A 461,373-nucleotide genomic window follows, 5' to 3' on the forward strand; every position below is an offset into this window, starting at 1 on the left:
CTTTCGTTGATGCCCTCTGAACATTTCGTCCCGAGGTGAGCCGCCCATTCTATATCGTTTTTCGTTTCCGTCAACACCCTCGTGAAACTTTTTTTCGAGGTCGCCGACGAGGCGATACAGCTGCCGTAGCGTTCGTCTTTCGACGTGGGCCGCTGCGGGGAGGCGAATAATACGGATTCCTAAGAATGCCGCAACCCCTTTCGTGAAGTTTTTTTGAAACCTGCGTTAAATCAGCCGGATACGCGTGAAGTTTCGTTTGCCGACCTGGAGCACGCCCTCGAATCCGGCCGTGAAGACCCGCGAAGTGTCCTCCACGACCTCGCCATCGATGCGCACCGCGCGCTCTTTCAGCTTCCGGTTCGCTTCCGAATTGCTCGGCGTGACGCCCGCGGCGGTCAAAAGGGCGGCCAGACGGAAGCCTTCGGCAGGCGCCGCGATGTCGGTGAGCGGCAGGAGCGAGGTATCGCCCTCCCCGCGCACCACCGCATGCCAGCCGGCGATGGCCTGTTCGGCGGCGCCCGCGTCGTGGAAACGCGTGGCCAACTCGCGCGCGAGCCTCAGCTTGGCGTCGCGCGGGTTCAGCGCGCCGGAGGCGATATCCGCCTTCATGGTCGCCAGCTCGTCGAGCGACACCTCGAAGCTGAGCAGCTCGAACCAGCGCCACATGAGGTCGTCGCCGATCTTCATCGTCTTGGTGACGATGTCGATCGCCGGCTCGTTGATGCCGATGTAGTTGCCCAGCGACTTGGACATCTTGGCCACGCCGTCCAGTCCCTCGAGCAGGGGCATGGTCAGCACGATCTGCGGCGCCTGGCCGTGATGCTCCTGAAGGGCGCGCCCCATCAGCAGGTTGAACTTCTGGTCCGTGCCGCCGAGTTCGACATCCGCCTCGAGGGCGACGGAGTCGTAACCCTGCACCAGCGGATAAAGGAATTCATGGATGGCGATGGGCTGCTCGGCCTTGTAGCGCTTGGCGAAGTCGTCGCGCTCGAGCATGCGCGCCACCGTGTGCTGCGCGGCCAGGCGAATCATGTCGGCGGCGCCCATCTTGCCGAACCACTCGGAATTGAAGCGCAGCTCGGTCTTTTCGCGGTCGAGCACCTTGTAGACCTGCTCGGCGTAGGTCTCCGCGTTCGCCAGCACGTCCTCGCGGGTCAGCGGCTTGCGCGTCACGTTCTTGCCGGTGGGGTCGCCGATCATTCCCGTGAAGTCGCCGATCAGGAAGATCACCTGGTGCCCGAGATCCTGGAACTGGCGCATCTTGTTGAGCAGCACGGTATGGCCGATGTGCAGGTCCGGCGCCGTCGGATCGAACCCCGCCTTGATGCGCAGGGGGCGCCCGGTCTTCAGGCGGGCCTCGAGGTCTTCCTTCTTGATGATCTCGTCGGCGCCGCGGGCGATCAGTGCCAGGGCCTGGTCCAGCTCGTTCATGCTTGCTCTCTATATAGGGGGATCGACGGCCTTCACATTCGTGTGTGAAAACGCCGTGGGGGTTAATTGTGCGTTAACCGCAAGATGTGATGCAAAGCCTTGATGGAAAAGGCGTTGACGGCCTTTGCACAGGGCCGTTATGGTACGCGACAACTCGGGGCGAGCGGATACAAGAAAGACAATGGGTGATGTGAACCGCGGAGCGCACAGCGCTCGCAAGCAGGCCATCCGGCGCAAGGCGCAGCGCCGTCATTCGCACTTCTACGACAGCCGCGCCCACTGGTCCTTCAGTCGCAACGCGTCGGCCGAGCCGCTGAGCTGGTCGCGCGAGCGCTGGATCCTCGCCGGCACCGCTTTCTTTCTGGTCATCCTTTCGGCGCTCGTGATTCCGGCATGGGCCGGCGCGATGCGCAAGGAAACCGTCGCCACCGCGCTGCCACGCGTCAACACGGACATTCCGCGCCCCGACGTGCAGTCGAACGTCGCCCTCGCCGTCGTGCCGCTCGCCGTGCCGCGCCTCGATCCCGCCAGCGTGAAGCCCCTCCCGCCGGTGGAGACCTGGAACACCGTGCAGGTGCAACCCGGCCAGACGCTCGCGGACATCTTCGTCGCGCAGGGCTTGTCGATGACCGATCTGCAACGCGTCATCGACGCCGCCGGCGGCACGAAGGTCTTCCACCAGATCAAGCCCGGCCAGGAATTCCAGTTCCTCGTCAACGCCGACCACACGCTCGAGGGCGTGCGGTTCGACCAGGACGAAACGAGCGTCGCCACGCTGCGTTTCACGAGCGGCAAGGCCGAACTCACCACGCAGAAGCGCGACGTGCAGCGTCGCGAGCACATCGCGCACGGCCTCATCGACAGCTCCCTGTTCGGCGCGGCGTCGAAGGCCGGCATGAGCAACGCGATGGTCCTGAAGCTCGCCGAGGTCTTCAAGTTCGACATCGACTTCGTGCAGGACCTCCGCGTAGGCGACAACTTCACCGTCGTCTACGACGACGTCTACAGCGACGGCGCGTTCATGCGCGAAGGCGACATCGTCGCCGCCGAGTTCATCAACCAGGGCAAGCGCTACACCGCGTACCGTTACAAGAACGGCGACAAGGTGGGCTACTACAGCGAGGAAGGCCGTCCGCTGCAGGGTTCGTTCCTGCGCATCCCGGTCGACTTCACGCGCATCTCGTCGCAGTTCAGCGCGGGCCGCATGCACCCGATCCTCGGCAAGATGCGCGCGCACAAGGGCGTCGATTACGCCGCTCCCTCGGGCACGCCGATCCACGCGGCCGGCGACGGCGTCGTCAAGTTCCGTGGCTGGATGAACGGCTATGGCAACTTCGTCGTGATCCAGCACAACGCGTCGATCAGCACCGCCTACGGCCACATGTCGCGCTTCGCGAACCTGCGCGTCGGCCAGCGCGTCAGCCAGGGCAGCACCATCGGCTACGTCGGCATGACCGGCCTCGCCACCGGCCCGCACCTGCACTACGAATTCCGCGTCAACAACGCGCAGCGCGATCCGCAGACGGTCACGCTGCCGAAGCCGGAGCCGCTCCCCGCCGCGCAGCTGGCGAAGTTCAAGAAAGAGATCGTCGGGCCGCAGCTCGTCCGCCTGAACCAGGTGGACAACAACACGAAGCTCGCCCGCAGCGAGACCGCGAAGAACGACGGCGGCTGATCCGTGGCGACCACGGACGGCCTCTACCTCGGCCTCATCTCCGGGACCAGCGCCGACGGCATCGACGCGGCCCTGGTCCGTTTCACCGACGGACGCCCCGCACTCGTCGCGGGCCTGACGCATCCCTGGGAGGACGCGCTCCGCGCGAGGATCCTCGCGGTCGCGCAGGACGAACTCCGTCTCGACCTCGACGCCTACGGGCGCCTCGACGTCGCCGTGGGGATGGCGTTCGCCGATGCCGCCCGCGCCGTGATCGCGAAGGCCGGCGTGCCGGCATCGTCCGTTACCGCCATCGGCTCGCACGGTCAGACCATCCGCCATCGCCCGTCGGGCACTCACCCGTTCACGCTGCAGATCGGCGATGCCTCGGTGATCGCGGAACGCAGCGGCATCGACACCGTGGCCGACTTCCGCCGCGCGGATGTCGCCGCCGGTGGTCAGGGCGCGCCCCTCGTACCCGCCTTCCACGCCACGGTGCTGCGTCCGTCGAACGGCTCGCGCGTCGTGCTCAACCTCGGCGGGATCGCCAACGTCACGCGATTGACGCCGGAGGGCGACGTCACCGGTTTCGACACGGGTCCGGCCAACGGACTGATGGACGCCTGGTGCCTTCGCCACCGCGGCGAAGCCTTCGATCGCGACGGCATTTTCGCGGCCTCGGGTACGGTCGACGCCGCCTTGCTGGCCGAGTTGCTCGACGACGCCTATTTCGTGCTCGACCCGCCCAAGAGCACCGGCAGGGAACACTTCCATCTGGCGTGGCTCGACGAACATCCGCGCGTGGCCGATCTGAGTCCGGAGGACGTGCAGGCGACGCTGCTGGCGTTGAGCGCGGCCTCGATCGGCGACGCCATCGCGCGTTACGCGCCGGACGCCGTCGACGTCGTCGCATGCGGCGGCGGGGTGCACAACACGGCGCTGATGCGTGCGCTCACGGCGCGCCTCGAAGGTCGCGCGTTGCGTTCGAGCGCCGATTTCGGCATCGATCCCGACCAGATGGAGGCGATGGCCTTCGCATGGCTGGCCTATCGCCGCGTGCGTGGCGAGCCGGGGAATCTTCCGGCGGTGACCGGTGCGCGGGGCCTTCGCTTGCTGGGTGCGGTTTACGCCGCCTCGCAGGAATCGCGCTAGAACGTCTCCGGAGCCTTCACCGGCCGCGCACCGGCATCGGCCAGCGTCGACGGCGACGCCTGCGCCAGCGCGGACAGTGCTTCCTGGAACGCGGCCTGTTCCTCGGCGTCCCACGCACCCGTCAGGTGCGCGATGTCGCCCGGTTCGAGCAAAAGCTCGTTGAACACGTCGCCCGGGCTCAGACCCAGCCCGTAACGCAACGCGTGCAGGATGACCTCGTTGATCGACCAGCGTCGTTCACGGGCGAGCGTCTTGATCCGCTCGGCCATCTGCTCGTCGATATGTCTCACCACTATATCTGGCACGTGCGTGACCCTCCTCGCGCATGCCCCCTGTGGGGCCGATGGTACACATTTCTGGCATGACGCGAAGGTCGGCCATTCGGCTTACGTCGCGTCGCCGCCCTCCGGCCGCGGCATCCGTTTCCACAGCCATGCCAGCACGATGAGCGTCGGCACGATCGAGACGGTACTGACCACGAAGAGCGACGCGTAGCCCGAATCCTTGACGAGGAATCCCGAGAATCCACCGATGATCTTGCCCGGAAGGTTCGCCAGCGCGCTGAGCAGCGCGTACTGCGTGGCCGTGAAGCTGCGGTTGACCAGGCCGGACATGAAGGCCACCAGCACCGGCCCGGCGAAGCCTTGCGCGAAGTTGTCGCCGGAGAGCGTGGCGACGAAGGCCCACGTCTGGCCGGGATTCGCGGCCATGAGCAGATAGAGCATGTTCGACAGCGCCACGCCGATGGCGGCGACCACGAGCAGCCGGCGCATCTCGAAACGCACGACGGCCCAGCCGCCCAGCAGCGCGCCGAGGATGCCGATGATCACGCCGTAAACCTTCGAGACCTCGGCGATCTGCGTCTTGCTGAATCCCGCGTCGAGGTAGAACGGATACGCCATCACGCCGAGCATCTGGTCCGGCAGCCGGAACAGCGCCACGAAGAGGAGCAGGCCAAGGGCCAGGGGCGCACCGAACCGCGCGAGGAAGTCGCGGAACGGCCCGACGAAGCCTTCCTGTACCGCGACGCGCAGGGGCACGCGCTCGCGCACCCTATGTTCGGGTTCGCGTGCCACGAGCACCGTGACGAAGGGCACCACGAGCAGCGCGCAGATGGCCACGTAGCCGCCCTGCCAGCCGAAGGCGTCCGCCACGATCAGGATGCCCGCGCCGCCGGCGATCAGCCCGAGCCGATAGCCGAGCGTGTACGTGGCGGCCAGGGCGCCCTGCGCTTCCTGCGGCGCGATCTCCACGCGGTACGCGTCCACGACGATGTCGATCGTCGCTCCCGCGATGGCCGCGATCAACGTCATGCCCATGAATCGCGGCAGCGACACCGTGGGCGGCATCGCCGCCATGCCCAGCAGCCCGGCACCGAGCAGCAGGATCGCGAACATCAGCCAGCCACGGCGCAGGCCGAGGCGGCCGAAGAGCGGCAGGCGGAACCTGTCGACCACGGGCGCCCAGAGGAACTTGAAGTTGTAGGCGAACGTGACGTAGCTGGCGATGCCGATGGCGCCGTAATCGACGCCGGATTCCTTCAGCCACGCCGACAGCGTGTTGCCCACCAGCAGGAACGGCAGCCCCGAGGCGAGGCCGAAGAACAGCATGATGACCGCGCCCGGCTGAGCGAACGCCGCGAACAGACCATGCCAGCCCTTGTAGCGCGCGGGCTCCCCGCCGCTGCTCACTCCGCGTAGTCCACGGTGAACGGCGCATGGTCCGAGAAGCGCTCGTCGCGGTAGATCGAGCAGTCGCGCAGGCGGTCGCGCAGGCCGGGGGTGACGATCTGGTAATCGATCCGCCACCCCACATTGTTCGCGCGTGCCTGGCCCCGGTTCGACCACCAGGTGTACTCGACGGCGTCGGGCTTGAGGGCGCGGAAGCTGTCCACCCAGCCGATCTCGTTGAACAGCAGGTCGAGCCAGGCGCGTTCCTCGGGCAGGCAGCCCGAGTTCTTCTGGTTCGAGGTCCAGTTCTTGATGTCGTTCTTCGTGTGGACGATGTTCCAGTCGCCGCACAGCACATAGTCGCGGCCGCTGGCCGCCCACTCGCGCAGGATCGGCGTCAGCCACTCCATCACCCGGAACTTGTACTGCTGCCGTTCGTCGCCGGACGATCCCGACGGGATGTAGAACGAGACGACGCTCAGGTTGCCGTAGCGCGCCTCGATGTAGCGGCCCTCGCAGTCGAAGTCCTCGCGGCCGAGCGACACGCGCACTTCGTCCGGCTCGCGTTTCGAATAGATGGCCACGCCGCTGTAGCCCTTCTTGCTGCGGGCGTCGTGGTAGAAGCAATGGTGACCGTCGGGCCGGAACATCGGGTCGGTGAGCTGGGATTCCTGCGATTTGGTTTCCTGCAGGCAGACGACGTCGGCGTCCTGCTTGCGAAGCCACTCGAACACGCCCTTGGTGGCGGCGGAGCGGATACCGTTGGCGTTCAGCGAAATGATGCGCATGGGGCCCTGTCGATGCGTTCGGCGATCCGCCCATGATAACCCGCGGGTGGGCCGCCCCTCGGACCCGGCTGTACCATGGCGGTCTCCCATCGCTCCCGCCCGAGATCGCCCGTGCACGACTACCAACGCGAATTCATCGAACTCACCCTCGCCCGCGACGTCCTCCGCTTCGGCGAGTTCACCCTGAAGTCGGGACGTAGCAGCCCGTACTTCTTCAACATGGGCCGGATCGACTCGGGGGCCGCGCTGGCCCGCCTGGGGCGCTCGTACGCCGAGGCGGCGGTTCGCTCCGGCGTCCCCTTCGACATGCTGTTCGGTCCGGCGTACAAGGGCATCGCCCTGGCCGCCGCCACGGCGATCGCGCTGGCCGACACCCAGGACCGCGACGTGCCCTGGGCCTACAACCGCAAGGAGGCCAAGGATCACGGCGAAGGCGGCACGCTGGTCGGCGCGCCGCTGAAAGGCCGCGTGCTGATCGTCGACGACGTGATGACCGCCGGCACCGCCGTGCGCGAATCCCTGGAACTGATCCGGGCGCAGGGTGCCGAGCCCGCGGGCGTGCTCATCGCGCTCGATCGCCAGGAGCGCGGCCAGGGCGACCGCTCCGCCGCCCAGGAAGTCGCGGCCCAGTTCGGCATCCCCGTGATCGCCATCGCCAGCCTGGCCGACGTGCTGGCCTACGCCGGCGAGCGGCCCGAACTCGCCGCCGAGCATGGCCGGCTGGTGGCCTACCGCGACCGCTACGGCGTGAGCGGCTGAGGGAAAACGGCGATTGCGTCACGCGGCCGGCGCGGCTTGCCGGCCGCGCGCAATCCGCCTGCCCGCGCTGGCTATACTCCATCGACAGGAGGGGAAAGCATGCGAGCAGCGCGATACATCCTGGCGGGGGCGGCACTGTGCATCGGCACGGCCGCGTTCGCCCAGAACACCACGAACAACAACGCCTACCGGTATCGCTGGAAGGATGCCACCGGGCATTCGTACTTCAGCGACAGTCTCTCGCCGGAGGCGATGAAGGCCGGCTACGACATCGTCAACGCCCAGGGCATGGTCGTCCGCCATGTGGATCGCCAGCTGACGGCCGACGAACGCGCCGCGGCGCGGAAAGTGGCCGACGCCCAGGCGGCGGCGCTGCAGGCTCAGCAGCAGCGCCAGCGCGAAGACGCCCAGATGCTCAACGCATACCCGAACGAGGCCGCCTTCGCGGCGGCGAAGGGCGCCGAGCTCGACAACTTCGAGCAGGCGGCGCGCACCACGCGCCTCAATCTGCAGGGACAGGAAAAGGCCCTCGCCGATCTGCTCGCCCGCGCCGGCGACCTCGAACGCGCGAAGCAGCCGGTGCCCAAGTACCTCAACGACCGCATCGCCGAGCAGCGCAACACGGTGGCGTCGCTGCGTGCCACGCTACAGCGCCAGCTCGCGGCGAAGGAATCGGCCAAGGCCAACCTGGACGCCCAGCTCCGCCACTACAGGGAACTGAAGGCCGCCAGCGCCGCCAGCGGCCCGCGGTAGCCGCCGCTAGAAAGGCAACGCGAGGGACTTGTCGACCGCCAGCACGCGCTGGCGGAACGATTGCTTGATGCGCTCCAGGCTCCTGGCGCTATCGGCATCGAAGCGGAAGATGAGCGCGGGCGACGTATTGGACGCCCGGACCAGTCCGAAACCGTCCGCCCAATCCACGCGAACGCCGTCGATCGTCGTGACCCGCGCATCGTCGAACGTCGCCGACGCGCGGAACGCGTCCATGAAACGGAAGTGCGCGCCCTCTTCCATGGGCAGACGCAGTTCGGGTGTGGAAACGCTCTTGGGCAGCGTGTCGAACAGCTCCGCCACGCTGCGCTCCTCCACGTCGCCAGCGACGATCTCGAGCAGGCGCGCCGCCGCGTAGATACCGTCGTCGAAACCGTACCAGCGGTTGTTGTCGGCGAAGAAGAAGTGGCCGCTCATCTCGCCGGCAAGCGCCGCGCCCGTCTCGCGCAGCTTGGCCTTCATCAGCGAGTGCCCCGTGCGCCACATCAGCGGCACGCCGGCCGACTGCTGGATCACGCCACGCAGGTGGCCGGTGCACTTCACGTCGTAGATGATCGTGGCGCCGGGATTGCGCGCGAGCACGTCCTGCGCGAAGAGCATCAGCAGACGATCGGGCCACACGATCTCGCCCGCCTGCGTCACGACGCCCAGCCGGTCGCCGTCGCCGTCGAACGCGATGCCGAGGTCGGCGCCGATCGTGTGCACGGCGGCGATGAGATCGGCGAGGTTGCGCGGATCGGACGGATCGGGATGGTGGTTCGGGAACTGACCGTCGACATCGCAGTACAACGGGATCACTTCACAACCGATGTCCTCGAGCACGCGCGGGGCCACGGCCCCCGCCACGCCGTTGCCGGCGTCGACGACGACCTTGAGGCGCCGCTCGGCGGCGACGTCGCCGGCGATGCGGGCCACGTATGCCTCCGTTGCCGACTGCTCGCGCCAGGTGCCCACGCCGTCGGCGGGCAGGTTGCCCGCCACGATGCGCCGATGCAGGTCGGCGATCGCGTCTTCGGAGAGCGTCTCGCCGCCGATCACGATCTTGAAGCCGTTGTGGTCCGCGGGATTGTGGCTTCCCGTGACCGAGACGGCGCAACCCGTGCCGAAGTGGTAGGCGGCGAAGTAGACGACCGGTGTCGGCACCATGCCGAGGTCGATCACGTCGATGCCGGCGGCCCGCAGGCCGTCCGACAGGGCGTGGGCCAGCTCGGCACCGGAGAGCCGCCCGTCGCGCCCGACGACGATCTCGCGGAGGTCGGCGTCGAGCATGCGCGCGCCGATGGCCTGGCCGATGCGATGGGCGATGTCGGCGGTGAGCGTCTTACCGACCACGCCGCGGATGTCGTACGCGCGGAAGATCGCCGGATCGAGCGACGGCTCGCCGGCCGCCGGAGCGGCGACGGGCGTGGGCGCTGCGACGGCGGCCGGCGCGGGCGTCGGGGGCAGCCTCGGCTTGCGCACGACGTCCGCCACCATCACGTCCGGCTCGGGCATCGCCTCGGGTTCGACGGCCGGGCGGCGGCGCAGGCCCCAGAGCAGCAAGGCACCGCCGCCGAGTCCCACCAGGGACAGCAACGCGCCGAGCGCCTCCGAGTGCGGAATGACGATGAAGGCCTTGGGCATCGCGGCGAACACGAACAGCGACGTGCCCTCCACGCGCTGCCCTTCGGCTTCGAGTTCGGCGGACCGGGAGCCGACGTCCAGCAGGCGCAGGCTGTCGCGTCCCTCGCCTTGGCGCAGCTCGAGGCGGCCGCCGCCCGGCGATGCGGCATCGAACCGGGCGACGATGTCGTCGAAGGGGTATTCGAGCCAGATCCAGGCGCGAACCGTGCCCTCGCCCGCCACAGGCTCGACCATGGATAGCCGTCGCTCGCCGTCCTTCAGCGACGTGGACGCCCGCGGCGGTCCGCTGCCGCCCAGGGCGGCCATGAGCTGCGCGGCCTTCGCGTAGCCGAACTCACGGTAGTTGGCACGCACCACCTCATCCAGGCCGCCGCTGTAGACCTCGACGACGCGGACGGAAGGGAGCGCCGCGCGCAGCCTTTCCGCCGCCGTGGCGTGATCGTCGATGGACGTCGCGATGCCGCCTGCCATGAGCGCGCGCTGCAGGGCTTCGCGCTTGCCCGCGATCAGCGCGCCGAGTTCTCGCGTGGTATCCCGCTGGGCCGCATGCGTGCGCTCGGCGGCGCTTCCCTCATCGGCGATCAGCCAGGTCTGCCACGCGCAGAAAACGCCGGCGACGAGCAGCAACGTCGCGCCCGCCAGGGGCAGCAAACGTCGCAGATCCACACGGGACATGCGTCCCGCCCCTCCCTCTTTCGATGCCATGTCGCCCCTTCGCTACCCCGGCAGAATCAGCCAACACCCGTCGAGCCGAATCCTCCCTCGCCCCGCTGCGAGGGGGTGAACCCTTCTACCACCCGGAGGCGCGCTCGGCCGACCGGCACGAGCAATAATTGCGCAATCCGGTCGCCGGGCGCGATGGTCACCGGCGCGCTTCCGCGGTTCCAGCACGAGATCATCAACGGACCCTGATAGTCCGCGTCGATGACGCCGACGAGGTTGCCCATCACGAGTCCCTGCTTATGGCCCAGGCCGGAGCGCGGCACGATCAGCGCGCACCATGCCGGATCGCCGATGTGGATCGCCAGTCCCGAGGGCACCAGCGCGCTCTCTCCCGGTACCAGCGTCAGCGGCGCATCCACCGCCGCGCGCAGGTCCATGCCCGCGCTACCCGCGGTGGCCGGTTCCGGCAGCGGGATCGAGTCGCCCAGGCGCGGATCGAGGATCTTCAGTTCGATGTCTATCAAGGCGTGGTTCCGGTGAGGAATCGTTTGGCGATGAGCGCGATGAGCCGTCGGGCCAGTTCGGTCTTCGGCATCTCGGGCAACGCTTCGTCGCCGCCATGCCAGTAGACGTGCAGCGCGTTGTCCGCCACCTCGAAGCCTTTCCCGCTCGTGACATCGTTCGCCGCGATCATGTCGATGCCCTTGCGGGCCAGCTTGTCCTGCGCATACCCCTCGATGTCGCGGGTCTCCGCGGCGAAGCCCACGAGGTACGGGCGCACGGGCTGCACCGCGAGCGCCGCGATGATATCCGGGTTCTCGGTGAGCTCGAGGCGCAGCGGCACGCCGCCCGCCTTCTTCAGCTTGTAGTCCGCCGCTTCGACGGGGCGATAGTCGCCCACCGCCGCCGCGCCGATGTAGATGTCGGCGCCCGCGCACGCCGCCACGACGGCGTCGTGCATCTGGCGCGCGCTGCGGACGTCGACGCGCTCGACGCCCGGCGGCGTGGGAAGCGACACAGGACCGGCCACCAGCGTCACCGACGCCCCCGCGTCGCGCGCCGCCGCGGCGACCGCGAAACCCATGCGACCGGAGCTTCGATTGCCGATAAAGCGCACGGGATCGATGTCTTCATACGTCGGGCCGGCGCTGACGACGACGCGCCGACCGCGCAGCGGTTGCTCGCCGAACGACGCCACGAGGATGTCGCGCAGTTCGTGCGGTTCCAGCATGCGGCCTGAGCCGATGTCCCCGCAGGCCTGGTCGCCGTCGGCTGGGCCCAGGACACCGACGCCGCGGACGCGAAGCGTGCCGACGTTGGCCTGCACGGCGAGGTTCGCCCACATCTGCTGGTTCATCGCAGGCGCCACGTACACCGGCGCCGCGGTGGCCAGCACGACCGTCGTCAGAAGGTCGTCGGCATGGCCGTGCGCCAGGCGCGCGATGGTGTCGGCGCTCGCGGGCGCGATCAGGACGCGCTCGGCCCAGCGGGCGAGCTCGATATGCCCCATCGCGGCCTCGCCCTGCTCGTCCCACAGGCTCACGCGCACCGGCTGGCCAGAAAGGGCCTGGAACGTCGTGGGCGTGACGAAATGCGTGGCGCCTTCCGTCATCACGACGCGCACCTCGGCCTCGAGGTCGCGGAGGCGCCGCACGAGTTCGCAGATCTTGTACGCGGCGATACCACCGGTAACGCCAATCAGGATGCGACGCTGGCGAAGGCTCATGGCGGGATGGCGGTTCGGAAGGCACGTTAGCTTAACGGATTTCCACCATCGCACTTCCGGAGCGATTTTTCAGAATCGTTCTATCGCCACATCGCGATCGCAACCCTACCTTGTACATCGTGCCGCAACCCCCGTGCGGCCCTCATCGAAGGGAAGCCATGAAGTCGCCCACGAACCCGCCCTCCACGGTCCGCGATGCCACCGTGCCACCCGTCGCGTATCGCCAGCCGCCGATCCGGCAATGGGCCGCCAACGACCGGCCGCGGGAACGGCTGTACGCGCACGGTGCGGCGGCGCTGTCCGACGCCGAGCTGCTGGCCGTTCTGATCGGCAACGGCACGGCGGGCTGCGACGCCGTCGCGACGGGCCGCGCCCTGCTTTCCCGCGCGGGTAGCCTCGGCCGCCTCCTCGCCGAGCCGGACCACCTGCCGCCCGTGCCGGGCATCGGACCGGTGAAGCGGGCGCGGCTGGTCGCCGCCCTGGAGCTGGCGCGTCGCGCCCTGGGCGAAGGACTGACCGACCTGCCCCGCATCGAGAGCCCGCGCGACAGTGCGCAGTACCTGCAGGCGCGACTGAGTCACCTGTCGCACGAGGTGTTCGCCTGCCTCTTCCTGGACACCAGGCATCGGGTCCTCGCGTACGAGGAACTGTTCCGCGGCACCATCGACGGTGCCAGCGTCTATCCCCGCGAGGTGGTACGCGCATGCCTGCGCCATCACGCCAGCGCGGTCATCCTCGCCCACAACCACCCCTCGGGCGTCCCGGAGCCCAGCCGGGCCGACCGCGACATCACGCAGGTCCTGGTCGACGCACTCGCCCTGATGGACATTCGCGTGCTCGATCACATCGTGGTGGGACGGGGCGAACCCGTTTCCATGGCGGAGCGGGGCCTGCTGCTGGCCAGGAGCCGCTGAGCGACCAAAAAAAGACGGCGCGAGTGCCGCTCGCGCCGTCTGGGGGGGTCACCTTTCGAGGGAGGGGTGGGCGACCGTCGTGCCGTTGGGCCGGGGAGACACCGGGCACGAGGAACATTGTGACGATGAGGGATGACAGCGCCGTGACGTGCCGCTTTCGCGCCTGCTTCGCCACTGCGCCGCCGAAGTTATGCACATGGGCGCTTTTTCCCACTTGGCCGTCACAGTTGTTGTCCCGGCGCAAGTCAGGATTGCAATGCATTGATTTAAATGATTTTCATGTGTTGCAGGGTCGTGTCACGATGCGTACCTGCCTGTCGCCGCCCCGGCGGCTCCGTCTTGCCCACAGAGTTATCCACAGGCTGTGGATGGACGGGCTCCCCCGGCCGGCCGACGGCCGCGCGCCATCTGATAGGATTGCCGGTTCCATATCCGCGTCGCCCATCCCGTGAAACAAGAGCTGAAACAACTCGTCCTGCAGGCCATCGGCGCATTGCGGGAGTCCGGCAAACTGCCGTCCGACTTCGTGGCCCCGGATTTCGTGATCGAACGGACCCGCAACCGCGAGCACGGCGATTTCGCGACCAACGCGGCGATGATGATGGCCAAGTCCGCCGGCCGGAAGCCGCGCGACATCGCGACCGATCTCGTCGAGGCCATGCCGGCCTCGGTCCGGGTGGGCAAGGTGGAGATCGCCGGACCGGGCTTCATCAATTTCTCGCTGGCGCCGGCCGCGTTCCACGCGGAGATCGAGCGCGCCCTCGCGGAAGCCGACCGGTACGGCCGCAATCGCGATGGCGCCGGCCGCACCGCGGGCGTGGAGTTCGTGTCGGCCAACCCGACGGGCCCGCTGCACGTCGGCCACGGCCGCGCGGCGGCCATCGGTGACAGCATCGCGCGTCTTCTCGATGCGGCGGGCTGGAAAGTGTTCCGCGAGTTCTACTACAACGACGCCGGTGTCCAGATCGCCAACCTGGCGCTTTCCACGCAGGCCCGCGCCCGGGGCATCGCCCCGGACGAAGCGGGCTGGCCGGAATCCGGCTACCGTGGCGACTACATCGCCGACGTGGCGCGTGCCTTCCTGGCCGGCGAATCGGTCGAGGCCGACGGCGAAACCGTCGTCGCCACCGGCGATGCCGACAACCTGGACGACGTACGCCGCTTCGCCGTCGCTTACCTGCGCCACGAGCAGGACCTCGACCTCAAGGCCTTCGGCGTCGGCTTCGACGTCTACTACCTCGAGTCGTCGCTGTATGGCGAAGGCAAGGTCGACGAGACCGTTCGCGAACTCGTCGCCCACGGTCACACCTACGAGGAAGGCGGCGCGCTATGGCTGCGCTCGACGGACTTCGGTGACGACAAGGACCGCGTCATGCGCAAGTCCGACGGCACGTTCACCTACTTCCTTCCCGACGTGGCCTACCACCGCACCAAGTGGCAGCGCGGCTACGAGCGCGCCATCACCGAGCTGGGCTCCGACCACCACGGTTCGCTCGCCCGCGTGAAGGCCGGCCTTCAGGCGCTGGACACCGGGATTCCGAAGAACTGGCCCGAGTACGTGCTGCACCAGATGGTCACGGTGATGCGCGGCGGCGAGGAGGTGAAGATCTCCAAGCGCGCCGGCTCCTACGTCACGCTGCGCGACCTCATCGACGAGGCCGGCCGCGACGCCACGCGTTATTTCCTGATCGCGCGCAAGGCCGATTCGCAGCTGGTGTTCGACATCGACCTCGCCCGCTCGCAGAGCAACGACAACCCCGTCTACTACATCCAGTACGCCCACGCCCGCGCCAGCCGCGTGTTCCGCGAACTCGCGGAGCGCGGCCTCGCGACCGATCGCGGCAACGGGATCGCGAAGCTTGGCCGTCTCGACACGGAGCACGAGTCAATCCTGATGGTCGAGCTCTCGCGCTACCCCGAGATCGTGGAGTCCGCCGCGGCGAACCTGGAACCGCACCTGATCGCGCAGTACCTGCGCGAACTCGCGGGCGCGCTGCACAGCTACTATCACGAGCACAAATGGATCGTCGACGACGCCGATCTGCGTGACGCACGCCTCGCGCTGGTGGCCGCCACGCAGCAGGTGCTCAGGAACGGTCTGGATCTGCTGGGCATTTCCGCCCCGGAGAGCATGTAAATGGCAACACGCAAGAAGGGCAAGGGCCGCCAGGCCGTCCGCAACGGCTCGAGCGGCATGCCAGGCTGGAGCTGGGCGCTGATCGGCATCCTCGCCGGCGCCCTGCTCATGGCCTTCGCGATGCGCGGCACGTGGATGCCGATGATGCGCCAGCACCAGGGCCCGGAACCGAACCCGCAGGCCACCGCGCAGAAGGGCAGCGATCCGGGCGTCGTCGACCAGGCCGAGGCGGAGAAGCCGAAGAAGCCCTCGTACGATTTCTATTCGGTGCTCTCCGAGAAAGAGGTCCGCATTCCCGACGCCGAGATCCGGGCGCAGGCGAGTGCCGAAGCGCAGCAGAAGCAGCAGCAACAGGCCGCGCAGGCGCAGGCACAGGCCGCGGCGGCGCAACAGGCACAGGCGCAGGCGCAGCAGCAGGCGCAGACGACCGCCGCCGCGACGAACCTGCCGAAGGCGACGACGCAGACGGTGACCGCGACGCCGGCGCAGCCGGCACCGGCCACGGCGTCGGGCAGCTCCGGGTACCTGCTCCAGGTGGGCGCGTTCCCGAGCGCGGCGGATGCCGAGGCTCTCAAGGCAAAGCTCGCGCTGCAGGGTTTCGTGGCCAACGTTCAGTCGGTCAAGGTCGGTGCGCAGACCTACAACCGTGTCCGCCTCGGCCCCTTCAAGTCGGCCACCGATCTGGAGAGCACGAAACAGCGTCTGCAGTCCGCCGGCATCAGCGCCATCGCCCTGAAAGAAGGCAGCTGATCCGGCGCGGCCCGCCCGACGAAAAGACCGCCCTCGTGGCGGTCTTTTTTTTGCAAGGAACGGCGCGCGGTTGCCGCTTTCGTGCCCGTTGACGCCAGTGGGATCCCGGCGTAGACCTGCACGAACCGATGGGTATCCAGGGAGGACACCCGCGGTTGCCAAGCTCAAGGAGGAGTCATGCGCAACGCCAGAACGAAAGGGGCCGGCCGCCTCATCGATACGCTCGCCACGCGGCTCGAAACGCGCCATCGGAGCGAATGGGGATTTTCATGTACCGTCAACGACGTGTTCGTGATGAGTGCCGTCGCGCGTGCTGAAGAGGATCTGCACCCGTTGACGGGCGATCGCTTCTTCATGGTGGACGACGCATGGACCGAACGTTCCGCGCTGATCCAGTTGCTGGCGTTCCCCGCCGCCGGCCATGCTCACGCGGCGAGCGGCCGATACGACATTGGCCTGTCGGAAGAGCCCGGGAGCGGCTTAGCCGTTTACTTCGAAGAATCGCCGTCGGGGTTCAACCGGTTTCTCCCGACCGGCGGCTGGATCGAGTTGGCGTTCGCCGCCGACCGCACGAGCGTCGAGGGCACGTTCGAGTTCGACGCCACGAACGACACCGAGGGCAATCGATTTATCCGCCGCGGCAAGTTCTTCCTCCCCTACGCCGATCTCCCGGACCCCAACGCGCCCTAGCGCGAACCTGTGCGTCGCTTCACGACGTGTAAGTCGACGGATTTTTCAGACAAGTCTGATTCTTTCCGGGGTGTGGGCCGGGCAGCATGCGAGGCGCGTCCTGACACACACCACGGAGTTTTCATGCACCCATCGTTCCGCTCGTGCCTGTCGCGGGCCGTCCTTCTTTCCGCTCTTTCCAGCACCGCGTTCGCCATGCCGGCGATGGCCGACGACGCCACGATGTCCATCAAGGACTTCGCCACCCGGACCCTCGAGGCGTCGGCTCTCGGCGCCCGGTCCGACGGGATCATGACGGCGTCGGTCAATGGCGGCCTTCTCATGGAGCGGCAGGCATATATGAGGGAGCTGACCTGGCAGGGCACGCCGTTTTCGACGCTTTACGGAACAGACAACGGGAAGGGAGGCTCGATAACCATTGGCGTCATCCCACGACGCGGCGAGCTGCACGCCGTCAGCGGCCGGTATGAGCTCGGCGTTCCGGAAGGCCCTGGCACCGCTTTCGCCACCTACAGAGAGTGGATTCCCGCGCCGCCCGGATTCACCGGTTTCACGTCCTTCGACATCAAGGAAGGCTGGGTCGACGTACATTTCAGTCCCGACCGGACGCGCGTGGACGTGACCTTCGAATTCGTCGCGCGGGGCGGCGAGCTCGGTACCCGCGTGGTGAAGAGCGGCCGTTTCTCCGGCCCGAACTACGACCTTCCGCCGCAAGACGTGCGGACGCCTTAATCGAATTTCAGCGAGGATCGCCCGACCATAAGACCGCCCTCGTGGCGGTCTTCTCTTTGGCCTGCACGCGCCACGCAAATCGTCGGATTTTTCAGAATGGTCTGATTCTTTTGTAGGTATGTCCCCGGCAGGATGCACAGCGCGTCCCGACACACACACCACGGAGGCTTCATGTACGGATCGTTCCGCTCGCGCCTGTCGCGCGCTGCTCTCTCTCTTGCCCTTTCCACCAGCACTTTCGCCATGCCGGCGATGGCCGACGACGCCACGTATTCCGTGAAGGACTACGCCACCCGAACCCTCGAGGCATCGGCTCTCAGCGTACAGGGCGACGGGGTCCTGAAGGCGTTGGTCAATGACAGCCTTCTTGTAGGACGCCAGGCGTATGCGATGGAGCTATGGTTTATGGGCCAAAGTTTCACGGCGTCTCGCGCAACTTACGACGGCAAGGGCGGTTATGTTCTCCTGGGCGTGGTTCCGCCACTCGGGGAGCCGCACGCCGTCAGCGGCCGATATCAGCTCGGCGTACCGGAAGGCCCTGGCACCGCTTTCGCCAGCTTCCTCGAGGACATTACCTCTCCGCCGGGATTCACTGGTGGTATGAGGAGCTTCGACATCAAGGAGGGCTGGGTCGACGTGCAGTTCAGCCCGGACCGGACACACGTGGACATGACGTTCGAGTTCGTCGCGTTCGATGACGAACTCGGTACCCGCGTGGTGAAGAGCGGCAGTTTCTCCGGCCCGAACTACGACCTTCCGCCGCAAGACGTGCGGACGCCTTAACCGAATTTCTGCGAGGGTCGCCCGACCAGAAGACCGCCCTCGTGGCGGTCTTCTCTTTGGGCTGCACGCGGCACGCGAATCGTCGGATTTTTCAGAATGGTCTGATTTTTTCGTAGGTATGTACCCGGCAGGATACACAGCGCGTCCCGACACACACACCACGGAGGCTTCATGTACGGATCGTTCCGCTCGCGCCTGTCGCGCGCTGCTCTCTCTCTTGCCCTTTCCACTGGCGCTTTCGCTATGCCGGCGATGGCCGACAACCCCACGTACTCCATCCAAGAGTTCGCCAACCGGACCTTCGAGACGACGACTCTCAGCTCCCGGTCCGACGGGGTCCTGAAGGCATTGGTCAATGGCAACCTTCTTGTAGGACGACAGGGATATTTCGTTGAGCAGTACTGGTTGGGCCAGCCGTTTTCGGGGCTCTTCGCAACGTACGACGGGAAGGGCGGTTATGTAACCCTGGGCGTCGTTCCACCCGTCGGGGAGCCACACGCCGTCAGCGGGCGGTATCAGCTAGGCGGGCCGGAAGGCCCTGGCACCGCTTTCGCTACCTTTTCCGAGAACATCCCCGCTCCGCCCGGGTACATTGGTGTCAGGGCCTTCGACACGCAAGAAGGCTGGGTCGACGTGCAGTTCAGCCCGGACCGGACACACGTGGACGTGACGTTCGAGTTCGTCGCGTTCGATGACGAACTCGGTACCCGCGTGGTGAAGAGCGGCAGTTTCTCCGGACCGAACTACGACGTCCCGCCGCGGGAGGCGTCGACGCCGTAACCGCAGTCCCCTCGCGTGCGCCGGCGACAGCCCGGCGCACGCGTCATGTCAGGATGCGCGCTTCAGGCGGATGAGCGCCGAGATGTCGTCGTCGCCATAGCCCTGCGACATCAGCTCGGCGAAATCGGCCAGCGACTGCTCGATGATCGTGCGATCCGTGCCCGCGTCGGTGGCGATGCCACGGACGATGCCGAGATCCTTGTGCAACAGCGCCAGTTTGAAGCCCACCGAGAACTCGTTGCGCAGCATCGTGGCGCCGCGCTTGTCGAGGAACCAGTTGCCCGCGGCACCCGCGGCGAGCGTCGGGATCAGACGGTCGGCATCGAGACCCAGCGCCTCACCCAGCGCCAGACCCTCCGTGACCGCATGGGCGATACCCGCGACCAGCACCTGATTCACGGCTTTCGTCGCCTGGCCGCTGCCGACCTTGCCCATGTGCGTGATGCGCGCACCGTAGGCCTCGAGCACCGGTCGTGCGCGGTCGAGCACATCGGCGTCGCCGCCGACCATCACCGACAGCTTTCCGTTCTTCGCGCCTTCGACACCACCGGAAACCGGTGCGTCGAGAAACGAGCCGCCCGCCTCGGCGATCAGGCGTGCCGCTTTCGTCGCGGTGGCTGGCGCGACGGTCGAATGGTCGATCACGATGGCGCCGGCCTTCAGCGAAGAAGCCAATGCTTCGACGACGCCGATGACGTCGGCATCCGCGCTGACACACAGCGCGATCACGTCGCAGGACGCCGCGATCTCCGCCAGCGAAGGCGCGGCGACGCCGAGCTCGCCCGCCAGGGCATCGGCCCGGGCCTGTGTGCGATTGCCCACGGCGGCCAGCAGGCCCTTCGCGTGGAGGTGACCGGCCATGGGCGCGCCCATCGCGCCGAGTCCGATGAAAGCTGCCTTGAGGGTCATGGTGGTGCCTGGAAGAAAGAGGAAACGCGGTGCGGCGCGCGGCGGCGCCGCACCGTCCGGTCAGCGGCCCGCGGTTTCCGCGAGGTAGGTGTATCCGGTGAGGCCCTTGTCGAGCGCGGCGGCCAGGGTCTCGGCCTCCGTGCCCGCGATGCCGGCGGCCGCGAGGCGATCCGCATACGACTGGCGCAGCGCCTTGAGGTCGTAGCCGACGTAGTCGAGCATCAGGTCCGTCGTGTCGCCGCGGCGAATATGCGCGAACGCGTACCCGTCGTCCGTCGCGCGCACGTTCACCGCATCGGTATCGCCGAACAGGTTGTGGATGTCGCCCAGCGTCTCCTGATACGCGCCGACCATGAAGATGCCTAGCCGGTACGACTCGTCGTCCTTCAGATCATGCAGCGGCAGGCTGACGTCGACGCCCTCGGCGTCGACGTAGTGATCGATGCGGCCATCGGAATCGCAGGTGAGGTCAGCGATGACGCCGCGGCGCGTCGGCTCTTCGTCGAGGCGCGAGATCGGCACGATCGGGAAGATCTGGTCGATGGCCCAGATGTCCGGCACCGACTCGAACACGGAGAAGTTCACGAAGTACTTGTCGACCAGCTTTTCGTCGAGATCGTCCAGCGCCTGCCGATGCGCCCGCTCGGCGGGCAGCAGGCGCGGGCGCACGGCGTTGGCGATGGCGTAGAACAGCTCGTCGAGGCGGGCGCGGTCGCGCAGGTCGAGCTGCCCCAGCGCGTACAGCGCCTGGCCTTCGGCGAAGTGGTGCTGGGCCTCGTGGAACAGCTCCAGCGCCGGACGATGGTCGAGCTCCGCGTGCGTCTCGCGCAGGTGGCGCAACACCGCCGGCTCGCCCGCGCGCTCGGCCGGAATCGCGCCCTGCGGCACCGGCTCGACTTCGCTGACGTTGACGACCATCACGGCGTGGTGCGCGGTCATCGCGCGGCCGGATTCGGTGAAGATGACCGGCGCCTTCATGCCGTGCTCGGCCACCGCCTCGGCGAGCGGCTGCACGATGCTGGCGGCGTACTGGCCGAGGCTGTAGTTGATGGAGTTGTAGCTGCGCGACCGCGTGCCTTCGTAGTCGACGCCGAGGCCACCGCCCACGTCGACGACCTCGATGGGCACGCCCAGGCGGTGCAGCTCGATGAAGTAGCGCACGGCCTCGCGCATGCCCGCGGCGATGTCGCGCACGTTGGAGATCTGCGAGCCCATGTGGAAATGCTGCAGCTTCAGCGTGTGCTTCAGACCGGCCGCTTCGAGGCGCTCGATCAGCTCCAGCACCTGGCCCGGGCTCAGTCCGAACTTGCCCTTGTCGCCGCCGGTGTTCTGCCATTTGCCGGCGCCGATCGACGCCAGACGCACGCGCACGCCGAGCAGCGGCTCGACGTCCAGCGCCTTCGCTTCGGCGAACACGTGGTCGAGCTCGGAAAGCTTCTCGATGACGATGTGCACGCGCAGGCCGAGCTTGAGGCCGATCAGCGCGAGGCGGACGTATTCGCGATCCTTGTAGCCGTTGCACACGACCATGCTGCCCGGGCGCGCGTGCGCCAGCACGGCCATCAGTTCCGGCTTCGAACCGGCCTCGAGGCCGAAGCCCTGCTCCCCGGCGGCGACCAGCTCGCTGACGACGCCGCGCTGCTGATTCACCTTGATGGGATAGATGGCCGTGTACGTGCCGGCGTAGTCGGCATCGTCGATCGCCTTGGCGAAGGCCTGCTGGAGGCGCGCGAGGCGGTCGGCGAGGATGTCCGGGAAACGCACGAGCAGCGGCAGGCGCAGGCCCTCGCGGGTGGCCGCGTCGACGATCGCCGGCAGGTCGAGGGCAGGCCCCCCGTTACCGCGCGGGCGGATCGTCAGGTGGCCATCGCCGGCGACGTCGACGTAGCCGTCGCTCCAATGGGGGATCGCGTAGGTCAGCTTCGCGCGATCGGTGGTCCAGTTCGTCATGGCTGTGACGATCTCCAAGTGATTGTGTCGTGTCCCCATGGGGGGCGCGGAACAGTCGCAGCGGCGAACCTTGACCTGAAGCGGGCCTGGCGGCCGGGAGCCTCGCACGCCGCGGGGCCGACCAGACTTGGTGCTGCGCGCCCCGGACGGGGCGGCAGGCCGCCTATTGTAGCGGCCGCTCGTGACAGGGGGGTAACCCGCCCGGCGCCGGGTCGGAATGAGCCTACAGGCCAGCCCGGGCGAGGACGTGGCCGCACGGCGCCCCGGAGCCGGTACAATGCCCGGTTAGCCCCCTACCCGTTTTCAGGAAAGCGTCATGTCGCAGCAGCTCAGCTGGTTCACCGAAGCCCACCAGGCCTCGGGCTCTTCCATCGGTTTCCGCGTCGAGCGCCTGTTGCACGCCGAGAAGACCCCGTTCCAGACCATCGAGATCTACCAGACCACGGACTGGGGCAATCTCATGGTGATCGACGGATGCGTCATGCTGACGAGCCGCGACAACTTCCTGTACCACGAGATGATGACCCACCCGGCGCTGTTCACCCATGCGCGCGCCAAGCGCGTGGTGATCATCGGCGGCGGCGACTGCGGCACGCTGCGCGAAGTGCTCAAGCACGAGGAAGTCGAAAAGGCCACGCAGGTCGAGATCGACGAGCGCGTCACGCGCCTCGCCGAGCAGTACTTCCCGGAGCTGTGCGATGCGAACGGCGACCCGCGCGCCGAGCTGCTCTTCATCGACGGCATCAAGTACATGGCCGAGGCCGAGCCGGAGTCCATCGACCTCATCATCGTCGACTCCACCGACCCGGTGGGCCCGGCGGAAGGCCTGTTCAACGCCGCGTTCTACGCGAGCTGCTACAAGGCCCTGCGCCACGGCGGCATCCTCGTGCAGCAGTCCGAATCGCCGCTGGCGCACATCGAGCTGATCAAGGCCATGCGTTCGGCCATGCGCACCTCGGGCTTCAAGGCGGTGCGCACCCTGCCGTTCCCGCAGCCGTGCTACCCCACCGGCTGGTGGAGCTGCACCATGGCGCGCAAGGACGGCGATCTGTCGGGCTTCCGCGAGCGCGGCGCGATCAGCAAGAACTTCGCCACGAAGTACTACAACGCCGACGTCCACAAGGGCGCGCTGGCGCAGCCGGAGTTCATGCGCGAGCAACTGGGCGACTGAAACCCGGGCTCTCCTGCGAAAAAAAGGCGCCCCATGGGCGCCTTTTTTTTATTTCTCCAGCTTCGCCGGCTCCCATCCGGCGGGTGCTTCCGGCGGAAGGCCGTAGGCGCGGAGCGAGGCGAGGATGACGCTCATCTCCGTGCCGCCGGTGCGCGCCAGAGACAGCAGCTTCTGCGCCGTGGCCTTGTCGCCCTGCGCCTGCACGTTCAGGCGCGCGAACTGCTGCATCTGCCAGACGAGATTGAGACGGGCGTTCTTCGCGCTCTGCTGGTCGGCCGCGTCGGGCGACAGCGTCTCGCGCAGGTGCAGACCGAGCGACCGGCCCAGCGGGCTGCTCCCCCACTCCAGCACCTTCGCGAGCTTCAGGCAGTCGGCGACCACGGAAGCATCGGACTTGTTGTCGTCGCAGTACTTCGCGGCGACCTGGAAGCCCGGCATCGGCTGCGCACTGGCGAGGCCGAAGACGAGCACCATCTGCACGCCCGCGGCGCCCGAACCCTGCAGGGCGTTGAACGTATCGGGCGGCGGCGGGAGCTGGCTCACGTGGTTGGCCAGGGCCTTGAGGCTCGCGCCGAGGTAATCGTCGTAGAGCTTCGCGCTGGCGGCCTTCGCGAGGTCCGTGCGAACGGCGTCGCTCGCTCCGTTGTGTTCGTCGATGCCGAGCTTCAGCAGCCAGAACGCCGCGTTGTCCGATGCCTTCGATTGCAGCGCCGTCACGGCCTCGGGGTTGGGGCAGTTACCCGCCCTGGCGTCGCAGTCGGCCAGCTGGGCCCATGCGACCTGAGGACCTGCGTCGGCGTTGCGCGAGGCGCGCTCGAGCAGCGAGTGATAGGTGAGCGTTTCCGGGACGCCCGACAGCGGCCGCGCGAGGAGCGCGGCGGCAAGCAGCGGCTCGGACTCGGTCCGCAGCGCCAGCACGCTGGCGAGGTCCTTCTGGAACTGCAGGAGGGACTTGCTCTGGTCCTTCGCGACCGGCCCCTTCGCGGGGTCCTTCGCGGCGCCCGGCCATGGCGTGGCTGCCAGGGTGGGCAGGGAAAGCAGGCCGGCCAGGGCCAGTGTCGCTACGCGGCGTCCCCGCATGGGCCATCTCCGTGACATAAAAGACGAGAGGATACGGTTCGACCATGAACGGAAGCTGCGCCGAACCGGCCCCATCTTGCACGAGATTGTTACTATCGAGGCCTGCACGGGGGGATTCCGGGCCGACACACGACCGACCGCAACACTCAATCCTGCGACAGAACAGGAGCTTATCGTGGATCAATTCGCCTTCCTCACCAGCGGGGGCGCTGGTTTCTTCGTCGGCTGGGGCACGCTCGCGCTGATCAATGCCGGCCTCGCCCAGGGAAAGAACCGCAGCGGCCTGCTGTGGTGGTTCCTCTCGCTCATCCTCGGTCCGATCGCCACCCTCATCCTCGTCGTGATGCCCAAGGTCCGCACGAAGATCTTCTGAGCTTGGACCCATGCCTGGGGGTGTGTAGATTAGGAACACTCCCCATGGCAGGTGCGCGCGGATGCTTACGACGCTCGTGGCAAGCAGCAAGGGCGGTTGCGGCAAGACGACGGTGGTGACCCAGCTGGCGACCCACTGGGCGCACGCGGGCAAGCACACGGCCATCGTCGATGCGGACCGGCAGCATTCCAGCCTGCGCTGGGCCCAGCGCCGTCCGGAGAACGCACCGGCGATCGCCGCCATCGAGGGCAGCCGCCGCGCCTTCGACCGCCTGCCGGGCGGCGTCGAGCGGGTCATCGTCGATACGCCCGCCGGCGTCGACGAGAAAGACCTCGAACCCTATATCGATCACGCGGACGTGATCCTCGTGCCCGTGCTGCCCTCGCACTTCGACCTCGACGCCACGCTCGATTTCCTCAAGGTGCTCAAGGGCATCGGCCGCGTGAAACGCGGCAAGCTCCCGGTCGGGCTCGTCGGCAATCGCCTGAAACCCTGGACCAACGCCAGCCAGTCCGCACTCGCGGAACTCGGCGAGCGTGCGCCGTTTCCCGTGGTCGCGGAACTTCGGGACTCCCAGGCGTACGTATTGCTCACGGCGCTCGGTAAGGGCATCTTCGACTATCACTCGGAAAACGTGCGCGGGCACCAGGACGACTGGGCGAAACTGCTTCGCTGGATCAAACGAAGCACCTGAAGTCGCAAGGGCAACGCGTCGGCAGTCACGCCACCACCGGTGGCATCGAGGAGGGCGACACCCATGCAAGAGCTCATCCTGTTACGCCACGCCGAAGCCGCGCCGCAAGGCAAGGACGGCAAGGACGACCGCGAGCGAAAACTCACGGAACACGGCCGCAACGAGGCCCGCGCCGCCGGCGAGTGGCTCGCCTCCCATCATGTCCGCTACGACCGCGTCCTGTGTTCACCCTCCGAACGCACGAAGGAGACCGCCGCCCTCGCCCTCGGCCAGGTTGAACCCGAATACGTGGACGGCATCTACGACGCCACCGTGGGCGACCTGTTCGAGCTGCTCGACCAGCAGCAGGGCGCCGAGCACGTGGTGCTCGTCGGTCACAATCCCGGCATCGAGCAACTGGTAGCCTTCCTCGTCGAGGGGCGCTCCGAAGATTACCGGGGCATGCCGCCAGGTGCGCTGGCGCGCCTCACGTTCCCCCATGGCCCGCTCGAACCCGGCAGAGCCAAGCTCGAGACCTTCTGGTCGCCACCGAACTGAGTTTTCTCCATGCGCCACCTGCTGTCGGCGTTCGTCGCGCTCCTGGCGACGACGCCCCTGTCCGCCGCCGACCTGCGCATCGACCCCGTGCGCTCACGCGCCGAATTCAGCGTGCGCCTCCTCTGGGTCAGCACGGTCACCGGAAGTTTCGACGGCATCCGTGGTGAGGTGACCATCGACCCGCCGACGCAGACGGCCGTCGTCAACGCGGACATCGACACCGAGAGCATCCGGATGGAGTCCGCCCGCCTGCGTCGCTGGGTCCTGGCCCCCGAGTTCTTCGACGCGGGTCACCACCCGCGCATCCACTTCGAATCCTCGCCCACCGCCCTGGAGGTCCTGAGCCAGGGCGGCAACGTGCAGGGCAGGCTGACCATCCGTGGCGTCACGCAGCCCGTGTCGTTCCGGCTGCAACCCACGCGGTGTCCCACCCACGGCATGGCGGGTTGCGTCCTCCAGCTGCAGGGGATGATCGATCGGACCGACTACGAGATGCGCGGGCGGCGCGGCGCGCTGTCCGACCGGGTCAGTCTGGGCATGGCGATCGTCCTGACGAATCCCTGAGACCGGGAACGCCGCGGAACTCACGTGGCGTTGTTGAGCGTCGCCTATCATCGCCGGCATGCGCCGCTTCCTTACGATCCTGCTCCTCGCCGCCACGCTCGCCAGTGGTGGCTGTTCCCTGTCCCGCGAGCGGATCCGCAAGGCCGACGCCGTGGTGACGCTGACCGTCGATCGCCAGGATGCCTGCCCGCCCTCCGACGCCACCCGTTGCGCCGTTCCCTCGCCGCTGATCGACGCGGCCATCGAGGCGAACGGCGCGTCCACGGCCGAGCGCCCCGTCCACGTGGCGACCCTGCTGGAGGACGGCGAGAGCGCGATGGCCGCGCGCATCAGCCTGATCCGCGCGGCGACGAAGACGATCGACGTGCAGACCTACATCTGGGAGCAGGACGACGCGGGCAAGCTGGTGCTCGACGAGCTGGTGCATGCCGCCCGGCGCGGCGTCGAAGTGCGGATCCTGGCGGACCAGCTGTTCTCGTTCCGCGACCCGGGCCTGCTCGCGCGGCTGGCGCGCGCCAGCGACCACATGCAGATCCGCCTCTACAACCCCACGTTCCAGAGCGCGCGCACGCCGCCCCTCGAGTTCGCGGCGGGCATCCTGTGTTGCTTCTACAAGTTCAACCAGCGCATGCACAACAAGCTGATCGTGGTGGACGACCTGATCGGCATCACGGGCGGGCGGAACTACGAAGACCGCTACTTCGACTGGGACGGCGCCTTCGACTACGTGGACCGAGACGTCATGGTCGGCGGACCGGCGGCCCGCGCGATGGGCGCCAGCTTCGACCAGTTCTGGAACCACAAGCGCTCCGTTCCGCTCACGCACCTCCGCGACGTGAACCGCGAGCTGATGGCCGACACCGACGATCCCCGGCATTGGGATCCGCCCACGTACGAACACCCCGAGCGCGTGAACCAGATGATCGCCGACGCGACGGACGCCGGCTGGATCGCCACCCGTCTGCAACGTGCCACGCTGCGTCTCAACCGCGTCGAATACCTCTCCGACCTGCCCGGCAAGACCGACGAGCCCAAGCGTCGCGAGGTCCGCGCCCTGACGCGGCACATCATCGGCCTGCTGCGCAACGCGAAGAGCGAAATCGTACTGCAGACGCCGTACCTGGTGATGAGCAAGCCGGCACAGAAGGTCTTCAGCGGCCTGCGCAAGCGCCCCGACCCTCCGCGCGTGGTCGTCTCCACGAACTCGCTCGCCTCGACGGACGCGTTCGCGGTCTACGCCCTGTCGTACAAGCATCGCAAGCGCTACCTCACCGACTACGGCTTCGAGATCTACGAAATGAAGCCGCACCCGGCGAACGGCGATCCCGATGCCCTCGAAGGACGATCCGTCAGCATCGACACGCCGCCCGTCGCCGTCGCGCACCAGGGCAGCGGCGGCGGGCGCGCGCGCCGTTCGGACCGTGCGGCCCAGGCCGCCGCCGGCACGCCGTCCGAGTCGTCGGGCTTCCTCGGGATGGGCAGCCGCGCCGGCCGCGGTCCGCGCAACCGCCCCGCTCCGCTGCTCACCGCCGGCGTACGTTTCGGCCTGCACGCGAAGTCGATCGTCGTGGACGACACCTTCGCCATGGTGGGCACGCACAACTTCGATCCGCGCTCCGACCACTACAACACCGAGTCGGGCGTGATCGTCTACGACAAGCGGTTCGCCGATCGCCTGCGCGATTCGATCCTCCAGGACACGCAGCCAGATAACGCGTGGGTGATTGCCCCTCGGCAGAAGACCATCCCCGTCCTGTCGTCGGTCAACGAGTTCATCGGCGACGTCTCGGAACGTCTGCCGTTCTTCGACCTGTGGCCGTTCCGCTACGCGACCAGCTACGAGATCAAGCCCGGCTGCATCCCCATGCGCTGGACCGACCCGAAGTTCTTCGAATGCTACGAGCCCGTCGGCGACTTCCCGGAAGTGGACGTGTCGCTGAAGCTGATCTACACGCGCATGATCACGGCCTTCGGCTCATCGGCCGCCGGCATCCTCTGATTTCCGAGGCCTGGTGCGGCCCCGATCAGTACCGCTGCGTCAGCTCGAAATTCACCGGCAGTTCCGCCGTGAAACGCTGCGGGCGGTCGTCGGAGGCCGCGAAACGCCAGCCGCGCACGGCCTCGCGCGCGGCCCGGTCGAGATCGTCGTCGCCCGACGAGCGGCCGATGGTGACGCTGGTGACGTCGCCGTCGGGAGTGACGGTGACGCTGAGGATCACCTTCCCCTCGCGCCGTGCGCGAAGCGCGGACATGGGGTAGCGCGGCGACGGCATGTAGACGGGCTCGAGCGGCGCCGACGCCGGCGGAGCTGCCGTGACGGGCCGTTCCGCACGGGGTGCGACACGCGACGCGACGCGTGCCGCCGGCGTCGCCTCCGCGGCTTTCGGGGGAGCGAACCGCGACACCGTCTTCGACACGAGCGCGGGAGCGGCCGTGGGCAGCGTCACCTCGGCGAGGCGGCGCGTCATCGGTGCGCGCTCATAGGTGAGCGCCGTCAGCCAGCTCGTGCCGGCGATGCCGATCACGAGGGCGAGTGCGCTCAGGGAGGTACTGGTACGTAGTGCGAGCATGAGCCTTGCAGGGGCGGCACCGGGGCACCGCCTTTTTTCGTCGAATCAGGGACGTTCGAGGATCGCCGTGACGCCCATGCCGCCGGCCGTGCAGATCGAGATCAGGCCGCGGCCCGACCCCTTCTGCTCGAGCATCTTCGCCAGCGTGGCGACGATGCGCGCGCCGGTCGCCGCGAACGGATGGCCGGACGCGAGACTGGAGCCGTTGACGTTGAGCTTCGCCGGATCGATCGATCCCAGCGGGGCATCGAGGCCCAGCCGGTTGCGGCAATAGTCTTCGCTCTCCCATGCACGTAGCGTGCACAGCACCTGCGCAGCGAAGGCCTCGTGGATCTCGTAGAAGTCGAAATCCTGCAGCGTGAGGCCCGCCTGCTTGAGCATGCGCGGCACGGCCACCGTCGGAGCCATGAGCAGGCCCTCGCCGTGGACGAAGTCCACCGCGGCGACCTGCGCGTGGGTGAGGTACGCCTGGATCGACAGGCCGCGCGAAGCCGCCCAGTCGTCGCTGGCGAGCAGCACCGCCGCCGCACCGTCGGAGAGGCCCGTGGAATTGCCGGCCGTGAGCGTGCCCTGCCCCGAGGTCTTGTCGAACGCCGGCTTCAGCGAGCCCAGCTTTTCGAGCGTGGAATCGGCGCGGAGGAACCCGTCGCGCTTCAGGCCGCGGAACGGCACCACCAGGTCGTCGAAGAAGCCGGCCTCGTAGGCCGCGCCGAGCTTGCGATGGCTGGCCAGCGCGAGTTCGTCCTGCTCCAGCCGGCCCACCTTCCACTCCTTGGCCATGAGCTCGCAGTGGTCGCCCATCGACTTGCCGGTGCGTGGTTCGGCCACGCCCGGGAACGAGGGCTTGAGCTCCTTCAGCGCGAAGCCACGCGTGGCGACCTGGAATTTCTCTTTCAGCGTCTTCGCGCGGTTCAGCGCCAGCAGGCGCTTACGAAGTTTCTGACCGTAGACGATGGGAACATCGCTCGTGGTATCCGAGCCGCCCGCGATGCCGGCGTCGATCTGACCCGTGGCGATCTTGTTGGCGATGAGGATCGCGTTGTCCAGCGAGGTGCCGCAGGCGCGCGCCGTCGTGATGCCCGGGGTGGTCGGGGCCAGCCCCGACGACAGGAGCGCCTCGCGAGCGAGGTTCCAGTCGGACGAGTGGCGGATGACCGCGCCCATGGCGACCTCGCCCAGTTCCACGCCGTGCAGGCCGAACTTCTCCACCAGCGACCCGAGAACCTTGACCGACATGCCGAAATTGCCGACATCGGCGTAGGCGGTGTTGTTGCGGCAGAAGGGAATGCGGACGCCGCCGACCACACCCACGCGCTTTTGCGTCTTATCCATGCTTGAAGAACGATCCAGACCGAGGGGTTTGCCCGCTGGCGGGCCCAAATGCGATGACGAAGGGATCGCGGACGCCGACGATCGCCGACGAACGCGTATCGGCAAGGCTAACCCGCATCCCCTCCGGGCGAAAGCCCGTCGTGGCCGGATGGTAGAATCGCATTCCTTTGCCGTTCGGAAAAACCCGCGTGAACGAGTCCCTGATCGCCCGTCCCGCCGTCCTGGCGCTGGAACTGGCCGCCGGCGAGACGCCGGAGCGCCTGGAACTGACCCGCGACGAGGCACAGACGCTCGCCGGACTGATCGCCGACGACCTGCGCGCCCTCCTGCCCGGCGTCGAGGCCTCGCGACTGGCCGTGGCCGGGGCGCTGTTCGACGGCGTGGAGCTGCTGCGTCCGGGCTTTCCCGTCTTCGCCACCCTCGAAGAGCTGGGGCGGCGCATCCCGCGCGTGACGACGGCCGGCGGCGTGGTGGCCTTCGGCACGAGCGACGGCCACATGCCCGCCCAGCCGCTGGTCCCCGACCCGGCCTATGCCGGCGGCCCGATGCGGCTGATCCCCTGGATGCTGCTCGCCCCCGCGGATATCGCGGACGAACTGGCCGAGCGCATGGAAGTGGAACTGGTCGGTCGTGGCGAAGCCGGCACCGCCACGGCGGATTTCCTCATGCGCACGCTGGGCATGCGGCTGGAGCACGCCCGTTTCCTCAGCCGCGACGACCTGATGGCCCTGACCTGCGTCCAGTACGAGCACGTGAACCTCGCGCCGCTGTGGACGATGCTCGAAGCCGCGCTGCTCACGCCGTACAAGGAAGAGACCGCGCTCGGCTCGCGCGGCCTGCCGCTGCATTACGCCGAGGGCCGCGTCGGCGTGCCCCGCATCGCCGACTGGTTCGCGCGCGCGGGGAACAAGGGCGCCAACCCCGTGCACGAATTCGCCGGCACGCTGTTCGAACTGCGCCAGTACGCGGCCCTGCTGGCCGCGCATCACGTGCCCCTGCACCTGGAAGGCGAAGCGGCTCGCACCGCCGGCTACCTCGTCGAACCGGTCGCCGACGCCGATCCGGCCCAGCCAGCACCCCTGCTCTACGCGCATGAGGCCGCCGGCCTCGGCATGGCCGCGATCACCGTGGCCCAGCCGGTCCCGGGCAAGGCACGCGTGCTCGCGCACGGCTACCCGCTGGCACCGGATGCCCTCGCGCCGCTCCTCGACGCCCTGGCGGAACGGTATGGCGCCGCGAGCGAGGTCCACGCGCTGGGGCGGATGATGCTGGACGCCGATGGCGCGCTCACGGCGCCCGCACCTACGCTGCATTAGCCGGAAATCCCCGAATAGTTCGATATACGGGGGACGGACGACGAATTAGAGTGGGTGGCGAGTCAATTCATCGGCGACCCACGTGCCATCCACTCCGTCTTCCTCTCCCCTCGAGACCCAGCTGAAGGAAAGCGAGCGCCGGTTCGCGCAGGCCTTCCGGTACGCCGCGATCGGCATGGCGCTCGTCCTGCCCGAAGGCCGCTGGCTGCAGGTCAACGATTCGCTGTGCGCGATGCTGGGCTACACCGAGCGGGAGATGATGTCGCTCACCTTCCAGGACATCACCCACCCCGACGACCTCGCCGCGGACCTCGCCCTCGTCGGCAAGCTGATGTCCGGCGAGTGCGCCTCGTACCACATGGAGAAGCGCTACATCCATCGTGACGGCCACGTGGTGCACGCGCAGCTGAGCGCGTCGCTGGTGCGCGACGACGAAGGCGAACCGTTGTATTTCATCTCGCAGATGCAGGACATCAGCGAGCGCAAGGCTTTCGAAGACGCCCTCTTCCGCGAGCGCGAGCTCGCCGAAGTCACGCTGAAGTCGATCGGCGACGCCGTGATCACCACGGATCCCCGGTTGATCGTCACCTCGCTCAACCCCATCGCCGAGGCGATGACCGGATGGCCCAGCCACGAAGCCGTGGGCCGGCACATGGACGAGATCTTCCAGTTGCGCGATCCGCTCACCCGCCAGCCGATCGCCAACCCGCTGCTCGTCGCGATCGACAAGAACAGCATCGTCGGCCTCACCACCGACGCCATCCTCATCCATCGCAATGGCTTCGACAGCCCGATCGAGGACTCCGCGGCACCGATCCACGACCACGCCGGCAACGTGGTCGGCGGCGTCGTGGTGTTCCACGACGTGAGCGAGACGCGCGCCCTCGCGCTGAAGATGGCTCACCAGGCGCACCACGACACCCTCACCGGCCTGCCCAACCGGGCGCTGCTCACCTCGCGCCTGGAGTTCGCCGTATCCGTCGCCGCGCGACGGCACCAGCGGGCGGCGCTGCTCTTCGTCGACATCGACCATTTCAAGCAGATCAACGATTCACTCGGTCATGCCGCCGGCGACGCGCTGCTGCAGAACGTCGCGCGACGCATCCGCGCCGCGGCGCGCGCGGACGCCACCGTCAGCCGGCTCGGCGGAGACGAGTTCGTGGTGCTGCTCCCGCACGTGGAGACGCCCGCGGATGCCAGCGAGGTCGCGGAGAACGTGCTGGCCGCGTGCAGCCAGGCCGTGAACCTCGATGCGGCGGCACTGAGCATCAGCTTCAGCATCGGCATCAGCATCTACCCGGACGATGCCGAGGACGCCGGATCGCTGCTGCGGAACGCCGACACCGCGATGTACGAGGCGAAGATGCAGGGCCGCAACGGCTACCGCTTCTTCAACGCGAGCATGAACGAGCGCAGCACCGCGCGCGTGCGCATCGAGGTCGATCTGCGCAAGGCGCTCGCGCGCAACGAGCTCACCCTGCAGTTCCAGCCGAAGGTCGATACCGAGCTGGGGACCATCGTCGGCGCCGAAGCGTTGCTGCGCTGGCAGGTCGATGGCGAGGACGTCTACACGCCCGAGCACTTCATCCCGGTGGCCGAGGATTGCGGCCTCATCGTGCCCATCGGCGAGTGGGTGCTGCGCTCGGCCTGCCTCCACGCCGAGCGATGGGCGCGCATGTACCGCCCGCTATCCGTGTCGGTCAACGTCTCCGCCCTGCAGTTCCAGCACACGCGGTTCTTCGAATCGCTGCAGTCGATCCTCGACGAGACCGGCCTGCATCCGACCCTGCTCGAACTCGAACTCACCGAGCGCACGGTGATGGAAGGCGGCGACCACATCGTCGAGCTGCTGCGCAAGGTCAAGTCGCTGGGCGTGTCGCTGAGCCTCGACGATTTCGGCACCGGATATTGCAGCCTCTCCTACCTGAAGCATTTCCCTGTCGACACCCTCAAGATCGATCGGGCGTTCATTCGCGACGTCGCCTGGGACAACGACAGCGCCGCCATCGTCGGCGCCATCGTGACCATGGGCAAGGGCATGAACAAGCACGTGCTCGCCGAGGGCGTGGAGAGCGTGGAGCAGGCGAGCTTCCTGTCCTCCGTGGGCTGCTCGCAGATGCAGGGCTTCCTCTTCGGCAAGGCGATGTCCCCACGCGAGTTCGAAGAGCGCATCGCGGTCGTCGACACCGGCGACCCCACCGTCGACCCGTAGAAGCGCGCCCTGCGCGCGACATGTTCTGAGGCCTTGAGCAACAGGCCCCACGGCTCTTCGTCGCACGTACCCAGAGAACACGAACGCGAAAGCCGCGCTCCTACAACGGGGCCTCGTACATGAAGTAATGGCAGCGCTCCATGCCCAGCCCCGCATACGTCGCCTGCGCTCGCTCGTTCTCGAGCTCGACGTAGAGGCGCAGACCCACGGCGCCCGCGCCCTCGGCCATCGCTTTCACGTGCGCGTACATCCCGCGGAACACGCCGGCGCGCCGCGCCTCGGGCGCCACGTACACGCTCTGCACCCACCAGAAATCGCCATTGCGCCAGTCGCTCCACTCGTAGGTCACCAGCAGGCATCCCACCGCGCGGCCATCGAGTTCGGCGACGAGGTAGAACCCCCGGCGGGGCTCGTCGAACACGGCGCGCACGCCGCGCCCGATGATGTCGGGGTCGAGGCGCTTCTCTTCGGTCTCCCACGCCATGGCGATGTTCCAGCGGGCAATCGCATCGGCGTCGTCCGGGGCGGCGCGGCGGATTTCGAGCGGCATGACGTTATCCATGGGGCGGCCGCCGTTTGCGCGACGCACCGAGTTTGCGAGTGAGGGTGTTGCGGCCGACGCCGAGCGCCGCGGCGGCATGCTGGCGGTGGCCATCGTTCGCGATGAGCGCCACCTGCAGCAAGGTCTTGTCCAGCGCGTCGCGCGCGCGCGCGTGCACGTCGGCCTGGCCGTGAGCGAGGGCGTCCTGCGCCCAAACGCGAAGGGCTTCCGTCCATTCCTCGCCGCGCGCCGGCGTACCCGGCAGGCTGCCGAGGTCGCCGGCCTGGATCTCCAGGCCTGGTGCGACCACCGCGAGCCGGCGGCAGAGGTTTTCCAGTTCGCGCACGTTGCCCGGGTATTCGCGCTGCTCGATGGCTTTCATCGCACCACGCGAGAAACGCTTCGGCGGCAGATTGAGGTCCGCGGCCGCCTGCGCGAGGAAGTGCCGCGCCAGCAGCGGAATATCGCCCCGGCGCTCGCGCAGCGCCGGCAGCGCGATGCGCACGACGTCGAGCCGGTGCTTCAGATCGGCGCGGAACTGACCGGCGGCGACACGCGCGTCGAGGTCCTGATGCGTGGCGGCCACGATCCGCACGTTGCCGTGCATCAGTTCACGCCCACCCACGCGATAGAACTCACCTCCCGCGAGCACGCGCAACAGGCGCGTCTGCAGGCCGAGCGGCATGTCGCCGATTTCATCGAGGAACAGCGTGCCGCCGTCGGCCTGTTCGAAGCGTCCCGCGTGACGACGCGTCGCGCCGGTGAACGCGCCCGCCTCGTGACCGAACAGCTCGCTTTCCAGCAGCTCCGACGGAATCGCCGCCGTGTTCAGCGCGACGTACGGCTTGCCGCTGCGCGCGCTTTCATCGTGCAGGGCACGCGCGACCAACTCCTTGCCGGTGCCTGTCTCGCCGGTGATCAGCACGTTGAGGTCGCTGGCCGCGACGCGGCCGATCAGGCGGAACACTTCGCGCATGGCCGCGCTCTCGCCGAGCAGCGCGTTCGTGTCCGAGCGCGTAGCGGGCACGACGACCTCTTCGTTCGCGGCGGCGAGCGCGCGTTCCACCGCCTCCACCGCGCCGTCGAGATCGAAGGGCTTCGCCAGGTAATCCGCCGCGCCCGCACGATACGCCGCGGCCGTCGTCGCCACGTCGGTGAACGCGCTCATGACGATCACCGGCCCGATGTTGCGCCGGGTGAGGTCCTCGAGGAGATGCAGGCCGTCTTCGCCAGGCATGCGCACATCCGTGACGAGCAAAGCGGGGCGGCTTTCGTCGAGGGCCGCGCGCACCGCGTCGCCCGCGCTGAACTCGCGCACCGCGTGGCCGGCGTCGCGCAGCGCCTCCGCCAGCACGAACCGTACCCCGCGATCGTCGTCGGCGATCCATACTTCACTCATGCGTGCGCTCCATCGGCAGGTACAGCGAAAAGACGGTTTCGCCCGGACGGCTCGTGTAACGCAGGTCGCCGCCGTGTTCGAGGGCGATCTCACGCGAGAGGGCCAGGCCCAGGCCAGTCCCGTCGGGCCGGCCCGACACGAGCGGCTGGAACAGCGAATCGCGCAGATCGTCGGGCACGCCGGCCCCGTCGTCCATCACGTCGATGCGCAGCGCCGCGCGCACCGTGCGATCGCCCAGACGCGCGCCATGCTCCACGCGCGTGCGCAGGGTGATCGTGGAAGCGCCTGCCTGTCCGGCGTTGCGCGTCAGGTTCAGCAGCACCTGCATCAGGCGATCCGTGTCGCCGACGCTGTCGGGCAGGCTGGGATCGAAGTCGTGTCGCACGCGTGGCGCATCGGGCTCGGCGACCACCAGGCCTTCGAGCCGATCGAGCAGTTCGTGGACACTGACCGGGCCGATGCGCGCCGCGCCGCGATGCCGCAGCAGGCCATCGGCCAACGCCGCCAGACGGTCCGCCTCCGCGATCACCATGCCCGCGAGCTGACGCAGATCATCGTCGCCCACTCGGCGTTGCAGCAGCTGCGCCGCGCCGCGCAGACCCGCCAGCGGGTTCTTCACCTCGTGGGCGAAGCCGCGCAACGTGGCGGACAGGGGCGTGGCGCCCGACGCGACGTCGTGCGCCAGCGGATGGACCTCCACCAGCACCCGCTCGTCGTCGATCGGTTGCAGCGACACATCCGCGCTGACCTCCCGCCCCCGCAGCCCGAGAGCAAGGCCGCGCAGGTGGAACCCCCGCCGCTCCGCCAGCACCCGCGCCAGCTGTGCCGAGAGCGAAGGCGCCCGCATCAGCACCGCCAGTTCCTGCCCCTGCGCCGTGCGCGGCCCCACATCGAGCACCTCGCCCAGCGCGGGATTCAGCCAGGCGACGCGCCCGTCGAGGCCCACGACGGCGAGGCCGGTTCCCAGCAGGGTCAGAAGGTCTGTCTGATCGGGTGCATGCATTGCACCAATTTAGGGAGTGAAAGGGTGAAAGCGCAAGCCGCTTAAAGGCCAGGCGAGTGGACGGAATGGCAAAGTGTGTGCACTTTGCACACACTTTGCTAAATGAGCCTCTTGCTGTCCTGCGCGAGCCGCGCCGGGCCGAGGGTACGCCTGCTACGTCATACATTTTCCTAGTCGGGTTACAGATTCCCGCCTCACCCATTTAGCAAAGTATGTACACAGGTCCGGGCCTCCACGGGCGCCCGACCGTTCGGACGAATTCCCATAGCTGGTTCTCACACCTTGCCTATGGGAGCCGGTCCTAGGTCCCCGTGCGCCTCATACTCGCAAAGTCGATGCGATAGGGGATCAGAGCGGGTGTTGGACAGGCTTGTCCAATTGGCAGTCTGCCCCATTCCCCCTATGGACAGGCCATCCTACGAGTGGACACCGAGCTCGATGTCAAATGGCTGGACTGGCCTTTCGTAACAGCATTGCTGACCACCCTGATCGCATTGCTAGAGCAGCAGAGATGTGTCGCGCGCTGTAACAGGGTAGGACACCGCAACTGGAATGGACACCGACGCGGTATTCGCCTCTCCGTCGCAGCACTCCGATGCGAGAGCCTCGCGCTCAAGCTTCCAAAGTCACCCCCTCGTCCCCTTTCCTTGGCATGGGAAGTGGCTGCTTTGCGGAAATCTACCGGGTGCGCCCCTCGTCAGCGGGTCATGCCCTGTCGAAAGACGCCAAGGCGCCGAACCACTCTGGTCGCCCGCTCGGCACGGCCACATTGCACGCCCCAACTGCGGAGCCATGGGGACGGGGGTCACGATGCTCTCGATCTGGCAGATGGAGACACGCTCGCAACGCTGCGGCGAAGCCAGGCCACATAAACCACCGCCAAGGTTAACTGCTAGGCTTGGACCACCCGGCCAGATTGGTCCCGCACGACGCTTCCTAAAAAACTTTTGACCGCAGCATGTTGATACGGCTTATGTTTGCGACGGGCCTGTCCGTTTCACTGAGCGGCTGTGCCGACCTGTTTGCGCCGCCTCGCCCGGATGCGAGCGGACGTGTGCGCATATCTTGCTCCGCCTACGCACGTAATGGTCAGTTCGAAGCCTGTGACCGACGTGCGAGTGAGGCGTGTGACGGCCCGGCACTAATACTTGACTCGAGCTACAGATCAAATCCGGCGAACGCCACGACCAAAGACCCAGGCTGGGTCAATGTGATCGCTGACTATCAGTGCACGTCCCATTGAGCTCAGAAAGAGTGTCGTGCGATACGTCGCTATGGCGATGTCATTACCGAGCGTCACACGGATGTCGGTATTATTACCTGCCTCAAGCGCGACGCTGACCACCCGCCAGTCGCAAAACCTTGTTGCGGGATAACGCCAAAGATGGGCGAGGCGGAAAACTCGTAAAAGATCCTTCCTACCCGATCTTATGATGCCCCAATTTGTCCGCACACCGAATCCGCAAAATTGACAGTTTTGACGTATGCGGCCAGTACCGTTTTCTACGCGAGGCGCGGCGCCTGGGGGCATACTAGACTCGACATTCATGTTCGGTGAGGAGTCATGCGCTTCATTGCCAACGGACCTGCCATTCCCAGTGAGCTACTCACCGCCAGGGATGCTGGGCAGGTTCTTTTCTTCTGCGGCGCGGGCGTCTCGCGCGCCGCGGCCGGGCTGCCCGATTTCATCGATTTAGCGGGTCAGGTCCTCGACAAGCTAGGCTCAGCCCGCTGCAGTGCCGCCCGGCAGCTGCACCTGTCCGCGAAGGCCGCGCGCGACGCCGGTTCCGGTGCGAGCGGCCCGGGGATTGATCGGGTCTTCTCCATGCTCGAGCGCGAGTTCGACTTGGCCGATATTCGCCGAGTTGTCACGCAGACGCTCACACCTGCGGCGCCTCCTGACCTGAGCTTCCACCAAGCGCTTATGGATCTGTCGCGCACGCGCTCGGGTGCCGTGCGACTGGTCACGACAAACTTCGACTCATTGTTCGAAGCGTGCGACCCCACCTTGGGCGTGTGGGTTGCACCCAATCTGCCTGACCCGAAGTTGCCCGTTGATTTCCGGGGCATCGTGCATCTTCACGGAAGAGTCGGTCCCGCAATGCCGGACGGTGAGGCTGATGGGGGCGATCCTCACGGCGATCAGGGGGCACTCGTCCTATCTACCGCCGAGTTTGGTTATTCCTACCTTGCCGATGGCTGGGCCACTCGGTTCATCCAGGCGCTCATGCGCCGCTTTACCATCGTATTCGTTGGTTACTCGGCCGACGATCCGCCCGTGCAGTATCTGCTGGAAGCCGTCCGACGCTTTGATGGCCAGCAAAATCCGATCTACGCGTTCCATGCGGGCGATGCTGAGGGTGGCGATGCGCAATGGGCCCAAAAGGGCGTGACGCCGATCCCGTATGATGACGATAACCGGCACGTGGCACTGTGGGACAGCTTGCGCGCTTGGGCCGATCGCGCGAGGGATCCCCAAGCCTGGGCCGAACGGGTGATGGCCCGCGCGATGCAGGGCCCTGCGGGGGTGCTGCCCCATGAGCGAGGAATGGTGCGCGACTTGGCGTCATCGGCCGACGGTGCGCACGCGCTAGCGTATGCCGCCGAACCGATCCCGGCATCGTGGCTAATGGTATTTGACGCGGTCGAACGCCGGGACAAGCCGCTTCATCCGGCTGATACCACCCCGCCCGCCGCAGCTTGGAAGACGTATGGTCTGGACGATGACCCGTCGCCGACAGCCACGCCCGACGACAGCGCCCCGCTTCCGCGCCTATGGGACGCCTTCCATCTGACAGCTCAGGATCTTCGAGATGGAACCGCTAACCGCCGCGCGCTAGTGAGCCAAGTTGATGACCATTCTGCGGAACGTGTACCGCCACGCATCGAGTACCTGAGAAACTGGGTGGCGAGGGTTTCTGGAGATCCCGTCGCCTTGTGGTGGGCGGCAGGCCAGCGACGCGTGGATTCATCGCTCGCCGACCAGATCATGGGTCGCGTCACAAACGCTCCCGAGCAATATTCGGTGTCGTTACGATGGCAGTGGCGCATGGCTACTCAGGCGTGGCTGCAGCCGCCCCCGTTGTCGGATACCCGTGGTTTCACCATTCAGCGCCTTGCTGAGAATGGCTGGACGCGCGAACTGGTCCACGACACCGTGGACCTGTTCCGCCCGCGTTTCACCGTACAGCGGGCAAATCGATCTGTACCTGAGCACCTCGATAGCGGTGCCGCCCCACGGATCATCTCCCTGCGCATGGACTACCCCGAGCCGCACGCGATCCCGTCGATTCCGGACGAATGGCTTGGTGAGGCCATTCCCCGATTCCGGAGGCTTATTGAAGACGGCCTGATCCTCACGCGCGATATTGGTCTGGACGTAGAGGGGCGGGTGGATGACCTAATCAATCCGGATCCTCATACGCATCATTTGGGATTGTCGAAGACCCTACTGGTTTTCTGTGACTGGATGCGGCGCTGGGCAGCGTCTGATCGCGCCGCCGCTCGTGTAGAGCAAATACGCTGGCAATCCAGTGACGAGCGCGTTTTCGCGCGCCTTTGCGTATGGGCGTTGTCGATTCCCGACCTCACCGACATCGACCAGGTTGCGCACGCGCTGGCCGTTATGGATGAAAAGCAGTTCTGGGACCACGCGCAGGAAAACGATCTGCTTAGCGCCCTGGTCACCCGGTGGCCTGACATGGCGCTGGCCGACCGCGCCGCCGCCGAAGAGCGTCTCCTCCACGGTGATCCGCCCTTCGCGAGAGAGCACCCTGAAGCTGCAAGGCTGATCGCCTGGACAAAACTGCATCGCTGGCACTGGCTGGAGCATCACGGTGTCGTATTCACCCGCGATGCGGCCGATCAGCTGGCCGAGCTGCAGCGCATGGCGCCCGAATTTACGCCTGCGGAAGTGGCCGATGGTGTCCTTCGTCGGAGCGGATTCTTTACCCAGGACATTGATTCGTCGCATCTGGAATCGCAGTCCGTCCAAGACATCGTCTCGGAGCTATCTGATGATGACGATCTAGATTTCCGGCGTCTCATCCAGCGAAGGCCGTTCCTGGGGCTCGTAAAGCATCGGCCGGTGACGGCGATCCGTGCGTTGAGCGCCGCGATGACGAGGGGTGTGTTCAACGCACGAGCGTGGCGTACGCTGCTGTCTCCGGAAGGTAACGTCACGTGGCCCCGCCGCCGCGCGTCCCTTGTTGCGCGCCGCCTTACCCAGCTGCGAACGACCGATCTTGCCGAGATCACACCCGACGTCGCGAACTGGATGGAGGAGCGCGCGGGGGACTTGTATCAACTGGACCCGGGCGCACTCGATGGCCTCTGGACCGCGCTTTTCGTCGCCGTCCCGCACGCAAGACACACGGGGTGGGATACCCGCCCGATGCGAGACTGGACAATGGAGGCTATCAATAGTCCTATCCGGGGGCTTCTGGGCGTCATCCTGAACAAGGACTGCGGGTTTCCCACGCGAGTCGGTGACCCAGTACCCAACCGCACCCTGCAACGCTTCGACGCCCTCTTATCATTGCACGGCGACCTACGCCGTTATGCAGTTTGCCTGATGGCTAGACAATACAGCTGGCTGTCCGCGATCGCGCCGAAACAGACACGCAGGGCGCTATTGCCACATGCATTTCGAAAGGATGATCGGGATAGCTTTTTCCAAGGGCTCCTCTCGGGGCACCTTCGAATCACCCCTGAGCTCTTTAACGAGCTGAAGCCGCAGCTGATGGACCTTATTCATGAAGACAACTTGCCGCATGACGAGCAAGGCGTCCTAGTGGACCTCCTCATGAAAGGGTGGCTGGGCGTTGACGTGGACGGCGAAGACCGTCAGTTGTTGAGCGATAGTGAACTGCGCGAGGCGCTGATCGTTGGTGGCGACCGTGTGCGCAACACTGCCCTGTGGCGTCTTGGAAATTGGGCTAACGATGAGGACAGCCGCTGGCGGCCGGCGCTGGCGAGATTCTTCGGCACCGTGTGGCCGTTGCAGCGAGTCGTGCGAACCGCGCAGACCACGGCGGCATTGGTCAAGTTTGCGCTCAAGATGAAGGGCCTGTTCGACGAGGTCGTACCGTTGATAGTTTCGCATCTGGTCAGGCTTCAGGATATTGGTGCCTACTGGTATCTGGACTTCACCGTCGACGATCTACCTAAACGGCACCCCGTGGCGCTGCTGGATATTCTGTGGGCGGTGCTGCCGACGTATACCCGAGACTGGCCTTATGGCACCGAGCCGTTGATCCGGACGCTTTCAGAGCAGCCCGCTGCTGCGAGTGACCGGCGCCTCGTCGATCTGATGCGCCGATTACATCAGCGCTAGCGCATAGCCATAGCCTCGACGGCATCGCTCTCGCGAGAGGTCGATCGCTTTCACTTAGCTAGTGCGAACCGCCGATGTGCCGATGACCACCATCATCAACATGGGGTACTGGCCTCGCCTCGTTACTCTCGCCACGCTGGATATGTCCTTTGCTTCTTATGAGGGTTTCACATCGACCACATCGTTCATCATCACCATCAATACCCCATGAATCAGAGAATGAATTCGCGCGTACGCCGGATCCGCGTGATCAGTTCGTCGGCAAACGCAAGGCTAGCCTCTATATCAGAAGGTTCAAGGGGGGCAGCTTTGAAGTTCTTCAGCACCCAAATTGACGCAGCTGTGTCGCTGTCCAGTAATACCGAGGCCTGCGTATACAGCCAACATAGACGAAGCAGAAGGGTCGCCTCGAGCCCGTGGAAGACGCCCGGCGGATCGACCGCCAGGTATCCAACCGGAACCAAGCCCGCTACAAGGCTCGTACAAACCTCTCGGTCGACCCCGTGGTTGGCAATGAGCTCCAACTCCTCCTGGCTCGACGCAGCGAGCCAAAAGAGCCTCTTGAGCGTCGCCTGGACCCTTGATTGATACGCTTCTCGGCTTTCGGATTCCGCAGTCACGATCTTCTCCTGAACTGATGCATGGCCGGTCCGGCTGTCATCGTCATTCCGCCATCTCGTCTTAAATGACTCGAGTATCCAGGCAGCGTGCAGGCAACGTTGCGCTTTCGCGCGTACTACATGCGCCTCCCGAGCTAAGCTGTGGGCATGCTCAGCAACCCACACCTCAGTAACGCTTCCGCCTTTGAGCCCGGAAATCGTGTGGAGAGCGAGCTTGAAGGCGCGGTTGTAATCGACTCTTACCGAAATGCTTCCTTGCGCTTCGTGGAGACGTCGGTACCGCCGATACTCGTCCCCCAGGTGCTCGATAGTGATGTTTCGGGCAAGCCCGCATGCCTTGAGGATGAAACTCGCGGGTGGCATATATGCCACCTCCCGGTTAGTCGCCATCCGGGTGGCGACCTCAAGGAACCGACTAAGGCGATCTTCGGTCGTCACTTCGGGCGTATCGAATCCATCAGCCGTTGATGGCTGTCGCGCTCGACGATTCGAGCGCCCCCACTGACACGGTCCGAACAAGCCCACCGCCGCATCAGCGGGAGAGTCGATCACCTCGCGCGGCATGACCGCCCGTAGGGCACAGAGCTCGATCAGCCTCCGCGCACTAATCTTTGTGGAATTCGCTGTTAGCAAGAATCTGTATTGCTCAGCGAGATCGAGTTCGTGAGCGGTTGGCACATTGCGCTCCACAGTCATTGAGAAACCATCCCTAAGCGCGCTCTTATAAGCATCGAGGGACGTGGAGTGCGCAATCCCGCTTGCAGGGTCCCCGCACACACCTACGATATCCTGACAGCAGGCTTCCGCGAACTGATCATAGGCTGCGACCTGCGTGAAGCATCCGATCGAGCCTAGAGAGGCCTTGCACAGGTAACACCTGTGTCGATCTACATATCTCACACGCCTCGACTGATTCCTGCCGCACGAGCGACACCTATCCTCGAGCATGCAGCCATGCTTGATACACCTAGACTGCGGACCAAATCGCCATATCATCGGCTCCCAGCAGGTATTTTCTTCCCATTCGGCGTAGCACATGACACACCATCGCCGCGTCAGAGGGCTCCGGCCTGCGAACTGAAGGTTCAAAATGTTGGAAAGCGCGACCATCGTCCCACATCGGAGATGATCAGCTCCCGTCATCTCCTCCAGCCTGTACAGTCGATCAAGTGTGCCTTCCGTACTATGGAACAGATCGGGGAAGTAGCGTGATCCAAGCGGACAACCCGGATCGATGAGTGATCGGAGACTCGATGTACTCATCCCGGTGCAACGCAAGATGCGGCAGACATAATGATCGATGTCCTCGACCCAAGGCGTCCCGATGCCTTGCAACGTGAGCGGCGGTAGAGGCGTCCACATCCTCACCACTGACCCCGTGCGTGGACTATTGGCAGTCACCGCGGCTCGCCCTTTGGCCCTGAGGCCAAGTTCTTCCCGACCGTTGACCAAGCGCTTTTGATTGAGATAGCTCTTTCTTCAACGTCGGCTGTACTCATCACTTTCTCGAACTCGTTGACGTCGAACCAGAGCGCTTCGAGATCGCTCTCGCTATGGTATGAAGAGCGTATATCCTGAGTAGTAATTGCCTCCCTACCGTCGTCAACGGCCCTTCCATTGGCGCGCTCCAACAACTGAATTGCCTCTCCGACTACACCCCCGGTGGCTGCCATGACCTCATCGCGCATATTGAAGACGATGTCACGTCGCGTCAGCGCATATCTTGCGGAGAGATTTTTAATCAATCTCGACCAATGCAGCTGATCCTCCTCGCGCGACGTACCATAGGGCGGCATCCAGACCTTGTGAATACGACGGCGGAGTTCCGGATGGACTTCCCAAAGGTGGTGGACATGGTGAATCCCCGTCATCACGAGCTTCAGATCCCACTCCTCCGCTAGCGACACCAGGTGTTCAATGTGCTGCGCTGGCTGGAGGTTTGCGCGGTTCCTTAGCAGCGCTGTTGCGTGGTCGATGCAAATGACCTTACATCCCCGGGCGTGGGCTTGGCGACGAACGATGCTCCAGCAATCAGATTCGGAGAATCGCCTACGGGCGACACCCGCCAATATATCTCTAGCCCGATCCACCTCCGCGAGTATCGCTAGGGTATCTGCGTTCGGCTTCTCGACTCCATGCGTTAACCAGCGAAGGTTAGGACCACTAAGTTGGTCTACAAGCGTTTCGGACATACCCATCGAGCTGTAGAACGCGTTCGATGGCAGAAGTGCGTGGGTGTCGATGACCGGAATACGACCAGCACCCCAGTACATCGGGCGACCGAAGAGCTCGCGAAGGGCAGCATACCGTGCGGATGTCTTCCCTACGCCAGATAGTCCAATCAAGAACACTATGTGGCCTGACGGGCAGCTATCGATCTCGCGAATAAGCTGCCGAATGGCTCTCGCGTAGACAAAGTGCTCAATGGCTTGCATTAGGCTAACCTCGGCAGTGCGCTTAGCACCTTAGATAGGCGCCACGGTCTCGAGGCCATGAATCTAGCTGGGACAGCGGGTATTAGCTGCTCGCCCTGCTTCATGCCTGGGTATCCTCTGGAAACGGCTCCAGATCGTCAAATCGCCATTCCCGTGGGCCGCTATCTTCCGTTGCCTTCACCTCGGTGGTTGCGTCGTGGCTCGGTAAAGTCGGGGCCGCTTGCGCTTGCTCATCAGCATCCCGCGTTACGCTCGATTCCTCCGAGCCGCTCCGCATTTTTGCGTACTCCATCCTCGTATACCGTTTCCTCCCCCCTTCGGCGCGCTGTTGCCTGCTTAGCCTGCGTGCGATGGGCAAGAATTGGAGCTCGATCTGCTGATCAAGTGCGTCCATGCGGGCCATCGAAAGCACCTTGTTGTGAAATGCCTTCACGATCCTTCCGCCAACTTTGACATACATAATGTCCGGTCTCTCACAATCCGTTCGCACCTCTTCGATCACGTTCGTTCGGACGGCGTTTTTCAGTTCGTCGCTCGTAAACCAACCGTCTTCCGTCCTGATGCCGCGGCGGCGGTTGAATTTTTTGCGTAGGTCGATCGGCAACGACGTTGCGTAGAGAAGGGCATCGTCATAGGCACAGGGCGTGCCAAAGTTGCCGAACGTTTTCAAGAGCTCGGCGGCTCGCTCAATTGGCGACATCCCATCGACACCGAGGTTTGTGGCGCAGTCGGAGTAGAGGAACGCGCACAGCTGCTCGTGCATGTGGCTCATTGTGAGCTTTGCAGTCTTATAGCTCTTGAAGCGTCCGTCAGCTTTCCGCCCGGCCTGATCTGGGAGCGTACTGCCAGGGTGGCGGTGTGCGACCTGGACGTTAATCTGCTTTATGGTCGATTCCGCCAGGCCGTTCCATGGGCTCCCCGCCGTTGGTGAGCGACGGATCGTAATGCGCCCGGAGCAGAAGCCTCTCAGCCATTTGCTCTTGTTCTCGGAGCCTCGATCAAGATGAATCACGGATGGCAATGTGCCGTGGTGCGTCACGTAGTTACGAATCAGAAGGGCCAGTCCATCGGTCCTTGCTGCCCCGAACATGAGGGCGTGAGCCATGACCCGACCGGACGCGCCATCGACTGCGACGTATATGATTGCAGTCAACAGGACCGTGTCGCCATTGTCGTTGACCACCAAGCGCACATCGAATTTGGAAGAGTCGATATGAACCACGAGGCCATAGCCCAGTGGCGGCAGCGAGCGAAAACGAGGATCTGTAGCCGGGCGCACCGTCTGGTACGCCCGCATACCACCGGTGCTGAGTGCGTGGTTACCGGGGTCGAGCTGACGGCGGTGAGTGTCGAGTAACCAACGGCTACAGGGTTCGATCCCTCGTGCCTCGCACTCGATCGCGAATGAGAAATAGAGGTCAAGCGGTCGGCTCGTCCTCCCGGAATTCCAGGTCCTATGAAGGACTTCGCTGCATGCAGTGTAGTGGTCTTCGAGTAAGCGATGCGTCCTGTTCCCCGAACGCTGATAGGCTGTGAGGCAGACTTCCAGCGGCGACTCTCCGTTTGCCTCACCTTCGCGGACTTTATTGTCGAGCTCTCTAAAGCGGCGAGTCCAGGGTTCCTCCCCACGCATCATGCGGCCGAGCCTCTCGAGCCGTTCTCGACCTCGTGCGAGGTCTACGGCGGAAGCAAGGGCGAGCCTGTCTGTAATTCTCGGCTGGGCGATCGCCTGCTGTAATTGAATCATCGCTGAGCGGTCGGCGGACCCTGCTCGCTCCCGGTCAGCGTAGAGAGGGAAGTCGGCATTGTCGGCCACGCCAATGCTCTTCCACGGACCGTAGGCAACGCCCGACGCCAGCATCCAGAGGGCCGTGCGGGCGGAAAAGCCCGGGATACCAGTCACTAGCTGTTCGATTGTGGACGGCCGTCCACGGATACGCTTCACCGCTGCTTCGACGACTCGGCGGGCGGGCGGTGCGTCGTCGAGCACTGTGTAGCATGCTTGAAGGTTTTGCAGGTAGATTCCCGCTGGCGACGGCGGTTGCCATGCAACGAACTCGATCCCTCGCGCTGACGCATAGAGTTCGATAGCTGAGTTCCGCCATCGGTCATCCTCAACCTTCCAGTCCGTCCGCAGCTTCCTAACTTCGGCTTCGAGCCATTCGAGCGTTTTACATTCAACCAGCTGGATCCGCTTGTCTCTGAAGACCAGGAAGTCGAGTGTCGCGGAAGAGACGTGGCGGCGACCCGCTCTGTGTCTCTCCACGTGGGGACACCGCACCTGGGCGTAGTACCCCCTGACTTCAGGATCCAACTCGCATTCGTAGGCGAAGATGAGTTCGCAAGTGTGGCTTTCGACAACTCGGACTGCACCGTTCTTTTTCGATTGCAGCTCAACGACGACGTTCCGAAGCGCACCGCGGCCCACGTCCCTCTCCCCGGCAGATGCGACCATGGCCTCAACCTGCCGCGCACTTGCGTCTGACAATCCAGCCTTCTGGTAAATGGCGCGTCGGTCCTCGATCGCCAGGCCTTCGTGGATTGTTGTACTCATGATTTCGACACCTCGGTACCCCGGCACAGGGCGAGCTTCCTGCTTCAACGAAGTCAAGCTCGCCCGTGCCACGCCCTTCGCGGGCTTGACATAGGGGGAAGGGTGAGGAGAATGCGAGAGGCGACGGTTGGTATGTCGTTCTACTAAGCCTCTCGAGTTCGCACCTCGGGGGGCTTTGCTTTGTCTAACCCGCTGAATTTTCTAGCTTTAGCAGTTGTTTTATCCGATAGGCCTCCGAAATCACTGTGGGTTGAAAAGTGTCTGTCAGATAGGTCAGACCGCCCTCATGGCCTTGGGCAGCGGCCGTATCCACTGCTTTCAAACGTCTCACCACGCCTAGCCATTGTCAATCTAAGTCATTGATCTGTCCGTATAATATGCACGTTACGGACCGGGCTTGCGCCGCTGTGTTGAGCCGCGTTGCGTATCAACGCAATTGGTTTTGACGCAGCCGCAAGCCGCATTCGGGCGCGCATACCTGTCCGTAGGCGGCACGAACTGGACAAGCAAAAAGATTGCAGGCTCAGGCGTGGCGCACCGATCGTGCAACCGGCCCAAAAAGTGAGGCGGTCGGCGTGCATGGGCTCCGGTAAGCCGGCTGTTCCGATCGCCGATCCGCCGACGATGCCCGTATTACGTTGTAGGAGTTCGCCGCCGCGATGTGTAGGGGAAGTCTTACATCGATGTGCTGCCTGCCCCTTCATGCGTTGTAGCGCAGCGCATGAAGCCATGTTAATCGTGGTTTCACGCCTCTTTGACAAGGCCGAATTCCCTTGTTCCAGCCGCCGACGCGTCCGTACATTGCAGCGCAGATGAACGGCCACAGGCTGAGGAAGCGCGATGACACGGACCAATCAGGGGGCGACGCGATTGACGCGTCGGATGTGCAGTGCGGCTCGCGTTGCGACGATCGTGCTTTGGACAAGCTTGCCAATCGTCGCGCAGGCGCAAAACACAGCAACCCCCGAGCAAGAGTATAAAAAGCTAATCAAGGTCAACGAGGACATCCAGCCGCTGGGTGATACCCCGTTTGGCGAACGCATCAGCCTGTATGACGGGTCGTTGTCCTTCGGCCAAACGGATGTGACCGTAACCGGCACCGGTCCAACGATCACGGTGGGTCGCGACTTCACGTTCCACGGCGTGGAAGATCGGCCGGACCTTCAGCACCGGGCGTTTGGCGATTGGGATCTGCAGTTGCCACAGATTTTCACCGTAACGGCCAACCAGAACAACGTTCTGGGCTGGCAGGTAGCCGCAGAAAATCCTAACGCCATCTGTACCAGCTTCGGCGAACCTCCGAGTGTCGCCGCACCCTCCGGTGATTCGGAACGTGCAGACTGGGAACCGCAGACCTGGTGGCAGGGGTATCAGCTGCGTATCCCGGGTCAAGCCAGCCAGGATCTGTTGTCGCGGACAACAGCCAACACCGCAACGCCAGCGGTGAACGGTCTGACCTATCCGATCGTCACCAAAGCGAACTGGGCGGTAGGCTGCCTTCCTCAAGCAGCGAACGACGCCACGCTCGAGGGGTTTCTGGCGGTCGGCCCCGACGGGACCAAGTACTGGCTGGACCACATCGCCTACCGCTACATGCCGACGCTGACTCGGCCCTTGAATTCAGGCCCGAATACTTTGGTCTCCGGTGTCCATGTCTTCGCTGCTGCCGAAGATCTGCTCCAGCGTCGCGAGGGACGCATGCTGGTCACTCGCGTGGAGGATCGCTTCGGAAACTGGGTCACCTATGGCTACAGCGGGGATGATGTCATCGACATTGCTGCGTCCGATGGGCGACACGTCACCATCACCTATGAGAACGATGCCAATACCGGCACTAGCTCGCATCGCGTCAGTACCGTGACGGTGCAGGGCGGGGCAGCCGGCACGCGCACATGGACCTACGCATATGTGAAATCCGCTACTAACCTCGTCTACACGCTGACGTCGGTGACCCAGCCCGATGGAAGCGCTTGGGGTTACAACCTTGACCCGTTCAACGGCGCGTGGCCCGACACACGCGAGAGTGGCGGAACGTGCGGTGCCATTGGCGACGCACACAACGCGGGTACCCCCTACACCGCCACGATGACGCACCCGTCGGGGCTAGCCGCGACTTACACGGTGGCTGCGTTCAAGCGAGGCCGAGCGAATGTGCCGCAGGAGTGCATGTCCGGGCCGAATATCCCGGCGACCCCGAATTACCCAGGAACGTGGGCGGCCATTCCGAACGCTTCCTACACCATGGCGATTACCCACCGCGGGTTGTCCGGCGCAGGTCTCCCGGCAGAAGGCTTGAATTGGGACTACGCTTATTCGCCGTCGAACGAGAGCTGGGCACCCAGCGGGGCCGCGGTACAGTGCACGTCTCGGGTCTACACCGAGGTGACCTACCCCGTCGATAACAACCATCCGGCACGGCATGTCGAACGGAGCACCTTCTCCAACTGCTTTGACTGGACCGAGAGCCAGTTGAGGCAGGAGGAGGTCTACGAAGCCGGCACCGATTCGGCGTTGCGCCGGTCTACGACCTACGGGTATGTCAATCCAGCGCCCCAGACGGATCCGAATGCCGATGCTCGCTCGATCGCCTATGCCCATCCGTGGGGCTATGCGCCGCAACAGCGCATCAATCGGACGCAGCTGGACGAGCAGGCGCCCATGGGGTCTCGCCAAATCATCATAGACCCGGCGGCCAGCGCCACTCCGGACACCTACACGTGGCAGGTCAATGCATTCGACGCCTTCGTTCGGGCGCAGGACGTCACGCGCGGCAATAACTTCGGCTTCAGCACCAGCGAGCGCACCCTTTTCACCGATAACGCCGCGCTTTGGGTGCTCGGCTTGCCTGCTCAATCGATCAACCTGGGACAAAACGAGACCGTCAGTCAGATGGACTACGACGCGACCTCGCTCACGCCCACGGCGCGATATCGTTTCGGCAGCAAGGTGATGGATTACACCTTCAATGCTCAGGGACAACTGGCCAGTTTCACCGACGCCAACGAGCACACCACGTCGCTCTCCGGCTATGTCATGGGCATCCCCGGGGCCATCGCGTATCCCGACGGGACCTCACAGACCGTCTCCGTCGATGGGTTCGGTCAAATTTCCTCCATTACGGATCAGGCCGGTGCCACGACCAGCTATGGCTACGATGCGATCGGGCGCCTGGCCCGAATCGATTACCCTTCCGGAGATAGCACGGCCTGGGCGCCGAAGGTATACACCTACGGTTTTTCCCCGGACGCGCGCGGCGTCGGTGGCAACCATTGGGTTCGAACCATCACCCAAGGCAACCTGAGCCAGCGAACAGACTTTGACGCCTTGCTGCGACCCATCCTCGTTAGCAAGGCTGATGCGACTTCCGGCGCTTTAGCCATCTCCACCGCCACTCGATACGACTGGGGCGGCCGCAAGACCTTCGAGTCCTACCCGGTCGACGGTACGCCCGATTGGGGCGCCATCGCTGCCGGCACGACAACGCGCTATGACGCGCTCGGGCGGGTTGTGGCGACAATCGCATCGTCGGAGCAGGGCGACCTGACCACGACCACCGCCTACCCGACTGGCGGAACCACGCAGGTCACGGACGCCCGGACGCCGACCAACCCGGGCGACAACGTCACCACTACGCACTACCAGGCCTTCGACCAGCCAGCCTTCGAGGCGGCCGTTCGGGTTGATGCCCCCGAAGGCGTCAGTCAGGTCATTGATCGCGACGTCTACGGCAATGTTCGCTCCATCACCCAAGGCGGTTTTGCGCGCACGATGACCTACGATGCCCAAAAGCGGGTGTGTCGGTCGTGGGAACCCGAGACTGGCAGCACGATGACCGCTTATGACGGCGCCGACAACATCGTCTGGAGCGCGACTGGCCAGAGCTTCGCTGGCGACGGATGCGGCTACGACCAAGTTGCCGATGCCGCCAAGACCCAGAGCGCGTACGACGCGATGAACCGTGTCACCTCAGTCACCTACCCCAACGGTACGTTGGCCACGAGCTTCACGTACGATCCGCTGGGCAAGCCGGCCACGGCCGTGGCGGCCACATCGACAGCCAGCAGCCAGAACACCGGCACGGTCGGCTGGGCTTATGGGCGCAACAAGCTCGGCCTGCTCACCGCCGAAGTGCTGTCGGTCGATGGGTGGTCATGGGCATTGGGCTATGGCTACGACGGGAACGGCAACCTCGCGAGCGTCCAGTACCCGGACAACAGCGTCGTGGCCTTCGCGCCGAACGCGCTGGGCCAGCCCACGACCGCGGGCGCATACGCCCAGGGAGCCACCTACTACGCCAACGGCGATCTCGAAGCCCTGACGCTGGGCAATGGCACGCTCTACTCTGCAAGCCAGAACGACCGCAAATTGCTGAACAACTTCAGCTTCGAAACGGGCGGCGCTCGCGTTGTCAGTGAAGATCTGGCCTATGACGCCGTTGGCAATATCGTGTCGATCACCGATGAGTCAGGGTCTGAGCAGCGCACGCGCACCATGAGCTACGACTGGCTCAACCGGTTGACGTCGGCAAGCGCTGGCAACTTGTGGGGGAGTGAGAGCTACACCTACGACACACTCAACAACCTCCGCAGCATGACCGATAGTGCTGGCGTAAAGAGTTACACCTACAACGGCAGCAATCTGCTGGCGTCCATCAGCAAGGGCGGCTCGACCACTCAGTTCACCCATGATGCCCGAGGCAACACCATCACCAAGGGTAACCAGTCGCTCACGTTTGACCTGGCCAACCGGTTGCTTGCCGTGGACGGCAAGGGCGCCTACATGTATGACGCGTCTGGGCACCGCGTGAAGTCGGTGACGCCGGGAGCCACCACTTATTCGGCCTATGCCGGCAACGGCCAGCTGATGTGGGAATACGACCAGGGCTCGGCCACTGCCACGAATTACGTCTACCTTGGCAAGAAGCTCATAGCGAGCCGCAAGGCGTCGACCTCCACCGTAATGGGGACCATCGAGGGAGTCTCGACGGGTGCCAATGCCACCGTCACCGGGTGGGCATGTGCCAGCGGTCTAGCCGCTTCCATTGACGTGCATCTATACGTGGGCGGTCCGGCGGGGACCGGGACCGCCATCGGTGCGTATACCGCCAACCAGGCAAGCGAACAGGCCATTCAAGATGCCTGCCATTCGACTGGCACCTTGCACCGCTTCAGCATTTCGTTGAGTGAGGCCATGCGGGGCGACCATGCCGGGGAACCTATCTACATCCATGGCATCTCGCCCACCGGCGGCGACAACACCTTGCTGTCGGGATCGGGTTCCTTTGTGGTGCCACCCTCGACCCTGGCCCCGACGGCGCCGACGAGTGCGGCTGCGAGCGCCGCGGGGAATTTGGCCAGCATTTCGGTGACGTGGTCGGCCGTCGCTCACGCCACCAGTTACACGGTGGAGCAATCCTTCAACGGAGGGGCATGGACCCCTCTCTACAGCGGTGCCGCTACGAGCACCACGGTCAACGGGCCGGCCGACGGCAGCTACCAGTTTCGAGCGTCCGCATGCAATGCCAACGGGTGCAGCACGCCGACCAGTTCCGCAGCCGTCACGATCGCGCACATTCCGCCGGCGCCGGCAAGCATCAGCGCGCCCGGCAGCTCGACCGGGGCTGTGGCGCTCAGTTGGCCCGCAGCGACCTATGCGACCTCGTACCAGGTCGAACACAGCCAGGATGGCAACTGGGCCCAGGTGTATGCCGGAGGCGCGACCAACGCCACCATCCAAGAACCCGCCACTGGCAATTGGTATTACCGAGTACGGGCGTGCAATGCCAACGGGTGCAGCGGTTATGCCACCAGCGGTGTGGTGATTGTCACGGTCCCGCCATCGGCGGCGCCGTCTATTGCCGGCAGCGGGACCAGCAACAACGGCGCTTACACCATCTCGTGGACCGGTGTGGGCGGAGCCACCTCGTACAACCTCATCGAGTCCGTGAACGGGGGCGGGTGGACCGGTGTGCAGAACAGCGGCGCGACCAACTGGTCGACGAGCGGCCGAGGTGATGGCACCTACGTCTACCAGGTGCAGGCGTGCAACGCCGGCGGATGCGGCCCCTATAGCGGACAAGCAGTGGTGACCGTATCGCTTGCACCCCCTGTCCCCCCGGGGGTGCAAACGATTAAGACCACGGCAGGGTCGATTTATCGGTTCTTAGGAGTGTGGGGTGCCGTGGCCGGCGCGACCCGCTACGAAGTGCAGAGCAGCGCGGGAATCGTTTACAGCGGGACGACAAATTCCTACACGCTCCAGTCGGGGACCGTCAGCTATCTGATGGGCAGTTACTGGGTGCGGTCGTGCAATGCATCAGCCTGCTCGGCCTGGGTGCCATTCCCATCGGCGTGACGGATAGAACGCTCGTCCGGGAGTGCTGAGCCACTCCCTTCGACTGGACTTGGAGAGAATGAAGATGTTGCCCAGCCAAAAGAAGAGAACCCGCATGCAGCGCTGGATCGGCATCGCCATGGTGATGGCCGCTTTCTTGATGCTCGGGTCGGCACGCGCTGCGGACGTGGTTACCTACTACTACACGAGCCCCCAAGGCACGGTGCTCGCTAAGGCTGACAGCGCCGGCAACCTCATCAGTACGGTGGACTATCGGCCCTACGGCAGCCAAGCGCTCGGTACACCGGAGCAGGGGCCCGGGTACACCGGGCATGTCAATGATGTCGACTCCGGCTTGGTCTACATGCGGGCTCGGTATTACGACCCCGAGATCGGGCGCTTTCTCAGTACGGATCCGGCGTCGACGACACCCGGGAGCGTCGTCGCATTCAACCGCTATGTCTACGCCAGCAATAACCCGGTGTTGAACATTGACCCGGACGGGCGGCAAAGCGTCCCTGGGTCGATCGACTGGCAGGCGCCGGGAATGATGGAAGCTTGGCAGACGACCGGACGGGAATTCACCATTCCGGTTTTGATCGACTTGGTACCGGGTGGGGGCTTCGTCAACTGCGCGATGCAAGGGTGCGGCGGCGGCGGGTGGGCGATGGCAGCGCTGCCCATCGTGGGCGGCGAGATTCGCGGTGCAAGTCGCGTCTTTAGCATCGGCGAGAAGATGGCCGCTGTTGCTGCGAAGGGGCGGCGCGGGGAGGAGGCGGTCAGGAAAGTAGCTGACATCGGTGAGAAGATCGCAATCGATATCAACGGCACAAGACGCGTTCCGGATGGCATCGTCGAATCGGTTAGTATCAATGAGGTAAAGAATGTCGCGCGGCAGGGTCTTACTGCGCAGATTCGAGACTACCTCCAGTTCGCCAAAGACAATAAGCTGCAGTTCAATCTTTACACAAACGAAGAATCTAAGCTTGCTAAGCCATTACAAGACTTGATTGATGCCGGTGAAATCAATCACTACCGAGTGCCGATGAATGAGTAACGAACAATGTTGACTGAGGAAGGGAAAAAGCGGCGCGACGCTCTCGACGCGGAGATCGCGGAGCGCATCGCTGCCTTCAAGGTAGAACAGCGGGAAATGCTGGAGCAGTTGGCTGAGGTAGGCGTTAACGTTGACATGGTCAACCAGCTCCCCAACGTTCCCACCTCGGACTATGTGCAGGCATTGCCGATCCTTATGGAGCACCTGCGTCGTGAATACTCGGAGGGCACGCTTGCATCGTTGGCCCGGTCGCTTGCTACAAAAGAGGCAAGCGGATACTGGGATGAGCTAGTTGCCATGTATATGGCATCCCCGGATCGACCTTCCAAAGGACCCGGCAACCTGGCAATGGCTCTCGCCGCCGCGGTTGCTGCCGCTTGCCCAAAGGACCGCCTAGGCGATCTGGAAGCACTCGTTAAGAACCAACGATTACCACACCGAGTCCTTCTATTGACACCATTCAAGAAGCGCCGAGGTAGAGACCCGGCTGTAGCGAGCCTTATCGAAGAGCTACGACATGACCCAGCGCTAGCGAAGGAAATTGCACGTTGGAAAATCCTCGCCTCGCAGGCGAACCCTAGGAGCCATTAGCATCAGTGTTTGGGGCGTAGGCTGCGAGCCCCGAGTTTTGGTTAAAGGCAATAATGGCCGCTATCCGCCACGCGCACTTGGAGGCCAGGTCCAATCGATGCCGTAGGTCCTAACGGCTACGGTCGAGGTCGTAGGTCCGCACGTGCATCCGAACGACCCAACCGCAGCGAATGGGTCCGCGGTCAGCGAACCAAGATGGAGAAGCGTTGGCAGACCGGTGTCGAGGTTCCTCGACAACATGGTGCGCAGGCCGAATGCGTCAGGCGCGTAATCGCTCGAGGTCAAGGGTATAGCCCGCCACACTGTCTACACTGATGCTTCTCCACGGCCCGTGAGACCTCCTTATCGCCAGCACCTTATCAGTCACGAGACGGGGGTATGATTTCTATAGGAGTTTGACCGTAGATGTATACGCGGCCGACGGCACTAAACTTATGCGCTCCCCACCGCTGCGGCGAGCCCGAAGTTCTAAGCGGGAAAGGTTCGGATTGCGATAAGCGGCCCGCCACCTAAAGAGTCTACGCAACATGCCGACACCTAACCTAGAGCCATGTCAGCCAACCGCCGACATGTACCCTGGACATAGGACTAGCATGAAAAGCGCGGACGACATCAAGGACATTCTAGAGTTAGCGCGTAACGTGGCCTTCGGCTGCGGCATCATCGCCCTGTTGGGGATGGTGTTCTACGAACCCGAGGCAATCGGAGTCACGAAACACGCCAGGATCGTGGGTTGGACGGTGACGGCCGCAGCTGTTGGCTACATCGCGTTGTCGATCGCACAGTTCGAGCTGCGACATCCGTTACTCCGGGCGCCACTAGCTCGCCAACGGGCACTCGGTGTATTTCGACTATCGTTAATCGTCTTGATCTGCGAAGGCGCAGCCATCAGCGCCGGCGCACACATCGACTGGCAGCAAAGAAATAAGACTATAGTCTCGCTACCGCATGACCGCAGCTGTGCCTCGGTGACGGAAAGCCGAATTCGCTGAAGCTACCGTAGAGCATGCTGCCGAAAGGCACGGCGCGCACCGCCTCAACGGACATTACTGTCGCCAGGAATTCGTCAGGCGACACAGTAGCGTTTCTCCGTGGATAATCAACAAAAAGTACCCCGATAGAGCGCAGCGGGGAACCTCCAAGGGACCTAGGGTTGAAGAAGGAAATTTTGCTGTGAGGAACAGGGTCAAGCCGAAGACACTACGTGAAGCACGTGGCGAATTTCTGCGCGGCGGCGCCGCCAGACTCAACGCGGTGCATCGATATAAGAACGCCAATTCACCGCAGCATGTTTTCTCCAGATTTGAGAGCCTCTTCCCCAGTACGAAAACCTTAGAGCAGGTTTACGGAAAACCCTTCCCTGCAACGCTAGGAGAAATGTTATCGACGACGCTGCTTCCCGGACCGTCTAGCAACCTAACAGAAGTTGTGTGGGCGATACGCAGATGCGCGCTTTACGCAGATGAACTCAACAAGTTTGTTGGGCTGCGACGAACCGTCGATGAGTGCTTTCTCACGGGGGACAAAGAAGGGGTAGCCTCAGCGCTGGAGAATGTCGAGAATAATCTAGGCACGTCATTCTGGCTGGTCCAAAACAAGCTTCTTCAGAAAAATCAGTTTGGCGACCCTGACGACGCGAGGCGGCTCGGAAATCTACTAGCTGAGCAGCTGCCGAGCTCGTCGCTCCAGGCGCATATGGTGACGTGGTTCGTAAAGAGAATTGAAACACGTGGCCAGCACGTTGACCTTAACGAAGAGATAGCTTCTGCCTTCGGGAAAAACGAAGGGATGGCCGGGCTTGCCTATGCGCAGACAAAGGTCACTGGGCACGGAAAGACGGACCAACTTAAGATAGCCCCGTCTCTCTATGTTGAATCTCATACATCGATTGTTGACCTCTATGACTTGCTCGTAACGCACCTCACGACAATATGCACGCTCCGAAGCATGCCAAGGGATGTCGTTGACCTGCTGAGGAGGGCAGTCACTTTCTTGGCGTCGCGAATCCGCGACTGCAGGCTCAATAACATCGGTGCTGTCATAGGGGCATCGATCGATTTTGATGACCTAGTCGATGCTGAGAATGACGCCCTAGAGAGCTACGCCGCCGGCGACTATCGACGTGCAAGCGCGTTGAGCAAAGACCTTCTCACTCGCAGGCCAGCAGATATGCTTGCCATGTGTATCTTGGTGCGATCGGCGATACGGATTGGCGCTTCAGCGGACGATTTCGCAGATTTGAGCTGCGCGAATCATCGTCATGTCGCAAAGCATCTACACAGCGTATTCTCTTTGAGTGCCGAAGCATACGCGTCGGCGAATGCTGTTTTCGTCACTGCTAACCTTTACTACACGCAAGACTGGGCAATTTTCCTGCGAGTCGTCGTAGTCGACGTCCTCGATGAGGAAGGCGAATCTCTGCTATCCGCAGGCCAATTTCGGATGCACATCGTCGGTCAGCACATCAATCCGTTGATGCGAATCATCGCAACCGGCGCAGCTCGGGAATCACTGCACAACACGGATAAACTAAGAAACGCGTTTCCCGTGCTTTCCGAAATTGTTGACCTTCTCTTGACGGGCGCTTCAATCTCTAACTCACTAAGCGGTGACCGCGCGGCTCGTTTCACCTCTAGGTATAAGTTATCTCAGAGATTGTACAGCGAGGCGGCCGAGCTCCTCGCCACTGTGAAGTCCACGCACATCCGAGACCGAGCGAGAATCGAGAGCTTAATGAGCCTTGCTCACCTAGGCAATGGAGATTACACCGAGGCTGTCCGTCACTGCGTTAATGCCTTCCTCCTTTCGGAGGACGCGCCTTCAATTCTGCCGGCAACGCCGCTACGGAAGGCCCTTGATGAGGCGAGCCGTTGGCCAAGCACGATAGACGTGCCAATTGTGTTTGGAATTTGCAGCATGACGGGCACCGCCCCTGTCGAAGCTCACTTGAGATTCGCATTCGAAACGTTCCAGAAACGAAATTCAATCCTCCACCCGTCGGACATCCTTAGCCTTCGCGGCACAGTTGGTGATGAGAGAATCATCGCCTACCTACGATACGTGTGGGTACCCGACGGGATGCGTCAGACGCGCTTATACAAGAGCGAGGCATCGATCGAAGATGCTCGAATCGAGGTCTGTAGACTGTTAGCCACGCTCGATGAAGTTCGGGCCCCCGAGTACACGGCAGAGATTCGCGAAGGTGTTAAAAGACAGGAGATCTCCAAGGGTTTAAAACTCGTCGAGGAAAGCAAGGTTTACGTTGACGTTCCGGCCATTAAGAAAAGGCTTCGCAAGTCCCTTGGCGCGCAATACGCGAACTATCGTTCATTAAACGCTTTAGACCAGTCAGGTCCGAACACCGTCCTAGATATTCTGGGACCGGCCTTGACCGACATGAGTGTTGCAACCAAGCGCAGTATTGGGGATTTGCTGTCTGAGATTCACGTGCTAGGCGACGTAGATTCGAGCGAGGCGTACACGCAGTTCGATGCACTCTACAGCGAAGTCACGAAGGAGTTCCTGCGTGGCGACAGCGGCTTGAACGCCTACTTAAGTACGCGCGTCAGGCACGGCAGACTCAAGAACGAACTCAGGAAGGCGGTGGCTGAAGATCACTTAGTCACAAACGAGATTCACGGCAAAGGCGGGTACGCGCCAAACACCTATTGGACCGAGCGAACCAGCGATCTGTCGCCAGAACAGCGCACAGAGCTGGAACGAGCTCTTCTAAAGTTCACGTCCGATTTCGATGCGACAACCGCCTACGCGCGAGATGAGATCATTCAAGTTAACGTCGTATCAGGAGCACTAACGCCTGACCGCAATGGTAAAGAGAAGGCTCTCCTCACCTATAGGACGTCGAGCCTCGAACGGAAACATCTGCATGACCAGATGAGACAGATCGACGACATCGGCGATTTCATCGAGGTCTGCATAGACACATTGTGGTCTAAGACGGACCAAAATCTAATAAGAGTCCGGGCGGCTATCGAAGGCGAGATCACTAGGCGGTTCCGCAAGACATTTGACGGCTTGTACGAGGCGATCGAAGAGATGCCGCAAGTAGCCTCCATATCTGACCTGAGAAACAAGATCGTCAGATGCGACACGGCTACGCAAAACAAGCTGTCTGAGATTTCAGACTGGTTCACGCGATCTACCGTCTACGATAGGGAGGACTACGCTCCCCGACTCGCAGTCGACATCGCGTCAACGATGGTTCGAAAGACGCTGCCCGACTTTGCGGGTGCACCCACGATCATTACTAACACCAATGAGTCGTCCGGAAAGATGCCTGGCCACAGTCTGGACGCGATGGTTGATGCGTTCTACGGACTTATTACGAATGCTGTCGAGCACTCAGCCGTTGCGTCTGACGATCTTCTTATTAACATTGACCTTGTGCTTGATGAGGCGAACTTCGTTGCAACGGTTACAAATACTATTGGCGACGAGAAGCCGACACCATTTGACCTCGATAGGGTTGCGAAGATTGAAGCTTCGCTAGGGCGGTCTGATTCGCCGACCCGTGCCCAGGTCGAGGGGGGAAGTGGAACTCATAAGCTATGGCGAGCCGTAAATTCACCGTTCTACTCGTACCCTGTACTTTCATTCGGCTTCACTGGCGAACGAACATTTTCACTCACATTTGGTTTCAGGATAGCTGAGGATGCCGATGAAAGTACTATTGGTTGAAGACGATCCCGACAAGGCGCGGCGCCTTGAGGACTGGGTCGTTAGCACGTATTCGTCGTGCGAGGTCTCAACCGCGAGATCTTTCACGCCCGCCCTCGACTTCCTAATCGATTCGACGCCACCGTTTGATCTTATGCTCTTAGATATGAGCATGCCCAACTACGAGGGCGCGTCCTACAAGTACGATGGAACTGCACCTGAGACGTACGCTGGAAGGGACCTACTGGCGCAGATGCGCCTTCGAGGAATTCGTGTACCAACGATAGTCGTCACGATGTTTGACACGTTTGGCGAAGGCGCGGGCAGAGTCTCGCTTGAGGGCCTTGCAAAAGAGTTGAAGCAAGACTATCCGGAATCATTCCGGGAGCTTGTGTACTACAGCCCAGCGCAGGACTCGTGGAAAATATCACTTCGGAAGATAGTGGATAGGATCGTCAAATGAGCAGCTTCAGAATCCTATTGGTAGATGACGAGCAGGCCAAGGCGCAGCTTGTTGGTCGTGTATTAGCGGAGGTCGGCGGGGACGTCACGTTGCAGCATCTCTCAAGCGCGGCCGGGGCTAGGGAATACTTAAGTGCCAATGAGGTCGACCTTGTTTTGGTTGATGTAAATCTTCCGTCCTCGGTCGACGGAGCGCCGTCACGGAACGGTGGATTTCAGTTTCTAGATATGCTCCACCTTGAAGGTGGACGAATGATATCGCCGGAGTTCTTGGTCGTTACGTCGAAGGACGAGTTGCTCGAGGAGGCCCGTGTCGAAGCCGAGCGACGTGGGTTCGGTCTCTGCGCGATTAGCGCGTCGAGTGACGACTGGAGAGTCTTCCTGAAGGGGTTTTGCGAGCGCCTAGCGAAGAAGGCGCGCTCACGCAGGGTTACGACCGTTGATGTTGCAATCATCACCGCGATGCGCGGCAGAGAGCTCGAGGCCGTTCTAAAGCTTCCATTGGGGTGGGCGCCGATGCGGCACGATGGCGACCCTACGAGGTACCACCTTGGCGAGTTTAGTTACGGCTCACGTACTGTGCGACTAGTCGCTGCCTCGTGCATGCAAAAGGGCCTCTCTGCCGCCGCCGCTCTCACTGCGAAGATGGCAACACGAATGGCGCCGCAGATCGTGGTCATGCTGGGGATATGCGCCGGCGTTAAAGGGAAGGTTAACTTAGGTGACGTCGTCATTGGCAACCCAACTTGGGACTGGGGCGCCGGTAAGCACGCGGAGGCCGACGATAACTCGGTCGTGTTTCGCACGGGAGCACTGCAGTCTGCCTTGGCGGCGGATCTGTCCGAGATCGCTTCGGACGTTGCGGAGGAGGCCTGCACAAAAAAGGCGATTCGGTCAGGCTGGGATGGAGGCGTTCCGACCGGAGACTTTAAGGTGCACATTGGGCCAATGGCGTCGGGGGCCAGCGTCCTCGCGCACGGCGAGGTAGTGGCGAGGATTCAAGAGCAGAACCGCGATCTCCTTGCCGTAGAGATGGAGGCGTATGGGGTAATGGCCGCATCCACAGCGTGTGGCATCCCAGGTCTCGCCATCAAAGCAGTCTGCGATTTTGCAGACGCCGAGAAGCACGACGGATGGCAGGACTACGCTGCGTACACAAGCGCGGCATACTTCATGCAGCTTCTACCCAGATTAACTGAGTGGCTTGAGTGACCACGTCTCAGATGGGATCGAAACCCAAGTGGTCGAGCGCGCATGCCAGCGCGAACATAGCTTCGCCGTACCCGCCGAACGGATCGGCGCCGAGGGGACCAAGTCGGCAGACGACTCGCTCCGCCGTCTTCGCAACATCCATGAGCGAAGCCGCTGCCGCCTTGCCTACGACGAGCTGCGCCAGGAATCGAGCCTCGTCGAAGTCGCCAGCGAGCGCCGCTTCATTCATTGCCGCTGAATCGCGGACGATCTCAGCAATAGTGAGTATGTGAGCTTCTCGTAAATTCATAGCAGGAGCTTAGCGCGGTCCAGGAGCTGGCGTCTAAACCTCCAATGCCGATAACGCTCCGTCGACATTCTCGTGTTGGGCTCCCGTATTGACGATCCTACTCACAGCAACGCGGGCATCGAATGGCGGCCAATAACGTGGGATGCGCGCTGATTGCCCGTGTCACCGGCTTGAGCGGTGGCTCCGTCACGAATACCACGTATGCGGACGGACGATAGCGTGCTTTTGCACCGCAACGGCGCCTTGTGAGCTGCAATGCCAACCGCAACTCATGCAGTACAAACTATGCCGATCCTCACCTCGGGATTAGCGGCGCGCCCATGCCTTGCCAGGATAGGTACAAACTATTGCGTCTGCCAATGTACAAACTATGCCTTTCTGTCCACGAGCTTCGCATGCACGTTGGCGAACGAGCAGGCGACCTGGGTCGGGGCATCGAGCGTGACCGATCACCAAAGTGCGGAAGTCCGCCGCCGCTAGGATGAACTCGACGCCTATGCACCGTCCGCGTCACGACGGGCGCGAATGAACCAATACGTCAGCCCCAAGGCTAAGGTCGCGCCCGCCAGTGCAAGCACCTGGGCCGCGCTTACCGCTTTGAGATCGAGCAGGATGAACTTCCGCGCAAGGGCAAGAATGGCGATGAGCAACAGTACCGATGTCTGCACGATGCTTTGCTGTCGCGCGACCATGTACTGCAACGTGTGATTGAATTCGAGGGCGATCAACAGCGTCATGATTTCGCCGAACACCGTCTGGAAGACCGCGTGGTCCAGGGGATCCATTGCGCTGAACACCAGGCCGTCCACGACGCCCATCGCAAGGCGAATCAGGGCAACGACGATGATCACGCTGATCAGGAAGGTGAGAGCCAGCGCGACGAGCGCTTCGAAACGCTGGTAATAACCGAGAAGCGACCAGCTGACGGTGAGCTGTTTCAATCGACTCGATCGCATGGAGTGATCCTCGACCGGGCGCCGGCCTTGGCAGCGAATGCGAAGGTTCGGAGGGGCTCGCATCACTCGATGCGGCCCCTTCGATCCGAACTGACCGGCCCCTCAGCCGGGCAGCTTGTCGGCCAGCACATCGGCCTTGCGGATCACCGGTGCGCTGGCGAGCAGCTCGCTCGCGTTGTCCATCAGCGCCGCGGCGACCTTGCCGTTCAGATGGGCGTCGCGGCCCGTGTCGTCGCCGAAGGCATCGAAAATCGCGAACGTGCTCGAATCGAAACGAACGGCGAACCAGGTGGTGGTGCCGGGTTCGGCATCGACGAGTCCCTTCGCGCTCTCGAGGAAGGCGGCAACGTCTTCTTCGCGGCCGGGCTTCGCGTGCAGTTCAACGTAGAGGCTCTTGGTCGTCATGTCGATCTCCGGTGGGTGGTAGATCCGAACGACTCGATACTGCGCCGATTGGCGACAGGATGCACGTGCCGCGTCACGATGAAGAGCGAATCCGCTTAAACGTCGCTGCCTGATGTCGGGCACTGACTCGGCGTACACACTGCGACAGCATCTTCGGCGACCCGACGGGAACGGTATGCGGATGCTCCTGTCATCAGTGCATCATTCATCCAGATCGTAAGGGTGTTGCTACGGACAGCTTGCAGAGGGATCTCCTCCTCTGGCCCGATGTCCTTGATCTTCTCCACCCCTGACCCGCGTAGTAAACGCAGCGTTTTGACGTACGTGACCTTATAGGCGCCGCCCTCACGGATGTCGTAATCTGAAGCCAGATCGACGTTTTTGCTAAGCGTCTGATGCGGCCCTATGAGCAGAAACGTGGAAGCCTCGGGCGGCCCGAAGCGCACCTGGCGACCCTTGTACGGGAGCTCGCGTCCACTGGCATCGCTCACTTCGAACTCCGGGTTTGCCAATCGATCGTCGGCGATGGCGAACGGGGTCTCAAGCGAGACGACTGCCATGTTCTCGTCGGTTGGATTCGTGATCGAGAATGTGACGATACCCCGTTCCGCCAAAGCCGCCTCCGACGGCAACGACAGGACGACGAGGGGCGACTCCTCAGCGCAGCCTGCGCCCGCGAGTCCTAGAGCAGCCGCAACGAAAACCACGGCACGTTTGGAACGAATACCCATTTTCATACGTGTCTCCTTTTTGTGGCGTGGTGTGCCAGACGCTTTGCGGCTATGGCTTCGCCCGTCACGGGTGAACGAGAGCGGCATTGCTTCGCTCCTGCGCGTCGCTCAGAACCAACGAGAAGAACATCACCTCGGCGCCGTTGTACAGCTTGAACAGCACCCGATGGCGGCCCGCGGAGAGACGAAGGCGTATCTTGCCCTCGCTCAGGTTGTAATCGGCGATCTCGCGTTTCATCGATCGGGCATCCCGCAGAAACCAGGGCTTTACCGGCGCGCCGCCTTTCCAGACGAGTCGATCGTCCACCCAAACTTTCGCCGCGTCGTCGGCGCCGATCCACGCCCATATCTCGCGGTCGCGGTCGAGCCTCAACTCGGTGTAGCCGTAATAGACGGCGCTCTCCGAAGGGTCGGGGAGGAACAACGGGTATTCGCTTGCCTGGACATGGCGCCACGTGAGCGTCCTGCCCGACTTTCCTGCGTAGGTTCCGTCGAGATCGACGGCCAGCTCCGGCAACTCCTGATGCTCCAGTGGCTGGTCGCCGATCGCATCGAATGGCCCCACGACATACCACGTGTCGACGTACAGGCGGTTGGCATACGTGCCGCCGGGACCGACGCTGCGGCCCCCTGCCGCCCGAACCGGCGCATCGAGGGGCGGGATGGACGAGAACCTTCCCCGCGGCACGACGTCCGCGCCGCGCCCACGATCCGTGGCGACATCGAACGGGGTCAGCTCGGCATCCCCCGCAGAACCGGCCAATCGGGCGCCTCCCGGCCCACCCTTGGCGTCCCCGGCCGCTGATGCGGCGCCGGGCGATCCCGACTGTGCGTCGCGCGTCGACGTCGCGGCGAGCTGGGTTTCGAGCTGGGCCAGTTGCGCGAGTGCCTCGGCCTCCGTGCGCGGCATCTTCGGCAGCGTTGGCAGGTCGACGTGCTTTTTCTTCAGGGCGTCGTAGCGCGCTCGCGCTTGCTCGAGAGCGTCTCGCGCCGAACGAATGGGGCGGAACGGAGGTGGGGCGGTGTCCTGCGAACGCTGCGCAAGTGCAGCCTCGGCGGATGACAGGTCGTTCAGACGCTGGGTCGCCGCCGCCTGGAAAGCGGCGTTGCGGGTCGCCTGCACCCGCCCGGACACGTCGCTCGAGGCCGGGCGGAGCTGAGTCAGGTAGTACGCCAGGCCCAGCACGAGGGCGTGCGCCAGGATGGACCAGAGCACATCGCGTGCCGGGCTTTCGTTTCGGATCGGGCGATACGGATCCCACGACGATCGCCTGGCCATGCTAATTCCGGACGTGGACCGCGAGGTTGGTGAGCCCTTCGAAGGCACACAGATCCATGATGCTTACGACGTCTTCGAACGGGGCACGGCGATCTCCGTCGATGCGAATCACCGCATGCGCATCGCGCGCCGCGAGGTCGCGCAGACGATCGTGCAGCCGGTTCTGCGTCGTCGCGACGCCATCGACGTAGATCGCTCCGTCGCGCGCCACGGCGATGACCATGCCCGTCGTCGATGCTTCGTCCGCGCGAGAGGTCGCCGCGGCTTTCGGAAGATCGACGGGAATGGACCGATCGCGCTTGTTGTCCTGGTTCGCCTTGAAGGTGGTCGCCACCATGAAGAACATCAGCAGGAAGAAGATGCAGTCGATCAGAGCCACCAGCCCGATTTCCGGCTCATGATCGTCCCCCAGATCGATCTTCACGATGTCGCGCCGCTCGTCGTGCCCATGAAGTGGGTTCGCAGGAGCGCGCCCGCCTGCCGTTCCAGCTCGAGGCCAAAGGCGGTAATGCGGTATTTGAAACCGTGGTAGAAGGCCAGCGCCGGCAGAGCCACGCAAAGGCCGGCCGCCGTGTTGACCAGCGCTTTCGAAATCCCGCTCGCGAGCGATGCCGGATCGACGGGACCGGAGAAGGCGAGCGCATGGAATGCTTCGATCATGCCGGCCACCGTGCCGAGGAGACCCACGATTGGCGCAACGGTCGCGATGATCGCCAGGGGATAGATACGGCGCAGATGGTCGCGAAGCTCGATGGAGGCGATGTCTTCCACGCCCTTCGTGATCGACGCCAGATCGTGCGCACGATAGTCCAGCATGTAGCGCAGCATGCGCGAGAGCGTACTCGGATCGCTCGAGATCAACGTCTGGACCTGATCGATCCTGCCCTCTTGCCACAAGACATCCGCCCGGCGTGCGAGGCCTTCGGGGACGACCAGTCGCTTGCGAACGCTCCGAAACCTCTCGATAGCCACCCAGAGCGCGATCACCGACATCGCCAGCAAGACCAGGATGGCCAGTCCCCCTTCTCTCAGCTCACCCATCACGGAAACCCCGGCCGGACATAAGCCGATGACAGCTGGTGAGACGCAGGGAAATGGGGAACGATCGAGCCGGCAGACCAGGCAAACAGGCGACGATTCATAGGCGTCCGTTCATCAGCGAGTGCGCCGAGTATAGGTCGATTTCCCGCTTCTCGCGGACCAGGGTTAGGGTCGCGAACGCACTGCCGCCCACCGGGCAGCAGCGGTCCAAGCCAAGTCGACGGATTCGGCATCAGGATGACGGCTCGAGTTCGACCTTGATCCACCCGGGCTGCCGCTGGTCGAACTGCTCGTAGGCCGCGAGTGCGTCGCTCAGTGGCTCGCGTTCGGTCAGGATCGACGTCGGAACGACCTGCCCGCTGCGCACGAGCTCGACGAGCATGGGCACGTACTTGCGATGGTTGCAGTTGCCCATGCGCACGGTGAGGTTCTTGTTCATCGCAGCGCCGATGGGAAACAGGTTATCTGAGGGCGGGTAGACACCGATGATGGCCACGGTGCCCGCCTTGGCCACGGCGTCGACCGCCCAGGCCAGCGACTGCATCGGTCCGTCGCCCGCCTGGAAGTGCTCGGCGTGCTCGCGCGCGGCGGGCGATGCCTGCTTCGCCGTCTCGGGTGTATTCGACTTCTTCGCCGGTCCTTCGTGCGCGTGTTCGGCATCCACGCCCACCGCGTCGATGACCGAGTCGACACCGATGCCGCCCGTCAGCTGCTTGATCGTTTCGACCGGGTCTTCCTTCGAGAAGTCGATGACTTCCGCGCCCTGGTTCCTCGCCATCTCCAGCCGATCCGGATGCTGGTCGATCGCGAACACGCGACCTGCGCCCATCAGCTTCGCGGATGCGATCGCAAACTGCCCTACGGGTCCGCAGCCGAACACCGCGACGAGGTGACCCGGCTTGATGCCGGCAAGGTCGGCACCGAAATAGCCCGTGGGAAAGATGTCGGAGATGAGGATCGCCTCGTCGTCGCTGACCTCGTCCGGCAGGCCGACCAGGTTGATGCCGGCGAACGGCACACGGACCTTCTCCGCCTGCATGCCGTTCAGGCCGCCGGCTTCCTTCGGGCCACCGTAGAACGCGGTCCCCGGACCGTTCGGATTGGCGTTGTCGCACTGCGCCGAATAACCCGCGCGGCAATACGAGCAGTACCCGCACGCGACCGTCGACGGGATGACTACACGGTCGCCGACCTTCAGGTTGCGCACGGCCGAGCCGATTTTCTCCACCACGCCGACGCCTTCGTGCCCAAGGATCGTTCCCGGCTCGACGCCTGCCATCGTGCCGCGGATGAAGTGCAGATCGGTGCCGCATATCGCCGAGCTGGTCAGCCGGACGATGGCGTCGGTGTCGGCTTCGATGGTCGGCTCGGGCACGTCGTCGAGGCGGATGTCACCTGTCCCGTGGAAGACGATGGCTTTCATAAGATACTCCGGCATGTGGAAGCCACGACGCTAGCGGTCGGGCCGTGAACGGCCGGCCCGCAAACTGTCGCCGTCCGATGATCGTCCGCACCCTCGCGGTCAGATCGCCTTCTTCACGGGCGACGCAGGTGCCTCCACCCGCACCAGCTTCATCGGCGGCGAGCCTTCGATCATCGTGAAGCTCGAAAAGTCGGGGGTGAATTCGACCGTGATTCCCAGGGATTCGGAGCGAAAGCGTCGTGCGGAGAGCGTGACGAGTCGCTCCGCGACGGGCGCACCAGCGTTCGCGTAGAGACCGCCGGGCCGGGCTTCGAGGACGACATCGAGTCCGCCGCCGACGAAGTGCCCTGCCGCTTTGGCGTACTCGGCAAGGCTGAGCGTTTTCTCTTCGCTCGCCGGTGCGGCGATGTCGGGCCAGCCGTAGTCGGTGGCCACCGCGCGGACAACGTCGGCCACGATTCGCCGGTCACCGCCGTTGGTCAGCACGACGACGCCTTCGCCCTTGTCCGCATAGGCGATCATGAACACGTAATACCCGACGTTGACACCGTCGTGCATGAAGCGCGACGGACCGCTCGGATAGACGGCCACGCCCATGCCCCAGTTGTCCTTGACCGCGGTGAGCATCTGCCGCGTCATCGCCGGTGACAGGCGATGACCCGTCTTGCCCTGCGAGGAGGCCTGGATGTCCATGAGCAGTCGGCCGAGATCCGTGGCGGTCGTCCACAAGCCCGCGGGCGCGAGCTCCGGCTCGAGTCGGTAGTTACCGGGAACGACGCTGCCGTTTTCGTGCCCGAACGCCATGTTGGTGGCCAGGTCGGGCGACGGCGGCATGGCGAATGCGCTGCGTGTCATGCCGAGCGGGCCTAGCACTTCGCGTCGCTCAAGCTCGGCGAACGGTGCACCGCCTGCGTCGGCGAGGGCGACCTGCGTCACGACGTAGCCACCACCGGAATACTCGAACGCCTGCCCGGCGGGAAGCACGCTGCGCACGGCGGGCGTGTTGGCGGGCGGCACGCCGTCCAGGATCTGTTCGGGCGTGGGCAGCGGCACGCCGGGCATGTAGCCGATGAAGCCATGGACGCCGAGCCCCGACGTATGACTGAGCAACTGGCGTAGCGTGACGCCGTGCGGCGCCAGCGTCGGGTCCGCCGGAAGTTTCCAGGAACGAAGCGCGTCGTCGATGTTCGCATCCAGCCCGAGCTTTCCCTGCTCGACCATGCGCAACGCCAGTACGGCGGTGGCGACCTTGCTGATCGAGGCTGACTGGAACACCGTGTCGGGCGTCACGGCCTTGCAGCTCACGACATCGCGCACGCCCCACCCGCGCGCCCAGGCGAGCTTGCCGTCGTGGATCACCGCGACGCTGATGCCGGGCACGCCGTACTGGCGCATCCGCTCGGCCAGCGTAACGGGCTTGTCGCCCTTCCGGATGACGGGCGGCAACAGATGCGATTCCACGTAGCGCGTGTGCGCGTTGTCCGGCCCACCCGCGGAAGCGGCAGGCTCGGGACACAGGGCGAACGCCGGTGCCGCGGCGAACCCGGCCACGACCATCGCTCCACGCATGACGAGTCGTTCGATGCCTCGCATCGTTCGTGTCCTTCTGCAGGATTTATTGGGGTGGCGGACGTCCTACTGACGACGGACCACGCTGCTGACGATCAGGCCGTCGCGGTCGAGCAGGAAGAACACCTGCTCGGCCCCATGTTCGTGCTGCACGTCGTAGCTGTCCCAGCCATAGTCCGTGACGCCGTTGAATCGATACGACTGCACGGGACCGAGCGCGTCGAAGTACTTCGACAGCGACTCGCGCTGCGCCGCGCTCTTCGGCGGCGTACCGGAGCGCGTGCCCACGTCGGTGGGAGGATTGGTCAGAACGAGTCGCAGCGCTTTTTCGCTCTCGGGGTACGGTGTCTGTTCGCGGATCCTCGCGGCGAGCGCTGCCCGGATCGCTTCGGCACGCGCCTCGTCGACGCGGTTCGCCGTCGCGGCCATCGCGCCGTGGATGTAGACCGCCATGGCCTCGACGCGATCCCCCGCGCCGCGGGTGAATTCGAGCCGCGCGTCGAGCACCGGAATCGCGAACGACGTCTCGCTGATGGCCGGTGCGTCGATGGTGCCCTGCGCCATGAACTGGCCGATCGGCGTCACCGTCAGGTCGTCGCCCTTGCGCGCCACGGTGACCAGCGAGTAGTCGCCAAGTTCGTACTCGCCGGCGTAGGCATCGAGGATATCCGGACTGATCCGGATGGCCCCGTTCGTGGCCGGCACGGCGGTGGCGGGAGGCGTCACCTGTGTCGCGAACACCGCCATGCCAAGCGCGACGCTGATCAGGGCGAACGCGGTGGCGCGTGCCCAGCGTCCTGGTTGGGAAAGCATGATCCTGATCCGGTGTTCGAGGAACGATCGCGATTCCGACATGGCGGTGACCGAACCGATGAATTCGGACTGGTTCTGCCCTACCTGGATCAGCGTCTCGCAGTACTCCTGCACCTGGCCACCCGAGCGCAGCACGCGCGCATCGCAATCGACCTCGATCGCGCAGCGAAGGCGATGGAACTGCCACCACAGCAGCGGATTCCATGGCATGGCTGAGAGCAGCACGAGGGCGCCGGCGACGAGCAGCGGATCGCGTGCACGCAGATGCGACTGCTCATGGGCCATGACGTAGCGCTGCTGCCCGACCGACTCGCGCATCACCCACGCCGGCACCACGATGCGCGAGCGGACGAGGCCGACCACGGCTGGGCCGGCGCTGTCTGAAACCAGCACGGGAACGCCGCACAGCTGGTCCGTGGTCCATCGGCGCTTGCGTCGCTGAAGGATCAACGCACTGGCGGACAGGAAGGCGACCAGGGTGAACGAGCTCGCGGCCCATATGTCGATCGCCGCCCTGTTCACCGACGGGGACGCCGTGTAAGCACTCGCTCCGCTCCAGTCGATCGCGACCGACGCCAGGGGAATCGAGGTGGTGTCCCGCAAGGCGATGGCGGACGCCGCGCGCGTCGGCGTTGCGGGCGTGGGCACCGAAACCGTCGCCATGCCGATCGGCAGCGCCACCGAGGCGGCGATCGCGGCCATCCACGGCCAGCGCTTCGGCATTCGCCGCGATGCCATCGCCTTCTCGGCCATCAGGGCCGCCGCGCCGAGGGCCATCGTGACGAGGACGGCATACACCATCCAGGCCAGCATCACTTCGTGTCCTTGTCGGCGTGCTCGGCGAGCAGCTTGCGCATGCGGCCGATCTGCTCGGTCGTGAGCTTCTGCTCGGAGACCAGGTGCGAGAAAAGGAGTTCCGTCGAGCCCTTGAACAGTTTGTCCGTCAGGTGCTGCAACGCGTTCTTCCGAGCGGCCTGCTGCTTCACGCTCGCGAAGTAGCGGTGGCCCCGTCCCTCTTCTTCGTAGCCGACGTATCCCTTCGCCTGGAGCGTGCGCAACACCGTCAGTACGGTCGTGTAGGCCAGCCTGTCGCTCAGCTTCTCGCGAACGTCCGCCACCATGGAAGGCCCGTGCTCCCACAGCACCTGCATGACGTCGGCCTCGCGGTCGGTGAGGGAGATCTTCATGCACGGCCCCTGCGGCGATATCTACTAAAGATGTAGTAGTGATACGCCCGAAGGCCTCCCGCGTCAACTAATTATTTAGTAGATGACGCGGGAGCGCGCTTTGCTTCGTAGGTCCCGACTTCACCGTCATCCGACAGTTCCGAGATCCTGGGCTCTCCACTGTAGGTGCTCAGCATGAGCGCCTTGCGCGCATCGCCCGTGACGATGAACAGGCTTGCGCCGGACCCGGCATTCGATACGACCTTGAAGTGCTCCACCTTTCCGTTGGCGGAATCGAGCGTCAGCACGGCTTCACCGCCCTGGTCGACGGTGCCGTACCCCCCGCGCTCGGTGCCGTCCGGGCCGTTGATGACGATACCCGAGAGGTCACCCGCCCGGGTGCCCGTCTTCCCGTCGATCGTCGGTCCCGGTACGGGCGCCCCGATGACCACGCGGGGGATACCGGCGGCATCGTCGATAACGATGCCCCTCGCGTGCAGGGTTCGATCGGCTCGCTGCGTGGCGATGAAAGCGGCCGCCGAAAAGCAGACCGCGATCGACGACAATCCGAGGCTTACCCATGACACCAACGCTGGCCGCACCGTTAACTCCTTCATCGAACGCGTGACTCCCGCAACCTAACTCACGGTCATGGGGCGCGCCAGCGGAACGTACCGCATGCCGTGGCCTCGTCGTCAGAACGCCATCAGCATCCGGGCCGAGACTCCTTGTGCCTGGTCGCGCTGGCCCTTCTGATAGTCGTAGCCGAAGGTGAGCGACGTGCGTTCGGATAGCGCCGCGTCGATGCCGACGTTCAGAATGCCGCGATAGCGCGACAGGCCCACGCCGGTAAGGGGCTGCCATTGATGCAGTCCGACGAAGCTGGCGTCGAAGATGTCACCCTGCGAAGCGAGTGTGCGCTGGAACTGCGCGCTCGCACGCACCGCCACCGAGCGCCCGCCTGCGAAGTTCCATTGTCGCGAAGCGCGCAGCCCGAGGCCCGCCTGCCAGCGATCGATCACCTGCGCATTGGCGCGCAGGCCGAATCCGCCGGCGCCGTCCTCCGCGAAGCCGTCGCGGTCGATCCTGGCGTACTCCGTGCTGAAGAACGGGGTGATGAGTGTCCCCGCCCAGCCCATGCGCAGCCCGGTCTCACCATACGCCACGCTGTAGCTGCCGCTGTAATTGGTCGAAACGCCCTGTACGGAGGTGCCGAGCAGAAGCCGGCGATCGACGTCCTGGTGAAAGCGCCCGAAGCCGAGGCGGCCATGCGCATACCAGTTGCCGTCGAGCCAGCCGGCGTAGAACATGCCGTCCGTGTTCCGGCTGCGATTCCGGTCGGCGCTTCGATCGAGCTGCTGACGCCCGGTGCTCTGGCCGAAGGCGAAGCCCGCCACGCCGGAAGTGCCGATCGGGCTGTCGCTGCCGACCAGCCAGCCATTGAGCTGGAAGCCGATGCCGTCGTAACCGGTGCGCCCCATGTCGCCGCCGACGTTGAGGCTCTGCGTCCACATGCCGTAACCGTCGCTCTTGCCCGCCAGAGCGTCGAGGCGATCCGACAAGGCGCGGTTCGAGGCGTCGATGCTTTCGAAGGTCATCGCCGCGCTGGCGGCATGGAGCTCGCCGGAAAGGCTCCGCAGGGAAGCCTGTGCCGCCTGCAGCGACGGCGCCTGCTGGAACTCGCCAGCCGCCTGCACGAAAGCGGTCGTGACGGCGGGGGAACCGTTCGATGCCGATGGCGATCCGCTTGCCGCGATCTCGCCGTCGATCTGGTCGAATGCCGCCTGCACGCGCTGCGCGCTGCGGAACGACGCCGCCGTGTAGCTCACGCCGTCGCCCGCCGCGGCGGTCGTCACGTCCAGGCCGGTGGTATCGAGCCACACGCTGTTCGGCGTGTAGTTGATGGTGGTCGCCGTGAAGACGACGCCCGTGTCCTTGACCAGCCGATCGAAGGCGCCGGTAACGCCACCGTTCGCGGTGAGGACGTCGGTATGCGTGTTGGCGACGTAGCCGGAGTCGGCGCCGGTGATCCTCAGCGTGCCCCCGCCGAGCGTCGCCATGCCGTCGACGGCGACCTTGCTGCCCAGATCCAGCGCGATGGTGGCCGTGGGTGACTGAACGTAGTCGCCACCGACCTTCGTATCGCCACCACGCACGGAAACCACGCCCGCGTTGAACAGGCTACCGGTCACGCCGGGGAAGCCGGGCACGTAGTACCCGCGTCCTATGCCCGTCACGGTGCCGGATGCGTTCACCGCCGCGTCGCCCGGCAGCGCGTAAGACGATTGCAATCTGCCTTTGTTCACCGTGGTCCCGCCGGTGTACGTGTTCGGGAGATCCATGATCAGCGACGCGGAACCGTTCTGCGTCACGGAGCCCGTGCCCGAGGTGGCGCCCGCGAAGATGTTCCACTGGCTGTCGTAGATCAGCGCGCCGTCGTTTTCGACATTGGCCATGGAGAAGCTGCCGTTATCGCTTCCCGGAAGCGAGCCGGTGTCGTCGATCTGCAACGTACCCCGTTCGATCCTGACGCGCAGGGAGCTGATGTCCGCCGGTTGGGTCAATGTCAGCTTGCCCGTGCCCGCCTGCACGAGGTAGCCCACCTGGCCCTGCGTGTGGCTTCCGACAAGCAGTCCGTCGAAGGCGATGTCGTCGCTTCGGTTGAACACGAGACTCGCGTTGTACAGGTCGACCCTGAAGGGTGCACCGAGGGACCCAGTCGTCCCGCCGTTGCCGACCTGCACGGTGCCACTCGTGATCGTCATGCTACCGGGCCTGAGATCGTCGTTGTCGAAGATCCAGCTGCCGTTTCCGGTCTTCCACAGGTACCCGTTGTCGAATGTCGTGCGACCGGTGACCGCCTGCGAATACAACTGCACCGTCCCCGCATCGCCTTCCAAGGTCATCCGGGACGACGCGGTCGTACCCAGCTGAAGATCGCCGTGGATCGAGCTGCCCGCGCTCAGCGTCACGCTATTGCTCGCCGTGCGGAACATCTGCACGTCGCCGATGATGCTGCCCGCATTGACGAGCGTGAGGCCACCGCCCGTGTGGTGTCCGAGGCCGTCGTCGTCCGTGGCGACATAAATGGCGCATTCCGCATTGCTGCAGTCGCCCCGCCGCGTACCGGTGGTCTCGATGACCGACCCCGCGCCATTGGTGACCGATCCGCCGCGCTGCAGCCAGATCGCGGTGCCGGCGCTGGAGATCAGGGCACCCCCGGTGTTGCTCACCGACGCGGTCGCGCCTGTCGCTTCGATACCGCGACCCGACGATGCGACGATCGAACTACCGATGCCGTCGTTGCCCACGCTGCCACCGGCCTGCATCTGGATGGCGCCGAATCGGCCCGACAGCGTGGCGCCAGCCGTGTTCCGGATCGACGAGAACTGCCACGCCGTTCGCGCCGCGAGGCCCGTGTCGGACGCGATGCGGGTACCTGAGCCGTCGTTGTAGATCGCGCCCCCGGCGTGCAGGTCGACGGCCGCATCGCCACCCTCGATCAGGCCACCGCTACCATTCCTGACCGTACCCATGGCGGATCCGAAGCCGACACCGGACTGGATGCCCCGGATGATGCCGCCGTCGTGGTTCCAGACCGTCCCGCCGTCGAAGAACTCGTCGCTCATGCCGCGCATGCCGAAGGTATTACCACTCAGCACGCCCGCGTTATCGATCGTCCCGTGGCCCATCAACCAGACCGCGTTAGGAAGGGTCACGCCGTGGTCGACCCTTAGCGTGGCGGCCGGATCGTAAGGATGGTCGTTCACATCCACGACGATGTCGCCCGACCCGAGCGTCGCACCCGGCGCCACCTCGAGGATGCCGTAGCGCACCGTCGTCCCGCCCGTATGCGTATTGACACCGGTGAGGGTCAGCCGCCCGGTGCCGCTCTGGACGAGCGTGCCGCTGCCGCTCACCACGCCGCCGTACGTCACATCGTCACTGCGGTTGAACGCGAAGACGCTGTTGTTCGTGACGTCGCCGACGATCCAACCCGTCGTGCCGCCGGTCCCCACCTGTAGCACGCCATCGTCGACGGTCGTTCCGCCGCGGTACGTGTTGTTTGCCCCGAGGGCGAGCGTGCCGTGATCCGTCTTTACAAGCATGGCATCGCCATCGAGCACGCTGTCGACGGTCGCGACCATATGAGCGCTGAGAATCGAACCGTCGCCCACGCGGATGGTGGAGCGTGCCGGATTGGCCGCGTCGCCCACGAGATGGATCGGGCCTCCGCGCACGGCGTACCCTCCGACAGCGAACTGCATGCCGGACACGTTGACCGGGCCGCTGCCGCCATCGACGCTCACAGTGCCGGGACGTCCCTGGAAGACGGCGAACGATCCATCGCTGAATCCGGCGTTCGCCGCGCCGCTGGCGTCGGTCCACGTATCGTTCCCTGGATCCGCGCTCCACGTACCGTCGCCACCGTCGATGGCGTTGTTCCCCTTCGCTCCGGCGCCGTCCCAGAAGCCGAATCGCATGCCACGCGTGTCGATCAGGTTCACTTCATGCGCGACGCCGGTCTGCACGTACCAGCCCGTGGACGGCATGTTCCCCAGCGACAGGCCGTTGTCGGTCAAGACGCCGCCGTAGTTGAACAGGCGATGCACGCCGGGGCCCAGGTCGCCGCCCGGTGCCACGTCGACGTGGAGGATGCCGTCGAGGGTGAGATCGCCCCGCACGTTGATCAGGTCACCCGACTGGACACCGCCGGCGGCCTGCAGGAAACCGTAGTCGAGTATCGAGGCCGACGAAAGGCGGAGGCTGCCGTTGAGGGTGAGCACGCCGGTCTTGCCCCGGTCGCCCGGGGACAGCGTCGCGCCGTCGGCGACGGTCACATCGCCGCCGAGGATGCCGCTACCGCCAAGTGTCGCGCCGGCGGCGACCGTGGTCGCTCCCTTCGCCGCCGTCTGGTCGCCGTTGACGTATAGGGCACCGGCGTTGACCTGCGTGCGTCCGCCGTAGGTGTTGTAGCCCGTCAGGGTGAGCGTGCCGGCGCCGGTCTTCACGACATCGATCGCACCGGCGAGGGTCTCGGGCACGACCGTCGATACGTTCGCGGCCACGTCGAAGTTACCGTTGGGGGCCGGGGCGGTACCGCCGCCGCCCGTTGCGGGTGGCGGCGTCGGCCGGACGTTCCCGCCGCCGCCTCCTCCGCCTCCGCCACAGGCCGATAGGCCGAGCGCCAATGCCACGGCCAGTGCGATCGCGCACGGCTTTCCCCAGACGCCCACGGCCACGCGGCCGGGTGCGGCGACACCTCGCAGTTCTTCCATGTTTTCCCCCTGTGGAGCCGGCATCTTGCCGCAAGATCTCACGGTCTTCCAGTGAGCCGACCCGCGCCCATCCCTACGGATGATTGCGAGGAACGGCGCCGTGTGGTCCTTTTTGGGATACCTGCTATCCGGGAACGAAACACGCTTCGATGGCCTCCGCGACCACCAATCGCTCGATGCGCTACCTGCGCGTCGACGACACCGAACTGCGATACGCGGCGATGAACCGCAGCGGGCTCACCGTGAGCCGGCTGACGTGCGCGCGCGAAGGGCATGGTCCCAGCGATCCGCATGCGCTCGAAGGCGCTTTTCTCGTCGCGCTCCAGCTCGCCGACTATCGCGGCGAGCTCTGGCGGAACGGACGTCGAGTGCCGACGCGTACGTTCGGCGCGGGCGAGTTCACGGTCTACGATTACCGCGAACGCTGGCGGGCGAACCTGCTCAGCCGGTTCGACTGCATGAACTTCCATGTTCCGTTGTCGTCGTTCGACGCGACGGCGCTCGAGCTCAGACGTCCCGTCGACCGGCTCGACGTCGCGCCGGGCGTGAGCGTCCGGGACACGGTGGTGGAGAACCTCGCGAGCGCCCTGCTTTCTGCCACCCTCGCCCCGCAGGAGGCCAGCCGCGTCTTCACCGACCACGTGGAGATGGCCTTGCTTGTCCATCTCGCGACACGCTACGGCGCCAGCGCGCCGGTGCCGACGCGACATGCCGGCGGCCTCGCGCCGGCGCAGCTCCGGATGGCGACGGAGATGCTCGCCGACGATCTCATGGGGCGGCTCTCCATCACGGACATCGCCGCCGCCTGCGGCCTTTCCAGCGGCTATTTCATCAAGGCGTTCAAGGTCTCCACCGGCCTTCCGCCGCACCGGTGGCTGCAGCGGCGACGTGTCCAGGTCGCCATGCAACGGCTCGCCGGCTCGACGGACGCACTGAGCGATGTAGCGTCCGCGTGTGGCTTCGCGGACCAGAGCCATTTCACGCGCGTGTTCCTCCGGATCGCCGGCGTCACGCCAGGCGCGTATCGCAGCGTGCGAGGCCCGGCTGGCTGAGACCGCCGCGATCCCTCGCGGCGGTCGTGCCGGTCACTTGCCCGCGTTGGCGCGTGCGCGGCGCTCGATACTGGCGGCGAAGAGCGGCGTCTCGCGGCTGTTGTGATCGCTCGATGCCGACTGCCGCGCGGCAGCCGCCTGCTCGATCGTCATGCCGTTCTCGGCGAGCCACGCCACGTACTCCGGCGGCGCCGACGAGACGACCGAGTTCGTGTACTTGCAGCTCGTCTCGTCGATGGCCTCGACGGACAAATCCCAGATCACCTGCACGCGGCTACGGCCCTGCGGCGCGAACACGTCGGACAGCGACACCATCCGGCAGTGATTCGGTTCGGCGACTTCGGCGACGTATTGCTGGATCACGAGCCCCTTGCCGATCATCTCGACGTTGATAGACATCCGGCGGCCGTCGTCGGTCCAGGTGGAGCCGGCGGCGATGTGGTCGGGTGGGCAGCAACGCTTGTATTCATCGCTCGGCAAGCTGAACAACCACTCGGCGATGTCGACCTTGTCGACGGGCAGATTGATGACGGCGCTGTACGCGGAACGGGAAAGGACGTTATCGGACATGACGGGGTTCTCGTGGAGAAGGTGTGACGAGATTCTCCCTGCGAGAACGCGGACGTTCTTGGCGTAACCGCATTGAAGTTAATCGTGGAACGAAACCGCCGGCGTGGAACGTTTCGGCTGTGCGAACGAAAAGAAAGGCCGTTGAAAATTACGAGGCGTATGCTGTCGTCCTAGTCCTCATCGAGCGGCACCGTCATGGCCAGGCTGGTTTTGTTTCTCCTCTTGTTGGGCGCGTCGCTGGCACATGCCGCGGATTCTCCCAAGGACGTCCAGGCGCTGATCGCCCGCGGCGACTATGCCGGCGCGGAAGCGATGCTGCGCGAGGCGGTGGCGGAGCACCCGCAGAGCGCGAAGGCGCATTACGTGCTCGCGGAGGTGCTGGCGCACCGGGGCAACATCGCCGACGCGAAGGCCGAGGCGACGAAGGCCGCCACCCTCGATCCCTCCACGCGATTCACCGACCCTGCGAAGTTCCAGGCGTTCCAGCGCGAGCTGGACGCGGCGCTAGGGTCCACGACGCAGGCACCACGCGGCGATACCGCCGCTCGTTTCGGGGATGACGCGCGATCCGCGACCGGCTCGGGCGGCTCGTCGCACTTCACGACGATCCTCGTCATCGGTGGTGTCGTGATCCTCGCCCTCATCCTGCTGATGCGGAAGAAGCGCGATGCCACGCCTGTCCCGGGCCCGTATGCCGGCACGCCTCCCACCGATGGCGTGCCGCCGTACTCCGGCTACACGTCGAACAGTCCTCATCCGCCCATGCCTCCGCAGCCGCAGGCACCTCACTCGGGTGTGGGCACGGCGGTCGCCGCCGGGCTGGGCGGCGTCGCGGCGGGCATGCTGCTCGACGAGGCGCTCCGCTCGCATGGCGAAAGCACCGAGCCGCGCGACGTGACACCGGTGAGCCGCGACGACCGCGACCCCTCGGGTCAGGCCTACGACGACCTGCGCGACCGTCCCATCGACATGGGCAACGACGATAGCTCCTGGGGCGACGGTTCGTCCGGCGACGACGATTCCTCCGACGACAACAACTGGTGATCGTCAGCGCGGCGCCAGAATGGCGTCGAAGGCCGGGGCGAGGATGGCCGCGAGGGCCTCGGGAGACGCTTCGGCGAGCGCCTGCATGCCCAGCATCTGCCGCATGAACTGGAACCCCGCGATCAGCGCGAGCGCCACGCCGGCGCGGAGTTCGGCCGACTCGCCCCCGAGAGACGAGGCGAGGGTGCGCTGGTGGTGCTCCTCCACCTGCTCGCGACAGATGGCCGCCGCGCGCTCGTTCGACGCCGACTTGAGCAGGATGAGGAAGCCGTCGAGTCGGGACACGTCGCCGGCTGTCCGCTCGATCAACGCACTCGCGAGATCGCGGCCTCGTTCCCTGGAAGCCAGCACGTCGTCGCGCAGGATCTGCGGCTCGGCGAGTGTCGTCGCCACCACCTCTGCGAACAGTTGCTCCTTCGAACCGAAATAGCGGTTGACCAGCATCGCGGTGACGCCGACCTGCTGCGCGATGTCGCGAACGCCCGCGCCGTCGTAGCCGAAGGTCGCGAACGCGTGGCGCGCCGAGGCCAGGATCGAAGCCCGCGTCGCCGCGGCGTCGCGCTTTCTCGGAACATCGGAGGACGTCATGGCGGGATCCTAAGTAAACAGGTGTAGACAAGGGCTGCCGCCTAAGTATACTGGTGTAGACATCATGATGGGGTGGCTACAGTGGATCTTCGTCTCAGCGGAAAAACCGCACTCGTTACGGGCAGCACCTCCGGCATCGGCGCGGCGATCGCCCGGATGCTCGCCGCGGAAGGCGTGTCGGTGGTCGTCCACGGTCGCGACGCCGGCCGCGCAGCGGCCGTCGTGGAATCGATCGAGGCGGCGGGGGGCCGCGCATCCATGGCCCTCGGCGATCTGGCAATCGCCGCGCAGGCGGAAAGCGTGGCCGATGTGGCGCGTGCCGCTTTCGGACAGATCGACATCCTCGTCAACAACGTCGGCGGCTCGTCCGACACGTCGCATGCCGACTGGTTCGGCGCCTCGGTGGATGAGTGGGCCGAGAACTACAACGCGAACACCCTCGCCGCCGTGCGCCTCACGCGCGCCCTCGTTCCCGCCATGTGCGAGCGCGGATGGGGACGCGTCATCCAGATCTCGTCGCGCAACGCGATTTCCCCGCATGCGCAGTTCCCCGCCTACGGCGCCGCCAAGGCGGCGCTCAACAACCTCACGCTCAGCCTTTCGAAATCGCTCGCCGGAACCGGCGTGACGGCGAACGCGATCATGCCGGGACTCATCTATACCCCGCAGCTCGATCACTGGTTCGCCACGACCGCGAAGCAGTTGGGCAGCGACGATCCCGAGGTCGGCAAGCAGCACGTACTACGCAACGTGGTGCGACAGACCGTGGATCGCCTGGGCATGCCGGAAGACATCGCGATCGCGGCCTGCCTGCTGGCCAGTCCGCTCAACGACTTCATGACAGGCACGATCTTCCGCATCGACGGCGGTGCCACGCCGACCGTCTGACGCCGATGCCGCGGCGCAGTCGCACGCAACGACGAGACGAATTCCGCTTGCACGATTCATCCTGCCGCAAGGAATCGGAAGGCAGACTCCGGTGACGTTGATTCCGGCCTCGTGCCTCGTACGGAGATAGATCCATGCGTACTCCCACCCTGCTCATGGCCGCTTCGCTCGGTCTCGTCCTCGCCTCGGGCGCCTTCGCTTCCGACCGCCCCGATCCGGGCAAGCTGACGAACAAGTGCCTCGACGCCGCGGGCAAGAAGTTCGACGTCAAGAACGACTACATCAAGCTGCAGCCGCTCGAAGCCGCGGACTCGGGCTACTCGATCGCCGGTGTCGCCAACGCGGGCATCGACGGCGAGAAGAAATTCACCTGCGAGTTCGACAAGAAGGGCAAGCTCGCGAACCTCGTGCCCGAGGGTAAGTGAACCTTCATCGCGCCACGGCCGCGACGACCCGGTAACTATCGCGCCGGGTCGTCGTCGCCGGCGCGAGACGCCGGATAGGCCCACCGCAAGGCCGCCCGCTCGGACGCGCGATAGATGGTGTCGTGCCGCTGTTCCGGGCGCGGAACGTACATCCACACCAGCCCTGGCGGTTTAGCGGCGCGCAGCGCGCGATCGAAGGCCGCGACGTTCGGTGCGATGTTTTCCTCGTCGGCCGATGTGAGGAAGAGGTGCCGCGAAGTAGCCGGCAATCTCCGCAGCAGCGCCGGGGCATCGCGGACGATGCTCGCATCGTTCCACCAGAGACTCGGGCTGATGGCGATGACCGTATCGAAGAGGGCCGGCTCGTGAAGCAGGCTCTCGATGGCGAACAGGCCGGCGAGCGACTCACCGATGACGCCACGGTGTGCGTCGGCCCGGTAACGCGTCTGGATTTCGGGCACGAGCTGCTTCGCGATGAAGGCACGAAACGTCGCCGAACCTCCCACCCGGGGCGCGATCTTCCTGTCATCGGCGACGGCCGTCGGACCGGTCATGTCGCGCCGGCGCTCCGTGTTTTCGATACCCACCAGAATCAATGGCTGGATCTCGCCGGCCCGGATGCCTTCGTCCAGCGCCCGCGCGAGATGCGGAAAGTCCTCCTGCAGGCCGCCGTCCAGCATGTACAGAACGGGAAACCGGCGGGCCGATGTCGCGTAACCCGGCGGTGTGTAGACGTTGATGCGCCGCGTCTCGGCCGGCGATGCCGACGCCAGCGAGAAACTTTCGTGAGTCGGCGGAACGTCGTCGGCATGGGCCACGAACGCGGCGGCAAGCACGACGAGGGCGATAACGGTGGTCCGTGGCATGAAAGCGTCCCCTGAGCACGACCTTCGACTCTAGCGGCCATCGTTCCGCAGGTCATCACCGCGGTGCTGACACATCCACATATCGATATTTATGGAAATATAGTAGCCTTGTCGTGCATGACGGTTTGCGGAGCACGACCATGACCATGCGCGCGTTGAACGTGCTGTTCCTGTGTACGCACAATTCGGCGCGTTCGGTGCTTGCGGAAAGCATCCTGCGCAAGGAGGGTGCCGGACGTTTTCGGGCGTTCTCCGCGGGCAGCTCACCCCGGACGTCGGTCAACCCGATGGCGATCGAGGTGCTGGACGAGTTCGGTTACCCCACGACGGGGCTCGAGTCCAAGAGTTGGGACGTCTTCGAGGCGGAAGGCGCGCCGACGATGGACATCGTGATCACCGTCTGCGACAACGCGGCGGGCGAAACATGCCCGATCTGGCCGGGTCAGCCTGTGACCGCGCACTGGGGCATCGAGGACCCGTCCGCCGTGGAAGGCTCGCCGGCCGATCGCAAGCGTGCGTTCGTCACGGCGCTACGTTTCCTGCGACAACGCGTCGGCGCGCTCGTCGCATTGCCGACGGAACGGCTCGATGCGCTTGCCATGCGGCAGGAGCTGGTCCGTATCGGACAGGGCGAAGGCGCTTCGCCGCTGGCGCGCGGAAACGGCTGACGAATCAGCGCGTGGCAGCCTGCCGCTTCTTCGGCGTTTCACCGGCGGCTTTCGCGCCGCGCTTTGCCGGCAGGCAGTCGCCGCCAGTCGCCGCGCAGCAGTTCTCAGTGAGGAACGCGACAAGCCCGTCCACCGCGGCGATCACCGGCGCGTAATAGATGAACCGGCCGGACTGCCGGCTCGTCACGAGCCCGGCGTGAAGCAGTTCTTTCAGGTGAAACGAAAGCGTGGCGTTCGCGAGGCCCAGACGCTCGCCGATCGCGCCCACGGGAAGGCCGTCCGGCCCCTGCTCGATCAGCAGGCGGAAGATGGCCAGGCGCGATTCCTGAGCCAGTGCGGAGAGGACCTTGATGGCTTCGGGCGTCTTCATCGAATGGGCCGGCAACGAATGGTCAGTGTAACAAATGCGCGCGCGGCGGCCGCGCCATGGACATCCACGTCCAGTCCAGCGAGCGCGACATCCCGCGCATCGCCTTCGCGTACGCGCTCGCCGGTGGCTTCGCCACGCATGACGTCCCTGCTGACGGCATGCTGTCAGCAGACCACGCCCGTCCGGCGGTTTCCTCCGCCCGCGCCGCTGTAAAATCGCGCGATGGTTTCCCCCGCTCGACGTGGCTACATCCTCACGCGCCACTGGCGCGACACGCGCGATGGCGTGGAACTCGAGTTCTGGCTGGCGACGGGCGACGGCCCGCGACACGTCGTGGTGACCGGACAGACGGCGGTCGCATTCGTGCGGGAATCGCAACGCGGCGACGTCGAGGCGGCGGTCCGCAACGACCCGGTGTTCGAACTCAGGCCCCTGGCGATGAAGACCCTGGACCAGGAGCCTGTGGTCGGGCTGTACGCCCGGAACTACCGCGCCATGCTGCGGCTCGACAAGCGGCTCGTAGAGCGCGGCATCGCCCTGATCGAAGCCGATGTCCGGCCGACGGATCGCTACCTCATGGAGCGCTTCATCACCGCCTCGGTGACGGTCGAAGCGGCTGAAGACGACGCGCACGCCGTCCTCGTGAATCCGCGGATTCGCCCCGGCGAGCCCCATCGCCCGACGCTGCGCATCGTGTCGCTCGATATCGAAACCAGTGCGATGGGCGAGCTGTACTCCGTGGCGCTCGAGGGTTGCGGGCGGCGCGACGTCTACATGCTCGGTGAGGCACCCGCCGACGGACCGGGCCCGCAGGACTTCGTCCTGACGTACTGCGCGGACCGCCGCGCGATGATCTACGCCATCAACGCGTGGTTCCGCGAGCACGATCCCGATGCGATCGTCGGCTGGAACCTCGTGCAGTTCGACCTTCGCCTCCTGCAGGCCTGCGCGGACCAGCATGGTCTCGTGCTGTCGCTGGGCCGCGGTGGCCGACCGGTCGAATGGCGCGAACACGGACGCCGCGAGAACTACGTGTTCGCGTCGATCCCCGGGCGCCTCGCCATCGACGGCATCGAGGCGCTGCGTTCGGCGATGTGGTCGTTCCCTTCGTTCAGCCTCGAATCCGTCGCGCAGGCCTTGCTCGGCGAAGGCAAGGACGTCGACGATCCGTACCATCGCATGGACGAGATCGAGCGTCGTTTCCGCGAGGACAAACCGGCGCTCGCACGCTACAACCTGGTGGACTGCGAACTGGTGACGCGCATCTTCGCGAAGACGCGGCTGCTCGACTTCGTCCTCGAGCGCGCGAACGCGACGGGCCTGCCCGCCGACCAGTCCGGCGGCTCCATCGCCGCCTTCAGCCACCACTACCTGCCGCGCATGCATCGCGAAGGCTACGTCGCACCGAGCGCCGGTGCCGCGCAAGGCGAGTCCTATCCCGGCGGCTTCGTGATGGATTCGCGGCCGGGCATCTACGACTCGGTCCTCGTGCTCGATTACAAGAGCCTGTATCCCTCGATCATCCGCACCTTCCTGGTCGACCCCATCGGGCTGGCCGAAGGCATGCTGGACCGGTCGAACGCCGTGCCCGGACCGAACGACACCTATTTCTCGCGTACCCGGCATTGCCTGCCCGGCATCATCGACCACCTGTGGAAGCGGCGCGATCAGGCCAAGGCCGAAAGCAACCAGGCCCTGTCGCAGGCGTTCAAGCTCCTCATGAACGCGTTCGTCGGCGTGCTCGGCGCGCCCGGTGGCCGCTTCTTCGATCCCCGGCTCGCGGCCGCGGTCACGCTGCGCGGCCACGAAGTCATGCGCAGCACGCGCAGGCTCGTGGAGGACGAAGGGTACGAGGCGATCTACGGGGATACCGATTCGATCTTCATCTGGCTCGGCCGCGCGCACGACGAAGCGGCGGCGATGGCCGTCGCTGACCGGCTCCGGCAACGGATCAACGACTGGTGGAAGACGTCGCTCGCGTCCGCCCACGGCATCGAGAACCACCTCGAGATCGAATTCGACACGCACTATGCCCGCTTCTTCATGCCGACCGTCCGCGGCGGAGAGGCGGGGAGCAAGAAGCGTTACGCCGGCCTTTTCGTCAACGACGACGGCGAGGAGGAGCTCGCCTTCCGCGGCCTCGAAACGGTCCGCAGCGACTGGACACCGATGGCGCAGCGCTTCCAGCGCGAACTTTACGGGCGCATTTTCCGTCGCGAGCCGTATGCCGACTACGTCGTCGATTACGTGAACCGCCTGCAGTCCGGCGAGCTCGACGACCAGCTCGTCTACCGCAAGCGTCTGCGCGGAAAGCTCGACTCGTACGACCGCACCACGCCACCGCAGGTGCGCGCGGCGCGCATGGCCGACGAGTACAACGCGCGCCACGGCCGGCCGCTGCGCTACCAGAACGGCGGATGGATCAGCTATGTGATGACGCTGGCCGGTCCCGAGCCCGTCGAGGCGCGCGCCTCGGCCATCGATCACGAGCATTACCTGTCGAACCAGCTCGAGCCCATCGCCGACGCGATCCTGGCGCCTCTGGGCGAAAGCCTCGCGGCGCTGACGAACCGCCAGCCGGGTTTGTTCTGATCCCGGCTGAGCACGGGCGTCGCGCTTTCACCCGGCCGTCGATGCGCGGGCGAACATGCCGTTCACCGCCTGACTGAAGGCCCCGAGTTCGAACGGCTTGAGGATCATGCTCATGCCGGGGTCGAGGAACGCCGAGCGTGTCGCGGCGCCTTGCGCATACCCCGTCATGAAAAGCACCGGTAGCGACGGCTGCGACTGGCGAACGATGCTGGCGAGCTCGCGGCCGCTGCGCCCCGGGAGGCCGACGTCCGTGATCAGCAGATCGATCGCGGGATCGTCCGCGAGCGTCGCGAGCGCGGCATCGGACGCGTCGGCCGTCCGTACCCGGTAGCCAAGTTCGGTGAGCAGGTCGGCCACGAGCACGCGCACCTGGGGATCGTCCTCGACGAGAAGGATGCGCTGGCCACGACCGTCGGACACGGCGGCGTCCTGGCGCGTGCTTCGCTCCGCGGCTTCCTTGTCATGGCATGGCGGCAGGTAGAGCGCGACGGTGGTGCCGGCGCCGGGTCGCGAATGGACGCGGATGTGTCCCTGCGATTGCTGGATGAATCCGTAGATCATGGACATGCCGAGGCCGGTGCCCTGGCCGATCGGTTTCGTGGTGAAGAACGGCTCGAACACGCGGGACAGCGTGTCCTCGTCCATCCCGACGCCCGTGTCCGTGACGGAAATCACCACGTGCTCGCCCTCGGGGATGTCCCACCGCGTCGCCACGTCCTCGACCTCCGTACAACCGACCACGCCCGACCGGGCGCCCACCGCGACGCAGAGATCACCGCCCTCGGGCATGGCGTCGCGGGCGTTGATCGCGAGATTGAGCAACGCGCTCTCGAGCTGGTTGCGGTCCACCATGGCCTTCGGAACATCGTCGTCGAGGGTGACGGTCAGGCGCACCCGCTCGCCAAGCGTGCGCGCGAGCAGGTCCTCGAGCGAACGCACGAGCCCGGCCGCGTCGACCGGCCTCGGGTCCAGCGACTGACGGCGGGAAAACGCGAGCAACCGCTGCGTCAGCGCGGCCGCCCGCTCCGCCGAACCGCTGGCCACGTCGATGAAGCGGCCGAGATCGTCGGTGCGACCCTGGGCGATACGCATCCGCATGACGTCCATGGCCGCGAGGATGCCCGTGAGCATGTTGTTGAAATCGTGCGCGATGCCGCCGGTCAGCTGGCCGACGGCTTCCATCTTCTGCGCCTGGCGCAGCGCGGCCTCGCTGCGTTCGCGCGCCGCCATCTCCGCCTCGAGCTCGGCCGTGCGCTCGGCCACGCGAGCCTCCAGCCGCGCCGCCTCGTGTTCGATGGCCTGCAGGGCGACCTTCCTCGCCGTCACGTCGGTGGCGAACACGTGGAAGCCGTCGACGCTGCCGTCGGAAGCGTGCCGGGGCAAGTACCGTATCTCCGCGTCGCGCCGCTGGCCGCTTCGGTGCGGCCAGCTCACCTCGATCCGCACCGGGCGCCCGAGCAAAGCCTGCGCGATGGCGTCCTTTCGCGTGGCCCAGGGCTCGGGTCCGATGACGTCCTCGACCTTTTGCCCGACGATCTCGCTCAGCGGCTTCCCGAGCCAGGATTCGTACGCCGCGTTGGCGAAACGGTAGACGAGACCGCGATCGATGAAGGCGATCAGCACCGGGAGCGAGTCCGCGATCAGCCGGAGCTCGGCTTCGCTCGCGGCAAGCGCCGCCTGGCTCGCCGCCAGGCTGAGCATCTGATCCCGGATGACGAACTGCCTCTGCCGGGCCTTCAGCGCCGCGGCCACCGCGCTGACCAACGAGGCCTCGCCCAAGGGCCGTTCCAGTTCGACGAGGTTGATGACCTCGGGCGGCAACGCGGCGCGGTGCGCCAGCGTGTGTGCACGCGCGGGACGCAGCAGGATGAAGGGAATGTCCGACCATGCCTCCTGACTTCGGAGCACCGCCACGAGGACCGACAGGTCGCCGGATATGGCTTCTTCGGTCAGCACGACGGCGCCGACGCGTTCGTCCAGCGCCGGCGCCATCGCCTCCAGCGACGGATGGACGGTCGCAACGTAGCCGGCCCGGCGGAGCACGTCCGCGATCGTGTCCGCATCGCGGCGATAAGGCGCCGCGATATAGACGGGCTTGCTAGCCGGCACCGCGCTGCTCCAAGAGCGCATCGGCGGCACCGACGAACTGCGGCGTGCCCGTCAGCACGCCGCGGAACTGATCCAGAGGCGCGCTGAGGCGCAGCCCGTGATCGTCCACGCGCAGCTCCCGAATCGTGTCCTCGTGCGCGCCGCTACGGTTCTTGATGACCGAGATGGCCTTGCGGATACGGCCCTGTGCCTCGAAGAAGCGAAACAGGATCACGGTGTCCGCCATGTAGCTGACATTGATGTCACCCACCGACATCGATCCCACCAGTCCGTGCTGCGGGTGGATGAGGATCGTACTGACGCCGTTCTGGTTGAGGAACGAGAGCAGCTCGTGGACCTGCAACATCAGCTGCTTTTCCTGCGGCATCGACGTGAAGTACCCGTTGAGGCTGTCGATCACCAGCATCCGGCATCCATCCTCCACCGCACGGCGGATCGTCCAGGCGAACTCGCCGGGCGAGATCGCCGCGGGATCCATCTGGCGCAGCGTGAGCAATCCGCTCTCGATGTGCGGCCGAAGATCCAGGCCGAGCGATTCCGCTCTCGTCAGCAGCGTCCCCGTGCGTTCGTCGAACTGGAAGATGGCGCATGCTTCTCCGCGACGGCAGGCCTCCGCGACGTACTGCAACGCGAGATTCGTCTTGCCTGAGCCCGCAGGCCCGGTGAGGAGGGTGCTGGTACCGCGCAAGGGGCCACCGCCGAGGAGCTCGTCGAGTTCGGCGATCCCACTGAGCACCGGTTCGCCGACGAAAGGCGCGTGGTAAGCCGAAGCGATGAGGCGGGGATACACTTCGAGCCCGCCCGTGCGGATGGCGAGATCGTGGTAGCCGGCCATGAAGTCGACGCCGCGGAGCTTCTGGACCTGAAGCCGGCGCCGGGCCGCGCCGAAATCGAGCGTCAGGCGTTCGAGCGAAATGACGCCGTGGCAGAGGCTGTGCAGGTGGGCGTCGCGTCCGCCGCCCTCACCCGTCAGGTCGTCCACCAGCATCACCGTGATGTTGCGCGGTGCGAAAAACTGCTTCAGGGCCAGGACCTGGCGCCGGTAGCGAAGCGGATCCTGCGCAAGCAGCCGCAATTCCGAAAGCGAATCGAAGACGATGCGGCTCGGATTGGTACGTTCCACTTCGGCCTGGATCAACCGAACGGTGCCGTCGAGTTCCATCTCCCAGGGATGCAGCACCGACTGCTGGCGACCGTCGCCCAGAACGGCTTCGGCCGACGCGAGCTCGAACAGGTGCAGGCCGTCCAGTGACCAGCCATGCGCCTCGGCCACTTCGGCGAGCTCGTCGGCCGTTTCGGAAAGGGTGACGTAGAGGCAGCTCTCGCCCTTGGCCAGGCCGTCGAGCAGGTAACTCAATGAAAGCGTCGTCTTGCCCGAGCCGGGCTGTCCTTCGAGCAGATAGAGCCGGTTGGCGGGGAGCCCACCGCCGAGAATGGTATCGAGACCGCTGGTACCGGTCGAAACGCGCTTTGGGGGCATGGACGGCTACCGGGCTGTTAGGCGACAGAGCGAGCCGGTACATGACCGGCGCGGAGCGCTGCGTATCGTGGCCCGGCGTGAGTTAGCGCGACGTGAGCGCCCGCCACCAGGGTCGGGCGCCCGCATCGCGTCGTCAGGCTGCCGCCTTCAGCTCGGCGAGCAGCTCTGCCTTGCGAGCCTCCATGCGGGCGCCCAGGTCCTGCAGCTCCTCCTTGCTCAGGAGCTTTTTCGCGTCCTTGAACATGTCGCCCTCTTCTTCCTCGACATGGTGTTCGATCAGTTCCTTCAGGACCTTGGCGCGACCGGAGAACTGCTCGGTCGACGGGTCGGTGTTCAGGAGGTCGGGCAGAACGAGGTCTTCCGCGGCGCGGTGCTCCTCGAGGGCCTCGTAGTACATCTTTTCCTCGTCCTTCTTGCCGGCGGCCTTGAACGCCGGATAGAAGATCTCCTCCTCGATGGTCGTATGCGCCTTGAGGTTCACGTGGATCTTCTGCAGCAGCTCCTGACGCTTCTTCACGGCACGGGTCGTGGACTCGGCGAGTTCTTCGAGCAGCTGCTTGACCACCTGGTGGTCCTGCTTCAGCAATGCGATGGCATCCATGGGTTCTCCTGGCGATGGCTGGGAAGGTCTAGCCTCACAGCGACACGGTGACGGTCGCGTAGCGCCCAACCGTTATGCCGACGACGAAAAGTTGACCCGGAAGGGCGATCCCGGTGGCGTGGTCTGGCGTGTCGCGGTCGATCGCTAGTCAATTTCGGCCAGAAGGCCGCCCGCGTGCCGTTTCGTCGACACGTCGCTTTCTTCAATGACGCCATGAAGACACCACAGACAACGGCACAGGCGGTAGCGCACGACGAGACCGATGTCTCGCGGCGCGCGTTTCTCCTCCGGAGTGCCACCGTCGCTGGCGGCCTCGGCCTTGCGGGCGCCGGATGGTCCTGGCTGCTCGCGACGCCCGCGGTCGCCGCCGATGCGCCGGCCGTGGAAACGATCGTCCGCGCGCGCCGGGAGCTCATCATGTTCCACGGCCAGTCCAACGCCGTGGGCACCGGCGGCCGACCGGCGCTGACGCTGCAGCAGATCTATGCCAACGTGACCTTCAATGGCGGCGTGCGCCCGGGCACCGATACCACGGCGATGACGAGCCTCGCGCCATTGGTCGAATACGACGGGGGTCACGGCACCGGCGGCGAGGTCGGCACGAACGCGTGCGCGGACGGCCTCGTCGAATACACGGCCGCGCTCGATGGCGTTCCCTACGAAGCGCAGTACAGCCGCTACAGCGCGTTCACCAGCGCGGAGGGCGGTCGGCCGATTGGTTACTTCGCGACGTTCCTGGACGATACGAACCCCGGTGGTTACCAGGGCTGGCTGAACAGCCGCACGCGCCTGAAGGCGATGCTCGCGTTGATGCGCGAGGAAGGCCGGCGCGACGGCACGAGCATCGGCTGGCTCGCGACCACATGGCAGCAGGGGGAAACCGACTCGACCGGGCTGACCGAAACGCGTGCCAGCTACCGGACGAAGCTCGTGGCGCTGGAGCGCGCGCACTGGCTGAAGCTCTGTCAGGTCGACCTGCCCGAGCAGGCATGGCGCCCGCTTTGGCTCGTCGCACAGGTATGCAGCCACAACAGCTACGGCACGACGAGCATGGCGTTCTGCAATCCTTTCATCGCGCTCGCGCAGCGCGACGCATGCGCGTCCAGCCCGTACCTCCGCATGGTGAACCCGCAGTACGTCTTCGATTACGTCGACGAATCGTCCCTCGACCAGCCGATGCTCCACCTGACCAACGAGAGCCACCGCTGGCAGGGCCGCTACTTCGCACGCGCCATCCATCAGCTGATCCAGGACCGCACCGCCGGCGCCCCGCTACGCCATCCGGCGCTGGACATGGTCGCGGCCGTCCGGGTCGACGCGCGGACGATCGACATCGTCTTCAACGTCCCCGCGGGCGGCGTGACGATCGATACGGGCTGGGTCGCCGCGACGCGCAACGCCGGCTTCGACGTGCGCGACGCCAACGACGCGCTCGTGATGGCGAACGACACCGACGACAACCTGATCGACACGGTGGAGGTCGTCGCCGTCGACACGATTCGTCTTGGCCTGAAGACCGACTTGCCTGACCATGCGCGCAAGGTCACGCTGGGTTGGGGCGACGTCGCGGAGCCCGCCGGCATCGCGGGCCGTGTCGGCGGACCGCGCACCAACATCCGTGACGGTGCGGGCGACTTCGACGTCTACGTCGCCAGCGACGGCAGCACGCGGCCGATGCACAACTACGCGCTGGTCGGCGACATCGACCTGGCCTGGATGGCGCGGGCTCAGCCGAACGGCGAATGGCATTTCGATGGCGATGCGCGCAGCGACCTCATCGACCGATCGGGAAGCGGCGCCGCCGCGCTCGTTCCGATCGGCCGGCCGGCATTCACGAGTCGTGGCGCGCTCTCGCCCAACAACACCCACGGCTTCCGGACGGACATCGACGAGACGGCGAGCATCACCTACGCCGCCGTGTTCAGCACGCCGGTCGGCGTCGGTCCGGCCAGCAACGCCGGTCGCGCGCTCGGGACGTTCCAGGGTTTCGCGCCGCGGCTCGCGGGTTCGACGCTGCAACACTCCTACGACGCCGCGGTCGACGAGTCCGGGCGCACCGGCTTCCGCCTGGCGCTCACGAACGACATGAAGGCCCTGACGACGGCGACGCCGCAACCGGTAGCGACCCGCGCGGCGCCGCGTTTCGCGATCGTTTCCATCGACACGGCGAGCGGGACTGTGCGTTTCTACTGCCCGGCCTTCGAAGGTGCGCTACGGGAAGAGGCTCACGACGGGCTCGCGGCACGGCCGCTCAACGGCAAGGTGCTCGTCAACGCGTGGAAGGACGGCGGCGACGCGGGCGGCATGGGGGCGATCCTCACGCGCTACGTCGCGGTGTGGCAACGGGCATTGAGCGCTGACGAGATGCGCCGGGAATACGAGCACGCGCGTCGCCTGTTCGGCCAGGTCTGACCGGATCGCGTGCCGGCTAGTGCAGGTGTGGATGGGCGCGCAGGTATTCGACCAGCCGGTCGATGAACTGGCGAACCTTGATCGAACCGAACTTGCTCTCCCGATGGAGCACGTGGATCGGCCAGGGGGCTTCCTCGTACTCCGCCAGCACGACGACCAGCCGCCCCTCCTCCAGCTCCGCGGCAACCTGGTACGACAACAGGCGGGCGATGCCGAGGCCGGCGACCGCGGCGGCGATGGCCGCGTCGTTGCTGGTGACGGTGAGTCGCGGATGCATGTGCACCATCGTCGGGTCGTCGGCGGTGCCGAACTTCCAGTCCACACGGGGCGAGACGCCGCTCGCGGCGACGATGGTGTGGCGAAGCAGGTCGGCGGGATGGTCGGGCGTGCCGTGGCGCGCCAGGTACTCCGGCGACGCGCATAGCACGCGACGTGTGCGTCCCACCTGGGTGGCGCGCAGGCCGGAGTCGGGCAGCGGGCCGATGCGGATCGCCACGTCCATGCCCTCGTCCACGATGTTGACGACGCGATCCAGGAAGTAAGCGGCGATGTCGACCTCGGGGAAGTCCTTCAGGTAACGAACGATGCACGGCATGACGTACGCCTTGCCGAACAGCACCGGTGCCGTGATGGCGAGATTCCCCCTGGGCGTGGCGTTGACGCCGGCGACGGCCTCGTTGGCTTCGGCGATGCTGGCCAGGATGTTGCGGCTGTCGTCGAGGTAGCGCCGGCCCGCGTCGGTGAGGCGCACGCTTCGCGTGGTGCGTGCCAGCAGCTTGACGCCGAGGTGCTCTTCCAGCGACGCGATGGCGCGCGTCACGGCGGCGGGCGACAGGTCGAGGCGTCGCGATGCCGCGGCGAAGCTCTCTTCCTCGCCGACGCCCACGAAGACTTTCATGAGGTGGAGCTGATCCATCGTGCGGTTCCGGACGGGCGACGGTCCGATTATTTCGCAAGGCGACGGCAAGAGGTAGCCGGCGGCATCGTTCCGCAGGGCGAAAGAGTCAATTACGCCTCGCCACGTTCCGCCCGCTCGGGCCGCTGGCCAGAATGAATCCATTCCAGGCGAAACGACGGCCATGAACGATTCCTTCTCCTTCCACCCCGGTGAACGCTCGGCGCAGGAACGGGCCGGTGAGTCCGCCACCGCGATGCGCAACCGGGCCATCGTGGCCAATTCCGTGGTAGCCGGTGCAAGACCCTTCATCGCGCAGCAGTTCATGGTGGTCGTCGGGAACGTCGATGCATCCGGAAAGGTCTGGGCCTCGGTGCTGTACGGCCAGCCGGGCTTCGCGCGAACCCTCGACGGTCGATCCATCCACCTGACTCTGGCCGCTCAGGCGCGTGACCCGATGGATCCGATCTGGAGCGGTGTCGCTCCGGGCAACGACCTGGCCATGTTGTTCATCGAACTCGGCACGCGTCGCCGGTATCGCGTCAACGGCACCGTGCTTCGCGTCGACGACGAAGGGATCGAGATGGCCGTGCACGAAGCGTTTCCCAACTGCCCGAAATACATCCAGCGACGCGAACTGCGTGGGTTCGCCGATGTCGCGGCGGCCCCGCAGGCGGCTTCGGGCCGTGTGCTCCGTGGCAGCGTCCGCGATGTCGTCGATGCCGCCGACACCCTTTTCATCGCGAGCCAGCATGCCGAACACGGCGCGGACGTGTCGCATCGCGGTGGCGACGCCGGCTTCGTGCGCGTCGTGGATGAGGCGACGCTGCGCATACCCGATTTCGTGGGCAACAGCCTCTTCAACACGCTCGGCAACCTCGGCGTCGACCCGCGCGCCGGCCTCGCGATCCCCGACTTCGCCGGCGGCCGGTTGTTGCAACTGACTGGACGGGCGTCCGTGCGGTGGGACGGTCCGGACGCCGCGAACGAAACCGGCGGCACCGGACGGTTCCTCGAGTTCCACGTCGATCGGTGGGTCCTTCGCGACGCGATGCCACGCGCGCAGTGGGAGTACCTCGACGCGTCGCCTTACAACCCGCACAGCTCAGCACCCTGATCGCTCTTCTACGAACCTCGCGCACACGCTCAAAGCACCCGGAGAAACCACCATGAACACCACGAACCTGAAGAAACTTCCCGTCACGTTCCATCGCCACGTCGACATCGACGGCGTCAAGGTCGCCTGGCGCGAAGCCGGCCCCGCCGACGGTCCCGTGATGCTTCTGCTGCATGGCTTCCCGACGTCGTCGCACATGTTCCGCAACCTGATCCCGGCACTCGCGGACCGTTATCACGTGATCGCGCCGGACTACCCGGGCTACGGTGAAAGCGGCACGCCTGATCGATCGACGTTCGATTACACGTTCGAGAACTTCGGCAACCTCGTCCGCAAGCTGCTCGCACACCTCGAGGTCGAGCGTTATGCGATGTACGTGATGGACTATGGCGCGCCGGTGGGCTGGCAGTTGTTCCTGAAGAATCCGGAGAAGCTGACCGCGCTGGTGATCCAGAACGGCAACGCCTACGAGGAGGGCCTGAAGGGTTTCTGGGATCCGATCAAGAAATACTGGGTCGACGGCTCGAAGGAGAGTCGCGACGCGATCCGCAACCTCGTGTCGCTCGAGACCACGATCTTCCAGTACACCGACGGCGTCGACGACAAGGAGCGCATCTCGCCCGACAACTGGATCCACGACCAGGCGCTGCTCGACCGGCCGGGAAACGAGGACATCCAGATGGACGTGATGTACGACTACCGGAAGAACGTGCCGCTCTATCCCGAGGTGCAGCGTCTGCTGCGCGAGCATCAGCCGCCGTCGCTGCTGGTGTGGGGGGAGCGCGATGTCATCTTTCCCGCCGATGGTGCGCACCCGTACAAGCGCGACCTGAAGGATCTGGAGTTCCACCTCATCCCGACCGGCCACTTCGTCCTCGAGGACCGCGGTGACGAGGTGATTCCGATGATCAGGGATTTCCTGGATCGCAAGCTCGCTTAGGATGCCGTCCGCAAGGACGTCGAGCCCGGGTGGAATGCCGCCCGGGCCGCGACGAAGACGAGGCTTTCGGCAAGCGTCGGCGCATCGTCGAGCGTGCCGAAACGGCGCATGCCGACCTTCTCGAGCACGCGGATCGATGCGGCGTGATCCGGCCTGACGAGCGCATAGACGTCGTCGAGCCGGAGCGCGCCGAAGGCGTTTTCCAGGGCCGCACGCGCGACTTCCGTCGCGTATCCCCTCCCCCACGCCTCGACAGCGAAGCGGTAGCCAAGGTTGATGCGGTTGACGCCGCCGTAGTCGTAATGCGACAGGCCGCCGAACCCGATGACGTGCGCAGGCTCGTCGTTGGTCGAGACCGCCCAGGGGCCGAAACCATGATTCCGCCAGCAGGCCAGCCAGGTTTCCAGGACATGATCGGCCGTCGCCTGGTCGGGCAACGGGCCCGCGGGGTTGAACGTGTTGGTTGCCGGATCGCCGTAGATGGCGAACACGCATGCCGCGTCGCCGGAGGCCACGGGCCGCAGTTGGAGACGCGCGGTTCTGGTCATGCGGAAACGTTACTTCGCGACGAAGTAGATCGCCAGCACCAGCACGGCGACGACGACCAGCACCGCGAGACCGACCGCCGCGAGCCGCCCGAGCACGGACGCGCCCACGTCGCTCGGTGTCTCGTCGGGCTCCGCCTGGTGCGTCACGCGTGGGTCGTGCTTGGCCATGTCACGTCTCGGTGAGTGCGTTAAGGCGACCAGCAAACCATCAAACGAATGCGCGCGGAGTGAACGGCCCGATCCGCGATGTCACCGCTGCGCGGCGCAGCGCCCCGGGGGCGGCCAGTTCGTCACGCGCGTGGTCGCCGGCAGGTCGGCGTCGTGGAGGATCAGCGCGAAAGCACGGCGCGGGGTGTTGCCGATCGCCATCAGCAACATGGGTTCTTCGCCGGGCATGACGATGGTGTTTCCGGGACCATGTCCGGTGTGGACACCGCTCTTCATCTCGAGGCAGGTGTCGCCGTCGATGGCGTAGAAGGCTTCCGGCCCCGAATGCTTGTGCACCGGCGCGCTCATGCCCGGCGAGAAATAGGAGTGCACGTACTCGGCGTCGAACGACGCCGCCTTCGTCACGGGCAGCGGCCCCACAGTCGCTACGTGGGTTCCTCGCGGAGCGCGCCACGATTCGCCGGCGATCGTGAAGAGCCACACCTTGCCGAAGTCGCTGACCACGGCGCCATGCCGATCCATCGCCGCGCGGGCGGCCGCCTCGTCAGGGTAATTGTCGATGTGCCAGTAGATCGGCTCGTCGGGAAGCGCGCCGAGTGCCTTGCGCGCCAGCAGGCAGGCGGGACCCGGCGGTTCCGTCGCCACGCCCGCGGGGCAAGGACGCGATGTCACGACCGCACCATCGTCCGCCGCCAGCGATGTCGACGACCAGACGCCCGCAGCGACGGCCAGTAACAAGACAGTCAGATACGATCGCATGTCGAATCCCCCCCGAGGCGTTTGCCGCAATCTACGCCGGCCGTCCCTCGGAATCGAGCGGAAGACGGCGCCTCAGATCCGTATCGCTGGAGGTTCCGGCAGAAGCCGCGAGAGAACCTCGTCCGCGGCGCGTATTCCCGTCTCGAGCGCGCCATGGGCGGTGGAGAACGATGCGGGGTGCGTCGCTTCTCCTGCGAAGAACAGCGTGTCCTCGAATGGCGCGGCCAGAACGGCGCGCTCGCCGGCATGAGTCGGCAGCGCGTGGCTGTAGGAGCCACGTACGTAGGTCTCGCTGCTCCACGACGAGGCGACCAGGGGGCGCAGGTGACGGCGCGCGTCGCTGCCGAGCAGGCCCTCCAGCATCCCGAGAAGCGCGTCGAATGTCGCGGCTTCGCCCTCGGCCGATACGCGCCATGCGCTCCGGCCGCCGAGGAAGGTTTCGATCACCGGACGGTCGAGCGGGCGCAGGTAGAACACCGGACTGTCCGGGTCGTGGGGATCGGCGATCAGGGCGGTTTCCGTCGGCAGCTCGATGTCGCCATCGATGCGCAGGAACAACTTCTCGTCGCAGCCGAGGGGAAGGCGCGAGGCCGCGTGTCGCCATGGGTCCAGCGCGTCGGGAAGCCGCAGGGTGTCGCCGGTGAGGACGTTGGTCGACATCGTCAGGATCGCGGCGCGGCAGCGCACGGTGCCGGACGGCGTCGACAGCGTGACGCCCGGGGCGCCGAGCGAGATACGCTCGACCGGCGTCGCCGGGCGACACACAACGTCCGGAGGCAGGCTCGCCGCGACCAGGGTGCCGTAGCCACGTGGAACCCGCCAGTTGTTCTCGGTCGCCGCGCGCTCGTAGGCATTGTAGTCGGCCGCGGAGATGCGTTCGAGCGGTGCCCCGCTGATGTATCCGCTCATCGCCTGCAGGTAACCGTTCCAGCGTCCGCCGTCGTCGAGCGCGTCGGACGCCTTGTCCGACACCGGCGGCGACGCCATGAGCCGATCGTGCCAGGCACGGAACGCCGCATGGGCCTCGGCCTGTTCGCTGGCGGAGAACCGTGGATGCGGCTGGGGTTTGTCCCACGCCGCGGGGCGGTGGTCGATCTCCCAGCCGAGGTCCTCGGCGATGGGCCGCCATGCGTTGCGGTCGGCCGTATGCAGCCATCCGCAGCCCATGTCGAGAGCCATGCCATCGACATGGCGTGTCCACGCGCGGCCGCCGAGGCGCTGCGACGCTTCGAGCAGCCACACCGTCAGACCCTGCCCGGAAAGGCGACGTGCCGCGCCGATGCCGGCGGCACCGCCGCCGACGATCGCCACGTCGACATCGAACGTCTTGCCTGTCACCCGATGATCTCCCGGACGCCACGAGCCTATCGTGGCGCGGGGGTCATCGACGCCGCGTGATCAGCCGCCGGCCTCGCACACGTCGTTCTCGCACGCGAAGTCGATCTGGCTGTTGGCACCGACACGGATCGGGATGTTCTTGCGCGTGTCCACCGTCGTACCGTCCTTGTCGAGCGTGACGGTATAGGTCCCCATCGGCAGGTTTCCCAGCCGATAACGGCCCTTCTTGTCGATCGTGGTATCCCGGTGCAAGCCCGCGCTGCTCACCGCCACGACCTTCGCCCCCGCCGGACCGTGACCGCCGATGGTGCCAGCGGTCGACTGGGCCTGCACCGGCGCGCAGATCGCCGCTCCCACGGCGACGGCGGCGACGAGCGCCAGGCGGCGCATGCCGTTCGTCGAAAGCATGTGCTTCATGTGTTCCCCCTATGCATCGTTTGCTGCCCGCACGGCAATCTAAGCGATGAGGACGCCGCGGGAAAGTGGGATCGGCGTCGTCTGGAGCTTTGTTACAAAACGACACGAATGCGGCGGCGGGATGGCCGCGAATGGTGCGTCCAGGGAAGCGATCCTCGGTTCGAAGCGACCGGGTGGCGTCCCCCAGACCGTGTTTCACACAATGAACCAATACTCGGGAGTCCGAAGGGGTAGGATCGGTGGACGCGCGAGGTAGGAATCATGAAGAACATACTGCTGCAGACGACCATCGAACACGACGACAACGACTGGGCGATTGAACGGTTCAGCCTGCTGAAGGCCCATCTCGAGGGTCTCCAGGACGAAACGGGCGAGGTCGCTTTTCGCGTCACGGCCCGGAATCGCGATCCGCTGCCGCAAGACGACAGCGTGCTGTCGCGCCTGCACGAGTCGGATGTCGACCAGCTCTGGCTTTTCGCGGTCGATACCGGGCACGGCCTCACGGCCAACGATTGCGAGGGCATCAGCCGGTTCCGCCGCAGAGGCGGGGCGCTGATGGTCACGCGCGATCACATGGACCTCGGCAGCTCCGTCTGCACGCTCGGTGGGGTCGGCGCGGCGCACCACTTCCACTCGCAAAACCCGGAGCCGGATCCGAGCCGGCATTGCATCGACGATCGCGAAACCACCTATATCTCGTGGCCCAATTACCACTCGGGCGCCAACGGCGACTATCAGGACGTGTTCGTCGAAGGCCCGGCGCACGCGGTACTGGCCGATCCGGAATCCGAGACGGGCGTGATCCGTTTCCTCCCCGCGCATCCTCACGAAGGCGCCGTGAGCGCGCCGCCGGACGACCCGTCCGCTCGCGTGATCTTGCGCGGAAAGAGCCAGACCACCGGCCGCGACTTCAACGTCGCCGTCGCCTTCGAGGCATCGAACGAGGGCGGCCGTGCCATCGCGCAGTCCACCTTCCACCACTTCGCCGACTACAACTGGGACGTGCAGGCGGGTTGCCCGTCGTTCGTCTCGGAGGCACCCGGCAGCAAGATGCTCGCGTTCCCCGAGGCGCTCCGCTCGACGCACCGCTACGTCCGCAATCTCGCGTTCTGGCTGAGCGAACATCCGCGGACGACTGGTGCCTCCAGGGAAACATCCCCTTGACCCGGCCGTGCCTACCGCGCCTTCCGCGGGCGGCATAGCATCGAATGCCGGCGGCCGTTCCGCGTCGCCGGTTATCGTTGCGAGGTAGGCATGAACATCGTCGTCCTGGGTGGCAAGGGTGTGGTGGGACACCATGTGGTGGACCGTCTGCGTCGCGAAGGTCACGACGTGACGGTCGCGTCGCGATCGACGGGTGTGGACATCGGCACCGGCGAAGGCCTGGTCGATGCGCTGGCAGGTGCGGACGTGGTCATCGACGCGACCAACGCATCGTCGTACACCACGCAAGAAACGTTCGACTTCTTCCGGAAGGGCATCGACAACATCCTGGAGGCCGAGCGGATCAACGGCGTCGGTCATCACATCGCCATTTCGGTCGTCGGCACCGAACGCATCGACGACAGCATCTACTTTCGCGGAAAGCGCTATCAGGACGAGCGGATCCGCAAGTCGGGCGTTCCTTTCTCGATCGTGCATGCGACGCAGTTCTACGAGTTTCTCGTGGCGATCGTCGTGTCGGCCGAGCGCGAGCAGATCGTCGAACTCGCGCCCGCGTGGATCGAGCCTGTGGCGGCCGCCGATGTGGCGGCCGTGATCGCGGAACTCGCGTCGGGCGATCCCCTCCTTGGTTCGTTGGAGATCGGCGGACCGGAGCGGGAACGCCTGTCCGACCTGATTCGTCGTTTCGTCACGATCATGGAAGCGCCGTGCGACGTACGCACCATCGAAGACGCCCCGTACTTCGGCGCGCGGGTGAAGGAACGCGTGTTGTTGCCCTGCGACGGCGCGAGGCGAGGCGAACTCGGGTTCCAGGCCTGGCTGTCGCAGTCCGAGTTCGCCCGCGTGGACTGGTAGGTCACCGCGTCGTTCATCGCGATCCCAACGCTCCACCGTCCGCGGTGGCCACCTGGCGGACAGGCGGTTCGTCGGCCGGGTAGTCGACACGGTGATCCCGCAACACCGCGAGCAGCGCAGCGTCGCGGTATCCCCCGGCGCGCAGTCGCTCGATCAGCGGCGCCGCGTCGTCCTTGCGCTCCAGCGCCAGCAGCGCTTCGGCGCGCAACGCGAGCAGGCGCGGGTCATCCTTACCGCTCTTCGCGTTGGCGGTGTCGCGGAAGGCGTCGACGCGCAGCGCATGCGCGGTGCCCGGATCGGTCGAGGCGTAGGCCTGCACCAGTCGCGCGGAAGCCATGGCAAGCACCGTCGCCCGGTCGTCGGGCTGCTTCGTGCGAAGGGGAGTCAGCAGGCGCAGCGCCGCCTGGGCCTGCTGTCGCGCCGCGGCGGCATCGCCAAGCGCGCGCGACTGCGCGGCACGCTCGACCAGCGTCTCCGCGTACTCGCGCTGCCAGGCGGCGTTGGATGGATCCTGTCGCGTCAGGCGGAGGAAGATCGATTCGGCTTTCGTGGTCAGACGGATCGCCGCGAGCAGGTCGCCGGAAAGACGGCGGAGCCGCGCCAGCTGGGTTCCATACAAGGCGATCTGCTCCTGCAGGTCGGCGTTGCTGGGGTCGAGCTCGGCCAGTTCCGTGGCTTCGTCCACGGCGTGCTGCAGGCGCTCCATGCCGGATGCGACGTCGCCCGCGAGCGCCTGCGTGCGACCGAGGATCGCCTGGACACTGATCAGATTGCCGCGGCGGTCGATGTTCTTCGGGTCGGCAAGCGATAGCCGGGTCTGCAGGCGCTCGTCGAGCGAGTACTTGGCGACGGCGTCCCCGAGGTCGCCACGCATTAACGCGAGCTTGCCGAGGTTGTTGTACGCGATGCCGAGCGATTCGGCCCACTCGCCGTTCGCCGGTTGCAGGTCGACGAGGCGCCGCATCAGCACGAGCATGCGCCGGTACTGCGTATCGGCATCGTCGAGCTGGCCACGCATCTCCATGACGTGGCCGATGTTGTTGTCCACCAGGGCCAGCTGGAACGTGAGCGCGGGATCGTCGGGCGTCTGCTCGAGCGCGCGTTGCAGGATCGCCTGCGCGGCGGCGTAACTTGTCTGCGCGTCGTCGAGACGGCCCTGCCGCCAGTGGACGATGCCGATGAACCCATGCACTTCCGCGAACGCGGCCTGGCTGGCCGCATCCTGCGGCCTGTTGCCCGCGAGTCGCGCCGCCAGGGGCAGCGCGGCCTGGTACGAGGCGAGCGCGTCGCCAGGCTGGCCCTGGTCGAGCCGCACGCTGCCGATCTTTTCCAGCGCGCTCACGCGCTGGGCGAGCGAGCGCGCGCTCAGCTCGTCGGCAGGCTGCGCCTGGAAATAGCGGATCGCCCGATCGTCGACGGCGGCCATGACGTCGAGGCGCGCGACCTGTGCGAGCTTGTCGTTGAGGTCGCCCAGCATGAACGCGACGAGATCCTCGGCCTCTTTCTGCCGACGCTCGGCGGCGTGCCGCGCGAGCCAAGCCTGCACCGCGAGCGCGCTCGTGATCGCCATGACGCCGGCGGCGACGACGGCGAGTGCGACGGCACGACGCGTCCGGCGCTGTACGTCCCGGCGCCCCAGCTCGTCGCTCACCCGAAAGGTAGGCCAAAGCTTTCGCGGTACCGGTCCGAACGCAGTGGGACGGCCGATCATCCTCCTCGGCACCGCGTAACTCTCCAGCGCGCGGTGCGGCCGACGCGCCCAGCCGTCGTCCTGATGGCTGTAGCTGACGAAGACGCGGTACCGGAATGCCGGAACCGGGGCGGCCTGGATCGTCACGCGCGTCGTTCCCATGGGCTGGCGCTCCCTGCACCGATGTCGGCATCCACACGGGGTGGAAGCCGGACGTGGGCGACCGGCCCTGACGGTCGCGGGCAACCACCCTAGCACCAATAAAAGGGGACGCGCGTCATACCTTTACGCGAATTGCACGTTTCCGGCGCTCTCTTGCGCAAGTCTCGGCGCACCGCTTTACCTTTGCCCGAAAAGCCTCGTATAAGCGATTCATCCTTACGCAGGCGGCAACGATGAACATCACGCTCGACGAGATCCAGAACTTCATCGCCGTGGTCGACACAGGATCGATCACCGCCGCCGCGCAGCAACTCGACCAGACCGTCTCCGCCGCGAGCCGCACCCTCGGTCGGCTCGAACAGAAACTGTCCACCACGCTGCTCCGACGCACGACGCGCCGTCTCGAGCTGACCGAGGAGGGCGAGGCGTTCCTGGAGCGTGCGCGAGAAATCGTCGCGGCCGTGGAAGGCGCCGAGGAACAGATGGCGTCGCGTCGCAGTCGTCCCGCCGGGCGACTGCGTGTGGATGCCGCGTCGCCCTTCATGCTCCACGTCGTCGTGCCGCTGGTCGCGGGCTATCGCGTGAGATACCCGGATGTCGAGCTGGAGCTCCACAGCAGCGAGGGCTACATCGACCTCCTCGAACGTCGCACCGACGTCGCGCTGAGGATCGGGCGCCTGAAGGATTCCACGCTGCACGCGCGACCCATCGCCACGAGCCGCGTGCGCTGCCTGGCCAGCCCGGCGTATCTCGCGAAGGCGGGCACGCCCCGCAAGGTCGCCGACCTCGCGAAGCATTCGCTGCTCGGCTTCACCGAGCCGGACTCGCTGAACCACTGGCCCGTGCTCGACCAGAAGGGGCAGAACGTGCACATCCGGCCGACGCTGAGTTCGTCCAGCGGCGAGACGCTCCGGCATCTCGCCCTGGAAGGGAACGGCATCGTCTGCCTGTCCGATTTCATGACACGCGCCGATCGCGCATCGGGCGCACTGGTACCCGTGCTGGAGAAACACTGGTCCGAGCAGCGTCAGCCGATCAACGCGGTTTATTACCGCAACACCGCCATCTCGGCGCGCATCGCGTCATTCGTCTCGTATCTCGTCGAGGCCATCGGCGACGACGGTTTCGAGTTCTGACGGTCGGCTTCCTTGCCGAAGGCGCGGCCAGGCGAATGCTCGCTCAGACGCCCGGCGGGTTCGAGTCGAGGACCTTGACCTTCGGGCCCGTCGATTCGGGCTGCATGCTCTCGTCGGTCGCAAGGAGGACGGAACCCGGGGTAAGGAGGGGCAGCACCTTCTCCATGAATTCGCGCGGCACGGCCACGCGATCGACCAGCGCCTCGCTGACGACCTTGCCGGCTTCGTCACCGTGGCCGGGAATGCCGATGGTGATCCAGTTCGGCATGCGCAGGCCGTTGCGTTCCGGCATGAAGCCCGCGGCGACGATGAAGGCGTGCGTGCCCACCAGCGGGTCGGTGACCTGCACGCGGCTGCGTCCGATCTCGATGCCGTTGCGCATCACGATCACGGTGCCGTCCGCGACACTCAGGACCATGGAGATCGGACCGCTCGGCGACGCATCGGGCGTCCATCGATAGGGCTGCCCATCCGCCAGCGGCGCCAGCGCGAGATCGGCGCCGTTGCGCGGGTCGATGGGAATGACGGCGCTGGGATGCACCACGGACACAGGCGCCGTACCTTCCTCGGCCACGACGACCGTCATGCCCATGTTCGTGGTGTCGAACAGGAGGCGCGCGAACTCCGTCGGCATGTGCACGCAGCCATGCGACTCCGGATACCCCGGCAATCCACCGGCGTGCAACGCCACACCATCCCAGGTGAGGCGCTCCTGATACGGCATGGGCGCGTTGTCGTACTTCTTCGAGTGGTGGTCCTTGTCCTTCTGCAGGATGGAGAACACGCCGGTCGGTGTTTCGTGCCCCTTCTTGCCGGTGCTCACCGTGCTGACGCCGATCAGGATGCCGTTGCGATACACGTACGCGCGCTGCTCGGTGAGGCTGACGATCACCGCCATCGGACCAGGCGACTTGTCGCGGGCGCCCCAGATCCATTGCCCGGGCTTGAGCGCGGATGGCGGCGTATCCGCCGGACTCGACTGGAGGGAGCCCCAGATGGGTACGGCGGCCTGAGCGGCCGAGGCGAGCGCGACGGACAGCGCGATGCCGATGAGCAAGCGTTTCATGACGACTCCAGATCCCCGATGCGCCGCAGGTTAGCCGCATCGGCGGACGCGTGCGAGTACGTTCGTGCCGTCGATTGTCCACGCGCTTCGTCCCGCTCCCACCGGCACCGGCGCCGGTGGGAGCCGTCTTGCGCGACGACGCCTAGGGAAGCGCCATCGCGTGTCAGGCGGCCGCGTGGACCTGACGATGCACGTGGACCATCGGGAGGTGTTCGTCGAGCATGAACGACGCGGAGGCGCCACGCCGCAGTCGATCGAAGAAGGCGGCCACGCCGGCGTTGCCGGTGGCGAGGTCGCAACTCAGGCGGAGCAGTTCGGTGCCAGGCACCGCGAGGCCCTGGGCACGGCGGATGAGGAACGGCTCGATGCCCCCTGCCACCTGGCGGGCCGCGGCGACATAGGCCTCCTCGCCATCCGGGAACAGCATGGCGAGATCGAGCAGGACCTCGCCGATGCCAGCGAGGCCTTCGGCCATGCCGGGCGAGATCGCGTGCCGTCGCATGAGGTCACGCTGCATTTCCTTCGTCATATCGAGGTAGCGCTGCTCGCCGGTCACCGCGTGGAATCGCGCGGCGACGGCCGCCACGCCCGCCGTGCCATGCCGGAGGTACGGGTACAGCGTCACCCCATCGACCTGCTTCGGCCAGCTGGGATCGCCATCGGGATTCGCGCGGCGTTGCGCGATGTCGAATGCCAGAGCTTCCCGCGCCGCGCGGAGGAAGCGCGCGTTCGCGCCCGCCGCGACATGCAGGTGAAGAAGGAAGAGCGCGACCCCCGAGGCGCCATGCCCCAGTCCGACCGGCTGTGGCCGGGACGACTCCCAGTGCAGCGTGCCATCTCCACCCCGGTCGTAGCCGGCGTCGTGCAACAGCGTTTCGCCCACGTCGATGGCCGCATCGAGGAAATCGTGATCGCCCGTCTCGTACCAGGCCTTCAGCCGCGCCAGACCCCACCCCGCCATGCCGTCGTAGAGCCCGGCTCGCGCCCGGATAGCCTCGTCGAGCGGAGCCCTGAGCAACGTCAACGCCGCTTCCCGCTCGCCGGCGTCCAACAGCACCCAGGCGATGCCGGCGTCGCCATACATCAGGCTCGACCCGCGGTCCCGCTTGCTGCGCGCACCGGCGAGGACATAAGAAAGCAAACCCTCTGGCGCACGGCGGCCGCCGCGCATGTAGGCATGGAGAACGCCGGCGGCACCGTGCGCGACGCCCCACGGGTGGCTCTCGAATACTTCGGGACCGGCGGGAACGAAGCGGTCCGGACGTGCCACGGACGCCATCGCGTCGATGAACGCGAAGAGCTCGCCGGCGGGGTCCATGGCGCCGGGATGTGTCGCGGGGCGCGCAGGTAACGGCCCGTCATCGTGGTGAAGCGCCTCGACCGCCTCGCGCAACGTGTCCATCGCCGCCGTCGGCGACGGACGCCGCGCGGGGTCGCTCGACAACAGCGCGTCGATGGTCTCGACGAACACCATCGGATAGCCCATGTCACGGCACATCGTGCGCGTGAAACGCAGCGCCGCGTCGCGGTCGAGCGGCAGCATCGCGTTCATGGGCATCATCGCCGCGAGCAGGTTCGAGCCGAACGCGTATGCGTCCTCGGCGCGGGTGTCCACCGGTTCTTCACGCCGGGGGCGCGGTGATGCGAAGCCAGGCGTGCGCACGTCCAGGGGCATATCGAGCCCATCTTCGACCGCCGCCTCCATGTCGATGAGGCGGATGTCGCCATCCCGCATGACGATGCAGTTGTGGAACGACAGGTCGCCCAGCGACACACCCGCCGCATGCACGCGCTCCACCGCCTGCGCCATGCGCGTGAAAACCCGCACGACGTCGTCGAGGTAGGCAAGTACGTCCTTGCGCCCGGCGCGCGTCTTCAGCCACGGGTACCGGCGCGCGAGCCAGCTGCGTAACGTATCGCCCTCGATGTACTCCTGGACGAGATAACTGTGCTCCCAGTCCTGGAAGTGCGCGACGGGGAGCGGCGCCACGTGCAACGGCGCGAGGCGACGAAGCAGACGGAACTCCTTGCGCAACGTCGCGGTGGCGGTTTCGCCACCGCCGACATACGGCCGCGCCTCCTTGATGACGACGGGCCGGCCTTCGTCGAGATCGTCGCCCAGGTAGACGCCGCCTGCGGAAGAGAAGGTCAGAGCGCGGCGTATCCGATAGCGGCCGCCCGCGAGGTGCGCGCCGCGGATGCCCTTCGCATCGTCGTCGCGAGGAAAGGGGTCGCGCAGCCACTCGGGCAGGTGGAAGTGCGGCTTGCGCTCGTCGGGCTCCATCGCGCCGTCGGGCCGGCGCAAGAGCCACTCACGCCGTCCGTCCGCGAGGGTGCGATGCTCGCCCGCGATCCCGCCATAGCGGTAGTAGAGCACCCGCGAGTCGCGGTAGCGCCGGTCGCTGAGCACATAGGGTCCCGCATAGCCGGACAAGGCTTCGTGCAGGTCTTCGATCACGCGCCGGAAGTCTTCCACGCCGCGCGGGTACACCGTGATGAACTTGCCCGAGCCGCCGCGCGGCCAGCGCTTGCCGTTGATGGCCGCGTGCATGCGTGAGTCCGCGGCGAACTTGAATGCCGTTCCCGAGGCGACCAGCGTGGCCGCCGCGATGGCGAGCACGATGCGGGCCGTCGAAGCGACGCTGGAGATGTGGATTTTCCATCCCTGGGTGGGCAGACAGGCGCCCGGTGGTGTGCACTGCATCCAGATGCCCGACCTGTGGAAGGTCCATGTGCCGGGAACGATGCGTCTTACAGGTTCAATGAAGTCGGCGGTATCGACATCGCGTCGTGCGAAGGGTTCGAAGAATTCCCGATCTACCGCCGTGTACTGCAAAAGCTCGGTGCGTCGCCCCATGGCTGCCGAATCGTCCCCTGGTGTTGTGACCGGAACCCGGCGGCGGACGAGGACTCCGCCCCATCCACCGCCTTCGCCTCCCGTCTTCCGTCGATGCCGCCGCCGCTACCCACAGCGGACGACATCACGCTTCCCGCGCGTCGTGGCGCGTCCCCTACTCTTCGAATCCGTCCGCGTTGGCGGCCGAGCAGCCTCGGTTGCTGCAGCTGCTGTAGTTCGTCGCAGTTTCGTCCGCCTGTCCCATGTCCGCTTCCAGGCGTTGTAAATCGAGTATCCGCTCCATCGTGCCTCCGTTGCTGGTTTGGAAACGTACGCCTGCGGAAGGTGCGGGCGCGGGCAGAATCTAGGACCGCCAGGGACGGGCAGACAACACCCTGACTGCGGCTTGCGCGTCGATCGATGCCTGGCGCGTGATGTTTTTGTGCCGACCGTATCGAATCCGGTCAGACGGTCGTCCGGAAGCGGACGCGTCCGTCCACTTCCGGACAGCCGCCGATGTCATCGCAAGGGTTCGAGTGGAAGACGGACGCTCGCTATGGCGCCACGGCCGTCCCGGCGCGGAACGAGATCCACGCTGCCCGCATGCGACTCGACGATGAGCCGTACCAGGCTGAGTCCGATACCTGAGCCTTCCGCCTTCGTGGTGAAGAACGGCACGAACAGGGCATCGCTATCCGGGAGCCCGGGTCCGTCGTCTTCGATCACGACGCAGACGAAGCGTTCATCCGCCGACCAGTCGAGGCGGACGCCGCCGCCCAGGGGGAGCGCCGCTTCCACCGCGTTGCGCAGCAGGTTGATGAACGCCTGGGCGAGCTGGTCCTCGTCGCCATGGATCGTGACGGGCGCCGTCCCCTCGACCACGATGCGTAGACGGCGCTCCAGGACCGCGAGGCGCAGCAGCGACAGGTCCAGCCGGAAGATGGATGGGCGCAGGGGCGGAAGTCTTGCCAGCTTCCCATAGCCCGAAAGGAAGCGACCGAGGGAATCGGCCCGGCGTCCGATCGCCTCGAGGCCCAGACGCATCTCCTCGGCCGCGTCGAGCTCCGGTCCGAGCAGGGAGGCAAGACTTCCTGCGAGTGAGCCGATGGGACCGAGCGAGTTGTTGAGTTCGTGGCTCAGCACGCGAATCAGTCGTTGCCATGCGCGGCGCTCTTCCTCACCCAGCGTGACGCTGAGGTCGCGCAACATGATCAGCCGGTGATCGCGCCCGTTACTGCGCCATGATGCGCGACGGATCGCCCAGCGCCCGTGCCCCCCGGGAAAGCGACCGGAGATCACGGCGTTGTCGGGCGCTTCGAGCGCTTCGCCGAGCGCGAGGCTCGACAGATCGCGGCCGACCACCGAGGTGCGTTCCGCGCCGATCAGGCGACGACCCGCCGGATTGATGAGGCGCAGCCTGTTCTGGTCGTCGACCACGAAGATCGGATCCTGCAAGGCGATCAGCGTCTTACCGAGGAACCGCGATGCCTCCGTGCGCTTGCGGCGTCCGTCCCGCAGCTCGTCGCCGAGACGGTTCACGTCGCGAACCAGTTGCTGCAGCGGGTCGTGGCCGGGCCGTACGCGACCGCGGATGCCCAGGTCTCCCTCGCTCATCGCGGCGAGCAGGTCGGACACCGTGGTGAGTGTGCCGAGCATGCGGTTCGTCGCGATCCAGCCAAGCAGGAGCGTCGCCCCCATGCCGAGGCAGAAGATGAGTAGCCGATCCGTCCAGCCGAGGTTGTCGACGAGTACCAGCATCGCGCCGGCGATCGTCGTCGGCGCCAGGCTCGCACCGATCCATGCGGCCGCGCCGAGCCGGACGAGGCGTCCATCCGCGAGTGCGATGCCGCTGGCGTCCTGCGTCATGGAGATCTCAATCGACGGACTCGAAGGTGCCACGCGATCGCTGCTTCTCGAGACGGCGGTACAGCGCTTGCCGCGAGATGCCGAGGTCGTCGGCGGCCCTCTGCAGATTCCGGCCATGACGGGCCAGCGCCTGCCGGATCAGCAGGTCCTCCGCTTCCGGCAGGGTCAGCGTGTCGAGCAGCAGCGGGGTGCCGGACGGACGGTGCAGGCCGAGCGAATCGGCGTCGATCTCGTCTCCCGCCGCGAGGAGCACCGCGCGCTCGACCGCGTGCTCGAGCTCGCGGACGTTGCCGGGCCAGTCGTACCCGCGCAGCGCACGCTCCGCCGATGGCGCGAACGACATGGCGGAGCGCGACCGCCGCCGGCACTCGTAAAGCAGAAAGTGGCGCGCGAGCGGCACGATGTCGTCCGAGCGCTCGCGAAGCGGCGGCAACCTCACCTGCATCGCATTCAGGCGGTAGAGGAGGTCCCTCCGGAATCGCTCGCTGCGTATGGCCGCCTCGAGGTCCATGTTCGTGGTGGAGATCACGCGTACGTCGACACGCCGTGTGCGCATGGTGCCGCCACGCTCGAGCTCGCCCTCCTCCAGGACGCGCAGCAGCTTCGCCTGTTGCGAAGGCTGGATGCTGCCGATTTCTTCCATGATCAGCGTGCCGCCGTTCGCCAGTTCGAAGCGCCCGGGCCGCGACACGGGACCCTCCTCGCCGAACATCTCGTCCGCGAAGCGCGACTCCGGCAGGCTGCTCATGTCCACGCGGATGACCGGCTCCTCCGCACGCGGCGAGCGCGCGTGGATCTCGCGCGCGAACAACGATTTCCCGGTACCGTTCTCCCCGCTGATGAGCACATGGGCGTCACCACGCGCGATGCGGTCGATGAGCTCCACCACACGGCGCATGGCCGACGATTCGCAAGCCCGAAGTATGTCTCCCGACTGTCGTGCGAGTGCCGCTTCTTCACGCAGGCGCCGGTTTTCGTCCCGCATCGTCCGCAGCGCGATCTGGCTACGGACCGAGTGGACCAGCCTTGCGTTGTTCCACGGCTTTTCGACGAAGTCGGCGGCGCCGAGCTTCATGGCGCGAACCGCGAGGTCGACGCTCCCCCAGCCGGTCATCGCGATCAACGGTACATCCGGCGCTTCGTGGCGCATGCGCGTGACGAGTTCCAGGCCCTCGTGCCCCGAGGTCGTGTCCGCGGCATAGTTCAGGTCGACGAGCGCGCACTCGAAGTCTTCACGAGCGATCGCGTTCATCGCCCCCGCCGGCGAGTCGACTTCGACCGAGCGAATCCCCTCGGCGCGGAGCAGGATGCGCATGGCCAGCCGAACATCGGGGTGGTCGTCGACGACGAGCACGGCGGCGCCCGCAGCGTGGGCATCGAACTTCATGGCACACCTCATCTGGACGTTGTGACGCCACGGCGCGTCACTCGCGGCGAAACGCGCGCCACGGGTCGATCGATGCCGCGCGAAGCGCCGGCCCGAGGACGGCGAGCGTCGTGAAGAGAATCATGATCGCCGCACCCGTGGCGGCATCGGAACCATCGACGGCCTGCGCGCCGGCGTGCGTCGGCGACAGCCAGTGACGGAGTGCGAGAACGCCCAGCAGGCCCAGCGCGACGCCGGGCACCGCATTGCCGAGCGCGTGGCGTACGATCAGTGTCACGAGAGCCGCGGGCGTTGCGCCGAGCGCGCTACGAATCGCGAGAGTGCGCGTTCCCGCGGCTACCTCGAAAGCCTGTACCGAATAGTGGCCGACGCAGGCGAGCGACACCGCGAACGCGGCGAGCGTGGCGAACAGGACCGCGTCGCGTCGCGCAGCCGCGTTCGCAAGTCTGGCTATCCGGTCGAGGGGGCGTACGTTGCCGAGCGCAAGCCCGGGGGCGATGCCACGTACCAGATCGGTGAACGCTTCGTGCGCCGCGATGCGCGCGCCGGGCCCGCGCAGCACCGCGTAGATCGGCAGGAGATTTCGCACCGCGCCGTATGACGCCGTCACCTGGGCGATAGGCATCACCACCAGGGGCTCGCCGTCCATGGCGTCGCCGCTCTCCGATCGCCGGGTATCGGCGAGGACGCCAACGATCCGGGCCGTTCCGGTCGCCGACCCGGCCTGACGCAGGTGCGCGCCGAGTCCTCGCCCGTCGATCTTCTCGAGATAGGCGCGGTTGACGATCGCCACCGCCGGCGCGCCGGCGACGTCACCCTCGTCGAACCAGCGCCCGGCGACCTTCTGGAACCCGAGCGCCTTGGCGGCACCGGGCGTCACCATCGCGAACCTCAGGTAGTCGGTACCGCCGTCGCCACGACGGAACGGCATGACGAAGCGCGTGCCGAGCGGTAGTTCGCTGGACCACCCGAACATCGCGACGCCCGGCAGCCCCGTCGCCTTCCGCCTGATCTCATCCAGCAGGCTCATGACGTTCCTCGTCTCGGGATAGCGGTTCCGGTCCGGATGCACTTCGACCACGGCGGTGTTCGCCTGATCGAAGCCGAGCGGCAGGCCCTCGAGTTGCATGTATCGGGTGACGGTGGCGACGCCGAGGATCAGAAGTACCGTCGCCAGCGCCGACTGCGAGAGGGTCACCATCGCTCGTGCGCGACGCATGCCAGGGCTGCCGATACCGGCGCCGTTTGCGGCGAGTTGCTGCCGCAGGATCGCGTCCGACGTCCGCCGCGCGGCGACGCAGAGCGCGGCGACCAGCGCGATCGCGGCCGTGACGAGGAAGGTGGCGCATACCGTGCGAACTTCGGGAAAGGGCGGCGCCGCGGAGGCGATCCACAGGTCCGGCAGGAACGGGCGGTACACGACGACGACCAGCGTGCCGAGCGGGAGGCCCAGGAGGGTGGCCACGATCGCGACCATGGCGCCCTCGGTCAAGGCGGGAATGAAGGGGCGCCACCCGCTCGCCCCGAGCGCGACCTGGAGGGCTATCTCCGGCGAACGCCGGAGCGAGCGGACGAGCATCAGGTTCGCTACGTTCAGTGCGGCGAGGATGAGTACCAGCCAGGCACAGAACACGAACGGCCAGACCGGTGCGCGTCCGGTGCGCGCGACGAGATCGTCGATCGGCGTCGCCCCGTACCACGGCATGTCGTCCGGACCGAGGTGCAACGCCGCGGCATCGCGGTTCACGGCCAGGGCGACTGTGCGCGACAGGGCGTCCGCACCCACCCCAGGGCCAAGCAGCCCGACTGCGGTCATGTTTTCCGCGATGGCGCTGCCCACGGGCGGTGCGGCCGGCAGGATGAGCAGGTCGACATCGCTGAAGAAGCGGTAGTCACGCGGCAGCACGCCGACGACATGCATCGCGCTTCCGTCGACGACGATCGTGCTCCCGACCGCACCCCCGCTTCCGCCGAAGTCACGTTTCCACAAGGCATGCGAGAGCATGACTTCGCTGTTGCCGGTCCCGCCGCGAAAAACACGACCGGCATCGGCACGCACCCCCAGGGTATCGAGGAATCCCGCGTCGACGCGCTGGGCGCGTAGCAGTTCGTCACGGCCGTTCCATGTCGCGTTGACCGGCTCGGGCATGTAGGCAAGACCATGCGACTTCAACAGGGGCGAAGGCGCGATGGCCGCGTAAAGTCGTGGCGAGATCGCGCGCATCGGGTCGCCCGCGGTTCGCCCGCCGAAGACGACGACGCGCTCGTGGTTGGGCCACGGGAGCGGGCGGACGAACAGCGCGTCGAGCAAGGTGAATGCACCGAGCAACGCGGCGACGCCCAGGGAGAGAGTGACCGAAGCGAGCGCAAGGAAGACGGGCTGGCGCAAGAGCGCACCACCCGCTCTTGCGACCTCGGTCGCCCATGTCACCACAGCGTATCGCCGGCGCGCAGGGCTTCCAGTCCCGACTCGGACTCGCTGCGCAGCTGCTGGAACGTCGATTCGTCGACGACGCGGCCGTCGAGGAGGCGGATCGTACGTTCGGCCGTCGCGGCGAAACGGTCGTCGTGCGTCACCATGCAGACGGTCCGGCCGGCGGCGTGCTGGCGGGCAAGCAGGCCCATGACGATCTCGCCATTGCGCAGATCCAGGTTTCCCGTCGGTTCGTCGGCCAGCAGGATGGCTGGATCGCCCACGAGCGCCCGCGCGACCGCGACCCGCTGCTGCTGCCCACCCGACAGCTGCGTGGGGAAGTGTCGCATGCGATGGGCCATGTCCACGCTGGCCAGCGCGCTCGCGACCATCCTCGTGCGCTCGCGCCAGCCGATGTCCTTGCGGTAGGCCAAGGGCAACGCGACGTTGTCGGCCACGGTGAGATCGTCGATCAAGTTGAACGACTGGAACACGAATCCGATGTGCTGGTTGCGCAGCCGCGAACGCTCCGCTCGACCGAGCCCGCGCATGGATTCGCCCGCGAAACGGAAGTCGCCGTAGGAAGGCACGTCGAGGAGCCCCATGAGCGACAGCAGCGTGGTCTTGCCGCATCCGGACGGGCCGCCGATCGCCACGAATTCTCCAGCGCGCACGGCGAGATGGATGTCGGTAAGCACGTGCGTCTCGACCGACCCGGTCTGGAAGACCTTGCCGACCCCTCTCATCTCGACGATCACGGGCCGATCCGGGGCTTGCATGGGCGCACTCACTTCGGGAGCGATTCGCATGAAGCCTAGCGCCGCCGCTCACGCGTGTCGCGGTGCGCACCACGTTTCAGGCGAATTGAAGGTCAAAGCTGCCGAAAAGACGCAGCGATTGGAAAACCCTGCGGTCGCGGGCGCATGGTTTAACTAGATTCTAACCATGACGAAAGCTGATCCTAGGTCTGGTATCGCTAGAAAGTGCGACGCGCCTTACAATTCGCTGATGGGGAGGAACGCGCCTCGATCGGCGCGGTGTTTCGACGTGTCGGAACCGGACCGCGAGCGGGGGCGCCGCGGCGAGGTACCGACGCACGGAGATCTCTCATGGTTCAACGTTTGTCCCTTGGCGGCAGCGCCGCCTGGCTGAAGCGCTACGACCCCGACGGCTGGCTTCGCCCCGCACTGGTCCGGCTCTGGAATGGCCTCGCCCGTCGCCTCGGGCTCGACGCGCTGCGATCGCCGCCGCGCCACGTGGGCGAACGTGCGAAGGAAGTCGAGGCGCGCCGCCTCGAAGCGCTGCGTGCGTGTGGCGCTCCCGTGCCCCGGATCCTCGGAGAGGGCCCGCGCAGCCTCATCCTCAGCGACATGGGTCCGACACTGGCGCATCGCCTGAAGCGCCTCGAGAGCGCCAACGACGCCGACATGCTTGTCCGGCAGACGGCGCACGCGATCGGCAGGCTGCACCGCCGGGGCGGCTATCTCGGCCAGGCGTTCGCGCGCAACATCACCGTGGGCGACCAGGGTGTCGGCTTCATCGATTTCGAGGAAGATCCCAGCGAAATCATGAGCCTCGCGCAGGCGCAGGCCCGTGACTGGGTGATGTTCACCACCGGCGTCGGCATCTACTACACCGGTCGGATGGACGTGCTCACCGGCCTCATCCGCGACGAAGCCCACGAGGTCGAGCCACAGGTGGCGCGCGAGGTGCAACGGATCGCCGGACGGCTAGGGTTTCTCGAACGCACCGGCCGCCTGTTGGGCCGCCGGATGGGCGTGCTCGGGGCTGCCGTCGGCGCGATGCGCAAAGGATTCGCCAGCCTGGCCATCGCCGCCCTGCTGCTGGATGTCCTGAGCGACGGGGACTGCGACGTCCTGATCGCGGTTGTCGACGCCGTGCGCCAGGCCGCCATCTGACCGTTCCGGAGCCTCACGATTTCACGTGCGTGAAGTCATTGCGGCCCAAGGCCGTAATCGTTTACGTGTAACGCCATTTACGTGCCCACTTCACGTGCGGATGCCGGTATCCTTGCCCGCCTGACGCGCCGCCGCCGCGTCATCCCGTCCCCAAGGCCTTACCCATGAAACGTAACCCCCGCATCGAAGACCTGATCGCCCGCATGACCGTCGAGGAAAAGATCGGACAGCTGGGGGTATTCGCCGATGCGGTGCGTCCCTTCGCGCCCGACATCAATCCGGAGGTCAACGCGAAGGGCGCCGCCGAGGTGCTCGACCAGGTGCGGGCCGGGCGCGTGGGTGCGCTGTTCAACGGCGTGGGCGCCGCCGAAGGTCGCGAAGCACAGCGCGTGGCGGTGGAGGAGAGCCGTCTTGGCATTCCGCTGCTGTTTGGCGCCGACGTGATCCATGGCATGCGTACCGTGTTCCCCATTCCCCTGGGAGAGGCGGCGTCGTTCGAGCCGGACCTCGCGGAGCGCACCGCGCGCGCGACGGCGATCGAAGCCACCGCGGCGGGCGTCCACTGGACGTTCGCGCCCGCCGTCGACATCGCGCGCGATCAGCGCTGGGGCCGCGTCGCGGAAGCCGCGGGTGAAGACGTGGTACTGGGATCGGCGTTCGCGGCCGCGCGCGTGCGCGGTTTCCAGGGCCCGGATCTCAAGGCGTCCGACGCGCTGCTCGCCACGCCGAAGCATTTCGCGGCCTACGGCGCCGTGGCTGGCGGCATGGAATACAACGCGGTCGACATCGCGCCGCAGACCCTGCGCGACGTGCACCTTCCGCCCTTCAAGGCGGCGCTCGATGCCGGTGCGCTCACCTTCATGAGCGCCTTCAACGACATCAACGGCGTGCCCGCATCGGCGAATCGTGAGCTGATGACCGACATCCTCCGCGGCGAGTGGGGATTCAAGGGCCTCGTGGTGTCCGATTACACGGCCGACATGGAGCTGATCGCGCACGGCTTCGCCGCCGACGAGCGCGACGCCACGCGCCTCGCCTTCCTCGCCGGCGTCGACATGAGCATGCAGAGCGGCTTCTACGCCGACCACCTGGGCGACCTCGTCGCCTCGGGCGAGGTTCCGATGGACGTGCTCGACGAAGGTGTTCGCCGCGTCCTTTCGGTAAAGGATGCGATCGGGCTGTTCGACAATCCCTACCGCTCGCTCGACCCCGCCGTCGAGGCCGACACGTCGACGAACGAGGCGCATGCGGCACTGGCGCGCGACGGCGCGCGCCGTTCGATCGTGATGCTGAAGAACGACGGCGTGCTGCCGCTGAACAAATCGGGGACGAAGATCGCACTGATCGGGCCGTTCGGTGCCGACATCGACAACCTCGAAGGATGCTGGACGCTCTTCGGCGATGCGCGTCGTCACGTGAACATCGAGACGGGCATCCGCGACGCGCTCGGCGACGACGCCTCGGTCGAGGTGGTCGCCGGCTCCGGTATCGAGGCGGCGATCGAAGGCGGCATCGAAGCCGCCGTCGCCGCGGCGCGCCGCGCGGACGTCGTGCTGCTCGCCATCGGCGAGCCGCAGAATTATTCCGGCGAAGCGCAGTCGCGCACGCAGATCATCGTGCCGCCTGCGCAGCAGGCGCTCGCGGACGCCGTGATCGCGGCCGGTACGCCGGTCGTCGTGCTGCTGAAGAACGGCCGCGCGCTGGCGCTTACGGGCAAGGTGCGCGACGCCAGCGCGATCCTCGTCACGTGGTTCCTCGGTAGCCAGACCGGTCCGGCCATCGCCGATGTGGTTTTCGGCGACTACAACCCGGCGGCGCGACTGCCCGTCAGCTTCCCGCAGGATGCCGGCCAGCAGCCCTATTTCTACAACCACCCGCGTACCGGTCGTCCCGAACTGGCCGACCAACCGCCGGCGTTCAAGTCGCGGTACCGCGAGATCACCTTCGACGCCCTGTACCCGTTCGGGCACGGCCTGAGCTACACGACGTTCGCGTACACGGCACCGGAGGTACAGGCCAGCATCGGCTGGAACGAGACCATCGCGGTGTCCACGACCGTGACGAACACCGGCAAGGTCGCCGGCGAAGAGGTGGTGCAGCTCTACATCCACGACCGCGTCGCCAGTCGCGTCCGGCCGGTGCGTGAACTGAAGGCGTTCCGGAAGATCATGCTCGCACCGGGAGAGTCGGAAGACGTGTCGTTCGAACTCACGCGACGGGACCTCGCGTTCACCCACCGCGACGGCACCACCTTCGACGCCGAGCCGGGCGAGTTCGACGTCTGGATCGCGGGCTCATCGGCCTCCGGCGAAAGCGCGCGCTTCGTGCTCCGCGATTCCTGACGGCTTCGCCCGCGGACGCGGCGAGGGACTCTCGCACGGCCGCCATCCGACGCCACCGCTAAAGCCGGCTCGGTAGCCTCCCTACGGTAGGCGCTCCCCACCCAAGGAGCGTCACCCATGACACCACGCGTTCGTCCTCTTTCCCTTGCCATCGCCGCCGCGGCACTGGCGCTGACCGTGTGCCGCACCGCCGCGGCGGAGACCACCCCCTACGCTCCGGTCATAGCGTGGGGACCCTGTTCGCCGGAGCAGGTCGACGAGGGCTCCATCGACGAACTGGGCGGCCGTCTCGAGTGCGGCAGCATGAAGGCGCCGCTGGACGACGACGCGCCATTGCCCCAGCTCGTCGATGTCGGCGTCATACGCGTCAAGGCGGGTAACGCCGCCGCCCGACAGGGCTCCCTCTTCCTCAACTTCGGCGGCCCCGGCGGGAATCCCCTTAACGACCTGCCTGTCTTGGCGCAGGTCTGGTCGCAAGCGGAAGACGACGGCTCGCCTCGCGCTTACCGGCGCCGGCTCGCCGACCGCTACGATCTGGTCGCCGTCGTTCCTCGCGGACTTCGCGGCGGCGTACGATTCACCTGCAGCGAGCCCGAACCGAGCGTCGGGGACCCCTCGTTATTCGAGAGCGACGAGGATTGGATCACGGCCATCTACGGCGGTATACGTTTCGCCGACAGCTGCGCCGCCGGAATGCATGCGAGCGTCGGTACGCTCGGTCACGTGCGCGACATGGAACGCGCCCGGGCCGCCCTCGGTGAGCCGACGTTGAACTTCCTAGGGTACTCGTACGGCACGTGGGTCGGCGCGTTCTATGCCGCTACGTATCCCGAGCATGCGGGCCGCATCGTCCTCGACTCTTCCGTCAACTTCCGAAGCACGTTCGAACACCACTTCGAAGCGGTCACGAACGAGCGCAGCGCGTCCTTCCGTCGTGAGGCGCTCCTGCCGGCCCTTGCCGAACCCGCCTACGGCGTCGGCAACGACTCGGCCGACGTCATCAACCGCCTGCGCGACATGCCTCTTTGGGCGCGCGCAGCTTGGGCCCGCGACATCGAAACACCCGCTCAGCTTGCCGCCGTGCTCACCCTTGCCGAGTGGATCGCCAAGGACCCCGACATCGAACCCGCGGCCCTCGTCGATCGGGTGACACGCCATCGTTTCAGTCACCTACCAGCCGTGGATGAAGCGATTCGAGAGGCGGCGAACCGGTATGCGTCCATGCTTCGGTTGGTCGGGTCGGCGAGGTCGTCGGAGCAAGAAGACGCAGACCGGCCCCTGCTCGATCAGCACGTCTACCTCGGCGTCGTGTGTGGTGATTCCGCGTGGAATCCCGACATCAAGACAGTGCGGAGACGTGCGCAGGAGATCGGGGAGACGCAGCCGGAGTCCCATGCCGGGTTTCTCGCCATGAACCTCGTCTGTCGGCAGTGGCCTATCCCTACCCAGTGGCGGCCACCCCTGAGCGCCCTGTCGTCGGCGCCGCCCATGCTCATGGCGCAGGCCGAATTCGACCCCGCCACGCCTCTGGTCACCGCGCGGGAGGCATTCACTGGGACGCCGGGCACCTACATGGTGATGGCACGCGGAATGCGCGCGCATGGCGTGTTCAGCGCGTCGAGCACGCCTTGCGTCGAGGAGACGGTGGGCGACTATCTGCTGGATGGCGTGCTCCCGAAGGAGCACGACATCCAATGCGATTACGAGCCGGACCCGGCCGACGCCGTGAACGAGCGTACGGGCGCGGGCGATTCGTTGCAGGCATTGCGCGAGCGCCTGCGGCGAATACTGGAGAAGAGCTGAGCCCAGGCAACGCGGGAGCCGAGACCGGGACGAGCGCTCGGTCCCGGCCTTTCGAATGCTCGGCGCCCGCACGTCGCCGGTGTGCTTCGCCTGTCACGTCGCATGACGGCGACGCCCGCGGACACGACGAGGCTCATTCGTACCAATGCGCTGCACGTTCGCCGCTGATGCCGGCTCGACGCCGTCCTTAAGGTGAGCGCTCCCCCCCAAGGAGCGTCACCCATGACACCACGCGTTCGTCCTCTTCCCCTCGCCGTCGCCGCCGCCGCACTGGCGCTCACGGTTTGTCGCACCGCCGATGCGGCATCGACCGCGGCGGATCCCGCCATCGCCTGGACCTCCTGCGCGGCCGAATTCGTCGATGCCACGTTCATCGACGCCCTCGGCGACCGGCTCGAGTGCGGCGTCATGAAGGCACCGCTCAGCGAGGCCGAGGCGCTGCCGCGTCTAATCGACGTCGGCGTCGTGCGGATCCGGGCGGGCAAACCCGAGGCGAGGCAGGGCTCCCTGTTCTTCAACTTCGGCGGGCCCGGCGGCAACCCGCTCAGCTTCCTTCCCCTCTACGGCTACGTCTGGTCGGAAACCCCGGACGATGACTCGCCCGCCGCCTACCGACGTCGCATCGCCGACCGCTACGATCTCGTCGCCGTCATCCCGCGTGGGCTGCACGGCGGAGAGCGCTTCACGTGCAAGGATCCCTACCCCTACTTCATGCACGATCCCGCCGTCCGCCGCAGCGACGACGACTTCCTGCAGTTCATCGAATCGGGCACCGCGTTCGCCCATGGCTGCGGCGGCGAAAATGGCATGCCCGCCAGCGCGGGAACACTGGGCCATGTGAAAGATATGGAGCGGGCGCGAGTCGCCCTGGGCGAATCCAGGATGAATTTCCTGGGGATCTCCTACGGAACGTGGGTGGGCGCGTTCTACGCCGCGACCTATCCGCAGCACACCGGCCGCATGGTGCTCGATTCGTCGATGAACTACGCGGGCACCATCGAACAGCAGTTCGACGACCAGCCGGCGGAACGCAGCGACCTCTTCCGCCGCCTGGCACTGCTGCCTGCGACGTCAACGCCCGCCTATGGTCTCGGATGCGATCCGGATGCCGTGATGCGACGACTGGGCGACATGCCGCCACTCGCGCGCGAGGCCTGGGCCTCGTCGATCACCACGCCTGCGCAACTGGCGGCGGCGCTCACGATGGCCGACTGGATCGGCGACGAGGCCAGCGTGACGGCGGCCGACCTCATCGAACGCGCCGGGGTGCACCACTTCAGCGAGGAGGCCGACGTCGACGACGAGATCCGCAAGGCGGCGATCGAGCTGGCACCGACGATCCGCCCGAAGCCCACGTCGTTCATCGACTGGAATGTGTATTACAGCGTGATCTGCGGCGATACGCCGTGGCAGCGCGACCTTCGTGGACTGCGGACGCTGGCGAACGAGATCGGCACGACGAGGCCCGAGGCTTCGGGTGCGGGCATCAGCGCCGCGCTCGCCTGCAGGGCCTGGCCCAACCCCACCCAGTGGCGACCGCTCCTCACTTCGCTGTCGGAGGCGCAGCCATTGCTTCTCGTGCAGGCGGAGTTCGATCCTGCCACGCCGCTGAAGCTCGCACGCAAGGCATTCGAAGCATCGCACGATGCATACATGGTCACGGCGCGCGGCATGCTTGGCCACGGCGTCTTCGGCATGTCGGACACGCCCTGCATCGAGGCCTCGGTCGGCGATTATCTGCTCGACGGCAAGCTTCCCACGTCGCACGACACGCAATGCGACTTCGTTCCGACCGTCCGCGCGACGGAAGAGGGGCGTTCGGACGAGCGTGACGCCGTGCGAATGGCTCAGGACGAGCTGCGACGGATGCTCCGCCATAGCTAAGCGAGTCGGGCAAGGCCGACACGATTTCTCGGCCTTGCCCTCTGTCTGACCCGGCGATGGGAACCTACGGTAGCGCTCCGCTTCCGTGGACCCTTCGAATGACGTTCCTCAGAACATGTTTGCTTTCCGCGAGCCTGGCACTCGCGACCCTGTCGCCCGCCGCGAGCGTGGCAACCACCGATGAACTGGCACCGGGATCGATCGCCTGGGCGGCTTGCACCGATGACCTGGTCGACGCCGAGTGGAGGGATGCCTGGGGACCCAGGCTCCAGTGCGGAACCCTCTCCGTGCCCCGTGCCTACGGCGCGCCCGAATCCGGCTCGGTCGACATCGGTCTCGTCCGCGTGCGCGCGGGTGAGATGTCCCAACGACAGGGCACAATGTTCTTCCATTTCGGCGGCCCCGGTGCGAACCCGCTCGACTTCCTTCCGCAGGTGGCTGCGACGTGGGCGCTCGCCTCGCCGGATAGCGCCATCGACGGGGACAAGCGTCGTCTTGCCGACCGTTACGACCTGTTGGCGATCGTTCCGCGCGGACTGCGCGGCGGTCCGCGCGTCACCTGCGGGACACCGCCCGGCTTCAGCGGTGGCCCCGATCCCACCATCGACCTGGCGGACTGGAACTGGTCCGCATTCGTGCGCGAAGCGCGCGATTTCGCGACGGCATGCTCCGCCGACGCGGTGCAGAGCACGGTGAACACACATACGCACGTCCTGGACATGGAGAAGGTGCGCCGCTCACTCGGCGAGCCGACGGTCCATTTCCTGGGGGTGTCCTACGGCAGCTGGGTCGGCGCGTTCTATGCCGCCCTTTTTCCAGGCCATGTCGGACGGATGGTGCTCGACTCGTCGATGGACTACACCGGCACGTTCGAGCAACAGATCGACAGCCTTGCCCCCGAAACACACGACCTCCTCCTGCGCCGCGCGGTACGGCCCGCGTTGCGCGACCCTGCCTACGGTTGGCGCGAGCGAACCGAAGCCAGCGTGCTGGATGCCATTCGCGCCGTACCCGGTGAAGCGCTCCGCGCATGGCTGGGCGGCATTGAAACGCCCGACGAACTGGTGGCCATGCTCTCGCTCGCGGAATGGATCCGCGAAGTGCGCGCGACATGGACGGATGCCGAACGGTGGGCGGACGTTCCCGCGCAATTGACGCGACGCGCGCAAGACCACGCGTTCAGTACCGACGCGGCGACCGACGCGCGAGTCCGCGATGCCGCCGCCGAGCTCATCGACCGGCTCGATTCGCCGCAGGCGCCGTCGTCCATGACCGATATGGCCGTCTACTTCGGCACCACGTGCGGCGACGGCCGCTGGACGAAGGACCTCAAGCAGCTTCGCCACCTTGCCGGCGTGCTCGGGCAGCACTATCCCCTGCACGGTGGCGGGCCCGTACTCACCGGCCTCATCTGCCGGTTCTGGCCCTATGCTCCGCGCCTGACCATCCCGACACGGCGCCTCGCGGAATCGGTTCCGCCAATTCTCATGGTGCATGCCGAGTTCGATGTCATCACGCCCATCGACGGTGCGTGGCGCGCTTTCGAGGGAACACGCGACGCTCGCATGGTGGTCGCGCAGGGCATGGTGGGTCACGGTGTATTCGGTATGTCCGACACCCCTTGCGTGGAGCACACGGTCGGCCGTTTCCTGCTGACGGGCACGCTCCCGGACGAGCGCATCACGGCGTGCCCGTTCGTGCCGCGGGCCGCGGGCCGCGAGGAACGTGCGGCGGATGGCTGGCCGTCTCTCGACAGTATCCGCGCGACCCTGCGCGAGCGACTGCGGCGAAGCTGACGCCGTCGCCGGTCCCGCCACGTACCTTCGTACGATGCCACCCGGGGTGCACGACGCGCATAATCGTCCACGACATTCCTCAGGAACCCATCGATGAAAGAGCTCGAAGGCAAGGTCGCCCTCGTCACGGGCGCGGCCAGCGGCATCGGTCGCGCCATCGCGACGGCTTACGCGAACGCGGGCGCGCGGGTCATCGTCGCCGACCTGGCCATCGATGCCGCGCGCGAAGCGGCGGCGTCGATGGCCAACGGCGCCCTCGGCATCGCGATGGACGTCGCCGACGAGGCGCAGGTCGACGAGGGCTTCGCGCGGACGGCGCGCGACATCGGTCCCGTCGACATCCTCGTCAGCAATGCCGGCGTGCAGATCATTTCGCCGCTGGTGGAATTCGCGTTCGCCGACTGGAAGCGCATGCTCGCCATCCACATGGACGGCGCGTTCCTCACCAGCCGCGCCGCGATGCGGCAGATGATCGCCTCCGGGCGAGGCGGCTCCATCATCCTGATGGGCTCGGCGCATTCGCACGTCGCGTCGAAATTCAAGGCGCCGTACGTCGCGGCCAAGCACGGTCTGCTGGGGCTCGCGCGGGTGATCGCGAAGGAAGGCGCGCCCGACAACATCCGTTCGAACGTGATCTGCCCCGGCTTCGTGCGCACGCCGCTCGTGGAGAAGCAGATCCCGGAACAGGCGCGCGAACTGGGAATCAGCGAAGACGAGGTGGTGCGGAACGTCATGCTGCGCGATACCGTCGACGGCGAGTTCACGACGCTGGAGGACATCGCCGAGGCCGCGCTGTTCCTCGCCGGCTTCCGTTCGAACGCGTTGACCGGGCAGTCGCTCGTGGTCACGCACGGCTGGCACATGCAGTAGGCGCGCGACATCTTCGATGCGGGCGCAGGCGGACGCGGTGCTGGCGTCCGTCCTGTCGCCGCGAGGGCGTGGACGACGCGTGCGGAAGAAGTCGGCGTCTGCGTGTTCGCCGCGGCGGTCGCTACGCTACCGGCGCCCACACGGGCACCTCCGGCCGGCAAGCCCGCCGGGGTCCACCCTGGACATGGATCGCCATGAAGACCATCGTTTCCCTCACGCTCCTCGCCGGAGCACTCGCGGCCGCGCTCCCCGCCGCCGCGGAATCCGTCGCCCCGCTTTCCTGGACGGCCTGCGGGGCGGCCGCCCCTGACGTCGCGTCGCGAACCGAATGCGCCCGCCTTATCGTGCCGCGCGACTACGCCGATCCGACCTCCGGCACGCTGGAGCTCGACGTGGTGCGGGTCGTCGCGGACAGCGCCCGCGGCGACCGCCACGACGGCACGCTTCTGCTCGAGCCCGACGAATTCGCCGATCCCGTCCGTGTCGCGGTGCCCGCCATGGCCGCCTCGTGGCGGGCGGGGGATGACGCGTGGCGCGAACTATCGCGCCGGATGGACCTCGTCGGTCTCGCGCCCCGACGCATGGACGATGCGCAAGGACACGATTGCCTCAGCGCGACCGCGGCCTTGCCGCGGCATCGCACGCTCGGCATCGACATGACCGATGCCAACTTCGCCGCGGCCGATCAGCTGGCCGTCGCGATCGCCGCCGCATGCCGCAACGATCCCATGCATGACCGCATCGGAACCGAGCCGCGTATCGCGGACATCGAGCGCCTGCGCGAGGCGCTCGGGCAGGAACGACTGCACATCCTCGCCACCGGTCGCGGCGGTTGGGTGGCGGCCCGATACGCCGAGCGACATCCTCGGCACGTCGATCGCCTCGTGCTCGACGGAAGCTGGGATATCGACGGTTCGGTCGCCGAGGCCATGGAGGCCCGCATCGCCGAGCGCGGCCGCACACTGCGTCGCGCGATCTCGGATCTCGTCGAGGCACCGGCGCGTTACGGCTGGGGAAGCGACGCCGCCGACGTACGCGCACGCATCGCTCGTATCCCGCCGGCATGGCGCGCGGCGTGGGGGCCGGGCATGGTCGACGCGGTCCACGTCGCCGCGGCCCTCGCCATGGGACGCCAGCTCGATGCGGACGCGGGCCTCACGGCGGCGGCGCTCGGCGACGCGCTGGCAACGGCGCCGCTTGCGCCGGATGCGGTCATCGCCCGCGACGTGCGGGCCGCCGCGGCTTCGCTGCTGGCGGCCGGCGATCGCCAGGGCGATGCCGACGCCTACGGATTCGGCCCGCGCGCCGTTGACGCGGCGCCGGCACGGATCGCGAGCGTCTTCGCGGCGCGTTGCAACGATGGCTACTGGGGCGCCGACAGCCGCTACTGGCACGAACGCATGCGCGAACTCGACGCGTCGTGGCCGGGCAGCGTCGGCAACGAGCTCTTTCAGGGCATGGTGTGCAGCTACTGGCCGGGCGCATTCGGGCCGTCGTCGGTCCCGGTGCTGATGCGGTCGTTCCTGATGGTGCACGCGGAGTTCGACGCCGAAGCGCCGCTGCGCGGCGCCGCCATGTCGATGCAGACGCACGCCAACGCGAAGCTCGTTGTCGCGCGTGGATTACGCGGGCACTCCGTCGCCACGCGTCACGACCGTCCCTGTGTGAGCGGCGCCGTGGCGCGCTATCTCGGCGAAGGCGTCTTGCCGTCGATGCCGCTGACGAACTGCCGCCCACCGGAGAATCCGCCGGCGAAGTGATCTCGCCGGGCGGCGTCCGACTCGTGCGACAACGTCAGAACATGATCTGGGCGCGCACCTCGAGGATGCGCGGATCGGCGCGTACGTCGCGCCGATCGCTCACGGCGCGCACATAGTTGGCCTGCAGCTTCAGGTATTTCGTGACGTACCAGTTGGCGCCGATCGTCCAGTCGTGCTCGGTGCCGCCGAGCACCGGGCCGTCGTCCAGGTCGAGCGTGCTGTAGCGAAGCAGCACCTCGACTGCTCCCCAGGGTCTTTTCGGAACGACGTCCGCGTTGTTGCCACCGCTGTAGCCACGCGCTTCACCGGTCAACACCCAGCTTCCGAACGCGTACCAGCCGTGGGCCCTGTACGCCGGTTTGTCGACGAGCTTCACGCGGGCGTCGAGGTATTCGCCCTGCACGGACCACGGGCCACCGATCCACAGAAGTTCGGTACCCCGCCGGTCGACGTGGTCGGCGACGGCGAGCACACCGGTGTCCACGAGACGCGTCGTGGCGAGCCCCGCCTCGGGCACGGCCCGCAGACGAATACCGGGCGGCGTGTAGCGACCGCGGCCGTCGGTACTGCCGTAGGGAACTTCGCGCGACGCCGAGATCCCGAGATGCAGGACGTCGCCGGGATCGTTGCGCGGCGTCCACGCCGCGCGGCCCGCCACCATGCGGCCGTCGAGTTTCCCCTGCAGATTGCCGCCGTTGTAGTAACCCAGCTGCAGCAGGTACCGCTTCCGTGTCAGGGCCCAGTCCACGCCGACGCGCCGGTTGGCGTAAATGGCCTGCATGGGAATCGACGCTTCGAGGAACGACGTGCTGCCGGTGTTCGTGTTGCCTTCGAAACCCACGGGTGTCTTCGTGAAGCCGACGCGCACGGCGCCGAGATCGTTGCCGGCCACGGCTTTGGTCTGCAGCCGGAAGAACACGTCGAGCCACACCTTCGCCTGGAAATCGAACAGACCCATGGCGTCGTAGACGCCCTTCTTCTTCACGAAGAATCCCAGCTCCTTCCGCCGGAAGCTTTGCGCATTTTCGTAAAGATTGCCGTCGTGCGAGAAGCGATCGACGTCGTACTGGTACTTCAGCATGAGGCCGAGATCGGTGCCGTCGGCGAAGACATGATGGGTCGGCCAGTGCTCGCGCCAGCTGAAATCGGCGGTTCTGGCGGCGAAAGGCGCCAGCAACGCCAGCGCGCCGATGATGAACGTCTTCAAGGATCCTTGCCCCTTCCAGGGCGCGCTACGGAGGTTGGCGCGCGAGTCAGCCCCCGACCTTACCCTGCGCGGAAGACGCCGATCAATCCGGCGCGCGACTCAGCGTTTCGGAACCAACCGGATCTCGAACACCTTCGGCCAATGCTTGCCGGTGACGAACAGGCGGTCGTGCGCGTCGTCGTAAGCGATGCCGTTGAGCACGTCGTCCATCGGATTGTCGAGCTTCGAGACATCGAGCAGTCCGGCGAGATCGATCCAGCCGACGACATGGCCCGTCTTTGGATCGATGCGCGCGATGCGTTCGGTCTGCCAGATGTTCGCGTAGATCTCGCCCTTGACCCACTCCAGCTCGTTGACCTGCCGCACAGGCTTCCCGTTCGCGGTGACGTCGATCGACCCAGTGCGCTGGAAGCTGGCCGGATCCAGCACGCGGATGGTCGGCGTGCCGTCGCTCATGTAGATGTGCGTCGCGTCGCGCGTCAGCGCCCAGCCTTCGCCGGGATAACGAAAGCCGCCCGCGAGTTTCATCGTGGCCTTGTCGTAGACGAAGGCCACGCCGTCCTGCCAGGTAAGCTGCACGAGTTTCGTGCCCGAGGCGATGATGCCCTCGCCGAAATAGCCCTTCGGCGTATCGACCTGCTGCACCACCTCGCCGGTGTCGAGGCGGACCTTGCGCACCGTCGACGCGCCGAGTTCACCGGTGCTCTCGTAGAGGAACCCGTCTTCATAGAAGAGACCTTCGGTGAAGGCGCCCGGATCATGCGGAAATTCGCGCACGATCTTGTACCCGTAGACCGGGATCGTCGCCGCGGCAAGCGAGGGGACGCACGCGAGAGATAGAACGACCGCGGCGAGGCGGAGATACGGGAACCTGGGCACGAGAGACTCCATGGCGGACGGCGCATGATAAGAAAAAGGGGCGCCGGAGCGCCCCTTTTCGTCGCACGCACCCGATCCGGAAGGATCAGATGGCGTAGTACATCTGGAACTCGAGCGGATGCGTGCTCGCGCGGTAGCGCGTGACTTCCTGCATCTTCAGCGCGATGTAGCCGTCGATGAAGTCGTCGGTGAACACGCCGCCCGCCTTGAGGAACTCACGATCCTTGTCGAGCGCGACCAGCGCCTCGTCGAGGCTCGCGCACACCTGCGGGATGTTCTTCTCTTCTTCCGGCGGCAGGTCGTAGAGATCCTTGTCGGCCGGCGCACCCGGGTCGATCTTGTTCAGGATGCCGTCGAGACCGGCCATCATCAGCACGGTGAACGTCAGGTAGCCCGACTGCATCGGGTCCGGGAAGCGGATCTCGATGCGGCGACCCTTCGGGCTCGACACGTACGGGATGCGGCACGAGGCCGAGCGGTTGCGCGCCGAGTAGGCGAGCATGACCGGTGCCTCGTAACCCGGGACGAGGCGCTTGTAGCTGTTCGTCGTCGAGTTGGCGAACGCGTTGATGGCCTTGGCGTGCTTGAAGATGCCGCCGATGTACCACAGCGCGGTCTGCGAGAGGCCACCGTAGAGGTCGCCCGCGAAGAGGTTCTCGCCGTTCTTCGACAGCGACTGGTGCACGTGCATGCCCGAGCCGTTGTCGCCGACGATCGGCTTCGGCATGAACGTCACGGTCTTGCCGGCCTGGTGCGCGACGTTCTTGATGACGTACTTCATCGTCATCAGTTCGTCGGCCTTCTTCACCAGCGTGTTGAAGCGCGTGCCGATCTCGCACTGGCCGGCGTTCGCGACTTCATGGTGGTGCACTTCCACCACCTGGCCGAGCGACTCCAGCACCTTGCACATGTCGGCGCGCAGGTCGCCGAGGCTGTCGACCGGGCTGACCGGGAAATAGCCGCCCTTCACGCCCGGACGGTGGCCGGTGTTCGTGCCGTCGTACTTGTAACGCGAGGCCCACGCGGCTTCTTCCGAGTTGATCTCGTAGAACACGCGGCCCATGTCGTTCTGCCAGCGGATCGAGTCGAAGATGAAGAACTCGGGCTCCGGACCGAAGAACGCCGTGTCGGCGATGCCGGTGGACTTCAGGTACGCCTCGGCGCGCTTCGCGATGGAACGCGGATCGCGGCCATAGGCCTGCATGGTGCTCGGCTCGAGCACGTCGCAATGCATGATCAGCTGCTTGTGGGCGCTGAACGGATCGAGGTGCGCCGTTTCCGGGTCCGGCATGAGGACCATGTCCGACTCGTTGATGCCCTTCCAGCCCGCGATCGACGAGCCGTCGAACATCTTGCCGTCTTCGAAGGTGCCTTCGTCGATGGCATGCGAGGGGAACGTCACGTGATGGTGCTTGCCGAGGATGTCGGCGAAGCGCAGGTCGACGAACTCGATTTCCTCGTCCTTGATCAGGTTCAGCACTTTGGAGACGGCGGACATACAAACCTCGAATGGGTGTTGGGCTTCGGGGACGGAGCAAACGGTGTGCCAGCGCCTCCGCGTCTCGCGGACCGGCCTGGGCCAAGCCCCGGCATCATAGACCGGGCGGGGCGGCCATGTGCAAATGCACCGACATGGTGCAACGGGACGATTCTTGCACCTCCACCGGTCCGATGTCGGCGGCTCGCGACGTAACGGGATTTACGCTGGCACCATGCGGCGGTTCCCGCCCCCCGGCCGCCGCCATGCGCTTCGCCCTCCTCGCATCCTTCATCGCTGTCGCCACGTCCGGCGCTACGGCGGAAACCGCGCCCCGCACCTGGGCCAACCCGGTCGACATCGACTACCGCTACAACTTCGAGCAGATGAACGAGGGGATCTCGTATCGCACGGGCGCGGATCCGGCGATCGTCCGGTACGACGATGCGTACTACCTGTTCCAGACGCTGGCCGACGGGTACTGGATGTCGAAGGATCTGGTGGACTGGCGCTTCGTGAAGCCGGATCACTGGCCCTTCGACAGCGAGGTCGCGCCGGCGACGCTCGTGGCCGACGGCAAGCTGTTTCTCATGCAGTCCGCGTTCGCGCCGCGGCCGCTGATGGTCTCGACCGATCCCGCGCATGGGCGCTGGTCGTTCTGGACGCGGCAGTTGCCACCGGTGCCAGGCGCGACGCAATACGACGAAACCGGCACGCGAGTTGCCAACGGACCGCTGCCGCCAGGGCCGTGGGATCCGGGCCTGTTCCGGGACGACGACGGCCAGGTCTACCTCTATTGGGGTTCGTCGGACAGGCACCCGCTCTACGGTGCGCGGGTGGATCTCCGCCTCCACTCCGACGAGGGCGAGGGCGAGGGCAAGCGGCTCGCATTCCTGACGACGCCGGCGGCGTTCATCCATCTGGATCCCGCGAATCACGGCTGGGAGCGCTTCGGCCCCGATCACACCTTGGGCGACCGGCCCGCGTACATGGAGGGCGCATGGATGAACCGGCACGGCGACCGCTATTACCTGCAGTACGCGGCGCCCGGCACCGAGTACAACGTCTACGGCACCGGCGTTTACGTCGGCAGGGCGCCGCTCGGACCGTTCGAATATGCCCCGTACAACCCCGTGGGCTACAAGCCGGGCGGCTTCGTCACGGGCGCGGGCCATGGCTCGACGTTCGAAGACGCGATCGGCAACGCCTGGAACGCGGGAACCGCGTGGCTCGGCGTGAACTGGACGTTCGAACGTCGCATCGACCTGTTCCCTGCCGGCTGGCATGACGACGGCCAGATGTGGATCGATACGCGATTCGGCGACTTTCCCCAGCGCATGCCGGATCACAAGCTGCGCGACGGGGAAAGCACGTTCACCGGATGGATGCTGCTGTCGTACCGCAAGCCCGCTATCGCGTCCTCTTCGCTGCCGGACCACGCCGCGTCCACCGTGACCGACGAAAACCCGCGCTCGTTCTGGGTGGCCCGCGACAACACGGCTGGTCAAACGCTCACGGTCGACCTGCGTGGCACGCCCACCGTGCGCGCCGTACAGGTGAATTACGCCGACTACCGATCGGATCGCTACGGCGACGCTCCCGATCTCGTGACGCAATTCGTACTTCAGGGTTCACTCGATGGCCGCCGGTGGAACGTGCTCGCCGATCTCTCGAACGAGTCACGCGATCGACCCAATGCGTACATCGAACTGACACACCCGACGAAGCTCCGTTATGTGCGCTATGTGCATAAACATGCCGGCGCGAAGCATCTTGCGATCTCGGATCTGCGGGTCTTCGGAAACGCGGAAGGTCCCGCGCCCGCCGCGCCCATCCGTGTCACGGCGACGCGCGGCGCCGATTCCCGGGAGGCCACGATCTCGTGGGCGCCCGTCGGGGGCGCGGTGGGCTACAACGTTCGCTGGGGACTCGCCGCCGATCGCCTTCATGCCACGTACCAGCGTTTCGCGGACCAGCCCACATCGTTTACGCTTCGTGCTCTGAACAAGGGCGTTCGCTATGTCGTGGCCGTGGAGGCGTTCGACGAGCGTGGCGTTTCGGCCTTGTCGCAGACCGTTGTCATCGCTCCGTAGCTTTCGCGCGCGAGCGCGCTCCCGCCCGACGGCGGAAATCGTTCCACTTCCCTGGGTTTTCGCATGACCAACCGACACGACGACGATACGCCCGACGAAGGACGTCGACGCCTGCTTGGCGGCATGGCAACGACCGGCGCGCTGCTCGCGCTCGGTGGCCTCGATGCCGCGGCCGCCGACGGCAAGCTCGCCCCGACGCCGGCACCGGGCGGCAAGGCACTCGACGCCCTGCTCGCGAAGCACATCCACAACGTCGTGGTGATCTACGCCGAGAATCGCAGTTTCAATAACCTCTTCGGTGACTTCCCCGGTCTTCAGCAGCCGCTGAGCGCCGTGCCCGCCGAGCGGCTGGTGCAGCGCGATCGCGACGGAACGCCGCTGAAGACGCTGCCGCCGATCTGGGGCGGAATGGTGCCGCACGAACAGGTCGTCGACCACAAGACGTACAAGATCGGCGAGAAGGACATCACCGGCCTGCCGAACGCGCCGTGGGCGCTGCATACCGGCGACGGCACGCCGCTGCCGCACGGCCTGGTCACGCGCGACCTCGTGCATGCGTTCTACAACAACCAGCTGCAGATCAACGGCGGAAAGAACGACGGCTTCGTCGCCTGGGGCGACAACGGCGCGCTGACCATGGGCCACTACGCCAGCGCACCGGTCCATCTGCGTCTCTGGCGGCTCGCCGAGCAGTTCACGCTGTGCGACAACTTCTTCATGGGCGCTTTCGGTGGCTCGTTCCTCAACCACCAGTACCTCGTCGCCGCGCGCCCGCCGTTCTATCCGAATGCCGACAAGAGTCCGGCGCAGTTCAACATCGCGGTCACGGAAAGCGGCGACCCCACCGATTTCCGCCTGAAGATGGCCGAGGATTCGCCGAAGAGCGCGATGGACGGCAAGCCGAAGTTCGCGCACCACAACACGCTGACCCCGGACTTCTACGCGGTGAACACGATCGGCCCGCCGTACTCGCCGGGCTTCAACGTCGACCGCACGAACCCGCTGCTCGCGGATGCGACGAGCGCCAACACGCTGGTCGCGCAGACGCACAAGCACATCGGCGACATGCTCTCGGCGAAGGACGTCGACTGGGCCTGGTATGGCGGCGCGTTCCAGGCCGCGCTCGATGGCAAGGGCGATGGCGACGACGCCACCTTCCCGCAGACGCCGAACTTCCAGCCTCACCATCAGCCGCTGAATTACTTCGTGTCGCTCGCACCGGGAACCGACGCGCGCAAGCGGCACCTGCGCGACGGCGGACTTGGCGAGACGGCGTCGACGAACCATTTCCTCGCCGATGTCGCCGCCGGCAAGCTGCCGCCCGTGACGTTCTACAAGCCACAGGGCGACCTCAACATGCATGCCGGCTACTCGGACGTCGAGGCCGGCGACCGCCACATCGCGAACGTCGTGCATGCGCTGCAGAAGAGCCCGCAGTGGAAGAACATGCTCGTGGTGGTGACGTTCGACGAGAATGGGGGCTGGTGGGACCACGTCGCACCGCCGAAGGGCGATCGCTGGGGACCGGGCACGCGCATTCCCGCGCTCGTGATCTCGCCGTTCGCGAAGAAGGGCCACGTCGAGCACACCATCTACGACACGGGCTCCATCGCACGCTTCATCACGCGACGCTTCGGACTCGAGAAGCTACCCGGCCTCAAGATGCGCGAGGATGCGATGGTGGCCGCCGGCGGTCCGGCGCCGGGTGATCTGACCGAGACGCTGGCTTTTCCGGCCAAGGCCTGACGGAGCGCCTACGCCGGCACCCTGCCCGCTGCCGCGGGATCGCCGATACGATCGGCTCCCACCAGAGCGGCCCGGCTCTCATTCACCGGCTGGGAGCCGCTACCGAAGGGTGGGAGCCGATCGCATCGGCGATGGGTGCTCGCACCGGTCCCTGTTCAGGGGCCGCCCGTGCCGGCCGGCGCGAAGGTGGCTTCGCGAACCACATCGCGATCATCGCGATGCCGAAATCAGGCACGACGCTCGGCCGTGTGACCCGGCTCGTCCTCTTGCGCGCCGCTTTCACGCGCTGACGCCATCCGCGGCGTCAATCAACCTGTCCGACGCCCGTCGCGGGCAGCCGGTGAAACCACGAGCCCTATGGTCCGCGGCACGTCGCCGGGGGCGCAGTGCACGGCGCAGGCGCATGCGCGAATGACGTGGAAGAGGTCGCAGGCAATTGAGACACTTTTCCGAAAACTTCCATATATCGCACCCGAAGGTTGGCGTACCGTGCCGCTACTTTTCGTGGCGCCGCGCAGCAAGGCGCTGGCTTTCCAAGGAGGGACTATGTACGTGGACGAGTTTCGCGGTCGCTGGCATCAGCCAGTCGGCCGTGTTGGCGGTGTGAGGCTGTGGGCGTCGGGCCTGGCGGCCCTCGTCGTGGCACCGGGTTGCGCAGTCGCGGGTGATGCCGCTGCGGCGCCCTCGCCTACCGAGGCCCTTCTTTTCGCCGAGAAGGGACGCACCGTCTTGGCGTTCAACGAGGCGCCCACCGACCAAGGGTTCGACATGAAGGTGGCGCAGTCCGTAGCCGAACGGGATATGCGGCTCGCGTACATGGTAGCCGTTTCCCGGACTGGCTTACACGACAACGCGGAATCATCCCAAGTGGAGAACGTCGATTGCTTTGGTCTGCCAAACATAAAACCGGAGGCATCCGAACGAGCCGCCGGCATCCGCACCTCGTACGCTCGATGCATGGATCGGGCGGAAGCCAACTTCTTCGCGATCATCGATTGCTCGAATGCGGAGTACCTTTTCCAGGACGGAAGGTTGAATGCCAGCTACAAGAAGAGGATGGCGAGCCTCGGCGAGAAAGGAAAAAAAGAACTCCGTGCCGAGGAGCGGCTATGGATGAAAGCTAGGGACTCGTACTGCAACTCCAACGAATTCGGCGGCGTGACGTTGCGAGCCGTCATCGCTTCCTGCCACATGTTTCAAACCGCGTATCGAGCGATGCCACTCGAACGCTCCGCTAGCTTGCAGGCGAACGCTGCTCGATCTGGGGTGGCTCGGTGATTGCCACGCTTAAGGGCATCGTCGCGATCGCCGTGGTCGCTGTTTACGCCACGCAAGTGAGCGTAAGGGCTGAGACGGCGACACCGCGAAACAGAACGGTTCCCGATGAGGCAGTTCCGTTTGTCCCGCAGGGAGGTGTCGTGAATGACTATGTTGATGTCGAGGATAAAACGCATACGTGGCACCCCCGCGCCCCTGTCTGGCCCGTTTCAACGGTCGCCGAACGGAAAATCCCGGGTGCCCTCAGTACTTCTCCTGGGAGCATCTTGATCGAGGAGGACCATGGCAAATGGGCGATATGGATACTGTCAACACGGCAGCTTGGGAAAAACAGCGCGGTGAACTTCTTCACCGGAGAAGTTCTGAGTCCTGTGTACGTATCGACGGACAGGGGAACGCGGACCTTCACCGACCCCGCGGGCGTCGAGCATGCCCAAGTGCAGGAGCTCGGGCTATCGGAGGCCCCGGATCAGCCTGACGCCCGCGTCGGCCACATTCAGATCAATACAGACTTCGCCATCTTCGACTGCACCGGCTGCGCGGGAGACATCGACTATTCCGAGCGCATTGAGGGCGGCATTCCGGGTGCGTCCGTGTGGAAAAAGGCGCCTGTCTACCCGAATGGGGCGGGCTGGTCGTCGCGGATTAGCGCAGCAGTTGACCTCGGCGACGAGACGCTCCTCTTCATCGGAGGTGGCTTCGCCTTCAGGGTTCACCAGCGCGATTTTACGCCGGTAGGCTCGGCCCCGAGCCTACATGTCGTAGACGAACGATGGCTGGAGGAAGTCATCGAGACCGCGAAGTCAGCCAACGTTGATGTCACTGATGCCTATCTGACTGATCAATTAAGCCGAATGAGACACGGCAAGTAAGCAAGGAGAAAGAATGAATAAGGGACGCGCGGAATTAGGAAAGAATGAGCTGAGGGCAATCGCGTACTTTGCGGTGGGCGTCAGCTCGGAGGGAAGTTTTGCTGGTAGGGACAAGGCATACAAGCTCTCCTTCGCGGGGTATTTCGACGAGAATGGACGCATGTTTCCGGTCGAAAACAGCGGGCTATCGTACGGCACGTTACAAAAGGATCTCGGCCAAGCAGGACGAAGTCACGTGGCTCATTTGCTTGACGCACATCAGGCGTGGGCACGAGCGTATTCGCCCGCGGATGTGCTGGCGGATGATGAGAGAGCTCAAGCGGAGATCGATTTCGCTAGAACGGGTAGGCAGGTCCGGGAAGAGAATGGACGACCTATAAATGTAGCGACAAGAGACAAGATTGATCGGTTCCTTCGTTCAGACGCGGGTCGAGATCTGGTGCATCAGAGCGATAGAGCCGAGGTTGACGGTTTGGTTGACGGGCCGCTTCGACGGCTTGAAGCTACTCCCGCTTTTGAACAGGCTTCTCTGAACGACAAGGTTAGACTGGCTGTAGTCGTCGCAAAGGGATACAACCAAAATCGGGTCAAGACGAACCAGCTGCTCGATCGTATGGCCGATGGTGGCGATCACCCGCGAACGCTCCACGACTTCGAGGACGTGTTCTCATACACCGAGCATTTCTCGGAAGCAATGCGATCGGGTCGAGATGCCGCTCTCAGGGCGGGCGACCTGTTCATAGGCCTCCGTGAATCCAGCCCGTCTAATCCGCTCAGTGCTGCTTGGTCATCGGTGCTCGACGATCCTCTTATGGCGCCTTCAGACGTTGCGAGACATGAAGACGCGGACGTTCCCATTCACCACGCTGCCATCAGGAACCTCTTCCTCGAGCCCAAGCGTGCGAAGGCCTTTCTAGATTCCATCGATCAGGGAATTCCCTATAAGCATGGCTTTCCCCAGCCAGAGGCTGGCCGAAAGGCGACATCTGGTTTCTACACCTCGGGCGCTGAAATTGTTCAGTGGAACGCCGACGGACGTGGCGTCGCCTTTCTCAATGGTTCATGGTCGGAAATCCACAGAAACGAGATAACCCGAGAGCTCAGTCCAGATAGCTCTGTCGACCTGCACTTAACTCGCGACGGCGAGGTTCATCGCATGCTGCAAGTTCGATCCGGAGAAGTCCCCAGGCAACGGGCGGTAACGCGATCGCTAAGGCAAGGCATGACGGGTACCGATGTTCGCGACCTACAGGATGGTCTGGCGCGGCTGCACTACACCGATTCGCGCGGCCGCCCATTGAACCCAGATGGTGATTTCGGCCCGACGACCAGAGCAGCTCTGCAGGCGTTCCAGCGTGACCATCGGCTTGCGGCGGACGGGGTCGCGGGCCCGGCCACGTTCGCGGCGATTCGTGAACTCGTGCGCGAGGAGACGCGTTCGATCGGGGAGCCTCATACCGTCTATCCGGGAATTAACCAACGGTCCGATGCCCTGTCTCCTTACCAAACCCTGCAGCAAGATTCGGTTCCGTCGCTACGAGACTCCGGGGCGACCTGGAACCTGGGCTTTTCGGCAGGTCAGGTCGACGCAAGCCAAGCGCCTACAGTAACCCCGCCCTGCGTGGATCAGCCGATGCTTCAGAGAGGTGATCTGAACAACCTTGGCATGACGGATTCCCGCGCCAGGCATTATGCGGCGCACATTCCTGACGGCTCGAACCCCGGTAGGCGGCTCGGTCACGCCCACCGTCCGGAGGAACCTGCCTTCAGCGTGAAGGATACGCAGAATGCACGGCATTCGATTGGCGACAGCAAATCATGGGCCGAAGCCCATGGTAAATACGAGAGTTTTCGTGCAGAGGAGCAATCGAAGCCGGATGCCCCTCAGGCTATTGGCGAAGAAACTCGATCGATCGAGTGGCGGGCGCCGGTGCGTCAACCACATATGGAACATCAGGCTTCCTATGACGCACGCTCGCTTGCCTCCTTCGGAGAGCGCGAAGCGCGAGCCGAGCCCGGCCGGGATCTCAACGATCCCCGTAATCCAGAGAGTGCCTACCATGGCTTGTACAGCGAGCTGGGTCGCCGAGTTCCCTACGCTTCGGAGGACCGACTCGTGCAGTTCACCGCCGCCTGCCACACCAGCCGGATCACGGCCGACAACCTGAGCATCTGTCACCTGGACGAGCGGAACCTGACGATGGGCTTCCTCGGCAATGGCCCTCTCTCATTGCCCGTTACCGTCGACCTGAAAAAGGCGCCGCCGGAGCCCGAGCAGGCCGTCGCGCAGATCGCGCGGTACGATCAGCAGCAGGCGTTGGTGCGGTCCGAGTACCTGTCCCAGCAGATGCAGCGGAGCAGGAGCGGACCGTCCCTGTGACGTAGCGCACCCGATCTACCCTACCGTTACATCGCGCGCTTCATCACGCGACAGATCGGGCTCGAGACGCTGGCGTTTCCGGGCAAGGAATGGCTGAGCGGCTACACCGACACCCTGCCCGCTGCCGCGGGATCGCCGATGCGATCGGCTCCCACCACAGCGGCCCCGCTTGGGAGGGAGCCGATCGTATCGGCGATGGGTGCTTGCACCGGTCCCTGTTCAGTGGCCGCCCGTGCCGCCCGGCGCGAAGGGTGGTTTGGCGAACCACACCGCGATCATCGCGATGCCGAACATCAGCCCGAAGACCCAGAATACGTCGTTCACCGCGAGGGTCGCCGCCTGCATGTCGACGATGCGGTTCAGCGCGGCGTTGGCGGTCGGCCCCTGCGCACCGAAGGTCTGCAGCCGGTCGAGGTATTCGGTCGTGGCGCGCCCGCCTTCCGTCACGTTCTCGGACAGCACGGCGTGGTGATACGTCGTGCGATGCGAGTACATGGTGGTACTCACGGCGGTGGCGATGCTGCCCGCGAGCGTACGGAAGAAGTTGGACAGGCCCGACGCGCTCGCGACCTGATCGTCGCGCAGGCCCGCGAGGATGATCTGGTTCACGGGCACGAAGAACAGCGCGACACCCGCGCCCATGCACATGCGCGGTATGGCCAGCTCGCTGTATGGCGCGTTCGTGCTCAGGTTCGCCATGTAGAACGACGCCCCCGCGAAGATCGCGAAGCCCACGGTGTTGAGCACGCGCAGGTCGAACCGATTCTGGAAGGCGCCGACGAGTGGCGACATGATGATCGCGAGCACGCCGATCGGCGCCACGACGAAACCGGCCCATGTGGCGGTGTATCCCAGGACCTCCTGCACCCACATCGGCATCACCACCGTGCCACCGAAGAACGCGAACATGCCGAGCGAGAGGCACAGGACACCGACGAGGAAGTTGCGCTTGGTGAGTAGGCGCAGTTCGACCACCGGGTGCTTGTGCATCAGCTCCCAGGCGATGAGGAAGGTCAGGCAGACGACGGCCACGATCGCGAGGATGACGATGTTGGTCGAGGAGAACCAGTCGTCGTCGTTGCCGTTGTCGAGCATGAACTGCAGGCAGCCCACGCCAACCGCCAGCAGGAACAGACCCACCGCGTCGATGGGCATCTTCGCCGTCTTCGACTCGCGATCGCGCAGCAGCGCGTACGTGATCACGAGCGCGAAGATGCCGACCGGTATGTTGATGAAGAAGATCCACGACCAGTGGTAGTTGTCCGTGATCCACCCGCCCAGGATCGGGCCGAACACGGGCGCGACGACCACCGTCATCGCCCAAAGCGCCAGCGCGATGGGTCGCTTGGCCACCGGGTAGTTGTTGAGCAGCAGGGTCTGCGACAGCGGCACCATCGGACCCGACACCGCCCCCTGGCAGAGACGGAACACGATCAGCATCGGCATGCTCTGCGCGAGCCCGCACATGGCCGAGAACACGACGAAGAGCAGCACGGAAATCGTGAACGTGCGCACTTCGCCGAAGCGCTTCGCGATCCAGCCGGTCAGGGGCTGCATCACGGCGCTCGCCATCGAATAGGCGCTGATCGCCATGGTGCCTTCGTTGCTGCTCACGCCGAGGTTGCCGGCGATGGTGCGCACCGAGACGTTGACGATGGAGATGTCGAGCACCTCCATGAACGTCGCGAGCGCGACGCCTGCCGTGAGCAACGCGAGCGCGCCGCCCTTCAGCGGCGGCTTCGCCGGTGCCTGCTTCGCCTCCGCCATCGGTCAGGCGCCGCGTCGGGCCGGTAACGGCTTCGGTGTGGCGTCGACGGTGTTGGCCTTGATGATTTCCTCCGCGCGCTGGTCGGCCTCGCCCATCTCGCGCTCGTAGACGTTGGTCACCGCCAGCGGCTTTGTGCGCGGCGTCTCGGCCAGCACCTTGCCATCGCGATCGTGGGTATCGACGTTGACGTCGGTCGACAGGCCGACGCGAAGCGGATGGCGGCGCAGGTCTTCGGCGTCGAGCGCGATGCGCACCGGCAGGCGCTGCACGACCTTGATCCAGTTGCCCGTCGCGTTCTCGGCCGGCAGCAGCGAGAACGCGCTGCCCGTGCCCGCGTTGAGGCCGACGACCTTGCCGTGGTACTCCACGTCGGAGTACATGTCGGTGCTGATCTTCACCGGCTGGCCGATGCGGATGTGCTCGAGCTGCGTTTCCTTGAAGTTCGCGTCCACCCACAAATCCTGCAGCGGCACGACCGTGAGCAGGTCCTGCCCGGGCTGGATGCGCTGGCCCACCTGCACCTGGCGCCGCGCCGCGTAGCCTTCGATCGGCGAGACGATCGCGTTGCGCCCGTTGTTCACCCACGCGTTGCGGAACTGCGCGCGTGCCTGGATCACGGCCGGGTAATCCTCCACGGTGGTGCCGTCGACCTGCGCATGCGCGGCCGCCGCCTCGCGCTCCGCGGCCTGCAATGCCGCGAGCGCCTGCTGCATCTGGCGCCGTCCCGTGTCGACTTCCTCGGCCGAGACGGCGCGGCGCTCGAGCAGCGGATGACGCCGGTTGTACTCGTCGCGTGCCTGTTCGTACTGGGCGCGGCGCTGGGGAATCGCGGCGTCGGCCTGGTTGGCCTGCTGCATCCGCGCCTGCGCCTCGCGCACGGCCTGCGCTAGCTGGCCTTCGGCGTTCATCAGGCTCACGCGTGCGTCGACCGGATCCAGCCGGATCAACACCTGCCCGGCGTGAACGCGGTCGGTTTCCTCCACCGCCACTTCGACGACGGTTCCCGCGACACGCGAGGAGATCGTCACCATGTCGCCCTTCACGTAGGCGTCGTCGGTGGTTTCGCGTTGCGAGAAGACGAAGATGTACAGCAGGAGCCACGTGAGGCCGGCAAGGATGAAGACGGCCGCGATCACCGACAGGACGATGACCTTCTTCCGCTTCGCCTTCGGGTCTTCCTTCTTGTCGTCGTCCTTCTTGCCATCTTCCTTCTTGTCTTCCTTGCCCTGCTCGCCATCCTTCCCGGCATTCTCGTCCTCGCCCTTCCCGTCGTTCTTCTCGTCATCCGTGTCGTCGTCGCGCTCGCCACGCGGCGAGGCGTCCCCGTACTTGTGCAGGTACTTGTAGCGGTACTTGTACGGCTGCGGCGGCAGGGTGTCGTCGTTGGCGTCGCGCGGGCCTTCGTTTTCGGGAGTCATCGGGTGGAGTCCTTGCCGGCGTCCGCGGCCGGAAGATCGGGCAGGTCGTCGGCGCGGTAACCGCCGCCGAGCGCATGGATGAGGGACAGATTGGCCGAGAGCGTCTGGCTGGCGAGCTGCAGGCGCGCGTCGCGTTGCTGGTCGAGCTGCATGTCCGCGTCGAGCCAGGTACGGTCGTCGATGAGGCCTTTCGAACGGCGGTCCGCCGCCTTGGCCTTCTGCGCGGCGCTGGCATCGTACTGACGGTCCACCTGCGTGCGCTGCGCCGCCAGCGTGGTCAGCGTGGCGACGCCCTGCGCGACCTCGCCGGCCGCCTGCACGACGGCGGCGTCGTACTGGGCCACGGCGGTGTCGAGCTGCGCCTGCGCGCCTTCGTACTGCGCACGAAGACGCCCGCCGCTGAAGATCGGCAGCTGCACGGACGCGCCGATGTTGCCAAGCGTGAGATCCGTCCGCGTGCCGGAGCCGAGGTCGGGATACGTGCGCAGGAATGCGCCCAGCCCGGTAAGGCTGACGTTGGGGTAGTACGCCTTGCGCGCCTGGTCGATGTTCTTCGCGGAGGCCTCGATCTGCCAGCGCGCGGCGGCGATGTCGGGTCGACGCGCCAGCAGGCCGAGACGCGCGTCGGCGGGCAGGCTCGTGTCCGCGACCGGAAGGGGCGACGGCACGAGCGTGCCCAGTTCCTTCGGCGAGACGCCCGCGAGCGCGGCGAGCTGGACGAGATCGAGCTCGGCCGCGCCTTCGAGCCGCGCCACCGAAAGACGTAGCTGCGCTTCGCGGCCATCGGCCTGATCGAGCGCCGTCGGGTCGTCGAGGCCACCACGCACGCGCAGCGCGACCAGCTCGCGATACTGCGTGGCGCTTTCGGCGGCGTGCCTGGCGACGGCGAGACGCGCCTCCTGCGCCTGCCAGTCGAAATAGGTGTTCACCACGTTGTACTGCAGGGACGCGGCGGCGGAGGCGCGTTCGGCTTCCGCGGCGCGCGCCTGGCCCACCGCCGCGGCGACGGCGTCCTTCTGCCGGCCCCACAGGTCGAGGTCCCACGTCGCCAGCGCGCCGGCGACGCCGCTGTTGCTCCAGCTGTTGCCCGGATTGAGCTGGAAGCCCTGCGCGTTGCCCGCCGCGCCCGGCGCTTCACCGCGCACGTCGACGTCGCTGTAGCCGTGGCTGCCGGTCAGAAGACCGCGTACCTGCGGATTCAGCTCCGCGCGCGCCGTGTCCACCGCGCGCAAGGCCGCGCGATAGCGCGCCTCGGCCTGCTCCATGTTCGGCGAGCCGCGCATAGCGACATCGACGATCCGGTCGAGCTGTGCGTCGGAGTAGCTCCGCCACCATTCGGCGGGCGGCCACCCCGCCTTGCCGCCGGGGAGGCCCGCGATGGGCACCTCGTCGCGCGGAACGAAAGCCGGGGGCCGCACCGGCGGTGCGCACGCACCGAGCAAGAGCGCCGCGACGACGACGGCGACGCGCAGGTCACGGCGTCGGCGGCCCGGCGAATGGAGGAGAAACGCCATGGCAGGTCCGTATGGAAAGTTCTTGCGAACCGGACGGGCGAGATGCGCCCTCCGTCACGTATCGGGACGATATCAGCGCCCCGCGTGGGCGCCGCGTGACGGTGCGGGGCGCGCAGCGGCTAAGCTATGCCGTCGTCCCCCACTGGAATCCCCGCCACGTGAACGATCTGCTCAGCGCCATCCTCCTCGGCATCGTCGAGGGGATCACCGAGTTCCTCCCCATCTCCAGCACGGGCCACCTGCTCATCGCCGAACGCTGGCTCGGTGCGCGCTCCGACCTCTTCAACATTGCGATCCAGGCCGGCGCGATCCTCGCCGTGACCTTCATCTACTGGCGCACGCTGTGGAGCTTCGTCGTCAACTGGCGGCGTCCCGAGACGCGCGATTATCTGATGAAGCTCTCGGTGGCGTTCGTGATCACCGCCGTGCTCGGTCTGGTCGTCGCGAAGCTGGGCTTCAAGCTTCCCGAGACCGTGACGCCCATCGCGTGGGCCCTCATCGCCGGCGGCATCTGGATGATGCTGGCGGAGAAGCTTGCGGAAAACCGCCCCGAGCGCGCCGCCATCACGTGGAAGGTGGCGATCCTGGTCGGCCTCGCGCAGATCGTGGCCGGCGTCTTTCCCGGCACGTCGCGCTCCGCCGCGACGATCTTCATCGCAATGCTCGCGGGTACCAACAATCGCGCCGCCGCCACGGAATTCGCCTTCCTCGTCGGCATCCCCACCATGTACGCCGCCACCGGCTACGAGCTGCTGAAGACGTTCACGCACGGCGGCGCGGCGGGCGAGGACTGGACCGGTCTCGGCGTGGCTTTCGTCGTCTCGACCATCGTCGCGTTCGTGGCGGTGAAGTGGCTGCTCGGCTATATCCGCTCGCATCGTTTCACCGCGTTCGCGGTCTACCGCATCGCACTTGGCATCGCGCTGCTGCTGCTCCTTCCCGCCGGAGGCTGACCCGCTTCCGTGGAAAGCACCCGTTACCGGCTGCTGGACCTGACGATCGACCTCGCGCGCCAGCGGGTCGAGCGCGATGGCCGGTGGCTCGACGTGACGGGGCTCAGCTTCCGGCTGCTCGCCTGCCTGCTGGAGCATGCGGACCGCGTCGTCGGCTTCGACGAACTGATGGCCGAGGTCTGGGCGCCGGCCGTGGTGAACGAGGAGACCGTCACGCAGCGCGTGCGCTTGCTGCGCCAGGCGCTGGGTGACGACGCCAGACAGCCGCGTTACGTGCGCACGGTGCGCGGGCGCGGTTACCAGCTGGGCGCCCCGCCCGTGCCGCTGACGAATGGTGGAGCGCATCGCCGCTTCCTCTGGCCCGCCGTCGCCGCCGTCGGCGTGCTCGCGGTCGGAGGCGTCGCCCTGGCGTTCCTCTCGCACGACCGCAAGCCCCCCGCGAGCGCGCAGCGCGACGTGCTCGATCGTGCGCGCTGGTACGCGGCGATGGGCCAGCGGGAGAACAACGAACGCGCGCTCGCCCTGTACGAGCGCGCGTTACGCGACGCGCCGGACGATGTCGACGCGCTCGCAGGCGCCAGTCGCGCCCGTTCCGCCCGTACATGCCTTTACAACGCGAGTGCCGACGAGGCCCGCGAGGGGCTGAAGCTGGCGTCGCGCGCCGTCTCGGTCCGGGCCGACAGCGGCAACGCGTGGTCGGCCCTGGGCTACGCGCGCGATTGCCTCGGCGACATCGCCGGCGCGATCGGCGGCTACGAGCGTGCCGTCCGGCTCGATCCGGAGGACGACGCGAGCCGCGCGTCGGCGGCCTATCTGTACCAGGAGCAGGGCCGCCTCGCGGACGCGCTGCGCGCGAACCTCGACATGCGCGGCGATCCGGCGCGCGTGCGCTTCCGCGAGGTGCAGGTGGCTCGCGAATACGAGCTACTCGGGTTCACCGCGCAGGCGGAAACCCATTACCGCCACGTGTTCGACCTTTCGCCGGACAACGTCTTCGGCAACATCGCCTGGCCCGCGTTCCTGTTCGCGCAGGGACGCCTCGACGACGCGCGCACGGCGGTCGCCGAGTCCCGCGCCCGTGGCACGGCGCGCGCCGAACTCGCCCAGCTCGACGGCGAACTCGCGCTGTCGCGTGGCGACCGCGCCGGGGCCGCGCACGCGTTCGCCGAAGCGAAAGCGTTGCGGCCCGACGCGTCCCTCCCTGCCACGCTCGCGGCATTGCATGGCGAGGCCCCGGTCGATCCGACGTGGCTGCGCGAACGCATCGCCGGGTTGCGCACGGCCCTGCACGACGATCCCTGGCCCGCGAGCCGGCTGGAGCTAGCGCTGTTGCTCGAAGCGGCGGACGACACCGGGGGCGCGCTCGCGGCGCTGTCCGACGCGGTCGAGAGAGGCTGGCGCGACGCCGCTTACCTGCGCGTGTCGCCCCTGTTCGCCTCGTTGCGCCGGGCACCCGCGTTCAACGACGTCGTGGATGCCATCGCACGCCGCGTCGCCGCCGAGCGGCAGCGGGTGCGGGAGGCGCCCTGGTGCCCGCCGGAGCTGGGGTCGCACTAAGCTAGGCCCTACCGCGGCAACGCGGCGAGCACGATGTCCCGGAATATCCCCTGCGACTGCGGATGCGCGAAACCCTGGTTGTAGGCCTGGCTCGTGACGACGGCGACCAGTCCGCGCTCGGGCAGGACGAAGACGTAGTTGCCCCCGTTGCCGCTCATGGCCCAGACCTTCGTTTCCACGCCGTGCACCGGAAAGCGGAACTGCCACCACTGGTAGCCGTAATCCGCATCGTCCCGCGCCTGCGCGCGGACGGTGAGCATCGCGTCGATCCACGCGGCGGGCAGCACCGGCCTGCCCTGCCAGCGTCCTCCGTCGACGGCGAGCTGGCCCAGCTTCGCCAGGTCGCGCGACCGGTAACGCGTGCCGCCACCGCCCATGCCGATGCCTTCGCTCGACGTGTTCCAGCGCACCGCCGTGATGCCGAGCGGGGCCTCCAGCACGTCGTGGGCGAACGCGGCCAGCGGCTGCTTCGTGGCGCGCTCCACCACGGCGCCCGCGACGAAGCTGCCGGCCGTGCAATAGGAGAACGTGCGGCCGTGCGGCGAGTCCTTCGGACGCGTCACCCATGGCGCATAGCCGCGGATCGGGAGGTCGAGCGCGAAGTCGAGCCACCGCTCGGTGACGTACATCCGCTCCTCGTTACCGGACGAGAACGGATTCTCGTCGTCGCATTCCCAGATCGAGCTCATCGTGAGCAGGTCTTCGAGGGTGATGGTGGCCTTCCGCGGATCGGGATGCGCGAGCCGCACCTCCGGGAAGAAGGCGTAGACCGGCGCCTTCACGTCGCGGATGGCGCCGCGCTGGATCGCCGCGCCGACGAGCATCGCCGTGACGCTCTTGGTGGCCGAGCGCACGTCGTTGAGCAGTTCGGGCGAACCGCCGTTGAAGTAGCGCTCGAACACCAGTCGACCGTGGTCGGCGACGACCAGGCTGGTGATCTTCTTATAGGTGCCGTCGGCGACCTTGTCGTCGAGGGTGGCGAGCGTGGCGGTGTTCCAGCCGAGCGTGCCGGCGTCCGCCACGGCCCAGCCGTCGGACGCCGCCCGAGGTGGCTCGTAACGGCCCGCCGCGGCGGTGGACGACACAAGAATCAGGGTGAGAAAGCAGAGGTGACGCGTGATGCGATGCATGGTCCGGGGCTCCGTTGGTGGAGCCCCGAGTCAACCGTGACGGCGTCTGAAGTGCCTGAAACCGCGATGAAGTTTCATGAAGGCGCCATATCGGGGATCAGGCGACGGCCGCGATCTCCATCGTCGGCGGGTTCGCGCGCAGCCGGGCCAGCTCGGCCTGCTGCTGCTCGACCAGCTTGCACTTGGGCTCGCTGGTACGGGTGAACAGTTCGCTGGTCCACTCGATGAAGGCCTGCACCCGGGCCGAGAGGTGGCGCTTCTGCGGGTAGACGATCCACAGGTTGGAACCGGTGGAAATCGTGTCCGTCATGATGATTTCGAGCAGGCCCTTCTCCAGCGCCGTGGCGGCGAGGCAATGCGGGGCCTGGATGACGCCGAGGCCCGCGATCGCGGCCTGGATCACCGATTCGCCGTCGTTGATCAGCATGTTCGCGTCGACGTCCACCGAGACGCGGCCACCGGGCGAGTCGAACTGCCACTGGTACGGCTTGCCGGTGCTGGGATGGACGAAGTTGACCGTCTTGTGCCGCTTCAGGTCGTCGATCGACACCGGCCGGCCGTGCCGCGCCAGATACGAGGGCGCGGCGCAGAGCACGTTGCTGAAGTGCCCGATCTTGCGGGCGATGAGGCTGGAATCCGCCAGTTCGCCCATGCGGATCGCGCAATCGAAGCCTTCCTCGTTCAGATCGAACGGGAAATCGCACATGGTCAGTTCGAGGCGGATATCGGGATAACGGCTCTCGAATTCGGCGAGGTTCGGGATGATCGCGGCGCGTCCGACGGCCGAGGAGGCCGCCACGCGCAGCTTGCCCGCCGGCTTCGTCTTCGCGTAGCCGAGCGCCTCCGTGGCCTCCGTCAGGTCGGCAAGGATCTCCTTGCAACGTGCGTAGAACGCGGAGCCATCGTCGGTCAAACGCAGCGAACGCGTCGATCGGAAGAACAGCCTCGCGCCGAGACTTTCCTCGAGGCGGGAAATGGCGCGACTCACCCCGGAAGGCGTCATCTGCAGGTGCTGGGCGGCCGCCGAGAAGCTCTTGGCCTCGACCACGCGGACGAAAACGCTGATAGCGGAAAAGTCTTCCATCGCCGACTCCATCGATTGATTCATGACTGAGCGTCAAAGGCGAGGTGATTGTAGACCCATTTTTCGCTTGACGGTCAAGACCTAGATTTCGCCACCTGCGACGGACCGTCTTGACCTCGAGCGCGCTTGAGGTCGTAGGCTCCGCCCCCGCTGTCCGTCACACCCCTTTCTTTCGAAGCTCCAGGACCTCCCCATGAAGAAGAAAATCCTGTTCGGTTCGTCCGCCCTGGCGGTCGCCGTGGTCTCGGCGATCTGGCTCAGCGCCGGTAGCACCGCCAGCCGCGCCGCGGAGCCCGCTGCGGCACCGCCGGCGCCGGAAGTGACGGTGGCGCAGGTCCTGCTCCGCCCGGTTTCCGACGCCAACGCGTTCACCGGGCGCATCCAGGCGGTGGACACGATCCAGATCCGTCCGCGCGTCAACGGTTACATCGACTCCGTGCACTTCCGCGAGGGCGCGGCGGTGAAGAAGGGCGACCTGCTGTTCACGATCGACCCGCGCCCCTACCGCGCGGAAGTCGATCGCCTCGCCGCCAATCTCGCCCAGGCGAAGGCCGAAGCGAAGAACGCCGATGCGAATGCCGCCCGTGGGGCCAAGCTGATCGAGCAGCACGCCGTCTCGCGCGAGGAGGCCGACCGCCTCGACACCGCCGCCGCCAGCGCGAAGGCGCAGGTCGCCTCGGTGCAGGCCGCGCTCGACAACGCCCGCCTCAATCTCTCGTTCACCGAAGTCCGCGCGCCGGTCGACGGCAAGGTCAGCAATGCGCAGATCACCGCCGGCAACCTCGTGACGCCCAGCGACACGCTGACCAGCGTGGTCACCGTCGACCCGATGTACGTGTACTTCGACGTCGACGAGCAGACCTTCCTCAAGCTGGACCGCCTCCGCCGCCAGAACGGCCGCGCGCCGGACGTGGAGATGGGCCTGGCCGACGAGGAAGGCTATCCGCACATCGGCAAGATCGACTTCATCGACAACCAGGTGCGTGCGGGCGCCGGCACGATCCGCCTTCGCGCGGTGTTCCCGAACGCCGACGGCGCCTACACCCCGGGCCTCTTCGCGCGCGTCGAACTGCGTAGCGGCAACAGCCAGCCGCGCGCGCTGATCGACGACAAGGCGGTCGGCACCGACCTCGGCAACAAGTTCGTCTACGTGCTCGGCAAGGACAAGAAGGTCGAGTACCGCCGCGTCTCCACCGGCGCGCTGGTGGACGGTCTCCGCGTCGTGGACTCCGGCCTGACCGCCGACGACGTCGTGGTCGTCAACGGCCTGCAGCGCGTCCGCCCGGGCGTGGAAGTGAACGCGAAGCGTGTCGCGATGGCATCGCTGGTGCCGGACAACGCGCGCAACGTCGCGTCGCGTCCTGCCGGTGTCGACGCCGTGGCGCAGAACCAGGACTGATCCACCCATGAAAATCGCCCAATTCTTCGTCGAACGCCCGATCCTCGCGGGCGTGCTGTCGGTGCTGTTCCTGATCGCGGGCGGTATCGCCGTGTTCAAGCTGCCGATCAGCGAATACCCGGAGGTCGTCCCGCCGACCGTCGTGGTGAAGGCCAGCTACCCGGGTGCGAACCCGAAGGTGATCGCGGAGACGGTCGCCACCCCGCTCGAAGAGCAGATCAACGGCGTGGAAGGCATGCTGTACACCTCGTCGCAGTCGACCAGCGACGGCACGATGACGCTCACCGTCACGTTCGCGCTCGGCACCGACCTCGACAACGCGCAGGTGCAGACGCAGAACCGTGTGTCGCAGGCGCTGCCGCGTCTGCCCGAGGAAGTGCAGCGCCTCGGCGTCACGACGACCAAGAGCTCGCCCGACCTGACCATGGTCGTGCATCTCACGTCGCCGGACAGCCGCTACGACATGCTCTACCTGTCGAACTACGCCCGCACGCGCATCAAGGACCAGCTCGCCCGTCTCGACGGCGTGGGCGACGTCCAGCTGTTCGGTGCCGGCGAGTACAGCATGCGCATCTGGATGAACCCGGAAAAGCTCGCCATCCGCAACCTCACCACCGGTGACGTGGTGAAGGCGATCCGCGAGCAGAACATCGAGGTCGCCGCGGGCTCGCTGAACGCGCCTCCCGGTCCGAGCAGCAACGCGTTCCAGGTCAACATCAACACGCGCGGCCGCCTGGTGACCGAGGACGACTTCCTCAACATCATCGTGCGCAGCGACGCCTCCGGTTCGGTCACGCACCTGCGCGACGTGGCCCGGGTGGAGCTCGGCTCCAACAACTACGCGCTGCGCAGCCTGCTCAACAACAAGGAAGCGGTGGCCATTCCCATCTTCCAGCGCCCCGGTTCGAACGCGATCGCGATCTCGGACGAGGTGCGCAAGGAGATGGCGGAGCTGAAGAAGGACTTCCCGCAGGGCGTCGACTACTCCATCGTCTACGATCCGACCGTGTTCGTGCGCGGCTCGATCGAAGCCGTGGTGCACACGCTGTTCGAGGCGATCGTGCTGGTCGTGCTCGTGGTGATCCTGTTCCTGCAGACCTGGCGCGCCTCGATCATTCCGCTCGTCGCGGTGCCCGTCTCGCTGATCGGCACGTTCGCCGTGATGTACCTCGCGGGCTTCTCGCTCAACGCGCTGTCGCTGTTCGGCCTGGTGCTGGCGATCGGCATCGTCGTCGACGACGCGATCGTGGTCGTCGAGAACGTGGAACGACACATCGAGCACGGGCTCGATCCCAAGATGGCCACGCGCCAGGCGATGACCGAGGTGACCGGCCCGATCGTCGCCACCGCCCTCGTGCTGTGCGCGGTGTTCGTCCCGGCGGCCTTCATCAGCGGCCTGACCGGCCAGTTCTATCGCCAGTTCGCGCTGACCATCGCCATCTCGACGGTGATCTCCGCGTTCAATTCGCTGACGCTGAGCCCGGCGCTCGCGGCGATCCTGCTCAAGGGTCGCGACGAGCCGAAGGACAAGCTCACCGTGTGGATGGACCGCGGCCTCGGCTGGCTGTTCCGGCCCTTCAACCGCACGTTCGAACGCGCGGCGAACGGCTACGTCGGTGGCGTGAAGAAGATCCTCCGCTTCTCGGCGGTGGTGCTGATGCTCTACGCGGGTCTCGTCGCGCTGGGCGTGTTCGGCTTCATGAAGACGCCGACCGGCTTCGTGCCCCCGCAGGACAAGCAGTACCTCGTGGCCTTCGCGCAGCTGCCGGACGCCGCGTCGCTCGACCGTACCGAGGCGGTGATCCGCAAGATGGGCGAGATCGCGATGAAGGACCCCGGCGCCGAAAGCGCCGTGCAGTTCCCCGGCCTGTCGATCAACGGCTTCACGAACAGCACGAACTCGGGCATCGCGTTCGTGACGCTCAAGCCGTTCGAGGAACGCCGTTCGGCCGACCTCTCGGCCGACGCCATCGCGGCACGCCTCAATGCGCAGTTCGCCGGGATCCAGGATGCGTACATCGCGATCTTCCCGCCCCCGCCGGTCAACGGCCTCGGCACGATCGGCGGTTTCCGCATGCAGATCGAGGACCGCGGCGACCTCGGCTTCGAGGAGCTGTTCAAGCAGACGCAGGGCATCATCGCGGCGAGCCAGAAGACGCCGGAACTCGCGCACCTGTTCACCAGCTACCAGGTGAGCGTGCCGCAGTTCGACGCCGACGTGGATCGCGAGAAGGCGAAGTCCGAAGGTATCGACCTGGGCGACGTGTTCCAGACGATGCAGGCCTATCTCGGCTCGCTCTACGTGAACGACTTCAACCGCTTCGGCCGCACCTACCAGGTGAACGTGTCCGCGGAGCCGTCGTTCCGCCACGAGCCGTCGGACATCGTCGGCCTGAAGACGCGCAACGCCGCGGGTGACCTCGTGCCGCTCGGTTCGTTCCTCACCGTGCGCCAGACCAACGGCCCGGATCGCGTGCAGCACTACAACAGCTTCCCGACCGCGGAAATCAACGGCGGCGCGGCACCGGGCTACAGCACCGGCCAGGCGCAGGCGGCGATGGAGAAGCTGGTCAAGGAAAACCTGCCCAACGGCATGACGTACGAGTGGACCGAGCTGACCTACCAGCAGATCCTCGCCGGCAACACCGCGGTGCTCGTCTTCCCGCTCTCGGTGCTGCTCGTGTTCCTCGTGCTCGCGTCGCTTTACGAGAGCCTGAGCCTGCCGCTGGCGGTGATCCTGATCGTGCCGATGGTGCTGCTGTCCGCGATCGCCGGTGTGATCGTCACGGGTGGCGACAACAACATCTTCACCCAGATCGGCCTGATCGTGCTCGTGGGTCTCGCCTGCAAGAACGCGATCCTGATCGTGGAGTTCGCGCGTGAGGCGGAAATCGAAGGCATGAACCGCGTGGACGCGGTGCTGGAAGCCGCTCGCCTGCGACTGCGCCCGATCCTGATGACGTCCTTCGCGTTCATCATGGGCGTCGTGCCGCTGGTGACCTCGCACGGTGCGGGTGCGGAGATGCGTCACGCGATGGGCGTGGCGGTGTTCGCCGGCATGCTCGGCGTGACGTTCTTCGGCCTCATCTTCACCCCGCTCTTCTACGTGCTGATCCGCGCGTGGAACGAGCGTTCGCAGGCACGCCGCGCGGCGCGCCGCGAGCGCCGTCTCCTCGAACACGCGGCCCGGGAGTCCTGATCCATGAAAACGATGTTCCGCAGTACCGCCCTGTTCGCCGCCCTCGTGCTCGCCGGTTGCGCGAGCGTGGGGCCGGACTACCACGCACCGGAGCAGAAGCCGGTGACCCTGCAGGGTGTGGATCCCGCCGCGCAGTCGACGGGCGACTTCCAGGCACAGTGGTGGAAGCAGTTCGGCGACCCGACGCTCGACACGCTCATCGTGCGCGCGGCGAAGAACGCGCCGGACCTGAAGATCGCCCTCGCCCGCCTCGACCAGGCGCGCGCGGCGCTCGGCACGGCGAAGTCGCAGCAGATCCCGGATATCGAGACCGGCGTCTCGTACCAGCGCAGCCGGCAGCAGCAGCCGGGCTTCAGCGACCAGCGCCAGACGATCACGGCTTACCAGGCCGGGTTCGACGCATCGTGGGAGCTCGACCTCTTCGGCGGCATCCGCCGCTCGGTCGAGGCCGCGCGCGCCGATGCCGGCGCGGGCGAGGCGTCGCTGCAGGATGCGCAGGTCACGCTGTTCGCCGAAGTGGCGCGCAACTACTTCGACCTGCGCGGCACGCAGCTGCGCATCGACGTCGCGAAGCGCGACATCGAGAACCAGCGCGATTCGCTGAAGGTGATCACCGCCCGCGTCGAACTCGGCACGGGCGCCGAGCAGGATCTCGCCAGCGCGAAGGCACGCCTCGCCGCCGTGGAAGCCCAGCTCCCCGTGCTCGAGACGCAGGCCAGCGCCGATCAGTTCCGCATCGCGGTGCTGCTCGGCGAGCGCCCGGGCGAGCTCGACGTCGACCTTTCGGCGGCGACGTTCAAACCGATCGACACCACGCTCGCCATCGGCGGCGCGGACGAGGTGCTGCAGCGCCGTCCGGACATCCGCATCGCCGAACGCGAACTCGCCGCCGCGAACGCGCGCATCGGCGTGGCGAAGGCCGATTACTTCCCGCACATCTCACTGGGCGGTTTCATCGGTTTCCTCGCCGGCCGCAGCAACGACTTCGGTGGCGCGGACTCGCGCGCGTGGTCGATCGCCCCGAGCATTTCGTGGTCCGGCCTCAACGTGCAGCGCGTTCGTTCCGGTGTGAAGGGCGCCGAGGCCCGCGCGGATGAAGCGCGCGCCGCGTACGACCGCACGGTGCTCACTGCGCTCGAGGACGTCGACAACTCGCTGGTGGGTTTCAATCGTCAGCGCGAACGGGTCGAGAAGCTGATCGTGCAGGCGAAGGAAAGCCGTCGCGCCGCGGAGCTGGCGAAGCTGCGCTACGACGCGGGCCGCACCGACTACCTCGAGCTGCTCGACGCCGAGCGCACGCAGCTCTCGGCCGAAGACCAGCTGGCCGAAGCCGAGGCGGGCATCAACATCCGTGCCGTGCAGCTGTACAAGGCGCTCGGCGGCGGCTGGCAGGCCTGTGGCGACAACGCCTGTAACGAGGTCGCGAAGGTGCCATGAGTTCCGCGAAGGTCCACCGCCTGCCCGTGCAGGCGAAGCGCCAGACCACCCTCGCGGTGGAACCGCCGCTCGGCCAGCGCGTCGCGCTGGTCAGCGGCGCCAACCGCGGCATCGGCCTCGAAGTATCGCGGCAACTCGCGGCACTCGGCGTCACGGTGTTCATGGGTATGCGCGAGCCGGCCAAGGGCGAAGCGCTCGCGCGGGCCATCCGCGACACGGGTGGCGACGCGCACGCGATCCGCCTGGACGTCACCAAACAGCGGCAGATCGATGACGCGATCGCGCACATCGAAGGACGCTTCGGCCGGCTCGACATCCTCGTCAACAACGCGGGTGGTTTCTACGATCCGACCGGCAAGCCGTCGAAGGCCGACGTCGACGCGATCCGCGGCGCCATGGACGTGAACCTCATTGGCGCGTGGAGCCTCTCGTCCGCGGCGTTGCCGCTGATGAAGCGGCACAACTACGGACGCATCGTCAACGTGTCGAGCGAATGCGCGGCGCGCGCGATGTGTGGCGAGAACAGTCCCGCGTACCGCGTGTCCAAGGCGGCGCTCAACGCGTATACGCAGGTGCTCGCGCGCGAACTCATGGGCAGCGGCATCGTGGTCAACGCGGTCTGCCCGGGCTGGACGGCGACCCGCCTCGGTGGGGGCGGTGGCCGCCCGGTCACCGAAAGCGCCGAAGGCGTCGTCTGGGCGGCACTGCTGCCCGACCGCGAATCGACCACGGGCGAGTTCTTCCGCGACCGCGTCAGGTTGCCCTGGTAACAAAGCCGCCGCAGTAGGAGCGGACCTGGCCGCGACAGCTTTTCGCGGCGGTTTGCAGCCTCGCGCGCAAGACATGAAGACAGCCGCGAAAGGCTGTCGCGGCCGGGTCCGCTCCCACAGTGGTCGGATCAGCGGGAAATGATGTGCGCGAACCACTGCCAGCCGCGGAGTTTCGCGGTGATCAGCTTCACGCAGGTCAGCATCGGCACGGCGAGCAGGGCGCCGGGGATGCCCCATAGCCAGCCCCAGATCAAGAGCCACAGGAGGATCGCGACGGGACTCAGGCGCGATCGCCGCCCCTGCAGCATCGGGGTGATGAGGTTGCCTTCGATCGCCGTGATACCGGCGAACGTCGCCGCCGGCAGCAAGGCGGGGCCGAGTTCCTGGAAGTGCAGCGCGCCGACCACGGCAAGCACCGTGGTGGTGGTGATCGCGCCGACGTAGGGGATGAAGTTCGCCACCGTCGCGACGGTGCCCCAGAGCAGGGGATCCGGCACGTCGTAGAGATACAGCATGCCGGCGGTGACCAGGCCCAATGTCACGTTGATCGCCGCGGTGAGCAGCAGGTAGCTCGACACCTCCGTCTGGATGTTGCGGACGATGCTGACGGTGTGCCGCTTGTACGAGAACGTCGGCGATATCTCGACCGCGCGCCGGAGGATCTCGTCGCCGTAGACCAGGAAGAAGAAGACCAGCAGCGCCACGGTCAGCACGCTGGCGAGGACCTTCGGCGCGCCAGCGACGATGTCCCATGCCGTGAACGCGAAGCCGTTCGCCGTCTGCGGCGCGTTGCGCGCGACGGTGCCACCGACGAGGTTCTGTGTCGCGCGGCTGGCGGCCTCGATCTGTTGCGTCATCGGCTTGATCTTCGGCGCGAACGCGCGCATCGCGGTCGGCGCCTGGTGGAACCAGTTGAGCGCGGGCTCGGAGAGCGTGGCGACGCCCGAGACGAGGCCGGTCCCCAGCATCAGCATCACGACCACCGCGGCGAGCCAGCGTGGCACGTGGACGCGCGCCGCGGAGGCCACGATGGGGTTGAGCGCGAGGCCGATGAAAGCGGCGAGCACGAGGGGAACGAGGATGCCCTTGCCGATGGCGACCGTGTAGAGCAGCGCCAGCAGGATCATGCCCGTGAGCGAGATCCGGATGGCTTTCAGGTGGCGCGAGATGCGTCGCGTGCTTCGGCTGCTCCGCGCGACGCGGCGGGAACGCGTACCCAGTGTGGAAACGGCGACGCCAGGCGCCGCCGTCGAAGGCAGGGGTGTGGGTAGCGGACTAGGGAACTCGCTCACGGCACGGGCTCGGCCACGTCGGTCGCCGAACCGGCCAGGTCGCCGAGGAAGCTGCCCGCCGCGATCGACAGCCCACGCGCGATGAGATCGGCCGCGCCACCCGCGACGATCCCGCTGACGCCGGGAACGGCGAGCGGGTTGAGCTTGACGTTGCTAAGCAGGAAGCCGGCACCGGCGGCGACACCGACCACGGTCAGCGGATGTTCGTAACCGCGGGCGATAAGCGCCGCGGCGGGGCGCACCGTTTCCTCGCGCGCCGCGACGACGCGGGCCCGGGCTTCGGTGACGTTGGCGATGCTCCTGAAGATACCCACGTTAGTCCCCTGTCCGTTCGCTTTCCGCCTTGCCCTGCTTCGCGGCTTCCCTCGCCAGGATGGCGAACTCGGCGCGCGTGGCAGGGAGCGTAAGCCAGTGCATGGCCCGGCGGAAGACGAGGATCGCCACGATCAGAAGGACCAGTTGCAGTCCGGCGAGTGCGGTCAACGCCCAGGCCCACGATCCGAACCACTGGGCGAGCCCCCATCCGGCGAGCGCGAGCAGCGTGAAGCCGAGTGCCACGGCGAACACGATGGCGGCCAGCCCCATGAACAGCATCATGACGATGCCGCTCTTCGCCAGCCCGAGTTCCGCCGACGCGAGCTTCAGCTGCGCGCCGAACAGATGCTTCAACCCGGCGCCCAGCGACTTGAGGTCGTCCAGCCACGACGGTGCCGCCGGCGGCGGCAACGCCTTTGGCGCGTCACCCGGCATGGGCCCACCGCCGCCGTGCTGCCCCGAGGGACCGTCGTCAAGCATGCTCTAGCCCCTTGGGAAGGATGGATCAGTTGCGCAGGATACGGCCTGCGAGCCAGCCGGCGGCAAGCGCGAGCGCGATCGACTGCACCGGCTTCTCGCGAACGTACTCGCGCGCGGTGTCGAGCCAATCGTTGGCGGTGTCCACCGCCTCGCCGTAGGCCTCCTTGCCGCGAAGCTTGGCTTCCTCGGCACGCTCGGCGGCGCGGGTCGCGCCATGAGCCGCCTTGTCCGTGGCGGTGTGCAACGTGCTCTCGACCTTGTCCGCGGCGCGGTCGACCGCGTCCTTGGTACGGTCGACGGCCTCGGACGTGGCCTGCTTCACTCGCTCGGCGCGTGCGTCGATGCGCTCGGCGGCCGAAACGGTGTTCGCGGCGGCGGTCGCGGCGTTGGCGACATGGTCGGCGGGCTTGTTCATAAGCTTTATCTCCGAGGTGCTGGGGTCGGACACGTTAGGCGATGGGAAGTGACGCCGGGGTCATGGCCCGGCGACGCCGGGAGGAACTCCCGGAGCCGCCCGGTGGTGCGTTTACGGCAAGACCGAAGCTATACGCTCCTGCCGCGGAAGAACGAGATGATCGCCAGGATCAGGAAGATCACGAACAGGATCTTCGCGATGCCGGCCGCCGTACCCGCGATACCGCCGAAGCCGAAGACGGCGGCGATGATCGCGATGACGAGGAACACGAGGGCGTAGTGCAGCATGGTCGGGGTCTCCTTGGATGGCGCGGAACCATTTAGTCCCGCGCCCCGCGCATGCCGCGTGAAGCCGCGACGCGGCGCTCAATGGGCGTTCAGTCTCGCAGCGCGCCGGTCAGGCCTTGACCTTCGGGTTCAGCGAGTAGGTGCCGGTGATCACCGCCTCGTCGACCACGTGCCCCTTGATCACGTCGCGGAACTCCTCGAGCGAGAAGCCGTTCTCGAGCTCGACGCTCGGGACGTCGAGCGCGTAGACGTGGAAGTGGTAGTGGTGCGGGATGGTGTCGTTCCAGGGCGGGCACGGGCCGTCGTACCCGTGGTAATGGCCTTCCATGTCCGGATCGCCCTTGAACCAGGCCGTGTAGCTGTTGATGCCCTGCACCGAGCCGGGCGGGCCGACCAGGTCGTCCTTGATCTTCCCGTTACCCTTGCCGCGCGGCACGATGCCTTCGCCGCAGGCGCCCTCGCCCAGCTCCCGGCACTCGAGCGGAATGTTGGCCATCAGCCAGTGGACGAACTCCACGCGCGGCAGGTCGCGGCGCACTTCCCGGCCCTCCACGTTCACGTCGTCCGGCTTCGAGGGAACGTCGGTATCGATCACGGCGATGGCGAACGATTTCGCGGTGGCGGGGACTTCGGTCCACGCCAGGTGCGGCGTAACGTTGCCGGCCGGTTTCACCGGCTCGCCGAGCTCCATGAAGGCGTGCTTCGCGGGGATGGGCTTGCCGTGCTCGATGCTGTCGCTCTTGAGTCGCATGGGAATCTCCTTGCTGGTTCAGACCCTACTGCAACATGGACCATGTGTAGCCGTTGCAGTGTTACCGCACGGCCGCTCGTCAGCGCGCGATGGCGTCGAACCGCGCCGCGATGTAGTCGTCGGTGAAGCTGGTCATGCCGTAGTCGCGGATGAAGCCGCAGTGCCCGCCATACGGGGCGATGTCGAGCTCGACGTTCGGCGGCAGGCGAAGCTGGTCGAACGCGGCCACCGGGATGACGGGATCGTCGCGCGAGGTGAGGATCGTGGCGGGCAGGTGCAGGTCCATCAGGCGGTCTCCCGCCACGGAATACCCTTCGAGGTACGCCTCAAGCGACCCGAAGTCGGTATGCCGCAGCACGAGCGAACGCGTGAGGTCGCGCATGTTCTGGCGGAGCTCGTCGAGTTCGAAATACGTCTGCTGCGGAAACGCCTGCTGCTTCATGCGCAGGGAGCGCCGCCACTTCTGCATGAAGTACGCCTGGTAGAACCACGGCGCTTCGCTTTCGAGCGAGAACAGGCCTTCGCTGGGATCGATGATCGGGCAGACGGCGAGCACGTAGTCGATCGGGACGCCCTTGGCCGGCGCGAGCATCCCCGCGCGCAGCGCGAAGTTGCCGCCGAGCGAGAAACCGGCGACGCCGATGACGCGCGCCGGGAACATGCTGGCGATCTCGCCCAGCGCCACCACCACCTCGTCGATGCGGCACGAGTGGAACAGCGCTTCGTTGAGGCCGTGGCTGTCGCCATGGTCGCGGAAATTGAGCCGGAAGATGTCCCAGCCTTCTTCGAGCAGGCGGCTGCCGGTCTGCAACACGTAGGTGGAATCGACGCTGCCTTCCCACCCATGGAAGAGGATCGCGAGGCCGCGCGACTCGCGGCCCGTTCGCTGCGCCGTGTAGCGTCCGCTCAACCGGTCGCCGTGGCCGACGTCCACAAGCACTTCCTGCGCGTCTTCCTGCACGCGATGCGCGCGCCGGGGCAGCAGTTTGCGACGGATGCCGCTGGAGGAAAGCATGGTCTGGATGTGGCCGCTGCGCAGCGGCCACGGCGGGTTGAAGTCGGAACCCTTCGGCAGGCTCATGCCGGCGTGTCGGTATCCAGGGCCTGCGCGATGCGTTCGCGCGAGGCCTCCGCCATGCGGCGGCGACCGTCCGGCGATACCGGCACCGGCTCGAGGAAGTGCACTTCCACGTCCAGCGGCGGCTCGCCGAGCAGGCGAACGAAGTTCGCCATGAAACTCTCGCCATCGCGGAACCCGGCGTCGATCACGCGCCGCCCCTGCCGGGCGAAGCGCAGCGCGACGGGCTGGACGGGCACCTCGGCGTCGAGCGCCGCCTGGAAGATGCGGGCATGGAAAACGCGCAGCACGCCGTTGTGACCGGTGCCGCCTTCGGGGAACACGGCCACCGAACGGCCTTCGCGCAGGCGTTCGACCATGGCGGCCATCACGGAGGCGAGCGAATGGTTGTTGCCGCGACGATGGAAGATCGTGCCGCCACGCGCCGCCATCCAGCCGACCAGCGGCCAGCGGGCGATCTCGGCCTTGGCGACGAAGCACGCCGCGCGCTGCGAATGAAGCAGCTCGATGTCCAGCCACGAGGTGTGGTTGGCGACGAAGAGGACCGGGTCGGGAAGCGGTTTGCCGAACCGCAGGCTGCGGAAGCCGAACACCCGCAACAGCATCGTGGACCACATGCGGATCGTGCGATGGGCCAGGGGCTCGCGACCGTTCTTCATGACGCCGCCGGCCCAGCTGAGGATGAACGCGCAGACCAGGATGCCGAAGACGATATGGAGCAGCAGCAAGGGTACCCGCCACACATAGCGCAAGGGGCGCAGGCGGTCGCGAGGCGTCGGGTTGGCGGTAGCGGCTTCCATCGAGCGCACAAGATTAGCGACGGGCGCGCCCTGCCGCTAGGGGAATGTTTCTTTATCGTTAGAAGACACAGGCTTGCAAGAAATCACGATCGGGCGCCACCCAGCGGCAAGGCCGTGGAGGCCTTGACCGTCCTCAGGACGAAGCTCGTGTTGACGTCCGCGACGCCGGCAGCGTTGAGCAGGCGATCGAGCAGGAAGCGCGAGAATCCGTCGAGGTCGGCGACGTAGACCTGAAGCAGGTAGTCCATGTCGCCCGTGAGGGCGTAGCAGGAGACGACCTCGTCCCATTCCGCGACGCGCTCGGTGAAGGAGTCGATGGCCTCGGACTCGTGCCGGGAGAGCTGCACCCGGACGAACGCTTGCAGCCCAAGGCCGAGGGCACGCGGTTCCAGCCGGGCGCCGTACCCCGCGATCACGCCGTCGGACTCCAGCCGCTGCACCCGGCGAAGGCAGGCCGAGGGCGACAGGTTCACCTCCGCCGCCAGTTCGGCGTTGGTGATACGGCCCTGTGCCTGGAGGGTGGCGAGGATGCGTAGATCGGTGCGGTCGAGCGTGGCCTGCATGATTGTTGCGCCTCGTTAGCATGTTTCGGTTGAAAGTTGTTTGACTAGACGTCTCTCGCGCAAGATAGCAAGCCTCTTGCGTCCCTGCATCGCTATCCTGTTGCTTCACCGATCACACAGTCGTCAGGAGCCCGCCATGGACACCCCACGCCGCGTCGAACATCAGCAGACCGACCGCGGATACGTGCCCGTCTATGCGACCGGCACCGTGGAGCAGCCCTGGGCCAGCTACTCGAAGACCGATCACGAGGTCTGGGACACCCTCTACCGCCGCCAGCGCGAGCTGCTGCCCCGCTACGCCTGCCGGGAATTCCTCGAAGGCGTCCAGCGCTTCGGGCTCGGCGATGGCGGCATCCCGCGCTTCGACGACCTGAACCGGGTCCTCGGCGAGGCCACGGGCTGGCAGCTCGTCGCCGTGGAAGGCCTGCTGCCCGACGAGGTTTTCTTCGACCACCTGGCCAACCGTCGTTTCCCGGTGAGCTGGTGGATCCGCAAGCCCGACCAGCTCGATTACCTTTCCGAGCCCGACCTCTTCCACGATCTGTTTGGCCACGTCCCGCTACTGCTCAATCCCGTGTTCGCGGATTACATGCAGGCGTACGGCAAGGGCGGCATGAAGGCGCACGCGATCGGGCCCGAGGCCCTGATGAACCTGACGCGCCTGTACTGGTACACGGTGGAGTTCGGCCTGATCCGCACGAGCGAAGGCCTGCGCATCTACGGCGCCGGCATCGTCAGCTCGAAGGGCGAGTCCATCTATTCCATCGACTCGGCGGCGCCGAACCGCATCGGCTTCGACCTCGAGCGGGTGATGAATACCCGTTACCGGATCGACACTTACCAGCAGACCTACTTCGTCATCGACGACTTCGCGCAGCTGTTCGAAGCGACCGGCCCCGACTTCACGCCGATCTACGCGAGGCTCGCCAACGGCACGCCGGTCGCGGCCAGCGAGGTGCTCGAGAGCGACATGGTCTACCAGCGCGGCACGAAGGAAGGCTTCGCTTCCGGTTCGGACAACTGAAACTCAACGGCGGCCTAACGAACGGATCCCTACGATGGACCCACTCCAGCAATAAACAGGGTGGATCCATCGTGGTTGTCTTCGATATTCCTTTCGAGTCCGTCGGCCCGGGGCTTTGGGCCCTGCAGAAGAACGAGTTCGAGATCGGCGAGTTCTGCTCGCGCGACGACGCGCTCGAATGCGCGCTGGCCGAGGCCCGCCGCATCGAGGCCGCCAACGCGGCGTCGGACATCGTGCTGAACATCGAGGGCAACGACGGCGTATGGCGCGCGTTCGACACGTCGATCCGGCCGTACGCGCCGCGTACGCATCACGTCTGATCCAAGGCTTTCGCTCACCTGGCGGGCGGTCCGGCGACGAGTCGGGCCGCCCGTTTTCGTTGGCGAGATCGCCCGCTGCCGCGGGATCGCCGATGCGGTCGGCTCCCACCAAGCGGGCCTGCTCTCGTTCACCGGGTGGGGCTGCTACCGAAGGGTGGGAGCCGATCGGCAGGCATGAATCGCGGACAAAATAAAACCCCGGCAGCCAGGGGAGGAGCTGCCGGGGTCGCGTCGGGTCCAGGCTATCAGGGGAAATAGCGGGACCCGGGACAATCGCTCGATCCGAAGATCGTCGGTTGCCAACAGGTCGCCTCTCGGCGATCGAATACTTAGATAGGGCCGGAGCCGTGAAGTTCCCGCATTACGGGGTGGTCGCGTTTGGTTGCCGTTTAACTTCGGCCGCCGTCGCGTGATCCGCCAGCCACGGTCGCACCTGGGCCACCCAGAGCGCGTAGCCCGCCGGGGTCATGTGCAGGCCGTCGTCGCGGAAGAGTTCGGGCTTCGGCTGCCCCTTGGCGTCGACCATCGCTGGTGCGATGTCGAGGAACGCGACGTTCTTCTGCGTCATGGCCCACTGGCGGATCAGGGTGTTGGCGCGCTCGATGTTCGGCAGCAACGACAGGCGGGCGATGCTGGGCTTGATCGAGATGAAGGCGATGGGCACGCCGGGCTGTTCCTGCCGCGCCTTGGCCACGAAGGCGGCGAAGTCGTCGCGCACCTGCTCCGGCGTGTCGCCGTTCTGGATGTCGTTGTCGCCGGCGTACATCACGATGGCGACCGGGTGGTACGGCGCGAGGATCCGGTCGGCGAAGGCCGTGCTGTCGTCGATGTCGGAGCCGCCGAAGCCGCGGTTGATGACGCGATAGCCGGAGAAGTCGTCCGCCAGCGTCGACCACATGCGGATCGACGAGCTGCCGATGAAGAGCACGGCGTTGGCGGGCGCCGGATTGGCCTTGTCCGAGGCTTCGAAGGCCTGGATGTCGTTTTCCCACTGGCTGTGGTCGGGACCCTTCGCGTGGCCGGCGAAGGAAAGGACGAGCAGGGTGAGGAGGATCGTCAGCTTCTTCATCCGACCGACCGTACCCCCTCAGGGCCCGTGGGGTAAACCCTGCCGCTCGACGGGAGTCACCTTCAGTACCGCTTCGATCCGCGTGCCGTTCCAGCGGTAGATGAAGTGTTCGGCCTGGATGCACGGCGCGACGAGGTCGGGATAGAACGCCGCCACGCACTCGCCACCAGGATGCCGCGCGCTGTCGTAGACGATGCCGTTGGAGCCCTCGTCGCGCAGGCGGCGGGCGAGCGTCACGCTGGCGGCGTAGGAGTCGGGATCGTGCTCGGCACCCCAGCCGCCGCGGATGTCGTGGAAGCGGCCGGCGATCGCGGTCTTGTAGCAGCGCACCTGCACGTCCATCGGCGGCTCGTGGGTGGCGGCGAGGAACGCCTCGCGGTGGAAGACGGTCTCCTCGATCGCCGTGGGGATGCTGTGCGCGGCGTAGAACACGCCCCAGTGCCCGTCGCTGAAACGGCTGCCGTCGGGCGGGATGTGCGTGAAGGCCGCCATGATCGGCGAGGTGCCGGGTCCGGACACGCGCCGGTCCGGCGGAGTCAGGCGCAGCGCGCCCATTTCCTCGCGCAGGCGCGGGTTGGTCAGCGATTCGACCGCCATCACGGCGTCGATATCCTTCGGATCGGCGATCCGGTCGAACAGGCCGACCGGCGGAAACCGGCTCGGCACGATCCGATAGGCCTGGCTCCAGCGGATGCGGCGGAGCGGCGGCGTGGCGCTCATCCGTTCCAGCCGCGCTGGGCGTCCAGGTACTGGCGGACGACGTAGAGGTCGGCGACGTTGCCCGAAAGCATGCGGTCCAGCGCGGATCGGCCGGCGAAGAGCGGGGCGTCGTTCGGCCGGCGTACCCAGGCGTCGGCCTGTGCCGGGTCGGGGAAGAGGATCTGGAGGTCCTTCCAGATACCCAGCAGGTAGCTGATGCGCTCGATCACGTCGCGCGAAGGCGTGCCGTCCTGCTGTTTCTTCCACTTGAAGTACGTGGATTCCGGCGGCTCGCCCAGCAGCGTCCGCTGCTCGGCCGTGCGCAGTTTCCAGCGCTCGGCCAGCGCGAAGAACGCGCGGAGGGCCGCACCGCCGAGGTCGGCGGAGGATGTCGGTTCGGCATGGATGGCGGGTTGCATCGTGGCTTCACCTATGGAGTTGTGATGCATTGTACTCCATCGGTGTAGTTTTTGGTGTAGGCGCCCGCCCTATCTCCCCTCGATCCAGGCGTCGACGTGCTGCTCCAGCACCGGCAGGGGCACGGAGCCCAGCGCCAGCACCGTGTCATGGAACGCCCGCAGGTCGAACTTCTCGCCCAGCCGCTTCTCGGCGCGCGCGCGCAGCTCGCGAATCTTCAGGTAGCCCAGCTCGTACGACAGGGCCTGGCCGGGCCAGCTGATGTAGCGATCGACTTCGTTGGCGATCTCGCGATCGCTCAGCGCCGTGTTCCGCGTCAGGTAGTCGATGGCCTGCTGGCGCGTCCAGCCGAGGTGGTGGATGCCGGTATCGACCACGAGGCGGCACGCGCGCCACATCTGGTAGGTGAGATAACCGAAGTGTTCGTAGGGCGTGTGGTAGATCCCCATCTCTTCGCCGAGGTATTCCGCGTAGAGCGCCCAGCCCTCGCCGTACGCCGAGATGTAGCCGTCGCGGCGGAACGGCGGCAGTCCCTGCTGCTCCGCCGAAAGCGCCAGCTGCAGCGAGTGGCCCGGCATCGACTCGTGCAGCGTGAGTGCCGGCATGTTGAACAGCGGACGCGACGGAAGATCGTAGGTGTTGACCAGATAGACGTCGGCACCGCCGCGTCCCGACGTGTAATACGGCGCGATGTCCGCCGGTACGGGCTCGATGGCGAAGCGCTGGCGCGGCAGCAGGCCGAAGTACTTGTCGAGCTTGCCGTCGACCTGCTTGGCGACCCAGGCGGTACGCATCAGCAGTTCGTCGGGCGTCTTCGCGTAGAACCGCGGGTCTGTGCGCAGGAAGGCGAGGAACGCGGGAAAATCGCCCTTGAAGCCGGTTTCCTTCATCGTTTCGACCATCGCCGCGTGGATGCGATCCACCTCGCGCAGGCCGATCGCATGGATGTCGTCGGGGGACAGGTCGAGCGTCGTGTATTCACGGATCTGCTGGCGGTAGTACGCCTTGCCATCCGGCAGCGATTCCGCCGCGAGCGTCTTGCGCGCCTTCGGCACGTATTCGCCGCGGAAGAACGTCAGCAGCTTGCCGTAGGCGGGAATCACGCCATCGGCGATCGCCGCGCGGGCGTCCTTGCGCAGCGCGTCGGCGTCGGCTGCCGGCAGCGTCTTCGGCATCGCCTTGAACGGCGCGTACAGCGCGCTGGCTTCGGGATCCTTCAGCTCCGCGACGGCGGCGATGGAGACGTCGCGACCGTCGAGCACCTCGCGCGGCACGGTGAATCCGCGCGCGAGGCCGAGGCGCATGTTCGCGATCTCCTGGTCCATGTAACGCGGGATCTGGCGAAGCCGCGCCACGTAGTGCTCGTAGTCCGCGCGCGTGCGCAGGTTGTCGCCATGCAGCACATACCCGATGTCGGACCAGAAGGCCGAGTCGCTGTTGAACGGCATCTGCCACTGGCCAAAGCGCTGTGCCGCCGCGAGGTTGCCGATCTGTTCGCGATAGACCGCGTAGTCCACGCGCACGCTGCCGCTGAGCGTCTTCGTGTCGATGCGGTCGAGCTGCGCGAGCACGTCGTTCCAGTAAGCGAGCCGCTCCGCCTGGCTCTTCGCGTCCACGGTGTCGAGCCGGCCGTCGCCCGGCTGCGCTTCGCCGGAGGTGAGGATGCCCGCCTGTCCGTTACGCCACGTCCATTCCTTCGTGTAGATGGCCTTGAAGGCGTCGTCGGCCGTGGTGGCGGCGTGCGCGGTGCCGACGAAGAGGCCGGCGAAGGCGATGGCGCGGATCCAGGGGGACATACGGGCTCCGTGTGTCGGGGAGAATCCCCGATCATCGCATGCCGTTGCCCCTAGAGGCCCGCGTAATGCCCGCGCATGGTCTGCAGGTAGGCCTCGAGGTCGCGGCCGGGCTCGTCCTCGAACGTCTCGCCCGATTCGCGGCATTCCGCGATGCGGTCGGGCCGGAAGTTGCGGAACGCCTGGCGATGACGGCACCACGCGCCGAGCGTCCAGGCGCCGCCCCAGAACGACAGGCACAGCGGTTCGACCTCGCGCGTGCTCGTGCGGCCCTCCGCGTCGCGGTACTCGAGGCACAGCACGCGATGGGCGATCACTGCCTCGTGCAGGCAGTCGAGCATCGCGGCGATCTGGTTCTGGAACGTGTCGCGCCAGATGGGCGCGAAGATCTTCGCCTGCGCCGAACGCTCGCGCAGGTCGGGCGGAAGCACGGCCTCGATCTTGATCAGCGCGGCCTGCGCTTCGCGCGCCAGCCGCTCGCCGGCGAACGCGCGGACGAACCGCGTGCCGGCGACGAGCGCTTCGAGTTCGTCGGCGGAAAACATCAGCGGCGGAATGTCCGAGCCCTTGCGCAGAAGGTATCCCACGCCGGCCTCGCCTTCGATGGGTACGCCGGAGAGCTGGAGGTCCGCCACGTCGCGATAGACGGTGCGCAACGAGACCTCGAGCGTGCTGGCGAGCTGGCGCGCGGGCAGCGCCGTGCGCCGCCCGCGCAGGGCGTTGATGATGAGGAACAGGCGGTCGGCGCGGCGCATCCCCGGATCATCGCCTCCCGCGGGCTGCGCGGGAAGCGACGATGGTCACGACCGCGCATCGCCGGGCGCTCAGGCGGCGGCCAGCATCTGGGCGCGGGCGAGCGCCGCGTCCTGCGCCGCGGCGCGGACGATGGCCGGCCGCACCATCAGTCGCGCCACGTAAGCCTCGAACGCGTCGCGCCGCGGCACGATGCCGAACTTCATCGTCCAGTCGAGCGAGCTCGCCCAGAGGATGTCCGCCGCCGTGAAGCGCTCTCCGAAGAGCCACGGTCCCTGCGCCAGCTGCGCCTCGATCTGGTCGAGCACCATGTCGAAGCTGCCGTAGGGGCAGGTCGAGACCGGCGCGGGCGCGTTCTTCATGAAGCGGTCCATCACCGCCGGCTCGAAGCATGAACCGTAGAACGACAGCCAGCGGAGGTAGGGACCGCGCAGCGGATCGCCGATCCCCGGCGCCAGCCCGGCCTCCGGATGCAGGTCGGCGAGGTAGGTGAAGATCGCCGGACGCTCGGTGACCAGGCCGCCGAGGTGCTCGATCGCCGGCACCTTCCCCATCGGGTTGATCTTCAGGAATTTCGGCTCGCGCTGCTCGCCGCGGGTCAGGTCCATCACGTGCATGTCGTACTGGGCGCCCAGTTCCTCCAGGAGCATCAGCGTGCTGCCCGATCGGCTGTTGGGGGCGTGGTGGAAGACGATCCGGCTGGGAGTCATGCGAGCGGTTCCTTTGTCGGTGGTGACGTGGGTGGTGGCGATATGGATCGGCCCGTCCATCAGCAGTCCGCGCAGGCGGAGCGGTGAATACAGGTCGACGAACCGTTCGAACAGGCTGGTCATGTCGGTGGCCCCTTCCGTATCGGTAGGGAGAGTCTGCGCGGGGGCTGCTGACAACGTGCTGTCAGCAGTCCCTCTGGCGCGGTTCACGTGCCGCGCGGACAATGCGTGTTCCCGACCCAGAGCCCCTTGCGATGTCGAAACCGATTTCCCTGATCCAGTTCCTGATCGAAGAGAAGCGCGCGGGGCACATCAACGCCCAGCTCAGCCTGCTGATCGAGGTCGTGGCCCGTGCCTGCAAGCGCATCTCGGTGGCCACCGGCAAGGGCGCCCTGGGCGGCGTGCTCGGCAACGCCGGGTCGGACAACGTGCAGGGCGAGGCGCAGAAGAAGCTCGACGTCATCTCCAACGAGATCCTGCTCGAGGCCAACGCCTGGGGCGGCCACCTCGCCGCGTGCGCGTCGGAGGAAATGGAAGACCCGCAGCCGATCCCCGACGCCTACCCGAAGGGCAACCACCTGCTCCTGTTCGATCCGCTCGACGGCTCGTCGAACATCGACGTCAACGTGTCGGTCGGCACGATCTTCTCCGTGCTGCGCTGCCCGGACGGCGTCACCGAGCCGAAGGTCGCCGACTTCCTCCAGCCGGGTACCGAACAGGTCGCCGCCGGTTACGTCGTGTACGGCCCGAGCACCCTGCTGGTCCTCACCTTCGGCCACGGCGTGCACGAATTCACGCTCGACCGCGAGCACGGCAGCTTCGTGCTGACCCGTCGCGACATCGCCATCCCGGCGGAGACGGCCGAGTTCGCGATCAACATGTCGAACCAGCGCCACTGGGAGGCCCCGATGCAGCGCTACATCGGCGAGCTGCTCGCCGGCACGGAGGGCCCGCGCGGGCGCGACTTCAACATGCGCTGGGTCGCCTCCATGGTCGCCGACGTGCATCGCATCATCACGCGCGGCGGCGTGTTCATCTATCCGCTGGATGCGAAGATCACGGCCAAGGGCGGCACCGGAAAACTGCGCCTGATGTACGAGGCCAATCCGATGGCCTTCATCGTCGAGCAGGCCGGTGGCGCGGCCACGACGGGGCGCGAACGCATCATGGACCTGCAGCCCACCGCGCTGCACCAGCGCGTGCCCGTGTTCCTCGGTTCGAAGAACGAGATCGAGGTGGTCACCCGCTACCACCTCGAAGCCGACGACACCCGCGCCTGATCGTCCCATCGGAACCGGGCGGCATGCCGCCCGGTTTTCGCCCTTCCCCGGACACGCGCCCGCCGCGAGCGTGCCCGATGATCCGCCAGCCCCGACACGGTAGTCCCGACATGTTTCCACGCCCTTCCCGTTCCTGGCTGCCGCTGGTGTTCGCGACCCTGCTCGCCGGTTGCTTCGGCGGCACGAAGCCCGACGCACGGCCCGACAACGCATTGCCGGTGCTCGCGGCCAAACCGCGCATCGGCTTGGCGCTCGGCGGCGGCGCCGCGAAGGGCTTCGCGCACATCGGCGTGATCAAGATGCTCGAGGCCAGCGGCATCCATCCCGACGTCGTCGCCGGCACCAGCGCGGGGAGCGTGGTGGGCGCGCTGTATGCCAGCGGCATGGACGCGTTCCGTCTGCAGGAGCAGGCGTTCTCGCTCGACGAAGCCAGCATCCGCGACGTGCGCCTCTTCTCCGGCGGGCTCGTGCAGGGCCAGAAGCTCCAGGATTACGTGAACCAGCTCGTCGGCAACCGGCCGATCGAAAAGCTGCGCATCCCGTTCGCCGCGGTGGCGACGCAACTCGAGAACGGCGAGCGCGCGATCTTCGTTCGCGGCAACACCGGCCAGGCCGTGCGCGCGTCGAGCAGCATCCCTGGCGTGTTCGAGCCCGTCGACATCGCCGGCAGGCACTTCGTCGACGGCGGCGTGGTGAGTCCCGTTCCCGTGGATGCCGCACGCCAGCTCGGCGCCGACATCGTCATCGCGGTCGACATCTCGGCGCGCCCCGACGGCAAGAACCCCGACAGCATGATGGGCATCGTGGGCCAGTCGATCACGATCATGGGACGCAAGCTGGCCGAGCAGGAGATCGCGCGCGCGGACGTGGTGATCCGTCCGAAGGTGGGCCAGATCGGTCCCACCGATTTCGATCAGAAGAACGTCGCGATCCTCGAGGGCGAGCGCGCGGCGCTCGCCGCGATTCCCGCGATCCGGGCGAAGATCGCCGAGAAGACGGCCGCCATGGGCAAGCCGCCCGTCCCGGCGCGCTGATCAGCCCGCCTGCACCAGCTCCAGCGCGGACTGGCGGCCGAGCGAGAGGATTTCGTCCGAGAGCCGGTCTTCCGCCACGGCGCGCGCCAGCGACAGCGAGCCGACCATCGATGCGAACACGGCCATCGCGAGCGTGCGGCGACGCTTGCCTCGCACGCCGTCCGGCAGCGTCGAGGCGATCAGTTCCACCATCTCCGCGTAGCCATCCGTGAAGGCCTCGCGCGTTTCCACCGGCCGGCGCGCCATCTCGGCTGAGAGCGCCGCGGCCACGCAGCCGCTTTCCGGATTGTCCCGGTGCTCGGCCGACAGATAAGCGTTGATCAACGCGCGGTAGCGCTCGCCGCGCGACGCGGCCACCCTGGCGGCCATGCGCTCCATCGCACCGGTCGCCGCGACGGCGACGCTCTCGCGGACCAGTTCTTCCTTCGATTCGAAGTGGTTGTAGAAACCACCCTGGGTCAGACCGACCTCGCCCATCAGGCTGACGACACCGACGGCATCGATGCCGTCCGCGCGAAACCGCTGCGCGGCCGCCTCGACGATCTTCTGCCGCGTTTGTTCTTTGTGACCTTTCCCGTAACGCATGCTGCTTTCGCTCCCTTGGGGAGTACCCCCTGCCCGGGATCGATTGTAGCGAATCCTTGCGTATTGAAATGTCGGCGAACCCGGTACTTCCGGCACACGCGGAGCGGCGCGGGAGCGCGCACGGCGCGCTCCCGCCAGAGAGACATCTACGAGTTTTCGTGGATCATTCCGCGCGGCGCTTCGCCACGTCGGCCGGTGTCACTTCACCCTGCTTGCCGCCGAAATGACGGATCACGTAGTTCGCGAGCGCCGCCACCTCGGTGTCGCTATAGGCATGGCCGAAGGCAGGCATGTAGACGTCGTTGTCGCCGATGCGCATCTTCACGCCTTCCAGGATGGCCTCGGTGACGTTCGCCCCCTTCGGATCGTTGACACCGCGGGTGCCCGCGAGCGCCGCGTATGCCGTCTGCTGTCCGGCACCGTTCCACTGGTGACAGCTCGCGCACGCGCCTTCGAACAGACGCAGACCTTCCGCGTCGGCCTTGCCGTCGTCGCCGCCCGGTGCCACGGCGCTGGACGCGACCATCGCCTTCGGTGCCGCGTCGACGACGATGGGATCGTCGCCTTCGCGCGCCGGCACCGTGCGCAGCCACGTCACCAGTGCCGCCGTGTCTTCCGGCTTCCAGTGCTGCAGGCTGTACGCGATGGCCTCGCCCATCGGTCCATTCGCGGAAGCATGGCCCTCGGCGTGACCGGTACGCAGGTACTGGGTCAGCGCCTCGTCGCTCCACTTGCCGATGCCGTGCGTCGGATCGGAGGTGATGTTGTACGCGCGCCAGCCCTGCACGACCTCGCCCGCCAGCGCTTCGCCGTGCTTCAGCGCGAAGCCGAAGTTGCGTGGCGTGTGGCACTCGGCGCAATGCCCGAGCGGACCGCCGAGGTACGCACCCGCGTTCCATTCGGGCGACCGCGACGCGTCCGCCTGGAAACGCTGGCTGCGGAAGAACGCCGCGTTCCAGAAGCCCATCGCCCAGCGCTGGTTGAACGGGAAGCCGAGTTCGTTCGGCTTCTCCGGCTGGTGCACCGGCGGCAGGCTGAAGAGGTACGCCTTGATCGCCAGTACGTCGGCGCGACTCAGCTGCGTGTACGCCGTGTACGGGAACGCGGGATACAGGTGCTTGCCGTCCTTGCGGATGCCTTCCCGCACGGCGCGCACGAACTCGTCGTCCGTCCACGTGCCGATGCCGGTTTCCTTGTCGGGCGTGATGTTCGACGAGTAGATGGTGCCGAACGGCAGCTTGAACGCCAGACCGCCCGCGAACGGTTTGCCGCCGTCGTGCGACGTGTGGCAGGCCACGCAGTCGGCCGCGGTGGTGAGGTATTCGCCGCGCGCGACCGGGTCGGCGTTCGTGGGCGCGCCGGCCAGCACCGGCGCGGTGCCATCGTCGGGATCGGTACGGTTGAGGAAGAAGTACGCGCCGACGCCGACCGCCAGCAGGACGACGACGATGATCAGGAAGCGCCTCATGCCACGTCCTCCTTCTCGCCGCCGACCGCCGCGACGCGCTTGAGCGCGTCGGGCGACGCGGCCAGCTGGGCCAGGGCCACCGGGAGCCGCCTCAGGCGGATGCCGGTGGCGGCGAAAATCGCATTCGTCAGGGCGGGTGCGGCGATCGCCGTGCCCACTTCGCCGATACCTCCGGGTACCTCGTCGCTTTCGACGGAATACACCTCGAGTTCCGGCACCTCGTTGATGCGCAGGCTGCGGTAGTCGTGGAAGTTACTCTGCTCGATCGCGCCGTTCTTCAGCGTGATGCCGTTGTACAACGCGGCGCCCAGGCCGAAGAGCAGGCCGCCCTGCATCTGCGCCTGCACGGAGCTCGGGTTGATCGTGATGCCGTTGTCGATCGCGACGACGGCCTTGCGCAGGCGCACCTGGCCCTGCTCCGTCACTTCGGCTTCGACGATCGCGCAGACGTGGCTTCCGAACGGCGAGCCGACGGCGATGCCGCGTCCGACACGGGCGGGGAGCGGCTGTCCGCCCCAGCCGATCTTCTCGGCGGCGAGGTTCATCACGCCGAGCGCGCGCGAGCCGGGCTTCATCAGCGACCGACGGTATTCGAGCGGGTCCTTGCCGGCGGCATGGGCGAGTTCGTCGACGAAGCTCTCCACCACGAACAGATTGTGCGTGGGGCCGACACCGCGCCACCAGCCGACGACGAGACCGGGCGGCATCTCGTGGCGCACCCACTCCACGAGGACGTTGTCCATGTCGTACGGCAGGTCGGCGGCGGATTCGATCGCGTCGCTGTCCATGCCGTCCTTGCCCATCGCGCCCGGCGCCCAGCGCCCGAGCACCGTGCCGCTGGTGATGCGATGCTTCCACGACGTCGGCTTGCCATCGGCACCGAGCGTGGCCGAGATGCGGTCGAAGTAGAGCGGACGCACGCGATCGTGGCGGATGTCCTCCTCGCGGCTCCAGATCACCTTCAGCGGATAGCCCACCTGTCTGGCGAACGCGACCGCCTGTTCGACCTGGTCGGTTTCCAGGCGACGTCCGAAGCCGCCACCCAGGTAGGCCGCGTTGAGAACGACCCCCTCGGCCGGGATGCCGCAGATGCGCGCGGCTTCCGCGACGCAACGGGTCGGCACCTGCGTGCCCGTCCAGATCTCGCACTTGCCCGGCGTCACGTGCACCGTGGCGTTCAGCGGCTCCATCGGCGCGTGGGCGAGCATCGGCGAGATGTAGGAGGCTTCGATCAGCTTGCCATCGGCGGCGGCCTCGCCCTTGGGCTTGCGGCCGATCAGCGCCGGACCGTTGCGTGAGCTTTCCTGCAACGCGGCGATGAGCGTCTCCGTATCGAGGTTGGCGTTGACGCCGTGTTTCCATTCGATATCGAGCGCGTCGAGCCCGCGCTGCGCGAGCCAGAAATTTTCCGCGACGACGGCCACCGCGTTGTCGAGGCGCAGCACGTCGACGACGCCGGGGATGGCACGGGCCTTCGCGTCGTCCACCTTACCCAGCGTGCCGGCGAGCTCGGGACTCGTGATCACCGACGCCACCTTCATGCCCGGGATCTTCGCGTCGATGCCGAACTGCGTGCCGCCGTTGACCTTGTCCGGCGAATCGACGCGGCGCATCGGCTTGCCGATGAGCGTGAAATCCTTGCGCTGCTTGAGCGTGACCGTCGCCGGCTGCGGCAGCTTGCCCGCGGCCTCGGCCACCGCGCCGAAGCCCAGCGTGCGGCCCGACGGCACGTGCGTGATCACGCCGCGCGCGACCGAACAGCTGGTGGGATCGACGTGCCACTGGGCGGCGGCCGCGGCGACCAGCGTCTCGCGCGCCACGGCGCCCGCCTCGCGCAGCGCCTGCCACTGGCCGCGCGTGCTCGTCGAGCCGCCCGTGATCTGGCCGCCGCCGAGCAGCGGCTGTCCGTAGAGCGCGTCGCTGGGAGGCGAATGCTCGACACGGATCTGGTCGAGCCCGACGCCGAGTTCCTCGGCCAGCATCATGGAGATACCGGTGTAGATCGCCTGGCCCATTTCCACCGCGGGCATCACGAGGCGAACGGCGCCATCGGCGTCGACGCGGACGAAGGCGTTGGGCGCGAAGGCAGGATTGCCGTCCGCCGCGGCGGCCGCGGCATCGGCCGCCTGGCGGCGCGGGCTCATCTGCGCGACGGCCGGTCCCATGCCGGCGGTCCACAGGAAGGCCACGGCGAGGCCGCTTCCCGCCGCTCGCAGCGCGTTGCGCCGGCCCGCGTCGAACGCGTCGCCCTGATCCCGCCGCGCGTTCATGCCGCGCTCCCGTCGACGACGACCTGCAGGCCGTGCTGCTGCCCGGTGGCCGCCTGCTTGATCGCTTCGCGGATGCGCACATAGGTGGCGCACCGGCAGATGTTGCCGGACATCGCCGTATCGATGTCGCGGTCGGTCGGGTTCGGCACGCGCGCGAGCAGCGCCGCGGCCGCCATGATCTGGCCGGACTGGCAGTAGCCGCACTGCACGACATCGACCGCGAGCCACGCCTGCTGCACCTTCGCGCCTTCCGGCGTCTGCCCGATGGCCTCGATCGTGGTGATCGCGCGGTCGCCGATCGCGGAGACGGGTAGCTGGCAGGACCGCACCGGCTGGTTGTCCAGGTGCACCGTGCAGGCACCGCACTGGGCGATGCCGCAGCCGAACTTCGTGCCCGTGAGCCCGATCACGTCCCGCAACACCCATAGCAGGGGCATGTCCGGCGGCACATCGACCTGGCGGTCCTCACCATTGACGCGCAACGTGACCATAACGACTCCCCTGGGCTGGGCGGAACCGGGCGGCTCCGCTGGCGGATGAAACGAAAGGAAGCTTACGACGATCGCGTGACGTCCGGTTTTGCCTAACCTCGCGAATTTGGAAAAAACGACTGCCGTGTCCTTTTTAGTCGAAAACTCGACCGGATTCTCCGGAACCGCGTCGACGACAGGGACCGCTAAGGCATACCGACGAGCCGGTCGACTTCCGTCACGAACGCACGCAGGCGCGGCAGGTGGCGGAGATCGCGGTGGTAGCCCATCCACACGTCCCTTCCCGGCGGCTCGTCGCCGAGATCGATCCGGCGCAGCCCCGGCGTGACGTCGCCCAGCGCGACGGGCAGGACCGCGACGCCCAGACCGAGCGCGCAGACGCGTGCCTGCGCTTCGCGACTGTTGCTGCGAAAGGCGAGCGGCGCATCGGGCAGGCGCTCGCGCAGCCAGGCCACGTCCGGCATGCCGCCGAAGGCCGTATCCATGGTGATCACCGCATCGGGCACGGCTGGCCCATCGACGGCGGCGTACGCCGCGTAGGCCACCCGCAGTAGCTTGCGTTGCGCGATGTCCGGCTCGTCGAACGGCGCGATGCGGAACACGAGGTCGGCTTCGCGACGTGCGAGGCTCAGGAGTCGCGCGTCGGTCACGAGCTCGACGACCACACCGGGATGTTTCTCGCGCAGGCGCGCGATGGCCTGGGTAAGGACATGCGCGCCGAACCAGTCGGACGACGACACCCTGAGCAGGCCCTCCACCGCATCCCCCTGCCCGTTCGCTCGCCGAACGATGCCCAGGGCTTCCGACTCGATGCGCAGCGCATGCTCGAACACGTCGTGCCCCTCGTCCGTCAGCACGAAGCCTTCGCTGGTGCGCTGGAACAGCGTCTGCCCCAGCGCTTCTTCCAGGACCCGGATGCGACGGCCCATCGTCGGCTGGGTCTGGCCCAGCTCGCGCGCGGCCGCGCCGAGCGTGCCGCCGCGCGCGACGGCCAGGAAGATGCGGAGGTCGTTCCAGTCCATGCGCCGACTATGCATTTCTGCATGACGGGCGTGCAACTTCGGGCATTCTCATGCGTATTCGCATGACCTACCTTGGATGCATCTCCTACCGGACAACGTCCATGAATGCCTCGCCCCGAATGACCGCCCTTCGCCTCGAACGCGCCGGCACGGCGCTGGTGTTCGCCGATCTTCCGGTGCCGCGGCCCGAAGCGGGCGAGGTCCGGGTCCGCGTCGTCGCCGCGGGCCTCAATCCGCTGGACGCGAAGATTCGCGCCGGCCAGGCCGCGCACGCGAAACATCCGGCGCCCGCGGTCCTCGGTCTCGACATGGCCGGCATCGTCGATACCGTGGGGACGGACGTCATCGGGTTCGCGCCGGGCGATGCCGTCTACGGACTGACGGGCGGCGTCGGCGGCATCCAGGGATCGCTCGCGCCATTCGCCGTGGTGGATGCCGCGCTGCTCGCGCACGCTCCCACCCACCTCCCGCTTGCCGATGCCGCCGCCCTGCCCCTCGGCTTCATCACCGCGTGGGAAGGATTGGTTGACCGCGCTCATCTGGGAGCCGGCCAGACGCTCCTCGTCCACGGCGGCGCGGGCGGCGTGGGCAGCATGGCGGTGCAACTCGGCGTGGCGCTGGGCGCGCGCGTCGTGGCGACGGGCAGGGCCGGCCAGGCCGACGTCATCACGGCGATGGGCGCCACCTTCTTCGATTACCGGGCCTCGTCGATCGAGTCGATCGTCGAGACCTGCACCGGTGGCGAGGGCTTCGACGTCGTGTACGACACGCTCGGCGGGGCGACGCTCGACGCGTCGTTCGTCGCCGCCCGACGCTACGGTGGCCATGTCGTCAGCAGCCTGGGCTGGGGCACGCATTCGCTCGCGCCGCTCTCGTTTCGCGCCGCCACTTATTCGGGCGTGTTCACCCTCATGCCGTTGCTGACCGCCAAGGGACGCGAAGCACACGGCCGCATCATGGCCGAGGCGACGCGACTGGCGGACGCGGGCAAGCTGCGACCCGTGCTGTCGGCACGGCGGTTCGCGCTGGCCGACGGCAATGCCGCCCTCGACCTGGTCGAGAGCGGCGACGCCGGCGGCAAGGTGATCGTGGAGATCGGCTGATCAGCGCAACGGGTGCGCTTCGACGCCCTCGTTCGTCAGCTTGACCGGAAGAATCCGGCCCTGCGCGTCGAAGGACATGCGTTCGATCGACACCTGGCGATGGTTGCCGTTGGTGTCGCCGAGCGGGTGGCGGTGATAGACGATGAACCAGCTGTCGTCCTTCGGATCGTGGAATACCGAGTTGTGGCCGGCGCCCGTGGCGATCTTCGGGTCCTGTTCGAGGATCTTGCCGATGCGCTTGAACGGACCCATCGGCGAATCGCCGATGGCGTACGCCACCGAGTAGTCGGGGCCGGTCCAGCCGCCTTCCGACCACATGTAGTAGTACTTGCCGTTGCGCTTGAACATCAGCGAGCCTTCGACATACGCCTTGTCCGGCGTGATCTCCTTGTAGACCGTGCCGTCGGGCAGCGGCTCCAGCCCGGTGAAATCGGGTTTCAGCTTCACGATGTTCGCGTGCTTCCAGCCGCCGTAGATCATGTAGTACGTGCCATCGTCGTCGCGGAACACGAACTGGTCGATGGGCTGCGCGCCGTTATGGAACGCGTCGATGAGCGGCTTGCCGATGAGGTCGCGGAACGGGCCGGCCGGTTTGTCGGCCACGGCGACGCCGATGCCGCCGATTTCCTTGTCGCTCTGGATGTCGTTGGCCGCGAAGAAGAAGTAGTACTTGCCGTCCTTCTCGACCACCGCGGGCGCCCACAGGGCTTTCTTCGCCCAGGGGATGTCCTTCATCGCGAGCACGTTCGCGTGCTTCGTCCAGTGCACGAGGTCGGGCGACGAGAACGCGTCGAAATGCACCTGCTCGGCGTATTTCAGCGACGTCGTCGGATAGATCCAGTACGTATGGTCGAAGATCGCCGCTTCGGGATCGGCGTACCAGCCCGGGAAGACGGGATTGCCGGCGTGGCCCGGCGGCGGTGCCGCCGCGATCGCGGCGGTGGACAACGTCGCGGCGATCACCGCGCTCCCGAGCAGCTTGCGAATCCCCATCCGGTCGACCCCATCCGTTCGTGTGAACGTTCGATCCTAACGGGTCTGGACGTCCAAAAGCGAATCCTTGCGCGCGAATGGGTTTTGCGGCGGGCACCCATTCGCGCGCAAGCGCGCTCCTACCTTGCGTCGCGGGTCGCGGCCGGTCAGAAGCGGTAACGCGCCTGCCCGACGATGCTGCGACGCGGGCCATAGAAGCAGTCGCCGCGCGCGAGGCAGGTGGCGCTGTAGACCTGGTCGGTGACGTTGGCCGCGTTCACCGAGAAGCGCCACGGACCCTGCGTGTAGGCCACCATGGCGTCGAACAGCGTCTTCTTCGGTACCTCGAGCGTGCCCGTCTCGTCGTAGTTCTTGCCGATGTACCTCGCGCCGATACCGAAGCTGAAGCCGTCGCTGTCCGCGTCGTTCACGTGGTAGACGCCCCACACGGACCCCTGGTTCTTCGGCAGGCCGGCGACGATGCTGCCGTCGTCCGGTCGTGCCTTGGTCCAGGTGTAGGTACCGATCATGTCGACGTGGTCGGCGATGCGCGTGGACGCCTCGAGTTCGACGCCGCGTGTCTTCGCCCTGCCGGCCTGGATCTGGTTGAGCGGATTCTGAGGATCGGGCGCGAGGCGGTTTTCCTCGCGCAGGTCGAAGTACGTCGCCGTGACGAGCGTCGGCGAGCCGACGGGCTGGTACTTCAGGCCGGCCTCGTACTGCTTGCCGCGCAGCGGCTCGTACGGACGGTTGTAGAAATCGAGGCTGTCCAGCGGCTGGAACGATTCCGTGTAGCTGAGGTACGGCACCAGCCCGCTGTCGAAGCGGTACATGAGGCCGAAGCGCGAGGTCGTCGCGTTGTCGACCGAGCGGTCGTCGCCGGTCGTCAGCGTCGCGCGGTCGTGGCGCACGCCCACCGTGCCGATCCAGTGCTCGCCCCAGTTGATCTGATCCTGCACGTACAGGCCCGTCTGGCGCGTGCGGCTGGACGCGACCGGAGCCACGTCCGGCGGTGTGAAACCGTTGCGGTAGACGGGATCGTAGAGGTTGAACGGCACGTCGTCGAAGCCGTAGCCCTGGCGGCTGTCGGTATGCGAGTAGCCGATGTCGAGACCGACGAGCACGCGATGGTGCATCGAGGCCAGGTCGAAATCCGCCTGCGCGTGCGTGTCCGTGACGAAGCGCTTGTGCCGGTCGATCGAGATGTAGCTGTAGCGGTTGACGGTGCTCGCCGTGTCGTCGAGGAACGGGTAAGCCGGGTTCGAGTAGACGTCCGGATAGAGCGAGCGGTACTTCACGTTGTCATGCGAGTAGCGCATGTTCTGCTCGAACTTCCACGTATCGTTGAATCGGTGCTCGAACAGCGAGGTGAGCGACCGCTGGTCGGTGTCGTAGCGGTCGAAGCCTGGTTCGCTGACGAATCGCTGCGTCGGGATGCGGCCGTTCGGGTTGGGCAGCAGCGTGCCCGAGTGCGGCAGGAAGTTCAGCGACGTACCGTTGTGGTCGAACTGGAGGTTCGCGAGCAGCGTCCATCGCGTGTCCTGGTCGGGCATCCAGGTGATCGACGGCGCGATGGCCTTCCGGTCGTCGGGCACGTAGTCGATCTGGGAGTCGGAATCGCGATAGACGCCGATGAGGCGGTAGGCCCAGTGACCCGCGGTGTCGAGCGGGCCGGTGAAGTCGAACGCGAGCTGCTTGCGGGCGTTGTTGCCCAACTGCGCATCGATCTCGTGGGACGCCGCGAACTGCGGACGCTTCGAAGCGAGCGCGATCAGACCGCCCGTGGTGCCCTGCCCGTACAACACCGACGATGGACCGCGGACGATCTCGATGCGGTCGATGAAGTACGGCTCGGTGCGGGCATACGAATAGCCGAACGCCTGGCGCAGGCCGTCGAGGTACTGCACGAACGACGTGCCGCGCAGGAACGCGTCGTCGCCGCGGCTGTCCACGCCGTACGCGTCGGCGCGCACACCGGCCGAGTAGCGCAGCGCGTCCTGGATGGTCAGCACGCCCTGGTCGAGCATCTGCGCGTTCGAGATGACCGAGATGGCCTGCGGCGTCTCGATGATCGGGGTATCGGTCTTGGTCGCGCTGCTCGCGTCGGTACGCGTGTAGCCGGCATCGACGCTGACCCCACGGACGTCCACCGGGGCGAGCTGCACGGCCTTGTCGCCCCCCTGCTGCTGGGCGGAGGCCGTCTCCTGGGCGGAGGCGACGAACGGGAGCGACGCGCTGGCAAGCAGCAGCGGCAGAGTCTTCCTGCGGAGAAGCATGGCGTTTTCCTGGGGCTGGGGCAGCGGCGTGGCGCCCTTACGCCGCGCCGCGATTGCGAATGAATCTCATTTCATGATGCCCCAGAAGCATCGCCCCGCGCAATATTGCGAATAACTTGCATTTGCGTCCTTGGTCTACCCAGCGTCGAAGCTACGCGATCAGCAGGTCCTCGTAGAACGCACCGATCGCGCGGTCCGGATGCGCGATCTGGATCTCCAGGATCCAGAGGCCCGGCACCGGTGTCGCGTCGAAGTCGCCGAGGTTGCCCGCCTTGTGCACGGCGTGCGGGTAATCGCCCACGCGGTGACCCTTCGTCGCGTGGTTGAGGCGCCAGCCCATCGCGCGCGCCTGGTCGTCGGCGAAGGCGTAGAGATCGGCGCCCGTCACGCCTTCGCGCCAGCGCCTTGCGGTGATGTCGAACAGGTCGCGCGCCGCCTGCGCGCAGGCCTTCATCTGTGCGTCGTGACCCATCACGAAGGTGTCGCCGACGTCGCCCTCGTGGCCGTCGAACACCGGGCCGAGGTCGATGAAGAAGATATCGTCCTCGCCGAGTCGCGTGTCCGGCGCCGAACGCTGGCGGAACGTCTTCAGCGTGTTCGGTCCGAACCGGATGATGCTCGGGTGCCAGATGCGCTGCATGCCGGCGGCGGCGAGCCGGTCCTTCGCGATCTCGCCCGCTTCGGGCTCGGTCATGCCGGGAAGAATGCGTGAGGCGATGTCGGTCAAGGCGGCCCATGAGCGTTCGCGCGCGGCGAGCATGCGCTCGTGGGAGAAGGAGGCACCGACGTTCTGGGCGGTCGAGGAAGGCATGATTCAATCCTGTGGATGCCCCATGGTAACGGCGGTTACGGCGGGCTGCCCACCATCGCCAGCGCCGCGCGCCGGCCGCTTTCGAGGATCCGCCCCGATAGTCGCGCGTCGCTCGTCGCGCGCGCCAGCTGCATCGTGCCGGCCATCAGGCCGTAGAGCGACATCGCGCGTGACATCGCTTCGTCGGCCGGAAGGGCGGGCCACTGCGTGGCCGCGAGTTCCACGAACGCGAGCATGCCTTCGGTGTACGCGGTTCGCACATCGTCCGAATGCCGCGCGATTTCGGCGGCGAGCACCGTGGTGGGGCAGCCTCGGCCAGGGTTGTCCCGATGGCGGATGGAGAAATAGCTTTCGATCATCCCCTGCAACCCCTCGCCCGAGGCGATCCAGCGTCGCAGGTAGGCCACGCGTTCGTCCATCGCCGCGGTCACCGCTTCCCGCGCGAGATCTTCCTTGGAGGCGAAGTGGTTGTAGAACGCGCCGTTGGTGAGGCCCGACGCGGACATGAGCGACTTCACGCCCTCCGCTTCGATACCGTGCTCCCGGAAGCGCCGCGACGCCGTCTCGACGATGCGTTGACGCGTCTGCTCCTTGTGCTCTTTGTCGTAACGCATGCCGGGTCCTCTGTGGCGAAGGTCAGTGGGCATCCGCCGAAGGCGCCTTGGGCGGCTGCACCTTGCGCATGAGCGGCACCATCACGGTGGCCACGACGAAGCAGAGCATGATCGCGTAGAACGCGTCGCTGTAGGTCATCGTCTGCGCCTCGCGGAACGTGAGTTGCCACAGCGACTTCAGCGCCGCCGTATAGGCGTCGGAGTCCGGCGCCAGACCGTCCAGCAACCGGTTCATCGGCTCGCTCGCGGGGGTGAGGTGTTCGGCCAGCCGGAAGAAGTGAAGGTTGGTGCGGTCGTTGAGGATCGTCGCGCACGCCGCGATGCCCATGGCGCCGCCGAGATTGCGCATCAGGTTGAACAGGCCCGATGCCTGTTTCAATCGGGCCGGCGGCAGGCTGCCGAGCGTCAACGTCACGGTGGGCGCCACCGCGAACTGCTGGCCCATGCCGCGCAGCGCCTGTGGCAGCAGCAGCTGCGGTGCGCCCCAGTCGTGCGTGATCGGCGTGAACTCGAACATCGAGATCGTGAAAAGCAGCAACCCGAACATGAGCAACCAGCGCAGGTCGACGCGGTTCGCCAGCATCGAATACACCGGAATCGTGAGGATCTGGAAGATGCCGGTGGACAGCACCGCCTTGCCGATCTGCAGCGCGCTGTAGCCCTCGACGCGCCCGAGGAAGAGCGGCGTCAGGTAGATCGTGCCGAACAGGCCGATGCCGGTGACGAACGAGAAGAAGCAACCCAGGGCGAAATTGCGTTCGCGCAGGGCGCGCAGGTCCACCACCGGGTGCGCCGCGGTGAGTCCGCGCCAGACGAACAGCAGCCCCGCGAGCAGGCTCGTCCAGGTGGTGGCGCGGATGGTGTCGTCCTCGAGCCAGTTCCAGCGCGGCCCTTCTTCGAGGGTGTATTCGAGGCAGCCCAGGAAGATGGCGATGAGCGCGATGCCGGCCCAGTCGCCCGTCTTCAGCAACGAGAGGTCCGGATCGTCGATCTTCACCAGCATCGGCACGGCCACGGTGACGAACGCGCCCGGCACGAGGTTGATGAAGAACAGCCAGTGCCATGAATAGTTGTCGGTGATCCAGCCACCGAGCGTCGGGCCGAGCGTGGGCGCCAGCGAGGCGATCGCACCGATGGTCGCCGCGGCGATCACGCGCTGCTTCCCTTCGAAGAACACGAAGGCCGTGGTGAACACCATCGGGATCATCGAGCCGCCGAGGAAGCCCTGCGCGGCACGGAACCAGATCATGCTCTGGATATCCCACGCCATGCCGCAGAGCAGGCTGGTCAGCGTGAACCCGGCCGCCGACGCCGCGAAGAGCCAGCGGGTCGAGAACACCCGGCTCAACCAGCCGGAGAGGGGAATGACCACGATCTCCGCGATGAGGTAGCTCGTCTGCACCCAGGCGGTGTCGTCGGCACCCGCCGAAAGGCCGCCACCGATGTCGCGCAGCGAAGCCGAAACGATCTGGATGTCGAGCAGCGCGATGAACATGCCCAGGCACATCGACGCGAAGGCGAAGATCTTCTGCCCCGGCGACAGGTGCGCGACGGGACTCATGGCGCCCTGGTGTCGATGCGCGCCGTCACGGAAAGGCCCGGGCGGAGAAGGCCGAGGTCGCCATCGCTGCCGTCGAGCGTCACCCGGACGGGGACGCGCTGGACGATCTTGGTGAAGTTGCCGGTCGCGTTCTCCGGCGGCAGCACGCTGAACTGCGAGCCGGTCGCGGGCGCGAGGCTGGTCACGTGGCCCTTGAGCACCTTGCCGGGCATGACGTCGGCGCGCACGTCGACACCCTGGCCGACGCGCATGCGTGCGAGCTGGTCTTCCTTGAAGTTCGCGTCCACCCATAGCCCGTGCGAGGGCACGACGACGAGCATCTGGCTCCCGGCCGTCACGTAGCTGCCGACGCGCGCACGCCGGTTTCCCACCACGCCGTCGACCGGCGCGCGCATTTCGGTATACGAGAGATTGAGTCGGGCGACGTCGGCCTCGGCGCGCGCCTGCGCCAGGGCCGCGAGCACCTGGCGCTTCTGGGTGTCGATCACGTCGAGCTGCTGCTGCGACGCATGCACCGCCGCGAGCGCGCGCTGCGTATCGGCACGCGCGGTCTGGAACGTGGCGGTCGCGCGCTGCGCGCTTTCCACGGACACGGCGGAACGCACGACGAGATCGCGATAGCGTTTGTCGTCCAGCTCGGAGCGTGTCGCCTCGGCCTGCGCCGCGTCGAGGCCCGCCCGCGCCTGGGCGATCTGACTGTGCTGCAGGGTCACCGTCGCGTCGAGGTTGCGTAGCGCGGCCTCCTGAGCCGCCACCGCGGCGTCGGCCTTTTCCACAGCCGCGCGATAGTCGCGGTCGTCGAGCTTGACCAGCAGATCGCCCTTCTTCACATGCTGGTTGTCGGCGACGGCGATCGTCTGCACGTAGCCGGACACCTTCGACCCGATGACCGTGATGTCGCCTCCGACGTACGCGTCATCGGTGTCCTCGATGTAGCGCCCGGTGGTCCACCAGTGGCCGGCGTAAGACGCCACGGCCACGACGACCGCCGCCATGGCGATGATTTTCAACGGCTTTCTGCGCCCGGTGGCGGGGGCTGCGACTTCGGCGACGGTGGACACGGGGCACCCGGGACAAGATGAATTACGATCATACTTTTATGGATGATGCGCGTCATTTCAAGTGCCCTGGCCAAGGACGCCTGTGGAAAGCGGGTACGCGCTCAGCGCAGGTCGAGGAGCTGGCCGATGTCGCGCAGGGCCTTGAAGCGGCGGATCAGGTTCAGCGGCTTGCGTTTCAGCGTGCCGAATTCGCCGCGCTGGAAAGCCGCCACGGCGTCGAGCACGCGCTCGCTGGAACGACCGTCGCGGTAGGGATGGATGTCGTCGCCGTGCGCACGAATCGCCGCCATCAGTTCCGGTGGGTGCGACAGGGCGCGATCGATGGCGGCATCGACCTCGGCGGGTGTCGGGACGTCCAGCATGAAAGGCTGCGGTACGCGGTTGGCGATCGTGACGACCGGCTTGCCCATCACGGCGAACTCGTGGATCACGGACGAGGTATCGCATACCAGCACGTCGGCGGCCCGCTCCATCTCGACGAGCCGCTCGGACGTGAAGAAGCGCGCATTCGGCGCTTCGAGTCCGCGGTACGCGTCGAACAGCTCATCGGAGCACTTCGGATGGAGTGTGAGCAGCCACTGCCGGTCGCCCCGCGCGATCATCGCGCGCAGCGGTTCGATCATCGCCGGCGCGCTGCTGAGCCGGTGGCTGAAGGTGGACGCGTACATCACGACGGGACGGCCATCGCGTGCGGGCATGTCGCTGGCGGCGGGCGCCGGGCCGAACAGCGGATCGAGCTTCGGCCATCCGGTTTCGCGCACGGCGAAGTAGCCGTGTTCGCACGCCAGCTCGGCGAAGGGTGCCGTCGTCGACGGTCCCTGGGTGGCGTAGAGATCGAAGAAGCCGCGGATCGCGAAGTGCCCGCGGTCCGGTTCGCGCTTCTGCGCGTTGAACCCGTGGAACACCTGGACCTTGATGCCGGGCAGCGCGGGCGACACCCAGTTGGCGGCGCAATAGACGGCCTCGGGTTTCATCGCGCGCGCGTCGCGCAGGCTGCGGATGCGACGTTCGTCGGGCGTGAGGCTCGCCGCCATGGCGGCCGGCACCACCCAGCCCACGTCGATGCCTCGCGCACGCGCGGCCGCCGCGAGCGGACGCAGGATGGGCAGGGCGTAGGTTTCGGTGGCGAACATCAGGCACGCGGCCAAGGGCGGCACTCCGCGGTGGGTGACGTGGCATTATGACGGCTCGCTACCCCTTCTTCCGCATCCCGATGACCCGACGGCCCATTTCCCTCTGCGTGATCACCCAGAACGAGGCCGACCGCATCCGGGATTGCCTGCTTTCCGCCGCCCCGTTCTGCGACGACATGGTGGTGGTGGATGGTGGCTCGACCGACGACACCGTCGCCATCGCGGAGGCGGCGGGCGCGCGCGTCATCCATCGTCCCTTCGACGGCTTCCGCAGCCAGAAGGCGTTCGCCGTCGCGCAGGCGAAGAACGACTGGGTGCTCTGCCTCGATGCCGACGAGCGTGTCGGCGCGGATCTTCGTGCCGCGATCGAGCGGGTCGCCGACGCCGGTTTCGGAGCGGCGGGCTACCGTTTCCACCGGCGCAACGACTTCTTCGGTCGATTCATGCGCCACGGCAACGCCGGCGCGGACAAGGTGCTGCGTCTGTTCGATCGCCGCCAGGGCGGCTGGCGCGGGCCGCGCGAGATCCACGAATCGGTGAGTCTCGATGGCGACGTACGCATGCTGCCGGGCTTCCTGGATCACTACCCGTACCGTTCGCTGTCCGAGCTGATGGCCAAGCAGGAACGCTACGCGCACATGATGGCCACCGAGGAGTTCGCCGCCGGCAAGCGCGCGACGCTCGGCCAGATCGTCGTCAGCCCGATGTGGCGCTTCTTTCGCGGCTACGTGCTCCGCGCGGGCTTCCTCGACGGCTGGCGCGGCATCGTCTATGCGTTGCTGCGCGTCGAGTACGTGCGCCGGAAGTACGTGAAGCTGTGGCTGTTGCAGCACGGCCAGAGGGCCTGACACCTCGCCGCGTCAGAGCCTGAGGATGCGCGCCGCCTCGTCGACGATGCCCCGCGCGATCTCCTCGGCCGGCAGCTCGCGCGCCATCGAGGCCGCCTGACCGGCCCAGAGTGGCTGGAAGTCACCGCGCCCCTGCGCTTCGGCGATCTTGCGCAGCGGCGCCAGCGGCCCGCCCGCGAGGGGGAACGGCAGGGCGTCGGGGGACATCGGCCCGACCTCCCGCATGATCCGGTTGACCACGCCGCGCGCCGGGCGCCCCGTGAGCACGTTGGTGATCGCGGTGTTGTCGTCGCGCGCGGTGCGCAGCGCCTGCCGGTGCACGTCGACGCTGGTGGATTCGTGCGAAAGCAGGAACGCGCTGCCGATCTGCACCGCCGACGCGCCGAGGCACAGCGCGGCCGCCATGCCGCGCCCGTCGCCGATGCCGCCCGCCGCGATCACCGGTACATGGAGCGCGTCGACCAACTGCGGCACCAGGGCGAGCGTGCCCGGCTGCTCGGACATCTCGTCCGTGAGGAAATTGCCGCGGTGGCCGCCTGCTTCGTAGCCCTGCGCGATGATGGCATCGCAGCCGCGCTCCTCGAGCCAGCGGCCTTCGGCCACGGTGGTCGCCGACGAAAGCACGATGGCGCCGGTCGCCTTCACCCGGGCGAGCAGCGGCTCGTCCGGTAGCCCGAAGTGGAAACTGACGACCTCGGGCCGAACCGCCTCGACCATTGCGCACATCGCCTCATCGAAAGGCGCCCGCCCGCCCGCCGGCGGGAGATCCGATGCCTCGATACCGAACTCGGCGTAGTACGGGGCCAGGCGTTCCCGCCACCGCGTGGCCTCCTCGGCGGTGGGCACCCGCGGCCGATGCGCGAAGAAATTGAGGTTGATCCGGGCACGCACCTTCGCCCGGAACACGGCGACCTCGGCGGTCGCCGTCTCGGTGCTTATCGACGAACAAGGAATCGCACCGAGACCACCGGCACGTGCCACGCCGATGGCCATGTCCGATAGGCCCGAGCCCGCCATGGGCGCGAGGAGCAGCGGATGCTCGATCGCGAGCAGGTCGATGAGGCGGCGGTCGGTCCAGGCGTGCACGGCGATCTCACGATTGAAAGGAAGCGGGGACGGAGCAAGGATAATCCCCGGACGGTTACCGCGCCGACAGCCTACCCCGGCACGGCCTCGCTTCGTCCCCGAACGATGTCGGTTCGCCCCCGCGCGCGCGACGGAAGACACGTCGCGGCGGAGGATGGACCCGAACCGACCGCCGAGGCACCCATGGACCGCCGCACCCTCCTCAAAGCCGCACTCGCCCTGCCCCTCCTCCCCTGGACGCTGAAAGCCGACGCGTTCACCGCCCCGCCTTTCGCCCGTGTGCGGCCCGGTCGCCCCGGGTGGCCGTCGGCCGACCAGTGGGACGCCCTGAACCGCGAGGTCGGTGGCCGACTTTCGGTTCCGGCGTCGCCGTTTCTCGGCGACGCGGCGAGCCGCGCCGAAGCCGTCGCCCAACGCGGCAACGCGTTCTACATCGGTGACCAGCCGGCGCTCACGCAGACCAGCGGCTGGTTCGGCGCATGGGACTCGCGGCCGAGCGCCTGGGCCCTGGCCGCGGAAAGCGCCGACGACATCGCGGCCGCCGTGCGCTTCGCCCGCCGGCATCGCGTGCGGCTGGTGGTGAAGGGCGGCGGCCATAGCTACCAGGGCACCTCGTGCGCCCCGGCTTCCCTATTGGTCTGGACGCGGCGGATGAACCGGGTCGAGTTGCACGACGCGTTCGTCCCCGAGGGCGCCCGACCGGGCACGGCGCCGCAACCCGCCGTGAGCCTCGGCGCGGGCGCCATGTGGATCGACGCGTACGATGCCGTGACCACCCGCGGCGGCCGTTACGTCCAGGGGGGCGGCTGCACGACCGTCGGGGTGGCCGGTCTCGTCACCGGTGGCGGCTTCGGCAGCTTCTCCAAGCGCTTCGGCAGTGCCGCGTCGAACCTGCTCGAAGCGGAGCTCGTCACCGCCGACGGACGGATCCGGGTCGTCAACGCGCACACCGATCCCGATCTGTTCTGGTCGCTCAAGGGGGGCGGAGGCGGGAACGTCGGTGTCGTGACCCGCCTGACGCTGCGCACGCACGACCTGCCCGACCGCTTCGGCGGCCTCTCGGGCGAGATCGCTGCCGACTCGGACGCGTCCTTCCTCGCGCTCACGCACGAGGTGCTGCGCTTCTACCGGGAGACGCTGTGCAACCCGACCTGGGGCGAGCAACTCCGCTTCACCCACGACCGACGGCTCGTCGTGTCCATGGTCTTCCAGGGCATCGACAAGGCCGCCGCCGAGGCGGCGTGGGCACCGTTCGTCGCCTGGGTGAACGCGCGTCCGGCGTACGCCGTGCGTCGTCCGCTTCGCGCGCTCGACGTGGGGGCCCGTCACTTCTGGGACGCCGCGTTCTTCCGCGAGCACGCGCCACAACTGATCGTGCCGGATGGGCGTCCGGGGGCACCGTCGTCGCACTTCGTCTGGAAGGGCGACCAAGACCAGATCGGCTGGTACATCCACGGCTACGCGTCCGCCTGGCTGCCTTCGGCGCTGCTGCGCGACGACGCCCTGCGCAGCCTCGCGACCGCCATCACCGAGGCCGCCGGACACTCCAGCGTCGAACTGCACGTCAACAAGGGCCTCTACGGCGCACCGCCCGACGCCATCGCCGCCTCCCGCGACACCGCCACGAACCCCGCCGTGCTCGACGCGTTCGCCCTCGCCATCGTGGGCCACAGCGGTGCGCCGAACTATGAAGGGTTGCCGGGCGCGCACGTCGACACCGCCGTGGCGCGTCGCGGGGCCGATGATGTGAATGCCGCTTATCGACGCCTGCGCCGTGCCGCGCCACGCGCGGGGTCCTATGTATCGGAGAGCGACTATTTCCAACCGGACTGGCAGGACGCCTTCTGGGGAACGAACTATGCCCGGCTGCTCGCGATCAAACGAAAGCACGACCCCGAGCGCGTGTTCGTCGTGCACCACGGGGTCGGAAGCGAAGGCTGAGTCTCCTCAATCGTAGGAGCGCGCCCTGCGCGTTTATGCCCTTTGGGTACGACAGCTTTTCGCGGAAAGCTACAGGCCCTGTGACTCTTCGCGAAAACATGTCGCGCGCAGGGCGCGCTCCTACCCGTCTCGGTGGATCGTCAGGCCAGCGGTGGCAGTTTGTCGATGATCTTGTCGAGCGTGACGGGGTAGTCGCGCACCCGCACTCCCGTCGCGTTGTAGACGGCATTCGCCACCGCCGCGCCGACGCCGCAGATACCCAGCTCGCCGACACCCTTGGCCTTCATCGGCGAGGACGCCGGATCCGTCTCGTCGAGGAACACGACGTCCTGATGCGGGATGTCCGCGTGCACCGGCACCTCGTAGCCCGCGAGGTCGTGATTGACGAAAAAGCCCAGCCGCTTGTCGACGACGAGTTCTTCCATCAACGCCGCGCCCGCGCCCATCGTCATGGCGCCGATCACCTGGCTCCGCGCGGTCTTGGGATTGAGGATGCGCCCCGCCGCGCACACGGCGAGCATGCGTTCGATCCGGATCTCGCCTGTCGCGGCGTCCACGCGTACCTCGACGAAGTGCGCGCCGAAGGTCGACTGCTGGAAACGCTTGGCGAGATCGCCGTATTCCATCGCGTCCTCGCCGACGAGTTCGCCGTCCGCCGCCGCCTTGGCAAGCGAAGTCCGCTTGCCGTCGGCCACCACCTCGCCGTTCTCGAACGACGCCTTCGACGGGTCGACGCCCACCTTCCGTGCGATCGCCTCGCGCAGCTTCATGCTCGCGGCATACACGCCCGCCGTCGAGCTGTTGCCGCCCCACTGCCCGCCCGAACCGGCCGACACCGGGAAGCTGGAATCACCGAGGCGCACGTCGACGCGGTCGACCGGCACGCCGAGCATCTCGGCAGCCGTCTGCGCGATGATCGTGTAGCTCCCGGTGCCGATGTCCGTCATGTCGGTCTCGACCGTGATCCGGCCGTTTCGCTCGAGCCTCACGCGTGCCGCCGATTTCTGGACGAGGTTGTTGCGGAAGGCGGCCGCCACCCCCATGCCCTTCAGCCAACGGCCGTCGCGTGCGCTGCCCGGCCGCGCGACGCGCTTGTCCCAGCCGAACCGCTGCGCGCCCGTGCGCAGACATTCGACGAACCGGCGCTGCGAGAACGGCCGTTCGGGGTGCTCGGGATCGACCTGCGTGTCGTTGAGGATGCGGAACTCGACCGGGTCGATGCCGAGCTTCTCCGCCATCTCGTCCATGGCGATTTCCAGCGCCAGCAACCCGGCCGCTTCACCCGGCGCGCGCATCGCGTTGCCTTCCGGAAGATCGAGCACGGCGAGGCGCGTCGCCGTCATGCGGTTCGCGCCGGCGTAGAGCAGGCGCGTCTGCTGCACGGCGGTCTCCGGGCCGCCACCGGGCAGGTCGCCCGACCAGCTCTCGTGCGCGATCGCGTCGATCTTCCCGTCCTTCGAGGCGCCGATGCGGATGCGCTGGATCGTCGCCGGACGATGCGTCGTGTTGTTCATGATCAAGGGACGCTGCAGGGCAACCGCGACGGGACGGCCCGCCGCGCGCGCGCCGAGCGCGGCCAGAACGGCGTCCGCACGGACGAACAGCTTGCCGCCGAATCCGCCACCGATGTACGGCGAAACGAGACGTACGTTGTCCTTCGGAATGCCCATCGTCTTGGCCACGTCGCCGCGGCTCCAGTCGACCATCTGGTTGGCCGTCCACAGGGTCAGCTTGTCGCCTTCCCATGCCGCGATGGTCGCGTGCGGCTCCATCATCGCGTGCGACTGGTTGGGCGTGGTGTACGTGGCGTCCAGCTTCACCGCCGAGGCGGCGAACGCCGAAGCGAAGTCGCCCTTGGCGCTGTCCGGATCGCCGTCCTTCGGTTTGATGGCCTTGTCCTTCTCCGACGCGAGATCGAACGCGCCGCCCGTCCGCGCATAGTCGACCTTGATCAGTTGTGCCGCCGCGCGTGCCTGCTCGAACGTCTCGGCGACGACGATCGCGACGGCCTGGTGATAGTGCTGGATGTCGGGACCACCGAGCAGCTTCGCCGTGTTGTAGTCGCCTTTCCCGAGCTTGCCGGCGTTCTGCGCCGTGACCACGGCGAGCACACCGGGCGCGCGCTGCGCCTTGCTCGTGTCGATGGAAACGATCTTTCCCTTCGCGATGGCGGAACCCACCACGTAACCATACGCGTGGTTCGGGGCGACGTCGTGGCGCTCGTAGGCGTAGCGCGCCGTGCCCGTGGTTTTCAGCGCACCCTCGACGCGGTCGATGGGACGGCCGACGACCTTGAGCTGATCGATGGGATTGGTGGTGGCGGGGGTATCGAACTTCATGCCTTCCGCTCCTTCGCTTCGGCAAGCGTCGCCGCGAGGGCGCGCTCCGTCAGGGTGACCTTGTAGGCGTTGTCATGCGTCGTCTGCGCGCCGGCGAGGAGCCTGGCCGAGGCGGCCTTCGCGCCCTTGGGCAGTTCGGCATCCGCCGCGTCGACCCGCCATGGCTTGTGCGCGATGCCACCGACGGCGACACGGCCCGTGCCGTCCGGCTGCGCGATCAGCGCGATCGACACCAGCGCGAACGCGTAGGACGAACGGTCGCGAACCTTGTGATACAGCTGCGTGCCGCCGACCGGCTTCGGCAGGGTGACCGCGGTGATGAGCTCACCGCGTTCGAGCACCGTCTCGATGTGCGGCGTGTTGCCGGGCAACGTATGGAAGTCCGCGATGGGAATACGACGCTTGCTCCCGTCGGGCTTCACCGTTTCGACCGCCGCGTCCAGGGCGCGCATCGCCACCGCCATGTCGCTGGGATGTGTCGCGATGCAGGCCTTGCTCACGCCGACGATCGCGTGCTGGCGGCTGGCGCCACCGATCGCGGCGCAGCCGCTGCCGGGAAGGCGTTTGTTGCACGGCTGGTTGGTGTCGTAGAAGTACGGACACCGGGTGCGCTGGAGCAGGTTGCCCGCCGTCGTCGCCTTGTTGCGCAACTGGCCCGACGCACCGGCGAGCAATGCGCGGGAAAGCAGCGGATAGTCGCGACGGATGCGCGCGTCGGCGGCGAGGTCGGTGTTGCGCACGAGCGCGCCGATGCGCACGCCGTCGCCGTCGGTCTCGATGGCGTCGAGCTTGAGGCCGTTGACGTCGATCAGGTACGTCGGCTCCTCGATGCCGAGCTTCATCAGGTCGAGCAGGTTGGTGCCACCGGCGATGAACTTCGCGCCGGGATGGCTGACCGCGCTCGCGGCGGCGGCCGCGGGTGTTTCCGCGCGCTCGTATCCGAAGGGCTTCATGCGGCACCTCCCGCGACATCGGCGATGGCGTCGTGGATGTTGGAGTACGCGCCGCACCGGCAGATGTTGCCGCTCATGCGCTCGCGCACCTCCATGCGGCTCAGTGCGGCCTTCTTGCCGAGGTCGGCGGTCACGTGGCTGGGGATATCGCGCTCGATTTCGTCGAGGACGGCCACGGCCGAGCAGATCTGGCCAGGCGTGCAGTAGCCGCACTGGTAGCCGTCATGCTTCACGAACGCCGCCTGCATCGGGTGCATCTTCTCCGGCGTGCCCAGGCCTTCGATCGTCGTGATCTTCGAATCCTGGTGCATCACCGCGAGGGTGAGGCAGCTATTGATGCGTCGCCCGTCGACGATGACGGTACAGGCGCCGCACTGGCCGTGGTCGCAGCCCTTCTTCGTGCCGGTGAGGTGCATGTGCTCGCGCAACGCGTCGAGCAACGTGGTGCGCGTGTCGAGGTCGAGCGCCTGCGGCTTCCCGTTGACCTCCATCGCCACCTTCGCCATCACGGGGGGCCGCGCGGCCTCGGTCGCCGGCGCGGCGACGATGCGCGGGATCGCGAGGGCGCTCATCGAGACGGCGCCCAGCTTGAGCACGTCGCGACGCGTGAATTTCCAGTCGTTCGATAAGTCCATCGTGGAGACCTCGGCACTGTTGGGTTCGGCCTGGACAGGCGGGGCTGGTCTTGCCCGACGAGAGTAGGCCATGCCATGTGTGCAGAGGTCGCCACGATGCCGAAGAAATCATGTCGATTTCTTCATCTGCCGGCGTTATTTACGCCACGTGATAGCGGCAGCGATGGGCGCCTCAGCGGCCGAACTGATCGATGATCGCCTCCGCGATCTCCGCCGCGTGGGTCTCCAGCGCGAAGTGCCCCGTATCGAGCAACCGCACGACGGCGTCGGGCATGTCGCGCTTGTAGGCTTCGGCGCCCGCCGGGAGGAAGAACGGGTCGTGCTCGCCCCAGATCGCCAGGAACGGGGGTTTGTGCTCGCGGAAATACGCCTGGAACGTCGGATAGAGGGCGACGTTGGTGCGGTAGTCGCCGAAGAGGTCGAGCTGGATTTCGTCGGCTCCCGGGCGCGCAAGGTAATGGTTGTCCAGGGCGATCCCGTCCGGGGACACGAGCGATTCGTCCGCGACGCCGTGCACGTACTGCCAGCGCGTCGTCTCCGGCTTGAGCATGTCGCGGAGCACGCTCCGGTTCTCGGGCGTCGGATCCTGCCAGTAGGCCTGGATCGGGTTCCACGCGTCGCTGAGTCCTTCGAGGTACGCGTTGCCATTCTGCGACACGATGCCGGTGATCCGTTCGGGATGGCGACTGGCGATGCGGAATCCCGTGGGCGCGCCGTAGTCGAACACGTAGAGCGCGAAGCGATCGAACCCCACGGTGGTGGTGAAGCGGTCGATGACATCGGCGAGGTTGTCGAACGTATAGGCGAACGTGTCGCGCGATGGCATGTCCGACTGGCCGAAGCCGGGAAGATCGGGCGCGACGATGTGAAAGCGCTCGGCCAGGAGGGGGATGAGGTCGCGGAACATGTGACCCGAGCTCGGGTAACCATGCAGCAGGAGGAGCTTCGGGGCGCCGGGGCGACCGGCCTCGCGATAGAAGATGTTGAATCCGTCGACGTCGGCGGTGCAGTAATGGATGGCGGCCATGGGAGATTCCTCGGGATGGGGGTCACGGAGCGACCGCCACCCGTAACCGGACAGCGGTTGTTTTTCAGGTTATGAGTGCCTACGTAACTTGTCAACATGCGTTTTGAAGGTTACTGTTCGCCCGTACTCCCGGATGCCTTGCCCATGTCCCGCTCCGCTCCCGCCCTGTTCGTCGCCGACGCGCCAGGGCTCGATTTCCTCAATTCCGTCGCCACGCCCGTAGACGCTCCCGTCGACTGGATCGCGGACGGCGACGGGCTCGTCGACTGGCTTGCCCAGGCGGGATGGGTGCCGGCCGGGGTGCTCGCGGACTTGCGGGAGCGGGCGATGCCAGGCGAGCTCGATCGGCTCGCCGACCAGGCGCGCAGCCTTCGCGACTGGTTCGCCGCGTTCGTGCGGGCCCACATGGGGCGCCCGCTGGCGCCGGAGGTCCTGAGCGATCTCGAGCCACTGAACCGGTTACTGTCGCGCGACGATGGGTTCATCCAGGTCACCGCCGGCGAGGGCGGGCTCGCATTCGTCCGCCGCCGCCGCTGGTCGTCGCCCGCGTCGTTGCTCCTGCCGATCGGCGAGGCGATGGCGCGTCTGGTAACGGGCGAGGACTTCTCGCACGTGAAGGCCTGCGAAGGGCCGTCGTGCACGCTGCTGTTCGCCGATCACACCCGCGGCCGCGCGCGGCGCTGGTGCAGCATGGCGTCCTGCGGCAACCGGGCGAAACAGGCCGCGCATCGCGAGCGGGTCAAGGCAAGGGGCTGAGGCCACAGCGGTCTTGTCCAAGGCGCCGGGCGAACCGATATCGCAACATGGAACCCACCGCCGAGGCCGCCATGTCCCCCGCTCCCATCGTCTTCGCCTGTCCCCATTGCGCCTCGATGAACCGCGTCGCCGCCGAACGGCTGGGCGAAGGTCCAAAGTGCGGCCGCTGCCACCAGCCGTTGTTCACCGGTCACCCGGTCGCGCTGAAGACCGATGTCTTCGATGCCTATGCGACGCGCGGCGAGCTGCCGCTGGTGGTGGACTTCTGGGCGACCTGGTGCGGCCCCTGCGTGGCCATGGCCCCGCAGTTCGAGGCCGCGGCAAGGCAGCTCGAGCCGCGCGTACGCCTGGCCAAGGTCGATTCGGACGCGGAGCCCGCGTTGTCGGCGCGCTTCGGGATCCGCAGCATCCCCACGATGATCCTCTTCGCGGGCGGGCGCGAAGTCGCGCGCCAGTCGGGCGCCGTCTCCACCTCGCAGATCGTCGGATGGGTCAGGGCCAACCTCCCCTAGGCCGGCGTGCCGCGCGTGTGCGCCGGAACCTCCATCACGAAGCGGCAGCCCCAGCCTTCCTGGCGTTCCGCGAGGCGGAGCATGCCGCCATGCGCCTGCACGATCGTCTGCGAAATGGGCAGGCCCATGCCCATGCCGTCCGGCTTGGTGGTGTGAAAGCGCTGGAAGAGCAGCGCCTCGTCGCACGTGGGGACGCCCGGTCCCGTGTCCTCCATCCACAGTTCGACCCAGCCGCCCGCCGTGAGTCGCGTGGTGACGCGCAGGCGCCGCACGGCGCTCAGCGCGCTCGTCATCGCCTGGATGGCGTTGAGCGCGAGGTTGATGAACACCTGCTGCAACTGGACGGCGTCCCCCAGCACCATCGGGGACGTTGGGTCGAGCCGGGTTTCGACCTGCACGTCGCGACGAAGGAACTCGTGGTGAAGGAAGCGACAGCCGTCCTGCACCAGCGCGTTGAGCGCGATGGGGCGCATCAGGGGCTCGGCCCGGCGCGCCATGCGGCGGATCCGCCCGACGACGTCGGCGGCCCGCGCCGTCTGTTCCGCCGTCGACCGCGCGAGCGCACGAAGTTCGTCGAGATCGGGCTCGTCCAGCTCGAGCCATCGAAGCATCGCTTCGCTGGTGAGCGCGATCGTGGACAGCGGCTGGCTCACTTCGTGCGCGATCGACGTGGTGAGCTGGCCTAGCACGGTCACGCGCGCGGCATGGGCGAGTTCGGCCTGGACGCGCGCCAGCTCGCGCTCGGCGACGAGACGCGCGCCGACGTCGACGAGGACGGAGATGGTCGAGTACGGACGGGATGCCACCGCGCCATAGGCCGACGAGACGAGGCAGTCGATGGTCGTTCCGTCGACACGCAGCATCCGTGTCTCGGCTTCGTGCGTCGGCTTGCCATCGAACCGCGCCTCGATGAACTGGCGGTACACGTGCGGCGACGGCGACCAGTAACCGATGAGCGGGATGCAGGCATCGGCAACCGTGGGAGCCCGCATCAGCGTCAGGAAGTGCTCGTTCGTCGCCACGACGCGGGTTCGCTCCAGCGCCGCCAGGACGAACGCCGGGTGCGCGTCGATGTAGGACCGGATGTCGACGACCCCGTCCTTCCTGAGTTCGTCCAGCATCGCGTGGAGCTCCGTGCAATCGAGCTCCACGATCGCCGCGGGTGTGGCATCGAACAGCTCGCGGAAGCGTTGCGCCTCCAGCGCATCCGCGCAACCGTCGCCCGACGGGCGCGCATTCGTCGTCATCGTTCTCCATCCCGTGCATCGGTTCGTGCGGGCGGCGTGCCGTCGAGCGACGGCACCGGTCGGACGGCGCCTTCCACGCGCCCGCGATCTGGATCGTGCCGTGTCCCGGTCCGGCGGTTCTTGCACACTGGCGTCGGATTGGCGATTTCAAGCACGTCGTGCGGCGCCAATGTGACGAAGGTCCGCTCTGCGCTTTACGGGACCATTCGGCGGTAAGCTGGTCAGGCTATACGACCTCTTCACGGACCGACGGTCATAGAGGCCGCGAATCCGGACATTTCCCGCCGCCGCAAGCTGGAATGGCCGCCATCACGGCCGCACCTCTCCCGCTCCCACCACGATCAGAGCCTGTTCCATGCGTCGCGTCGGACTCCTCGTCTACCCCGATTTCCAGATCATGTGCTTCGCCGCGCTGTCGGTGTTCGAGGTGGCGAACAAGGAAGCGGGCGCCCGCCTGTACGACATCGAGTTGCTCTCCGAGTCGCCCGGCACCGTGCGCTCGTCGATGGGACAGGCGATCTCGTGCGCGCCGCTGCGCGCGGACGCGCTGGATACCCTGATGATCGGCGTGGGCATGGAGATTCCGGAGACGTCGCCCACGGTCAGCGCGTTCCTCGTCGACGCCGCCCGCACCACGCGCCGCCTGGCCTCGATCTGTCTCGGCAGCTTCGTGCTGGGGGACGCCGGGCTGCTCGACGGCCGCAAGGCGACGACGCACTGGAATTTCGGCGACGAGATGCGCCGCCGGTATCCGGCGTGCCAGGTGGAGCTCGACCGCATCTACGTCAAGGACGGCCCGATCTGGTCGTCCGCCGGCATGTCGGCTGGCACGGATCTCGCCCTCGGGCTGGTCGAGGAGGATCACGGCCGCGATCTCGCGCGCCACATCGCGCGCGGGATGGTGATGCATCACCGCCGCGGCGGTGGCCAGTCGCAGCATTCGACGCTGCTCGATCTCGACGCCCGCAGCGACCGGGTGCAGACGGTGCTGGCCTACGCGCGGCGCAACCTGCGCCGGCCGCTGTCGCTGCCGGAGCTCGCCGGCGTCGCGAATCTGAGTCCCCGCCAGTTCACCCGTCTGTTCCGCGGCGAAACGGGACACACGCCCGCCCGCGCGATCGCGATGCTGCGCCTGGAACAGGCCCGCGCGATGCTCGAACAGGGAAGCCTCGCGGTCGAGACCGTCGCCCGCGACAGCGGCTTCGGCGATACCGAGCGCATGCGCCGCGCGTTCATCCGCCTGGTCGGCGAGACGCCCTTGCGCCTGCGCCGGCGCGCGAAGGAGCAGGACGACGCGCCCGCCACGAAGGAGCGTGAATCCCGGCGGTGACGAGCGACGGCATCGTCAGCTCGCGCGCGTCGCCGCCACCGGTGGCACGTTCGAGGCACGGCGCGCCGGCGCGAGCACCGCGGCCTGGCCCAGGACGAGCACCGCGACGATGCCCACCGCGATCCACGCCAGCGGCAGGCGCGCCATGTCGAACTCGCGCATCAGGCAGAAGTTCACGCCGACCGCCAGCACGGTGCCAAGCGCCGCGCCGCCGCTCGCGATGGCAAGGTTCTCCATCTGGAAGTAGAGGAGGATGTCGACCTTGCGTGCGCCGAGCGCGCGTCGCACGCCGATCTGCCGGTGCCGCTGCCCGACCCAGAAGCTGGTGAGCCCGACGATGCCGGCGGCCGTGACGCCGATGAGGATCAGGCACACGGCCCCCATGAGGATCGCCATGCTGAGGTCGGCCTGGTAGGCCTCGCCGCGAATCGCCGCGAAGCTCTTCAGGCCATTGTCCTCATCCAGGATGCGCATCGGGTTCGTCCGGTAGAGCACGCCCGGCGTCGCCTTCATCGCGGCGTCGAGCCTTCCGGGCTTCGCGCGCACGACGTATCGGGCGAAAAGGTTGTCCAGCCGCGCGGGAATCACGACGGTCGCCCAGGGCATCTTCCTCACCACGGCGGGGGACTGGAGACGGTCGAGCACCCCGACGATCGTCGACGGCTTCGTCGCGCCGTCGATATACAGCGGCTTGCGGAGGGCGCTCTCGCCGGGAAACAGTTTCTGCGCGAGCTGCTTCGAGATCACCGTCACACCGGACGGCGCCGAATCCTTCGGACCGATGTGCGCGACCTCGTCGGCGCGGAAGAAGCGCCCCTCGGCGAGCTTCGCGCCGAGGACGGCGAGCGCCTGTTCGTCCATGTAGTAATAAGAGACCAGCGCCGTGCCGTTACTCGACCCGTCGTACTCGCCGTGGCCGGGATTCACGCTCACCGCGCCCGTCCATGAGCTGTTGTACAGCGGCAGCGAGTTTGCCGGCGTGACGGCCGCGACGTCCGGCATGTTGCGCAGCGCGGCGAGGTCCTCGCGCTGGAGGGCATCCAGCTTCTCGACGCTGGCCGGGTCCTCAACGTTGTCCACGCCCACCCATTGCTGGCTGACGACGAACACGTCGCGTTCGTCCATGCCGCTCGGCCGGCCGATGATCTGCACGCGCTGACCGATGATGAAGGTCGCGTTGCACACGATCGCCAGCGTGAGTGCGATCTGCAGGGCAATCAGCACCACGCCCGCCTTGTGCCGACGGAGCGCCGCGAAGATGGGATGCAGCCTCATGGACGACTCCTCAGTTCGACTTCAGTTGCCACGCCGGCTGCACTTGCGATGCGCGTAGCGTGGGATAGAGGGCGGCGAGGATCGTCGAGGCGACAGCCACCGCGAGGGTCAGCAGGAGCAGCGGCATGTCCAGCCGCGCCAGCGCGGCGATGTGCCGGGGCAGCAGCCATCCCATGGCGAGCACGCCCAGGCCCGTCAGGACGAGGCCGAGCACGCCGCCGGCCAGGCCGACGATCCCCGCTTCGGTGAGGAACTGGGCATAGATCGCCCTTCGCGGCGCGCCGAGCGCGCGACGGATGCCGATCTCCCCGCTGCGGCGGAGGAACTTCGCAAGCAACAGCCCGACGGTGTTCACGAGGCAGACGACCAGCAGCCCGATGGCGACGATCAGGGAGATCTTCGTGTCGCGCGGCGCGACTTCCTCGGACACGAGAAAGGTGGGGATGTCGCTCAGGCGTACGTTCGGCGGCCAGTTGAAGCGGCCGGCTCGCTGCTGTTCGCCGGCGTAGTCGTGGAGGTAACGGCGGAACGATGCGACCGCGGCCGCGTCGTCGAGCTGGAGCATATAGGGCACCCACACGCAGGAAGACTTCTTCAGGCCCTCGAAGCCCGTGTCCTTCGGCACGACATAGCAGCTGTTGCTGCCGTCGCGCGTCACCGCCGCGTCGATGGCACGGTCGAAGGGAATGAAGATGTCGTCCCGGTCCGTCGAGAATCCGTTGCTGTTGTAGATGTCGTAGTAGCGCGGCTGCGGATTCCAGTCGCCCAGAACGCCCACGACGCGATAATCCTTGCCGGCGATCCGTATCGTCCTGCCGACGCTGTCCTCGCCGGCGAAGAGCTTTCGGTTCAGTCGTTCGCTGATGACGGCGACCGCGGCACGGCGGCGGTCGTCGTCGGCTGTCCATCCCGCGCCATGCGCGAACGGCGCCTCGACCATGGGGAAGAACTCGCTCGACACGGCGTGGCCGGTGACGTTGACCGGATGCTCGCCGGCGCGGGTCGGCAGGATCGCCGGCGCGATCATGTACAGCGGCGATTGCAGCTTCGCGCGATGATCGCGCATCAGCGCCATGGCGTCGGTATAAGTCAGCGCCTGTTGCAGGTCGGGGACTTCGCGACCCTTGCGTGGGCCCCACGCGTCGATCTGCGGTACGAACAGCCGTGACGACTTCCACGGAATGGGATCGCCCGATACGGCACGGAAGACGGAATACGTCGTCATCGACGCCGCCACGCCGAAACCGATGGCGAACACCATCAGCACGGTAAGGCCCCGGCTGCGCTTCAGGCTGCGCACGGCCAGTTCCAGGTAATAGCCGAACATGCAACGTTCCCTTCGATCGGTGAATCCGCCTGCCACCCGCACACCCCGCGGGATCCTCCGCGTCGCGCGGCCGAAGCATGGCTCTGCACGCAGCGTGCCAACGCGATCGCGGCCCGGCATGGCGGTCGGCCGGCGCCATGTCGACTGTCCGCGGACAAACCTGTCCGGACAGGGCCCCTTGCACGGACACCCGATGACTTCCGGCCGATACCCCGGATCGCGGCGACGTTCTACTGTCCTGCGAACCCAGGGGAGATCACGCCATGTCGTCGCACCTTCGTCCGCTCGTCCTCGCACTGCCCATGTTCCTTCTCGCTCCCGCCGCGTTGGCCGCCGCGCCGAGCGCGGAGGAAGCGGCCCGCCGTTATTTCCAGGCGGAGAACACGTTCGATCAGAAGGCGCTAGCCGATGTGCTGCATTCTCGCTTCGTGGAAGTCAGCCCCCTGGGCGAGGTCGACGCGCACGATGCCGTGCTGTCGTTCTACGCGCCCGAGAAGAAGGCCCCGGCGCCCGTCGTGAAGGTCGGCGACATCGCCACGCAGAGCGACGGTACGACCGCGGCGATGACGACCCGGGTCAGCTTCGACGCGTCGGGCCGGACGATGCAGCTCACCGTTGGGCTGGTCGCCGTGCAGGGGAAGGACGGTTGGCGGCTGCTTTCCGCCCAGTACACGCCGTACCGGCCGAAGCCGCCCAGCCACTGACGAGCGGCCGCCACCTCAAGAATTTGACGAATCTGCCGAAATCCTCAGAACGACCGCTTCCGCCGGTCGGCAGGTCCTGGCAGGTTCACCATGCTCGCAAGCAGCTACAGCGGCATCCTCGTCGTGTTCTCGTTGATCGTGGCCGTCCTGGCGTCCTACACGGCGCTGAACATGGCCGGCCGCGTCGCCAGCACCCGTGGGCGCGCATCTGCGCTCTGGCTCGTGGGCGGCTCCGTCGCCATGGGCTTCGGCATCTGGTCCATGCACTTCGTCGGGATGCTGGCCTTCCGCCTGCCGATCCAGGTGGGCTACGACCTGGGCCTGACCGTCCTGTCGCTCGTGATCGCCATCGTCTCCTCGGCCTTCGCGTTGTGGCTGGTGTGCCTGGAGGCGCTGCCGCGCCGCCGCCTCGCGGGGGGTGCCCTGCTGCTGGGCGCCGGCATCGCCGCCATGCACTACACGGGCATGGCGGCGATGAAGATGGAGCCCGGGGTGATCTACGACCCCTGGCTCTTCGCCGCGTCGATCGTGATCGCCGTGATCGCCTCCGGTGCCGCGTTGTGGATCGCGTTCCGCCTTCGCCGCGACGGCGAGCGTGTCGCGTTCGCCCGCCTCGGCGCGTCGCTCGTGATGGGCTGCGCCATCGTCGGCATGCACTACACCGGCATGGCGGCCTCGCAGTTCCCGCTGGGCAGCTGGTGCGGCGCGGCCAACACCGGCATCGATCCCAAGTGGTTGGCCGTGGTGGTGATCCTCGTCAGCCTGGCGGTCTTCGCGATCGCGCTCGTGGTATCGCTTCTCGACGTCCGTGCCGACGCGCTTGCCACGTCGCTCGATCGCGCCAACAGCGAGCTCGTGCAACTTGCCCTCCACGACAACCTGACCCGCCTGCCGAATCGTGTCCTGCTGGGCGACCGCATGGACCAGGCCATCCAGAAGGCTTCGAGGGAACGGACCCCGCTCGCCGTGCTGTTCATAGACCTCGACGGATTCAAGGCGGTGAACGACGTCTACGGCCACCACATCGGCGACCTGCTGCTGAAACAGGTATCCGCGCGCATCCTCGCCACCCAGACCGACGAGGGCACGGTCGCACGCCTGGGCGGCGACGAGTTCGTCATGGTGCTGGACGTCGCGCGTCCCGAGGACGCCGCGCTTCACGCGCAGCGCCTGGTGGACTCGCTCATGGCGTCATACGACATCGACGGCAACACGGTGCACGTCTCCGCCAGCGTCGGCATCGCGATCTATCCGGAGAACGGCCGCACGACGCACGAACTGATGGTCAACGCGGACGCGGCGATGTACCACGCGAAGGAGCAAGGCCGGAACGGCTACTGCTTCTTCGAAAGCGCGATGAACGCCAACGTGCACCAGCAGCTCCAGCTGCAGCAGGACCTGCGCCGGGCCGTCGATCGCGGCGAGTTCCTGCTGCATTACCAGCCGAAGCTCGTCTCGCCTAAGGGTCCGATGGTCGGCGTCGAGGCCTTGCTGCGCTGGCAGAAGCCCGGTGTCGGCCTGATGCCGCCCGACGCCTTCCTCTCGGTGGCCGAGCGCACGGGGCTGATCGTCCCCATCGGCAACTGGGTGATCGACGAAGCCTGCCGCCAGATGCGCGAATGGCAGGCCGAAGGCCACGCGGACTGGACGGTATCGGTGAACCTTTCCACGGTGCAGCTCACCCACGCGGGTCTCGTCGACGTGCTGAAGGAGACCCTCGACCGACATGACCTGGATCCACGCCACCTCGTGCTCGAGGTCACCGAATCCACGGCCATGCGCGACGCGGAGGCGAGCCTCGCCATCCTCAACCAGGTCGCCGCCCTCGGCGTTGGCATTTCCATCGACGACTTCGGCACGGGCTATTCGAGCCTGCTCTACCTCAAGCAGCTTCCCGCCGACGAACTGAAGATCGACCGTGGCTTCATCACCGAACTCACGCACGGCAACGACGACGAAGCGATCGTCGCCGCGATCATCGGACTGGGAAAGACGCTCGGCCTGAAGATCGTCGCCGAAGGCGTCGAAACGATCGAGCAGCAGGAGCTGCTCACGCGCCTGGGCTGCAACGCCCTGCAAGGCTACCTCCTCGGCAGCCCCGTCCCCGCGCACCAGCTCGTGCGGAGCGCCGCGGCAATGGCCTGATCCCACGCCCGCTCCACTGTGCTGTGCTGTGGGAGCGGACCCGGCCGCGACAGCCTCTCGACCCGGTCCCCAACCTGGCGCGCCAGCTTCACCACGGACGCGAAGAGCTGTCGCGGCCAGGGCCGCTCCTACGACGCGCTGTGGGAGCGGACCCGGCCGCGACGGCTTCTCGACCCGGTCCCCAACTTCGCGCCCAGCTTCACCACTGACGCGAAGAGCTGTCGCGGCCAGGGCCGCTCCTACGACGCGCTGTGGGAGCGGACCCGGCCGCGACGGCTTCTCGACCCGGTCCCCAACCTGGCGCGCCAGCTTCACCACTGACGCGAAGCGCTGCCGCGGCCAGGGCCGCTCCTACGGCGGTGTGGCGAACTCGGGGTTGTCTTCGGCGAGCGGCACCGAGAGCGGTGTGTCCTTCGTGCCCGCGTACATGACGACGAGCACGACCTCCTCGTCGTCGGTCACGCCTCGGTGCACGACGCCTACCGATTCGGGCAAGGCCTCTCCCGCCCGGATCACCTTCTTCCTGCCCGTGGCCTTCTCCTCCACGGTCAGGTGGCCCGAGATCACATAGGCCGCGTTCGGCACCACATGCGTGTGCCAGGGCAACGCGGAGTGAGCCGGAATGACGATCCTCAGCACGGTCAGCTCGGGCCGGCCCTTCGGATACGCGGTGTACGGCGCACCCGTCCAGCTGCTATCGCTCTTCAGCACCGTCTCCGCTTTCGGCTTCGCGTCGGCCGCCACCGCCAGGGACGGAAGCCATGTGGCGAACATGGCGGCGAGGATCATCGTGACCGACTTCATGAGCAACCTTCGTTTTTCGCGCGCGAGGACGACGGAACCTACCCCGCCGCCGCCTCGACCTCTTGATCGAAAGCCCTGATCGATGCGCGTTTTGTGACGGCCATCGCGCAAAGTTCCACGCCGCTGATCGATCGGCCCGGAAAGTTTTTGCAGCGCAGCGTGACAGCCTGCGACTTCGAGGTCTTAATTCGCACCGGGGACTTAGATCGATCCAAGTCAAAGTGAATCAGGTCACGTCGCGGAAGCGGCGGATCTGCGAGATTTAAATCGGGGTGAGCCAGAGCCGTCAGGGCAGGCGCGTGGAGCGTCGGCCGAAGGCTGCCTGCTTTCCGCCGGATTCGCGAGGGGTATGGGAAGCGGGACATGCAGACACATCGTGCCGACCATTTCATGAAACGAGCCACGGGTGCCCGAGCGATGCCGGCGCCGACGAAGGCCGTTGCCCGCCACCTCGACGATGCCCTCCCGCGCGAGGAGCGCGACCACCCGACATTCCGTTGAAAGCACCGTGCCGATGGAAACGGGGTCCGTCGGCACCCGTCATTTTGGATCGATCCAATTGAAGTCAGGAGGGTTTGTGGAGCCATAGAACGGGCATCTGCAGCTGTGATGTAGCGGGGGACCAACGCGCCGGAAACACCAGGGCGCTTCTTCGAGGGAAATAAAAAGAAATGACGTACCAACACATGCTCAAGCGCAAGCCGCTGTCTGCCGCGCTCGCCGCGGCTACCCTGTCGCTTGTCGGTTACATGGGAGTGCCCGCGTCCGCGTTCGCGCAGACCGCCGCGCCCGCCACTGCCGCCGCCGTCGCACCCGCGCAGGCCCAGGCGCCCGCCGGTGCCGCCACGCCGCAGGACGAGAAGGACAAGGAGGCCGACAAGAAGAAGGTCGGTCCGACGAACCTCGACACCGTCGTGGTCACCAGCTATCGCCAGTCGGTCGAACAGAGCGTCATCGAGAAGCGTGACGCGAACTCCATCGTCGAAGTGATCAACGCGCAGAACATCGCGCAGTTCCCGGCGAAGAACATCGCGGACGCGCTGGCGCACGTCCCGGGCGTGGTCATCAGCCGCGAATCCGGCGAAGGCAAGACCGTCAGCATCCGCGGCCTCGCGCCGGAACTCACGTACACCCAGTTGAACGGCAACTACGTCGCCTCGGCCGACACCTCGGCCGGCCTGACGCGTTCGTTCAACTACACGCTGTTCCCCGCCAACATGTTCTCGGACATCAAGCTCTACAAGAGCCTCGAGGCGCGTCTGGACGAGGGCGGCATCGGCGGCAACGTCGACCTGCGCACGCGTCGTCCGCTCGAGATGGGCGTCAACGAAGGCTTCGTGACCGGCACGGCCGCGAGCTCCGATACCAGCGCCAAGACGGAACCGCAGGGCTCCGCCCTGTGGTCGTGGAAGAACAAGGACGAGACGTTCGGCGTCCTCGTCGCCGGCGCGTACCAGAAGCGCCAGGCCACCACGTACTCCGCGGACGCGACCAGCTGGCACTGGTGGTCGGACGATTGCCGTGACCACACGACCTGTACTCAGCCGCCGGTGAACGTGCACGGCAAGCCGTATGGCGCCGCGGTCGACAACAACATCGACCTCTGGGGCAACGGCGTCGTCGACCAGGCCGGCAACATCTCGAACGGCTTCTGGATGCCGCAGCAGTTCGCCACCAGCCGCAACGACCTGAACCTCAAGACCAAGGGTGCTCAGGCGACGATGCAGTTCAAGCCGAGCGACCACCTGCTGTTGACCGGTAACTACTTCCGCTTCGAACGCACCCAGAAGCAGATCACCAACACGCTCGAGATTCCCGAGTGGGGCCTGCCGAACAACACGAACTTCGCCGACCAGAACGGCCGCCTGCTCGCTCCGAACGGCCTGACGTTCGACAAGTCCGGCACCATCGTCACCGGCGCGAACTACGTGCTGCCGCCGGCCGGCGTGGGCTGTAATTCGACGGTGAACCCGGTCACGGGTGCCACCCGCCAGGCCGTCGACGTCTGCAACACGGAAATTCCGTGGCTCAACGGCAACTACTCGATCGAGAAGGCCAAGTCGCAGACCGTCAACATCGAAGGCGAATGGGACACCGGCGGCGCCCTGAGCGGCAGCTTCAACGTCGGCCGCACCTGGGCCAGCGGTGGTCCGTCGGTCGAGCTGGGCATGGCCGCCAAGCCGCGTAACTTCGTCAACGGCGCGTGGGTGAACGGCAGCAACGGCGCCTCGTGGGACCTCAGCGGCAAGCCGGGCATCAGCGCCGCACCGGACGTGCTGCAGAACATGCTCGCCGGCGCGGGCCAGGTCGACCTCGGTTCGACCGGTTCGAACATGGTGAACACCACGAACTCGCAGAACTTCGCGCAGGCCGACTTCACCTGGTCGCTCGACTCCAGCTGGCTGCAGTCGATCCAGTTCGGCGGCAAGTACACCGACGCCAACGCCGAGCAGCAGAGCAACGAAGTGCGCTGGTACTGCAAGGGCACCACGCTGCAGTTCCAGACCTGCGATCCAAACGCCGGCCAGTTGCCCCCGGGCTTCCTGCTGCCGAACTACCTCGACGGCGTGAACCACGCGTACGGCGACGACATCTTCCCGGCGATCAACTTCCCGGCCTACTACAACCACCTCAACTCGACCTACGACCGCGTCATCTACAACAAGCCGCAGAACAAGTCGTCGATCGGCGAGAAGGTGGCCGCGGCTTACGTGCAGGCCAACTTCGACACCGGCACCATCCGCGGTAACGTCGGCGTGCGCTTCGTCACCACGAAGCAGGACCTCACGGTCGCAAACCAGGTCACCACCAACAACGCGACGTACTACCACGACGCCGGCGGCAACATCCTGATCTGCCCGGCTTCGGGCGTGAACGCGGGTGGCGGTCCTTGCGCTCCGGGCGACTTCCAGTACCTGCCGCGCGAAATCGCGGTGGTGGAAGGCTTCACCAACTCGACGACGAACAAGCGCTACAACAAGTTCCTGCCGAGCTTCAACATCGCCTGGACCATCGCCGACGACTTCGTGCTGCGTGCGGCCGGTTCGCAGGCCCTCGCCCGCGCGAACTACACCGATCTCGCGCAGCTGGGTCAGCTGACCAACAACACGCAGGAGTACTACAACGACCGCAAGCAGTTCGGCGCCCCGCTGCCGGGCTGGTACGGCTCGGGTGCCAACGCCGACCTGAAGCCGTTCACGGCCACGCAGTTCGACCTGGCCGGTGAGTGGTACTACGCGACGCACGGCGTGGTCGGTATCGACCTGTTCCAGAAGAAGGTGAAGAACTTCGTCGTCCCGGTCACCGTCAACAACATCGATGTCGATGTCGGCGGTACCCCGACGAACTTCCGCCAGTACAGCACGAACGCCAACGGCCGCTCCGGCACGTCGAAGGGCATCGAGGTGTACGCGCAGCACACCTGGGACAACGGCTTCGGCTACATCGCCAACTACACGCTAAACCACACCAACGAAACCGCGGTCGCACTCGGCGACACGCAGGTGGGCAAGGCGGAGCTGATCGGTAGCGCGAAGTACGCCGCGAACGTGTCGCTGTTCTACGAAAAGAACGGCCTGCTGCTCCGCGCCAGCGACAACTGGACGGGCCGCCGCATGAACGGCCTCGCGGCCGGTCTGCCGATCTACTCGCAGCCGTACCACCAGATCGACCTCAACGGCGACTATGAATTCAACAAGCACTTCATGGTCACGGCGTCGATCATCAACTTCAACAAGGGCACGCCGCACACCTACCTGGGTGGCGATACCCGCGCCCGTCTGGTGAACCTGCTGTACCCGGGACGCCAGTACTACGTGGGCGTGACCTACAAGTTCGGTGGTGAAAGCGACAAGTGACAAAACGAGCGGGGCCGGGCGATGAGCCCGGCCCCGCTTCCTTTTTGAGCGAAGGAAACCCGATGACACCATTCGCGCGTCTTCCCCACCGCGCGCCGCTCGCCTTGGCACTGGCGATCATTGCGCTGGGCACCATCGATACCGGGCACGCGGCCGCCAGCAAGGCCGCCCCGGCCTCCACCGCCAACGTGGACCTCGCCAACCCGCTCGTCGGCACCGCGCCGCTGGACCGCCAGGACCTCATCGGCAACGCGCCACCCGAGGGCGAGCCGCTCTACACCGGCATGACGACACCCGGCGCCAGCCTGCCGGAGAGCGCGACCGAAGCCGCGCCCGTCAACATCAACGCCGATCTCGGCTTCGCGACCGGCGTGCCGGTCGCCTACGATTACCGTCGACCCGCGATGATCGGTTTCACCGGCGGCGGTTCGACCTACGGTGCGCGCGGCGCGCCCATGGTCATGCCCGTGGTCGGCGACTGGACGGTGCCACCCGATTACATGACGTCGACGTACGACAAGGCGACCGAGAAGGCGTCGCCGGGTTACTACGCCGTCGATCTCGCGACGTTCCACACGAAGGTGGAGCTGACCGCGACGCAGTGGACCAGCCTGATGCGGTTCACCTTCCCCGAGAGCCATCGCTCGCACGTCGTGCTCAACCTGCGTCGCTCGGGCGGCGACATCGAAGTGGTCGGCGATCGCATCATCCGTGGCACGGCGACGGCAGGCCGTCGCGACCGCGATTCGGATGGTCCGTACTTCGTGGCCGAGTTCTCGCGTCCCTTCCGGCAGTTCGGCACGTTCACCGCCGACGTGACCAACAAGGGCGAAGGCCTCGGCCGCACCGACGTGCAGACCGATCGCCGCGCGGCGTCCGGCGGCTATGCCGGCGCCTATGTGACCTTCGATACGAAAGCGGGCGACCAGGTGGTCGTGCGGATCGCGCACGGGCATAGCGCGGCGGAAGCCGAACAGCGGCTGCGCGCGCAGGACAGCGATGCCGACTTCGACCGCGTGCATGCGAAAGCCCGTGCACGCTGGGCCGAGCTGTTCGATCGCGTGCAGGTGAGCGGCGGCACGCCGAAGCAACGCATGCTCTTCTATTCCACGCTCTATCACTCGTTCGCCAGCCCGCGCATGATCGCGCGCAAGGGCGAGGGCTACATCGACGCCGACGGGAAGGATCGCATCGCCGACTACGACCATTACGGCCCCGTGCCGTTCTGGGATACGGGGCGCAACCAGATCGCCCTGCTCATGCTGCTGCAGCCCACGGTGGTGCAGGACATCATGCGCTCCGAGCTCGACCGCGCGCGCGAGCGTGGCTACATGAACACCTCGTTCCACGGCGACCACGCCGTGTTCCTCTACAACGGCGCGTGGACTCGCGGCATCGACTTCGACTATGCCGCGGCCTACGAGTACCTGCGCAAGAACGCCACCGATCCCAAGGGGCCGCGTGGCTATCTCGCCGAGTACGACAAGAACGGCTGGATCTCCGATATCGTGCCGCCGAACAACCCGAGCCCGCCGTACGCGGGCGGCAAGGCGGGCGCGGCCACCACGCTCGAATACGCGTGGGACGACCACGCGCTCGCCGACTTCGCCCGACGCCTCGGCAAGAACGACGACGCCGAGATGTTCGATCGCCGCGCGGGGAACTGGCGCAACGTGTTCGATCCGTCGGTCGGCTTCGTTCGCGGCCGCACGGAAGACGGCAAATGGATCTCGCCGTTCGATCCGGGCGAGCCGTACTACAACTTCATGATGAAGGAGGCCTCGGGCTGGTCCACGCTCTGGCTGGTGCCTCACGACGTGCAGGGCCTCATGAACGCGCTAGGCGGGCGCGACGCCTTCAACGCGAAGCTCGATCGGTTCTTCACCACGCCGTACACCGCCAAGGGCATCTGCCGCGATTGCACCGGCCTGATCGGCCAGTTCGTGCAGGGCAACCAGCCCGACCAGCAGGCGCCGTACCTCTACGCGTGGAGCGGCCAGCCGTGGAAGACCGCGGCGCTGACGCGCCGCGTGCTCGCGGACATGTATGGCAGCGACGCGACCGGCTACGGCTATCCGGGCATGGACGACCAGGGTTCCACCTCGTCGTGGTACGTGCTCTCCGCGATGGGCTTCTACCCGGTGGATCCCGCCACGCCCGACTACATCATCGGCAGCCCGATCTTCGATCACGTGCGCCTGCGCCTCGGCAACGGCAAGGTGTTCGAGATCGTCGCGCGCAACAACTCCGCGAAGAACATGTACGTCCAGTCCGCGACGCTCAATGGCAAGCCGTGGACGAAACCGTGGTTCAGCCACGCCGACATCGTGAACGGCGCGACGCTGGAACTGACGATGGGCCCCACGCCAGGCAAGACCTGGGGCACCGACCCGAACGACGCGCCGCCCTCCATGTCGGCCGCCGGCAACGTGAAGAAGGACTGAGGATGACGAGCAAGATCAAGGCAAGTGGCCTCGGCGCGTGCATCGCGCTCGCGCTGGGCTTCGCACCCATGGCCATGGCGGACCAGGCGGCGACGTCGTGGAGCGGCAAGACACCGCCCCTGGCGACGCCGTGGACGGCGGAGGTTTCTCCCACCAACGCGCTGCCCGAGTACCCGCGCCCGCAGCTCGCGCGTCCGTCGCTCGAGTCACCGCGCTGGATGAGCCTGAACGGCCTGTGGGAGTTCGCGGCCACGACCGGCGCGACGAAGCCGGCCTTCGGCCAGACGCTCAAGGACAAGGTGCTCGTACCCTACCCGATCGAGTCGGTGCTGTCGGGTGTGCAGAAGCATTCCGACGACATGGTCTACCGCCGCCTCGTCGACGTGCCAGCGGACTTTACCGCGAAGGGCCAGCACGTGCGCCTGAACTTCGGCGCCGTCGCGCAGGACGCCACGGTGTACGTCAACGGCAAGGAGGTCGCGCGTCACACCGGCGGCTACACCTCGTTCGGCGCTGACATCACGAGCGCGCTGCGTCCCGGCGGTCAGCAGGAAATCGTGGTCGCGGTGAATGCGCCGGTCGACGGCGCGGACGTCATGGTCGGCAAGCAGCGCCTGAAGCCGGAAGGCATCTTCTACACGGCCGCCTCGGGCATCTGGCAATCGGTGTGGATCGAGCCGGTGCCGGCCGTCAGCCTCGCGAAGCTGCGCTTCACCCCGGCGAAGACGCTCGACGCGTTCACTGTCGATGCGACCGTGCAGGGCGCCGGCAAGGATGCGCCGCTGCACGTCACCGCGTATGCCGACGGCAAGGCCGTGGGCGAGGCGACCGGCCCCGCCGGCAAGCCGCTGCGCATCGCGATCGCGAACCCGCGCACGTGGAGCCCGGACGATCCGTTCCTCTACACGTTCAAGGCCACGCTCGGCCAGGGCGAGCAGCGCGACGAAGTCACCAGCTACGCCGGCCTGCGCACCATCGCCATCGAGAAGGTGGACGGGCGTAACCGCATCGTCCTCAACGGCAAGCCCACGTTCCTGCTCGCCACGCTCGACCAGGGCTACTGGCCGGACGGCCTGCACACCGCCCCGACCGACGCCGCGCTGAAGTTCGACGTGCAGAAAACGAAGGACTTCGGCTTCAACACGATCCGCAAGCACATCAAGGTGGAACCGGCACGCTGGTACTACTGGACCGATCGCATCGGCCTGATGGTGTGGCAGGACATGCCCTCGCTGCCGAACGGCCACAACGAGAAGCTCTCCGAGGCCGCGAAGGCCGGCTTCCGCAAGGACGTGACCAGCATCGTCGAGCAGCTCAAGGGCGAGACGTCGATCATCGGCTGGATCCCATTCAACGAAGGCTGGGGTCAGTGGAGCATCGGCGCCGCGGGCGAACTGGCGGCGCAGATCAAGAAGCTGGATCCCACCCGCATCGTCAACGCGCGCAGCGGCTACAACTGCTGCGACACGAAGGGCGACGTGCACGCCGGCGACATCATCGACGTCCACGACTACCAGGGCCCGGGCCTGCCGGAGCCGGATGCCACCCGCGCTTCCATGGATGGCGAGCACGGCGGTCTCACGCTCAACGTCGACGGCCATCTGTGGCCGAACACCGCCATCAATCCCTACGGCGCGGTGAAGGACGTCGCGGCCCTCAACGACGGCTACGTCGCCAACACCGCGGTGCTCCGCGACAAAGGTCCCGGCGTCGGCATGTCCGGCTCGGTGTACACGCAGATCACCGACGTGGAAGGCGAGCACAACGGCCTCTACACGTACGACCGCAAGGTCGAGAAGGTGGACGAGAAGCGCGTGAAGGCGATCAACGAAGCCACGATCAAGGCGTTCGCGAGGTAACCGCACCGCGTTTGTAGGAGCGGCCCTGGCCGCGACAGCTCTTCGCGTCAGGGCAGCAGGACCTGATGCTCCTCGCGAAAAGCTGTCGCGGCCAGGTCCGCTCCTACATTCGAGGCAAAACGACGCAAATACACGTCTTTTCGTCACGCGCGCCAGCCGGGATCGAACGTACGATAACGAGCGTTCTTACCCAAACACGGCTGGAGACACGACATGACACAGGCAAACGCCTCTGCGAGTGGCACGTTCCGGATCGGCGGCGATCTCGAGGTCAACCGCCTCGGCTTCGGCGCCATGCGCATCACCGGCAAGGGCATCTGGGGCAACCCGGAAGATCCCGCGAAAGCGAAGGCGGTGCTCGAGGCCCTGCCGGAGACCGGCATCAACTTCATCGATACCGCGGACAGCTACGGTCCGTACGTCAGCGAAGACCTGATCCGCGAAGTGCTGCACCCGTACAAGGGCCTGGTCATCGCCACCAAGGGCGGCCTGACCCGCCACGGTCCGGACCAGTGGGCGCCGGTGGGCCGTCCCGAGTACCTGCGCCAGTGCGTGCTGATGAGCCTGCGCCGTCTCGGCGTCGAGCGCATCGACCTGTGGCAGCTCCACCGCGTCGACGAGAAGGTTCCGGCCGACGAACAGTTCGACGTCATCAAGCAGATGCAGAAGGAAGGCCTCATCCGCCACGCCGGCCTGTCCGAGGTGTCGGTCGAACAGATCGAAGCCGCGCAGAAGTACTTCAAGGTCGTCACCGTCCAGAACCTCTACAACCTCGGCAATCGCCAGAGCGAGTCGGTCCTGGATTACTGCGAGGCACATGATATCGGCTTCATCCCCTGGTTCCCGCTCGCCGCGGGCGAGCTCGCCAGGGAGGGATCGGTGCTCTCCACGATCGCGAAGCAGCACGGCGCCAGCAACGGCCAGGTCGCACTCGCGTGGCTGCTGCAGCGCTCGAAGGTGATGCTGCCCATTCCGGGTACCGGCGATGCCGAGCATCTCCGCGAGAACGTGAAGGGCGCGAGCCTGCACCTTTCGAAGGAAGACTACGAAGCGCTCGAGCACGCGGTTCGTTGAAGAATCGCCCCGCCCCGCGCATCGCGGGGCGGGGCGCGGTATCAGCGAACCCGGGTGAAGTAATTCGCCCGCATCGCGCTATCCCTCTCGGTACCGGGATAGACCACGGTCTCGACGAGGTTCCTGCCATCCGGCGTGACCGCGTAGGTGCGCGTGGACACAAGCACGCCGTCCTTCTGCAGCGCCATGACGAGGACGTTCGGCGTGGGCTTCCGCAGCGCCACGTGATCGGCCTCGGGACTGTTCTCGATCACGACGTACGTGCCGTCGAGCGGCGTGGTCGAGGTGGAGTGGACCTCCTGTCCCGGTGCGTAGACGATGTCGACCTGCGTCGTGAGTCTGTCGACGCCCGCCTCGGCGAATCGGAACGTCACGCTCTTAGGGCGCTGATCGGGCGGCATGGGTAATCGCGACGTATCGAGCGACCAGGTGCCGATGAGCGGTGCGGGTGCCGGATGCGTGTCCGCGCCCAGGGCGTAGGGCGCCGGCACGGCGAGGCATGCCACGACGAAGGCTGTGCGAAGAGGCTTCATGTCCGATCCTGTCCGGGGAGGGGGAGGCGCAGCGTCACCGAGTATGGACGGCCCGGTCCGCGTCCGCACCTCCCCTCGCCGGTCAGGCGGACCGCCCGACCAAGCCGGCGATCACCTCGTCGATCCGGGTCGTGCCCTTCAGCGCCGTCGCACCGAAGTCGATCCATCCTTCGTTGAAGCCGTCGATCATGCGCATGCGCGGTTCGGGATTCGTCATGCCTTCCGCGACGAACCGCGCCTGCCACGTATCCCGCGGCACCACGCTCGCCTTCACCGGTTTGCCCAGCGAGCGGGACAGGGCATCCGCAAGGTCGTTCGGGCTGACGCGCTCCGGGCCTTCCAGTTCGACGACACGCACGCCCTTGCCCGGCTCCATCAGCAGCTTCGCGGCGAGACCGCCGATGTCCTTCGTCGCGACCATCGCGATCTTCCGGTCGAGAGGCGCGAGGTAGCTGTCGATGCTGCCGCGCTCGCGGGCGGACGCGAGGTCCCACTGCACGTTTTCGATGAACCAGCCGGCGCGCAGGAAGGTGACCGGCATCGGAAGCGTGGCGAGCACCCGCTCCATCCGCCCCAGCCGGGAGAGCAGGTTCGCCTCGGCCGCGTCCGCGCCGATGGTCGACAGCGCCACCACCCGATCGGGGCGCGCGGCGAGAAGAGCCTCGTGGATCGACGCGATGACGGGATCGGGCGCGGTCAGGAAGTCCGGCGCCGGGTCGAATTCGGGCGGCAGGAGGATGAACACGGCTTCGGCGCCAGCGAAGGCGCGGGCGAGCGACGCCGCGTCGTCGATGGCCGCCGTGGCGACCTCGGCGCCTCGCGCGGCGAGCGCCTGCGCGCGACCGCTGTCGCGCACGACGGCCCGGACGGGCTTGCCGGCTGCAAAGAGCGCGTCGGCCAGCGCGCCGCCGACCCGACCGGTGATACCTGTGATGGCGTACATGGGGTTTCCTCGTTTTCGTGGGGACGAGGAAGAAGATAGGATGGCGCCAGCCGTGACTGAATAGCCGATTCATCAGTTCTTTGGTGACTCGCGATCACTAATTGAAGCACCCGGAGCCAGGAGTACCGCATGCCCACCGATGGCCGCTTGCTGGGGAATCTTTCCGTGCTGGTATCCGTGGTGGAGACCGGCAACTTCGCGCGTGCAGCCGAGGCGCTCGGTCTGTCGCCGTCCGGCGTGAGTCGCGCCGTGTCGAGGCTCGAGACGCGGCTCGGCGTGCGCCTCCTGCATCGGACGACGCGCTCGGTGACGCTGACGGACGAGGGCGAGCGGCTGTATGCGAAGGTCGGCCCGCTGTTGTCCGGCCTGGAGGATGCCGCCATGTCGGCGGCTGGCGACGCGCACGCCGTGCGGGGCCGTCTTCGCGTGAGTCTCGATCCGATGTTTTCGTGGCAGGTCGTCGCGCCACGTCTGGACGACTTCCTGCGTCGCTACCCGGAACTGGAGATCGAGATCGTCGCCCGCGACGAGCTCGGCGACCTCATCAGCGAGGGCATCGACGTCTCCGTGCGCTTCGGCGAGCCGCCAACGTCGTCGCTGGTGGCACGCAAGCTGCTCGACACCCGCGTGATCACCGTCGCCACACCCGCCTATCTCGTGGCGCACGGCACGCCGAAGACGCCGACGGACCTCGCCCGACATCGCTGCCTGCAGTTCCGCGACCCGGTGACGCGCCGGCCCTTCGAATGGGAGTTCCATCGACGCGGCAAGGTGGTGACGGTGGAGACCGACGGGCCGTTGCTCGTCAACGATTCCGGCACGATGACCGCGGTATGCCTCGCCGGGGTCGGCATCGCGCAGCTGCTCGCCGTCAGCGTGCGCGATGCCGTCGCGGATGGACGTCTGGTCGAATTGTTTCCCGACTGGCCCGACGAGACGTTTCCGCTCTACGCGTTCTATCCCTCGCGCCGGAACGCGCCGCCAAAGGTGCGCGCGTTCGTCGACTTCTGCGTGGAGCTGGCCGGCTGAAGCGACGACCTCAGCTCGACACTCGCGGATGCTTCAGTCCCGCGAACCCGATGCGATGCAGGAACTCCGAGCGCACCCGATCGATCACCGCGTACGACACGGCGGCGCCGTCGCTGGCGGGGTCGACCACCACGCGGAACGGGCGCTTGCCGAAGGGTGCGTTCACGACGTTTACGACGGCATCGGCGACCGACGCCGGATCGGCGTCGTCGGGCACCGTCTTCGCCAGCGCCGCGAGCATGTCGTCGGCGAAGCCGGCAGGCAGCGCGGCGTCGTACTCCGCCGCGCGCGCCTTGTCCGATGGCGAGCCCGCGTGGGCGAAGTGATTCGTGCCCTTGGTGAACGCGCCTGGCACGACGATGGACGTCTCGATGCCCCATGGCGCGAGCTCGCGCGCATAGCAGACGGCCAGGGCATCCATGCCGGCCTTCGCGGCGAAGTAGGGCCCGAGCATCGGCGGGACACCGCCCGCGGCGCTGCTGCTGCCGATCCATACGACGAGGCCCTTGCCCTCCTTTCGCATGGACGGAAGAGCCGCGCGGTTGACGCGTTGCGCGCCGAGGACGTTGACGTCGTAGAGGTGTGCGAGGTCGTCGGGCGAGAACGCTTCGCTCGGACCCCACACCATATGCCCGGCGTTGTGGATCAACACGTCGAGCCTGCCGTGTTCGGCGACGATGGCGTCGATCGCCGACTGCGCCGAGGCCTCGGACTGGACGTCGAGCTCGATGGTTCGTAGATCGACCTCATGCGCTTTTGCGTAGGCGGCCACTTCCGCGATCTGGCTCGCGTTCTTGCCGCCGAGGTCGCGCATCGAGGCGTACACCGTGTGCCCCGACGCGGCGAGGGCGTTGGCCATCAGGCGGCCGAAGCCGCTCGATGCACCCGTGACGAGAATGGTCTGCTTCATGGGCACGCCTCCTCAGACGACGCCGCCGTTGACGCGGAGCACCTGGCCGTTGATCCAGCCGCCGTCCGGGCCGACGAGCATGGACACGACGCGCGCGATGTCATCGACCTCGCCGAGTCGGCCGAGCGGGATCATCTGGCGGATGCGATCGAGCGTCGCCTGGTCCTTGCCCTCCAGGAAGAGGTCGGTGGCGACGGGGCCTGGAGCGACGGCGTTCACGGTGATCTTCCGCGCGCCGAGCTCCTTCGCCACGATGTGCGTCAGCGCCTCCACCGCCGCCTTCGTGGCGGCGTAGACGCCATACGTCGGCTGGTAGAGTCCGACCACGCTGGTCGAGAAGTTGACGATGCGACCGGCTTCGCGAAGGCGCCGGGCGGCTTCGCGCACGCCGTTGAACGTGCCCTTGAGGTTGATCGCGATGGTCTCGTCGAACGTCGCGTCATCGGTCTGGGCGACCGGCGCCAGCTTCATGATGCCGGCGTTGTTCACCAGCACGTCGACACCGCCGTAGCGCGTCTCCGCCGCGTCGAACATGCGCTTGATGGCCTGCGGGTCGCCGACGTCCGCCTGGCAGGAAATCGCGCGGCCGCCCGCCTTCTCGATCGTTTCGACCAGCTCGGCGGCCGGTTTCGCGTTGTTCGCATAGTTCACGACGACGGTGAAGCCGTCGCGCGCGAGACGCGCGGCGATGGCGGCGCCTATGCCACGCGATGCGCCGGTGACGATCGCGACCTTGTCGTTCGAAGTAGTCATGTCGATGGCTCCTGTAAGGATGGAAAGGGCGGATCAGTCCTTCACGCGATAGGCGTCGGGGATGGTGAAGACCTCGTCGGCACGGGCGTAGCCGCCGTCCTTGATCTCTTCGATCAGGACCATCGTGTGCGGCCGGGCGGCCTCCGAGAAATAGTCCACGAGCATCGCGGTTGTGCGATGGACGAGCTCTTCCTTCTGGGCGCGGGTGAGGGCGGCCTCGGGGAGTTTGAAGTTGGCAAAGGGCATGGTCGTGTCTCCGGATTCGCTGTGTCAGAGGGATGTGGCGGGCCTCGTCCTTTTGGGAGATGCCCGGCACCCACTAAGTTAGGCGTTATCGAAAATGGCGCTAGAATGCCGATCCAAACATCACTGTTTCACCAGACCTAACAATCGGGGCACGGATCGTGGATCGGATCGAGGTCATGCGGCTGTTCGTGAGGATCGTGGAGCGCGGGAGCTTCGCGCAGGCGGCCCGGGATCTCGTGATACCTCGCCCCACCGCTACGCACGCCATCCAGCACCTCGAGGCCGACCTCGGCGTCCGCCTGCTGGAGCGCACCACGCGCAGCGTCCGGCCGACACTCGACGGCGCGCTCTACCACGAGCGCTGCGTCCGCCTGCTGGCCGACCTCGACGAGATGGAAAGCGTGTTCCGCGATCCGGAGCCGAAGGGGCCCTTGCGCGTCGACATGCAGGGCACGATCGCGCGCTTCTTCATCCTTCCCGCCTTGCCGGGATTCATGGCGCGCTATCCGGGGATCGCGCTCAACCTGAGCGAGTCCGACCGCATGGTCGATCTCATCACCGAAGGCTTCGATTGCGTCGTGCGTGCGGGTGACCTGCCCGATTCCACGCTTATGGGACGCCGCGTCACCGTCTTCGAGCAGGTGACGCTGGCGAGCCCCGCCTATCTCGCGCGGCACGGCACGCCCACGACACCGGATGACCTCGACGGCCATCGCATGGTCGCGTACAGCACGTCCGCCACCGGCAAGCCTTATCCGATGGACTTCACGGTGGACGGGCAGCTGCGCGAGATTCCCCTGCCCTTCGACGTCGTCGTGCGTGGCGCGGAGATCTACACGGCGGCGGGCGTGGCGGGTCTGGGGCTGATCCAGGTACCGCGGTATCGCGTGGCGGAACAGATCGCGACGGGGACACTCGTGCCGATCCTCGAGGCCTTCCCGCCGGAGCGGATGCCCGTGTCGGTGCTGTATCCGCAGAACAGGCACCTCTCGCCGCGCGTGCGGGTGTTCATCGACTGGCTCGCGGGGGTCTTCGAGGCCGCCGCCCCGTAAGGCCTCCCGGAATCACCCCCACCCTGCCATTGTTTCGCCCGGTATTGCCTGCACGCTTGGGCTTCGACGATCGTGTCATACCTGCAGGGGGTTGCAATGAACTGGCTACGCGCACTCGCCGTGCTCGTCATCGCTTTGATGTCGTCCGTGGCTTCGGCGACCACAGGATCCGAGCCGCTTCGGGATCGCCAGCAGCGCCCGTGGCAACCGCCGGCGCCTGCTGAGTCCGTCATGCTTTGGCCGAAGGGCCATGCGATCGCCCCGCCGGCAACGCCGGGCGACGAGGTGTACGGGCTCGGCCCGAAGGACATCGCCGGAAAGCCGGTGACGTTCGTCCAGCACGTGTCGACGCCGACGATGAGCATCTTCCGGCCAAAGGGATTCAACACGGGCGCGGCCGTCGTCGTGTTTCCGGGCGGAGGCTATCGCGTGCTCGCCATCGATCTGGAAGGCACGGAGGTGTGCGACTGGCTTACCACCAAAGGGATCACGTGCGTCGTCCTGAAATACCGCGTGCCGGGCTCAGGCCCGTACTGGAACGACGAGTGCGACTGCCGCCGCGATCCACGCGAGCCGATGGCCCTGCAGGACGCGCAACGAGCGATCAGTCTGCTGCGAACGCGTGCCGCCTCGCTCGGCATCGATCCGCACCGCATCGGCGTGCTCGGCTTTTCCGCCGGCGGAAGGATGGTCGCCGACGTCAGCCATCACGCCATGCGCAGCTACCGCGCCTTGGACGACGCCGATAAGGTGAGCGTGCGTCCCGATTTCGCCATCGCCCTGTATCCCGGTCACCTGTGGACCGAGCCGGGCCTCACGCTGGATCCCGACGTGACGATCGACCCGCACGCACCACCGACGTTCATCGTGCAGGCGGAAGACGATCCGACCGACGACATCCGCGAATCGCTGACGTACTACCTTGCGTTGCAGAAAGCGAAGATCCCGGTGGAGATGCACCTGTACGCGGAGGGCGGGCATGCGTTCGGCCTTCGACGCACGGAGGATCCCGTGACACGCTGGCCGGAACTGGCCGAGGTCTGGATGCGGACCATCGGCGTTCTGCCTGCGGTATCACGCTGACGAACTTGCGCCAGGATCGAGCCGACTACCCAGCCCTTCTTCACGCCCGATGAGCGCTCGCAGGTGCAGGTTAGCGGGGCCTTCCGATTGAAAGATGGACGACTGATGAAACTACGCAAAGACCTCGACGGAACGACGCGAACCACGAGAGCCGGTGCATGAAAGCCATCGACTTCGCGGAGTTCGGCGAGCCCGAGGTCCTCAGGCTGGTGGATGTTCCGGAGCCGGTGGTTCGCGCCAGCGACCTGTTGGTGCGCGTTCGCGCGGCTGGCGTGAACCGTGCGGACCTGCTCCTGCGAACGGGACATTACGGCCGGCCCGACTTCGGCGATTCGCACCTCATTGGCCTGGAGATCGCCGGCGAGGTCGTCGCCAAGGGGCCCGACGTCGCGGGCTACGAGGTGGGTGACCGCGTGATGGGTATCACCGGCGGCGGTGCCTATGCCGAACTCGCCCGCCTGGACTATCGCATGGCCATGCCGGTGCCGGACGGCATCGAAGACGTGCATGCGGCGGCGATTCCCGAGGTGTTCGTGACGGCGCACGAGGCGCTGTTCCATCTGGGGAAGCTGCAGCCTTCCGAGGCGGTGCTCGTGCACGCTGCGGCGGGTGGCGTCGGATCCGCCGCCGTGCAACTCGCCCATGCCGCCGGAGCACACGTGTTCGCCACCACGCAGGCGGCGAAGCGCGACCGCGTGCTGGCACTGGGTGCCGACATCGTCATCGACTACAAATCGGACGACTTCGTCGCGGCGGTGGAAAGCGAAACCGGTGGCGACGGTGTCGACGTGGTCGTCGACTTCATCGGCGCGCCGTACCTGGACCGTAACCTTCGCTCGCTACGTCACGGCGGCCGCCTCGTGCAGGTGGGCCTCTTGGGCGGCGGCGCGGGCGCGACGCTCGACATGGAGCGCCTGCTCTACCGTCACCTGCAGATCCTCGGCACGGTGATGAAGACACGGCCGCAGGCGGTCAAACAGGCGATGGTGGCGCGCTTCCGCGAAGCGTGGTTCGCACGCTTCGCGGACGGCACGCTGTCGCCGCTGATCGATCGGGTGTACCCGCTCGCCGAGGCCGCGGCAGCGCACCGCCGCATGGAAACGAACGAGAGCATCGGAAAGATCGTCCTCCGTATGTGACGGTTGCGTGCTCGATGGAGAGGCCGACGGTCCGTCTCCAGCGAGCCGGCCTTAGCCCTCGCTCAGCCTGCGGAGCCGGGAAGCGTGTTCAGCAGTTGCTGCTCCCACTGGTATGCGATACCGCTTCCGCCGAGGTGGGCGATGAAGATCTCGGTGAGTTCCTGTACGTGTTCCGTACGGGCCCAGTCGCGTTGCCAGTCGCCGGCGAGCGCCATCCACGTCATGACGTTGGCGCCAGCGGCGATCATTCGCTGGATGGCCACTTCGTGTGACTCCTTCGAGATGCCGCCCGAGGCGTCGGTGATGACGGAGACATCCCAACCGTCGCCCAGCGCATGAATGACCGGCATCGCGACGCAAACCTCCGTCCACAGTCCGGCGATGATCAACTGTTTGCGGCCCGTGGCCTTGACCGCGTCGACGACGTTCTTGTCTTCCCACGTGTTCACCCACGTACGGTCGATCACTTCCTGGTCGGGGAACACGTCCGTGATGCTCTTGAAGAGATAACCACCGCGGGCGGCAAGCACGCTCGTCAGGATCGTCGGCACCCTGAAGGCCTTCGCCAGCTTGGCCAACGCCGTGACGTTGTTGACGATGGCTTGCGTATCGTGGCTACCGACACCTGCGAGCTGGTAGGCCTGGTGGTCGATGAGCACGAGGACCGAGTCCTCCGGTCGGAGAAGCGAATCGAGTCCGTTGCGGAATGCCATGGTAGTCCTCTGGTGTCGTTAGATGAGATGCTCTGCGAAGGTTGGCCATCGCCGTGGCGAACCCCTCGTAGACAGTGCCATCGTCATCCCAGGCGAGGTAGCACCGCAGAACGCGACGTGACGTCGCCTAATGGGGAACACCTATGGAAACCGATGATCTGAGAACGTTCGTTGAGGTGACGGAAGCGGGGGGCGTGTCGTCGGCGGCGAGGCGGCTCGGCGTCACCAAGTCCGTCGTCAGCCGACAGATCGTCCGGCTCGAGACCGAGCTGGGTGTTCAACTGCTTTCACGGAGCACGCGCGGCGCGGTGGTTACCGCAGCCGGAGCGATCTTCCGCGAATACGCGGCGAGGATCTGCCGCGATATCGACACGGCGCTGGAGAGCATCGCACCCGAAGGCGAGTTGCGAGGCCGACTTCGCATCGCGGCGCCACTGACGTTCGGTCCGACGCATCTGGCACCCGTGCTGGCGAGCATGGCGACACGCCATCCCCGGCTGCACATCCATACGTCCTACAGCGACAGGTTCGTCGACCTGCTCTCCGAAGGCTTCGACTGCGCCATCCGCTTCGGTTACATGCCCGACTCCAATCTGGTCGCGCGAAGGGTCGGACCCATCTTCGGAAAGCTCGTGGCGAGTCCGGCCTATATCCGCGCGCACGGAGCTCCGGAAACGCCCGACGACATCGTCGAGCACGAGGCGTTGATGCAGGGAACGGAAAGCTGGACCTTCATGGACGGCGACCGCGCGATCACCGTGAGGCCGCGAGGCAAGTTCAAGAGCGACAACGGCACCGCACTCGTCGCCGCGGCGCTGGCCGGCCTCGGCATCGCCTATCTGCCCGACGGCATCACCCATGCCCACGTGGCGTCGGGCGACCTCGTACCGATCATGACGCGATTCCCGCTACCCGTCGCCGGCGTGTTCGTCGTTCGCCCGCCCGGACCTCAGGCACCTCGCACGGTACGCGCGCTGACCGACATGCTCATCGAGTGTTTCGATGCGCATGATGCGAGCGACGACTCGCCGCCACCGGCTTAAGTACCGGCCGTCACTCAAGGCCTATTCCACGTTGACCTCCTACGCCCGAAGTCGCATGCTGATTGTCACCTCCGGCTGGACCAAGCGCGTGGCCGATCAGATTCACCATTAGGCAATGCGCAAGAGTTGACCTCAGCGCGTTGTCAGGGCCATTTGAGGTCACCACCAGATTGCCGATGAATGGTTCCTGGCGTCAGACTGCCAAGGTGCGCCTCCTGCCAAAGGCGGATCGTTCCGAAACTGGATATTTCAACCACCTCGCGGGCGAAAGATGAGCTTTGACCTGTATCTGCAGCGATTCGAGTATGGGGACTCGGCAGAAGTCAGCCGACCTGAGGTCCTCGCGGCTCTTCGGCGACATAGCCAGGTTGCTGCTGACAAGTTCGGCTTCTATGTAGTCGACTTTGCGGATGGCTCCAGTGTTGAGTTCTCGGCCAAGGGCCTCGAAGGCCACGAGAACTTCACAGGTTGCGCATTTCTTATCCGGGGTTTCTCCCAGTGCATTGTTGAACTCGTGTTCGACGTCGCAAAGGCAGGCGGCATGGTCATCTTGAACGCGCAGGGGAATGGGAGTGCTGCGAATCCCATCGCGATACTCACCGATGCGTCACAAGCTAGTCATCTGCCCAGCGAAGGGTTACCCAACCCCGTCCTATGCGGGTCCAGTCAGCATCTGAGCAGTCTGCTTGGGGTTGGTCATCAGCAGTGGCAGAGATTTCGCGATCAAGTGATGGGTAAAGCGCCCTAGCACGTGGTCTGGGTCGGCCTACCGCCGAGCGCAGGTGGTTCAACCGCCCCCCGTAAGGCCCCTGGCTGGAAAAATGTTACGAGTTTGCGGAGTCGGCGCTCCACCTCGCGGCAACCATTTTTCTTCCTACCGCCGTACCCAAACCCGTTGTTGCTGGCGTCATGCTGACGGCGGACAGCCTTTTGTCACGACGGGAGGCATCGTGGCGATGACCCTTATTTGAGCTCAGAATAATTCCCCCTGCGGCGAGAACACCCGCGGCGCCACGAACCTCGATGTATCCAGCACCGTATCCCACGCTCGATGCAGCCCGGCCTTGCGCGCCGCGACCTGCACGCGCTTGCGGATGATGTCCGCGAAGATGCCGTGGCCGCGCATACGCGTGGCGACGTTGCTGCGGTGGTCCTTGATCGACGGTATCGATAGCCAAGACCGCGCCGTTCAGCGTGTCTTGCCAGCCCATAAGTCCACCGGGCCGAAGCGATCGGCGCCCTGCGTCTCCAGCATCCAGCCCGGGTATTCGCGGGGAAGCTCACTCGCTTCGGAAAGCGAAGCCAGTTCCGCCTCGGTCAGCTCGACGTCGACGGCTGAGAGGTTGTCCTCGAGCTGGCTGAGCCGCTTCGCTCCAACGATCACCGAGGTCACAACGTTGCGGGAGAGCAGCCAGGCCAGGGCGATCCGCGCGATGCTGCAGCCTCGGGAGCGGGCGATAGGTTCCATGGCTTCGATCACATCCCACGCCCGATCCTTGTCGACGATAGGGAAGTCGAAGGCGGATCGACGAGACCCCTCTGGATTCTGGTTCGTGCGGCTGAACTTTCCGGACAACAATCCACCGGCCAGCGGACTCCAGACGAGCAGGCCGAGCTTCTGATATTCCATCAGAGGGACGAGTTCCCGCTCGAGGTCGCGGCCCGCAATGGAGTAATAAGCCTGCACTGTTTCGAATCGCGCATAGTCTTTAGTTGTCGCGATACCGTTGGCCACTGCGATACGCCAGGCAGCCCAGTTGGACACCCCGATATAGCGCACCTTGCCCTGTGTGACCATGTCATCAAGCGCACGCATGGTTTCCTCGATCGGCGTCAGGACATCGGTCGCGTGGATCTGATACAGGTCGATGTGATCGGTCTGAAGACGCTTCAGACTGGCTTCGACAGCATCCATGAGATGACCGCGGGACGCGCCTACGTCGTTTCGACCCTGGCCCATGCGGCTGTAGCCCTTGCTTGCAAGGACGACCTCGGTGCGGGGTACGCCAAGATTCTTGAAGGCCTGACCGAGGCTTTTCTCGCTCTCGCCGGCGGAATACACGTCAGCCGTATCGAAGAAGTTGATCCCGCCGTCAATACATGCCCTCACCAGCTCATCGGCGCCGGCCTGGTCGACATTGCCGATATGCTTGTAAACACCACCCGCGCCACCGAATGTCATGGTGCCGAAGCACAGCCGCGAGACCAATAATCCAGTGTTTCCGAGCTGTTTGTATTTCATGATTTTCACCCTTCTTCAGTCAGTGGTCCGCGCGCGTCCATAGCGGCTTTGGTTTTCGCGCGCTCCAAGCTTCTCGGCCATGCGGACAAGATCGGCGAGTGAGTCCGCCTTCATTTTCCGCATGGCATTACCGCGATGAATCTTTACGGTGATCTCGCTAATGGCGAGTTGCCCCGCGATCTGCTTGTTCATCAGACCAGCGGCAACCAGGCCAAGGACGTCGCGCTCGCGCGGCGTCAGCGTGGCAAAGCGGTCGCGAAGTTCGGCATGAGCGCCTTCCTCCCGTCGCCGACGTTCGCCGGTGGCAATCGCTTCTCGGACCGCCGCAAGGAGATCCTCTTCACGAAATGGCTTAGGCAGGAACGTGATCGCACCGGCGCGCATCCCACGCACCGTCATGGGGACGTCGCCATGGCCGCTCATCAGCACAATGGGGATTGAAAGCTGGTCCTGCAGGAGCTCCTCCTGGAAATCGAGACCATTCGCGCCCTTGAGCCTCACGTCCAGGACCAGACACGCCACTGCTCCGTAGCTACCGCGGTCTCTGAACTCTGCGGGACCACTGAATATCTCGACCGTGTGGCCGCACGAGCGCAGCAAGTTGGCGATGGACAACCGTACGTCCTCGTCATCATCGATAACGCATACCGGCAAGTCGATTTCGTCATTCGCGGAGTTCGTCATGCTGTGTACGTCTTTTCGCTATCGGCTCGCCGTGCCACCGGTCAACACGGTGCGTATGAGAGCCAGAAGGTTTTCCGGATCGACCGGCTTACACAGGAATGCGTGAACGCCAAGCTGTGTCGCCTGCGCACGAGCTTCCGCCGTGCCGAATGCGGTCATGAGCACTACCGGGAGGTCCCGCCGCCGTGTCCGTACTTCGTGCAGGAGGCCCAAACCACTCATGCCCCGCATGTGGAGGTCGCTGACGATGAAATCCGCCATGGGCAACCACTGCGACGCCAGCAGGTCTTCGGCGGCACGGAAGGTCGCCACTGACATGCCGACGGAATCGAAGAAGGAGGCGATGCTCTCCCGGACCTCGTCGTCGTCGTCCACAATGCACACGCGTGCCTGTGTAATCACAACCGTGTACCTCTCACGCCTTCCGCAACATGGTCTCCATCATGGCGATTCCAGCTGTGAGGCCAATAACATCTAGATATGAGTAGCAGGGAGACCAGGAAGGACGGTGCAGGCTGGCAAGCTGAATGCCACGGTTGCCCCGGCGCCTTCATTGTTCTGGGCCCAGATGGTCCCGCCGCCGGCCTCGATAATGGTTCGGCAGATGGACAGTCCCATCCCCATCCCATCCGACTTCGTGGTAAAGAACGGTTCGAAGATCGTCGTTCCCTGCCCGTCCGGAAAGCCCGTCCCGCAGTCGCGCACGTGAACCGCCACGTCGCCAGCGGGAAGCACCTTCACGTAGACGCAAAGCTCTCGTGTCGATCCAGTCGAACTCACCATTGCCTGAATGCCGTTGATGATGAGGTTCACGAGCACCTGCTGAATTTGGACCCGGTCCGCCCTGACCTTCGGCACCGGGGCGACGGGACGATTCCAGACAATCTGGACGGCTTGAGCTGCCGCCTCACGCCGGGTAATTGAAAGTGCGCCGTCGATCAGGTCAAGAAGGTCCACGTCCTCGGCCTGCGGCTCGGCTTTTCGGGCCAGGGACCGGACCCGGCCGATGACTTCCGCGGCACGCGTTCCGTTTGAAACGATACTCGCGAGGCACTTTTCCACTTCATCCAGGCGAGGCTCATCCCGATCGACCCACCGGCTAGCCGACTTCGCGTAGTTGATGATGGCGGTCAGTGGCTGGTTGACCTCATGCGCAATCGACGCGGCGAGTTGTCCAAGCATCGACACGCGCCCGGCATGTGCGAGTTCCGCCGAGGCTTGTTCAAAGCGCGCCCGAGCGTGATTTCGCTCGGTAACGTCGAACGCCATCACCAGGACATGCGACCAGTCCCGGCTCTCTGGAAGGAGCGTTACCCTGAGGACGATGTCGGCAACCCTGCCGTGGAACGTTTTCAGGCGGGTCTCGGCTTCGACCGAGGTCTCCCCGTCTGCGAGGGCAGCCAGGATGGTCGAGAACGCCCCCACACCGGACTCCAGATACCGTCCGCATAAATTCGCGCCAGCCAGCTCCTCCCGGTGTCGAACACCGAAGAGATCCGCGGCTGCCTGATTCGCATGGCGAATAACCCCGGCCTGTATTGCAGGCCCAACGATCTCAGGGTGGGACGCGAGCCAAGGGCGTAGGTCACCCGGCGGGGCTGCATGAAGCACCGCACCAACCGTTTGCGACCAGTCCGACTCCCACATGGCAAAGCCGGCGGAGTCGAAGATCGCCCGGTACCGCCGCTCGGACGCAAGACGTTCGGTGTCCGAGCGAAGACGTGCGGTGAGGTCGGAACTCGATTCGATGATGCCGACGGGGCGGCCTTCGGGGTCGCGACGAAGCAGCCATCGGCTTGCCAGTACCAGACGGGTACCGTCCCGGCGGGTGCGGACGACCTCGCCCGACCAGTGACCGTCCGTTCGCAGGCATTCGTCCACGTCGGGATCATCGTATTCGCAACGCAGAAGCTCGCTGCTTTTCTTCCCCAGCGCTTCGTGTCGTGCCCAGCCGTAGAGAAGCTCCGCGCCCTCGTTCCAATAGAGGATAACGTCCTCGTTACTCCGGATGATGACCGTATCGTGCGAAAGCTCGAGAATACGCGCCTGCTCGCCGAGGGTGGTGCGCGAAGACCGGTCACGAAGCGACAGCAGCGTTGTGATTCCGATCGCCACCAGACTGACCACGAAGCGCGAATAGGCACCGTTGGTCGGATGCGAAAGGTGCCCGATCAGGAAGGCGGCGGTCGTCAGTACTCCGGTCGTGATGCCGCTGGCGATGACATAACGACCGCCGAGCGGCGCGACCACGAGCACTACAGCGATGTAGAGAACAGCTACCGCGCCGTCGAGCGACTGCCGCAAATCCAGCGCGAGGATACAAATCGCAAGCACGGTCGCCGCGAGCAATAGCGCAGGCCGGCGTGCGGCCGGAGAACGATTTCTGACGAGTGCAACCGTATTGTCCGCCAACATCGACCTGGCCATCAGCGAGCGTCGATGCATTTTCGGCAGCCGGGTTTGCGGTGTCGCTCGCGAAATTGCGCCGAACTGTCGCCGGATTGCGGGTTAGCGGGACTTTCGCGAGCGAAACGCCTGCGGCGAGACACCGTAGGCCCGACGGAAGGCCGCTGCGAAATGCCCGGGGTTTCCATACCCGCAATCCAACGCAACATCGGTGACGCTACGTGCTCGGTCGTCCAACAGGACCCGGGCCCGCTCCATGCGGAGCCGTGTCAACCGCTGAAACGGTGTTTCGCCGAAGGTGTCCTTGAAGACCCTCAGGAAGTGGAACTTGCTCAATCCGACTTCGGCGGCCAGCGCATCCAGGCTCAGATCAAACGAGAGGGAGGAGCGCATCAACCCATCGATTATCGCCATGCGCCCTGGATCGCGACCAAGCGATCCCATGGGACGAATCCGAGCGTGAAACTGAAGGAGATGGCTGGCCAGAAAATGTACGGCGGAGTCGGCGTAGAGGCTGGGCATTTTCAACTCGACCGCGCGGCGCAGACTCTGGAGTACGGATTCCACGACCGGATCGGGAAAGGTCAGCTGGTGCGGCAGACGGATCTCATCCGTCCACGAGGGATCGAGCTTCGCGACGTCCGCAAGCGTCGAAGCAGGAATGTGCAGTTGCAAAGTCTCCTGGTCTCGCGCACCCCACCACCGAAGACTGACCTCCTCGCCGGGCGCAGTCATTCCGATGTCGCCCTTGGCATAACGAGCGCGCTGCCACTTGCCGGCGTACAGGCCCTCGATCTCACAGCCTCCTCGTGTGACGAGCACGATGAGGTGGTCGTTGGTCGGTGCGGTGACAAGGCTCTCTACTTCGGTGGGTTCTTCGTAGCTGCGGAGCAGGAGGTCCCTCCATCCGAGCTCCCAGCTGCACAGCGACATACGTCCCTGAAGTGTCTGACTAGCGGCCACGCTCTGCGGTGAAATTGCCATGTCGATATCCCCGTGCCAACGCGCAGGGAGCGATCCCCTACCTAGATATTAGATCCAACGACGGATCGGCCTATCTTGTTCATTTCATGCCTGAATTCAGGTGTCTATGGACGCTTCGCGAGTGTCCCCCGGGCGTGTAACACCTAGGCATGAATTGTCGGCAAGCGATTGCCTGAGCCTCAATGTTCTCGCCGACATTGGCACCAGCGGCCCTTGGCCCACGTGAACACTTCCCAGGAAAACCGCCATGAACCGCCTCACTAAGATCGCGTCCCTTCTCATTGGAGCAACTGTCATGACCCAGCCCGTTCTTGCCCAGGACATCGCCAACGACTCCCACCTCGATCCGCAGGTGAAGCAGTTCCTGGAGAAGATCAACAAGGACCCAAGCCCGTTCTGGGAGCTTCCGCAGCCGAAGCCGCAAGACATTCTTACCGGCATCCAGGAGCAGACCAAGGTCGACATGTCCGGTGTGACAACTTCCGAACGCACCATCACCCAGAACGGGCAGACGGTGAAGATCTACATCATGAAGCCCGATCACACCGCCCCTAAGCCGGGCGTCCTCCTCTTCATCCACGGCGGTGTCTGGATCGTAGGTAACTTTCAGAACCACCAGCGCATCCTGCGCGACCTCGTCGTCGGGTCCGGCCAGGTCGGTGTGTTCGTCGAATACACCCCGCTGCCCCAGGCGAAGTTCCCGACTCAGCTCGAGCAGTCTTATGCCGTGCTGGAATGGATCGCCGCGAACGGCAAGGAACTCGGCGCCGATGGTAGCCGCATCACGGTCGCGGGCAACTCCGTAGGCGGCAACATGACTGCCGCGCTGACCCTCATGACCAAGGATCGTAAAGGCCCGAAGATCGACTACCAGGTCCTTCTCATCCCCGCTACCGACGCCAGCGTCGATACCGACTCGTATCACCAGTTTGCAACCGGTCACTTCCTCGCCCGTGACTTCATGAAGTACGGCTGGGACCTGTACGCGCCGGACGCGAAAACCCGCGACAACCCGTACGTATCGCCTCTGCGCGCTTCGAAGGAAGAGCTGACTGGCCTGCCGCCGGCACTCGTCATCACCGCAGAGAACGACCCTCTTCGTGACGAAGGCGAAGCCTACGCCCGCAAGCTGAAGGAAGCAGGCAACGCGGTCACGGCCGTTCGCTATAACGGCACCATCCACGACTTCGTCTTCCTGAACGCGCTGCGCGAAGTCCCGTCGACGAAGGCTGCTCTTCAACAGATCAGCGACGGCATCCGAGAGCACAACGCGAAGTGATGTCCAGGGCGCGCACTCCTGGGTGCGCGCCTCTCCTCTCGCGAAGACCGATGCACGGCGTCTCCGCGTCACAAGATCTTCGGTCCGATATCCGGAGATCGCCCTCTATCATCCTAAGGAGTCAAGAGCATGGGCAGCACCTCGGGTAAGGTTGCCATCGTTACCGGTTCGTCGCGCGGCATCGGCGCGGAACTGGTTGTCCGACTCGCGCGCGACGGGTTCAAAGTCGTACTGAACTACTCGGGCAACGCCGAGGCGGCCAACAAGATTCTGGCGACGATCAAGGCAGCCGGCGGCGATGGCATCGCCGCACAGGCCGACGTCTCCGATCCGACGGCAGTCAAAGCGATGTTCGACGCCGCGGAATCCACTTTCGGTGGCGTCGACGTGGTCATCAACTGCGCGGGCATCCTTACCCTCGCAAAGATCGAAGACTTCGATGACGCCACCTTCGACAAGGCCATGGCCGTCAACGTCAAGGGCACGTTCAACTCCTGCCGCGAAGCCGCCAGGCGGATTCGTAAGGGTGGCCGGATCATCAATTTCTCCACCAGCGTGATCGGCGTTCGCCTCCCCACCTACGGCGTTTACGCGGCGACCAAGGGCGCCGTCGAGGCCCTGACCTCGGTACTGGCCCAGGAGATGCGTGGTCGCGAAGTCAGTGTCAACGCGGTCGCGCCGGGCCCGGTGGCGACCGAACTATTCCTGCACGGCAAGAGCCCCGAACTGATCGACCATATGGCTAGGCTGAATCCCCTGGAGCGCCTCGGGCAGACGAACGACATCGCCAATGTGGTCTCGTTTCTGGCAGGTCCGGAAGGCGCCTGGATCAACGGTCAGACCATCCGCGCGAATGGCGGCATGTGCTGAAGACGCAACCGTGCGCGTTCAGTCACGCCCGAGCCGTTGCCACCCCACCAGGGATCTCATCGTATGAACAAGAAAATCATTCTGATTACCGGTGCGTCCAGCGGCTTCGGTCGCCTCGCCGCAGAAGCTCTGGCAAGGGCTGGACACACCGTCTACGCGTCGATGCGCGACGTAGCCGGCCGCAACGCAAGGAACGTCGCGGAATTGGCGGAAACGTCTCGCCTCGGCGGTATCGATCTCCGCGCGATCGAGCTCGACGTCCAGTCGGAGTCATCCATCGAATCCGCGGTGAGCAAGATCATCGCCGACAGCGGCAAGATCGACGTGATGGTTCACAATGCCGGCCACATGGTCTTCGGTCCCGCTGAAGCGTTCACACCCGAACAATTCGCGGAGCAATATGACGTAAACGTCTTGGGTACGCAGCGGGTTAATCGAGCGGTCCTGCCGCATATGCGCGCCGCGAAACAGGGACTCTTGCTCTGGATCTCAAGCAGCAGTTCCGCCGGCGGGACGCCGCCGTATCTGGCGCCGTACTTCGCCGCCAAGGCGGCGATGGATTCCCTGGCGGTGGTTTACGCCCGTGAACTCGTGCGCTGGGGCATCGAAACAACCATCGTCGTCCCCGGCGCCTTCACGAAAGGCACGAACCACTTCGCACATTCCGGTCGGCCGGGAGACAAGGCGCGTCTTGCCGAATACGAAGCCGGCCCGTACAAGGCTTTCGGCGAACAGGTGATGAAGGCGTTCTCGGAGATCGTCCCCGAAGACGCCGACCCCTCCGGTGTTGCAGCCGAGATGGTGCGGGTCGTCGACCTACCTTTCGGCAGCCGACCATTCCGCGTCCATTACGATCCCACCGAAGATGGCGCGAGCATCAGCTTTCCGGTGATCGATCGGCTGCGTGCAGAGATGCTGCACCGGGTTGGTTTTCCCGATCTGCTCAAGCCGGCCAATCTAGCTTAAGAGTTTCAATAGGCGGCGCCCTCGCGCCGCCGCTCCCGGACTCCCGGAACTAGGCCTGACGTAATACGCGGACCATCTTGAGCGCGGGGCCTTTCTAGCAGGCGTCATGATGGCTGCGGAAAGCCTCATGTCGTGACAGGAAGAGTGATTGGCGCTCTCTCGACGTTCAGAACAACTCACCCTGCGGCGAAAACACCCGCGGCGCCACAAATTGCGACGTATCCAGCACCGTATCCCACGCGCGATGCAGCCCGGCCTTGCGCGCCGCGACCTCCACGCGCTTGCGGATGATGTCCGCGAAGACGCCCTGCCCGCGCATGCGCGTGGCGAAGTTGCTGTCGTAATCCTTGCCGCCGTTCATCTGCTGGATGAGGCTCATGATGTGCGTGGCGCGGTCGGGGTAGTGGAGTTCGAGCCATTCGCGGAACAGCTGCTTGAGTTCGTGCGGCAGGCGAATGCAGGTGTAGCCGATCGACCTGGCGCCGTTGGCTCCGGCTTGCTCGACGATCGCTTCGAGATCCTTCTCGTTCAGTGCCGGGATGATGGGTGCGACGAGCACACCGACGGGCACGCCGGCCTGGGCGAGTGTCTCGACCGCTTTCATGCGACGGTGGGGCGCGCTCGCGCGCGGTTCGAGTTTCGCGGCGAGCCGGGTGTCCAGCGAATTGATCGAGACGAACACCTGCACGAGGTTGCGCTGGGCCATCGGCACCAGGATGTCGAGGTCGCGTTCGACCAGCGCGTTCTTAGTGACGATGGTGCACGGATGGTTGCACTCGTTGAGCAGCGCCAGCGCGGCGCGCGTGAGCCGCCAGGTCTTTTCGATCGGCTGGTACGGGTCGGTGTTGCTGCCGATGTTGATCGGCTTGCAGACGTAGCTGCGCTTCGAGAGTTCGTCGCGAAGGATCGACTCCAGGTTGGTCTTCGCGAACAGCTTCGTTTCGAAGTCGAGGCCGGGCGAGAGGTTGAGGTACGCGTGCGAAGGGCGGGCGTAGCAGTAGATGCAGCCGTGCTCGCAGCCGCGGTATGGGTTCGTCGCGTGGTCGAAGCCGACGTCGGGCGAATCGTTCCGGGTGATGACGCTCCGGGCCAGTTCCTCGCGCACCTCCGTCGCGGGTCGGCGATCGTCGTCTTCGCGGTGCCAGCCGTCGTCCTCGGCCTGATGGCGCGTGGATTCGAAGCGGCCCTCCGGGTTGGAGGCGGCGCCTCGGCCCTTGTGCAGACGGGTCATGGGGATGGGTTGGGACATCGTACAAATGTACGTTATCGCCGTCTCAATTTGCGCGATATGCGTCACGGCCGCGGTGGATTCCGCAAGCCAACCGCCAAAACGGACAAGGCAGGGATATGGACCGGATGGTCCAATCCGCTACCCCCCCCACAAGGAGACAGACGATGACCCGTTCCCTGCTGCGCGCCGCCATGGTGGCCGCCCTTGCCGTCAGCCCGGCCGCTTTCGCCGCCGATAAGCCGACCGTCGTGCTCGTGCACGGCGCGCTCGCGGATGCCTCGAGCTGGAGCGGCGTGATCGAACAGCTCCACAAGGACGGGTACACCGTGATCGCCGCGGCGAACCCGCTGCGTAGCGTGAAGACCGACGCCGCGTCGATCGCCGACGTGGTCAAGAGCGTCAAGGGTCCGGTCGTGCTCGTCGGTCATTCGTACGGCGGCTCGGTCATCACCGAGGCGGCCGAAGGCCAGTCGAATGTGAAGTCGCTGGTCTATGTCGCCGCGTTCTCGCCCGATGTCGGCGAGTCGGCCGCCGGACTCTCCGGCAAGTTCCCGGGCAGCACGCTGGGTTCGGTGCTGACGCCGGTGCCGCTGACGGGTGGTGGCAAGGATCTCTACGTGATCCAGGACAAGTTCCCGGAGCAGTTCGCTGCCGACGTGCCGAAGAAGCAGGCGACGATCATGGCCGCGGAACAGCGTCCGATCACCGAGGAAGCGTTGAACGAGGCCGAGACGGCGGCGGCGTGGAAGCACATTCCGTCGTGGCACATCTATGGTTCGAAGGACAAGAACATTCCGCCGGCGTCGATGAAGTTCATGGCCGAGCGTGCGAAGTCGAAGGAGACCGTGGTGGTCGAGGGCGCCTCGCACGTCGTGATGATCTCGCATCCGGACAAGGTCGCGAAGATCATCGAAGACGCGGCGAAGTAATTCCGCACTTGGTCGCCGAAGCCCCGAGGGCTTTGACGACCGGGGCCGTCACCCCGGCGTTCGCCGGGGTGACGGTGACGTACGATCAGTCCTGGATCGGAATGTCCTTGGTTTCGCGGACGAAGAACAGGCCGACGATGAAGGTCATCAGCGCGACGATGACCGGGTACCAGAGGCCGTAGTAGATGTCGCCCTTCCATGCCACGAGCATGAAGCCGATCGTCGGGACGAAGCCGCCGAACCAGCCGTTGCCGATGTGGTAGGGGAGGCTCATCGACGTGTAGCGAATGCGCGTCGGGAACATCTCCACGAGCCAGGCGGCGATCGGGCCGTAGACCATCGTGACGTAGAGCACGAGGATCGCGAGCAGCACGACGAGCATCGGGTAGTTGGACTGCGCCGGATCGGCTTTTTCGGGATAACCCGCCGCCTTCACCTGCGCGGCGACCTTCGCCGTGAAGTCCTTGTTCGCCGCGGTGAATGCCGCCTTGTCCAGCTTGCCGCCTTCGAACGACTCGATCACCTCGTCGCCCACCTTCACCGTCGCCAGCGCGCCGGCGGGAGCCGCGGCGTTGGTGTACGGGATGCCCTTCTTCGCCAGCACGCTCTTGGCGACATCACACGAGCTGGTGAAGGTCTTCTTGCCGACCGGATCGAACTGGAAGGAACACGCATCCGGATCGGCCGTGACGACGACCGGTGCCGACGCCGCGGCGGCTTCGACCGCCGGATTGCCGAAGTGGGTGAGGCCCTTGAAGATCGGGAACATCGTCAGCGCGGCGATCAGGCAGCCCGAGAGCACCACCGTCTTGCGGCCGATGCGGTCGGACAGCCAGCCGAAGAACACGAAGAACGGCGTACCGATGAGCAGCGCGGCGGCGATCAGCAGGTTGGCGGTAGTGCCGTCGATCTTCAGGCTCTGCGTCAGGAAGTACAGCGAGTAGAACTGGCCCGTGTACCAGACGACCGCCTGACCCGCCGTGGCGCCCAGCAGCGCCAGGATCACGAGCTTGAGGTTCTTCCACTGGCCGAACGCCTCGGTCAGCGGCGCCTTCGACTGCTTGCCTTCGGCCTTCATCTGCTTGAAGACCGGCGACTCCTGCAGCTGCATGCGGATGTAGACCGACACGCCGACGAGCACGGCGGAGATGAGGAACGGAATGCGCCAGCCCCACGCTTCGAAGCTCTCGGTGCCGAGGCCCAGGCGCGTGCCGAGGATGACGAGCAACGACAGGAACAGGCCGAAGGTGGCGGTGATCTGGATGAAGCTGGTGTAGAGGCCGCGCTTGCCCTGCGGCGCATGCTCCGCGACGTAGGTCGCGGCGCCACCGTATTCACCGCCCAGCGCGAGACCCTGCAACAGGCGCAACAGGATCAACAGTACTGGCGCCGCCACGCCCATCGTCGAATAACCGGGTAGCACACCGACGAGGAACGTCGAGGTACCCATGATCACGATGGTGACGAGGAACGTGTACTTGCGCCCGATCAGATCGCCGACGCGCCCGAACACGATCGCGCCGAACGGTCGCACGGCGAAGCCGGCGGCGAACGCGAGGAGCGCGAAGATGAACTGGCTGGTCTCGTTGAGGCCGGTGAAGAACTGCTTGCCGATGATCGCGGCGAGCGAGCCGTACAGATAGAAGTCGTACCACTCGAACACCGTGCCCAGGCTAGACGCGAAGATCACGCGCTTGTGGCTGGTGCCGATATTACCGTCGGCGCGGAGGCCGTCTACGGTCGTTGCCATGAAAGCTCTCCGATCAGAAACGATAGTTGCCGTTGAGCGTGAACTCGTTGGCAGACGTCTTCTCCCTGCCCAGACCGTTGGTCGTGGAGGAGTTGAGGTTCGAGTGGATCCATTCAATGCTGAAGTCGTACGCACCGGCGGTGTACTGCAGGCTCAGCGCCTGCTGACGGTTCTTCAGCAGGCCCGCCGTGTTCGGCGCACGCCAGCGAAGGACGTCGCGATCGTCAGGATTGCTCGCGGCGAAAGTGCCGTAGGCGCTCCAGTTCGGCGTGAACTTGTAGCCCACCTGCAGGTAGCCGCCCTTGTCCTTGATGTCGCCGAACTGCGAGAGGTCGCCGAACAGCTGGCCGATGGCGTTGCCCGTGTAGACCGCGCTCTTGAAGATGAAGTTGCCCGGCATCCACATGCCGCCCACTTCGTACGCCGTGCTCTTGATGTTGCTCTTGATCGGCGTGATGGTCGCGCCGTCCACACCGTGCAGGTCCACCTTGCTGTAGTGCGCGACGGCGAACGCCTGCCAGGTCTTGCCCTTGGCCGTGAGGCGCGCTTCCACCTGTGGCTTGAATCCGGCGTTGCCGGCCGTGAGGTAGTTGGTCGTCAGGCCAGGTCCGTTCCAGCTGCCCTCGAACGCGCCGAGGTCGAAGCGCCACTTCACGGGGCCGTCGGAACCGTGGTTGAGATCCTGCATCCAGATCACGCCGGGATAGCGCCAGCCGATGACGCCGGTGCCGTAGCCGAGCGGGAAAGCGATGTGCGAGAGCGATTGCGGCAGGTATTCGAGCGGGAAGATGAGGTCCCACATCTGGCCGACGCGGAACGTGGTGCCGGTCGCGGCGTTGGTCAGGTCCATGTACGCCTGGCGGAGGCGGGGCGTGGGCTGCTGCTGGCTGTACGGACCCGTGCCGTTGAAGCCGCCGAAGAAGTCCATCTCGATGCGGCCGCTTCCGGCCCAGGCCTCGGTGAACTTCGCGCCGGTGAAGTCGAGCCAGAAGCGCGTGTTACGCACGTCGACGCCGCTGAGCGAATCGTTGACGCGTCCGCCCTGGCCGGGAATCGGGTATTCCGCGTTGGCGCCGTTGCCGTACGTGTAACCCTTGCTCTGCGTGAAGGCGTTCGCGTTGATGAAGCCGTGCAGCGCGACGGACACGCCCGGCGCCGAGGTGAAGGTCGGCTTCGCCGGCACGGCGGCCACGGTCTTCTCGACCCGGGCGACCTTCTCGTCGGTCTGCTGCACCTGCGTCTGCGCGGCCTGCGCGGTCTCGGTGGCCTGCGTGGTGGCGGCCTTCTGCTCCTGGATCATCGCCTTCAACTCGGCGAGCTGCTGCTCGAGCTGATTGACCCGGGATTCGAGCTCGGCCTCGCGGCTCGAGGATTTCTTCGACTTCGATTGCGCGTGGGCAAGGTCCGGCAACGCCGCCATCGGCAGCATCAGGGCACAGGCGACACTCAGGGCGATGGCCTTGCGGCCACCGGAACGGATCGTCTTCATCATGGTCTCCCCAACCATTGGCAAGCCGAGCATGTGACAGGGGCGTTGGGGCTGCCATTCGCCAAAGGTCTAACCTCGACCAAAGTCGTACCACCGGCACAGCCTTATGTTGCGTCGCGACGCTAAACTCCAGCCATAGCCAGACGCATTCTTTCGGCAACGCCGAAACACACGCACCGCAGGAGCCAGCATGTCCGATCTACACCCGGTCGATCCCGCCTTCGCCGCCAGGGCGCGCATCGGCAAGGACGACTACCAGAAGATGTACGCCCGCTCGATCAAGGACCCGGAGGGGTTCTGGAAAGAGATGAGCGAACGGGTGGACTGGATCGAGCCGCCGACGCGCATCAAGGACGTCTCGTTCGACCCGGAAGACCTGCACATCCGCTGGTACGAGGACGGCAAGCTCAACGTGGCCGCCAACTGCCTCGACCGTCACCTGGAGAAGCGGGGCGACAAGACCGCGATCATCTTCGAGGGCGACGATCCGGGCGAATCGCGCACGCTGACCTACCGCCAGCTGCATACCGAGGTCTGCAAATTCGCCAACACGCTGAAGAACCTCGGCGTGACGAAGGGCGACCGCGTGGTGATCTACCTGCCCATGATCCCCGAGGCCGCTGTCGCGATGCTCGCCTGCGCGCGCATCGGCGCCATCCATTCCGTCGTGTTCGGCGGGTTCTCGCCGGATTCGCTCGCGAGCCGCATCGGCGACTCGAAAGCCAAGCTCATCGTCACCGCCGACGAGGGCTGCCGTGGCGGCAAGAAGATCCCGCTCAAGGCCAATGTCGACGAGTCGCTCTCGCGCCCCGGCACGAACAGCGTGGAGACGGTGATCGTCGTGCGCCGTACCGGCGGCGCCATCCACTTCCAGTCGCCGCGCGACCGCTGGTACCACACGCTGATGGAGGGGCAGTCGGAGGCGTGCGCCGCCGAGCCGATGAACGCGGAGGATCCGCTGTTCACGCTCTACACCTCGGGCTCCACCGGCCAGCCGAAGGGCGTGCTGCATACCAGCGGCGGTTACCTCGTCTATACGAGCCTGACGCACGAACTGACCTTCGACCTGCGCGAGGACGACATCTACTGGTGCACGGCCGATGTGGGCTGGATCACCGGCCACAGCTACGTCGTGTACGGCCCGCTGGCGAACGGCGCGACGGTCGTCATGTTCGACGGCGTGCCGAACTATCCGGATTTCAGCCGCTTCTGGCAGGTGGTCGACAAGCACAAGGTCACGCTGTTCTACACGGCGCCCACGGCCATCCGCGCGCTGATGCGCGAGGGCGACGCGCCGGTGAAGAAGACCTCGCGCCAGTCCCTGCGTGTGCTGGGCACGGTCGGCGAGCCCATCAACCCGGAGGCCTGGAACTGGTATTACCGCGTCGTGGGCGAGGAGCGCTGCCCGATCGTCGACACGTGGTGGCAGACGGAGACCGGCGGCTTCCTCATCACGCCGTTGCCCGGCGCCACCGACCTCAAGCCCGGTTCCGCGACGCTGCCATTCTTCGGCATCGTGCCCGCGATCGTGGACGCCAACGGCAAGGCGCAGGAAGGCGCGGCGAGCGGCAACCTCGTCATCACCGATTCGTGGCCGGGCCAGATGCGCACGGTCTACGGCGATCACCAGCGCTTCATCGACACGTACTTCAAGACCTACCCGGGCAACTACTTCACGGGTGACGGCGCGCGCCGCGACGAGGATGGCTACTACTGGATCACCGGCCGCGTCGACGACGTCATCAACGTGTCGGGCCACCGCATCGGCACGGCCGAGGTGGAGAGCGCGCTGGTCGCGCATCCGAAGGTCGCCGAGGCGGCGGTGGTCGGCTGCGCGCACGACATCAAGGGCCAGGGCATCTATGCGTTCGTGACGCTGAACGCGGGGGAGACCGGCAGCGACGAGCTGCGCAAGGAGCTGGTCGCGGGCGTGCGCAAGGAAATCGGCCCGATCGCGGCGCCGGATCACCTGCAGTGGGCGCCGGGCCTGCCGAAGACGCGTTCGGGAAAGATCATGCGCCGCATCCTGCGCAAGATCGCGGAGAACCAGCCGGACCAGCTCGGCGACGTGTCGACGCTGGCGGATCCGGGCGTGGTGAAGAACCTCGTGGAAGAGCGGTTGATCAAATAAGCCATGTCCGACGTCCTGATCGCCGATGACCATCCGCTGTTCCGCGACGCGCTCCAGCGCGCGGTGCTCGCGGCGGTGCCGGGTGCCACCGTGCATACGGCGGACAGCGTGCCCGCGCTGTTCGCCCTGATCGAGTCTCTGCCCGACGCCGATCTGCTGCTCATGGACCTGCACATGCCGGGCGCGCGGGGCTACTCGGCGCTCGCGCACATTCGTGGCCAGTATCCCGGGTTGCCGACCATCGTCGTCTCGGGTCACGAGGAAGGGCACGTCGCGCGGCGTGCCCTCGCGCACGGCGCATCGGCGTACATCCCGAAGTCCGCCGCGGTGGAGCAGATCGTCGAGGCCGTGCGCACGGTGCTCGATGGCGACGTGTGGCTGCCGCACCAGCTGGTCGGCGGAAGCGTGGAGCTGAAAGAGGACGAGGCGCAGGTCGCGGCGCGTGTCGCGTCCCTCACGCCGCAACAGTTCCGCGTGCTGAACATGATCGCCGAAGGTCTGCTCAACAAGCAGATCGCCTACGACCTCGGCGTGTCCGAAGCCACGGTGAAGGCGCACATGACGGCCATCATGCGCAAGCTGGGCGTGTCGAATCGCACGCAGGTGGCGCTTGCGGCGAGCCATCTCGATGTGGAGAAGGAGACGTTTCCTGGGGTGTCGCAGGAGGGTTGAGGGTGGTGCCGCTCAGGCGGCATGCGTACCGCTGCGCTTGGCGAGCGCCACCAATAGCGCGCGCAGGGCCGCGGGACGCACGGGTTTGTGCAGCAGCGGATAACCCAACGCGCGCGCGCGCTGCTTCAGCTCCGTGCTGCCGTCGGCCGTGACCATCGCCGCCGGCGGCATGGCGGGAACCTTGTCCGCCAGGTACTGCAGTGCCTCGAGACCGTCGATGCTGTCGCCCAGGTGATAGTCGGCCAGGATCATGTCCACGTGCGTCGAAGAGAGGATCACCAGTGCCGCCTCGACGTCGATCGCCACGCGGCAGTCGACGCCCCAGCGTCCGAGCAGCGCGCGCATGCCCTCGAGGATCGTCTCGTCGTTGTCGAGGCAGAGCACGGTCAGCGGCAGCTGCTCGCCGCCCGGGCGGACGACCGCGGGTGCACGCTTGCGCGACACGGCCTCGGCACGTGGCACCGTGATGCTGAAACCGCTTCCACGGCCGACCCGCGAACGCAGCGCGAGCGGATGGCCCAGGATGCCGGCGAGACGGTCGCAGATCGACAGCCCGAGGCCCAGGCCTTTCTCACCCCACGGCGACGGACGCTCCAGCCGCTGGAACTCGCCGAAGATGCGAGCCTGCTGCTCGTCTGCGATGCCGGGGCCGCTGTCCCACACTTCGATACGCACCTGCGCGCCGTGACGACGCACGCCGAGCACGACGCCACCGGAACGCGTATAGCGCAATGCGTTGGAGAGGAAGTTCGCGACGATGCGCCGGAGCAGCTGCGCATCCGATCGCACGGACAGCGACGACGGCACGACGTGCAGCGTAAGACCGCGTTGCTCGGCGACTACCGCGAACTGCTGACGCAGCGAATCGAACAGATCGGCGAGCGCGAACGGTGCGATTTCCGGACGGTAGCTGCCGGCGTCGAGGCGGGAAACGTCGAGCAGGGCGTCGAGCAGGTCTTCCGCCGCGCGGAACGAGGCGTCGATGCGCTCGGCAAGCTGCGCCGCTTCGCTGTCCAGTCCCGGATGCTGGCGTAGCGCCGACGTGAACAGGCGTGCCGCGTTGAGTGGTTGCAGGAGATCGTGGCTCGCGGCCGCGAGGAAACGCGTCTTCGAGGCGTTCGCCGCCTCGGCTTCACGACGCGCCGTCGCGGTGGCGTCGAGCGCTTCCGACAGTTCGGCGGTGCGATCCTCGACGCGCTGCTCGAGCGTTTCGTTCGCGTCGATCAACGCCTGCTCGACCGACTTGTACGCGGTGACGTCGGTGAACGTGGTGACGAAGCCGCCACCAGGAAGTGCGCGGCCGCGCATCTCGATCACGGTGCCGTCGGGACGCACACGCTGGAACACGTGCGGGGAGCCGGCGCGCATGTAGCGGATGCGCTTGGCGACGTGGTCGTCGACTTCGCCAGGTCCGCATTCGCCATGCTCGGCGTTCCAGCGGATGAGATCGGCCACCGGAAGCCCGACGTACACCATGCCTTCGGGATAGTCGAACAGCTCGAGGTAGCGCCGGTTCCACGCGACGAGGCGCATGTCGCCGTCCACGACGCTGATGCCCTGCGAGACGTTTTCGAGCGTCGTCGACAGCAGCTCGCGGTTGAAGCGAAGCTCCTGCGAGGCTTCGTCCATCAGCGCCATCGCCTCGGCGATGTCGAGCCCCGTGCCCGATAGCGCGCCCATGAGGATGCGTCGCGCGCTCGCCGCGCCCACGGCACTGGCGAGCAGGCGTTCGGTGAACTGGATCAGCGGGCGGTCCGCGGCGTCGGTGGGGGAGAGCGTCACGCCGTGGCGCTGTCCGTATTCGTTGAACGCGCGCATCGTCACGCGATCACCGACGATGCGACCTGCGATCGTTCCCAGATCACGCACCGTGACGCGCCCGCGCCAGTCGCCGGCGCCGGTGGCGCTGCGCATGAACGGGTCGACGAACAGCGCGGCATGCAGGCGCTCCGCGACGCTCGGGCGGAAACGCAGGGAGAGGAATACGAGGCAACCGACGTTGGCCAGCAGCGACCAGAAGGTGCCGTGCGTCACGGGCTCCCAGCCGGTGAGGTGGAACAGCTCCGTGGGTTTGAGCCAACCCAGCCCGAACGGGCCTTCGTCGATCCACCGCGTATGCAGCCATCCGGCGCGCGTCATCGCGGGAAGCAGCAACGTGTAACCCCAGACGAGGAAGCCGGCGAGCAGGCCGACGTAAACGCCGACGCGACTGGCGCCTCGCCAGTAGAGTGCGGACACGATGGCGGGTGCGAACTGCGCGACGGCCGCGAAGGAGAGCAGGCCGGTGGCGGCGAGGTTCTCGGCGTCGGCGATGATCCGGTAGTAGATGTACGCGAGGCCGGCGAGCACGACGATGGCGATGCGACGCACGAGCAGCACGATGTTCGACAGATCGCCGCGACGCTCCAGGTCGAGGCCTTTCAGGCGAAGCAACATCGGCATCACGAGGTCGTTGCTGATCATCGTCGCCAGCGCCACGGCCGCCACGATCACCATGCCGGTGGCCGCCGAGAAGCCGCCGACGAAGGCGAGCAGGGCGATGCCGTTGTCGCCGAGCGCGACGGGAAGATTGAGCACCCACGCGTCGACGTGCCCGCGCGCGACGGCGGGAATGCCCATGCCCGCGCTGACGATGGGCAGGACCGCCAGGGAGATCAGCACCATGTAGACGGGGAAGAACCAGCGCGCGCGACGAAGATCGCGCGGATCCTCGCATTCGACGACGCCGATCTGGAACTGGCGCGGCAGGCAGAACATTGCGCAGAACGCCAGCAACGTCTGCGCGACGAAGCCGGGCGGCATGCTGCCTTTCTCCACCTGCAGCATCGGCGCGCGGATCGTCTCCGCGATGCCCGGACCGTGCAGGTAGGCGTACACGCCGATGGCGACGAAGGCGAGCAGCTTCACCAGCGATTCGACGGCGACGGCGAGCATCATGCCGTGGTGGTGTTCGGTGGCATCGATCGTGCGCGTGCCGAAGAGGATGGCGAAGACGGCGAGCAGGCCGGCGCACCACAGCGCGGTGTCGCCGAACCACCAGGCCGTGTTGCCCGCGCCCAGCACGTTGAACGACATCGCGACGGCTTTGAACTGCAACGCGATGTACGGAATGATCGCGATCACGGCGATCAGCGCGACGAGCGCGGCGAGTCCGTGCGACTTGCCGAAACGCGCGGCGATGAAGTCGGCGATCGACGTGATGTTGCGTTCGCGCGCGACGAGTACCAGTCGCTCGATGAGGCCGAAGCCGAGCACGAAAAGAAGCAGTGGGCCGAGGTAGATCGGCAGGTACGACAGGCCGGACACCGCCGCGGTGCCGACGGCGCCGTAGAAGGTCCACGAGGAACAGTAGACGGCGAGCGCGAGGCTGTAGACCACGGGCCGGAGCCTGGGCTGGCGAGGGTAGAGCGGGCGGCGGTCGCCGAAGTACGCGATCGCGAACAGCATGCCCACGTAGAGCAGCGACACCAGCAGCAAGAGCCAGCCTGCGATCACGAATCGGTTCCCCCCTCAGCCTCGGGTCCATTCTACTGTCGTACGGACACTCGGCCTACCGAAGGGAGGGAGCCGATCGCATCGGCGATAAGTGAGCCCGGTTTACCAAGCAAGCGACGATTGCGCGCGCCCCCGGTTTGGCCTCAGCATCGCCCGGATGGCACATCCGCTCCCGACGATCCCGCCCCTCACCGACAACGACATCCACGTCTGGCGCACCAACTGGTCCGGCGGCGCGGGCGAGGCGGCGTTCGCACGTCTTCTGGCCGTGTATGCCGGCAACGGCGCGCCTGCCATCGAGCGCGGGGAGCACGGCAAGCCGCGTTTTCCGGCTCCGTTCGACACGCTCGGTTTCAACTGGTCCCACAGCGGCGACGTCGCGCTGCTGGCCGTCGGGCGAGGGCCCGCCGGTTTCGAGGTGGGCGTCGACGTCGAGACGGTCCGGCCGCGACCCCGGGCCGTGGAACTCGCACGCCGATTCTTCGCCGGCACTGAGACGGCCGAGCTCGAGGCGTTGCCGGACTCCGCCCGCCTCGCGAGGTTCCTCACCTTGTGGACGGCCAAGGAGGCTGTGTTGAAGGCGCACGGCGGCGGGCTTTCCTACGGTCTGCATCGCGTTTCGTTCAGCGTCGAGGGGGCGGAGGTCGCACCGGTCGCGTTCGACGGCGACGTCGCGCCGGCATCCGCGTGGCAGATCCAGCCACTCCACCTCGGTAACGACCTGCTGTCCGCCGTCGCATGGCGCGGTGGGCCGCGTCGCGTCCGCGTCTTCACATTTCCGGTTTGAACCTTTTCCCGGTCCAACGGGTCGAAGTTGGCGTGTGTGGAGTGAGCCGTGGAGTGCTGCGCCACAGGGACGTGGCGCGTTATGCTGGGACGACAGTCATTACGCACGTCGCGATGGTGGCGTGCGTTTTTTTATGGACAGTCGATGACCCTACTCAGCGTCAACCTCAACAAGATCGCAGTGCTGCGCAACTCACGCGGCGGTAACGAACCGGATATCGCGACAGCCGCGAACACCTGCATCGACGCCGGTTGCGGCGGCCTCACCGTGCACCCGCGACCCGACATGCGACACGTCACGCCGACGGACGTCCGGACGCTCGCCGGCCTGCTGCGCGGGCGCGTCGAATACAACATCGAAGGCAACCCGTTCGCACCCGCGCGCGGTGCGTATCCCGGCCTGCTCGAGCTCTGCCGCGAAGTACGTCCGACGCAGGTCACGCTCGTTCCCGACGGCGACGGACAGATCACTTCCGATCACGGCTTCGACCTCACGAAGGATATCGAGACGCTGAAGCCCGTCGTCGAAGCGTTCCGCGAGATCGGTTGTCGCGTCAGCGTGTTCGTCGATGCCGGCGGCGAAGGCTTCGAGCAAGCGAAGGCGATCGGCGTGCAGCGCATCGAGCTCTACACGGGGCCGTATGCCGAAGCGTTTCACCGCGGCGATGCGCGCAAGGAACTGGCATCGTTCGCGGAAACCGCGCAGCGTGCACAGCAGGCGGGGCTCGCCGTGAACGCGGGGCACGACCTGAGCCAGGCGAACCTCGGAACGTTCAAGGCGGCGATCCCCGGCCTTGCCGAAGTGTCGATCGGGCACGCGTTGATCGGCGAGGCGCTCTATCAGGGCCTCGCAAACACGGTACGCGCCTACCTCGACATCCTGAAGTAGGAGCGCGCCCTGCGCGCGACAGCTTTTCGCGGAGAGTCGAACGGGCCCTGCTACGCTCTCGCCAGAAGCTGTCGCGCGCAGGGCGCGCTCCTACGGTTGGCGACGACGTATCGCCAAAAAAAACCCCGCCGAGAGGCGGGGTTTCTGGTTTTACCGGACGACCGGGCGATCAGTTGTTGACGAAACCGATCTTGGTCAGGCCCTGGCCCTTCGCGTCGGAAAGCACGCGAGCCACTGCCTCGTACTGAACCGCGTCATCCGCGTCGATCTGCAGTTCCGGCTGGTTCGACTGCTGGGCGATCACCGCGATCTGAGCCTTGAGGCCCAGTTCGTCGACCGGTGTGTCGTTCCAGTACAGCGAGCCATCCTGGCGAATCTGCAGGCGGACGGGATCCGGCGGATTTTCCGGGTTGACGATGTTCGGGTTCGGCTGCGGCAGATCGATCTTGATCTTATGCGACAGCATCGGAGCCGTGATCATGAAGATGATCAGGAGCACCAGCATCACGTCGACGAGCGGCGTGACGTTGATGTCCGACATCGGGCCACCGGAATTGCCTGAGCTGAATGCCATGGTTCTTTACTCCTTGCCGGTCGACATGAAGCCGACGTGGACCATACCGGCGTCCTTGGCATCGCCAAGGATCTTCTTCACCACGCGGTATTCGGTGGTGCGATCGGCACGGATCTGGAGTTCCGGCTGCGGCGACTTCGCCGCCGCAACCGCGAACTGAGCCTTCAGTTCAGCCTCGCTGACTTCACCGTCATTGAGGAAGTACGTACCGTCCGGCTTGACCGCGAGATCCATCGGTTCGACCGGGGTGTCATCCTTAACATTCGGATTAGCCTTCGGCAGATCGATCTGGACCTTGTGGGACATCAGCGGCGCCGTGATCATGAAGATGATCAGCAGAACCAGCATCACGTCGACGAGCGGCGTGACGTTGATTTCCGACATCGGACCACCGGAGTTGCCCCCGCTGCTCATAGCCATGGGTCAGTTCCTCTTACTTCTTGACGACGGCGACCGGAGCGGTGCCTTCGACGCGGGCGCCGGTGGCGAAGAAGTCGTGCAGGTCGTGCGCGAATTCGTCGAACTGGGCGTAGGTCAGGCGGTTCGAGCGCATGAAGAAGTTGTACGCGAGCACGGCCGGGATAGCGGTGAACAGACCGAACGCGGTCATGATCAGAGCTTCACCGACGGGACCGGCAACCTTGTCCATCGACGCGGAACCCGAGGCGGCGATACCGATAAGCGCGTGGTAGATACCCCACACCGTACCGAGAAGACCGATGAACGGAGCCGACGAACCGACCGTGGCGAGCAGGGTCAGGCCGCCTTCCAGACGCAGGCTCTCGCGAGCGACGGCCTGGCGCAGGGCGCGATCGATGAATTCCGAACGCGACAGCGTCTCGGCGAGGCGACCGCCAGCAGCCTGCTGGTGGTGAGCGACGGCCGAAGCGGCATCGAGAGCGATCTTCGAGAACGGTTCGCCCTTCGGCTGCTCTTCGAGCATGCGAATGGCTTCCTGCGTCGACGAGGTGTTCCAGAAGCCCTGGATGACCTTGTCGGCGCGCGAACGCACGAGGCTGTTACGGATGAAGTTGGCGACGATGAAGTACCACGAGAGCACGGACATCGCGACCAGCACCACGAACACAATCCAACCGAGGAAGTCGAAGTTGTGGATGAGGTGGTCGAAGCCCATCTGCTTCAGGGCGTCGGCATTCGAGTTCTGACCTGGATTAGCAGGCTGAGCGGAGGTGTCTTGCAACATAACGCTACCCTTGGGAAGTCAAGCGTGAACAGAGATGTAAGTGAGAGGACTTACAGCTGGTTTAGGTTGAACGTAACGGGGACACGTGCATAGCCTTCGACGGCCTGACCGCCTCGCTTGCCCGGGTTGAATCGCCAGTTCCTGGCCGCATCCTGCGCTGCCTTGTCCAGTTCGCGGAAACCGCTCGACTGGTCGACCTGGATGTCCTTCGGCGAACCGTCGACACCCACGAGGACCAGAAGTACCACCGTACCTTCATGCCGCTGGCGAACCGCCTGCGGCGGATACTTTGGCGGATTACGCTGACGGTACGACAGATTCTCGCTGGGCGCGATGTCGGCCGGCGGTGCTGGCGGCGCGGGAGGCGCCGGCGGCGGTGCCGGAACGGCATTCGTGCTCGCCTCTTCGACAGCCGGCGGCGGCGGAGCCGGCGGCGGCGGTGTCGGCGGCGGCTTCACCTGCTGAATGATTTTCGGCGGCGGCTGCTTCGGGGGTTCCGGCGGCGGCGGCGGAGGAGGCGGGGGCGGGGGCGGCGGTTCGATGAAGTCGACCTGCACCACCTTCTCTTTCTGCTTTTCCTGCGTCTTGGGCGGCGCCATGGGCGCGACCAGCAGCAGGAAGGCGAACGAGTGCAGCGCGATGGCTACTGCCAACGCACTTGTGCGCCCCCAACTGAACGGCGCTTGGCCGGTTGATTCGTTACTTGAGGCCATCAGTCACTATCAAGAGCTAATCAAGCGGAAGTGAGCCCGCACTGCTCTTCCGGCGCTCGGCGGGTTGACAATGCCGAAAACGCAGGTTTCTGCAAGCGGAAAGATAAGCAAGTTACACCAGCATATAGCGTTTGTATAGCACCTGAAGGGAAGATTTATGGCGTCGCACAAACCTTACTTTCGGGGCTTTACAAGCGCTTACTTGCCGGTACCTGCGGTTTTCAACCAGGCGTTGGCCTTGGCAGACGTTTCCGGATCCTGCGCCGCCTTCTTCATGGCGTCGATGGCACCCGGCTTGTTCTTCAGACCACGCTCGGCTTCCGCGAGCACCATGTAGGCTTGACCCTTATGTTGCACACCCTTGCTGATGGCATCCGTCGCGGACTTCTTGGCCGCGGAGTACTGATTTTCCTGTAGCTGCACACGCGCGACCTTCAGCGCCGGCTCGCCGTTCGTGGCGACCGCGGCGGCCTGCTGGTAGGCGGTGAGCGCGCTGGACATGTTGTCGCCGGTGACGTACGAGTCGCCCAGCAGGTTGTAGTTCTCGGCCGACTTCTGCACGACGCCCTTGTCGAAGCCTTCCTTGAGCACCGCGGCGGCCTTGCCCGCGTTCGCGGCCTGGCGATCGGTGTGCTCCTGGCCGTCGATCAGGTAGACCTTGGCGAGGTTGACGTACTGCTTCTCGTCCTTGAACGCACCGGCGCTGCGCGCCTTCTCGAGCAGCGCGATCGCTTCGGGATACTTCTGCGCCTGGATCAGCGACGAGGCGGCGTTGTTCAGCGTGGTCGCGTCGTTCGGGTTCTTGGCGAGCGCTTCGGTGGCGAGCGCCGCGGCCTTGTCGCCCTGGCCCGTCTCCGAGTAGCTGGCGGCGAGGATCTGGTCCCACGAACCCTGCGGCTTCGCGTCCGGCATCGACTTCGCCTTCTCGATCGCGGCGATCGCTTCCGGGTACTTCTCGAGGCGGTAATCGATGTTGCCCTCGAGGCCGTACGAGTCGGCCGTTTCCTTCTTGCCTTCGGCGCGCCATTCCTGCAGCGACTGCAGCGCGGCGGCGTACTGCTCGTCGGCGACGAGGAACTGCGTGTACATGTACTTCAGCTGGAAGTAGGTGTCGTTCGGCATCACGCCGATGTCGAGCGCCTTCTTCAGTTCGACGATGGCGCCCTTCACGTCGCCGTCGTTGTACTTGAGGTTGGCGAGACCCTGGAGCGCGAGAGCCTGCGCGTACTTGCTGCTGGTGCCCGAGCCGTCGGCGAGCGGCGTGAGCAGCTGCACGGCCTTGTCCTTCTCACCGTTGTTCGCGGCATCCAGACCTTCCTGGATGGCCTTCTGGTCCTTCTCGCTCTTGAGGTCGAGCTTCGGCTCGGAACGCGTGGCGTTCGGGTACAGCGCTTCCTTCTTGTCCTTATCGGCGGACTTCGTATCGCGTGCGGACGCAACGCCACTGACGAGGGAAAGCGCGATGGCGGTAGCGAGCGCGAACTTCGAGAAGGAACGCTGTTTCATTGACAGACCTCGGTTGTAGGAGTCGGCACACACAGTGGCTCTCCGGGGGACTACAGAGGTTAACCCGATTCGATTCCTAAGAACAAGTCGCAGCGCAAGAAAAAAGTACCGTCAAAACAATGACTTGTTAGAAGAATGTTGGCACTGACGGTTTTATGGGCCGAAGGTTGGCTTGAAAACGCCGTTTTCGTCCACGTGCGCTGTGTGGGTAATCCCCTACAAAAAATGCCCGGTCGTCGCCGACCGGGCATCGCGTGCAACCACCATACGCAGGCGTATCGATCAGATGTCGAGATTCGCGACCTTGAGCGCGTTCGATTCGATGAAATCGCGACGGGGCTCGACCGCCTCGCCCATCAGCATCGAGAACATCTGGTCCGCGGCGACCGCGTCTTCGACGCCCACCTGAAGCATGCGGCGCGTCTCCGGATTGACCGTGGTTTCCCACAGCTGCTCCGGGTTCATTTCGCCGAGGCCCTTGAAGCGCTGGATCGTGCGGCCCTTCTTGGCTTCGTCGAGCAGCCAGTTGCGCACGTCGGCGAAGCTGAGCACGCCGCGCGAGGCGTTGCCGCGGCGAACCACGGCGCCCGGCTGCAGGCCGAGTTCGGCGAGCTGCTGCGAGATCGACAGTATGGCGCGGAACTCCAGGCCGGTGAAGAACGCCTGCGGCATGATCCACGTGTGGCTGAGGCCATGCTGCATACGCTCGACCTCGATCGCCGCGCCCTGCTCGTTCTGGGCCGGGCGGAAGCGAAGCGCGTACGTCGGCTTGCCGAGGCCGCTGGCACTGAGGCGCGTGGCAAGGCCGTCGAGCCAGGCCTGCATGCCTGTCGCGTCGGTCCACAGGCCTTCCACCATCGGCGCGTGCTCGATCATGGCCGTGAGCGACGCGACGTCGAAGCGATGGCTCAGGCGGGCGATCTGGTCCAGGGCACCCTGGTAGTCGCGAAGCAGCTTCTCGAGCGCCACGCCGTCGATGGAAGGCGCACCCTCCTCCGGCACGAGCGTCGCATTGTCGACCGCGCTGGAGATCAGGTACTCGTTCAGGACGGCGTCGTCCTTGATGTACATCTCCTGCTTGCCCTGCTTCACCTTGTACAACGGCGGCAGGCCGATGTAGACGTGGCCGCGCTCGATCAGCTCCGGCATCTGACGGTAGAAGAACGTGAGCAGCAGCGTGCGGATGTGCGAGCCGTCCACGTCCGCATCGGTCATGATGATGATGCGGTGGTAGCGCAGCTTGTCGGGGTTGTACTCCTCCTTGCCGATGCCCGTGCCGAGCGCGGTGATCAGCGTGCCGACTTCGGCGGAAGAGATCATCTTGTCGAAGCGGGCCTTTTCCACGTTGAGGATCTTGCCCTTCAACGGGAGCACGGCCTGCGTGCGACGGTTGCGGCCCTGCTTCGCCGAGCCGCCTGCGGAGTCACCCTCGACCAGGAAGAGTTCGGAAAGCGCGGGATCCTTCTCCTGGCAGTCGGCGAGCTTGCCGGGCAGGCCCGCGATGTCCAGCGCGCCCTTGCGGCGGGTCATCTCGCGGGCCTTGCGGGCGGCCTCGCGGGCGCGCGCGGCGTCGACCGCCTTCGAGGCGATGGCCTTGGCTTCGGCCGGATGCTCCAGGAGGAAGTCGGCCAGCCGGTCGTTGACCACCTGCTCGACAGCCGTCTTCACCTCGCTGGAAACCAGCTTGTCCTTGGTCTGCGACGAGAACTTCGGGTCGGGCACCTTCACCGAGAGCACGGCGATCATGCCTTCGCGCATGTCGTCGCCGGACAGGCCCACCTTGGCGTTCTTCGCCAGGCCTTCCTTCTCGATGTAGCTCTGCAGCGTGCGCGTCAGCGCGGCGCGGAAGCCCGTGAGATGCGTGCCGCCATCGCGCTGCGGAATGTTGTTCGTGAAGCAGAACATCGTTTCCTGATAGGCGTCCGTCCACTGCATCGCCAGCTCGACGGTGATGCCGTCGGTCTGCGAGCTGAAGCTGATGACGGTCGGGTGCAGCGCGGTCTTCAGCTGGGCAAGGTGCTGCACGAACGACTTGATGCCGCCTTCGTACGCGAAGATGTCCTTGCGATCGTTGCGCTCGTCGACCAGCTCGATGGTGACGCCGGAGTTGAGGAACGCCAGCTCGCGAAGGCGCTTCGCCAGGATGTCGTAGTGGAACTCGATGTTGTTGGTGAACGTGGCCGGGCTGGGCGAGAAACGCACCATGGTGCCGCGACGGTTCGTGTCGGCGGCGACGGCGATCGGCGCCACCGGCTCACCGTGGGCGTATTCCTGACGGTATTCCTTGCCGTCGCGCCAGATGGTCAGCCAGAGCTTCTCGCTGAGGGCGTTTACCACCGACACGCCGACGCCGTGCAGACCGCCGGAGACCTTGTAGGAGTTCGCATCGAACTTGCCGCCCGCGTGGAGCACGGTCATCACGACTTCCGCCGTGGACCTACCCTCTTCCGGGTGCGTATCGACGGGAATGCCGCGGCCATTGTCGGCGACGCTGGCCGAACCGTCCTGATGGATGGTCACGGTGACGTAGTCGCAATAACCGGCCAGGGCTTCGTCGATGGCGTTATCGACCACCTCGAACACCATGTGGTGCAGGCCCGTACCGTCGTCGGTGTCGCCGATGTACATGCCGGGGCGCTTGCGAACGGCTTCCAGGCCCTTGAGGACCTTGATGCTGCCGGAGTCGTAGGCGTTCGAGTTGGTCGGATCGAGAGGTTCGTTCATGCGATGCCTGGTGATGGCGCCAGAATGCGGCCCCGATGCGGCGCGGATGGCTTCGGGACAGTCGGTCGATTATAGCAAACCCCTGACCTGACCTTGTTCCACGTGGAACACAGTCACTGGCTGGTCGACAAGGGCGGAAGGGATCTCCGTGCCCGTCACGAAGACCTGGACGTCGCGGCCAAGAAGTTGCGCGACTACCCATTCTTGATGGGTCCGATCGAGCTCGGATGCAAGGTCGTCCAGGCAGACGACGGGCCATTCCCGGCGGATTTCGGCATGCAGCGACGCCTGCCCGAGCAGGCAGGCGAGCGCGCATAGCTTTTCCTGTCCGCGGGAGAGGTGCTCCCTCAGTGGCGCCTGTTCGAAAGCCACAGAGAAGTCCGCCCGGTGCGGGCCGACCGTGGTGTGCCCTCGTCCGAGATCGCGCACCCGCCGGTCGGCAAGCGTCGTGGCTAGGTCGTTGGCCTCGTCCCACCCGGCCTTGTAGCGAATCGAAAACTCGCCGAGCTCCGGCAGGACGTTCCGCATGAAGCCCTGGACATGAGGCATGAGACGCTCGAGGTACCCGCGACGAAACGCGGTGATCCCCTCGCCCGCCTGAGCCAGTTCCGCTTCCCAGGGCGCCAGGACCGCCGGGTCGACGCTCCCACCTTGCCGTAGGGCGGCGTTACGCTGTTTCAGCGCCCGTTGATACCGGCGCCACTGGTTCACGAACGCATGTTCCACGTGGAACAAACCCCAATCGAGGTACCGGCGGCGCTCGTCCGAAGGGCCGGCGATAAGGTCGTGGGATCCCGGCTCGAAACAGACCACCGCGCATTCCTGCACCAAGGCACCGAGCGACGCCGCGGAATCGCCATCCACACGCGCCTGCCATCGCCCGCCCTCGCGCCCCAGGCCAAGCCGGCGAATTCGCTCGTCAGCGGTACGGACTTCGGCGAACACGGAAAGCGTCGTCGCGCCCCGCTTCAGGAGTACGTCCCGCGATCCCGCGCGGAACGAGCGGCCATGGGAAAGCAGGTAGGCAGCCTCTAGCACGCTGGTCTTACCGGCGCCGTTGGGCCCAACGAACACGTTGATGCCCGGCGCCGGCGTCAAAGACACGCCGTCCAGGCAACGTAATCCGCTTATCCGCAACGATTCGAACTTCATCCCGCCGTTTTTCCCGTTCCCAAACGAAAGACGCCGGGGTGTCGAAGACATCCCCGGCGTCGTGGCCGAACTTTAACGTGCCATGCGTCAGAGGCGAAGCGGCATCACCACGTGACGGGCCTCGTCGTTGCCCTCTTCCTGCAGGAGGCAGCTCGACTGGGCATCGCGGAGATTGATACGCACCTTGTCGCCGCGCAGCGCACCGAGGGCGTCCAGCAGGTAGCCGACGTTGAAACCGACGGCGAGATCGTCGACCACGGTCTCGGCTTCGACTTCTTCCTGGGCTTCTTCCTGTTCCGGATTGTGGGCGACGATCTTGATGCGACCCGGGCTCAGTTCCAGCTTCACGCCGCGATACTTCTCGTTCGAGAGAATCGCGGCGCGCTGCAGGGCGCTGCGCAGAACGTCTCGCTCGATGGTGGCCGACTTGTCGGCGCCGAGCGGAATCACCGCCTCGTAGTCCGGGAACCGACCGTCGATCAGCTTGGACGTGAACACCACGCCGCCGCGGCGAACGCGCAGGTGATTCCGGCCGAACTCCAGTTCCACCGAGCCCTCGCCCGATTCGAACAGACCGATCAGCTCGTTCACGCCCTTGCGCGGAATGATGATCTGGCGGCGTGCGGAAACGGAGCTTTCGAGCTTGGTTTCCTTCAGCGCCAGGCGATGACCGTCGGTGGCGACGCAACGCAGCGTGTGCTCCTGGAGATCGAGCAGCATGCCGTTGAGGTAGTAGCGGACGTCCTGATTGGCCATGGCGAAGGCCGTGCGGTCCATCAGGTCGCGCAGGACTTCTTCCGGCAGCGTCACGCGCTCCACGAGTTCGATCTCGTCGATCGTCGGGAACTCGCTCGAGGGCAGGGTCGCCAGCGTGAAACGGCTGCGGCCGGCGTTGAGGGCGATGCGTTCGCCATTCAACTTGATGTCGATCTTCGCGCCGTCCGGCAGCGCGCGGACGATGTCGAACAGCTTTCGCGCCGGAATCGTGATCTCGCCTTCCTGCACGCCGTCGGCGGCGGTGGTGGCGATCATCTCGACTTCGAGGTCGGTACCGGTGAACGAGACCTCGCTACCGGAGGCGCGAACCAGCAGGTTGGCCAACACGGGCAGCGTCTGGCGGCGTTCGACGACGCCCACCACTTGCTGCAGAGGTTTGAGCAGTACTTCCCTCTGGATGCTGAATTGCATGCGTCCCCTACTCCTGCTTTTATGTTTTTAAGATTTATTTAGTGGTTGTTGTTAGGCCGGTGGATATCTTGAAAACTCGTATTTCACTTTGAATTTCAGCGGTTTACGAATTTATATCTACTGGCTTGAACAGGCGGTTTCGTGTGGGTGCCTTGTGGATAACTTTCGACCTCGAAACCATCCTCCGGTCATCCACCTATTATCCACAGCTTCTCAGCCCGTCAATATGCGGATGAGCTGCTCCCAGTCCTGGCGCATCCGCACGTCTTTCTCACAGAAACCGCGGATCGTCCGGCACGCGTGAAGCACGGTCGTGTGGTCCCTGCCCCCGAAGGCCTCTCCGATCTCCGGCAGGCTGTGCTCGGTGAGTTCCTTGGACAGGGCCATGGCCACCTGACGGGGACGCGCCAGCGAGCGCACACGGCGCTTGGAGAGCAGGTCGGACAGGCGCACCTGGTAGTAGTCGGCCACCGTCTTCTGGATGTTGGGCACCGTGACGGCCTGCGCATGCGTGTTGAGCAGGTCGCGCAGCGTCTCTTCGGCGAAATCCGTCGTGATCGGCTTGCGGTAGAAGTTGGCCCGGGCCGCGAGCGTGTTGAGCGCGCCCTCGAGGTCGCGCACGTTGGAACGGATGCGCTTGGCCAGCAGCATCGCCACGTCCTCGGACACTTCCATGTCCTTCTCCGCCGCCTTCGACAGGAGGATCGCCGCGCGTGTCTCGAAGTCCGGCGGCTCGATGGCCACGGAAAGACCCCAGCCAAGGCGCGACTTCAGTCGCGGCTCGAGCTTGTCGAGTTCCTTCGGGTAACGGTCGCAGGTCAGGATGATCTGCTGCTTCGCTTCGAACAGCGCATTGAACGTGTGGAAGAACTCTTCCTGCGTGGTGTCCTTGCCGGCGAAGAACTGGATGTCGTCGATCAGCAGCGCGTCGACCGAGCGGAAGCGCCGCTTGAAGTCGTCCATGTTCTTCTGCTGCAGCGCCTTCACCATGCCGCTGACGAACTGCTCCGAGCGCAGGTACAGCACCTTGGCGCCCGGATTGTTCTGCATCAGCATGTTGCCCGCTGCGTGCATGAGATGGGTCTTGCCGAGGCCCGTGCCGCCGTAGAGCAACAGCGGGTTGTAGGCGCGGCCAGGGTTCATCGCGACCTGCATCGCCGCGGCCTTGCCGAGCTGGTTCGACTTGCCTTCCACGAAGGTCTCGAACGTGTAGTGCGGATCGAGGTTGTGCACGTGCGGCGGTTCGGGCGCGGCTTCGACCACGCGCGGCGCGGCCTGCGCCGGGCTCGGCGCGGTGGCCGACGCCGGGCGGGCGGGGGCCGGACGCGGTCCGGACGAGCCGACCTCGAGACGGACGGGCAGGGCGCGGCCCGTCAGATGCTCGACGATCGACTGGATCTTGCCCAGGTATTGCTCGCGTACGGTGTCCAGCGAATAGGGGTTCGGCGCGTACAGGAACAGTCCGGTCGCATCCTCCCTGGCCTGCAACGGCATGAGCCAGGTATGGACGTCTTCGGACGTCAGTTCGCCTTCAAGACGCTCGAGACAGCGCCTCCAGAGATCACTCATCGGGTATTCTTGCCACAGAAGGGGCGCGTGCGCGCGGGGTGGACGACGAAGTCTACCAGCGTTCCGTCTTCCGCCCTTCGATTCGCCGCCGCCGCGGGCGGCGCTTCCCTCTCTGGCCAAGCGGTTGACAGTTCTCGGGATTGTCACGCATACTTCTGGGCCTTTTTCCATCTTCACCCGGATGTAAGCGCCATGAAGCGTACTTACCAGCCCAGCAAGCTCAAGCGTGCCCGCACGCACGGCTTCCGTGCCCGCATGGCCACCGCCGACGGTCGCAAGATCCTCAACGCCCGCCGCGCCAAGGGCCGCAAGCGTCTGATCCCGTAAGCGGTTCGCCGGTCGTGCGTGCCGCAGCCATGCCGCGCGATGCGCGGATACGCCGCGCCGCCGACTTCGCAGCCCTGCGAACAGTCAGCGGTCGCCTCGGCGGCCGCTGTTTTCTTTTGCGCTTCGGAAACAACGACGGCGATACCGCCCGGCTCGGCCTGGCGATCTCCAAGCGTTGCTCCAAGCGTGCCGTCGACCGGAACCGGATCAAGCGACTCGCGCGTGAGGCATTTCGTCGTGCCCGCCCCGCCCTGCCGCCGGTCGACATCCTGGTCATGGCCCGCGACAGCGCGGTGAACGAGACCGGCGCGGCGCTACTGGCCGAGCTCGACGCCCTCCTGCGCCGCATCCGGCCGTTGAAGCGCGACGGTGCCGACGGCACAATCGCGCGTTGACCTCATCGACCTTCCCGCCTTTCCCGGTCCCGCGCCGGGGCGCCATTCGGATCTGGCCTAAGCAATGAATCAAACGCGCACGCTTCTCTTCTTCGCGCTCATGTTCGTGGCGTACCTGCTGTGGACCGAATGGGAGAAGGATTACGGCCCCCAGCCGGCCGCCCCGACGCCCGCCGCGCAGACCGATGCCGCCAAGCCGAACGCCGATACCAGCGTGCCGGGCGCCGCCGCTCCGGCGAGCGTGCCGAACGAAGGCACGGCGCCGGTCGAAGGCAAGGCCGAACTGGTCACGCTGTCGAACGATGTCCTCCGCCTGACGATCGACACGCGCGGCGGCAGCATCGTCCGCTCGGAACTCCTCGCCTACCCGGCCGAACCGGCGACCAAGAAAAACCCGACGCCGCCGCCGGCGCGGCTGCTCGACGACAGCGCGCAGCACTACTTCGCCGCGCAGGATGGCCTCGTCAGCAACACGGGCGCCGCGCCCGACCATCGCGCCCTCTTCCGCGCCGAAAAGACCGAGGCCGTGCTCGCCGATGGCGAGAAGTCGGTTAGCCTCGACATGGTCTGGACCGATCCCTCGGGCGTGAAGGTGACGAAGCGTTACACGCTCAAACGCACCGACTACGTCGTCGATCTCGACCAGCGCGTCGAGAACGGTTCGGGCGTCGCCTGGACGGGCAACGCCTACCAGCAGCTGCAGCGCGTGCCGGCCGAGAAGGTCAATTGGTTCAAGGCCTATACCGATCCGGCGCAGCACAGCTTCTTCGGCGCCGCGTGGTACAGCCCGGAGAACAAGTTCGAATCGCTCCCGTTCACGGACTTCGCGAAGAAGCCGGTCAACCGCCAGATCACCGGCGGCTGGGTGAGCATGCAGCAGCATTACTTCTTCGTCGCGTGGATTCCGCCGGCGGACCAGAGCGTCACGTACAGCAGCGCGATCATCGATCCGAATTCCACGACGCCGCGCTACCTCGTGCGCGCGTTCGGTCCGTCGATCTCGGTCGCGCCCGGCCAGGCCGTCGACAGCGTCGCGCGCCTCTATGTCGGTCCGAAGCTCCAGGGCACGCTCGACGTCATCGCGCCCGGCCTCGAACTCACGGCCAACTACGGCTGGCTCACGATCATCGCGCAGCCGCTGCACTGGTTGCTCTCGCAGCTGCATGCGATCAGCGGCAACTGGGGCGTGGCGATCATCCTGCTCGTGCTTCTGATCAAGGCCGCGCTGTTCAAGCTCACCGACGCGCAGTTCCGTTCGGGCGCGCGCATGCGCAAGCTTCAGCCTCGCGTCCAGGCGCTCAAGGAGCGCTATGGCGACGATCGCATGAAGATGCAGCAGGCCATGATGGAGCTGTACAAGAAGGAGAAGGTCAATCCGATGGCGGGCTGCCTGCCCATCCTGATCACCTTCCCGATCTTCATCGGCCTGCTCCGCGTGCTGTCGGAATCCATCGAACTGCGCCAGGCGCCGTTCTTCGGCTGGATCCACGATCTCTCGGCACCGGATCCGTTCTACGTGCTGCCGGTGCTCTACTTCCTGGTCACGCTGCTCACGCAGCGCATGATGCCGACCGCCGGCATGGATCCGACGCAGGCCAAGATGATGAAGGTGATGCCGCTGATCTTCGGTGTCTTCTTTGCCTTCTTCCCGTCGGGCCTGGTGCTCTACTGGACGGTCAACGGTGCCACCAGCCTGCTCCAGCAGTGGTGGATCAACCGCAGCGTCGATCGGGCCGACATCAAGGCCAAGACGGCTTAAACACCGGGCGGCGCGTCGAAAGACGCGCCGCTTCGCTTTGGAACCTCGCCGATGACACACGACGACACCATCGCGGCCATCGCCACCGGCGCCGGCGCGGCCGGTGTCGGGGCCGTGCGCATCTCGGGCCCGAAAGCGGGCGACATCGCGCGGGCGTTCCTCGGTCGCGACCCGACGCCGCGACATGCGCACTTCGCGGCGTTCCGCGATGGCGACGGCGAACTGATCGACCGCGGCATCCTTCTCTATTTTCCCGGTCCGCATTCGTACACGGGCGAGCACGTGCTCGAACTGCAGGGGCACGGCAGCGCGGTGCTGCTCGACGCCCTGCTCCGTCGCGCGATCGTCCTCGGCGCGCGCCTCGCGCGTCCTGGCGAATTCACCGAGCGGGCGTTCCTCAACGGCAAGCTCGATCTCGCCCAGGCCGAGGCCGTGGCCGATGTCGTCGCGGCGACCTCGGAGGCCGGCGCGCGCGCCGCGCTGCGTTCGATGGAAGGCGTGTTCTCCGCGCGCGTGGACGATCTGCTCGCCGAACTCATCGCCCTGCGCGTGCATATCGAAGCCGCCATCGATTTCCCCGAGGAGGAAATCGACTTCCTCGCCGACCCCGTCATCGGCGCGAACCTCGCCACACTGCGCGCGAACCTCGACGCGCTGCTCGTGGAGACCCGGCGTGGCGTCCGCCTGAACGACGGCATCGCCGTAGCCATCGTCGGCCGCCCGAACGCCGGTAAATCGAGCCTGCTCAACGCGCTCGCGGGTCAGGAGCGCGCGATCGTCACCGACATCGCGGGCACCACGCGCGACGTGCTGCGCGAAACGGTCACAATCGACGGTGCGACGCTCGAACTCGCGGATACGGCGGGACTGCGCGATTCCGATGATGTGGTCGAACGGGAAGGTATCCGTCGTGCGCGTGCGCAACTCGAACGCTGCGACGTCGCGCTGCTCGTCACCGACGAAGCGCACGCACGCGACGATCTCGCCTTCTTCGAAGGCACGCCCGCACAGGCGAACCGCATCGTCGTGATCAACAAGATCGATCTCGCGCAGGCCACGGCGCATCGCGCGCAGCGCGACGGCCAGGACACGTTATGGCTTTCGGCGCGAACGGGCGACGGCCTGGATGCCCTCCGCGCGATCCTGCGCGATCTCGCCACGGCGGGTGCGGGCGATGGCGCCTTCAGCGCGCGGCGGCGTCACGTCGTGGCGCTCGAACAGGTACGCGATCATCTGGAACGCACGGCGGACGCGCTGCAGGGCAGCCACGCCGGCGAACTCGCCGCCGAGGAGCTGCGTCACGCGCAGCAGGCGCTCGGCGAAGTGACCGGCGCCTATTCGTCGGACGACCTGCTCGGCGCGATTTTCAGTTCGTTCTGTATCGGTAAATAACGGACGCGAGTCCGGTAGGAGCGCGCCCTGCGCGCGACATGTTTTGGGGCCATGCGCAACAGGCCCTGGCGCTCCGCGCGAAAAGCTGTCGCGCGCAGGGCGCGCTCCTACGCATGCCGTGTGCCCGACCGGTGCCTATTCGTCGGACGACCTGCTCGGCGCGATCTTCAGTTCGTTCTGTATTGGGAAATAACGGACGCGAGTCCGGTAGGAGCGCGCCCTGCGCGCGACATGTTTTGGGGCCATGCGCAACAGGCCCTGGCGCTCTGCGCGAAAAGCTGTCGCGCGCTGGGCGCGCTCCTACGTATGCCGTGTGCCCGACCGGTGCCTATTCGTCGGACGACCTGCTCGGCGCGATCTTCAGTTCGTTCTGTATCGGTAAATAACGGACGCGAGTCCGGTAGGAGCGCGCCCTGCGCGCGACATGTTTTGGGGCCATGCGCAACAGGCCCTGGCGCTCTGCGCGAAAAGCTGTCGCGCGCAGGGCGCGCTCCTACGTATGCCGTGTGCCCGACCGGTGCCTATTCGTCGGACGACCTGCTCGGCGCGATCTTCAGTTCGTTCTGTATCGGTAAATAACGGACGCGAGTCCGGTAGGAGCGCGCCCTGCGCGCGACATGTTTTGGGACCATCCGCAACAGGCCCTGGCGCTCCGCGCGAAAGGCTGTCGCGCGCAGGGCGCGCTCCTACGTATGCCGTGTGCCCGACCGGTGCCTATTCGTCGGACGACCTGCTCGGCGCGATCTTCAGTTCGCTCTGTATCGGGAAATAGCGGACGCGAGTCCGGTAGGAGCGCGCCCTGCGCGCGACATGTTTTGGGGCCATGCGCAACAGGCCCTGGCGCTCTGCGCGAAAGCTGTCGCGCGCAGGGCGCGCTCCTACGTATGCCGCGTTCTGCGGACCGCGTCAGACGCAGGTTTCAGCGACCAGCGCCGGACGGCGCCGCTCGGCCGCCATCGACGCGGCCCAGATGACGAGACCGCCGATGGCGAGCAGCGCGCCGACCCAGCCGGGCGACGTCCAGCCGTAACCGTGCGCGATCGCGAGGCCGCCGAGAAACGGGCCGAGTGCGTTCGCCGTGTTGAACGCGGAATGGTTGAGCGACGCGGCCAGGCCTTGCGCATCGCCGGCCACGTCCATCAGGCGCGTCTGCAGCACCGTGCCGAGCGCGCCGCCGATGCCGATGAAGAAGACATCGAGGCCGAGCGTCCAGACATTGCCCGCGGCGAAGGGGAAGAGCGCGAGCATCACCATGCTCCAGAGGAGCAGTCCGCCGGCGGTCGGCATGAGCGCGCGATCGGCGAACGCCGGCACGACCATGTTGCCCGCGGTGAGGCCGACACCGAAGATGCCGATGATCCAGGGCACGGTGTGTAGCGGCATGTGCGTCACGGCGATCAGGATGTCCGCGAGGTACGTGTACACCGCGAACATCCCGCCGAAGCCGATCGCGCCGATGGCGAGCGTGAGCCAGACCTGCGAACGCTTCAGCGCGCCGAGCTCGCGCAGCGGGCTGGCGTCCTTGTCCGCCGGCACTTCCGGCGCGTAGATCGCCACCGCGGTCATCGTGGCCACGCCGAGCACGGCGACGAGCGCGAACGCCCAGCGCCAGCCGACGGCCTGGCCAAGCCAGCTCGCCAGCGGCACGCCGACGACGGTGGCGAACGTGAGTCCCAGGAACATCTGGCCGACCGCGCGCGTGCGCCGGTTCGGCGGCACCAGCGACGACGCCACGAGCGCCGCGACGCCGAAGTACGCGCCGTGCGGCAGGCCGGCGAGGAAGCGGAACACCAGCATCCAGTGGTAGTTCGGCGACAGGCCGGTCAGGCCGTTGAACACGGTGAACATCGCCATCAGGACGATGAGCAGGCGGCGGCGAGGCACGCGCGCTCCGAGCACCGTCATGATCGGCGCGCCGACCACGACGCCGAGGGCATAGGCGCTGATCGCATGACCCGCGGTCGGCGCGTCGATGCCGAGGCCCTGCGCGAACAGGGGCAGCATGCTCATGGAGGCGAATTCGGTCGTGCCGATGGCGAAGCCACCGATGGCCAGGGCCAGGATGACCAGGCCGACATGGGGGGCGCGAACAGGCGGCAGACCCGTGGCGGGCGCGGGGGCGTGTGCTGACATGGCGGGACTCGGGAAGGTGGGGCGCGGCCGTGGTGCGGCGCAGCATGGAGTCAGGATACGCCCGTCATGGCCTCGATGCCACGTCCGTAGGAGCGGACCTGGCCGCGATGGAGGTTGCCGCGAGCACCCGATCGCGGCCAGGTCCGCTCCTACGAACGGCTACGCCGCGTTTTCGTCCCGCACGAACTCGATGAACGCCCGTAGCGCCGAGGTGACACGCCTTTGCCTCGGGTAATAGAGGACGAAGCCGGGATACGGCGGACACCAGTCCTCGAGCACCCTGACCAGTCGGCCCGCAGCGACCAGTTCGGTCACCTGATCTTCCAGCACGAGCGTGTAGCCGATGCCGGCCATGGCCGCGTCGAGCGCCAGGCGCAGGTCGCCGAAGGTGACCCGACCGCGGACGTCGAGCTCGAGCTTCTTCGGTCCTTGCTCGAATTCCCATTTGTAGAGCCGCCCGCTGGGAAAGCGGAAGCGGATGCAGTCGTGCTGGAACAGGTCGTTCGGATGCAGGGGCACGCCGTGCTTCGCGATGTGGTCCGGCGAGGCGACGCACGCACCCTGCTGCTGTCCCCCCATCGGCACTGCGATCATGTCCTCGGGCACGTGCTCGTGGAAGCGGATGCCCGCGTCGAAGCCGGATGCCACGATGTCGATGAGCCCGTCGTTGTCGACGGCCTCGAAATGGATGTCCGGGTAGCGCGCGAGGAAGCGCGGTAACAGCGCCGGCATGAGCAGCTGGGCCGCGACGCGGGGCATGTTCACGCGCAGGGTGCCCGCGGGGGTGGCGCGGAAATTGTTCATTTCCTCCAGCGCCTCGCCGACGTCGAACAGCGCGGGCTCCAGCCGCTCGAGGAGCCGCTGGCCCGCCTCGGTCAGCGACACGCTCCGCGTCGTGCGATGAAACAAGACGACGCCGAGCCGTTCTTCCAGACTGCGGATCGCGTAGCTGATCGCCGAGGTGGTGAGCGTCAGCTCCGCGCCGGCCTTGCGGAAGCTCGCGTGGCGGGCCACGGAGGCGAAGGCGGCGAGATGGGAGAGGTTGTCCGGTCGCATGATTATCAAGGATACCTCAACGATTCATCGCGAAATCCCCGTTGGCGGGCGGGATTGTTGAGCGTTATTGTTCCCGGCCTTAGCAGAGGAGACTCCCCATGTTCGAAGTCCATGCGTATGCCGCCACGGACGCGACGAAGCCGCTCGCGCCGTTCAAGATCAGCCGCCGCGATGTCGGCGCGCACGACGTCCACATCGAAATCCTCTACAGCGGCGTCTGCCACTCCGACCTCCACCAGGCCAAGGGCGACTGGGGCAATTCCACGTTCCCCATGGTTCCGGGCCACGAGATCGTCGGCCGCGTGAAGGCCGTCGGCTCCGCGGTGAAGAAGCTCAAGGTCGGCGACTATGCCGGCGTCGGCTGCATGGTCGACTCGTGCCGCGAGTGCGAGTCGTGCAAGAAGGACCTCGAGCAGTATTGCCTGGTCCATACCAGCTTCACCTACAACGGCACCGAACAGGACAAGACCACGCCGACGCAGGGCGGCTATTCGACCGACATCGTGGTCGAGGAGCGCTTCGTGGTGAAGATTTCCGAGAAGCTCGACCTCAAGGCGACCGCACCGCTGCTGTGCGCGGGCATCACCACGTACTCGCCGCTGCGCCACTGGAAGGTCGGCAAGGGCCAGAAGGTCGGCATCATCGGCCTCGGCGGTCTCGGCCACATGGGCGTGAAGTTCGCCAAGGCGATGGGCGCGCACGTCACGATGATCACCACCTCGGAAGCCAAGGGTGCGGACGCGAAGCGCCTCGGCGCCGACGCCGTGCTGGTGTCGAAGGACGCCGACGCGATGGCGAAGGAAGCGGCGAGCTTCGACTTCCTGCTCAACACCATTCCGGTGTCGCATGATGTCGCGCCGTACGTCGCGCTCCTTAAGCTCGACGGCACGATGGTGCTGGTCGGTGCCCTCACGCCGATCGACGCGTTCGCCGGCGGCAGCCTGATGCTCCCGCGCCGCACGATCGCCGGCTCCGCCATCGGCGGCATGGCCGAGACGCAGGAGATGATGGATTTCTGCGCCAAGCACAACATCGTGTCGGACATCGAGATGGTCGACATGGCCTCGATCAACGAGACGTACGAGCGCCTGGTGAAGAACGACGTGCGCTATCGCTTCGTGATCGACATGGCGACGATGCCGAAGGGTTGATGCCCTCAGTCAGACCTTTCGCGCGCAAGCGCGCTCCCACCCGACGGCAGCGATGTCGCTGGCTCGGGTGGGAGCGATGACTTAGCCGGTGCGAAAGGCTATCGTCGACGCGTGAAGCGCTTCCTCCGCATCCTCGCCCTGCTCGCCGCCGTGCTGGTGGCCTTCCTCGCGTTCGCGGCCGCATCGGCATGGCCGAACATCGGCAAACGCCCCGACGGCGACAACGCGAGCCGGTACCACGCCTCGCCGCAATGGCATGGCGGTCAGTTCGCCAACCCGTTGCCGATGTACAGCAACCTCAAGGGCGGCATCCTGCAGATCTTCGAGTCCGCGCCGGGCGAAGAGCCCGATGCGCCGGTACCCACGAAGGACTCGTCGGCGCTGTACGCCACGCCGCCCGCGAGCGGCCTGCGCGTCACATGGTTCGGTCACTCCTCGATGCTGCTCGAAATCGACGGCGTGAACATCGTCGTCGATCCGTTGTGGAGCGAACGCGCGTCGCCCTTCCCCTGGCTCGGTCCGAAGCGCTGGTACGAACCGCCCGTGCCGATCGACCATCTGCCGCGTGTCGACGCGGTGGTGATCTCGCACGACCACTACGATCACCTGGACCGCGCCTCCATCCAGGCGCTGAATGCGCGCGGCGTCCGCTTCGTCGTGCCGCTGGGTATCGGCGCTCACCTTCGTGGCTGGGGCGTGCCCGAGGATCGCATCACCGAACTCGACTGGTGGCAGGAAACCACCGTCGGTGGCGTGCGCGTCGTGTCGACGCCGTCGCGCCATGCGTCCGGGCGGCTTTCCGCGCAAAGCGATCAGACGCTATGGACGGGTTACGCCATCGTCGGGCCGGCGCATCGCGCCTTCTATTCCGGCGACACCGGCCTCAATGCCACGTTCGCGGATGTCGGCACCGCCTTCGGCCCGTTCGACGTCACGCTGATCGAGTCGGGCCAGTACGATCCGCAGTGGCCCGACTGGCACCTCGGTCCGGAGCAGGCCGTGCTCGTGCACGAACAGGTCCGTGGTCGCACGCTGATTCCCGTGCACTGGGGACTCATCAAGCTCGCCCACCATGCGTGGACCGAGCCGCCCGAGCGGATCCTCGCCGCCGCGCGTTGCCGCGGCGTGGACGTCCTGGTGCCGGAGCCCGGCCAGGCCGTGGAGCCGACCACGCACCCGGCGGTGGCCCGCTGGTGGCAGGCGCAACACTGGTTCACGGGTGCCCAGCACCCGATCGTCGCCTCGCGCGACGGCGACCCGCGACACCTGTTCGACGTGCCGCGCTGCCCCTGAAGTGAATCAGGTGGCCTCGTCGGGCATGACGAGGCGCATCGGAACCTCGCGCAACGGCCGCCCCGACGCTTCGTCGACCACGAGCGCGCGCACCGGTGCACCCGTCGACTCGTCGACGAGGTGCGACAGGGCCTGTCCGCCCCCGTTGTAACGGCGACCCCATTCGCCCATCGCGGCGAGGACGGGGATGAAGTCGCGCCCGGCGTCCGTGAGGACGTATTCGTCGCGCGGGGGGCGCTCGCTATAGCGGCGCTTCTCCAATACGCCGGCTTCGGTGAGGGCCTTCAATCGACGGGACAGGATGTTCGGCGCGATGCCCAGGCTGGTGCGGAACTGGTCGAACTGGGTCATGCCGCGACTGGCGTCGCGAAGGATGAGCGCGCTCCACGCGTCTCCCACCAGAGCGAGACCGCGGGAGATGGCGCAGGTGCCCGAAGAAAGTTTGTCGATGTCCATTGCATTATGATAGTCGAGTCACTATCGTATGGCAACGTAGTCGATATCACTTTGCAACCTACCATACGGAGTCACCCCCATGAGCACTGAAACCAAAGGCACGGCCCTCGTCACCGGCGCTTCGTCGGGCATCGGCGAGCTCTACGCGGAGCGCCTGGCCGACCGCGGATACGACCTGATCCTGGCCGCGCGCCGCGTCGACCGTCTCGAGTCCGTCGCGAAGAAGATCCACGACCGCACCGGCCGCAAGGTCGAGGTGCTCCGCGCCGACCTGAGCGACCGCGCCGACATCGCCGCCGTCGAGCGTCGCCTCGCGGAAGACGCGTCGATCACCCTGCTGGTCAACAACGCCGGCATCTCGCTCGACGGCAGCCTGCTCGAGAACGGCAGCGAGAACCTCGAGCGCATCGTGACGGTCAACATCCTCGCGCCGACCCTGCTGACGGGTGCCGCCGCGAAGGCGTTCGTCGCCCGCGACAAGGGCGGCATCATCAACATCGCCTCGGTGCTGGCGTTCGCACCGGAAGCGTTCGATGGCGTCTACAGCGGCTCCAAGGCCCACCTCCTCAACCTGAGCCTGAGCCTCGCGGCGAAGCTGCCGACGAAGAACGTCCGTGTGCAGGCCGTGCTGCCGGGCGCGACCCGTTCTGAGATCTGGGAGAAGTCGGGCAAGGACGTCGACGCGCTGCTTCCGGGCATGGTCATGGACACCCACGATCTCGTCGACGCCGCGCTGCTCGGCTACGACCGTGGCGAAGTGGTCACCATCCCGCCGCTCCAGGACGAGAACCAGTACAAGGCGTACGAGTATTCGCGTCTCGTGATGGGCCCGAACCTCTCGCGCAAGGACGTGGCGCCGCGCTATCGCGGCTGATCGTCCACGCGTCGTAGGAGCGGAACCGGCCGCGATGCGCGAAGAGCGTCGCGGCCAGGTCCGATCCCACAGCGGAACGGTGCGTTGTGAACGTCAACAGCCGCTTAGCGGCATGTTCTGCTTCGCCGCGTACGAATGCGCGGTAAACTGTCGGACTCGCTAGGTTCTCGCGGTTCGGCATGCTTTCTTTCGTGTTCGCCGCCTTCGGGCTGTCCACCCTCTGGTTGCTTCCCCTGTTCTGGCGCCTCGCCGCCGCGCTCGTCCGCCGGCGCCGTCCGCCGACGATGGGCCCGGGCGCGATTCGCTTCTGGGCGGGCTTCGTCCTCGTGCTGTTGTCGAGCGCGACGCTCGAAGGACTGGTCGTCTCCCACTACACCGATGATCCGACCGTCGGTGCCGCCGTGTGCCGTTGGCTCGCGGGTGTCTTCACCGCGTTCCCGGGCGGCGCCGCGACCACGCTCGCGGCGATCGTCGTGTTCGCCGTGGCGCTGCCGTGGTACCTCGGCGTGTCGTGGTCGTCCTTCCTCGCACGGACGAACGGCCTGCTCGAACCGATCGGCGCGCTGGCCATCGAAGGCACGCGCCGGCTGTTCTCACGCTCCGCGAGCCGCGTGACGGGGCGCCGCCCCGCCGCCGCCGTGCGTCGGGCAGACCGCGCGCCGGCACGGCGCCGACCGCGCGAAAAGACGCCCGCGAAGCGCCCCGCCGCTTCCGCCGTCGCCATGCGCACCGAAGCGCCGCGCAACGAACCGGTGACGCCCGCGGTTCGTCCGTCGGTGACGACGCCCGTGCCGCCGCGTCATCGCGCGCGCCCCGACACGGTGATACGCGAACCATGGCTGGCGCCGCGTGCGTCGACGCCGACCGAGCCGGCGGTGGCACCGCCCGTCGCGCCCCCGATGGCAGGCGTCGGTCCACAGCCGGCCATGGCCATGTCGCCGGCCGCGACCCGACCGGTCGCCACGAACGCTGTCGCCGCCGGCGTGGACGTCGCGCCGCGAGAATCGCTCACGGTGCCCGATCTGCCGCCGCCGATCGACATCGTGGCGCCCGCCGACGAGACGCCTGCCGTTCCCCCGCCGCCCCCGGTGAAACCCGTTTCGCGCTTCGCGATCGCGGCGAACGACGAATCGGTCGTCGAACCGCCGCGGACGGTCACGCTGACGCCGGTGCGTCCCTTGCGCGCGGGCAATCCGAACGCGGCGACGCTGCCGCCGGTGTCCCTGCTGGCCGGCGCACGTCACGACGCGCTCGCGATCATCTCCGATGCCGAACTCGCCGAGACCGGCGAACTCATCGAGCAGCGTCTGCGCGAGTTCAAGGTGCCGGTGCAGGTCGTCGGTGCCTCGGCGGGCCCGGTCATCACGCGCTACGAGGTCGAGCCGGCCGTCGGCGTGCGCGGCAACCAGATCGTCGCGCTGATGAAGGACCTGGCGCGCGGCCTCGGACGGTCGTCCATCCGCGTGGTCGAGACGATTCCGGGCAAGACCTGCATGGGCCTCGAGCTGCCGAACGAGCAGCGCCAGATGATCGCGCTCTCGGAGATCCTCGACTCGCACGAGTATCGCGATTCCGATTCGCTGCTGACGCTCGCCATGGGCAAGGGCATCACGGGCGAGCCGGTGGTGGCCGATCTGGCGAAGGCGCCGCACATGCTGGTCGCGGGAACGACGGGCTCGGGCAAGTCCGTCGCGGTGAACGCGATGATCCTGTCGATGCTCTACAAGGCGACGCCCGAAGACGTCCGCATGATCATGATCGACCCGAAGATGCTGGAGCTTTCGGTGTACGAAGGCATTCCGCACCTGCTGGCGCCCGTGGTCACCGACATGAAGCTCGCCGCGAACGCGCTCAACTGGTGCGTCGCGGAGATGGAGAATCGCTACAAGGTCATGTCAGACCTGCGCGTGCGCAATCTCGCCGGTTACAACCAGAAGGTCCGCGAAGCGCGCGCCGCGGGCAAGCCGCTGTTCAATCCGTTCCCCGCGCATCCGGAAGTGCCGGAGCATCTCGACACGCTGCCGATGATCGTCGTCGTCATCGACGAACTCGCCGACCTCATGATGGTCGCGGGCAAGAAGATCGAAGAGCTGATCGCACGCCTTGCGCAGAAGGCGCGCGCCGCGGGCATCCACCTCATCCTCGCGACGCAGCGTCCCTCCGTCGACGTCATCACGGGTCTGATCAAGGCGAACATCCCGACGCGTGTCGCGTTCCAGGTCTCGTCGAAGATCGACTCGCGCACCATCCTCGACCAGATGGGCGCCGAGAGCCTGCTCGGCCAGGGCGACATGCTGTTCCTGCCGCCGGGTACGGGCTACCCGCAGCGCATCCACGGCGCGTTCGTCGCCGACGAGGAAGTGCACCGCATCGTGGCGTGGCTGAAGCAGTTCGGCGAACCGGATTACAAGGACGAGATCCTCGCCGGGTCGCCGGGCGAAGCCGTCGAGGGCGAACCGGGCGACGAGGGCATCGACGCCGAACTCGATCCGCTCTACGACGAGGCGGCCGCGTTCGTGCTGCGCTCGCGCCGCGCGTCGATCTCGTTCGTGCAACGCCAGTTCCGCATCGGCTACAACCGCGCGGCGCGCCTCGTCGAGGCGATGGAAGCCGCGGGGCTCGTTTCTTCGATGGGTATCAACGGGCAGCGCGAGGTGATCGCGCCGGGGCCTCAGGACTGATCTGTAGGAGCGCGCCCTGCGCGCGACATGTCTTGAGGCCGTGAGCAGGAGGGCCTGCCGCTTCCCGCGAAAACATGTCGCGCGCAGGGCGCGCTCCTACGGTTGACGCTTATTCCTTCGTCAGGAGCTTCAGCGGCACAGCGATCGACTTCTCGACCGGCTGCTTGTCGATGAGCTTCTTCGCCGTGTCGACGCCGAGCTTGCCGATCTCTTCCGGCTGCTGCGCGACGGTGGCGGCGAGCGTGCCGTTCGCCACGGCCGTCTTGCCGTCGGGCGTGCCGTCGAAGCCGACGACGAGCACCTTCTTGTTCTTGCCGGCCAGGGCCTGCACCGCGCCGAGGGCCATCTCGTCGTTCTGCGCGAAGATCGCCTGAACGTCGGGGTTGCCCTGGAGCAGGTTCTCGCTCACCGAGAGGCCCTGCGCACGATCGAAGTTCGCCGGCTGCTGCGCGACGATCTTCATGCCCGTGGTGGCGACTTCGTCGTCGAAGCCCTTGCCGCGCTCGCGCGCCGCCGAGGTGCCGGCCACGCCCTGCAGCTCGATGATGTTGCCCTTGCCGCCGAGCGCCTTGGCGAGGAAGTCGGCCGCCATCTTGCCGCCGGCGACGTTGTCGGACGCGATGTGCGAGGCGACTTCGGCACCGTCGACGCCGCGGTCGAGCGTGATCACGGGAATGTTCGCGCGCTGCGCGGACTGCACCGCGCCAGCGAGCGCGGACGAATCGGTCGGGTTGAGAAGGATGACCGAGACGCGCTTCTGGATCAGGTCTTCCACGCTGGAGATCTGGCGGGCCGGATCGTCCTGCGCGTCGACGACGACGAGCTGCACGCCGGCGTCCTTGGCGGCCTTCTGCGCGCCGTCCTTGAGTTCGACGAAGAACGGGTTGTTCTGCGTCGACAGCGCCAGACCGACGACCGGCGTACCGGACGACGCGGCGCCACCGGCCGTGCCGGCGGTCGCGGGAGCGGATTCGCCCGGACCCTGCTGCGAGCAGGCGGCGAGGAGCGTGGCCGCGGCGGCGGCGAGGAAAGTGAGTTTGCGCATGGTGTGTCCTCGTGGGATTACTGCCGCCGGTCCAGCAGGACGGCGATCAGGATGACGATACCCTTGACGATCTGCTGATAGAACGAGCTTACGCCCAGCAGGTTCAGGCCGTTGTTCAGGAAGCCGATGAGCAGCGCACCGACGAGCGTGCCGAAGAGCCAGCCGCGGCCGCCCGCGAGGCTGGTACCGCCCAGCACGACCGCGGCGATCGCGTCGAGCTCGTAGCCTGCGCCGGCCGTGGCCTGCGCGGAATAGAGGCGCGAGGTCAGCACGACACCGGCGAAGGCGGAGAGCAGGCCCGACAGACCGTAGATCGCCAGCTTCATCGGCGCGATGCGCACGCCGGACAGGCGCGCGGCTTCCTCGTTGCCGCCGATGGCGACGACGTGGCGGCCGAACACCGTGCCGCGCAGCAGGAAGCCGCAGACGACGAAGGCGATGAACATCCAGATCACCGGCAGCGGAACGAGGTTCGCGACGTAACCGCCGCCGAGCAGCGCGAAGCTGCCGTTCGTCACGGGGATCGGACTGCCCTGCGTGTACGACAGCGTCACGCCGCGCAACAGTGTGAGCGTGCCGAGCGTGGCGATGAAGGGTGCCACCTTGCCCCACGACACCAGCGCGCCGTTGATGACGCCGAGCACGAGGCCGAGCAGCAGGCCGGCGCCCGCGGCGAGCACGATGCCGTGTCCCGCCGCCATCAGGCCCGCGGTGACGGCGCCCGTCAGCGCGAGGATCGCGCCGACGGAGAGGTCGATGCCGCCGGAAAGGATCACGAACGTCATGCCGAAGGCGATCAGCGCGTTGATCGACACCTGGCGAAGCACGGTGAGCAGGTTGCCCGTGGTCAGGAAGTCCGGGCTCATCACCGACAGTACGATGAACAGCAGGATCAGGCCGATGACCGAGCCGAGGCGTTGCAGGAGCGTCGCGGCGCGGCTCCAGTTGAGTTGGAGCGTCATGTCACTTGCCTCCGGTCGCGGCGGTCATCACGGCTTCCTGGGTGGCGCCGTGGGCTTCGAGCAGTCCGGTCGCACGACCTTCGTGCATCACCAGGATGCGGTCGCTCATGGCGAGGACCTCCGGCAGCTCCGAGGAAATCATGAGGATGGCCACGCCCTGCTCCGCGAGTTGGTTGATGATGTGGTAGATCTCGGCCTTGCCGCCGACGTCGACGCCGCGCGTGGGCTCGTCGAGGATGAGCACGCGCGGCTTGAGCGCCAGCCATTTGGCCAGCACGACCTTCTGCTGGTTGCCGCCGGACAGCGCGCGGACGTCGAGCTCCATGTCGCGCGTGCGTATCTTCAGCGCGTCGATGAGGCCGCGCGTCTGTTTCTTCTCGCCCGGGCGGTCGATCAGGCCGGCATGCGCGGGGACGCGCGGCAGGCTGACGTTCTCGCGCAGGCTCATGTCGAGCACGAGACCCTGCGCCTTGCGATCCTCGGTGACGAAGCCGAAACCGGAATGAATCGCTTCGCTGGGAGACTTCGGCGTGATGACCTTGCCGTCCAGCGTGACGGTACCGTGCTCCAGCTTGTCGAGGCCGAAGAGCAGTCGCGCCATTTCGGTGCGGCCCGCACCGAGCAGGCCGGCGACGCCGAGCACTTCGCCGGCGTGCAGCTCGAAGCTGACGTCCTGCACGATGCCGCCAGTCACGTGATCGACCTTCAGCCGCACCGCGCCGATGTTCGGCGTGCGCGTGGGGAAGCGGGCGTCGAGCGTGCGCCCGACCATCATCTTCACCACCTCGTCGAAGGCGAGTCCCGGGACGGGACGCGTGCCCACGAACTTGCCGTCGCGCAGGATCGAGATGCGGTCGCATAGCGCGAAGATCTCTTCCATGCGATGCGACACGTAGACGATGCCGGTGCCCTGGTCGCGCAGGTCGCGGATCAATTTGAAGAGCACGTTGGTCTCGTGCTCCGTCAGCGCCGCGGTCGGCTCGTCCATGATCAGCACGCGCGCGTTCTGGCCGAGCGCGCGGGCGATCTCCACCATCTGCTGCTGGCCGACGGAGAGGCGTTCGATCTTCGTCGTGGGATCGAGGCGCTCCATGCCGACGCGCGCCAGCCATTCCAGCGCGCGCTTTGTCATCGCGCGGTGGTCGAGCAGGCCGAAGCGCTGGATCTCACGGCCGAGGAAGAGGTTGTCCGCGATGGAGAGCGCGGGGATCAGGTTCAGTTCCTGATGGATGATCGCGATGCCGTACTTCTCGGCATCCGCGGGTGTCGTGATGGATACGGCCTTGCCGTCCACTTCGACGGTACCGGAGTCCGGCGCGTAGATCCCCGTGAGGATCTTCATCAGCGTGGACTTGCCGGCGCCGTTCTCGCCCATCAGCGCATGCACTTCGCCGGGGAGCAGCTCGAAGTCGACGCCTTCGAGCACCTTCACCGGCCCGAAGGCCTTGTGGATGTCCCGCATCGTGACGAGTGGCGTGCTCATCAGAAGGTCACGCCGGCATGCAGGATGATGTTCGAGTAAGGCGAGGTCTCACCGGTACGCACCACCGCCGCCGCGCGGGCGCAGAGGCGCTTGAAATCGTCGTGCGAGACTTCGTCCACACCCACGCCATCCGCCCGCAGCCGGTCGGCGAGCGACTCCAGCGCCTTGTTGAAGCCGTGGATCTCGTGCGCGAGCGTCGCCCGTTCCACCGCGAGTTCGGCGTAGATCGCATCGAACACCGCGGCGAACGACGGCGTGCCTGGCAGCACGGCGAGGTCGATGCACGGCACGCCGGGCGGCACCGGCAGTCCGACGTCGCCGATCACCAGCGTGTCGGTATGTCCCATGGCCGCGATCACGCGGTTGAGTTCGGCGTGCAGCAGGCCGGTGCGTCTCATGCATGTGTCTCCAGGAAAGCCGCCACTTCGTCGGCGCGCGGCATGCCGCCCTGGGCGCCGAGTCGCGATACGGCGATCGCGGCGGTGGCGCAGGCCTTGCGGACGGCGACGTCGAGCCCCTCGGCGAGGTACACCGCGAGGGCGGCGTTGAACGTGTCTCCCGCGCCGGTGCTGTCCACGGCTTCCACGCGGAAGCCCGGCTGGTGCCGCGGCTCGTCGTCACCGTCGCGGAACCAGGCGCCGTCCGATCCGCGCGTCAGCACGACCGGGCAGGGAGCGCGGCGCATGAGTTCGCGGAAGTCGACGTCGTCGCCGGCACCGAGCACCAGCGCCAGCTCGTGCTCGTTCGGCGTCAGGAAGCGCACGCGCGCGAGCCACTCGACCGGCAGGCGCTGCGCGGGTGCGGGATTGAGAATGACGGGTGTGCTTTCTTCTTCCGCGATGCGCAGCGTGGCATCGACCGCGTCGAGCGGGATCTCCAGCTGCACCAGCACCGCGTCGGCATCGCGGATGATCGCGCGGGCGGCTTCGACCTGCGCCGGCGTGACGCGACCGTTGGCCGCGGGCACGACGACGATGGTGTTCTCACCGCCGGCCACCGTGATCGAGGCGGTGCCGCTGCCGATCCCGTCGATGCGGGCGACGTGCGTGACGTCGATTCCTTCGGCGACGAGGCCGTCGTAGAGCTGGTCGCCGAAAGCGTCGTCGCCGATGCAGCCGACCATCGACACGGTGGCGCCGAGACGCGCGGCGGCGACCGCCTGGTTCGCGCCCTTGCCGCCGGGAATGGTGAGGAAGCGGTCGCCGGTCAGCGTTTCGCCCGGGCCGGGGAAGCGCGGCGCAAGGGTGACCAGGTCCATGTTGATGCTACCGACGACGACGATTCGCGTCATGCTGCTCTGGCTCCGGAACGGGCTTGCGGGACATCCGTCGTTCGCTGGTGGATGTGGGTGGCGGGCAAATATACGCCCTGCGCGCGCACGAAGCTTTCATGCGCGTGCTTTCCACTAGCGGGAGAGACCTTTCGATTCGAGCTCGGCCAGGTAGGCGGCCCACGACGTTTCGTAGTTGCGCCCCATGGCATGGAGCATGTCCCAGCCGAAGATGCCGCTGGCGTGGCCGTCGTCGAAGTGGATCAGCACGCCGTAGTGGCCGGTGGGATCGAGCGCGGTGATGTTCACGTCGCGCTTGCCGTGCACCAGTACCTTCTGGCCGGGACCGTGCCCCTGCACTTCGGCGCTGGGGGAGTTGACCCGGAGGTATTCGCACGGAAGGCGGAAGCGCTCGCCGTTGTCGAACGTCACTTCGAGGACGCGCGAGGCGGAGTGCAGGACGATATCGGTGGGACGGGGCATGGGGCCGGAGGTCTTGGCGCGGGAAGCAATGGATCGCAGGAGCGCGCGGGGGCGCCCCTACGTTCGAGGATTAATGCGCGCGGCCGAAGCCGTCGCCCGAGCCCTGCTCCAGCGGCGGCGGATCGCCCGCGACCGCCAGAAGGGCCGTGGCGTAGGCGTCTTCCATGCTGATGGTGGAGATCTCGTCCCACGAGAAGAACGACGGCTCGCGCAGCCATTCCGCGTCGGGAGTGATCTCCTGCATGTTGAAGCCTTCCTCTTCCACGCTGACGACGCGGCCGATGTAACAGACCTCGGCTTCGTCTTCGCTGTCGACGTGGACGCCGATCACCGGCGCATGCGCGGCCGCCGCCTGGACGACCTGGTTGATGTCGTCGAGCGGGAAGTCGGCGGGCGGTGTCGGGTGGATGCCCTTCAGCGCGAGCGCCTTCTCGAGGAAGCCGGCGTGCTTGTCCGGCGCCTCGAATTCGGAGATGTCGCGATGCCGCATGACGTACATGCCGTCATAGCTCACGCCGTCACCGACGACCCACAGCAGGAAGAACTCGCGACCCACTCCGCCGACATAGCCGCAGAAGCTGCCGTGCTCGAGTTCGTCGCGCCACAGACGCACCAGCTGACCGCTTTCCTGCGCTTCGCGCAGGCTGGCTCGCTGACCGCTCGTTTTGAGTTGAATTACCTTGCCCATATCGTTCAATAGTTTAGCAGAGGGGGCCCATCCCGGTGTTCAGAGGATGTAACGGCTCAGGTCCTCGTCCTTGACCAGCGACGACAGGTTTTTGTCGACGTAATCGGCGTCGATGTCGTACGTTTCGCCGGATTTGTCCGCCGCTTCGAAGGAGATGCGCTCCAGGAGCCGCTCCATCACCGTGTGCAGGCGGCGCGCGCCGATGTTTTCGGTGCGCTCGTTGACCTGGAAGGCCACGTCGGCGAGGCGGTCGATGCCCGACTCGGTGAACTCCAGCGTCACGCCCTCCGTATTGAGCAGCGCAACATATTGCTTCGTCAGGGCGTTGTTCGGCTCGCGCAGGATGCGCTTGAAGTCGTCCACCGACAGCGCGCTCAGCTCGACGCGGATCGGCAGGCGACCCTGCAGCTCGGGGATCAGGTCGGACGGTTTCGCCAGGGAAAAGGCGCCCGAGGCGATGAACAGGATGTGGTCGGTCTTGATGGGACCGTACTTCGTGGACACCGTGGAGCCTTCCACCAGCGGCAGCAGGTCGCGCTGCACGCCCTCGCGGCTCACGCCGGCGCCGCCCCACTCCGAACGCTGGGCGACCTTGTCGATCTCGTCGATGAAGACGATGCCGTTCTGCTCAGCGCTGTCGACGGCGCGCGCCCGCAGTTCCTCGTCGTTGAGGAGCTTGCCCGCCTCTTCCTCGACCAGCATGGGCCGGGCCTGCCGGATCGTCATCTTGCGGCGCTGGGACTTCTGCCCGCCGAGGTTCTGGAACATCTTGCCCAGCTGCTGGCTCATCTCCTCCATGCCCGGCGGCGTCATGATCTCCACGCCCACGTTCATGGCGAAGTCGAGCTCGATCTCGCGATCGTCGAGGGCGCCCTCGCGCAACTGCTTGCGCAGCTTCTGGCGGGTGTCGCTGTCGATGGCGGGCGCGCCGCTGCCGGTGTCGTCCCAGCCGCTGGCCTGGCGGCGCGGCAGGAGCGCATCGAGCAGGCGGTCCTCGGCCGCGTCCTCGGCCTGGCTGCGGACCCGGCCCTTGGCGTGCTCGCGAACGAGTTTGTAGGAGACATCGGCCAGATCGCGGATGATCGACTCCACATCCTTGCCGACATAGCCCACTTCGGTGAACTTCGTGGCTTCGACCTTCACGAACGGCGCGTTCGCCAGCGTGGCGAGGCGGCGGGCGATCTCGGTCTTGCCCACGCCGGTGGGGCCGATCATGAGGATGTTCTTCGGCGTGACCTCGTCGCGCATCGCCGGGTCCAGCTGCATGCGGCGCCAGCGGTTGCGCAGCGCGATGGCCACGGCGCGCTTGGCGTCATGCTGCCCGATGATGTAGCGGTCGAGTTCGTTGACGATCTCGCGGGGAGTGAGTTCAGACATCGGCTCAGAGCTCTTCGATCGAATAGTTGTGATTGGTGTAGATGCAGATATCGCCAGCGATCTTCAGCGCTTTTTCCACGATCGTGCGCGCATCGAGGTCGGTGTTCTCCATCAGGGCCAGCGCGGCCGACTGGGCGTAGGGGCCACCCGAGCCAATCGCGATCAGCCCGTGCTCCGGTTCCAGCACGTCGCCGTTGCCCGAAATCAGCAGGGAGGCTTCCTTGTCGGCCACGGCCAGCATGGCCTCGAGGCGGCCCAGGCGGCGATCGGTACGCCATTCCTTGGCCATTTCCACGGCCGAGCGGGTGAGGTTGCCGCCGTGCTTGACCAGCTTCTCCTCGAACAGCTCGAACAGGGTGAAGGCGTCGGCCGTCGCGCCGGCGAACCCGGCCAGGACATCGCCCTTGCCGAGGCGGCGCACCTTGCGGGCGTTGGCCTTCATCACGGTATTGCCGAGGGTGACCTGTCCGTCACTGCCGATGACGACCTTGCCGTCGCGGCGGACGCAGACGATGGTCGTGGCATGCATCGGTTCCATGGGGGGCTCTCGTTCCATTTGGGGAACAAGTTAGGTGGGGATGGGTGCGGGTGAACCAAAGGGAGGGATGGTTGGGGGTGGGAGATGGGAAGTGGGGGTGCGCTCCGGCGAGCGCCCGAGGGTGCGTGAACCGCCCGGGCGCGTTGTCGCCGGGGTGAAGTGACCGGCCCCCTCGAACGATCGCCGCGAACGGCGCCCCCACTTCCCGTCTCCCAGCTCCTATTTCCGCTTCGCCCTCGGATGCGCCGCGTCGTACACCTTCGCCAGGTGCTGGAAGTCGAGGTGCGTGTAGATCTGGGTCGTGGCGATGTCGGCGTGGCCGAGGAGCTCCTGCACCGAACGCAGGTCGCCCGAGGACTCCAGCATGTGGCTGGCGAAGGTATGCCGGAGCATGTGCGGATGGACGCGCTTGGCCTGGCCGCTCGACAGCTTCGCGAGCCGCAGCTGCACGGCCCGGGCACCGATGGGCGCCCCGCCGCGGCCCTTGAAGACGGCCTGATCGTGCCCCGCGCCGCCGAGCGCGGCCAGCGCCTGGAGCGCGGCCACGGCGAAGCGGCCGACGGGCAGGATCCGTTCCTTGTTGCCCTTGCCCAGGACGCGGACCTGGCCGCCATCGAGGTCGAGGTCGCCCCAGCGCAGGCCGCAGAGCTCCGAGAGGCGCAGCCCGCTGGAATAGAACAGCTCCATCATCGCCGTGTCGCGCGGGGCGAGCGTCCCGCCGAGGTTCGTCTCGACCAGTTCCTTGGCCTCGTCGGCGTCGAGCACCTGCGGCAGCTTCCGGCGCACCTTCGGCCCGCGGACGCCCGCCGCCGGATCGTGGGCGAGCCGTCCTTCGCGCGTGAGGTAGCGGAACAGGGTGCGGCAGGCGGAGAGCAAGCGCTGGATGCTGTTCGGCTCGAGAACCCGGGTCTCCGCGCCTTTCCGGCCCGGGGGCGGCCGGTGCAGGCGCGCGATCATCGTGCGCAGGCGGTCCGGGCTCAGGTCGTCGAAGCTGGCGAGCCCCTCGGAGTCCATGAAGGCGAGCAGCTTCTCGAGATCGCGCCGGTACGCGGCCAGCGTATGCGCCGAAGGCGCTCGCTCGGCCGCGAAATGGCCGAGGAAGGCCTCGACGGACGCGCGCGGGGTCACGCCACCTTCCGCGCCCGTTCGATCGCCGAGCCGACGGTCGTCGAGATCATGTCCAGGAACAGCGTGCCCATGCCGGGATGGAACCGGTCGGCGTCGGCGCTGCCGATCGCGAGGATCGCGTCGGGACCGATGCGCATCAGCGCCGCCGACCGGACGTCGGGCGCGGCGTCGCCGAACAGGCGGTGCAGCTTGTCCGGAGCGAGGCGGCCCGCGACCGGATCGCCGTGCTCCAGGAAGGAAGCGAATTCGGGCAGGCCGGATACCCCGTGCGGCTCGCGCAGGAGCCAGGGTTCGTCCGGCAGGCCGGCGAGGTCGCCGAAGAAGATCAGGCGGATCCGCTCCGACTGGAAATCCTCGGTGAGCCGGCGCACGACGTTACGCACCGTTTCCTCGATGTCGCGCGAGCCGAGCAGCGCGAGCATGAGCCCGTGGACGCGACGCATGAGCTTCTCGTTGTCGCCGGCCACCGCCGTGAGCTCGCGCAGGCGCGATTCGAGCTCGGCGTTCTTCTCGCGCAGGCCGCGCAGCTGATGCACGGCGAGCGACGCGGCGGGGCCGTTCGCGCTCGGCAGCACGAGGTCGTGCGCGAGGTCGGGGTAGTCCGCGAGGAACGCCGGATGCCGGCGCAGGTACGACGCCACGGTGGCTGGCTTGATATCGCCGTCGATCGCGGTATCGGTCATGGCTCGGTTCCTCGGGTGGTGCGATCTGCGTTGCCGGGCAGTGTGCCGCGTTCGGGCGAGAACGTCACACTTCGCCTTCGAAGACGAAGGCCGCGGGACCCGTCATCCAGAGGGTGTGGCCGGGGCCGTGCCATTCGATCGTGAGCATGCCGCCCGGCAGTTCGACGCCCACGACCGGCGTTGCCAGGCCGAGCGACTGGGCTACCGCGGCGGCGGCGCAGGCGCCCGTGCCGCAGGCCTGGGTCCAGCCGCTGCCGCGCTCGTGCACGCGGAGGCGGATCAGGTCGGGGCCCAGCCGCTGCGCGAAGCCGATGTTGGCGCCCTGCGGGAACACCGGGTGGGCCGTGAGCAAGGGTCCCAGGCGGTCGACACGCGGATCGGCGACATCGTCGACGAAGACGACGCCGTGCGGGTTGCCCATCGAGACGGCGCCGAACGAGACGTCCTCGCCATCGACCGACACGGTATAGGTGGCATGCGCCGGACGATCCAGCGGGACGTGCGCCGGATCGAAATCGGGTTCGCCCATGTCGACGACGACGCGGTTCTCGTCGAGCACGCGCACGACGACGGGGCCCGACGGACTTTCGAGTCGGACATCGGTGTCGCGCTCGATGGCGCCGTCGCGGAACAACCAGGCGGCGACGCAGCGCACGCCGTTACCGCACTGCCCCGAGGGCGAACCATCGGCGTTCCAGATGCCGTAATAGAACGCGCAGGACGGGTCGCGGGCCGGCTCGATGCTGATCAGCTGATCGAAGCCGATGCCGGTGTGACGATCGGCGAGCGCTGCCACGCGCGCGGCGTTGGGCACGCGCGGCGCGTCCTCGCGCCAGTCCACGATGACGAAGTCGTTGCCGATTCCATGCATCTTGGTGAAGCGGGACGGCATGGCGGCTTACTGGTGGATGACGGGGTTGAACGGCGTGCGGGCCGTGCTGGCCGGCGGCGGCGCGAGGGACGTCGAGCTTGTGGCCGGGTGCGCGGCGGGCGCCGCGGTGGCCGACGCCGGCGGCGGGGGCGGCATGAATAGCGGACCTTTCTGGCCACAGCCGGACAGCGCGGCGAGCGTGGATGCGAGGGCAAGCGGCAGGATGAGTCGGCGCATGGGCGGTTCCCCGGAAACGACCCGCAGTATAGCCCTGCCTCCCGTCAAAGCAGCTTCTCGAAGCGGAAGGCGTCCGCGCCATCGGCGTAGTAGTTCGCGTATTCGCCGATGCGCGCGTAACCGAGCCGCTCGTAGAGGCGGATCGCCACCGCGTTGTCCTTGCGCACCTCGAGGCGCAGGGCTCGGCATCCGCGCGCGCGCCCGGCATCCTCGGCCGCCTCGATCAGCGCGGAACCGACGCCCTTGCCCTGGGCCTCGGGTTTCGTCGCGATCGAATAAAGGCGCGCCACGGTGGTGCCCTTGCGGAAGAACACGACCGCCGTGCCGAGGAACCGCCGGTGGTTCGCGCTGGCGACGAGCACCGTCGCGCTTTCGCTGTCGAGGTGCTTGCGATACTGGGCGCGGCTCAGGCGATCCTGCGCGAAACTCGATTCCTCGAGGGCGACAAGATCGTCGAGATCGCTCACTTCGGCGCGACGTACGCGCACCGCTGCGGTGACCGGGGCTGGACGCATGCGCTTGATCGGACTCCGGCGCGAGGGAAAGGCATCGACGGCCGCAGGGGCCGGGGGAAGCGCGGCACTGTAGACCCCGGGCCCGCGAGGATCAATGACTTTTTCATGAATCCTGGGCCGGTGCCGCTTGTGCGTGTCGCGGAGGAAGGCACACACTGCGCACCGGCGAAACGAACGGCTCCGGGCGGAGTCGAAACGACAGGTTCGCCATCGAACGAGGTCTCATGAGCCGGCTCGTCATCGTCGTGGAGAAAGCCTCGGACTGGGGCTCGTACTACCCGTCCGCCGATGTCGTCAGCGCCATGGATTACCTCCGCCAGCCGGTCGGCGGCGACGACGAACGCACCCACGTCATCAACCTCTGCCGCAGCTACAAGTACCTGGGCACGGGTTACTACGTGTCGCTGCTCGCCGAGGCGCGTGGGCACAAGGTGATCCCGTCGGTGCGTACGGTGAACGACCTGCGCCGCCGCTCGCTCTACGGCCTGGACATCGACGACCTCAACCAGAAGCTGTCGAACTTCCTGCCGGCCGGCGGACGCGACACCACCGACTTCGGCGTGCTCGTCTATTTCGGCGAGACCGCGCTGCCCGATCTGCAGGATCTTGCGAGGCAGGTCTTCGACATGTTCCCGTGCCCGCTGATGCGCATCGAGTTCGAGCGCGACCGCGTGTGGCAGGTGTCGGCGATCAAGGCCGTGGGTCTGCACACGCTGGACGATGCGCAGGAGGACGCCTTCGCGCAGGCCCTCGAGAAGTTCTCGCGGAAGATCTGGCGCAAGCCGCGCGCCCGGCGCCGTTTCCGTTACGACCTCGCGATGCTCGTCGATCCGAACGAGGCCATGCCGCCATCGAACAAGAAGGCGCTGAAGCACTTCATCGAAGCCGGCAAGCACCTGGGCATGGAACTCGATCCGATCGGACGCAACGACTACCAGCGCCTGGCCGAATACGACGGCCTGTTCATCCGCGAAACGACGGCCAGCGACAACCACACCTACCGCTTCGCGCATCGCGCCGAGAAGGAAGGGATGGTGGTGATGGACGACCCCACGTCGATCCTTCGCTGCACCAACAAGATCTTCCTGAACGACCTCATGGTCGCGCGCAAGCTCGCCACGCCGATCACGGAGATCCTCTACCGCGACGACGCGAAGCGCCTGCGCGACCTGCCCGAGCGCCTGGGCCTGCCCATCGTGCTGAAGATTCCCGACGGCTCGTTCTCGCGCGGCGTCGTCAAGGTGGAAACCCGCGAGGCGCTCGAGAAGGCGGCCGGCGAACTGTTCTCGCACAGCGCGCTGCTGATCGCGCAGGAATACCTGTACACCGAGTTCGACTGGCGCATCGGCGTGCTCAACCACGAGCCGCTGTATGCGTGCCAGTACTACATGTCGCGCGGCCATTGGCAGATCTACAACCACGGCGCCAAGGGCACGGCCAAATCGGGCGGCTTCCGTACCGTGCCCGTCCGTGACGCCCCCTCCGAAGTGGTGAAGCTGGCGCTCAAGGCCACGCAGACGATCGGCGATGGCCTCTACGGCGTCGACCTGAAGCAGGTCGGCGATCGCCCGGTGGTGATCGAAGTCAACGACAACCCGTCGATCGACGCGGGCGTCGAGGATGCCTACCTCGGCGAAGACCTGTACCTGCGGATCATGCAGGAGTTCCTCCGCCGGCTGGAGCTGAAGCGGCTGGGTATCCAGGGATGACGAGCCCCGTCGGCCGTGCAGCGTAGTAGCGCGCCCTGCGCGCGACAGTTCTTGGGGCCGTGAGCAGCAGGGGCCGCCGCTCTTCGCGAAAAGCTGTCGCGCGCAAGGCGCGCTCCTACGGCGGCCGTTATCGGCGGAACAGCGCCGCCAGCAACGACATCGGCAGGCCCGGCTTCATCGCCACCAGAATGCTCGCCGGGGCCAGCAGCAGCCAGAACGCCGGCGTCCAGCCCAGGCTCTCGCTGTGGCCGGTCAACGGGGTGAGCAGGAGCAGCAGCGCGCCGGCGGCCAGCCAGGCCATGGCGATGAGGGCGCGAAGGCGGCGCGGCGAAAGCGTGTCGTTCATGGCGGACTCCCGGCGGACGTGTCGATGGGCTTAGCCTCGCGCGCCCCCGTCTCAGGAGTCGCGACTGTTGACCGGCGCTTTACCCGGCGCGCCGCACACTGACCGCGCGGACCACCAGCCGCATTAGAATCCGTGACGCCGGGCGGCGTGTCCGGCGCCGTGCCAGGAGAGTCCATGAGCGCTGAAGCGCACCGTTTCGCCGTGTTCGGTCACCCGATCGCGCATTCGCTGTCCCCGGAAATCCATCAGGCGTTCGCCGAGCAGCTCGGTATACGCCTGAGCTACGAGACCATCGACGCCGCGCCCGCCGACTTCGACGCCGCGGTACGCGGCTTCTTCCGCGATGGCGGCCTCGGCGCCAACGTCACCCTGCCGCACAAGAATGCCGCCTTCGCGCTGGCCACCGCCCGGACGGACGCCGCCACCCGCGCCGGCGCCGCGAACACGCTCACGCCGCTGGTCGGCGGCGGCATCCAGGCACACAACACCGACGGCAGCGGCTTCGTCCGCGACATCACCGAGCGCCACGGTTTCGACCTGCGCGGCCACGACGCCCTGCTCCTCGGCGCCGGCGGCGCGGCGAAGGCCGTCGCCTGGGCGTTGATGGACGCCGGCGTGAAGACCCTGACGATCGTCAACCGCACGCCCGAGCGCGCCGACGAGATCGCCGACGCAATCGGCGAACCGGCGCGCTGCCACACCCGTTACTGGGACGGCCTGGAAGGCGAGTGTTTCGACCTCGTGGTCAACGCCACCTCCATCGGCGTCACCGGCGGCGACTTCGACCTGCCGATGTCCATCGTGCAGGACCATTCCACGGCCTACGATCTCTGCTACGGCGCGGCAGCCGCCGGCTTCAAGGGCTGGGCCGTCGCGGCGGGCGTCCGCCCCGACTGGTTCCGCGACGGCCTGGGCATGCTCGTCGAACAGGCGGCCGACGCCTTCGAGCGCTGGCACGGTCAGCGCCCGGACACCGATCCGGTCTACGCGCAGCTGCGTCAGCGCTTCTGATGAGCCTCGCCTGCCGCGCCGGTTGCGGGGCCTGCTGCATCGCCCCGTCGATCAGTTCGGCGATCCCCGGCATGCCCCACGGCAAGCCGGCCGGCGTGCGTTGCGTGCAACTCACCGACGACAACCGCTGCGCGATCTTCGGCCGCCCCGAGCGGCCGAAGGTCTGCGGCGGCCTGCGGCCTGAGGCATCGATGTGCGGCCCGGACCGCGATCACGCGCTGGCGTGGATCACCCGCCTGGAACGCGCCACGTCCGTGAGCCCCGTGTAGGAGCGCGCCCCGCGCCTCCTACATCGCCACGCTCGTCGGGCACGCATACGTCGCTTCGTAGTCGTAGCGTGCGTTGGTACCGGGGCCTTCCGGTGTCGCGAGCACGAGATGGATCGTGTCCACCGCCGGCGCGGCGCATTTCTCCTTCGCCATGGCCATGCAGGGTGCGTCGCTGAGCGATGCCTCGGTGCATGAAACGGCGATGGGTGCGACGCGTGGCGCGACGGCGACGGGCGTCGACGTGGATGCGCAGCCCGCCAGAGCGACCATCAGCGCGGCGTAGAGACAACGGCTCGTGGAGCGTATCGGGTTCGGTGCGATGGCGCTGGGGTCGATCACGGGGGGCTCCCGGGACGGGTAGACCCGACTGTAGCGGCTCTCCGGATGGATGGCTAGACGTCCATCCGTTATGTTGGAGCGCACCTGGGCGCGATGGGTGCTCGCGGCAAGCACCCATCGCGCCCAGGTGCGCTCCAACCGGCGTTCGTCGCGGTCAGGCCGCCGTGACCACGGCGATCGCCAGCACGATCGCCACGATGTCCTCGATGATGGCGGCGGGGGCGTCCTTGCGGAACGCGGCGGCCATCTTCGCGCGCAGGGCCGCGCCGCCCCAGGTGCCGATCGCCGCACCGACCACGCCCGCGATGAGTCCGCCGACGAGCATGCCGTGTGCCGCGCCGACGCAGGCGCCGCTCAGTCCGCCGGTGACGAGGCGGGCACCGAACTGGACCGGAACCTTGCGGCTGGGCGTCGTCGGTAGCTGGTCGGTAACGAGTTCGCCGAGGGCGAGGACGCCGACGATCCACGGTGTCCACGCGTAGCCCATGAAGGCCAGTGGCGTGCCGGTGAGCGCGAGGCCGCCAAAGCGCGCCGCGAACGCGACCGCCGCGGGTGCCATGAGCGCACGTAGACCGGCGACGATACCGATGAGCAGGGCGAGCAGCAGAACCATGGCGTGCACCTCTTCCTGGAAGGTGAGGGCATTAGGCACCGCCCAGGCCCATGGTGGCTAGTAGGAGCGCGCCCTGCGCGCTCCTACCATCGGGTCGGCGTCGGTTACAGCGCCGGCGTCACGCGGCGGCCGCCCTGGAAGCGGTTGGCGGGGATCGTCGCGTCCTTGCCGATGACGAGCGGCTCGCCATAGGCGTCGGCGACACGGAACGATGCGAAGCCCGTCTTCGTGCGCTGCCACTGGACGATGCGGTCTTCGGCGTCTCGCCACAGGATGTCGGCACGGCCGTCGCCGTCGTAGTCGCCGATGCCGGCGATGGTCAGACCGGCCGGTATCGCTTCCGAGCCGCGCCCGGCGATGCGGAAGCCATCCATCGTCCACCACGACAGCTGGCCGCTGGCCGCGTTCGTCCAGATCAGGTCGGTGGTGCCGTTGCCGTCGATGTCGCCGACGCCGTAGAGCGTGTCGCCGGCGGCACGATCGCCCAGCGCACGCTTCGAGAATCCACCGTGCTGGTTGGAGATCCACAGCGCCACGCCGGTCCGGTTCGTCGCCGTCCAGACGAGGTCGGTATAGCCGTCGCCGTTCACGTCGGCGAGGGTCGGCGTCGCGCCCGCGATGCCGTCGACCGGCCACGACTTGCCGACCACGATGATGTCGTTCTGGGTAGCCGGATCGAGATCGAGCGCCCACCACGCGATCCGCGAGGTCTTCGTGTCGTACCAGATCAGCTTCTGCACGCCGCTGGGGTCATGGACGCCGACGCCGAGCAGGCGGTAGTTGTCCGGAATCGGGTCGGCCACCGTGAACGTGAAGTAGCCGCCGGTGGCCGCCGACACCCAGACGTGCAGGCGGTTGTCGCTGCCGACCAGCAGCAGTTCGCCCGAATGCAGCGAAAGCGCGTCGAGGCCGGGAACGACGTCGCCGTAGGTCACGATGTCGAGGTCCGCCGGGAGCGTCTGGCCCTCGTCGAACAGGCTGACCGCGCCTTTCATCGCCACGGAGTGCAGCACGTGTCGCGTCGGATCGACGTAGGCGAAGTCGCTGTAACCATCGCCGGTGAAGAGCTGGTTCAGGGCGAGGTAGTCCGCCGGTGTCGTATAAGCGCGGCGAGCGGGAGCATTCCAGTCCACCACCGCGTCGACGAGGTTCGCGGCGTTGATGGTGCCCAGGCCGGTCGCCATGCTGTAACCGACGTTGGCCTGCCATGCGGGTACCAGCGTATTGGTCGTCGGGTCGCCGGCGCGCACGATGCCGACGACGTTGTTGAGCTTGCGGCCCGTGTCGCAGTTCGGCGATCCGGCACCGCACGGCTGCACGATGTCGCCTTCGGTCACGTTGTTGAACACGCACGCCGCGCCGATCGTGGCGCCGCTGCTGGAATTGCACGCGCGCAGCGCGTCCGCGTTCGGCGACCCGACCGTGCCGTACTGGCGTGCGGCGACGCCGTACAGCGCCGGCAGCATGTTGCCGTTGCGGCCGCCCGAGGCCTGATTGATCAGCGCCTGCACGCCCGCCATGGCCGGCGCGGCGAACGACGTACCGCCTGCCGAGTTGGCGAACACCGCGTTGGGTTTGCCGAAGTTGCAGCCCGTGCCACCGTTGGCGGCGTCGGACATGCAGAACACGAGCGCATGGCCGTACAGGCCATTGCCGGCGAACAGCGAGACGTCGGGCAGCGTGCGCGACGCGTGGTTCGTCGATCCGGCGATGCCGATCTGCGCGACCGGCTGCCCGTGCGTGATGCTGGCGCCGCCACCGGCGCCAGCGACGAGGGTGTAGCTGGCGCCGGGGCCGTACTCGTCGTTGCACGCCGTCACGCCGTCCTCGTAGCCCAGCAGCGTGTAGAGATGGCTGCTGGCGCACGTGTTGTTCCAGGTCATCTCCGGGATATAGCTGATCGCGGACTGGTAGTACGGGAGGTTGGACGACGTCCAGTACCGCGACTGCTGGCCGAGATCGTCGAAGTCGGTACCGCCGACCGCGACCGCGGACGGCGACGACGCCAGGCCGTTGACCGCCGCACCCGAGGTCGACCAGAACAGCGCGCCCTGGTCGCACGCGGTGGAGCCGGCGTCGCCGGAGGCCACGAAGACCGTCACGCCTTCGGCCGCGGCCGACGACCAGAGCACGTCGGCAAGGAACGCGTTGGACGGATCGGCGGATTCGCACGAGCCATAGCTCAGGTTCCAGACGGGCGGCGGCAGCTCGCCGTAGGGACCCGGCTCGAGCAGGCGCGATGCCGCCTGGAACGCGCCGAACGTGGCGCCTTCATCGGCGCACGTGGCGAGGACGATGTCGGCGTCCGGCGCGGCCGCGCCGGCCCATTGCACGTCGAGCGCGGCTTCGGCCTCGTCGCCAGCCAGGCCCGGCGCCTTGCACGCTTCGCCGCGCCAGGTGGGATGGAGGATGCTGAAGCGGCCCTGCGCATCGGGGGGAAGGAACGCCTTGCGGAAGCTGGCGACATCCTGCGGCTGCACGTCCGAACGGCCGAGCACGGCGATGGTCTGGCCGGCGCCGCGCAGCGGCTGCGAGCGTTCCCATAGCGGCTTCACGTTGTACACCTGCGCGAAGTCCGCGGGGACGAGGTTGTACGAGACGTGCGGATTCGCCGTCCCGGGCGGCACCGTGAACGACGGGCTTTCCGTCTGGGCGCCGGACCACTTGCCCGCCTTCGCGTCGAAGGTGCTCGTGCCGACCTTCGTATGCTGCGCCGTCGGGAAGAAGTCGTGCAGCGTCACGCCCTGCACCACCGTCGACAACGCCGCCGGGACCCGCGTCGCGCTGTTGGCCGCGAAGTGACGCTGGCCGTCGACGTCGTAATGGCGCAACTCCGTGCCGAAGGCCTTCGACACCGACGCGGCCGGGCCGGAGAACTCGATGCGCATCCGGTCGCTCGACACCCGCGCGACGGTCAGGCCCTGCGAGCGCAGCCACTGCTGCACGCTCTCGACGTCCTGCGGCGCGGGGCCGAAGCGCTCGCCGAGCTCCTTCGCGGTGAGCCAGTGGTGGAACTCGGGCGAGGCCGGATTCTTCTGCGCGGCGAGAAACGTGCGGAACGCCTTCTCCGTGTCGTCGTCGCGTTTGAGCAGCAGGGTGAGGTTGTCGATCGTCTGCGCCGGCGCGATCGCGCCGGCGTCGTGCCTCGCCAGGGCCGATGTGGGCGCGGTGCCGGGGAGCGCGAACGTCGATACGCTCTCGACGCGACCCGTGACGCGCGCGACGGCCTTGGGTTGCAGGGATCGCGTCGCCTGCTGCAGATCCGTCGCGGCGGACGGTAACGACAGGGCGCAGCCCGTCGTCAGGCCCGCGAGCGCGAGCCAGGTGTGGTACCTGCGTGACATCGTGATGGCTCCCTATGCGTGAGTGATGTTTGCCCACCGAGTTCCCTGCCGCAGGCTTTCCCCCCGTGCGGAATCCCGTGCGGATTCCAACGCCGTCGCCGGGCTATCAGTGCGGCAAAGCTAACCGTCGCCGCACGCGCGTAACGGGACGCGGGTCACATCTGGACGTCCAAACGCAGGGGCATCGCACGAATATGTGATCCATCATGCCATGCGTCTCCGTATGGTCCGGCGTGAGTACGCCATGGAACTGCAACAATCGGGCGGGAAGATGGCGCGCCCGCCGGGGCCTGCCGACAGGGGGCTGGCCTGGTCGCGGGTCGTTCCCCCGGATCCGTGCATGTCCAACCCATTCAACGCCGCGCTTCCCCGCCGCGCGGTCACCCTCGTCGGCGGCCTCGTCGTCGCGCTCGCCGCCGTCGCGGCGTACGCCACGCTGCATGTCCGTCATCCCGGCGCGGAAACCGCCGGCGCCACGACGTCGAGCCCGTCGTCCTCCGACGCCGGGCAATCGGGTGTCGACATCCTCCTGGGGCTGGCGCGAGACGCCACGCGCGAGGGTCGCCTCGTCGCCCCGCAGGGTAACAACGCGTACGAGTACTACCTCAGCGTCGTGCAGCTGGAGCCGGAGAACGCCACGGCGCTCGACGCCCTTCGCGAGACGCTGCCTTTCGCGTCGCAGGAGATCGAACGGCTGATCAACCGCCGCGAGCTCGAAGAGGCCCGCCGGGAAATCGCGCTTCTGCGCGACTTCGACCCGACCAACTACACCTTGATCATTCTTGGCGCCAAGCTCGATGCGCAGCAGCAGGTCGTCACCGCCGAGGACGAGGCGAAGGCCGAGCAGATCCGCCGCCGCAACGGGTAGCTGTCCCGGGAGCGGCCCGCGATCCGCAACAGGGCCGGTTGCCTCGGGGCGAGAAGCTGTCGCGGCCGGGTCCGCTCCCACCGGATCACGCTACGATAGCGGCCCAACCCCAGGGCAAGGAGCCTCACCCATGAACCGTCACATCCGACTCTTCCTCGCCGCCGGCCTCGGCATCGCCACCCTGAGCGCCTGCCAGACCGCGCCGGCCGGCCAGCCGAAGCCCGTCTCCGGATTCGTCACCGACATGAAGGCCTTCGACGCCTTCATCGCCACGAAGCCGACGCCCGAGCAGTTCCATGCCGCCTACCCCGACGTCCTCCTGGTCACCCCGGACATGATGACGACGCGCGAGATGCGCCAGAACAACAGCCGCTATTTCCCGAAGCTCGACGCCGAAGGCCGCATCGTCGGCGGGTCGTTCCAGTAAACGCCGGGGTCATGGCGCCGGCGTTTACACTAGGCGCCATGACCCACTCCATCCGACCCTTCAAGGGCATCCTCCCGCGCCTCGGCGCCCGTGTGTACGTCGATCCGGCCGCGACCGTCATCGGTGACGTCGAGCTGGGCGACGACGCGTCGATCTGGCCCGGCGCCGTCGCCCGCGGCGACGTCCACCACATCCGCATCGGCGCCCGCAGCAATCTGCAGGATGGCGCGATCATCCACGTCACCCACGACGGCCCGTACACGCCCGGCGGCTTCCCGACCCTCATCGGCGAGGACGTCACCATCGGGCACGGCGCGGTGATCCACGCCTGCACGATCGAGGATGGCTGTCTCATCGGCATGCACGCCACGGTGCTCGACGGCGCGGTGGTGAAGAAGAACGGCTTCGTGGGCGCGGGCGCGCTGATTCCGCCCGGCAAGGTGGTCGGCGAGCGCGAGCTGTGGCTTGGCAACCCGGCGAAGATGGTCCGGGTGCTCTCGGACGCGCAGGTGGAGCAGCTCTATTACTCCGCGGCGAACTACGTGCGGCTCAAGGACGACTACCTCGCCTGACGCCCGCCGGTAGGAGCGGACCTGGCCGCGATGCTGTGGGAGGTCCGCTCCAACGGCCCCATGACACACCGCCGCTTGATTTGGGCGGCCCGGGACACCACGCTGACCGCCTGACAGGAGATCCGCGATGGACACCAGCACGAACCCCCTTCTCGACCCCAACGGCCTGCCCGCGTTCTCGGCCATCCGTCCGGAACACGTCGAGCCTGCCATCGACGCGCTGATCGCCGAACAGCGTGCCGCCATCGACGCGATCGCCGCGCCGGACGCCATCCGCGACTTCGACCACGTGATCCTGGCCCAGGAGCGGCTCGACCAGACGCTGTCCCACGCCTGGTCGCCGGTCAGCCACCTGCATTCGGTGGCCGATACCCCGGCCCTGCGCAAGGCGCACGGCGCCGCCGAAGAAAAGCTCACCGACCATGGGATCGAGGTCGGACAGAACCGCGAGCTCTACGCGGCCGTCCAGGCCGTGGCCGACCGCCCGGATTTCGCCGGGCTTCCTGTCGCCGGCCGCGCGGCGGTCGAGCACGCGCTGCGCGACTTCCGGCTTTCGGGCGTGGCGCTCGACGAACCGGCCCGTACGCGCTTCCGCGAGATCGGCGTGGCGCTGTCCAAGCTGACGACCGAGTTCTCGAACGCCGTGCTCGACGCCTCCGAGGCGTGGCACATGCACATCACCGACGAGCGCGACCTCGCCGGCATCCCCGCCTCCGGCCGCGCCGTGCTGCGCGAATACGCGCGCGAGATGAAACTGGACGGGTATCTGGTCACGCTCAAGCAGCCCAGCGTGCAGGCCGTGCTGACCTATGCCGAAAAGCGCGAGCTGCGCGAGGCGGTCTACTACGCCTACCAGACGCGCGCTTCCGACCAGGGCCCCGACAAGGGCAAGTTCGACAACAGCGAGCGGATCGAGCAGATCTTGGCGCTTCGCCACGAGGCCGCGCAGCTGCTCGGCTTCGCCAACGCCGCCGAGGAATCGCTGGCGACCAAGATGGCGGCCTCGCCCCAGGTGGTGCTCGACTTCCTGCGCGACCTCGCCGCGCGCGCGAAGCCCGTGGCGAAGAAGGAACTGGAAGAGCTGCGCCATTTCGCCAGTGAGCAGCTGAAGATCGACAACCTGGAGCCCTGGGACGTCGGTTTCGCCGCGGAGCGCCTGCGCCAGCAGAAGTACGCGCTCGACGAGGAGCAGATCAAGCCGTATTTCCCGGCATCCGCGGCGATCGACGGCCTGTTCATGGTGGTCGAGCGCCTGTACGGCGTGCGCTTCGTGCCGCGCGACGATGTCGACACCTGGCACAAGGACGTCAAGTACTACGACGTCGTCAACGCCGATGGCAGCGTCTTCGCCGGTGCCTACCTCGACATGTACGCCCGCTCGGGCAAGCGCGGCGGCGCCTGGATGGACGTGTGCGCCTCGCGATTCCGCGACGGCGAGCACCTCCAGCTGCCGATCGCGTTCCTTACCTGCAACTTCCCCCCGCCGACCGCGGACACACCGGCGTTGCTCACGCACGACGACGTGCTGACGCTGTTCCACGAGTTCGGGCACGGCCTGCATCACATGCTGACCGAGGTCGACATCCCGTCCGTCGGTGGCATCGACGGCGTGGAATGGGACGCGGTGGAGCTGCCCAGCCAGTTCATGGAGAACTTCGCGTGGGACCGCCAGGCCCTGCGCGAATTCGCACGGCATTACGAAACCGGCGAGCCGCTGCCCGACGATCTCTACGACCGCATGGTCGCCGCGCGTCACTTCCACGCCGGCCTGTTCCTCGTCCGCCAGCTGGAGTTCGGTCTCTTCGACTTCCGCCTGCACCTGGAGTACGACCCGGAGCGCGGAGCCCGTCCGCTCGACGTGCTCGAGCAGGTTCGCCACGAGGTGGCCGTGATGCATCCGCCGGCCTGGCAGCGTTTCCCGCATGCGTTCACGCACATCTTCGCGGGCGGTTATTCGGCCGGTTACTACAGCTACCTCTGGGCCGAGGTGCTCTCGGCCGACGCCTTCGAGGCGTTCGAGGAAGCCGGCGTGCTGGACCGCGCGACGGGCGAGCGCTTCCGTCGCGAGGTGCTGGCGGTGGGCGCGACGCGCCCGGCGCTGGCCTCGTTCACGGCGTTCCGCGGCCGCGGACCCGAGCCGGACGCCCTGCTCAAGAGCTACGGCCTCGCCTGAGGCACCGCCGCGCGGCTCCGGCAAGCCGCGCGGCTTCCTTTACAATGGCGCGATGAAGATCGCGTCGTGGAACGTCAATTCCCTCAAGGTTCGCCTCCCCCACCTGCAGCAGTGGCTCACGGAGGCGCAGCCCGACATCGTCGCGCTGCAGGAAACCAAGCTCACCGACGACAAATTCCCCGTCGACGAGATCGCCGCCATGGGTTACCGCTCGGTGTATTCCGGGCAGAAGACCTATAACGGCGTGGCCATCCTGGCGAAGGACGAGCCCACCGATGCCGTCACCGACATCGAGGGCCTGGACGATCCGCAGCGGCGCATCCTCGCCGCCACGGTCGGGGACATCCGCGTGGTGAACCTCTACGTCGTCAACGGCAAGGCGCTGGGCGACGAGAAGTACACGTACAAGCTGCACTGGCTGGCGAAGGTCCGCGACTTCCTCGAACAGGAGCGGGCACGTCACGAGAAGCTCGTGGTGCTGGGCGACTTCAACATCTGCCGCGACGACCGCGACGTCTACGACCCGGTGGCCTGGGGCGAGGACATCTTCTGCTCCCCGCCGGAGCGCGCGGCGCTGCAGGCCCTGCTGGATGTCGGCCTTCATGACAGTTTCCGGCTTTTCACCGAAGATGCCGGCCTTTTCAGCTGGTGGGACTACCGCCAGGCGGCGTTCCGCCGCAACATGGGCCTGCGGATCGACCTCATCTTGATCAGCGATGCGCTCAAATCCGTGGCGACGTCGTCCATCATCGACAAGGCGCCGCGCAAGTGGGAACAGCCGTCCGACCACGCGCCCGTCGCGCTGGAGTTGAACCTTTGAATACACCGAAGTCCGAATGGCCGAGCTCCCTCGACGACAGGGAACTCGAAGAACTCGACACCTTCCTGCGCGCGCATGGCGGTGACGGCGCCCTCATGCTCGACGGCGTGCATGGGCTGCTCTCGGCGATAGCGATCGGTCCGCTCGAGGTCAAGCCCGAGGAATGGCTGCACGAAGTGCTGCACGACGCGTTCGACGACGAGGACGAGGGCAACCGCGTGCTCGCCCTGCTCGCCAAGCTCAACGATTCGATCAGCGCCGAGCTGGACGTCGACGCCTACGAGCCGATCCTGGGCGAGATCGATACCGAGGAAGGCCCGCTGCTGTCGGCCGCCGGCTGGTGCGAGGGTTTCAGCCGTGGCATCGACATGCGTGCCGGCCTGTGGGAAACCCGGCTGGCCGAGGATCCGGGCCTGATGCAGCTGCTCGGCCCGATCATGGCGCTCGCGGTCGACGAAGGCGTGCTCCAGGCCGACGCCGAGTTCGAGAAGCTCACCGACGACGAATACGACGAATGCCTCGGGCAGCTGCCGGAAGTGCTCAACCAGGTCGGCAACTACTGGCGAGAGAATCCGCCGAACGAGGACGAACTCAAGGCGCTTGCGCGTCCGCGCGTCGAAGGCGAGGACGGCCCGCCGAGACAGCGGTCGGGGCATTGGGTGCATTGACGCCGCGGCGTCGCCCGCACCGGCTCGCCGCATAGGGCGGAAACGCATCGTTCACCGGTGGGAGCTTCTCTGGCGGCGGCGAAAGCGGCATCTTGGGTGCCTACCACGGAGCCCACCATGACCACTCATCGTCACATCGTCCGCCGCGTCGCCGGCATGGACACCGCCGACGGCGCGGGCGTGAAGCTCAAGCGCGTGATCGGCCAGCCTGCCCTCGACATGCTGGATCCGTTCCTCCTGCTCGACGAATTCCGCTCCGATCAGGCAGGCGACTACATCGAAGGCTTCCCGGAGCATCCGCATCGCGGTTTCGAGACCGTGACGTACATGCTCGCCGGGCGCATGCGTCACGGCGACAACCACGGCAACACGGGCGATCTCGGTCCGGGCAGCGTGCAGTGGATGACCGCCGGCCGCGGCATCCTGCATTCCGAGATGCCGCAGCAGGAAGAGGGCCTCATGTGGGGCTTCCAGCTGTGGGTGAACCTGCCGGCCGCCGACAAGATGGTCGAGCCGCGTTACCAGGACATCGCGCCTTCGGCGATCCCCGTCGTGCATCCCGCCGAAGGCGTCACGGTGCGCATCGTGGCCGGTGAACTCGCCGGCGAGACGGGTCCTGTCAGCGGCATCAGCACGGCGCCGGTGTACCTCGATATCTCGCTCGAGCCCGGTGCGCGATTCGAGCTGGACGTCCCGGAAGACCACAGCGCCTTCGCATACGTCTTCGAAGGCCAGGCCGTGCGCATCGGGGGCGAAGCCGTCGCCCGCAGCGAGCTGGCGGTGCTGTCGAGAGGCCCGAAGGTGGAATTCGTCGCCGATGGCCACAGCCGCGCGCTGTTCGTCGCCGGCCGGCCGCTGAAGGAACCCGTCGCCCGCTACGGCCCGTTCGTGATGAACACACCGGCGCAGATCCACGAGGCGATCGCGGATTTCCGCGCGGGCAAGTTCTGACGTTGATCGCGAGGTTGCCACTCGCGCCACCCGGCGCGTAACCTGAACGGCATGTCCAGACAAAAACATGCGTTCCTCTTCGATCTCGACGGCACGCTCGTCGACAGCGTCTACCAGCACGTCCTCGCCTGGAAAGAGTCGCTCGACATGGAGGGCATCGACCTTTCCGTGTGGCGGATCCATCGCAAGATCGGGATGAGCGGTGGCCTGTTCACCGACATCCTGCTCCGCGAGACGAACACCGAGATCACGCCGGAGCGCATCGACCGCCTGCGCCGCAACCACGCCGCGGCGTACGGACGCCTCGCGGAAGCGGGCGCCGTGAAGCCGCTGCCCGGCGCGGTCGCGCTGCTGAAATGGCTCACCGACGCGAACATCCCCTGGGCGATCGCCACGTCGGGGCGCATGGAGACCGCGGCGCACAACATCGCCGCCCTCGGCGTCGATCCGAACAAGGTCCCGGTGGTGACCCGGGACCAGGTCCGCCACGCCAAGCCCGACCCGGATCTCTTCGTGACGGCCGCGGAGCGGCTCGGCACCGACATCCGCGACGCCATGGTCATCGGCGACGCCATATGGGACATGCTGGCCGCGCAGCGCGCCCGCGCCCTGGGCATCGGCCTGCTGTCCGGCGGCTATGGGGAGAACGAACTCGAGCGCGCGGGTGCGTACCGTGTCTTCGAGGATCCCGCCGACCTGCTGCGCCACATCGACGAGGTCGCCGCCCGAAGCTGAACGAAGGTAGGAAGTTCCCTACGCCGTTTAGGGAAGGGTCTGGGTGGGCTTCGTAGCATCGCAGGCCTACGCATTCGCAAGGATTTCATTGGCCATGCGCCTCCTGCTCACGATCGTCCCCCTCGCGACCGCCTTCATCATCGCCGCCTGCACGCATTCGGAGCCGACCGCTCCCGCGGCGGACACGGCCCCCGCGGCCGCGACGACGGCCGCTTCGCCCGCGCCGGGCAAGACCGCCCCGGCTAATCCCGCGTTGGGATCGGCCGAGTGGCTTGCGTGGGTGGACAAGACCCTGGCGGTCAGCGACGACGGGCATGGCCCGCAGCCGGGGACGGCGGAGTGGAGCGCCGCGGTCAATCGGAAGCTGGGACAGGAGGCTCCGCAGGCGGCGCCGGGCTCGGCGGAATGGCAGCAGGCCGTGGACGCGCTGCTACGGACGCGAGTGGCCACGCACTGATTCGCCGGTGCGATCGGCTCCCACCCTCCGGTAGCAACTTAACCCAAGTGCGGGTGGGAGCCGATCGCATCGGCGATCCCGCGGCAGCGGGCCCGAAACCGGTGAAGCCGCGCGCCGAGGTCAGAGCGGCGCGCTGACCGACCTCTCGCCTTCCGGCACCCTCACCTCGCCCGACGGCAGCGACAGCACGACACCCCCCGGCGCCTTCACCGGCTGCGTGATCGTCAGCACCGCCTTTCCATTCACGGCCTTCAGCGTGTAACCGAAGCGTCCATACGGCGTGCGCAGGTCGCGGATGGCGACACCTTCGCCCGCGAGCCAGCCGGGCTGCACGCCAGCCGCCACGACGATGGCGCCATCCTGCGCGCGGTCGTACGCGAACATGTCGAGGGCCGACCGGACGTAATCCGAAGCGATCCACGCATGCGGCATGTCGCCGACGAAGCGCGGCTCCCGGGGATCGCGCCCCACCACTTCCGCCCACTGGTTCCACGCCGCCGGCCGGCGGTCGGCGAAGAAGAACGCGACGAGCTGGTCGAGGCGATCGCGCCACCCAAGACGAATGAAGCTCGCGATGGTCCGCAACTCGTACGGGGTGTAATCCTTCCAGGCGGTCTTGCCGTCGCGGCGAGCGACGAACTCTTGCCAGTACTTCTCGAACGTCGCATCGACGAGCGCCTTCGGCAGGCGCGACTGCTCGTCGCCCGGCGAGAGCGCGATCGTCGTCGAGGTCGCGTCGAAATCGCCGAGCTCGGCCGAGCCGGGGATGAAATCGATGCCCTTCGCCTTCACTGCCGCGGCGATCGACGCATGCACGTCGGCGCGGAACTGATCGCGCGATCCGCCGAAGGCGGAGGCGTCGCCCTGCTCGCCCAGCACCTGCGCGAGCTGCACCGCATCGTCGTAGCCCTTCAATGCCCAGAAGTCGTCCCAGTACGAATGCATCGGCTTCGCCGAGTAGCCTTCGTGACTGATCGACGCCGGCATCAGGCCATAGAGCGCGCGATCCGGACCGCCGAGGCGCGACGGCTGGCGCTCGCTCGCGCGCAACGTCTCCATGTACGCGACCGCCTTGCGAACATGCGGATAGAGCGAGGCGAGCGTGGCGCGGTCGTGCGTGTAACGCCACAGCTCGGCGACGCTGAAGATCAGCTCGCCGTGACTGTCGTTCTCGGGCACGGGATCCGAACCGCGCGCGTCGACGCAGCACGGCACCTTGCCGTTGGAGAACTGGTGCGGCGCATACCAGGTGATGAAGTCGCGCGCGACATCCTCGTGGCCCGTGCGCAGCAGGCCCTCCAGCATCATCGCGCCGTCGCGCACCCAGGTGCGCGAGTACGAACGCGTGCCTGGCTGCAGCGCCGGACCGTCACGCGACATCAGGATCTGCGCCACGCCGCTCTTCATCGTGTCGACGATGGGCTGCGCCACGGCGGGCACCGTCACGGATACACGATCAAGCTTCTCGCGCCATGCGGAAGCCACCGCATCGGCATGCGTGGCGATCCAGCGTCCGGCGTCGGCGGGCATCGCCACCGCGTCGGCGGGATTCACTGGCACGACGACACCGAGATCGACATGACCGTGCGCGGGAACGCGCACATCGTAGAGCAGCGCGCCTTGCGCGAAACCGCTAGCGTCGTGCAACGACGTCGTCGTCGGCCGCTCGCCGGCGTCGAGGCGCTCGCTCAGCGTCCGTGGCTCGTTCGCGCTGGCGACGAACGCGGTGGTGCGCTGGAGCGGCAGCAGCTTGCGCGATCCGTTCACCGTCAGCGCCTTGCCGTCGAAGGCGAGGTCTTCGATGCGGCTGATGCCGCCCGGCGCGTTGAGGAACTGCGTCGGCGGGTTGACCTGGAAAGGACGAGCCGCCAGCGCGAGCGTCACATCGCGCGGCGCGTCGCCGTCGTTGGCGACGCGATAGCCGACCACGAGCTGCGAAGCGCCTGCCTTGCCCTGCGCGAAGGCGATCGTGGTGAGCGACAGCGTGCCGGCCTGCCAGCGCACCGACGGGATCGGCAGATAGCGGTCGCGCAGGGACTGGGTCGTCGTGACATCGGCCCACGTGACGAGCTTGCCGCGCTCGATCAGGAACGGCTCGATGGAGAAGCCACCGCGCGTCACTTCGACCGCGCCGTCTTCGGAGATCAGCGCGGAGTCGCGGCTGCCGCCGTCGACGCCCACGATCGTCCAGTACGATTGCTCGCCCGAGAAACCGCGCGGATAGAGGCCACGGCGGACCGCCTTCGCCCGACCTTCGAAGACCGCGTTCGGCGTCGGTGGCTGCACCGGCACGGCCTCCGGCGGGCGCGGCACGATGCGCAGGTTGTCGAAACACACCTCGCCCTTGTTCTCGGCAGGCGCCGCCTGTGGGAAGCGCGCTGGCGCGCGAAGGGTGCTCGCGGTATCGGCCGATCCGCCCCCGCCCCCGCTCGGCTCTATGGGTGCCTCCTTGTAAATGACGAACTCCACCTCGCGCGTATGCCGCAACGTGCGGTCCTTGATCGGGCCCCACGCGTACTCCACCTGACGGCTGGTCGCATCGATGGTCTGCCAGGCGTCGGTCGGCACGAACGAAGGCTTCTGCAGCCACCACACGTTGTCGCCACTGTCGTCGATGAACTTCAGTTGCAGCGTGTTGGGCGGCATGTGCCCGCGGACGTCGAAGCTCAGCGCGAAGCCGTCCGGGAAATCGATGGGCAGTGTCCTGCGGATCGACGCGGCGCCCGAGACGCCGTTGAAGTCGTAAGCGAGGCAAATGGCCTGTCCGGTCTTGCCCGGAACCGCGCGCAGCGTCGCGCTCACGTCGTCGGTATGCGTGGCCTTCCAGCCAGCGGCCGTGTCGAAGGTGTCGAGGTCGGTGGCGCCCGCGGCGCCTGCGAACAGCAGGAGGCCGTGCAGGAAGGAAAGCGTCGATCGCATGCTCAGCCCTTCACGCTGCCCAGCAGCAGTCCTTCGAGGTAATAGCGTTGCAGCGCGAGGAACAGCACCAGCACCGGGAGGATGGTGACGACGGAACCCGCCATCATCAGCTCGCTGTCCTGCACGTGTTCGCGCGACAGCGACGCCAGCGCGATGGGTAGCGTGTAGTGCTCCTGGCCGGTCAGTGCGATCAGCGGCCACATGAAGTCGTTCCACGCGGCGAGGAACGTGAAGATCGCCAACGTGACCATGATCGGCTTCAGCAACGGCATCACGATCGTGGCGAAGATGCGGAACTCGCCGGCGCCATCGATGCGTGCCGCCTCCATCAGGTCGTCCGGAATGCCGCTGGCGTACTGGCGCACGAGGAAGATGCCGAAGATCGTGGCGAGCGCGGGCACGATCACCGCGCCATACGTGTTCACCAGGCCCATGTACTTCAGCAGCAGGAACAGCGGTAGCATCGCCACCTGCGCGGGAATCACCAGCGCACCGAGCAGCACCTGGAAGATGCGCTGGCGCCCTTTGAATTCGAGCTTGGCGAACGCGTAGCCCGCCATCAGGTTGAAGGCGAGCGAGATCAGCGTGATGGCCGTCGAGATCAGCAGGCTGTTGAAAAGATAGCGCCCCATGCCCGCGTTCATGAACAGCTGGCGGTAGTTGTCGAGCGTCGCGTTCTTCGGCAGCACGGGGGGCGGCAGCGAGCTGGCCTGGCCCTGCGGCATGAACGATACCGACACCATGTACAGCAGCGGCGCGATCGCGATGACGGCCGCGCCGATGAGCAGGCCGTTGATCAGCGCCTTGGCGACACGCGGGCTCATGCCGGCTCTCCCCGCTTCGACAGGCGAAGGATCGCGGCGGTCACCACGAACATGATCACGAACAGGATGAAGGCCACGGCCGAGGCCGAGCCGAGGTTCCACCACTTGAAGCCTTCTTCGTACATCAGGTACAGCACCGAGGTCGTGCTCTGCAGCGGGCCGCCCTCGGTCATGACGTAGGGCTCGGCGAACAGCTGGAAATAGCCGGACACCGTGAGGATGCTGACCATGACCATGGTGGGCTTCAGCATCGGCAGCGTGATGTGGCGGAACTGCGCGAACGCCGACGCGCCGTCGATGCGCGCGGCTTCGTAGAGGTCGCCCGGGATCGCCTGCAGGCCGGCCATGAAGATGATCATGTTGTACCCGAAGTTCTTCCACACGGCGAAGAGGATGATCGTCGGCATCGCCCAGTGCGGGTCGCCGAGCCAGTCCACGGTGGGGATGCCGATCGCATCGAACACGTAGTTCACGAGGCCGTACTTCGTGTTGAACAGGTAGCGCCAGATGACGGCCACGGCCACGACCGTGGTGACCACGGGCGCGAACAGCGCGGTGCGGAAAAACGGTTTGAAGCGAGCGAGCGGGGAGTTCAGCAACATGGCCGCGCCCAGCGAGGCCATCAGCGACAGCGGCACGCCCACGACCACGAAATACACGGTATGCCCGAGCGCCGACCAGAACAGCGGACGCTGCAGCAGCGTCCAGTAATTCTCCAGTGCCACGAAGCGCAGGTTGCGGATGTCCGCCAGCGCGTAGAGGTCGTAGTCGGTAACCGAGAGCACCAGCGCCGCCACGACGGGCAGCAGGAAGAACAGGCCGAGGATGATCAGCGCTGGCGTGATGAAGAGCCAGGCGGCGCGGGAGGTGGTCATGGCGTGGCCTTCTTGCCGTGGTCGAGCATCCAGCGGCGTTTTTCCAGCAGGCGGTCGGCGCGGCGGTCGATCTCTTCCGCGGCCTGGTCGATGGTGAGGTCGCCATGCGCGGCCTGCGCGGCGACGAGCTGCATCTCGGTGACGATGCGCTCCCACTCGGCGACGGGCGGCGTCGGCTTCACACGCTCGAGCTGGTAGCGGAACGCGGCGGCCTTGTCGTCGTTCTTCAGCGCGGGAATCTCCCACGACGAGCGGCGTGGCGGCATGTCGCCGAGGATCTCGTAGAAGCGCGCCTGGATCGCCGGGCGCGAAAGGAATTCGATCAGCGCCCAGGCGTCGTCCTTGTGCTGCGAGCGGCGGAAGATCACGAGGCTCGAACCGCCGGCGTTGGACGCGCCCGGGCCCGTCGGACCCGGCAGCGGCGTGGTGCCCCAGTCGCCCTGCTGCTCTTTCGGCAGCCGCTGGCGGAATTCGCCGATGTTCCACGGGCCGGAGAGATAGAACGCGAAGAAGCCCTGGCCGAACGCGGCCCACGGGTTGCCGATGCCGACGTTCGTCATCATCGGTGCCTGCTGGTCCTTGAACAGCGACACATAGAACGCGAGCGCCTTCTTGAACCCCGGGCTGCGGAAGTTGCCGTAGCGTCCGTCGTCGCGCAGCAGCGGGTCGTCCGATTGCAACGCAAGGGCGAGCAGCTGCTCGAACTCGTTGGTGGGCAGCAGCACGCCATAGGCCTTGCCCGGCGGCTGCGAGAGCTTCGCCATCATGGCGCGCCATTCGGCCCAGTCACGCGGCGGGTGGTCGTAACCGACCTTCGCCAGGAGATCCTTCCGGTAGAACAGCAGGCGCGTGTCGACGTACCAGGGCACCCCGTAGAGCCGGCCGTCGATCACGTTGGTGGCCCAGATCGCGGCGAAGTAATCCTTCGGATCCACGACCTTCGACGCGGCCACGCGCGCATCCAGTGGCTCGAGCGCGCCGAGCGCCACCATCTCGGGTATCCAGGTGTTGCCGAGCTGGGTGATGTCCGGCGTGGAATCACCGGCGTACGCCGTGAGCAGCTTCTGGTGCGCGGCGGTCAGCGGCAGCTGCTGCACTTCGACATGCAGGCCGGGATGCTCACGCTCGAACTCGGGCAGCAGCTTCGCCACCGCCTCGCCCTCGCGGCCGATCGTCCAGAACTGCAGCGTCCGCGTGCCCTCTTCCTTCTTCGCGCAGCCGGCGACGCCCGCGCCGGCGAGCGCCAGCGCGAGCGCGAAGCGAAGCGTGCGGGCGAAGCGCTTCACCACAGGTTCGCGGCCGTGTCGGCGTCGAGCCAGCCGCCGGTGAAGCCGGCGCGCTGCAGACCCTTGCGGATGTACGGGTTCTTCTTCATCACGTTCCAGACGAACTCGCTGCGGTAATTCTCGATCATCAGCACGATCGGGCCCTGGTCGATGCCGAGGTGCACGGTATCGGCCCAGCCGAAGCCCGGCACGAGGCGGCCCGTGCGCAGGTCGGTCTTCGTGTCGAACGTCAGGTTGAACGCGTCGACGAAGCCGTACTTCGTATAGATGTACTGACCGTACTTCTTCTTCATTTCTTCCAGCGCCGGGATCACGATCTCGGGCGCGAACGCGATCGAACCGCCGGCCGCGGTCGGCACGATGGTGCCGTCGTCCGAGATGTAATCGCGACCGGCGCCGCGCGCCGTGTATCCCGCGTACGTGCGTTCGCGATCACCCTGCTTGATGATCAGGCCGCCGGGGCCGTTGCTGGCCGTGAGGCCCCAGACGTTCTTGCCATAGCCCTTCCAGCCGCCCGGGTTGGCGACGGCGTAGGCCTGCTGCGAGTACGTCGCGCGGCGGCTGTTCTCGAAGTAGTCGAGGTCGTGCGCCTTGCTCCAGGCATCGCGGATGCCGCGGAAATCGACGAACGTGTGGCTGTACTGGTGACCGAACAGCGGTGCGAAGTTGAGGAACGTCTGGCCGTGGAACTCGCCCCACGTCTTGTCGTACGTCTTCGTCCAGGCCTGCCAGGCATCGTCGCCCACCGGATGCGTCGGCGAACCAAGCGCGAGCAGGTAGACGAGCATGCCTTCGTTGTAGCCCTCCCAGTCGTGCGGAATCGCCTTGCCGCCCGGCGTCCAGCCCATGTTGATCAGCGGCGCGCGGGTCTGTGCCCAGGTCCAGTCCACGCGACGGTAGATCTCGTCGGCGATGTCGCGGATCTCCTTTTCCTTCGCCGTGTCGCGGTCGTAGTAGCTCTGCGCGAACAGGATGCCGCCGAGCAACAGCGTCGTGTCGACGGTGGACACCTCGACCCAGCGGTCGAAGCGGGCGCCCGTCTGCATGTTGAGGAAGTGATAGAAGAAACCCTTGTAGCCCGTCGCGCCGTCTTCGTCGGTGTTCTGCGGCGCATCGCGGAAGAAGCGCAGCGTGGCCAGCGTGCGGTCGATCGCCTGGTCGCGCGTGATGTAGCCGCGCTCGACGCCGACGCCGTACGCGGTCAGGCCGAAGCCGACCGAAGCGATCGAGGCGAACGAATCGGTGGGGTAATGATCGGGAATCAGGCCGTTCGACGGATTCGCGCTGTCCCAGAACCACTGGAAGGTCCGCTTCTCCAGATCCGCGATCATCGGCGGCACGGTGTGCACGTCGCGGATCGCGGACGCGGTGGCGTGCTTCGGCTTCGCCGCTTCGGTCTGCGCCACGGCGAACGGGGCGACGGTGGCGAGCATGATGCCGACGGCGAGGGAGAGGCGTTTCAGGGTCTTGGCTTGCATCATCAATCGTGTCCAGTTGCGACGTAAACGTTTACGGCAAGTTAGCAAATAAAAGCCCCAAAGGGGCTCTTCGTCCACGCTAAAAGGGGCGCCCGCGGGGAGAAACGCGGGCGCCTAAGTGCGGCGCATCCGGAACGCCCGGATGCGCCAGGTGGATCAGAACTTCAGGCCGACGGTGAAGCGGGCCGTGCGCGGAAGGTAGGTAATGTTGCCCTTCTTGTTGACTGCCACCGGATGGGGATTGAGTACGCCATCCGAGCCCCAGTTCACGAGGTAGTCCGAATCGGCGTAGTTCTTCCAGTTGAAGACGTTGAGAATGTCGAAACGTGCATAGACCTTCACGTCGTCGCTGATCACGAAGTCCTTCGTCAGCTGCATGTCGATATCGCGGTAACCCCAGATGTCGCCACCCACGAGGAATTTGGAACCGCTCGGCGTCGCCGCCTTCGGCACGCAATTGGAACCATTCGGTTCGATCTGCCCGTAGCAAGCAGCCGCGTTCTTCGGCAGCGGCGTGGCGAGGGTGAGCTTGAGCGAGCCAGAGATGCCCCACGGAAGGTCGACAGCGGCAGTACCCACGAAACGATGCTTAGCCACCGCGTTCGACGTAATGAACGGGTAATCGTGGATGGTCGGCTCGTCGAACGAATAGTGCTCGTTGATGTCGCGGTTCTGCTTGGAGTGCGAGAAAGTGTACGACAGGCTCGTGCTCCATCCCGACTCGCGCGTGTACGGCTTCTGAGCGGACAGCAGAACCTGGGTCGTCCGCGTCTGGATCCCATTGTCGCCAAGGATCAGACTGCCGACGTTCGGGATCGGGTAGTCCCAGGGCTGCGAACCGTTCTGGAAGAACGCGCCGTTCGGATAGCGGTTACCGAGCGTGAAGGCAAAGCCGTCCTTGCTCAAGACGCGCGTCACGGTAGCGTCAGTCATCCACTCGCCGATCGTGTTGGACATGCCGAGGCTGTACTGATCGCTGTAAGGCGCCTTCAACTTATTGTTGAGCATATCGACCTCCTGGCCGGCGTTGCCGCCAACGAGGAAGTTCTGCAGAACGTTCTGGCCGTTGAGGAATTCCGGATTCCAGGGCACGCACGTAGCGGACGTCGTGTCGCAAGGATGGGTCGGAACGTTGAAACGTAGCGTGGTCTGCGGAAGAGCCTGCTTGGTGACTTCCGTCTGCAGGTAGTCATACAGATTGCGATCGTACGCGCGGCCCGCGCCGCCGTGGATCACATGCGCCTCGTCAGCGAAAAGATCGTACGAGAAGCCGAGACGCGGCTGCCACTGTCCCTTGAACGAATGACGGTTGTGACCGTCGCTGACGTAGTCGGCCAGATTGACGCCGCCGGCCGCGAGGGCGTCACCGTACGTGGAGCCGGGTGCCGCACCCGCGTAGGGATTGGGCGAGTTGATCGCGTCGAGGACACGCTGCGACGTGACGAAGTTATTGTAAGAAGGGTTGACTTCGTAATCCCAGCGGACGCCAAGATTCAGCGTGAGGTGGTCATTGACGGACCAGTCGTCCTGCGCGAATACACCGTACTGGCGCGCGGTGGTCTCGGCGACGCCGCTTGTCCCAGGGAGCGCCGAGGCGTAGAAGACCTGCCATGGCTGCGCCGCGACGCCGGTGGTCGGATTCACATCGTAGAAGAACTGCGGACTCTGCGCTGCGGCATCGGCTGCCTTCAGCTCGATGGACTTGAATTTGTAGCCGAGCTTCACGACGTGATCGCCGTGCCACTCGAGGTCGTTGAAGGTGAACGTATCCGACACGCTCGGACCTTCCTGGCTCTTCGTCTGCGTCGCGCGTGGGTCCGCCGAGCCCGTCGTGATGATCGTCGGGTTGTTCTGGTCGGGCTGCCAGCTGTAGGTGTAGCCGTTGCCCGCCTGGAGCGGGAAGGCGTTGATGTAAGCGTTCTCGAACGTGAAGATCAGCTCGTTGTACCAGCTGTCCCCGCTATGCGCCCACTTGAACGTGCCGCGCGTGTCGTGATTTTCGTTATTGACGCCGGCCGAGGGCGCGGTGCCCGTCCCGATGCCCGAGATCTGCGTCTCGCGACGCACCTGCGTGCTGATCTCGATACGATCTCGGTCGGTAAGCTCCCAATCGATCTTCCCGAAGTACAGCTTCTCGTCGAAATTCAGGTTCGCCGAGCCGAGCTCCGATTGCACGCTGGGCGGAAGCAGGGCCGCAACGTCTCCCGCGTAGTTCACGCTGTTCGGCACGACGGAAATCGGGGTATCGAACTTCTTCTGCTCGAAAGCGATGAAGAAGTGCATCTTGTCCTTGATGATCGGACCGCCAATCGCGAAGCCGTATTCTTTCGACTCCGAGTCGACCTTGCGGCCCGTGCTTTCCTCGATCGGCGTGCGATTGCGGAAGGCGTCGTTGGTGTACGTGCCGAACACCTCGCCGTGGAATTCATTCGTGCCGGACTTGGTTTCGGCCGTGATCGCGGCGGACGAGACCTGGTCGTATTCGGCCTTGTAGTTCGACGTGATGACCTTGTACTCGCCGATGGCGAGCTGAGGGAACGGGTTGCCCTGGCTGTTGTTCTGGCCGGAGACGCCGCCTTCCTTGACGTAGCTCTTCTGGCTGACGCCGTCGATGTAGACGTTGGTCGAGCTGGTGTTCTGGGCGCCGCCGCGAAGCGAGGTGTTTCCCTTCTGGTCGACGGAGAAAACCATGCCGGGCACGGTATCGGCGAACTCCAGGAAGTTACGCGACGCCTGCGGAATAGTCGCGATCTGGTGCAGTGAGATCGTCTGTCCGACTTCGGGCGTCTTCACTTCTTCCAGCGTGGTGGCCGCCACCGAGACGCCTTCCATCTGCGTCGCATTGGCTGCACTGGCGGCGCCCTGCGTGGTCGGCGCAGCCAGATTGAGCGTGCCTGTCGATGCAACCGTCAGCGTGACGTTCTGCTCGGTCCCTGGGCCAGCGTCGACGCGATACGTCGCGGGCGGGAGGCCATTGACCACGTACGAACCATCCGGGCCGGCGGTCACGTGTCGTGTCAGGCCCGTCTGCGAGTTGAACACGGTGATGCTGGCGCCAGGGCTTGCCTTGCCGCGGAGCGTCGCGTTCGCCGACTGGGCGATGACGGTGGCCGGCATCGAAACGGCGGCGACGGTGGCGGCGATGACGCTGACGAGCAATTTCTTTCTGAGGTGCATCGAGGCTTTCATTGTTCCCCTCTCCCAAACTCTTTCTGTGTGTTGTGTGATCCGATCCACGGACGAAACGTACGGTGGTCGACCTTGTTGTCGTTCTCGGGGTGGCTCGGGCGCCACTCTTGTCGAAGCATTCGCCCCGTATGTCTCATCCTTCCGCATGGCGGAACGGATGCATGCTGCGAAGTCCTGTCGAGCGCCGTCCTGGGAATCCAGTCCGCGGCCCGGCAAGCCGCGTGTCCGACGGGTGTCAGGCCCGCCGTCGTACCGTGTCGCTGCCGCCACACGAGGCGCGGACGACGAGTTCGGTGCCGACGACGGTGCGCGGCTCGGGGGGCGCGTCGTCGGGTGCTTCGATCATGCGGACGAGACGTTCGAGTGCCGACTCGCCCAGTTCGGCGATGCGCACGCGGACGGTGCTGAGCGGCGGCGAGACGTAGCGCGCCATGGGGATGTCGTCGAAACCGGCGACCGCGATGTCGGCGGGCGTGCGTACCTGCGCTTCGGAAAGCGCGGAGAGGCAGCCGATGGCCATCATGTCGTTCGCGGCGAAGATCGCGTCGGGGCGCGGCACCATCGCCAGCGCCTGCTTGCCGGCGTGATAGCCCGATTCTTCGGTGAAGTCGCCCGGAAGCACCACCGCGCGATCGGCGAAGCCGGCCTTGGCCATCGCCTCGCGATAGCCGCGGCAACGCTCCTGCACGTCGTGGTTCACTTCGGGGCCGTTGATGAAGGCGATGCGCTTGCGGCCGAGCGAGAGCAGATGCTCCGTCATCGCATACGCGCCGCCGAAGTCGTCAAGGTCGAGGGCAGCGTGGCGCTCCGAACGCACGTGGCTGTTGATCAGCACCGTGGGGAGCACCAGCGGAAGATTCTCGTCGAGGAACGCTTCGTCGGCATGCGGCGACATCACCAGCAGTCCGTCCACGCGGCCCTGCATCGCGCGCAGCGCGATCGCGGCCTCGGTGGCATCGCCGTGCGAGCTCGACACCAGCAGGTACAGCCCACGGGCACGCGCCGCGAGGTCGATGCCGCGGATCAGTTCGGAGAAGAACGCGCCATGCAGGTCCGGGAGTAGCGCGCCGATGGTCTGGGTCCGCCGGGTGATGAGGCTGCGGGCCGCGTTATGGGGCACGTAGCGAAGACGGGCGGCCACTTCGCGGATGCGCTTCTGCGTTTCCGCGGTCACGCCGCTGTGTCCGTTGAGCGCACGCGAGACCGAGGCCACCGACACGTTGGCCATCCTCGCGACGTCTTTGATCGTCACACTCACCAGTACACGCCCTTGAAAGCGACCCCTCCCGGGTCTCGACGGCGCGGAACGTAAACGTTTTCACAGGAGCTTGTAAAGCGTTCGAAAACAGGGGCTTGCTGCGATGCGGAACTATCTCACTCGAACTTGCAGACCACTTGATGAGAACGAGGAATTTCGCCATTACAGACAGGTGCTTGAGTGGTACGTAGCAGGATGCTGCGACGCAGCGCGTTCCCTGCACAATGCCTTCACTCAAATAAACAACTGTCATGGCAAGCACCACGTAACGGGCGTTACATTTCCGGCCCCTCAAGCATTCCGGGGTGCATCTGAGAGATGGCTCGGCTTCGCCATCGCGCAGGCTGCGATGAGCGGAGAGTTGTCGGCTCCCACCCTCGGTGCTCCGTCTCCACCGTCGCTTGGGAAAGGATGCCGCTGCGCGGCCCTGTTTGATGGCTGACGCCCCGACGCGCCCGCCCGGCCCCTGCGGGCCTTGCCCGCCCGCCGCGCTCGGTTCCGCACGTCGCACCGAGGGTGGCAGCCGACGGCTCTGTCAGACACCGGGGCGGCACGTTTCGGCGGATGCGTGCTGCTGGCGGCGGGGTCAGGCTTCCTGAAGCTCGCGCTGCGCTTCCTTCGCGGGCGCCTGCCGCGATGACCACACACTGCATGGGTCGCCTTCCACGGCACGGCGGCGCGTCGCGACGCCGAGCCAGGCGAAGCCCGCGCCCATGGCGATGGCGACGAGGTCGACGCCGAGCACCGCGTAGCGGCCTTCGGCCAGCGTGCGGAGCAGGCGGTCGTGGTGGACCACCACGTCGAGCACGCCGACGGCCACGCTCACGGCGGCGGTGGCGAAGAGCAGGTCGACCGCGGCTTTCGCGGGACGCCGCCAAAGCGTCCACGCGATGGCGGCCGCGAAGGCGGTGAAGCACACCGGCTGCACGATCGCGGTCGGTTCGGCGCCGAACAGCGGACCGACGAGGTTGCCGAGGAACGTGGTCGAAATCGCGAAGCATGCGCCGATACACACGCCGACCGTGGCGGTGGCCATCGCGCGCACCTTCATCGGCTGTTCCGCGCTGCGCCGTTTGCGGCGCGACTCGATGTACAGCAGGTTGCCCGAGTAGAACAGGAACGCGCCCGCGAGGCCGAGCAGGAAGTAAAGCCAGCGCAGCGAGAGGCTGCCGAACGTGCCGAAGTGCAGGCCGAAGATCGCGGAATACGTCGCGTGGTTCGCGTCGCGCGCGCCCGTCAGCTGCACGTCGATTACGTGGCCGTCGATGGCATCGAGCGCGACGGCGCCGTATTCGCCGAGGGTCTTCGCGGAGGTGCCGCGCACTTCGGCGGTGGCGCCCTGCTGACCGTAATGCATGTAGCGCATGTAGTCGGGATCGAAATTCGCGGCACCAGCGGCGAGCGCGGCCTGGCGCGCACGCGCGCCGAGTTCCGCCGGCGAGAGCATCGGCGCGCTACCGCCCTTGCCTTGCGACGCGGGCAGCGCGCTGGTCATGCGTTCGAACGCGCCCATCACCTTGCCGTCGAACGTCAGCGTGTTGAACGCGACCAGCATCACGAGGGTGAGGCACAGCAGCGCGCCCGTGATGGCGAAGACGATGTGGAAGGGCAGGCTGAGGATGCCGATGACGTTGTGCGCGTCCTGCCAGAGGCGTTTCAGGTTGTGGCCCGGGCGCAGCGCGAACAGCTCGCGCGCCAGGTTGGGCAGGTGGATCAGCAGGCCCGTGAGCAGAGCCAGTCCGTAGACGATGCTGACGACGCCCATGAGGTAGATGCCCACCACCGGGATGCCGAGGTCGTAGTGCAGTTCGTAGACGAAGTCGGCGAGACCGTGTTCGTGGTCTTCCGAGTCGCGCGGCGCGGCTTCGCCAAGCGACTGCGTCTTCCAGTCGCCGTTCTTTTCCATCCAGTAGGCGGCGACCTCGTGCGACGGGTGGTCGGCGGGGTAGGTGACGCCGATCTGCTCGGCCGCGGCGGGATGCTTCGCGACGATGTCCGCGAGCATGGCGTGCGCGCGATCCATCGTGTCCGCGCGCGCCATCTCGGCCTTCGGCAGCGCCCACGCGTCGATCTCTTCGTGGAACATCGTCAGGGCGCCTGCATAGAAGGCGATGAACAACGCGAAACCGGCGAGGAGACCCGTCCAGGTGTGCACGGTGGTGAACGTGCGGATGGTGGAAGCTTTCATCGGTCAGAGCCCGGGCAGCGTGTGCTTGGCGAGGAACAGCGCGGCGAACGCCGCGACGTTCGCCACGGCGAGCCAGGCCCAGGCGCGGACACCGCTGCGGAAGAGATACGTGGCGGCCATGATGCCGATCCACAGGGGAAAGAACGCCACCATCATCGGGATGAAGACGGATTCGCTCGAATGCGGCCACACCCAGATGACGAAGGAGATGAGGGCCATCGACAGGGGCAGCCCGAGCAGGATGCCGGCGAAGGTCTTGCCCAGCATCAGCGCGTCTTCCGGGCGGTGGCGGGGCGGAACAGCCAGGTGATGTAGGGCAACGCCACGGCGCTGAACATCAGGGCGGTCGCCGCGGCGAAGATCCCCGGCAACGACGTCTCGCCGGCGATCCAGGCGATCAGCGCCACGACGGCGAAGACGGCCGCTCCGATCCGCCCCCCAGGACCGATGGGCCGCGCGAGAAGCCGCTGGTTGCGCGAGCAGAGATAGGCGAGCGCCATGGCGATGAAAGCCGCCAGACAACCGAGGATGTTCATGGGACGCGCCGGGCAGGTGACTGATTGATAATTATTATCATTCGCGCCGGACGGGTCAAACGGCCGCGGGCTGGCGTGTGCTGCGCGGCGGCACCCTCGGTCGCTCCCCTGAGAAAAACCTTGGACCGGTGAGCAGAATTTGCCCACTGCTCAAGTTTTGACCAACCCGACCGCTAACTGAACATCGGGGTTTGGTAAAACTGGCGTTAACCGCCATCGTTAAATTAGAATTAACACCCCACCGATCATCGCGATGCGGCGTCTCGCTACGCGGTGCGACAGGAAAAGCCAATAACACGTTGATGTAGCAGCCATGTTGACCACCGCCCTCATCGTCACGACTCTCGTTGCCTTCGCTCTCGCGGCGGTGTCGGTCCGGCGTATTCCCGAGGGCACGGTCTACAGCGTTCGCCGCCTGGGCCGTTCGCCGGCGCTGCTCGGCGCCGGCACGCACGTCGTGCTGCCCGTCATCGACCGTGTCGCGCACAAGATCGACCTTGGGGGCCAGGTGCTGCGTTTCGACGGCGGCACCGTCTACTGGCAGGTGCTGGAGCCGGAAGTGGCCGACGAGGTGATCGACGAAGCGCCGGAGCTCATCCGCACCAACGTCGTCGCCGCTCTGCGCGACGCGAGCACCGGCCACACGGCGGACCGCCGTGCCGTCGGCACCCAGCTCAAGCACGCGGTGAACGGTTCGCTCCGCGCTCGCGGCATGCTGGTCACCCGCGTCGAGCTCGACGCCGCCTGATCGTCGCGCTGGCGCCATCGCGCTGGCGCTTCCATACTTTGCGACCCTCGCCCCTCCCTGGTGCCGCATGACCGCGCGCGACGTTCTGCAAGCCCAACTCGAACGCGGCATCGCCAGCCTCGGCGTGTCGCTGCCGGCCGACGCCGTCGGGCGCCTGCTCGATTATCGCGAGCTGCTGGAGCGCTGGAACGCGGCCTACAACCTCACGGCGATCCGCAACGACGAGGAAATGATCGCGCGCCACCTCGTGGACTCGCTGGCGATCCTTCCCTACGTGCACGGCCGCAGCCTGGCCGACCTCGGCACCGGCCCGGGCCTGCCGGGCATCCCCATCGCGATCGCCGAGCCGGCGCGCGAGGTGCTCATGGTCGATTCCAACGGGAAGAAGGTCCGCTTCCTGCGCGAGGCGATCCGCTCGCTGAAGCTGACCAACGGCCGCGCGCTGCAGAGCCGGGTCGAGGACGTCGAAGGCACCTTCGAATGCGTCACGGCGCGTGCCTTCGCCACGCTCGCCGACATGCTTCGCTGGGGCGGCCACCTGCTCGCGCCGAACGGCACCTGGCTCGCGATGAAGGGCAAGCACCCGGCCGACGAGCTGGGCGGCGTACCGGACGGCTTCCGCGTCGAGGCGATCCACGTGCTGAAGGTTCCCGGGGTCGATGGCGAGCGCCACCTGGTGGTCATCCGGCGGAGCTGACGCGCCCACGGCAGCGGCCATCGCGCGGCGATGCTACGCTAGCGCCCTTTCCGCGCACGGCAGCTACCGGTACCCCATGGCCCGCATCCTCGCAGTCGCCAACCAGAAGGGCGGCGTCGGCAAGACCACCACCTCCGTCAACCTCGCCGCGGCCCTCGCCGCCGCGAAGCGCAAGGTGCTGCTCGTCGACTTCGATCCGCAGGGCAACGCCACCATGGCGTCGGGCGTGGACAAGTACAACACCAAGCCGAACGGCTGCGAGGTTCTGCTCGACGAGGCCGCCATCGCGGACGTGCTGGTGCGTACCGAGGCCGGCTACGACCTGCTCCCGGGCAACGGCGACCTGACGGCCGCCGAGCTGAAGCTGATGGACGCCATGGCCCGCGAGCAGCGCCTGAAGGAGCAGCTCGCGCGCGTCGCGGATCGCTACGACACGATCCTGATCGACTGCCCGCCCTCGCTGCACCTCCTGACGCTGAACGCGCTGACGGCCGCCGATGGCGTGCTGATCCCGGTGCAGTGCGAGTACTTCGCGCTCGAAGGGCTGTCCAGCCTGCTCGACACGATCGAAGCCGTGCGCCAGCGCCTGAACCCGAAGCTCGAGGTCGAAGGCCTGCTGCGCACCATGTACGACGTGCGCAACAACCTCGGCAACGAGGTATCCGCCCAGCTCACGCAGCATTTCGGCGAGAAGGTCCTGCGTTCGATCATTCCGCGCAACGTCCGCCTCGCCGAGGCGCCGAGCCACGGCCAGCCGATCCATCTCTACGACCGCGGTTCGCGCGGCGCCATCGCCTACATCGGCCTTGCCGGCGAGATCATCCGCCGCGAGCGCGCGCTGGCGACGCAGGGCGCGGCCGATACCGCGACCGACATCGACGAAGCCGCGCCGGACCCGTCCGGCGCCGCCCCGACGATCTCTTAAGGAGCTCCCATGGCAGCAGCGAAGAAACGTGGACTCGGCCGAGGCCTCGACGCCCTTCTGGGCGGTGGCGCGGGGCCCGATGCCCCGCCGTCGATCGTCGAGCAGGAAGGCGAGCTGCGCACGCTGCCGATCCACCACATCCAGGCCGGCAAGTACCAGCCGCGCCGCCACTGGAACGATGAAGCCCTCGACGAACTCGCGGCCTCCATCAAGGCGCAGGGTCTGATCCAGCCGGTCGTCGTCCGCGCCATCGGCAAGAACAGCTACGAGCTGATCGCCGGCGAGCGCCGCTGGCGCGCCGCGCAGCGCGCTTCCATGAGCGAGATCCCCGCGCTGGTGAAGGACGTGCCCGAGCAGTCCGTGCTGGCCATGGCGCTGATCGAGAACATCCAGCGCCAGGAACTCACGCCGCTCGAGGAGGCCCAGGCCCTGCAGCGCCTGATCGACGAGTTCGACCTGACGCACCAGCAGGCCGCCGACGCCGTCGGCCGCTCGCGCGCGGCCGTGTCCAACCTGCTCCGCCTGATGGAGCTGCCGGCCTCCATCAAGCAGCTCCTCGACGAGAGCAAGCTGGAGATGGGTCACGCCCGCGCCCTGCTCACGCTGCCGTCCACCATCGCCGAGCCGCTGGCGCTCGAAGCCGCCCGTCACGGCTGGACGGTGCGCGAGCTGGAGGAAGCGGCCCGCAAGGCGCAGCTCGAACCCAAGGGCAAGGCGAAGGCGGCGCCCGTGGATCCGAACATCGCCAACCTCGAGCGTGAGCTCGCCGAGCGCTTCGCCGCCCGGGTGGAGGTCGCGCACGGCCGCGGCGGCAAGGGCAAGCTGGTGATCCACTATCACAGCCTCGACGAGCTGGACGGCATCCTTTCGAAGGTCCGCTGAGGACACGGTGTAAGGAACGGGCCATGGCGCCGGTCAAGAAGGGTGTGAATCCCAGGCAGCGCCAATACGAAGCCATGGTGCGCGCCCTGTCGGCCGACCTTTACCGGTACGCCTACTGGTTGTCGCGCTCCGAAGCCACAGCTCAGGACCTCGTCCAGGAGACGTTCCTGCGCGCGTGGAAGAATCTCGATTCCCTGCGCGACGCCGAGTCGGCGAAGCCCTGGCTGTTCACGATCCTGCGCCGCGAACACGCGCGCCTGTACGAGCGCAAGCGTTTCGAGACCGTGGAACTCGACGACACCGTGGCCGAGGACGCGCCCTTCGCCAGCCCCGAACGCAGCGGTGACGCCGCGCAGGTGCGCGACGCCATCCTCAGGCTCCCGGAGAAATACCGCGACCCGCTCGCCATGCAGGTGCTCGGCGGGATGACCGGCGACGAGATCGCCGAACGCACGGGCCAGCAGCCCGGTGCGGTGATGACCCAGTTGTTCCGTGCACGGCAGCGCCTGAAGGACCTGCTCGGCGGACGCGCCGTGGCCGAAGGGGGCCGGAAATGAACTGCCTCGACTTCCGCCGCCGCATCGGCGCCGAGCCTCGCTCGCGCGATCCCGAGCTCCTCGCCCACCGCGATGCCTGCCGTGACGGGTGCGGCGCGTTCTGGCAGCGCGCCCAGCGTTTCGAGGACGACATCGAGGCGGCCATGGCCGTGCCGGTGCCCGACGGTCTCGCCGATCGGATCCTGCTGGCGCAGGCGACGAGCGAGCGTCGTAGCCAGGTGGTCCGCCGTCGCGGCTGGCTCGCCATGGCCGCGTCGCTGATCATCGCCTTCATGGGCGCGGGCATGTACTGGCGCCACGCGGACCTGAACTCGCTGCCGGCGCTCGCGGTCGCCCACATGCCGGGCGAACTCGACGCGCTGGACCTCACGCGGCCGATGACCGACGCCCAGGTCGACGCGGGCTTCGAAGGCCGCGGCGCTCGCCTGAAGGGGCCCGCCCCGGCGGGCGTGACGTACGTGCACGACTGCTGGGTGGGTCCGTACCGCGCCGTGCACCTCGTCACCCGGATGAACGACGAACCCGTCGTCGCGCTCTACATGCCCGGGACCATGACCGCCGGCGACTCCGATTTCCACCGCGACGGGTGGGACGGCCGCGAGATGGCCCTGAGCGGCGGCACGCTGGTCGTGCTGGCGCAGGGCGCCAGCCGGCGCACCATGGACGCCGTGGCGCGCGGCTGGCGCGATGCCATCGAGGGGCAGCAGGCGCCGAGCGTCGGCCGGATCTGAACGGTGCCGGGCGCGGGGGTCCGTTCGGACGCCGCTTGGGCGATAATGCCGCCCCGAATCCCGCCGCCACCGGAACCGCGATGACCGATCTCGCCGTGGTCGTGCCCGTCTTCAACGAGCGCGACAACATCCCGCCCCTCCTCGCCGAGATCGCCTCGGCCCTGCGTGGCCGGATCGACTTCGAAATCATCTACGTCGACGACGACAGCACCGACGACAGCGTCGCTGTGCTGAGCGCGGCACGGGCGCAGTATCCCGAGCTGCGGATCGTCCGCCACATCACGCGCAGCGGCCAGAGCACGGCCGTGTGGAACGGCGTGCGTGCCGCGCGCGCCCCGTGGATCGCCACGCTGGACGGCGACGGCCAGAACGATCCCGCGGACATCCCCAAGCTGCTCGCCGCCCGCAAGGACGCCGCGCCGGAGCTGAAGCTCTTCGCCGGCTGGCGCGTGACACGCCGCGACAGCTTCAACAAGCGCATCTCGTCGAAGATCGCCAACGCGGTGCGCTCGCGCATGCTCCAGGACGACACGCCGGACACGGGCTGCGGCCTCAAGCTGTTCGAGCGCGAGACGTTCCTGCGCCTGCCCTACTTCGATCACATGCACCGCTACCTGCCGGCGCTGGTCAAGCGCGCGGGCTTCGCCAGCATGAGCGTGCCGGTCGGCCATCGTCCGCGCACGGCCGGCACGTCGAAGTACGGCATGCTCGACCGCCTCTGGGTCGGCCTCGCCGACCTGCGCGGCGTGGCATGGCTGATGCGCCGCGCCAAGGTCACGCGCACCGAAGAGATCTGACCAGGCCGCGACAGCCTTTCGCCGCGGTTCCCAAGGTGGCGCGCCAGTTCCGGGGCACGGCCCCAAAACATGTCGCGCCCAGGTGCGCTCCCACAGGTGGAGGCCCCGAGGCGGTTGTAGGAGCGGACCTGGCCGCGACAGCTTTTCGCTTCGGTCTTCAAGGTGGCGCGCCAGCTCCCGGGCACGGCCTCAAAAGATGTCGCGCCCAGGTGCGCTCCCACAAGGAGGGGGGCGCCGAGGCGGTTGTAGGAGCGGACCTGGCCGCGACAGTTCTTCGCCCCGGTCCCCAAGGTGGCGCGCCAGCTCCGGGTCACGGCCTCAAAAGATGTCGCGCCCAGGTGCGCTCCCACAGGTGGAGGCTCCGAGGCTGTTGGAGCGGACCTGGCCGCGACAGCTCTTCGCCCCGGTCCCCAAGGTGGCGCGCCAGCTCCGGGTCACGGCCTCAAAAGATGTCGCGCCCAGGTGCGCTCCCACAGGTGGGGGCCGAGGCCGTTGTAGGAGCGGACCTGGCCGCGACAGCTTTTCGCCTCGGTCTTAAAGGTGGCGCGCCAGCTCCCAGGCACGGCCTCAAAAGATGTCGCGCCCAGGTGCGCTCCCACAGGTGGAGGGCCGAGGCTGTCGTGGGAGCGGACCCGGCCGCGACAGCTTTTCGCTTCGGTCTTCAAGGTGGCGCGCCAGCTCCGGGGCACGGCCTCAGAAGATGTCGCGCGCAGGGCGCGCTCCTGCAGCGAGCCAGGCCGCGGGATTACCGCGCCAGGGTGCGCGGCGACCAGGTGTCCAGCATCTGCGCGGTGCGCTCGCGGCCCAGTTCGATGAGCTCGCGCGCGCGGTAGAACTCGTACACCGCCGAGACGTTGCGCGGGATCTCCACCAGCAGGTCCGGCGGATACGCGGCGAGGCGCAGACGCGAGAGGTTGGCCTGCATCAGGTCCATCGACTGCGTCATCAGGTCGAAGGCGCCGGGGTCGCGGATCTTCCCTTCGCCATGCGGCAGCACCTTGCCGATGAGACGGCTGATCCTCCGCACGTACCCGGCGTCGGCGACCGCGGCGACGTCCTTTTCCGGCGATTTGCGTAGTTCGGCGGCGCCGTCGACGCTCACGGCTATCACGTAATCCGCGTCTTCGCGCATCAGCGGAAGGACGGGCAACGGGTTGAGCAGCGCGCCGTCGACGAGGCGGCGGCCCTCGTGCGCGTAGGGACGGAACAGCGTGGGAATGGCGATGGACGCGCGGATCGCGTCGAACAGCGGCCCCCGGGTCAGCCACACCTCGCGCTCGCGATCGATGTCGGTGGCCACCGCGGTGTAGGCGATGTCGAGCTCCTCGATGTTCACCTCGCCGATCAGTTCGCGCAGCGCGGCCATGATCCGGTCGCCCTTGATGAACCCGCCGCCGGAAAAGCTCCAGTCCACGAGGCGCAGCACGTCGAAGCGCGCGAGGGTCGACACCCAGTCGCGATAGATGTCGAGCTTGCCCATCGCGTAGATGCCGCCGATGAGCGCGCCCATCGACGTGCCCGCGATCGCGACGATCTCGAACCCGCGCTCCTCGAGCACCTCGATCGCGCCGATGTGCGCGAGGCCCTTCGCCGCGCCGGCGCCCAGCGCGAGAGCGACACGCGGCTTCCGTGGATCGCCGCCGGAAGCCGGCACCGCGCCGGGATCGGCGATATCGAGCTCGCTCATGCGCGTCCTGTCAGTGATGGTTGCCGTTGGCCTGGTAGCCGGACAGCGCCAGCTGCAGCAGGATCTTCATTTCCTCGCGCAGCGGCAGCGGCGAGACGATCTCGGCGTCGGGCCCGTACTTGAGCACGTCCATCAGCAGCTCGCGGGAATTCGAGTACGGCACCTTCAGCTCGTAACGGCCGTCGGGCAACCACTCGCCCTTCTGCTGCGAGTGCCAGTGCTCGTCGGCGACCCAGCGCGCCGCGTGCGACGAGAAGCGGATCGTCGCCCAGGCCTTCGGCTTGCCGGCGAAGATGCCGTAGCTGGAGGCGAGCAGTTCGTTGAGCTCCGCGTCCTCGACGTCCTTCGCCTTCGCGTCGAGCGCCTGCGGATCGGCGATCCGGTCGACAGCGAAGCTGCGCAGCGCTTCGCGATCGTGGTCCCACACATCGAGGTACCAGTTGTCGCGGTAATGCGTCAGGCGCTGCGGCGAGACGGTGCGCTTGGTGTCGGAATTGGTGGTGCGGGCCTTGTAGCGGAACGTCAGCTGGCGCCGTTCGAGCACCGCGCCGGCGACGATGCGGAACACCTGCTGGTCCATCCGGCGCGCGCCCCACGAGATCACGCGGATGCGATCGACCGGCAGCGCCTTGCCACTGCCGTGGTCGGAGAGCAGGCGCTCGATGCGGGCCTTGAACGGCGCGAGCGCGCCGGCGAGGACGCCAGGATCGGAGCGTCCGATGAGTTCGTTCAGCGCCATCAGCGCCGCGAGCTCGTCGCTGGTCAGCCACAGGCCGGGCAATTCGAAACTGTCGCCTTCGCCCGTCTCGTAGCGGAAGGACGCCTGCTCGCCCGCCACGCTCTGCACGGGTGCGCCCAGCGCGTCGCGGAGGAAGGCGACGTCGCGGTACAGCGTGGCGCGCGAGCACTCCAGCTCGTCCATCAGTCGCGAGAGGGGCACCGGGTAATGGGCCGACTTCAGCAGCCGGTGCAGGGTCAGAATGCGCTCGTAGCGGTCCATGAGGTGTCGCCGGCAGGTGGAGCTTCGGAAAGTGTGTCCGCGTGGACGTGATGCCCATATCTACGCGTCTCAAGCATGAGGTCGGCCGCGGCGCTCCGCAAGAGAAAGCGCAGCCGCGACGGGTAGGAACCCGCTGCCCTGGCTCGCGCGGTTTGCGCCGGGGGCCATAAGGCGCAAAAATGCTGCTTTGCGATTCTCCCCAAGGCCATCCCCGACCATGGTGGAACCGAACGAGGCTCGCTCCGCGGTGCTGGGCCCGATGGGCCGGCCGGACGCGGAGGGACCTGCCCGCAACCTGTTCTCCACCCCGATCGTGGTCGTCCAGACGGCCACGGCGACCGGTTATGGCCTGTGGATCGTGCTTGGCGCCGCGCTGGCCCTGGGCCTGTACGCGGACGGTCGCGGCGAGGTGCTGGCGCCCCTGGCGATCGGGCTGGTCCTCACCGGGAGCGGGCTGCTGGCGACGTGCCTGCGCCTTCCCTTCGCCCGCGACTGGCACGGCTGGAACCCGGCGCAGCGCATGATGCCCACGCTCGAAGGCATGATCGCGATGATGTCGTTCCTGCCGATGCTGGCGCTGGCCGGCCTGGCGCGGGGCGAGAACGACTTCTGGGCCACCCGCGTGGCGGGCGGCGCCCTGGCGGCGGGCAGCCTCGCCACCCTCGTCTATACGGCGCGGGCGGCGGCGCGGGAGCTTCCGCCGGCGGTGGCGACGATCGCCAACGTCTGGCCACTGGGCCGCACCGTTTCCGCGTTGTTCTCGGGCGGCCTCTGGTTCTGGGCCTGCGTCGCCTCGCAAGCCGAGACGCCCGCGCACCCGGCCGATCCCTGGCAGTTCGCGCTGCTGGCCGTGGCGCTGGCGCTGGGACTCGTCGAAGGCGTGCGCTGGCGCGCCCTGGGCCAGGTGGCCGAGGAACATGGCAGCGGCGCGGAAATCGCCACCGGCCGCGGCGCGATGGGCCTGCTGGGCTGGCGGGTGGCCGTCGCGATTCTCTCCGTCGGCCTTCCGTCGATGCTCCTGCTCTCCCATCCGGCCGGCCAGGCGCATGCGCTGGCGGCCGGTCTGGGCGCGTTAAGCTGCGTTATCGGTCAATGTCTCGAGCAGCGCCTCTTCGGGCGCGCGTACGTCCGGCTCCTTTCAGGCCGGCGTTGAATACAGACATGGCGCGGGGGCGCCGACTCGCCGCCGGGCAACCAACAGATTCCATTCCACATCCGGGTAGACGATGAAAAAACTGCTGATCGCCACGCTCGTCCTCGCCGCCATGCCGTTCGCGGCATCGGCCCAGGACGCCAACGCCAATACGAACTCCAACGCCGCGCAGAACGGCGGCTGGACAGGCTCGGGCGAATTCGGTTTCGCGTCGTCGCGCGGCAACTCGCGCTCCGAGAACGCCAACGCCAAGCTGGGCCTGAGCCAGGAAAACGAGGTGTGGAAGAACAACTTCTACCTCAACGGCCTGCGCTCGAAGGGCGAGGTCACGGTCGAGGACCAGGACGGCAACCCGGTCGACAAGTTCAGCACCACGGCGAACCGCTACGACACCGGCGCTTCGGTGGGCTACAAGTTCGATCCGCGCAGCTACATCGTGACGGCCGCGCGTTACGAACACGACGACTTCGGCGCCAACATCTGGCAGGGCATCATCTCGGTCGGCTACGGCTACATCGCGCTGAAGAACGAGCGCGCCGAGCTGTCCTTCGAAATCGGTCCCGGTTTCAAGCGCTACCAGCCCGCCAACTCGACCCGCCCGGTGCTCAATCCGGACGGCACGCCGGCGACCGACGCGCAGGGTAACGCCCTGAACGAAACCTACAAGCCGGACGCCGAGAAGGAAGTCGTCGGCCGTGGCCTGGTCAACGCGAAGTACCGCCTCACCGACAACACGGCGCTGGAAGACACGCTGCTGGTCGAAGCGGGCTCGAAGAACCAGTACTACCAGAACGACGTCGGCCTCTCCGTCAGCATGACGAAGAAGATGGCGCTCAAGGTCGGCTACCAGATCCGCTACAACAGCGACACGCAGCCGGGCACGGTCAAGACCGACAAGCTGACGACGACGAACCTCGTCTACAACTTCTGATCCGCCGGAAGGCGAGCCCCGGCGATGGCGCGTCCCGCGTCAGCGCTGGGGCTTCAGGAACGCGTCCGCGCCCTGCGCCAGCAGCATCGCGGCGACTTCGTGGCCCAGTTCCACCGGGTCGTCGGCCGCGTAGTCGGCCTGGGCGACGATCAGGTCGCCCGTGGCCGCGTTGCCGACCATGCCGTGCAGCGTGAGGCCGTGTTCGGCGACCACGCACCAGGCGCCGATCGCCACGGCGCAGCTGCCGCCCAGCTGCGCGTTCATCGCGCGCTCGGCGTTCACCGCGACGAGCGTTTCCTCGTCGTTGATCACGGCAAGAAGCTCGGCGACGCGGGCATCCTGCGCCCGCGATTCGACCGCGATCGCCCCTTGTCCGGGCGCCGGCAGCCACTCGGGGCTGGCCAGCCGCTGCGTGATCCGGTGCGACATGCCGAGGCGGTCCACGCCTGCGCAGGCGAGGATGATCGCGTCGTAATGGCCTTCGTCGAGCTTCGCGATGCGCGTGTTGATGTTGCCGCGCAGGTCGAGCAGCTGGAGGTCTGGACGCAGTGCGCGCAGCAGGGCTTGCCGGCGCAGCGACGAGGTGCCGACGCGGGCACCGTTGGGCAGGTCGGGGATGCTCGCGTGCGCGTTGCTGATGAAGGCATCGGCCGCATCGGCGCGCGGCAGGATCGCCGAAAGGATGAAGCCGGGCTCGAGTTCGGCCGGCACGTCCTTCAGCGCGTGCACGGCGATGTCCGCGCGGCCGTCCTGCATCGCGATCTCGAGTTCCTTGAGGAACAGTCCCTTGCCGCCGATCGTGGCGAGCGAGCGGTCGAGGATCTCGTCGCCACGCGTGGACAGCGGCACCAACTCCACCACGAGGCCGGGGTGCGCCTGGCGCAGTTGGGAGGCGACGTGTTCCGCCTGCCAGAGGGCGAGGGCACTCTTGCGGGTGGCGATGCGAAGCGGTGCGGTCATGACATTCCCGGCGGAGCGATCGACGAAGTCCCCTATTGTCCCGTCCGCACGGGTGCCTGTCACGTCGTGGAACGTCGGCGGGACGCCAACGAAGGGCCCGCGCCGCGTCACGCGCCGGGCATGCGCAGCAGCTGGCGAACCGCCGGGAGATTGCGGCGGCTGACCTCCGGCGTGACGTCCGTTCCCGAGAGACGCGCGAGGACGCGGCCATCGGCCAGCGTCTTCAGGCCGAGCAGGCGCGTGCGCGGCACCAGGCAGTTGCGATGCAGGCGCACGAGCCGCTCGCCGTGCGCGGTCTCCAGCTGGCGAAGCGACTCGTCGATCAGCCACATCCCGCCGCCGTGATGCACGGCGACGTATTTCTCGTCCGCCAGGAGGTAGTGCACGTCGTCGAGCGCGACGCGGACCTCGTCCGCGCCGCTGCGCGCCCGCAGCCATGCGCCGCGATCGGGCCGCGATGCCGGACGCCTCGCGTTCGCGCGGTCGAGCGCCTCGTCCAGTCGCTCCGCGCGCACGGGTTTCAGGAGGTAATCCGTGGCGCCGAGATCGAACGCGCTCAGCGCGTGCTGTTCGTAGGCGGTGCAGAACACGACCTGCGGCGGCGCGGGGAGCGTCGCGAGGCGGCGTGCCGCCGCCGTGCCGGTCAGTCCGGGCATCTCGACGTCGAGCAGCACGACATCGGGCGCGAGGCTCGCGCAGGCTTCGATCACGGCGTCCCCGTCGCCGACCTCGCCCACCACGACCACGTCCGGCCGGCGCGCCAGCAGGCCGCGCAGGCGGACGCGCGCGAGCGGCTCGTCATCGGCGATCAGGACGCGCATGCGCGGTCTCCGGCAGGAACAGGGTGACGACGAAACGGCCATCGCGCGCGGCGGCGTCCGCCGAGGCGCGTTCGCCGAAGTGCAGGCGAACGCGCTCGCGCACGTTGCGCAGGCCGTGCCCGGTACCCGGCGTCGTCGGGGTGTCGGCGAGCGGGTTGTCGATGGTGAACGTCACGCCGCCCTTCACCGTGCGCGCCGCCAGGCGGATCGTGCCGCCGCCGCGGTTGGGCTGCACGCCATGGCGGATGGCGTTCTCGACCAGCGGTTGCAGGAGCAGGCGCGGTAGCGGCAGGTCGCTCGGCACGTCGATGTCGCGTTCGACGCGCAGCCGATCGCCGAGTCGCAGCGTTTCGATCTCGAGATAGCGATCCACCAGCGCGAGTTCCTCGCCTAGCGTGCCCGGCGTCGAGGTGTCGCTGCCGAGCGCGGCGCGGAAGAGCTCGGCGAGGTTCTCGACGGTGCGTTCGGCCGCGTCCGGATCGACACGGATGAGCGTCGCCACCGCGTTCATGCTGTTGAAGAGGAAGTGCGGGCGAATGCGCGCCTGCAACGCGTCGACCTGCGCTCGCGCCGTGGCCGCGACACGTCCCTGCCACTGCGCGACGACGTAGAAATAGCGAAGCAGTCCCGCGCCGAGCAGGCCGGTCGCGAGCGTGCAGTCGCGCACGAAGCGGAAGCGCGACGGCGGACTCAGGCCGAGCTCGAGGTTGTGATCCACCCAGCTCAGCGCCGCGGCGCTCACTCCGACGGTCAGCACCAGCAGCAGCCACACCGCCGCGTACGGCCACATCCACGAGAGACGCTGCATCCACGGCCGCAGCTTGCACAGCGCCACGGTGAGCAGGATCGACAGCCAGCTGGTGAACAGGACGGCGATGCAGAAGTCGCGCAGGTCGCCGTCGTTGCCCGGCGCGAGCCACATGAGCGTGACCGTCAGGGCACCGACCACCACCAGCGCGAAAAGCACCGGCAAGCTGCAGAAATCGGGCAGCGGTGCCGATGCCGGACGGGTAGGTGCGGGCTGCTCGATGGCGGACATGCGGCGAGTATGCCGGATGCCCGGCGGCGTCGCCGCGCGATGCATCACGCGGCCGCGAAACGCTCCGTCATCCAGTCGCGGATGTCGACGATCTCGGGCAGGCTGACCTGGTGGGCCATCGGGTAGCTGTGCCAGTCGATCCGGTGACCGAGGGTTTCCAGCGCCTGCCGCGACTGCTCGCCCAGCGCGATCGGGACGATCGGATCCGCGCTGCCATGGCCCCAGAAGATCGGCGTCGCATGGTTCGCACCGCTCCGCTCGGCCTCGATCGTGTCGTGCAGCGGCAGGTAAGCGGAGAGCACCACGATGCCCGCCAGCGACTCGCGGTGGCGCAGGCCCGCGGAAAGCGCCATCGCGCCGCCTTGCGAGAACCCGGCGAGCACGATGCGCGACGCGGGCACGCCGCGTTCGACCTCGCGCGCGATCAGGGTTTCCACCTCGCCGATGGAGGCGCGGATCCCCTCGGCGTCCTGCCGGTCGGCGATGGCGAGGCCCTTGATGTCGTACCACGCGCGCATCGGCACGCCGTTGTTCACGGTCACCGGGCGCACGGGCGCATGGGGGAAGACGAAGCGGATGCCCGGCCACGACGGGTCGACGAGCTCCGGCACGATCGGCGCGAAATCGTTGCCGTCCGCGCCGAGGCCGTGCAGCCAGATGACGGACCAGGTCGGCGAAGGCTTGGTTTCGTGTTCGACGGTGGGTAGCGGCATGGCGATCATCCTTCAAGCAATGCCAGGCATGCTAGCAGGCGAGGTGGTCGGGCGAAGCGACATGGTGGGAGCGGCCCTGGCCGCGACATCTTTTTGCCGAGAGCCGCAGGTCCTGTTGCTCACGGCCTCAAGAGATGTCGCGCGCAGGGCGCGCTCCTACATCATTCGCCCAGGCCCAGCTCGGTCGCGAAGAACGTCATCGACAGGGCCTGGTTGCCCACTCGCTGGCTGAAGGGCGCGCCGATGCCGTGGCCCGCGTTCATGCGGGTGAGGAGCAGGACCGGCTGGCCGGACGTGGTGGCGTCCTGCAACGCCGCGGCGAACTTGCGCGACTGCCAGGGCGCGACGCGCGGATCGTTCGCGCCCGTGGTCAGCAGCACGGCCGGGTACTTCGTGCCCTTCTTCACGTTGTGCAGCGGCGAGTACGCGAGCGTGGCCTTCGCCTGTTCCGGATCGATCACGGTGCCGTACTCGCTGACGTTGTACGGGCCGTTGGCGAACGCGGTCTCGTGGCGCGGGACGTCGTAGATGCCGACCGAACCGACGACGGCGCGGAACTGCTGCGGATGCTGCGTGAGCGCGGCGCCCATGAGCAGTCCGCCGTTGCTGCCGCCGAGGATGCCGAGGTGTCCCGTGTCGGTCCACTTCGTGTCGATCAGGGCCTGCGACGCGGCGTAGAAATCGTCGAACACGTTCTGCTTGCGCAGCTTCTGGCCCTGTTCGTGCCACGCCTCGCCGAACTCGTTGCCGCCGCGGATGTTGGCGTAGGCCAGCACGCCGCCGCGCTCCAGCCAGGCGAGGTTCGCGCCCACGAAGCCCGGGGTGACCGGAATGCCGAAGCCGCCATAGCTGTACAGGATGGTCGGGCGCTTGCCGTTGGGCGTCGTCCCGTCCATCGCGATCACGGTGACCGGGATCTTGCTGCCGTCCTTCGAGGTGCCTTCGACGCGGGTGACGCGCAGCTTCGAATAATCGGCCGCCGGCTTCACCTCGAAGATGGTCTTGATGGCGCCCGTCGCACCATCGTACTCGGCCCAGTGCGTGGGCTGCGTCCAGCCGGCGTACGTGATCAGCGCCTTGTCCTGGCCCTTCTCCGCGGCCACGCCGCCGATCGCGATGCCGGTGGCGGGAAGCGGCACGCGGCGGACGAAGGCGGCTTTCGCGTCGTACTGGTCGGCCCACCAGTCGGGACCCGCGCTGCGGACCACGAGGAAGCCGCCGCCGAGCGCGGTGACGTGCTGGATCGCACCCTTGCCTTCCGGCAGGACGTCGACGGCCTTGCCATCGGCGCCGATGCCCACGACCTTGCCTCGCGGCGCGCCGGCGAAGGTGACCACGTAGAGGCGGTCGCCGACCCAGCTCGCCGAACGCGCATCCGCCTCGCGACCGAGCACCTTCCTGAAGCTGCCGCCGCCGTCGCGGACGAAGACCTCGGCGGGGGCGCCATCGCCTTCGTTGGCGAGCAAAGCGGTCGACCGTCCACCATTGCCTTCGAGCAGGATGTACTCGGCGACGTGCGAATACCCCTTGCCGAACACCGTCGTGTCCTTCGCCGCCGGCTGGCCGATGACGTGGTGGGCGAGGTACGCGTCGAACTCACGCAGCGGCTTGTCCTTCGTCGGCGCGTCGAAACGCGCGTAGGTCACGCCTTTCTCGTCGGCATCCCAGGCGAGCGCCTGTGGCGTCGTACCTCCGCCGGCATAGGGCAGCTCATCGGCGAGCGCCTTGCCCGTCGTGGTGTCGAGGATGTGGATGGTGGTCAGCTCGCTGCCGCCCTCGGCGGTGCCGTAGGCGAGATAACGGCCGCTCGGCGAGGGCCAGTACGCCGTGATCGCGGTGCTGCCGTCACCCTGGTTGAGGTCGACCAGCGTGCGCTTCGGGCCGTCCGGCCAGGACTGCGCGACCAGCACCGGCTGTGGCTGCGGCGGCGTGTTCTCGAAATAGAACAGCGTGCCGCCCGCGAGCGTCGGCGACGATCGCGTGGTGGAGGTGATCGCGAGTTCGCGGATGCGCGCGCTCAGTGCCTTGCCCAGCGGCATCGCGCCGATGGTCGCCTCCGTGTACGCGTTCTGCGCCTCGATCCACGTCGTAACCTCCGGTGCCGTCGGGTTCTCCAGCCAGCGGTAGGGGTCGTTCACGGCCTGGCCGGCGAGCGTTTCCGACACCACCCGCTTCGGCGTCGCCGGCGGGGTCGTCGAGGCCGCGTGGGCGCCGAAGGCGAGGAACAGGCTGGTGGCGAGAAGGCGAGGAACGATGACGCGCATGGGGAGACTCCCGGGGAGGATTCCCGAGGGTAGTAGGACCGCGCCCTGCGCGCGACCGCTTTTCGCGACGAACCCACGGCCCGCTCCCACCATGCGTCGCGCGCGCCTACCGGGTAAGCTCGCTCGTTTTCACGACGGACCGCCCGATGCGCGTACTCGCCACCGCCCTGCTGACCGTGCTCGCCGCCGCGCCCGCGCTCGCCGCGCCGCCGCCGCCGCTGGACATGGAAACGATCATGGCCGACCCGGACTGGATCGGCCCGGCGGTCGAAGACATCTACTGGAGCGTCGACGGCGGCCAGGTCTATTACTCGCAGAAGCGCGACGGCAGCCCGGTGCGCGATCTCTGGCGTGTCCCCGCGCGCGGCGGCGCGCCGGAGCGGCTCGATCCCGCCGCCGTCGCGCAAGCCGACGGTGGCAAGGCCGTGTTCGACCGCGAGCACCGGCGCGCGGCCTTCATCCGGCATGGCGATGTCTTCCTGCGCGACCTCGCCAGCGGCGCGACCGTGCAGGTGACGCGCTCGTCGGCGAAGGAGAGCGACCCGCGCTTCTCCGCCGATGGCCGCCTGCTCACCTTCCGCGCCGACAAGGACTGGTTCACCTATGCGGTGACGGGTGGGCCCGTCGCCCGGGCCGCCGAACTCGAAGAGAAGGACGATCCGAAGGCGAAGAAGCCCGATGCCCTCGCCGACGAGCAGCAGTCGCTGTTCAGCACCTTGCGTGGCCTGCGCGCGGACGAGGCGGCCATGAGCGCCGACGCGGACGCCCTCGCGGCGGCCGACCCGAACCGCGCGCCCAGGGCGTTCTGGCTCGGCAAGAACACGAGCGTCGCCGATACCTCGCTGTCGCCCGACGGCCGCTGGCTGCTCGTCGTCACGCAGGCGAAGGATGCCGACACGGGCAAGGTGGCCGACCTCACCCACTACGTGACCGACTCCGGCTACGCCGAGCCCGAGGCCACGCGCCCTTACGTCGGCCGTAACGATCCGGCGCCGCAGTCGCTGCGCCTGCTCGACCTGAAGACGCACGCGAGCTACGACCTCGACACCGGCAAGCTCCCGGGCATCGGCGAGGATCCGCTCGCCGACCTGCGTGCGAAGGCCATCGCCAGCCTGCGCAAGGAGGGCAAGGCCGATCGTGCCGATGCGCTCGCCGCGCCGAAGACGCGCCCGGTCATCGTCAACGGCGAGTACAGCCCGGGCATCGTGTGGAGCGACGACGGCCAGCGCGTCGCGGTGCAACTGCGCGCCATCGACAACAAGGATCGCTGGATCGCCACCGTCGACTTCGAACGGCACGCGCTCGTCAGCCAGCACCGCCTGACGGACACGGCGTGGATCAACTGGGACGGCAACGACTTCGGCTGGCTGCGCGACGGCCGCACGCTCTGGTACCTGAGCGAGGAATCCGGCTATGCCCACCTCTACGTGCGTGCCCCCGGCGGCAAGGCCACGGCGCTGACCGCCGGCCGCTTCGAGGTCGACCATCCGGTGCTGAGCCCGGACGGCACGCGCTTCTACGTGCGCAGCAACAAGGTCGCTCCCTACAGCTACGACATCTACAGCGTGCCGGTGCAGGGTGGGGAGCTCGCGCGCGTCACCTCGTACCAGGGCCTCGACGACTTCGCGCTCTCGCCGGACGGCCGTCAGCTGGCCGTGCTGCATTCGTCGCCGTACATCCCCTCGCAACTGGCCACCATCGGCGTCGACGGCGCCTCGCCGCGCGACCTGACCGACACCCGCAAGCCCGCGTTCAAGGCGCGCGAGTGGATCGCGCCGGCCATCGTCGGCGTGCCGTCGACGCACGGCGCGGGCACCGTCTGGGCGAAGTTCTACGGTCCCGCCGATGCGGCCGCCGCGGCGTCGCGTCCCGCCGTGATCTTCGTGCACGGCGCCGGTTACCTGCAGAACGTGCACCTGTCGTATCCGGCGTACTTCCGCGAGCAGATGTTCCACAACCTGCTCGTGCAGCGCGGCTACGTGGTGCTCGACATGGATTACCGCGCGTCGAAGGGCTACGGCCGCGACTGGCGCACGGCGATCTACCGCCAGATGGGTCACCCGGAACTCGACGACCTGCTCGACGGCAAGGCGTGGCTGGTCAGGGAGCACGGGGTGGACCCGAAGCGCGTCGGTATCTACGGCGGCAGCTACGGTGGCTTCATGACGTTGATGGCCCTGCTCCGCACGCCGGGCGAATTCGCCGCGGGCGCCGCGCTGCGCCCGGTCACGGACTGGACCAGCTACAACCACGAATACACGTCGAACATCCTCAACGATCCGCAGATCGACCCGGAAGCTTACAAGGCGAGTTCGTCGATCCAGTACGCCGACGCCCTGTCCGATCCCCTGCTCATCGAACATGGATTGATCGACGACAACGTCCTGGCGAGCGATTCGATCCGGCTTTACCAGCGCTTCATCGAGCTGCACAAGAAGAACTTCTGGATGTCGCTGTATCCGCTGGAACGGCACGGATTCGTGCACGCGGACTCCTGGTACGACGAGTACCGGCGCATCGACGAGCTGTTCCGCGAGAAGCTGGAGCCGGCGGCCACGAGGTGACATGTCGCGTGGTCGCCGGGGCCCACGGCGACCACGCACGGTCTTCGCGACCGCGCCCCCCAACGAAATTTACGCAAACGTTACGCCCCGCCCCCGCCGCGATACACCGTAAATATCGCGTAAGTCGAACAATGCGCGCCGTTATCCCCGACGGAACGCTCCCGTGGAACTCCTGTACGTCCTGCTCGTCGTCGTCCTCACGGCACTGACGATCGGCTTCCTCATGATCTGCGACCGCCTCGGTCGCCGCTGAGGAACTCGCCATGTCCATTTCCTACACGGTGGCCGCCCTCGTCGCGGTGGCGCTGACCGGTTACCTCTGCGTCGCACTGCTCAAGCCGGAGTGGTTCGAATGACCGCGAACGACGTCTTCCAGATCGGCCTGTTCCTGGCCTTGCTGCTCGCGCTGGTCAAACCGGTCGGCCAGTACATGGCGCTCGTCTTCGCCGACGAGCCCAACCGCGTCACCCGCGTCGGCGCCGGTGTCGAACGCCTGCTCTACCGCCTCGCGGGCATCCGCGCCGACGAGGACATGGGCTGGAAGCGTTACGCCATCGCCATGCTCGTGTTCAACGTCGCCGGTCTCGCGGTCGTCTACCTGCTCCAGCGCACGCAGCAGTGGCTGCCGCTGAACCCGCAGCACCTCGCCGCCGTCGCGCCCGATTCGGCCATGAACACCGCCATCAGCTTCGCCAGCAACACCAACTGGCAGGGCTACGCGGGCGAGTCGACCATGAGCTATCTCACGCAGGCGCTGGGCCTGACCGTGCAGAACTTCCTCTCGGCCGCCACCGGCATCGCCGTGCTGATCGCGATCGTGCGCGGCTTCGTGCGCCGCGGCGCCAGCACGCTGGGCAACTTCTGGGTGGACATGACCCGCGCGACGCTCTACGTCCTGCTGCCGCTGTCCGTCGTGATCGCGCTGCTGTTCGTATCACAGGGCGTCGTGCAGAACATCGCGCCCTACCTCGACGTCACGACATTGGAGCACGCCCGGCAGACGCTGCCGATGGGCCCGGTCGCTTCGCAGGAAGCCATCAAGATGCTCGGCACGAACGGCGGTGGCTTCTTCAACGCCAACTCCGCGCATCCGTTCGAGAACCCGACGCCGTTCTCCAATTTCGTCCAGATGCTGGCGATCTTCATCATTCCGGCGGCACTTTGCTACACGTTCGGCAGCATGGTCGGCGACCGCCGCCAGGGCTGGGCGATCCTCGCCACCATGCTGCTTCTTTTCGTGCCGCTGACCCTCGGCCTCGTCGCCGCCGAACAGGCCGGCAATCCGGCGTTCCACGGCCTGGCCGTCGACGCGCAGGCGAGCGCGCTGCAGGCCGGTGGCAACATGGAAGGCAAGGAGACGCGTTTCGGCATCGCCTCGTCGGGCCTGTTCGCGGCGATCACCACCGCGGCCTCGTGCGGCGCGGTGAACGCGATGCACGACTCGCTGACTCCGTTGGGCGGCCTCGTGCCGATGTGGCTCATGCAGCTGGGCGAGGTCGTCTTCGGCGGCGTCGGGTCCGGCCTGTACGGCATGCTCGCCTTCGCGGTCGTCGCGGTGTTCATCGCGGGCCTGATGGTCGGCCGCACCCCGGAATACCTCGGCAAGAAGATCGAGGCGCACGAGATGAAGATGGCGAGCCTGGCCGTCCTCATTCCCTGCGCGCTGGTGGTGATCTGCACCGCGATCGCGGTGATGGCGCCGGCTGGTGTCGCCGGCGTGGCCAACCCGGGCGCGCATGGCTTCAGCGAAATGCTTTACGCGGTGACCTCGGCGTCGAACAACAACGGCAGCGCGTTCGCCGGTCTCTCGGCCAACACGCCGTTCTGGAACGTCCTGCTCGGCATCTGCATGTTCCTGGCGCGCTTCCCGCTCGCGATCGCCATGCTAGCGATGGCCGGCTCCCTCGCCGCGAAGCGTGCCGTTCCGGTGTCCGCGGGCACGCTGCCCACGCACACGCCGCTGTTCGTCGCCCTGCTGGCGTGCGTCGTCATCGTCGTCGGCGCACTGACCTTCCTCCCGGCGCTGGCCCTCGGGCCGATCGCCGAACAACTGATGTCCGCCACGGGCCACTGATCCATGACTACGCATGCCCCCGTCGCGCGCGGCTTCGACCGTGCGCTGGTCACCCGCGCCCTGAAGGACGCGTTCCTCAAGCTCTCGCCGCGCCTGCAGTTCCGCAATCCGGTGATGTTCGTCGTGTTCGTCTGCAGCGTGCTGACCACGCTGCTCTGGGTGCAGGCCCTGGCCGGTCATGGCGAGGCGCCCGCCGGCTTCATCTTCTGGGTCAGCCTGTGGCTGTGGTTCACCCTGCTCTTCGCGAACTTCGCGGAGGCCCTGGCCGAGGGTCGTGGCAAGGCGCAGGCGGACTCGCTGCGCGGCTCGCGTCGCGACGTGATGGCGAAGAAGCTCGCATCGGCGAACCGCGAGGCGGCGGTCGTCTTCACGCCGTCGAGCGAGCTGCGCAGCGGACACCACGTGCTGGTCGAAGCCGGCGACATCGTGCCGGGCGACGGTGAAATCGTCGAAGGCGCGGCCAGCGTGGACGAGAGCGCGATCACCGGCGAGTCCGCCCCCGTGATCCGCGAATCCGGCGGCGACCGCAGCGCGGTCACCGGTGGCACGCGCGTACTCTCCGACTGGTTGGTCGTGCGCATCGCCAGCAACCCCGGCGAGAGCTTCCTCGACCGCATGATCGCGATGGTGGAAGGCGCGTCGCGCCGCAAGACGCCGAACGAGATCGCGCTGACCATCCTGCTGGCGAAGTTCACGCTGATCTTCCTGCTCGCCTGCGCCACCCTGCTGCCGTACTCGATCTACAGCGTGCAGGCGGCCGGCAGCGGCCACCCGATCACGCTGACGGTGCTCGTCGCACTGCTCGTCTGCCTGATTCCGACGACGATCGGCGCGCTGCTCTCGGCGATCGGCATCGCCGGCATGGACCGCATGATCCGCGCCAACGTCATCGCCACGTCCGGCCGCGCGGTGGAAGCCGCGGGCGACGTCGACGTGCTGCTGCTCGACAAGACCGGCACGATCACGCTGGGCAACCGCCAGGCGGTGGCCTTCCATCCGGCGCCCGGCATCGAGGAGCGCGAGCTGGCGGAAGCCGCCGAACTGGCGTCGCGCGCCGACGAGACGCCGGAAGGCCGCAGCATCGTCGTGCTGGCGCAGAAGGCCTTCGGCTGGACCGAGCGCCGTAGCGAAGACCGCCGCGCCGTGTTCGTGCCGTTCTCGGCGCAGACGCGCATGAGCGGCGTCGACGCCGGCACGCGCCACATCCGCAAGGGTGCGATGGACGCGGTCGAGCGCTACCTCGACACGCAGGACTCGCACCTGCCGCCGCTGGTGCGCCGCATGGCCGAGGACGTCGCCCGCCGTGGCGCCACGCCGCTCGTCGTCGTCGACGGCTCGCTCACCCTTGGCGTCGTCGAGCTGAAGGACATCGTCAAGGACGGCATCAAGGAGCGCTTCGCGCAGCTGCGGCGCATGGGCATCCGCACGGTGATGATCACCGGCGACAACCCGCTCACCGCTGCCGCCATCGCCGCCGAGGCGGGGGTGGACGATTTCCTCGCCGAGGCCACGCCGGAAGCGAAGCTGAAGCTGATCCGCGACATGCAGGCGGAAAACCGCCTCGTCGCGATGTGCGGCGACGGTACCAATGACGCACCCGCGCTTGCGCAGGCCGACGTGGCGGTCGCGATGAACAGCGGCACGCAGGCCGCCAAGGAGGCCGGCAACATGGTCGACCTCGACTCGAACCCGACCAAGCTGATCGAGGTGGTGGGCATCGGCAAGCAGATGCTGATCACGCGAGGCGCGCTGACCACGTTCTCGATCGCGAACGACATCGCCAAGTACTTCGCGATCATCCCGGCGGCGTTCGCGACGACCTACCCGGCGCTCGACCGGCTCAACGTCATGCACCTCGCGACACCGCAGAGCGCGATCCTGTCCGCGGTGATCTTCAACGCGCTGATCATCGTCTTCCTGATCCCGCTCGCCCTCAAGGGCGTCGCGTACCGCGCCCTGGGCGCCGCCGCGCTGCTTCGCCGCAACCTGCTCGTCTACGGCCTGGGCGGCGCGATCGTGCCGTTCATCGGCATCAAGCTCATCGACATGCTGCTGGTCCTCGTCGGACTGGCCTGAACCGAGGTCATCCCATGCAATCCGTGAAGCTCACCGTCGTCATCGACGATCGCGCCGATCTCGACATGGAAGTCCGCGTCGTCGCGCCGGAAGCGGCGGCGACGGCGGTAACGAACGCGCCCACGACGTTGCGCCGGCCGCACGTCGTGCCCGTCGCACGCGACACGGTCGACGACGAATACACGCTCGGCGGCTACGCCGGCATCTGACATCCACCCACCGACTTACCGAGAGGGGTCCCGCGAGGGATCGGTACACACTATGCGCACCACACGTTATGTCTTCGCCGCCGCCCTGCTGGCACTCGCTCCCTTCACCCGCGCGATGGCCGCCGACAGCGACGACTGCTCCCAGGGTTTCGCGTCGCGCTTCGCCGCGGCCTACCGCGAGGACGCCCGTCCGGCCGATCCCGACGCAGCGGCGCCGGCACGCCGTGCCATGCCCTCGCCGCTCCCGTCGCCGCCGTTCCCCTCGGCGGAATGGCAGCTCGGCGGCGTCGCCTATCCGATCGGCGTGCCCAATCTGAACACGCGCTACCCGCTCGAGAAGGCGCTCGCGTGCAACCGCTTCGGCAAGTGGATGACGGACAACCGCATCGAGATCTACGGCTGGCTCAACGCCTCGGCGAACGCCAGCACGTCGTCGCGCTCGAACTATCCCCTGTCCTACGCGACGCGGCCGAACCGCGTCGAGTTCAACCAGGCGCTGCTGCGCATCGAACGTCTCCCGGACACGGTGCAGACCGATCACGTCGACTGGGGCTTCCACCTCGACAACCTCTACGGCTACGACTACCACTACACCACGATGAAGGGCGTCTTCAGCAACCAGCTGCTGAACCATCCGCGCGCCGGGCAGGCGCTCAACGGCAAAACGTACGGCTACGACCCGATGCTCTTCTACGGCGAGATCTACCTGCCGCACGTGGCCGAGGGCATGGTGGTCCGCGTCGGCCGCTACCTGTCGCTGCCCGACATCGAGGCGCAGTTCTCGCCGAACAACTACCTCGTGACGCACTCGGTGCTCTACACCGTCGACCCGTACACGCAGATGGGCGTGATGACGACGACGCGGCTCAACGCGCAGTGGACCCTGCAGGTAGGCATCAACGGCGGTAACGACACGGCGGTGTGGAACCACTCGTCACGCCCGACGCTGCAGGCCTGCGTCCGCTGGGTGTCGAAAGACAACAACGACATGCTGTACCCCTGCGTCAACAGCTTCAACACCTCCGACTACAACTACAACAACGTGCAGATGTACGTGACGACGTGGGGCCATCGCTTCACCGACAACGTGCACATCCTCACGGAGGCCTATTACATGTATGGCCGCAACATCCCCGGCTTCGGCCCGGGTGGCGAACCCGGCGTGGTCGCCTCGTCGCCGCTGCCCGGAAAGGCCGGCGAATACGGCATCGTGAACTACCTCAACATCGCGCTGAATCCGCTGAACATGATCTCGATCCGTAACGAGTGGTACAACGACCAGAAGGGCCAGCGCACCGGCTACGCCACGCGCTACACGACCCATACGGTCGGACTCACGCACTGGGTCAGCCCCGATCTCGAGATCCGGCCCGAGGTGCGCGTCGAGAAGTCGTACGACATGCCCGCCTATGACCGTGGTCGCAAGGACTACCAGGCGAGCCTGATCGTCGACGCGATCTGGCACTACTGAGGAGAGCAGCCGCCATGGCAAAGATCCTGCGCAACGGTATCGTCCTGCTCCTGCTGCTCACCGCGGTGACCGGCGTGGCCTATCCGCTCGCCGTGACGGCTGTCGCCGCGGTGCTGTTCCCGGGGCAGGCGAACGGCAGCGTCGTCGAGCGCGACGGGAAACCGGTCGGCTCGTCGCTCATCGGCCAGTCCTTCACCACGCCCGGTTACTTCTGGGGGCGTCCGTCCGCGACCACACCTGGCCCGGACAACGCGGCCGCGTCGACCGGTTCGAATCTCGGCCCGACCAACCCGGCGCTGGCGGAGGCCGCGAAGCAACGAATCGCGGCACTCCGGGCCGCCGATCCCGGCAACGCGGCACCCGTGCCCGTCGAACTCGTCGCCGCGTCGGCCAGCGGTCTGGACCCGGAGATCTCTCCGGCGGCCGCCCGTTATCAGGTCGCGCGCGTGGCGCGCGCCCGCGGGCTGGATGTCGCAAAGGTGCAGGCGCTGGTCGACGAACACACGCAGCAGCGCCAGCTCGGCGTGCTCGGCGAGCCGCGGGTGAACGTGCTCGCGCTGAACATGGCGCTGGATTCCGTCGCCCGCTAACGGCCGCCCTACGCCGCGTGCGCTCCCGTGGCACTACGGCTAACCTTCGAACCGCACGTTTCCCCACCGGCGTTCTCCATGACCGATACCCGCGACGCCCGCGCCGATGCCTTGCTCAACGCGGTCAATGCCGAGGATGGCCAGCATCTGAAGGTCTTCCTCGGGGCCGCTCCCGGCGTCGGCAAGACATACGCGATGCTCGCGGCGGCGCGCGACATGCGCCGACAGGGTGTCGACGTCGTGGTCGGCCTGGTGGAAACGCATGGCAGGGCCGAGACCTCGGCGCTGCTCGAGGGCATGGAGATCCTGCCGACGCGCAAGGTACGGCATGCCGGCCGCGACTTCCGCGAGTTCGACCTCGAGGCGGCGCTGGTCCGCCGCCCGGCCGTGATCCTGGTGGACGAGCTGGCCCATACCAACCTGCCGGGCGGTCGTCATTCGCGTCGCTGGCAGGACATCGCCGAACTGCTGGATGCCGGCATCGAGGTCTACACCGCGCTGAACGTGCAGCACGTGGAAAGCCTCAACGACCAGGTGCGGCGGATCACCGGCGTGGCGGTGCGCGAAACGGTGCCCGACGCGTTCCTCGACCGGGCACGCGACATCGTGCTGGTCGACCTGCCGCCGCGCGAGCTCATCGCGCGGTTGCGGCAGGGCAAGGTCTACGTGCCCGAAACGGCGGCGGTCGCGCTGGAAGCGTTCTTCTCGCCCACGAACCTCGGCGCGCTGCGCGAACTCGCGGTGGAGACCGTGGCCTCGCACGTCGACAGCGACCTGCGCGACCACATGCTCGCGCGTGGCGGCGTCATGCCGGTACGGCGGCGGGTGATGGTGGCCATCGACGGCGCGGCGCAGAGCGACTACCTCGTGCGCGTGGCGCGGCGCATCGCGGAACGACGCGGCGCGCCGTGGAGCGTGGTCTTCGTCGACCGCGGCCGTGTCGATCCCGAACGGCGCGAGCGCGTCGACGCGGCGATGCGCCTCGCGCGTCGCCTGGGCGGTGAGGAGGTGGTGCTTCGCGGTCATGCGATCGCCGACGAACTCCTCGCATGGGCCGACCGCGAAGGCGTCGGCCAGATCATCGTCGGACGCACCCGCGAGCGTCCGATCGCGCGTCGCCTCGGCTACTCGCTGACGCAACGGCTGCTCCGCCGCGCGGCGCACCTGGAACTCACGATCGTCGCGACGCCCGCGGAGCGGGCGCGCGCACGCCACCGGTTGCGCGTCGGCAACGACCTCGGGTCGCGGCGCGAATACGGACTCGCCACGGTGGCGACGGTCATCGCGATGGCGTTCTCGTTCATCGCCGACCGGTTCCTCTCCGTCGCGAATCTCTCGCTCGTGTTCCTGACCGCCGTGCTGTTCGTCGCCGCCCGTACGCGCATGGCGGTCGCCGTGTACATGGCCCTGCTGTGTTTCGTCGGTTACAACTTCTTCTTCGCGCCACCGCGCTACACGCTGGCGATCGCCAACGCCGACGACGTGCTCGCGGTGGTCCTGTTCCTCGTCGCGGCACTCGTGTGCAGCCGGCTCGCGACGCGGCTCGCGGGTCAGGTGCAGTCGCTGCGCGCGGCGCAGGCGCGGGCTCGCACGCTCGTGTCGCTCGGGCAGCAGCTGGCCACGGCGAGCGACGCGGCGGCCGTGCGTCTCGTCGGTGCTCGCGCGCTCGCGCGCGCCCTGGACGTCGATGCCGCGATGCTCGTGCGCGATGCCTCGATGACCCTGGTGGCCGAGACGGCGGCACCGTCGCCCTTCGAGCTGACGCCGCAGGATCGCGCGGCGGCGGACTGGTGCGAGCAGCATGGCGAGCCCGCCGGTCGCTTCACCGATACGCTGCGCGCGGCGAACTGCTGGATGCTGCCCCTCGGGGGCGAAACGCAGGCCTCCGGCGTCGCCGCCCTGCGTTATCCCGCCGGGACGCGGGAGCCCGATGTGGACCGGCGTGGACTGGCGATGGCCATGGTGCAGGACATCGGCCAGGCGCTCGAGCGCGCGAGGCTGGCCGCGGAGCTCGAAGGCGCCCGCGTGAAGGCGGAGACCGAGGGCCTGCGCAACGCCCTGCTCTCGTCGGTGTCGCACGATCTCCGCTCGCCGCTCGCATCGATGATCGGGTCGGCCGGCACGCTGCTCAGTTACGACGAGAAGCTGCCCGCCGACGAACGGCACGCGCTGTTGCAGGCGATCCTCGGCGAGGGCCAGCGGCTCGATCGCTACATCCAGAACCTGCTCGACATGACGCGCCTCGGCCACGGCAATCTGACCCTGCACCGCGACTGGATCGACGCGGGTGAGGTCGTCGCGTCCGCGGTCGCGCGCATGCGCCAGCTCTTTCCCGACACGCGCATCGACGTGACGTTGCCGAAGGAGACCGTGCTGCTGCACGTGCATCCCGCGCTCGTCGAGCAGGCGTTGTTCAACATCCTCGAGAACGCCGCGCGCTTCTCGCCGCCGGGCGAGGCGGTGCGCGTCGTCGTGCGACGCGAGGCCGGACGCCTGCTGGTCGACGTCAACGACCGCGGGCCCGGCATTCCCGAGGAAGAGCGCGCGATGATCTTCGACATGTTCTATTCCGTCTCCCGCGGCGACCGGGGAGGGCAGGGCACGGGCCTCGGCCTCGCGATCTGCCGTGGCATGATCGGCGCCCACGGCGGCAACGTGGAGGCCTTGCCCCAGCCGGGCGGTGGCACGACCATGCGTATCTCGCTGCCCCTGTCCGATCCGCCCGACGAGAACCGATGAACCCTACCGCCCCCCGAGTGCTGGTGATCGACGACGAAGCGCAGATCCGCCGCTTCCTCGACATCGGGCTCCGCGCCGAGGGCTACCACGTGTTCCTCGCCGAAACGGGCGAGCAGGGCCTCGGGCTCGCGGCGACGCAGTCGCCCGACGTGGTGATCCTCGACATCGGCCTGCCCGATCGCGAGGGCCACGACGTGCTGCGCGAGATCCGCCAGTGGAGCGACGTGCCGGTGCTCATGCTCTCGGTGCGCGATGCGGAAAGCGAGAAGGTCAAGGCGCTCGATCTTGGCGCGAACGACTACGTGACCAAGCCGTTCGGCATCCAGGAACTGATGGCGCGTCTGCGCGTGCTGTTGCGCCAGGGTGCGAAGGGCGGTCAGGCCGATGCCCCCGTGCGCTACGACGATGGCACGCTGAGCGTCGACCTCGCCCGGCGCGAGGTGTTCCTCGACGGCGCGCCTGTCGCGCTCACGCGCAAGGAATTCGCGGTGCTGTCGCTGCTCGTGCGCCATCCGGGCCGCGTGGTCGGGCAGCAACAGATCCTGCGCGACGTGTGGGGCGCGACGCATACGCAGGACACGCATTACCTGCGGATCGTGATGGGCAAGCTGCGCCAGAAGCTCGGCGACGATCCGTCGACGCCGCGATGGCTGAAGACCGAGCCGGGTGTCGGGTATCGTTTCCCCGCGCATTGACGCGCCGGTCACGAGGCTTTCATCGCGGACGAGTCGCGCGTGATACGCGTCACACGCCGGGAGATCGGCCCGCATTTTCAGACTGGTCTGATGTGCTTTCCCACGGCATCGAACGACGCTCGCGCCTCCATCAAGAGAGGAGCGTCCCATGCACCGAACCACCCTCGTCCACCTGCTTCTGCCACTTGCCGTTTTCGCCCTGCCGGGCCACGCGCTCGCGGTTGATTGCGCCGCCGATCACTTCGTCGCCGGGCAGCGCACGCTGCCCACCCACGGCGAGGCGATGGCGCAATGCCGCGCCGAAGAACTGGCGATGACGGACCCGGACCGCGGTAACTACGAAGCGCAGCGATCCTGCTACGACGTGACGTCGCCGGGCATGCACGGCGAGTGGCAGCATGGACGCATCGCCGTCGATGTCGTGGAGCGCGAGTCGGGCGACGCATACACGTTCGAGGCGCTCTGGATGTGCAAGCCGCTGAACTGACGAACTGCTGCCGTGGTGGGAGCTGACCTGGCCGCGACCTTCGCTTGTGGGAGCGGACCTGGCCGCAACCTTCGCCTGTGGGAGCGGACCTGGCCGCGACGGCTTTTCGCGAAGCGCGACAGAACCTGCGGCGTTAGGCGAAAAGCGAATCGCGGCCAGGTCCGCTCCTACAGCGGCTCAGCCGAGCGCCTGCCGCGCCAGGTACCGGCCGGGCGAATCGCCGAAGGCCTTGCGGAACATCGCCACGAACGCGCTCGGCGTGGCATAGCCGAGCGCGTCCGACACGAGCGACACCGGATCGCCGTTCGCAAGCCGCTCCAGCGCGCACGCCAGGCGTGCCTGCTGTCGCCACTGCGCGACGCTGACCTGCGTTTCCTGGCGGAAGAGCCGCGTCAGCGTACGCACCGACATGCCGGCCCAGCTCGCCCATTCGTCGATGCCGCGGGTGTCGTCGGGACGTTCGTACATCGCCATGGCGATGCGGCGCAGGCGCCGGTCCTCGGGCCATGGGAGGTGCAGCTCCTCGACCGGCGCGCGGCGCATCTCGTCGAGCAGCACTTCGAACAGGCGGTCCCGGGCGGGATCCGGCGGCGCGTCGAGCGGCCAGCTGGCAGCCCGTTTGACGATGGCGCGGAAGAGGTCGTTGACGCCGAACACGCAGGGCCGGTCCGGTAGCGTGGCGGCGACGGACGGCGCGATGAACACCGCCCACGCATGGCTCGGGCCCGCGATGCTCACGGTGTGGCGGGTGCCCGGCGGCATCCAGCCGGCACGGTGCGGCGGCAGGAGCCACGACCCGTGATCCGTTCGGGTGATGACAAGCCCCTGTTCCACGTAAAAAAACTGGCCACGCACATGGCTGTGCCAGTCGATCTCCTTCAACGGAATCTCCCCGCGCGCCTCGTAGGCGACGAGGGGCGGGCCGTCGGCCGATTCCAGCAGGTCGTGCACGGCGTCGTGGAGCATGTTGGCCGATCCTCGATATAAGTTGGCCCGATGACGATAACAGGCCTAAAGCTTCCTCGCTAACATTTGCAGTCCCAACTATCTGTCCCGTATGGCGCGCCCCAGGCACCCGGAAGGGACCTCGACACGGAGATCGTCCCCATGATCCGTCTCGTTACCCATGACCACGACCAGCTCGGCGAAGGCCGGGAAGCCGGCGACGCGCTGGTGACCTTCGTGGCCTGCGCCCACGCCATGCTCGACCCGGCGACGCCGGAAGAGCAGGTGCGGCGCCTCGAAACCCGCCTCCTGGCCCAACTGCCGACCCTGCGCGCGCTCGGCGTCTTCGATCTCTTCGACATCCGCGATCCGGCCCTGGCCACGCTGCTGGCGGACGAGGATGAACTGATGCCGACCTGACAATATCTGCCCTACGCATATTTGCCTTGACAACTATATTCCGGGCAATAGAATATGCGTCATGAACAAGGCCGCATGCCCCACTTCGCCCGATGGTCGTGACAGCCTCGGGTCCCTCATCGGCTCGGTCCGCGGCGAAATCGTCCGCGCGATCGAGTCCGATCTGGCGCAACTCGGCGTCGGGCTGAAGTTCACCCAGTTCCACATGCTGAAGTACCTGGCGCTGCACGGATCGACGTCGGCATCGGAGCTCGCGCGAGGTGTGAACCTCGATGCCGGCGCCATGACCCGCCAGCTCGACCAGCTCGAGGCCAAGGGCTACCTGCGCCGCCAGCCGCACGAACAGGATCGCCGCGCGCTTCGCATCGAACTGACCGAGGCCGGCGTGGCCTTGTGGCGGCATCTGCACGAATCGAGCGCAGGCACGCTCGAGCGTGCGCAGCGCGACCTTTCTCCGGAAGAACGGGTACGGCTGCACGACTACCTGGGGCGCGTGCTCAACGCGCTCCGCGACAAAGACTGATTCAACCGTCGAGGCTACAACTCATGCGTCTGCACACTCTCGTGGCGGCCGTCGGCGCCGCGCTCATCCTTTCCGGCTGCGTGACCAGCCGCGGACTGGAGCCGCAGGGCCAGCTCAGCGATCCCTCCACCCTCCACGCCGACCGCAGCCTGGCGAAGGCGCAGGTCTCTCCGGCGAACTGGCCGGCCGCCGACTGGTGGACGGGCCTGGGTGACAGCCAGCTCGACGCGCTGATCGCCGAAGCGCTGAAGGGCAACCCGGATCTCGCCGTGGCCGAGGCGCGTGTGCGCCAGGCGCAGGCCCAGTCCGGCGCCGCGGACGCCGCGCGCGATCCGACCTTCGGCGTCGGTGGCGGCATCGCCGGCGCGCGCCTTCCGGGCACGCTGCTGCCGCCGCCCACCGGCAACCACTTCGGCTGGACGAAATACGGCTACGGCAATTTCAGCTGGGACCTCGACCTCTGGGGCGGGAAGCGCGACGCGTGGGAAGCCGCGGTAGGCGCGCAGCGCGCCAGCGAGATCGACGCGCGCGCGGCGCGCATCGAGATCTCGACCAACGTCGCCCGGGCCTATGTGCAGCTCGGCTACGCCTTCACGCAGCTCGACGTCGCGAAGGCCGAACTCGAGCGCAGCCAGGCCTCGGGCACGTTGACGCGCCAGCGCGTCGCGGCCGGGGTCGACAACCAGATCCAGGTCAAGCAGGCCGACAGCGAAATCGCCACGGCGGAACGCGAAGTCGCCGTCGCGGAGCGCGCGATCGACAGCTCGCGCAGCGCGCTGAGCGTGCTGCTCGGCAAGGGCCCCGACCGTGGCCTCGACATCGCTCGCCCGGCCGCGCTCGCGCCGTCGGCCGTCGCCGTGCCCGCGAACCTGCCGGCCGATCTGCTGGGCCATCGTGCCGACCTCGTCGCCGCGCGCTGGCGCGTCGAAGCGGCGTCGAAGAGCATCGCCGCGGCGAAGACGGAGTTCCTCCCCAACGTGAGCCTCGGCATCCTCGCCGCGCAGGTCGCGCCGGGTTCGGAAAACCTGTTCTCCGCCCGTGCCCGCTTCGCGCAGATCCTGCCCGCCTTCAGCCTGCCGATCTTCGACGGCGGCCGCCTGCGCGCGAACCTCGCGGGTAAGGATGCCGACTACGACCTCGCCGTCGCGCAGTACAACAAGATCCTCGTCGGCGCGCTCAACGAAGTGTCCGACGATCTGTCGGCGCTCGATTCGACCGGCACGCAGATCGCGGCGCAGCAGCGCGCGCAGGACGCCGCGCAGCAGGCGTACGACCTCTCGCAGCAGCGCTACAAGGCCGGTGTCGGCAGCTACCTCGAATCGCTGATCGTGCGCCAGCAGCTGCTCCAGGCCGAGCAGCGCATGGCCGCACTCCGCGCGCAGCAGGTCGACACCTCCGTCCAACTGATCCAGGCGCTCGGCGGCGGCTTCCGCCCCGAGGCGGGCGACCAGCCGGTCGCCGCCGCCACGCCGGCCAACAACTAAGACTCGTCCCGAGGCCATTACGATGTCCCAAGAAAACACCGCCCCCGCCGGCGCCGTCGTCGCGCCGCCACCGAAGAGCCGTCGCGGGTTCTTCCTCAAGCTCCTCGTTGCCGTCATCGTGCTGGCCGGCATCGGCTGGACCGTGTGGTATTTCGTCGACGGTCGCTGGTACGAGGACACCGACGACGCCTACGTCAACGGCAACGTCGTGCAGATCACGCCGCAGATCGCGGCCACCGTCCTGTCGATCACGGCGGACGACGGCGACCTCGTGCACAAGGGCGACGTGCTGGTGAAGCTCGACAACGCCGATGCGCAGATCGCCCTGCTCAGCGCGCGCGCCGACCTCGCGAACACCGTCCGTCGCGTGCGCGGTCTGTACAACAACGTGACCTCCGCCCAGGCCGACGTCGCCGTCCGCCAGACGGCCGTCGACCGTGCCCGCGCCGATTACAACCGCCGCCGCGACCTCGCGAAGTCGGGTGCGATCTCGGCCGAGGAACTCTCGCACGCCCTCGACACGCTGACGTCGGCGGAAAGCAGCCTCGCCTCGGCGAAGCAGTCGTACAGCACGAGCAAGGTGCTGGTCGACGATACGGTGGTCGCGTCGCATCCCGACGTGCGCGCCGCGGCCGCGAAGCTCCGCTCGGCCTACCTCGACGAAGCGCGCACCACGATCGTCGCGCCGGTCGATGGCTACGTCGCCAAGCGCTCGGTGCAGCTTGGCCAGCGCGTCCAGCCGGGTGCGGCCCTCATGGCCGTCGTGCCGCTCCACGAGGTGTGGATCGACGCGAACTTCAAGGAAACGCAGCTCACGCACATGCGCATCGGCCAGCCGGTCGACGTCACGGCCGACGTGTACGGCAGCGACGTCGTCTACAAGGCGAAGATCCGCAGCCTCGGCATCGGCAGCGGCAGCGCGTTCTCCCTGCTGCCCGCGCAGAACGCGACGGGTAACTGGATCAAGATCGTGCAGCGCGTCCCGGTGCGCGTGGTCTTCACCGATCCCAAGCAGCTCGACGCCAAGCCGCTGCGCCTCGGCCTCTCCACCAAGGTGACCGTGTCGCTGCACGACCAGAACGGCGCGTTGCTGGCGCAGCAGCCGCCGGCGAAGCCGGAGTTCGCCACGGACGTGTACGACCACCGCCTCGATGGCGTGGATGCCGAGATCGCGAAGGTGATCCACGAGAACGCGGCCGCCGGCGAAGGCGAGCAGGAGAAGGCGCCGAAGTGAGGCGCCTTACCGGACGGTGCCGGCCCTCGCGCCGGCGCCGTCCCGTCATTTCCTTCCTAACCCAGGCTTTTCCATGAGCACCGAATTTCGACCGCCCAATCTGGCGCTGTCCACGGTCGGCCTCTCGCTCGCGACGTTCATGCAGGTGCTCGACACCACGATCGCGAACGTCTCGCTGCCCACCATCGCGGGCAACCTGGGCGTCAGTTCCAACCAGAGCACGTGGGTCATCACCTCGTTCGCGGTGAGCAACGCCATCGCGCTTCCGCTCACCGGCTTCCTCACCCGACGGTTCGGCGAGACCAAGCTCTTCGTCTGGGCGACGCTGCTCTTCTCGCTGGCGTCGTTCCTGTGCGGCATCGCGCAGAGCATGAGCATGCTGATCCTGTTCCGCGCCATCCAGGGTGCGGTCGCGGGTCCGATGTATCCCATCACGCAGAGCCTGCTGATCTCGATCTATCCACCCGCCAAACGCGGCATGGCGCTCGCGCTGCTCGCCATGGTCACGGTCGTCGCGCCCATCGCGGGTCCGATCCTCGGCGGCTGGATCACGGACAACTACACCTGGCCGTGGATCTTCTTCATCAACGTGCCGATCGGCATCTTCGCCAGCTTCGTGGTGGGTAACCAGATGAAGGGACGCCCGGAGACCACCGAGCGGCCGAAGGTGGACTACGTGGGCCTGATCACGCTCATCATCGGCGTGGGCGCGCTGCAGATCGTGCTCGACAAGGGCAACGACGAGGACTGGTTCTCGTCGACGTTCATCGTCATCACCGCGATCATCGCGGTCATCGGTCTCGCCGTGTTCCTGATCTGGGAGCTGACGGACAAGGATCCGATCGTCAACCTGAAGCTCTTCCGGCATCGCAATTTCGCGATGGGCACGTTGTGCCTCGTGCTGGCGTACGCGGCGTTCTTCGCCATCGGCCTGCTCGTGCCGCAGTGGCTCCAGCGCAACGTGGGTTACACGTCCACCTGGGCGGGTCTCGCGGCGGCACCGCTCGGCATCCTGCCCGTGATCCTGACGCCCTTCGTCGGCAAGTACTCGCACCGGTTCGACCTGCGCATCCTCGCTTCCGGCGCGTTCCTCGTCATGGGCGCCACGTGTTTCATGCGTTCGGACTTCTACCTGGACATCGACTTCTACAGCGTCGCGATGGTGCAGCTGATCCAGGGTCTCGGCGTCGCGCTGTTCTTCACCCCGGTGCTCACGATCCTGCTGTCGGACCTGCAGCCGCGGGAGATCGCGTCCGGCTCGGGCCTCGCCACGTTCCTGCGCACGCTGGGCGGCAGTTTCGCCGCCTCGCTGACGACGTTCCTCTGGGATCACCGCGCGATCGTGCACCACGAGCGTCTCGCGGAGCACATCACGCCGTTCGATCCCACATCGCAGCAGGCGCTGGCCCAGATCGGCCACGGCGATCCGCAGTACGCGGCGGCCGCGGTGAACCAGATGATCACGCAGCAGGGTTACCAGATCTCGTTCAACGAGGTGTTCCACATGCTGGGCTACGTGTTCATCGGACTGGTGCTGGTGGTCTGGCTCGCCAAGCCTCCGTTCACGGCCAAGGCCGGATCGGCGGCGACCGCCGGCGGGCACTGACGCCGCGGTCGACGGACGGCGCTTCGCTTCCCCGGCGGAGCGCCGTCCGAATTTCCTCACGCCCCATCGCACGGCAACGCACGTCGCGGTTGCCGTGACTGCCCATTTCAGGCGGTCTACGGCGATGTGACGGTGCACGCGCCGCGCGGCGATGGCAGCATCCGCGGCCGGACGTGAGGAAAGGAAAAGGCATGAAGCCTTGGTGGTGGCGCCGTGGAGCAGGCCTGGCAGGCCTCGGCGCGTTGATGTTGGCTCCGTTGTTTTCCAGCGCGGGCATCCTGCTCGCGCTCGGGCTTCCCTTCGAGCACCTGCGCTTCGGTCTCGCCTTCGACTACGTCGGCACGCTCGACATGCCGGCGGTGCGCCCCTTCGCCACGCGGATCCGCTGGGGCGGCACCCTCGGGGCGCTGCTGCCGCTGGCGGCATGCGTGGCGTGGATCCGGCACCGACGCGACACGTGGCTCGCCTTTCCGCGGCCCGCGCGCGTACGGCCGTTCCTGTCGCCGCGTGAACTGCCGGATCGTCCCCGATGGACGCGTCCGCACCAGCCGGGCCTCGGGCGCAGTCTCGTGCGCCGGCTGCGGTTGCCGCCGGGCGAATCGCTGCTGATCGTGGCGCCCGACTACGGGCCGGCGCTGAGGCACCTGGCCGACGCCGTCGCCACCGCCACGGGACCGTTGCTGGTGCTGGACGTCGACGGCCTGCTCTATCGCGACACCGCCGGCCGGCGCGCGGCCGAGGGCGGCATCGTGCGGCTGGCGCCGTTCGGCGGCGGCGTGCCATGGAATCCGCTCGCCGCCGCCTGGCGGCCGGAGGCCCTCGACGCCACCGCGCTGCAGGCGCTGGCGCAGCGATGGTTTCCCGAGCGGCGCCGCATGGAGCGCGCGCTCGTCAGTCAGGTGCATGCGGTGTTCGTCGCCCTGGTGCACGCGGTCGACGACGTGCTGCGCGCGGGCGGCGAAAGCGTGCCACCCGCGCCCGGCGACCTCTGGCGGCTACTCGCCACGGGCGACGGGCGGCTCGAACCGGCCTGGCTGCATGCGCTGGCGGAGGCGCCCGGGCTGCGCGCGACGACGCGCGACAGTTTGCGCCGCTGCGCGGCGTGCGATGCCGTCTTGCTCGACGCGGTGGCGGAGCGCCTCGCCGAACCGCTGCGCGCCTTCGCGGGCGAGGACATCGACGCCGGTACGCGCGGCATGGCCTTACGCTTCGACGCGAGCGACCCGCGCACGGTCTACGTGCACGTGCCGGCGGGCCGCTGCGACGCGGCCGGGCCTCTGCTCGACGCGCTGCTCGCGCAATGGCGCGACGCCATGCGTCACGCGGAGGGCACGCTGGCGGTCCACGCGCTCGATCACTGGCCGCGTCCGGCCGGTCTGCTCGCGCACATGGCGTCGCCGGAGCCGCTGCGCGTGTTCGCATCGGTGCGGCGCCTCGCGCCCTGCCTCGGCGACACGGGCGGCGCCGCGCTCATGGGCGATCTCTTCGGCGTGGTGGCCTGGCACGGCTGGCGCGACACCGACCGCGCCACGCGCGAGGCGCCGGCGCTCGCGGCGCACCTCGCGCACCGCGGCCGATACCACGCCGCGCATTACCCGAAAGCCATGAGCGTCGACGACCTGCTGCGCCCGCGCGGCGGCGAGCAGCTGATCGTCGCGCCGGACCTCATGCGTCCGCTGCGCTGTCGTCTGCCTCGCCCGGTGCGCAACGTGCCCGCGCCGCCCATCCTCGAAGGAGCCCCCATGTCGCTGCCCCGCCCGCTCGCCGCGCTCGCGGCCACGCTGCTCGCCGCCTGCTCGTCACCGCCGCCGACCGCGACACCGCCCGTCGCGACCGCAGCCGATCCCTGTCCGTTCTGGCCGCCCGATTCGATGGCACCGGAAGCGACGAGCAGTTTCCACCTCGGCCCGCACCGCTTCTGCGTGCAGCAGCGGCTGTTCCATAACCTGATCCGGGCATCGCAGGACCGTGTGGGCTTCGCGCTGAACTGGCCGACGCTCGAACCGCTGCCGCCCGACCTCGACGAAGACGCCGATCAGGACACCTTCGTCTCGACTCTCGAGATCAGGATCGACTACTTCGACAAGTTGACCGACGAGGAAGCGCGCGTCCTACCCCGCAGATGGATCCAACCGCTGCGTCCGAACGACCCCGAAGACCTTAAGCGCCCCGACGACAATCTTGACCTGAGGATCATGGGTGCCCCGGTCCACGGCCTGACGCCGTATTACGCCGACCTGCCCGCGATCCGGCGTTACTACCAGGATCTGTACGGCCACGATACGCGGGCCGGTCTGCCCGACACTCAGGAAGACTGGTTCGTCGACATGGACGAACACGGCATCCCGCGCACGGTGCTCAAGTGCTCGGTCGCGGAGGTGCCCGATGGCGTGCGCCTGGTGAACGATCGCCTAGTGCATGATCCCAAAATCTTCCGACGCGCAACATGCATGCACATGTTCGCGATCCCCGAATACAAGTCGGCCGCGCGCATCACCTACCAGCGGATCATCGCGCCGGACTGGAAACGCATCGAAACGCGCGTCCGCGCGATCCTCGCTAACGGAGAAATGCGATGAACGCGCCCGCTCTTTCCGAGCGCGACATGGTGGTGCTCCGGCACTACGCAGCGGAAGGCAATCGCGAGCTCTACTGGAGCTACCTCGCCCAGCTTCCCGGCAACGACGGCTATGGCCGTCCTCGCGCTGGGCGCGTAGCTCCGATGCCGCTAGCCCGTACGCTCGCCGCGCTCGCGGCCACGCTGATCGCCGCTTGCTCGTCACCCCCGCCGACCGCGACACCGCCCGTCGCGACGGCAGCCGACCCCTGTCCGTTCTGGCCACCCGATTCGATGGCACCGGAGGCGACGAGCAGCTTCCACCTCGGCCCGCACCGCTTCTGCGTGCAGCAGCGGTTGTTTCATAACCTGATCCGGCCCATGCGCCACAGCGTCGGCATCGCTCTGAACTGGCCGACGCTCGAACCGCTTCCGCCGGACCTCGACGAGGACGCCGATCAGGACACGTTCCTGTCGACGCTCGATATCCAGATGAGCTATCTGGAAAACCTGACCGACGAGGAGGCCCGCGTCTTGCCCCTCAGATGGGTCCAGCCGTTGCGTCCAAACCACCCCGAGGACCGGAAGCGCCCCGACGACAATCTGGACCTGCGGATCAAGGGCGACCCGTTCCATGGCCTAACGTCGTACTACGCCGACCTGCCCGCGATACGGCGTTACTACCAGGATATCGACGGGTTCGATACCACGGCGGGCCTACCCGACGCCCAGAACGATTGGTTCGTCGACATGGACGAACACGGTATCCCGCGTACGGTGCTCAAGTGCTCGGTCGCGGCCGTGCCCGATGGCGTTCGTCTGGTGAACGGCCGCCTGGCGCACGATCCCAGCGTCTTTCGGCGAGCTACCTGCACCCACTCCTTCCTTCTTCGCGAGTACAAAGCGGACGTTTACATCACCTACCAGCGGATCATCGCGCCGGACTGGAAACGCATCGAGACGCGCGTCCGCGCGATCCTCGCTAACGGAGAAATGCGATGACCTCACCCGCTCTTTCCGAGCGCGACATGGTGGTGCTCCGGCACTACGCAGCGAAAGGCAATCGCGAGCTCTACTGGAACTACCTCGCCCAGCTGCCCGGCAACGACGGCTACGGGCGCCTGGCGCTGGGCGTGGTCCGCAACGACAACATGCCGGGTGCCACCGCGAACCTCTACGCGCAAAACTACGCCTGGCGTCACCATCGCATCGCACTCAGCGAACGGGAATGGGATCGCTTCGGCGTCGATCTGATGCAGCGCGATCTGGTCCTGCGACAGATCCACCTGGCCAAACAGGAGCCAGCGCTCGCGCTGAACCTTCCGGCGGCCAACGTGCGCGATGCGCACAAGGCTGCCTTCCAGAACATCAAAGTCGACGCCGACGCCTGGACCCCCAACAAGCTGCTGACCGCGGCGCGCCGCGCCGGCGAGGCCGAAGCTGCGCGGCAGATCGCGGCGCACCGCGAACGCGGCGAGCCGGTGCCGGACGAAGCCGCGTACACCGCGCGCATCGTCGACCAGCGCATGGAGAAGGTCTGGTCGAGCATGCTCGACAACGACGCGCTGGGCCTCTACCGGGGCGCCGACACGCTGGCCAGCCTCGCCGCCGCGCAGGACATGCCGGTGGTCGACCGCCTCGTCTATGCGCGCGACATGGCCGAGGCCTATGCCGGTGCCATGCACGACCGGCCGCACCTCGATCCGCACCTTATCGGAAAAGGCGATCGCCACTACACCCGCGACGAGGACGGACGCTGGCTCGAACAACGCGTGCCGCCGCCGCTGGCGCTCGATTTCATCGACAGGGTGCATCCCGTCGAGGACGGGCCGCTGCGGCGCGAACTGGAGGACACCCATCGCCTGCGCCACGAGCGGGAAGCGGCGCGCGACGCGATGCATCCGGACGACCCGGGCAAGCACATCGCCTCGCCGCATCCACTCGCCGACGCGAGACCGCTACTTACGCTGCCCCAGGCCGGCGACGATCCGATCTATGCGGCGATCCGCCTGCAGATGCCGATCGAGGTCACCGACGACAAGGTCGCCGAGGCGGCGCTCGCCGCGCGACAGGCGGGCATCCATCGCGAAAGCGACCTGCCGCCGGTCGATCTGGACACGAGGGACATGATCGTCTTCGGGTCCACGCTCTGGCGACCCGGCTTCGCGGTGGACGCGACCACGCCGGCCCCGCCGCGCGAGGCGAGCCTCGCCCAGGCGGCGACGCTCGACGAGCAGGCCGTCGAGCGGGAGCAGGAGCGGCAGATGGAATTGGCGATGACGGCGCGCCAGGCGCCGTCGCATCGGACGCGCGGGCCGGTGCTGGACTTTTGAGCCGACCCGGCGGGCGCGAACCCTTACATCAGATGTCGAAGCCGATACCCACCAGCGCCATGGTTTCGCCGCGGTTCGGCTCCTGGAAGCCGCCGTTGGAGATGTGGCGGACCTGGAAGCTGACGTTCTTGTACTGCCAGCCGAGGGTGCTGACGAACTCGTAGCCGCTGGACAGCGCCTGCGTGCGGCCGCCGGCCGTGCCCGCGACCTGGAAGCTGAAGAAGAACGGCTGGTACCAGTCGCCGGCGCTGCCGTAGTGGAAGCGCGCGCCCAGGGCGCCGACCCAGATGTCGTCGTCGACGCCCGGATTCGAGTTGCGGTAACGATTGATGTCGCGACCCTTGATGTAGCCGATGGAGACGTCCGGCGACCACGTGAAGCGGCTGTGGCCCATGGTCTGCGGGTCGAACACGGCCTCGACGAAGAACGCGTTGGTGCCGTAGCTGTTCATGTAACTGCGACCACCCTGCACCTCCAGGTGCGTCTGGGCGGCGGCGGGAACGGAAACGGCGGCGAGCGACAGGGCGGCGAGGACGCCGAGGGCGAGGCGGGACGAGCGCATGGGACGGGGGCCTTGTGTTGGGACGTTTGTGAACTGAATCGTTCGGTAAATAGTGTTCAGTCGACGTGAATAAAGGGGGGCCGGCCAATTATTCGTAACGGAGGCCGAGCGCGGCTTGGCCGGACATGCGCTCCTTCACGCATCGCCGTTCAAGGCGGCGGCCCCCATGCCGTTACAGACCCCACGGATTCCGTTCGGGCAGGACGGCCGGCACGGCACGAGGAAACGCAGAGGATGGATGGCACGGCGCTCAAGCTGGCGAGTCGGAAGCGCGTGCGCCACGCGCGACTGGCCGTCTGGGCCGTGGCCGTGGCGCTGTCCGTCGGCGTGGTCGCCCTGGTCACGCTGCTGCAGCTCGACGGGTACCGGAGCATGCTTGGCAACGCCCGCCGCCAGCTCTCCGGGTCGGCCTCCGGCACCGTCCGGATGATCGACCAGGACATCGACGCCAGCCTGGGACCGCTGCTCGCGTTGCGGAACGCGGTGGACGGTCCCGAACCCGGCGCCCTGCACGCGCGCCTCGCGGAGGTGCAGGCCCGCCACCCGGAATTGCCCGCCTTCGTGGCGCTCGACGCCGAGGGCCGCCTCATCGCCTCCACCAGCGTGCCGCTGCTGGACTGGCGCGGGAGCCTCGCCGCCCCTCGGCGCATGGCGCTCGGCGCCAGCGTGCGCGTAAGCATCGCCGACCGCCAGGGCGCGGCGCCACCGGCGATCCGGGTCCTCGTCGATGCGCGCGTTCCGCAGCCGGCCGCGTTCGGCACGCTGATCGACGCCGCGCGCGTGCGCGACGGGATGCGCCATTCGCTGCTCGGGCTCAACGCGTCGATGACCGTCTTCTCGCTCGACGGCCGTCCGTTCGCCACGAATCGCGACGACATCGACGCGCGCTGGACGCGCGCCTCGCCGGCGTCGGGACAGGTCGGCCACTACGACGACGACGACCGTCTCTACGCCTGGCAGGCGTCCGCGCGCTATCCGTTCGTCGCGCTGGTCAGCCTCGACCGCAACGGCATCGTCGCTGACTGGATGCGCCAGGCGCGACCGTCGATGCTGGCCACCCTGGCGCTCGTCCTGCTGCTCAACGGCTTCGCCGCGCTGTTCGACCGCGCCTACCGCCGCCAGACGCGCCTCGTCGACGCGTTGTCGCGCAGCGCCCGACATCTCGGCGACGTGCAGCGCACCGGTCACATCGGCCTGTGGGAAGCCGATCTGGTCAACCAGACCATCGCGTGGTCGGGCCTCGTCCACGAGATCACCGGTCTCCCGCCCGAGCGCGTGGGCGGGCGCATCGGCACCTATTACAAGCTGGTGCATCCCGCCGATCAACCCGACATCGTCGAGTGGCTCCGGCTGTTCTCGCATGGCGACGGCCCTTACGAGTGCGAACATCGCCTGTGCCGGCCGGATGGACGCGAGGTGCGCGTGAACCTGCGCGCGGCGCGGATCACGAACGAGGAAGGTCATTCCATCCTCTCGGGCACGATCAGCGAAATCACGGTGCTGCACGAGACGCGGCAGCGGCTCGAGAACATCGACCGCGACCTCGCGGCCAGCGAGGCGGCCTATCGTCAGCTGCTGGCGCGGATGCCGCTGCCGCTGCTGATCGTTCGCGAAGGCTGCATCGAATACGCGAACCACCTCGCGGAAGAACGGCTCGGCAGCATGGCCGCGCCGCTGGTGGGGCGCCGGGCGGCGGACTTCCTCGATGCCGAGGCGCTCGAAGCGATCGACCGCGGCGCGCCGGAAGGCACCAATGCGACGGCGTGGATCGAGCCCGAATACGGCATGCCCTTCGAAGCGGAACTGGCGCTGTCCGACTACCGCGACCCACGCGGCCGCGGCACGCTGGCGATCATTCGCGACGTCACGGAGCAGCGGCGCTACGAGGACCGCCTGAACCACCAGGCGACGCACGACGAACTGACCGGCCTGCCCAACCGGCGGGCGCTGCGCGAGCGCCTCGACGCGCTCCTCGTGGACTCGGTCGCGGCGGGGACGGGCCTCATGGTGATGTTCATCGACCTCGACCACTTCAAGGTGATCAACGACGCGCTCGGTCACGTGCTGGGCGACCAGGTGCTGCGCGACATCAGCCTGCGCCTTGGCGACGTGCTCGGGGCGCAGGGCCACGTGGGCCGCTTCGGTGGCGACGAATTCGTCGCGATGGTGCCCTTCGACGAGTCCCCGGTGAAAGCCGTCGAGATCCTCCCCCGGCTGCAGCGCGCGATCGAGGAACCACTCGCGGTCGACGGCACGCTGCAGCGCCTGAAGTGCAGCATCGGCGTCGCGTTCGCGACGCGCGACGGCGCCGACGCGGATACGCTCATCCGCAACGCCGACACCGCGATGTACGACGCGAAGCGCTCGGGCCGGCACGCCTGGCGCTGCTATTCCGCGGAGATGCATGCCACGGCGATGGCGCGCCTGAGCGTGCTGACGCGGCTGTCGGAAGCCAACCTCGACAACGAACTCGCGCTCGCGTGGCAGACGCAGCACGACGGCGCCGACGGCACGGTCACCGGCGTCGAGGTGCTCCTGCGCTGGCCCTCGGCGCCGGGCGACCTGCTCGGCAACGAACGCCTCGTGCCGCTGCTCGAGGAAACGGGCGCGATCGTGCCGATCGGCCAGTGGGTGCTGCGCGAGGCCTGCCGGCAGCAGCGGCTGGTGCTCGAGACGCTCGGCCAGCACTGCCGCATCGCGGTGAACGTCTCCGCGCAGCAGCTGGTGCATACCGACCTCGCGGCGGAAGTCCGGCGCATCCTGGACGAGACGGGCGCGCGCGCCTCGGCGCTCGAGCTGGAGCTCACCGAAAGTGCCTTCATGCACGAGCCCGAGCGCGCCATCCGCACCTTGCACGAGCTACGCGCGATGGGCGTGACCATCGCGCTCGACGACTTCGGCACCGGCTACTCCAACCTCACGTATCTGTCGCGCCTCCCGCTGGACAAGATCAAGATCGACCGGCACTTCACGGCGCGCATCGAAGAAGACCACTTCGACACCGCGATCTGCCGCTCCATCGTCTTCCTCGCGCGCAACCTCGACCTGCACGTGGTGGCCGAGGGTGTCGAAACCGAAAGGCAGCGGCGCTGGCTGCTCGACGAGGCCTGCGTCGCGATGCAGGGCTATTTCTTCTCCCGGCCCGTGCCGGTCGAGCAGCTCGGGCGCGACAGGCAGGTCGATCGGGTGACCTAGGCGAGCTGGCGCGTCGTTCGCCTGATGCGCCAATCCGTTCTCCGCACGGCGATTTATCGCCGACCGTCGCGCGCCTACATTGAACAGGTGGCATCAGGCCTCGTCCCCCGGTGATTTCCCCATGTTCCGCGCCCCCGCGATCTTCGTCTCCCACGGTGCCCCGACCTTCGCGCTGGAGCCCGGCCTGCTCGGCTCCCGCCTCACCGACCTCGGCGAGCGCATCGCGGCCGCGTCGGCCATCGTCGTCGTGTCGCCGCATTGGCAGACCTGCGGCGTGCGTGTGACCGGGGCCGAGCGCCCGCCGACCATCCACGATTTCGGCGGCTTTCCCCCTCCGCTGTATTCGCTGACCTACCCCTCGCCCGGCGCCCCCGGGCTCGCGGCGGAAACGGCCTCGCTGCTGATCGACGGTGGCTTCGTGGCGATGGTCGACGCCGAGCGCGGCTACGACCATGGCGCCTGGGTGCCCCTGCGCTACCTGCGGCCCGACGCGGACACGCCGGTCATCCAGGTGTCCATGCCGCACAACCTCGACGCGGCCACCGCGTTGCGCCTGGGCCGGACGCTGGCGCCCTTGCGCGATCGCGGCGTGGCGATCGTGGGCTCGGGCAGCCTCACGCACAACCTCCATGAAGTGCGCCGCGACGGCGACGTCGCCGATTACGCGCGCGCCTTCGCCGCGTGGAGCCGCAAGGCGGTGCTGGAAGACGACGTCGATGCGCTGCGCGATTACCGCAGCGTGGCGCCGAGCGCGATCCGCGCCCATCCCACCGAGGAACACTACCTGCCGCTGCTGGTCGCCCGCGGCGCGGCGGGCGACGACACCCCCATGGCGATCGATGGCGGCATCACGTACGGCGTCCTGTCGATGGATTCGTATGCGTGGGGTGTCTCGTAGCTCGTCATAAATTTACCCGGAACTTATTGCGTTCGATATTTAACCCGGGTAATATGTGAGGCATGGCTACTTACACCGCTTTTCATCACCACACCCGCATCGCCGCGGGCTCCCTGATCGCCGTCGCCGAGCGCTGCAAGGCGTATCTCGACGCCGATCCAAACGGGATGCCCATCGTCTACGACGACGCCACCGGCCGACCCGTCGACATCGATTACCGCGGCAGCACCCATGACGTGCTGGGCCGCCTGGGGGCCGCCGAGCCGGCCGCCAGGCGCGGCCCGGGACGGCCGAAGCTGGGCGTCGTGGCGCGCGAGGTCACCCTGCTGCCGAGGCACTGGGACTGGCTCGCGGCGCAGCCCGGCGGCGCCTCGGTGGCGCTGCGCAAGCTCGTCGAGACCGCCCGTCGCGAGACCGGCGCCGCGGACGAGGTCCGTCAGGCGAGCGAGGCGGTGGACCGTGTGATGCTCGCGCTCGCCGGCGACCTGCCGGGATACGAGGAGGCGTCGCGGGCGTTCCATCGTGGCGAGGCCGGCCGCTTCGACGAACTGACGGAGGCGTGGCCGGTCGACGTGCGGGATTACGTGCGGAGCATGGCGGCCCGGGTGGCGCTGTAGGAATTCGGCGGTTCGGCGTCGCTCGCCGTCGGCCCGCTGTCGCGGGATCGCCGATGCGATCGGCTCCCACCCTTTTCGCCTGCTACCGGAGGGTGGGAGCCGATCGTATCGGCGATGGGTCCGCGACAACGCCGCGATCAGGCCTCGCTTGGCACCAGCTTTCCGATGCCCTTGTCGCGCGCCTTGCGGATCTTCTGCCACCGCTTGTACCGACGCTTCAGCATGCGGCGGTACTTGCGCTCCTTCCGGTCGTGGTTCCAGAGGTAGATCGCCGGGGTGCTCAGCAGCGTGAGCAGCTGCGAGACCAGCAGGCCGCCGACGATCGCGATGCCCAGCGGCCGGCGCATCTCGGAGCCCACGCCGAAGCCGATGGCCAGCGGCAACGCCGCGCCCATCGCCACCAGCGTGGTCATCGTGATCGGGCGGAAGCGCACGAGCGCCGCCTGGCGGATGGCCTCCACCGGCGACATGCCCTGCTCGCGTTGCGCGACGAGCGCGAAGTCGACCATCAGGATCGCGTTCTTCTTCACGATGCCGATCAGGAGGAGCACGGAGATGATCGCCATCAGCGTCAGCTGCGTCTGCGTCACCAGCATCGCGAGGAACGCGCCGGCGCCCGCCGCCGGCAGCGTGGAGATGATCGTCAGCGGGTGTCCGAGGCTCTCGTAGAGGATGCCCAGCACGATGTACACGGCGACGATCGCGCCGATCAGCAGCACCATGCCGTTCGACTGGGCGTCACGAATACGCTGGTTGGCGCCCGTGAAGTCCATGCGAATACCCGGGGGCAGCTGGATCATGTGCACCGCCTGCTCCACCAGCGCGTTGCCGCGATCCGGCGTGACCTTGGGCGCGAGGTTGTACGTGATGTCCGCGGATTCCAGCTGGTTCTGGTGCGTCACGGAGTTCGGCACCGCCACCGGGGCGATCTTCGCCACGGCGGACAGAGGGATCATCTTGCCCGCATGGTTCTTCACGTAGGTGTTGAGCAGCGCCTCGGGGCTGATCGTCTGCGCGGCGGCGGCCGTGAGCACCACCCAGTACTGGTTGATGTCCGAATAGATGATGGATACCTGGCGCTGACCGAACGCGTTGAACAGCGCCGAATCGATGTCGCCCATGCCGACGAGCAGGCGCGAGGCCGCGTCGCGATCGACCTTCACCATCTGCTGCTTGCCGACGGTGTCGAAATCGCTGCCGACGTCGCGGAACTCCTTCATCGTGCGCATCTGCCGCACGAGCTTCAGCGCCCACGGCTGCAGGTTCTCGCCGCTGGTGCTGATCAGCTGGAACGAGTACTGGCCGCGATTGCTGTTGCCGCCACCGCCGCCGAGGAACTGCACCGGATTCATGAAGACCTGCACATCGGAGATCTTCGCGTACTCCTTGCCCATCCGCTCGATGATCTCCTTCATCGATTCGCGCCGTTCGCCCGGCCCGCTGCCCTTGGGCTTCAGATCGACGAACATCATGCCGTTGCTGCCGACCGCGCCGCCGTTGTCGCCGCCGAGGATGGTGGTGACGTCCGCGACGGTGGCATCGGCCTGCATCATGTCGCCGACGCGCTTCAGGCGCCGCGCCATCTCGTCCGGCGAGATGTTCGCATCCGCGTTGATCTCCGCCTGCAACATGCCCGTGTCTTCCTCGGGCATGAAGTTGCCGCCGGCGGTCTTCACCACCGCGATGGCGAGCAGGACGGTGGCGATGAGCAGGAACAACGGTTGCCAGCGCATCAGGCGCCGATGGCGCATCGCCCAGTCGAGTCCGCGCTGGTAGAACGCGAGGAATCCGCGATCGAATCGCTCCAGCGCGAGCTCCCAGCGTCCGGGCTGGCGGTCGGGTCGGTCGTGCTTGAGGTAATGCGCGCAGAGCGCGGGCGTCAGCGTCAACGACACCACGGCCGAGATCAGCACCGCCGCGGCGAGCGTCACGGAGAACTCGCGCAGCAGCTTGGTGATCATGTTGTTGCCGAACAGCAGCGGCGCGAACACCGCGACGAGCGACAGCGTGATCGACACCACGGTGAAACCGATCTCGCGCACGCCTTCGAGCGCGGCGTCCATCGGCTTCGCCCCGTTCTCCATGTGGCGGACGATGTTCTCGATGACCACGATGGCGTCGTCGACCACGAAGCCGATGCAGAGCACCAGCGCCATCAGCGACATCGTGTTCAGCGTATAGCCCAGCGACCACATGATGACGAACGCACCGGCGAGCGAGAGCGGCACGCTCAGCGTCGCGATCAGCGTCGGTCCCACGCGACGCAGGAACACCATCATCACCAGCACCACCATCACGATGCTGATCAGCAGGGCCACCTTGACCTCGTGCAGCGCCGACTGCGTCGTCTGCGTCAGGTCGAAGATCGGCGTGACCTGCGCATCGGCGGGCAACAGCGAGCGGAAACGCGGCAGCGCCGCGCGGATGGCCTCGGCCGTGGCGATGGAATTGGCTTCCGGCCGCTTGCTGATCTGCATGGTCACGGAGCGTTCGCCCTGGAACCAGGCCTTCTGGTACTGGTCCTGCTGCCCGCTGTAGACCTTCGCGATGTCGGACAGCCGCACGGGGATGCCGTTGCGCACGGAGATCAGGATGTTGCCGAAGTCCGACGGGTTGCGCAGGCCGTCGTTCGCCACGACGGTCATCTGGCTGTTGCCGTCGGACAGCACGCCCTGGGGCGAGGTGACGTTTGCGGCGTGCAGGGCGTTGGACACGTCGTTGGTCGTCAGCCCCTTCGCCGACAGCGCGTTCGTGTCCAGCTCGATGCGCACCGCATGCGGCGTGCCGCCGAACACCTGCACGCGCGAAACGCCCTCGATCTGCGCCACGGACGGCGCGATCAGCGTATCGACGACATCGTAGAGCTTGTCGGGCGGCATCGTCTTCGACGTCATCGCCACGAGTAGCACCGGGATCTGGCCGGTGTCGAACTTGAAGTACTGCGGCGGCGTCGGCATGCCCGCCGGCAGGTCGGCCGCGGCGGCGTTGATCGCGGCCTGGACGTCGCGGGCCGCGGCATCCGTCGAGCGATCGAGGTTGAAGCGCACCCGCACGAACCCGGCGTTCTCCGAGCTGTTCGAGTACATCTGGTCGACGCCGGGGATCTGCCCCAGATGGCGCTCCAGGGGGGCGATGACGGTCGAGGCCATCGTCTGCGCGTTGGCGCCCGGCATCTGGACGCTGACGAACACCGCCGGCACCTCGATCGACGGCAGGGCCGCCACACCGAGGAGCATGTATGCGATGGCGCCGGCCAGCGTCAGGCCCGCCGCGAGCAGCGAGGTGCCGATGGGCCGGCGGATGAATGGTGCGAAAAAGTTCACGACACTTCCTGTGATCGCGGGAAGACACCCCGCGCCCGCGAACTTTATGACTTCATGCGCGTTTCGTCGCGTGTGCCTTTAGTGGGGCCCCTGCCGGAAGGCAGGGGTGCCCCGTTCCGGATCGGTCTCAGCGCACCGGCGAATAGCGGACCGTCAGGTAATACGTCCGCCCCAGCTGGTTGTAGTACGAGGCGGTCTCATAGCGCTTGTCGGCCACGTTGGCGACCCGACCCTGCACGCTCCACGCCGTGTCCAGGTGCCAGGTGGCGCGCAGGTCGGCCGTCGCGTAGCCGCCGAGACGGCGGGTGTTGGCCGCGTCGTCGTAGCTGTAGCCGGCCGAGTACACCGAACCGCCGACGGTGACGGGACCGAGGTCCTTATCGAGGTCGACGCGCGCGATGCGGCGCGGGCGGCGGGCGAGCAGGTTGTCCTTCTGGACGCCGTCGTCGCGGTTCTCCGGCTGCTGGAACGTCAGGTAGCCGCGCACGTGCCAGCCGTCGACATCGGCGCCGACCTGGCCCTCGAGGCCGCGGATGCGCGCCTTGCTCACGTTGATCGGGAGGAAGTTCGCGTCGAAGCCGATCAGGTCGTCCACCGTGGTCTGGTACGCGTTGACCGCCCAGTTCCACACGCCGGGACGGGCGGACAGGCCGATCTCGGCGGTCCGCGACTTCTCCGGCTTCAGGTCGACCGGCGCGCCGTACGGGTAGAACTCGTCGTTGAAGGTCGGCGCATGGAACGCCGTGCCGTACGAGGCCGTGACTTTCATGCCGTTGTCGAAGCGGAAGCCGTAAGCCGCCGAGCCGGTGGTGTGGTTGCCGAACTGCGTGTTGTGGTCGTGGCGCGCCGAGAGCTGGATCTCGTGAGGCCCGAACACGCCCTGGTAGAGGGCGAACACGCCCGTGTTGTTACGGGTGTCCTTGAGGTAATCCGTATCGCTCTTGAGCTTTTCCTGCTGGTAGTCGACGCCGACCGAGAGCGTCTGGTCCTTCGCCAGCGTGAAGTCGTTCTGCCAGGTGGCCTGGTTGCGCTTCGAATACAGATAACCCACGCGCGCCTTGTCGACACCGTAATCGACGAAGTCGAGCGTCTTGTCCGCGCCGTCGAGGTAATTGTCCGCGCGATCCTGGTTCTGGCCGAGGCTCAGCGACATGCGCCAGTCGGTCATCGCATCGAAGGCGAGCTTCGCGCCGGCCACCTGCTGCGAGCGGCGGGTGAAGTTCTGGAAGTCGCCGTCGTATTCGATGTCGCCCTTGCTGCGCAGCCAGCTGCCCGTCAACTCGGTGCCGTCGTCCCAGCGGTAGCCGCCCGAGAGCGCGCCGTTGTACGTGCGGTAGGCGTCGTGGTCGGGCTCGTCGGTGAAGCAGCCCTGGAACGCCGTGCCCGCGCCGATGCGGCAGGCATTGATGCCCGAGGTGTACTGGCCGCCGAGGCTGGCGTTGTACCAGGCGTGTTGCGTGCCGCCGGAGATCCCGACCTGTCCTGCCGTGTAACCGTGGCTGCCGCCGGTGACGGAGAGCGACGGTGTCGGCGCCTCGCCGGCCTGCCCGTGACGGGTGAAGATCTGGATGACGCCGCCGATGGCGTCGGAGCCGTAGAGCGACGAACGCGGCCCGCGGACGACCTCGATGCGGTCGATCTGGTCGACGGGCAGCTGCTCGTAGGCGGGCAGGCCCGCACCCACGGTACCGACGCGGACACCGTCGACGAGCACCAGCGTGTGCGCGGAGTTCGTGCCGCGCATGAACAGCGAGGTCTGCTGGCCGATGCCGCCGGTGTTGGCCACGTTGACCCCTGGCAGGCCCGTGAGCAGATCGCGCAGCTCGACCGGCTGCAGGCGCTCGATGTCCTCGCGCGTGATCACGGTGACCGGTGCGAGCACGTCGTCCACCGGCGTCGGCGCGCGGTTGGCGGTCACCACCACGGCATCGAGCTGATCGGGGGTGTCCGCGGCGTGCGCCATGGCGATGGACGACAGCAGGGCCGTCGCGAGCAGGGTCTTCTTCATGGAACCGTCTTCCTCCGCCGCGTGACGCGGCCATACGAAAGGTCGCGCGAGGAGGACGGGCAGCGAACGGCGAACGGGAGGCAAGACCCGGCGGCTGTCCGGATCCGCCCTCCGCGAATCGACCGAAACAGGAGCGCCCGCCAGACAAGGGGCGGGTCGCTTCATCGGGCCGGTCTCCGGACTCGCGCGTGCCAGGACTGGCCGGAACCGGTGCCTTCCCGCTTTCGCAGTGGCGCATGACCGGTTCCACGGGGCCCCTGACCGGGACCAGCCGTCGACGCTTACCGTTGCGGGGGCAGTGCCGGCCTTGCCACGAACGACGTGGCGCACCGGCTTCCCGTTTCATCCCCTGGCCGACGCCAGCGGGACACCCGAACGGCGCGGATGCTACCGCGCAGGGCCCCGAAAGTCACTGCGCCGACGGGTAGGAGCGGACCTGGCCGCGATTCACGTAAACGTTTACCGCACGATGGCAGATAACAAGCAAGCCCTTGAAAAAGCGCAAGTTGTTGTGATGAGGCTTAACATGCACTTGACCATCGCAAAATGATTCGATTACAACCGTAACAGATTGCCGTAAGGGGGCGATTTATTACGCCACGGGGAGAATGCGTCCCGGCGGCTGGATTTCCCGGGAGGGGAACAGGCTGGCGAGACGTGGTTTACGGCAATCGAGAACAACGTCCGGTCCGCGCTTTGTGACCGGCTTTTCTTGCAGTTTCCTGGGGAGACAAACATGCAACGTTCCGACTATCGCGCCGTAGCGATCCGCCGTTCCGCCCTCTGTTCAGCCCTCGCGCTCTGCTTCGCGAGCGGTGCCGTCCTGGCCCAGTCCAATGCGTCGGGTAATGTCTTCGGTCGCGTCGCGCAGCCGGAAGGTGCCGTCGTGCACCTGCAGAACCTCGATACCGGCCTCACGCGCGACGTCGGCGTCGACGCCGACGGTCGCTACCGTGCCAGCTCGCTTCCGGTCGGCCGCTACCGCGTGTCCGTCGAACGCAATGGCCAGACCGCCGAGACGCGCGACAACGTGCAGGTGAGCCTGGGCGGCGTCGACGTATCGTTCGGTGGCGCGGTCGCCAGCAGTGGCGAAGCCCAGACGCTCGAAGGCGTCCAGGTCACCGGCAACGCGCTGCCCGCCATCGACGTCTCGCAGGTCGACTCGCGCACGGTGCTGACGTCCGAGCAGCTGCAGAAGCTGCCGCTCGCCCGCGACGTGACCGCCGCGGCGCTGCTCGCGCCCGGCGTGATCTCCGGCGACAGCCGCTACGGCAACGTCGCTTCGTTCGGCGGTTCGTCGGCATCCGAGAACCAGTACTACATCAACGGCTACGCGGTCACGAACGCGCTGACGGGCCTCGGCTTCACCAGCCTGCCGTACGACGCGATCGACCAGCAGCAGATCTTCACGGGTGGTTACGGCGCCGAATACGGCCGTTCGACCGGCGGCGTGATCAACATCGTGACGAAGCGCGGCGGCAACGAATGGAAGGGCGGCGTCGGCATGTATTTCCAGCCGGCCGGCCTGCGCCAGAGCCCGCGCAACATCTATCGCAAGAACGGCACGCTCTACCAGACGCGTTCCGGCAACAAGAGCACCGATACGCAGTACACCGGCTACATCAGCGGTCCGCTCATCAAGGACAAGCTGTTCCTGTTCGCGGCGGGTGACTTCACCCGTTCGAACAGCAAGTCGACCAGCGTCATCACCGCGCCGCAGAAGACCTACCAGGAGAACAAGGCCACGAAGTGGATGGCCAAGATCGACTGGAACATCACCGACAACCACCTCCTCGAGGTGACGGGTCTCGGCGACAAGACGAACACCGAGCGCAGCATCTACAAGTACGACTACGCGACGGGCCACCGCGCGGCGTACCTCGGCGTCGACAATCTGAAGAACTTCGACGCCGGCCCGGGTTCCGCGCCCGGCGGCGACGTCTACATCGGCAAGTACACCGGCTACCTCACCGACGACCTGACGGTGACGGCGCTGTACGGTCACACGAAGACCCGCCACGAGCGCAACCTCGGCTACGCTGCGAGTGCGAAGTGCCCGTGGATCACCGACAGCCGCTCGGTGAACGTGCCCATCGTCGGCTGCGGCCTGGTGAACGGTACCGTGCTCGGCGAAGGCGCCGAGGACAAGACGCACGGCTACCGCCTCGACGTCGAGTACCGCATCGGCGACCACGACGTCCGCGTCGGTGTCGACAACCAGACCCTCGAATCGTACGCCGGCAACATCTACGAAGGCGGCTATCGCTGGGTCTACCAGGACGCCGGCGAAGTGCCGAACCGTCCGGACATCGTGCCGCCGCCCGGCGACGACTACTTCGTCGAGAAGCGCCTGTTCCAGACCGGCGCGGGCGTGAAGACCGAGCAGGAAGCGCAGTACATCGAAGACCACTGGCAGATGACCGATCGCTTCATGCTGTACCTCGGTCTGCGTAACGAACAGTTCAAGAACATCAACGGCGAAGGCGCGACGTACGTCAAGCAGCGCCACCAGCTCGCACCGCGCATCGGCGCGACCTGGGACGTGTTCGGCGACTCGACCTTCAAGGTGTACGCGAACGCCGGTCGTTACCACCTCGCCATCCCGTCGAACGTGGCCATCCGCGGCGCCTCGGCGTCCACCTATTACAGCGAGTACTACTCGTACACGGGCGTCGCCGCGAACGGCGAGCCGACCGGCACCACGCAGCTCGGTGGCCGCCGCTACCTCAACGGCGAGGACGGCACGCCGCTCGACCCGAAGACGGTCGCGGCCAAGGACATCGACGCGTACTACCAGGACGAGTACATCCTCGGCTTCGACAAGGCGATCAACGAGGACTGGAGCTTCGGCGCCAAGGCCACGTATCGCAAGCTGAAGAGCTCGATCGACGACTTCTGCGACTCGCGTCCGTTCGAAGCGTACGCCGCGCGCAACGGTATCGACATCAGCAACGCGTCGCTGCCGGGCTGCTACCTGTTCAATCCGGGCAAGTCGAACACGTTCCTCGTCGACGTCGGCGGTGGCAACTACGTGCCGTTCGATCTGCGCAAGGACGACTTCACCTCGCCGGCGGGCGTGAAGTTCCCGGATCTCAAGCGTAGCTACTACTCGCTGGACCTCTACCTCGAGCACCACTTCGCCAACGACTGGTACGGCCGCGTCGATTACACGTTCTCCCGTAGCTACGGCAACTCGGAAGGCCAGCTGAAGTCGGATATCGGCCAGCTCGATCCGTCCGTCACGCAGGACTGGGACGCGCCGGAGATCATGCAGTACACGAACGGCCCGCTGCCCAACGATCGCACGCACCAGCTGAAGGCGTACGGTTACTGGCAGGCGACGCCGGAATGGCTGCTCGGTGCGAATCTCGCGGTCGCGACGGGTCGTCCGAAGAACTGCATCGGTGTCGATCCGGTCGACGCGATCGACTACGGCGCCTCGTACTTCGAGTGCGGGCTCCAGCCGTCGCCGCGCGGTTCGAAGGGCCGCCTGCCGTACACCTGGAACCTCGACCTCAACGCCGAATACCGTCCGATGTGGGCCGGCGAGAAGCAGCCGCTGGCCTTCACGGCGACCGTCTTCAACGTGGTCGGCAGCCAGCGTCCGGTGGCGCAGGTGGACGTCGGCGAGACGGGTGCGATCCGCAACGGCGTGCCGGTGCAGAGCATCAACTACGAGCGTCCGATCGCGTTCCAGAACCCGCGCTACGTTCGCGTGGGCGTCCGGTACGACTTCTGATCAAACGACGTGCCAACGCGCGCCCGGACGACGTATCCGGGCGCGTTTACGAAGGATGATTCCCCAGATTGGCCGGCGCGGAGCGCCGGCTTTTTTATGGGCCGACGAAAAACATCGCCGATGCGATCGGCGATGGGTGCTGGCGTCAGGCGGTATGGACGCGTACGCCGCCGATCCAGGTTTCCGCCACGTGCTGCGTTTCGTCGAGCACGACGAAGTCGGCGCGGAAGCCTGCGGCGATGTGGCCGTGCGTGGCGCCGAGACCCAGGAAGGCGGCGGGATAGGTCGAGGCCATGCGGGCGGCTTCGTCGTACGGCACGCCGACCATGTTCACCGTGTTGCGCACGGCGGTGGCCATGTCGAGCGCGGAGCCCGCGAGCGTGCCGTCGGCCGTCTGGCAGACGCCGTCGCGGACCGTGATCGTCTCGCCCTTGAGCACGAAGCTCGGGTTGTCCGAACCGACCGGCGGCATCGCGTCCGTCACCAGCATCATCTTCTCGCGCGCCTTCGCGGCGATCGCGACGCGCAGCGACGCGGGATGCACGTGGTGACCGTCGACGATCAGGCCGCACCAGCTCGCGGCATCCTCGAGCGCGGCACCCACCACGCCGGGTTCGCGGCTGGTGAACGGCGTCATGGCGTTGAACAGGTGCGTGAAGCCCCGCACGCCGGCGGCGAGCGCGCGACGGGTGACTTCGTAATCGGCGGCCGTGTGGCCGGCCGCGACGATCACGCCGTTGTCGACCAGCTGCGCGAGTACCTCGGCCGATGCGCGTTCCGGCGCGAGCGTCAGCAACGTCACGCCACCGTGGCGGCCGGCGACCATCGCGACATCGGCGGCGCCGGCGATGCGGAACTTGGCCGGATCGTGCACGCCCTTGCGCTCCGGCGCGATGAACGGGCCTTCGAGATGGATGCCGAGTACGCCCGGAACGCCCTGTTCGACGGCGGCGTTCACGGCGTCGATGGCCTTCGCCATCACGTCGGCGTCGTCGCTGATCAGCGTGGGCAGGAAACCCGTGGTGCCGAACTTCGCATGCGCCTCGCCGATCGTGCGGATGGTCTCGACGGTCGGCGCGTCGTTGAACAGCACGCCGCCGCCGCCGTTGACCTGGCAGTCGATGAAGCCGGGCAGCAGGGTGCGGCCGCCGAGGTCGTGGCGTTCCGCCGCGCGCACGCGCGGATCGGAGGGCAGGGCGAGACCGGTGATGGTGTCACCGTCGATCAGCACGGCGAAACCGCCCTGGAATCCGTTGTCGGTGAGAACGCGGCCGTTGACGAGGGCGGTGGTCATGGGGGGTGGGCCTTTTGCAGGGGGGCTGTTCTGGAGATGGGAGATGGGAATTGGGGGCGTGGTTCCGGCGGTCGATCAAGGGAGCGGGTGGCGTGTCGCGGGGTTGCCGGTGGCTGTGCGTCGCGGCGCCTTCAGCGCCCGGGGTACCGCCCCTCATCCCCCATCTCCCACCTCCCGTCTCCCATCTCCCATCTCCCGCTACACCGTCTCGGTGACCTTGTTCAGGTGCGGCGGCAAGTCGGGGTTGAAGCCGCGTTTCAGCGCGAGCGCGGCGGTGGCGCGGTAAAAACTCTGCACGGTGACGAGCGGCGCGCTGATCGGCGCGGTGGCCACCAGCGGAAGCACGCCCTCGCCCGTGGCGCCCGGCGCGGCGATCCACACCTTCGCGCCGCGCTTGCGGAACTCGGCGGCCACGTCGAGCACGCCGGGCAGCGTGTCGTCGTTCTGCGCGAAGAAGAGCACCGGGAACTCCGGGCCGACGAGGGCCATCGGGCCGTGCTTCACTTCGGCGGAGCTGAAGGCCTCGGCGTGCAGGCCGGAGGTTTCCTTGAACTTCAGCGCGGCTTCGAGCGCCGCCGCGAAGCCGAATCCGCGGCCCACGACGAACAGGTTGTGCGCGTCGACGAGGCCTTCGGTGAGCGCGCTCCAGTCGGCGTCCCAGCCCTGGCGCAGCTGCGCGGGCAACGCGGAGAGCGCGTCGCCGATCGCGGGGTTGCCGCTCCAGCGCGCGGCGATGTGCAGGATCGCGGCGAGCGCGCCGAGGTAGCTCTTGGTCGCCGCCACGCTCTTTTCGGGGCCGGCGTGCAGCGGCACGACGACATCCGCGATGGCGGCCAGCGGCGAATCGACGACGTTGACGAGTGCGACCACCAGCGCGCCGGCCTTCTTCGCGGCCTCGGCGTTGCGGACCAGGTCGGGGCTCTTGCCGGACTGCGACACGGCGACGTACAGCGCGCCCTGGAGGTTCTGCTTCGCGTGGTAGATCGAGGTGACCGACGGCGATGCGGACGCGGTGACGACGCCCAGCTGCGTCTCGAACACGTACTTCGCGTACATGGCGGCGTGATCGGAGCTGCCGCGCGCGCAGGTGATGATCATGCGCGGCGGGTTCGCGCGCAGGCGCTCGGCCAGGGCCGTGACGACCGCCTCGTTGAGCGCGAGCTGCCGCTCGACGACCTCGGCCGTCTCGTGCGCTTCGCGGAACATCAGGGTGTCGTGCGGAGGGATCGTCATGGAATGGTCGTGCCCGTCAGTCGCTCTGCAGTTCCGCGACGAAGTCGTAGATGTCGCCGCGATACCAGGAGCAGGTGAATTCGACGATGCGTCCGTCGTCGAGGAAGCTGCGCCGCTCGATGTTGAGGCCGGCGCTGCCGGCACCGAGGCGAAGCAGGCGAGTCTGCGCCGGCCCGAGGACCACGGCGCGCAGGCGCTGCAACGCGCGCAGCGGCCGGTTGCCGAGCTTGTCGAGCGCTTCGTAGAGCGAATCCTCCACGAGGCCCGGATCGGGCAGGAGATCGAGCGGGACGGCGCTGCGCTCGATGGCGAGCGGCTCGTCCCCGGCGTAGCGCAGACGGTGCAGGCGCACCACCTGCGTGCCCGGCGAGAGATTCATCGCCATGGCCTCTTCGGGCGTGACCTCGCCGATCGCCCTTTCGAAGAACTCCGATCGCGGGTTCAGCCCGCGGGCCCGGAGATCCTCGGTGAAGCTGGTCATGCGCGAGAGCGGCTTGACGATGCGCTCGGAGACGAAGGTGCCCGCGCCGTGGCGCTGGGTCAGCAGGCCGTCTTCCACCAGGCCGCCGATGGCCTTGCGCACCGTGACCCGGGACAGGGTGAGGGCCCTGGCCAGATCGCGTTCGCTCGGCAGGGCGTGGCCGACCTGGACCTCGCCGTTCTCGATCACGTTGCGGATCGCCCGGCGCAGGCGCATGTACGCCAGCGGCTGCCGGACGGCCGGGTCGTTGTGCAGACGCTGGTATTCGGCGACGAGGGCGCTTTCCATGCCGGGAAGATACCAATCCCCGACCACTGGGGCAAGCAGATGCAAGCCCGGCCATACCAGCCGGCCATTCAAACGGTCGTTTGCACGATCTAAATGCACTGTGCAAACGTTTGCGGTGCAGCATGTGGTCTCGAACGGCGGCGAATGGTCGCGTCCAGTGGTACGGGGCTGGTACGTCCTGGTATGTCACTGGTACGATCCGGAGGCATCCGTTCCTGTGTGAGGCCATCGTCGTGAGCGCTCCCCTCCTTCCGATCGAACCGTTCGATCTGGTCATCTTCGGCGGCACCGGCGACCTCGCCGTGCGCAAGCTGCTCCCTGCCATGTACCACCGCTTCGCCGACGGCCAGATCCAGGCGTCGAGCCGCATCATCGGCGTGGCGCGCGAGGGTCTGGACGACGCGGCATATCGCGAGCAGGTCCGCGCCGCGGTCGAAAAGGGTGTGTCGCACGTCGTCCCGGCCCAGCTCGACGCGTTCATCGCGATGATCGGCTATCGCTCGCTCGACGCCCGCAAGGCCGACGGCTGGGACGAGTTCGCCGCGCTGATGGCCGAGAAGGCCGACCACATCCGGGTCTTCTATCTCTCGACGTCGCCGGACATCTTCACCGACATCTGCCAGCGCCTGGGTTCGCTGGGCATGAACGGCGAACGCTCGCGCGTGGTGCTCGAGAAGCCGATCGGCCGCGATCTCGAGAGCGCGAACGCGATCAACGACGCCGTCGCCCGCGTCTTCAGCGAATCGCAGACCTATCGCATCGATCATTACCTCGGCAAGGAAACGGTGCAGAACCTGCTGGCGCTGCGCTTCGGCAACGCGCTGTTCGAGCCGCTGTGGAACGCGCAGCACATCGACCACGTGCAGATCACCGTCGCCGAAACGGTCGGCGTCGGCCATCGCGCCGGGTACTACGATCGCGCCGGCGCGCTGCGCGACATGGTGCAGAACCACATCCTGCAGCTGCTGTGCATGCTCGCCATGGAGCCGCCTTCGTCGCTGGCGCCGGACGCCGTGCGCGACGAGAAGCTCAAGGTGCTGCGTTCGCTGCGCCCGATCGACGCCCGTAACGCGGCCCAGCTCACGGTGCGCGGCCAGTACCGCGCCGGCGCCGCCGAGGGCCAGGGCGTGCCGGGGTATTCCGACGAGCTCGGCAGCGACCAGTCCCGTACCGAAACCTTCGTCGCCCTCAAAGCGGAGATCGGCAACTGGCGCTGGGCGGGCGTGCCGTTCTACCTGCGTACCGGCAAGCGGCTCCCGAGCCGCGTGTCGGAAATCGTGGTGACGTTCCGCCAGCTGCCGCATTCCATCTTCGATCCGACCAGCGGCCCGCTGCTGCCCAACCGCCTGACGCTGCGCCTGCAGCCGGACGAGGGTGTGAAGCTGTGGCTGACGATCAAGCATCCTGGACCGGGCGGACTGCGCCTGCGCCACGTGCCGCTCGACATGAGCTTCGCGGCGGCGTTCGGCGTGCAGCAGCCCGACGCCTACGAGCGGCTCATCCTCGACGTCGTGCGTGGCAATCCGACCCTGTTCATGCGTCGCGACGAGGTCGAGGCGGCATGGAAGTGGGCCGGCCCCATCCTCGACGCGTGGGAAGCCAGCGGCGACACGCCGAAGCCGTATACCGCGGGCACCTGGGGTCCGAGCGCCGCCGTGGCGCTCATCGAACGCGATGGCCGTACCTGGGCCGAGGATGCCGCATGAACGCCAAGATCGAACGCCATGAATTCACCGACAAGCTGTCGCTCGCCGACCAGCTCGCGCGCGACGTCGCCGCGAAGCTGAAGCAGGCCATCGATGCGCGAGGCAAGGCCACGCTCGCCGTCTCCGGCGGCAGCACGCCGAAGATGATGTTCGCCGTGCTCGCCGAGCAGGAGATCGACTGGTCGAAGGTCGCCATCACGCTCGTCGACGAGCGCTGGGTCGACGTCGACAGCGAGCGTTCGAACGCTCGCCTGGTGGCGGCCCACCTGCTCCACCACGAGGCCCACGCGGCCACCTTCCTGCCGCTGTTCGACAAGGCGCACGCGGACGACGTGGACAAGGCGCTGGGCGCGGTCGGCGCGCGCATCGACGCGCTGGGCCTGCCGTTCGACGTCGTGATCCTCGGCATGGGTGGCGACGGGCATACCGCGTCGTTCTTCCCCGGCGGCGACAACCTCGCGGAGGCGCTCGATCCGAAGGGCACGAAGACGGTGCTGTCGATGCGCGCGCCGGACGCCGGCGAGCCGCGCATCACGCTGACGCTGCCGAAGGTGCTCGATACGCGCGCGCTCTACGTGCATATCGAAGGCGCCGACAAGAAGGACATCCTCGCGAAAGCCCAGGCCGGTGAGGATTACCCCATCGGCGCCGTGCTGAAGAACGCGAAGGGCCCGGTCGAGGTCTACTGGGCGCCGTAACCACCCATGCCTTACCGCCGCGCGGGACACGCGCGGCAACGGGTCGTCCCGGCGCCGTGCCGGCGATCCACCCGACAGTCCCGTGCCGGCGCGGCGCGGGGCGCGGTCAAAGCCTCAGGAACATGCCATGACCACCCATCCCATCCTCGCCGAGGTGACCCGGCGCATCGTGGAGCGTAGCCGCGAATCGCGTGCCGCGTACCTCGCCAAGATCGACGCCGCGCGCGGCAAGGGCGCGAAGCGCCATCACCTCTCGTGCGGCAACCTCGCGCATGGCTTCGCCGCATGCGCCGAGAAGGACAAGGACGCGCTGCGCAACGGCCACGCCGCGAACATCGCGATCGTCACGTCGTACAACGACATGCTTTCGGCGCACCAGCCTTACGAGCGCTATCCGGAGCTGATCCGGCGCACGGCGCGCGACTTCGGCGCCACCGCGCAGGTCGCCGGCGGCGTGCCCGCGATGTGCGACGGCGTCACGCAGGGCCGTCCGGGCATGGAGCTGTCGCTGTTCTCGCGCGACCTCATCGCCATGGCCACCGCGGTATCGCTCTCGCACGACATGTACGAAGGCGCGTTGTACCTCGGCATCTGCGACAAGATCGTGCCGGGCATGCTGATCGGCGCGCTCAGCTTCGGTCACCTCGCGTCCGCGTTCGTGCCGTCGGGCCCGATGCCGTCGGGCATTCCGAACGAGGAGAAGTCGAAGGTTCGCCAGGCGTTCGCCGCGGGCAAGGCCACGCGCGCCGAACTTCTCGAGGCGGAAGCACGCTCGTACCACGGCTCGGGCACCTGCACGTTCTACGGCACGGCGAACTCCAACCAGATGCTGATGGAGATCATGGGGCTGCACCTTCCGGGTGCGAGCTTCGAGGCGCCGGATACGCCGCTGCGCGACGCGCTGACGCGCGCGACGGTCGAACGCGTGCTCGCCATCGACTCGCTCGGCGACCAGTACCTGCCGCTCGGCCACATCGTCGACGAGCGCTCGGTCGTCAACGGCGTCGTCGGCCTGCACGCCACCGGCGGCTCCACGAATCATCTGCTGCACCTCGTCGCCATCGCGCGCGCCGCCGGCGTGGAACTGCGCTGGGACGACTTCGACGCGCTTTCCGCGGTGGTGCCGCTGCTCGCGCGGGTCTATCCGAACGGTTACGCCGACGTGAACCATTTCCACGAGGCCGGCGGCATGGGCTTCCTGATGGACCAGCTGCTCGACGCGGGCCTGCTGCACGCCGACGTCAACACGATCATGGGTCCGGGCCTGCACCACTACCGCAATGCGCCGTCGCTCGAGGGCGACACGCTGGTGTGGAAGCCGGTATCGAAGGAGAGCGGCAACCGTGGCGTGCTGCGCTCGATCGCGGAGCCGTTCCGCCAGGACGGCGGCCTGCGCATGCTCAAGGGTAACGTCGGCCGCGGCGTCATCAAGGTGTCGTCGGTGCCGGAAGACCGCATGGTCGTCGAGGCGCCGGCCATCGTGTTCGACGAGCAGGACGACGTGAAGGCCGCTTTCGACCGCGGCGAGCTGGATCGCGACTTCGTCGCGGTCGTGCGCTTCCAGGGTCCGCGCGCTCGCGGCATGCCCGAACTGCACAAGCTCACGCCGACGCTCAGCCTCCTGCAGGACCGCGGCCACCGCGTCGCGCTGGTGACCGATGGACGCATGTCGGGCGCGTCGGGCCGCGTGCCCGCGGCCATCCACGTCACGCCGGAAGCCGAGGCGGGCGGTCCGATCGCGCGCATCCGCACGGGCGACCTCGTCCGCCTCGATGCCAACGAAGGCACGATCGAGGTGCTCGTCGACGCCGACGAATGGAACAGCCGCATTCCCGACAACGTCGACCTGGCCGTGCACCACACGGGCATGGGCCGCGAACTCTTCGCCATGTTCCGCCAGTCCGCCGTCACGGCCGACCTCGGTGCGGGCGTCTTCTGATCCACCGGAGTAGCAGATGAGCAACGAAGCAAAGCAGCAGCGCGTCGAATCCACCCTGCGCCTCGCGCCGGTCGTCCCCGTCGTGATCATCGAGGACGCGTCGAAGGCCGTGGGCATGGCGCGCGCGCTCGTGGCCGGCGGTATCCCGGCCATCGAGGTGACGCTGCGCACGCCTGCCGCCCTGGACGCCGTGCGCGCGATCGCCGCGGAAGTGGAAGGCGCGTTCGTCGGCGTGGGCACCGTGCTCACCGCGCGCGACCTCGACAACGCGCTCAAGGCCGGCGCGAAGTTCGCCGTGTCGCCGGGCAGCGCGCCGCGCCTGCTCGATGCCGCCGACGACTCCGAACTCCCGCTGCTGCCGGGCGCCGCCACGTCCAGCGAGGCAATGGAACTGCTCGAACGCGGATACCGCTTCCAGAAGTTCTTTCCGGCCGTTCCCGCCGGCGGCGCGAAGCTGATCGGCGCCTGGGCCAGCCCCCTGCCGCAGATCCGTTTCTGCCCGACCGGCGGCATCAGCCTCGCCAACGCCGGCGATTTCCTCAGCCTGCCGAACGTCGCCTGCGTCGGAGGCTCTTGGCTCACCCCCGCGGACAAGCTCGCGTCGTCGGACTGGGCGGGTATCGAGGCACTGGCGCGCGAAGCGGCGCAGCTGCCGCGCAAGGGCTGAACATTCGCTACGATCGGCTCCCATCCTTCCGGAGGGTGGGAGCCGATCGTATCGGCGATTGGCGCATGAGGGCCCATGATCCTGTGCCATTCTCGCGACCTTCGACACTCTCTACGCCGCCATGACCTACATCCTCCTCGCGGTCGCCTTCAGCGTGACCGTCTCGGTGCTGCTCAAGCTCGCCCGGCGCGCCAACGTCGACATCGTGCAGGCCGTCGCGACGAACTACGTCGTCGCCGCGGCGCTCGCCGCGCTGCTGCTGGGCGCGACGCCGCGCGCCGCGCTCGAAGCCCGCGCCACCTGGGCACCGCTCGTCCTGCTCGGCGTGCTGCTCCCCGCGATCTTCCTGGTACTCGCACGCTCCGTGCGCAGCGCGGGCATCGTGCGGACGGACGTGGCGCAACGGCTGTCGTTGTTCGTCTCGCTGTTCGCCGCCTTCGCGTTCCTCGGCGACACGCTGACCGGGCCGAAGATCGCCGGCATCCTGCTGGCGCTGGTCGCCGTCGCGTGCGTGCTGTGGCGCAAGGATCGCGGCACGGCAGCGCAAGGCGGCCTGCTCGCGCCGCTGGCCGTGTTCGCGGGCTTCGGCGCCATCGACATCAGCTTCAAGCTCGTCGCGCAGGCGGGCGCGCCGTTCGCCAGCGCCCTGCTCGCCTCCTTCCTGATCGCGATGGTGCTCTGCTGGATCGCCGTGATCGTGCGTGCCGCCATGGGCACGGCGCCCGTCGCGATGCGCAGCATCGGCTTCGGCGCCCTGCTCGGCGTCGCCAACTTCGCCAACATCCTGTTCTACGTGCGTGGCCACCAGGCCCTGCCCGATTCGCCGTCGCTGGTGTTCGCGGCGATGAACGTCGGTGTCGTGGTGCTCGGCGCGCTGGTCGGCGCGCTCGGCTTCCGCGAGAAGCTCTCGTGGCTGAACTGGCTCGGTCTCGCCATCGCCATCGCGGCGATCGGCGTGATGACCACGGCGTAAGCGGCGCGACGCTCCGCTAGGCCTGCAGCCGCCGCGGCGCCGTCGAGCCGCGCACGACGAGATCGGGGCTGAAGCCCTCGTTCTCGATGATGTGGTGGTCGCCCTCGCGTTCGATCTCCGCGATCAGTCGCTGCGCGGCGTGGCGGCCGATCTCCTCGGTGTTCTGCCGCGCGGTCGTGAGCGCGGGCCACGACTGCTTCGAGAACGGGCTGTCCTCGAAGCCGGCGATGGAGAGTTCCCACGGCACGTCGACACCGCCCGAGCGCGCGGCGGCGAGCACGCCCGCCGCGATCTCGTCGTTCGAACCGAAGATGGCCGTCGGCGGCTCCTTCAGCGCGAGCAGCTTGCGCGCGCCGCGGAATCCGTCGTCGAAGGAATAGTCGCCCTCGACCACCAGGCGCTTGTCGACGGCGATGCCGTAGGCGCGCAGCGCGTCTTCGTAGCCTTTGTAGCGCTCCGGGCTGGAACGATGCTCCTTGCCGCCCCAGAGGAAGCCGATGCGCTGGTGACCCAGCTGGATCAGGTGTTCGGTGATCGCGTAGGCCGCGTCGCGGTCGTCGACGAAGACGCAGGGCCAGCCGTCCTTCGGATCCTGCCGCGCGGAAATGATCCGCACGAACGGCACCTTCTGTTCGGTCAGCGCGGCAAGCAGCGCCGGTTGCTCGGACATCGGCGGACAGAGCACGAGCCCGGCCAGTCGGTTGCGCCGCACGAGGTCGCCGAGCTGGTCCGCCAGGCGCGCCGCCGAGGCGTCGCAGGGATGGATCTGGAGGCCGAAACCGCGCTCGCGGCACACCGAGAGCACGCCGTTCTGCATCGCGATGACGTAATGGGCGTTCGGGTTGTCGTAGACCAGGCCCAGGGCGTACGTGCGCTGGCTGCGCAGGCTCCGCGCCGCCTGGTCGGGCTGGTAGTCGAGCGCTTCGATCGCGCGCTGTACCCGGTCGCGCGTCCGCGCGTGCACGGATGGCTCGTGGTTGATGACGCGGGAGACGGTCTTGAGCGACACGCCGGCCCGCTCGGCCACGTCCTTGATGGTAGGACTACGCAATCTGATCGACCCCTCGATGGCGGAACGGCCATCCTAGCGGATGGCCGTTGCGGCGCGAATACGGTTCACTTCTTCAGGTGCTGCCCGATCCGGTGCCCGACGGCGCCGTAGAAGAGGATGTACAGGTAGCAGACCGCCATGATCACCAGGAACACGGCCTGGAAGTTGTAGACCTGCTTCAGGTGGGCGAAGACCAGCGGCACGATGGCGCCACCCGCGATACCCATGATGAGGAACGCGGAGCCGAACTCGGTCAGGCGCCCCAGGCCCTTGATCGCGAGCGGGAAGATCGCCGGCCACATCATGGCGTTGGCGAAGCCGAGCGCGGCCACGAAGGCCACCGAGGTGTAGCCGGTGGTCACGTAGGTGCCGATGGAGAAGAGCACGCCGAGCACCGCCGAGATCGCGAGGTAGGTGTGCTGGGAGACGAACTTCGGGATAAGCACGAGGCCGGCCACGTAGCCGAGCAGCATCGCGAAGAGCGTGTAGGAGGTGAAGTGCTTGGTGTCTTCCGGCGTCATGCCGAAGCCCTGGCCGTAGGTGCCGATCGCATCGCCGGCCATCACTTCCACGCCCACGTACACGAACAGGCAGAGCACGCCGAGCCACAGGTGCGGGAAGCTGAAGAGGCTGCCCTTGTCGTGGCCGATGGCGCGCTCGGAGTTGTCGTGCGACGCGCGGATTTCCGGCAACGACGAACGCACGACCCAGACGGCCAGCACGACCAGCAGGCCGGCCATCACCATGTACGGCATGTGCACCTTCGCCGCGAACGCGTTGAGCAGGGCCTCGCGCTCCACCGGATCGGTGGCCGCCGCGATCTGCTTGTCGAACGTGCCGATGTTGCTCATCACCACCGCGCCGAACACGAACGGGGCGAGGAAGCCGGCGGCCTTGTTGCAGATGCCCATGAAGGCGATGCGCTGTGCCGCGCTGTCGATCGGGCCGAGGATGGAGATGTACGGATTGGAGGCCGTCTGCAGCAGCGACAGGCCGGCGCCGATGACGAACAGGCCCGTGAGCGCGCCGGGGTAGACGCGCATCGTCACGAACTGGCCGAACATCACGGCGCCGATGGCCATGACGAAGAGTCCGAGCCCCATGCCCTTCTTCATGCCCGTCTTCTTCAGGATGAACGACGAGGGCAGGGCGAGGAAGAAGTACGAGAGGTAGAACGCGCTGGGCACCAGGAAGGCGCCGACGTCGTCGAGGTCGAAGGCGAGCTTGACGAAGGTGATCAGCGGGCCGTTCAGCCACGTCACGAAGCCGAAGATGAAGAACAGCACGCCGATGATGATCATCGGGATCAGGCTGGAATGACGCGTCTCGTCGACGCCAACCACTGTGGATGACATGGATGGTTTCCCTCTGGATGAATGTCGCATCGATGACGGCGACACCGCCGGATGCTCCCCGATTTGTCCCTTTATCGACCTGCATGCACAACGTTGTCAATCGCCCCGGCGCGCCCGCCCATGACCTGTGGCACGGCGCGCCACTTTCGATGCCGCGCCGCGTCAAGCCCTTGATCCGTCATCCCGAACCCCGCGCCAAGCGCGGCCACGCCTGCTTCCGGTCGCGGCGCCCCCGCCGCGCGCAAACGTTTCCTGTTGCGGTGCGTTATGGAATCCGCCCTGTCTCGGCCATTTGTCCGGTTGACAACGTTGTCATCGGCAAAACAGACTCGGCTCCGACAAGGGGCGCCGTCCACCGTTCGGGTGACGACGCGAGAGCGGGTCAGGGCAGAAGGGGCAGGGCGTGGGCGAATCGGCCAAGCAGCGGGATCTCGTGCGTGCGTCGCGGACCGGGGCGTTTCTCGCCGCGGACGTGGGCGGGACGCATGCCCGTATCGGCCTCGTCCGTCGTGCCGCCGGCTCTACCGCCATCGACGTCCTGCGCTACGAACGCTACGCCTGCGCCGAATGGCCCAGCCTGACCGCGGTGCTTCGCGACTTCGTCGGTCACCTCGAGGGCGAGCAGGCGATCGAGCACTGCGCGGTCGCCAGCGCGGGCTATGTCCTCGGCGATGCCATCGTCAACGAGAACCTGCCCTGGCCGGTGTCGATCGGCGACATCCGCGAGTCGCTGGGTCTGGCGGGCCTCGCCGTGGTCAACGACTTCGAAGCCGTCGCCTACGCCTGCCAGTTCCTGCAGAGCCACGAAACCACGCCGATCATCGCCACCGACGCCGCACCGGCGGAGGGCCCGATCCTCGTGATGGGTCCCGGCACGGGCCTCGGCTCCGCGGTGCTGCTGCCCGGAAAGCCGCATTGCACGGTGCTGCCGACCGAGGCCGGACAGATTTCCCTCGCGCCCGGCAACGCGCGCGAGGTCGCGATCCTGGGCGAGCTCGCCCGGACGCGCGATTACGTCTCGTACGAGGCCGCCCTTTCGGGCCCCGGCCTCGTCAATCTCTATCGGGCCATTTCCACGCTGGGCGGCACGGCCGCCACGCTGGCCGAACCCGCCGCCGTCACCGCGGCCGCGCTCGAGGGCAGCGATGCCGCGGCGACGGAAGCGCTCGACGTGTTCTGCGGGCTGCTCGGCAGCTTCGTGGGCGACCTGGCCATGCTCTACGGCGCCCGCGGCGGCGTGTACCTCGCCGGCGGCATCCTGCCGCAGGTGCGGGACCACCTCATCGCCAGCAGCTTCGCCAACAGGTTCTTCAACAAGGGCGTCATGCGCGCCTTTCTCCAGCAAGTGCCGGTACGTCTGATGGACCACGGACAGTTGGGTGTGATCGGTGCCGCCGGTCTCTACCTGCACGGTTCGACCGCTCATTGAAGAGCGGCGAAAGGAACGTAGGGCGTCGTTCGAAAAACCGGGTCGAAAGACCCTTCGATAGCAACGAGGCACGGCGCGGCCGCGAAACCCGTCGTCGCCTTCATCCTCTGAGGGGAGGACATCATGTCGCATCGTAGAAACCTGCTGACGGCGAGCATCATCGCCGGCCTGTGCTGTATCACCGGAACCGTCGCCGCGCAGGACGCGTCCGGCGCGACGGCGAAGCCGCAGACCGCCCAGGAGAAAGCCGAGGCCGCCAAGGCGGCCGAACTCGAGGGCATCACCGTCACCGGCATCCGTGCCAGCCTCGAGAAGTCGCTCGACACCAAGCGCAACGCCGACGCCGTCGTCGAAGCCGTCACCGCCGAGGACATCGGCAAGTTCCCGAACACCAACGTCGCCGAGGCGATGACGCAGATCCCCGGCGTCACCATCGATCGCCAGTTCGGCCAGGGCGATCGCGTGTCGATCGACGGCACGGATCCCAGCCTCAACCTCACGTTCCTCAACGGCCAGCCGATCTCGCAGACGCCGTGGCAGTACGGCGCGCAGCCCAACCGCGGCTTCGACTTCACCATGCTCGCGCCGGAAATCGTGGGTCGCCTCGAGGTGTACAAGTCGCCGGAAGCGCGCCTTCCCGAAGGCAGCCTCGGCGGCACGATCCTGCTCCACACGCTCAAGCCGCTCGACCTGCCGGCGAACACGATCCGTGGCTCGTTCGGCCTGAACTACAACGACCAGGGCACCGCGGGCACGCGCCCGAACGCGTCGGCGCTGTACAGCTGGAAAGACGCCAACAACATCTTCGGCATGATCGCCTCGATCCAGCACTTCGAGGAGAAGATCGATCGCCAGGGCTTCGAGATCTTCAGCTACAGCCCGGTGTCGAAGTGGGCGCCGAGCCCGGCCGTGGCCGCCGGCATCGCCAACGGCACGCTCGATCCCAACGCGATGGTGCCGGACGAAGTGAACTCGGCATGGTTCCAGCAGAAGCGCAAGCGCGACACCGCGACCCTGGGCTTCCAGATCCATCCGACGAACAACTGGGACATCGACATCAACAACCTGTTCGTCCGGGAGAACTTCGACAACTGGAACCAGTCGCTGTATCCGTTCACCGGCGCGACGCCGGGTAACGTCACCAGCTTCATCCAGGGCCCGAACGGCGTCGTGACCGGCGGTCACGTCTGCGGCAACGATTCGCCGAACTGCCCGGCCATCGCGCAGGGCACCTTCGACAGCAACATCCGCAAGTCGGTCGTCCGCACGTCGGCGTTCGACCTGAAGTCGGAATACCGCGGCGAAGGCTGGAAGCTGGGCGGCGCGGCGGGCTACAGCAAGGCGCGCAACGACAACATCTCCCAGGCGGTGATGGAGCCGGTGTACGCCGGCGGCTACACCTGGGACATCAACCGCGGCTTCAACTTCGACAACCCGGCGGCCGCGCGCGATCCGGCGAACTGGCACATGGGCGACGTCGACGGCCTCGGCGGCTGGCCCGGCAACTATGGCGACTACTCGGCCAGCTCGCGCGATACGTACGGTCAGCTCGACTTCTCGAAGTACTTCGACTCGTTCTTCAACGAAATCGCCGTTGGCTACCGCTGGAACCGTCACGAAGAAGGCATGCAGGCGCACGTCTACGGCGGCAACGCCCCGACGAACCTCGCCGAGCTCGGCACCAGCGGCTACACCGACACGCTCGACGCGTTCGGTGGCGCGCTGAACGGATCGTCCAGCCACATCATCCCGGATCGCGACGCGCAGTACGCGTGGGTGCGCAACACGAACCAGGGCAGGGAAGATCCAGGCACGTACCTCAACGGCACGTACAAGCTGATCGAGAAGACGAACGCGGCGTATATCCAGGCCAACTTCGCCGGCGGCGGCTTCCACGGTAACGTGGGCGTCCGCTATGTCGACACCAAGACCGACGGCACCGGCTTCAACTACAGCGGCGCCCCGGTCCTGCCGGCTCCCGCGGGTTCGTGGCAGACGTCGTCGCGCACGACGAAGAACTGGCTGCCGAGCCTCAACGTGGCGTACGACCTCACCGACGACGTCGTGCTGCGCGCGGCGGCCGCCAAGGTCATCGCCCGTCCGCCGTACAACATGCAGGTGAACAACCTGTTCCTCAACGACTCGGTGCTCACCGGCTCGGGTGGCAACCCCGACCTGAAGAACTACAAGTCGAAGAACTACTCGCTCGCCGCGGAGTGGTATTTCGCCCCGCAGTCGTACCTCGCCATCACCGGGTTCTACAAGCAGATCGACAACTACACCGTCGTCGACTCCGCCAACGAAACCCAGTTCAACTCCGGCCTGCAGAACGATCCGACGACGTTCGCACGCCAGGTGGCGCAGGGCCTCTGCACGCCGGACGGGTTCTGCACGTACTCGATCAGCCGTCCGCGCAACACCGGGTCCGGCAAGGTGCGCGGCGGCAGCGTCAGCTACCAGCAGGCGTTCTGGGATACGGGCTTCGGCGTCACGGCGAACTACACCTACGCCAAGGGCACGCTGGATTCGGGTGGCGCGCTGCCGTACAACTCGAAGAACTCGTACTCGGTGAGCCCGTACTACGAAATGGGCCCGTTCAGCGCCCGCATCACGTACAACTGGCGCAGCAAGTACCTCGCGGGCGGCTACATCGCCGGCGCGCCGCCGGCCACCACGGCCGACTACGGCGACCTCGGCGCCACGCTCGGCTGGAAGCTCAACCAGCAGGTGTCGTTCACGCTCGCGGGCATGAACCTCACCAACGAGAAGTACAAGCAGTACCTCGGCGTCACCTCGATGCCGGCGGCGAAGTACACCACGGGCCGCCGCTACATGGCCTCGGTGCATTTCGACCTCTGACACACGCGACGGAACGCGGCCACGGACGGCCGCGAACGCGATACCTCGATGCTTCATTCCCCTCGGGCCCGACGCCTCTTCATCGGGCCCGTTTTTTTGCCTCTCCGAGTTCCTCGTGACAGCGCCGCCTTCGTAGGAGCGCGCCCTGCGCGCGACATCCTTTGAGGCCGGGCGCTCAGGTCCGGATGCTCCCGCGAGGAGATGTCGCGCGCAAGGCGCGCTCCTACGAGTAGCGGCCGCACGATTTCCCAGCCACAATCGAACGACTACGACGACAAGGATCCCCCGATGCGCCGAATCCTCCTCCTCGCGATGGCCGCCGGCCTTGCCGCATGCGCCAGCCAACCGAAACAGGAGGCCGCACCGGTCGACACCGCGCCACTCTCGCTGATTCCCATGCCGGCGCAGGTGCAGCGCGTTCCCGGTCATTTCCGCCTCGATGCGATGACCACGATCGGCGTCGCGGCGGGCGACACGCAGGCGAAGCACGTCGCGACGCAGCTGCAGGGATGGATCCGCCAGGCGCGCGGCATCACACCCGCGATCGTCGAAGGCAAGGGCAAAGGCGGTATCTCGCTCGCGACCGTGTCGACGGTGAAGGGCCGCGAGGCGTACACGCTGGACGTCGACGGCAACGGCGTGCGCATCGCCGCGAACGACGAAACCGGTCTCTTCTATGGCGCCGTCACGTACTGGCAGCTGCTGACCGATCCCGCCGCGCAGAACGGCGTGCCGGGCGTGCACATCGTCGACGCGCCGCGATTCGAATGGCGCGGGCTGATGCTCGATTCGAGCCGTCATTTCCAGTCCGTGAGCGACATCGAGCACCTGCTCGACCAGATGGCGATGCACAAGCTCAACACGTTCCACTGGCACCTGACCGACGACCAGGGCTGGCGCCTGCAGATTGAGAAATACCCGAAGCTCACGGAAACCGGCGCGTGCCGCAAGACCGTGGGTCCGGACGTCGCGCTCACCGGCGACGTCGACAAGCCGTATTGCGGCTTCTACACGCAGGACGAGGCGAAGCAGATCGTCGCGTACGCCGCCGAGCGTCACATCACCGTGGTGCCGGAGATCGAGATGCCCGGTCACGCGCAGGCGGCGGTGGCGTCGTATCCGAAGGTCGGCGCCGGCGCGAAGAAGCTCGGCGTCTCGACGGACTGGGGCGTCAACACCGCGCTGTACAACGTCGACGATGGCACGTTCACGTTCCTGCAGGACGTGCTCGACGAGGTGATGGCGATCTTCCCGTCGACGTACATCCACGTCGGTGGCGACGAAGCGGCGAAGGATGAATGGGAGCGCTCGAAGACGGTGCAGGCGAAGATGAAATCGCTGGGCATCGACGACGAGGAGAAGATGCAGGGCTGGTTCATCGCGCGCATCGGCACGTACCTCGACAAGCACGGCCGGCGCCTGATCGGCTGGGATGAAATCCTCGACGGCGACGTGCCCGCCAGCGCCACCGTGATGTCGTGGCGCGGCACCGCCGGCGCGATCAAGGCCGCGAACGCCGGCCACGATGTCGTCATGGCGCCGTCGCCGACGCTCTACCTCGACCGCCTGCAGTCGACGCTGCCCGACGAGCCGCCGGGCCGTCCGTCGGAGCAGACGCTGAAGACCCTCTACGATTTCGACCCGGTGCCGACGGAGATCGCCGCGAACAAGGCGAACCACGTGCTCGGCGCGCAGGTCACGGTGTTCACCGAATACCTGCCGAACTGGTATCGCACCCAGCATGCGATCTTCCCGCGCATCGCCGCGCTCGCCGAGCGCACGTGGTCGCCGAAGGCCGACTGGAACGGCTTCGTCGCGCGCCTGCCGGCGCAGATGTCCCGCTATCGCTCGGCAGGCATCGTGCCTTCCGACGGCGCGTTCGCCGTGGCGATCGCCGCCGATGGCGCGCCCGATGGCAAGGCGAAGGTCACGCTGTCGAACCAGACCGGTTACGGCACGCTCCGTTATACGATCGACGGCTCCGCGCCCACCGCGCAGTCCGCCGAGTACACGGCGCCGTTCGATGTCGATCTGCCGACCACCGTGCGCGCGAACGCGTTCGCCGGCGGTTTCGGGCTCGCGGGGCCGCGCGATCGCGAGATCGATGCGAAGTCGCTGCTGCGCCGGACGAGCGACGAACTCGACATGTGCGGCGACAAGCTCGTGCTGCGCCTCGAGTCGCCGAACGCCGTCGATGGCAAGCGGCCGGTCTACAAGGTCGACATCATGGACACGTGCTGGAAGTGGAAGAACGTGAAGCTGGATGGGCGTTACGGCGTGTCCGTCACGGTCGACCGCCTTCCGTACAACTACGCGCTGTGGAAGGACGCCGCCGGCATCGTCTCGCGCAAGGCGCGCTCGGCCGCGGGCGAGCTCGAAGTGCGCCAGGACACGTGCGACGGTCCGAAGCTGACGACGATTCCGCTGGCCAAGGCGAAGGACGGCCGCGCCACGCTGGACGGCATCCTGCCCAAGCGCGAAGGCACGCACGACCTGTGCTTCGTGATCACGGGCAAACCGGGGCCGAAGCTGTGGGTGCTGGGCGACGTGCAGCTGCGCTGACGGGTTCGTGCAGGGCGCGCTCCTACAACGCCGCCGTTGAACGCAGGTCGGCTTTGCGCTGCAGAGCGCCCCGTGCCTCGCGCTCGTCGTCGCCTTCCAGCGGCGTGAGCGCGACGAACTTGCCCGCCACCATCGCGGCGAGGGGCACGCCATCGCGGATCGCCAGCCGGTTGCCGATCACGGCGGGCACCTTCGCCGAACCGGCGAGGATCGATCCGATCAGGTTGAGCGGGTCGGTGCCCGCGATGCAGACGATCTCGCCGTCGTGCGGCCGGTGGCGGATCTGCCGTAGCGCCGCGAGCGCCTCGGGCAACGCGAACTGCTCGCCGACGAGGCCATCGACGAACCGGCCGCCACGGATCTCGCCGCGCGCTTCCAGCCGATGGTAGACGCGGCGCAGGTCGCGCCACGCGGGAAGCCATGCCGCCTCCCGCTCCAGGATCCGCCAGCTGACCACGCCGTAGCGGCGCAGCAGCGTCCGCGCGATGTGTTCCAGCCCATCGGCATCGTTGCGTTGCTCGCTCGCGCGACGTGCGAGCGACCAGCGCCCCGCGTCCTCGATGCCGCTGAGCATGTGCCGGCGCGTGCGCCGATGGCGGCTTCCGTTGCGCTTCGACGCCGGCAGCAGCAAGGCGCGCAGGCCCGCGAAGCTGTCGGCGGTGACACGTCCTGCCGCGACGAGCTCGCCCAGCGCATCCTCGAGCTCCGTGCGAAGCAGGCGGGTGGTCGATGCGAGCTCGTCGAAGAACAGCGCGCCTTCGTCGCGCAGCGCATCGGCCACGGCCTGCGCTCGCGAGGACAGCGCCACGTCGTCGGTCGCGGCCGGCGCGGCGGCCGACCACACCGGCAGCTGGCGACGTGGCAGCAACACGATCGGCGTCGAGCGCACCGGTCCGCCGCTGCCCGTGCCCAGGCGCAGGCGGCTCCAGACGACACGGCCCGCCCGACACAGATCGTCGAGCCAGCCGATGCCGTAATCGGAAACGCGCGACGGCAGCAGCTCGGTTTCCCATGCGCCCGCCGCGGCTTCGAAGCCTTCGAGCTGCCCGATCGTGCCGGCGAGCGCGTCCGGGCCGGTGACCTGCGTGGCACGGGTGACATGTTGCCAGTCGAGCAGGAAGCGATAGAAGTCGCGCGGCGCCACCGGCTCGATCTCGCGACGCAGGCGCCCGATCGTGTAGCGGTGGATGCGCGCGAGCAGGTGACGTTCGCACCATTCGACGTCGGTGACGCCGGACGAGAACGGCCCGCGCATGACATAGCCCTCGGATTCGAGCGAACCGAGGGCGAGCTCGACATCGGGCAATGGCATGCCCAGCGACGCGACGAGCGCGTTCGCCGGCACCGGACCGAGGCCGCCGAGGCGGCCGCGCACGATGTCGATGAGCGCCGATTCCGGCGTCCAGGCCTGCGCCGCGTAGCTGGCCGGTGCCGCGATCGCCGGCGACATCGCGGCGACGGAAACCATCGCCTGCCACGCGGGCAAGCGTTCCGCGGCGACCCAGAGCGCATGGTCGCCGTGCGTCAGCAACGTGGCCCGCGCATCCTTCGCCAGCGCCGCGAGCAGCTTCGCCCATCCGGCGTTCTCGCGTACTTCGTCCTGGGTGATCGCGCCCAGCTGTACGAGGGCCTCGTGCATCTCGTCGGCGCTACGCGCCTCCGGCCACGCCTCGAGACGCACCGCGTCGATGGCCTCGGCATCGAGGCGGCCGAGGTCGTCGGCCGTCTCGGCCTCGTTCCAGCGGCGCGACTGCACCGCCTGCGTGCGCCGCTCTTCCAGTGGCGCGTCGTCGAGAAACGCATACGGCGCGGCGCTCAGCACTTCGGCCGCGAGCGGCGACGGCGTGGCGAGGTCGCGCGCGACCATCGCGATGCGACCGGACTCGAGCCCACGCAGGACCTCGAGCAGGCCTGCGCTGTCCATCGCCTCGTGCAGGCAGTCGTCCAGCGTCTGCTTCACCAGCGGATGGTCCGGCACCTCGCGTTCGCCCACGAGGTTCTCCGCGCACGCGACCTGATCGGGGAATACGGTCGCGAGCAGATCCTCGCTCTTCATGCGCTGCAGCTGCGGCGCGACCTTGCGGCCACCCGTGAAGCGCGGCAGCGCGAGGGCGGTCGTCGCGTTCCAGCGCCAGCGCACGCCGAATAGCGGTGCGTCGAGCAATGCCTGGATCAGCACATGCTCCGCCGAATTCGAATGCAGATAGCGCGCGACCTCTTCCAGCGGAAAGCTGTGGCTGGTGGAAAGCGACAGCACGATGGCGTCTTCGGTCGCGGCCGCCTGCAGTTCGAAATTGAACTTGCGGCAGAAGCGCTTGCGCAAGGCCAGGCCCCATGCGCGGTTGATGCGGCTGCCGAACGGCGTGTGGATGATCAGCTGCGTGCCGCCGGACTCGTCGAAGAAGCGCTCCATCACGAGCATGTCGCGGGTCGGCAACGCGCCGAGCGCCGCGCGTGCGCGGAACAGGTAGTCGACGATCTGTTCGGCGGCCGCCTTCGGCAGGGCCAGCTCGCCGGTGAGCCAGCGGAAGGCGCCGTCGCGGCCGTCCGCGTCGAACGCCGCTGCGATCTCGCCGCGCAGGCGCGACACGCCGAGCGATAGCTCGTCGGTGCGTCCGGGTGCCTCGCCCAGCCAGAAGGGAATGTTCGGTGGCGCGCCCTGCGCGTCTTCCACGCGCAGCCTGCCCGCCTCTACCCGCATGATCCGGTAGGAGCGATTGCCGAGCTGGAAGACGTCGCCGGCGAGGCTCTCCACCGCGAAATCCTCGTTCACCGTGCCGACGATCGTCGACTGGGGTTCGAGCAGCACGTTGTAATCGCCGGTGTCGGGAATGGTGCCGCCCGACGTGACGGCGGTGAGCCGTGCGCCGCGACGCTCGCGCAGGCGGCCGTTCACCGCGTCGCGGTGAATGTACGAACCGCGTGGCCCGATGCGCGTGGTGAAGCCTTCCGACAGCATCCGCACGGTTTCGTCGAAGCGCTCGCGCGTCAGCGCGCGGAAGGGGTAGGCGCGGCGGATCAGGTCGTACAGCGCGTCTTCGTCCCACTCCTGGCAGGCGACCTCCGCCACGATCTGCTGCGCGAGCACGTCGAGCGGCTCGTCCGGCATGATCAGCGCGTCGAGTTCGCCGCGGCGCACGCAGTCGAGCAGCGCGGCGCATTCCACCAGGTCGTCGCGCGAGGTCGGGAACAGGCGCGCCTTCGGCGTTCCGCCCACGGCGTGACCCGCGCGGCCGGCGCGCTGCAGGAACGCCGCGATCGATCGCGGCGAGGCGATCTGGCAGACGAGGTCGACATCGCCGATGTCGATGCCCAGTTCCAGCGACGCCGTGGCCACGAGCGCGCGCAGCTCGCCCCGCTTGAGCCGCTGCTCGGCGTCGAGGCGCTGCTCACGCGACAGGCTGCCGTGGTGCGCGGTGACGGCCTCCTTGCCCAGGCGCTCGGACAGGTGCCGCGACACGCGTTCGGCCATGCGCCGCGTGTTGACGAATACCAGGGTGGTGCGGTGTTGCTCGATGAGGTTGCCGAGCCGGTTGTAGACCAGCTCCCACATGTCGTTCGACATCACGGCCTCGAGCGGCACCGGCGGCACTTCCAGCGCGAGATCGCGCTTGCGCGTGTGACCGATGTCGACGATGGCGCAGTCCTCGCGCTCGCCGCCGGTGAGGAACGCCGCGACCTTCTCGATCGGTTTCTGCGTCGCGGAAAGACCGATGCGCGTGATGCGGCGCTGCGCGAGCGACTCCAGGCGTTCGAGGGACACGGCGAGGTGGCTGCCGCGCTTGCTCGCCGCCACGGCGTGGATTTCGTCGACGATCACCTCGCGCACGTCGCGCAACATGGCGCGCCCCGAATCCGAACCGAGCAGCACATAGAGCGACTCCGGCGTGGTGACGAGGATGTGCGGCGGACGGCGCTTCATCTTCTCGCGGTCGGACGACGGGGTGTCGCCCGTGCGCACGGCGGTGCGGATCTCGAGGTCGGGCAGGCCGCGCGCACGGAGCGCCTCGCGGATGCCGGCCAGCGGCGCCTCGAGGTTGATGCGGATGTCGTTCGACAGCGCCTTCAGCGGCGAGACGTAGAGGATCGTGGTGCGATCGCGCAGGCCGCCTTGCTCGACGCCTTCGCGCACGAGGGTGTCGATCGCGGAGAGGAACGCGGTGAGCGTCTTGCCCGAGCCGGTGGGCGCGGCGACGAGCGTATGCCGGCCGGAACGGATCGCCGGCCACGCGGCGACCTGCGCGGGCGTGGGCTCGGGAAACGCTTCGCCGAACCACGCGGCGACGGCGGGATGAAAGGCGCTGAGGGTCATCGACTTTTGTGAATTCATTGAATCACTTAAGTGGGGTCCAGGGGCCTCGATGGCAAGCGTCGAGCGTACCGCGACGGCGTCTCGCGGGTTGCGATAAAGCCGTTACTTGGCGATGGTTGGCCCTTCCTCGCCGATCGACCGTGCCCCATGTCCGAGTTCACCCGCCGCACCACCCTCGCCGTCGCCCTCGCTGCAGGCCTCGCCGGTTCCGCCCATGCCGCCGCGCCGGCGGACAAACCGTGGATGGATCGCTCGCTGAGCCCCGACCGCCGCGCGGAACTGCTCGTCTCCGCCATGACCGACGATGAGAAATTCCGCCTGATCCGTTCCGATTTCGGTCTGGCCAGCGACAAGCACGGCGTCCCCGAAGGCGCCGTCGGTGGCGCCGGCTACGTAGCCGCCCTGCCCCGTATCGGCCTGGCCGCGATCAATGAAACGGACGCGGGACTCGGCGTGAACAAGCCGGGCATCGACGGCAAGGGCGCGATCTCGCTGCCGGCCGGCCTCGCGACCGCCGCGAGCTTCGATCCCGCCGTCGCCCACGCGGGCGGCCGCATGATCGGCGGCGAGGCCCGTGGCAAGGGCTACGGCGTGCTCCTGTCGGGCGGCGTGAACCTGGTGCGCGATCCGCGCAATGGCCGCAACTTCGAATATGCGGGCGAGGATCCGATCCTCGCGGGCACCATCGTCGGCGCGGCGGTGAAGGGCATCCAGGAGCAACGGATCGTCGCGACGGTGAAGCACTTCGCCATCAACGACCTGGAAACCGGCCGCAACACGCACAGCGCGGACATCGATCCCGTCGCGCTGCGCGAGTCGGACCTGCTCGCCTTCCAGATCGCCATCGCGCACGGCGATCCGGGCTCGGTCATGTCGGCCTATAACCGCGTCAATGGCGTCTACGCCGGCGAGGATGCCTGGCTGCTCACCGACGTGCTCAAGAAGGAGTGGGGCTTCAAGGGCTTCGTGATGTCCGACTGGGGCGGCGTGCACAGCGGTGCCAAGGCCGCGCTGGCCGGACTCGACCAGGAATCCGCCGGCGAGGTGTTCGACAAGGAGGTGTACTTCGACAAGCCGTTGCGCGCCGCCGTGGCGTCGGGCGAGGTGCCGAAGGCGCGCCTCGACGACATGGCCCGCCGCATCCTGCGCAGCCTCATCGCCCACGGCGTCATCGACGATCCCATTCCCATGAAGTCGGTCACGCCAGTTCCGTACGCGGCCGACCGCATCGTCGCCCGGGACGCGCTGGAAGCCGGCGCGGTCCTCCTGCGCAACGAAGGCTCGCTGCTGCCGCTGGCGCGCAAGGGTCAGTCGGTCGTCGTGATCGGTGGCCACGCGGACAAGGGGGTGCTTGCCGGCGGAGGCTCGTCCACGGTCACCGACGAGGGCGGCGATCCGGTGCCCGGACTCGAACCGACCGGCTGGCCGGGCCCGGTCCGCTATCACGCGTCCGCGCCGCTCGCCTTCATGCAGAAGCTGGGTGGCAAGGTGACCTTCGATCCGGGCACCGATCCCGCGGCGGCCGCGAAAGCCGCCGCGGCCGCCGATGTCGCCGTCGTCTTCGTCACGAAGTGGGCCGCCGAGTCGTACGATGCGCCGGACATGTCGCTGCCGGATGGGCAGGACGCGCTGGTGGCCGCCGTCGCGAAGGCGAACCCGAAGGTCGTCGTCGTGCTGGAAACCAATGGCGCGGTGAAGATGCCCTGGCTTCAGGGCGTCGGTGCGGTGCTGCAGGCGTGGTATCCCGGATCGGGAGGCGGCGAAGGCATCGCGCGGCTGCTCTATGGCGAAACCGCGCCGTCGGGGCGCCTCCCGGTGAGCTGGCCGAAGGACGAGTCGCAGTTGCCGCGCCCCACGATCCAGGCCGCTGGCCTGTACTCGAAGGAAAAGCCGGCGGACAACATCGACTACACCATCGAGGGTGCCGACGTCGGCTACCGCTGGTTCGAGAAGACCGGGCGCGAGCCGCTCTTCGCCTTCGGCTACGGCCTGACCTACACGTCGTTCGCGTACAGCGATTTCGCCGTGGACAAGGACGCGGCCGGCCGGGTCGTCGCGCACGTCACCGTGAAGAACACGGGCAAGACCGCCGGCGCGGACGTGCCGCAGGTCTACGTCGCCGCGCCGGACGGCGGCATGCGCCGCCTTGCCGGCTGGCACAAGGTGAGCCTGAAGCCGGGCGCGAGCCGTCGGGTCGACATCGCGCTGGAACCCATGGCCCTCGCCCGCTACGACGACAAGGGCAAGCGCTGGCGCGTCGCGCCGGGCACGTACACCGTGAAGCTCGGCCGCTCCGCCGCGGATTTCGCGGGCGAAGCGAAGGTCGACCTGTCGGAAAGCTTCCCGGTCCTCAAGGCCGGATCGCGCTAGGTCACGGCCCCGGCGGCCGTTGTGGGAGCGGACCTGGCCGCGACAGCTTTTCGCCCCGGTCCCCAAGGTGGCGCGCCAGCTCCAGGGCACGGCCTCAAAACATGTCGCGCCCAGGTGCGCTCCCACAAGGGGGGCGCCGAGGCGGTTGGAGCGGACCTGGCCGCGACGGCTTTTCGCCCCGGTCCCCAAGGTGGCGCGCCAGCTCCGGGGCACGGCCTCAGAAGATGTCGCGCCCAGGTGCGCTCCCACAGGTGCGGGCTCCGAGGCTGTTGGAGCGGACCTGGCCGCGACGGCTTTTCGCCCCGGTCCCCAAGGTGGCGCGCCAGCTCCGGGGCACGGCCCCAAAACATGTCGCGCCCAGGTGCGCTCCCACAAGGGGGGCGCCGAGGCGGTTGTGGGAGCGGATCTGGCCGCGACAGCTCTTCGCCCCGGTCCCCAAGGTGGCGCGCCAGCTCCAGGGCACGGCCTCAAAACATGTCGCGCCCAGGTGCGCTCCCACAAGGCGGGGCGCCGAGGCCGTTGTAGGAGCGGACCTGGCCGCGACAGCTCTTCGCCCCGGTCCCCAAGGTGGCGCGCCAGCTCCAGGGAACGGCCTCAAAACATGTCGCGCCCAGGTGCGCTCCCACAAGGGGGGGCGCCGAGGCGGTTGTGGGAGCGGCCCTGGCCGCGACAGCTTTTCGCCCCGGTCCCCAAGGTGGCGCGCCAGCTCCGGGGCACGGCCTCAAAACATGTCGCGCCCAGGTGCGCTCCCACAGGCGGGGCCTTCGGCGGTTGTGGGAGCGGACCTGGCCGCGACGGCTTTTCGCCGCGGTCCCCAAGGTGGCGCGCCAGCTCCAGGGCACGGCCCCAAAACATGTCGCGCCCAGGTGCGCTCCCACAGGCGGGGCGCCGAGGCGGTTGTGGGAACGGACCTGGCCGCGACAGCTTTTCGCCGCGGTCTTCAAGGTGGGGCGCCAGCTCCGGGGCACGGCCTTAAAACATGTCGCGCCCAGGCGCGCTCCCACAGGTGCGGGTCTGGCCGCAACGCTCCCCCGTTCGTCATGACGCGGTCGCGACGGTCGCGCTTGCCACAATCGCCGCATGACGCCACGCCCTCTCCTCGCCGCCCTCGCCCTCGCCCTCGCCGTCCTTTCGACGCCTGCCTTCGCCGATCCGCCCGATTTCGACCGGCCGGGGGCCGGCTTCGCGACCACCGTGCTGCCCGCGGGCACGCTGGCGCTCGAACAGGGGCTGCCGACGTACGAGCGGGAGCGAAGCGATGGTTTTCTGGATCGCACGTACACGGCCGACAGCGTCATCCGCCTCGGTCTGGGCGGGCCGGTCGAGCTGCAGGTCGCTGGATCGGCATGGAACCGCCTCGACGAACGCGGGATGGGCTCGCGGCGACATGCCACGGGGCACGGCGACACCAGCGTGGGCCTCAAATGGGCATCCCCGGGATCGGGCGACGCCGGCTCGTTCAGCTGGGCGGCGCTCGGCAACGTGACGTTCGACAATGGCGACGAGGACTTCGGCAACGGCGCTCGCGAGGTCAGCCTCGGCAGCACGATGCAGTGGAAGCCTGACGATGACCACCAGAACACGCTCTACGCGAACGTCGACCACCTGAAGGGGCGCAACACCTGGACCCTTGCGCCGACCTTCGGCCGCAAATTCGGCGATCAATGGATGGCATACATCGAGGCCGACGCCATCCACGACGCGGACGAGGGTAACGAGCTGCAGGCGGGCGGCGGGCTGGCCTATACCATCGGCGACCACCTGCAGCTGGACGCGTACGCCCTGCACCGGGTGGCGGGCCATGGGCCCTCGTTCATCGCCGGGCTCGGCGTCTCGATGTTCTTCGGCAGGAAGAGCTAGCGCCGGTTCACGCGGCGCATGGCACGCAGCAGGATGACGGCCAGCGCGAGCCCGACGATCAGGCCGATACCGCCGCCCCAGACCGAGCCGGTCCGCCCATCGATGAAATAACCGATGGCGAAACCGATGAGCGCGATCAGGGGAACGGGAAGACAGCCCATGGCGCGAGCATACGCCAGAAAAGCATGGCCCTCGCGCTCACGCGGAGGGCCATGGCGACCGTCCCTTGGTCTGGCGGCCTCGGCCACCCGAACGCGGCCCGGCGAAGCCGACGCGGCGTTACCGCCGATGAAGGGGGGATCGATCCTTGCGCTAGGGACGGACGGCGTCCTGCCGTCGGATCGGTCATCGGCGATGTGTTGCCACGCCGATGTCGCCGGCGCGGCGTGACCGTAATGTTGCGTAGGTCGGCCGGCGGCGGATATAGGAGAATTCTTAAAATTAGTGCCGATTTGCCTTCGCCTGTGTAGGCGAAGGCCGGGTTTTACGCCAGGGCGTGGGATTCACGGCTTTTCTGCTCGTCCCTACGCCGCTCCGGGCGCGGCCTTTCAGGGCGAGTCGCCGGCGGCTTTGGCGCGGTCCGCTGCGGAATGCTCATGCCCCGACTGGCGAGACTACGCAGGCTCGCACCGTCGGACGACCCGTAATCCCGTTTGCCTGGTTCGCGTTGCATCGTTCATTTCTCCATTGCGCGCTCCACCCCGGGCGATCAGGTTGGTCGCAAAAGGCGAAATTTTCGGTGGCAGACCGGTGAACGTTGTGTGACAGGCCTTCACGCGCCCGAACGGCGATCGTCCGTTAAGGCGACGTCGACGCGGCCGTCGGTTGCGCGGGCATGCGCTGGATGAGCTCGGTCGCCAACGCTTCGTAGTTCTCGTCGAAATGGTGGGAGCCGGGCTTCCGGTAGACCGTGACGAACGATGGCAGCTTCGGATCGGTGCAGCCGCTGTCGTCCGCATCCTCGGCGCCGTAATAGCAGGCCATCGGCGGGTGTCCGCCCAGCGCGGCGATCGGCGGCATCGCATCGGTGTGCACGACCGGATTGAGCCACTGCAGGAAATTGTGCGTGTGGGTGGTCCACCAGCCCTGCTGCATGTAGCCTTCGAGTTCGATCTCGAAGTTCACGTCGCGGCTCGCGGAGAGCAGCACGAGCTGGCTCAGGCGCGCGCGGTTGTCGGGACGGAGTTTCCCCACGATGGTCGGCAGCACGTCGGCGCCGAACGAATAGCCGATCAGCAGCACGCGTTTCTTCTTCCAAAGCGCCGTGTAGCGATCGAGCAGGCCGTCGAGATCGTGCGCCGATTCCTCCGGCGAACGGTATCGCCAGAAGTACTTGAATGTGCTGACACCGGCCACCGGAATGCCGCGCGAGGTGAACACCGCGCCCAGGCGCTGGTCGAGGTCCCACCAGCCGCCGTCGCCCGAGTAGATGACGACGAGCAGGTCTTCCTGTCCGGCCGGCGCCGTCGTGAGCGCGGGCAGCTCGACGGTGGATTTCTCCATCGACGCATGTGTCCACGGATGCCAGGCGAGCAGCGCGAGCACGCCCAGGGCGAGCAGGCCGAGCAGGGAATAGCGGATCGTTTTTTTCATGCGTCTCTTCATCGGCGGACGACGCCACCCAGCCCGCCGGAGATCAGGCTGGCGACGTTGGCCAGCGCGAGGGGAAGCGCGATGCCGCCGGGCACCGCGATGTAGCGCGGCTCCCACTCGGGATCGAACTTGTCCTTGTAGCGCTGCAATCCGCGGAAATTGTAGAAGCGCTCGCCGCGTCCGAACACCATGGCGCCGAAGCGGCTCCACAGCGGCGCGGTACGCCGGTTCTGCAGGCCCGACAACGGGGCCATGCCGAGGTTGAACCAGCGATAGCCCTCGGCCTTCGCCCAGACCATCAGTTCGATGAACAGGAAATCCATGATGCCGGACGGACCGTCGGGCAGGTGGCGCATGAGGTCGACGGAGGCTTCCTCCTTCGTGTCCGTCACGAACACGTTGGCGAACGCGACGGGCTCCTCGCCCTGCCAGACCACCGCCATCGGCGTGCGGGCGAGGTAACGCTCGTCGAACAGGCCGAGGGAGAAACGCTTCTCGCGGACCTTCTTGTCGCGCATCCACGCATCGGAGATGACCTTCAGGCGCGGCAGCAGCGCCGGTACGCCGTCGACCGGCACGATCTCCATGCGCAGGCCGTCGCGCGCCAGCTTGTTCACCGTGCCGCGCAGGGTCTTCTTCGACTTGCCATCGAGATTGAACGACTCGAGTCGCACGCGCGCCTCCTCGCCGATCTTGAGCAGGCTCATGCCGACGTCGAGGTAGAGGTCGAGATCGCGTGGGCGCACCTGGTAGAACAGCGGCCATCCACCGGCGCGCTCGCATTCCTCCCGGAACGTCCAGACCAGCTCGCGGCGAACGTCCTCGTCGGTGCCGACCGGGTCGCCCATCGCCACCCAGCTGCGGCCTTCGATGTCGTACATGATGAAGGCGCGGTCGTCCGGCGCGAACATCAGCATCTTGTCGCCGACGAGCGCGAGGTGCGCCTGGGCCGAATCGAAACCCTTGACCAGCGGCAGCGCGCGCACGAGTTCGGCGTCGCCGGGACGCGAGCGGCGCGCACGCGCCGGCCGGATCAGGTTGGCCAGCGCGACGAGCATCACGACCGCGGTCGCGCCGACCAACGCCCGCAGCGCGCGCGGCGCGCCGCCATGGCGGAAGCTGAATTCCCACCACAGGTTGTTGCTGTACTCGACGTGCTTGAAGCTGAAGAACACCAGCCACGTCGAGCAGGCCAGCACCGCGCCGATCGCGAGCACCCAGCCGGGCGAGAACGACGCGCGGAACAGCGACGCGCGCCGGTAGAAATGCCGGTGGGCTGGCGCGAGGGCCAGCGCGAGCAGGGTCAGCAGGGTCGCTTCCTCGTAATCGATGCCCTTGAGCAGCGAGAGGATGGCGCCGAGGATCAGCAGCACGAGCGTGAGCACGTACGCAGCGTCGAGCCGGCGCTGCAGGCCGCGCGCGAGGATGAGCAGGAGCATGCCCACGACGCTGGACAGGAAATGCGAGACCTCCACCAGCGGTAACGGCACGAAGCCGCGGAGGATTTCCATGCGCCCCGGGATCGCCAGCGTGGCGCCGGAGAACAGGAGCACGGCGCCCGACACGAGGGTGAGCCCGGCGAAGAACGGCGGAAGCAGGCTGCTGAACCACGGCGTGATCAGCGAGGTATGCCGCAGGGCGCGCACCTCGCGCCAGATCACCATGACGGTCGCGGTGCACAGCGGCAGGAGGTAATACACGAGGCGGTAGGCGGCCAGCGAGCCGAGGATCGGCGCCTCGAGTCCATGGTTTCCGGTGGCGCCGAAGCCGGCCAGCATCACGGCTTCGAAGACACCGAGGCCACCGGGTACATGGCTGATCAGTCCGGCCATCTGCGCCAGGACGAAGATCGCCAGGAAATGGCCGAAGCCGCCCGCGATCGCTTCGGGCATCAGCACGTAGAGCACGCCCGCCGCGAGGCCCCAGTCGAGCGCGCCGATCAGGATCTGCCGCGCCGCGACGACCGGGGTCGGCGCCTCCACCGAGAAGCGCCACACGCGCAGGGGTCGGCGCACCGCCACCGCGATGGCGAACCAGGCCAGGGGCACCAGCACGAGGACGATCGCCAGCGGAATCCGCCAGCCGGAGAGCGGCACCTCGGGAGGGATCGGCACGGCGAGCAGCGTCACGCCGGTGAGGGCCGCCAGCCCGAGCCAGAAGCTCAGGGTGGTGTACAGCACGACCCGCGCCACCTCGCCGGTCGTCAGGCCCGCCTGCACGTAGAAGCGGTAACGGATCGAGCCGGAGACCAGCAGCGACATGCCCAGCGCGTTGGAGAACGCGTAGCTGATGAAGGAGATCAGCCCCACCCGCTTCGCCGGGAGCCGCTTGCCGATGCTGGCCAGCCCGAACCAGTCGTACAGCGTCATGACCCCGTACCCGGCCGCCGTCAGCAGGATCGCCAGCGCGATGTCGGTGTTGGGCAGCGCATGCACGTATCCGGCGATCTGCCGGTACGTCACCTCGCTGGCCATCGCGTGCAGGGCCCAGAGAGCCAGGCACAGCAGCGCCACCGAGAGCAGCGGTCCACCCGCGCGACGGAGCAGGGTCAGATGGAGGGCACGCCTGGCCAGAGGCTGATCGGTCGACGGGAGCTCCGCCATGGTTTCTTGCTCCACGTGCGCCGTGGCTCCGGTGGGTCGTCTCGTAAGGTCGTGTAGGTTGCCACAGAGACGGTAAACGCGGCAGATCACGTTTTCTTGCGACGGCCGACCGCGGATGGCCATGAACCGGATAGCCGACCAAAGCTTCAGCTAAGGATGAGGAAAGGGAGTCGTAAGCCCCTGCGCCTACCCTGCCCGGAAACTGGTCCCGTTGGGCCGTCACGATCCGAGAAGCAGCATGCGCGCGCCCCCGACCTCCGTTCAGACCCTGCGCCAGAGGTTCCGGCCGCTCGTGTGGTTCGGCGTCCTGTTCCTTTCCGTCGCCTTTCTCGTTCGCCTCGTTCTTACACTGCGATCCCGCCACGAGCTCCCGGGCGCGCCGCTCGAGTGGCTGTACGCGTTCGTCGCCGGCTTCGGCTACGACCTGGTGACGTTCGTCTACGTCGCCTGGCCCCTCCTCCTGGTGACGTGGCTCGTGCCGCGCCGGGCGTGGTCCTCGCGCTGGGGCCGCCGGTCGGTCGTCGGGCTGTGCGCCGTGCTCGCTTTCGCCACCCTCTACCTGGGCGCGGCCGAGTTGGTGTTCTGGAACGAGTTCAGCGCGCGCTTCAACTTCATCGCCGTGGACTATCTCGTCTACACGCACGAGGTCATCGGCAACATCCGCGAGTCGTACCCGATCGGCACCTGGTCGGCGCTGCTGTTGCTGGCGACGGTAGCCGTCATGGTCGGCAGCCGTCGCGTGCTCGTGGTGCGCGACGAAGGGTCGCGTTTCCTCCAGCGCGGCGCCGTGGTCGGCGTGTGGCTGCTGCTGACCGTCGCGGTGAGCTTCGCGGTCGACGGGCAGATGAAGGATCGCTCGTCGAACCAGTACGTGAACGAGCTCGCCGGCAACGGCATCTACGAGTTCTTCGCGGCCTTCCGCGAAAACGAGCTCGACTACGCCAAGTACTACCCGACGCTACCGGACAAGGACGCGTTCGCGAACCTGCGCCGCCTGCTGAAGACGCCCGACGCGACGTTCACCACCGACGATCCGCAGGACATCACCCGAACCATCGTGGCGAATCGTCCGGAGAAGAAGCTCAACGTCGTCCTCATCAGCGTGGAAAGCCTGTCGGGCGACTACGTGGAAGGTCTCGATGTCAGCAAGCACAAGCACCTGATGCCGAATCTCGACGCGCTCGCGTCGAAGAGCCTGTTCTTCAGCCAGCTCTATGCCAACGGAACGCGCACGGTGCGCGGCCTCGAGGCGCTGGCGCTGTCCGTGCCGCCGACGCCGGGCGAGTCGATCGTGAAGCGGCCGAACAACGAAAACCTCTGGTCGCTCGCGGACGTCTTCAACGAGAAGGGCTACACGTCGGAGTTCGTCTACGGCGGCTACGGTTACTTCGACAACATGAACCACTTCTTCGCGAGCAACGGCTACAACGCCGTGGATCGCGACGCCATCGCCGACAAGGACATCCACGCCGAGAACGTCTGGGGCGTGGCGGACGAGGACCTGTTCACACTGGTCATGAAGCGCATGGACGACGCGTACGCGGCCGGCAAGCCGTACTTCGGACACGTCATGACGACGTCGAACCACCGGCCGTTCACGTTCCCGCAGGGGCGCGTCGACCTGCCGCAGGGCTCGCGTCGCGCGGCGGTCAAGTACACCGACTGGGCGCTCGGGGATTTCCTCCGCCGCGCGGCGACGAAGCCGTGGTTCGACGACACCATCTTCGTCATCACGGCGGACCATTGCGCGACGAGCGCGGGCAAGACCAGCCTGCCCGTCGATCGATATCACATCCCGCTGTACATCTACTCGCCGAAGCACGTCGCTCCGGGACGCGTCGATCGCCTGATGAGCCAGATCGACATCCCGCCGACGCTGCTGGGCATGCTCGGCTTCAGCTATACGTCGCGGTTCTACGGTTACGACCTCTTCCGGCTCGAGCCCGGCCGCGAGCGCGCGTTCCTGAGCACCTACCAGGAGCTCGGCTACCTGCACGGCGACCGGCTGACGTCGCTGATCCCGCGCCAGCCCGTGAAGCAGATGGTGCCGACGCTGCAGTCGGGCGACGCGGTGCCGGTCGAGCACAAGGATCAGCAGGACGCGGACGACGCCGTGACGTACTACCAGACGGCGGCGTACCTGTTCACGCACGGGTTGATGAAGCGCAAACCACAGGCGCGCTAGCGAAAACCGACCGCCTCGCCGTGGACCCCGGCGTGCGCCGGGGTGACGCTGGCCTCCGTCATAACGGCGCACGCCGGCCCCGGTCCACGAGGTCCGACGGCGCCGCCGGTTTCATCGCCCCGCGGCGGCCCTCTCGCGTACCTCGGCGAACGACCAGTCGCGCAGCAGTTCGCCGTTCTCCCACACCGTCTGCATGACCTCCTCCCAGCCGTGCTCGAGCGCATCGGGCGGAAGCGAGACGGCGTCCGCGGGTAACGCGGCGGTGCGGTACGTGCCGTACTCGCGGTGGCGCAGCAGGGTCATCCGCCCGCGCTTGGACATCTTCCCCTGGTCGGTGACCGGATCCTTCCACACGTCGCGCCATGCGCCGTCCATGCGCGCCGCCGAACACTTCAGCGCGAACTTCTGCGTGTCGCGCGTCAGTTTCTGCAGCAGCGCGCCGCCCATGCCGAACGCGAGGTTGTCGGCCGAATAGCCCGCGCCGACGATGCGCTCGAGGATCGCGCGGATGCTCTCCGGATTCACGCCGTCGCCCTGGATGACGCGGACGTGGTTGAGGACACGGAAGCCCCTGCCGTTCACCGTGCTGCCGAAGGCCTCGTCGAGCAGGCTCACGCAGCGGTGCACCACCTCGACCGGGTCGCCCGAATCCGGACGCACGACGACCGTCGCACCCGACGCGATCACCTCGTCGCGCAACGCCTTGCCCCAGAGCTCGCGAATCGCGTGGTAGATGTCGTAGCTGTCCGACACCACGGCGACGAGCGAGCCCGGCTTCGCGAAACGCCGCAGCATGTTCCTGTACGCGTCGACCTCGTGGTCGCGTCCCCAACTGGTGATCGTGCTGTGCTCGGCGGCGGGAATGGAGAAGCCCGCCATCGGTTCGCCGTAATAGGCGCGGGCGGCGAGCACGCCCGACACGGTATCGGTGCCGAGGAAGTTGACCAGGTGCGCCATGCCGCCGAGCCCGGCGGATTCCGCGCTCGATACGCCGCGCGCGCCGAAGTCGTGCAGCTTGAAAGGAATCTGCGCCGCGGCGTCGTCGGACGTCCGTTCGAGGTAGTGCAGGATCGTCCGCCGCGCCTGCCAGCTGATCGTCGCCACCGTGACGGGATACCAAAGACGTAGCAGCAGCGTTTCGAGGTAGGACGGCAGCCAGTACGCCGCCGGATCGGTGGATTCGACGGTCACCAGCGCCTGGTGCGTCGGCACGACGCTGCCTTCCGGCACCGCGCGCACGCGCACGGGGAGGCGGCCGCCATGCGTGTCGACGATGTGGCGCCAGCCGTCTTCGTTGAAAGGTTCGCCGTGGGCGGCGAAGAAGTCGCGCGCTTCGTCGACGTCCGCGTGCGTGACGCGGCGGCCGAGGCGGGACTTCAGGATGGCCTGGAGGCCGAAGAACACCGTGCTTTCATACGTGCCGCCACGCGATTCCACGTAGAAGAACGTGGCGTCCGTTCCGGGCGGATACTGCAGCCAGTGGCTGGCCTTGTAGCTGTCGGTGTCGAGGATCGGGTTGTCGAGATGGAGCATGCCGTGGGTCGTCATGACCCACAGCATACCCTTCGGTCGCCTTACGCGGCGGCGTCGACGAGCACCAGTTCCGCGTCGTTCGACGCGGTGATGCGCAGCACGTCCTCGTCGCGGATCGCGGCGCCGTCACGTGCGTTCAGCTGCACGCCGTTGACCTCGACCGTGCCCGTGGCCGGCACCATGTAGACGTGGCGGCCCTTGCCGACGGTGTACTCGACCGTCTCGCCGGCCTTCACCGTGGCGCCGAGCACGCGCGCATCGGTGCGGATCGGCAGGGCGTCGGTGTCGGCTTCGCTACCGCTGGCCAGGGTGACGAACTGGCCCGAGCGCTCGCCCTTCGGGAAGGGGCGGGTGCCCCACGACGGCGCCTTGCGCTCGCGGTCGGGGATGATCCAGATCTGGAAGATCCGGGTCGTCTCCGGCTCGGCGTTGTACTCGGCGTGGCGGATGCCGGTGCCGGCGCTCATCACCTGCACGTCGCCCGCTTCGGTGCGCCCCTTGTTGCCGAGGCTGTCCTCGTGGGTGATGGCGCCTTCGCGAACGTACGTGATGATCTCCATGTCCGAATGCGGGTGCGGAGGAAAGCCGGTGCCCGGGGCGATGGTGTCATCGTTCCAGACGCGGAGCGCGCCCCAGCCCATGCGCTTCGGGTCGTGGTACGAGGCGAAGGAGAAGTGATGCTTGGCGTCGAGCCAACCGTGGTTGGCGCCACCGAGGCTGTCGAAACGACGGACGTCGATCATGTCGTGCTCCCCCGGGATTACCGGACTGGATGAGTGGATGGGTGTATTTTCCTCTTCCGTCCGTGCCGTGGCGCATCGCTTCCGGGAACGGATTGTTTCCCAAAGCCGACTTTATGGGTTGCAAAGCCATCCCCCGCGCCCATGTGGGAGGGATTGGCGGACCGTCCGCCGTCCCCTTTCTCGAGGTGTCTTCCGGATGATCCCCTTCTCCGTGCTCGACCTGTCCCCCGTGATCCGCGGCGCCACGCCCGGCGACGCCCTGCGCAATTCGCGCGATCTCGCCATCCATGCCGAGGCGCTGGGCTTCCATCGCTACTGGCTGGCCGAACACCACAACATGACCGGCATCGCCAGCGCCGCGACGTCGATCGTGATCGGCTACGTGGCCGAGGCGACGAAGACGATCCGCGTCGGTTCCGGCGGCATCATGCTGCCCAACCACGCGCCGCTGGTGATCGCGGAGCAGTTCGGCACGCTCGCGTCGCTCTATCCGGGCCGCATCGACCTCGGCCTCGGGCGCGCGCCCGGTACCGACCAGGGCACCGCCCGAGCGCTGCGCCGTGCGCTCGGTCCCAGCGACGACCGTTTCCCGGAGGACGTGCAGGAGCTGCAGTTCTTCCTCGGCCCCCAGCAGCCCGGCCAGACCGTGCGGGCCGTGCCGGGCATGGGTACGAACGTGCCGATCTGGTTGCTCGGCTCGAGCCTGTTCAGCGCGCGCCTCGCGGCGGAGCTGGGCCTGCCGTTCGCCTTCGCGTCGCACTTCGCGCCGGACCTGATGATGAAGGCCCTCGAGGTTTATCGCACGATGTTCCGTCCGTCGGAGACGCTGGACAAGCCGTACGCCATGCTCGGCATCAACGTGGTCGCGGCGGATACGGACGAGGAAGCGCGCCGCCTGTTCACCTCGCAGCAGCAGGCGTTCTGGAACCTGCGTCGCGGCGCGCCGGGCCAGCTCCCGCCGCCGGTCAACACGATGGATGGCGTGTGGACCCCGATGGAAAAGGCGCAGGTCGACCATGCGCTCTCCTGCGCCGTCGTGGGTTCGCCGGACACCGTGCGCGAAGGGCTCGCCGCGTTCATCCAGCGCACCGGCGCCGACGAGCTGATCATCACGGCGCAGATCTACGACCACGAGGCGCGCAAGCGTTCGTACACGATCGTGGCGGAGCAGCACGCGCAGCTGGCCGCGCGCGCGGCGGCCTGATCCCGCGTGCGGGTCGTCCTCGACACGAACGTCTGCCTCGACGCGTTCGTCTTCGACGACCCGCGCGCGGCGCGATTGGTCGCCGCGCTGTCCTCGGGTGAACTGGAAGCCGTCACGCGCGACGATTGCCGCGCGGAATGGCTGGCCGTGCTGCGTTACCCGGCGTTGAAGCTCGACGACGCGCGGATCGCTTCGTCGATAGCGCGTTTCGATGCGCTGGTGACGGCGTTGCCAGCCGGCGCCACGCGCACGTCGCTACCGCGTTGCCGCGATCCGGACGACCAGAAGTTCCTCGAACTCGCGGCCCACGCGGGCGCCGCGCTGTTGTTCTCGCGCGACGCCGAGGTGCTGCGCCTCGGCCGGCGCACGCGACGCGAGGGCCTCTTCGCGATCCTCAAGCCCGAAGACTGGCCGCCGCCGTAGGAGCGCGCCCTGCGCGCGACGTCTTTTCGCGCGATGGAGGGCTCGCGCGCCAGCTCCAGGTCACGGCCTCAAAAGATGTCGCGCCCAGGTGCGCTCCCACAACTGCCTCGAAGCTGGTCCCGGAGGGCCGCGACAGCTGTTCGCCCCGGTCCCCAAAGCTCCAGGTCACGGCCTCAAAGCTGGTCCCGCAGGCCGTTGTGGGAGCGGACCCGGCCGCGACAGCTTTTCGCCCCGGTCCCCAAGCTCCCGGTCACGGCCTCAAAGGTGGTCCCGAAGGCCGTTGTGGGAGCGGACCTGGCCGCGACAGCTTTCGCCCCGGTCCCAAAAGCTCCAGGTCACGGCCTCGAACGATGTCGCGCCCAGGTGCGCTCCCGCATCGGATCAGTCCGCCGGCACCAGCGCGATGAAGTTGCGCAGGCTGTAATAGCGCTCGTGCTGTGGCCAGTCGACCGATGCGATGGCCTTGTGGCCGGCGGCCCAGGGCTCGTTGTCGAGGAGCACTTCGATCTGCGTCTTGCCGTTGCCCACGTTGCCGTAGAACACCCGGATCCAGTGCACGTCGAGCGTGAGCGGCGCCGTGGCGATCGCGGCCTCGAGGGCCGAGAGTCCGTCTTCCGGGATCTCCATGGGCGCATCCTTCTCGCCGCGCAGCGTGAAGTCGCCGACGAACACCGTGAAGCGCTGCGTGCCGGCGCTCAGCTCGCGCACGGCGAGCTTCTTGCCGTTCACCACGTTCCAGCAGGCGGCGAGCACGACGTGGAAATCGTTGCGCGCGAAGCTCTCCAGCGCGTCGCGGCAGCCCGCCTTGCCCTGGCCGATGCCGCCGAAGCTTTCCTCGATGGTGCGCTCCTCGTCCAGCACGATGTCGATGTCGAGGCGGCCCATGCCGCCGTCCTTGCCTTCGTGCCAGATGCCGCGCACGGCGGGATAGTCCTCGCCTTCCGTCAGCAGCCAGTCCTCGTCGGGCTCGAGGGCGACGCCATGCTCGGCGAAAAGATCGATCAGGGTGTTCTGGATGAGACGGTCCATGGGGCATCCGTGGAAGGAAAGGCTGCGATTATGCGCCGTCGGTAAGTCTACGCAGTGCGACCGCGGCCGAGGGATTGCGGACCTTCGCCGCGGCGATGAAGAACACGAAGACGTCGCGCGGTGCCGACGGAGCCTCGATGGCGGCCACGTGCGGCAGCGCTTCCGGATCGCCGCCCGCCGCCCATGTCGCGGCATGGTCCGCCCACGTGCGTAGCGCCTTCGGTGTGTAACCGGTCGCCCGGTCGGCGACGCTCCGCATGAGGCGGGCGTAGATGAAGGGGCCCGTGATGTCCGCCATCGACGGGTAGTCCTCCGAGTCGGTAAAGACGGTGGCGACGCCGCGCTCGCGCGCGAGCGCCACCCAGCGTGGATCGAGGAAACTCTCGTGCCGCACCTCCACCGCATGGCGCAGGCGCAGGCCGCCGTGCTTCTCCGGCAGCAGATCGAGGAAGGCGGCGACGTCGTCCGGATCGAAGCGCCGCGTCGGCAGGAACTGCCAGAGCAACGGGCCCAGCCGGTCGCCGAGGGCGACGGCGCCGTCGAGGAAAGCCGCGATGCGCGTGCCGGTGGCGGCCAGCGATTTCGTCTGCACGATGTGCCGCGGCGCCTTCACCGAGAAGACGAAGCCCTCCGGCGTCTGCGCGGCCCATCGGGCGTACGTGGCGGCGTCGGGCGCGCGGTAATAGGTGCCGTTGATCTCGATGGCACCGACATGCGTGCTCGCGTATTCGAGCTCCCGCTTCTGCACCAGGCCCTCGGGATAGAACGGGCCGCGCCAGGCGGGAAATACCCATCCACCCATGCCGGTGCGGATGCGTCCCGACGCTGGAGCGCCGGCCTTGCTGCGTTTCGTCGCCATGATCACGATGCTCGCAACGGTTGGAGGGTACGTCCTTACACGCTTGTCGCCAAAAGATTGCGCGATACTCGTCCCTTTCGAGTTTCCCGACTGTGAACCATGGCGCCCATACGAATCCTGACCGTCGATGACCATCCCCTCCTCCGCGAGGGCATCGCGGCGGTACTCGAGGGCCATGACGGGCTGGAGCTCGTCGCCGAGGCCAGCACGGGCGAGGAAGCCATCGAACGCTACCGCGAGCATCTCCCCGACCTGACCCTGATGGACCTGCAGATGCCCGGCATGGGTGGCATCGCGGCCATCGAAGCGATCCGCTCGGAGTTTCCGGAGGCGCGGATCCTGGTGCTGACCACTTACCGTGGCGACGTGCAGGCCCTGCGCGCGTTCCGGGCAGGCGCGCAGGGTTACCTGCTCAAGAGCGAGCTGCGCAAGGACATGCTGGCGACCATCCACCAGATGATGGAAGGCAAGCGCCGCATTCCGGAGGAAATCGCGCAGGAGATGGCGGGCCACGCCGAGGACGACGAGCTGACCCCGCGCGAGACCCAGGTGCTCACCCACGTGGCTCGCGGCGAGGCCAACCGGGATGTCGCCGGGGCCCTCGGCATCGCCGAGGAGACCGTCAAGGCGCACATGAAGAGCATCCTGGCCAAGCTCCAGGCCAACGACCGGACGCACGCGGTGGCGATCGCGCTGCGGCGAGGGATCATCGAGCTCTGAGGCGCTAGCCGATACCTTTGCCGCCGCCCCACCGAAGGGTGGGAGCCGATCGCATCGGCGATCCCGCGGCAGCGGGCCCGTGCTCGACGGGGCTCAGGAAAGCGCCGTCGGCTGCTCGAACGGCATCGGCACGGCGCCGGTCGCGACGACCGCCCTGTCGGCCCGATCCTCCGCCTCGCCGTCGGCATCGACCACCAGCAGGATGCGGCCCGACTCGATCGTTTCCTCGAATTTCTGCCGCACGGGATCGGGCGACGAGGCGCCCATGAGCGCGGCCGTCCATCCGCCCACCAGCGCACCAGCGGCGCCGACCGCGAACGCGCCCGCGATCGTCACGCCCAGCGGCGGGATCGCCATGGCCACCAGTCCGGCCAGCAGACCTGTGACGCCGCCCTCGGCCAGCCCGCGCACGGCGGCCGGCTTGAAGTCCGTATGTTCGTCCTTGTCCTTCTCCGGGATGCGGTCGAGTTCGATGTCCGACCGGGCGATGAGCGACAGGTCCTCGTCGGGAACGCCGGCCTGCCGCGCGGCGGCCATGGCCGCACGGGCGCTGGCGAGGTCGGGCGTGCTGTAGACACGTCGGGTTTTCATCGCGGCTCCTGAGGATGAGGTCGCTCCGATGGTTCCGTCGCGTGGGTCGAACCGGTGTGACGGGACGATCAAGCGTGTCGCTCCCGACGGTTACGAATGAAACCGATCATGTAATTGCTCTGAGAATCATTCGCACTTACGATGGCCGCTTTTCGCCCGAGCAAAGGCCGCGTTCATGCCGTTCCCCCCCACCGCCCTCGCCTTCGCGCTGGCCGGCGTCCTCGCCGCCGCCCACGCACGGGCCCAGGACGCCGCCCCGCCGCCCGCCACCGAGCTGGAGGGCATGAAGGTCGTCGGCGACTGGCTGGGCGAGGCCTCGCGGAACGTCGTCGAAAATCATCCCGGCGCGCGTACCGTGGTCCGTCGCGAGCAACTGCGCGAGGCCGGGGCGATCAACCTCCGCGACGCCCTGCGCCGGATTCCGGGCGTGCAGGTGCAGGAGAGCAACGGCACGGGCGGCAGCGACGTCTCGCTGAACGTCGGCGTGCGCGGCCTGACCGCGCGACTCTCCCCTCGCTCGACGATCCTGCTGGACGGCGCTCCGCTCGCCGTCGCGCCGTACGGCCAGCCGCAGGTCTCGATGGCGCCGGTGGGCCTCGGCAACCTCCAGGCGGTGGACGTCGTGCGTGGCGGCGGTTCCGTGCGCTACGGGCCCCAGAACGTCGGCGGCATCATCAACTTCGTCACGCGCGACATCCCGCGGGACTTCGGCGGCACCGCCGGCGTGCAGTTCCAGGGCGGCGAGCACGGCGGCATCCGGACGAATTCGAACGTCCTCGTCGGCGGCACCACGGCGAACGGCCTCGGCGTGGCGCTGCTGTACAACGGCCTGCACGGCCCCGGCTTCCGTGAGCGCGAAGACAACGAGAGCATCGACGACCTCATGCTCAAGGCGAAGTACGCGATCACGAACGACGACACACTCACCGGCAGCATCCACCACTACGACGGCCAGGCGGGGATGCCGGGCGGCCTGAACCAGGCGGATTACGACGCCGACCCGTTCCAGTCGCGCCGCCCGTTCGACGATTTCCACGGTCGCCGCACCGACTACGTGCTGAAGTACAGCCATGTCGACGATCGCCGCAGCTTCGAGGTGCAGACGTACTATTCCGACAGCTTCCGCGGCAGCCACATCGAAACGATCACGGCGAACGCCAACGGTACGTACGCCCACCAGCTGATCGCCTATCCGCGCAACTACCACGTGTTCGCGATCGAGCCGCGCTATTCGCAGCTGTTCGACTGGGGTCAGGTGACGCACGAGGTCGGCGTCGGCTACCGGTACACGAGCGAGGCGATGCACGAGCGCACGCTGCGCAACAACCGCTACGTCTCGAACCTGCCGTACACGCCCTACGACAGCTTCCCCTACGGCGGGCCATACGTGCTTTCCGGCGACAACACGGGGAGCAACGAGGCGCACGCGTTCTATCTCGACGACACGATCAACGCCGGCAACTGGACGACCACGCCCGGCATCCGCTACGAACGCATCGACAGCGAGTGGCAGGCGCATCCGGGCGGCACGGTGATCGTGCGTGGGCCGACGTCGCGCCAGAAGGATTACTCGAAGCCGTTGCCGTCGCTCAACGTGATCTATCACCTCGACGACGCGTGGAAGCTCTACGCGAACGCCGAAACCTCGTTCGGTTCGCTGCAGTACTTCCAGATCGGCCAGAAGGATTCGAACAATCGCTTCGCGGCGGGACTGAAGCCGGAGACGGCGCGCACGTACGAGATCGGCACGCGCTACGACACGAAGGCCTGGGGCGGCGAAGTCTCGCTGTTCCGCATCAACTTCGATCACGAGCTCCAGCTCGTGGGCCGCCTGCCGAACGTGCCCGATTCCTACGAAGGCTGGACGAGCCTCGGTGCCACGACGCACAAGGGCATCGAATCCGCCGCGCACGTCGACTTCGGCGCTTTCAGCGACGCGCTCGAGGGCCTCACGCTGTGGGGCACCGCGACGTACACGCACGCCTTCTACAAGCATGGCTCGTTCGCCGGAAAGGACCTGCCGTTCTACTCTCGCCGTACCGCGAACCTCGGTCTGCGCTACGGCATCGCGCAGTGGACGTTCAACCTCGATGCCTTCTCGCAGTCGCGCCAGCATTCGCCGGGCTCGCCCAGCTTCGATCCCGCGAACCCGACCGCGTACGTCACGGAGCCCTCGCCCGAGGGCGATCTCGGTGACATCCCCGGCTGGACGACGTGGAACGCGCGGGCGGAATACGCGTTCGGGCCCGCATACTCGAACCTCCGCCTCGGCCTCGGCGTGAAGAACCTCGCCGACAAACGCTATTTCACGCGCTCGACGGACAACAACGACGGCATCTACGTCGGCCAGCCGCGCACCTTCTTCGTCCAGGCCTCGGTGGACTTCTGAGCATGAGCTCGCACCCGCGCAGGTTTCGCAGCACGCTCAAGACCCTGCATCTCTGGCTGGGCCTGAGCCTCGGCCTCGTGCTGGCGCTGGTGACGCTGTCCGGCAGCGTGCTGCTGTTCGAACAGCCTCTGTTCGCGGCCGGCCACCCGGAACTGGCATCGCGACCGCTGCCCGACCTGGCGACGCAGGGGCGTTCGCTGCGGGCGATCCTCGCCTCGGACGACGGCAAGGCGTTGCGCGGATTCTCGCTGCCCGACGCGGAGCTGCCGGTGTGGGAAGGCAACGAACGTGGCGGCAACCGCGTGTACTTCGATGCGACGACCGGCGAGCGTCTGCTGCGGCGGACGAAGTCGGGCGACGGGCTGCTGACCCTGCTCGACTGGCATACCCACCTGCTGTCCGGCGAAGTGGGCGAAACGGTGCTCGGCGTGGTCGCCTGCACCGGGCTCTTCATGCTGTTCTCGGGCGTGTGGCTCTACTGGCCGGGGCGACAGCGCGCGCTGCGGCACCTCAAGCCGCACGCGAACCCGCCCATCCTGCGCTGGGCGAGCCTGCACCGGTTCGTCGGTGTAATCGCCCTGCCCCTGCTCATCGTGATGATCGGCACCGGCACCACGATGGCCTACCGGGGCGCGGTGCGGAGCGGCCTGGCGTCGGCCTTCGGCGAACGCCCGCCCGCGCGACCGCCGAAGATCGCGCCTAGTGCCGCGCCGATCGACTGGCCCGCGGTGCTCGCCGCCGCGCAGGCGGCGGCGCCAGACGCCCGGCTCACGCGGGTGACGCTTCCCGCGAAGGACAACGGCACGGTGGTGCTGCGCATCCGGCGACCGGGCGAATGGAATCCCGCGGGACGCAGCTCGTTGTGGCTCGATCCGGCCACCGCGACGGTGATCGGTGGCGACGACGCGACGAAGCTCGGTCCCGGTGGACGTCTCGCCAACGCGCTCTTCCCGATCCACTCGGCGGCGATCGGCGGCCTGACGTGGCGTGTCGTGGCCTGCATCACCGGGCTGTTGCCGATGTTCCTTCTGGTGACCGGATTCCTGTTCTGGCGCGCGCGGCGCAGGCACAAGCGCTGAATCGGCGCCGACGCGCGCATCGGAACTCGCCGCAAGAACCCGTTCGCGCCATGGCGTCGCCACAACCGCGTCCCACGCGGCGTCCTATGCTCCCGACGCCAATGCCAAGGAGATCCGCATGCGCCGCACCCTGCTCGCCCTCGCCACTGTCATCACCCTGCCCGCCGCCGCGGACACCAACCCGCTGTGGACGCAACCGGTCGCTCCGCATGCGATCTACGGCGACACGTACTTCGTGGGCATGAAGGGCCTCTCCGCGATCCTGGTGACGTCGCCGCAGGGGCATGTGCTCATCGATGCGCCCATGGAAGCCAACGTGGCCACGATCGAGGCGAACATCCGCAAGCTCGGCTTCCGCGTGGAGGACATCAAGGTGATCCTCAATTCCCACGCCCATTTCGATCATGCCGGCGGCATCGCGACGCTGGCGAAGGACAGCGGCGCGGTCGTGCGCGCCACCGCCGCCGGTGCGAAGGAGCTTCGCCTCGGTGGCGACGATCCGAGCGATCCGCAGCATGGCGAGGCGCCGCTGTTCGCGAAGGTGGATGCGAAAGGCGATGTCGCCGACGGCACCGTGGTGCGCGTGGGCCCGCTCGCGCTCACCGCGCACATCACGCCGGGCCACACGGCCGGTGGCACCGCCTGGACGTGGCGGTCGTGCGAGAACGGCGCGTGCAAGACCATCGCCTACGTCGACAGCCTGTTCGCGTTCTCGGCCGACGGGTATCGCTACAGCGACCACCCGGCGTTCGTCGCCGCGTACCGCAAGACGTTCGATCGCGTCGCCGCGTTGCCGTGCGACATCCTCGTCACGCCGCATCCGGAGCAGGGCGAAGGCAAGACGTGCGGGGAATACGCGGACGCCGGGCGCAAGCGACTCGACGAGAAGCTGGCCCAGGAAGCCGGGAAGTAACCCGGGTCACCGGCGCCGTGCCCGCTGCGGCGGGATGGCCGATACGATCGGCGCCCGCCTGCCGGTGGTGGGTGGCTAGGCGCCGAGCATCGCCCCGATGCGCGCATCCTTCTCCGCCCACAGTGCGTTGATCCACAGCTGGAAGCGCTCGCGGAACGCCGCGTCGTTCTCGTAATCGCCGCGCATGGCGGCGGGAATCGGCAGGCGACGGATGTGCATGCGCACCTCGCGGATACGGCCCGCGATCATGTCCATCATCGTGGCGGGGCCATCCGGATACACGATCGTCACGTCGAGGATCTGCCGGATCGCATCGCCCATCGCGTCGATCACGAAGGCGACGCCGCCGGCTTTCGGCTTGAGCAGGTGCGCGTAGGGCGATTGCTGCGCGTCGTGCTTGGCGCGCGTGAATCGCGTGCCCTCGGTGAAGTTCATCACCGAGACGGGCAGGTGGCGGAACTTCTCGCATGCGCGCCGCGTGGCGTCGCGGTCCTTGCCGCGGAGTTCCGGCCGTGCCTCGAGCTGCTGGCGCGAATGACGCTTCATGAAGGGGAAATCGAGCGCCCACCACGCGGGTCCGAGCAGCGGCACCCAGATCAGCTCGCTCTTGAGGAAGAAGCGCATGAACGGAATGCGGCGGTTGAACACCCGCTGCAGCGCGGGGATGTCGACCCAGCTCTGGTGGTTGCACACCACCAGATAATTCTCACGATACGAAAGCCCCTCGTCGCCTTCGACGATCCAGCGGGTTCTCGTGAATGCGCCGAACAGCCAGCCGTTGAAGCCGAGCCAGCTCTCCGCGATGCCCACCAGCATGGCGCCGATCGACCGACGCACCGCCTGCACAGGCACCAGCAGGCGCAGCAGGGTCAGGGCGAACAGCGGCAGCACGTGCAGCACGGTGCTGACGATGAGCAGCAGGCAGGCGAGGGGGACGCGCAGGAAGGTCGGAAGCGAGGCGAACATGGGTAACGGGATGGGGAAGATGCACGGAGTCTACATGACCCGCCCTCGACGCCCCGCACCGACGGGGCGTCAGTCCCCGAGCTTGTCCGCCACGGATGCCAGGTCCTGAACCACCGTGTCGATGCCTTCCCAAGGGTCCTTCCTGAGACGTGCCAGCCGCTTCGGCACACTGTGGATGTCGAAGGCGTTGCCGGATCTCACCTTGCCCAGTTCGTCCCAGCGCAGGGGCACGGCCACCGGCGCGCCCGGCCTTCCGCGCAACGAATAGGAAGCGACCGCCGTGGCGCCGCGCCCGTTGCGCAGGTAATCCACATAGATCCTGCCGTCGCGGAAACGCTTCGTCGCCGTGGACACGAATTCCAGCGGATGCATGGCCGCCATGGCTTCCGCGAAGCCGCGCGCGAAGGTCTTGACCGTGTCCCATCCGGCCCCCGGGTTCAATGGCACGACCACGTGCAGGCCCTTGCCACCCGTCGTCCGCACGAAGGAGACGAGGCCCAGCTGGTCGAGCAGGCCGCGCACGAGCCGAGCGGCCGCGATGACGCGCGGCCAGGCCACGTCGTCGCCGGGATCGAGATCGAACACCACGCGATCGGCGATGTCCGGCGAGGCGACGTGCGAGCCCCAGGGATGGAATTCCACGGCGGCGAACTGCACGAGTTCGATGAGGCCCGCCTCGTCCCGCGGGTACAGATACACCGCCTGCGCGCCGGTCTCTTCCTTGAGCTTCGCGGTGCCGACGTGGTCGAGTCCGGCCATCACGTGCTTCTGGAAGAAACACGGCGAACCGATGCCGCCCGGGCAGCGGATCGTCGACGTGGGCCGGTCCGCGATCGGCGGCAGGATCCATGGCATCACGGCGCGGTAGTAGTCCACGACCTGTTGCTTCGTGATGCCGTCGTCGGGGAACACGACGCGATCGGGATGCGTGATCACGACGTCCTCCGCGCGCCCGGCCGGCGCCGTGACGGCGGGCGCGGGGCGGCTCTTGCGTGCGGACGTCGCCGCTGGCGTCGCTCGATCGGAATCGCGGAGGTCCTTCGGTGTCTTGTCGACGCGCAGCGTCTTCAGGCTCGGCTGGCGCAGCAGGTTCTTGTTGCCGATGCCGCGGTAGTAGACCTCCGCGACCGCGGTCGGCAGCACCCACAGGGCACCGCGCAGTGTGGGATCGATCGCGTCGATGCGCACGGTGGGCTTCTTCGAGCCGCCTTTCGCGAGGGTTTTGCCCAGATCGCGCAGCATCTCGTCGGTGAATCCCGTGCCCACGCGCCCCACATAGGTCCAGCCACCGTCCGCATCGGGGCGCGCGAGCAGCAGCGACCCGAACGCGAGCCGCGATCCTTTCGCCGGCGTGTAGCCGACGACGGCGAACTCGTCGCTCTCGAGGCGCTTGATCTTCTGCCAGTCGTCACCGCGTCCGGGGTGGTACGGGCCGTCCGCCCGTTTCGAGATGATCCCTTCGAGCTTCTGTTCCATCGCCATGACGAACACGTCGTCGCCATGGCCGACGGTGTGGGCGCTGTAGGAGAGATGAGCGGGAGCATGCGCGAGGATCCGTTCGAGCAGCGCCTTGCGCTCGACGAGTGGCACCCGCGTGAGGTCGTAGCCTTCGAGAAAGGGCACGTCGAAGAGCATGTACACGAGCGGTGCGTTGGCTTCGCCGGACAGCGTCTTCTGCAGCGCGTTGAAATCGCTCCGGCCCTGCGCGTCGAGCGCGATCAGTTCGCCGTCGAGTCGCAGGCTGTCGAAACCGAGGCGCTCGACCGCCTGCACGATCTCCGGCAGGCGTTCGTTCCACGGCAGCGCGTTGCGGGACCACAGGGACGCTTTGCCCTTGGCCACGCCCGTGAGGATGCGATAGCCGTCCCACTTCACCTCGTGCAGCCATGCGTCGCCCTGCGGCGGCGACTCGCGCAGCTTCGCCAGCTGTGGGGCGAAGAACGCGGCATCGGGCTTCGCCTTGCGCGCGCCCTCCAGCGCGGCCGCCTGCTTCGCAAGCGTCGCGACGCTCACCTTCCGGCCCTTCGGCGGTGCCTTCTTGCGCGCCGTGGATGCCTTCGCCGCCGCGCGCAGCGCCGGTGTCTTCGCCGCGCGGCGCGTGCTTTCTCGCATCTTCGCGTCCATCAGGTCATCGGCCTCGACATCGCCCGCGTATTCGTCGTCCACCTTGATGAGGAACCAGGCGGGCTGGCGCTCCTTCCTGCCGCTGCGCACGAGATGCCAGCTGCCTTTCAACCGTTCGCCGAACAGCTCGAACGCGAGATGACCCTTGGCGATCTGCGCCTCCGCATCGCCGCGAGTGGCCCAGACGCCTTTGTCGAAGAGATCGACGTGACCCTTGCCGTAACCTTCATCGATATCGCCTTCGAAGGTCGCGTAAGAGACCGGATGATCCTCGACCTCCACGGCGAGCCGCTTGACCTTCGGATCGTAGCTCGGCCCTTTCGGTACCGCCCAGCTACGCAGCACGTCGCCCACCTGGAGGCGGAAATCGAAATGACGCCGGGACGCGTGATGCAATTGCACGACGAAGATCGCGCGCCCGCCGGCGCCTGCGGAATCCTCGGGCGCCGGTTCGCGCGTCTTGCGGAAGTCGCGCTTGCGTCGGTAGTCCTGAAGGCTCATGCCTGATGGTTTGCCGCCACGCGTGAACGCGCTGTCGAAAACACCGACGGCGCGTCATCCCCTTTTGCGAAAGATCGTATGGAACGCGTGGTCGCGCCTGCGGACCATGGCCCCTCCGGCCCGCGACGGCCTGGTCGCCCCGGAACCATCCCCACCCCCGCACAAAGGTACCGCAACATGTCGATCCGCCTCGTCGGACTATCCTCGTCCCTGCTCTTTCTCGCCGTGCTTTCCCCTGCGGCTTACGCCGGCTGCACCAGCTACGCGTCGCAAGGCAGTGCGCAACGCCTCTCGTTCGGAACCGTGAAGGTGCCTCGCGACGCCCCGGTGGGAAAGGTGCTCGCCGAGACCACCACCGTCGCCTGGACGGGCGGTAGCGGCAAGTGCTCCAGTCCACGGCGCACCGCGGCCCTCGGCATCTTCAGCAAGCCGAGCGCGATCGGAAACAAGACCTACGAGACGAACATTCCCGGTATCGGCATCCGCCTTTTCCATTACGGGTTCGGGGACAACAACAATCCCGTGCCGGACGATTTCCAGTACGGCTGGAACTTCAGTGCGCAGGTCATCAGGGGGCACTTCCGCGCGCAGCTGGTGAAGACCGCGGAGAACGTCGGGTCCGGCGACCTGACGACCGGTACCGTCGCGCAGGCGGGATTCGATGGTCATCGGCAGATATGGGCGGACCTCGTCAATACGCAGATCGTGCCGGAGAAACCCACGTGCGCCTTCGCCGCGAAGCAGGTTCGCTTCGACCTCGGCCAGATCGACGGCAGCATGCTCCTGTCCCAGGGATACAGCCCATGGGCGAACCAGTCGTTGGTGACGACGGGATGCACCGGCGCCACGGAGATGTTGCTGACGTTCGCCGGCGCGGCCGACGAATCCGCACCATCGCTGTTCCGTCTCGACAACAAGGGCGCGGGCGCCGCGGGCGGCGTCGCCGTGGAATTGCGTAGCGTTCAGCCGGATGAGCAGGCACTACCCAATGCCGCTCCGATGGCGCTCCCGACGACCGACGAAGGACGCGCCTACGGATTCCGGGCCCGCTACCGGAGCACCGGAGAGGCGATCACGCCCGGAATCGCCAACGCGAGTGTCACCGTCAACGTCGCGTATCGTTGAGTCCGGCGAAGCACGTGGAGCCTGCTCCAGAGTTGTCGGAGGTGGGATATCCCGGCTAACGTCGCCGCTTGTCTCCTTGCAGCGACTGCCGCATGTCCGCCTCCGACGACTCCCGCATCCGTGGCTCCCGCCGACGTTTCGTCCAGGGTCTTGCCGTCGCGGGTATCGCCGCGGGCGCCGGAATCCGCGCGGATTTCGCCATGGCATCCATGCCATCGGCCGGAGAACTTCGCGGTCCGGACGTCGACCTGCGTATCGGCCAGGCCACGGTCGATTTCACGGGCCGTAGCCGTCACGCCGTCACGGTCGGTGGTGGCGTGCCGGGGCCGACGCTGCGATTCCGCGAAGGCGATGTCGCGACGATCCGCGTGCGCAACACGCTCGACACGACGTCGTCGATCCATTGGCACGGCCTCATCGTGCCCGCCGATCAGGATGGTGTGCCTGGCCTGAGCTTCCCGGGTATTCCCGCGCAGGGCGAATACACCTACCGATTCGCCCTGCGCCAGTCGGGGACGTACTGGTACCACGCGCACAGCCGGTTCCAGGAACAGAGCGGACTGTACGGCGCGATCGTCGTCGAGCCGCGCGACGGGGAGCGTTATCCGGCCGACCGTGAACACGTGCTCTTGTTCAGCGACTGGAGCGACGAAGATCCGGAGCGAATCTACGCGCGCCTGCGCACGCGCAGCGACACATACAACTATGGACAGCCGACGTTGCCGGATTTCCTGCGCGACGCACGCGCGAAGGGCTTCGGGGATGCGCTCGCGATGCGGCGCATGTGGAACCGCATGCGCATGAACCCGACCGATCTCGCCGATATTTCGGCCGCCACGTACACCTACCTGGTCAACGGCGTGACGCCCTCGGGAAACTGGAACGGGCGGTTCGCTCCGGGCGAACGCGTGCGACTTCGCCTGATCAACGGCTCCTCGAACTCGATCTTCGACCTGCGCATTCCCGGCCTGCGTCTCCGCGTGGTCGCGGCGGACGGTCGGGATGTCGAGCCGGTGGACGTCGACGAGCTGCGCATGTCGGCAGGCGAAACCTACGACGTGCTGGTGGAGCCGGGCGAGGATCGCGCGTACACCGTCTTCGCCCAGTCGATCGACCGGTCGGGCTATGCCCGTGCGACGCTGGCGCCGCGCGCCGGCATGTCGGCGCCGGTTCCCGCGCTCGACCCGCGTCCGCGGCTGTCGATGCGCGACATGATGGGTTCGATGGCCGACGACGCCGGGCACGACGATGGCCCCATGGTGATGGCGAACCATGCGCGCACCGAATACGGGGCCGGGACGGACATGCGCGTCGACATGCCGCGCACCAACCTCGACGACCCGGGTGTGGGCCTGCGCGGGCGTACCCATCGCGTACTCACGTACGCCGACCTGCGCACCGTCGGCGGTCCGCTCGATAGGCGCCCGCCGGGGCGCACGATCGAGCTGCATCTGACGGGCAACATGGAGCGCTTCGCCTGGTCGTTCGACGGTGTGAAGTACTCGGCGTCCACACCCGTGCATTTCCGTCGTGGCGAGCGTCTCCGCATACGCCTCGTCAACGACACGATGATGAATCATCCGATCCATCTCCACGGCATGTGGAGCGAGATCGAATCGCCCGACGGCGCGTTCCAGGTACGTAAGCACACGGTCAACGTGCAACCCGCGCAGCAGGTGACGTACGCCGTCACCGCCGACAACCCCGGAAGCTGGGCGTTCCACTGCCACATGCTCTTCCACATGGAGGCGGGCATGTTCCGCGAGGTGGTGGTCTCGTGATGCGCCGATTCGCGTTGCTGGTCGCGCTCGCGGTGCCGTCGGCGGCGTTCGCGCAGTCGATGGAAGGCATGGATCACGGCGCCATGCATCATCCCGGGGCGACCGACGCCGCGGCCACGCCCGCGTCGCCCGATCCCCATGCGGATCACGGCATCGTTCCGGCGATGAATCACGACGGCGGCCACGACATGGGCGCGATGCGGATGGGCCCGATGCAGGGCGGAAGCGCGCCGGCGGATGCGCGCAGCCCGGACTGGTCGGGCGGCGTACCCGCGTCGTCGATGCACGGCATGGCCATGCACGACATGGACGATACGGCGTCGGTCGGAACGCTGCTGCTCGATCGGCTGGAAAGCTACTCGGGGCAGGGCGGTCACGGGCAGTCGTGGGAGCTCGACGGCTGGTACGGCAACGACACCGACAAGCTCTGGCTGCGCAGCGAAGGGGAGCGGGAAGATCGCCGCGCCCACGACGCCGACGTCGAGCTCTTCTGGGGTCACGCGGTCGCAACCTTCTGGGACACGCAGCTCGGTCTGCGTCGCGACGTCGGCGAGGGAGGAGGGCGCACCTGGGCCGCGTTCGGCTTCCAGGGTCTCGCGCCCTACTGGTTCGAGGTGGAGGCGACCGCATACGCGGCGGAGGGCGGCCGTACCGCCGCGCGCCTGCGCGTGGAATACGAGCTGCTGCTGACCCAGCGGCTCATCCTGCAGCCCGAGCTGGAATTCAATGCGTACGGCAAGGACGACGATCGACGCGGCATCCGGTCCGGACTGTCGAACGTCGAAGGTGGCCTGCGCTTGCGCTACGAGATACGGCGCGGCTTCGCGCCCTACGTCGGCGTCGCGTGGGAACATCTGGCTGGAGGCACCGCGGATCTCGCGGGCGAACAAGGTCGCCGCATCACCGACCGGCGCTGGGTCGCGGGACTGCGCCTGCAGTACTGAGGCGAGCTCCGTCGAGCGCCGGCGCGTGTCAGCCCGGCCTGGCGGTTCCACGTCCCAGTAACAGTGCCGTCACCGCCGACGACACGACGGCCAGTCCCGCGGACAGCAGCATCACCGCACGGAAGCCCGCCACGAACGCCTCGTGGATCGCATCGCGCGCCGCGGCATCGTCCACCACGATGCCGGCGAGTTTCGCCTTCTGCATCGCGATCTCGTGCGTGACGTCGCCGGGCAGCGCGAGAGGGGCGAGTCGCGCCTGCAGGGCGAGGTCGAAGACCTGGGTCATCACGACGCCGAACACCGCGATGGCGAGCAGGCCCGCGGTGCGCGACACCGCGTTGTTCACGCCCGACGCCGTGCCCGCGAGGCTGGGCGGAAGCGCGTTCATCACGGTCGTGGTCAGCGGGGCGACCACGATGCTCATGCCCAGGCCGAGCACGCAACTCGCGGGAAAGAACGTCGTCCAGTAGCTGCCGCCGACGCCCGGCAGCGCATACAGCGCGAAACCCGCCGCGGCGACGAGCGGACCGACGATGAGGGGCAGGCGCGCGCCCACGCGGTCGACGAGCTGTCCCGTGATCCGCGAGAGCGCGAACATGATGACGATGAAGGGCAGCAACGATGCGCCCGCGCCCGTGGCGCCATAGCCCTGCACCTGGATGAGGTTCAGCGGAACGAAGAACAGGCTGCCGCCGAGCGCCGCGTAAAGCAGCAGCGTCAGCGCGTTCGCCGCGGCGAAGTCGCGATGGTGGAACAACGACAGCGGCAGCATCGGCGCCGCGGCGCGCCGTTCGACGAGGACGAAGGCGACGAGACCGGCGATGCCGATCGCCGCGGCCGCTAGCACGGCCGGCGCGGACCAGCCGAGCAGCGGGGCTTCGATCAGCGCATAGACCACGCCCGTCAGCCCGAGCGTCGCGAGCAGGGCCCCGCCGATGTCGAGCCTGCCCGCGACCTCGCCGCCGCGACTTTCCGGCACGCGCCAATAACAGATGGCGAGCAGCGCCACGCCGAGCGGCAGGTTGATCAGGAACGCCCAGTGCCAGGACACGTACTCGACGAGGTAACCGCCCAGGACCGGCCCCGCCGCCGCGGTGATGCCGCTGAACGCCGACCACGTGCCGATCGCGGCACCGCGGCGCTCCTTCGGGTACGCGCTGCTGATCAGCGCGAGGCTGCCGGGAACGAGCAGGGCCGCGCCAAGGCCCTGCAGCGCGCGGGCCGCGATCAGCGCATCGATGCCGGGCGAGAGCGCGCAGCACAGCGACGCGAACGTGAAGATCGCGGTGCCGAGGACGAACACGCGGCGTCGGCCGAAACGATCGCCCAGGACGCCGCCGACCAGCAGCAGCGCGGAGAGCAGCAGCGCGTACGCCTCCATCACCCATTGCGCATCGGCGGTCGTGGCGTCGAGCGCCTGCTGGATGGCGGGAAGGGCGACGTTGACGATCGTGCCGTCGACGAACGCCATGCCCGAGCCGACGATGGCCGCCACCAGTGTCCAGCGCTGGGCGGACGGACTGCACGCGACGACGTCGGAGGAGCTTGCGAGGGGCGGGGCATCGGAGGGGCGCATGGTCGACGAGCCTACGCCTTCGCGACGCCGCGTGCCTTGGTCCTCTCACGCGACATGACGTGCCCTGAACGCAACGCGGTGTATCCGTATCCGCACCGGAGGAGACCGACCATGAACCAGCGCGAGCCGTACGACGACCCGACCACCAACTCGGGTGACCCGACCCATGGACAGCCACCGGGGCCCGAGGAACCGGTAACGACGGGCTCGGGCGACCCGCAGCACCGCATGCCGCAGGACGACGAATAACCGATGGTTGGAGCGCGCTTGGGCGCGATGCTCCGGGATGTGATGCCGTCGCGTTGACAAGCCACGCCCCCGCCGCGACAGTCGGGGATCGCACACCAAGGGAGCGATCCATTGAATCGACGCGATTTCGCGAAGGCGCTGGCGGTGGCCGGCGCGCTCGGCGGCGGCATGACGACGATCGGACGGGCGATGGCGTCCCCGGTTGCCTCACGCTCCGAGGGGTCACACACCGTCGTGGACCCGCAGCGCCTCCTCGAACGGCAGCAGGCCTTCCTCGACATGCGCTTCGGCATGTTCATCCATCTGAACATGGCGACGTTCGAGGAGCGCGAATGGGGCGATCCGACGCTCTCGCCGAAGCTGTTCGATCCGAAGCACCTGGACACCGACCAATGGGCGCGCGCGGCGAAGAGCGCGAACATGGGCTATGCGTGCCTGACGACGAAGCATCACGACGGCTTCTGCCTGTGGCCGACGAAGACGTCGAGCGCCAACGTCATGCAGTCGTCGTATCCGCATGACGTCGTGCGGCGCTACGTCGATTCGTTCCGCAAGGCCGGCCTTGGCGTCTGCCTGTACTTCTCGATCCTCGACCTGCGCCAGGACATCCGCGCGCGCACCGTCACGCCGGAGAAGATCGCGCTGATCAAGGCGCAGATCACCGAGCTGCTCACGAACTACGGACCGCTGACGGCGCTGATCCTCGATGGCTGGAACGCCTCCTGGTCGCGCATCTCGTACGCGGAGCTGGCGTACCGCGAGATCTACGACCTCGTCAAAACGCTGCAGCCCGATTGCCTGCTCACCGATCACAACGCGGGCAGCTATCCCGGCACCGCCCTGTACTACACGGACATCAAGCAGTACGAGCAGCATGCGGGTCAGAAGATTCCGCCGGACAGCCCCGTGCCGTCGCAGTCGGGCACCACGCTGCAGAGCGACTGGTTCTGGAAGAAGGCCTACCCGACGGCCGAACTCGCCTCGGCGAAGACCATCGTCGAGGAGTGGCTGAAGCCGTTCAACGACAACCACTGCAACCTGATCCTCAACGTCGCGCCGAACCGCGACGGCCGCTTCGACGACAACGCCGTGGCCCGGCTGGCGGAGATCGGGCGCCTGTGGAAGAACCCCGGTCCCGCGCCGAAGATCGCGCGCTCGGTGACCATCACCACTCCCGACCTCGCGGCGGGGCGGCCCGCCTGGGCCAGCGCGAGCGACGAGGCGGTCGGGCCCGACCAGGCCTTCGACGACGATTTCCGCAGCTACTGGCTCGCGGATCGCGGCAAGGAGGATGCGTGGATCGAGGTGCGCTTCGACGCGCCGGTGTCGTTCAACACGCTGTCCATCGTCGAGCCGCTGCATGCCGAGGGTTACGGGGATGCGAGCCGCATCGCCACCTACAGGGTCGAGGTCGAGCGCGACGGTGCCTGGGTGACGCTGGTATCGGGAACGAAGCCGGCGCATTACCAGTTCCATGAAATTCCGCGCACGACGGCGAAACGCGTGCGGCTGTCGGTGACGGGCAAGCAGCCCGGCGTCACCGAGTTCGGGATCTACGACGAACCGAGGAAAGGCTGAGGAGGACGGCGAGGGCGGACCAACGCCCTCGTCACGCCTTTAAAACCAAGGGTTTGCCACCATCTTAGGGGGAAAGTGCGAGTCCCCCGGAGGTGACCCATGGCGACCGGTTGGGCCGGCGACACGGCCGTTCAGGACCAGATCGACGCCACCGTCGAAGACGCGGTGAAGCGTGCGCGTAGCCGCATGGCGAGGGGGCCGAGCCTCGAGCGCTGCGAGGAGTGCGACAACCCGATTCCCGAGGCGCGCCGCAAGGCCGTCCCGGGCGTGCGCCTGTGCGTCGCCTGCCAGGAAGCCGCCGATCGGGACGAAGCCGCCTTCGCCGGGTACAACCGCCGCGGCAGCAAGGACAGCCAGTTGCGCTGAGCCTCATGGCTCTGTCTTCGCGCTGCCAAGTTATTGAAATAAAAACGAAATATGCCGAAAATCGCTAAAGTCGGCGGGCTTGGCGCCGACATCGAGGGTTCCCCGTTCCCCTCGAGCTTTCCATGCGCCTCCCCCGGTTTTCCGTTCCGACCCTGACGCTCCGTACCCGGCTGGTGCTCCGGCTCGCTGGCACGATCCTTCTTCTGCTCGCCCTGTGGATCGTGGGTGGCGCGCAGTTGCGCACCGCCGACCGCCGGCTCAACGACGTCGTTGGCGGCACGCTCGCCCCGGTCGCCGACGTCGGCCACATCCAGAACGATTACAACGACCTGCTCGACGCACTGGTCCACGCGACGCTGACGCGGCTGCCCTCGGCGCTCGACGATGCGGCGACATCCATAGGCACGGACCGCAAGCGCATCGATCGCCAGTGGCGCTCGCTCGAGGCCAGCGCCCTCGGCCGGGACCAGGCGAAGCTCGTCCAGCTCGCCGCCGCGCATCGCAAGGCCGCCGACGACGCGGTGGACGCGGTGCTCGAGCTGCTCAGGGCGGAGCAATACGACCTCGCCCAGTTGCAGCTGTCGAACGACGTGCAGGCGGCGGTCGTGCCCCTGAAGAGCGACTTCTCCAACCTGTTCGCCCTCGCGCTCGACGGCGGCAAGGCCGCGGTGGACGCGCAGCACGCGGAGATCCGTCGCGGCGCGGTCTGGTCGTCGGTGCTGCTCGGCGTCGCCCTCGTCCTCGCCGGTACGGTCGACGTCGCGATCATCGTCTCGCTGGGACGCCGGCTGCGTCAGGCCGCCGATGTCGCCGCCGCCATCGCGCAGGGACGCCTCGGCGAGCGCATCGACGTCGGCCGGGACGACGAGGTGGGCCGCCTGCTTGCCTCGCTCTCGCACATGGATGCGCAGCTCGTGCGCGTCGTGTCCCACGTCCGTCATCGTGCCGCGCTCGTCGCGCAGGCCGCGTCGGGGATCGAACACGGCAACGACGCGCTCAGCGAACGCACGCGCATCCAGGCCGCGCATGTCGACCACACCACGCGCTCGATGCGCGAGATGGCCGCCGCCGTCGCGTCCGGCCTCGGTCAGGCGACGCAGGCCAACGGCGCCGTCGGCGAGGCGCGCGAACTCACGGAACAGGGTCGGGACATCGCCGGTGCCGCGATCGACACGATGCATGCCATCCGCCACAACAGCGAACGCATGACCGAGGTTCTGGACCTGGTCGACCAGGTCGCCTTCCAGACGAACCTGCTCGCCCTCAACGCCGCCGTCGAGGCGGCGCGGGCCGGCGAGCACGGCCGTGGCTTCGCGGTCGTCGCGCACGAAGTGCGCGAGCTCGCGCGGCGTTGCGCCGCCGCGGCACGCGACATCCGCACGCTGATCTCGGAGAGCGACGAAGCCGTCCAGGCCGGCGTCGCCTCCGTCGACCGCGCGGCCGACGTGCTTTCGCACATCGGCACGCGCGTGTCGTCGCTGGCGACGATGATGGCCTCCGTGATGGACGCCACCCGCGGCCAGCGCGACGGCATCGCGCGTGTCGACGAAGCGGTGGCGGGCATCGACGGCGTCGCGCGCGAGAACGCGGAGCTCGTCGGTCGCGCCGCCGGCGCGAGCCGCGCGATGCGCGAGAGCGCCGAAACGCTGAAGCGGGAAGTGGCCTACTTCAGCCTCGCCGACGAAGCCGCCTGACGCTCAGAGGTGGAACTTCGCCTCCACGAGGTACGTGCGCGAGGGGTAGGGGTAGTACACGTAGTAACGCCGATCCGTCAGGTTGTCGACGCCCACGCCGAGGTCGACGTGATCGCCGGCCTTCCACGTGACCTTCGCGTCGAAGGTAAGGAAGTCGCTGGCGCCGCCGAACGTGTCGGGATGGATGTCGCTGTGGTCGAGCGTGTTGTACTGCCTTCCCGAATAGCGGCCGGCGAGCGTGAGCGCGAGCCGTTCGGTCGCGCGCCAGGTGGCGACGAGGTTCGCCCGCCACCGGGGGATGCGATAGAACTGCTTGCCTTCCGACGCCGGATTCTTCCGGTTCGTCACGGTGGTGGCCTGCGTCCAGGCGACGTTCGCGGTGAGGTCGACGCCCGGCCAGACGACGTCGCGCGCATCGTAACTCGCCTCCGCACCGCGCGTCCTCACGAGGCCGACGTTCTGCACGTTGGTGACGTTCGGGAACACGGTCGTGTCGGTCTGGCTGAAGAGCGTATCGCGTGTGTCGCTGCGGTACACCGTGAAGCGTGCCACGCCGTTGTCGTGGTACCACTCGGCGGAAAGTTCGCGCGACAGGTCGTTCTCGGGCTTCAGCGACGGATCGTTGTTGATCAGCGCGATACCGTTGAACGTGCCCTGGAACAGCTCGTTCACCGTCGGGAAGCGATATGCGCGGGCCGCCGAAAGGCGCAGCAGCAGCGAGTCGCTTACGGTCCACGCCAGCGAGGCCTTGGGCGAGGTGTGCGACTCCTTGCGCTCGGGATAGGCGACGCTTGCCGTCGCCGTGGCGCGCATGCCGCCGAAGGCGCGCCATTGCTCATAGCGCGCGCCGACGGTCAGGCGCCACGCGTCCAGCAACTGCCAGGCATCCTGCACGTACACGGCCTGCGTCTGGGTGCTGCCGCCGTTGGAGGCCGTGCGCACGCCCGCGTCGCCGCGTCGCCAGGCGTCCAGCGCGTAGCTCGCGTTGTCGAGGCGGTAGCCGTCGTAGTGGTAGCCGAAACTCAGCGTATGCGTGTTCGGCGCGATGCCGTCGGGCGCATGGCTGGCACGCAGGTCGAACGTCCGCCAGCGGCTGCCGTCGCCGGCGGTGAGGAGGCCGGCGCCGTCGTACGTCACGGCCGAAGCCACGCGGTCGCGGTTACGGTCCATGTCGAAGTAGGACGCGTTGCCCTCGAAGTTCCAGCCGCTGTCGCGATGCGTGCCGAGCGAGACGCCGTAGAGATAGTTTCGGCTCTGTCGCGTGCTGGGCGCGAAGTAGTTCGCGGGCAGCGTGTACTGGCGTCCGTCGATGTTCACCGGTCCCGACCACACGGGACGTCCGTCGGCGTCGCGCAGGAACGTCGCGGTGCGGTGCGACATGTCCTGGTTCCAGTAGCCCGCGGTGACGCCGCCGGTCACGTCGGGCGTGAAGTCGTACGTCAGGCGCACGTGCGCCTCGTCCTGGCTCGTCGCCTCCTGGCCTTCCGCGTTGATGCCGACGATCTGGCGCGGCAGGCCATTGGCGCCGGTGTCCGCGATCGCGCCGCCGACCGGACGCGCACCGCCGGGCCGCGTCGACAGGTTCTGGGTGGCGTACACCAGCGGCTGCCCGTTGGATTGCAGGTGCGACACGCCGACGAGGAACGCGAAGCGCCCCGAACGGTCGCCGATGGTCGCGCTCTGGCGGCTGCCGCCGAAGTCGCGGTCGACGCCGTAGTCGTCCACGTGCTGCGTGAACGCCTGGACCTCGCCGGTCACCTCGAGGCGATCGGGCATGCGCGTCGTCAGCAGCACGGTCGCGCCGATGGCGTTGCCGGGATACAACGCGGAATACGCGCCGTAGATCACGTCGACGCGCGCGAGGTTCTCCGGGAACGCCATCGACCAGCGCGGCGGATTCGCCCAGTTGTTGCCCAAGAGGTTGGAAAGCAGCAGGCCATCGAGGTAGACGAGGCCGCGCGCGCTCTGCTGGTTGCTCGTGCCGCGGACGGAAAACGTGGCGTTCTCGTCGCCGATGAAGCGCTTGCGGATGCCGAAGGAGGGCAGGTACTTCAGGGCGTCTTCGACGTTGACGACGTTCAGGCGGTCGAGTTGCGCCGCGCTGACCGTCTCGACGGCGGAGGGCATGTCGGGATCGACGCTGCTGTCGTGGCTCGCGGCGGAGACACGCACTTCGCGCAACGTGGTCGCGCGTTGCGGTTCGTCGTCCGCGTGCGCGGCGAACGAGAGCGTCGCGAGCGCGCAGGCGATGGCGCGCGACAGCGCGCGCCCATGGGAATGGCACAGGGGCATGAGGTGGGGTCCATGATCGTTGGCGTACGGGATCGGAAGATCAGGCGTGCGCCGCGGACGGTGGACCTCGGGGTGGTGCGTGGATGGTGTGGATCGCCGGTCCGGCGCGAATGGCCGGGAGCGGGGCGGGCATGTGCAGGATCGCGAGCAGCGGGTGCCCGATGAACACCGTGCCCGCCATCGCGGGCTGCTGCGCGAACAGCGTGCAGTAGCCGCAGGCCGCATCCGGATCGCAGGCCTCGTGACCGCCGTGGGACGGAGGCATCGCCATGTGACCCATGGCGGCATGGTCCATGCCTTCGTGGGTCATGCCGCCGTGGGCGGTCGTCCGCGATTCGCACCACGGGCCGAGATCCGGGAACGCGAGCCACTCGACGGTGCGCGACACGGTCGGGACGAGCGCGGTGAGCCAGACGGCGACGAGCGCCATCCATCCCAGCCATCGCTTCGAGACCGCGCTGCGGCGCACGGGCATACCCCTTGATTCAACCCTGGATCAGGGTCCGGGGATCATCGCATGGCGTCGCGTGAAGCCCATGCGACACGGTGTCGCTGGGCCGGTCAGGTCCGTGACGACGGCAGTGGCGGCACGGCGGGCGCGGTGACGATCGGCGGCGGTTCGCGCAGCACGAGCACGAGGCAGACGCCGAGCAGTCCGACGCACGAGGCGAGCAGGAAGCCGTCGAGGGTCGACAGCGTGTACGCCTGGGCGCGCACGGCGGCGGCGAGCAGCCCCGTGCCGCGCGCCTGCGCATCGCCTGTGCCCTGCGTCGACGCGCCCACGACCTGCACATAGGCGGCGATGCGCTCCATCGTGGCCGGATCGCCGGCGGCCACGTGCTGGCCGATGAGGTTGGAATGCAGTTGCTCCGCCTTGCGCGTGAAGAGGACGAGCACCGAGGTGCCGAGTTCGCCTCCGAACAGTCGAGCGGTCTGGATGATGGCGCCGAACGTGATCCCGTCCGCGGGGCCGACATGATGGCCGAAGAAATAGATGACCGCGGTCAGCTCTAGCGTCTCGCCGACCGCCTGCAATAGCAGGGCCCATCGGAAGCTCTCCTCCGACCATTGCGACGTGATGCCGGTGGCCAGCAGGAACCCCGCGGTCGCGATCGTCAGTCCGGTACCGATCGCGAAGCGCGCGTCGATACGATTGAGCAGCCAGGCGACGGTCGGCGCGATGACGAGCTGGGGTAACGCCACCCACAGCAGGGCGCTGCCCACCTCGAGGGGCCGCAATCCGCGTACGGAAATGAGGTAGTTCGCCACGAGGGTGTTGCTCGACGTCACGAGGAAGCGCGTGATCAGGACCAGGACGATGCAAACCATCACGTTGCGGCGGATGAGCAGAGTGAAATCGATGCTCGGCGTGGGTAGCGTCGCCTCGTGCAGGAGGAACGCGCCCACGGCGATGACTCCGGACGCGAGCAGCGTCACGATGAGCGTGGACGAGAACCAGTCGAGACGGTCGCCCTGGTCGAGCGCGATGAAGATCAGGGTGAAGCCGGACGCGCCGATGACCATGCCGCGGAAATCGCCCGCGCGGAGGAAGTCGCGATCGATAGGGATGCGCCGCAGGCCGAACCAGTAGAGGCCGAACAGCGGCATCGCGAGCACGGTGTTCTGCCAGAAGATCCAGTTCCAGGTGACGTGTTCGACGTACCATCCTTCGAGGGTGGAGGCGACGTTGAGACCGAGGATGATGTTCATCGCGTAAGCGGCGAGGCCCCAGGGCCAGAGTGTCTTCGGCAACGACGTGAGGATGAACGCCGCGGTCAGGGGGATGAACGTTCCGGAGCCCAGCCCGGCGAACACCTGCAGCAGGAGCATCGTGTGCAGGTCGGGCGAGAAGGGGATGAGGAACTCCGCCAGTCCGTAGGTGAGGCAACCCGCGAGCAGCACGCGGCGTGGCGAGAACGCGCGACCAAGGAAGATCGAGATCGGCCCGATCATCATCTGCGCGGCCGAGAACGCCGTCGGGATCCACGCGCCTTCGTCGAAGCCCGCGCCCACCGCGCCGCGCAGGTCGGCGAGGCCGATGGACGTGAGGCGCGAGGTGAGCGTCGTCGCGATGGCGCCGACGAGCACGGCGACGATGCCCAGCCAGGGCAGGGGCGCGGTCGGGGCGGGAGCGGGCGCGGCCACGGTGGCCGCCGTCGCGTTCATGGGCCGCCGATCGCGGTGGCGACCGGTTGCCTCGGCACGGCGTCGCCTTCGCGCCAGCCGCCGCCGAGCGCCTTGATCAGCGATACCGCGGCCAGCAGGCGCTGCCGGTCGTTCTGTATGGCGGCACGTTGCGTCACGAGGGCCTGTCGCTCGGAGTCGACGACCTCGAAGTAGCCGGCCAGTCCGCGGTCGTAGCGGGACCGCGACACTTTCGCCGCCGCGACGGTCGCATCGACGGTCGCATCGAGGGCTTCGCCGCGCTCGCGCAGCCAGCGCGTGTCGTCGAGGGAATCCTGCACCTCGCGGAACGCGACGATGCCGCTCTGCTTCCACTTCGCCAGGGCTCCGCGGTACGCGGCCTCGGCACCCTGCAGGTTCGCGCGGTTGCGCCCGCCCTCGAAGATCGGCAGCCGCACGGCGGGCCCGATCGACCACGCCTGGCTGTCACTGCGCGTGATGTCGCCGAGGCGGTTGCTCGCGACGCCGGCGGACGCCGTGAGGCTGAGCTGCGGAAAGAAGGCCGCCTTCGCCACGCCGATGCGCGCGCTCGCGGCGGCCAGGGCGCGTTCGTCCGCCGCGACGTCCGGGCGGCGCTCGAGCAGCGCGGAGGGGAGGTCGGCCGGAACGTCGGGCACGACGGGCGTCCATGGCCGCGCGGGCACCGAGAACTCCGGGGCGTTGCGTGCCTCGAGCACGGCGAGCGCGTGTTCGAGGTTGTCGCGGCTCCGGCGGGCGTCCGCGAGATCCGCGCGCGTCTGCGTCAGGTCCGCGCGTGCGCGGAGCACGTCGAGATCGCCGACGACGCCCGCCTTCGCGCGCCGGTCGGCGAGCTGCAGCGCGTCCTCGCGCAAGCCCACCGTGCGCACCAGCACGTCGATGTCGCGATCGGTGCTGCGCAGGGACAGGTACGTCGACGCCGTGGACGCCGCGAGGCTCAGGCGCAGCGCGGCGATCGTGTCGGCATTGCCTTCGACCTCGGCGCCCGCCGCTTCCACGCTGCGGCGCACGCGGCCCCAGAGGTCGACCTCATAGGCCGCGTCGACCGGCACGCGCCAGAGCGTCGTCTCCAGCATGGGCAGGCGGTTGTCCACCGTGCCGGACGTGCGTCCCCGGGCATAGGCGGAGTCGAGCGTCACGTTCGGGAATTCGTCGGCGCGGGCCACGCCCAGCAGCGCGCGGCTCTGGTCGTAACGCGCGAGCGCTCCGGCCAGGTCCTGGTTCGCCGCGAGCGTGGATTCCACGTGCCGGGACAGCTCCTCGTCGCCGAAAAGCGTCCACCACGCGTCCGGCAGCGGTGCTCCCGCCGCGGGAGCGTCGTGCCATGCCGCCGGCGCGGGGGCGTCGGGCCGCAGGTAATCCGGACCGACCACGCAGCCGGCGAGGCAGGCCAGTCCCGCGGCGAGCATGACGTGCTTCGCGCTCACGGTTCCGCCTTGCCGTCTTCGCGAATCTTGACGATGGTCGACAGCCCGGGGACGAGCCGTGGCCGGTAGTGCCCCAGGTCGTCCGACGAGAAGAGGATCTTCACCGGGACGCGCTGCACCACCTTCGTGAAGTTGCCGGTCGCGTTGTCCGGCGGAAGCAGCGCGAACTGTGAGCCGGAGGCCGGCGCGAAGCTGTCGACGTGCCCGAGGAAGCGCACGTCGGGAATCGCGTCGATCGTCATGTGCGCCTCGGTCCCGCGGCGGATGCCGTGCAGCTGCGTCTCCTTGAAGTTGGCGACGACCCAGACCTCGTCCGAGACGATCGCGAGCAGCGTCTGTCCCGCGTTCACCCGCGCGCCGACTTCGACGTTGCGGCGTCCCACGTAGCCACTGACGGGCGCGACGACCTTCGTGTACCCGTAGGCGAGCAGGGCGTCGTGCAGGGCGGCCTCCGCGGTGGCGACCTGCGCCTGCGCCGACTCGAGGGCCGCCACGGCGGCGACCTTCCGCGCCTCCGCGCTCGCCCGGTTCGCGACCGCGGAATCCGAGGCGGCGCGGGCCGCGTCGAACTCCTGCTGGGAGATGCCGCGAGGCGTCTCGTGCACGAGCTCGTCGGCGCGGCGCAGGTCGAGCGCCGTCTTCCGCGTCGAGGCGTTGGCGGCCACGATCGCGGCGGACGCCTCGGCGATCTGGGCCTCCGCGCTGGCGACCTGGCCCTTGGCCCGGTCGATTTCCGCCCGTGCCTGCTCGACCGCCACGTCGAAGTCGCGGGTGTCCAGTTCCAGGAGGACGTCGCCCGCCTTCACGTGCTGGTTGTCGTTCACCCGCAGTACCTGGACGGTGCCCGTCACGCGCGGGGCCACAGGATGGATGCGTCCGGTGACGTACGCGTCGGTGGTGGTTTCCGTCCGGTCCAGCCAGAAGAACAGCAGGACGGCCAGCGTGCCCAGCACGAGCAGTCCGCCGATGATCGCCAACGCGTGTTTCATGTGCCCCTTCCCTGTTCGTAAGGCGCCACGCTGCCATCCCTCACGTTAACAGGCTTGGCGATTCTTTCCGGATCGACCGGTAATGCGGAGCGTTCGGTCGGGCGCATTGACCGCCCGCTATGTAGATTCCTATATTGCGGTCGTCACGTCCCAAGGATCGCACCCATGCGGCTTCGCCCGTTCGTCGCGCTGCTCCTGCTCGCCGCCTCGGGTTCCGCCGCGGCGGCCGACCTCGTCGTGTCCGCCGCCGCCAGCCTCACCGACGCCTTCCAGGCGGTGGGCAAGGCGTACGAGGCGAGGCATCCGGGCACCCACGTGGTGCTCAACTTCGCGGCGTCGGACGTGCTGTTGCGCCAGATTTCCAGTGGCGCGCCGGCCGACGTCTTCGCGTCCGCCGACCAGGCCGCGATGGACCAGGCCGCGGCCGCGAAAGCCATCGACGTGTCCACGCGTCGCGATTTCGCCCGCAACGGCCTCGTACTCATCGTGCCCGAAGGCGATCCCGCGAAGGTCGCTTCGCCGGAAGGCCTTCGCGCGTCGGTGGTGAGGCGCGTCGCCTATGGCGACCCGGCGTCGGTGCCCGCGGGACGCTACACGAAGGCCGCGCTCGAACAGCAAGGGCTGTGGGAGGCCGTTTCGGCCAAGGGCGTGCTCGCGCAGAACGTGAGGCAGGCGCTCGACTATGTCGCGCGCGGCGAAGTCGAGGCCGGGTTCGTCTTCGCGACGGATGCGTATCTCATGCGCGATCGCGTCGACGTGGTCGCCGACGTCGCAACACCGACGCCGGTCACCTATCCCATCGCGGTGGTGGCGGGGTCGAAGCACGCCCGGGAAGCCGCCGCCTTCGAGGACTTCGTGGTCTCGGCCGAGGGCCGGAAGATCCTGGCGGTGTTCGGATTCCAGGCGCCCTGAACGCCGTGGACGCGATCTGGGTGCCGCTCGCGCTGACGCTCAAGGTCGCGCTCTGGGCGACGGCCATCAACCTCGTGCTCGGCGTGGCGGTCGCCTTCGGACTGGCGCGCTGGCGCTCGCCGGCGCGCGAGGTGGTCGATTCGGTACTGACGCTGCCGCTGGTGCTCCCGCCCACCGTGCTCGGCTATTACCTGCTCGTGCTGTTCGGACGCCGCGGCGTGTTCGGCGAGTGGCTCGACCGGCTCGGCATCGAACTCGTGTTCACCTGGCAGGGGGCCGTGGCCGCCTCCACGCTGGTCGCCTTCCCGCTCGTGCAGAAGGCGGCCCGCGCGGCGTTCGAGGCGGTCGATCCGCAGCTGGAGGACGCCGCGCGCGTGCTCGGCCTGCGCGAGGCCTCGGTCTTCTTCCGCGTCTGCCTGCCGCTCGCCGCGCGAGGCATCACCGCCGGCGCGCTGCTGGCCTTCGCGAGGGCGCTGGGCGAGTTCGGCGCGACGCTGATGATCGCCGGCAACCTTCCGGGACGCACCCAGACCCTCTCCGTCGCCATCTACGCGGCCGTGCAGGCAGGCGACGACCGCACGGCCGGTGTCATGGTGGCCGTGATATCGGTCACTTGCGTCGCCGCCCTGCTGCTGGCGGGCTGGCTGGCGCCCGGACACCTGCGGCGGGTGCGGCCATGAGCGTCGTGGACGTGGCCATCCGCAAGCTCCTGCACGCCGACGACCGGCACTTCGAGCTCGACGTCGCCTTCGACTCGACGCAGCGGCGCATCGTCCTGTTCGGCCCGTCCGGCGCGGGCAAGAGCCTTACGCTGCGCGCCATGGCGGGGCTGCTGACGCCGGACGCCGGACACGTCCGCGTCGACGGGCGGACGTTGTTCGACCACGCGGCCGGGATCGACCTGCCCGCGCGCGAACGTGGCGTGGCCTATCTTTTCCAGGACTACGCCCTGTTTCCCCACCTGACCGTCGCCCAGAACGTCGCTTTCGGCCTGCACAGGGGCTGGCTCAACGCGTCGCGGCACACGAAGGACGAGCGCGTGCGGCACTGGATCGACGCCCTCGAACTCGGCGGCGTGGCCGCCAGCTATCCGGCGCGCATCTCGGGCGGTCAGCGCCAGCGGGTCGCCCTCGCGCGCGCCCTGGTTTCCTCGCCGCGCCTGCTCCTGCTCGACGAGCCCTTCGCGGCGCTCGATCCCGCGCTGCGCGGGCGCATGCGTGCGGAGCTGCTGGCGCTGCAGTCGCGCCTCGACCTGCCCATGCTCGTGATCACGCACGATCCGGCGGACGTCGAGGCCCTCGACGGCCACACCATCGAGATCCGCGATGGCCGGGTCGGCCACGACTGACTCTCGGACGGGCGGTTTCAGTCGGTGACGCCGAGAATGACCGCCGACGCGTCGAAGATCGCCACCACGGCCGAGCCTTCGGCCAGTTCGAGTGACGCGGCCGCCTCCCGGGTCACGATCGCCGTCATGCTGCCGCCGCTGGCCAGGTCGATGGTGACCTCGCTGTTCACCGCGCCGGGCAGCACCTGCCGCACCACGCCTTCCAGCCGGTTCGACGCCGAGACGCGCAGGCGCTCGTCGGGCAGGCCGAGGATCACCCAGCTCGCCTTGACGAGCGCGACGACCGGCCTGCCGGGCGCGAGCCCGAGACTGGCGGTGCTCTCCCGCGTGATCGTGGCCACCACGGTGGCGCCGCCGTTGAGTTCGACGGTCACGGTGTCGTTGACCGCCCCTTCGGCGATATCGCTAACCGTGCCCGCCAGCTGGTTCCTCGCACTCGTTCGCATCGTGAATCGCCTCAGCAGGTGGAGATCGTCCGTCGCGTCTTCGCCGAGCGCCGCGAGGCGTTCGACGAAGCGACGGTGTTCGGCTTCTATGCCGCGGAACGACGCGATGAGCCGCTGCGCCCTCGGCGTGAGCGAGGCGCCACCACCGCCGCGGCCTCCGGTGGCACGTAGCACCAGTGCCTCGCCGGCCAGGTTGTTCATGGCTTCCACGGCGTCCCACGCACCCTTGTAGCTCATGCCCACGGCCTTGGCGGCCGCGGTGATCGAACCGGTCTCGCCGATCCGGGCCAGCAGCTCGATGCGGTCGGTGCCACCCCAGCGACGCGCGCCGTCGGTGAGCCAGAGCGAACCCTCGTAATGGAGCATCGTGTCACCGCGAATGAAGTTTCCCCGGTCGAGTCTAGCCCCGGCGCCCCCCTCTCGTGGGATCATCGCGTCTTTCGCGGGGATAGCCCCGCCAGTTCGGATAGCGCGGTGACGGATAAGCACGACAAGGCGGACGCGAAGGCGGCGGTGCTTCGGGTGGCGAAATACCTGCTGACGGCGGCGATCGTCGGCGGCGCCGTGTTCCTGCTGCACCGCTACATCGCGCGCATGGCCTGGGCGGACGTGCGCGAGGCCATCGACCGCATTCCGCGCTGGCACGTCGCCGGAGCGATCGGTGCCACCCTCGTCAGCTGGACCTGCCTGACCGCCTACGACGTCTTCGCGGTCGAGACCGTGGTGCCCGGCAGGGTCTCGATGCGGATGAAGATCTTCTCCGGTTTCACCACCCACGCCATCTGCAACGCGCTCGGCTTCCACGCGATCACGGGCACGGCGTTGCGCTATCGCATGCTCGCGACGCAGGGCGTCAGCGCGGCCAACGTCGCGCGCATCGTCGGCCTCGTCGGCTTCGCGGTGGCGCTCGGCTTCGCGAGCGTCACCTGCATCGCGCTTATGCTGGAACCGTCGATCGCCCTCGGCTGGGGACGCTGGCCCGGCGTCGTGCTGGTCGTCCTGTTCGCCGTGCTGCTGCGCTGGCTCGCCGGCAAGCACGACGAACTGAAGGTCTGGAAGTTCTCCACGCCGGTGCCGTCGGCGCGCTCGGCCGCCGCGCAGATCGTGATCGGCATCGTCGAGATGGTCGCGGCCATCACGGTCATGTACCTGCTGCTTCCCGCCGGGATCGCCGGCAGTTTCCTCGACTTCGCGCCCATCTATGTCGGCGCCATCCTCGCGGGCATCATCAGCAACACGCCGGGAGGCATCGGCGCGTTCGAGGCGCTGACGCTGGCGGCGTTCCCGCAGGAGCAGCGCGCGGAGGTGCTGGCGGCGCTGCTCGCCTACCGCGCGATCTACGGTTTCGGGCCGCTGGTGCTCGCCTCCGTGGCGTTCGGCGCCTTCGAGCTGCGCCAGCGCGTGAGGGTTGCCGCATGAAGCATCTCCTGTGCCGGCTCGCCGTGTTGCTCGTGGCGATGTGGCTCGCCGCGTGCGCGCCGCCGCACGCGCGGCGCACCGATGTGCTGTTCTGGAACCAGCCGCAGCGCGAGGCGAACTTCCGCGCGATGGAGACGCAGTACGCGAGCAACGTCGTTCGCCACGGCAAGGCCCATCCGCTGCCGAAAGGCGCCGCGCTGGCGCCGCGTTTCGACGATGGACAGACGCTGGACGGCTACATGGCCGACCATCACGTCGCAGGCATCATGGTGGTACAGGATGGCAAGGTTCGCCTCGAGCGCTACGGCCTCGGCGCGGACGCGACGACCCGCTGGACGTCGTTCTCGGTGGCCAAGTCGTTCACGTCCACGCTGGTGGGTGCGGCGTTGCGCGACGGTGCGATCGGGAGCCTCGACGATCCGGTCACGCGCTACATCCCGGAACTCGTCGCCGGAGCCTATCGCGACGTCACGGTCCGCCAGCTTCTTTCCATGACCTCGGGTGTGCGCTGGAACGAGGATTACGCCGATCCACACTCCGACGTGGCGATGATGTACGAGGGTGAGCGCAAGACCGGGGTGCCGCTGCTCGTGTCGTACATGTCGAAGCTGCCGCGCGAATTTCCCGCCGGCGCCCGCTGGGTTTACAAGACTGGCGAGACGGACCTGATCGGCATCCTCGTGACGCGCGCGACCGGAAAGTCGCTCGCGGCGTACCTCGCCGAGAAGATCTGGATTCCCTACGGCATGGCCGAGGATGCGATCTGGCTCAAGGACGACGTGGACGGCACGGAGGCCGGCGGCTCCGGCGTGTCCGCGACGCTGGCGGACTACGCCCGGCTGGGTCAGTTCCTGCTCGATGGCGGCGTCGCCGCGGGCGAGCCGGTGCTGGCGCCAGGCTGGCTCGATGCCGCCACGCGCACGCAGGCGTCCATCGGCAGCCCGGGACGAGGCTACGGCTACCAGTGGTGGACCTACGACGACGGCAGCTACGAGGGTATCGGCATCTTCGGCCAGCTGCTTCACGTCGATCCGCGCCGCCATCTGGTGATCGTGCAGCTCGCCGCGTGGCCGGTCGCCACGGACGACGCCCACGCACGCGATCGCGCCGCCTTCGTGCAGGCGGTGAACCGCGCGGTCGAGGCGCGTTAGACTGGCGCTTCCCCTCGCGACGACGCCGCCCCCATGGCCCTTTCCTGGAACGACCTCACCTGCACGCCCGACAAGGAAGCGATCGACGCGCTCGCCGAATCGTGGCGCTGGCGCATCGGCGACGCCTTCACGCCACTGCTCTTCACGGCGCTCGGCGACATGTTCTACGAGGCGGACGAGGGGGGCATCTACTGGCTCAACACGGGAACGGCGGAGCTCGAACGCGTCGCGGAAAGCGTGCCGGGATTCAACCAGCTGCTGCGCGAGGACATCGCGGAGGACTGGCTGTTGCCGCCGCTGATCGAGGCGCTGATCGAGGCGGGCAAGACGCGCGCGGAAGGCGAGTGCTACACGTACGTCACCCTGCCGGTGTTCGCGGAAGGCGAGTACTCGGTCGAGAACCTGAATCCCGTGTCGGCGAAGGAACACTTCGAACTGACCGGCTCGATCCTGCAGCAGCTGCAGGACGTGCCCGACGGCACGAACGTCGACATCGACATCACGCACTGACGCTCAGGCGAACCAGTCGTCCTCGCGCTCGTGGCGAAGGGCGACGATGGTGACATGGGCTTCGTCGATATGGAAAAGCGCGACGTAGCCCGCGCCGCCGAACGGGACGGCGGCTACCCGCACGCTTCGACGCGCGCCTCGAGCATCCGGCGTTCGCGTTCGTTGCGGGTCATCGTGGCGGCGCGGCGGAAAGCGTCGCGCGCCTTGTCGAGCCGGCCGAGGCGGAAGAACAGGTCGCCGAGGACGCTCGGCAGGAGGTGGTAGTCGCGCAGGGCCGGCTCGTCGACGAGCGCCTCCACGAGCGGAAGCGCCGCCGCGGGACCCTCGGCCATCGACACCGCCATGGCGCGGTTGAGTTCGACGACGGGCGACGGCAGCACGACGACGAGTTCGGCGTAGAGGTTCGCGATACGCGACCAGTCCGTGTCCTCGGCCCTCGTGGCGCGGGCATGGCAAGCCGCGATCGCGGCTTGCAGGGCGTAGGGGCCGCGCTCGCCGCCCTGCCGCGTGGCGCGCGCGAGAGCCTTCTCGCCGCGGCCGATGAGCAGCCGGTCCCAGCGACGGCGGTCCTGGTCCAGCAACAGGATCGGCTCGCCGTGCGCATCCACGCGGGCGCCCATGCGCGAGGCCTGCAACTCCATCAGTGCGACGAGGCCATGCACCTCGGGTTCGTCCGGGACGAGTTCGGCCAGGACGCGGCCGAGGCGCTGCGCCTCCTCGCACAGGGCCGGCCGCATCCAGTCGCCGCCCGCCGTCGCCGCGTAGCCTTCGTTGAAGATGAGGTAGAGGACACGCAGCACGGCCGCGAGGCGTTCGCCGAGTTGCGCGCCGCGCGGCACCTCGTAGCCGATGCCGGGGGCGGCGAGGCTGCGCTTCGCGCGCACGATGCGCTGCGCGATCGTGGGCTCCGGCAGCAGGAAGGCGCGCGCGATCTCGTCGGTCGAGAGGCCGCCGAGCAGGCGCAGCGTCAGCGCCACCTGCGCTTCGACCGACAGCACCGGATGGCACGCGGTGAAGATCAGTCGCAGCATGTCGTCGCCGATGTCGTCGTCGAGCCGGTCGATCAGCCGCTCGTCCTCCGACTCGAGGAGCCCTTCCATGTCCTGGCCGAGCGCTTCCAGCTTGCGGCCCGCCATCCGTTCGCGCCGGATGCGGTCGACGGCACGCCGCTTCGCCGTTTGCGTCAGCCAGGCGCCGGGGTTCCTCGGCACGCCCTGACCCGGCCACTGTTCCAGCGCGGCGACGAGGGCATCCTGGGCGAGTTCCTCCGCCAGGCCGACGTCGCGCACCATCCGTGCGATGGTCGCGATGATCCGCGGCGACTCGATCTTCCAGATCGCGTCGATGGCGCGATGGGTGTCGTGCGTCGTCATGGCCACGCATGACAGCATCGGCCGTCATGCGTGGCAAGCCGCGTTGCCGCAATCAGGGCGCGGCGGGCATCAGTTCTTCCATCCGGTACAGCTCGCGGATCTCGAGCCGCGCGTCGTCGCCATCGGGGAACGGATAGGTCGCGATCCACGCGAGCACATCGTCGAGGGTGTCGACGCGGAGTACCCAGAAGCCGGCGACCATCTCCTTGATCTCGGCGAACGGGCCGTCGAGCACGGTCGCCTTGCCGCCGCTGAAGGCGACGCGCTTCGCGTGCCGGCTCGACGACAGGCCCTGTCCCGCGATCAGGTGGCCGGCGTCCTGGCCCGCGCGGTTCGCCTCGGCCATGCGCCCGAGGATCTCCGGGCCCGGGTCGAAGTCCGTCTCGCTACGCTCGTTGGCCTTGAGCATCACCATGAAGCGCGGGCGTGACGACTCCCCTTCGCTCGGGTCGCCGAAACCCGAGAGGCCACCGGGGCAGCCGATCGGACGGATATCGATCCGCGCGTCGCCTCCGGCATCCTCGACCGGCCAGCCTTTCACCCATTCGACGGCCTCGTCGATGGACGCGGCGTCGATGATGCTGAAGCCCGCGATCAGCTCGCGCGTCTCGGCGAACGGCCCGTCGACAACGATCGGTTCGCGGCCCGGGCCGAACGTCACGCGCACGCCCTCGCCGCTGGGCTTCAGCCCTTCGCCGGCCAGGAAACGGCCTTCCGCCGCGAGGGTGTCGACGTAGTCGCCCATCGCTTCGATCAGCTCGCGCGTGGGCCGCGTACCTGCCTCGGTCTCGTCGTCCGCCTTGCGCAGGATCAGGAATCGCATGGGCGCCTCAGGCTTCCGGCTTCGGATCGGGGCCATTGATCATCCAGGGGATGTCGAAGCGATCGGTGAACATGCCGAAGCCGGTGGACCAGAACGTCGGTCCGAACGGCATCTCGATCGTGCCGCCGGGCGAGAGCGCGTCGAAGGCCTTGCGTGCGTCCTCGACGTCGTCGAAGCCGAGGGTGATCTTGAAGCCTTCGAACCTGAGCGGCGGCTCATGGGCCTCGCGCACGGCGTCGGAGCCCATGATCAGGTGCCCGTCGACCGAGAGACTGGCGTGCATGACGTAATTCCTGTCCCGCGCCACGCGCATGGCTTCGGCCGACGGTCCTCCATGGTTTTCGGCCTGCGCCCCATCGGGCTCGGGCATCTCGCTGTAGTGGTGCTTCTCGACGATCTTGCCGCCGAGCGCCCTGGCGTAGAACTCGAATGCCTCTTCGCACGTACCGGGGAAGAACAGATAAGGCTGAACGGTCATGACGGTTTTCCTTGTGTCGGTGGATCAGGCTTTGGATGCCAGTTCGGCGCGCAGGCGATCTTCCTGCGCGCGCGCCTCGGCGGTGAATTCGGGACCGAAGTCCTCGGCTTCGAAGACCCGGCGGATTTCGATCTCGGATTCGCAGTGCTCGAACGGGTTGGGTGCGCGTTTCATCCATTCGATGGCTTCGTCGAGCGAACGTACCTGGATGAGCCAGAAGCCGGCGATGAGCTCGCGCGTCTCGGCGAACGGACCGTCGAGGACGTCGCGGCGGTCGCCGGCGTAGCGGATGCGGGCGCCTTCGCGGCTGGGGTGCAGGCCTTCACCGGCGAGGAGCACTCCGGCGCGGACAAGCTCCTCGTTGAAATTGCCCATGGCCGTCAGCAAGGCCTCGCTCGGCATCTCGCCGGCCTCGGACGCCTTCGTCGCGCGGACCATCACCATGAATCGCATCGGTAGTCTCCCGGTCTGGCGCCGGGACGATTCCCGGCGTACATGGAGACGTCGATTGTGACGCGCCCGAATCGACAAGGGCGACCGACATTTTTTCAACGCTCGTCGCCCGGCGGTGGCGATGGGTCAGGCGCGGACGGCGGGCGCGTCGAAAACGGCCCTGACGCCGTCGGCCTCGAAGCGCACCGCGGGCTCGCCGGAGGCCCGACCCGACACCTTCTCGATGAAGCACGTGCCGAAGCCACGCCGTGCCGGGCGAACGACCGCCGGACCTCCGCGCTCCTTCCATTCCAGGCGGGCCTCGCCGCGCTCGCGAGCGGGATCGAACGACCAGGTGAGCTCGACCGTGCCCTTCGCCGTCGAGAGGGCGCCGTACTTCGTCGCGTTGGTGAGCAGCTCGTGGACGGCCATGGTCACGGAGACGGCCGTCCCGGGGTCCACGGCGAGCGGCGGTCCCGAGAAGGTGACGCGTGAGTGGCCCGGATCGTGCGGGGCGACGGCATCGGCGACGACCTCGTCCAGTGCCCTGAGGGCCGATGCGGGCGCGAGGAGCAGGTCGTTCGCGCGAGCGAGGGCTCGCAGTCGGGTCCCGAACGCCGCCATGGAGCAATCGAGCGGGCGGTCGTCACGGAAGCTCTGCATGGCGATCGCCTGTACCACCGTCAGCATGTTCTTCATGCGGTGGTTGAGATCGTCGATGACCAGCCGCTGGGCGCACGCCATGTCGCGCCACGCGGCGAGGTCGTCGAGGGAACTGGTCGCGTCGTTTCTCATCGTGACGCCACAATAAACGAATAAATCAGCGCGTTACATGACGTTACGCACCCGTCGTGAGCCAGGTCACGCTGCGAATAATCCGACACGATTTTCAGAATTCTTCCATTGCATTCCCAGGGGACGGACGATCGATGGGGCTGCCTCCGATGTGCCAGAATCCGGTCGTCGTGGCGGCCGATGCCACGCGCAGGATGACTCTGGGGATACGAATCGACTGGCTGGCTCGCCGCGCATGCGCGGCGGGTTGGCCGCGACGTATCCGCGGCACGGCGGCGGCGCCGTCACTCACGCTTCGGACCGGAACACATGGATCTGCTTCGTTTCCTCGCCCTTCTCCCCATCCGCCTCGTGCGGGCCCTGTTCCGTTTCCTCGGCTGGATGCTCCGGCCGGTCTTCGGCGACATGGCCTGGTCCGCGCCCGCCTGGGTGCCGGCGACGGGCCGCGTCGCCCGGACGCATCCGCTGAAGTTCACGGGCGGCATCGCGGCGGTTCTGGCACTGGCCGCCGCCGGTTGGTTCGGCTGGCACTGGTGGCAGAACCGCCCCCGGCCGGTGGAGCCCGACCGCATCACGTTCGAGGCCCCGGCGCCGGCGGTGACCGACTACGACCGCGTCCCGGCGGACATCCACCCGCTGGTGGTCACGTTCTCCGCGTCCGCCGCGCGTCTCGAGGCGCTCGGCAAGCCGGTCACCGACGGCATCGCGATGGAGCCGAAGCTCCAGGGCCAGTGGACCTGGGACAACGACCGCGTGCTGCGCTTCACGCCGGCGTCGGACTGGCCGGTCGGGCGCAAGATCGACGTGCGCTTCGACAGGACGAAGGTGTTCGCGCCGCAGGCGCTGCTCGCGGACGATCACTTCACGTTCGCCACGGCGCCGTTCACGGCGAGGGTGGTCAACGGCGAGTTCTACCAGGACCCGCAGGACCCGACGCGCAAGAAGACGATCGTCCACCTCGGCTTCAATTACCCGGTGGACGCGGCGCAACTCGAGAAGCGGATCGCCCTCGAACTGCGCAACGGCAACGAAAAGCGGGGCGACGCGCTCAAGTACACCGTGACCTACGACGAACACCGCCTCAACGCGTTCGTCCACTCGCAGCCCCTGCAGCTTCCCCGTGACGACGGTTCCGTGGCGCTGAAGCTCGAGGACGGCGTGGTCAGCAGCCGCGGCGGCGAAGGCACCGAGAAAGCGCTCGAGACCGCCGTGCGCGTGCCCGGCCTGTACAGCCTGAAGATCGACGACGTCTCGGCGACGCTGGTCGACAACGAGCGCTTCGAACCCGAACAGGTGGTCGTGATGCAGTTCGGCGGCCCGGTGAGCGACGCCGAACTGGCGAAGAAGCTCCACGTCTGGGCCCTTCCTCTCGACGACGACAAGCACTACGCCATGTCGTCGATCGGCGAGGCCGATCTGCGCGGCTTCACCGCGCTCAAGCCGGAGGTCGTGCCGACGGAGAACGACTGGTCGGAAACCCAGAGTTTCCGCTACCACGCGCAGCCGGGGCAGCGGATCTACGTGCGCGTCGACAAAGGGATGACGTCGTTCGGCGGTTACGTCATGCCGCGGCCGCGCAGCGACCTGCTCACCGTGCCCGACTACCCGCGCCTCCTCCGCTTCATGGCCGACGGATCGTTGCTATCGCTCAGTGGCGACCGTCACATCTCGGTGGTGTCGCGCAACCTGCCGGGCATGCGCATCGAGGTCGGCCGCGTGCTGCCGGACCAGTTGCAGCACCTGGTATCGCTCAACTCGGGGAGCTACGCGAAACCCGAGATGTACGGCTTCACGCCCGACCACATCGTCGACCGCTTCGTGAAGAAGGTCGCGTTCCCCGACGAAGGGCCGGGCAAGGCGCATTACGAAGGTTTCGACCTGGGCCAGTACCTCGCCGCCGGCAAGCGCGGCGTGTTCCTGCTGAAGCTGTCGGGCTACGACCCGAAGGCCGAGCGCGAAGCGCGCGAGCGAAAGGAAAAGGCGGCCCGCGAAGCGGCCGCGCGAGAGGCTGGCGCCGATCCGGATGCCGCGGCGGCCGAGGCCGCCCGCAGCGACGACGATATCGACTTCACGCCCTACGACTGGCCCCGCGACGAGCGTCTGGTCGTCATCACCGACCTCGGCGTCATCGCGAAGAAGTCGCTCGACGGCAGCCAGGACATCTTCGTGCAGTCGATCCGGAGCGGTTCGCCGGTCGCCGGCGCCTCCGTCGCCGTGATCGCGAAGAACGGCAGCACGCTCCTCACGCAGACGACCGGCGGCGACGGCCGCGCGCATTTCGCCAATCTCAAGGGCTTCACACAGGAGAAGGCCCCTGCGATGTACGTGGTGCGCCAGGGCGAGGACCTCTCGTTCCTGCCCGTGAGCTCGTACGATCGCTCGCTCGACTTCTCGCGCTTCGACATCGGCGGCGAGCCCAACGCGCACAGCCAGGGCCAGTTGTCCGGCTACCTGTTCTCCGATCGAGGCATCTACCGGCCGGGCGACCTGTTGCACATCGGCATGATCGTCCGCGCGAACAGCTGGACGCGAAGCGTCGCCGGCATGCCGCTCATCGCGGAGATCGTGGACCCGCGCGGCACCACGGTGCGCCAGCAGACCGTTTCGATGGACGGCGCCGGATTCGCCGAGCTGGAGCACACCACGTCGGAGACTTCGCCGACGGGCAACTGGACCGTGAACCTGTACATCGCCAAGGACGGCAAGCCGTACTCGCAGATCGGCAGCACCACGGTGCAGGTGAAGGAGTTCCAGCCGGATCGCATGAAGGTATCGGCGAAGCTTTCCTCCGCCGTGCCGGAAGGGTGGGTGAAGCCAGCGCAGCTCAAGGCCATGGTGGACGTGCAGAACCTTTTCGGCACGCCGGCGGCCGATCGCCGGGTGGAAGGCTCCCTGACACTGCGCCCTGCCTTCCCCTCGTTCCCCAGCTACAAGGATTACCACTTCTACGACATCCGCCGCGCGAAGGAAGGCTTCGAGGAGAAGCTCGCGGACGCGAAGACCGACGACAAGGGTCACGCCGAGTTCGCGCTGGATCTTTCGCGCTACGCGGATGCGACGTACCAGCTCTACTTCCTCGCCAAGGCCTACGAGGCCGAAGGCGGTCGCAGCGTCGCGGCGGCGACGCAGGGCATGGTGTCGTCCAATGACTGGCTCGTCGGCTACAAGTCGACCGACAACCTCGACTACGTCAGCCGCGACGCGAAGCGCAGCGTGAACCTCGTCGCCATCGATCCGTCGGCGAAGCGGATGGCGCTCGCCGGCCTGAAGCAGGCGATCGTCGAGACGCGCTACGTGTCCGTGCTGACGAAGCAGGATTCCGGCGTATTCAAGTACGAGTCGAAGGCGCGCGAGACCACGATCTCCGAGACGCCGCTGTCGATTCCCGCGGCCGGCGTCGACGTGGCGCTGCCGACCGACAAGCCGGGCAACTTCGCGCTGGTGGTGAAGAACGCCGATGGCAAGGAAGTGAATCGCGTCGCGTGGTCGGTGGCGGGCGAGGGCAACGTGTCCCGTTCGCTCGAACGCAACGCCGAGCTCCAGCTCACGCTTTCGAAGAAGGACTACGCCCAGGGCGAAACCGTCGATATCGCGATTCGCGCACCCTACGCCGGCAGCGGCCTGATCACGATCGAACGGGATCGCGTGTACGCGCACGCGTGGTTCCACGCCGATTCGACGAGCTCCGTGCAGCACATCGCCGTGCCCGCCGACTTCGAGGGCAACGGGTACATCAACGTGCAGTACGTGCGCGATCCGTCGTCCGACGAGATCTTCATGAGCCCGCTGTCTTTCGGCGTCGTGCCGTTCTCGGTCAACATGGATGCCCGGCGCGACGCGATCGCGGTGGAGTCGCCGTCGCTGGTGAAGCCCGGGGACACCGTCACGTTCCACGTCACGTCGCCCGTGCCGACGCGCGCCGTGGTGTTCGCGGTGGACGAGGGCATCCTGCAGGTCGCGCGCTACAAGCTCGGCGACCCGCTGCAGTACTTCTTCCGCAAGCGCATGCTCGAGGTCTCGACCTCGCAGATCCTCGACCTCATCATTCCCGACTTCCAGAAGCTGATGGCGATGGCGGCGCCGGGCGGCGACGCGGACGGCGCGATCGGGCGGCAGCTCAATCCTTTCCGCCGTAAGCGCGACAAGCCGGTGGCTTACTGGTCGGGCATCGTCGATGTCGACGGATCGCGCGACCTGACCTACAAGGTGCCCGACTACTTCAACGGCAAGCTGCGCGTCATGGCGATCAGCGTGTCCCCCGAACGCATCGGTACGTTCGAGGGCGCGACCACCGTGCGCGGCGATTTCGTGCTCTCGCCGAACGTGCCCACCACCCTCGCGCCTGGCGACGAGGCCGAGATCAGCGTCGGCGTCGCCAACAATCTCACCGGCCTTGGCGGGAAGGAGGTACCGGTCGCCGTGAGCCTGAAGGTGGGCCCGCAGCTGCAGATCGTCGGCAACGCGTCGGCGACGCTCGGCTTGGGCGAGATGCGCGAAGGCGTCGCGATCTTCCGCGTGCGCGCCACCGATCGCCTCGGCTCGGGCAACCTGACGTTCACTGCCGCATACGGCGGCAAGTCGGCGAAGCAGGGTGTCGACCTGTCGGTCCGGCCGGCGTCGCCGCTGCGCACCGACCTGGCCTTCGGTCGCGTCGAGGCCCACGGACGCGCGGATGTCACGGGATTGCGCGAGATGCATGACGAGTACGCACGGCGTGACGCCGCGTTCTCCACCGTGCCGCTCGTGCTCGCACGCGGGCTCGCCGCCTACCTCGTCGACTTCCCGCATTACTGCACGGAGCAGGTCGTCAGTGCCGCGATGCCCGCACTCGTCCTGGGACAGCGGCCGGAGTTCGGCGACGTGAAACCGGCGCGCATGTCCGACGGCGACACGCCCCCCGCCGACCCCGTCGCCGCGCTCTTCGACACGCTGCGCGCTCGCCAGAACGGGCAGGGTGGCTTCGGCCTGTGGACGGCCACGCCGGATACCCATGCCTTCGCCACCGACTACGCGGTGCATTACCTGGTGGAAGCCGGTGACCGGGGAGTGGCCGTGCCGCACGACCTGCTCGCCTCGGCGGATAACGCCCTTCGCCAGATCGCCGCCGACGACACCGACGACTCGCTGCCGGCGATGCGGCAGCGCGCCTACGCGATCTACCTGCTGACGCGGCAGGGCAATGTCACCACCAACGACCTGGCGTCCGTGCAACGCCGCCTGCAGGAAGTCCACGCGAAAGCGTGGAAGGACGATCTCGCGGCGGCCTGGCTGGCGGCGTCGTACCAGTTGCTGCATCAGGACAGGCTTGCCGCAGACCTGATGTCTGGCCCACGCAAGCTACTCGGCCGCAAGCCGGCCGACGAGCCTTACGCTTACGAGTCTTACTACGACGCGCCGATTCGCGACGCCACGGTCCTCTACCTGCTCTCGAAGCACTTCAGCGAGCAGGCGAAGGCGCTGCCGCCGGAGACGATCGAGAACCTCGTGCGTCCGCTCGGCAAGGGCCGGTACAACACGTTGTCCTCCGGCATGATCATCCTCGCGCTCGATGCCTGGGCGAAGGAAGCCGGCGGCGACGTCGCGAAACTCTCGATCGGCGCGGTGGCGGCGGACGGCAAGGTCACGCCGATCGGCACGCCGAAGGGCGCCATCGTCGATGGCCGCTGGACCGCCGGCACCCAGCGCCTGCGGATGGTCGACGATGCCGACGCTCAGTCCTGGTATGCCGTCTCCCAGACGGGCTTCGATCGCAAGCCCTCGACCGAGACGCGCAAGGACGGCATCGAGATCACGCGCAGCTACACGGACGCGAAAGGCAAGGCGATCGACACGGTGAACGCGGGCGACGAGATCGACGTCCATCTCCGCATCCGCTCGACGCGCGACGGAGGTATCCCCGATGTCGCCATCGTCGATCTGCTGCCGGGCGGCTTCGAACCCGTGCTCGATACGAGTCCTCCGGGGCAGCCGCAGGCGAGCGCCGCGGAGGAAGACAGCGAGGCGTCCGGAGACGAGGGTGCGGAAGGCGAGGACGAAGGCGAGGGCGACGAGACACCGGCATGGCGTTCGCCCATCGGCACGCCGGAGTCCACGTGGACGCCGGAGTATGCCGACGTGCGCGAGGATCGCGTGGTGGTCTATGGCTATGCGAGCCGCGACGTCCAGGAGTTCATCTATCGCATCAAGGCCACCAATGCGGGTCGCTTCGTCATTCCGCCGGTTTTCGCCGAATCGCTCTACGACCGCGGCGTGCAGGCGCGGGCCCCGGGCGGCGGCACGATCGCGGTGGAGAGGAAGCCGTAGCGAGGGGCCGGTCGCTCCCGCCCCCGGGCACCGTTCATCGCCAGACTCATGAAGCTCCTCTCGCGCCTCCGTCGCGTCAAATGGCACAACGCCCTCGTGGCGTTGTTGCTCTTCGCCGCCGTGCCCCTTGCCTTTCGCCTGTGGCCACACGAGCCGCTGCGCGCGTCGTTTCCGTCCTCGACGGCGGTCTACGACGCGAACGGGCACCTGCTGCGCCTCACCCTCGCGAGCGACCAGCGTTACCGGCTGTGGGTGCCGCTGGAGGACATCTCGCCGGCGATGGTCGACGCCGTCCTGCTGCACGAGGATCGATGGTTCCGCTGGCATCCGGGCGTCAGCGCATGGGGCATCGCGCGCGGCGCGTGGATGACGTACGTTCGGCGCGCATCGCCACAGGGCGGTTCCACCATCACGATGCAGCTCGCACGGCTGATGTGGCGACTCGACACGCGGAGCCCCGCCGGCAAGTTCACGCAGGCGCTGCGCGCGATCGGGCTCGAACTGCGCTATTCGAAGCACGACATCCTCGAGGCCTATCTCAACGCCGCGCCCTATGGCCGTAACGTCGAAGGTGTCGGCGCGGCGAGCCTCGCCTACTTCGGCAAGGCGCCGGCGCGGCTCAGCCTGCCGGAGGCGCTGACCCTCGCGGTGATTCCCCAGGAGCCGGCGCGTGGCCTGCCCGGCGACGCGAACGGCAACGCCGTCATCGACAGGGCGCTGAAGGTCGCGCGCGACCGGCTGTTCGCGCGCTGGACGTCGCGGCATCCCGAGGACGCCTCAGCGGCACCGCTGTTCGACCTGCCGTTGAGGCTTCGTCCGCTCTCGCGCCTGCCGTTCGAAGCGCCGCACTTCGTCGAGCAGGTGCTTGCCGCGCGCCGCCTCGACGGCGACGACGACATGCGGGTCGTCACGACGCTCGACCTCGGGCTCCAGCGCAGCCTCGAACGACAGGTTCGGCAGTACGTCGAACGCGCGGGCGATCGCGGTATCCGCAACGCGGCGGCGATCCTCGTGGACACGCGCGACATGGGCGTGAAGGCCATGGTGGGTTCCGCGGACTATTTCGATGCGGCGATCCAGGGCCAGGTGAACGGCACGCTGGCGAAACGCTCGCCCGGCTCGACGCTGAAACCCTTCATCTACGCGTTGGGGTTCGATCAGGGCATCCTCCATCCCGAGACGGTGCTGCGCGACGTCCCGAGCGCGTTCGGTCCGTATACGCCGGAGAACTTCGACGGTCATTTCCTCGGCCCCGTCACGGCGACGCAGGCGCTCGTGCGCAGTCGCAACATCCCCGCCGTACAGGTCGCCGCGCGGCTGGCTCATCCATCGCTCTACGATTTCCTTCGCGACGCCGGCATCTCGCGCATGGCGAGCGAGCAGCATTACGGGCTCGCCCTGGTGCTCGGCGGCGGCGAAGTCACGATGCAGGAGCTGGCCGGCCTCTACGCCATGCTGGCGAATCGGGGCGAACTCCGCCCGCTGCGTCTTCTCGCCTCGACGCCGAAGGCCGGCGGCACGCGCGTCCTTAGCGAGGAGGCGAGCTTCATGGTGATGGACATGCTGCGCCAGAATCCGCGGCCCGACGATGTCGTCGCGGCGCAGCCATCGCGGGTCCCCGTGTATTGGAAGACGGGAACCTCCTGGAGCTTCCGCGACGCGTGGACGGCGGGCAACTTCGGGCCCTACGTCCTCGTCGTGTGGATCGGCAACTTCGACGGTGCGGGCAACCCGGCCTTCGTCGGCGTCGACGCCGCGGCACCCTTGTTCTTCCGTATCGCCGATGCCCTGCGGGCGGAACGCCCCGGGCTGGCGGAGCCGATCCGGCGCAATCCGCCCAACCTGCGTCGCGTGCCCATCTGCCTCGCCAGTGGCGACTTGCCCAACGCCTGGTGTCCGCAGCTCGGCAGCACGTGGTTCATTCCCGGCAAGTCGCCCATCCGGGTCAGCAACGTGCACCGTCCCGTGGTGGTCGACACGACGACCGGCAAGCCCGCGTGCCCACCGTACGATCCGCATCACACGCGCACCGAGGTCTACGAGTACTGGCCGTCCGACCTGGCGCGGGTGTTCGCGCAGGCCGGCATGCCGCGGCGCACGCCGCCCCCGCTTCCCGACTGCCAGGGCGGGGGTCAGCTCGCCGGCGAGCCGCCGAAGATCACCTCGCCCACGCGTGGCAGCAGCTACCAGATCCGCGCATCCCGCCTCGGCAGCGAGCGCATCGCGTTCACCGCGACGGTGGACGCCGCCGCCCACCGCATCTACTGGTTCGTCGACGACACCTATCTGGGCAGTGTCCCCAACGGGCAGGGGCTGATGTGGGCGCCCGAACGCACCGGGCGATTCCTGGTTCGCGTCGTCGACGATCAGGGCCGCACCGACGCAAGACCGCTGGTGATCGGACAGGCCGACTAGGCCGAATCGACGACAGGTGTAAGTCGTCGCTAAGCCGATGCGCGAATTCGGCAAAGACGCTGCAGCGACATCAAGTTAGTCTTCACGCCTGACGATAAGCGAGCTCCAGCCATACCCGCGGAGCACGACACATGGCCCTCGATCTCACCGCACGACTCCGCGCGCTCCTTGGCCGGTCTGCCGGCGTGCGCGGGAAAATGGACGCCCTGAACCGGACGCAGGCCGTGATCGAGTTCGCGCTCGACGGGACCATCCTCGACGCGAACGACAACTTCCTCGCCGCGGTGGGCTACGAGCGCGCGGAGATCGTCGGCCGCCACCATCGCATGTTCGTCGCGCCGGAGGAGGCCGCGGCGCCGGAATATGCGGCTTTCTGGCAACGGCTCGCGGCGGGCGAGCCGGATGTCGGTCTCTATCGCCGCCTCGGTGCCGGTGGCAGGGAAGTCTGGATCCAGGCGAGCTATAACCCCGTACTCGACCGAGCGGGTCGTCCGCTGCGTGTCGTGAAGTTCGCGACCGACGTGACCGAGCAGCGCCTGCGCAGCGCGGACATGGAAGGGCGGCTGGCCGCGATCGACAAGGCGCAGGCCGTCATCAGCTTCTCGCTGGACGGCATCATCCTGGATGCGAACGACAACTTCCTGGCCACCATGGGCTACGCACGCGACGAGGTCGTCGGGCAGCACCACCGCATGTTCGTCGACGGCGCCGATCGCACGAGCGCGGCGTATCTCGCCTTCTGGGAGAAGCTCGGCCGCGGCGAGTACGACGCCGGCCTCTACCGCCGCGTCGACCGCCGGGGCCGCGAAGTGTGGATCCAGGGAAGCTACAACCCGATCTTCGACATGGCGGGACGCCCCTTCAAGGTCGTCAAGTACGCCACAGACGTGACGGCGCAGACGCGCGCGACACGCACGCTCCACGCGTCGCTCGCGGAGCTTGCCGACACGGTGCCGGCGATCGCCGCGCAGGCGCGCGCCACCAACGCGCTGGCGAACGAGGCGAGTCGGTCGGCGGCGGACGGCGGCGCGATGGTCGAGGCGGTCATCTCCACCATGTCCGCCATCCAGGACGGCGCGCGTGACATCGCCGAGATCGTGTCGATGATCGATTCCATCGCGTTCCAGACGAACATCCTTGCGCTCAACGCGGCGATCGAAGCCGCGCGTTCCGGCTCGCATGGCAAGGGCTTCGCGGTCGTCGCGCAGGAGGTGCGCACGCTGTCCAAGCGGAGCGCCGAATCCGCCCGCGAGATCCGGACGCTGATCGAGGGCACGCTCGACCGCGTGCGCGAAGGGAGCGAGCGCAGCGGGGAAGCCGGTGTGGCCATGCGCGACATCCTCACGTCGGTGGGCACGCTGTTGGAGCGCGTCTCCGATGTGGCGCAGGCCACGAACCAGCAGGCCGGCGGCATCGACACCGTGCGCCGCGCCGTGGCGGAGCTCGCCTGAGCCTGCTTTCGGATTGACTGACGGGGCAATGGTTCCCCGGCACGGGCCGGGTTACCGTCGGCACACCGCCAAGGAGACCCTCATGAGCAGCACCGTCATTCCCTGTCTGCGCTATGCCGACGCCCCCGCCGCCATCGATTTCCTCTGCAAGGCGTTCGGTTTCCAGCGCCAGGCCGTCTACGAGAGCAGCGCGCACCCCGGCCTGATCGACCATGCGCAGCTGACCTACGGCGACGGCATGATCATGCTCGGCTCCGTTCGCGACGACACCCCCTTCAGCGGTCACATGGTCCAGCCCCGCGACGTCGGTGGCCGCCAGACGCAGTGCGCCTGTGTCACCGTGGCCGACGTCCGCGCGCACTACGACGCCGCGAAGGCGGCCGGGGCCGAGATCGTGGACGACTACGAGGAGAAGGATTACGGCGGCGCTGGCTACTCGGCCCGCGATCCGGAGGGCTACCTTTGGTACTTCGGCAGCTACGACCCGTGGACGCCAGCCGCCACGTAGCCTTCAGCGCCGGCCGCGCTCCGCCATGTGCAGACGAATGGCGTCTTCGCCGATCTCCGCCAGCGCGCGCAGGCACTCCTGCTGGATCGCGTCGAGCCGCCGGGGCGCCGTGTCGAACACGCACAGCGTGCCGATGACGAACCCATCGGGGGAGTGGAGGGGACACCCCGCGTAGAAACGGATGTGGGGCTCGCCCCGCACCAGGGGGTTGTCGCGGAATCGGGCGTCGCCGCGTGCATCCTCGACCATGACCATGTCGTCGGCGAGCAGCACGTGGTTGCAGAACGCGAGGTCGCGCGGCGTCTCGGTCGCCTCGACGCCGTGGCGCGATTTGTACCACTGCCGGCGCGCGGTCAGCACCGACACGACGGAGGCCGACGTGCCGGCCATGATCGCAGCGAGGCGGGTGAGGCGATCGAACGCCGGATCGGGCTCGGTATCCAGCAGGCCGGTCCGGCCCACGGCACGCAACCTCGGTGTTTCGTCCGCCGGCACCGGATACGCGGGGTCCTGGAGCGGGAGCAGTTCTTCCGCGACGGCCGCCGCCGGGCGCGCCAACGCCGTGCGTTCCTCGAGCAGGCGCAACACGGCCGTTCGCCGCATCCGTCGATGCCCACCCGGCGTCTTCCACGATTCCACCGCGCCGCCCTCGATCCATTTCTGCGCCGTGCTGACGGAGATGCCAAGCAGCTCGGCCGCCTCGCGGGTCGTCAGGGCAGGATCGTGGTCGTCGGACGGGGTAGGCATGGGGGGCACGTTCGAACGGTTTCCGTGGAAGTAAACAGACGGACGCTAACACAGCGCGACGTCCCGCCGGCTTGGCGAGACCTGCGCTTTGGGGCGCTCGACGACCGCGCGCGTACCGGCGGCGACAGACCGCGCCTGAATGGCCTGCGGGCTCGGATCACCCGTCGACCACCGTTCCCGAGCATGCACCGGGACGGCCGCGAACCCGCGATAGCTTGCCGAAAACGCTTAAAGCTCGTGCCCGGTAAATCCGCCACGGGATCACCGCATGCCGACACCCCTCACACGGGCCGGATACATGCCGGGGCATCCAATGAAGGGATCGCATTGAGACAAGGACCCGCCTGTGGACGCCGTCGTCACGCAGAAAGCCGAAACCGCCCACCCCAGGGCGGCGATCGTCACCACCTGTATCCTCGCCGCGCTCGCCGGCCTCATGTTCGGACTCGACATCGGCGTCATCTCGGGCGCCACCCAGTTCATCCAGTCCGACTTCCGGGTATCCGACCGGATGATCGAGTGGATCGTCAGTTCGATGATGGCGGGTGCCGCCGTTGGTGCGCTCGGTGCCGGCTGGATGTCGGCCGTCCTAGGGCGCAAGCGTTCGCTGATCCTCGCCGGCCTCCTTTTCATCGTCGGCTCGCTGTTCTGCGCCTTCGCGCCGTCCGCTTCGATCCTGATCGTCGCGCGCTTCGTCCTGGGCCTCGCCATCGGCGTCGCGACGTTCACCGCGCCGCTCTACCTCGCCGAGGTGGCTCCCGAGAAGATTCGCGGGGCCATGATCTCGACGTACCAGCTCATGATCACGACCGGTATCCTGCTCGCCTTTCTCTCGGATACCGCCTTCAGCGCCAGTGGCAGCTGGCGCTGGATGCTGGGTGTGATCGCGGCGCCGGGCGTGCTATTCCTGCTCGGGCTGTTCTTCCTGCCCGACAGCCCGCGCTGGCTGATGATGCGCGGACGGCGCGACGACGCGAAGGTCGTGCTCGCGAAACTCCGCGGCGACACGGCCGTGGTGGAAAAGGAGATGGCGGACATCGACGAGCAGCTGAAGACCCCGCAGCACGGCTGGAGCATGTTCCGCGAAAACCGGAATTTCCGCCGTTCCGTCGGGCTTGGCGTCCTGCTCCAGGCGATGCAGCAATTCACCGGCATGAACGTCGTGATGTACTACGCGCCGCGCATCTTCAAGGACATGGGCTACGACACCCATGCGCAGATGTGGTTCACGGCCGCAGTCGGCCTCACCAACGTGCTGGCGACGCTCATCGCCTTCGCCTTCGTCGATCGCCTCGGACGCAAGCCGATCCTCTACGCCGGTTTCGCCATCATGGCAGTCGGCCTGGGCGTGGTCGGCACCATGATGGGTCTCGGCATTTCGTCGCGTGGCGAGCAGTTCTTCACCGTGGGCATGTTGCTGCTCTTCATCGTCGGCTTCGCGATGTCGGCCGGTCCGCTGATCTGGACGTTGTGCTCCGAGGTGCAGCCGTTGAAAGGGCGCGACTTCGGCATCGCCGTCTCGACGTTCACCAACTGGGTCACCAACATGATCGTCGGTGCAACGTTCCTCACGCTGCTCAGCGGCATCGGTAACGCACCGACGTTCTGGCTGTACGCCGCGCTCAACGCGGTCTTCATCGCCATCACGTTCTGGCTCGTGCCCGAAACGAAGAATGTGACGCTGGAGCAGATCGAGCGAAACCTGATGAGCGGCAAGCCGTTGCGTCGCATCGGACAGTAGTCGCCCACCTGCGATATCACGTCGCTAGCAGAAAATCATTTCCGCGTCCTGAGAAACGGGGCCTCACTTCAAAAGTGCAGGCCCCGTCGCCGTTTCGGAAGAAAGTCAAAATTTTCCGAAAACTTCTATATGGCGCGTAGGCCAAATCCGACAAACTTTTTTGGCGCTCGCGTTCGTCGAGCCTGGCTGGCGTGATGCGCGGGGAAGACCCCGTGTCTCCCCAAAGCCGACATCGCCGGGAGGCGGTGTTGTTCACACATGAACGTATGAAAGGTTAATTGGATGAACCTCAAAGTTATGACCTCCGCCCTGCTTCTCGCGGGCCTGGCAGCTCCGTCTGCCTTCGCATCGACCGGCACGATCAACTTCACCGGTTCGATCACCAACGTGACCTGCTCGGTCAACGGCGGTACCGAGAATGGTGGCCCGGACTTCACCGTGGACATCGGCGCGGTCAGCGCCGGCGACTTCGCCAACGTGGGCGATGTCTCGGGCAGGATCGGCTTCCGCATCTACATCGGTAAGGACGGTGAGTCCGCCTGCGCGAACGACACCAAGGTATGGGCGACGTTCGAGAACGGCGCGACGGTCGATGCAGGCGGCGGCCTGAAAGTCACCGGCGGTGCCAGCGGCGTGCGCATTCGCCTGTTCGACAAGAACAACGATCCGATCGACATCCTCGGCAACAACCAGAACAACGGTGTGAAAGAGACGGTCGTCAACAACCAGGCCATCCTGGTCTACGGCGCCGGTTATGAGTCGACCGGCACGGTGGTCGCGGGCGGCGCGAACAGCTCGGTGGTCTACACGGTCCGCTACGAGAGCTAAGCGGAGGGAATCGATCGCCGGCCACCGGCCGGCGATCGAACAGTCGAGATCTGAAGGAACGCCACGAACATGCAGGGAATCATCCGCAAAGTCATCGCGGCAGGTGCCATGTGCCTCCTCGGAACGACGCACGCCAGCGTCGTCATGAACGGTACGCGTTACGTGTACGGAGAGAGGTCGATGATGACGAAGAACGGAAAACGAACCACGCTTACCCTGCTCGCCCTTGTTTCGATCGGCGGAGCGGTGGAGGCCCGGGCCAACGGAGGTTGCACCTCGGTGAATGAGGCCACCTATCAGATCGGGCAAACGACGTACATCGACGTTCATAATGCAATGGAGGTGGGCGACGTCGTGCAGAGGGGGGGCGCGTACGGCGAAGGCAAGGTGCTACTGAGTTGCGAGGAAGGGCTTGCCCATTTCAGAGGTTTCTATGTGAAGCCGACCGTGGGCGATCTGGTTCCGTTGCTTGTCAACAGCAAGCCCTCGGGCTTTGGCATTCGCGTGAAGATTCAGGAAAACGGCCAATCGGTCATACGCAGCTTTCCGCACGAATTCGACGAGTCTTTCGCGAAAGGCGAGGAGGTCACCAGCGCGGACGATACCGTCTCCTACGAGGTCGAGAGGATGGCTGGCCCGGTCCTTTTCGGACGCGTCGATTCGGGGGAGATCGCGAAGCAGGCGGTGTCGTTGCCAAACATCAGTGCGCAACAGGTGTTCCGGACCATGGAAATCTTCTCCATGATCCTGCGCAGGCCGACCTGCACCATCACCCCGGAGACGCTCGACCAGACGGTCAAGCTCGGCGACTACAATCTGAGTAACTTTGCGACGCCCGATCGCGCGACGCCCTGGGTGCCGTTCAAGCTCACGGTCGAAAAATGCCCCGAGCCTCTCGGCATGGTCGCGAGGTTCACTTTTGGCGGTGCGGGCGACGCAGATGCAGACAATCCCGATCTTTTCCGGCTGACGGGGCCGGAGAACGTGGGGCTGGAGCTGGGCGACGCCAATAAGAAGACGATGAGGCCGGGCCAACTCATCCGCATGAACGCCCTGGGCCCAGGCGAGGACTATGAGTTCTACGCGCGATTGCGCGAGACGAAGCCGACGGTTCGCGGCGGCATCGTGAATCGCGACGTCACCGTGCTGGTCGATTTCGAGCGCTGACGCGAACGCTGCCCCGCGCCTGCCACGGGGCGGTGTTCGAACGATCAGTACTCGGCGACGAGCTTGCGGAACGGCGTGGCGATGCGCACGCCATCGGCATCCCACGTCGCGGCCGCCTTGCCATCGACGGTTACCTTCCGCGGCCTCACGCGGTCCGGCCAGAACACGCGCACCGGCGTGCCGGCGGCGATGCCCTTGTCGAGCGTGACCGTCAACGTGCTTCCCGTGCGCCTCGCCGTCATGCTGAGCGAACCGTAGGTCACGGGCAGGCGGGAGATCGACAATCCCGGCCCCGCCACCCACGCCGGCGGCGCACCGGGAAGCAGGTACAGCCCGTCGTCTGCGTCGCGCATAAGCATGCCGAAGATCGTGCGGGCGTACTCGGAGCCGATCCAGGTGTGTGGCATGTCGCCCAGATAGCCCGGATGGCGGAGGCGCGAGTGGACGACCTCCGCCCACATGTTCCACTCGGGCGGCCGGCGATCGGCCACGACGTCGGCGAGCAGCTCCTGCGCGTCCGCCGGGCGGTTCAGGTAGACGTACGTCAGCACGTTGCGCAGCTCGTACGGCGTGTAGGCGTAGAGTTCGCCTGGTGCCTTGCGCTTGCGCACGTCGGCGAGATAGCGGTCGAACGTGCGGGTCAGGGCGTCCCGCGGCAGCACGTCCATCTGTCCCGCGGGGTCGAGCGCGATCGACACGCTGGTCGGATCGCCGTCGCCGAGATCAGCGGCGGCGGGGATCGTGTCGACGCCCTTCCACGCCATCGTGGCCTCGATCGATTCACGGACCGACTCGCGCAGCGCGGCGTACTGTTCGTGCGCATAACGGGCGAGTTCCCTGTCGCCCCACTGCTCGGCGAGCCAGGCGCCATCGTGCCAGCCCTTCAACGCCCAGTAATCGTCCCAGTAGCTGTGCGTCGGACTCGAATAGCCCTCGTGGCTGATCGACGGCGCGATGATGCCGTGGAAGCGCTCGGGAGCGGGAAGGTTCGACAGATAGCCGGGCACCATCGTGCGCTCGCGCAATTCCTGCATGAAATGCAGGGCGGCGCGCACCTTGGGCTGGTAACCCTTCACGCTGGCGGCGCCACCGCCGAAGCGGGCCACGTCCGCGACGAGGTTGATGAATTCGCCCTGGCTGTCGTATTCGATGTCGGAACCGAAGCCGGTGTTGACGCTGCCGTCGGCGTTGAGGATCGGGGAGACCAGACCGTTCTCGTGCACCGCGTGCGCCGCGTACCAGTCGAGATAGTCGCGGGCGGTCTTCGTCTCGCCCATGCGCAGCAGGATCGACGCCGTGGCGGCACCGTCGCGGATGAACGAACGGTTGTAGTTGCGTGGACCCGCCTGCATCGCATGACCGGTCTGGTTCACCAGCATGTAGGCCGCCTGCGAGCGCAGGATGTCCACGAGGGTTTGATCGGGCAAAGAGATGCCGACGCCGCCGAGGCGCTTCTGCCAGGCGGCGGAGACGTCGTCGGCGAGCCTGTCGAAGCCGTCGGCGGTGAGCGCCTTCCGGTCGATCGGCGGCGGCTCGGGCAGATGGCCCTTCGCATCGGCGGGCGAGTCGCCGAGCGGGAAGGCGACGACGACATCGCGCTGCTCGCCCGGTGCGAGATGTACGCGATAGTCGAGCATGCCGGCCGCGAGGCCGTCGGCGTCATGCGCGTCGCGCGCGGAAGGCACCGTGCCGGCGGCCACCTGCGCGGTGATCTCGGCCTCGCCATGCGCCCCGAACGGCGCGGCACCCGCGGCATCGACGGGCGTCAGCGACGCCATCAGCGTGCGACCTTCGACGCGCACGTCGGTGTGCGCGCCATCACCGGCGATGGCGATGTCGTGGATCGGCGAGGGGCCGCCGTTCTGCCACGGCGGATTGACCTGGATCGGGCGCACGACGAGCGACAGCGTGCCGTCGACAGTCGCGGTGCCCTGGTTGCGCAGCCGATGGCGCAGCAGCACGACAGGCTGGCCGTCGCCTTCGACCGCGATCGCCTCGCTCGTCACCGACAGGCCCGGTTGCACCGTCCAGCGTACCGACGGCATCGGCTTCCAGCCGTCGCGCAACGCGTGCGCGCGTTCCGCGCCATCCGATACGGCCGTGCGGCCGGACGCGTCGCGCCAGATCGCCTGGATCTGCGGACCGCCCTTGTACGGCTCGATGTCGCCGTACTCGTCGAAGATGGCCTTCTGCAGGCCGGCGGGCACACCGACCGCCGTCCAGTACACCTGCCGCATGTGCAGCGACGATGGAAACAGCGCGGCGTTCTCGCGCGACGCGGCGATCTGGTAGCGCTTCATCGCGGTCATGACACGCGGAGGGCCGAGGAACCGCAGGCGCTCGATGCGCGGGGTCGCGCCGTTCTTCATGCCCACGACGAGCCGCAGCGCGCTCGCCTGGAAGGGCTCGCGGGCGGCGAGGTACGACGTGTCGCCGAGGCTGCCCGGATCGCTGTCGACGGCGCGCCACTGGCCTGCGGCATCGCGGGCTTCGAGCGTGGCGCCGTCGCGCGGCCCGTCCCACGTCACCTCGATGCCCGCGATGTCGATCGGGCGGGGGAGGGCGATGTCGAGCTGCCGTGCGCCCTTCGGTCCCTTGCCGACGATCCCGCGCGAGGTGCCGTCGGCCCAGAGCGCGGCGCCGTCGCCCTTGCCGTCGAGGCCCGTGATCCGCGCGGTCTCGCTCGCCGCGAACGGCTCGAATTCGAACACGGAGACGCCCCAGTCCGCCGTGCGCGCCGGGGCGGCGAGGCGCACGTAACGTGCCTGCGTGGCGGGAAAGACGAGGTATTCGGTGCCACCCGGCGAGTCGGTCACGGCGTAGACCGGCTGGAACGTCTTGCCGTCGACGGAGGTCTGGATCGAATAGGACGCGGCGAATCCGCTATCCCAATGGATGCGTACGCCGCCGACCGAGGCGACCTTGCCCAGATCCACCTGGAACCACTGGCCGGGGCTGAACGCACCGCCCCAGCGCGTGGCTTCGTCCCCGTCGATCGCATGGGCCGGCGCGAGCGCGGGCACCTGCTGGGACGAGCTGCTGGCCTTCCAGCTTGCGCGTGGGGGCAGGCTTTCGGCGGCGAAGACGGGCGTCGCGAGCAGCGCGGCGAGCAGGAGCGTCATCCGGGCGGGGCGGTGAGCGATTCGGGCTGGCATGGGTCGGTACCTCCGGGGAGGTCGTCAAGCCTAGGCACGTAACGCGATGTAACCAAGCGGTCGGCGGTAGAATCGGGCGATCCGAAGGCAAGAAACGTCTACCCATGCGCAATCCACTTCAGGAACAGCTGCTCAAGGCCGGCCTGGTCAAGAAGGACAAGGCCGCGAAGATCGTGCGCGATCAGGCGAAGCAGCGCCAGGGCAAGGCGCCCGCGCCGGCCGCGGAAGAACAGGTCGACGCCCGTCGCCTGCAGGCCGAGCGTGCCGAGCGCGACCGCGCGCTGGCCGCCGAACGCAACGCCGAGGCGCGCGCGAAGGAAATCCGCGCGCAGGTACGCCAGATCGTCGAGACCACGCGTGTGAAGCGCGACGGCGACGTGGCTTACCGTTTCACCGATGGCGAGAAGATCGCCACGCTGCTCGTCAACGAGTCGCTGCGGGCGCAGCTCGCGTCGGGCGCGCTGGTCATCGCACGGCTCGGTGACAGCTATGAGCTGATTCCGCGCGGTCCCGCCGACAAGATCCACGCGCGCTCGCCCGAGACGATCGTGCTCGACCATGGGCGCAAGGACGGCGACGCCGTGCAGACCGAGGAAGAGATCGACGACTACTACAAGCAGTTCGTCGTCCCCGACGACCTGATCTGGTAACGGGGCGCGCATGGCGATCCTCGTCACCGGTAGCGCCGGGCATCTGGGCGAGGCGCTCGTGCGCCGTCTTCGTGAGGATGGCCGTCATGTCATTGGCCTGGACATCAAGGCCTCGCCGTTCACCGATCTCGTCGACTCCATCGCCGACGAGGGCTTCGTGCGCGATGCGATGTCGGGTGTGACGGGCGTCATCCACAGCGCCACGCTGCACAAGCCACACGTGGCCACGCATACCAAGCGCGAGTTCGTGGACACGAATGTCGCGGGCACCGTCGCGTTGCTCGAAGCCGCGACGCTGCATCGTGTCCGCTCGTTCGTCTTCACCAGCACGACCAGCGCGTTCGGCGCCGCGTTGTCTCCCGCGCCCGGCGAGCCGGCGGCCTGGATCGACGAGACCGTCGCGCCCGTGCCGAAGAACATCTACGGCGCGACGAAGATCGCCGCGGAAGGCATGTGCGAACTGGTGGCCCGCAAGGATGGTCTTCCGGTCGTCGTGTTGCGCACGTCGCGATTCTTCCCCGAGGACGACGACAACGCGGGCGTGCGCGCGGCCTACGACACGGCGAACATGCAGGCGAACGAACTGCTGTACCGTCGCGCGGACATCGAGGACATCGTCGCGGCGCACCTGCTCGCGCTCGAGCGTGCTCCCGCGCTCGGCTTCGGACGGTACATCGTTTCGTCGACCACACCTTTCACGCGCGACGACGTCGCGGCCCTGCGCCGCGATGCGCCGTCCGTCGTCCGCCGGCTGTATCCCGAGGTGGATGCCCTCTACGCGGCGCGGGGCTGGAGGCTGCTGCCGTCGCTGGATCGCGTCTACGACAGCTCGCTGGCGACCCGCGACCTCGGATGGACGCCGAAGCGTGACTTCGCGTTCGTGCTGGAGTGCCTGCGTCGCGGCGAGGACTTTCGCAGCGACATGGCGCGAGCGATCGGCAAGAAGGGCTACCACGACGCGGTGTTCGAGGAAGGCCCATACCCCGTGAGCTAGCCGACCCATGGGAGTGGCCCCGAGCGTGGCGGCTTTTCGCGGAAGGGCTCAGGCCCTGTGGCTCACGGCCTCAAAGGCTGTCGCGGCCAGGTCCGCTCCCACCACCGCGGCTGTTGTGGGAGCGGCCCCGACCGCGACGGCTTTTCGCGAGAGCGCTCAGGCGAACCTTCGTTCGTGCCGCAGCAACCAGTCCTTGCGCCACAGCCCACCGCCATAGCCGGTCAGCGACCCGTCCGCACCGATCACCCGGTGGCAGGGGATCACGATCGCCAGCTGGTTCGCACCGTTCGCGCGAGCCACCGCACGCACCGCCGTGTGCCGCCCCGCGGCGGCCGCGATGTCGGCATAGCTGCGTGTGCTCCCGGGCGGAATGGCGACGAGCTCGTCCCAGACGGCCTTCGTGAAAGCCGATCCGTGCAGGGTCAGCGGCGTCTCGAACCGGCATCGGGTGCCGGCGAAGTACTCGCGCAGCTCGGCCTCGATGGCATCGATCGCCGGCGTCCGGCCGAAGGTGACCGTGGACCGGGTCGCCGTGCGCAGGCGCTTGAGCTCGGTCGGCAACGCGGTGCGATCGAAGAACTCGAGCAGATGGATCGAGCGCTCGTCGCCCACGGCGAGCATGTTGCCGATGGCAGTCTCGATCCAGTCGGCCTTGAGCCATTCGCGTCCGCGCAGGTCAGCCGGGCACTCGCCGAGAAGGCGCACGATCGCGTCGCGGAATCCGCTGCCGGAGTCGTATCCGGCCGCGTGCTGGGCGTCGATCACCGACGCACCCGCGACGACGCGGTCCATGCCACGGCCGGCGCGGCGGAGACGGGCCATGTCCAGGAACGTCAGCCCGAGGTGGCGCTTGAAGGCGCGGCGGACGGTCGACGGGTCGTGACCGAGTCGCACCAGGTCGTCTTCCGACCAGACCCGTTCGGGCTCGTCTTCCAGCGCGCGAAGCAGGGCCGACACCAGGGGTTCGCGCTGGCCCACCAGATCCAGCGGCCGGCAGCGGAGGCAGGGGCGGAACCCCGCCTCGAAACATGCCGCGACCGAATCGTAGAACCGGGTGTTCTCCAGCAGCGGCTTCCGGGCCGCGCAGGTCAGGCGGCAGAAGACGCCGGTGCTCGTGACGCCCACGAAGACGTGGCCGTCATAGGCCGGGTCGCGGTCGAGGAGAGCCCGGTAGAGCGTGTCATGGTCGGGTAGGTCGAAAAGCATGGCCAAAGGGTACGCCGGCGGGCCGGCGCTCGCCGCCGCGAATCGGGCGGCGATTTACCGGGGCTGGCTCAGGCCTTGTTGCGGTCCGTCTCGAACGCCTTGTTGATGCGCAGGGCGAGCAGGGTGCAGGCCACGCCCGAGAGCAGGTACACGCTGACCGCGCCGAGGCCGAAGCGCATCGACAGGCCGAGGGCCACCAGCGGGGCGAAGGCCGCGCCGATGAGCCAGGCGAAGTCGGACGTCAGGGCCGCGCCGGTGTAACGGAAGCGGCGCGAGAAGTTCGCCGTGACGGTGCCCGCGGCCTGGCCATAGGAGAGGCCGAGCAGGGCGAAGCCGATGATCAGGAAGGCGTCCTGGGCGATCCGGCCGCCGCCGAGCAGCCACGGCGAGGCGATCGCGAACAGACCGATCAGCACCGCCATGGTGCCCAGCGTGTTGCGACGGCCCACCTTGTCGGCGATGACGCCCGAGGCCACGGTGGCGAGGATCGCGACGAGGGCGCCGACGATCTGGACGGTCAGGACGCTGTCGACCTCCTGCGTCTGGTGCACCGTGATCCACGACAGCGGGAAGATCGTCACGATGTGGAACAGCGCGTAGCTGGCCAGGGCGGCGAACGCGCCGATGAAGAGGTTGTAGCCCTGTGCGCGGAACATCTCGATGATGCCGATCGGCTCCAGCTGGCCCTCTTCGAGCAGCTGGGTGTATTCCTCGGTCACCACCAGGCGCAGGCGGGCGAACAGCGCCACCACGTTGATCGCGAAGGCCACGAAGAACGGATAGCGCCAGCCCCAGCCGAGGAAGTCCTCGCGGGAGAGCTGCGTGTTGAGGAACAGGAACAGCGAGGCGGCAATCAGGAACCCGGTCGGGGCGCCCAGCTGGCCGAGCATCGCGTACCAGCCGCGGCGCTCCTTCGGGGCGTTGAGGGAGAGCAGCGACGGCAGGCCGTCCCAGGATCCGCCCAGCGCAATGCCCTGCAAGAACCGCAGTACGGCAAGAACCACAATGACCGCGTAGCCATTGGACGTGTTCGCCGGCAGGAAGGCGATGCAGACGGTGGAGGTACCCAGCAGGAACAGGGCGGCGGTCAGCTTCGTGCCGCGGCTCCAGTTGCGCTGGATCGCCATGAACAGCGTCGTGCCGATCGGGCGGGCGATGAAGGCGAACGAGAAGATCGCGAACGCCAGCAGGATGCCATCCAGCTGGCTCAGGAACGGAAAGAACACCGACGGGAACACGAGGACGGACGCGATGCCGTACGTGAAGAAGTCGAAGTACTCCGAGGCACGGCCGATGACGACGCCGACGGCGATCTCACCGGGGGCGACGGCCGCGTGGCTGGTCTGGTGCTGGCGGCGGACGTCGTGTTCGGCGCCTTCCGCGGCATTGTGATGGGCGTGTGAAATGCTCGACATCGGATTCGGCCCGCTCGGGGAGGTGGATGGCAGGATAGCGAAGGATCGCACTACTCGGCTTGTAGAGCCATGGGACAAAGTGTCCTATGGTGAGCGCAGGCGGATCGGCGTATTTTTTCGTGTCCCCACGGTTGCCTCC

General features: G+C 67.1%; 372 protein-coding genes and 1 riboswitch. Of the genes, 178 read left to right on the forward strand and 194 right to left on the reverse strand.

All coding sequences use genetic code 11. The annotated features are described in order from the left end of the window. Positions 1–225: 225 nt before the first annotated feature. Positions 226–1,431: a tyrosine--tRNA ligase gene (gene tyrS, locus J2X58_RS13000; RefSeq protein ID WP_310048674.1), complete on the reverse strand. Its 1,206-nt coding sequence runs from the start codon at positions 1,429–1,431 to the stop codon at positions 226–228. Between the two features lie 181 nt (positions 1,432–1,612). Here tyrS and J2X58_RS13005 point away from each other — a divergent pair, with 181 nt between their 5' ends. After that, complete coding sequence (locus J2X58_RS13005) at positions 1,613–3,106, forward strand: peptidoglycan DD-metalloendopeptidase family protein (RefSeq protein ID WP_310048675.1); 1,494 nt, start codon at positions 1,613–1,615, stop codon at positions 3,104–3,106. 3 nt (positions 3,107–3,109) lie between these two features. Then, positions 3,110–4,237, forward strand: a complete 1,128-nt coding sequence (locus J2X58_RS13010; RefSeq protein WP_310048676.1) for an anhydro-N-acetylmuramic acid kinase — start codon at positions 3,110–3,112, stop codon at positions 4,235–4,237. Here J2X58_RS13010 and J2X58_RS13015 read toward each other — a convergent pair. The 3 genes from J2X58_RS13015 to J2X58_RS13025 form a co-directional block, all read right to left on the reverse strand. Then, entirely contained in the window at positions 4,234–4,527 is a 294-nt protein-coding gene (locus tag J2X58_RS13015; protein WP_310048678.1) for a hypothetical protein, read from the reverse strand. The two genes, J2X58_RS13010 and J2X58_RS13015, sit on opposite strands and share 4 nt — an antisense overlap. 96 nt (positions 4,528–4,623) lie before the next feature. After that, positions 4,624–5,928 (reverse strand): MFS transporter, encoded by a 1,305-nt coding sequence (locus tag J2X58_RS13020; RefSeq protein WP_310048679.1) that lies wholly within the window; start codon positions 5,926–5,928, stop codon positions 4,624–4,626. After that, complete coding sequence (locus J2X58_RS13025; protein ID WP_310048680.1) at positions 5,925–6,695, reverse strand: exodeoxyribonuclease III; 771 nt, start codon at positions 6,693–6,695, stop codon at positions 5,925–5,927. The genes J2X58_RS13020 and J2X58_RS13025 overlap by 4 nt, the downstream gene beginning before the upstream one ends. Positions 6,696–6,806: 111 nt before the next feature. Between J2X58_RS13025 and pyrE the strand changes: the two genes are divergently transcribed. After that, positions 6,807–7,454 carry an orotate phosphoribosyltransferase gene (gene pyrE, locus J2X58_RS13030; protein ID WP_090174864.1) on the forward strand — a complete coding sequence of 216 codons (648 nt, stop codon included), beginning with the start codon at positions 6,807–6,809 and terminating at the stop codon, positions 7,452–7,454. A gap of 99 nt (positions 7,455–7,553) precedes the next feature. Next, entirely contained in the window at positions 7,554–8,207 is a 654-nt protein-coding gene (locus tag J2X58_RS13035) for a DUF4124 domain-containing protein (RefSeq protein WP_310048682.1), read from the forward strand. A 6-nt stretch (positions 8,208–8,213) separates the two neighbouring features. Here the strand turns inward: J2X58_RS13035 and J2X58_RS13040 are convergent, their stop codons facing one another. Genes J2X58_RS13040 through coaBC form a run of 3 tightly spaced genes read right to left on the reverse strand, consistent with a single transcriptional unit; the run spans position 8,214 to position 12,237 of the window. Continuing rightward, on the reverse strand, positions 8,214–10,523 hold the full coding sequence (locus J2X58_RS13040; RefSeq protein ID WP_310048683.1) for a phosphomannomutase/phosphoglucomutase: 2,310 nt from the start codon (positions 10,521–10,523) through the stop codon (positions 8,214–8,216). A gap of 56 nt (positions 10,524–10,579) precedes the next feature. Beyond that, on the reverse strand, positions 10,580–11,035 hold the full coding sequence (gene dut, locus J2X58_RS13045) for a dUTP diphosphatase (RefSeq protein ID WP_310048685.1): 456 nt from the start codon (positions 11,033–11,035) through the stop codon (positions 10,580–10,582). Continuing rightward, the gene (gene coaBC, locus J2X58_RS13050; protein WP_310048686.1) at positions 11,032–12,237 is read right to left on the reverse strand and encodes a bifunctional phosphopantothenoylcysteine decarboxylase/phosphopantothenate--cysteine ligase CoaBC; all 1,206 of its coding nucleotides are present in this window, start codon (positions 12,235–12,237) and stop codon (positions 11,032–11,034) included. Before coaBC ends, dut begins: the two co-directional genes overlap by 4 nt. A gap of 158 nt (positions 12,238–12,395) precedes the next feature. Between coaBC and radC the strand changes: the two genes are divergently transcribed. The 7 genes from radC to J2X58_RS13085 all read left to right on the forward strand — a co-directional run bounded on the left by radC (position 12,396) and on the right by J2X58_RS13085 (position 19,023). Beyond that, positions 12,396–13,151, forward strand: a complete 756-nt coding sequence (radC, locus tag J2X58_RS13055) for a DNA repair protein RadC (RefSeq protein ID WP_310048687.1) — start codon at positions 12,396–12,398, stop codon at positions 13,149–13,151. A 448-nt stretch (positions 13,152–13,599) separates the two neighbouring features. Further along, on the forward strand, positions 13,600–15,288 hold the full coding sequence (argS, locus tag J2X58_RS13060) for an arginine--tRNA ligase (RefSeq protein ID WP_310048688.1): 1,689 nt from the start codon (positions 13,600–13,602) through the stop codon (positions 15,286–15,288). Continuing rightward, on the forward strand, positions 15,289–16,038 hold the full coding sequence (locus tag J2X58_RS13065; protein WP_310048689.1) for an SPOR domain-containing protein: 750 nt from the start codon (positions 15,289–15,291) through the stop codon (positions 16,036–16,038). Between the two features lie 177 nt (positions 16,039–16,215). Further along, positions 16,216–16,728 carry a hypothetical protein gene (locus tag J2X58_RS13070; protein WP_310048690.1) on the forward strand — a complete coding sequence of 171 codons (513 nt, stop codon included), beginning with the start codon at positions 16,216–16,218 and terminating at the stop codon, positions 16,726–16,728. Between the two features lie 123 nt (positions 16,729–16,851). Continuing rightward, a complete protein-coding gene (locus J2X58_RS13075; RefSeq protein ID WP_310048691.1) occupies positions 16,852–17,460 on the forward strand; it encodes a hypothetical protein in 609 nt (202 codons plus the stop codon). 171 nt (positions 17,461–17,631) lie between these two features. Beyond that, positions 17,632–18,243, forward strand: coding sequence for a hypothetical protein (locus tag J2X58_RS13080; protein ID WP_310048692.1), 612 nt, complete (start codon positions 17,632–17,634; stop codon positions 18,241–18,243). 171 nt (positions 18,244–18,414) lie between these two features. Then, positions 18,415–19,023: a hypothetical protein gene (locus J2X58_RS13085; protein WP_310048694.1), complete on the forward strand. Its 609-nt coding sequence runs from the start codon at positions 18,415–18,417 to the stop codon at positions 19,021–19,023. 48 nt (positions 19,024–19,071) lie between these two features. On the opposite strand, the gene J2X58_RS13090 is transcribed toward J2X58_RS13085, so the two are convergent. Next, on the reverse strand, positions 19,072–19,932 hold the full coding sequence (locus J2X58_RS13090) for an NAD(P)-dependent oxidoreductase (protein ID WP_310048696.1): 861 nt from the start codon (positions 19,930–19,932) through the stop codon (positions 19,072–19,074). 60 nt (positions 19,933–19,992) lie between these two features. Beyond that, positions 19,993–21,882: an arginine decarboxylase gene (gene speA / locus J2X58_RS13095; protein WP_090174876.1), complete on the reverse strand. Its 1,890-nt coding sequence runs from the start codon at positions 21,880–21,882 to the stop codon at positions 19,993–19,995. A gap of 316 nt (positions 21,883–22,198) precedes the next feature. Here speA and speE point away from each other — a divergent pair, with 316 nt between their 5' ends. Then, positions 22,199–23,053 (forward strand): polyamine aminopropyltransferase, encoded by an 855-nt coding sequence (gene speE, locus J2X58_RS13100; RefSeq protein ID WP_090058416.1) that lies wholly within the window; start codon positions 22,199–22,201, stop codon positions 23,051–23,053. Positions 23,054–23,101: 48 nt separating this feature from the next. Here the strand turns inward: speE and J2X58_RS13105 are convergent, their stop codons facing one another. After that, entirely contained in the window at positions 23,102–24,133 is a 1,032-nt protein-coding gene (locus tag J2X58_RS13105) for a hypothetical protein (protein ID WP_310048698.1), read from the reverse strand. Between the two features lie 175 nt (positions 24,134–24,308). On the opposite strand from J2X58_RS13105, the gene J2X58_RS13110 reads away from it, so the two are divergent. The 5 genes from J2X58_RS13110 (at position 24,309) to J2X58_RS13130 (ending at position 28,300) form a co-directional block, all read left to right on the forward strand. Further along, a complete protein-coding gene (locus J2X58_RS13110; RefSeq protein ID WP_090058410.1) occupies positions 24,309–24,506 on the forward strand; it encodes an antitermination protein NusB in 198 nt (65 codons plus the stop codon). 61 nt (positions 24,507–24,567) lie between these two features. Then, the gene (locus J2X58_RS13115; protein ID WP_090058409.1) at positions 24,568–25,200 is read left to right on the forward strand and encodes a ParA family protein; all 633 of its coding nucleotides are present in this window, start codon (positions 24,568–24,570) and stop codon (positions 25,198–25,200) included. Positions 25,201–25,263: 63 nt separating this feature from the next. After that, the gene (locus tag J2X58_RS13120; RefSeq protein WP_310048700.1) at positions 25,264–25,737 is read left to right on the forward strand and encodes a histidine phosphatase family protein; all 474 of its coding nucleotides are present in this window, start codon (positions 25,264–25,266) and stop codon (positions 25,735–25,737) included. Positions 25,738–25,746: 9 nt separating this feature from the next. Then, the gene (locus J2X58_RS13125) at positions 25,747–26,301 is read left to right on the forward strand and encodes a YceI family protein (protein ID WP_090058405.1); all 555 of its coding nucleotides are present in this window, start codon (positions 25,747–25,749) and stop codon (positions 26,299–26,301) included. 58 nt (positions 26,302–26,359) lie between these two features. Next, on the forward strand, positions 26,360–28,300 hold the full coding sequence (locus J2X58_RS13130) for a phospholipase D family protein (protein ID WP_310048703.1): 1,941 nt from the start codon (positions 26,360–26,362) through the stop codon (positions 28,298–28,300). Between the two features lie 25 nt (positions 28,301–28,325). Here the strand turns inward: J2X58_RS13130 and J2X58_RS13135 are convergent, their stop codons facing one another. Both J2X58_RS13135 and J2X58_RS13140 read right to left on the reverse strand, forming a co-directional pair. Further along, on the reverse strand, positions 28,326–28,871 hold the full coding sequence (locus tag J2X58_RS13135; RefSeq protein ID WP_310048704.1) for a TonB family protein: 546 nt from the start codon (positions 28,869–28,871) through the stop codon (positions 28,326–28,328). Between the two features lie 45 nt (positions 28,872–28,916). Further along, positions 28,917–30,203, reverse strand: a complete 1,287-nt coding sequence (locus J2X58_RS13140; RefSeq protein WP_090174881.1) for an acetyl-CoA C-acetyltransferase — start codon at positions 30,201–30,203, stop codon at positions 28,917–28,919. 188 nt (positions 30,204–30,391) lie between these two features. On the opposite strand from J2X58_RS13140, the gene J2X58_RS13145 reads away from it, so the two are divergent. Beyond that, positions 30,392–31,519, forward strand: coding sequence for a hypothetical protein (locus J2X58_RS13145; protein ID WP_310048708.1), 1,128 nt, complete (start codon positions 30,392–30,394; stop codon positions 31,517–31,519). An 82-nt stretch (positions 31,520–31,601) separates the two neighbouring features. Continuing rightward, positions 31,602–33,731, forward strand: coding sequence for an EAL domain-containing protein (locus J2X58_RS13150; RefSeq protein WP_310048710.1), 2,130 nt, complete (start codon positions 31,602–31,604; stop codon positions 33,729–33,731). Between the two features lie 100 nt (positions 33,732–33,831). Here J2X58_RS13150 and J2X58_RS13155 read toward each other — a convergent pair whose 3' ends face one another. The 3 genes from J2X58_RS13155 to J2X58_RS13165 are packed head-to-tail and all read right to left on the reverse strand — an operon-like array spanning position 33,832 to position 36,674. Further along, positions 33,832–34,281, reverse strand: a complete 450-nt coding sequence (locus J2X58_RS13155; RefSeq protein ID WP_310048711.1) for a GNAT family N-acetyltransferase — start codon at positions 34,279–34,281, stop codon at positions 33,832–33,834. Between the two features lie 4 nt (positions 34,282–34,285). Beyond that, positions 34,286–35,671, reverse strand: coding sequence for a nitrogen regulation protein NR(I) (gene ntrC / locus J2X58_RS13160; RefSeq protein ID WP_090058391.1), 1,386 nt, complete (start codon positions 35,669–35,671; stop codon positions 34,286–34,288). Continuing rightward, positions 35,664–36,674, reverse strand: coding sequence for an ATP-binding protein (locus J2X58_RS13165; RefSeq protein ID WP_310048712.1), 1,011 nt, complete (start codon positions 36,672–36,674; stop codon positions 35,664–35,666). Before J2X58_RS13165 ends, ntrC begins: the two co-directional genes overlap by 8 nt. 1,564 nt (positions 36,675–38,238) lie before the next feature. Here J2X58_RS13165 and J2X58_RS13170 point away from each other — a divergent pair. Then, positions 38,239–42,009, forward strand: a complete 3,771-nt coding sequence (locus tag J2X58_RS13170; protein ID WP_310048714.1) for an SIR2 family protein — start codon at positions 38,239–38,241, stop codon at positions 42,007–42,009. Between the two features lie 82 nt (positions 42,010–42,091). Beyond that, on the forward strand, positions 42,092–42,220 hold the full coding sequence (locus J2X58_RS13175) for a hypothetical protein (protein WP_310048715.1): 129 nt from the start codon (positions 42,092–42,094) through the stop codon (positions 42,218–42,220). Position 42,221: 1 nt separating this feature from the next. Here J2X58_RS13175 and J2X58_RS13180 read toward each other — a convergent pair whose 3' ends face one another. The 3 genes from J2X58_RS13180 to J2X58_RS13190 form a co-directional block, all read right to left on the reverse strand. After that, positions 42,222–43,325 carry a hypothetical protein gene (locus tag J2X58_RS13180; RefSeq protein WP_310048716.1) on the reverse strand — a complete coding sequence of 368 codons (1,104 nt, stop codon included), beginning with the start codon at positions 43,323–43,325 and terminating at the stop codon, positions 42,222–42,224. Between the two features lie 701 nt (positions 43,326–44,026). Continuing rightward, on the reverse strand, positions 44,027–45,064 hold the full coding sequence (locus J2X58_RS13185; protein ID WP_310048718.1) for an AAA family ATPase: 1,038 nt from the start codon (positions 45,062–45,064) through the stop codon (positions 44,027–44,029). A gap of 100 nt (positions 45,065–45,164) precedes the next feature. Continuing rightward, positions 45,165–47,618 carry a hypothetical protein gene (locus J2X58_RS13190; protein WP_310048719.1) on the reverse strand — a complete coding sequence of 818 codons (2,454 nt, stop codon included), beginning with the start codon at positions 47,616–47,618 and terminating at the stop codon, positions 45,165–45,167. 840 nt (positions 47,619–48,458) lie between these two features. Between J2X58_RS13190 and J2X58_RS13195 the strand changes: the two genes are divergently transcribed. The 7 genes from J2X58_RS13195 (at position 48,459) to J2X58_RS13225 (ending at position 61,950) form a co-directional block, all read left to right on the forward strand. Continuing rightward, complete coding sequence (locus J2X58_RS13195; RefSeq protein ID WP_310048720.1) at positions 48,459–53,972, forward strand: hypothetical protein; 5,514 nt, start codon at positions 48,459–48,461, stop codon at positions 53,970–53,972. 94 nt (positions 53,973–54,066) lie between these two features. Continuing rightward, entirely contained in the window at positions 54,067–55,008 is a 942-nt protein-coding gene (locus J2X58_RS13200; RefSeq protein WP_310048721.1) for an RHS repeat-associated core domain-containing protein, read from the forward strand. A gap of 6 nt (positions 55,009–55,014) precedes the next feature. Beyond that, a complete protein-coding gene (locus J2X58_RS13205) occupies positions 55,015–55,599 on the forward strand; it encodes a hypothetical protein (protein ID WP_310048722.1) in 585 nt (194 codons plus the stop codon). A gap of 593 nt (positions 55,600–56,192) precedes the next feature. Then, positions 56,193–56,591, forward strand: a complete 399-nt coding sequence (locus J2X58_RS13210) for a hypothetical protein (RefSeq protein WP_310048723.1) — start codon at positions 56,193–56,195, stop codon at positions 56,589–56,591. 181 nt (positions 56,592–56,772) lie between these two features. Then, positions 56,773–60,297, forward strand: a complete 3,525-nt coding sequence (locus J2X58_RS13215; RefSeq protein WP_310048725.1) for a hypothetical protein — start codon at positions 56,773–56,775, stop codon at positions 60,295–60,297. Next, positions 60,278–60,739, forward strand: a complete 462-nt coding sequence (locus tag J2X58_RS13220) for a hypothetical protein (protein WP_310048726.1) — start codon at positions 60,278–60,280, stop codon at positions 60,737–60,739. The genes J2X58_RS13215 and J2X58_RS13220 overlap by 20 nt, the downstream gene beginning before the upstream one ends. Further along, positions 60,736–61,950: a hypothetical protein gene (locus J2X58_RS13225; RefSeq protein ID WP_310048727.1), complete on the forward strand. Its 1,215-nt coding sequence runs from the start codon at positions 60,736–60,738 to the stop codon at positions 61,948–61,950. The genes J2X58_RS13220 and J2X58_RS13225 overlap by 4 nt, the downstream gene beginning before the upstream one ends. A gap of 7 nt (positions 61,951–61,957) precedes the next feature. Here the strand turns inward: J2X58_RS13225 and J2X58_RS13230 are convergent, their stop codons facing one another. The 13 genes from J2X58_RS13230 to J2X58_RS13290 all read right to left on the reverse strand — a co-directional run bounded on the left by J2X58_RS13230 (position 61,958) and on the right by J2X58_RS13290 (position 76,901). After that, complete coding sequence (locus J2X58_RS13230) at positions 61,958–62,179, reverse strand: hypothetical protein (protein ID WP_310048729.1); 222 nt, start codon at positions 62,177–62,179, stop codon at positions 61,958–61,960. 554 nt (positions 62,180–62,733) lie between these two features. Then, positions 62,734–63,195, reverse strand: coding sequence for a phosphate-starvation-inducible PsiE family protein (locus tag J2X58_RS13235; RefSeq protein WP_310048730.1), 462 nt, complete (start codon positions 63,193–63,195; stop codon positions 62,734–62,736). A gap of 102 nt (positions 63,196–63,297) precedes the next feature. Beyond that, complete coding sequence (locus J2X58_RS13240) at positions 63,298–63,600, reverse strand: antibiotic biosynthesis monooxygenase (RefSeq protein ID WP_090058378.1); 303 nt, start codon at positions 63,598–63,600, stop codon at positions 63,298–63,300. A gap of 95 nt (positions 63,601–63,695) precedes the next feature. Then, positions 63,696–64,337 (reverse strand): hypothetical protein, encoded by a 642-nt coding sequence (locus J2X58_RS13245; protein ID WP_310048732.1) that lies wholly within the window; start codon positions 64,335–64,337, stop codon positions 63,696–63,698. A 58-nt stretch (positions 64,338–64,395) separates the two neighbouring features. Beyond that, positions 64,396–65,610 (reverse strand): hypothetical protein, encoded by a 1,215-nt coding sequence (locus J2X58_RS13250; protein WP_310048733.1) that lies wholly within the window; start codon positions 65,608–65,610, stop codon positions 64,396–64,398. A 1-nt stretch (position 65,611) separates the two neighbouring features. Further along, the gene (locus J2X58_RS13255; protein WP_310048735.1) at positions 65,612–66,034 is read right to left on the reverse strand and encodes a biopolymer transporter ExbD; all 423 of its coding nucleotides are present in this window, start codon (positions 66,032–66,034) and stop codon (positions 65,612–65,614) included. Continuing rightward, positions 66,031–66,651: a MotA/TolQ/ExbB proton channel family protein gene (locus J2X58_RS13260; RefSeq protein ID WP_090058370.1), complete on the reverse strand. Its 621-nt coding sequence runs from the start codon at positions 66,649–66,651 to the stop codon at positions 66,031–66,033. Before J2X58_RS13260 ends, J2X58_RS13255 begins: the two co-directional genes overlap by 4 nt. Before the next feature lie 232 nt (positions 66,652–66,883). Beyond that, positions 66,884–68,074, reverse strand: coding sequence for a zinc-dependent alcohol dehydrogenase (locus J2X58_RS13265; protein ID WP_310048736.1), 1,191 nt, complete (start codon positions 68,072–68,074; stop codon positions 66,884–66,886). A gap of 99 nt (positions 68,075–68,173) precedes the next feature. After that, positions 68,174–69,667 carry a serine hydrolase domain-containing protein gene (locus J2X58_RS13270; RefSeq protein WP_310048738.1) on the reverse strand — a complete coding sequence of 498 codons (1,494 nt, stop codon included), beginning with the start codon at positions 69,665–69,667 and terminating at the stop codon, positions 68,174–68,176. A gap of 42 nt (positions 69,668–69,709) precedes the next feature. Next, positions 69,710–71,269: a M56 family metallopeptidase gene (locus J2X58_RS13275; protein WP_310048740.1), complete on the reverse strand. Its 1,560-nt coding sequence runs from the start codon at positions 71,267–71,269 to the stop codon at positions 69,710–69,712. Beyond that, complete coding sequence (locus J2X58_RS13280) at positions 71,269–71,643, reverse strand: BlaI/MecI/CopY family transcriptional regulator (protein ID WP_090058360.1); 375 nt, start codon at positions 71,641–71,643, stop codon at positions 71,269–71,271. The genes J2X58_RS13275 and J2X58_RS13280 overlap by 1 nt, the downstream gene beginning before the upstream one ends. 71 nt (positions 71,644–71,714) lie before the next feature. Beyond that, on the reverse strand, positions 71,715–72,239 hold the full coding sequence (locus tag J2X58_RS13285; RefSeq protein WP_310048742.1) for a hypothetical protein: 525 nt from the start codon (positions 72,237–72,239) through the stop codon (positions 71,715–71,717). A gap of 78 nt (positions 72,240–72,317) precedes the next feature. Next, entirely contained in the window at positions 72,318–76,901 is a 4,584-nt protein-coding gene (locus J2X58_RS13290) for an autotransporter domain-containing protein (protein WP_310048744.1), read from the reverse strand. A 149-nt stretch (positions 76,902–77,050) separates the two neighbouring features. Here J2X58_RS13290 and J2X58_RS13295 point away from each other — a divergent pair, with 149 nt between their 5' ends. Further along, positions 77,051–77,953: an AraC family transcriptional regulator gene (locus J2X58_RS13295; protein WP_310048745.1), complete on the forward strand. Its 903-nt coding sequence runs from the start codon at positions 77,051–77,053 to the stop codon at positions 77,951–77,953. Between the two features lie 33 nt (positions 77,954–77,986). Here J2X58_RS13295 and J2X58_RS13300 read toward each other — a convergent pair whose 3' ends face one another. Continuing rightward, positions 77,987–78,523, reverse strand: coding sequence for a hypothetical protein (locus J2X58_RS13300; RefSeq protein ID WP_090174900.1), 537 nt, complete (start codon positions 78,521–78,523; stop codon positions 77,987–77,989). A 195-nt stretch (positions 78,524–78,718) separates the two neighbouring features. Between J2X58_RS13300 and J2X58_RS13305 the strand changes: the two genes are divergently transcribed. Then, positions 78,719–79,567 (forward strand): tetratricopeptide repeat protein, encoded by an 849-nt coding sequence (locus tag J2X58_RS13305; protein WP_310048748.1) that lies wholly within the window; start codon positions 78,719–78,721, stop codon positions 79,565–79,567. Positions 79,568–79,570: 3 nt separating this feature from the next. On the opposite strand, the gene J2X58_RS13310 is transcribed toward J2X58_RS13305, so the two are convergent. Beyond that, positions 79,571–80,155: a TetR family transcriptional regulator gene (locus tag J2X58_RS13310; protein WP_310048750.1), complete on the reverse strand. Its 585-nt coding sequence runs from the start codon at positions 80,153–80,155 to the stop codon at positions 79,571–79,573. A gap of 81 nt (positions 80,156–80,236) precedes the next feature. Between J2X58_RS13310 and J2X58_RS13315 the strand changes: the two genes are divergently transcribed. Together J2X58_RS13315 and J2X58_RS13320 are read left to right on the forward strand one after the other, a co-directional pair. Then, the gene (locus tag J2X58_RS13315; protein ID WP_310048751.1) at positions 80,237–81,043 is read left to right on the forward strand and encodes an SDR family NAD(P)-dependent oxidoreductase; all 807 of its coding nucleotides are present in this window, start codon (positions 80,237–80,239) and stop codon (positions 81,041–81,043) included. A gap of 134 nt (positions 81,044–81,177) precedes the next feature. Beyond that, positions 81,178–81,468: a hypothetical protein gene (locus J2X58_RS13320; protein WP_090058344.1), complete on the forward strand. Its 291-nt coding sequence runs from the start codon at positions 81,178–81,180 to the stop codon at positions 81,466–81,468. 35 nt (positions 81,469–81,503) lie between these two features. On the opposite strand, the gene J2X58_RS13325 is transcribed toward J2X58_RS13320, so the two are convergent. Further along, positions 81,504–82,304 (reverse strand): alpha/beta hydrolase-fold protein, encoded by an 801-nt coding sequence (locus tag J2X58_RS13325; RefSeq protein ID WP_310048753.1) that lies wholly within the window; start codon positions 82,302–82,304, stop codon positions 81,504–81,506. Positions 82,305–82,474: 170 nt separating this feature from the next. Between J2X58_RS13325 and J2X58_RS13330 the strand changes: the two genes are divergently transcribed. Further along, the gene (locus J2X58_RS13330) at positions 82,475–83,002 is read left to right on the forward strand and encodes an arsenate reductase ArsC (RefSeq protein ID WP_310048754.1); all 528 of its coding nucleotides are present in this window, start codon (positions 82,475–82,477) and stop codon (positions 83,000–83,002) included. A 4-nt stretch (positions 83,003–83,006) separates the two neighbouring features. Here the strand turns inward: J2X58_RS13330 and J2X58_RS13335 are convergent, their stop codons facing one another. Continuing rightward, positions 83,007–83,372 carry a metalloregulator ArsR/SmtB family transcription factor gene (locus J2X58_RS13335; RefSeq protein WP_310048755.1) on the reverse strand — a complete coding sequence of 122 codons (366 nt, stop codon included), beginning with the start codon at positions 83,370–83,372 and terminating at the stop codon, positions 83,007–83,009. A gap of 222 nt (positions 83,373–83,594) precedes the next feature. Between J2X58_RS13335 and J2X58_RS13340 the strand changes: the two genes are divergently transcribed. Further along, complete coding sequence (locus tag J2X58_RS13340) at positions 83,595–85,964, forward strand: DNA polymerase II (protein ID WP_310048757.1); 2,370 nt, start codon at positions 83,595–83,597, stop codon at positions 85,962–85,964. Between the two features lie 27 nt (positions 85,965–85,991). Here the strand turns inward: J2X58_RS13340 and J2X58_RS13345 are convergent, their stop codons facing one another. The 3 genes from J2X58_RS13345 to J2X58_RS13355 all read right to left on the reverse strand — a co-directional run bounded on the left by J2X58_RS13345 (position 85,992) and on the right by J2X58_RS13355 (position 90,154). Then, entirely contained in the window at positions 85,992–88,094 is a 2,103-nt protein-coding gene (locus J2X58_RS13345) for an ATP-binding protein (protein WP_310048758.1), read from the reverse strand. After that, positions 88,063–89,553, reverse strand: coding sequence for an ATPase domain-containing protein (locus J2X58_RS13350; protein WP_310048760.1), 1,491 nt, complete (start codon positions 89,551–89,553; stop codon positions 88,063–88,065). The genes J2X58_RS13345 and J2X58_RS13350 overlap by 32 nt, the downstream gene beginning before the upstream one ends. A gap of 133 nt (positions 89,554–89,686) precedes the next feature. After that, positions 89,687–90,154 (reverse strand): hemerythrin domain-containing protein, encoded by a 468-nt coding sequence (locus tag J2X58_RS13355; RefSeq protein WP_090058331.1) that lies wholly within the window; start codon positions 90,152–90,154, stop codon positions 89,687–89,689. Positions 90,155–90,367: 213 nt separating this feature from the next. Here J2X58_RS13355 and J2X58_RS13360 point away from each other — a divergent pair, with 213 nt between their 5' ends. Then, positions 90,368–92,566 carry a hypothetical protein gene (locus J2X58_RS13360; RefSeq protein ID WP_310048763.1) on the forward strand — a complete coding sequence of 733 codons (2,199 nt, stop codon included), beginning with the start codon at positions 90,368–90,370 and terminating at the stop codon, positions 92,564–92,566. 16 nt (positions 92,567–92,582) lie between these two features. Here J2X58_RS13360 and J2X58_RS13365 read toward each other — a convergent pair whose 3' ends face one another. Further along, positions 92,583–93,482, reverse strand: a complete 900-nt coding sequence (locus tag J2X58_RS13365; protein WP_310048765.1) for a LysR family transcriptional regulator — start codon at positions 93,480–93,482, stop codon at positions 92,583–92,585. A gap of 163 nt (positions 93,483–93,645) precedes the next feature. Here J2X58_RS13365 and J2X58_RS13370 point away from each other — a divergent pair, with 163 nt between their 5' ends. After that, entirely contained in the window at positions 93,646–94,578 is a 933-nt protein-coding gene (locus J2X58_RS13370) for a pyridoxamine 5'-phosphate oxidase family protein (RefSeq protein WP_310048767.1), read from the forward strand. 52 nt (positions 94,579–94,630) lie between these two features. Next, positions 94,631–95,518 (forward strand): alpha/beta hydrolase, encoded by an 888-nt coding sequence (locus J2X58_RS13375; protein ID WP_310048769.1) that lies wholly within the window; start codon positions 94,631–94,633, stop codon positions 95,516–95,518. Here the strand turns inward: J2X58_RS13375 and J2X58_RS13380 are convergent. The 5 genes from J2X58_RS13380 to J2X58_RS13400 form a co-directional block, all read right to left on the reverse strand. Next, positions 95,515–96,066, reverse strand: a complete 552-nt coding sequence (locus J2X58_RS13380; protein ID WP_310048770.1) for a GNAT family N-acetyltransferase — start codon at positions 96,064–96,066, stop codon at positions 95,515–95,517. The two genes, J2X58_RS13375 and J2X58_RS13380, sit on opposite strands and share 4 nt — an antisense overlap. Positions 96,067–96,075: 9 nt before the next feature. Then, the gene (locus J2X58_RS13385; RefSeq protein ID WP_175472906.1) at positions 96,076–96,234 is read right to left on the reverse strand and encodes a hypothetical protein; all 159 of its coding nucleotides are present in this window, start codon (positions 96,232–96,234) and stop codon (positions 96,076–96,078) included. Positions 96,235–96,315: 81 nt separating this feature from the next. Continuing rightward, positions 96,316–96,906 carry a hypothetical protein gene (locus J2X58_RS13390; RefSeq protein ID WP_310048773.1) on the reverse strand — a complete coding sequence of 197 codons (591 nt, stop codon included), beginning with the start codon at positions 96,904–96,906 and terminating at the stop codon, positions 96,316–96,318. Positions 96,907–97,065: 159 nt separating this feature from the next. Beyond that, positions 97,066–98,331 (reverse strand): FAD-dependent oxidoreductase, encoded by a 1,266-nt coding sequence (locus J2X58_RS13395; RefSeq protein ID WP_310048775.1) that lies wholly within the window; start codon positions 98,329–98,331, stop codon positions 97,066–97,068. Between the two features lie 60 nt (positions 98,332–98,391). Continuing rightward, the gene (locus J2X58_RS13400; RefSeq protein ID WP_310048777.1) at positions 98,392–98,748 is read right to left on the reverse strand and encodes a carboxypeptidase-like regulatory domain-containing protein; all 357 of its coding nucleotides are present in this window, start codon (positions 98,746–98,748) and stop codon (positions 98,392–98,394) included. A gap of 261 nt (positions 98,749–99,009) precedes the next feature. On the opposite strand from J2X58_RS13400, the gene J2X58_RS13405 reads away from it, so the two are divergent. Next, on the forward strand, positions 99,010–99,912 hold the full coding sequence (locus tag J2X58_RS13405) for a hypothetical protein (RefSeq protein ID WP_310048778.1): 903 nt from the start codon (positions 99,010–99,012) through the stop codon (positions 99,910–99,912). A 90-nt stretch (positions 99,913–100,002) separates the two neighbouring features. Then, positions 100,003–100,767 carry an NAD(P)H-binding protein gene (locus J2X58_RS13410; protein ID WP_310048779.1) on the forward strand — a complete coding sequence of 255 codons (765 nt, stop codon included), beginning with the start codon at positions 100,003–100,005 and terminating at the stop codon, positions 100,765–100,767. 13 nt (positions 100,768–100,780) lie between these two features. On the opposite strand, the gene J2X58_RS13415 is transcribed toward J2X58_RS13410, so the two are convergent. Next, positions 100,781–102,418, reverse strand: coding sequence for a hypothetical protein (locus J2X58_RS13415; protein ID WP_310048781.1), 1,638 nt, complete (start codon positions 102,416–102,418; stop codon positions 100,781–100,783). A 434-nt stretch (positions 102,419–102,852) separates the two neighbouring features. Here J2X58_RS13415 and J2X58_RS13420 point away from each other — a divergent pair, with 434 nt between their 5' ends. Beyond that, positions 102,853–103,755, forward strand: coding sequence for a LysR substrate-binding domain-containing protein (locus tag J2X58_RS13420; RefSeq protein WP_310048783.1), 903 nt, complete (start codon positions 102,853–102,855; stop codon positions 103,753–103,755). Positions 103,756–103,798: 43 nt separating this feature from the next. Here J2X58_RS13420 and J2X58_RS13425 read toward each other — a convergent pair whose 3' ends face one another. From J2X58_RS13425 to J2X58_RS13450, 6 genes are all read right to left on the reverse strand, one after another. Continuing rightward, positions 103,799–104,821, reverse strand: a complete 1,023-nt coding sequence (locus tag J2X58_RS13425; protein ID WP_090058303.1) for a L,D-transpeptidase — start codon at positions 104,819–104,821, stop codon at positions 103,799–103,801. A 163-nt stretch (positions 104,822–104,984) separates the two neighbouring features. After that, positions 104,985–107,678, reverse strand: a complete 2,694-nt coding sequence (lanKC, locus tag J2X58_RS13430) for a class III lanthionine synthetase LanKC (RefSeq protein WP_310048785.1) — start codon at positions 107,676–107,678, stop codon at positions 104,985–104,987. Positions 107,679–108,176: 498 nt separating this feature from the next. Further along, complete coding sequence (locus J2X58_RS13435; protein WP_310048786.1) at positions 108,177–109,523, reverse strand: ATP-binding protein; 1,347 nt, start codon at positions 109,521–109,523, stop codon at positions 108,177–108,179. A 7-nt stretch (positions 109,524–109,530) separates the two neighbouring features. Next, entirely contained in the window at positions 109,531–110,910 is a 1,380-nt protein-coding gene (locus tag J2X58_RS13440; RefSeq protein ID WP_310048787.1) for a sigma-54 dependent transcriptional regulator, read from the reverse strand. Between the two features lie 37 nt (positions 110,911–110,947). Next, positions 110,948–113,299, reverse strand: a complete 2,352-nt coding sequence (locus tag J2X58_RS13445) for an ABC transporter permease (RefSeq protein ID WP_310048788.1) — start codon at positions 113,297–113,299, stop codon at positions 110,948–110,950. Positions 113,300–113,337: 38 nt separating this feature from the next. Further along, entirely contained in the window at positions 113,338–114,102 is a 765-nt protein-coding gene (locus J2X58_RS13450) for an ABC transporter ATP-binding protein (RefSeq protein ID WP_310048789.1), read from the reverse strand. 330 nt (positions 114,103–114,432) lie between these two features. Between J2X58_RS13450 and J2X58_RS13455 the strand changes: the two genes are divergently transcribed. The 7 genes from J2X58_RS13455 to J2X58_RS13485 all read left to right on the forward strand — a co-directional run bounded on the left by J2X58_RS13455 (position 114,433) and on the right by J2X58_RS13485 (position 125,697). Then, positions 114,433–115,242 carry a serine/threonine protein phosphatase gene (locus J2X58_RS13455; RefSeq protein ID WP_310048790.1) on the forward strand — a complete coding sequence of 270 codons (810 nt, stop codon included), beginning with the start codon at positions 114,433–114,435 and terminating at the stop codon, positions 115,240–115,242. Positions 115,243–115,406: 164 nt separating this feature from the next. Further along, positions 115,407–117,584 (forward strand): glycoside hydrolase family 3 N-terminal domain-containing protein, encoded by a 2,178-nt coding sequence (locus tag J2X58_RS13460; protein ID WP_310048792.1) that lies wholly within the window; start codon positions 115,407–115,409, stop codon positions 117,582–117,584. Positions 117,585–117,887: 303 nt separating this feature from the next. Further along, complete coding sequence (locus tag J2X58_RS13465) at positions 117,888–119,387, forward strand: alpha/beta hydrolase (protein WP_310048793.1); 1,500 nt, start codon at positions 117,888–117,890, stop codon at positions 119,385–119,387. Positions 119,388–119,609: 222 nt separating this feature from the next. Then, complete coding sequence (locus tag J2X58_RS13470) at positions 119,610–121,271, forward strand: alpha/beta hydrolase (protein ID WP_310048794.1); 1,662 nt, start codon at positions 119,610–119,612, stop codon at positions 121,269–121,271. A gap of 287 nt (positions 121,272–121,558) precedes the next feature. Further along, positions 121,559–123,067, forward strand: a complete 1,509-nt coding sequence (locus J2X58_RS13475) for an alpha/beta fold hydrolase (protein WP_310048795.1) — start codon at positions 121,559–121,561, stop codon at positions 123,065–123,067. A gap of 93 nt (positions 123,068–123,160) precedes the next feature. Further along, entirely contained in the window at positions 123,161–123,937 is a 777-nt protein-coding gene (locus tag J2X58_RS13480) for a 3-hydroxybutyrate dehydrogenase (protein WP_310048797.1), read from the forward strand. 194 nt (positions 123,938–124,131) lie between these two features. Then, positions 124,132–125,697 (forward strand): alpha/beta fold hydrolase, encoded by a 1,566-nt coding sequence (locus tag J2X58_RS13485; RefSeq protein WP_310048799.1) that lies wholly within the window; start codon positions 124,132–124,134, stop codon positions 125,695–125,697. A gap of 34 nt (positions 125,698–125,731) precedes the next feature. Here J2X58_RS13485 and J2X58_RS13490 read toward each other — a convergent pair whose 3' ends face one another. From J2X58_RS13490 to glnA, 3 genes are all read right to left on the reverse strand, one after another. Next, positions 125,732–126,904 carry a porin gene (locus J2X58_RS13490; RefSeq protein WP_310048800.1) on the reverse strand — a complete coding sequence of 391 codons (1,173 nt, stop codon included), beginning with the start codon at positions 126,902–126,904 and terminating at the stop codon, positions 125,732–125,734. Positions 126,905–127,003: 99 nt separating this feature from the next. Further along, on the reverse strand, positions 127,004–127,783 hold the full coding sequence (locus J2X58_RS13495; RefSeq protein WP_310048801.1) for a glutaminyl-peptide cyclotransferase: 780 nt from the start codon (positions 127,781–127,783) through the stop codon (positions 127,004–127,006). 85 nt (positions 127,784–127,868) lie between these two features. Continuing rightward, entirely contained in the window at positions 127,869–129,281 is a 1,413-nt protein-coding gene (gene glnA / locus J2X58_RS13500) for a type I glutamate--ammonia ligase (protein WP_090058267.1), read from the reverse strand. Positions 129,282–129,526: 245 nt separating this feature from the next. Here glnA and J2X58_RS13505 point away from each other — a divergent pair, with 245 nt between their 5' ends. The 5 genes from J2X58_RS13505 to J2X58_RS13525 all read left to right on the forward strand — a co-directional run bounded on the left by J2X58_RS13505 (position 129,527) and on the right by J2X58_RS13525 (position 137,629). Next, positions 129,527–131,353, forward strand: a complete 1,827-nt coding sequence (locus tag J2X58_RS13505) for a family 43 glycosylhydrolase (RefSeq protein ID WP_310048803.1) — start codon at positions 129,527–129,529, stop codon at positions 131,351–131,353. Positions 131,354–131,416: 63 nt separating this feature from the next. Continuing rightward, on the forward strand, positions 131,417–133,099 hold the full coding sequence (gene acpA / locus J2X58_RS13510; protein ID WP_310048805.1) for an acid phosphatase: 1,683 nt from the start codon (positions 131,417–131,419) through the stop codon (positions 133,097–133,099). 552 nt (positions 133,100–133,651) lie between these two features. Continuing rightward, entirely contained in the window at positions 133,652–134,377 is a 726-nt protein-coding gene (locus J2X58_RS13515; protein WP_310048808.1) for a lysozyme inhibitor LprI family protein, read from the forward strand. Continuing rightward, on the forward strand, positions 134,374–135,249 hold the full coding sequence (locus tag J2X58_RS13520; RefSeq protein ID WP_310048809.1) for a hypothetical protein: 876 nt from the start codon (positions 134,374–134,376) through the stop codon (positions 135,247–135,249). The genes J2X58_RS13515 and J2X58_RS13520 overlap by 4 nt, the downstream gene beginning before the upstream one ends. Before the next feature lie 13 nt (positions 135,250–135,262). Then, entirely contained in the window at positions 135,263–137,629 is a 2,367-nt protein-coding gene (locus J2X58_RS13525) for a peptidoglycan-binding domain-containing protein (protein WP_310048810.1), read from the forward strand. A 219-nt stretch (positions 137,630–137,848) separates the two neighbouring features. On the opposite strand, the gene J2X58_RS13530 is transcribed toward J2X58_RS13525, so the two are convergent. From J2X58_RS13530 to J2X58_RS13540, 3 genes are read right to left on the reverse strand one after another with little or no spacing between them, the layout of a single operon-like run. After that, on the reverse strand, positions 137,849–139,396 hold the full coding sequence (locus J2X58_RS13530) for a DHA2 family efflux MFS transporter permease subunit (RefSeq protein WP_310048811.1): 1,548 nt from the start codon (positions 139,394–139,396) through the stop codon (positions 137,849–137,851). Positions 139,397–139,399: 3 nt separating this feature from the next. After that, the gene (locus J2X58_RS13535; RefSeq protein ID WP_310048813.1) at positions 139,400–140,815 is read right to left on the reverse strand and encodes an efflux RND transporter periplasmic adaptor subunit; all 1,416 of its coding nucleotides are present in this window, start codon (positions 140,813–140,815) and stop codon (positions 139,400–139,402) included. Beyond that, on the reverse strand, positions 140,812–142,329 hold the full coding sequence (locus tag J2X58_RS13540) for an efflux transporter outer membrane subunit (RefSeq protein WP_310048814.1): 1,518 nt from the start codon (positions 142,327–142,329) through the stop codon (positions 140,812–140,814). Before J2X58_RS13540 ends, J2X58_RS13535 begins: the two co-directional genes overlap by 4 nt. 158 nt (positions 142,330–142,487) lie before the next feature. Here J2X58_RS13540 and J2X58_RS13545 point away from each other — a divergent pair, with 158 nt between their 5' ends. After that, positions 142,488–143,282, forward strand: a complete 795-nt coding sequence (locus J2X58_RS13545; RefSeq protein WP_217642670.1) for an undecaprenyl-diphosphate phosphatase — start codon at positions 142,488–142,490, stop codon at positions 143,280–143,282. 9 nt (positions 143,283–143,291) lie between these two features. Beyond that, positions 143,292–144,839, forward strand: a complete 1,548-nt coding sequence (locus J2X58_RS13550; protein ID WP_310048815.1) for a winged helix-turn-helix domain-containing protein — start codon at positions 143,292–143,294, stop codon at positions 144,837–144,839. Positions 144,840–144,847: 8 nt separating this feature from the next. On the opposite strand, the gene J2X58_RS13555 is transcribed toward J2X58_RS13550, so the two are convergent. Continuing rightward, a complete protein-coding gene (locus J2X58_RS13555) occupies positions 144,848–145,969 on the reverse strand; it encodes a serine hydrolase (protein ID WP_310048817.1) in 1,122 nt (373 codons plus the stop codon). A 97-nt stretch (positions 145,970–146,066) separates the two neighbouring features. Then, positions 146,067–147,053 (reverse strand): LysR family transcriptional regulator, encoded by a 987-nt coding sequence (locus tag J2X58_RS13560; RefSeq protein ID WP_310048819.1) that lies wholly within the window; start codon positions 147,051–147,053, stop codon positions 146,067–146,069. A gap of 193 nt (positions 147,054–147,246) precedes the next feature. On the opposite strand from J2X58_RS13560, the gene J2X58_RS13565 reads away from it, so the two are divergent. The 4 genes from J2X58_RS13565 to J2X58_RS13580 are packed head-to-tail and all read left to right on the forward strand — an operon-like array spanning position 147,247 to position 153,858. Beyond that, positions 147,247–148,452 carry an efflux RND transporter periplasmic adaptor subunit gene (locus J2X58_RS13565; RefSeq protein ID WP_310048821.1) on the forward strand — a complete coding sequence of 402 codons (1,206 nt, stop codon included), beginning with the start codon at positions 147,247–147,249 and terminating at the stop codon, positions 148,450–148,452. 7 nt (positions 148,453–148,459) lie between these two features. Further along, positions 148,460–151,651, forward strand: coding sequence for an efflux RND transporter permease subunit (locus tag J2X58_RS13570; RefSeq protein ID WP_310048823.1), 3,192 nt, complete (start codon positions 148,460–148,462; stop codon positions 151,649–151,651). 3 nt (positions 151,652–151,654) lie between these two features. Then, the gene (locus J2X58_RS13575) at positions 151,655–153,088 is read left to right on the forward strand and encodes a TolC family protein (protein WP_310048824.1); all 1,434 of its coding nucleotides are present in this window, start codon (positions 151,655–151,657) and stop codon (positions 153,086–153,088) included. Beyond that, positions 153,085–153,858 (forward strand): SDR family NAD(P)-dependent oxidoreductase, encoded by a 774-nt coding sequence (locus tag J2X58_RS13580; protein ID WP_310048826.1) that lies wholly within the window; start codon positions 153,085–153,087, stop codon positions 153,856–153,858. The genes J2X58_RS13575 and J2X58_RS13580 overlap by 4 nt, the downstream gene beginning before the upstream one ends. 128 nt (positions 153,859–153,986) lie before the next feature. On the opposite strand, the gene J2X58_RS13585 is transcribed toward J2X58_RS13580, so the two are convergent. The 9 genes from J2X58_RS13585 to J2X58_RS13625 form a co-directional block, all read right to left on the reverse strand. Then, on the reverse strand, positions 153,987–155,150 hold the full coding sequence (locus tag J2X58_RS13585; protein ID WP_310048827.1) for an AI-2E family transporter: 1,164 nt from the start codon (positions 155,148–155,150) through the stop codon (positions 153,987–153,989). Continuing rightward, positions 155,147–155,464, reverse strand: a complete 318-nt coding sequence (locus J2X58_RS13590; RefSeq protein ID WP_310048828.1) for a hypothetical protein — start codon at positions 155,462–155,464, stop codon at positions 155,147–155,149. The genes J2X58_RS13585 and J2X58_RS13590 overlap by 4 nt, the downstream gene beginning before the upstream one ends. A gap of 1 nt (position 155,465) precedes the next feature. After that, positions 155,466–155,945 carry a phage holin family protein gene (locus tag J2X58_RS13595; protein WP_254779415.1) on the reverse strand — a complete coding sequence of 160 codons (480 nt, stop codon included), beginning with the start codon at positions 155,943–155,945 and terminating at the stop codon, positions 155,466–155,468. Positions 155,946–155,970: 25 nt separating this feature from the next. Next, positions 155,971–156,360, reverse strand: a complete 390-nt coding sequence (locus J2X58_RS13600; RefSeq protein WP_139206129.1) for a DUF883 family protein — start codon at positions 156,358–156,360, stop codon at positions 155,971–155,973. Between the two features lie 128 nt (positions 156,361–156,488). Then, positions 156,489–156,647 (reverse strand): DUF1328 domain-containing protein, encoded by a 159-nt coding sequence (locus tag J2X58_RS13605; RefSeq protein ID WP_046965775.1) that lies wholly within the window; start codon positions 156,645–156,647, stop codon positions 156,489–156,491. Between the two features lie 109 nt (positions 156,648–156,756). Continuing rightward, a complete protein-coding gene (locus J2X58_RS13610; protein ID WP_090058231.1) occupies positions 156,757–157,398 on the reverse strand; it encodes a YbhB/YbcL family Raf kinase inhibitor-like protein in 642 nt (213 codons plus the stop codon). A gap of 79 nt (positions 157,399–157,477) precedes the next feature. Next, a complete protein-coding gene (locus J2X58_RS13615; protein WP_090058228.1) occupies positions 157,478–158,479 on the reverse strand; it encodes an alpha/beta fold hydrolase in 1,002 nt (333 codons plus the stop codon). Continuing rightward, positions 158,476–159,276 carry a lysophospholipid acyltransferase family protein gene (locus tag J2X58_RS13620; protein ID WP_090058226.1) on the reverse strand — a complete coding sequence of 267 codons (801 nt, stop codon included), beginning with the start codon at positions 159,274–159,276 and terminating at the stop codon, positions 158,476–158,478. The genes J2X58_RS13615 and J2X58_RS13620 overlap by 4 nt, the downstream gene beginning before the upstream one ends. Positions 159,277–159,359: 83 nt before the next feature. Further along, the gene (locus J2X58_RS13625) at positions 159,360–159,839 is read right to left on the reverse strand and encodes an Lrp/AsnC family transcriptional regulator (protein ID WP_090174973.1); all 480 of its coding nucleotides are present in this window, start codon (positions 159,837–159,839) and stop codon (positions 159,360–159,362) included. Between the two features lie 136 nt (positions 159,840–159,975). Between J2X58_RS13625 and phhA the strand changes: the two genes are divergently transcribed. Continuing rightward, entirely contained in the window at positions 159,976–160,863 is an 888-nt protein-coding gene (phhA, locus tag J2X58_RS13630) for a phenylalanine 4-monooxygenase (RefSeq protein WP_310048833.1), read from the forward strand. A 71-nt stretch (positions 160,864–160,934) separates the two neighbouring features. After that, positions 160,935–161,183, forward strand: coding sequence for a hypothetical protein (locus J2X58_RS13635; RefSeq protein ID WP_090058218.1), 249 nt, complete (start codon positions 160,935–160,937; stop codon positions 161,181–161,183). A 361-nt stretch (positions 161,184–161,544) separates the two neighbouring features. Here the strand turns inward: J2X58_RS13635 and J2X58_RS13640 are convergent, their stop codons facing one another. The 6 genes from J2X58_RS13640 to J2X58_RS13665 form a co-directional block, all read right to left on the reverse strand. Further along, entirely contained in the window at positions 161,545–162,252 is a 708-nt protein-coding gene (locus J2X58_RS13640; RefSeq protein WP_310048834.1) for an SGNH/GDSL hydrolase family protein, read from the reverse strand. An 18-nt stretch (positions 162,253–162,270) separates the two neighbouring features. Beyond that, positions 162,271–162,972, reverse strand: a complete 702-nt coding sequence (locus J2X58_RS13645) for an RES family NAD+ phosphorylase (RefSeq protein WP_310048836.1) — start codon at positions 162,970–162,972, stop codon at positions 162,271–162,273. Then, the gene (locus J2X58_RS13650; RefSeq protein WP_310048837.1) at positions 162,969–163,370 is read right to left on the reverse strand and encodes an MbcA/ParS/Xre antitoxin family protein; all 402 of its coding nucleotides are present in this window, start codon (positions 163,368–163,370) and stop codon (positions 162,969–162,971) included. Before J2X58_RS13650 ends, J2X58_RS13645 begins: the two co-directional genes overlap by 4 nt. 69 nt (positions 163,371–163,439) lie before the next feature. After that, positions 163,440–165,164: a DUF885 family protein gene (locus tag J2X58_RS13655; RefSeq protein WP_310048838.1), complete on the reverse strand. Its 1,725-nt coding sequence runs from the start codon at positions 165,162–165,164 to the stop codon at positions 163,440–163,442. 50 nt (positions 165,165–165,214) lie between these two features. Beyond that, entirely contained in the window at positions 165,215–165,916 is a 702-nt protein-coding gene (locus J2X58_RS13660) for a YafY family protein (protein WP_310048839.1), read from the reverse strand. Between the two features lie 69 nt (positions 165,917–165,985). Next, complete coding sequence (locus tag J2X58_RS13665) at positions 165,986–166,747, reverse strand: glutathione S-transferase family protein (protein WP_310048840.1); 762 nt, start codon at positions 166,745–166,747, stop codon at positions 165,986–165,988. A 131-nt stretch (positions 166,748–166,878) separates the two neighbouring features. Between J2X58_RS13665 and J2X58_RS13670 the strand changes: the two genes are divergently transcribed. Continuing rightward, positions 166,879–167,904 carry a class 1 fructose-bisphosphatase gene (locus tag J2X58_RS13670; protein WP_175472898.1) on the forward strand — a complete coding sequence of 342 codons (1,026 nt, stop codon included), beginning with the start codon at positions 166,879–166,881 and terminating at the stop codon, positions 167,902–167,904. Positions 167,905–168,014: 110 nt separating this feature from the next. Further along, positions 168,015–168,938, forward strand: a complete 924-nt coding sequence (locus tag J2X58_RS13675; RefSeq protein ID WP_090174978.1) for a patatin-like phospholipase family protein — start codon at positions 168,015–168,017, stop codon at positions 168,936–168,938. Here the strand turns inward: J2X58_RS13675 and J2X58_RS13680 are convergent, their stop codons facing one another. From J2X58_RS13680 to J2X58_RS13700, 5 genes are all read right to left on the reverse strand, one after another. Further along, positions 168,939–169,523 (reverse strand): TetR/AcrR family transcriptional regulator, encoded by a 585-nt coding sequence (locus J2X58_RS13680; RefSeq protein ID WP_090058200.1) that lies wholly within the window; start codon positions 169,521–169,523, stop codon positions 168,939–168,941. 163 nt (positions 169,524–169,686) lie between these two features. Further along, positions 169,687–170,991 (reverse strand): cytochrome c, encoded by a 1,305-nt coding sequence (locus J2X58_RS13685; RefSeq protein ID WP_090058199.1) that lies wholly within the window; start codon positions 170,989–170,991, stop codon positions 169,687–169,689. Then, a complete protein-coding gene (locus tag J2X58_RS13690) occupies positions 170,988–173,261 on the reverse strand; it encodes a molybdopterin cofactor-binding domain-containing protein (RefSeq protein ID WP_310048843.1) in 2,274 nt (757 codons plus the stop codon). The genes J2X58_RS13685 and J2X58_RS13690 overlap by 4 nt, the downstream gene beginning before the upstream one ends. Then, entirely contained in the window at positions 173,258–173,752 is a 495-nt protein-coding gene (locus tag J2X58_RS13695; RefSeq protein ID WP_090174980.1) for a (2Fe-2S)-binding protein, read from the reverse strand. Before J2X58_RS13695 ends, J2X58_RS13690 begins: the two co-directional genes overlap by 4 nt. Positions 173,753–173,937: 185 nt before the next feature. Then, positions 173,938–174,774, reverse strand: a complete 837-nt coding sequence (locus J2X58_RS13700; protein WP_310048845.1) for a LysR family transcriptional regulator — start codon at positions 174,772–174,774, stop codon at positions 173,938–173,940. Positions 174,775–174,875: 101 nt separating this feature from the next. Between J2X58_RS13700 and J2X58_RS13705 the strand changes: the two genes are divergently transcribed. Further along, on the forward strand, positions 174,876–175,877 hold the full coding sequence (locus J2X58_RS13705) for a zinc-dependent alcohol dehydrogenase family protein (RefSeq protein WP_310048847.1): 1,002 nt from the start codon (positions 174,876–174,878) through the stop codon (positions 175,875–175,877). On the opposite strand, the gene J2X58_RS13710 is transcribed toward J2X58_RS13705, so the two are convergent. From J2X58_RS13710 to J2X58_RS13740, 7 genes are all read right to left on the reverse strand, one after another. After that, positions 175,878–176,870: a glycoside hydrolase family 43 protein gene (locus tag J2X58_RS13710; protein ID WP_310048849.1), complete on the reverse strand. Its 993-nt coding sequence runs from the start codon at positions 176,868–176,870 to the stop codon at positions 175,878–175,880. It lies immediately after the preceding gene. A gap of 146 nt (positions 176,871–177,016) precedes the next feature. After that, on the reverse strand, positions 177,017–179,125 hold the full coding sequence (locus tag J2X58_RS13715) for a TonB-dependent siderophore receptor (RefSeq protein ID WP_310048850.1): 2,109 nt from the start codon (positions 179,123–179,125) through the stop codon (positions 177,017–177,019). 151 nt (positions 179,126–179,276) lie between these two features. Further along, positions 179,277–179,936: a M24 family metallopeptidase gene (locus J2X58_RS13720; RefSeq protein ID WP_310048851.1), complete on the reverse strand. Its 660-nt coding sequence runs from the start codon at positions 179,934–179,936 to the stop codon at positions 179,277–179,279. A 35-nt stretch (positions 179,937–179,971) separates the two neighbouring features. Then, a complete protein-coding gene (locus J2X58_RS13725; protein WP_310048852.1) occupies positions 179,972–180,550 on the reverse strand; it encodes a TetR/AcrR family transcriptional regulator in 579 nt (192 codons plus the stop codon). Positions 180,551–180,572: 22 nt separating this feature from the next. Then, positions 180,573–182,111 carry a DHA2 family efflux MFS transporter permease subunit gene (locus J2X58_RS13730; RefSeq protein WP_310048853.1) on the reverse strand — a complete coding sequence of 513 codons (1,539 nt, stop codon included), beginning with the start codon at positions 182,109–182,111 and terminating at the stop codon, positions 180,573–180,575. Then, a complete protein-coding gene (locus tag J2X58_RS13735; RefSeq protein WP_310048855.1) occupies positions 182,108–183,121 on the reverse strand; it encodes an HlyD family secretion protein in 1,014 nt (337 codons plus the stop codon). Before J2X58_RS13735 ends, J2X58_RS13730 begins: the two co-directional genes overlap by 4 nt. Before the next feature lie 152 nt (positions 183,122–183,273). Continuing rightward, complete coding sequence (locus tag J2X58_RS13740) at positions 183,274–184,305, reverse strand: CDP-glycerol glycerophosphotransferase family protein (protein WP_310048856.1); 1,032 nt, start codon at positions 184,303–184,305, stop codon at positions 183,274–183,276. Between the two features lie 47 nt (positions 184,306–184,352). On the opposite strand from J2X58_RS13740, the gene J2X58_RS13745 reads away from it, so the two are divergent. After that, the gene (locus J2X58_RS13745; protein ID WP_310048857.1) at positions 184,353–185,153 is read left to right on the forward strand and encodes a glycosyltransferase family 2 protein; all 801 of its coding nucleotides are present in this window, start codon (positions 184,353–184,355) and stop codon (positions 185,151–185,153) included. Between the two features lie 12 nt (positions 185,154–185,165). Here the strand turns inward: J2X58_RS13745 and J2X58_RS13750 are convergent, their stop codons facing one another. Next, entirely contained in the window at positions 185,166–186,239 is a 1,074-nt protein-coding gene (locus J2X58_RS13750) for a nitronate monooxygenase family protein (protein ID WP_090058175.1), read from the reverse strand. A gap of 183 nt (positions 186,240–186,422) precedes the next feature. Between J2X58_RS13750 and J2X58_RS13755 the strand changes: the two genes are divergently transcribed. Further along, positions 186,423–188,180, forward strand: coding sequence for an FAD-binding protein (locus J2X58_RS13755; RefSeq protein ID WP_310048859.1), 1,758 nt, complete (start codon positions 186,423–186,425; stop codon positions 188,178–188,180). Positions 188,181–188,320: 140 nt separating this feature from the next. Here J2X58_RS13755 and paoC read toward each other — a convergent pair whose 3' ends face one another. The 4 genes from paoC to J2X58_RS13775 form a co-directional block, all read right to left on the reverse strand. Continuing rightward, positions 188,321–190,519, reverse strand: a complete 2,199-nt coding sequence (paoC, locus tag J2X58_RS13760; protein ID WP_310048860.1) for an aldehyde oxidoreductase molybdenum-binding subunit PaoC — start codon at positions 190,517–190,519, stop codon at positions 188,321–188,323. Then, positions 190,516–191,472, reverse strand: a complete 957-nt coding sequence (locus J2X58_RS13765) for a xanthine dehydrogenase family protein subunit M (RefSeq protein ID WP_310048861.1) — start codon at positions 191,470–191,472, stop codon at positions 190,516–190,518. Before J2X58_RS13765 ends, paoC begins: the two co-directional genes overlap by 4 nt. Further along, the gene (paoA, locus tag J2X58_RS13770) at positions 191,469–192,107 is read right to left on the reverse strand and encodes an aldehyde dehydrogenase iron-sulfur subunit PaoA (protein ID WP_310048863.1); all 639 of its coding nucleotides are present in this window, start codon (positions 192,105–192,107) and stop codon (positions 191,469–191,471) included. The genes J2X58_RS13765 and paoA overlap by 4 nt, the downstream gene beginning before the upstream one ends. A gap of 172 nt (positions 192,108–192,279) precedes the next feature. Continuing rightward, the gene (locus tag J2X58_RS13775) at positions 192,280–193,134 is read right to left on the reverse strand and encodes an alpha/beta hydrolase (RefSeq protein WP_310048864.1); all 855 of its coding nucleotides are present in this window, start codon (positions 193,132–193,134) and stop codon (positions 192,280–192,282) included. Positions 193,135–193,278: 144 nt separating this feature from the next. Between J2X58_RS13775 and J2X58_RS13780 the strand changes: the two genes are divergently transcribed. Together J2X58_RS13780 and trxC are read left to right on the forward strand one after the other, a co-directional pair. After that, the gene (locus tag J2X58_RS13780) at positions 193,279–193,890 is read left to right on the forward strand and encodes an ABATE domain-containing protein (protein ID WP_310048866.1); all 612 of its coding nucleotides are present in this window, start codon (positions 193,279–193,281) and stop codon (positions 193,888–193,890) included. Positions 193,891–193,961: 71 nt separating this feature from the next. After that, on the forward strand, positions 193,962–194,402 hold the full coding sequence (trxC, locus tag J2X58_RS13785) for a thioredoxin TrxC (protein WP_090058487.1): 441 nt from the start codon (positions 193,962–193,964) through the stop codon (positions 194,400–194,402). On the opposite strand, the gene J2X58_RS13790 is transcribed toward trxC, so the two are convergent. Beyond that, positions 194,399–195,649, reverse strand: coding sequence for an ATP-binding protein (locus tag J2X58_RS13790; RefSeq protein ID WP_310048867.1), 1,251 nt, complete (start codon positions 195,647–195,649; stop codon positions 194,399–194,401). The two genes, trxC and J2X58_RS13790, sit on opposite strands and share 4 nt — an antisense overlap. Before the next feature lie 355 nt (positions 195,650–196,004). Here J2X58_RS13790 and J2X58_RS13795 point away from each other — a divergent pair, with 355 nt between their 5' ends. Further along, the gene (locus J2X58_RS13795; protein ID WP_090058155.1) at positions 196,005–196,979 is read left to right on the forward strand and encodes a GlxA family transcriptional regulator; all 975 of its coding nucleotides are present in this window, start codon (positions 196,005–196,007) and stop codon (positions 196,977–196,979) included. A gap of 15 nt (positions 196,980–196,994) precedes the next feature. Here J2X58_RS13795 and J2X58_RS13800 read toward each other — a convergent pair whose 3' ends face one another. Both J2X58_RS13800 and J2X58_RS13805 read right to left on the reverse strand, forming a co-directional pair. Beyond that, the gene (locus tag J2X58_RS13800; RefSeq protein WP_310048868.1) at positions 196,995–198,254 is read right to left on the reverse strand and encodes an ABC transporter permease; all 1,260 of its coding nucleotides are present in this window, start codon (positions 198,252–198,254) and stop codon (positions 196,995–196,997) included. 10 nt (positions 198,255–198,264) lie between these two features. After that, positions 198,265–199,581 (reverse strand): ABC transporter permease, encoded by a 1,317-nt coding sequence (locus J2X58_RS13805; RefSeq protein WP_310048870.1) that lies wholly within the window; start codon positions 199,579–199,581, stop codon positions 198,265–198,267. 263 nt (positions 199,582–199,844) lie between these two features. Between J2X58_RS13805 and J2X58_RS13810 the strand changes: the two genes are divergently transcribed. Both J2X58_RS13810 and J2X58_RS13815 read left to right on the forward strand, forming a co-directional pair. Further along, entirely contained in the window at positions 199,845–200,285 is a 441-nt protein-coding gene (locus J2X58_RS13810) for a nuclear transport factor 2 family protein (RefSeq protein WP_310048872.1), read from the forward strand. A 90-nt stretch (positions 200,286–200,375) separates the two neighbouring features. Further along, the gene (locus J2X58_RS13815; protein ID WP_310048873.1) at positions 200,376–202,430 is read left to right on the forward strand and encodes an EAL domain-containing protein; all 2,055 of its coding nucleotides are present in this window, start codon (positions 200,376–200,378) and stop codon (positions 202,428–202,430) included. Positions 202,431–202,781: 351 nt separating this feature from the next. Here the strand turns inward: J2X58_RS13815 and J2X58_RS13820 are convergent, their stop codons facing one another. After that, the gene (locus tag J2X58_RS13820; RefSeq protein WP_310048875.1) at positions 202,782–203,234 is read right to left on the reverse strand and encodes a cupin domain-containing protein; all 453 of its coding nucleotides are present in this window, start codon (positions 203,232–203,234) and stop codon (positions 202,782–202,784) included. A gap of 671 nt (positions 203,235–203,905) precedes the next feature. Here J2X58_RS13820 and J2X58_RS13825 point away from each other — a divergent pair. The 4 genes from J2X58_RS13825 (at position 203,906) to J2X58_RS13840 (ending at position 212,468) form a co-directional block, all read left to right on the forward strand. After that, positions 203,906–207,091, forward strand: a complete 3,186-nt coding sequence (locus J2X58_RS13825; protein ID WP_090058139.1) for a TonB-dependent receptor — start codon at positions 203,906–203,908, stop codon at positions 207,089–207,091. A gap of 62 nt (positions 207,092–207,153) precedes the next feature. After that, positions 207,154–209,535, forward strand: coding sequence for a GH92 family glycosyl hydrolase (locus tag J2X58_RS13830; RefSeq protein WP_310048878.1), 2,382 nt, complete (start codon positions 207,154–207,156; stop codon positions 209,533–209,535). A 2-nt stretch (positions 209,536–209,537) separates the two neighbouring features. After that, the gene (locus J2X58_RS13835; RefSeq protein WP_310048880.1) at positions 209,538–211,394 is read left to right on the forward strand and encodes a sugar-binding domain-containing protein; all 1,857 of its coding nucleotides are present in this window, start codon (positions 209,538–209,540) and stop codon (positions 211,392–211,394) included. Positions 211,395–211,607: 213 nt separating this feature from the next. Next, positions 211,608–212,468, forward strand: coding sequence for an aldo/keto reductase (locus J2X58_RS13840; protein ID WP_310048883.1), 861 nt, complete (start codon positions 211,608–211,610; stop codon positions 212,466–212,468). A 41-nt stretch (positions 212,469–212,509) separates the two neighbouring features. On the opposite strand, the gene J2X58_RS13845 is transcribed toward J2X58_RS13840, so the two are convergent. Further along, on the reverse strand, positions 212,510–213,001 hold the full coding sequence (locus J2X58_RS13845; protein WP_310048885.1) for a hypothetical protein: 492 nt from the start codon (positions 212,999–213,001) through the stop codon (positions 212,510–212,512). A gap of 82 nt (positions 213,002–213,083) precedes the next feature. Continuing rightward, positions 213,084–213,944, reverse strand: coding sequence for an NmrA family NAD(P)-binding protein (locus tag J2X58_RS13850; protein ID WP_310048886.1), 861 nt, complete (start codon positions 213,942–213,944; stop codon positions 213,084–213,086). Between the two features lie 129 nt (positions 213,945–214,073). Between J2X58_RS13850 and J2X58_RS13855 the strand changes: the two genes are divergently transcribed. Then, positions 214,074–214,973, forward strand: a complete 900-nt coding sequence (locus J2X58_RS13855; protein ID WP_310048888.1) for a LysR family transcriptional regulator — start codon at positions 214,074–214,076, stop codon at positions 214,971–214,973. A gap of 10 nt (positions 214,974–214,983) precedes the next feature. Here J2X58_RS13855 and J2X58_RS13860 read toward each other — a convergent pair whose 3' ends face one another. The 3 genes from J2X58_RS13860 to J2X58_RS13870 are packed head-to-tail and all read right to left on the reverse strand — an operon-like array spanning position 214,984 to position 216,882. Next, positions 214,984–215,883: an SDR family oxidoreductase gene (locus tag J2X58_RS13860; protein WP_310048890.1), complete on the reverse strand. Its 900-nt coding sequence runs from the start codon at positions 215,881–215,883 to the stop codon at positions 214,984–214,986. 12 nt (positions 215,884–215,895) lie between these two features. After that, entirely contained in the window at positions 215,896–216,636 is a 741-nt protein-coding gene (locus J2X58_RS13865; RefSeq protein ID WP_310048892.1) for an SDR family oxidoreductase, read from the reverse strand. 33 nt (positions 216,637–216,669) lie between these two features. Further along, on the reverse strand, positions 216,670–216,882 hold the full coding sequence (locus tag J2X58_RS13870; RefSeq protein WP_090058120.1) for a 4-oxalocrotonate tautomerase family protein: 213 nt from the start codon (positions 216,880–216,882) through the stop codon (positions 216,670–216,672). A 158-nt stretch (positions 216,883–217,040) separates the two neighbouring features. On the opposite strand from J2X58_RS13870, the gene J2X58_RS13875 reads away from it, so the two are divergent. From J2X58_RS13875 to J2X58_RS13885, 3 genes are all read left to right on the forward strand, one after another. Next, complete coding sequence (locus J2X58_RS13875; protein WP_310048894.1) at positions 217,041–217,934, forward strand: LysR family transcriptional regulator; 894 nt, start codon at positions 217,041–217,043, stop codon at positions 217,932–217,934. A gap of 231 nt (positions 217,935–218,165) precedes the next feature. Next, entirely contained in the window at positions 218,166–219,017 is an 852-nt protein-coding gene (locus tag J2X58_RS13880) for an alpha/beta hydrolase (protein WP_310048896.1), read from the forward strand. 158 nt (positions 219,018–219,175) lie between these two features. Then, entirely contained in the window at positions 219,176–220,156 is a 981-nt protein-coding gene (locus J2X58_RS13885) for an NAD(P)H-quinone oxidoreductase (protein ID WP_310048898.1), read from the forward strand. A gap of 62 nt (positions 220,157–220,218) precedes the next feature. Here the strand turns inward: J2X58_RS13885 and J2X58_RS13890 are convergent, their stop codons facing one another. Further along, entirely contained in the window at positions 220,219–220,869 is a 651-nt protein-coding gene (locus J2X58_RS13890; RefSeq protein WP_310048901.1) for a hydrolase, read from the reverse strand. Positions 220,870–221,012: 143 nt separating this feature from the next. Between J2X58_RS13890 and J2X58_RS13895 the strand changes: the two genes are divergently transcribed. Continuing rightward, on the forward strand, positions 221,013–221,912 hold the full coding sequence (locus tag J2X58_RS13895) for a LysR family transcriptional regulator (RefSeq protein WP_310048903.1): 900 nt from the start codon (positions 221,013–221,015) through the stop codon (positions 221,910–221,912). A 271-nt stretch (positions 221,913–222,183) separates the two neighbouring features. Then, a complete protein-coding gene (locus J2X58_RS13900) occupies positions 222,184–222,660 on the forward strand; it encodes a hypothetical protein (RefSeq protein ID WP_310048905.1) in 477 nt (158 codons plus the stop codon). Between the two features lie 225 nt (positions 222,661–222,885). Here the strand turns inward: J2X58_RS13900 and J2X58_RS13905 are convergent, their stop codons facing one another. From J2X58_RS13905 to J2X58_RS13930, 6 genes are all read right to left on the reverse strand, one after another. Continuing rightward, a complete protein-coding gene (locus J2X58_RS13905) occupies positions 222,886–223,038 on the reverse strand; it encodes a hypothetical protein (protein ID WP_310048906.1) in 153 nt (50 codons plus the stop codon). A 63-nt stretch (positions 223,039–223,101) separates the two neighbouring features. Next, the gene (locus J2X58_RS13910; RefSeq protein WP_310048908.1) at positions 223,102–224,154 is read right to left on the reverse strand and encodes an aldo/keto reductase; all 1,053 of its coding nucleotides are present in this window, start codon (positions 224,152–224,154) and stop codon (positions 223,102–223,104) included. Positions 224,155–224,169: 15 nt separating this feature from the next. Then, positions 224,170–224,838, reverse strand: a complete 669-nt coding sequence (locus tag J2X58_RS13915) for a LuxR C-terminal-related transcriptional regulator (protein WP_310048910.1) — start codon at positions 224,836–224,838, stop codon at positions 224,170–224,172. 18 nt (positions 224,839–224,856) lie between these two features. Further along, positions 224,857–225,213 (reverse strand): response regulator, encoded by a 357-nt coding sequence (locus J2X58_RS13920; protein WP_310048912.1) that lies wholly within the window; start codon positions 225,211–225,213, stop codon positions 224,857–224,859. Between the two features lie 99 nt (positions 225,214–225,312). Next, positions 225,313–227,283 carry a PAS domain S-box protein gene (locus J2X58_RS13925; protein ID WP_310048914.1) on the reverse strand — a complete coding sequence of 657 codons (1,971 nt, stop codon included), beginning with the start codon at positions 227,281–227,283 and terminating at the stop codon, positions 225,313–225,315. Positions 227,284–227,346: 63 nt separating this feature from the next. After that, positions 227,347–228,228 carry a helix-turn-helix transcriptional regulator gene (locus J2X58_RS13930; protein WP_310048916.1) on the reverse strand — a complete coding sequence of 294 codons (882 nt, stop codon included), beginning with the start codon at positions 228,226–228,228 and terminating at the stop codon, positions 227,347–227,349. A gap of 247 nt (positions 228,229–228,475) precedes the next feature. On the opposite strand from J2X58_RS13930, the gene J2X58_RS13935 reads away from it, so the two are divergent. The 3 genes from J2X58_RS13935 (at position 228,476) to J2X58_RS13945 (ending at position 231,343) form a co-directional block, all read left to right on the forward strand. Continuing rightward, a complete protein-coding gene (locus J2X58_RS13935; protein ID WP_310048918.1) occupies positions 228,476–229,507 on the forward strand; it encodes an alpha/beta hydrolase in 1,032 nt (343 codons plus the stop codon). A 129-nt stretch (positions 229,508–229,636) separates the two neighbouring features. Then, positions 229,637–230,377 carry an SDR family oxidoreductase gene (locus tag J2X58_RS13940; protein WP_310048920.1) on the forward strand — a complete coding sequence of 247 codons (741 nt, stop codon included), beginning with the start codon at positions 229,637–229,639 and terminating at the stop codon, positions 230,375–230,377. A gap of 63 nt (positions 230,378–230,440) precedes the next feature. After that, on the forward strand, positions 230,441–231,343 hold the full coding sequence (locus J2X58_RS13945; protein ID WP_310048922.1) for an SDR family oxidoreductase: 903 nt from the start codon (positions 230,441–230,443) through the stop codon (positions 231,341–231,343). A 166-nt stretch (positions 231,344–231,509) separates the two neighbouring features. Here J2X58_RS13945 and J2X58_RS13950 read toward each other — a convergent pair whose 3' ends face one another. Further along, a complete protein-coding gene (locus J2X58_RS13950; RefSeq protein ID WP_310048924.1) occupies positions 231,510–232,592 on the reverse strand; it encodes a PA0069 family radical SAM protein in 1,083 nt (360 codons plus the stop codon). A gap of 146 nt (positions 232,593–232,738) precedes the next feature. Between J2X58_RS13950 and J2X58_RS13955 the strand changes: the two genes are divergently transcribed. Then, entirely contained in the window at positions 232,739–233,503 is a 765-nt protein-coding gene (locus J2X58_RS13955; RefSeq protein ID WP_090058100.1) for an alpha/beta hydrolase, read from the forward strand. 85 nt (positions 233,504–233,588) lie between these two features. On the opposite strand, the gene J2X58_RS13960 is transcribed toward J2X58_RS13955, so the two are convergent. Both J2X58_RS13960 and J2X58_RS13965 read right to left on the reverse strand, forming a co-directional pair. Continuing rightward, on the reverse strand, positions 233,589–235,253 hold the full coding sequence (locus tag J2X58_RS13960) for an MFS transporter (protein WP_090058098.1): 1,665 nt from the start codon (positions 235,251–235,253) through the stop codon (positions 233,589–233,591). A 13-nt stretch (positions 235,254–235,266) separates the two neighbouring features. Further along, positions 235,267–236,742 carry a hypothetical protein gene (locus J2X58_RS13965; RefSeq protein WP_310048926.1) on the reverse strand — a complete coding sequence of 492 codons (1,476 nt, stop codon included), beginning with the start codon at positions 236,740–236,742 and terminating at the stop codon, positions 235,267–235,269. 190 nt (positions 236,743–236,932) lie between these two features. Here J2X58_RS13965 and acs point away from each other — a divergent pair, with 190 nt between their 5' ends. Then, positions 236,933–238,873: an acetate--CoA ligase gene (gene acs, locus J2X58_RS13970; RefSeq protein ID WP_310048927.1), complete on the forward strand. Its 1,941-nt coding sequence runs from the start codon at positions 236,933–236,935 to the stop codon at positions 238,871–238,873. 3 nt (positions 238,874–238,876) lie between these two features. Further along, the gene (locus J2X58_RS13975) at positions 238,877–239,545 is read left to right on the forward strand and encodes a response regulator transcription factor (RefSeq protein WP_090175028.1); all 669 of its coding nucleotides are present in this window, start codon (positions 238,877–238,879) and stop codon (positions 239,543–239,545) included. 12 nt (positions 239,546–239,557) lie between these two features. On the opposite strand, the gene J2X58_RS13980 is transcribed toward J2X58_RS13975, so the two are convergent. Next, entirely contained in the window at positions 239,558–243,040 is a 3,483-nt protein-coding gene (locus J2X58_RS13980; protein ID WP_177191041.1) for a PAS domain-containing hybrid sensor histidine kinase/response regulator, read from the reverse strand. Between the two features lie 157 nt (positions 243,041–243,197). Between J2X58_RS13980 and J2X58_RS13985 the strand changes: the two genes are divergently transcribed. Both J2X58_RS13985 and J2X58_RS13990 read left to right on the forward strand, forming a co-directional pair. Continuing rightward, positions 243,198–243,827, forward strand: a complete 630-nt coding sequence (locus J2X58_RS13985; protein WP_310048930.1) for a 4'-phosphopantetheinyl transferase superfamily protein — start codon at positions 243,198–243,200, stop codon at positions 243,825–243,827. 144 nt (positions 243,828–243,971) lie between these two features. Continuing rightward, the gene (locus J2X58_RS13990) at positions 243,972–244,715 is read left to right on the forward strand and encodes a pyridoxine 5'-phosphate synthase (RefSeq protein WP_090175030.1); all 744 of its coding nucleotides are present in this window, start codon (positions 243,972–243,974) and stop codon (positions 244,713–244,715) included. A 169-nt stretch (positions 244,716–244,884) separates the two neighbouring features. Here the strand turns inward: J2X58_RS13990 and J2X58_RS13995 are convergent, their stop codons facing one another. The 9 genes from J2X58_RS13995 to dnaA form a co-directional block, all read right to left on the reverse strand. Then, positions 244,885–245,289: a biopolymer transporter ExbD gene (locus tag J2X58_RS13995; RefSeq protein WP_090058087.1), complete on the reverse strand. Its 405-nt coding sequence runs from the start codon at positions 245,287–245,289 to the stop codon at positions 244,885–244,887. A gap of 6 nt (positions 245,290–245,295) precedes the next feature. Then, positions 245,296–245,709, reverse strand: coding sequence for a biopolymer transporter ExbD (locus tag J2X58_RS14000; RefSeq protein ID WP_090058085.1), 414 nt, complete (start codon positions 245,707–245,709; stop codon positions 245,296–245,298). Between the two features lie 13 nt (positions 245,710–245,722). Beyond that, entirely contained in the window at positions 245,723–246,493 is a 771-nt protein-coding gene (locus J2X58_RS14005; RefSeq protein ID WP_049808741.1) for a MotA/TolQ/ExbB proton channel family protein, read from the reverse strand. 50 nt (positions 246,494–246,543) lie between these two features. Further along, positions 246,544–247,206: an energy transducer TonB gene (locus tag J2X58_RS14010; RefSeq protein WP_029213930.1), complete on the reverse strand. Its 663-nt coding sequence runs from the start codon at positions 247,204–247,206 to the stop codon at positions 246,544–246,546. Positions 247,207–247,404: 198 nt separating this feature from the next. Further along, on the reverse strand, positions 247,405–248,712 hold the full coding sequence (locus J2X58_RS14015) for a tetratricopeptide repeat protein (RefSeq protein WP_090175031.1): 1,308 nt from the start codon (positions 248,710–248,712) through the stop codon (positions 247,405–247,407). A gap of 282 nt (positions 248,713–248,994) precedes the next feature. Beyond that, entirely contained in the window at positions 248,995–251,436 is a 2,442-nt protein-coding gene (gyrB, locus tag J2X58_RS14020; protein ID WP_310048937.1) for a DNA topoisomerase (ATP-hydrolyzing) subunit B, read from the reverse strand. A gap of 69 nt (positions 251,437–251,505) precedes the next feature. Then, positions 251,506–252,588, reverse strand: coding sequence for a DNA replication/repair protein RecF (gene recF / locus J2X58_RS14025; RefSeq protein ID WP_310048939.1), 1,083 nt, complete (start codon positions 252,586–252,588; stop codon positions 251,506–251,508). 87 nt (positions 252,589–252,675) lie between these two features. Beyond that, positions 252,676–253,776, reverse strand: a complete 1,101-nt coding sequence (gene dnaN, locus J2X58_RS14030; RefSeq protein WP_090058078.1) for a DNA polymerase III subunit beta — start codon at positions 253,774–253,776, stop codon at positions 252,676–252,678. A gap of 213 nt (positions 253,777–253,989) precedes the next feature. After that, positions 253,990–255,345: a chromosomal replication initiator protein DnaA gene (gene dnaA, locus J2X58_RS14035; RefSeq protein ID WP_090058076.1), complete on the reverse strand. Its 1,356-nt coding sequence runs from the start codon at positions 255,343–255,345 to the stop codon at positions 253,990–253,992. Between the two features lie 192 nt (positions 255,346–255,537). Between dnaA and rpmH the strand changes: the two genes are divergently transcribed. The 4 genes from rpmH (at position 255,538) to mnmE (ending at position 259,218) form a co-directional block, all read left to right on the forward strand. Next, entirely contained in the window at positions 255,538–255,672 is a 135-nt protein-coding gene (gene rpmH, locus J2X58_RS14040; RefSeq protein WP_045828244.1) for a 50S ribosomal protein L34, read from the forward strand. A 14-nt stretch (positions 255,673–255,686) separates the two neighbouring features. Further along, a complete protein-coding gene (gene rnpA, locus J2X58_RS14045; RefSeq protein ID WP_254779407.1) occupies positions 255,687–256,067 on the forward strand; it encodes a ribonuclease P protein component in 381 nt (126 codons plus the stop codon). Positions 256,068–256,131: 64 nt separating this feature from the next. Next, the gene (gene yidC / locus J2X58_RS14050) at positions 256,132–257,826 is read left to right on the forward strand and encodes a membrane protein insertase YidC (protein WP_310048946.1); all 1,695 of its coding nucleotides are present in this window, start codon (positions 256,132–256,134) and stop codon (positions 257,824–257,826) included. A gap of 51 nt (positions 257,827–257,877) precedes the next feature. After that, positions 257,878–259,218 (forward strand): tRNA uridine-5-carboxymethylaminomethyl(34) synthesis GTPase MnmE, encoded by a 1,341-nt coding sequence (mnmE, locus tag J2X58_RS14055; RefSeq protein WP_310048947.1) that lies wholly within the window; start codon positions 257,878–257,880, stop codon positions 259,216–259,218. Positions 259,219–260,124: 906 nt separating this feature from the next. On the opposite strand, the gene J2X58_RS14060 is transcribed toward mnmE, so the two are convergent. Then, positions 260,125–261,351: an MFS transporter gene (locus tag J2X58_RS14060; protein ID WP_090175038.1), complete on the reverse strand. Its 1,227-nt coding sequence runs from the start codon at positions 261,349–261,351 to the stop codon at positions 260,125–260,127. 159 nt (positions 261,352–261,510) lie between these two features. Continuing rightward, complete coding sequence (locus J2X58_RS14065) at positions 261,511–262,407, reverse strand: LysR family transcriptional regulator (protein ID WP_310048949.1); 897 nt, start codon at positions 262,405–262,407, stop codon at positions 261,511–261,513. Between the two features lie 98 nt (positions 262,408–262,505). Here J2X58_RS14065 and J2X58_RS14070 point away from each other — a divergent pair, with 98 nt between their 5' ends. Next, a complete protein-coding gene (locus tag J2X58_RS14070) occupies positions 262,506–263,558 on the forward strand; it encodes an NAD(P)-dependent alcohol dehydrogenase (RefSeq protein WP_090175040.1) in 1,053 nt (350 codons plus the stop codon). A gap of 111 nt (positions 263,559–263,669) precedes the next feature. Beyond that, on the forward strand, positions 263,670–264,851 hold the full coding sequence (locus J2X58_RS14075; protein WP_310048952.1) for an MBL fold metallo-hydrolase: 1,182 nt from the start codon (positions 263,670–263,672) through the stop codon (positions 264,849–264,851). 6 nt (positions 264,852–264,857) lie between these two features. Here the strand turns inward: J2X58_RS14075 and J2X58_RS14080 are convergent, their stop codons facing one another. Continuing rightward, positions 264,858–265,307, reverse strand: coding sequence for a helix-turn-helix domain-containing protein (locus J2X58_RS14080; RefSeq protein ID WP_310048954.1), 450 nt, complete (start codon positions 265,305–265,307; stop codon positions 264,858–264,860). 79 nt (positions 265,308–265,386) lie between these two features. Between J2X58_RS14080 and J2X58_RS14085 the strand changes: the two genes are divergently transcribed. Further along, positions 265,387–266,181, forward strand: coding sequence for an SDR family oxidoreductase (locus J2X58_RS14085; RefSeq protein WP_090058063.1), 795 nt, complete (start codon positions 265,387–265,389; stop codon positions 266,179–266,181). A gap of 179 nt (positions 266,182–266,360) precedes the next feature. Beyond that, positions 266,361–268,862 (forward strand): DNA translocase FtsK 4TM domain-containing protein, encoded by a 2,502-nt coding sequence (locus J2X58_RS14090; protein WP_310048956.1) that lies wholly within the window; start codon positions 266,361–266,363, stop codon positions 268,860–268,862. 109 nt (positions 268,863–268,971) lie between these two features. Here the strand turns inward: J2X58_RS14090 and rbsB are convergent, their stop codons facing one another. The 14 genes from rbsB to J2X58_RS14160 form a co-directional block, all read right to left on the reverse strand. Beyond that, positions 268,972–269,907 (reverse strand): ribose ABC transporter substrate-binding protein RbsB, encoded by a 936-nt coding sequence (rbsB, locus tag J2X58_RS14095; RefSeq protein WP_090058059.1) that lies wholly within the window; start codon positions 269,905–269,907, stop codon positions 268,972–268,974. Positions 269,908–269,924: 17 nt separating this feature from the next. Then, the gene (locus J2X58_RS14100) at positions 269,925–270,869 is read right to left on the reverse strand and encodes a ribose ABC transporter permease (protein ID WP_310048957.1); all 945 of its coding nucleotides are present in this window, start codon (positions 270,867–270,869) and stop codon (positions 269,925–269,927) included. Position 270,870: 1 nt separating this feature from the next. Further along, the gene (locus J2X58_RS14105; RefSeq protein WP_090058055.1) at positions 270,871–272,352 is read right to left on the reverse strand and encodes a sugar ABC transporter ATP-binding protein; all 1,482 of its coding nucleotides are present in this window, start codon (positions 272,350–272,352) and stop codon (positions 270,871–270,873) included. Next, positions 272,352–272,750: a D-ribose pyranase gene (gene rbsD / locus J2X58_RS14110; protein ID WP_090058052.1), complete on the reverse strand. Its 399-nt coding sequence runs from the start codon at positions 272,748–272,750 to the stop codon at positions 272,352–272,354. The genes J2X58_RS14105 and rbsD overlap by 1 nt, the downstream gene beginning before the upstream one ends. Further along, entirely contained in the window at positions 272,747–273,643 is an 897-nt protein-coding gene (gene rbsK, locus J2X58_RS14115) for a ribokinase (protein ID WP_310048961.1), read from the reverse strand. Before rbsK ends, rbsD begins: the two co-directional genes overlap by 4 nt. A gap of 114 nt (positions 273,644–273,757) precedes the next feature. After that, positions 273,758–274,105 (reverse strand): DUF971 domain-containing protein, encoded by a 348-nt coding sequence (locus J2X58_RS14120; protein ID WP_090058048.1) that lies wholly within the window; start codon positions 274,103–274,105, stop codon positions 273,758–273,760. Positions 274,106–274,175: 70 nt separating this feature from the next. Further along, positions 274,176–274,793, reverse strand: a complete 618-nt coding sequence (locus J2X58_RS14125) for a hypothetical protein (RefSeq protein WP_090058045.1) — start codon at positions 274,791–274,793, stop codon at positions 274,176–274,178. Between the two features lie 39 nt (positions 274,794–274,832). Beyond that, complete coding sequence (hslU, locus tag J2X58_RS14130; RefSeq protein WP_310048963.1) at positions 274,833–276,170, reverse strand: ATP-dependent protease ATPase subunit HslU; 1,338 nt, start codon at positions 276,168–276,170, stop codon at positions 274,833–274,835. A gap of 4 nt (positions 276,171–276,174) precedes the next feature. Beyond that, complete coding sequence (gene hslV, locus J2X58_RS14135; protein ID WP_029213542.1) at positions 276,175–276,708, reverse strand: ATP-dependent protease subunit HslV; 534 nt, start codon at positions 276,706–276,708, stop codon at positions 276,175–276,177. Between the two features lie 219 nt (positions 276,709–276,927). Then, a complete protein-coding gene (locus J2X58_RS14140; protein WP_310048964.1) occupies positions 276,928–277,836 on the reverse strand; it encodes a tyrosine recombinase XerC in 909 nt (302 codons plus the stop codon). Beyond that, positions 277,833–278,519 (reverse strand): DUF484 family protein, encoded by a 687-nt coding sequence (locus tag J2X58_RS14145; protein ID WP_310048965.1) that lies wholly within the window; start codon positions 278,517–278,519, stop codon positions 277,833–277,835. Before J2X58_RS14145 ends, J2X58_RS14140 begins: the two co-directional genes overlap by 4 nt. A 64-nt stretch (positions 278,520–278,583) precedes the next feature. Continuing rightward, positions 278,584–279,411 carry a diaminopimelate epimerase gene (gene dapF / locus J2X58_RS14150; protein WP_310048966.1) on the reverse strand — a complete coding sequence of 276 codons (828 nt, stop codon included), beginning with the start codon at positions 279,409–279,411 and terminating at the stop codon, positions 278,584–278,586. A gap of 6 nt (positions 279,412–279,417) precedes the next feature. Continuing rightward, positions 279,418–279,627, reverse strand: coding sequence for a lipoprotein (locus tag J2X58_RS14155; protein WP_310048967.1), 210 nt, complete (start codon positions 279,625–279,627; stop codon positions 279,418–279,420). A 44-nt stretch (positions 279,628–279,671) separates the two neighbouring features. Next, positions 279,672–280,142, reverse strand: a complete 471-nt coding sequence (locus tag J2X58_RS14160) for a GNAT family N-acetyltransferase (RefSeq protein ID WP_090058032.1) — start codon at positions 280,140–280,142, stop codon at positions 279,672–279,674. Positions 280,143–280,366: 224 nt separating this feature from the next. Here J2X58_RS14160 and J2X58_RS14165 point away from each other — a divergent pair, with 224 nt between their 5' ends. Continuing rightward, entirely contained in the window at positions 280,367–281,851 is a 1,485-nt protein-coding gene (locus J2X58_RS14165; RefSeq protein ID WP_310048968.1) for a RimK family protein, read from the forward strand. A 127-nt stretch (positions 281,852–281,978) separates the two neighbouring features. Here the strand turns inward: J2X58_RS14165 and J2X58_RS14170 are convergent, their stop codons facing one another. Continuing rightward, positions 281,979–282,197, reverse strand: a complete 219-nt coding sequence (locus J2X58_RS14170; protein ID WP_090058028.1) for a hypothetical protein — start codon at positions 282,195–282,197, stop codon at positions 281,979–281,981. A 174-nt stretch (positions 282,198–282,371) separates the two neighbouring features. Here J2X58_RS14170 and aroE point away from each other — a divergent pair, with 174 nt between their 5' ends. Both aroE and J2X58_RS14180 read left to right on the forward strand, forming a co-directional pair. After that, a complete protein-coding gene (gene aroE / locus J2X58_RS14175) occupies positions 282,372–283,208 on the forward strand; it encodes a shikimate dehydrogenase (protein ID WP_310048970.1) in 837 nt (278 codons plus the stop codon). Beyond that, positions 283,208–283,477 carry a YkgJ family cysteine cluster protein gene (locus J2X58_RS14180; protein WP_310048972.1) on the forward strand — a complete coding sequence of 90 codons (270 nt, stop codon included), beginning with the start codon at positions 283,208–283,210 and terminating at the stop codon, positions 283,475–283,477. Before aroE ends, J2X58_RS14180 begins: the two co-directional genes overlap by 1 nt. A gap of 18 nt (positions 283,478–283,495) precedes the next feature. Here J2X58_RS14180 and J2X58_RS14185 read toward each other — a convergent pair whose 3' ends face one another. From J2X58_RS14185 to J2X58_RS14195, 3 genes are all read right to left on the reverse strand, one after another. Next, positions 283,496–283,816: a hypothetical protein gene (locus J2X58_RS14185; protein ID WP_310048973.1), complete on the reverse strand. Its 321-nt coding sequence runs from the start codon at positions 283,814–283,816 to the stop codon at positions 283,496–283,498. A gap of 154 nt (positions 283,817–283,970) precedes the next feature. Then, positions 283,971–284,429, reverse strand: coding sequence for a DUF4126 domain-containing protein (locus J2X58_RS14190; protein WP_090058017.1), 459 nt, complete (start codon positions 284,427–284,429; stop codon positions 283,971–283,973). 104 nt (positions 284,430–284,533) lie between these two features. After that, positions 284,534–287,773, reverse strand: coding sequence for a protease pro-enzyme activation domain-containing protein (locus J2X58_RS14195; RefSeq protein WP_310048974.1), 3,240 nt, complete (start codon positions 287,771–287,773; stop codon positions 284,534–284,536). Positions 287,774–288,113: 340 nt separating this feature from the next. Between J2X58_RS14195 and J2X58_RS14200 the strand changes: the two genes are divergently transcribed. From J2X58_RS14200 to J2X58_RS14240, 9 genes are all read left to right on the forward strand, one after another. Continuing rightward, positions 288,114–288,641 carry an energy transducer TonB gene (locus J2X58_RS14200; RefSeq protein ID WP_310048975.1) on the forward strand — a complete coding sequence of 176 codons (528 nt, stop codon included), beginning with the start codon at positions 288,114–288,116 and terminating at the stop codon, positions 288,639–288,641. A 130-nt stretch (positions 288,642–288,771) separates the two neighbouring features. Continuing rightward, on the forward strand, positions 288,772–289,068 hold the full coding sequence (locus J2X58_RS14205; RefSeq protein ID WP_090175057.1) for a hypothetical protein: 297 nt from the start codon (positions 288,772–288,774) through the stop codon (positions 289,066–289,068). A gap of 38 nt (positions 289,069–289,106) precedes the next feature. Continuing rightward, the gene (locus tag J2X58_RS14210) at positions 289,107–289,640 is read left to right on the forward strand and encodes a gamma carbonic anhydrase family protein (protein ID WP_090058010.1); all 534 of its coding nucleotides are present in this window, start codon (positions 289,107–289,109) and stop codon (positions 289,638–289,640) included. Positions 289,641–289,767: 127 nt separating this feature from the next. Next, complete coding sequence (locus J2X58_RS14215) at positions 289,768–291,813, forward strand: M3 family metallopeptidase (RefSeq protein WP_310048977.1); 2,046 nt, start codon at positions 289,768–289,770, stop codon at positions 291,811–291,813. A gap of 52 nt (positions 291,814–291,865) precedes the next feature. Beyond that, a complete protein-coding gene (gene xth / locus J2X58_RS14220) occupies positions 291,866–292,633 on the forward strand; it encodes an exodeoxyribonuclease III (protein WP_310048978.1) in 768 nt (255 codons plus the stop codon). Next, positions 292,630–293,301 carry a YecA family protein gene (locus J2X58_RS14225; protein WP_090175060.1) on the forward strand — a complete coding sequence of 224 codons (672 nt, stop codon included), beginning with the start codon at positions 292,630–292,632 and terminating at the stop codon, positions 293,299–293,301. The genes xth and J2X58_RS14225 overlap by 4 nt, the downstream gene beginning before the upstream one ends. A gap of 117 nt (positions 293,302–293,418) precedes the next feature. Next, positions 293,419–294,252: a pirin family protein gene (locus tag J2X58_RS14230; RefSeq protein ID WP_310048979.1), complete on the forward strand. Its 834-nt coding sequence runs from the start codon at positions 293,419–293,421 to the stop codon at positions 294,250–294,252. Between the two features lie 51 nt (positions 294,253–294,303). Further along, a complete protein-coding gene (locus J2X58_RS14235) occupies positions 294,304–294,987 on the forward strand; it encodes an HAD family hydrolase (RefSeq protein ID WP_090058002.1) in 684 nt (227 codons plus the stop codon). A 94-nt stretch (positions 294,988–295,081) separates the two neighbouring features. Continuing rightward, positions 295,082–295,444, forward strand: a complete 363-nt coding sequence (locus J2X58_RS14240) for a hypothetical protein (protein ID WP_310048980.1) — start codon at positions 295,082–295,084, stop codon at positions 295,442–295,444. Between the two features lie 120 nt (positions 295,445–295,564). Here J2X58_RS14240 and J2X58_RS14245 read toward each other — a convergent pair whose 3' ends face one another. The 10 genes from J2X58_RS14245 to J2X58_RS14290 all read right to left on the reverse strand — a co-directional run bounded on the left by J2X58_RS14245 (position 295,565) and on the right by J2X58_RS14290 (position 309,997). After that, on the reverse strand, positions 295,565–298,363 hold the full coding sequence (locus J2X58_RS14245) for a discoidin domain-containing protein (protein WP_310048982.1): 2,799 nt from the start codon (positions 298,361–298,363) through the stop codon (positions 295,565–295,567). Positions 298,364–298,365: 2 nt separating this feature from the next. Then, positions 298,366–299,187 (reverse strand): carbohydrate ABC transporter permease, encoded by an 822-nt coding sequence (locus J2X58_RS14250; protein ID WP_310048984.1) that lies wholly within the window; start codon positions 299,185–299,187, stop codon positions 298,366–298,368. Beyond that, the gene (locus J2X58_RS14255) at positions 299,184–300,062 is read right to left on the reverse strand and encodes a sugar ABC transporter permease (protein ID WP_310048985.1); all 879 of its coding nucleotides are present in this window, start codon (positions 300,060–300,062) and stop codon (positions 299,184–299,186) included. The genes J2X58_RS14250 and J2X58_RS14255 overlap by 4 nt, the downstream gene beginning before the upstream one ends. Beyond that, a complete protein-coding gene (locus tag J2X58_RS14260; RefSeq protein WP_310048986.1) occupies positions 300,059–301,348 on the reverse strand; it encodes a sugar ABC transporter substrate-binding protein in 1,290 nt (429 codons plus the stop codon). The genes J2X58_RS14255 and J2X58_RS14260 overlap by 4 nt, the downstream gene beginning before the upstream one ends. Next, positions 301,345–302,826 (reverse strand): glucoamylase family protein, encoded by a 1,482-nt coding sequence (locus J2X58_RS14265; protein WP_310048987.1) that lies wholly within the window; start codon positions 302,824–302,826, stop codon positions 301,345–301,347. Before J2X58_RS14265 ends, J2X58_RS14260 begins: the two co-directional genes overlap by 4 nt. Before the next feature lie 156 nt (positions 302,827–302,982). Next, positions 302,983–306,015: a TonB-dependent receptor gene (locus tag J2X58_RS14270; RefSeq protein WP_310048988.1), complete on the reverse strand. Its 3,033-nt coding sequence runs from the start codon at positions 306,013–306,015 to the stop codon at positions 302,983–302,985. A 235-nt stretch (positions 306,016–306,250) separates the two neighbouring features. Beyond that, on the reverse strand, positions 306,251–307,276 hold the full coding sequence (locus tag J2X58_RS14275; protein WP_310049213.1) for a LacI family DNA-binding transcriptional regulator: 1,026 nt from the start codon (positions 307,274–307,276) through the stop codon (positions 306,251–306,253). A 583-nt stretch (positions 307,277–307,859) separates the two neighbouring features. Then, positions 307,860–309,461 carry a PepSY-associated TM helix domain-containing protein gene (locus J2X58_RS14280; RefSeq protein WP_310048990.1) on the reverse strand — a complete coding sequence of 534 codons (1,602 nt, stop codon included), beginning with the start codon at positions 309,459–309,461 and terminating at the stop codon, positions 307,860–307,862. Positions 309,462–309,464: 3 nt separating this feature from the next. Continuing rightward, complete coding sequence (locus J2X58_RS14285; protein WP_310048991.1) at positions 309,465–309,728, reverse strand: hypothetical protein; 264 nt, start codon at positions 309,726–309,728, stop codon at positions 309,465–309,467. Beyond that, positions 309,728–309,997 carry a hypothetical protein gene (locus J2X58_RS14290; protein WP_310048992.1) on the reverse strand — a complete coding sequence of 90 codons (270 nt, stop codon included), beginning with the start codon at positions 309,995–309,997 and terminating at the stop codon, positions 309,728–309,730. The genes J2X58_RS14285 and J2X58_RS14290 overlap by 1 nt, the downstream gene beginning before the upstream one ends. A gap of 313 nt (positions 309,998–310,310) precedes the next feature. On the opposite strand from J2X58_RS14290, the gene J2X58_RS14295 reads away from it, so the two are divergent. The 7 genes from J2X58_RS14295 (at position 310,311) to J2X58_RS14325 (ending at position 315,334) form a co-directional block, all read left to right on the forward strand. Beyond that, positions 310,311–310,745: a hypothetical protein gene (locus tag J2X58_RS14295; RefSeq protein ID WP_090057979.1), complete on the forward strand. Its 435-nt coding sequence runs from the start codon at positions 310,311–310,313 to the stop codon at positions 310,743–310,745. A 67-nt stretch (positions 310,746–310,812) separates the two neighbouring features. Next, positions 310,813–311,442, forward strand: coding sequence for a 16S rRNA (guanine(527)-N(7))-methyltransferase RsmG (gene rsmG, locus J2X58_RS14300; RefSeq protein WP_310048994.1), 630 nt, complete (start codon positions 310,813–310,815; stop codon positions 311,440–311,442). A gap of 76 nt (positions 311,443–311,518) precedes the next feature. Beyond that, positions 311,519–312,367, forward strand: a complete 849-nt coding sequence (locus tag J2X58_RS14305; RefSeq protein ID WP_090057974.1) for a ParA family protein — start codon at positions 311,519–311,521, stop codon at positions 312,365–312,367. Between the two features lie 9 nt (positions 312,368–312,376). Beyond that, complete coding sequence (locus tag J2X58_RS14310; RefSeq protein ID WP_090175074.1) at positions 312,377–313,249, forward strand: ParB/RepB/Spo0J family partition protein; 873 nt, start codon at positions 312,377–312,379, stop codon at positions 313,247–313,249. Positions 313,250–313,272: 23 nt separating this feature from the next. Continuing rightward, complete coding sequence (locus tag J2X58_RS14315; RefSeq protein WP_090057969.1) at positions 313,273–313,806, forward strand: sigma-70 family RNA polymerase sigma factor; 534 nt, start codon at positions 313,273–313,275, stop codon at positions 313,804–313,806. Continuing rightward, positions 313,803–314,537, forward strand: coding sequence for a DUF3379 family protein (locus J2X58_RS14320; protein ID WP_090175075.1), 735 nt, complete (start codon positions 313,803–313,805; stop codon positions 314,535–314,537). Before J2X58_RS14315 ends, J2X58_RS14320 begins: the two co-directional genes overlap by 4 nt. Before the next feature lie 80 nt (positions 314,538–314,617). Continuing rightward, the gene (locus J2X58_RS14325) at positions 314,618–315,334 is read left to right on the forward strand and encodes a glycosyltransferase (protein ID WP_090175076.1); all 717 of its coding nucleotides are present in this window, start codon (positions 314,618–314,620) and stop codon (positions 315,332–315,334) included. Between the two features lie 745 nt (positions 315,335–316,079). On the opposite strand, the gene J2X58_RS14330 is transcribed toward J2X58_RS14325, so the two are convergent. Together J2X58_RS14330 and J2X58_RS14335 are read right to left on the reverse strand one after the other, a co-directional pair. After that, positions 316,080–317,021 (reverse strand): patatin-like phospholipase family protein, encoded by a 942-nt coding sequence (locus J2X58_RS14330; protein ID WP_090057962.1) that lies wholly within the window; start codon positions 317,019–317,021, stop codon positions 316,080–316,082. 10 nt (positions 317,022–317,031) lie between these two features. After that, on the reverse strand, positions 317,032–318,021 hold the full coding sequence (locus J2X58_RS14335; RefSeq protein WP_310048996.1) for a YafY family protein: 990 nt from the start codon (positions 318,019–318,021) through the stop codon (positions 317,032–317,034). Positions 318,022–318,238: 217 nt separating this feature from the next. On the opposite strand from J2X58_RS14335, the gene J2X58_RS14340 reads away from it, so the two are divergent. Together J2X58_RS14340 and J2X58_RS14345 are read left to right on the forward strand one after the other, a co-directional pair. Next, positions 318,239–319,174, forward strand: a complete 936-nt coding sequence (locus J2X58_RS14340) for a hypothetical protein (protein ID WP_310048997.1) — start codon at positions 318,239–318,241, stop codon at positions 319,172–319,174. A gap of 73 nt (positions 319,175–319,247) precedes the next feature. After that, positions 319,248–320,105 carry a DUF481 domain-containing protein gene (locus J2X58_RS14345; protein ID WP_090057953.1) on the forward strand — a complete coding sequence of 286 codons (858 nt, stop codon included), beginning with the start codon at positions 319,248–319,250 and terminating at the stop codon, positions 320,103–320,105. Positions 320,106–320,144: 39 nt separating this feature from the next. Here the strand turns inward: J2X58_RS14345 and hemC are convergent, their stop codons facing one another. From hemC to J2X58_RS14370, 5 genes are all read right to left on the reverse strand, one after another. Further along, positions 320,145–321,065 (reverse strand): hydroxymethylbilane synthase, encoded by a 921-nt coding sequence (gene hemC, locus J2X58_RS14350; RefSeq protein ID WP_310048998.1) that lies wholly within the window; start codon positions 321,063–321,065, stop codon positions 320,145–320,147. Positions 321,066–321,172: 107 nt separating this feature from the next. Next, positions 321,173–321,886: a LytTR family DNA-binding domain-containing protein gene (locus J2X58_RS14355; RefSeq protein ID WP_310048999.1), complete on the reverse strand. Its 714-nt coding sequence runs from the start codon at positions 321,884–321,886 to the stop codon at positions 321,173–321,175. Then, complete coding sequence (locus J2X58_RS14360) at positions 321,864–322,925, reverse strand: histidine kinase (protein WP_310049000.1); 1,062 nt, start codon at positions 322,923–322,925, stop codon at positions 321,864–321,866. Before J2X58_RS14360 ends, J2X58_RS14355 begins: the two co-directional genes overlap by 23 nt. A 44-nt stretch (positions 322,926–322,969) precedes the next feature. After that, a complete protein-coding gene (locus tag J2X58_RS14365; protein WP_310049001.1) occupies positions 322,970–323,638 on the reverse strand; it encodes a dienelactone hydrolase family protein in 669 nt (222 codons plus the stop codon). Between the two features lie 161 nt (positions 323,639–323,799). Beyond that, positions 323,800–325,902 (reverse strand): prolyl oligopeptidase family serine peptidase, encoded by a 2,103-nt coding sequence (locus tag J2X58_RS14370; RefSeq protein WP_310049002.1) that lies wholly within the window; start codon positions 325,900–325,902, stop codon positions 323,800–323,802. A 146-nt stretch (positions 325,903–326,048) separates the two neighbouring features. Here J2X58_RS14370 and J2X58_RS14375 point away from each other — a divergent pair, with 146 nt between their 5' ends. From J2X58_RS14375 to J2X58_RS14420, 10 genes are all read left to right on the forward strand, one after another. Then, entirely contained in the window at positions 326,049–328,466 is a 2,418-nt protein-coding gene (locus J2X58_RS14375) for a prolyl oligopeptidase family serine peptidase (protein WP_310049003.1), read from the forward strand. Between the two features lie 263 nt (positions 328,467–328,729). Then, positions 328,730–328,822 (forward strand): K(+)-transporting ATPase subunit F, encoded by a 93-nt coding sequence (gene kdpF, locus J2X58_RS14380; protein WP_090057938.1) that lies wholly within the window; start codon positions 328,730–328,732, stop codon positions 328,820–328,822. Continuing rightward, the gene (gene kdpA / locus J2X58_RS14385) at positions 328,819–330,540 is read left to right on the forward strand and encodes a potassium-transporting ATPase subunit KdpA (RefSeq protein WP_310049004.1); all 1,722 of its coding nucleotides are present in this window, start codon (positions 328,819–328,821) and stop codon (positions 330,538–330,540) included. Before kdpF ends, kdpA begins: the two co-directional genes overlap by 4 nt. Positions 330,541–330,543: 3 nt before the next feature. Then, positions 330,544–332,616 carry a potassium-transporting ATPase subunit KdpB gene (gene kdpB, locus J2X58_RS14390; protein ID WP_310049005.1) on the forward strand — a complete coding sequence of 691 codons (2,073 nt, stop codon included), beginning with the start codon at positions 330,544–330,546 and terminating at the stop codon, positions 332,614–332,616. 14 nt (positions 332,617–332,630) lie between these two features. Continuing rightward, positions 332,631–332,825, forward strand: a complete 195-nt coding sequence (locus J2X58_RS14395) for a hypothetical protein (protein WP_090057931.1) — start codon at positions 332,631–332,633, stop codon at positions 332,823–332,825. 52 nt (positions 332,826–332,877) lie between these two features. Beyond that, the gene (locus J2X58_RS14400) at positions 332,878–334,296 is read left to right on the forward strand and encodes an outer membrane beta-barrel protein (protein ID WP_310049006.1); all 1,419 of its coding nucleotides are present in this window, start codon (positions 332,878–332,880) and stop codon (positions 334,294–334,296) included. 14 nt (positions 334,297–334,310) lie between these two features. Then, entirely contained in the window at positions 334,311–334,886 is a 576-nt protein-coding gene (kdpC, locus tag J2X58_RS14405; protein WP_310049007.1) for a potassium-transporting ATPase subunit KdpC, read from the forward strand. A 78-nt stretch (positions 334,887–334,964) separates the two neighbouring features. Further along, entirely contained in the window at positions 334,965–337,625 is a 2,661-nt protein-coding gene (locus tag J2X58_RS14410) for a sensor histidine kinase KdpD (protein WP_310049008.1), read from the forward strand. After that, the gene (locus J2X58_RS14415) at positions 337,622–338,320 is read left to right on the forward strand and encodes a response regulator (RefSeq protein WP_090175086.1); all 699 of its coding nucleotides are present in this window, start codon (positions 337,622–337,624) and stop codon (positions 338,318–338,320) included. Before J2X58_RS14410 ends, J2X58_RS14415 begins: the two co-directional genes overlap by 4 nt. Positions 338,321–338,468: 148 nt before the next feature. Continuing rightward, positions 338,469–338,807 (forward strand): hypothetical protein, encoded by a 339-nt coding sequence (locus tag J2X58_RS14420; RefSeq protein ID WP_090057918.1) that lies wholly within the window; start codon positions 338,469–338,471, stop codon positions 338,805–338,807. Positions 338,808–338,984: 177 nt separating this feature from the next. Here J2X58_RS14420 and J2X58_RS14425 read toward each other — a convergent pair whose 3' ends face one another. Then, on the reverse strand, positions 338,985–339,773 hold the full coding sequence (locus J2X58_RS14425; protein ID WP_090175087.1) for a helix-turn-helix transcriptional regulator: 789 nt from the start codon (positions 339,771–339,773) through the stop codon (positions 338,985–338,987). 141 nt (positions 339,774–339,914) lie between these two features. On the opposite strand from J2X58_RS14425, the gene J2X58_RS14430 reads away from it, so the two are divergent. The 8 genes from J2X58_RS14430 (at position 339,915) to J2X58_RS14465 (ending at position 349,909) form a co-directional block, all read left to right on the forward strand. Then, a complete protein-coding gene (locus tag J2X58_RS14430; RefSeq protein ID WP_090057914.1) occupies positions 339,915–340,172 on the forward strand; it encodes a hypothetical protein in 258 nt (85 codons plus the stop codon). Between the two features lie 61 nt (positions 340,173–340,233). After that, a complete protein-coding gene (locus J2X58_RS14435; RefSeq protein ID WP_090057911.1) occupies positions 340,234–340,695 on the forward strand; it encodes a MarR family transcriptional regulator in 462 nt (153 codons plus the stop codon). A 23-nt stretch (positions 340,696–340,718) separates the two neighbouring features. Then, the gene (locus J2X58_RS14440) at positions 340,719–342,179 is read left to right on the forward strand and encodes an efflux transporter outer membrane subunit (protein WP_310049009.1); all 1,461 of its coding nucleotides are present in this window, start codon (positions 340,719–340,721) and stop codon (positions 342,177–342,179) included. Between the two features lie 22 nt (positions 342,180–342,201). Then, positions 342,202–343,413: an HlyD family efflux transporter periplasmic adaptor subunit gene (locus tag J2X58_RS14445; protein ID WP_090057906.1), complete on the forward strand. Its 1,212-nt coding sequence runs from the start codon at positions 342,202–342,204 to the stop codon at positions 343,411–343,413. 73 nt (positions 343,414–343,486) lie between these two features. After that, positions 343,487–345,019, forward strand: coding sequence for a DHA2 family efflux MFS transporter permease subunit (locus J2X58_RS14450; protein ID WP_090057904.1), 1,533 nt, complete (start codon positions 343,487–343,489; stop codon positions 345,017–345,019). A gap of 191 nt (positions 345,020–345,210) precedes the next feature. Next, on the forward strand, positions 345,211–347,598 hold the full coding sequence (locus J2X58_RS14455; protein ID WP_310049010.1) for a hypothetical protein: 2,388 nt from the start codon (positions 345,211–345,213) through the stop codon (positions 347,596–347,598). Further along, positions 347,595–348,578: a hypothetical protein gene (locus J2X58_RS14460; RefSeq protein WP_090175089.1), complete on the forward strand. Its 984-nt coding sequence runs from the start codon at positions 347,595–347,597 to the stop codon at positions 348,576–348,578. Before J2X58_RS14455 ends, J2X58_RS14460 begins: the two co-directional genes overlap by 4 nt. Then, on the forward strand, positions 348,575–349,909 hold the full coding sequence (locus J2X58_RS14465; protein WP_310049011.1) for a hypothetical protein: 1,335 nt from the start codon (positions 348,575–348,577) through the stop codon (positions 349,907–349,909). The genes J2X58_RS14460 and J2X58_RS14465 overlap by 4 nt, the downstream gene beginning before the upstream one ends. A 28-nt stretch (positions 349,910–349,937) precedes the next feature. Here the strand turns inward: J2X58_RS14465 and J2X58_RS14470 are convergent, their stop codons facing one another. Next, positions 349,938–350,471, reverse strand: a complete 534-nt coding sequence (locus J2X58_RS14470; protein WP_090057896.1) for an acyloxyacyl hydrolase — start codon at positions 350,469–350,471, stop codon at positions 349,938–349,940. 234 nt (positions 350,472–350,705) lie between these two features. Between J2X58_RS14470 and J2X58_RS14475 the strand changes: the two genes are divergently transcribed. The 3 genes from J2X58_RS14475 to J2X58_RS14485 all read left to right on the forward strand — a co-directional run bounded on the left by J2X58_RS14475 (position 350,706) and on the right by J2X58_RS14485 (position 355,181). Then, positions 350,706–353,666 (forward strand): EAL domain-containing protein, encoded by a 2,961-nt coding sequence (locus J2X58_RS14475; protein WP_310049013.1) that lies wholly within the window; start codon positions 350,706–350,708, stop codon positions 353,664–353,666. A 121-nt stretch (positions 353,667–353,787) separates the two neighbouring features. Beyond that, on the forward strand, positions 353,788–354,564 hold the full coding sequence (locus J2X58_RS14480; RefSeq protein ID WP_090057891.1) for a class III extradiol ring-cleavage dioxygenase: 777 nt from the start codon (positions 353,788–353,790) through the stop codon (positions 354,562–354,564). A 62-nt stretch (positions 354,565–354,626) separates the two neighbouring features. Further along, positions 354,627–355,181, forward strand: coding sequence for a DUF2239 family protein (locus J2X58_RS14485; RefSeq protein ID WP_310049015.1), 555 nt, complete (start codon positions 354,627–354,629; stop codon positions 355,179–355,181). A gap of 137 nt (positions 355,182–355,318) precedes the next feature. Here the strand turns inward: J2X58_RS14485 and J2X58_RS14490 are convergent, their stop codons facing one another. Then, entirely contained in the window at positions 355,319–358,504 is a 3,186-nt protein-coding gene (locus J2X58_RS14490; RefSeq protein WP_310049016.1) for an efflux RND transporter permease subunit, read from the reverse strand. 127 nt (positions 358,505–358,631) lie between these two features. Next, a complete protein-coding gene (locus tag J2X58_RS14495) occupies positions 358,632–360,512 on the reverse strand; it encodes a TonB-dependent receptor (RefSeq protein ID WP_310049018.1) in 1,881 nt (626 codons plus the stop codon). Between the two features lie 149 nt (positions 360,513–360,661). Then, a riboswitch (cobalamin riboswitch) is annotated at positions 360,662–360,902 on the reverse strand. A 346-nt stretch (positions 360,903–361,248) separates the two neighbouring features. Between J2X58_RS14495 and J2X58_RS14500 the strand changes: the two genes are divergently transcribed. Continuing rightward, entirely contained in the window at positions 361,249–364,251 is a 3,003-nt protein-coding gene (locus J2X58_RS14500) for a TonB-dependent receptor (RefSeq protein WP_310049019.1), read from the forward strand. 145 nt (positions 364,252–364,396) lie between these two features. On the opposite strand, the gene nagA is transcribed toward J2X58_RS14500, so the two are convergent. From nagA to J2X58_RS14515, 3 genes are all read right to left on the reverse strand, one after another. Continuing rightward, complete coding sequence (gene nagA / locus J2X58_RS14505) at positions 364,397–365,545, reverse strand: N-acetylglucosamine-6-phosphate deacetylase (RefSeq protein WP_090059031.1); 1,149 nt, start codon at positions 365,543–365,545, stop codon at positions 364,397–364,399. Between the two features lie 198 nt (positions 365,546–365,743). Beyond that, positions 365,744–366,778, reverse strand: a complete 1,035-nt coding sequence (locus J2X58_RS14510; RefSeq protein ID WP_310049021.1) for an SIS domain-containing protein — start codon at positions 366,776–366,778, stop codon at positions 365,744–365,746. A gap of 16 nt (positions 366,779–366,794) precedes the next feature. Further along, entirely contained in the window at positions 366,795–367,547 is a 753-nt protein-coding gene (locus tag J2X58_RS14515) for a GntR family transcriptional regulator (protein WP_090059026.1), read from the reverse strand. 233 nt (positions 367,548–367,780) lie between these two features. Between J2X58_RS14515 and zwf the strand changes: the two genes are divergently transcribed. The 5 genes from zwf to J2X58_RS14540 all read left to right on the forward strand — a co-directional run bounded on the left by zwf (position 367,781) and on the right by J2X58_RS14540 (position 373,530). Beyond that, positions 367,781–369,253 (forward strand): glucose-6-phosphate dehydrogenase, encoded by a 1,473-nt coding sequence (gene zwf, locus J2X58_RS14520; protein ID WP_254779456.1) that lies wholly within the window; start codon positions 367,781–367,783, stop codon positions 369,251–369,253. After that, positions 369,250–369,951, forward strand: a complete 702-nt coding sequence (gene pgl, locus J2X58_RS14525; protein WP_310049025.1) for a 6-phosphogluconolactonase — start codon at positions 369,250–369,252, stop codon at positions 369,949–369,951. Before zwf ends, pgl begins: the two co-directional genes overlap by 4 nt. 127 nt (positions 369,952–370,078) lie before the next feature. Further along, positions 370,079–371,890 carry a phosphogluconate dehydratase gene (gene edd, locus J2X58_RS14530; RefSeq protein ID WP_090175099.1) on the forward strand — a complete coding sequence of 604 codons (1,812 nt, stop codon included), beginning with the start codon at positions 370,079–370,081 and terminating at the stop codon, positions 371,888–371,890. A 16-nt stretch (positions 371,891–371,906) separates the two neighbouring features. Then, a complete protein-coding gene (eda, locus tag J2X58_RS14535) occupies positions 371,907–372,557 on the forward strand; it encodes a bifunctional 4-hydroxy-2-oxoglutarate aldolase/2-dehydro-3-deoxy-phosphogluconate aldolase (RefSeq protein WP_090059017.1) in 651 nt (216 codons plus the stop codon). A 121-nt stretch (positions 372,558–372,678) separates the two neighbouring features. Then, positions 372,679–373,530, forward strand: a complete 852-nt coding sequence (locus J2X58_RS14540) for an EamA/RhaT family transporter (protein WP_310049026.1) — start codon at positions 372,679–372,681, stop codon at positions 373,528–373,530. A gap of 16 nt (positions 373,531–373,546) precedes the next feature. On the opposite strand, the gene J2X58_RS14545 is transcribed toward J2X58_RS14540, so the two are convergent. Next, positions 373,547–374,581, reverse strand: a complete 1,035-nt coding sequence (locus J2X58_RS14545; protein WP_310049027.1) for a LacI family DNA-binding transcriptional regulator — start codon at positions 374,579–374,581, stop codon at positions 373,547–373,549. Positions 374,582–374,646: 65 nt separating this feature from the next. Continuing rightward, positions 374,647–375,936: a sugar MFS transporter gene (locus J2X58_RS14550; RefSeq protein WP_090059009.1), complete on the reverse strand. Its 1,290-nt coding sequence runs from the start codon at positions 375,934–375,936 to the stop codon at positions 374,647–374,649. 403 nt (positions 375,937–376,339) lie between these two features. Here J2X58_RS14550 and glk point away from each other — a divergent pair, with 403 nt between their 5' ends. From glk to J2X58_RS14565, 3 genes are all read left to right on the forward strand, one after another. Continuing rightward, positions 376,340–377,365, forward strand: a complete 1,026-nt coding sequence (gene glk, locus J2X58_RS14555; RefSeq protein WP_310049028.1) for a glucokinase — start codon at positions 376,340–376,342, stop codon at positions 377,363–377,365. A gap of 123 nt (positions 377,366–377,488) precedes the next feature. Further along, positions 377,489–380,224 (forward strand): TonB-dependent receptor, encoded by a 2,736-nt coding sequence (locus J2X58_RS14560; RefSeq protein ID WP_090059004.1) that lies wholly within the window; start codon positions 377,489–377,491, stop codon positions 380,222–380,224. Positions 380,225–380,512: 288 nt separating this feature from the next. Further along, positions 380,513–382,786, forward strand: coding sequence for a family 20 glycosylhydrolase (locus tag J2X58_RS14565; protein WP_310049029.1), 2,274 nt, complete (start codon positions 380,513–380,515; stop codon positions 382,784–382,786). A gap of 22 nt (positions 382,787–382,808) precedes the next feature. Here J2X58_RS14565 and J2X58_RS14570 read toward each other — a convergent pair whose 3' ends face one another. After that, positions 382,809–387,098, reverse strand: a complete 4,290-nt coding sequence (locus J2X58_RS14570; RefSeq protein ID WP_310049030.1) for a DEAD/DEAH box helicase — start codon at positions 387,096–387,098, stop codon at positions 382,809–382,811. A gap of 147 nt (positions 387,099–387,245) precedes the next feature. Between J2X58_RS14570 and J2X58_RS14575 the strand changes: the two genes are divergently transcribed. Both J2X58_RS14575 and J2X58_RS14580 read left to right on the forward strand, forming a co-directional pair. Next, positions 387,246–389,468 (forward strand): glycoside hydrolase family 3 C-terminal domain-containing protein, encoded by a 2,223-nt coding sequence (locus J2X58_RS14575; RefSeq protein WP_310049031.1) that lies wholly within the window; start codon positions 387,246–387,248, stop codon positions 389,466–389,468. Positions 389,469–390,548: 1,080 nt separating this feature from the next. Continuing rightward, the gene (locus J2X58_RS14580) at positions 390,549–391,328 is read left to right on the forward strand and encodes a transporter (protein ID WP_310049032.1); all 780 of its coding nucleotides are present in this window, start codon (positions 390,549–390,551) and stop codon (positions 391,326–391,328) included. Here J2X58_RS14580 and J2X58_RS14585 read toward each other — a convergent pair. The 3 genes from J2X58_RS14585 to mprF form a co-directional block, all read right to left on the reverse strand. After that, a complete protein-coding gene (locus tag J2X58_RS14585) occupies positions 391,325–391,489 on the reverse strand; it encodes a hypothetical protein (RefSeq protein WP_310049033.1) in 165 nt (54 codons plus the stop codon). The two genes, J2X58_RS14580 and J2X58_RS14585, sit on opposite strands and share 4 nt — an antisense overlap. Before the next feature lie 637 nt (positions 391,490–392,126). Beyond that, complete coding sequence (locus J2X58_RS14590; RefSeq protein ID WP_310049034.1) at positions 392,127–392,921, reverse strand: AcvB/VirJ family lysyl-phosphatidylglycerol hydrolase; 795 nt, start codon at positions 392,919–392,921, stop codon at positions 392,127–392,129. An 8-nt stretch (positions 392,922–392,929) separates the two neighbouring features. Next, positions 392,930–395,524 carry a bifunctional lysylphosphatidylglycerol flippase/synthetase MprF gene (gene mprF / locus J2X58_RS14595; RefSeq protein WP_310049035.1) on the reverse strand — a complete coding sequence of 865 codons (2,595 nt, stop codon included), beginning with the start codon at positions 395,522–395,524 and terminating at the stop codon, positions 392,930–392,932. Positions 395,525–395,762: 238 nt separating this feature from the next. Here mprF and J2X58_RS14600 point away from each other — a divergent pair, with 238 nt between their 5' ends. Next, positions 395,763–397,709 (forward strand): sulfatase-like hydrolase/transferase, encoded by a 1,947-nt coding sequence (locus tag J2X58_RS14600; protein WP_310049036.1) that lies wholly within the window; start codon positions 395,763–395,765, stop codon positions 397,707–397,709. Positions 397,710–397,820: 111 nt separating this feature from the next. On the opposite strand, the gene J2X58_RS14605 is transcribed toward J2X58_RS14600, so the two are convergent. Further along, on the reverse strand, positions 397,821–399,242 hold the full coding sequence (locus J2X58_RS14605) for a nicotinate phosphoribosyltransferase (protein ID WP_310049214.1): 1,422 nt from the start codon (positions 399,240–399,242) through the stop codon (positions 397,821–397,823). A gap of 41 nt (positions 399,243–399,283) precedes the next feature. Further along, the gene (locus J2X58_RS14610; protein ID WP_090058983.1) at positions 399,284–399,985 is read right to left on the reverse strand and encodes a pirin family protein; all 702 of its coding nucleotides are present in this window, start codon (positions 399,983–399,985) and stop codon (positions 399,284–399,286) included. Between the two features lie 196 nt (positions 399,986–400,181). Here J2X58_RS14610 and J2X58_RS14615 point away from each other — a divergent pair, with 196 nt between their 5' ends. Beyond that, positions 400,182–401,189 (forward strand): LLM class flavin-dependent oxidoreductase, encoded by a 1,008-nt coding sequence (locus tag J2X58_RS14615; RefSeq protein WP_310049037.1) that lies wholly within the window; start codon positions 400,182–400,184, stop codon positions 401,187–401,189. 6 nt (positions 401,190–401,195) lie between these two features. Beyond that, on the forward strand, positions 401,196–401,612 hold the full coding sequence (locus tag J2X58_RS14620) for a putative toxin-antitoxin system toxin component, PIN family (protein ID WP_310049038.1): 417 nt from the start codon (positions 401,196–401,198) through the stop codon (positions 401,610–401,612). Between the two features lie 381 nt (positions 401,613–401,993). Here J2X58_RS14620 and J2X58_RS14625 read toward each other — a convergent pair whose 3' ends face one another. Both J2X58_RS14625 and J2X58_RS14630 read right to left on the reverse strand, forming a co-directional pair. Further along, positions 401,994–402,641 (reverse strand): DUF6348 family protein, encoded by a 648-nt coding sequence (locus J2X58_RS14625; RefSeq protein ID WP_090058975.1) that lies wholly within the window; start codon positions 402,639–402,641, stop codon positions 401,994–401,996. A 28-nt stretch (positions 402,642–402,669) separates the two neighbouring features. Continuing rightward, positions 402,670–403,500 carry a DUF72 domain-containing protein gene (locus J2X58_RS14630; protein WP_090058972.1) on the reverse strand — a complete coding sequence of 277 codons (831 nt, stop codon included), beginning with the start codon at positions 403,498–403,500 and terminating at the stop codon, positions 402,670–402,672. A 99-nt stretch (positions 403,501–403,599) separates the two neighbouring features. Between J2X58_RS14630 and J2X58_RS14635 the strand changes: the two genes are divergently transcribed. Next, the gene (locus J2X58_RS14635; protein WP_090058970.1) at positions 403,600–404,220 is read left to right on the forward strand and encodes a response regulator transcription factor; all 621 of its coding nucleotides are present in this window, start codon (positions 403,600–403,602) and stop codon (positions 404,218–404,220) included. Positions 404,221–404,313: 93 nt separating this feature from the next. Here the strand turns inward: J2X58_RS14635 and J2X58_RS14640 are convergent, their stop codons facing one another. Further along, entirely contained in the window at positions 404,314–404,811 is a 498-nt protein-coding gene (locus tag J2X58_RS14640; RefSeq protein WP_090175117.1) for a hypothetical protein, read from the reverse strand. Between the two features lie 175 nt (positions 404,812–404,986). Between J2X58_RS14640 and J2X58_RS14645 the strand changes: the two genes are divergently transcribed. The 3 genes from J2X58_RS14645 to bla all read left to right on the forward strand — a co-directional run bounded on the left by J2X58_RS14645 (position 404,987) and on the right by bla (position 409,192). Beyond that, positions 404,987–407,200 carry a TonB-dependent siderophore receptor gene (locus J2X58_RS14645; RefSeq protein WP_310049039.1) on the forward strand — a complete coding sequence of 738 codons (2,214 nt, stop codon included), beginning with the start codon at positions 404,987–404,989 and terminating at the stop codon, positions 407,198–407,200. Positions 407,201–407,202: 2 nt separating this feature from the next. Next, the gene (locus tag J2X58_RS14650; RefSeq protein WP_310049040.1) at positions 407,203–408,279 is read left to right on the forward strand and encodes a PepSY-associated TM helix domain-containing protein; all 1,077 of its coding nucleotides are present in this window, start codon (positions 407,203–407,205) and stop codon (positions 408,277–408,279) included. Between the two features lie 118 nt (positions 408,280–408,397). After that, positions 408,398–409,192, forward strand: a complete 795-nt coding sequence (gene bla, locus J2X58_RS14655; protein ID WP_310049042.1) for a subclass B3 metallo-beta-lactamase — start codon at positions 408,398–408,400, stop codon at positions 409,190–409,192. 75 nt (positions 409,193–409,267) lie between these two features. On the opposite strand, the gene J2X58_RS14660 is transcribed toward bla, so the two are convergent. Continuing rightward, entirely contained in the window at positions 409,268–410,158 is an 891-nt protein-coding gene (locus J2X58_RS14660) for an acyltransferase (protein WP_090058958.1), read from the reverse strand. 69 nt (positions 410,159–410,227) lie between these two features. Continuing rightward, complete coding sequence (gene ligD / locus J2X58_RS14665; protein ID WP_310049043.1) at positions 410,228–412,783, reverse strand: DNA ligase D; 2,556 nt, start codon at positions 412,781–412,783, stop codon at positions 410,228–410,230. 177 nt (positions 412,784–412,960) lie between these two features. Between ligD and J2X58_RS14670 the strand changes: the two genes are divergently transcribed. The 3 genes from J2X58_RS14670 (at position 412,961) to J2X58_RS14680 (ending at position 416,633) form a co-directional block, all read left to right on the forward strand. Continuing rightward, entirely contained in the window at positions 412,961–413,908 is a 948-nt protein-coding gene (locus J2X58_RS14670; RefSeq protein ID WP_310049044.1) for a fimbrial protein, read from the forward strand. A 92-nt stretch (positions 413,909–414,000) separates the two neighbouring features. Continuing rightward, positions 414,001–415,689, forward strand: coding sequence for a copper resistance system multicopper oxidase (locus tag J2X58_RS14675; RefSeq protein ID WP_310049046.1), 1,689 nt, complete (start codon positions 414,001–414,003; stop codon positions 415,687–415,689). After that, positions 415,689–416,633, forward strand: coding sequence for a copper resistance protein B (locus tag J2X58_RS14680; RefSeq protein WP_310049216.1), 945 nt, complete (start codon positions 415,689–415,691; stop codon positions 416,631–416,633). The genes J2X58_RS14675 and J2X58_RS14680 overlap by 1 nt, the downstream gene beginning before the upstream one ends. A gap of 28 nt (positions 416,634–416,661) precedes the next feature. Here the strand turns inward: J2X58_RS14680 and J2X58_RS14685 are convergent, their stop codons facing one another. Further along, on the reverse strand, positions 416,662–418,209 hold the full coding sequence (locus J2X58_RS14685; RefSeq protein ID WP_310049047.1) for an MFS transporter: 1,548 nt from the start codon (positions 418,207–418,209) through the stop codon (positions 416,662–416,664). Between the two features lie 111 nt (positions 418,210–418,320). On the opposite strand from J2X58_RS14685, the gene J2X58_RS14690 reads away from it, so the two are divergent. From J2X58_RS14690 to J2X58_RS14705, 4 genes are all read left to right on the forward strand, one after another. Then, positions 418,321–418,458, forward strand: a complete 138-nt coding sequence (locus J2X58_RS14690) for a hypothetical protein (RefSeq protein WP_175472925.1) — start codon at positions 418,321–418,323, stop codon at positions 418,456–418,458. Positions 418,459–418,569: 111 nt separating this feature from the next. Continuing rightward, entirely contained in the window at positions 418,570–420,036 is a 1,467-nt protein-coding gene (locus J2X58_RS14695; protein ID WP_310049048.1) for an alpha-L-fucosidase, read from the forward strand. Positions 420,037–420,135: 99 nt separating this feature from the next. Next, positions 420,136–420,402 carry a DksA/TraR family C4-type zinc finger protein gene (locus J2X58_RS14700; protein ID WP_090058944.1) on the forward strand — a complete coding sequence of 89 codons (267 nt, stop codon included), beginning with the start codon at positions 420,136–420,138 and terminating at the stop codon, positions 420,400–420,402. 122 nt (positions 420,403–420,524) lie between these two features. Continuing rightward, complete coding sequence (locus J2X58_RS14705) at positions 420,525–422,096, forward strand: methyl-accepting chemotaxis protein (protein ID WP_310049051.1); 1,572 nt, start codon at positions 420,525–420,527, stop codon at positions 422,094–422,096. 3 nt (positions 422,097–422,099) lie between these two features. Here the strand turns inward: J2X58_RS14705 and J2X58_RS14710 are convergent, their stop codons facing one another. The 5 genes from J2X58_RS14710 to J2X58_RS14730 all read right to left on the reverse strand — a co-directional run bounded on the left by J2X58_RS14710 (position 422,100) and on the right by J2X58_RS14730 (position 428,967). Further along, a complete protein-coding gene (locus tag J2X58_RS14710) occupies positions 422,100–424,388 on the reverse strand; it encodes a TonB-dependent receptor (RefSeq protein ID WP_310049052.1) in 2,289 nt (762 codons plus the stop codon). 40 nt (positions 424,389–424,428) lie between these two features. Continuing rightward, positions 424,429–424,857 carry a DUF2946 family protein gene (locus J2X58_RS14715; protein WP_310049054.1) on the reverse strand — a complete coding sequence of 143 codons (429 nt, stop codon included), beginning with the start codon at positions 424,855–424,857 and terminating at the stop codon, positions 424,429–424,431. 92 nt (positions 424,858–424,949) lie between these two features. Continuing rightward, complete coding sequence (locus J2X58_RS14720; protein ID WP_310049055.1) at positions 424,950–426,554, reverse strand: MFS transporter; 1,605 nt, start codon at positions 426,552–426,554, stop codon at positions 424,950–424,952. After that, complete coding sequence (locus J2X58_RS14725) at positions 426,551–427,978, reverse strand: efflux transporter outer membrane subunit (RefSeq protein ID WP_310049056.1); 1,428 nt, start codon at positions 427,976–427,978, stop codon at positions 426,551–426,553. The genes J2X58_RS14720 and J2X58_RS14725 overlap by 4 nt, the downstream gene beginning before the upstream one ends. Further along, positions 427,975–428,967 (reverse strand): HlyD family secretion protein, encoded by a 993-nt coding sequence (locus J2X58_RS14730; RefSeq protein WP_090058929.1) that lies wholly within the window; start codon positions 428,965–428,967, stop codon positions 427,975–427,977. The genes J2X58_RS14725 and J2X58_RS14730 overlap by 4 nt, the downstream gene beginning before the upstream one ends. Positions 428,968–429,132: 165 nt before the next feature. Here J2X58_RS14730 and modA point away from each other — a divergent pair, with 165 nt between their 5' ends. Genes modA through J2X58_RS14745 form a run of 3 tightly spaced genes read left to right on the forward strand, consistent with a single transcriptional unit; the run spans position 429,133 to position 431,227 of the window. Then, positions 429,133–429,879, forward strand: coding sequence for a molybdate ABC transporter substrate-binding protein (modA, locus tag J2X58_RS14735; RefSeq protein WP_310049058.1), 747 nt, complete (start codon positions 429,133–429,135; stop codon positions 429,877–429,879). Between the two features lie 5 nt (positions 429,880–429,884). Further along, positions 429,885–430,559: a molybdate ABC transporter permease subunit gene (gene modB / locus J2X58_RS14740; RefSeq protein ID WP_090058923.1), complete on the forward strand. Its 675-nt coding sequence runs from the start codon at positions 429,885–429,887 to the stop codon at positions 430,557–430,559. Then, a complete protein-coding gene (locus tag J2X58_RS14745) occupies positions 430,556–431,227 on the forward strand; it encodes an ATP-binding cassette domain-containing protein (protein WP_310049059.1) in 672 nt (223 codons plus the stop codon). The genes modB and J2X58_RS14745 overlap by 4 nt, the downstream gene beginning before the upstream one ends. A gap of 17 nt (positions 431,228–431,244) precedes the next feature. On the opposite strand, the gene J2X58_RS14750 is transcribed toward J2X58_RS14745, so the two are convergent. Beyond that, positions 431,245–432,039: a TOBE domain-containing protein gene (locus J2X58_RS14750; protein ID WP_310049060.1), complete on the reverse strand. Its 795-nt coding sequence runs from the start codon at positions 432,037–432,039 to the stop codon at positions 431,245–431,247. 108 nt (positions 432,040–432,147) lie between these two features. Between J2X58_RS14750 and J2X58_RS14755 the strand changes: the two genes are divergently transcribed. The 3 genes from J2X58_RS14755 to J2X58_RS14765 are packed head-to-tail and all read left to right on the forward strand — an operon-like array spanning position 432,148 to position 434,753. Then, positions 432,148–433,092, forward strand: coding sequence for a YbhN family protein (locus J2X58_RS14755; protein ID WP_310049061.1), 945 nt, complete (start codon positions 432,148–432,150; stop codon positions 433,090–433,092). Beyond that, positions 433,089–434,243, forward strand: coding sequence for a serine hydrolase (locus J2X58_RS14760; protein WP_090175136.1), 1,155 nt, complete (start codon positions 433,089–433,091; stop codon positions 434,241–434,243). The genes J2X58_RS14755 and J2X58_RS14760 overlap by 4 nt, the downstream gene beginning before the upstream one ends. Before the next feature lie 33 nt (positions 434,244–434,276). Next, positions 434,277–434,753, forward strand: coding sequence for a T6SS immunity protein Tdi1 domain-containing protein (locus J2X58_RS14765; protein ID WP_090175137.1), 477 nt, complete (start codon positions 434,277–434,279; stop codon positions 434,751–434,753). Positions 434,754–434,866: 113 nt separating this feature from the next. On the opposite strand, the gene J2X58_RS14770 is transcribed toward J2X58_RS14765, so the two are convergent. From J2X58_RS14770 to J2X58_RS14790, 5 genes are all read right to left on the reverse strand, one after another. Continuing rightward, complete coding sequence (locus tag J2X58_RS14770; protein WP_310049063.1) at positions 434,867–436,126, reverse strand: RNA polymerase sigma factor; 1,260 nt, start codon at positions 436,124–436,126, stop codon at positions 434,867–434,869. 52 nt (positions 436,127–436,178) lie between these two features. After that, a complete protein-coding gene (locus J2X58_RS14775) occupies positions 436,179–436,949 on the reverse strand; it encodes a YciI family protein (protein ID WP_090175141.1) in 771 nt (256 codons plus the stop codon). A gap of 7 nt (positions 436,950–436,956) precedes the next feature. Continuing rightward, on the reverse strand, positions 436,957–437,427 hold the full coding sequence (locus J2X58_RS14780) for a VOC family protein (protein WP_310049064.1): 471 nt from the start codon (positions 437,425–437,427) through the stop codon (positions 436,957–436,959). A gap of 24 nt (positions 437,428–437,451) precedes the next feature. Further along, positions 437,452–437,880: a YciI family protein gene (locus J2X58_RS14785; RefSeq protein WP_310049065.1), complete on the reverse strand. Its 429-nt coding sequence runs from the start codon at positions 437,878–437,880 to the stop codon at positions 437,452–437,454. A 126-nt stretch (positions 437,881–438,006) separates the two neighbouring features. Next, positions 438,007–438,654 carry a sensor histidine kinase gene (locus tag J2X58_RS14790; RefSeq protein ID WP_090058899.1) on the reverse strand — a complete coding sequence of 216 codons (648 nt, stop codon included), beginning with the start codon at positions 438,652–438,654 and terminating at the stop codon, positions 438,007–438,009. A gap of 309 nt (positions 438,655–438,963) precedes the next feature. Between J2X58_RS14790 and J2X58_RS14795 the strand changes: the two genes are divergently transcribed. From J2X58_RS14795 to J2X58_RS14810, 4 genes are all read left to right on the forward strand, one after another. Then, on the forward strand, positions 438,964–444,957 hold the full coding sequence (locus tag J2X58_RS14795) for an alpha-2-macroglobulin (protein WP_310049067.1): 5,994 nt from the start codon (positions 438,964–438,966) through the stop codon (positions 444,955–444,957). A 48-nt stretch (positions 444,958–445,005) separates the two neighbouring features. Next, positions 445,006–447,372 carry a penicillin-binding protein 1C gene (pbpC, locus tag J2X58_RS14800; protein WP_310049069.1) on the forward strand — a complete coding sequence of 789 codons (2,367 nt, stop codon included), beginning with the start codon at positions 445,006–445,008 and terminating at the stop codon, positions 447,370–447,372. A 131-nt stretch (positions 447,373–447,503) separates the two neighbouring features. Beyond that, entirely contained in the window at positions 447,504–448,823 is a 1,320-nt protein-coding gene (locus J2X58_RS14805; RefSeq protein WP_310049070.1) for a PAS domain-containing methyl-accepting chemotaxis protein, read from the forward strand. 82 nt (positions 448,824–448,905) lie between these two features. Beyond that, entirely contained in the window at positions 448,906–449,331 is a 426-nt protein-coding gene (locus J2X58_RS14810; RefSeq protein WP_310049072.1) for a VOC family protein, read from the forward strand. Between the two features lie 3 nt (positions 449,332–449,334). On the opposite strand, the gene J2X58_RS14815 is transcribed toward J2X58_RS14810, so the two are convergent. Then, complete coding sequence (locus J2X58_RS14815) at positions 449,335–450,078, reverse strand: GAF domain-containing protein (RefSeq protein ID WP_310049073.1); 744 nt, start codon at positions 450,076–450,078, stop codon at positions 449,335–449,337. Between the two features lie 346 nt (positions 450,079–450,424). Between J2X58_RS14815 and J2X58_RS14820 the strand changes: the two genes are divergently transcribed. From J2X58_RS14820 to J2X58_RS14830, 3 genes are all read left to right on the forward strand, one after another. Next, positions 450,425–451,819 carry a sugar porter family MFS transporter gene (locus J2X58_RS14820; RefSeq protein WP_310049075.1) on the forward strand — a complete coding sequence of 465 codons (1,395 nt, stop codon included), beginning with the start codon at positions 450,425–450,427 and terminating at the stop codon, positions 451,817–451,819. A 282-nt stretch (positions 451,820–452,101) separates the two neighbouring features. Next, entirely contained in the window at positions 452,102–452,647 is a 546-nt protein-coding gene (locus J2X58_RS14825) for a fimbrial protein (RefSeq protein ID WP_090175150.1), read from the forward strand. A gap of 69 nt (positions 452,648–452,716) precedes the next feature. Beyond that, positions 452,717–453,814, forward strand: coding sequence for a fimbrial protein (locus tag J2X58_RS14830; RefSeq protein WP_310049076.1), 1,098 nt, complete (start codon positions 452,717–452,719; stop codon positions 453,812–453,814). A 44-nt stretch (positions 453,815–453,858) separates the two neighbouring features. Here the strand turns inward: J2X58_RS14830 and J2X58_RS14835 are convergent, their stop codons facing one another. After that, entirely contained in the window at positions 453,859–456,969 is a 3,111-nt protein-coding gene (locus J2X58_RS14835) for a discoidin domain-containing protein (protein ID WP_310049077.1), read from the reverse strand. Between the two features lie 104 nt (positions 456,970–457,073). Between J2X58_RS14835 and J2X58_RS14840 the strand changes: the two genes are divergently transcribed. Both J2X58_RS14840 and J2X58_RS14845 read left to right on the forward strand, forming a co-directional pair. Continuing rightward, positions 457,074–457,619: a DUF2058 domain-containing protein gene (locus tag J2X58_RS14840; protein WP_090058847.1), complete on the forward strand. Its 546-nt coding sequence runs from the start codon at positions 457,074–457,076 to the stop codon at positions 457,617–457,619. Between the two features lie 10 nt (positions 457,620–457,629). Continuing rightward, entirely contained in the window at positions 457,630–458,613 is a 984-nt protein-coding gene (locus J2X58_RS14845) for an NAD(P)-dependent oxidoreductase (RefSeq protein WP_310049078.1), read from the forward strand. Positions 458,614–458,769: 156 nt separating this feature from the next. Here J2X58_RS14845 and J2X58_RS14850 read toward each other — a convergent pair whose 3' ends face one another. Next, complete coding sequence (locus tag J2X58_RS14850) at positions 458,770–459,819, reverse strand: trifunctional transcriptional activator/DNA repair protein Ada/methylated-DNA--[protein]-cysteine S-methyltransferase (protein ID WP_310049079.1); 1,050 nt, start codon at positions 459,817–459,819, stop codon at positions 458,770–458,772. A gap of 68 nt (positions 459,820–459,887) precedes the next feature. Continuing rightward, the gene (locus tag J2X58_RS14855) at positions 459,888–461,234 is read right to left on the reverse strand and encodes an MFS transporter (protein ID WP_090058839.1); all 1,347 of its coding nucleotides are present in this window, start codon (positions 461,232–461,234) and stop codon (positions 459,888–459,890) included. Positions 461,235–461,373: the final 139 nt, after the last annotated feature.

The sequence above is a fragment of the Luteibacter sp. 3190 genome, assembly GCF_031456385.1.
Lineage (GTDB): Bacteria > Pseudomonadota > Gammaproteobacteria > Xanthomonadales > Rhodanobacteraceae > Luteibacter.

Excerpts from the sequence above, each read along its gene's own strand:
- tyrS (WP_310048674.1), bottom strand. The coding sequence starts at position 1,431 with ATGAACGAGCTGGACCAGGCCCTGGCACTGATCGCCCGCGGCGCCGAC.
- J2X58_RS13005 (WP_310048675.1), top strand. The coding sequence starts at position 1,613 with ATGGGTGATGTGAACCGCGGAGCGCACAGCGCTCGCAAGCAGGCCATC.
- J2X58_RS13025 (WP_310048680.1), bottom strand. The coding sequence starts at position 6,695 with ATGCGCATCATTTCGCTGAACGCCAACGGTATCCGCTCCGCCGCCACC.
- J2X58_RS13035 (WP_310048682.1), top strand. The coding sequence starts at position 7,554 with ATGCGAGCAGCGCGATACATCCTGGCGGGGGCGGCACTGTGCATCGGC.
- J2X58_RS13040 (WP_310048683.1), bottom strand. The coding sequence starts at position 10,523 with ATGTCCCGTGTGGATCTGCGACGTTTGCTGCCCCTGGCGGGCGCGACG.
- coaBC (WP_310048686.1), bottom strand. The coding sequence starts at position 12,237 with ATGAGCCTTCGCCAGCGTCGCATCCTGATTGGCGTTACCGGTGGTATC.
- radC (WP_310048687.1), top strand. The coding sequence starts at position 12,396 with ATGAAGTCGCCCACGAACCCGCCCTCCACGGTCCGCGATGCCACCGTG.
- J2X58_RS13065 (WP_310048689.1), top strand. The coding sequence starts at position 15,289 with ATGGCAACACGCAAGAAGGGCAAGGGCCGCCAGGCCGTCCGCAACGGC.
- J2X58_RS13070 (WP_310048690.1), top strand. The coding sequence starts at position 16,216 with ATGCGCAACGCCAGAACGAAAGGGGCCGGCCGCCTCATCGATACGCTC.
- J2X58_RS13075 (WP_310048691.1), top strand. The coding sequence starts at position 16,852 with ATGCACCCATCGTTCCGCTCGTGCCTGTCGCGGGCCGTCCTTCTTTCC.
- J2X58_RS13080 (WP_310048692.1), top strand. The coding sequence starts at position 17,632 with ATGTACGGATCGTTCCGCTCGCGCCTGTCGCGCGCTGCTCTCTCTCTT.
- J2X58_RS13085 (WP_310048694.1), top strand. The coding sequence starts at position 18,415 with ATGTACGGATCGTTCCGCTCGCGCCTGTCGCGCGCTGCTCTCTCTCTT.
- J2X58_RS13090 (WP_310048696.1), bottom strand. The coding sequence starts at position 19,932 with ATGACCCTCAAGGCAGCTTTCATCGGACTCGGCGCGATGGGCGCGCCC.
- speA (WP_090174876.1), bottom strand. The coding sequence starts at position 21,882 with ATGACGAACTGGACCACCGATCGCGCGAAGCTGACCTACGCGATCCCC.
- speE (WP_090058416.1), top strand. The coding sequence starts at position 22,199 with ATGTCGCAGCAGCTCAGCTGGTTCACCGAAGCCCACCAGGCCTCGGGC.
- J2X58_RS13105 (WP_310048698.1), bottom strand. The coding sequence starts at position 24,133 with ATGCGGGGACGCCGCGTAGCGACACTGGCCCTGGCCGGCCTGCTTTCC.
- J2X58_RS13115 (WP_090058409.1), top strand. The coding sequence starts at position 24,568 with ATGCTTACGACGCTCGTGGCAAGCAGCAAGGGCGGTTGCGGCAAGACG.
- J2X58_RS13120 (WP_310048700.1), top strand. The coding sequence starts at position 25,264 with ATGCAAGAGCTCATCCTGTTACGCCACGCCGAAGCCGCGCCGCAAGGC.
- J2X58_RS13125 (WP_090058405.1), top strand. The coding sequence starts at position 25,747 with ATGCGCCACCTGCTGTCGGCGTTCGTCGCGCTCCTGGCGACGACGCCC.
- J2X58_RS13130 (WP_310048703.1), top strand. The coding sequence starts at position 26,360 with ATGCGCCGCTTCCTTACGATCCTGCTCCTCGCCGCCACGCTCGCCAGT.
- J2X58_RS13135 (WP_310048704.1), bottom strand. The coding sequence starts at position 28,871 with ATGCTCGCACTACGTACCAGTACCTCCCTGAGCGCACTCGCCCTCGTG.
- J2X58_RS13140 (WP_090174881.1), bottom strand. The coding sequence starts at position 30,203 with ATGGATAAGACGCAAAAGCGCGTGGGTGTGGTCGGCGGCGTCCGCATT.
- J2X58_RS13155 (WP_310048711.1), bottom strand. The coding sequence starts at position 34,281 with ATGCCGCTCGAAATCCGCCGCGCCGCCCCGGACGACGCCGATGCGATT.
- ntrC (WP_090058391.1), bottom strand. The coding sequence starts at position 35,671 with ATGAGTGAAGTATGGATCGCCGACGACGATCGCGGGGTACGGTTCGTG.
- J2X58_RS13165 (WP_310048712.1), bottom strand. The coding sequence starts at position 36,674 with ATGCATGCACCCGATCAGACAGACCTTCTGACCCTGCTGGGAACCGGC.
- J2X58_RS13170 (WP_310048714.1), top strand. The coding sequence starts at position 38,239 with ATGCGCTTCATTGCCAACGGACCTGCCATTCCCAGTGAGCTACTCACC.
- J2X58_RS13175 (WP_310048715.1), top strand. The coding sequence starts at position 42,092 with ATGACCACCATCATCAACATGGGGTACTGGCCTCGCCTCGTTACTCTC.
- J2X58_RS13180 (WP_310048716.1), bottom strand. The coding sequence starts at position 43,325 with ATGACTGTGGAGCGCAATGTGCCAACCGCTCACGAACTCGATCTCGCT.
- J2X58_RS13185 (WP_310048718.1), bottom strand. The coding sequence starts at position 45,064 with ATGCAAGCCATTGAGCACTTTGTCTACGCGAGAGCCATTCGGCAGCTT.
- J2X58_RS13190 (WP_310048719.1), bottom strand. The coding sequence starts at position 47,618 with ATGAGTACAACAATCCACGAAGGCCTGGCGATCGAGGACCGACGCGCC.
- J2X58_RS13195 (WP_310048720.1), top strand. The coding sequence starts at position 48,459 with ATGACACGGACCAATCAGGGGGCGACGCGATTGACGCGTCGGATGTGC.
- J2X58_RS13200 (WP_310048721.1), top strand. The coding sequence starts at position 54,067 with ATGCAGCGCTGGATCGGCATCGCCATGGTGATGGCCGCTTTCTTGATG.
- J2X58_RS13205 (WP_310048722.1), top strand. The coding sequence starts at position 55,015 with ATGTTGACTGAGGAAGGGAAAAAGCGGCGCGACGCTCTCGACGCGGAG.
- J2X58_RS13210 (WP_310048723.1), top strand. The coding sequence starts at position 56,193 with ATGAAAAGCGCGGACGACATCAAGGACATTCTAGAGTTAGCGCGTAAC.
- J2X58_RS13220 (WP_310048726.1), top strand. The coding sequence starts at position 60,278 with ATGAAAGTACTATTGGTTGAAGACGATCCCGACAAGGCGCGGCGCCTT.
- J2X58_RS13225 (WP_310048727.1), top strand. The coding sequence starts at position 60,736 with ATGAGCAGCTTCAGAATCCTATTGGTAGATGACGAGCAGGCCAAGGCG.
- J2X58_RS13230 (WP_310048729.1), bottom strand. The coding sequence starts at position 62,179 with ATGAATGAAGCGGCGCTCGCTGGCGACTTCGACGAGGCTCGATTCCTG.
- J2X58_RS13235 (WP_310048730.1), bottom strand. The coding sequence starts at position 63,195 with ATGCGATCGAGTCGATTGAAACAGCTCACCGTCAGCTGGTCGCTTCTC.
- J2X58_RS13240 (WP_090058378.1), bottom strand. The coding sequence starts at position 63,600 with ATGACGACCAAGAGCCTCTACGTTGAACTGCACGCGAAGCCCGGCCGC.
- J2X58_RS13245 (WP_310048732.1), bottom strand. The coding sequence starts at position 64,337 with ATGAAAATGGGTATTCGTTCCAAACGTGCCGTGGTTTTCGTTGCGGCT.
- J2X58_RS13250 (WP_310048733.1), bottom strand. The coding sequence starts at position 65,610 with ATGGCCAGGCGATCGTCGTGGGATCCGTATCGCCCGATCCGAAACGAA.
- J2X58_RS13260 (WP_090058370.1), bottom strand. The coding sequence starts at position 66,651 with ATGGGTGAGCTGAGAGAAGGGGGACTGGCCATCCTGGTCTTGCTGGCG.
- J2X58_RS13265 (WP_310048736.1), bottom strand. The coding sequence starts at position 68,074 with ATGAAAGCCATCGTCTTCCACGGGACAGGTGACATCCGCCTCGACGAC.
- J2X58_RS13270 (WP_310048738.1), bottom strand. The coding sequence starts at position 69,667 with ATGCGAGGCATCGAACGACTCGTCATGCGTGGAGCGATGGTCGTGGCC.
- J2X58_RS13275 (WP_310048740.1), bottom strand. The coding sequence starts at position 71,269 with ATGCTGGCCTGGATGGTGTATGCCGTCCTCGTCACGATGGCCCTCGGC.
- J2X58_RS13280 (WP_090058360.1), bottom strand. The coding sequence starts at position 71,643 with ATGAAGATCTCCCTCACCGACCGCGAGGCCGACGTCATGCAGGTGCTG.
- J2X58_RS13285 (WP_310048742.1), bottom strand. The coding sequence starts at position 72,239 with ATGAAGGAGTTAACGGTGCGGCCAGCGTTGGTGTCATGGGTAAGCCTC.
- J2X58_RS13290 (WP_310048744.1), bottom strand. The coding sequence starts at position 76,901 with ATGGAAGAACTGCGAGGTGTCGCCGCACCCGGCCGCGTGGCCGTGGGC.
- J2X58_RS13295 (WP_310048745.1), top strand. The coding sequence starts at position 77,051 with ATGGCCTCCGCGACCACCAATCGCTCGATGCGCTACCTGCGCGTCGAC.
- J2X58_RS13300 (WP_090174900.1), bottom strand. The coding sequence starts at position 78,523 with ATGTCCGATAACGTCCTTTCCCGTTCCGCGTACAGCGCCGTCATCAAT.
- J2X58_RS13305 (WP_310048748.1), top strand. The coding sequence starts at position 78,719 with ATGGCCAGGCTGGTTTTGTTTCTCCTCTTGTTGGGCGCGTCGCTGGCA.
- J2X58_RS13310 (WP_310048750.1), bottom strand. The coding sequence starts at position 80,155 with ATGACGTCCTCCGATGTTCCGAGAAAGCGCGACGCCGCGGCGACGCGG.
- J2X58_RS13320 (WP_090058344.1), top strand. The coding sequence starts at position 81,178 with ATGCGTACTCCCACCCTGCTCATGGCCGCTTCGCTCGGTCTCGTCCTC.
- J2X58_RS13330 (WP_310048754.1), top strand. The coding sequence starts at position 82,475 with ATGACCATGCGCGCGTTGAACGTGCTGTTCCTGTGTACGCACAATTCG.
- J2X58_RS13335 (WP_310048755.1), bottom strand. The coding sequence starts at position 83,372 with ATGAAGACGCCCGAAGCCATCAAGGTCCTCTCCGCACTGGCTCAGGAA.
- J2X58_RS13340 (WP_310048757.1), top strand. The coding sequence starts at position 83,595 with ATGGTTTCCCCCGCTCGACGTGGCTACATCCTCACGCGCCACTGGCGC.
- J2X58_RS13345 (WP_310048758.1), bottom strand. The coding sequence starts at position 88,094 with ATGCGCTCTTGGAGCAGCGCGGTGCCGGCTAGCAAGCCCGTCTATATC.
- J2X58_RS13350 (WP_310048760.1), bottom strand. The coding sequence starts at position 89,553 with ATGCCCCCAAAGCGCGTTTCGACCGGTACCAGCGGTCTCGATACCATT.
- J2X58_RS13355 (WP_090058331.1), bottom strand. The coding sequence starts at position 90,154 with ATGGATGCCATCGCATTGCTGAAGCAGGACCACCAGGTGGTCAAGCAG.
- J2X58_RS13360 (WP_310048763.1), top strand. The coding sequence starts at position 90,368 with ATGAAGACACCACAGACAACGGCACAGGCGGTAGCGCACGACGAGACC.
- J2X58_RS13365 (WP_310048765.1), bottom strand. The coding sequence starts at position 93,482 with ATGGATCAGCTCCACCTCATGAAAGTCTTCGTGGGCGTCGGCGAGGAA.
- J2X58_RS13370 (WP_310048767.1), top strand. The coding sequence starts at position 93,646 with ATGAACGATTCCTTCTCCTTCCACCCCGGTGAACGCTCGGCGCAGGAA.
- J2X58_RS13375 (WP_310048769.1), top strand. The coding sequence starts at position 94,631 with ATGAACACCACGAACCTGAAGAAACTTCCCGTCACGTTCCATCGCCAC.
- J2X58_RS13380 (WP_310048770.1), bottom strand. The coding sequence starts at position 96,066 with ATGACCAGAACCGCGCGTCTCCAACTGCGGCCCGTGGCCTCCGGCGAC.
- J2X58_RS13385 (WP_175472906.1), bottom strand. The coding sequence starts at position 96,234 with ATGGCCAAGCACGACCCACGCGTGACGCACCAGGCGGAGCCCGACGAG.
- J2X58_RS13400 (WP_310048777.1), bottom strand. The coding sequence starts at position 98,748 with ATGAAGCACATGCTTTCGACGAACGGCATGCGCCGCCTGGCGCTCGTC.
- J2X58_RS13405 (WP_310048778.1), top strand. The coding sequence starts at position 99,010 with ATGAAGAACATACTGCTGCAGACGACCATCGAACACGACGACAACGAC.
- J2X58_RS13410 (WP_310048779.1), top strand. The coding sequence starts at position 100,003 with ATGAACATCGTCGTCCTGGGTGGCAAGGGTGTGGTGGGACACCATGTG.
- J2X58_RS13420 (WP_310048783.1), top strand. The coding sequence starts at position 102,853 with ATGAACATCACGCTCGACGAGATCCAGAACTTCATCGCCGTGGTCGAC.
- J2X58_RS13425 (WP_090058303.1), bottom strand. The coding sequence starts at position 104,821 with ATGAAACGCTTGCTCATCGGCATCGCGCTGTCCGTCGCGCTCGCCTCG.
- lanKC (WP_310048785.1), bottom strand. The coding sequence starts at position 107,678 with ATGGGGCGACGCACCGAGCTTTTGCAGTACACGGCGGTAGATCGGGAA.
- J2X58_RS13435 (WP_310048786.1), bottom strand. The coding sequence starts at position 109,523 with ATGACGCAGGACGCCAGCGGCATCGCACTCGCGGATGGACGCCTCGTC.
- J2X58_RS13440 (WP_310048787.1), bottom strand. The coding sequence starts at position 110,910 with ATGAAGTTCGATGCCCACGCTGCGGGCGCCGCCGTGCTCGTCGTCGAC.
- J2X58_RS13450 (WP_310048789.1), bottom strand. The coding sequence starts at position 114,102 with ATGCAAGCCCCGGATCGGCCCGTGATCGTCGAGATGAGAGGGGTCGGC.
- J2X58_RS13455 (WP_310048790.1), top strand. The coding sequence starts at position 114,433 with ATGGTTCAACGTTTGTCCCTTGGCGGCAGCGCCGCCTGGCTGAAGCGC.
- J2X58_RS13460 (WP_310048792.1), top strand. The coding sequence starts at position 115,407 with ATGAAACGTAACCCCCGCATCGAAGACCTGATCGCCCGCATGACCGTC.
- J2X58_RS13465 (WP_310048793.1), top strand. The coding sequence starts at position 117,888 with ATGAAGGCGCCGCTGGACGACGACGCGCCATTGCCCCAGCTCGTCGAT.
- J2X58_RS13470 (WP_310048794.1), top strand. The coding sequence starts at position 119,610 with ATGACACCACGCGTTCGTCCTCTTCCCCTCGCCGTCGCCGCCGCCGCA.
- J2X58_RS13480 (WP_310048797.1), top strand. The coding sequence starts at position 123,161 with ATGAAAGAGCTCGAAGGCAAGGTCGCCCTCGTCACGGGCGCGGCCAGC.
- J2X58_RS13485 (WP_310048799.1), top strand. The coding sequence starts at position 124,132 with ATGAAGACCATCGTTTCCCTCACGCTCCTCGCCGGAGCACTCGCGGCC.
- glnA (WP_090058267.1), bottom strand. The coding sequence starts at position 129,281 with ATGTCCGCCGTCTCCAAAGTGCTGAACCTGATCAAGGACGAGGAAATC.
- J2X58_RS13505 (WP_310048803.1), top strand. The coding sequence starts at position 129,527 with ATGCGCTTCGCCCTCCTCGCATCCTTCATCGCTGTCGCCACGTCCGGC.
- acpA (WP_310048805.1), top strand. The coding sequence starts at position 131,417 with ATGACCAACCGACACGACGACGATACGCCCGACGAAGGACGTCGACGC.
- J2X58_RS13525 (WP_310048810.1), top strand. The coding sequence starts at position 135,263 with ATGAATAAGGGACGCGCGGAATTAGGAAAGAATGAGCTGAGGGCAATC.
- J2X58_RS13530 (WP_310048811.1), bottom strand. The coding sequence starts at position 139,396 with ATGGCGGAGGCGAAGCAGGCACCGGCGAAGCCGCCGCTGAAGGGCGGC.
- J2X58_RS13535 (WP_310048813.1), bottom strand. The coding sequence starts at position 140,815 with ATGACTCCCGAAAACGAAGGCCCGCGCGACGCCAACGACGACACCCTG.
- J2X58_RS13540 (WP_310048814.1), bottom strand. The coding sequence starts at position 142,329 with ATGGCGTTTCTCCTCCATTCGCCGGGCCGCCGACGCCGTGACCTGCGC.
- J2X58_RS13555 (WP_310048817.1), bottom strand. The coding sequence starts at position 145,969 with ATGCATCGCATCACGCGTCACCTCTGCTTTCTCACCCTGATTCTTGTG.
- J2X58_RS13560 (WP_310048819.1), bottom strand. The coding sequence starts at position 147,053 with ATGGAAGACTTTTCCGCTATCAGCGTTTTCGTCCGCGTGGTCGAGGCC.
- J2X58_RS13565 (WP_310048821.1), top strand. The coding sequence starts at position 147,247 with ATGAAGAAGAAAATCCTGTTCGGTTCGTCCGCCCTGGCGGTCGCCGTG.
- J2X58_RS13570 (WP_310048823.1), top strand. The coding sequence starts at position 148,460 with ATGAAAATCGCCCAATTCTTCGTCGAACGCCCGATCCTCGCGGGCGTG.
- J2X58_RS13575 (WP_310048824.1), top strand. The coding sequence starts at position 151,655 with ATGAAAACGATGTTCCGCAGTACCGCCCTGTTCGCCGCCCTCGTGCTC.
- J2X58_RS13580 (WP_310048826.1), top strand. The coding sequence starts at position 153,085 with ATGAGTTCCGCGAAGGTCCACCGCCTGCCCGTGCAGGCGAAGCGCCAG.
- J2X58_RS13595 (WP_254779415.1), bottom strand. The coding sequence starts at position 155,945 with ATGCTTGACGACGGTCCCTCGGGGCAGCACGGCGGCGGTGGGCCCATG.
- J2X58_RS13600 (WP_139206129.1), bottom strand. The coding sequence starts at position 156,360 with ATGAACAAGCCCGCCGACCATGTCGCCAACGCCGCGACCGCCGCCGCG.
- J2X58_RS13605 (WP_046965775.1), bottom strand. The coding sequence starts at position 156,647 with ATGCTGCACTACGCCCTCGTGTTCCTCGTCATCGCGATCATCGCCGCC.
- J2X58_RS13610 (WP_090058231.1), bottom strand. The coding sequence starts at position 157,398 with ATGCGACTCAAGAGCGACAGCATCGAGCACGGCAAGCCCATCCCCGCG.
- J2X58_RS13615 (WP_090058228.1), bottom strand. The coding sequence starts at position 158,479 with ATGAGCCTGCCGAAGGGTTCCGACTTCAACCCGCCGTGGCCGCTGCGC.
- J2X58_RS13620 (WP_090058226.1), bottom strand. The coding sequence starts at position 159,276 with ATGGAAGCCGCTACCGCCAACCCGACGCCTCGCGACCGCCTGCGCCCC.
- J2X58_RS13625 (WP_090174973.1), bottom strand. The coding sequence starts at position 159,839 with ATGCAGGCCACGCTCGACCGCACCGATCTACGCATCCTCGCCACCCTC.
- phhA (WP_310048833.1), top strand. The coding sequence starts at position 159,976 with ATGGACACCCCACGCCGCGTCGAACATCAGCAGACCGACCGCGGATAC.
- J2X58_RS13640 (WP_310048834.1), bottom strand. The coding sequence starts at position 162,252 with ATGAAGAAGCTGACGATCCTCCTCACCCTGCTCGTCCTTTCCTTCGCC.
- J2X58_RS13645 (WP_310048836.1), bottom strand. The coding sequence starts at position 162,972 with ATGAGCGCCACGCCGCCGCTCCGCCGCATCCGCTGGAGCCAGGCCTAT.
- J2X58_RS13650 (WP_310048837.1), bottom strand. The coding sequence starts at position 163,370 with ATGCAACCCGCCATCCATGCCGAACCGACATCCTCCGCCGACCTCGGC.
- J2X58_RS13655 (WP_310048838.1), bottom strand. The coding sequence starts at position 165,164 with ATGTCCCCCTGGATCCGCGCCATCGCCTTCGCCGGCCTCTTCGTCGGC.
- J2X58_RS13660 (WP_310048839.1), bottom strand. The coding sequence starts at position 165,916 with ATGCGCCGCGCCGACCGCCTGTTCCTCATCATCAACGCCCTGCGCGGG.
- J2X58_RS13665 (WP_310048840.1), bottom strand. The coding sequence starts at position 166,747 with ATGACCAGCCTGTTCGAACGGTTCGTCGACCTGTATTCACCGCTCCGC.
- J2X58_RS13670 (WP_175472898.1), top strand. The coding sequence starts at position 166,879 with ATGTCGAAACCGATTTCCCTGATCCAGTTCCTGATCGAAGAGAAGCGC.
- J2X58_RS13675 (WP_090174978.1), top strand. The coding sequence starts at position 168,015 with ATGTTTCCACGCCCTTCCCGTTCCTGGCTGCCGCTGGTGTTCGCGACC.
- J2X58_RS13680 (WP_090058200.1), bottom strand. The coding sequence starts at position 169,523 with ATGCGTTACGGGAAAGGTCACAAAGAACAAACGCGGCAGAAGATCGTC.
- J2X58_RS13685 (WP_090058199.1), bottom strand. The coding sequence starts at position 170,991 with ATGAGGCGCTTCCTGATCATCGTCGTCGTCCTGCTGGCGGTCGGCGTC.
- J2X58_RS13690 (WP_310048843.1), bottom strand. The coding sequence starts at position 173,261 with ATGAACGCGCGGCGGGATCAGGGCGACGCGTTCGACGCGGGCCGGCGC.
- J2X58_RS13695 (WP_090174980.1), bottom strand. The coding sequence starts at position 173,752 with ATGGTCACGTTGCGCGTCAATGGTGAGGACCGCCAGGTCGATGTGCCG.
- J2X58_RS13700 (WP_310048845.1), bottom strand. The coding sequence starts at position 174,774 with ATGGACTGGAACGACCTCCGCATCTTCCTGGCCGTCGCGCGCGGCGGC.
- J2X58_RS13705 (WP_310048847.1), top strand. The coding sequence starts at position 174,876 with ATGAATGCCTCGCCCCGAATGACCGCCCTTCGCCTCGAACGCGCCGGC.
- J2X58_RS13710 (WP_310048849.1), bottom strand. The coding sequence starts at position 176,870 with ATGGGGATTCGCAAGCTGCTCGGGAGCGCGGTGATCGCCGCGACGTTG.
- J2X58_RS13715 (WP_310048850.1), bottom strand. The coding sequence starts at position 179,125 with ATGCTTCTCCGCAGGAAGACTCTGCCGCTGCTGCTTGCCAGCGCGTCG.
- J2X58_RS13720 (WP_310048851.1), bottom strand. The coding sequence starts at position 179,936 with ATGCCTTCCTCGACCGCCCAGAACGTCGGTGCCTCCTTCTCCCACGAG.
- J2X58_RS13725 (WP_310048852.1), bottom strand. The coding sequence starts at position 180,550 with ATGCGTTACGACAAAGAGCACAAGGAGCAGACGCGTCAACGCATCGTC.
- J2X58_RS13730 (WP_310048853.1), bottom strand. The coding sequence starts at position 182,111 with ATGAGTCCCGTCGCGCACCTGTCGCCGGGGCAGAAGATCTTCGCCTTC.
- J2X58_RS13740 (WP_310048856.1), bottom strand. The coding sequence starts at position 184,305 with ATGTTCGCCACCGAAACCTACGCCCTGCCCATCCTGCGTCCGCTCGCG.
- J2X58_RS13745 (WP_310048857.1), top strand. The coding sequence starts at position 184,353 with ATGACGGCTCGCTACCCCTTCTTCCGCATCCCGATGACCCGACGGCCC.
- J2X58_RS13755 (WP_310048859.1), top strand. The coding sequence starts at position 186,423 with ATGGACCGCCGCACCCTCCTCAAAGCCGCACTCGCCCTGCCCCTCCTC.
- paoC (WP_310048860.1), bottom strand. The coding sequence starts at position 190,519 with ATGAAGTTCGATACCCCCGCCACCACCAATCCCATCGATCAGCTCAAG.
- J2X58_RS13765 (WP_310048861.1), bottom strand. The coding sequence starts at position 191,472 with ATGAAGCCCTTCGGATACGAGCGCGCGGAAACACCCGCGGCCGCCGCC.
- paoA (WP_310048863.1), bottom strand. The coding sequence starts at position 192,107 with ATGGACTTATCGAACGACTGGAAATTCACGCGTCGCGACGTGCTCAAG.
- J2X58_RS13775 (WP_310048864.1), bottom strand. The coding sequence starts at position 193,134 with ATGGCCGCCATCCATTACTGCACCGCCGACGTCGACGGATTCAACATC.
- J2X58_RS13780 (WP_310048866.1), top strand. The coding sequence starts at position 193,279 with ATGTCCCGCTCCGCTCCCGCCCTGTTCGTCGCCGACGCGCCAGGGCTC.
- trxC (WP_090058487.1), top strand. The coding sequence starts at position 193,962 with ATGTCCCCCGCTCCCATCGTCTTCGCCTGTCCCCATTGCGCCTCGATG.
- J2X58_RS13790 (WP_310048867.1), bottom strand. The coding sequence starts at position 195,649 with ATGACGACGAATGCGCGCCCGTCGGGCGACGGTTGCGCGGATGCGCTG.
- J2X58_RS13795 (WP_090058155.1), top strand. The coding sequence starts at position 196,005 with ATGCGTCGCGTCGGACTCCTCGTCTACCCCGATTTCCAGATCATGTGC.
- J2X58_RS13800 (WP_310048868.1), bottom strand. The coding sequence starts at position 198,254 with ATGAGGCTGCATCCCATCTTCGCGGCGCTCCGTCGGCACAAGGCGGGC.
- J2X58_RS13805 (WP_310048870.1), bottom strand. The coding sequence starts at position 199,581 with ATGTTCGGCTATTACCTGGAACTGGCCGTGCGCAGCCTGAAGCGCAGC.
- J2X58_RS13810 (WP_310048872.1), top strand. The coding sequence starts at position 199,845 with ATGTCGTCGCACCTTCGTCCGCTCGTCCTCGCACTGCCCATGTTCCTT.
- J2X58_RS13815 (WP_310048873.1), top strand. The coding sequence starts at position 200,376 with ATGCTCGCAAGCAGCTACAGCGGCATCCTCGTCGTGTTCTCGTTGATC.
- J2X58_RS13820 (WP_310048875.1), bottom strand. The coding sequence starts at position 203,234 with ATGAAGTCGGTCACGATGATCCTCGCCGCCATGTTCGCCACATGGCTT.
- J2X58_RS13825 (WP_090058139.1), top strand. The coding sequence starts at position 203,906 with ATGACGTACCAACACATGCTCAAGCGCAAGCCGCTGTCTGCCGCGCTC.
- J2X58_RS13830 (WP_310048878.1), top strand. The coding sequence starts at position 207,154 with ATGACACCATTCGCGCGTCTTCCCCACCGCGCGCCGCTCGCCTTGGCA.
- J2X58_RS13835 (WP_310048880.1), top strand. The coding sequence starts at position 209,538 with ATGACGAGCAAGATCAAGGCAAGTGGCCTCGGCGCGTGCATCGCGCTC.
- J2X58_RS13840 (WP_310048883.1), top strand. The coding sequence starts at position 211,608 with ATGACACAGGCAAACGCCTCTGCGAGTGGCACGTTCCGGATCGGCGGC.
- J2X58_RS13845 (WP_310048885.1), bottom strand. The coding sequence starts at position 213,001 with ATGAAGCCTCTTCGCACAGCCTTCGTCGTGGCATGCCTCGCCGTGCCG.
- J2X58_RS13850 (WP_310048886.1), bottom strand. The coding sequence starts at position 213,944 with ATGTACGCCATCACAGGTATCACCGGTCGGGTCGGCGGCGCGCTGGCC.
- J2X58_RS13855 (WP_310048888.1), top strand. The coding sequence starts at position 214,074 with ATGCCCACCGATGGCCGCTTGCTGGGGAATCTTTCCGTGCTGGTATCC.
- J2X58_RS13860 (WP_310048890.1), bottom strand. The coding sequence starts at position 215,883 with ATGAAGCAGACCATTCTCGTCACGGGTGCATCGAGCGGCTTCGGCCGC.
- J2X58_RS13865 (WP_310048892.1), bottom strand. The coding sequence starts at position 216,636 with ATGACTACTTCGAACGACAAGGTCGCGATCGTCACCGGCGCATCGCGT.
- J2X58_RS13870 (WP_090058120.1), bottom strand. The coding sequence starts at position 216,882 with ATGCCCTTTGCCAACTTCAAACTCCCCGAGGCCGCCCTCACCCGCGCC.
- J2X58_RS13880 (WP_310048896.1), top strand. The coding sequence starts at position 218,166 with ATGCTTTGGCCGAAGGGCCATGCGATCGCCCCGCCGGCAACGCCGGGC.
- J2X58_RS13885 (WP_310048898.1), top strand. The coding sequence starts at position 219,176 with ATGAAAGCCATCGACTTCGCGGAGTTCGGCGAGCCCGAGGTCCTCAGG.
- J2X58_RS13890 (WP_310048901.1), bottom strand. The coding sequence starts at position 220,869 with ATGGCATTCCGCAACGGACTCGATTCGCTTCTCCGACCGGAGGACTCG.
- J2X58_RS13895 (WP_310048903.1), top strand. The coding sequence starts at position 221,013 with ATGGAAACCGATGATCTGAGAACGTTCGTTGAGGTGACGGAAGCGGGG.
- J2X58_RS13900 (WP_310048905.1), top strand. The coding sequence starts at position 222,184 with ATGAGCTTTGACCTGTATCTGCAGCGATTCGAGTATGGGGACTCGGCA.
- J2X58_RS13905 (WP_310048906.1), bottom strand. The coding sequence starts at position 223,038 with ATGCGCGGCCACGGCATCTTCGCGGACATCATCCGCAAGCGCGTGCAG.
- J2X58_RS13910 (WP_310048908.1), bottom strand. The coding sequence starts at position 224,154 with ATGAAATACAAACAGCTCGGAAACACTGGATTATTGGTCTCGCGGCTG.
- J2X58_RS13915 (WP_310048910.1), bottom strand. The coding sequence starts at position 224,838 with ATGACGAACTCCGCGAATGACGAAATCGACTTGCCGGTATGCGTTATC.
- J2X58_RS13925 (WP_310048914.1), bottom strand. The coding sequence starts at position 227,283 with ATGCATCGACGCTCGCTGATGGCCAGGTCGATGTTGGCGGACAATACG.
- J2X58_RS13930 (WP_310048916.1), bottom strand. The coding sequence starts at position 228,228 with ATGGCAATTTCACCGCAGAGCGTGGCCGCTAGTCAGACACTTCAGGGA.
- J2X58_RS13935 (WP_310048918.1), top strand. The coding sequence starts at position 228,476 with ATGAACCGCCTCACTAAGATCGCGTCCCTTCTCATTGGAGCAACTGTC.
- J2X58_RS13940 (WP_310048920.1), top strand. The coding sequence starts at position 229,637 with ATGGGCAGCACCTCGGGTAAGGTTGCCATCGTTACCGGTTCGTCGCGC.
- J2X58_RS13945 (WP_310048922.1), top strand. The coding sequence starts at position 230,441 with ATGAACAAGAAAATCATTCTGATTACCGGTGCGTCCAGCGGCTTCGGT.
- J2X58_RS13950 (WP_310048924.1), bottom strand. The coding sequence starts at position 232,592 with ATGTCCCAACCCATCCCCATGACCCGTCTGCACAAGGGCCGAGGCGCC.
- J2X58_RS13955 (WP_090058100.1), top strand. The coding sequence starts at position 232,739 with ATGACCCGTTCCCTGCTGCGCGCCGCCATGGTGGCCGCCCTTGCCGTC.
- J2X58_RS13960 (WP_090058098.1), bottom strand. The coding sequence starts at position 235,253 with ATGGCAACGACCGTAGACGGCCTCCGCGCCGACGGTAATATCGGCACC.
- J2X58_RS13965 (WP_310048926.1), bottom strand. The coding sequence starts at position 236,742 with ATGAAGACGATCCGTTCCGGTGGCCGCAAGGCCATCGCCCTGAGTGTC.
- acs (WP_310048927.1), top strand. The coding sequence starts at position 236,933 with ATGTCCGATCTACACCCGGTCGATCCCGCCTTCGCCGCCAGGGCGCGC.
- J2X58_RS13975 (WP_090175028.1), top strand. The coding sequence starts at position 238,877 with ATGTCCGACGTCCTGATCGCCGATGACCATCCGCTGTTCCGCGACGCG.
- J2X58_RS13985 (WP_310048930.1), top strand. The coding sequence starts at position 243,198 with ATGGCACATCCGCTCCCGACGATCCCGCCCCTCACCGACAACGACATC.
- J2X58_RS13990 (WP_090175030.1), top strand. The coding sequence starts at position 243,972 with ATGACCCTACTCAGCGTCAACCTCAACAAGATCGCAGTGCTGCGCAAC.
- J2X58_RS13995 (WP_090058087.1), bottom strand. The coding sequence starts at position 245,289 with ATGGCATTCAGCTCAGGCAATTCCGGTGGCCCGATGTCGGACATCAAC.
- J2X58_RS14000 (WP_090058085.1), bottom strand. The coding sequence starts at position 245,709 with ATGGCTATGAGCAGCGGGGGCAACTCCGGTGGTCCGATGTCGGAAATC.
- J2X58_RS14005 (WP_049808741.1), bottom strand. The coding sequence starts at position 246,493 with ATGTTGCAAGACACCTCCGCTCAGCCTGCTAATCCAGGTCAGAACTCG.
- J2X58_RS14010 (WP_029213930.1), bottom strand. The coding sequence starts at position 247,206 with ATGGCCTCAAGTAACGAATCAACCGGCCAAGCGCCGTTCAGTTGGGGG.
- J2X58_RS14015 (WP_090175031.1), bottom strand. The coding sequence starts at position 248,712 with ATGAAACAGCGTTCCTTCTCGAAGTTCGCGCTCGCTACCGCCATCGCG.
- gyrB (WP_310048937.1), bottom strand. The coding sequence starts at position 251,436 with ATGAACGAACCTCTCGATCCGACCAACTCGAACGCCTACGACTCCGGC.
- recF (WP_310048939.1), bottom strand. The coding sequence starts at position 252,588 with ATGAAGTTCGAATCGTTGCGGATAAGCGGATTACGTTGCCTGGACGGC.
- dnaN (WP_090058078.1), bottom strand. The coding sequence starts at position 253,776 with ATGCAATTCAGCATCCAGAGGGAAGTACTGCTCAAACCTCTGCAGCAA.
- dnaA (WP_090058076.1), bottom strand. The coding sequence starts at position 255,345 with ATGAGTGATCTCTGGAGGCGCTGTCTCGAGCGTCTTGAAGGCGAACTG.
- rpmH (WP_045828244.1), top strand. The coding sequence starts at position 255,538 with ATGAAGCGTACTTACCAGCCCAGCAAGCTCAAGCGTGCCCGCACGCAC.
- yidC (WP_310048946.1), top strand. The coding sequence starts at position 256,132 with ATGAATCAAACGCGCACGCTTCTCTTCTTCGCGCTCATGTTCGTGGCG.
- mnmE (WP_310048947.1), top strand. The coding sequence starts at position 257,878 with ATGACACACGACGACACCATCGCGGCCATCGCCACCGGCGCCGGCGCG.
- J2X58_RS14060 (WP_090175038.1), bottom strand. The coding sequence starts at position 261,351 with ATGTCAGCACACGCCCCCGCGCCCGCCACGGGTCTGCCGCCTGTTCGC.
- J2X58_RS14065 (WP_310048949.1), bottom strand. The coding sequence starts at position 262,407 with ATGCGACCGGACAACCTCTCCCATCTCGCCGCCTTCGCCTCCGTGGCC.
- J2X58_RS14070 (WP_090175040.1), top strand. The coding sequence starts at position 262,506 with ATGTTCGAAGTCCATGCGTATGCCGCCACGGACGCGACGAAGCCGCTC.
- J2X58_RS14080 (WP_310048954.1), bottom strand. The coding sequence starts at position 265,307 with ATGGACATCGACAAACTTTCTTCGGGCACCTGCGCCATCTCCCGCGGT.
- J2X58_RS14085 (WP_090058063.1), top strand. The coding sequence starts at position 265,387 with ATGAGCACTGAAACCAAAGGCACGGCCCTCGTCACCGGCGCTTCGTCG.
- J2X58_RS14090 (WP_310048956.1), top strand. The coding sequence starts at position 266,361 with ATGCTTTCTTTCGTGTTCGCCGCCTTCGGGCTGTCCACCCTCTGGTTG.
- rbsB (WP_090058059.1), bottom strand. The coding sequence starts at position 269,907 with ATGCGCAAACTCACTTTCCTCGCCGCCGCCGCGGCCACGCTCCTCGCC.
- J2X58_RS14100 (WP_310048957.1), bottom strand. The coding sequence starts at position 270,869 with ATGACGCTCCAACTCAACTGGAGCCGCGCCGCGACGCTCCTGCAACGC.
- J2X58_RS14105 (WP_090058055.1), bottom strand. The coding sequence starts at position 272,352 with ATGAGCACGCCACTCGTCACGATGCGGGACATCCACAAGGCCTTCGGG.
- rbsD (WP_090058052.1), bottom strand. The coding sequence starts at position 272,750 with ATGAGACGCACCGGCCTGCTGCACGCCGAACTCAACCGCGTGATCGCG.
- rbsK (WP_310048961.1), bottom strand. The coding sequence starts at position 273,643 with ATGACGCGAATCGTCGTCGTCGGTAGCATCAACATGGACCTGGTCACC.
- J2X58_RS14120 (WP_090058048.1), bottom strand. The coding sequence starts at position 274,105 with ATGCCCCGTCCCACCGATATCGTCCTGCACTCCGCCTCGCGCGTCCTC.
- J2X58_RS14125 (WP_090058045.1), bottom strand. The coding sequence starts at position 274,793 with ATGGGCAAGGTAATTCAACTCAAAACGAGCGGTCAGCGAGCCAGCCTG.
- hslU (WP_310048963.1), bottom strand. The coding sequence starts at position 276,170 with ATGTCTGAACTCACTCCCCGCGAGATCGTCAACGAACTCGACCGCTAC.
- hslV (WP_029213542.1), bottom strand. The coding sequence starts at position 276,708 with ATGGAACCGATGCATGCCACGACCATCGTCTGCGTCCGCCGCGACGGC.
- J2X58_RS14145 (WP_310048965.1), bottom strand. The coding sequence starts at position 278,519 with ATGACCGATACCGCGATCGACGGCGATATCAAGCCAGCCACCGTGGCG.
- dapF (WP_310048966.1), bottom strand. The coding sequence starts at position 279,411 with ATGCCGTCCCGCTTCACCAAGATGCATGGAATCGGCAACGACTTCGTC.
- J2X58_RS14155 (WP_310048967.1), bottom strand. The coding sequence starts at position 279,627 with ATGCGCCGACTCATCCTGCCGCTTGCCCTCGCATCCACGCTCGCCGCG.
- J2X58_RS14160 (WP_090058032.1), bottom strand. The coding sequence starts at position 280,142 with ATGCGTCCAGCCCCGGTCACCGCAGCGGTGCGCGTACGTCGCGCCGAA.
- J2X58_RS14165 (WP_310048968.1), top strand. The coding sequence starts at position 280,367 with ATGAGCCGGCTCGTCATCGTCGTGGAGAAAGCCTCGGACTGGGGCTCG.
- J2X58_RS14170 (WP_090058028.1), bottom strand. The coding sequence starts at position 282,197 with ATGAACGACACGCTTTCGCCGCGCCGCCTTCGCGCCCTCATCGCCATG.
- aroE (WP_310048970.1), top strand. The coding sequence starts at position 282,372 with ATGAGCGCTGAAGCGCACCGTTTCGCCGTGTTCGGTCACCCGATCGCG.
- J2X58_RS14180 (WP_310048972.1), top strand. The coding sequence starts at position 283,208 with ATGAGCCTCGCCTGCCGCGCCGGTTGCGGGGCCTGCTGCATCGCCCCG.
- J2X58_RS14190 (WP_090058017.1), bottom strand. The coding sequence starts at position 284,429 with ATGGTTCTGCTGCTCGCCCTGCTCATCGGTATCGTCGCCGGTCTACGT.
- J2X58_RS14195 (WP_310048974.1), bottom strand. The coding sequence starts at position 287,773 with ATGTCACGCAGGTACCACACCTGGCTCGCGCTCGCGGGCCTGACGACG.
- J2X58_RS14200 (WP_310048975.1), top strand. The coding sequence starts at position 288,114 with ATGTCCAACCCATTCAACGCCGCGCTTCCCCGCCGCGCGGTCACCCTC.
- J2X58_RS14205 (WP_090175057.1), top strand. The coding sequence starts at position 288,772 with ATGAACCGTCACATCCGACTCTTCCTCGCCGCCGGCCTCGGCATCGCC.
- J2X58_RS14210 (WP_090058010.1), top strand. The coding sequence starts at position 289,107 with ATGACCCACTCCATCCGACCCTTCAAGGGCATCCTCCCGCGCCTCGGC.
- J2X58_RS14215 (WP_310048977.1), top strand. The coding sequence starts at position 289,768 with ATGGACACCAGCACGAACCCCCTTCTCGACCCCAACGGCCTGCCCGCG.
- xth (WP_310048978.1), top strand. The coding sequence starts at position 291,866 with ATGAAGATCGCGTCGTGGAACGTCAATTCCCTCAAGGTTCGCCTCCCC.
- J2X58_RS14230 (WP_310048979.1), top strand. The coding sequence starts at position 293,419 with ATGACCACTCATCGTCACATCGTCCGCCGCGTCGCCGGCATGGACACC.
- J2X58_RS14235 (WP_090058002.1), top strand. The coding sequence starts at position 294,304 with ATGTCCAGACAAAAACATGCGTTCCTCTTCGATCTCGACGGCACGCTC.
- J2X58_RS14240 (WP_310048980.1), top strand. The coding sequence starts at position 295,082 with ATGCGCCTCCTGCTCACGATCGTCCCCCTCGCGACCGCCTTCATCATC.
- J2X58_RS14245 (WP_310048982.1), bottom strand. The coding sequence starts at position 298,363 with ATGCGATCGACGCTTTCCTTCCTGCACGGCCTCCTGCTGTTCGCAGGC.
- J2X58_RS14250 (WP_310048984.1), bottom strand. The coding sequence starts at position 299,187 with ATGAGCCCGCGTGTCGCCAAGGCGCTGATCAACGGCCTGCTCATCGGC.
- J2X58_RS14255 (WP_310048985.1), bottom strand. The coding sequence starts at position 300,062 with ATGACCACCTCCCGCGCCGCCTGGCTCTTCATCACGCCAGCGCTGATC.
- J2X58_RS14265 (WP_310048987.1), bottom strand. The coding sequence starts at position 302,826 with ATGCAAGCCAAGACCCTGAAACGCCTCTCCCTCGCCGTCGGCATCATG.
- J2X58_RS14270 (WP_310048988.1), bottom strand. The coding sequence starts at position 306,015 with ATGAAAGCCTCGATGCACCTCAGAAAGAAATTGCTCGTCAGCGTCATC.
- J2X58_RS14280 (WP_310048990.1), bottom strand. The coding sequence starts at position 309,461 with ATGAAAGCTTCCACCATCCGCACGTTCACCACCGTGCACACCTGGACG.
- J2X58_RS14285 (WP_310048991.1), bottom strand. The coding sequence starts at position 309,728 with ATGCTGGGCAAGACCTTCGCCGGCATCCTGCTCGGGCTGCCCCTGTCG.
- J2X58_RS14290 (WP_310048992.1), bottom strand. The coding sequence starts at position 309,997 with ATGAACATCCTCGGTTGTCTGGCGGCTTTCATCGCCATGGCGCTCGCC.
- J2X58_RS14295 (WP_090057979.1), top strand. The coding sequence starts at position 310,311 with ATGTTGACCACCGCCCTCATCGTCACGACTCTCGTTGCCTTCGCTCTC.
- rsmG (WP_310048994.1), top strand. The coding sequence starts at position 310,813 with ATGACCGCGCGCGACGTTCTGCAAGCCCAACTCGAACGCGGCATCGCC.
- J2X58_RS14305 (WP_090057974.1), top strand. The coding sequence starts at position 311,519 with ATGGCCCGCATCCTCGCAGTCGCCAACCAGAAGGGCGGCGTCGGCAAG.
- J2X58_RS14310 (WP_090175074.1), top strand. The coding sequence starts at position 312,377 with ATGGCAGCAGCGAAGAAACGTGGACTCGGCCGAGGCCTCGACGCCCTT.
- J2X58_RS14315 (WP_090057969.1), top strand. The coding sequence starts at position 313,273 with ATGGCGCCGGTCAAGAAGGGTGTGAATCCCAGGCAGCGCCAATACGAA.
- J2X58_RS14320 (WP_090175075.1), top strand. The coding sequence starts at position 313,803 with ATGAACTGCCTCGACTTCCGCCGCCGCATCGGCGCCGAGCCTCGCTCG.
- J2X58_RS14325 (WP_090175076.1), top strand. The coding sequence starts at position 314,618 with ATGACCGATCTCGCCGTGGTCGTGCCCGTCTTCAACGAGCGCGACAAC.
- J2X58_RS14330 (WP_090057962.1), bottom strand. The coding sequence starts at position 317,021 with ATGAGCGAGCTCGATATCGCCGATCCCGGCGCGGTGCCGGCTTCCGGC.
- J2X58_RS14335 (WP_310048996.1), bottom strand. The coding sequence starts at position 318,021 with ATGGACCGCTACGAGCGCATTCTGACCCTGCACCGGCTGCTGAAGTCG.
- J2X58_RS14340 (WP_310048997.1), top strand. The coding sequence starts at position 318,239 with ATGGTGGAACCGAACGAGGCTCGCTCCGCGGTGCTGGGCCCGATGGGC.
- J2X58_RS14345 (WP_090057953.1), top strand. The coding sequence starts at position 319,248 with ATGAAAAAACTGCTGATCGCCACGCTCGTCCTCGCCGCCATGCCGTTC.
- hemC (WP_310048998.1), bottom strand. The coding sequence starts at position 321,065 with ATGACCGCACCGCTTCGCATCGCCACCCGCAAGAGTGCCCTCGCCCTC.
- J2X58_RS14355 (WP_310048999.1), bottom strand. The coding sequence starts at position 321,886 with ATGCGCGTCCTGATCGCCGATGACGAGCCGCTCGCGCGCGTCCGCCTG.
- J2X58_RS14360 (WP_310049000.1), bottom strand. The coding sequence starts at position 322,925 with ATGTCCGCCATCGAGCAGCCCGCACCTACCCGTCCGGCATCGGCACCG.
- J2X58_RS14365 (WP_310049001.1), bottom strand. The coding sequence starts at position 323,638 with ATGCCGCTACCCACCGTCGAACACGAAACCAAGCCTTCGCCGACCTGG.
- J2X58_RS14370 (WP_310049002.1), bottom strand. The coding sequence starts at position 325,902 with ATGCGCGTCATCGTTCCTCGCCTTCTCGCCACCAGCCTGTTCCTCGCC.
- J2X58_RS14375 (WP_310049003.1), top strand. The coding sequence starts at position 326,049 with ATGCGCGTACTCGCCACCGCCCTGCTGACCGTGCTCGCCGCCGCGCCC.
- kdpF (WP_090057938.1), top strand. The coding sequence starts at position 328,730 with ATGTCCATTTCCTACACGGTGGCCGCCCTCGTCGCGGTGGCGCTGACC.
- kdpA (WP_310049004.1), top strand. The coding sequence starts at position 328,819 with ATGACCGCGAACGACGTCTTCCAGATCGGCCTGTTCCTGGCCTTGCTG.
- kdpB (WP_310049005.1), top strand. The coding sequence starts at position 330,544 with ATGACTACGCATGCCCCCGTCGCGCGCGGCTTCGACCGTGCGCTGGTC.
- J2X58_RS14395 (WP_090057931.1), top strand. The coding sequence starts at position 332,631 with ATGCAATCCGTGAAGCTCACCGTCGTCATCGACGATCGCGCCGATCTC.
- J2X58_RS14400 (WP_310049006.1), top strand. The coding sequence starts at position 332,878 with ATGCGCACCACACGTTATGTCTTCGCCGCCGCCCTGCTGGCACTCGCT.
- kdpC (WP_310049007.1), top strand. The coding sequence starts at position 334,311 with ATGGCAAAGATCCTGCGCAACGGTATCGTCCTGCTCCTGCTGCTCACC.
- J2X58_RS14410 (WP_310049008.1), top strand. The coding sequence starts at position 334,965 with ATGACCGATACCCGCGACGCCCGCGCCGATGCCTTGCTCAACGCGGTC.
- J2X58_RS14415 (WP_090175086.1), top strand. The coding sequence starts at position 337,622 with ATGAACCCTACCGCCCCCCGAGTGCTGGTGATCGACGACGAAGCGCAG.
- J2X58_RS14420 (WP_090057918.1), top strand. The coding sequence starts at position 338,469 with ATGCACCGAACCACCCTCGTCCACCTGCTTCTGCCACTTGCCGTTTTC.
- J2X58_RS14425 (WP_090175087.1), bottom strand. The coding sequence starts at position 339,773 with ATGCTCCACGACGCCGTGCACGACCTGCTGGAATCGGCCGACGGCCCG.
- J2X58_RS14430 (WP_090057914.1), top strand. The coding sequence starts at position 339,915 with ATGATCCGTCTCGTTACCCATGACCACGACCAGCTCGGCGAAGGCCGG.
- J2X58_RS14435 (WP_090057911.1), top strand. The coding sequence starts at position 340,234 with ATGAACAAGGCCGCATGCCCCACTTCGCCCGATGGTCGTGACAGCCTC.
- J2X58_RS14440 (WP_310049009.1), top strand. The coding sequence starts at position 340,719 with ATGCGTCTGCACACTCTCGTGGCGGCCGTCGGCGCCGCGCTCATCCTT.
- J2X58_RS14445 (WP_090057906.1), top strand. The coding sequence starts at position 342,202 with ATGTCCCAAGAAAACACCGCCCCCGCCGGCGCCGTCGTCGCGCCGCCA.
- J2X58_RS14450 (WP_090057904.1), top strand. The coding sequence starts at position 343,487 with ATGAGCACCGAATTTCGACCGCCCAATCTGGCGCTGTCCACGGTCGGC.
- J2X58_RS14455 (WP_310049010.1), top strand. The coding sequence starts at position 345,211 with ATGAAGCCTTGGTGGTGGCGCCGTGGAGCAGGCCTGGCAGGCCTCGGC.
- J2X58_RS14460 (WP_090175089.1), top strand. The coding sequence starts at position 347,595 with ATGAACGCGCCCGCTCTTTCCGAGCGCGACATGGTGGTGCTCCGGCAC.
- J2X58_RS14465 (WP_310049011.1), top strand. The coding sequence starts at position 348,575 with ATGACCTCACCCGCTCTTTCCGAGCGCGACATGGTGGTGCTCCGGCAC.
- J2X58_RS14470 (WP_090057896.1), bottom strand. The coding sequence starts at position 350,471 with ATGCGCTCGTCCCGCCTCGCCCTCGGCGTCCTCGCCGCCCTGTCGCTC.
- J2X58_RS14475 (WP_310049013.1), top strand. The coding sequence starts at position 350,706 with ATGGATGGCACGGCGCTCAAGCTGGCGAGTCGGAAGCGCGTGCGCCAC.
- J2X58_RS14480 (WP_090057891.1), top strand. The coding sequence starts at position 353,788 with ATGTTCCGCGCCCCCGCGATCTTCGTCTCCCACGGTGCCCCGACCTTC.
- J2X58_RS14485 (WP_310049015.1), top strand. The coding sequence starts at position 354,627 with ATGGCTACTTACACCGCTTTTCATCACCACACCCGCATCGCCGCGGGC.
- J2X58_RS14495 (WP_310049018.1), bottom strand. The coding sequence starts at position 360,512 with ATGAAGAAGACCCTGCTCGCGACGGCCCTGCTGTCGTCCATCGCCATG.
- J2X58_RS14500 (WP_310049019.1), top strand. The coding sequence starts at position 361,249 with ATGCAACGTTCCGACTATCGCGCCGTAGCGATCCGCCGTTCCGCCCTC.
- nagA (WP_090059031.1), bottom strand. The coding sequence starts at position 365,545 with ATGACCACCGCCCTCGTCAACGGCCGCGTTCTCACCGACAACGGATTC.
- J2X58_RS14510 (WP_310049021.1), bottom strand. The coding sequence starts at position 366,778 with ATGACGATCCCTCCGCACGACACCCTGATGTTCCGCGAAGCGCACGAG.
- J2X58_RS14515 (WP_090059026.1), bottom strand. The coding sequence starts at position 367,547 with ATGGAAAGCGCCCTCGTCGCCGAATACCAGCGTCTGCACAACGACCCG.
- pgl (WP_310049025.1), top strand. The coding sequence starts at position 369,250 with ATGAACGCCAAGATCGAACGCCATGAATTCACCGACAAGCTGTCGCTC.
- edd (WP_090175099.1), top strand. The coding sequence starts at position 370,079 with ATGACCACCCATCCCATCCTCGCCGAGGTGACCCGGCGCATCGTGGAG.
- eda (WP_090059017.1), top strand. The coding sequence starts at position 371,907 with ATGAGCAACGAAGCAAAGCAGCAGCGCGTCGAATCCACCCTGCGCCTC.
- J2X58_RS14540 (WP_310049026.1), top strand. The coding sequence starts at position 372,679 with ATGACCTACATCCTCCTCGCGGTCGCCTTCAGCGTGACCGTCTCGGTG.
- J2X58_RS14550 (WP_090059009.1), bottom strand. The coding sequence starts at position 375,936 with ATGTCATCCACAGTGGTTGGCGTCGACGAGACGCGTCATTCCAGCCTG.
- J2X58_RS14560 (WP_090059004.1), top strand. The coding sequence starts at position 377,489 with ATGTCGCATCGTAGAAACCTGCTGACGGCGAGCATCATCGCCGGCCTG.
- J2X58_RS14565 (WP_310049029.1), top strand. The coding sequence starts at position 380,513 with ATGCGCCGAATCCTCCTCCTCGCGATGGCCGCCGGCCTTGCCGCATGC.
- J2X58_RS14570 (WP_310049030.1), bottom strand. The coding sequence starts at position 387,098 with ATGACCCTCAGCGCCTTTCATCCCGCCGTCGCCGCGTGGTTCGGCGAA.
- J2X58_RS14575 (WP_310049031.1), top strand. The coding sequence starts at position 387,246 with ATGTCCGAGTTCACCCGCCGCACCACCCTCGCCGTCGCCCTCGCTGCA.
- J2X58_RS14580 (WP_310049032.1), top strand. The coding sequence starts at position 390,549 with ATGACGCCACGCCCTCTCCTCGCCGCCCTCGCCCTCGCCCTCGCCGTC.
- J2X58_RS14585 (WP_310049033.1), bottom strand. The coding sequence starts at position 391,489 with ATGGGCTGTCTTCCCGTTCCCCTGATCGCGCTCATCGGTTTCGCCATC.
- J2X58_RS14590 (WP_310049034.1), bottom strand. The coding sequence starts at position 392,921 with ATGAAAAAAACGATCCGCTATTCCCTGCTCGGCCTGCTCGCCCTGGGC.
- mprF (WP_310049035.1), bottom strand. The coding sequence starts at position 395,524 with ATGGCGGAGCTCCCGTCGACCGATCAGCCTCTGGCCAGGCGTGCCCTC.
- J2X58_RS14600 (WP_310049036.1), top strand. The coding sequence starts at position 395,763 with ATGCGCGCGCCCCCGACCTCCGTTCAGACCCTGCGCCAGAGGTTCCGG.
- J2X58_RS14605 (WP_310049214.1), bottom strand. The coding sequence starts at position 399,242 with ATGCTCCATCTCGACAACCCGATCCTCGACACCGACAGCTACAAGGCC.
- J2X58_RS14610 (WP_090058983.1), bottom strand. The coding sequence starts at position 399,985 with ATGATCGACGTCCGTCGTTTCGACAGCCTCGGTGGCGCCAACCACGGT.
- J2X58_RS14615 (WP_310049037.1), top strand. The coding sequence starts at position 400,182 with ATGATCCCCTTCTCCGTGCTCGACCTGTCCCCCGTGATCCGCGGCGCC.
- J2X58_RS14625 (WP_090058975.1), bottom strand. The coding sequence starts at position 402,641 with ATGGACCGTCTCATCCAGAACACCCTGATCGATCTTTTCGCCGAGCAT.
- J2X58_RS14630 (WP_090058972.1), bottom strand. The coding sequence starts at position 403,500 with ATGGCGACGAAACGCAGCAAGGCCGGCGCTCCAGCGTCGGGACGCATC.
- J2X58_RS14635 (WP_090058970.1), top strand. The coding sequence starts at position 403,600 with ATGGCGCCCATACGAATCCTGACCGTCGATGACCATCCCCTCCTCCGC.
- J2X58_RS14640 (WP_090175117.1), bottom strand. The coding sequence starts at position 404,811 with ATGAAAACCCGACGTGTCTACAGCACGCCCGACCTCGCCAGCGCCCGT.
- J2X58_RS14645 (WP_310049039.1), top strand. The coding sequence starts at position 404,987 with ATGCCGTTCCCCCCCACCGCCCTCGCCTTCGCGCTGGCCGGCGTCCTC.
- J2X58_RS14650 (WP_310049040.1), top strand. The coding sequence starts at position 407,203 with ATGAGCTCGCACCCGCGCAGGTTTCGCAGCACGCTCAAGACCCTGCAT.
- bla (WP_310049042.1), top strand. The coding sequence starts at position 408,398 with ATGCGCCGCACCCTGCTCGCCCTCGCCACTGTCATCACCCTGCCCGCC.
- J2X58_RS14660 (WP_090058958.1), bottom strand. The coding sequence starts at position 410,158 with ATGTTCGCCTCGCTTCCGACCTTCCTGCGCGTCCCCCTCGCCTGCCTG.
- ligD (WP_310049043.1), bottom strand. The coding sequence starts at position 412,783 with ATGAGCCTTCAGGACTACCGACGCAAGCGCGACTTCCGCAAGACGCGC.
- J2X58_RS14670 (WP_310049044.1), top strand. The coding sequence starts at position 412,961 with ATGTCGATCCGCCTCGTCGGACTATCCTCGTCCCTGCTCTTTCTCGCC.
- J2X58_RS14675 (WP_310049046.1), top strand. The coding sequence starts at position 414,001 with ATGTCCGCCTCCGACGACTCCCGCATCCGTGGCTCCCGCCGACGTTTC.
- J2X58_RS14680 (WP_310049216.1), top strand. The coding sequence starts at position 415,689 with ATGCGCCGATTCGCGTTGCTGGTCGCGCTCGCGGTGCCGTCGGCGGCG.
- J2X58_RS14685 (WP_310049047.1), bottom strand. The coding sequence starts at position 418,209 with ATGCGCCCCTCCGATGCCCCGCCCCTCGCAAGCTCCTCCGACGTCGTC.
- J2X58_RS14690 (WP_175472925.1), top strand. The coding sequence starts at position 418,321 with ATGAACCAGCGCGAGCCGTACGACGACCCGACCACCAACTCGGGTGAC.
- J2X58_RS14700 (WP_090058944.1), top strand. The coding sequence starts at position 420,136 with ATGGCGACCGGTTGGGCCGGCGACACGGCCGTTCAGGACCAGATCGAC.
- J2X58_RS14705 (WP_310049051.1), top strand. The coding sequence starts at position 420,525 with ATGCGCCTCCCCCGGTTTTCCGTTCCGACCCTGACGCTCCGTACCCGG.
- J2X58_RS14710 (WP_310049052.1), bottom strand. The coding sequence starts at position 424,388 with ATGCCCCTGTGCCATTCCCATGGGCGCGCGCTGTCGCGCGCCATCGCC.
- J2X58_RS14720 (WP_310049055.1), bottom strand. The coding sequence starts at position 426,554 with ATGAACGCGACGGCGGCCACCGTGGCCGCGCCCGCTCCCGCCCCGACC.
- J2X58_RS14730 (WP_090058929.1), bottom strand. The coding sequence starts at position 428,967 with ATGAAACACGCGTTGGCGATCATCGGCGGACTGCTCGTGCTGGGCACG.
- modA (WP_310049058.1), top strand. The coding sequence starts at position 429,133 with ATGCGGCTTCGCCCGTTCGTCGCGCTGCTCCTGCTCGCCGCCTCGGGT.
- J2X58_RS14745 (WP_310049059.1), top strand. The coding sequence starts at position 430,556 with ATGAGCGTCGTGGACGTGGCCATCCGCAAGCTCCTGCACGCCGACGAC.
- J2X58_RS14750 (WP_310049060.1), bottom strand. The coding sequence starts at position 432,039 with ATGCTCCATTACGAGGGTTCGCTCTGGCTCACCGACGGCGCGCGTCGC.
- J2X58_RS14760 (WP_090175136.1), top strand. The coding sequence starts at position 433,089 with ATGAAGCATCTCCTGTGCCGGCTCGCCGTGTTGCTCGTGGCGATGTGG.
- J2X58_RS14765 (WP_090175137.1), top strand. The coding sequence starts at position 434,277 with ATGGCCCTTTCCTGGAACGACCTCACCTGCACGCCCGACAAGGAAGCG.
- J2X58_RS14770 (WP_310049063.1), bottom strand. The coding sequence starts at position 436,126 with ATGACGACGCACGACACCCATCGCGCCATCGACGCGATCTGGAAGATC.
- J2X58_RS14775 (WP_090175141.1), bottom strand. The coding sequence starts at position 436,949 with ATGCGATTCCTGATCCTGCGCAAGGCGGACGACGAGACCGAGGCAGGT.
- J2X58_RS14780 (WP_310049064.1), bottom strand. The coding sequence starts at position 437,427 with ATGACCGTTCAGCCTTATCTGTTCTTCCCCGGTACGTGCGAAGAGGCA.
- J2X58_RS14785 (WP_310049065.1), bottom strand. The coding sequence starts at position 437,880 with ATGCGATTCATGGTGATGGTCCGCGCGACGAAGGCGTCCGAGGCCGGC.
- J2X58_RS14790 (WP_090058899.1), bottom strand. The coding sequence starts at position 438,654 with ATGAGAAACGACGCGACCAGTTCCCTCGACGACCTCGCCGCGTGGCGC.
- J2X58_RS14795 (WP_310049067.1), top strand. The coding sequence starts at position 438,964 with ATGGATCTGCTTCGTTTCCTCGCCCTTCTCCCCATCCGCCTCGTGCGG.
- pbpC (WP_310049069.1), top strand. The coding sequence starts at position 445,006 with ATGAAGCTCCTCTCGCGCCTCCGTCGCGTCAAATGGCACAACGCCCTC.
- J2X58_RS14805 (WP_310049070.1), top strand. The coding sequence starts at position 447,504 with ATGGCCCTCGATCTCACCGCACGACTCCGCGCGCTCCTTGGCCGGTCT.
- J2X58_RS14810 (WP_310049072.1), top strand. The coding sequence starts at position 448,906 with ATGAGCAGCACCGTCATTCCCTGTCTGCGCTATGCCGACGCCCCCGCC.
- J2X58_RS14815 (WP_310049073.1), bottom strand. The coding sequence starts at position 450,078 with ATGCCTACCCCGTCCGACGACCACGATCCTGCCCTGACGACCCGCGAG.
- J2X58_RS14825 (WP_090175150.1), top strand. The coding sequence starts at position 452,102 with ATGAACCTCAAAGTTATGACCTCCGCCCTGCTTCTCGCGGGCCTGGCA.
- J2X58_RS14830 (WP_310049076.1), top strand. The coding sequence starts at position 452,717 with ATGCAGGGAATCATCCGCAAAGTCATCGCGGCAGGTGCCATGTGCCTC.
- J2X58_RS14835 (WP_310049077.1), bottom strand. The coding sequence starts at position 456,969 with ATGCCAGCCCGAATCGCTCACCGCCCCGCCCGGATGACGCTCCTGCTC.
- J2X58_RS14840 (WP_090058847.1), top strand. The coding sequence starts at position 457,074 with ATGCGCAATCCACTTCAGGAACAGCTGCTCAAGGCCGGCCTGGTCAAG.
- J2X58_RS14845 (WP_310049078.1), top strand. The coding sequence starts at position 457,630 with ATGGCGATCCTCGTCACCGGTAGCGCCGGGCATCTGGGCGAGGCGCTC.
- J2X58_RS14850 (WP_310049079.1), bottom strand. The coding sequence starts at position 459,819 with ATGCTTTTCGACCTACCCGACCATGACACGCTCTACCGGGCTCTCCTC.
- J2X58_RS14855 (WP_090058839.1), bottom strand. The coding sequence starts at position 461,234 with ATGTCGAGCATTTCACACGCCCATCACAATGCCGCGGAAGGCGCCGAA.